The 452,612-nt window shown below is 71.0% G+C and carries 424 protein-coding genes, 5 tRNA genes and 1 pseudogene (2 of these 430 only partly in view); 259 read left to right on the top strand and 171 right to left on the bottom strand.

What is annotated here, in order from left to right; genetic code table 11:
* From ACFYZA_RS13950 to ACFYZA_RS13925, 6 genes are all read left to right on the top strand, one after another.
* Positions 1–983: the 3' portion of a dicarboxylate/amino acid:cation symporter gene (locus ACFYZA_RS13950; RefSeq protein ID WP_388490183.1), read on the top strand. The gene continues 391 nt to the left of window position 1, outside the view; the window shows 983 of its 1,374 coding nt (coding positions 392–1,374); the start codon falls outside the window, past its left edge; its stop codon occupies positions 981–983.
* A 306-nt stretch (positions 984–1,289) separates the two neighbouring features.
* A complete protein-coding gene (locus ACFYZA_RS13945; RefSeq protein WP_388490180.1) occupies positions 1,290–1,862 on the top strand; it encodes a Uma2 family endonuclease in 573 nt (190 codons plus the stop codon).
* A 561-nt stretch (positions 1,863–2,423) separates the two neighbouring features.
* On the top strand, positions 2,424–2,774 hold the full coding sequence (locus tag ACFYZA_RS13940; RefSeq protein ID WP_388490177.1) for a hypothetical protein: 351 nt from the start codon (positions 2,424–2,426) through the stop codon (positions 2,772–2,774).
* Positions 2,775–2,984: 210 nt separating this feature from the next.
* Positions 2,985–4,424: an FG-GAP-like repeat-containing protein gene (locus ACFYZA_RS13935; RefSeq protein ID WP_388490175.1), complete on the top strand. Its 1,440-nt coding sequence runs from the start codon at positions 2,985–2,987 to the stop codon at positions 4,422–4,424.
* A gap of 278 nt (positions 4,425–4,702) precedes the next feature.
* A complete protein-coding gene (locus tag ACFYZA_RS13930) occupies positions 4,703–5,887 on the top strand; it encodes an acyltransferase family protein (protein WP_388490172.1) in 1,185 nt (394 codons plus the stop codon).
* 97 nt (positions 5,888–5,984) lie between these two features.
* Positions 5,985–7,001: a hypothetical protein gene (locus ACFYZA_RS13925; RefSeq protein WP_388490169.1), complete on the top strand. Its 1,017-nt coding sequence runs from the start codon at positions 5,985–5,987 to the stop codon at positions 6,999–7,001.
* Positions 7,002–7,317: 316 nt separating this feature from the next.
* Here the strand turns inward: ACFYZA_RS13925 and ACFYZA_RS13920 are convergent, their stop codons facing one another.
* On the bottom strand, positions 7,318–7,830 hold the full coding sequence (locus tag ACFYZA_RS13920) for a DUF4188 domain-containing protein (protein WP_382590876.1): 513 nt from the start codon (positions 7,828–7,830) through the stop codon (positions 7,318–7,320).
* Between the two features lie 105 nt (positions 7,831–7,935).
* Between ACFYZA_RS13920 and ACFYZA_RS13915 the strand changes: the two genes are divergently transcribed.
* Positions 7,936–8,577, top strand: coding sequence for a MerR family transcriptional regulator (locus ACFYZA_RS13915; protein ID WP_388490166.1), 642 nt, complete (start codon positions 7,936–7,938; stop codon positions 8,575–8,577).
* A 42-nt stretch (positions 8,578–8,619) separates the two neighbouring features.
* Here ACFYZA_RS13915 and ACFYZA_RS13910 read toward each other — a convergent pair whose 3' ends face one another.
* Positions 8,620–9,771 (bottom strand): lipase family protein, encoded by a 1,152-nt coding sequence (locus ACFYZA_RS13910; protein ID WP_382590882.1) that lies wholly within the window; start codon positions 9,769–9,771, stop codon positions 8,620–8,622.
* A gap of 296 nt (positions 9,772–10,067) precedes the next feature.
* Positions 10,068–11,075: an AraC family transcriptional regulator gene (locus tag ACFYZA_RS13905; protein ID WP_388490163.1), complete on the bottom strand. Its 1,008-nt coding sequence runs from the start codon at positions 11,073–11,075 to the stop codon at positions 10,068–10,070.
* Between the two features lie 94 nt (positions 11,076–11,169).
* Here ACFYZA_RS13905 and ACFYZA_RS13900 point away from each other — a divergent pair, with 94 nt between their 5' ends.
* Positions 11,170–12,936, top strand: a complete 1,767-nt coding sequence (locus ACFYZA_RS13900; RefSeq protein ID WP_388490160.1) for an AMP-dependent synthetase/ligase — start codon at positions 11,170–11,172, stop codon at positions 12,934–12,936.
* Positions 12,937–13,074: 138 nt separating this feature from the next.
* On the opposite strand, the gene ACFYZA_RS13895 is transcribed toward ACFYZA_RS13900, so the two are convergent.
* Positions 13,075–13,278 (bottom strand): cold-shock protein, encoded by a 204-nt coding sequence (locus tag ACFYZA_RS13895; protein WP_003967102.1) that lies wholly within the window; start codon positions 13,276–13,278, stop codon positions 13,075–13,077.
* Positions 13,279–13,596: 318 nt separating this feature from the next.
* On the opposite strand from ACFYZA_RS13895, the gene ACFYZA_RS13890 reads away from it, so the two are divergent.
* Entirely contained in the window at positions 13,597–14,463 is an 867-nt protein-coding gene (locus ACFYZA_RS13890; protein ID WP_382590890.1) for a menaquinone biosynthetic enzyme MqnA/MqnD family protein, read from the top strand.
* A gap of 138 nt (positions 14,464–14,601) precedes the next feature.
* Here the strand turns inward: ACFYZA_RS13890 and ACFYZA_RS13885 are convergent, their stop codons facing one another.
* Positions 14,602–15,666 (bottom strand): alpha/beta hydrolase, encoded by a 1,065-nt coding sequence (locus ACFYZA_RS13885; protein WP_382590893.1) that lies wholly within the window; start codon positions 15,664–15,666, stop codon positions 14,602–14,604.
* 236 nt (positions 15,667–15,902) lie between these two features.
* Here ACFYZA_RS13885 and ACFYZA_RS13880 point away from each other — a divergent pair, with 236 nt between their 5' ends.
* Both ACFYZA_RS13880 and ACFYZA_RS13875 read left to right on the top strand, forming a co-directional pair.
* Positions 15,903–17,555, top strand: a complete 1,653-nt coding sequence (locus tag ACFYZA_RS13880) for a serine/threonine-protein kinase (protein ID WP_388490306.1) — start codon at positions 15,903–15,905, stop codon at positions 17,553–17,555.
* Positions 17,556–17,655: 100 nt separating this feature from the next.
* Entirely contained in the window at positions 17,656–22,125 is a 4,470-nt protein-coding gene (locus ACFYZA_RS13875) for an FtsK/SpoIIIE domain-containing protein (RefSeq protein ID WP_388490156.1), read from the top strand.
* Positions 22,126–22,271: 146 nt separating this feature from the next.
* Here ACFYZA_RS13875 and ACFYZA_RS13870 read toward each other — a convergent pair whose 3' ends face one another.
* Positions 22,272–22,532 carry a WXG100 family type VII secretion target gene (locus ACFYZA_RS13870; protein ID WP_388490153.1) on the bottom strand — a complete coding sequence of 87 codons (261 nt, stop codon included), beginning with the start codon at positions 22,530–22,532 and terminating at the stop codon, positions 22,272–22,274.
* A gap of 237 nt (positions 22,533–22,769) precedes the next feature.
* Here ACFYZA_RS13870 and ACFYZA_RS13865 point away from each other — a divergent pair, with 237 nt between their 5' ends.
* The 3 genes from ACFYZA_RS13865 (at position 22,770) to ACFYZA_RS13855 (ending at position 24,703) form a co-directional block, all read left to right on the top strand.
* Positions 22,770–23,030 (top strand): hypothetical protein, encoded by a 261-nt coding sequence (locus ACFYZA_RS13865; protein WP_388490151.1) that lies wholly within the window; start codon positions 22,770–22,772, stop codon positions 23,028–23,030.
* Between the two features lie 39 nt (positions 23,031–23,069).
* Complete coding sequence (locus ACFYZA_RS13860) at positions 23,070–23,900, top strand: hypothetical protein (protein ID WP_388490148.1); 831 nt, start codon at positions 23,070–23,072, stop codon at positions 23,898–23,900.
* A gap of 101 nt (positions 23,901–24,001) precedes the next feature.
* The gene (locus ACFYZA_RS13855) at positions 24,002–24,703 is read left to right on the top strand and encodes a hypothetical protein (protein ID WP_388490145.1); all 702 of its coding nucleotides are present in this window, start codon (positions 24,002–24,004) and stop codon (positions 24,701–24,703) included.
* Positions 24,704–24,727: 24 nt separating this feature from the next.
* Here ACFYZA_RS13855 and ACFYZA_RS13850 read toward each other — a convergent pair whose 3' ends face one another.
* The 4 genes from ACFYZA_RS13850 to ACFYZA_RS13835 form a co-directional block, all read right to left on the bottom strand.
* On the bottom strand, positions 24,728–26,191 hold the full coding sequence (locus ACFYZA_RS13850; RefSeq protein ID WP_388490142.1) for a PE-PGRS family protein: 1,464 nt from the start codon (positions 26,189–26,191) through the stop codon (positions 24,728–24,730).
* Between the two features lie 173 nt (positions 26,192–26,364).
* Entirely contained in the window at positions 26,365–26,796 is a 432-nt protein-coding gene (locus ACFYZA_RS13845) for a hypothetical protein (protein WP_388490139.1), read from the bottom strand.
* Positions 26,797–26,831: 35 nt separating this feature from the next.
* Complete coding sequence (locus ACFYZA_RS13840) at positions 26,832–27,170, bottom strand: hypothetical protein (RefSeq protein WP_388490136.1); 339 nt, start codon at positions 27,168–27,170, stop codon at positions 26,832–26,834.
* Positions 27,171–27,201: 31 nt separating this feature from the next.
* Positions 27,202–29,391, bottom strand: coding sequence for an alpha/beta hydrolase (locus ACFYZA_RS13835; RefSeq protein WP_388490133.1), 2,190 nt, complete (start codon positions 29,389–29,391; stop codon positions 27,202–27,204).
* Positions 29,392–29,469: 78 nt separating this feature from the next.
* On the opposite strand from ACFYZA_RS13835, the gene ACFYZA_RS13830 reads away from it, so the two are divergent.
* Positions 29,470–29,718: a hypothetical protein gene (locus ACFYZA_RS13830; RefSeq protein ID WP_388490130.1), complete on the top strand. Its 249-nt coding sequence runs from the start codon at positions 29,470–29,472 to the stop codon at positions 29,716–29,718.
* A 49-nt stretch (positions 29,719–29,767) separates the two neighbouring features.
* Here the strand turns inward: ACFYZA_RS13830 and ACFYZA_RS13825 are convergent, their stop codons facing one another.
* From ACFYZA_RS13825 to ACFYZA_RS13785, 9 genes are all read right to left on the bottom strand, one after another.
* A complete protein-coding gene (locus tag ACFYZA_RS13825; RefSeq protein WP_388490127.1) occupies positions 29,768–30,379 on the bottom strand; it encodes a hypothetical protein in 612 nt (203 codons plus the stop codon).
* Positions 30,380–30,411: 32 nt separating this feature from the next.
* A complete protein-coding gene (locus ACFYZA_RS13820; RefSeq protein WP_388490124.1) occupies positions 30,412–31,452 on the bottom strand; it encodes a hypothetical protein in 1,041 nt (346 codons plus the stop codon).
* A complete protein-coding gene (locus tag ACFYZA_RS13815; RefSeq protein WP_388490122.1) occupies positions 31,440–32,096 on the bottom strand; it encodes a hypothetical protein in 657 nt (218 codons plus the stop codon). Before ACFYZA_RS13815 ends, ACFYZA_RS13820 begins: the two co-directional genes overlap by 13 nt.
* A 189-nt stretch (positions 32,097–32,285) precedes the next feature.
* Positions 32,286–32,570, bottom strand: a complete 285-nt coding sequence (locus tag ACFYZA_RS13810; RefSeq protein WP_388490120.1) for a hypothetical protein — start codon at positions 32,568–32,570, stop codon at positions 32,286–32,288.
* 33 nt (positions 32,571–32,603) lie between these two features.
* Positions 32,604–33,671 (bottom strand): hypothetical protein, encoded by a 1,068-nt coding sequence (locus ACFYZA_RS13805; RefSeq protein ID WP_388490117.1) that lies wholly within the window; start codon positions 33,669–33,671, stop codon positions 32,604–32,606.
* A gap of 58 nt (positions 33,672–33,729) precedes the next feature.
* Entirely contained in the window at positions 33,730–35,715 is a 1,986-nt protein-coding gene (locus tag ACFYZA_RS13800) for a hypothetical protein (RefSeq protein ID WP_388490114.1), read from the bottom strand.
* A 764-nt stretch (positions 35,716–36,479) separates the two neighbouring features.
* A complete protein-coding gene (locus tag ACFYZA_RS13795; RefSeq protein WP_388490111.1) occupies positions 36,480–37,016 on the bottom strand; it encodes a hypothetical protein in 537 nt (178 codons plus the stop codon).
* A 246-nt stretch (positions 37,017–37,262) separates the two neighbouring features.
* Entirely contained in the window at positions 37,263–38,294 is a 1,032-nt protein-coding gene (locus tag ACFYZA_RS13790) for a hypothetical protein (RefSeq protein ID WP_388490109.1), read from the bottom strand.
* Positions 38,282–38,947 (bottom strand): hypothetical protein, encoded by a 666-nt coding sequence (locus tag ACFYZA_RS13785; protein ID WP_388490106.1) that lies wholly within the window; start codon positions 38,945–38,947, stop codon positions 38,282–38,284. The genes ACFYZA_RS13790 and ACFYZA_RS13785 overlap by 13 nt, the downstream gene beginning before the upstream one ends.
* Before the next feature lie 819 nt (positions 38,948–39,766).
* On the opposite strand from ACFYZA_RS13785, the gene ACFYZA_RS13780 reads away from it, so the two are divergent.
* The 15 genes from ACFYZA_RS13780 to ACFYZA_RS13710 all read left to right on the top strand — a co-directional run bounded on the left by ACFYZA_RS13780 (position 39,767) and on the right by ACFYZA_RS13710 (position 53,819).
* On the top strand, positions 39,767–40,507 hold the full coding sequence (locus tag ACFYZA_RS13780) for a hypothetical protein (protein ID WP_388490103.1): 741 nt from the start codon (positions 39,767–39,769) through the stop codon (positions 40,505–40,507).
* A 48-nt stretch (positions 40,508–40,555) separates the two neighbouring features.
* Positions 40,556–41,374, top strand: a complete 819-nt coding sequence (locus ACFYZA_RS13775) for a hypothetical protein (RefSeq protein ID WP_388490099.1) — start codon at positions 40,556–40,558, stop codon at positions 41,372–41,374.
* Positions 41,371–42,678 carry a CpaF family protein gene (locus ACFYZA_RS13770; protein ID WP_382590938.1) on the top strand — a complete coding sequence of 436 codons (1,308 nt, stop codon included), beginning with the start codon at positions 41,371–41,373 and terminating at the stop codon, positions 42,676–42,678. Before ACFYZA_RS13775 ends, ACFYZA_RS13770 begins: the two co-directional genes overlap by 4 nt.
* A 10-nt stretch (positions 42,679–42,688) precedes the next feature.
* The gene (locus ACFYZA_RS13765; protein ID WP_388490096.1) at positions 42,689–43,672 is read left to right on the top strand and encodes a type II secretion system F family protein; all 984 of its coding nucleotides are present in this window, start codon (positions 42,689–42,691) and stop codon (positions 43,670–43,672) included.
* A complete protein-coding gene (locus tag ACFYZA_RS13760) occupies positions 43,669–44,595 on the top strand; it encodes a type II secretion system F family protein (protein ID WP_388490093.1) in 927 nt (308 codons plus the stop codon). Before ACFYZA_RS13765 ends, ACFYZA_RS13760 begins: the two co-directional genes overlap by 4 nt.
* 40 nt (positions 44,596–44,635) lie before the next feature.
* Positions 44,636–44,890 carry a hypothetical protein gene (locus tag ACFYZA_RS13755; RefSeq protein ID WP_382590947.1) on the top strand — a complete coding sequence of 85 codons (255 nt, stop codon included), beginning with the start codon at positions 44,636–44,638 and terminating at the stop codon, positions 44,888–44,890.
* A gap of 80 nt (positions 44,891–44,970) precedes the next feature.
* Complete coding sequence (locus ACFYZA_RS13750; protein WP_382591043.1) at positions 44,971–45,351, top strand: TadE family protein; 381 nt, start codon at positions 44,971–44,973, stop codon at positions 45,349–45,351.
* Between the two features lie 44 nt (positions 45,352–45,395).
* Positions 45,396–45,857, top strand: coding sequence for a TadE/TadG family type IV pilus assembly protein (locus ACFYZA_RS13745; RefSeq protein WP_388490303.1), 462 nt, complete (start codon positions 45,396–45,398; stop codon positions 45,855–45,857).
* A complete protein-coding gene (locus tag ACFYZA_RS13740) occupies positions 45,854–46,339 on the top strand; it encodes a TadE/TadG family type IV pilus assembly protein (protein WP_382590950.1) in 486 nt (161 codons plus the stop codon). Before ACFYZA_RS13745 ends, ACFYZA_RS13740 begins: the two co-directional genes overlap by 4 nt.
* Before the next feature lie 38 nt (positions 46,340–46,377).
* The gene (locus ACFYZA_RS13735; protein WP_382590953.1) at positions 46,378–47,037 is read left to right on the top strand and encodes a hypothetical protein; all 660 of its coding nucleotides are present in this window, start codon (positions 46,378–46,380) and stop codon (positions 47,035–47,037) included.
* Positions 47,034–48,065, top strand: a complete 1,032-nt coding sequence (locus ACFYZA_RS13730; protein WP_388490089.1) for a hypothetical protein — start codon at positions 47,034–47,036, stop codon at positions 48,063–48,065. The genes ACFYZA_RS13735 and ACFYZA_RS13730 overlap by 4 nt, the downstream gene beginning before the upstream one ends.
* Positions 48,066–48,158: 93 nt before the next feature.
* Complete coding sequence (locus ACFYZA_RS13725) at positions 48,159–51,119, top strand: BTAD domain-containing putative transcriptional regulator (protein ID WP_388490086.1); 2,961 nt, start codon at positions 48,159–48,161, stop codon at positions 51,117–51,119.
* Positions 51,120–51,135: 16 nt separating this feature from the next.
* Positions 51,136–51,876 carry a prepilin peptidase gene (locus ACFYZA_RS13720; protein WP_382590962.1) on the top strand — a complete coding sequence of 247 codons (741 nt, stop codon included), beginning with the start codon at positions 51,136–51,138 and terminating at the stop codon, positions 51,874–51,876.
* A 92-nt stretch (positions 51,877–51,968) separates the two neighbouring features.
* Positions 51,969–53,168 carry a cyclic dehypoxanthinyl futalosine synthase gene (gene mqnC / locus ACFYZA_RS13715; RefSeq protein WP_382590965.1) on the top strand — a complete coding sequence of 400 codons (1,200 nt, stop codon included), beginning with the start codon at positions 51,969–51,971 and terminating at the stop codon, positions 53,166–53,168.
* A gap of 15 nt (positions 53,169–53,183) precedes the next feature.
* On the top strand, positions 53,184–53,819 hold the full coding sequence (locus tag ACFYZA_RS13710) for a hypothetical protein (protein ID WP_382590968.1): 636 nt from the start codon (positions 53,184–53,186) through the stop codon (positions 53,817–53,819).
* 174 nt (positions 53,820–53,993) lie between these two features.
* On the opposite strand, the gene ACFYZA_RS13705 is transcribed toward ACFYZA_RS13710, so the two are convergent.
* Positions 53,994–55,013, bottom strand: a complete 1,020-nt coding sequence (locus tag ACFYZA_RS13705; protein ID WP_388490081.1) for a chitinase — start codon at positions 55,011–55,013, stop codon at positions 53,994–53,996.
* A gap of 126 nt (positions 55,014–55,139) precedes the next feature.
* Between ACFYZA_RS13705 and ACFYZA_RS13700 the strand changes: the two genes are divergently transcribed.
* Positions 55,140–55,832 carry a demethylmenaquinone methyltransferase gene (locus ACFYZA_RS13700; protein WP_382590974.1) on the top strand — a complete coding sequence of 231 codons (693 nt, stop codon included), beginning with the start codon at positions 55,140–55,142 and terminating at the stop codon, positions 55,830–55,832.
* Positions 55,833–55,877: 45 nt separating this feature from the next.
* Here the strand turns inward: ACFYZA_RS13700 and ACFYZA_RS13695 are convergent, their stop codons facing one another.
* A complete protein-coding gene (locus ACFYZA_RS13695) occupies positions 55,878–56,420 on the bottom strand; it encodes a GNAT family N-acetyltransferase (RefSeq protein ID WP_388490078.1) in 543 nt (180 codons plus the stop codon).
* Positions 56,421–56,521: 101 nt separating this feature from the next.
* Between ACFYZA_RS13695 and ACFYZA_RS13690 the strand changes: the two genes are divergently transcribed.
* A complete protein-coding gene (locus ACFYZA_RS13690; RefSeq protein ID WP_382590980.1) occupies positions 56,522–57,805 on the top strand; it encodes a geranylgeranyl reductase family protein in 1,284 nt (427 codons plus the stop codon).
* Between the two features lie 23 nt (positions 57,806–57,828).
* Here ACFYZA_RS13690 and ACFYZA_RS13685 read toward each other — a convergent pair whose 3' ends face one another.
* Both ACFYZA_RS13685 and ACFYZA_RS13680 read right to left on the bottom strand, forming a co-directional pair.
* Positions 57,829–58,371, bottom strand: coding sequence for a hypothetical protein (locus tag ACFYZA_RS13685; RefSeq protein WP_382590983.1), 543 nt, complete (start codon positions 58,369–58,371; stop codon positions 57,829–57,831).
* Positions 58,372–58,517: 146 nt separating this feature from the next.
* Positions 58,518–59,351 (bottom strand): C40 family peptidase, encoded by an 834-nt coding sequence (locus ACFYZA_RS13680; RefSeq protein ID WP_388490074.1) that lies wholly within the window; start codon positions 59,349–59,351, stop codon positions 58,518–58,520.
* A 721-nt stretch (positions 59,352–60,072) separates the two neighbouring features.
* On the opposite strand from ACFYZA_RS13680, the gene ACFYZA_RS13675 reads away from it, so the two are divergent.
* The 15 genes from ACFYZA_RS13675 to recQ all read left to right on the top strand — a co-directional run bounded on the left by ACFYZA_RS13675 (position 60,073) and on the right by recQ (position 78,477).
* Complete coding sequence (locus ACFYZA_RS13675; protein WP_030494815.1) at positions 60,073–60,432, top strand: NADH-quinone oxidoreductase subunit A; 360 nt, start codon at positions 60,073–60,075, stop codon at positions 60,430–60,432.
* A 17-nt stretch (positions 60,433–60,449) separates the two neighbouring features.
* On the top strand, positions 60,450–61,004 hold the full coding sequence (locus ACFYZA_RS13670; RefSeq protein ID WP_382590989.1) for a NuoB/complex I 20 kDa subunit family protein: 555 nt from the start codon (positions 60,450–60,452) through the stop codon (positions 61,002–61,004).
* Complete coding sequence (locus ACFYZA_RS13665; RefSeq protein WP_382590992.1) at positions 61,001–61,726, top strand: NADH-quinone oxidoreductase subunit C; 726 nt, start codon at positions 61,001–61,003, stop codon at positions 61,724–61,726. The genes ACFYZA_RS13670 and ACFYZA_RS13665 overlap by 4 nt, the downstream gene beginning before the upstream one ends.
* The gene (locus ACFYZA_RS13660; RefSeq protein ID WP_388490069.1) at positions 61,726–63,048 is read left to right on the top strand and encodes an NADH-quinone oxidoreductase subunit D; all 1,323 of its coding nucleotides are present in this window, start codon (positions 61,726–61,728) and stop codon (positions 63,046–63,048) included. The genes ACFYZA_RS13665 and ACFYZA_RS13660 overlap by 1 nt, the downstream gene beginning before the upstream one ends.
* 17 nt (positions 63,049–63,065) lie before the next feature.
* Positions 63,066–63,893 (top strand): NADH-quinone oxidoreductase subunit NuoE, encoded by an 828-nt coding sequence (nuoE, locus tag ACFYZA_RS13655; RefSeq protein WP_388490300.1) that lies wholly within the window; start codon positions 63,066–63,068, stop codon positions 63,891–63,893.
* Positions 63,893–65,254 (top strand): NADH-quinone oxidoreductase subunit NuoF, encoded by a 1,362-nt coding sequence (nuoF, locus tag ACFYZA_RS13650; RefSeq protein ID WP_382590998.1) that lies wholly within the window; start codon positions 63,893–63,895, stop codon positions 65,252–65,254. The genes nuoE and nuoF overlap by 1 nt, the downstream gene beginning before the upstream one ends.
* Positions 65,251–67,761 (top strand): NADH-quinone oxidoreductase subunit G, encoded by a 2,511-nt coding sequence (locus tag ACFYZA_RS13645; protein ID WP_382591001.1) that lies wholly within the window; start codon positions 65,251–65,253, stop codon positions 67,759–67,761. The genes nuoF and ACFYZA_RS13645 overlap by 4 nt, the downstream gene beginning before the upstream one ends.
* Entirely contained in the window at positions 67,758–69,110 is a 1,353-nt protein-coding gene (nuoH, locus tag ACFYZA_RS13640) for an NADH-quinone oxidoreductase subunit NuoH (protein ID WP_382591004.1), read from the top strand. The genes ACFYZA_RS13645 and nuoH overlap by 4 nt, the downstream gene beginning before the upstream one ends.
* The gene (gene nuoI, locus ACFYZA_RS13635; RefSeq protein WP_388490065.1) at positions 69,103–69,786 is read left to right on the top strand and encodes an NADH-quinone oxidoreductase subunit NuoI; all 684 of its coding nucleotides are present in this window, start codon (positions 69,103–69,105) and stop codon (positions 69,784–69,786) included. Before nuoH ends, nuoI begins: the two co-directional genes overlap by 8 nt.
* On the top strand, positions 69,783–70,607 hold the full coding sequence (locus ACFYZA_RS13630; RefSeq protein ID WP_388490062.1) for an NADH-quinone oxidoreductase subunit J: 825 nt from the start codon (positions 69,783–69,785) through the stop codon (positions 70,605–70,607). The genes nuoI and ACFYZA_RS13630 overlap by 4 nt, the downstream gene beginning before the upstream one ends.
* Positions 70,604–70,903, top strand: coding sequence for an NADH-quinone oxidoreductase subunit NuoK (nuoK, locus tag ACFYZA_RS13625; protein ID WP_100578793.1), 300 nt, complete (start codon positions 70,604–70,606; stop codon positions 70,901–70,903). The genes ACFYZA_RS13630 and nuoK (ACFYZA_RS13625) overlap by 4 nt, the downstream gene beginning before the upstream one ends.
* Before the next feature lie 14 nt (positions 70,904–70,917).
* The gene (nuoL, locus tag ACFYZA_RS13620; RefSeq protein ID WP_382591013.1) at positions 70,918–72,864 is read left to right on the top strand and encodes an NADH-quinone oxidoreductase subunit L; all 1,947 of its coding nucleotides are present in this window, start codon (positions 70,918–70,920) and stop codon (positions 72,862–72,864) included.
* A gap of 4 nt (positions 72,865–72,868) precedes the next feature.
* Positions 72,869–74,440, top strand: coding sequence for an NADH-quinone oxidoreductase subunit M (locus ACFYZA_RS13615; RefSeq protein WP_382591016.1), 1,572 nt, complete (start codon positions 72,869–72,871; stop codon positions 74,438–74,440).
* Positions 74,437–76,089, top strand: a complete 1,653-nt coding sequence (gene nuoN / locus ACFYZA_RS13610; protein WP_382591019.1) for an NADH-quinone oxidoreductase subunit NuoN — start codon at positions 74,437–74,439, stop codon at positions 76,087–76,089. The genes ACFYZA_RS13615 and nuoN overlap by 4 nt, the downstream gene beginning before the upstream one ends.
* A gap of 534 nt (positions 76,090–76,623) precedes the next feature.
* Positions 76,624–78,477: a DNA helicase RecQ gene (recQ, locus tag ACFYZA_RS13605; RefSeq protein WP_388490057.1), complete on the top strand. Its 1,854-nt coding sequence runs from the start codon at positions 76,624–76,626 to the stop codon at positions 78,475–78,477.
* Between the two features lie 327 nt (positions 78,478–78,804).
* Here the strand turns inward: recQ and fahA are convergent, their stop codons facing one another.
* Positions 78,805–80,031, bottom strand: a complete 1,227-nt coding sequence (gene fahA, locus ACFYZA_RS13600; RefSeq protein ID WP_388490054.1) for a fumarylacetoacetase — start codon at positions 80,029–80,031, stop codon at positions 78,805–78,807.
* Between the two features lie 220 nt (positions 80,032–80,251).
* Between fahA and ACFYZA_RS13595 the strand changes: the two genes are divergently transcribed.
* On the top strand, positions 80,252–81,487 hold the full coding sequence (locus ACFYZA_RS13595; protein ID WP_388490297.1) for an ATP-grasp domain-containing protein: 1,236 nt from the start codon (positions 80,252–80,254) through the stop codon (positions 81,485–81,487).
* A gap of 155 nt (positions 81,488–81,642) precedes the next feature.
* A complete protein-coding gene (locus ACFYZA_RS13590) occupies positions 81,643–82,848 on the top strand; it encodes an NAD(P)-binding domain-containing protein (RefSeq protein WP_388490051.1) in 1,206 nt (401 codons plus the stop codon).
* Between the two features lie 408 nt (positions 82,849–83,256).
* Here ACFYZA_RS13590 and ACFYZA_RS13585 read toward each other — a convergent pair whose 3' ends face one another.
* Positions 83,257–85,257, bottom strand: a complete 2,001-nt coding sequence (locus ACFYZA_RS13585; protein ID WP_382588587.1) for a CocE/NonD family hydrolase — start codon at positions 85,255–85,257, stop codon at positions 83,257–83,259.
* Positions 85,258–85,267: 10 nt separating this feature from the next.
* Positions 85,268–86,767, bottom strand: a complete 1,500-nt coding sequence (locus ACFYZA_RS13580; protein ID WP_388490047.1) for a peptide MFS transporter — start codon at positions 86,765–86,767, stop codon at positions 85,268–85,270.
* A 190-nt stretch (positions 86,768–86,957) separates the two neighbouring features.
* On the opposite strand from ACFYZA_RS13580, the gene ACFYZA_RS13575 reads away from it, so the two are divergent.
* The 5 genes from ACFYZA_RS13575 (at position 86,958) to ACFYZA_RS13555 (ending at position 92,126) form a co-directional block, all read left to right on the top strand.
* The gene (locus ACFYZA_RS13575; protein ID WP_161250832.1) at positions 86,958–87,968 is read left to right on the top strand and encodes a polyprenyl synthetase family protein; all 1,011 of its coding nucleotides are present in this window, start codon (positions 86,958–86,960) and stop codon (positions 87,966–87,968) included.
* Positions 87,969–88,199: 231 nt separating this feature from the next.
* A complete protein-coding gene (locus ACFYZA_RS13570; protein ID WP_382588592.1) occupies positions 88,200–89,417 on the top strand; it encodes an outer membrane lipoprotein carrier protein LolA in 1,218 nt (405 codons plus the stop codon).
* Positions 89,418–89,502: 85 nt separating this feature from the next.
* Positions 89,503–90,453, top strand: coding sequence for an ABC transporter ATP-binding protein (locus tag ACFYZA_RS13565; RefSeq protein ID WP_388490043.1), 951 nt, complete (start codon positions 89,503–89,505; stop codon positions 90,451–90,453).
* A complete protein-coding gene (locus ACFYZA_RS13560; RefSeq protein ID WP_388490040.1) occupies positions 90,440–91,345 on the top strand; it encodes an ABC transporter permease in 906 nt (301 codons plus the stop codon). The genes ACFYZA_RS13565 and ACFYZA_RS13560 overlap by 14 nt, the downstream gene beginning before the upstream one ends.
* A gap of 175 nt (positions 91,346–91,520) precedes the next feature.
* Positions 91,521–92,126: a TetR/AcrR family transcriptional regulator gene (locus ACFYZA_RS13555; RefSeq protein WP_382588599.1), complete on the top strand. Its 606-nt coding sequence runs from the start codon at positions 91,521–91,523 to the stop codon at positions 92,124–92,126.
* Here the strand turns inward: ACFYZA_RS13555 and ACFYZA_RS13550 are convergent.
* From ACFYZA_RS13550 to ACFYZA_RS13525, 6 genes are all read right to left on the bottom strand, one after another.
* Positions 92,092–92,682: a flavodoxin family protein gene (locus tag ACFYZA_RS13550; RefSeq protein ID WP_388490036.1), complete on the bottom strand. Its 591-nt coding sequence runs from the start codon at positions 92,680–92,682 to the stop codon at positions 92,092–92,094. The genes ACFYZA_RS13555 and ACFYZA_RS13550 overlap by 35 nt on opposite strands.
* Before the next feature lie 113 nt (positions 92,683–92,795).
* On the bottom strand, positions 92,796–94,160 hold the full coding sequence (locus ACFYZA_RS13545) for a M28 family metallopeptidase (RefSeq protein ID WP_388490033.1): 1,365 nt from the start codon (positions 94,158–94,160) through the stop codon (positions 92,796–92,798).
* Positions 94,161–94,423: 263 nt separating this feature from the next.
* A complete protein-coding gene (locus ACFYZA_RS13540) occupies positions 94,424–94,873 on the bottom strand; it encodes a VOC family protein (protein ID WP_388490030.1) in 450 nt (149 codons plus the stop codon).
* Positions 94,874–94,910: 37 nt separating this feature from the next.
* On the bottom strand, positions 94,911–96,539 hold the full coding sequence (gene abc-f / locus ACFYZA_RS13535) for a ribosomal protection-like ABC-F family protein (RefSeq protein ID WP_388490026.1): 1,629 nt from the start codon (positions 96,537–96,539) through the stop codon (positions 94,911–94,913).
* A gap of 310 nt (positions 96,540–96,849) precedes the next feature.
* Entirely contained in the window at positions 96,850–97,758 is a 909-nt protein-coding gene (rarD, locus tag ACFYZA_RS13530; protein ID WP_388490295.1) for an EamA family transporter RarD, read from the bottom strand.
* Between the two features lie 178 nt (positions 97,759–97,936).
* Complete coding sequence (locus ACFYZA_RS13525) at positions 97,937–98,794, bottom strand: SDR family oxidoreductase (protein WP_388490023.1); 858 nt, start codon at positions 98,792–98,794, stop codon at positions 97,937–97,939.
* Between the two features lie 187 nt (positions 98,795–98,981).
* Between ACFYZA_RS13525 and ACFYZA_RS13520 the strand changes: the two genes are divergently transcribed.
* A complete protein-coding gene (locus tag ACFYZA_RS13520; RefSeq protein ID WP_388490292.1) occupies positions 98,982–99,338 on the top strand; it encodes a winged helix-turn-helix transcriptional regulator in 357 nt (118 codons plus the stop codon).
* A gap of 80 nt (positions 99,339–99,418) precedes the next feature.
* Here the strand turns inward: ACFYZA_RS13520 and ACFYZA_RS13515 are convergent, their stop codons facing one another.
* The 5 genes from ACFYZA_RS13515 to ACFYZA_RS13495 all read right to left on the bottom strand — a co-directional run bounded on the left by ACFYZA_RS13515 (position 99,419) and on the right by ACFYZA_RS13495 (position 106,364).
* Positions 99,419–100,483 (bottom strand): 2-oxoacid:ferredoxin oxidoreductase subunit beta, encoded by a 1,065-nt coding sequence (locus ACFYZA_RS13515; RefSeq protein WP_382588611.1) that lies wholly within the window; start codon positions 100,481–100,483, stop codon positions 99,419–99,421.
* Positions 100,476–102,413, bottom strand: coding sequence for a 2-oxoacid:acceptor oxidoreductase subunit alpha (locus ACFYZA_RS13510; protein WP_382588613.1), 1,938 nt, complete (start codon positions 102,411–102,413; stop codon positions 100,476–100,478). Before ACFYZA_RS13510 ends, ACFYZA_RS13515 begins: the two co-directional genes overlap by 8 nt.
* Positions 102,414–102,731: 318 nt before the next feature.
* A complete protein-coding gene (locus ACFYZA_RS13505) occupies positions 102,732–103,391 on the bottom strand; it encodes a LuxR C-terminal-related transcriptional regulator (RefSeq protein ID WP_382588856.1) in 660 nt (219 codons plus the stop codon).
* A 271-nt stretch (positions 103,392–103,662) separates the two neighbouring features.
* Positions 103,663–104,988, bottom strand: coding sequence for a sensor histidine kinase (locus ACFYZA_RS13500; RefSeq protein ID WP_388490289.1), 1,326 nt, complete (start codon positions 104,986–104,988; stop codon positions 103,663–103,665).
* A 152-nt stretch (positions 104,989–105,140) separates the two neighbouring features.
* Positions 105,141–106,364: a sensor histidine kinase gene (locus ACFYZA_RS13495; RefSeq protein WP_388490020.1), complete on the bottom strand. Its 1,224-nt coding sequence runs from the start codon at positions 106,362–106,364 to the stop codon at positions 105,141–105,143.
* 225 nt (positions 106,365–106,589) lie between these two features.
* Here ACFYZA_RS13495 and ACFYZA_RS13490 point away from each other — a divergent pair, with 225 nt between their 5' ends.
* The 14 genes from ACFYZA_RS13490 (at position 106,590) to ACFYZA_RS13425 (ending at position 119,124) form a co-directional block, all read left to right on the top strand.
* Positions 106,590–106,973 (top strand): NADH-quinone oxidoreductase subunit A, encoded by a 384-nt coding sequence (locus ACFYZA_RS13490; RefSeq protein ID WP_382588860.1) that lies wholly within the window; start codon positions 106,590–106,592, stop codon positions 106,971–106,973.
* Complete coding sequence (locus ACFYZA_RS13485; protein ID WP_382588617.1) at positions 106,964–107,569, top strand: NADH-quinone oxidoreductase subunit B; 606 nt, start codon at positions 106,964–106,966, stop codon at positions 107,567–107,569. Before ACFYZA_RS13490 ends, ACFYZA_RS13485 begins: the two co-directional genes overlap by 10 nt.
* Positions 107,566–108,858 (top strand): NADH-quinone oxidoreductase subunit C, encoded by a 1,293-nt coding sequence (locus ACFYZA_RS13480; protein WP_388490016.1) that lies wholly within the window; start codon positions 107,566–107,568, stop codon positions 108,856–108,858. Before ACFYZA_RS13485 ends, ACFYZA_RS13480 begins: the two co-directional genes overlap by 4 nt.
* Positions 108,851–109,819: an NADH-quinone oxidoreductase subunit H gene (locus tag ACFYZA_RS13475; RefSeq protein ID WP_382588621.1), complete on the top strand. Its 969-nt coding sequence runs from the start codon at positions 108,851–108,853 to the stop codon at positions 109,817–109,819. Before ACFYZA_RS13480 ends, ACFYZA_RS13475 begins: the two co-directional genes overlap by 8 nt.
* Positions 109,820–109,947: 128 nt before the next feature.
* Entirely contained in the window at positions 109,948–110,460 is a 513-nt protein-coding gene (locus ACFYZA_RS13470) for a 4Fe-4S binding protein (RefSeq protein ID WP_388490286.1), read from the top strand.
* Positions 110,457–111,068 carry an NADH-quinone oxidoreductase subunit J gene (locus ACFYZA_RS13465; RefSeq protein ID WP_382588625.1) on the top strand — a complete coding sequence of 204 codons (612 nt, stop codon included), beginning with the start codon at positions 110,457–110,459 and terminating at the stop codon, positions 111,066–111,068. The genes ACFYZA_RS13470 and ACFYZA_RS13465 overlap by 4 nt, the downstream gene beginning before the upstream one ends.
* The gene (nuoK, locus tag ACFYZA_RS13460; RefSeq protein WP_382588627.1) at positions 111,068–111,442 is read left to right on the top strand and encodes an NADH-quinone oxidoreductase subunit NuoK; all 375 of its coding nucleotides are present in this window, start codon (positions 111,068–111,070) and stop codon (positions 111,440–111,442) included. Before ACFYZA_RS13465 ends, nuoK (ACFYZA_RS13460) begins: the two co-directional genes overlap by 1 nt.
* Positions 111,439–113,439, top strand: a complete 2,001-nt coding sequence (locus tag ACFYZA_RS13455; RefSeq protein ID WP_388490013.1) for an NADH-quinone oxidoreductase subunit L — start codon at positions 111,439–111,441, stop codon at positions 113,437–113,439. The genes nuoK (ACFYZA_RS13460) and ACFYZA_RS13455 overlap by 4 nt, the downstream gene beginning before the upstream one ends.
* 3 nt (positions 113,440–113,442) lie before the next feature.
* Positions 113,443–115,017 (top strand): NuoM family protein, encoded by a 1,575-nt coding sequence (locus ACFYZA_RS13450; protein WP_388490011.1) that lies wholly within the window; start codon positions 113,443–113,445, stop codon positions 115,015–115,017.
* Positions 115,014–116,567, top strand: a complete 1,554-nt coding sequence (locus tag ACFYZA_RS13445) for an NADH-quinone oxidoreductase subunit N (RefSeq protein WP_388490008.1) — start codon at positions 115,014–115,016, stop codon at positions 116,565–116,567. Before ACFYZA_RS13450 ends, ACFYZA_RS13445 begins: the two co-directional genes overlap by 4 nt.
* Before the next feature lie 216 nt (positions 116,568–116,783).
* On the top strand, positions 116,784–117,248 hold the full coding sequence (locus ACFYZA_RS13440; protein WP_382588635.1) for an MscL family protein: 465 nt from the start codon (positions 116,784–116,786) through the stop codon (positions 117,246–117,248).
* Between the two features lie 146 nt (positions 117,249–117,394).
* Positions 117,395–118,258: a zinc metalloprotease HtpX gene (htpX, locus tag ACFYZA_RS13435; protein WP_382588637.1), complete on the top strand. Its 864-nt coding sequence runs from the start codon at positions 117,395–117,397 to the stop codon at positions 118,256–118,258.
* Entirely contained in the window at positions 118,255–118,647 is a 393-nt protein-coding gene (locus tag ACFYZA_RS13430; RefSeq protein WP_382588639.1) for a YccF domain-containing protein, read from the top strand. The genes htpX and ACFYZA_RS13430 overlap by 4 nt, the downstream gene beginning before the upstream one ends.
* A gap of 207 nt (positions 118,648–118,854) precedes the next feature.
* Complete coding sequence (locus tag ACFYZA_RS13425) at positions 118,855–119,124, top strand: GlsB/YeaQ/YmgE family stress response membrane protein (RefSeq protein WP_382588641.1); 270 nt, start codon at positions 118,855–118,857, stop codon at positions 119,122–119,124.
* Between the two features lie 25 nt (positions 119,125–119,149).
* Here ACFYZA_RS13425 and ACFYZA_RS13420 read toward each other — a convergent pair whose 3' ends face one another.
* From ACFYZA_RS13420 to ACFYZA_RS13410, 3 genes are all read right to left on the bottom strand, one after another.
* Entirely contained in the window at positions 119,150–119,824 is a 675-nt protein-coding gene (locus tag ACFYZA_RS13420; RefSeq protein ID WP_388490003.1) for an alpha-ketoglutarate-dependent dioxygenase AlkB family protein, read from the bottom strand.
* Entirely contained in the window at positions 119,821–120,330 is a 510-nt protein-coding gene (locus tag ACFYZA_RS13415; RefSeq protein WP_382588645.1) for a methylated-DNA--[protein]-cysteine S-methyltransferase, read from the bottom strand. The genes ACFYZA_RS13420 and ACFYZA_RS13415 overlap by 4 nt, the downstream gene beginning before the upstream one ends.
* Before the next feature lie 108 nt (positions 120,331–120,438).
* On the bottom strand, positions 120,439–120,927 hold the full coding sequence (locus ACFYZA_RS13410) for a YajQ family cyclic di-GMP-binding protein (RefSeq protein ID WP_382588647.1): 489 nt from the start codon (positions 120,925–120,927) through the stop codon (positions 120,439–120,441).
* Between the two features lie 226 nt (positions 120,928–121,153).
* On the opposite strand from ACFYZA_RS13410, the gene ACFYZA_RS13405 reads away from it, so the two are divergent.
* Positions 121,154–121,235, top strand: a tRNA-Tyr gene (locus ACFYZA_RS13405).
* Between the two features lie 571 nt (positions 121,236–121,806).
* Positions 121,807–123,549 carry an ATP-dependent endonuclease gene (locus ACFYZA_RS13400; protein ID WP_388490000.1) on the top strand — a complete coding sequence of 581 codons (1,743 nt, stop codon included), beginning with the start codon at positions 121,807–121,809 and terminating at the stop codon, positions 123,547–123,549.
* Between the two features lie 355 nt (positions 123,550–123,904).
* On the opposite strand, the gene ACFYZA_RS13395 is transcribed toward ACFYZA_RS13400, so the two are convergent.
* The 18 genes from ACFYZA_RS13395 to ACFYZA_RS13310 all read right to left on the bottom strand — a co-directional run bounded on the left by ACFYZA_RS13395 (position 123,905) and on the right by ACFYZA_RS13310 (position 137,086).
* Positions 123,905–125,290, bottom strand: coding sequence for a tyrosine-type recombinase/integrase (locus ACFYZA_RS13395; RefSeq protein ID WP_388489997.1), 1,386 nt, complete (start codon positions 125,288–125,290; stop codon positions 123,905–123,907).
* Entirely contained in the window at positions 125,290–125,460 is a 171-nt protein-coding gene (locus ACFYZA_RS13390; protein WP_388489995.1) for a helix-turn-helix transcriptional regulator, read from the bottom strand. The genes ACFYZA_RS13395 and ACFYZA_RS13390 overlap by 1 nt, the downstream gene beginning before the upstream one ends.
* Positions 125,461–125,483: 23 nt before the next feature.
* Entirely contained in the window at positions 125,484–127,358 is a 1,875-nt protein-coding gene (locus ACFYZA_RS13385) for an ATP-binding protein (RefSeq protein ID WP_388489992.1), read from the bottom strand.
* Positions 127,355–128,221 carry a bifunctional DNA primase/polymerase gene (locus tag ACFYZA_RS13380; RefSeq protein ID WP_388489989.1) on the bottom strand — a complete coding sequence of 289 codons (867 nt, stop codon included), beginning with the start codon at positions 128,219–128,221 and terminating at the stop codon, positions 127,355–127,357. The genes ACFYZA_RS13385 and ACFYZA_RS13380 overlap by 4 nt, the downstream gene beginning before the upstream one ends.
* 321 nt (positions 128,222–128,542) lie before the next feature.
* Positions 128,543–130,600: a plasmid transfer protein TraB gene (traB, locus tag ACFYZA_RS13375; protein WP_388489986.1), complete on the bottom strand. Its 2,058-nt coding sequence runs from the start codon at positions 130,598–130,600 to the stop codon at positions 128,543–128,545.
* A 33-nt stretch (positions 130,601–130,633) separates the two neighbouring features.
* Positions 130,634–131,251: a plasmid transfer protein TraA gene (gene traA / locus ACFYZA_RS13370; protein ID WP_388489984.1), complete on the bottom strand. Its 618-nt coding sequence runs from the start codon at positions 131,249–131,251 to the stop codon at positions 130,634–130,636.
* Complete coding sequence (locus ACFYZA_RS13365; RefSeq protein WP_388489981.1) at positions 131,251–131,772, bottom strand: hypothetical protein; 522 nt, start codon at positions 131,770–131,772, stop codon at positions 131,251–131,253. Before ACFYZA_RS13365 ends, traA begins: the two co-directional genes overlap by 1 nt.
* A 16-nt stretch (positions 131,773–131,788) precedes the next feature.
* The gene (locus tag ACFYZA_RS13360; protein WP_388489979.1) at positions 131,789–132,421 is read right to left on the bottom strand and encodes a GGDEF domain-containing protein; all 633 of its coding nucleotides are present in this window, start codon (positions 132,419–132,421) and stop codon (positions 131,789–131,791) included.
* Entirely contained in the window at positions 132,418–132,816 is a 399-nt protein-coding gene (locus tag ACFYZA_RS13355; protein WP_388489977.1) for an RRQRL motif-containing zinc-binding protein, read from the bottom strand. Before ACFYZA_RS13355 ends, ACFYZA_RS13360 begins: the two co-directional genes overlap by 4 nt.
* Positions 132,816–134,303, bottom strand: a complete 1,488-nt coding sequence (locus tag ACFYZA_RS13350) for a hypothetical protein (protein ID WP_388489974.1) — start codon at positions 134,301–134,303, stop codon at positions 132,816–132,818. Before ACFYZA_RS13350 ends, ACFYZA_RS13355 begins: the two co-directional genes overlap by 1 nt.
* Positions 134,304–134,306: 3 nt before the next feature.
* A complete protein-coding gene (locus ACFYZA_RS13345; protein WP_386135006.1) occupies positions 134,307–134,537 on the bottom strand; it encodes a hypothetical protein in 231 nt (76 codons plus the stop codon).
* A gap of 102 nt (positions 134,538–134,639) precedes the next feature.
* On the bottom strand, positions 134,640–134,855 hold the full coding sequence (locus ACFYZA_RS13340) for a hypothetical protein (protein ID WP_388489971.1): 216 nt from the start codon (positions 134,853–134,855) through the stop codon (positions 134,640–134,642).
* Positions 134,855–135,319 (bottom strand): hypothetical protein, encoded by a 465-nt coding sequence (locus ACFYZA_RS13335; RefSeq protein ID WP_388489969.1) that lies wholly within the window; start codon positions 135,317–135,319, stop codon positions 134,855–134,857. Before ACFYZA_RS13335 ends, ACFYZA_RS13340 begins: the two co-directional genes overlap by 1 nt.
* A 124-nt stretch (positions 135,320–135,443) precedes the next feature.
* Complete coding sequence (locus ACFYZA_RS13330; protein WP_388489967.1) at positions 135,444–135,734, bottom strand: hypothetical protein; 291 nt, start codon at positions 135,732–135,734, stop codon at positions 135,444–135,446.
* A 101-nt stretch (positions 135,735–135,835) separates the two neighbouring features.
* Positions 135,836–136,216: a SpdD protein gene (locus ACFYZA_RS13325; protein ID WP_388489965.1), complete on the bottom strand. Its 381-nt coding sequence runs from the start codon at positions 136,214–136,216 to the stop codon at positions 135,836–135,838.
* Entirely contained in the window at positions 136,213–136,530 is a 318-nt protein-coding gene (locus tag ACFYZA_RS13320) for a WhiB family transcriptional regulator (protein WP_388489962.1), read from the bottom strand. Before ACFYZA_RS13320 ends, ACFYZA_RS13325 begins: the two co-directional genes overlap by 4 nt.
* Positions 136,530–136,703 (bottom strand): hypothetical protein, encoded by a 174-nt coding sequence (locus tag ACFYZA_RS13315; RefSeq protein ID WP_388489960.1) that lies wholly within the window; start codon positions 136,701–136,703, stop codon positions 136,530–136,532. The genes ACFYZA_RS13320 and ACFYZA_RS13315 overlap by 1 nt, the downstream gene beginning before the upstream one ends.
* Positions 136,703–137,086, bottom strand: coding sequence for a hypothetical protein (locus tag ACFYZA_RS13310; protein WP_388489957.1), 384 nt, complete (start codon positions 137,084–137,086; stop codon positions 136,703–136,705). The genes ACFYZA_RS13315 and ACFYZA_RS13310 overlap by 1 nt, the downstream gene beginning before the upstream one ends.
* 365 nt (positions 137,087–137,451) lie before the next feature.
* Between ACFYZA_RS13310 and ACFYZA_RS13305 the strand changes: the two genes are divergently transcribed.
* The gene (locus tag ACFYZA_RS13305; protein WP_388489955.1) at positions 137,452–138,825 is read left to right on the top strand and encodes a hypothetical protein; all 1,374 of its coding nucleotides are present in this window, start codon (positions 137,452–137,454) and stop codon (positions 138,823–138,825) included.
* A gap of 3 nt (positions 138,826–138,828) precedes the next feature.
* Here the strand turns inward: ACFYZA_RS13305 and ACFYZA_RS13300 are convergent, their stop codons facing one another.
* The 3 genes from ACFYZA_RS13300 to ACFYZA_RS13290 form a co-directional block, all read right to left on the bottom strand.
* Positions 138,829–139,731, bottom strand: coding sequence for a phosphotransferase enzyme family protein (locus ACFYZA_RS13300; RefSeq protein ID WP_388489952.1), 903 nt, complete (start codon positions 139,729–139,731; stop codon positions 138,829–138,831).
* Positions 139,732–139,751: 20 nt separating this feature from the next.
* Complete coding sequence (locus ACFYZA_RS13295) at positions 139,752–140,414, bottom strand: GntR family transcriptional regulator (RefSeq protein ID WP_388489949.1); 663 nt, start codon at positions 140,412–140,414, stop codon at positions 139,752–139,754.
* A 138-nt stretch (positions 140,415–140,552) separates the two neighbouring features.
* Positions 140,553–141,146, bottom strand: coding sequence for an NUDIX hydrolase (locus ACFYZA_RS13290; RefSeq protein WP_388489947.1), 594 nt, complete (start codon positions 141,144–141,146; stop codon positions 140,553–140,555).
* A gap of 413 nt (positions 141,147–141,559) precedes the next feature.
* On the opposite strand from ACFYZA_RS13290, the gene ACFYZA_RS13285 reads away from it, so the two are divergent.
* Positions 141,560–143,590, top strand: coding sequence for a tetratricopeptide repeat protein (locus tag ACFYZA_RS13285; RefSeq protein ID WP_388489944.1), 2,031 nt, complete (start codon positions 141,560–141,562; stop codon positions 143,588–143,590).
* A 452-nt stretch (positions 143,591–144,042) separates the two neighbouring features.
* Here ACFYZA_RS13285 and tcmP read toward each other — a convergent pair whose 3' ends face one another.
* Both tcmP and ACFYZA_RS13275 read right to left on the bottom strand, forming a co-directional pair.
* Positions 144,043–145,263 (bottom strand): three-Cys-motif partner protein TcmP, encoded by a 1,221-nt coding sequence (gene tcmP / locus ACFYZA_RS13280; RefSeq protein WP_388489941.1) that lies wholly within the window; start codon positions 145,261–145,263, stop codon positions 144,043–144,045.
* Positions 145,264–145,305: 42 nt separating this feature from the next.
* Positions 145,306–146,076, bottom strand: a complete 771-nt coding sequence (locus tag ACFYZA_RS13275; protein ID WP_388489939.1) for a DUF5131 family protein — start codon at positions 146,074–146,076, stop codon at positions 145,306–145,308.
* Positions 146,077–146,665: 589 nt separating this feature from the next.
* Here ACFYZA_RS13275 and ACFYZA_RS13270 point away from each other — a divergent pair.
* A tRNA-Tyr gene (locus ACFYZA_RS13270) sits at positions 146,666–146,766 on the top strand.
* Positions 146,767–146,861: 95 nt separating this feature from the next.
* Here ACFYZA_RS13270 and ACFYZA_RS13265 read toward each other — a convergent pair.
* Together ACFYZA_RS13265 and ACFYZA_RS13260 are read right to left on the bottom strand one after the other, a co-directional pair.
* Positions 146,862–147,518 (bottom strand): SDR family oxidoreductase, encoded by a 657-nt coding sequence (locus ACFYZA_RS13265; RefSeq protein WP_382588649.1) that lies wholly within the window; start codon positions 147,516–147,518, stop codon positions 146,862–146,864.
* Positions 147,519–147,562: 44 nt separating this feature from the next.
* A complete protein-coding gene (locus ACFYZA_RS13260) occupies positions 147,563–148,834 on the bottom strand; it encodes an amidohydrolase family protein (RefSeq protein ID WP_382588651.1) in 1,272 nt (423 codons plus the stop codon).
* A gap of 231 nt (positions 148,835–149,065) precedes the next feature.
* Between ACFYZA_RS13260 and ACFYZA_RS13255 the strand changes: the two genes are divergently transcribed.
* The 6 genes from ACFYZA_RS13255 (at position 149,066) to ACFYZA_RS13230 (ending at position 151,748) form a co-directional block, all read left to right on the top strand.
* Positions 149,066–149,138 (top strand) — tRNA-Thr (locus ACFYZA_RS13255).
* 44 nt (positions 149,139–149,182) lie between these two features.
* Positions 149,183–149,255: transfer RNA gene (locus tag ACFYZA_RS13250), tRNA-Met, on the top strand.
* Between the two features lie 88 nt (positions 149,256–149,343).
* On the top strand, positions 149,344–149,508 hold the full coding sequence (gene rpmG / locus ACFYZA_RS13245) for a 50S ribosomal protein L33 (protein ID WP_003956487.1): 165 nt from the start codon (positions 149,344–149,346) through the stop codon (positions 149,506–149,508).
* 211 nt (positions 149,509–149,719) lie between these two features.
* Positions 149,720–150,172 carry a MaoC family dehydratase N-terminal domain-containing protein gene (locus tag ACFYZA_RS13240; RefSeq protein WP_382588653.1) on the top strand — a complete coding sequence of 151 codons (453 nt, stop codon included), beginning with the start codon at positions 149,720–149,722 and terminating at the stop codon, positions 150,170–150,172.
* 1 nt (position 150,173) lies between these two features.
* Positions 150,174–150,608, top strand: coding sequence for a MaoC family dehydratase (locus ACFYZA_RS13235; protein ID WP_388489935.1), 435 nt, complete (start codon positions 150,174–150,176; stop codon positions 150,606–150,608).
* 75 nt (positions 150,609–150,683) lie between these two features.
* Positions 150,684–151,748 (top strand): UDP-N-acetylmuramate dehydrogenase, encoded by a 1,065-nt coding sequence (locus ACFYZA_RS13230; protein WP_388490283.1) that lies wholly within the window; start codon positions 150,684–150,686, stop codon positions 151,746–151,748.
* Positions 151,749–151,796: 48 nt separating this feature from the next.
* Here the strand turns inward: ACFYZA_RS13230 and ACFYZA_RS13225 are convergent, their stop codons facing one another.
* Positions 151,797–152,429, bottom strand: coding sequence for an NAD(P)-dependent oxidoreductase (locus ACFYZA_RS13225; protein ID WP_388489932.1), 633 nt, complete (start codon positions 152,427–152,429; stop codon positions 151,797–151,799).
* Positions 152,430–152,517: 88 nt separating this feature from the next.
* Between ACFYZA_RS13225 and ACFYZA_RS13220 the strand changes: the two genes are divergently transcribed.
* The gene (locus tag ACFYZA_RS13220; protein WP_388489929.1) at positions 152,518–153,177 is read left to right on the top strand and encodes a TetR/AcrR family transcriptional regulator; all 660 of its coding nucleotides are present in this window, start codon (positions 152,518–152,520) and stop codon (positions 153,175–153,177) included.
* 116 nt (positions 153,178–153,293) lie between these two features.
* Here the strand turns inward: ACFYZA_RS13220 and ACFYZA_RS13215 are convergent, their stop codons facing one another.
* Complete coding sequence (locus ACFYZA_RS13215; RefSeq protein WP_388489926.1) at positions 153,294–154,313, bottom strand: adenosine deaminase; 1,020 nt, start codon at positions 154,311–154,313, stop codon at positions 153,294–153,296.
* 118 nt (positions 154,314–154,431) lie between these two features.
* Complete coding sequence (locus ACFYZA_RS13210) at positions 154,432–155,670, bottom strand: pyridoxal phosphate-dependent aminotransferase (RefSeq protein WP_161244504.1); 1,239 nt, start codon at positions 155,668–155,670, stop codon at positions 154,432–154,434.
* A gap of 281 nt (positions 155,671–155,951) precedes the next feature.
* Between ACFYZA_RS13210 and ACFYZA_RS13205 the strand changes: the two genes are divergently transcribed.
* The 9 genes from ACFYZA_RS13205 to ACFYZA_RS13165 all read left to right on the top strand — a co-directional run bounded on the left by ACFYZA_RS13205 (position 155,952) and on the right by ACFYZA_RS13165 (position 168,439).
* Positions 155,952–156,024 (top strand) — tRNA-Trp (locus ACFYZA_RS13205).
* A 106-nt stretch (positions 156,025–156,130) separates the two neighbouring features.
* Positions 156,131–156,427, top strand: coding sequence for a preprotein translocase subunit SecE (secE, locus tag ACFYZA_RS13200; RefSeq protein ID WP_161244505.1), 297 nt, complete (start codon positions 156,131–156,133; stop codon positions 156,425–156,427).
* Between the two features lie 74 nt (positions 156,428–156,501).
* Complete coding sequence (nusG, locus tag ACFYZA_RS13195; protein WP_382588662.1) at positions 156,502–157,434, top strand: transcription termination/antitermination protein NusG; 933 nt, start codon at positions 156,502–156,504, stop codon at positions 157,432–157,434.
* A 186-nt stretch (positions 157,435–157,620) separates the two neighbouring features.
* Complete coding sequence (rplK, locus tag ACFYZA_RS13190; RefSeq protein ID WP_053731185.1) at positions 157,621–158,055, top strand: 50S ribosomal protein L11; 435 nt, start codon at positions 157,621–157,623, stop codon at positions 158,053–158,055.
* An 89-nt stretch (positions 158,056–158,144) separates the two neighbouring features.
* Positions 158,145–158,867, top strand: a complete 723-nt coding sequence (gene rplA / locus ACFYZA_RS13185; protein ID WP_382588664.1) for a 50S ribosomal protein L1 — start codon at positions 158,145–158,147, stop codon at positions 158,865–158,867.
* Positions 158,868–159,284: 417 nt separating this feature from the next.
* Positions 159,285–159,815, top strand: coding sequence for a 50S ribosomal protein L10 (gene rplJ / locus ACFYZA_RS13180; RefSeq protein WP_382588666.1), 531 nt, complete (start codon positions 159,285–159,287; stop codon positions 159,813–159,815).
* A 113-nt stretch (positions 159,816–159,928) separates the two neighbouring features.
* Positions 159,929–160,312 carry a 50S ribosomal protein L7/L12 gene (gene rplL, locus ACFYZA_RS13175; protein WP_382588668.1) on the top strand — a complete coding sequence of 128 codons (384 nt, stop codon included), beginning with the start codon at positions 159,929–159,931 and terminating at the stop codon, positions 160,310–160,312.
* 612 nt (positions 160,313–160,924) lie between these two features.
* Positions 160,925–164,410 carry a DNA-directed RNA polymerase subunit beta gene (rpoB, locus tag ACFYZA_RS13170; RefSeq protein ID WP_388489920.1) on the top strand — a complete coding sequence of 1,162 codons (3,486 nt, stop codon included), beginning with the start codon at positions 160,925–160,927 and terminating at the stop codon, positions 164,408–164,410.
* A gap of 129 nt (positions 164,411–164,539) precedes the next feature.
* Complete coding sequence (locus ACFYZA_RS13165) at positions 164,540–168,439, top strand: DNA-directed RNA polymerase subunit beta' (protein ID WP_189963088.1); 3,900 nt, start codon at positions 164,540–164,542, stop codon at positions 168,437–168,439.
* A gap of 66 nt (positions 168,440–168,505) precedes the next feature.
* On the opposite strand, the gene ACFYZA_RS13160 is transcribed toward ACFYZA_RS13165, so the two are convergent.
* From ACFYZA_RS13160 to ACFYZA_RS13145, 4 genes and pseudogenes are all read right to left on the bottom strand, one after another.
* Positions 168,506–169,279 carry a M48 family metalloprotease gene (locus tag ACFYZA_RS13160; RefSeq protein ID WP_388489917.1) on the bottom strand — a complete coding sequence of 258 codons (774 nt, stop codon included), beginning with the start codon at positions 169,277–169,279 and terminating at the stop codon, positions 168,506–168,508.
* 26 nt (positions 169,280–169,305) lie between these two features.
* On the bottom strand, positions 169,306–170,262 hold the full coding sequence (locus ACFYZA_RS13155) for a hypothetical protein (protein ID WP_388489916.1): 957 nt from the start codon (positions 170,260–170,262) through the stop codon (positions 169,306–169,308).
* The gene (locus ACFYZA_RS13150; protein WP_388490310.1) at positions 170,259–171,023 is read right to left on the bottom strand and encodes a hypothetical protein; all 765 of its coding nucleotides are present in this window, start codon (positions 171,021–171,023) and stop codon (positions 170,259–170,261) included. The genes ACFYZA_RS13155 and ACFYZA_RS13150 overlap by 4 nt, the downstream gene beginning before the upstream one ends.
* 29 nt (positions 171,024–171,052) lie before the next feature.
* A pseudogene (locus tag ACFYZA_RS13145) lies at positions 171,053–171,576 on the bottom strand (Crp/Fnr family transcriptional regulator); the annotation flags it as partial.
* Positions 171,577–171,938: 362 nt separating this feature from the next.
* On the opposite strand from ACFYZA_RS13145, the gene rpsL reads away from it, so the two are divergent.
* The 4 genes from rpsL (at position 171,939) to tuf (ending at position 176,303) form a co-directional block, all read left to right on the top strand.
* Positions 171,939–172,310: a 30S ribosomal protein S12 gene (gene rpsL, locus ACFYZA_RS13140; RefSeq protein ID WP_003948652.1), complete on the top strand. Its 372-nt coding sequence runs from the start codon at positions 171,939–171,941 to the stop codon at positions 172,308–172,310.
* Between the two features lie 2 nt (positions 172,311–172,312).
* Entirely contained in the window at positions 172,313–172,783 is a 471-nt protein-coding gene (rpsG, locus tag ACFYZA_RS13135; RefSeq protein ID WP_382588711.1) for a 30S ribosomal protein S7, read from the top strand.
* A 39-nt stretch (positions 172,784–172,822) separates the two neighbouring features.
* Positions 172,823–174,949, top strand: coding sequence for an elongation factor G (fusA, locus tag ACFYZA_RS13130; protein WP_100578110.1), 2,127 nt, complete (start codon positions 172,823–172,825; stop codon positions 174,947–174,949).
* 160 nt (positions 174,950–175,109) lie between these two features.
* Positions 175,110–176,303, top strand: coding sequence for an elongation factor Tu (tuf, locus tag ACFYZA_RS13125; protein WP_100578111.1), 1,194 nt, complete (start codon positions 175,110–175,112; stop codon positions 176,301–176,303).
* 101 nt (positions 176,304–176,404) lie between these two features.
* On the opposite strand, the gene ACFYZA_RS13120 is transcribed toward tuf, so the two are convergent.
* A complete protein-coding gene (locus ACFYZA_RS13120) occupies positions 176,405–178,438 on the bottom strand; it encodes a PIG-L family deacetylase (RefSeq protein ID WP_388489914.1) in 2,034 nt (677 codons plus the stop codon).
* 151 nt (positions 178,439–178,589) lie between these two features.
* Between ACFYZA_RS13120 and ACFYZA_RS13115 the strand changes: the two genes are divergently transcribed.
* The 32 genes from ACFYZA_RS13115 to truA all read left to right on the top strand — a co-directional run bounded on the left by ACFYZA_RS13115 (position 178,590) and on the right by truA (position 197,596).
* Positions 178,590–179,570 carry a type VII secretion system-associated protein gene (locus tag ACFYZA_RS13115; protein ID WP_388489911.1) on the top strand — a complete coding sequence of 327 codons (981 nt, stop codon included), beginning with the start codon at positions 178,590–178,592 and terminating at the stop codon, positions 179,568–179,570.
* Positions 179,571–180,146: 576 nt separating this feature from the next.
* Positions 180,147–180,455: a 30S ribosomal protein S10 gene (gene rpsJ, locus ACFYZA_RS13110; protein WP_003948644.1), complete on the top strand. Its 309-nt coding sequence runs from the start codon at positions 180,147–180,149 to the stop codon at positions 180,453–180,455.
* A gap of 14 nt (positions 180,456–180,469) precedes the next feature.
* The gene (gene rplC / locus ACFYZA_RS13105) at positions 180,470–181,114 is read left to right on the top strand and encodes a 50S ribosomal protein L3 (RefSeq protein WP_120721902.1); all 645 of its coding nucleotides are present in this window, start codon (positions 180,470–180,472) and stop codon (positions 181,112–181,114) included.
* A gap of 4 nt (positions 181,115–181,118) precedes the next feature.
* Positions 181,119–181,769, top strand: a complete 651-nt coding sequence (gene rplD, locus ACFYZA_RS13100; protein WP_382588719.1) for a 50S ribosomal protein L4 — start codon at positions 181,119–181,121, stop codon at positions 181,767–181,769.
* Positions 181,769–182,083, top strand: a complete 315-nt coding sequence (gene rplW / locus ACFYZA_RS13095) for a 50S ribosomal protein L23 (protein WP_053727606.1) — start codon at positions 181,769–181,771, stop codon at positions 182,081–182,083. Before rplD ends, rplW begins: the two co-directional genes overlap by 1 nt.
* Positions 182,084–182,122: 39 nt before the next feature.
* Positions 182,123–182,959 carry a 50S ribosomal protein L2 gene (rplB, locus tag ACFYZA_RS13090; protein ID WP_161245597.1) on the top strand — a complete coding sequence of 279 codons (837 nt, stop codon included), beginning with the start codon at positions 182,123–182,125 and terminating at the stop codon, positions 182,957–182,959.
* Positions 182,960–182,971: 12 nt separating this feature from the next.
* Positions 182,972–183,253, top strand: coding sequence for a 30S ribosomal protein S19 (gene rpsS / locus ACFYZA_RS13085; RefSeq protein ID WP_100578122.1), 282 nt, complete (start codon positions 182,972–182,974; stop codon positions 183,251–183,253).
* A gap of 43 nt (positions 183,254–183,296) precedes the next feature.
* Complete coding sequence (gene rplV, locus ACFYZA_RS13080; RefSeq protein WP_004571827.1) at positions 183,297–183,644, top strand: 50S ribosomal protein L22; 348 nt, start codon at positions 183,297–183,299, stop codon at positions 183,642–183,644.
* Positions 183,644–184,486, top strand: coding sequence for a 30S ribosomal protein S3 (rpsC, locus tag ACFYZA_RS13075; protein WP_100578123.1), 843 nt, complete (start codon positions 183,644–183,646; stop codon positions 184,484–184,486). The genes rplV and rpsC overlap by 1 nt, the downstream gene beginning before the upstream one ends.
* Before the next feature lie 5 nt (positions 184,487–184,491).
* Positions 184,492–184,911 carry a 50S ribosomal protein L16 gene (gene rplP, locus ACFYZA_RS13070; RefSeq protein WP_053727610.1) on the top strand — a complete coding sequence of 140 codons (420 nt, stop codon included), beginning with the start codon at positions 184,492–184,494 and terminating at the stop codon, positions 184,909–184,911.
* Entirely contained in the window at positions 184,911–185,135 is a 225-nt protein-coding gene (gene rpmC / locus ACFYZA_RS13065; protein ID WP_003966952.1) for a 50S ribosomal protein L29, read from the top strand. The genes rplP and rpmC overlap by 1 nt, the downstream gene beginning before the upstream one ends.
* Entirely contained in the window at positions 185,135–185,419 is a 285-nt protein-coding gene (rpsQ, locus tag ACFYZA_RS13060; RefSeq protein ID WP_100578124.1) for a 30S ribosomal protein S17, read from the top strand. Before rpmC ends, rpsQ begins: the two co-directional genes overlap by 1 nt.
* Before the next feature lie 99 nt (positions 185,420–185,518).
* A complete protein-coding gene (rplN, locus tag ACFYZA_RS13055) occupies positions 185,519–185,887 on the top strand; it encodes a 50S ribosomal protein L14 (RefSeq protein WP_053727611.1) in 369 nt (122 codons plus the stop codon).
* Positions 185,888–185,889: 2 nt separating this feature from the next.
* Positions 185,890–186,213, top strand: a complete 324-nt coding sequence (gene rplX, locus ACFYZA_RS13050; RefSeq protein WP_053727612.1) for a 50S ribosomal protein L24 — start codon at positions 185,890–185,892, stop codon at positions 186,211–186,213.
* Positions 186,213–186,770, top strand: a complete 558-nt coding sequence (rplE, locus tag ACFYZA_RS13045) for a 50S ribosomal protein L5 (RefSeq protein ID WP_053727613.1) — start codon at positions 186,213–186,215, stop codon at positions 186,768–186,770. The genes rplX and rplE overlap by 1 nt, the downstream gene beginning before the upstream one ends.
* Positions 186,771–186,775: 5 nt before the next feature.
* The gene (locus tag ACFYZA_RS13040; protein ID WP_003956452.1) at positions 186,776–186,961 is read left to right on the top strand and encodes a type Z 30S ribosomal protein S14; all 186 of its coding nucleotides are present in this window, start codon (positions 186,776–186,778) and stop codon (positions 186,959–186,961) included.
* 223 nt (positions 186,962–187,184) lie between these two features.
* Complete coding sequence (gene rpsH / locus ACFYZA_RS13035; RefSeq protein ID WP_382588725.1) at positions 187,185–187,583, top strand: 30S ribosomal protein S8; 399 nt, start codon at positions 187,185–187,187, stop codon at positions 187,581–187,583.
* Between the two features lie 21 nt (positions 187,584–187,604).
* A complete protein-coding gene (rplF, locus tag ACFYZA_RS13030) occupies positions 187,605–188,144 on the top strand; it encodes a 50S ribosomal protein L6 (RefSeq protein WP_100578125.1) in 540 nt (179 codons plus the stop codon).
* A gap of 3 nt (positions 188,145–188,147) precedes the next feature.
* Positions 188,148–188,531, top strand: coding sequence for a 50S ribosomal protein L18 (gene rplR / locus ACFYZA_RS13025; RefSeq protein WP_100578126.1), 384 nt, complete (start codon positions 188,148–188,150; stop codon positions 188,529–188,531).
* Positions 188,532–188,577: 46 nt separating this feature from the next.
* The gene (gene rpsE / locus ACFYZA_RS13020) at positions 188,578–189,180 is read left to right on the top strand and encodes a 30S ribosomal protein S5 (RefSeq protein WP_100578127.1); all 603 of its coding nucleotides are present in this window, start codon (positions 188,578–188,580) and stop codon (positions 189,178–189,180) included.
* Complete coding sequence (gene rpmD, locus ACFYZA_RS13015) at positions 189,180–189,362, top strand: 50S ribosomal protein L30 (RefSeq protein ID WP_077971845.1); 183 nt, start codon at positions 189,180–189,182, stop codon at positions 189,360–189,362. The genes rpsE and rpmD overlap by 1 nt, the downstream gene beginning before the upstream one ends.
* A 1-nt stretch (position 189,363) precedes the next feature.
* Positions 189,364–189,819, top strand: coding sequence for a 50S ribosomal protein L15 (gene rplO, locus ACFYZA_RS13010; RefSeq protein WP_382588729.1), 456 nt, complete (start codon positions 189,364–189,366; stop codon positions 189,817–189,819).
* A 235-nt stretch (positions 189,820–190,054) separates the two neighbouring features.
* The gene (gene secY, locus ACFYZA_RS13005; protein WP_382588731.1) at positions 190,055–191,368 is read left to right on the top strand and encodes a preprotein translocase subunit SecY; all 1,314 of its coding nucleotides are present in this window, start codon (positions 190,055–190,057) and stop codon (positions 191,366–191,368) included.
* Positions 191,368–192,024 carry an adenylate kinase gene (locus tag ACFYZA_RS13000; protein WP_388489901.1) on the top strand — a complete coding sequence of 219 codons (657 nt, stop codon included), beginning with the start codon at positions 191,368–191,370 and terminating at the stop codon, positions 192,022–192,024. The genes secY and ACFYZA_RS13000 overlap by 1 nt, the downstream gene beginning before the upstream one ends.
* 287 nt (positions 192,025–192,311) lie before the next feature.
* Positions 192,312–193,157, top strand: a complete 846-nt coding sequence (gene map, locus ACFYZA_RS12995; RefSeq protein WP_382588735.1) for a type I methionyl aminopeptidase — start codon at positions 192,312–192,314, stop codon at positions 193,155–193,157.
* Between the two features lie 182 nt (positions 193,158–193,339).
* Positions 193,340–193,561: a translation initiation factor IF-1 gene (infA, locus tag ACFYZA_RS12990; protein WP_003956442.1), complete on the top strand. Its 222-nt coding sequence runs from the start codon at positions 193,340–193,342 to the stop codon at positions 193,559–193,561.
* A gap of 60 nt (positions 193,562–193,621) precedes the next feature.
* Positions 193,622–193,735 carry a 50S ribosomal protein L36 gene (gene rpmJ, locus ACFYZA_RS12985; protein ID WP_003956441.1) on the top strand — a complete coding sequence of 38 codons (114 nt, stop codon included), beginning with the start codon at positions 193,622–193,624 and terminating at the stop codon, positions 193,733–193,735.
* 189 nt (positions 193,736–193,924) lie between these two features.
* On the top strand, positions 193,925–194,305 hold the full coding sequence (gene rpsM, locus ACFYZA_RS12980) for a 30S ribosomal protein S13 (protein WP_100578132.1): 381 nt from the start codon (positions 193,925–193,927) through the stop codon (positions 194,303–194,305).
* Between the two features lie 69 nt (positions 194,306–194,374).
* Positions 194,375–194,779: a 30S ribosomal protein S11 gene (gene rpsK / locus ACFYZA_RS12975; RefSeq protein WP_003956432.1), complete on the top strand. Its 405-nt coding sequence runs from the start codon at positions 194,375–194,377 to the stop codon at positions 194,777–194,779.
* Positions 194,780–194,947: 168 nt separating this feature from the next.
* Positions 194,948–195,970, top strand: a complete 1,023-nt coding sequence (locus tag ACFYZA_RS12970; protein ID WP_010473911.1) for a DNA-directed RNA polymerase subunit alpha — start codon at positions 194,948–194,950, stop codon at positions 195,968–195,970.
* Positions 195,971–196,149: 179 nt separating this feature from the next.
* Positions 196,150–196,638, top strand: coding sequence for a 50S ribosomal protein L17 (gene rplQ, locus ACFYZA_RS12965; protein WP_382588738.1), 489 nt, complete (start codon positions 196,150–196,152; stop codon positions 196,636–196,638).
* 85 nt (positions 196,639–196,723) lie between these two features.
* Entirely contained in the window at positions 196,724–197,596 is an 873-nt protein-coding gene (truA, locus tag ACFYZA_RS12960; protein ID WP_388489896.1) for a tRNA pseudouridine(38-40) synthase TruA, read from the top strand.
* Here the strand turns inward: truA and ACFYZA_RS12955 are convergent.
* Positions 197,567–198,409, bottom strand: coding sequence for a hypothetical protein (locus ACFYZA_RS12955; RefSeq protein WP_388489893.1), 843 nt, complete (start codon positions 198,407–198,409; stop codon positions 197,567–197,569). The two genes, truA and ACFYZA_RS12955, sit on opposite strands and share 30 nt — an antisense overlap.
* A 57-nt stretch (positions 198,410–198,466) precedes the next feature.
* Between ACFYZA_RS12955 and ACFYZA_RS12950 the strand changes: the two genes are divergently transcribed.
* From ACFYZA_RS12950 to glmM, 4 genes are all read left to right on the top strand, one after another.
* Positions 198,467–200,089, top strand: coding sequence for an ABC-F family ATP-binding cassette domain-containing protein (locus tag ACFYZA_RS12950; protein ID WP_382588744.1), 1,623 nt, complete (start codon positions 198,467–198,469; stop codon positions 200,087–200,089).
* A gap of 271 nt (positions 200,090–200,360) precedes the next feature.
* Positions 200,361–200,804: a 50S ribosomal protein L13 gene (gene rplM, locus ACFYZA_RS12945; protein WP_053727625.1), complete on the top strand. Its 444-nt coding sequence runs from the start codon at positions 200,361–200,363 to the stop codon at positions 200,802–200,804.
* Positions 200,805–200,851: 47 nt separating this feature from the next.
* Positions 200,852–201,370, top strand: a complete 519-nt coding sequence (rpsI, locus tag ACFYZA_RS12940; RefSeq protein ID WP_382588747.1) for a 30S ribosomal protein S9 — start codon at positions 200,852–200,854, stop codon at positions 201,368–201,370.
* 104 nt (positions 201,371–201,474) lie between these two features.
* Positions 201,475–202,833: a phosphoglucosamine mutase gene (glmM, locus tag ACFYZA_RS12935; RefSeq protein WP_382588749.1), complete on the top strand. Its 1,359-nt coding sequence runs from the start codon at positions 201,475–201,477 to the stop codon at positions 202,831–202,833.
* Here glmM and ACFYZA_RS12930 read toward each other — a convergent pair.
* Positions 202,830–203,765 carry a DUF389 domain-containing protein gene (locus ACFYZA_RS12930; RefSeq protein WP_388489888.1) on the bottom strand — a complete coding sequence of 312 codons (936 nt, stop codon included), beginning with the start codon at positions 203,763–203,765 and terminating at the stop codon, positions 202,830–202,832. The two genes, glmM and ACFYZA_RS12930, sit on opposite strands and share 4 nt — an antisense overlap.
* 45 nt (positions 203,766–203,810) lie before the next feature.
* Positions 203,811–204,800 carry a type I pantothenate kinase gene (gene coaA / locus ACFYZA_RS12925; RefSeq protein ID WP_382588753.1) on the bottom strand — a complete coding sequence of 330 codons (990 nt, stop codon included), beginning with the start codon at positions 204,798–204,800 and terminating at the stop codon, positions 203,811–203,813.
* Between the two features lie 456 nt (positions 204,801–205,256).
* Here coaA and glmS point away from each other — a divergent pair, with 456 nt between their 5' ends.
* From glmS to ACFYZA_RS12885, 8 genes are all read left to right on the top strand, one after another.
* On the top strand, positions 205,257–207,104 hold the full coding sequence (gene glmS, locus ACFYZA_RS12920) for a glutamine--fructose-6-phosphate transaminase (isomerizing) (protein WP_382588755.1): 1,848 nt from the start codon (positions 205,257–205,259) through the stop codon (positions 207,102–207,104).
* 25 nt (positions 207,105–207,129) lie between these two features.
* Positions 207,130–207,498: a holo-ACP synthase gene (locus ACFYZA_RS12915; protein ID WP_382588757.1), complete on the top strand. Its 369-nt coding sequence runs from the start codon at positions 207,130–207,132 to the stop codon at positions 207,496–207,498.
* 288 nt (positions 207,499–207,786) lie between these two features.
* Positions 207,787–209,220, top strand: coding sequence for an NAD(P)H-hydrate dehydratase (locus ACFYZA_RS12910; RefSeq protein WP_388489884.1), 1,434 nt, complete (start codon positions 207,787–207,789; stop codon positions 209,218–209,220).
* Positions 209,221–209,373: 153 nt separating this feature from the next.
* The gene (locus ACFYZA_RS12905; RefSeq protein WP_382588761.1) at positions 209,374–210,327 is read left to right on the top strand and encodes a L,D-transpeptidase family protein; all 954 of its coding nucleotides are present in this window, start codon (positions 209,374–209,376) and stop codon (positions 210,325–210,327) included.
* A gap of 68 nt (positions 210,328–210,395) precedes the next feature.
* Positions 210,396–211,574 carry an alanine racemase gene (gene alr / locus ACFYZA_RS12900; protein WP_382588865.1) on the top strand — a complete coding sequence of 393 codons (1,179 nt, stop codon included), beginning with the start codon at positions 210,396–210,398 and terminating at the stop codon, positions 211,572–211,574.
* 15 nt (positions 211,575–211,589) lie between these two features.
* Entirely contained in the window at positions 211,590–212,825 is a 1,236-nt protein-coding gene (locus tag ACFYZA_RS12895; protein WP_388489881.1) for an alpha/beta fold hydrolase, read from the top strand.
* Positions 212,794–213,303: a tRNA (adenosine(37)-N6)-threonylcarbamoyltransferase complex ATPase subunit type 1 TsaE gene (gene tsaE, locus ACFYZA_RS12890; protein WP_382588765.1), complete on the top strand. Its 510-nt coding sequence runs from the start codon at positions 212,794–212,796 to the stop codon at positions 213,301–213,303. Before ACFYZA_RS12895 ends, tsaE begins: the two co-directional genes overlap by 32 nt.
* A gap of 152 nt (positions 213,304–213,455) precedes the next feature.
* Positions 213,456–213,632 carry a hypothetical protein gene (locus ACFYZA_RS12885; protein ID WP_388489879.1) on the top strand — a complete coding sequence of 59 codons (177 nt, stop codon included), beginning with the start codon at positions 213,456–213,458 and terminating at the stop codon, positions 213,630–213,632.
* Positions 213,633–213,713: 81 nt separating this feature from the next.
* On the opposite strand, the gene ACFYZA_RS12880 is transcribed toward ACFYZA_RS12885, so the two are convergent.
* Positions 213,714–214,262, bottom strand: a complete 549-nt coding sequence (locus tag ACFYZA_RS12880; RefSeq protein ID WP_382588867.1) for a hypothetical protein — start codon at positions 214,260–214,262, stop codon at positions 213,714–213,716.
* 145 nt (positions 214,263–214,407) lie between these two features.
* Between ACFYZA_RS12880 and tsaB the strand changes: the two genes are divergently transcribed.
* The 11 genes from tsaB to ACFYZA_RS12825 all read left to right on the top strand — a co-directional run bounded on the left by tsaB (position 214,408) and on the right by ACFYZA_RS12825 (position 223,094).
* Positions 214,408–215,061 carry a tRNA (adenosine(37)-N6)-threonylcarbamoyltransferase complex dimerization subunit type 1 TsaB gene (gene tsaB / locus ACFYZA_RS12875; RefSeq protein WP_382588770.1) on the top strand — a complete coding sequence of 218 codons (654 nt, stop codon included), beginning with the start codon at positions 214,408–214,410 and terminating at the stop codon, positions 215,059–215,061.
* Between the two features lie 77 nt (positions 215,062–215,138).
* The gene (rimI, locus tag ACFYZA_RS12870) at positions 215,139–215,612 is read left to right on the top strand and encodes a ribosomal protein S18-alanine N-acetyltransferase (RefSeq protein ID WP_382588869.1); all 474 of its coding nucleotides are present in this window, start codon (positions 215,139–215,141) and stop codon (positions 215,610–215,612) included.
* Positions 215,612–216,727: a tRNA (adenosine(37)-N6)-threonylcarbamoyltransferase complex transferase subunit TsaD gene (gene tsaD, locus ACFYZA_RS12865; RefSeq protein WP_382588772.1), complete on the top strand. Its 1,116-nt coding sequence runs from the start codon at positions 215,612–215,614 to the stop codon at positions 216,725–216,727. The genes rimI and tsaD overlap by 1 nt, the downstream gene beginning before the upstream one ends.
* Positions 216,724–216,987 carry a hypothetical protein gene (locus ACFYZA_RS12860; RefSeq protein WP_382588774.1) on the top strand — a complete coding sequence of 88 codons (264 nt, stop codon included), beginning with the start codon at positions 216,724–216,726 and terminating at the stop codon, positions 216,985–216,987. The genes tsaD and ACFYZA_RS12860 overlap by 4 nt, the downstream gene beginning before the upstream one ends.
* Positions 216,988–217,119: 132 nt before the next feature.
* A complete protein-coding gene (locus ACFYZA_RS12855) occupies positions 217,120–217,971 on the top strand; it encodes a polysaccharide deacetylase family protein (RefSeq protein WP_388489876.1) in 852 nt (283 codons plus the stop codon).
* 173 nt (positions 217,972–218,144) lie between these two features.
* A complete protein-coding gene (gene helR / locus ACFYZA_RS12850; RefSeq protein WP_388489873.1) occupies positions 218,145–220,325 on the top strand; it encodes an RNA polymerase recycling motor ATPase HelR in 2,181 nt (726 codons plus the stop codon).
* Positions 220,326–220,510: 185 nt separating this feature from the next.
* Positions 220,511–220,867: a YciI family protein gene (locus ACFYZA_RS12845; protein WP_100578152.1), complete on the top strand. Its 357-nt coding sequence runs from the start codon at positions 220,511–220,513 to the stop codon at positions 220,865–220,867.
* 162 nt (positions 220,868–221,029) lie between these two features.
* Positions 221,030–221,506: a VOC family protein gene (locus ACFYZA_RS12840; protein ID WP_388489870.1), complete on the top strand. Its 477-nt coding sequence runs from the start codon at positions 221,030–221,032 to the stop codon at positions 221,504–221,506.
* 4 nt (positions 221,507–221,510) lie between these two features.
* Positions 221,511–221,792, top strand: coding sequence for a DUF1905 domain-containing protein (locus ACFYZA_RS12835; RefSeq protein ID WP_388489867.1), 282 nt, complete (start codon positions 221,511–221,513; stop codon positions 221,790–221,792).
* 271 nt (positions 221,793–222,063) lie between these two features.
* Positions 222,064–222,678, top strand: a complete 615-nt coding sequence (locus ACFYZA_RS12830) for a hypothetical protein (protein ID WP_382588783.1) — start codon at positions 222,064–222,066, stop codon at positions 222,676–222,678.
* Between the two features lie 50 nt (positions 222,679–222,728).
* Positions 222,729–223,094 (top strand): hypothetical protein, encoded by a 366-nt coding sequence (locus ACFYZA_RS12825; protein WP_382588785.1) that lies wholly within the window; start codon positions 222,729–222,731, stop codon positions 223,092–223,094.
* On the opposite strand, the gene ACFYZA_RS12820 is transcribed toward ACFYZA_RS12825, so the two are convergent.
* The gene (locus ACFYZA_RS12820; RefSeq protein ID WP_388489864.1) at positions 223,064–224,281 is read right to left on the bottom strand and encodes a methyltransferase domain-containing protein; all 1,218 of its coding nucleotides are present in this window, start codon (positions 224,279–224,281) and stop codon (positions 223,064–223,066) included. The two genes, ACFYZA_RS12825 and ACFYZA_RS12820, sit on opposite strands and share 31 nt — an antisense overlap.
* A 113-nt stretch (positions 224,282–224,394) precedes the next feature.
* Between ACFYZA_RS12820 and ACFYZA_RS12815 the strand changes: the two genes are divergently transcribed.
* The gene (locus tag ACFYZA_RS12815) at positions 224,395–225,300 is read left to right on the top strand and encodes a polysaccharide deacetylase family protein (RefSeq protein ID WP_382588789.1); all 906 of its coding nucleotides are present in this window, start codon (positions 224,395–224,397) and stop codon (positions 225,298–225,300) included.
* A 367-nt stretch (positions 225,301–225,667) separates the two neighbouring features.
* Here ACFYZA_RS12815 and ACFYZA_RS12810 read toward each other — a convergent pair whose 3' ends face one another.
* The 4 genes from ACFYZA_RS12810 to ACFYZA_RS12795 are packed head-to-tail and all read right to left on the bottom strand — an operon-like array spanning position 225,668 to position 230,377.
* Positions 225,668–227,062 carry an FtsW/RodA/SpoVE family cell cycle protein gene (locus ACFYZA_RS12810; protein ID WP_382588871.1) on the bottom strand — a complete coding sequence of 465 codons (1,395 nt, stop codon included), beginning with the start codon at positions 227,060–227,062 and terminating at the stop codon, positions 225,668–225,670.
* Positions 227,059–228,264 (bottom strand): LCP family protein, encoded by a 1,206-nt coding sequence (locus ACFYZA_RS12805; RefSeq protein WP_388489862.1) that lies wholly within the window; start codon positions 228,262–228,264, stop codon positions 227,059–227,061. Before ACFYZA_RS12805 ends, ACFYZA_RS12810 begins: the two co-directional genes overlap by 4 nt.
* Before the next feature lie 57 nt (positions 228,265–228,321).
* Positions 228,322–229,698, bottom strand: a complete 1,377-nt coding sequence (locus ACFYZA_RS12800) for a sensor histidine kinase (protein WP_382588793.1) — start codon at positions 229,696–229,698, stop codon at positions 228,322–228,324.
* Positions 229,688–230,377, bottom strand: a complete 690-nt coding sequence (locus ACFYZA_RS12795) for a response regulator transcription factor (protein WP_382588796.1) — start codon at positions 230,375–230,377, stop codon at positions 229,688–229,690. Before ACFYZA_RS12795 ends, ACFYZA_RS12800 begins: the two co-directional genes overlap by 11 nt.
* 232 nt (positions 230,378–230,609) lie before the next feature.
* On the opposite strand from ACFYZA_RS12795, the gene groES reads away from it, so the two are divergent.
* Both groES and groL read left to right on the top strand, forming a co-directional pair.
* Positions 230,610–230,918 carry a co-chaperone GroES gene (gene groES, locus ACFYZA_RS12790; protein ID WP_053727656.1) on the top strand — a complete coding sequence of 103 codons (309 nt, stop codon included), beginning with the start codon at positions 230,610–230,612 and terminating at the stop codon, positions 230,916–230,918.
* Positions 230,919–231,054: 136 nt separating this feature from the next.
* Positions 231,055–232,683: a chaperonin GroEL gene (gene groL / locus ACFYZA_RS12785; RefSeq protein ID WP_382588798.1), complete on the top strand. Its 1,629-nt coding sequence runs from the start codon at positions 231,055–231,057 to the stop codon at positions 232,681–232,683.
* Between the two features lie 96 nt (positions 232,684–232,779).
* Here groL and ACFYZA_RS12780 read toward each other — a convergent pair whose 3' ends face one another.
* The 6 genes from ACFYZA_RS12780 to ACFYZA_RS12755 form a co-directional block, all read right to left on the bottom strand.
* Entirely contained in the window at positions 232,780–233,475 is a 696-nt protein-coding gene (locus tag ACFYZA_RS12780) for an ester cyclase (RefSeq protein ID WP_388489860.1), read from the bottom strand.
* A 115-nt stretch (positions 233,476–233,590) separates the two neighbouring features.
* Positions 233,591–234,619: a hydroxyacid dehydrogenase gene (locus ACFYZA_RS12775; protein WP_388489858.1), complete on the bottom strand. Its 1,029-nt coding sequence runs from the start codon at positions 234,617–234,619 to the stop codon at positions 233,591–233,593.
* Between the two features lie 71 nt (positions 234,620–234,690).
* On the bottom strand, positions 234,691–235,626 hold the full coding sequence (locus tag ACFYZA_RS12770; RefSeq protein WP_388489856.1) for a carbohydrate ABC transporter permease: 936 nt from the start codon (positions 235,624–235,626) through the stop codon (positions 234,691–234,693).
* Positions 235,623–236,687 carry a carbohydrate ABC transporter permease gene (locus ACFYZA_RS12765; protein WP_388489853.1) on the bottom strand — a complete coding sequence of 355 codons (1,065 nt, stop codon included), beginning with the start codon at positions 236,685–236,687 and terminating at the stop codon, positions 235,623–235,625. Before ACFYZA_RS12765 ends, ACFYZA_RS12770 begins: the two co-directional genes overlap by 4 nt.
* Before the next feature lie 4 nt (positions 236,688–236,691).
* A complete protein-coding gene (locus ACFYZA_RS12760) occupies positions 236,692–238,020 on the bottom strand; it encodes an ABC transporter substrate-binding protein (RefSeq protein WP_388489850.1) in 1,329 nt (442 codons plus the stop codon).
* A 125-nt stretch (positions 238,021–238,145) separates the two neighbouring features.
* On the bottom strand, positions 238,146–239,294 hold the full coding sequence (locus ACFYZA_RS12755; RefSeq protein WP_382588810.1) for a substrate-binding domain-containing protein: 1,149 nt from the start codon (positions 239,292–239,294) through the stop codon (positions 238,146–238,148).
* Positions 239,295–239,492: 198 nt separating this feature from the next.
* Here ACFYZA_RS12755 and ACFYZA_RS12750 point away from each other — a divergent pair, with 198 nt between their 5' ends.
* Positions 239,493–241,352 (top strand): DUF2264 domain-containing protein, encoded by a 1,860-nt coding sequence (locus ACFYZA_RS12750; protein ID WP_388489848.1) that lies wholly within the window; start codon positions 239,493–239,495, stop codon positions 241,350–241,352.
* Positions 241,349–242,884 carry a right-handed parallel beta-helix repeat-containing protein gene (locus tag ACFYZA_RS12745; protein WP_388489845.1) on the top strand — a complete coding sequence of 512 codons (1,536 nt, stop codon included), beginning with the start codon at positions 241,349–241,351 and terminating at the stop codon, positions 242,882–242,884. Before ACFYZA_RS12750 ends, ACFYZA_RS12745 begins: the two co-directional genes overlap by 4 nt.
* A gap of 9 nt (positions 242,885–242,893) precedes the next feature.
* On the opposite strand, the gene ACFYZA_RS12740 is transcribed toward ACFYZA_RS12745, so the two are convergent.
* The gene (locus ACFYZA_RS12740) at positions 242,894–243,667 is read right to left on the bottom strand and encodes an SDR family NAD(P)-dependent oxidoreductase (RefSeq protein ID WP_388489843.1); all 774 of its coding nucleotides are present in this window, start codon (positions 243,665–243,667) and stop codon (positions 242,894–242,896) included.
* A 157-nt stretch (positions 243,668–243,824) separates the two neighbouring features.
* Entirely contained in the window at positions 243,825–244,508 is a 684-nt protein-coding gene (locus tag ACFYZA_RS12735; RefSeq protein WP_388489841.1) for an MOSC domain-containing protein, read from the bottom strand.
* An 80-nt stretch (positions 244,509–244,588) separates the two neighbouring features.
* On the opposite strand from ACFYZA_RS12735, the gene ACFYZA_RS12730 reads away from it, so the two are divergent.
* Positions 244,589–245,482, top strand: a complete 894-nt coding sequence (locus ACFYZA_RS12730) for a LysR family transcriptional regulator (protein WP_382588821.1) — start codon at positions 244,589–244,591, stop codon at positions 245,480–245,482.
* Between the two features lie 126 nt (positions 245,483–245,608).
* Here the strand turns inward: ACFYZA_RS12730 and ACFYZA_RS12725 are convergent, their stop codons facing one another.
* Positions 245,609–245,938 (bottom strand): WhiB family transcriptional regulator, encoded by a 330-nt coding sequence (locus tag ACFYZA_RS12725; RefSeq protein WP_382588823.1) that lies wholly within the window; start codon positions 245,936–245,938, stop codon positions 245,609–245,611.
* Positions 245,939–246,365: 427 nt separating this feature from the next.
* Here ACFYZA_RS12725 and ACFYZA_RS12720 point away from each other — a divergent pair, with 427 nt between their 5' ends.
* From ACFYZA_RS12720 to ACFYZA_RS12705, 4 genes are all read left to right on the top strand, one after another.
* The gene (locus ACFYZA_RS12720; RefSeq protein ID WP_003948568.1) at positions 246,366–246,977 is read left to right on the top strand and encodes a response regulator transcription factor; all 612 of its coding nucleotides are present in this window, start codon (positions 246,366–246,368) and stop codon (positions 246,975–246,977) included.
* A 254-nt stretch (positions 246,978–247,231) separates the two neighbouring features.
* Complete coding sequence (locus ACFYZA_RS12715) at positions 247,232–247,816, top strand: sigma-70 family RNA polymerase sigma factor (protein WP_100578171.1); 585 nt, start codon at positions 247,232–247,234, stop codon at positions 247,814–247,816.
* A gap of 153 nt (positions 247,817–247,969) precedes the next feature.
* Positions 247,970–249,475: an IMP dehydrogenase gene (gene guaB, locus ACFYZA_RS12710; RefSeq protein ID WP_382588825.1), complete on the top strand. Its 1,506-nt coding sequence runs from the start codon at positions 247,970–247,972 to the stop codon at positions 249,473–249,475.
* Between the two features lie 107 nt (positions 249,476–249,582).
* A complete protein-coding gene (locus ACFYZA_RS12705; protein ID WP_382588827.1) occupies positions 249,583–250,707 on the top strand; it encodes a GuaB3 family IMP dehydrogenase-related protein in 1,125 nt (374 codons plus the stop codon).
* A gap of 125 nt (positions 250,708–250,832) precedes the next feature.
* On the opposite strand, the gene ACFYZA_RS12700 is transcribed toward ACFYZA_RS12705, so the two are convergent.
* Entirely contained in the window at positions 250,833–251,330 is a 498-nt protein-coding gene (locus ACFYZA_RS12700) for a hypothetical protein (protein ID WP_388489835.1), read from the bottom strand.
* A gap of 93 nt (positions 251,331–251,423) precedes the next feature.
* Complete coding sequence (locus tag ACFYZA_RS12695; RefSeq protein ID WP_382588831.1) at positions 251,424–252,668, bottom strand: nucleotide sugar dehydrogenase; 1,245 nt, start codon at positions 252,666–252,668, stop codon at positions 251,424–251,426.
* A gap of 234 nt (positions 252,669–252,902) precedes the next feature.
* Here ACFYZA_RS12695 and ACFYZA_RS12690 point away from each other — a divergent pair, with 234 nt between their 5' ends.
* Positions 252,903–254,609: a glycerol-3-phosphate dehydrogenase/oxidase gene (locus ACFYZA_RS12690; protein WP_382588833.1), complete on the top strand. Its 1,707-nt coding sequence runs from the start codon at positions 252,903–252,905 to the stop codon at positions 254,607–254,609.
* A 76-nt stretch (positions 254,610–254,685) separates the two neighbouring features.
* Here ACFYZA_RS12690 and ACFYZA_RS12685 read toward each other — a convergent pair whose 3' ends face one another.
* Positions 254,686–255,774 carry a serine hydrolase domain-containing protein gene (locus tag ACFYZA_RS12685; protein ID WP_388489831.1) on the bottom strand — a complete coding sequence of 363 codons (1,089 nt, stop codon included), beginning with the start codon at positions 255,772–255,774 and terminating at the stop codon, positions 254,686–254,688.
* Positions 255,775–256,033: 259 nt separating this feature from the next.
* Between ACFYZA_RS12685 and ACFYZA_RS12680 the strand changes: the two genes are divergently transcribed.
* The 7 genes from ACFYZA_RS12680 to ACFYZA_RS12650 all read left to right on the top strand — a co-directional run bounded on the left by ACFYZA_RS12680 (position 256,034) and on the right by ACFYZA_RS12650 (position 270,598).
* Positions 256,034–258,829 carry a protein kinase gene (locus ACFYZA_RS12680; protein WP_388489828.1) on the top strand — a complete coding sequence of 932 codons (2,796 nt, stop codon included), beginning with the start codon at positions 256,034–256,036 and terminating at the stop codon, positions 258,827–258,829.
* Between the two features lie 191 nt (positions 258,830–259,020).
* Positions 259,021–261,666: a protein kinase gene (locus ACFYZA_RS12675; protein WP_388489826.1), complete on the top strand. Its 2,646-nt coding sequence runs from the start codon at positions 259,021–259,023 to the stop codon at positions 261,664–261,666.
* 246 nt (positions 261,667–261,912) lie between these two features.
* Positions 261,913–263,544, top strand: a complete 1,632-nt coding sequence (locus tag ACFYZA_RS12670) for a serine/threonine-protein kinase (RefSeq protein WP_388490278.1) — start codon at positions 261,913–261,915, stop codon at positions 263,542–263,544.
* Positions 263,545–263,641: 97 nt separating this feature from the next.
* Positions 263,642–265,285 carry a protein kinase gene (locus tag ACFYZA_RS12665; RefSeq protein WP_382588841.1) on the top strand — a complete coding sequence of 548 codons (1,644 nt, stop codon included), beginning with the start codon at positions 263,642–263,644 and terminating at the stop codon, positions 265,283–265,285.
* A 222-nt stretch (positions 265,286–265,507) separates the two neighbouring features.
* Positions 265,508–267,136 (top strand): succinic semialdehyde dehydrogenase, encoded by a 1,629-nt coding sequence (locus tag ACFYZA_RS12660; protein WP_382588843.1) that lies wholly within the window; start codon positions 265,508–265,510, stop codon positions 267,134–267,136.
* 109 nt (positions 267,137–267,245) lie between these two features.
* A complete protein-coding gene (locus ACFYZA_RS12655; RefSeq protein WP_388489822.1) occupies positions 267,246–269,057 on the top strand; it encodes an FAD-dependent oxidoreductase in 1,812 nt (603 codons plus the stop codon).
* A gap of 356 nt (positions 269,058–269,413) precedes the next feature.
* The gene (locus ACFYZA_RS12650; protein ID WP_388489820.1) at positions 269,414–270,598 is read left to right on the top strand and encodes a hypothetical protein; all 1,185 of its coding nucleotides are present in this window, start codon (positions 269,414–269,416) and stop codon (positions 270,596–270,598) included.
* A gap of 587 nt (positions 270,599–271,185) precedes the next feature.
* On the opposite strand, the gene ACFYZA_RS12645 is transcribed toward ACFYZA_RS12650, so the two are convergent.
* Positions 271,186–271,473 (bottom strand): chorismate mutase, encoded by a 288-nt coding sequence (locus ACFYZA_RS12645; protein WP_382588849.1) that lies wholly within the window; start codon positions 271,471–271,473, stop codon positions 271,186–271,188.
* 311 nt (positions 271,474–271,784) lie between these two features.
* Between ACFYZA_RS12645 and guaA the strand changes: the two genes are divergently transcribed.
* The 4 genes from guaA to ACFYZA_RS12625 all read left to right on the top strand — a co-directional run bounded on the left by guaA (position 271,785) and on the right by ACFYZA_RS12625 (position 276,266).
* Positions 271,785–273,374 carry a glutamine-hydrolyzing GMP synthase gene (guaA, locus tag ACFYZA_RS12640; protein ID WP_382591712.1) on the top strand — a complete coding sequence of 530 codons (1,590 nt, stop codon included), beginning with the start codon at positions 271,785–271,787 and terminating at the stop codon, positions 273,372–273,374.
* A 121-nt stretch (positions 273,375–273,495) separates the two neighbouring features.
* A complete protein-coding gene (locus ACFYZA_RS12635) occupies positions 273,496–274,284 on the top strand; it encodes a class II aldolase/adducin family protein (RefSeq protein WP_382591715.1) in 789 nt (262 codons plus the stop codon).
* 121 nt (positions 274,285–274,405) lie between these two features.
* Positions 274,406–275,650: a hypothetical protein gene (locus ACFYZA_RS12630; protein WP_382591718.1), complete on the top strand. Its 1,245-nt coding sequence runs from the start codon at positions 274,406–274,408 to the stop codon at positions 275,648–275,650.
* Positions 275,651–275,750: 100 nt separating this feature from the next.
* Positions 275,751–276,266, top strand: a complete 516-nt coding sequence (locus tag ACFYZA_RS12625) for a DoxX family protein (RefSeq protein ID WP_382591721.1) — start codon at positions 275,751–275,753, stop codon at positions 276,264–276,266.
* A gap of 156 nt (positions 276,267–276,422) precedes the next feature.
* Here ACFYZA_RS12625 and ACFYZA_RS12620 read toward each other — a convergent pair whose 3' ends face one another.
* Complete coding sequence (locus tag ACFYZA_RS12620; RefSeq protein WP_388489815.1) at positions 276,423–277,715, bottom strand: PspC domain-containing protein; 1,293 nt, start codon at positions 277,713–277,715, stop codon at positions 276,423–276,425.
* A 268-nt stretch (positions 277,716–277,983) separates the two neighbouring features.
* Here ACFYZA_RS12620 and ACFYZA_RS12615 point away from each other — a divergent pair, with 268 nt between their 5' ends.
* From ACFYZA_RS12615 to ACFYZA_RS12600, 4 genes are all read left to right on the top strand, one after another.
* Positions 277,984–279,258: a PspC domain-containing protein gene (locus tag ACFYZA_RS12615; protein WP_382591727.1), complete on the top strand. Its 1,275-nt coding sequence runs from the start codon at positions 277,984–277,986 to the stop codon at positions 279,256–279,258.
* Positions 279,255–279,935, top strand: coding sequence for a LuxR C-terminal-related transcriptional regulator (locus tag ACFYZA_RS12610; protein ID WP_382591729.1), 681 nt, complete (start codon positions 279,255–279,257; stop codon positions 279,933–279,935). Before ACFYZA_RS12615 ends, ACFYZA_RS12610 begins: the two co-directional genes overlap by 4 nt.
* Positions 279,936–280,063: 128 nt before the next feature.
* The gene (locus ACFYZA_RS12605) at positions 280,064–281,290 is read left to right on the top strand and encodes an alpha/beta hydrolase (RefSeq protein ID WP_388489811.1); all 1,227 of its coding nucleotides are present in this window, start codon (positions 280,064–280,066) and stop codon (positions 281,288–281,290) included.
* Positions 281,291–281,378: 88 nt separating this feature from the next.
* Positions 281,379–282,515 (top strand): alpha/beta hydrolase, encoded by a 1,137-nt coding sequence (locus ACFYZA_RS12600; RefSeq protein ID WP_382591732.1) that lies wholly within the window; start codon positions 281,379–281,381, stop codon positions 282,513–282,515.
* A 109-nt stretch (positions 282,516–282,624) separates the two neighbouring features.
* Here ACFYZA_RS12600 and ACFYZA_RS12595 read toward each other — a convergent pair whose 3' ends face one another.
* Complete coding sequence (locus ACFYZA_RS12595) at positions 282,625–283,680, bottom strand: NlpC/P60 family protein (protein WP_382591736.1); 1,056 nt, start codon at positions 283,678–283,680, stop codon at positions 282,625–282,627.
* A 361-nt stretch (positions 283,681–284,041) separates the two neighbouring features.
* Here ACFYZA_RS12595 and ACFYZA_RS12590 point away from each other — a divergent pair, with 361 nt between their 5' ends.
* Entirely contained in the window at positions 284,042–284,395 is a 354-nt protein-coding gene (locus tag ACFYZA_RS12590) for a hypothetical protein (RefSeq protein ID WP_382591739.1), read from the top strand.
* A 27-nt stretch (positions 284,396–284,422) separates the two neighbouring features.
* Here the strand turns inward: ACFYZA_RS12590 and ACFYZA_RS12585 are convergent, their stop codons facing one another.
* Positions 284,423–285,547 carry an NlpC/P60 family protein gene (locus ACFYZA_RS12585; RefSeq protein ID WP_388489808.1) on the bottom strand — a complete coding sequence of 375 codons (1,125 nt, stop codon included), beginning with the start codon at positions 285,545–285,547 and terminating at the stop codon, positions 284,423–284,425.
* 224 nt (positions 285,548–285,771) lie between these two features.
* On the opposite strand from ACFYZA_RS12585, the gene pcrA reads away from it, so the two are divergent.
* Positions 285,772–288,228, top strand: a complete 2,457-nt coding sequence (pcrA, locus tag ACFYZA_RS12580; protein ID WP_388489805.1) for a DNA helicase PcrA — start codon at positions 285,772–285,774, stop codon at positions 288,226–288,228.
* 68 nt (positions 288,229–288,296) lie between these two features.
* On the opposite strand, the gene ACFYZA_RS12575 is transcribed toward pcrA, so the two are convergent.
* Positions 288,297–289,886, bottom strand: a complete 1,590-nt coding sequence (locus tag ACFYZA_RS12575; protein WP_388489802.1) for a M23 family metallopeptidase — start codon at positions 289,884–289,886, stop codon at positions 288,297–288,299.
* Positions 289,887–290,395: 509 nt separating this feature from the next.
* On the bottom strand, positions 290,396–291,220 hold the full coding sequence (locus ACFYZA_RS12570) for an esterase/lipase family protein (protein ID WP_382591750.1): 825 nt from the start codon (positions 291,218–291,220) through the stop codon (positions 290,396–290,398).
* Positions 291,221–291,599: 379 nt separating this feature from the next.
* On the opposite strand from ACFYZA_RS12570, the gene ACFYZA_RS12565 reads away from it, so the two are divergent.
* Positions 291,600–292,013 carry a cobalamin B12-binding domain-containing protein gene (locus ACFYZA_RS12565; protein ID WP_388490275.1) on the top strand — a complete coding sequence of 138 codons (414 nt, stop codon included), beginning with the start codon at positions 291,600–291,602 and terminating at the stop codon, positions 292,011–292,013.
* A gap of 360 nt (positions 292,014–292,373) precedes the next feature.
* Here ACFYZA_RS12565 and ACFYZA_RS12560 read toward each other — a convergent pair whose 3' ends face one another.
* Complete coding sequence (locus tag ACFYZA_RS12560) at positions 292,374–294,029, bottom strand: DUF5691 domain-containing protein (RefSeq protein ID WP_388489799.1); 1,656 nt, start codon at positions 294,027–294,029, stop codon at positions 292,374–292,376.
* Between the two features lie 142 nt (positions 294,030–294,171).
* Positions 294,172–295,524 (bottom strand): SWIM zinc finger family protein, encoded by a 1,353-nt coding sequence (locus tag ACFYZA_RS12555; protein ID WP_388489796.1) that lies wholly within the window; start codon positions 295,522–295,524, stop codon positions 294,172–294,174.
* Positions 295,525–295,662: 138 nt separating this feature from the next.
* Here ACFYZA_RS12555 and ACFYZA_RS12550 point away from each other — a divergent pair, with 138 nt between their 5' ends.
* The 5 genes from ACFYZA_RS12550 (at position 295,663) to sucD (ending at position 302,703) form a co-directional block, all read left to right on the top strand.
* Positions 295,663–296,799, top strand: coding sequence for an AAA family ATPase (locus ACFYZA_RS12550; RefSeq protein WP_388489794.1), 1,137 nt, complete (start codon positions 295,663–295,665; stop codon positions 296,797–296,799).
* Positions 296,796–299,213: a DUF5682 family protein gene (locus tag ACFYZA_RS12545; protein WP_388489791.1), complete on the top strand. Its 2,418-nt coding sequence runs from the start codon at positions 296,796–296,798 to the stop codon at positions 299,211–299,213. The genes ACFYZA_RS12550 and ACFYZA_RS12545 overlap by 4 nt, the downstream gene beginning before the upstream one ends.
* Complete coding sequence (locus ACFYZA_RS12540) at positions 299,210–300,385, top strand: VWA domain-containing protein (RefSeq protein ID WP_382591762.1); 1,176 nt, start codon at positions 299,210–299,212, stop codon at positions 300,383–300,385. The genes ACFYZA_RS12545 and ACFYZA_RS12540 overlap by 4 nt, the downstream gene beginning before the upstream one ends.
* A 232-nt stretch (positions 300,386–300,617) precedes the next feature.
* Complete coding sequence (gene sucC, locus ACFYZA_RS12535) at positions 300,618–301,796, top strand: ADP-forming succinate--CoA ligase subunit beta (protein WP_382591765.1); 1,179 nt, start codon at positions 300,618–300,620, stop codon at positions 301,794–301,796.
* Between the two features lie 22 nt (positions 301,797–301,818).
* The gene (gene sucD / locus ACFYZA_RS12530; protein WP_382591768.1) at positions 301,819–302,703 is read left to right on the top strand and encodes a succinate--CoA ligase subunit alpha; all 885 of its coding nucleotides are present in this window, start codon (positions 301,819–301,821) and stop codon (positions 302,701–302,703) included.
* Positions 302,704–302,801: 98 nt separating this feature from the next.
* Here sucD and ACFYZA_RS12525 read toward each other — a convergent pair whose 3' ends face one another.
* Positions 302,802–304,211 (bottom strand): helix-turn-helix domain-containing protein, encoded by a 1,410-nt coding sequence (locus ACFYZA_RS12525; protein WP_388489787.1) that lies wholly within the window; start codon positions 304,209–304,211, stop codon positions 302,802–302,804.
* Between the two features lie 165 nt (positions 304,212–304,376).
* Here ACFYZA_RS12525 and ACFYZA_RS12520 point away from each other — a divergent pair, with 165 nt between their 5' ends.
* Entirely contained in the window at positions 304,377–306,272 is a 1,896-nt protein-coding gene (locus ACFYZA_RS12520) for a DUF6350 family protein (protein WP_388489784.1), read from the top strand.
* 46 nt (positions 306,273–306,318) lie between these two features.
* Here the strand turns inward: ACFYZA_RS12520 and ACFYZA_RS12515 are convergent, their stop codons facing one another.
* Positions 306,319–307,101, bottom strand: coding sequence for a hypothetical protein (locus ACFYZA_RS12515; protein WP_382591777.1), 783 nt, complete (start codon positions 307,099–307,101; stop codon positions 306,319–306,321).
* A 306-nt stretch (positions 307,102–307,407) separates the two neighbouring features.
* Here ACFYZA_RS12515 and purN point away from each other — a divergent pair, with 306 nt between their 5' ends.
* Together purN and purH are read left to right on the top strand one after the other, a co-directional pair.
* Positions 307,408–308,046, top strand: coding sequence for a phosphoribosylglycinamide formyltransferase (gene purN / locus ACFYZA_RS12510; protein ID WP_382591981.1), 639 nt, complete (start codon positions 307,408–307,410; stop codon positions 308,044–308,046).
* The gene (gene purH, locus ACFYZA_RS12505; protein ID WP_382591984.1) at positions 307,973–309,607 is read left to right on the top strand and encodes a bifunctional phosphoribosylaminoimidazolecarboxamide formyltransferase/IMP cyclohydrolase; all 1,635 of its coding nucleotides are present in this window, start codon (positions 307,973–307,975) and stop codon (positions 309,605–309,607) included. The genes purN and purH overlap by 74 nt, the downstream gene beginning before the upstream one ends.
* A 123-nt stretch (positions 309,608–309,730) precedes the next feature.
* On the opposite strand, the gene ACFYZA_RS12500 is transcribed toward purH, so the two are convergent.
* Positions 309,731–310,483, bottom strand: a complete 753-nt coding sequence (locus ACFYZA_RS12500) for an RDD family protein (protein WP_382591780.1) — start codon at positions 310,481–310,483, stop codon at positions 309,731–309,733.
* A 206-nt stretch (positions 310,484–310,689) separates the two neighbouring features.
* Here ACFYZA_RS12500 and ACFYZA_RS12495 point away from each other — a divergent pair, with 206 nt between their 5' ends.
* From ACFYZA_RS12495 to ACFYZA_RS12480, 4 genes are all read left to right on the top strand, one after another.
* The gene (locus ACFYZA_RS12495; RefSeq protein WP_388489779.1) at positions 310,690–311,550 is read left to right on the top strand and encodes a bifunctional methylenetetrahydrofolate dehydrogenase/methenyltetrahydrofolate cyclohydrolase; all 861 of its coding nucleotides are present in this window, start codon (positions 310,690–310,692) and stop codon (positions 311,548–311,550) included.
* A 17-nt stretch (positions 311,551–311,567) separates the two neighbouring features.
* The gene (locus tag ACFYZA_RS12490; RefSeq protein WP_388489776.1) at positions 311,568–312,065 is read left to right on the top strand and encodes a DUF3017 domain-containing protein; all 498 of its coding nucleotides are present in this window, start codon (positions 311,568–311,570) and stop codon (positions 312,063–312,065) included.
* Between the two features lie 199 nt (positions 312,066–312,264).
* Entirely contained in the window at positions 312,265–313,266 is a 1,002-nt protein-coding gene (locus ACFYZA_RS12485; RefSeq protein WP_388489773.1) for a DUF2690 domain-containing protein, read from the top strand.
* Positions 313,267–313,449: 183 nt separating this feature from the next.
* Positions 313,450–314,439 (top strand): malate dehydrogenase, encoded by a 990-nt coding sequence (locus ACFYZA_RS12480; RefSeq protein WP_382591792.1) that lies wholly within the window; start codon positions 313,450–313,452, stop codon positions 314,437–314,439.
* Positions 314,440–314,519: 80 nt separating this feature from the next.
* On the opposite strand, the gene ACFYZA_RS12475 is transcribed toward ACFYZA_RS12480, so the two are convergent.
* The 4 genes from ACFYZA_RS12475 to ACFYZA_RS12460 form a co-directional block, all read right to left on the bottom strand.
* Positions 314,520–314,837: a hypothetical protein gene (locus ACFYZA_RS12475; protein ID WP_382591797.1), complete on the bottom strand. Its 318-nt coding sequence runs from the start codon at positions 314,835–314,837 to the stop codon at positions 314,520–314,522.
* A 112-nt stretch (positions 314,838–314,949) separates the two neighbouring features.
* Complete coding sequence (locus tag ACFYZA_RS12470) at positions 314,950–315,678, bottom strand: isocitrate lyase/phosphoenolpyruvate mutase family protein (protein ID WP_382591800.1); 729 nt, start codon at positions 315,676–315,678, stop codon at positions 314,950–314,952.
* Positions 315,666–316,151: a carboxymuconolactone decarboxylase family protein gene (locus ACFYZA_RS12465; protein WP_382591803.1), complete on the bottom strand. Its 486-nt coding sequence runs from the start codon at positions 316,149–316,151 to the stop codon at positions 315,666–315,668. The genes ACFYZA_RS12470 and ACFYZA_RS12465 overlap by 13 nt, the downstream gene beginning before the upstream one ends.
* Positions 316,148–316,645: a carboxymuconolactone decarboxylase family protein gene (locus ACFYZA_RS12460; RefSeq protein WP_382591806.1), complete on the bottom strand. Its 498-nt coding sequence runs from the start codon at positions 316,643–316,645 to the stop codon at positions 316,148–316,150. The genes ACFYZA_RS12465 and ACFYZA_RS12460 overlap by 4 nt, the downstream gene beginning before the upstream one ends.
* A gap of 46 nt (positions 316,646–316,691) precedes the next feature.
* On the opposite strand from ACFYZA_RS12460, the gene ACFYZA_RS12455 reads away from it, so the two are divergent.
* Complete coding sequence (locus ACFYZA_RS12455) at positions 316,692–318,101, top strand: PLP-dependent aminotransferase family protein (RefSeq protein ID WP_382591809.1); 1,410 nt, start codon at positions 316,692–316,694, stop codon at positions 318,099–318,101.
* Between the two features lie 47 nt (positions 318,102–318,148).
* Here ACFYZA_RS12455 and ACFYZA_RS12450 read toward each other — a convergent pair whose 3' ends face one another.
* Positions 318,149–319,015: a hypothetical protein gene (locus tag ACFYZA_RS12450; RefSeq protein ID WP_382591987.1), complete on the bottom strand. Its 867-nt coding sequence runs from the start codon at positions 319,013–319,015 to the stop codon at positions 318,149–318,151.
* A gap of 142 nt (positions 319,016–319,157) precedes the next feature.
* Between ACFYZA_RS12450 and ACFYZA_RS12445 the strand changes: the two genes are divergently transcribed.
* The 5 genes from ACFYZA_RS12445 (at position 319,158) to ACFYZA_RS12425 (ending at position 323,907) form a co-directional block, all read left to right on the top strand.
* Positions 319,158–319,424 (top strand): hypothetical protein, encoded by a 267-nt coding sequence (locus ACFYZA_RS12445; RefSeq protein WP_382591812.1) that lies wholly within the window; start codon positions 319,158–319,160, stop codon positions 319,422–319,424.
* A gap of 28 nt (positions 319,425–319,452) precedes the next feature.
* Positions 319,453–320,637 carry a glutathionylspermidine synthase family protein gene (locus ACFYZA_RS12440; protein ID WP_388489768.1) on the top strand — a complete coding sequence of 395 codons (1,185 nt, stop codon included), beginning with the start codon at positions 319,453–319,455 and terminating at the stop codon, positions 320,635–320,637.
* 172 nt (positions 320,638–320,809) lie between these two features.
* Positions 320,810–322,597 (top strand): hypothetical protein, encoded by a 1,788-nt coding sequence (locus tag ACFYZA_RS12435; RefSeq protein WP_388489765.1) that lies wholly within the window; start codon positions 320,810–320,812, stop codon positions 322,595–322,597.
* Between the two features lies 1 nt (position 322,598).
* Positions 322,599–322,988, top strand: a complete 390-nt coding sequence (locus ACFYZA_RS12430) for a hypothetical protein (protein ID WP_382591821.1) — start codon at positions 322,599–322,601, stop codon at positions 322,986–322,988.
* Positions 322,989–322,995: 7 nt separating this feature from the next.
* Entirely contained in the window at positions 322,996–323,907 is a 912-nt protein-coding gene (locus ACFYZA_RS12425; RefSeq protein ID WP_388489762.1) for a hypothetical protein, read from the top strand.
* Here the strand turns inward: ACFYZA_RS12425 and rocD are convergent.
* Complete coding sequence (gene rocD / locus ACFYZA_RS12420) at positions 323,890–325,149, bottom strand: ornithine--oxo-acid transaminase (RefSeq protein ID WP_388489760.1); 1,260 nt, start codon at positions 325,147–325,149, stop codon at positions 323,890–323,892. The two genes, ACFYZA_RS12425 and rocD, sit on opposite strands and share 18 nt — an antisense overlap.
* Before the next feature lie 210 nt (positions 325,150–325,359).
* Here rocD and glyA point away from each other — a divergent pair, with 210 nt between their 5' ends.
* From glyA to ACFYZA_RS12405, 3 genes are all read left to right on the top strand, one after another.
* Complete coding sequence (glyA, locus tag ACFYZA_RS12415; protein WP_388489757.1) at positions 325,360–326,631, top strand: serine hydroxymethyltransferase; 1,272 nt, start codon at positions 325,360–325,362, stop codon at positions 326,629–326,631.
* A gap of 258 nt (positions 326,632–326,889) precedes the next feature.
* Complete coding sequence (gene trpS, locus ACFYZA_RS12410; protein ID WP_382591833.1) at positions 326,890–327,903, top strand: tryptophan--tRNA ligase; 1,014 nt, start codon at positions 326,890–326,892, stop codon at positions 327,901–327,903.
* Positions 327,904–328,003: 100 nt separating this feature from the next.
* On the top strand, positions 328,004–328,582 hold the full coding sequence (locus ACFYZA_RS12405; protein WP_382591836.1) for a 2'-5' RNA ligase family protein: 579 nt from the start codon (positions 328,004–328,006) through the stop codon (positions 328,580–328,582).
* A gap of 11 nt (positions 328,583–328,593) precedes the next feature.
* On the opposite strand, the gene ACFYZA_RS12400 is transcribed toward ACFYZA_RS12405, so the two are convergent.
* Entirely contained in the window at positions 328,594–329,349 is a 756-nt protein-coding gene (locus ACFYZA_RS12400; protein ID WP_388489755.1) for a decaprenylphospho-beta-D-erythro-pentofuranosid-2-ulose 2-reductase, read from the bottom strand.
* Positions 329,350–329,418: 69 nt separating this feature from the next.
* Entirely contained in the window at positions 329,419–330,804 is a 1,386-nt protein-coding gene (locus ACFYZA_RS12395; RefSeq protein ID WP_388489753.1) for an FAD-binding protein, read from the bottom strand.
* A gap of 198 nt (positions 330,805–331,002) precedes the next feature.
* Here ACFYZA_RS12395 and ACFYZA_RS12390 point away from each other — a divergent pair, with 198 nt between their 5' ends.
* Genes ACFYZA_RS12390 through ACFYZA_RS12375 form a run of 4 tightly spaced genes read left to right on the top strand, consistent with a single transcriptional unit; the run spans position 331,003 to position 333,867 of the window.
* Positions 331,003–331,542: a phosphatase PAP2 family protein gene (locus tag ACFYZA_RS12390; RefSeq protein WP_382591845.1), complete on the top strand. Its 540-nt coding sequence runs from the start codon at positions 331,003–331,005 to the stop codon at positions 331,540–331,542.
* Positions 331,539–332,489, top strand: a complete 951-nt coding sequence (locus ACFYZA_RS12385; RefSeq protein ID WP_388489751.1) for a decaprenyl-phosphate phosphoribosyltransferase — start codon at positions 331,539–331,541, stop codon at positions 332,487–332,489. Before ACFYZA_RS12390 ends, ACFYZA_RS12385 begins: the two co-directional genes overlap by 4 nt.
* Positions 332,486–332,950: a GtrA family protein gene (locus ACFYZA_RS12380; protein WP_382591851.1), complete on the top strand. Its 465-nt coding sequence runs from the start codon at positions 332,486–332,488 to the stop codon at positions 332,948–332,950. Before ACFYZA_RS12385 ends, ACFYZA_RS12380 begins: the two co-directional genes overlap by 4 nt.
* Positions 332,938–333,867 carry a YihY/virulence factor BrkB family protein gene (locus tag ACFYZA_RS12375; RefSeq protein ID WP_382591854.1) on the top strand — a complete coding sequence of 310 codons (930 nt, stop codon included), beginning with the start codon at positions 332,938–332,940 and terminating at the stop codon, positions 333,865–333,867. Before ACFYZA_RS12380 ends, ACFYZA_RS12375 begins: the two co-directional genes overlap by 13 nt.
* A 24-nt stretch (positions 333,868–333,891) precedes the next feature.
* On the opposite strand, the gene ACFYZA_RS12370 is transcribed toward ACFYZA_RS12375, so the two are convergent.
* Complete coding sequence (locus tag ACFYZA_RS12370) at positions 333,892–335,169, bottom strand: D-alanyl-D-alanine carboxypeptidase family protein (RefSeq protein ID WP_382591990.1); 1,278 nt, start codon at positions 335,167–335,169, stop codon at positions 333,892–333,894.
* A 127-nt stretch (positions 335,170–335,296) separates the two neighbouring features.
* Between ACFYZA_RS12370 and ACFYZA_RS12365 the strand changes: the two genes are divergently transcribed.
* The 3 genes from ACFYZA_RS12365 to ACFYZA_RS12355 all read left to right on the top strand — a co-directional run bounded on the left by ACFYZA_RS12365 (position 335,297) and on the right by ACFYZA_RS12355 (position 339,616).
* Positions 335,297–335,569, top strand: coding sequence for an SCO4848 family membrane protein (locus ACFYZA_RS12365; RefSeq protein ID WP_382591857.1), 273 nt, complete (start codon positions 335,297–335,299; stop codon positions 335,567–335,569).
* A gap of 131 nt (positions 335,570–335,700) precedes the next feature.
* Positions 335,701–337,269, top strand: coding sequence for an ABC transporter substrate-binding protein (locus ACFYZA_RS12360; protein ID WP_388489746.1), 1,569 nt, complete (start codon positions 335,701–335,703; stop codon positions 337,267–337,269).
* A 148-nt stretch (positions 337,270–337,417) separates the two neighbouring features.
* On the top strand, positions 337,418–339,616 hold the full coding sequence (locus ACFYZA_RS12355; protein ID WP_388489743.1) for an alpha-N-acetylglucosaminidase: 2,199 nt from the start codon (positions 337,418–337,420) through the stop codon (positions 339,614–339,616).
* On the opposite strand, the gene ACFYZA_RS12350 is transcribed toward ACFYZA_RS12355, so the two are convergent.
* The 6 genes from ACFYZA_RS12350 to ACFYZA_RS12325 form a co-directional block, all read right to left on the bottom strand.
* Complete coding sequence (locus ACFYZA_RS12350) at positions 339,611–340,363, bottom strand: TetR/AcrR family transcriptional regulator (RefSeq protein ID WP_388489741.1); 753 nt, start codon at positions 340,361–340,363, stop codon at positions 339,611–339,613. The genes ACFYZA_RS12355 and ACFYZA_RS12350 overlap by 6 nt on opposite strands.
* A 171-nt stretch (positions 340,364–340,534) precedes the next feature.
* Positions 340,535–341,311 carry a succinate dehydrogenase iron-sulfur subunit gene (locus ACFYZA_RS12345; RefSeq protein WP_100574737.1) on the bottom strand — a complete coding sequence of 259 codons (777 nt, stop codon included), beginning with the start codon at positions 341,309–341,311 and terminating at the stop codon, positions 340,535–340,537.
* Complete coding sequence (gene sdhA / locus ACFYZA_RS12340) at positions 341,311–343,065, bottom strand: succinate dehydrogenase flavoprotein subunit (protein WP_382591869.1); 1,755 nt, start codon at positions 343,063–343,065, stop codon at positions 341,311–341,313. Before sdhA ends, ACFYZA_RS12345 begins: the two co-directional genes overlap by 1 nt.
* A 31-nt stretch (positions 343,066–343,096) precedes the next feature.
* Positions 343,097–343,579, bottom strand: a complete 483-nt coding sequence (locus ACFYZA_RS12335; protein ID WP_382591872.1) for a succinate dehydrogenase hydrophobic membrane anchor subunit — start codon at positions 343,577–343,579, stop codon at positions 343,097–343,099.
* An 8-nt stretch (positions 343,580–343,587) separates the two neighbouring features.
* Positions 343,588–343,968 (bottom strand): succinate dehydrogenase, cytochrome b556 subunit, encoded by a 381-nt coding sequence (gene sdhC, locus ACFYZA_RS12330; RefSeq protein WP_100574740.1) that lies wholly within the window; start codon positions 343,966–343,968, stop codon positions 343,588–343,590.
* A gap of 166 nt (positions 343,969–344,134) precedes the next feature.
* Entirely contained in the window at positions 344,135–344,593 is a 459-nt protein-coding gene (locus tag ACFYZA_RS12325; protein ID WP_388489737.1) for a 2-oxo-4-hydroxy-4-carboxy-5-ureidoimidazoline decarboxylase, read from the bottom strand.
* A gap of 606 nt (positions 344,594–345,199) precedes the next feature.
* Here ACFYZA_RS12325 and ACFYZA_RS12320 point away from each other — a divergent pair.
* The 3 genes from ACFYZA_RS12320 to ACFYZA_RS12310 all read left to right on the top strand — a co-directional run bounded on the left by ACFYZA_RS12320 (position 345,200) and on the right by ACFYZA_RS12310 (position 348,762).
* Positions 345,200–346,786, top strand: coding sequence for a glycoside hydrolase family 20 protein (locus ACFYZA_RS12320; protein WP_382591996.1), 1,587 nt, complete (start codon positions 345,200–345,202; stop codon positions 346,784–346,786).
* Positions 346,787–347,071: 285 nt separating this feature from the next.
* Positions 347,072–347,734, top strand: coding sequence for an RNA polymerase sigma factor (locus tag ACFYZA_RS12315; RefSeq protein ID WP_382591999.1), 663 nt, complete (start codon positions 347,072–347,074; stop codon positions 347,732–347,734).
* On the top strand, positions 347,734–348,762 hold the full coding sequence (locus ACFYZA_RS12310; protein ID WP_388489734.1) for a hypothetical protein: 1,029 nt from the start codon (positions 347,734–347,736) through the stop codon (positions 348,760–348,762). The genes ACFYZA_RS12315 and ACFYZA_RS12310 overlap by 1 nt, the downstream gene beginning before the upstream one ends.
* Before the next feature lie 299 nt (positions 348,763–349,061).
* Here the strand turns inward: ACFYZA_RS12310 and ACFYZA_RS12305 are convergent, their stop codons facing one another.
* Entirely contained in the window at positions 349,062–349,961 is a 900-nt protein-coding gene (locus ACFYZA_RS12305; RefSeq protein ID WP_382591878.1) for a L,D-transpeptidase family protein, read from the bottom strand.
* Between the two features lie 200 nt (positions 349,962–350,161).
* Here ACFYZA_RS12305 and ACFYZA_RS12300 point away from each other — a divergent pair, with 200 nt between their 5' ends.
* Positions 350,162–351,742, top strand: coding sequence for a methylmalonyl-CoA mutase (locus ACFYZA_RS12300; RefSeq protein WP_382591881.1), 1,581 nt, complete (start codon positions 350,162–350,164; stop codon positions 351,740–351,742).
* Between the two features lie 175 nt (positions 351,743–351,917).
* Here the strand turns inward: ACFYZA_RS12300 and ACFYZA_RS12295 are convergent, their stop codons facing one another.
* A complete protein-coding gene (locus tag ACFYZA_RS12295; protein WP_388489730.1) occupies positions 351,918–353,078 on the bottom strand; it encodes an acyltransferase family protein in 1,161 nt (386 codons plus the stop codon).
* 168 nt (positions 353,079–353,246) lie between these two features.
* Positions 353,247–354,743, bottom strand: coding sequence for an FAD-dependent monooxygenase (locus ACFYZA_RS12290; RefSeq protein ID WP_388489727.1), 1,497 nt, complete (start codon positions 354,741–354,743; stop codon positions 353,247–353,249).
* A 38-nt stretch (positions 354,744–354,781) separates the two neighbouring features.
* Here ACFYZA_RS12290 and ACFYZA_RS12285 point away from each other — a divergent pair, with 38 nt between their 5' ends.
* The gene (locus ACFYZA_RS12285; protein ID WP_382591892.1) at positions 354,782–355,429 is read left to right on the top strand and encodes a TetR/AcrR family transcriptional regulator C-terminal domain-containing protein; all 648 of its coding nucleotides are present in this window, start codon (positions 354,782–354,784) and stop codon (positions 355,427–355,429) included.
* 55 nt (positions 355,430–355,484) lie between these two features.
* Here the strand turns inward: ACFYZA_RS12285 and ACFYZA_RS12280 are convergent, their stop codons facing one another.
* Together ACFYZA_RS12280 and ACFYZA_RS12275 are read right to left on the bottom strand one after the other, a co-directional pair.
* Positions 355,485–356,807 carry an alpha-2,8-polysialyltransferase family protein gene (locus ACFYZA_RS12280; protein WP_388489723.1) on the bottom strand — a complete coding sequence of 441 codons (1,323 nt, stop codon included), beginning with the start codon at positions 356,805–356,807 and terminating at the stop codon, positions 355,485–355,487.
* Positions 356,807–357,790 (bottom strand): glycosyltransferase family 2 protein, encoded by a 984-nt coding sequence (locus ACFYZA_RS12275; RefSeq protein ID WP_388489721.1) that lies wholly within the window; start codon positions 357,788–357,790, stop codon positions 356,807–356,809. Before ACFYZA_RS12275 ends, ACFYZA_RS12280 begins: the two co-directional genes overlap by 1 nt.
* 188 nt (positions 357,791–357,978) lie before the next feature.
* Here ACFYZA_RS12275 and ACFYZA_RS12270 point away from each other — a divergent pair, with 188 nt between their 5' ends.
* From ACFYZA_RS12270 to ACFYZA_RS12210, 13 genes are all read left to right on the top strand, one after another.
* Positions 357,979–359,343 carry a DUF6716 putative glycosyltransferase gene (locus ACFYZA_RS12270; RefSeq protein WP_388489718.1) on the top strand — a complete coding sequence of 455 codons (1,365 nt, stop codon included), beginning with the start codon at positions 357,979–357,981 and terminating at the stop codon, positions 359,341–359,343.
* Entirely contained in the window at positions 359,343–360,572 is a 1,230-nt protein-coding gene (locus ACFYZA_RS12265) for a cytidylyltransferase domain-containing protein (protein ID WP_382591903.1), read from the top strand. The genes ACFYZA_RS12270 and ACFYZA_RS12265 overlap by 1 nt, the downstream gene beginning before the upstream one ends.
* A 43-nt stretch (positions 360,573–360,615) precedes the next feature.
* Positions 360,616–361,554: an N-acetylneuraminate synthase family protein gene (locus ACFYZA_RS12260; protein WP_382591906.1), complete on the top strand. Its 939-nt coding sequence runs from the start codon at positions 360,616–360,618 to the stop codon at positions 361,552–361,554.
* Positions 361,555–361,568: 14 nt separating this feature from the next.
* Positions 361,569–362,660: a hypothetical protein gene (locus ACFYZA_RS12255; RefSeq protein ID WP_382591909.1), complete on the top strand. Its 1,092-nt coding sequence runs from the start codon at positions 361,569–361,571 to the stop codon at positions 362,658–362,660.
* Between the two features lie 223 nt (positions 362,661–362,883).
* Positions 362,884–364,110: an amidohydrolase gene (locus ACFYZA_RS12250; RefSeq protein WP_388490269.1), complete on the top strand. Its 1,227-nt coding sequence runs from the start codon at positions 362,884–362,886 to the stop codon at positions 364,108–364,110.
* A 140-nt stretch (positions 364,111–364,250) separates the two neighbouring features.
* Entirely contained in the window at positions 364,251–365,315 is a 1,065-nt protein-coding gene (locus ACFYZA_RS12245; protein WP_382591912.1) for a BMP family protein, read from the top strand.
* A gap of 258 nt (positions 365,316–365,573) precedes the next feature.
* Positions 365,574–367,109 (top strand): ABC transporter ATP-binding protein, encoded by a 1,536-nt coding sequence (locus tag ACFYZA_RS12240; protein ID WP_382592005.1) that lies wholly within the window; start codon positions 365,574–365,576, stop codon positions 367,107–367,109.
* Positions 367,106–368,230 carry an ABC transporter permease gene (locus ACFYZA_RS12235; protein ID WP_382591915.1) on the top strand — a complete coding sequence of 375 codons (1,125 nt, stop codon included), beginning with the start codon at positions 367,106–367,108 and terminating at the stop codon, positions 368,228–368,230. Before ACFYZA_RS12240 ends, ACFYZA_RS12235 begins: the two co-directional genes overlap by 4 nt.
* Positions 368,227–369,516 (top strand): ABC transporter permease, encoded by a 1,290-nt coding sequence (locus tag ACFYZA_RS12230; protein WP_382591918.1) that lies wholly within the window; start codon positions 368,227–368,229, stop codon positions 369,514–369,516. The genes ACFYZA_RS12235 and ACFYZA_RS12230 overlap by 4 nt, the downstream gene beginning before the upstream one ends.
* The gene (locus ACFYZA_RS12225) at positions 369,513–369,905 is read left to right on the top strand and encodes a cytidine deaminase (RefSeq protein ID WP_382591921.1); all 393 of its coding nucleotides are present in this window, start codon (positions 369,513–369,515) and stop codon (positions 369,903–369,905) included. The genes ACFYZA_RS12230 and ACFYZA_RS12225 overlap by 4 nt, the downstream gene beginning before the upstream one ends.
* A 100-nt stretch (positions 369,906–370,005) precedes the next feature.
* The gene (locus tag ACFYZA_RS12220; protein WP_388489713.1) at positions 370,006–371,283 is read left to right on the top strand and encodes a thymidine phosphorylase; all 1,278 of its coding nucleotides are present in this window, start codon (positions 370,006–370,008) and stop codon (positions 371,281–371,283) included.
* A 110-nt stretch (positions 371,284–371,393) separates the two neighbouring features.
* On the top strand, positions 371,394–371,981 hold the full coding sequence (locus ACFYZA_RS12215) for a Uma2 family endonuclease (protein WP_388489711.1): 588 nt from the start codon (positions 371,394–371,396) through the stop codon (positions 371,979–371,981).
* Positions 371,982–372,123: 142 nt separating this feature from the next.
* Positions 372,124–372,444 (top strand): STAS domain-containing protein, encoded by a 321-nt coding sequence (locus ACFYZA_RS12210; RefSeq protein ID WP_382591930.1) that lies wholly within the window; start codon positions 372,124–372,126, stop codon positions 372,442–372,444.
* An 8-nt stretch (positions 372,445–372,452) separates the two neighbouring features.
* On the opposite strand, the gene ACFYZA_RS12205 is transcribed toward ACFYZA_RS12210, so the two are convergent.
* A complete protein-coding gene (locus ACFYZA_RS12205; protein ID WP_388489709.1) occupies positions 372,453–373,451 on the bottom strand; it encodes a sigma-70 family RNA polymerase sigma factor in 999 nt (332 codons plus the stop codon).
* Between the two features lie 91 nt (positions 373,452–373,542).
* On the bottom strand, positions 373,543–374,826 hold the full coding sequence (locus tag ACFYZA_RS12200) for an MFS transporter (protein ID WP_388489706.1): 1,284 nt from the start codon (positions 374,824–374,826) through the stop codon (positions 373,543–373,545).
* A gap of 119 nt (positions 374,827–374,945) precedes the next feature.
* On the opposite strand from ACFYZA_RS12200, the gene ACFYZA_RS12195 reads away from it, so the two are divergent.
* On the top strand, positions 374,946–375,842 hold the full coding sequence (locus ACFYZA_RS12195) for a LysR family transcriptional regulator (protein ID WP_382591939.1): 897 nt from the start codon (positions 374,946–374,948) through the stop codon (positions 375,840–375,842).
* Positions 375,843–375,865: 23 nt separating this feature from the next.
* Here ACFYZA_RS12195 and ACFYZA_RS12190 read toward each other — a convergent pair whose 3' ends face one another.
* The gene (locus tag ACFYZA_RS12190) at positions 375,866–376,630 is read right to left on the bottom strand and encodes an alpha/beta hydrolase (protein WP_382591942.1); all 765 of its coding nucleotides are present in this window, start codon (positions 376,628–376,630) and stop codon (positions 375,866–375,868) included.
* A gap of 114 nt (positions 376,631–376,744) precedes the next feature.
* Between ACFYZA_RS12190 and ACFYZA_RS12185 the strand changes: the two genes are divergently transcribed.
* The 3 genes from ACFYZA_RS12185 (at position 376,745) to ACFYZA_RS12175 (ending at position 379,097) form a co-directional block, all read left to right on the top strand.
* Positions 376,745–377,899, top strand: a complete 1,155-nt coding sequence (locus ACFYZA_RS12185; RefSeq protein ID WP_388489704.1) for an adenosine deaminase — start codon at positions 376,745–376,747, stop codon at positions 377,897–377,899.
* A gap of 125 nt (positions 377,900–378,024) precedes the next feature.
* Positions 378,025–378,330 carry a hypothetical protein gene (locus ACFYZA_RS12180; protein WP_382591948.1) on the top strand — a complete coding sequence of 102 codons (306 nt, stop codon included), beginning with the start codon at positions 378,025–378,027 and terminating at the stop codon, positions 378,328–378,330.
* Between the two features lie 80 nt (positions 378,331–378,410).
* Entirely contained in the window at positions 378,411–379,097 is a 687-nt protein-coding gene (locus ACFYZA_RS12175) for a hypothetical protein (RefSeq protein WP_388489701.1), read from the top strand.
* 12 nt (positions 379,098–379,109) lie between these two features.
* Here the strand turns inward: ACFYZA_RS12175 and ACFYZA_RS12170 are convergent, their stop codons facing one another.
* From ACFYZA_RS12170 to afsQ1, 5 genes are all read right to left on the bottom strand, one after another.
* Entirely contained in the window at positions 379,110–379,313 is a 204-nt protein-coding gene (locus ACFYZA_RS12170; protein WP_382591954.1) for a PspC domain-containing protein, read from the bottom strand.
* 96 nt (positions 379,314–379,409) lie between these two features.
* On the bottom strand, positions 379,410–379,961 hold the full coding sequence (locus tag ACFYZA_RS12165) for a VanZ family protein (RefSeq protein ID WP_388489698.1): 552 nt from the start codon (positions 379,959–379,961) through the stop codon (positions 379,410–379,412).
* A 68-nt stretch (positions 379,962–380,029) separates the two neighbouring features.
* On the bottom strand, positions 380,030–380,656 hold the full coding sequence (locus ACFYZA_RS12160; RefSeq protein ID WP_382591960.1) for a hypothetical protein: 627 nt from the start codon (positions 380,654–380,656) through the stop codon (positions 380,030–380,032).
* Positions 380,653–382,155 carry an ATP-binding protein gene (locus ACFYZA_RS12155; RefSeq protein ID WP_382591963.1) on the bottom strand — a complete coding sequence of 501 codons (1,503 nt, stop codon included), beginning with the start codon at positions 382,153–382,155 and terminating at the stop codon, positions 380,653–380,655. The genes ACFYZA_RS12160 and ACFYZA_RS12155 overlap by 4 nt, the downstream gene beginning before the upstream one ends.
* Positions 382,156–382,195: 40 nt before the next feature.
* A complete protein-coding gene (gene afsQ1, locus ACFYZA_RS12150; protein ID WP_189762146.1) occupies positions 382,196–382,873 on the bottom strand; it encodes a two-component system response regulator AfsQ1 in 678 nt (225 codons plus the stop codon).
* A 189-nt stretch (positions 382,874–383,062) separates the two neighbouring features.
* On the opposite strand from afsQ1, the gene ACFYZA_RS12145 reads away from it, so the two are divergent.
* Positions 383,063–383,824 (top strand): SigE family RNA polymerase sigma factor, encoded by a 762-nt coding sequence (locus ACFYZA_RS12145; RefSeq protein WP_388489694.1) that lies wholly within the window; start codon positions 383,063–383,065, stop codon positions 383,822–383,824.
* A 111-nt stretch (positions 383,825–383,935) separates the two neighbouring features.
* Here the strand turns inward: ACFYZA_RS12145 and ACFYZA_RS12140 are convergent, their stop codons facing one another.
* Positions 383,936–384,631, bottom strand: coding sequence for a uridine kinase (locus tag ACFYZA_RS12140; RefSeq protein ID WP_382591969.1), 696 nt, complete (start codon positions 384,629–384,631; stop codon positions 383,936–383,938).
* Between the two features lie 65 nt (positions 384,632–384,696).
* On the opposite strand from ACFYZA_RS12140, the gene ACFYZA_RS12135 reads away from it, so the two are divergent.
* Positions 384,697–385,101: a hypothetical protein gene (locus tag ACFYZA_RS12135; protein ID WP_382591972.1), complete on the top strand. Its 405-nt coding sequence runs from the start codon at positions 384,697–384,699 to the stop codon at positions 385,099–385,101.
* Positions 385,102–385,154: 53 nt separating this feature from the next.
* On the opposite strand, the gene ACFYZA_RS12130 is transcribed toward ACFYZA_RS12135, so the two are convergent.
* The 3 genes from ACFYZA_RS12130 to deoC are packed head-to-tail and all read right to left on the bottom strand — an operon-like array spanning position 385,155 to position 388,445.
* Positions 385,155–386,048, bottom strand: a complete 894-nt coding sequence (locus ACFYZA_RS12130) for an aldehyde dehydrogenase family protein (protein WP_382599336.1) — start codon at positions 386,046–386,048, stop codon at positions 385,155–385,157.
* Positions 386,041–387,477 carry an aldehyde dehydrogenase family protein gene (locus tag ACFYZA_RS12125; RefSeq protein WP_388489690.1) on the bottom strand — a complete coding sequence of 479 codons (1,437 nt, stop codon included), beginning with the start codon at positions 387,475–387,477 and terminating at the stop codon, positions 386,041–386,043. Before ACFYZA_RS12125 ends, ACFYZA_RS12130 begins: the two co-directional genes overlap by 8 nt.
* A gap of 5 nt (positions 387,478–387,482) precedes the next feature.
* Positions 387,483–388,445: a deoxyribose-phosphate aldolase gene (gene deoC / locus ACFYZA_RS12120; protein WP_382599332.1), complete on the bottom strand. Its 963-nt coding sequence runs from the start codon at positions 388,443–388,445 to the stop codon at positions 387,483–387,485.
* A gap of 236 nt (positions 388,446–388,681) precedes the next feature.
* Here deoC and ACFYZA_RS12115 point away from each other — a divergent pair, with 236 nt between their 5' ends.
* The 3 genes from ACFYZA_RS12115 (at position 388,682) to ACFYZA_RS12105 (ending at position 391,056) form a co-directional block, all read left to right on the top strand.
* Positions 388,682–389,704, top strand: coding sequence for a hypothetical protein (locus tag ACFYZA_RS12115; protein ID WP_388489687.1), 1,023 nt, complete (start codon positions 388,682–388,684; stop codon positions 389,702–389,704).
* 63 nt (positions 389,705–389,767) lie between these two features.
* Positions 389,768–390,382 (top strand): class F sortase, encoded by a 615-nt coding sequence (locus tag ACFYZA_RS12110; protein ID WP_388489686.1) that lies wholly within the window; start codon positions 389,768–389,770, stop codon positions 390,380–390,382.
* A gap of 38 nt (positions 390,383–390,420) precedes the next feature.
* Positions 390,421–391,056, top strand: coding sequence for a PH domain-containing protein (locus ACFYZA_RS12105; RefSeq protein ID WP_382599326.1), 636 nt, complete (start codon positions 390,421–390,423; stop codon positions 391,054–391,056).
* Between the two features lie 94 nt (positions 391,057–391,150).
* Here ACFYZA_RS12105 and ACFYZA_RS12100 read toward each other — a convergent pair whose 3' ends face one another.
* The 4 genes from ACFYZA_RS12100 to ACFYZA_RS12085 all read right to left on the bottom strand — a co-directional run bounded on the left by ACFYZA_RS12100 (position 391,151) and on the right by ACFYZA_RS12085 (position 395,723).
* Entirely contained in the window at positions 391,151–392,371 is a 1,221-nt protein-coding gene (locus ACFYZA_RS12100) for a hypothetical protein (RefSeq protein WP_388489683.1), read from the bottom strand.
* 172 nt (positions 392,372–392,543) lie between these two features.
* Positions 392,544–394,205 (bottom strand): phospho-sugar mutase, encoded by a 1,662-nt coding sequence (locus ACFYZA_RS12095; RefSeq protein WP_388489682.1) that lies wholly within the window; start codon positions 394,203–394,205, stop codon positions 392,544–392,546.
* 35 nt (positions 394,206–394,240) lie between these two features.
* Positions 394,241–395,065, bottom strand: coding sequence for a purine-nucleoside phosphorylase (locus ACFYZA_RS12090; RefSeq protein ID WP_100574784.1), 825 nt, complete (start codon positions 395,063–395,065; stop codon positions 394,241–394,243).
* A gap of 220 nt (positions 395,066–395,285) precedes the next feature.
* Complete coding sequence (locus ACFYZA_RS12085; RefSeq protein ID WP_100575073.1) at positions 395,286–395,723, bottom strand: gamma-glutamylcyclotransferase; 438 nt, start codon at positions 395,721–395,723, stop codon at positions 395,286–395,288.
* Between the two features lie 234 nt (positions 395,724–395,957).
* On the opposite strand from ACFYZA_RS12085, the gene ACFYZA_RS12080 reads away from it, so the two are divergent.
* Positions 395,958–397,397: an NAD(P)H-quinone dehydrogenase gene (locus ACFYZA_RS12080; RefSeq protein ID WP_382599321.1), complete on the top strand. Its 1,440-nt coding sequence runs from the start codon at positions 395,958–395,960 to the stop codon at positions 397,395–397,397.
* A gap of 154 nt (positions 397,398–397,551) precedes the next feature.
* Complete coding sequence (locus ACFYZA_RS12075; protein ID WP_382599319.1) at positions 397,552–398,511, top strand: DeoR/GlpR family DNA-binding transcription regulator; 960 nt, start codon at positions 397,552–397,554, stop codon at positions 398,509–398,511.
* Here ACFYZA_RS12075 and ACFYZA_RS12070 read toward each other — a convergent pair.
* Complete coding sequence (locus tag ACFYZA_RS12070) at positions 398,508–399,086, bottom strand: TetR/AcrR family transcriptional regulator (RefSeq protein WP_382599317.1); 579 nt, start codon at positions 399,084–399,086, stop codon at positions 398,508–398,510. The two genes, ACFYZA_RS12075 and ACFYZA_RS12070, sit on opposite strands and share 4 nt — an antisense overlap.
* A gap of 239 nt (positions 399,087–399,325) precedes the next feature.
* On the opposite strand from ACFYZA_RS12070, the gene ACFYZA_RS12065 reads away from it, so the two are divergent.
* A complete protein-coding gene (locus ACFYZA_RS12065) occupies positions 399,326–400,027 on the top strand; it encodes a VC0807 family protein (RefSeq protein ID WP_388489677.1) in 702 nt (233 codons plus the stop codon).
* 77 nt (positions 400,028–400,104) lie between these two features.
* Here the strand turns inward: ACFYZA_RS12065 and ACFYZA_RS12060 are convergent, their stop codons facing one another.
* The 3 genes from ACFYZA_RS12060 to ACFYZA_RS12050 all read right to left on the bottom strand — a co-directional run bounded on the left by ACFYZA_RS12060 (position 400,105) and on the right by ACFYZA_RS12050 (position 401,947).
* A complete protein-coding gene (locus ACFYZA_RS12060; protein WP_388489674.1) occupies positions 400,105–401,292 on the bottom strand; it encodes a methyltransferase domain-containing protein in 1,188 nt (395 codons plus the stop codon).
* A 119-nt stretch (positions 401,293–401,411) separates the two neighbouring features.
* Positions 401,412–401,756: a hypothetical protein gene (locus ACFYZA_RS12055; RefSeq protein ID WP_382599311.1), complete on the bottom strand. Its 345-nt coding sequence runs from the start codon at positions 401,754–401,756 to the stop codon at positions 401,412–401,414.
* On the bottom strand, positions 401,753–401,947 hold the full coding sequence (locus ACFYZA_RS12050) for a hypothetical protein (protein WP_382599342.1): 195 nt from the start codon (positions 401,945–401,947) through the stop codon (positions 401,753–401,755). The genes ACFYZA_RS12055 and ACFYZA_RS12050 overlap by 4 nt, the downstream gene beginning before the upstream one ends.
* A gap of 167 nt (positions 401,948–402,114) precedes the next feature.
* Between ACFYZA_RS12050 and ACFYZA_RS12045 the strand changes: the two genes are divergently transcribed.
* Genes ACFYZA_RS12045 through ACFYZA_RS12035 form a run of 3 tightly spaced genes read left to right on the top strand, consistent with a single transcriptional unit; the run spans position 402,115 to position 403,389 of the window.
* Positions 402,115–402,939, top strand: a complete 825-nt coding sequence (locus ACFYZA_RS12045) for a helix-turn-helix domain-containing protein (RefSeq protein ID WP_388489671.1) — start codon at positions 402,115–402,117, stop codon at positions 402,937–402,939.
* Positions 402,936–403,148, top strand: coding sequence for a DUF397 domain-containing protein (locus ACFYZA_RS12040; RefSeq protein WP_384495070.1), 213 nt, complete (start codon positions 402,936–402,938; stop codon positions 403,146–403,148). The genes ACFYZA_RS12045 and ACFYZA_RS12040 overlap by 4 nt, the downstream gene beginning before the upstream one ends.
* Before the next feature lie 28 nt (positions 403,149–403,176).
* Complete coding sequence (locus ACFYZA_RS12035; protein ID WP_384495072.1) at positions 403,177–403,389, top strand: DUF397 domain-containing protein; 213 nt, start codon at positions 403,177–403,179, stop codon at positions 403,387–403,389.
* 59 nt (positions 403,390–403,448) lie between these two features.
* On the opposite strand, the gene ACFYZA_RS12030 is transcribed toward ACFYZA_RS12035, so the two are convergent.
* Positions 403,449–405,203, bottom strand: coding sequence for an acetyl/propionyl/methylcrotonyl-CoA carboxylase subunit alpha (locus ACFYZA_RS12030; RefSeq protein ID WP_382599305.1), 1,755 nt, complete (start codon positions 405,201–405,203; stop codon positions 403,449–403,451).
* Positions 405,204–405,596: 393 nt separating this feature from the next.
* Between ACFYZA_RS12030 and ACFYZA_RS12025 the strand changes: the two genes are divergently transcribed.
* The gene (locus ACFYZA_RS12025) at positions 405,597–406,061 is read left to right on the top strand and encodes a hypothetical protein (RefSeq protein ID WP_382599340.1); all 465 of its coding nucleotides are present in this window, start codon (positions 405,597–405,599) and stop codon (positions 406,059–406,061) included.
* Between the two features lie 16 nt (positions 406,062–406,077).
* Here the strand turns inward: ACFYZA_RS12025 and ACFYZA_RS12020 are convergent, their stop codons facing one another.
* A complete protein-coding gene (locus tag ACFYZA_RS12020) occupies positions 406,078–406,689 on the bottom strand; it encodes a Maf family protein (RefSeq protein WP_388489667.1) in 612 nt (203 codons plus the stop codon).
* 51 nt (positions 406,690–406,740) lie between these two features.
* Positions 406,741–406,869 carry a morphogenic membrane protein MmpB gene (mmpB, locus tag ACFYZA_RS12015; protein ID WP_388489664.1) on the bottom strand — a complete coding sequence of 43 codons (129 nt, stop codon included), beginning with the start codon at positions 406,867–406,869 and terminating at the stop codon, positions 406,741–406,743.
* A 238-nt stretch (positions 406,870–407,107) separates the two neighbouring features.
* Between mmpB and ACFYZA_RS12010 the strand changes: the two genes are divergently transcribed.
* On the top strand, positions 407,108–408,334 hold the full coding sequence (locus tag ACFYZA_RS12010; protein WP_388489662.1) for an SGNH/GDSL hydrolase family protein: 1,227 nt from the start codon (positions 407,108–407,110) through the stop codon (positions 408,332–408,334).
* A 60-nt stretch (positions 408,335–408,394) separates the two neighbouring features.
* Here ACFYZA_RS12010 and ACFYZA_RS12005 read toward each other — a convergent pair whose 3' ends face one another.
* Both ACFYZA_RS12005 and ACFYZA_RS12000 read right to left on the bottom strand, forming a co-directional pair.
* Complete coding sequence (locus ACFYZA_RS12005) at positions 408,395–408,601, bottom strand: acyl-CoA carboxylase epsilon subunit (protein ID WP_100574798.1); 207 nt, start codon at positions 408,599–408,601, stop codon at positions 408,395–408,397.
* A gap of 30 nt (positions 408,602–408,631) precedes the next feature.
* Complete coding sequence (locus ACFYZA_RS12000; protein WP_388489659.1) at positions 408,632–410,242, bottom strand: acyl-CoA carboxylase subunit beta; 1,611 nt, start codon at positions 410,240–410,242, stop codon at positions 408,632–408,634.
* 150 nt (positions 410,243–410,392) lie between these two features.
* Here ACFYZA_RS12000 and ACFYZA_RS11995 point away from each other — a divergent pair, with 150 nt between their 5' ends.
* The 5 genes from ACFYZA_RS11995 (at position 410,393) to hutH (ending at position 416,388) form a co-directional block, all read left to right on the top strand.
* Positions 410,393–411,253 carry a biotin--[acetyl-CoA-carboxylase] ligase gene (locus ACFYZA_RS11995; protein WP_388489656.1) on the top strand — a complete coding sequence of 287 codons (861 nt, stop codon included), beginning with the start codon at positions 410,393–410,395 and terminating at the stop codon, positions 411,251–411,253.
* 116 nt (positions 411,254–411,369) lie between these two features.
* Complete coding sequence (locus ACFYZA_RS11990; protein WP_382599292.1) at positions 411,370–412,575, top strand: adenylate/guanylate cyclase domain-containing protein; 1,206 nt, start codon at positions 411,370–411,372, stop codon at positions 412,573–412,575.
* 64 nt (positions 412,576–412,639) lie between these two features.
* Positions 412,640–413,428: an enoyl-CoA hydratase/isomerase family protein gene (locus ACFYZA_RS11985; RefSeq protein WP_388489652.1), complete on the top strand. Its 789-nt coding sequence runs from the start codon at positions 412,640–412,642 to the stop codon at positions 413,426–413,428.
* A 90-nt stretch (positions 413,429–413,518) separates the two neighbouring features.
* Positions 413,519–414,652 carry a diguanylate cyclase domain-containing protein gene (locus tag ACFYZA_RS11980; protein WP_382599288.1) on the top strand — a complete coding sequence of 378 codons (1,134 nt, stop codon included), beginning with the start codon at positions 413,519–413,521 and terminating at the stop codon, positions 414,650–414,652.
* Between the two features lie 194 nt (positions 414,653–414,846).
* Complete coding sequence (hutH, locus tag ACFYZA_RS11975) at positions 414,847–416,388, top strand: histidine ammonia-lyase (protein ID WP_382599338.1); 1,542 nt, start codon at positions 414,847–414,849, stop codon at positions 416,386–416,388.
* 152 nt (positions 416,389–416,540) lie between these two features.
* Here hutH and ACFYZA_RS11970 read toward each other — a convergent pair whose 3' ends face one another.
* Positions 416,541–416,822 (bottom strand): LPXTG cell wall anchor domain-containing protein, encoded by a 282-nt coding sequence (locus ACFYZA_RS11970; protein ID WP_382599286.1) that lies wholly within the window; start codon positions 416,820–416,822, stop codon positions 416,541–416,543.
* Between the two features lie 108 nt (positions 416,823–416,930).
* On the opposite strand from ACFYZA_RS11970, the gene ACFYZA_RS11965 reads away from it, so the two are divergent.
* Together ACFYZA_RS11965 and ACFYZA_RS11960 are read left to right on the top strand one after the other, a co-directional pair.
* On the top strand, positions 416,931–417,257 hold the full coding sequence (locus tag ACFYZA_RS11965) for a hypothetical protein (protein ID WP_382599284.1): 327 nt from the start codon (positions 416,931–416,933) through the stop codon (positions 417,255–417,257).
* 193 nt (positions 417,258–417,450) lie between these two features.
* Positions 417,451–418,719, top strand: a complete 1,269-nt coding sequence (locus ACFYZA_RS11960) for an Ig-like domain-containing protein (RefSeq protein ID WP_382599282.1) — start codon at positions 417,451–417,453, stop codon at positions 418,717–418,719.
* Between the two features lie 71 nt (positions 418,720–418,790).
* Here the strand turns inward: ACFYZA_RS11960 and ACFYZA_RS11955 are convergent, their stop codons facing one another.
* Positions 418,791–419,648 carry a helix-turn-helix transcriptional regulator gene (locus ACFYZA_RS11955; protein WP_382599280.1) on the bottom strand — a complete coding sequence of 286 codons (858 nt, stop codon included), beginning with the start codon at positions 419,646–419,648 and terminating at the stop codon, positions 418,791–418,793.
* Between the two features lie 159 nt (positions 419,649–419,807).
* Between ACFYZA_RS11955 and ACFYZA_RS11950 the strand changes: the two genes are divergently transcribed.
* Entirely contained in the window at positions 419,808–420,845 is a 1,038-nt protein-coding gene (locus tag ACFYZA_RS11950; RefSeq protein ID WP_388489648.1) for an NAD(P)-dependent alcohol dehydrogenase, read from the top strand.
* A gap of 181 nt (positions 420,846–421,026) precedes the next feature.
* Here ACFYZA_RS11950 and ACFYZA_RS11945 read toward each other — a convergent pair whose 3' ends face one another.
* The 4 genes from ACFYZA_RS11945 to ACFYZA_RS11930 form a co-directional block, all read right to left on the bottom strand.
* Positions 421,027–421,617 carry a DUF4291 domain-containing protein gene (locus tag ACFYZA_RS11945; protein ID WP_388489646.1) on the bottom strand — a complete coding sequence of 197 codons (591 nt, stop codon included), beginning with the start codon at positions 421,615–421,617 and terminating at the stop codon, positions 421,027–421,029.
* A gap of 109 nt (positions 421,618–421,726) precedes the next feature.
* Positions 421,727–421,927 carry a hypothetical protein gene (locus ACFYZA_RS11940; protein ID WP_388489643.1) on the bottom strand — a complete coding sequence of 67 codons (201 nt, stop codon included), beginning with the start codon at positions 421,925–421,927 and terminating at the stop codon, positions 421,727–421,729.
* Positions 421,928–422,135: 208 nt separating this feature from the next.
* Positions 422,136–422,801: a peptide-methionine (S)-S-oxide reductase MsrA gene (gene msrA / locus ACFYZA_RS11935; protein ID WP_382594561.1), complete on the bottom strand. Its 666-nt coding sequence runs from the start codon at positions 422,799–422,801 to the stop codon at positions 422,136–422,138.
* A 117-nt stretch (positions 422,802–422,918) separates the two neighbouring features.
* A complete protein-coding gene (locus ACFYZA_RS11930) occupies positions 422,919–424,025 on the bottom strand; it encodes a hypothetical protein (protein WP_382594558.1) in 1,107 nt (368 codons plus the stop codon).
* Between the two features lie 104 nt (positions 424,026–424,129).
* Between ACFYZA_RS11930 and ACFYZA_RS11925 the strand changes: the two genes are divergently transcribed.
* Positions 424,130–425,284, top strand: coding sequence for a cystathionine gamma-synthase (locus ACFYZA_RS11925; RefSeq protein ID WP_382594555.1), 1,155 nt, complete (start codon positions 424,130–424,132; stop codon positions 425,282–425,284).
* A 13-nt stretch (positions 425,285–425,297) separates the two neighbouring features.
* Here ACFYZA_RS11925 and ACFYZA_RS11920 read toward each other — a convergent pair whose 3' ends face one another.
* The 3 genes from ACFYZA_RS11920 to ACFYZA_RS11910 form a co-directional block, all read right to left on the bottom strand.
* Positions 425,298–425,552, bottom strand: a complete 255-nt coding sequence (locus tag ACFYZA_RS11920; protein WP_382594552.1) for a hypothetical protein — start codon at positions 425,550–425,552, stop codon at positions 425,298–425,300.
* A 70-nt stretch (positions 425,553–425,622) separates the two neighbouring features.
* Positions 425,623–426,126 (bottom strand): sigma factor-like helix-turn-helix DNA-binding protein, encoded by a 504-nt coding sequence (locus tag ACFYZA_RS11915; protein WP_388489639.1) that lies wholly within the window; start codon positions 426,124–426,126, stop codon positions 425,623–425,625.
* A gap of 33 nt (positions 426,127–426,159) precedes the next feature.
* Positions 426,160–426,663, bottom strand: coding sequence for a MarR family winged helix-turn-helix transcriptional regulator (locus ACFYZA_RS11910; RefSeq protein ID WP_189968650.1), 504 nt, complete (start codon positions 426,661–426,663; stop codon positions 426,160–426,162).
* A 154-nt stretch (positions 426,664–426,817) separates the two neighbouring features.
* Here ACFYZA_RS11910 and ilvA point away from each other — a divergent pair, with 154 nt between their 5' ends.
* The 3 genes from ilvA to ACFYZA_RS11895 all read left to right on the top strand — a co-directional run bounded on the left by ilvA (position 426,818) and on the right by ACFYZA_RS11895 (position 430,061).
* Positions 426,818–428,047, top strand: a complete 1,230-nt coding sequence (ilvA, locus tag ACFYZA_RS11905; RefSeq protein WP_382594545.1) for a threonine ammonia-lyase — start codon at positions 426,818–426,820, stop codon at positions 428,045–428,047.
* 158 nt (positions 428,048–428,205) lie between these two features.
* A complete protein-coding gene (locus ACFYZA_RS11900) occupies positions 428,206–429,219 on the top strand; it encodes an ATP-binding cassette domain-containing protein (RefSeq protein WP_388489635.1) in 1,014 nt (337 codons plus the stop codon).
* Positions 429,216–430,061, top strand: a complete 846-nt coding sequence (locus ACFYZA_RS11895; RefSeq protein ID WP_382594539.1) for an ABC transporter permease — start codon at positions 429,216–429,218, stop codon at positions 430,059–430,061. The genes ACFYZA_RS11900 and ACFYZA_RS11895 overlap by 4 nt, the downstream gene beginning before the upstream one ends.
* 62 nt (positions 430,062–430,123) lie before the next feature.
* Here ACFYZA_RS11895 and greA read toward each other — a convergent pair whose 3' ends face one another.
* On the bottom strand, positions 430,124–430,621 hold the full coding sequence (gene greA / locus ACFYZA_RS11890; RefSeq protein WP_382594536.1) for a transcription elongation factor GreA: 498 nt from the start codon (positions 430,619–430,621) through the stop codon (positions 430,124–430,126).
* Positions 430,622–430,863: 242 nt separating this feature from the next.
* Positions 430,864–431,265, bottom strand: coding sequence for a DUF4307 domain-containing protein (locus ACFYZA_RS11885; protein ID WP_382594533.1), 402 nt, complete (start codon positions 431,263–431,265; stop codon positions 430,864–430,866).
* A gap of 127 nt (positions 431,266–431,392) precedes the next feature.
* Here ACFYZA_RS11885 and mca point away from each other — a divergent pair, with 127 nt between their 5' ends.
* Together mca and ACFYZA_RS11875 are read left to right on the top strand one after the other, a co-directional pair.
* Positions 431,393–432,274, top strand: coding sequence for a mycothiol conjugate amidase Mca (gene mca, locus ACFYZA_RS11880; RefSeq protein WP_382594530.1), 882 nt, complete (start codon positions 431,393–431,395; stop codon positions 432,272–432,274).
* A complete protein-coding gene (locus tag ACFYZA_RS11875; RefSeq protein ID WP_382594527.1) occupies positions 432,267–432,545 on the top strand; it encodes a hypothetical protein in 279 nt (92 codons plus the stop codon). The genes mca and ACFYZA_RS11875 overlap by 8 nt, the downstream gene beginning before the upstream one ends.
* A gap of 21 nt (positions 432,546–432,566) precedes the next feature.
* Here the strand turns inward: ACFYZA_RS11875 and ACFYZA_RS11870 are convergent, their stop codons facing one another.
* From ACFYZA_RS11870 to ACFYZA_RS11855, 4 genes are read right to left on the bottom strand one after another with little or no spacing between them, the layout of a single operon-like run.
* Complete coding sequence (locus ACFYZA_RS11870) at positions 432,567–433,523, bottom strand: hypothetical protein (RefSeq protein ID WP_382594524.1); 957 nt, start codon at positions 433,521–433,523, stop codon at positions 432,567–432,569.
* Positions 433,520–434,794 carry a CHAT domain-containing protein gene (locus ACFYZA_RS11865; protein ID WP_382594521.1) on the bottom strand — a complete coding sequence of 425 codons (1,275 nt, stop codon included), beginning with the start codon at positions 434,792–434,794 and terminating at the stop codon, positions 433,520–433,522. The genes ACFYZA_RS11870 and ACFYZA_RS11865 overlap by 4 nt, the downstream gene beginning before the upstream one ends.
* A gap of 3 nt (positions 434,795–434,797) precedes the next feature.
* The gene (locus tag ACFYZA_RS11860; RefSeq protein ID WP_388489631.1) at positions 434,798–437,509 is read right to left on the bottom strand and encodes an AAA family ATPase; all 2,712 of its coding nucleotides are present in this window, start codon (positions 437,507–437,509) and stop codon (positions 434,798–434,800) included.
* The gene (locus ACFYZA_RS11855) at positions 437,506–440,712 is read right to left on the bottom strand and encodes a tetratricopeptide repeat protein (protein ID WP_388489628.1); all 3,207 of its coding nucleotides are present in this window, start codon (positions 440,710–440,712) and stop codon (positions 437,506–437,508) included. Before ACFYZA_RS11855 ends, ACFYZA_RS11860 begins: the two co-directional genes overlap by 4 nt.
* A gap of 113 nt (positions 440,713–440,825) precedes the next feature.
* Here ACFYZA_RS11855 and ACFYZA_RS11850 point away from each other — a divergent pair, with 113 nt between their 5' ends.
* A complete protein-coding gene (locus ACFYZA_RS11850; protein ID WP_388489626.1) occupies positions 440,826–442,847 on the top strand; it encodes a thioredoxin domain-containing protein in 2,022 nt (673 codons plus the stop codon).
* 193 nt (positions 442,848–443,040) lie between these two features.
* Here the strand turns inward: ACFYZA_RS11850 and ACFYZA_RS11845 are convergent, their stop codons facing one another.
* Both ACFYZA_RS11845 and ACFYZA_RS11840 read right to left on the bottom strand, forming a co-directional pair.
* A complete protein-coding gene (locus ACFYZA_RS11845; protein WP_388489623.1) occupies positions 443,041–443,754 on the bottom strand; it encodes a TetR/AcrR family transcriptional regulator in 714 nt (237 codons plus the stop codon).
* A gap of 177 nt (positions 443,755–443,931) precedes the next feature.
* Complete coding sequence (locus ACFYZA_RS11840) at positions 443,932–444,612, bottom strand: hemolysin III family protein (RefSeq protein WP_388489620.1); 681 nt, start codon at positions 444,610–444,612, stop codon at positions 443,932–443,934.
* Between the two features lie 296 nt (positions 444,613–444,908).
* On the opposite strand from ACFYZA_RS11840, the gene ACFYZA_RS11835 reads away from it, so the two are divergent.
* Complete coding sequence (locus ACFYZA_RS11835; RefSeq protein WP_382594503.1) at positions 444,909–446,753, top strand: phosphoenolpyruvate carboxykinase (GTP); 1,845 nt, start codon at positions 444,909–444,911, stop codon at positions 446,751–446,753.
* 334 nt (positions 446,754–447,087) lie between these two features.
* Here the strand turns inward: ACFYZA_RS11835 and ACFYZA_RS11830 are convergent, their stop codons facing one another.
* The 3 genes from ACFYZA_RS11830 to ACFYZA_RS11820 all read right to left on the bottom strand — a co-directional run bounded on the left by ACFYZA_RS11830 (position 447,088) and on the right by ACFYZA_RS11820 (position 449,491).
* The gene (locus ACFYZA_RS11830; protein WP_382594498.1) at positions 447,088–447,474 is read right to left on the bottom strand and encodes a hypothetical protein; all 387 of its coding nucleotides are present in this window, start codon (positions 447,472–447,474) and stop codon (positions 447,088–447,090) included.
* A 117-nt stretch (positions 447,475–447,591) separates the two neighbouring features.
* Complete coding sequence (locus tag ACFYZA_RS11825) at positions 447,592–448,803, bottom strand: pyridoxal phosphate-dependent aminotransferase (protein ID WP_382594495.1); 1,212 nt, start codon at positions 448,801–448,803, stop codon at positions 447,592–447,594.
* A 10-nt stretch (positions 448,804–448,813) separates the two neighbouring features.
* Positions 448,814–449,491, bottom strand: coding sequence for a hypothetical protein (locus ACFYZA_RS11820; RefSeq protein WP_388489616.1), 678 nt, complete (start codon positions 449,489–449,491; stop codon positions 448,814–448,816).
* A 108-nt stretch (positions 449,492–449,599) separates the two neighbouring features.
* On the opposite strand from ACFYZA_RS11820, the gene ACFYZA_RS11815 reads away from it, so the two are divergent.
* Both ACFYZA_RS11815 and ACFYZA_RS11810 read left to right on the top strand, forming a co-directional pair.
* Positions 449,600–451,039, top strand: coding sequence for a cellulase family glycosylhydrolase (locus ACFYZA_RS11815; protein ID WP_388489613.1), 1,440 nt, complete (start codon positions 449,600–449,602; stop codon positions 451,037–451,039).
* 132 nt (positions 451,040–451,171) lie between these two features.
* On the top strand, positions 451,172–451,510 hold the full coding sequence (locus ACFYZA_RS11810) for an alkyl sulfatase dimerization domain-containing protein (RefSeq protein WP_388489610.1): 339 nt from the start codon (positions 451,172–451,174) through the stop codon (positions 451,508–451,510).
* On the opposite strand, the gene ACFYZA_RS11805 is transcribed toward ACFYZA_RS11810, so the two are convergent.
* Positions 451,440–452,612, bottom strand: the 3' portion of a protein-coding gene (locus tag ACFYZA_RS11805) for an amidohydrolase family protein (RefSeq protein ID WP_388489607.1). It continues 429 nt past the right edge of the window; the window shows 1,173 of its 1,602 coding nt (coding positions 430–1,602); its start codon lies off the right edge, out of view; the stop codon is at positions 451,440–451,442. The genes ACFYZA_RS11810 and ACFYZA_RS11805 overlap by 71 nt on opposite strands.

Below are 452,612 nucleotides of genomic sequence, written 5' to 3'. Positions count from 1 at the left end.
CGGGCACCGGCCTGACCCCGAAGGACGGCAAGCTGCCCAAGCACACGGGCTCCTGGCTGGACTTCCTGACGGGCATCATCCCGACGGACGTGGTGACGCCGTTCACCGAACTCAACGTCCTGCAGATCGTGTTCATGGCCGCCGTCGCCGGCATCGCCCTGCTCCAGCTCGGCGAGAAGGCCAAGCCGATCCTCACGCTCAGCGAGGCCGTTCTCGAACTCCTCCAGAAGGCCCTGTGGTGGGTCATCCGGCTCGCCCCGCTCGGCACGCTCGGCCTCATCGGCTTCGCCATCGCCGACTACGGCTGGGACCTCATCGGCAAGTACGCCACCTTCACCGCGGACGTCTACATCGGCTGCGCCCTGGTGATGTTCGGTGTCTACCCGGTGCTGCTGGCCACCGTCGCCAAGGTCAACCCGCTCCAGTTCTTCAAGGGCGCCTGGCCCGCGATCCAGCTGGCCTTCGTCTCCCGCTCCTCGGTGGGCACGATGCCGCTGACCCAGAAGGTCACCGAGCGTCTCGGTGTGCCCAAGGAGTACGCGTCCTTCGCGGTGCCGTTCGGCTCCACCACCAAGATGGACGGCTGCGCCGCGATCTACCCGGCGCTCGCGGCCATCTTCATCGCCCAGATCTTCGACGTGCACCTCGGCATCGGTGACTACGTCCTGATCGCCTTCGTGTCGGTCATCGGCTCCGCCGCGACGGCCGGCCTCACCGGCGCCACGGTCATGCTGACCCTGACCCTCTCCACCCTGGGCCTGCCCCTGGAGGGCGTCGGCCTGCTCATGGCCATCGACCCGGTCCTGGACATGATGCGCACGGCCACGAACGTGGCGGGCCAGGCGCTGGTCCCGGTCATCGTGTCGGCCCGGGAGAACATCCTGAACCGCGACGCGTTCGACTCGGTGCACCTGTCGCCGGTGGACGACGAGTACGAGCCCCGCACGACGCAGGAGCAGACCCCGGTGACGGCCGCCGCCTGACCCCCTCCTCCGACACCCGCCGACGCCCGCGCCCCGCCTGTTGGGGGCGCGGGCGTCGGCGTGTGGGTGGGCCGGGTTCGGCAGGGCTCGTGTTCAGCCGCATACGAGCCGGGGTACTCGCGCACATCGGCGGGTGGGCGCGAAAGCGTCCTGACCGCCCGGCCGCTGACCGACTGCCATCCGTGGTGATTCGCCACGTACCGGTCATTGAGCGATGGCATCAACTACGCTGAAGTCAGGTCCATGGCCGTGTCCTGATTCGAGATCAAGGCCCCTGACTGCTCCCCTGCACCGCCTGGAGAAGCCGTGACTGCCGAACTCCCCGACTGGATGATCCCGCCCAGGCCCAGCGGCTGGGAAGCCGACGACCTCGACCACCTCTCCCAGGCACCGCGGCACACGGAACTCATTGACGGAGCCCTGATCTTCATGATGTCGCCGCAGCGGTCCTGGCACTCGCGGCTGGTGGAGAACATGACCTTCGCCCTGCGGCAGGCGGCTCCCGCGGGGATCGAGGTCGAGCGGGAGATGACGGTCCGACTCGACAACAAGAGCCGCCCCGAACCCGACATCCTGGTCGCCACTGCCGCATACGACCCGGACCGCACGTGGTACGCGCCCAGCGACGTCACGCTCGTCATCGAGGTCGTCTCGGAGGAATCGGCCGACCGGGACCGCTCCCTCAAGCCGTTCAAGTACGCCCAGGCCAGGATCACTCACTTCTGGCGCGTGGAGGACGAGGCTGGAGTGCCCGCTGTCCATACCTACGAACTGGACACGATGACCAGTACGTACGTGCCCACCGGCATTCACCGAGTCGGGCTGAAGACCTCGGTGCCCTTCGCTCTCGACATCGACCTCAACAGCCTGGTGCCGTAACGGAGTACCGGCGTCCATCCCGCGGCTCCGACCGCGCCCGCTGCTCCCACCGCAGTCGGGTTCGTCCACCCGGCTGACTTGACAAGATTGGCGACGCCCAATGGCGCCGCCAATCTCCGAGATGCTTTACAGGCTCATCGATTCATGCTGATGAGTCTTTGCCAGTTCACTCTCGTACTGCTGCACGGCTGCTGGGACCTGGTCGAAATATCCTTCCCAAAATCCCGGAGCGAGCACCCTGTGAACTTCCTGTGACCCAGTTCACAATGGGAGTTCGGGTTTGACAGGGCGTGGGCAAGCAAGGGTATTTTCTGCAGGAGTATTTACTTCTTCATTACACGCGTCGGGGGGATGCGAGATCGTGCTCACCCCTGCCCGAAAGGACATCGGTGACCTCTCTCGTCCGAAATCTCGTCATAGGCGGAGCGGCCTGCTCGGTGGCACTCCTTGCGGTGCCGGCCCTCGCCTCGGCCGCGTCTTCCACTGCGGGCCGCAGCGCGTCCGGCACTGATGCTCCCCCCCTCGGCGGTGGAAGGCTTTAGCTACCCGGGTGCCGCGAAGGTGCTGGCTGAGAAGGGCATCAAGCTCATCAAGGGCGACGGGCACCTCCTCCTCGCCGACTGCGACGCCGCTGCCTCGCAGATCAAGGTCAGGAGCGTGGCCGACCAGGCCACCGGCCGGGCTCAGATGTACTGCTTCACAGCCAACAGCAAGTCCGGCTACCTGACGCTCGAACTCCCCCGGGTCACTTCACTGGAGACCTCCGACCATCCCATCAGCGCCAGCCTCACCGCTGATGGAACGACCAAGACGGTCGACGTGGCCCAGGACGACTTCAAGCCCGTGGGCGAAGGTGACATCCCCTCTGGTGCGAAGCGATCCGTCCTTGTCGAGCTCCGCGTCACCGGCTGACGTTTCCTCATTGTCGAGCCTCGGTCGTGCCTGAGGCGACGAAGTTCGTGCCAGGGTCAGCCTCGAGCGTTTGCCATGATCGGGCGTTCGCCACTTCGAAATACCTAAAGGATCATCATGTCTGCAAAGAGTTCACGCGCCGCGTGGCTCACTGGCCTGTTCTCTCTCGCGACAGCGGCAAGTCTCGTTTCTGCCGCTCCCGCCGGCGCCTTGGCGGGTGATGATGCGAAGGTTGACGGCTACGCCTTCACCGCCAAGCTCAACGTCGGCGACGCGACGGCGTGCACCGGCGCGCTGGTCGCCCCGCAGTGGGTGCTCACCGCTGCCAGCTGCTTCGCTGTGGACGGCAAGCCGGTCCAGGCCGGTGCGCCGGCGGTGAAGACGACGGTGACCGTGGGCCGTAGCGATCTCACCCAGACGACGGGCGGCGTGCGTGAGGCCGTCGCTCTCGTGCCGCGTGCGGACCGCGACCTCGTGATGGTCAAGCTGTCCAACCGGATCCAGAACGTGCCGCCGGTCAAGATAGCCACGACCGCCCCCGCGGCCGGTGAGCAGCTGCAGTCGGCCGGGTTCGGGCGCACGAAGACGGAGTGGGTGCCCAACAAGTTGCACTCGGCCGCCTTTACCGTCGCCTCCGCCGATGCCACCTCGGTGGCGCTCAACGGCTCGGCGGACGCGGTGATCTGTCAGGGCGACGCGGGTGCTCCGGCGGTCCGGACGAACGGTGGCGTGTCCGAGCTGGTCGCCGTCAACTCCCGTTCCTGGCAGGGTGGTTGCCTCGGCACGGACGCGGCCGAGACGCGTACCGGCGCGCTCGATGTCCGGGTCGACGACCTGGCGGGCTGGGTCCAGCAGACCGCCTTCCGCGTCCAGGACGACTTCACCGGGGACGGCATCGCGGACCTCGCCGCGATCTGGGACGACGGAACGATGCACATCTATCCGGGCGACAAGGCCAAGGGCCTGGTCGGTACGCAGACGCAGCAGGTCGGCGGCAACGCCTGGAAGACCACGAAGCAGCTCGCCAAGGGCGACTTCACCAACGACGGCATCGCCGACGTCATGGCCATCTGGTTCGACGGCACCATGCACCTGTACGCCGGTGACGGCAAGGGCGGGATCAAGAGCGCCGTTCCCGTAGCGATGGGCGGCAACACCTGGGGCACGACGAAGCAGCTGACCTCCGGTGACTTCACCGGTGACGGCATCGCCGACCTGATGGCCATCTGGTCCGACGGCACCATGCACGTGTACGCGGGCAAGGGTGACGGCCAGCTCGCTGACGGTCGCAGCGTCTCCGTCGGCGGAAACACCTGGGACACCGTGCGTCTGCTCCCGGGCGGCGACTTCGACGGTGACGGCATCGCCGACCTCATGGCTGTCTGGTCCGACGGCACCCTGCACTACTACGGCGGCAACGGCGACGGCCAGATCAGGGACGGGCGCGCGGTCGCCATGGGCGGCAACACGTGGAAGACCGCTCTGTTCATGACCGGTGGCGACTTCACCGGTGACGGCGTCGCCGACATCATGACCGTCTGGTACGACGGCACGATGCACCTCTACAAGGCCGACGGCAAGGGCGGCCTCCTGGCCGGCACCGACGTGTGGGGCGGCAACACCTGGAAGTCCGCGATCGAAATCGCCTGACCCTTCCGCCCACCGGCGGCCGCGCCGAGGCCCATCGCACACACGCGGTGGGCCTCGGCGCGTTCGCGCGGAGAGCCCGGTTCGGCTCGGCACGTCGGCGCGGAGCGGTCCGGAGGCGGCTGTGACACGGGCGACACGAGCTGCCCACCAGCACATCTGGACTTCGAACGGTAGGGCCGTGAGAACATGGCCCGCACATAATCTACCCATAGGTAATTCCCGGCTGCCGGGAGCACTCAACCCGACGCGCCTCGACCGGGCGCCGTGGAGGTTCCGCGATGTTCCAGCCCCGGCCGGCGACCAGGCCGCCCCGACTCGCGGCGTTGGACGGGCTCCGTCTTGTCGCCGCCCTCATGGTCGTCGGCTACCACTACATGGCGCTGAAAAGCGCGTGGGGCCACGACCCGGCGACGATCTTCCCGACGATGCACCGGTTCGCCCAGTTCGGCTGGCTCGGGGTCGAGGTCTTCTTCCTGGTGAGCGGGTTCGTCATATGCATGAGCGTGTGGGGCCGCACGATCGGGGACTTCGCCGTCTCCCGGGTGTCCCGGCTGTTCCCCGCGTATTGGGTCGCCGTACCGCTCACCGCGCTGGTCATCAGGATGTGGCCGGAGGTCAGCTCGATACGCAGCTGGGACGACGTCATCGTGAACCTCACGATGGTGCAAGCCGGCAATGGCACCAAGGACATCGACGGCGCGTACTGGACGCTGTTCGTGGAGATCAAGTTCTACGTCCTGATGGCGATCGTCGTCCTGTGCGGGGTCACCTACCGCAACGTGCTGGTCTTCTGCGGCGTGTGGACCGTGGCTGCGGCCCTGGCCCCCGTTCTGGGCACCCCCGCCCTGTCGGCCTTCGCGATGCCGCAGTACGCGCCGTTCTTCATCGCGGGAATCGCGTTCTACCTCATGCGCCGCTTCGGCTCGAACCCGCTGTTGTGGGGCCTCGTCCTGTTCCAGTTCCTGCTGGCCCAGCGGTACATCCGCTACCGCATGGCCAGCAACCTCGGCCGGGCAGCGGCGGACCACCTCCCCACCTGGCCAGTGCGGCTGATCATCATCGCCGGCTTCGTGATGGTCGGTGCGATCGCGCTGGGGGCTCTCGACAAGGTGCAGTGGAAGTGGCTCTCGACGGCCGGAGCGATCACGTATCCGCTGTACCTGATCCACATGTTCATAGGGCTGACCCTCATCCACCACTTCCGTGGCCAGGTCCCCGCTCCCGTGCTCGTGGTGTCCGTCACCGTGCTGATGATGGTCACCGGCTGGCTCATCCACCGCTTCGTGGAGCGCCCGGCCAGCAAGTGGGTCCGCAATTCCATGAAGCGGGGGATCGCGGACGTACGCGAGAACACGCCCGCCCGTCGGCATCGCCGGGTTGCCCGGGCCAACGCCCAACCCCCGGTCGCGCCCGCCGCGTCGACGGAGACCGGGCAGGGCGTACCCGCTTTCAGCGAGCGGTGAACCCCGAGTAAAGGCCAAGTCAAGCCCGTCATACGATGTGTATGACCATTTCTGGCTTTCTTGGGCAACCCGGGGGAATCACTTGAAGTTCACACGTATGTCCGCACTTGTCGCGTCCGCCGCCCTCGCGCCGGCCGTGCTGCTCGCCTCTCCGGCGTTCGCCGCCGACGCGAAGGCGCCCGCTGTCTCGGCGCCGGACGCGGGGTCGAAGACCGCCGACGAGCAGGCGGTCGCGGACCGCGAGGAGATCCTGCGGCTGATGGAGGCCAAGGGCGCGGGGTCGAGTGTGAAGGAGCGGGGCACCAAGGCCATCGATGGCGGCCCGGCCGCCATGCGGAAGTTCATCGAAGAGGGCCAGTACGAGGCCCGCTTCGAGGACGACCGGGTGCGGGTCGCCCAGATCGCCAGCGTGGGCGGGCGTTCGGTGGGGGAGGCCGCGCGCAGGGCGCTGAACGTGGGCACCCGCGAGTCCGTCAAGGAGTTCCTCGAGGTCGGCCAGTTCAAGGCCCGCCTCGATGACTACCGGGTCGAGACGTTGCGGATCATGCACAAGGGCGGACCGTCGGTGCACGAGGCCGGTTCCGCGGCGCTCAATGCCAACACCCTTGACGCGCTTGAGCAGTTCATCAAGGTCGGCCAGTTCAAGGCCCGCAACGTCGACAACCGCGTGGCGGTCACCACGCTCATCAACGACGGCGGTCCGAAGGTCAGGGCGGCCGGCATCAAGGCGCTTCTCGGCACCCCCGAGGACGTCCAGGCCTTCCTGGACAAGGGCCAGTTCGAGGCGCGCAAGCTGGACGAGGCGGATGCCGCTGCGGCGAAGGACAAGGACAAGGACAAGGGCAAGGGCAAGGACTCCGGCAAGAAGGACGAGGCCGACGCCTCCAAGGGCACGGCCACCGGTACCGGCAAGGGCACGGGTACCGTCACCACGGACGCCGGCTCCAAGCCCGTGACGGCCGTGGCCGTCGACGGTCAGGCCCCCGCGTCGGCCGGCTCCTCGCTCGCCTCGACCGGCGCCGGTTCCGCGCTGCCGTGGGCCGCGGGCGGTACGGCTGTCGCTCTCGCCGGTGGTGCGGGGCTGGTGGTCGCGGCCCGTCGTCGCCGCGTGTAGCTCCGCTGGGGGTGCGGGTGTCCTGCGGCGGGGCTGTGCGCGGCCTGTTGCGCGGTTCCCCGCGCCCCTGACGCCGCCTTCGGCCTCGGGCCGCGATGGGTTGCTCGCGCAGTTCCCCGCGCCCATTCACCCGCCTTCGTGTGCGGGCCGTGCGTGGCTCGTCGCGCAGTTCCCCGCGCCCCTGTAGGTGGACCGGAGCTACTGGTCGTGCCCCTGCGGCGGAGCCGCGTGATGTTACGGCCCGCGCCCTTGTAGGTGGACCGGGGCCGCTGGTCGTGCCCTCTGCGGCGGAGCCGCGCGATCTCACGGCCCCGGGCTACTCCGGGGACCCCGCCTTCGACCGGCGGCCCAGGCGATCCGCCGCGCTCCGACCCCGCGCCTCGATCGGCAGTACGCCCGTCGCCGCCGCGAGGCCGAAGGGGGGCATGTCCGCGTAGATGGACTCGTACGAGCCCTCGGGCGCGATGTACGTCTCGTGCCACAGGCCCACGTGCCCCCGCATCCTTCCCTTGCGCTCCTCGCGGTTGAGGATCGCCCACGCCCGGTGGTGGAACATCTCGGGGGAGTGCGCGTAGGCGTACAGCTTCTCCTTGGACTCCCAGTACTGGACCACGTAGTACGTGCGCGGCGACGCGGTGAGCAGGACGTGGCCCAGCAGGCCGCGGCCCCTGTCGCGGGTCAGTTCGCCGAGCATGCGGAACATGGCCAGGCCCACCGGCACCCACTGGTGCACCGCCCAGAAGTGGTTGACGCGCATCCCGATCAGCAGCACCACCACATCGCCCTCGGCGGCAGCGGTCGTACGGCCCGGGTTCGGTCGGGTGAACATGGCGTCGCCTCCCTGACTCGGCCTCGGCAACTCCCTTGTTGGATAATGGAGTTATCCATCGACGGCCCCTTGGATAATGGCGTTGTCCGAGGGAAGGCGCAAGGCATGCGGCTGGCCGAGTTGAGCGAGCGGAGCGGGGTCTCCACCGCGATGATCAAGTACTACCTGCGGCAGGGCATGCTGGCGCCCGGCCGCAAGGTGGGGGCCACCACGGCCGAGTACGGCGAGGGGCACCTGCGCCGGCTGCGCCTCGTCCGCGCCCTGATCGAGGTGGGCCGGCTCCCCGTGGCCACCGCCAAGGAGGTCATCGGGTACGTCGACGACGACTCCCTGGACCGCACCATGCGCCTCGGCGCGGCCTTGTGGGCGCTGCCGCACGGGCCCGATCCGCAGGAGGGCGACGAGTCCGTCGTCGCCGCCCGGGCCGAGGTCGACCGGCTCCTCGGGATGCTGGGCTGGACGACCGCCCGCGATCTGGGTGAACTCTCGCCCGACCACCGGGAGTTGATTGTCGCGGTGGCCACGCTCAACCGGCTCGGCTATCCGTGGGACGCCGAGCTGATGGCCCCGTACGCCGAGCTGATGCACCGGGCGGCCGTCCGCGACCTCGACTTCGTGGAGACCCGTCCCTCCGAGGAGGAGAAGGTGGAGACCGCCGTCGCGGCGACCGTCCTCTTCGAGCCGGTTCTGCGCGCCCTCCACCGCATCGCCCAGCAGGAAGAGGCCGCCCGCCGGTATGGACTGTGAGTCGGTCCATGCCGGAGCGCGGCCTCAATCGCCTTACTGGAGCTAGCAGTTGGGATGTGTGGTCCTGCCCGCGAAGCGGTCCGCGAGCCAGTTCGCGGCCGGGATCCCGCCCGCCGTCACCCCGCCGATGTGGCCGAGCAGCGGCAGCGCGTGCCACTCCACGTTCGCGTCCTTGGCACACCAGTCGGAGCGGAGCTGCTGCCCGACCGCGTACGGGATCAGCTCGTCGATCGTGCCGTGGTAGAGGTACACCGGCGCGTCCGGGCGGTGCGTGCCGAGCTTGGACTCGGCCAACCGGGCCTGCCAGTCGGGCTGTTCGAGCGGGTTCTTCACGGTCATGTCGGTGATGTGCTTGAACGAGCCCACCGTGGTGTCGATGGCCACGCAGTTGCTCTTGAAGTAGTCGACCAGGGCCTTGCCCGCCGGGTTGAGATACGAGTTCAGCTTCAGTTCGGGGAAGGCCGCGTCCTGGCCGGCCGCCGCCATGAAGATGAGGCCGGAGCCGAGGCCGCCGTCGTTGGAGGCGGCGACCTTCATCAGGTCGGCCGGGACGCCGCCGGTCGCGGTGCCCTTCACCTTCAGGTCCGGCGCGTACGAGTCGTGCAGCTCGGCCGCCCAGCTGCTGGCCTGGCCGCCCTGCGAGTAACCCATGATCCCCACCGGGGAGTTGGCGTCGACGCCGGGGATGCCGAGGCGCTCGGCGGCGCGGGCGGCGTCCAGTACGGCGGTGCCTTCGGCGCGGCCGACCGTGTAGGTGTGGTCGCCGGGGGTGCCGAGGCCCTCGTAGTCGGTGACGGCGACGGCCCAGCCCTTCTGGACGACCTGGTTGATCAGGGTGGCCTCGACGGCCGTGCCGTAGGGGAAGTTGGCGCTCGGCGCGCACGAGTCGCCGAGCCCGACCGTGCCGACGGCGTACGTCACGACGGGGCGCGGGCCGGTGCGGCCGTCGTTGGGCACGATGACCGTGCCGGAGACGACGTTCGGGGCGCCCTTGGCGGTGGTGGAGCGGTAAGTGACGTGCCAGGCACGGGTGTTGGTCCACTGGCCGGGCAGCGGGTGGAACTCGGTGGGGGACTGCGTGACGATGTCGCCGGGCGACGCGGTCGCCGTGTCGTCGGCGAACGCGGTGGGGGTGGCTGCCGAGAGGAGGAGTGCGGCGGTGATGGCACCGGCCACTCTGGTACGGACGTGCATGCGGCTCTCCCAACGGTCCTGTGGGGCGCGGGCAGTTGAGGAGAAGGTAGTGACTGACCGGTAGGTGCGGAGCTGACCGTACCGCTCACCTTCACTGGCCCAGCCGATGACACCGCTCATCTTCACTGGCCTCGCCGATGACACCGTGCGCCCGCACCGGCCTCGCCGATGACACCGTGCGCCCGCACCGGCCTCGCCGACGACTCCGTGCGCCCGCACCGGCCTCGCCGACGGCACCGCTCACCCCGCACCGGCCTCGGCGACACCGCCGTCCACCCGCACCGGCCGGCCGGCCGTCAGTGGTCCAGGCGGTACGCGCCCGGGGTCGTGCCCGTCCAGCGGCGGAAGGCGCGGTGGAAGCTGGTGTCCTCGGAGAAGCCGAGCCGGGCCGCGATCTCCGCGATCGGCTCGCGCCCCTCGGCCAGGCCCGCGATCGCCGCGTCCCGCCGTACCGCGTCCTTGAGCTGCTGGAACGAGGTGCTCTCCCGCGCGAGGCGGCGGCGCAGGGTGGCCGGGGACATGGCGAGGCGGGCCGCCGTCTCCTCCAGGGTGGGCAGCCGGGGCGAGGCGCGCAGGGCGGCCGCGAGGGCACGGCCCACCTGCTCGCCGACCGTCGTCCCGTACGCCCGGCGGCTGAGCAGTTCGAAGGGGGAGCGGCGGAGCATCTGCCCGAGCGCGGCCTCGTCGCGCACCAGCGGCGCGGTCAGCCAGTGCGCGTCGAAGCCCACCTGCGTGTGGGTGCCCCCGAACCGGACCGGGCAGCCGAACAGCGACTCGTACTCGTCCCGGTGCGGGGGCGGCGGATAGCCGAAGGCGGCGCCGGTCAGCGGGATGCGGCGGCCCACCAGCCAGCTGCACAGGCGGTGCCAGATGATGACGAGGCACTCGGTCAGGAACCGGTCCTCGTCCCGCCCCCCGAGGTCGCCGCGCACCGCGAACACCGCCTCGGGGCCGCTCACTTCGAGGGCGAGGTCGGGGCCGTGCGCGAACAGGCCGTAGAAGGTGGTGCCGCGCCGCATCGCGCCCCCGAGGTCGGGGCAGCCGAGTACGGCGTAACACATCATCGCGAAGGTGCCCGGGCGGCTCGGGGCGCCGCCGAGCCCGAGGAACTCGTCCCCGGTCGCCCGGTACAGGGCCCGGAACAGCTGGGCGAACTGGGCCGGGGTGACCCGCGCCCGGTCGTCGCCGAGCAGCAGCGGGGGGATGCCGGACGCCTGGAGCAGCGGCACGGTGTCGATGCCGTGCCGCTCGGCGCCGCGCAGCACGGCCCGTACGTGGTGCACGGTGATCGTCGGCTTCGCCATGGTCAACGACGTTAGCCGGGTTGAGCGTTGAGGTCAGCCGGGGTGACGTTTCCCGTCATCCCGGCTGACCCGCAGCCGTACCTACCGTCGGGTCATGACCCTCCAGAGCACGCACCAGGAACCGTCCCCGCGCCCCCGGACGCTCGCCGTGTTCACCGAGTGGGCGGCCGGGCGCCACCCGGACCAGCCGGCCCTGCGGTACCGCGACGCGGGCGGGGAGTGGGTCTCGGTCGGCTACGCCGAGCTGCGCGACACCGTGCGCCGTACCGCGCGGGGCCTGCTCGCGCTCGGCATCCGGACCGGGGACCGGGTGGCGATCCTCGCCGAGACCCGGCCCGAGTGGACGTACGCGCACTTCGCCTGCCTCGCGGCGGGCGCGGTGGTGGTGCCGGTGTATCCGACGGCGGGCGACGAGGAGGCCGCCTGGGTGCTCGCCGACTCGGCCGCGAAGGCGGTCCTCTGCGAGGGCCCGGCGGAGGCGGCCCGTGTGGAGGGGCTGCGCGGCAAGCTCCCCGAGCTCGGCCACGTACTCCTGATGACGGGGGAGGAGGCCGCCGCGGGGGAGCCGGAGGGACCGGCCGTGCCGCTCGCCGGCCTCGCGTCCCGGGCCGAGGCGGTCTCCCTCGCCGACCTGCTGGCCCGCGCCGAATCCGTGGGGCCCGACGACGACGCCGAGCTCGTCTACACCTCGGGGACCACCGGACTGCCCAAGGGCTGCCGGCTCACGCACGGGAACATGGGCGCGGTCCAGGACGCCACGCTGCACCTCATCGAGGGCGCTCACGGCGACCGCACCTACCTCTATCTGCCGCTCGCGCACCTGCTCGCCCAGCTCATCCAGTTCTCGACGCTCCTGTACGGCGGCGAACTCTGCTACTTCGGCGGCCGGATCGAGGACGTCGTCGGCGAGCTCGCCGAGGCGCGGCCCACTCATCTGCCGTCCGTACCGCGCCTGTTCGAGAAGGTCTACTCGGTGGTGCGCTCGCTCGCGGAGGCGAAGGAGGGCGGCGGAGACCGGTTCGACGCGGCGGTCGCCGTCGGTGTCCTCGCGGCGGACGGCCAGCTTCCGCCCGAGCGCCAGGAGGAGTACGAGGCCGCCGACGCCTCGCTGTTCAGCCTGGTCCGGGCGGCCTTCGGCGGGCGCCTTCGCTGGGCGCTCACCGGAGGCGCCCCGATCGACCCGGCGGTCCTGGACTTTCTGCGGGCCTGCGGGATCCAGGTCTTCGAGGGCTACGGAATGACCGAGTCCGCCGGCGTGATCTCGCTCAACCACCCGGGGGCGGTGCGGTACGGCACGGTGGGGCGGCCCGTCGAAGGGTGCGAGGTGCGGATCGCTGCCGACGAGGAGGTGCTCGCGCGGGGGCCGATGATCTTCCCCGGCTATCACGCGAACGCGCTCGGCACGGCCGAGGCGCTGGACGCGGAGGGGTGGCTGCACACGGGGGACCTGGGGGCCATCGACGCGGACGGTTACCTGACGATCACCGGCCGCAAGAAGGACCTGATCATCACGTCCGCCGGGAAGAACCTGACCCCCTCGCACGTGGAGCAGATCATCGAGCGGTCGCGCTTCGTCTCGCACGCGGTGATGGTCGGCGACCGCCGCCCGTACCCGGTCGCGCTGGTCACGGTGGACGCGCAGGAGACGGCGGGGCGGGCGCCGGAGGAGGTCCGGGAGCTGGTCCGGGAGGCCGTCGAGGCGGCCAACGCTCAGGTGTCGCGGCCCGCGCGGATCCGGGAGTTCGCGGTCCTGCCGCAGGACTTCACCGTCGAGGGCGGGGAGCTGACCCCGACGCTCAAGGTGCGGCGGAGGGCGGTCCTGGAGCGGTACGCGGCCGAGATCGAGGGCCTGTACGGCTGAGGGGGCTCCGCGCCGGGAGGCCTCCGCCCGCGCGAGGGGGAAGGGCGGCGCGGCTCCGTGAGGAAAGGCAGGAGCCCCTGTCCATACGGAAGGGGCTCCTTGGGTACTGCTAAGTCAGCGATCGCCAACCCGGGAAAGTTAGGCCGGGGTGACGTTCTCCGCCTGCGGGCCCTTCGGGCCCTGAGTGACGTCGAAGTTCACGACCTGGTTCTCCTCCAGGGAGCGGAAACCAGACGCGTTGATCGCGGAGTAGTGGACGAAGACATCCGGGCCGCCGCCGTCCTGGGCGATGAAGCCGAAGCCCTTTTCAGCGTTGAACCACTTCACGGTTCCGGTAGCCATAAGCCCTCCTTGGGCCAAAGGGTTGCCCTGCTCCAGAACCTGCAAACAAGTCTGAAAACTACAAAAGCCTGCGGGTTACATGCTCCGCAGGCTCTGTACTGCAAGGGAAACCAAACTGCAACTTGCGCTGAGCGTAGCACGCAGCTCAGGTGCGGCGGTAGAGGGAAAGATCACTTCGCCCGCACGTTTGACCGGGGGCTGAGCAGGTGATCAACCACCCTCCCCGGGGCACTCCCGGCGGCACCCCGCACCGCTCCCGGGACGGCTCGGGCGGGGCCCGGCGCGGTCCACGGAGTGGGACGGGTCTAGCCTCGCCATGTGGACAATTCAACCAGCCCCCAGCACCAAGGCGGCCGGCCGCGCGTCGGCCACATCCAGTTCCTCAACTGCCTGCCCCTGTACTGGGGCCTGGCACGGACCGGGACGCTGCTCGACCTGGAGCTGACCAAGGACAGTCCGGAGAAGCTCAGCGAGCAGCTGGTGAACGGTGATCTGGACATCGCGCCGATCACCCTCGTGGAATTCCTGCGCAACGCGGACGACCTGGTCGCCTTCCCCGACATCGCGGTGGGCTGCGACGGGCCCGTCATGTCCTGCGTGATCGTCTCGCAGCGCCCCCTCGAGGATCTGGACGGGGCGCGCGTGGCCCTCGGCTCCACCTCGCGGACCTCCGTACGCCTGGCGCAGCTCCTGCTCGCCGAGCGGTACGGGGTCACCCCCGACTACTACACGTGCCCGCCCGACCTCGGCCTGATGATGCGCGAGGCGGACGCGGCCGTGCTGATCGGGGACGCCGCGCTGCGGGCCTCGCTGCACGACGCCCCCCGGCTCGGCCTCCAGGTCCACGACCTGGGCGCGATGTGGAAGGAGTGGACGGGCCTGCCGTTCGTCTTCGCCGTCTGGGCGGCCCGCAAGGACTACCTGGCCCGCGAGCCCGGGCTGGTCCAGCAGGTGCACGAGGCGTTCCTCGCCTCGCGCGACCTGTCCCTCGAGGAGGTCACCAAGGTCGCCGAGCAGGCCGCCCGCTGGGAGGTCTTCGACGCCGAGCTCCTGGAGCGCTACTTCACGACGCTCGACTTCCGCTTCGGAGCCCAACAGCTCGAAGGCGTAAGGGAGTTCGCCCGGCGCACCGGACCGACGACCGGGTTCGCGGCGGACGTCAACGTGGAACTGCTCGCGCCGTAGGAGGCGTACGACGGCCTGCCCGGATCGGTGGTCGGCCCGTAGGGCCGGCGGCCCGCCCGGATCGGTGGTCGGCCCGTAGGGCCGGCGGCCCGCCCGTATCGGGGGCGCGGGCCGGGCTTGAGGTGTGCGGGCCGGGCTTCAGGAGGACGGGACCGGGGCGAGCATCTGCTTGCTGATCCACTCCATGCTGCCCTCGCCCATGCCCTTCACGTAGGTGTGGGCGTTGTGGGTGCCGTCCTGGATCATCTGGAGGCGGGTCTTCACCGGGCCCTTGCCGTACGTGGCGATGAACTTGTTCACCTTGGGCACGATGGTGGCCTCCCGGGTGCCGACCTGGAAGGCGATCGCGACCTGGGGGCCCTTCCTGTCGATGAGTTCCTGGGCGAGCTTCTCCGGGTTGTTCGCCTGCTGCTCGGCCTCGTGTCCCGCCCACAGCGGGGAGTCCGGCACGATGTCCGGGCCCGAGGCGATGGCGGCCTTGAACAGGTCGGGCCGCTTGAGCACCGACTTCAGGCCGACGAAGCCGCCCGAGGACGAGCCCATGAAGGCCCAGCCGTCACGGGACTTGAACGTGCGGAAGTTGGCCCGCACCAGGTCCGGCACGTCCTCGGTCATCCAGGTGCCCATCTTCGGCTGGCCCGGGATGTCACTGCCGTCGTAGTAGTGCTTGGCGTCCGGGTTGAGGACCGGCATGACGACGATGAACGGCAGGCTCTTGCCGGTCTTGGACCACTCGGCGATGCTGCTCTCCAGCTTGAGGTCGGTGCCCATCCAGTAGTTCTTGGGGTAACCGTTTCCGCCGGGCAGCGCGATGAGCACCGGGAAGCCGCTGTTCCGGTACTTCTCGTCGAAGTACTGCTTCGGAGCCCACACCCACACCTTGCCGGTGAAGCCGGACTTGGCGCCCTTGAGCGTGGTCACGCCGATCTTGGTGCCGTCGCCGAGGGTGCTCTGCGTGGTGAACTCGGCCTTCGGGCCGGTCGGCAGCAGGGTCTGCGGCGCGGCCCCGTTCTTCGCGGCGGCGTCGTCCTTCGTGGACACCGCGCCGTTCTTCTGGCCGCCCTGCGCCGGGGCGTTGGCCGACGGACCGCTCGGGCCGGAGTCGAAGCTGACGGGCTTGCCCTCGTCGGAGCAGCCGGTGACCAGCAGGGCCGCGCCGATGGCGGCGGCTGCTATCAGAGCGGCGGGACGACGACGGTTCATTCGGGGACTCCGGGGATCTGAGGTTCTGGGCACGGGTGTTCCGGGCGGATGCGGGCGGGTTTTCGGGTGATTGCGCACGAACTACGCCAGCGAAGACGTCAGAACAAACCACCAGGTTCGCTCATGCGTGCATCGGATCGGTCTCGTTCGAGGGTGATCCCGCGCACGTACGCCTCTACGCTGCTGTCCGACCGGCTTGGCCAGGGGGACGTTGGGGGAGCACCGCGATGCAGTCGTTGCAGCCGCTGGAAGCGGGCGAACCGCGGACGATCGGTGCCTACCGGCTGCTCGGCCGGCTCGGGGCGGGCGGAATGGGCCGGGTCTACCTGGGCCGCAGCGCGGGCGGCCGCACGGTCGCGGTCAAGGTGGTGCACCCGCACTTCGCCCTGGACGAGCAGTTCCGGGCGCGCTTCCGGCACGAGGTCCAGGCGGCCCGGCGGGTGGGCGGGCGGTGGACGGCGCCGGTCCTCGACGCGGATCCGGACGCGCCGGTTCCGTGGGTGGCGACGGGCTATGTGGCGGGCCCCTCGCTGACCCAGGCGGTCCAGGACCGCGGCCCGCTCCCCGCCTCTTGCGTACGGGCCCTGGGCGCGGGCCTCGCCGAGGCACTGGCCGCGGTGCACGCGCTCGGCCTGGTCCACCGGGACGTGAAGCCGTCGAACGTCCTGCTCACCCTCGACGGGCCCCGCCTGATCGACTTCGGCATCGCCCGCGCCACCGAGGGCACCGCCTCGCTCACCGCGTCCGGCGTCTCCATCGGCTCGCCCGGCTACATGGCGCCCGAGCAGATCCTCGGCCGGGGTGTGACCGGCGCCGCCGACCTGTTCTCGCTCGGCGCGGTCCTCGCGTACGCGGCGACCGGCGAGCCGCCCTTCCCCGGCGACTCCTCGGCTGCCCTGCTCTACAAGGTGGTGCACGAGTCGCCCGAGCTGGGCGCGGGCCTCACCGGCGAGCTGCGCGAGGCGGTCGCCGCCTGCCTCGCCAAGGACCCCGCCGCCCGCCCGGCCCCCGCCGCACTCGCGGCCCGCCTGGCCCCGGCGGGGGCGTCCGCGCTGGTCCGGGACGGCTGGCTGCCGGGCCCGCTCGTCGAGGAGGTCAGCCGGTCCGCGGTGCGGCTGCTCGACCTGGAGCCCGAGGAGCCGGTGGGCGGCTCGGGCCCGATTCCCTTCACCAGCGAGGCAGTTGGGGGAGCGGCGGACGCGGCCCCGGCCGCCCCCTCCGCCGGTGTGTCCGCCGGCGCCTTCGGCCCGCCGGACACCTCGTACGGCCGGGAGGCGGACCCCCTGCCCGGCCCCCGCACCCTGCCGCCGCCCACGGCTCCGCCGCGCGTCGCCCTGTCCGTGGCGACGGCCGCCGAGCCGGGCGAACGCGGCCGCGGCCGCCGGGTCAGCTGCACGGTGGCCCTCGCGGTCGCGGGCGCGCTCGCCGCGGTCACGGTCGGCTCCGCGTTCCTCTTCGACCTGCTGCCGGGCGGGGGCGCCACGAACACGGGCGCGAAGCCGCCCGCGTCGGCCTCCGGCTCCCAACAGGCGGACGTACCAGGCGGGTTCATCGGCACGTGGAAGGGCGTGCTCACCCAGGACAACGGCACCTCAGGGTACGAATACACGGCGGTGATCACCCGGGGCGCGAAGGGCACGGACGTCGTGCACACGGCCACCACCCTCGGCCCGCTCGAATGCCACGGCGTCGGCCGCCTGGACGCGGCCACGGACCGGACCCTGCACATCACCGAACGCACCGACCCCACGAAACCGGGCACCATCGGCTGCACCGGCGCCACGGCGACGATGACGTACACCCTCCAGTCCGACGGCAAACTCCGCTTCGACTCCCAGGAGGCGGCCGCGGGGCGGCCTGTGGGGGTGTTGACGAAGGCGGGCGGCTGACCGGCCGCCACCCTCGCTCATCGCGTTTCGGGCGAGCCACTAGCCTCGGGGCCAGAAGATGGCGACGGGCCGCGGGGCCGACGGGGGAGTGAAGACGACCATGCGAGTCCTGGTGACCGTTGTGCAGGAGGGGGCGGCCGCGAGCGACGTCGTGGTCAATGCCGACGACGACGCGACCGCACGCGACGTCGCGCAGGCCCTGGCCGGGGTCCCGGGCATCGGCACCGAACCGGCGGGGCGACCGCATCCCGTCGTGGTGGCGCTGCCCGGCACCGTCCTCGACACCAGGTACGGCGGCCCCGGCGCCGAGCCGACCCTGTGGGCCGACGGCCACCGCTGTGATCCGAACGCCCCGGCGGGCCAGGTCCTGCGGGACGGCATGCGGATATCGGTCGACGACTCGCTGGGTCCGCTGCTCCGCAGCGGCGAGCCGGCGGGCTGGTTCGAACTGCGCGTCGCCGGCGGCCCCGGCGCGGGACGGGTGGTGCGGCTCGCGGTCGGTACCGCGACCCTCGGCTCGGCAGTGACCTGCACTCTGGCGACCCCCGACTCCGCGCTGCCGCCCGTCGCCGCCCGGATAACCGTCGACGTCCAGGGCCGGGCCACCCTGACCCCGCACGACGGGGCCGCGATCCTGCTCGACGACGAACCGGTGGAGCAGGCTCAGGACTGGCCGCTCGGCGGTGTCGTACGGGCCGGGGACTCGCTGTTCGTCCTCGACCGGGTCGTGGAGGCGGACGCGCACCTGTCCGCGACCGGCGAGGGCGGGCTCGCCTACAACCGGCCGCCGCGCCTCTCGCCGGTGCGGCCGCGGCCGCGGCTCTTCCTGCCGGTCCCGCCGTCCAAGTCCGAGCGCGCGCGGTTCCAGATGATCGCCGCGCTCACGCCCATGGTCTTCGGCCTGGCGATGTACTTCTTCACCAAACAGGTCTACATGCTGCTGTTCTGTGCGATGACCCCGGTGATGATGCTCGGCCAGTGGTTCAGCGACAACCGCGACGGCAAGCAGCGGAACAAGAAGTCCCTCAAGCAGTACAAGAAGGACCTCGCCGAGCACGAGGCCGAGCTGGTCCGCCTGAGCAAGGAGGACCAGCGCAACCGCCGGGCCGACAATCCCGACCCGGCCGAGGTGCTGCTCTTCGCCACCGGGCCCCGGCGCCGGCTGTGGGAGCGCCGCCACACCGACATCGACGTACTGCGGCTGCGGGTGGGCGTCGGCAGTCTGCCCGCCGACATCGAGCTCGCCCACGGACAGGGCGCGGCCTACGGCGAGGAGAAGCCCGCGCCGCCGCTCCTGCCCGACCTGCCGGTCGTCCTGCCGTTCCCCGAACTCGGTGTCGTCGGCGTCTCGGGAGACCGGGCCCGCGCGCTGGCCACCGCCCGCTGGCTCACGGTTCAGGCCGCCGTGCTGCACAGCCCCCGCGACCTCTCGCTCGTCCTCCTGTCGGCCTCGCTCCAGGCGGGCGCCGACTGGAGCTGGGCGCACTGGCTGCCGCACGCCGCGCCACAGCAGGGTCAGGACTGTGTCGCCCTGGTCGGCTCCGACAACGAAACCATCGCGCGTCGCGTGAACGAGCTGCTCAACGAGCTGGCCCGACGCAAGGCCGCCAGGGAGAGCTCGGGCAGCATGATGAGCGGCACGCCCGGCGGCGAGCCGCACGTCCTGCTCGTCCTCGACGGAGCACGGCTGCTGCGCCGCATGCCCGGCGTGCCCCAACTCCTGCAGGAGGGGCCGCAGTACGGGATCTTCGCGCTGTGCCTCGACGAGGACGACCGGCTGCTTCCCGAGGAGTGCAAGGCCGTCGTGTGCTGGACTCCGCACTCGCCCGCCCACGTGGGGCTGCGGGGTTCGGGTCTCGAAGCCGTCGGTGAGGTCCTCGCCGATCAAGTGGGCGCCGAATGGTGCGAGTTGCTCGCCCGCTCCCTGGCCCCGGTCCGGGACGTCAGCCGGGACGACGCGGGCGGCGCACTGCCCACCGCGGCCCGGCTGCTCAGCCTGCTCGGCCTGCCCGACCCGACGGGCGCCGACATCGAGCGGATCTGGCGGGCCGGCGGCTCGACCACGGCGGCGCCCATCGGCATCGCGGCCGACGGCACCTTCACCCTGGACATCCGCCGGGACGGCCCGCACGCCCTCGTCGCCGGCACCACCGGCGCGGGCAAGTCCGAACTGCTGCAGACGATCATCGCCTCGCTGGCCATAGCCAACCGCCCGGACGCCCTCAACTACGTACTCATCGACTACAAGGGCGGCAGCGCCTTCATGGACTGCGCCCGGCTCCCCCACACCGTCGGCATGGTCAGCGACCTCGACGCCCACCTCACCGAGCGGGCGCTCGCCTCGCTCGCGGCCGAGCTGCACCGCCGCGAGACGATCCTCTTCGACACCGGCACCAAGGACATCGAGGACTACAACGACACCCGCAAGCTGCGGCCCGAACTCGAACCGATGCCCCGACTCGTCCTCGTCATCGACGAGTTCGCCTCGCTGGTCGCCGAACTGCCCGACTTCATCGCGGGGCTCGTCGACATCGCCCGGCGTGGACGGTCCCTCGGCGTACACCTGGTCCTCGCGACCCAGCGCCCGGCCGGCGTGGTCAGCGCGGACATCCGGGCCAACACCAACCTGCGGATCGCCCTGCGCGTGACGGACGGCACCGAGTCCATGGACGTCATCGACGCCGCGGACGCGGGGGCCATCGCCAAGTCCACTCCCGGCCGCGCCTTCGTCCGTTCCGGGGCACAGTCCCTGGTCGGCGTCCAGTCCGCGCGCATCGGTGGCCGCCGCCCGGCCACGGGAAAGAGCGGACCCAAGGCGGTGCTCTCCCCCCTGCCCTGGGCCGCGTTCAGCCGACCGCTGCCCAGGCCCGCGGAGTCGGAGGACGACGGGACGATGGTCACCGACCTCGCCGTACTCGTCGATGCCATCCGGGACGGCTCCGACAAGATGGGCTTCCCGCCGCCGCGCAGTCCGTGGCTGCCCCCGCTGCCCGAGCACGTCACCCTCGAATCGCTGGCCGCCGCGGCGGCCCCGGCGCCCGCGCACGGCGACGTCCCGCCCATCGGATACGCCCTGACCGACCTGCCGGCCCAGCAGGCCCGCAAGCCGTTCGCGCTCGACCTCGTCGACGGTGAACACACGATGCTGGCCGGCGGCGCCCGCTCCGGGCGGTCGACGGCGCTGCGCACCCTGGCCGGTTCGCTCGCCAGGACGGCCTCGCCGCGCGACGTGCACGTCTACGCGATCGACTGCGGTTCCAACGCGCTGCTGCCGCTGGTGCGGCTGCCGCACGTGGGTGCGGTGGTCAACCGGGACGAACCCGACCGCGTGCGGCGGCTGCTCGACCGGCTGCTCGCCGAGATCAGCCGGCGCCAGCAACTCCTCGCCGAGGAAGGCGCGTCCAGCGCTGCCGAGCAGCGTGCCTCGGCCGCCCCGGAGGACCGGCTGCCCTGGATGGTGCTGCTCCTCGACAGCTGGGAGGGCTACTTCTCCACGTTCGAGAACTACAACTACGGCCAGCTCATCGAGCAGGCGCAGCGGATCTTCCGGGAGGGCTCGGCGGTCGGCCTGAAGGTGGTCATGACGGCCGACCGCAGCGGCCTCAGCGGCATGGTCGCCTCCGCCTTCCAGGACCGGCTGATCCTGCGGTTCGCCGACCCCAACGACTACTCGATGGCGGGTCTGCAGCCGCGCGAGGTGCCGAAGAACATGCCTCCGGGCCGGGCCCTGCGGATCACCGACACCGGTACGGAGGAGACGCAGATCGCCCTCCTTGATGAGGACCCGAGCGGCCAGGCGCAGGTGCGGATGCTCCGCGAGATCGCCGAGCAGGCCCGGGCGGCCCACGGCCGCCCGCCCGCCCGGCTGCGCCCGATGCGGGTGGACGCGCTCCCGGCCCGCATCACGGTCGGCCAGGCGATGGCGCTCGACCCCGACTTCGCGCCACCGTCGAAGCTGTGGGCGCTCCTCGCGGTCGGCGGCGACGAACTGGCGCCCGTCGGCATCGACTTGGACGAGTCGGGGCCCGGGTTCGTCATCGGCGGACCACCGAAGTCGGGCCGTTCCACGACCCTGATGTGCGCCGCCGAGTCGCTGCTGGCCCAGGGCACCCCGCTGGTCCTGGTCACCCCCCGTCGCTCTCCCCTCAGGGACCTCGGCGGGCACGAGGGCGTACTCGGTGTCCTCGACGCGGAGGCCAGGGAGGACGACCTGGAGGAGCTGCTAGAGAAGGCGGAGGGGCGTCCCTACGTGGTCCTGGCCGACGACGCCGAACTGCTCTACGACACCCGGCTCGACGAGGCCCTGGAGGCGCTCCTGCGCAAGGGTGCCGACGGCGGCCTCGGCCTCATCGCGGCCGGCACGACGGACAGCCTGTCGTCCCAGTACCGCGGCTTCGTCACCGCCGCCCGCAAGTCCCGCAACGGGCTGCTGCTCAACCCCCAGAGCTCGCAGGAGGGCGAACTGTTCAACATCCGCCTCCCCTCGAACATCGGCAGCGGCCAGCCGGGCAGCGGACTGCTGGTCTCGGGCGGGTCGTTCCGGCCGGTTCAGGGGGTCATGCGGGGGTGAGGGCTACGGCCGGGACCCGGGCGCTCGGCGGCGTGCCGTCGTCGGCTCGCCCCGCGCCTTCTGGTTCGCGCCCCGCATGACCGCGGGGCGCCCCGAGTCTCTCGGGACGCCCCGCAAGGCACATCAGTGAACCGATCCGGTGCGGATCAGGTGGCGCGCTCGATGTTGTCGGCGCTGGTCGACGCGGACTTCTGGGCGTCGTGCAGGGTGTCGACCCACTTGGAGAAGGTGCCGCGGGCGTCCTCCCAGTCCTTGCGGAACTGGTCGGCCTTGGGGCCCTTCCAGTAGCCGGTGCTGCCGGACGTCGACGAGTTCAGGTTGTTGATGAGCGTCTGCAGATCGTGCGCGCTCCGCCCGAACAACTTGGCCAGGTCCCTGAGTTCCTTGAGACTTGCTCCGCGATCCATCGCGTTCCTCCCCGTGTCACGTCTTGCTGAGTAACCAGAACATACGACTGGTACCAGACGACGCTATCGCACCTCCCGCACCTCCTGTAAAGGCGTGTCGAAGTCGAGGTTGCACCGTCTCGTCTGCGAACCGGACCACCAACTCCTCAGGAGCCGAGAGCGGGGCAGAGCCCGCCTGATCTTTGCCTGGGCATGGGGCTATGCTGGGCCGTCCATGTGACAGCGGGGGAGGCTGCTATGGCAAATCCGGACATTCAAGAACTCAACAACCGCGCCCAGGCGTTGCGCCTGCTGGCCGACCACGTCGAGTCGCTGATGGACCAGCCGCGCACCTACAGCACCAGCACCATGAAGACATGGGCCGGGCCGAACGCAACGGACGTCCGGGGCAAGCTGAACAGCTGGCGCACCACCTGCTCCACGGTCGCCCACTCCCTGCGGACCGAGGCCCAGCAGGCGAGCCAGGACGCCAAGGACCTGCAGAACCCCAAGAAGTGAGCCGGGCGCCCACTGGCCCCTGGGGAGGAATAGAGAGTCATGCCGTCATACGACAGTTCCCGCGCCCGCTTTCGGCTGGCCGACCGCCACATCGCGGTCTTCGCCCACCTCATGGACGGTGAAACCCCGCCGGAAGAGCTGTGGGAAGGCCTGCTCGAACTGCAGCGGATCGGCCTGGTCGGAGAGGAGGGGGAGCTCACCCCGCTGCTCCGGGACCTGCTCGGCGCACTGGCCGACCCGATGGTCCTGATCCAGGTGGAGATCACCGGTGAGCACGGCCCGGTGAACCACGGAGTGGTCGTCGGCCAGGACGCGGTCATCTCGCACGACGGCTGGCCCGGCGAGGAGGAGTCCGAGTACGTCTCCATCGAGCCGAACACCCTGGTCTGGGAGCTTGCCCGCAAGGTCAACCTCCATCGCGGGGAGCCCGCGGAGGCGCCCGCGGTCGCTCGCATCGAGACCACGATGGGCGCCCTCGACGCGGCGTTCGTCGCGCTCGGCGAGGCGGCCGGCGACGAGGCCACGGCCCGCGACCTCACGCGCAAGGCCCTGGTCGAGACCAGTGGGCTGGACGCCGCCGAGCTGGACCAGTTCCTCGAGCTGGTCATCGCCCTCAACTCCACCTGGCGCATCACCACGGCCTGGGACGGCAAGCACGACGGCGAGCGCGCGGCCATGATCCGCGCCCTCGCCGCCTGGGACTGCGGCCCGCACGGCTACTGGATCCGGGAGAAGCCCGAAGAGCCGATCATGCCCGGGCAGGTGACCCCGGAGAGCCCCCTGGCCCTGGCGTGGACGACACCCGGCGACATCTGGGACAGGGTCACGGACCTGCTGCCGGACAGAGACGACTTGCTCGACAAGGCGTAGGGGTGGTCGATGGGGCCCGGAAGACGTCTGCGCGGGCGACGTAGCTGAGCCGGAGGTTCGTCGGCGGTCGTCCGGGCCACCGCACGAGAGGAAGAAGAGCGATGGTGTTCGGCAGGAAAGCGGAGGCGGAACCCCCGTCCTACGAACCGGTGCACTGGGACAGTGTCAGCAAGTTCACGATCGGCACCGCATCGGAGCCGGTGGCCCGCCGTGGCGCCGGCCCGGGACCGCTGGCAGTGCGCGTGGAGAAGCGGGCCGCAGGCGCCGTCCACCTGGTCCCGAGCGTGTACGTGGCGCTCCCCGCATCCGACAAGCCGTCGGCGGAGGCCGGCTTCAGGCTGTACGAGGACGAAGCCGGCTCGCGCCCGCTGTGCTCGGTCACCCCGGACGCGGGAACAGAGGAAGACGGCTCGCGCCGCTACCGCGTTCACGACGATCAGGGCAAAGAGGTCGGGTCCGTCTTCAAGGGCTCGGCCGCGCAGCGTCTGGTGCAGCACGGCTGGTGGCTGGAGCAGCCCGGGCACTCCGAGGTGGTGGCCCGCTACCACTGGGCCAAGGGCGGCGCCGGCCAGATCCTCGGCCGTACGGCCGGCAAGGCGCTCGGCAGCGTGGTGGGCTCGGTCATGGGGCTCAATGCCGAGGGCGGTGACGGCGGAGGGACCGCCAAGCCGGTGACCTGGAAGTCCGGGACACAGGTGGCGATGACCTCGGCACCGTCCGGAGGCCGCAAGTGGTATCTGGCGCAGGCGAGTTGGCTCGACCGCCGCGTGGCCTTCGCGCTCGCGGTGCTGCGCGAGCACTGAGGCCCGCGCAGACGGCAGCGGGCGTCAGAACCAGTTCATGGGGTTGGCCTTCTTCGCCAGGTTCTTGGCGCCGTCCTTGAGCCCCTTGGCCTTCTCTCCGGCCCAGTGGGCGGCCTTTCCGGCCCCGTCCTTGATGTCGTCCCAGTGCTCGACGACCTTCGCGCCGCCGTAAATGATGCCGGTGCCGACGGCGAGGCCGATGGTGACCGGGTTGGGAGCGATCATCGCCGCCGTCATGGAGGCGTTGAAACCGACCTCGGCCACGTCGGCGACGTAACCGGCGCCGTTCCGCTTGAAGGCCTTGACGGGGTTGCCCTGGGAGATGACGTTGGCCGCGCTCAGGCCGGTCGAGGCTACGCCGCCCACGATGCCGGCGCCGCGCAGGAATCCGGCCGTCTTGGCTGCGGCGCCCAGACCGGCACGGAATGCCGATGCCCCTTCGGTGGCGGTCGATGCGGCGTCGACGGTGGTCGGCACGCTGTTCGCGAACCGCTGCATGTTGCCGGCCTTGGTGAAGACCTTCACCAGGCTCGCGTTGCCGGCTCGTGCCACGGCCTGCCCGGAGTGCGTGAAGCCCCCGTACGTCTTGGCGAGTTCGTCCGAGCCGACGACGAAGTCGATGGCGCCGTTGGCATTGACGTGCTCCATCAGGGAGCTGGAACGGAAGGCGTTCCACGCGTCGCCGAAGAGGTCGCCGCGGACGCCCGCAGTACCGGGGATGCTCGCGACCCGCTGGTAGAGGGAGCTGCGCGAGAGCATGTTGCCGAGCTGGCCCGGCAGCCAGCTGCCAGGAGCCGAGAGGGAGCGGATCTTGGGCGACCACTTGATGAGCGCCGTACCGCCCTTCTGAAGCCAGCGGCTGTTCGAGGCCCGCATCGCCGCGCCGACCTGAGTCTTCCATGTGCGGAAGACGCCCTGCTTGAGGGAGTTGCCGACCAGGACCTTGGTCAGTGAGCTGCCTTGCAGCGTGACGACCGCGGTGGCGGCGGTGACCGAGGTCCAGTCGCCGAAGAGGCCGAGCAGTGTGTCGACAGTCTGCTCGTGCGGCTGGAGGCCGGGGATCCGGGTGATGGCATGCGCCTCCATGCGCTGGATCCAGTCGTTCAGCGACTCGTTGGGCTGCCGCTTGAACTCGTAGGCACGCTTGTCGTCGCTGGCCGCAAGGGAGTTGGCGAGCAGGATCGAGTCCGGGGTGATCGCGTCACCCGCGTACTTCTTGATCTCCTCGGGGCTGAACCCGGCCCAGCGCAGGCCCGCTTCGGGGTCGCCGTCCTCCAGCCGCGCGAAGATGGCGCGCTTGCGCAGGTCCGGTCCGGTGTCCTTCAGCCAGGTGCGCAGCGGGCTGAGGCTGGAGAGCTTGCTGGTGACACCAAGTCTTGAGGCCCTGGTGAAGGCCTCGTCCACCTTGTCCTGAACTCCGCCACGGCCGTCTATGAGCTTGGCCAGGTGTTCCAGATGCTCCGGGTCGGCCGACCTGGTGTCCCCCATTGCTCCATCCCCTTCTGTCCCACCAGAACCCCGCTCGGGTGAGACGAATTGCCGCCTCGTCGTGGCCTGTTACGTGTGGGGTCCATGGTACGGCGAGGGGCGTGAGTGTGACTGAACACGGTCAGGGTGCTGGCGGTTGGGGCCCGCCGGAAACCGGTTCACATCGCTGCGGCCTAAGCAGTCGGCGGAGCGAGCTCCAGGTCACCAGTGAACGTAAGCGACTGATTGGACGCGTACAGACGCCCGTTGACCAGCCCGTCCTTGAACACGAGCGCCGAGCGGTCCTCGCTGTCGGTGGTCTCGGGGAAAACCTGCCACCCACGGGACGCCAGCCGCGCCGTACTGCGCCGCAGCAGCGCCTCGTTGGACCGGGTCTCCTCCGGGTCCCACCCGGCGACCCGCACGGCGCGCCCGTCGAACTCGTCGTCGGGGTACACGGCGCGGGGGGTCGCCTCCTTGATCGCGTCACGGATCTCGGCGGAAACCTGCTGACGGGCGTCCTCGGGGGAGGACGCCGTAGTGCCTGCCATACCGTCTGCCTCGTCCCTCGTCGTGTTCTTGGGAGACTCGCGCGTCGTCGAGTCGTCGTCTTCCGGGGTGCTCACGGCGTGCGTCCCCTTCGCGGGTTCGCTCGAAGCGCTCAGGCGCCGTCCACCAGTCCGTTGAAGGAGATGGCCGGCGGCTGTACGGCGAACGAGCCACCGCCGACGTCGAGCTTGGCCGCGTACAGGGATGGCTCGCCCTCGTGGCGTCCTCGGGCGTCCACCGACCAGCCGTCGGTGTTCAGCGCGTCGATCAGCGCGTCGATCAACTCCTGCGTCTGCCGTGTCTCCGACTCGTCGAAGGCGGTGATCGCGACGGCCTCCGCGGCGATGGGCGACGGCAGCTCCATCACCGTGGCGTGCCTCAGCACCGACTGCACGACGGCAGTGACCTCGTCGACGAAACGCGCCCGCGCCCGGTCCGGCCCGTGCCCCATGCTGATTCCCTCCAGTGGTGATTGCGACAGCTTAGAACCCGACGAAGTTCAGGGCCGAATCGACTACGTCCGCCCCCTTGTGCAGGGCCTTGCTGCCCGTGTCCAGACCCGTGTGGATGATGCTTCCGCCCTTGTCGATCACGGTATTCGTCGCGTGGTTGAAGGCGGCGACGGCATCGCCCCCCTTGCTGAGGAATTGGCTCTTGACGTGGTCCATCGACTTCAGGGCGTCGCCCGCATTGTCGATGACGTGGCCGGGATGGATGAAAGTGTCGCCGACGTCCAGCGCGACGCTGCCGCCGTCCTTGAAGAGAGTGCCGGCCAGCTGTGTTCCGTCCGAGGCGATCCGGCGACCGTCCTTCGCGACTTCGGAGGTCATTTCCCGGCCGTCCTGCAGCATTTTCCTGCCGCCCGACCCGAGTCCGCCGACGAGTTGACGCACATTGTTCTGCAGCCGGTCGAACTCGAGCATCTTGACGACGGGCCACGTCACCACACTGAGCAGACCTCGAGAACTCGTCGCTGCCGCGTTGGCGGCGATATTGGCCACGAAGTCCGGCGCGCCCCGGTCTTTGGCTGCCTTGTACGTCTGTTTGTACGCGAGGTTTCCCGCCAGTTTCTTGACCTCGCCGAACAGGTCAGCCGGCTTGACTCGGTCCAGCATGTTGTATTTATTGAGCACCGAGTTGATCGGCAGAATGACGTCATTGAATGAGCTTCTGCCGTTGAGGAGCCCTTGAACGATGGGGTCGAGGTCTCCGCCCATCCTGTTGACGACTTCCGGGTCCACTCGATCGTGCAGGAACTTGACCAGCTCACGGGCTTCAGTGGCGCCTGGCATCTCCTGGTCCAGCGTGGTGTGGGTGAACGTGAGTTCCTTCGCGCCCCCGAAGAGAATGTTCCGCATGTTGGCCAAGGACCCGGTGTCAGACTTGTAGTAGTCCGAGTGCCCCTTGGCGCCATCCGTGCCCAGCCGGATGATGTCCTTGAAGTCGGCCGGGTCATCACCGTGTCCCTGGGTGTAGGAGACAGGATCTCCGACGGCCCGCATGGCGTAGAACTTGGTGTTCGGCATGTGGAAGTCGGCGACCGAGTGAATGTTTGGACCGAGGCCGGGACTGCCCATGAACGTGACGTTGTCGATGTTCTTCAGGCCGCTCTGCAGGGCCTTGCTGGTGACCAGGGTTCCGTAGCTGTGCGCGAAGATCGAGGTCTTCGCATCCTGCTGCAGGTTCACCGCTATGCCTTGCCTGAATGCGTTGAGCTGATTTCCGCCCACGACGGCCTTCGCGGGGTCCACGGAGTCGCCGACCTCCGGAGTGTCGTAGCCGAGCCAGCTGACTACAGCGGTGTCCGGTATCTCAATGCCGTCCTTGCCCTTGGCGAGATCGAAGCCGCCGTCGCTGAATCCGTTGAAGTTGTCGAGACGGTTGGTGATGCCCGGCACTCGAAAAGCAACGTTCTTTGCGCTCTCCAGGTCGCCCACAACTTCGGCGACCCTTCCATCGGGAAAGGGCGAGGCCTTGGAGTCGGCCGTGGAGCCAAAATTGGCGTCAAAGACCAAGAATTGACGCGGAACTTCGACTCTAATAATGTTATTTGTGTCCGGATCGACGAACTTCTTGATGCGTGGATTGAGGAAACTCCGGAGCGTGTCTACCCGGTCTTTGGTGCGCTTGTACGCCGGGTCGTTGGGTGCCAGCCCCTTGAAGTAAGCACTCTCCGCGTCGAATTCCTTCTGAATGGATATCCGGTTCGCGGCGAAGCGCACGTTGACGGGAACGCCATCCAGGTTTCCGACGAAGGTGGGGTCTGTCGCGGCGAGCGCGGCCTGCTGCTCGGGCGAGAGGGTGGCGAAGTAGTCCTTGACCGCCTGGGCCCGCTCCTGCGGACTTCCGTCCTTGTGAGCTGCGAGTGCTGCCTTGAGCCCGTCTTCGAGCTTCTTCGCGGCGTCGGTGTCTCCAGCCGTTGAGACGGGAAGCCCGAACATCTTGAGGGAATCGAAGGGCGATTCCGACGGTGCTCGGAGGATGCCCGCCCTGCGCCGCAGGTCTCGTGCCTCGTCCTGCAGCCAGCTCGCATTAGCGGGCAATTGGGACACCGCGTCGCCGACGTTCAGCGCCGTGGCCCGGCTCTTCAATTGCGGGATCGCCTGCGCCTTGTTGTCAAATGACTTCGCCAGGCGATCGAGCATGTCCGGATCCGCGTAAACCATCCCCATGGTCGAGTACCGTAGTGCCTGCGACCCGATTGCGGTACGGGATTGCCCAACTGGCCCAATAAAGTGGGGGTATTGAGAGTGGGATCACAGGAAGCCACCGACCTGCGCAAATTGGCGGACGACATTCGCAAGCTCCTGGACGAACCCATCACCATCGCGGCGGACCAGAGCGTCAAGGAGGATCAGCGATGGGCTGGCCCGAACGCGGAACGCATCCGAGGTGAACTCTCGGCACGTAAAACCAAGTTGGGCACCATGGCAGACACGATCGACCAGGCAGCTGCCAACCGGAAGGACACCGGGAGCGGCCCGAACAAGCCCAATTAACCCCCGCAGGGGCGGCATTTGGGTCAACCGGAGGCTTCTCGCTGCCGGCTCAGTTCTTGTTGAAATCGGGGTTGCGCAGGCAGTCGGTGACGAGTTGGGCGACCAGCGTCTGTGATACCTCGCCCGAAGTCAGCTTGAACGGCGTGGCGGACAGGACAACGGTGCCGTGGCCACCCTGCTTCTTTACGTATTTCGTCACCGAGCCCTCACCAGCGCTGGAGGAGCCCGGCCGCTTAGGGTCTTCCGCCCACCCCTGTCCACGCAGGTGACCCAGCACGGTTTCCACCAGGGTGGTGGGTGTCCGCTTGTCCGAGGGGGCACCGGGCAACCGGACGTACGACGACAGGGTCCGCTTGCTGGCGTCCTTGCTGTCGATCCAGTCGGGGCCGCCGCAGTCCCGTGTGCCGTCCGAGTACTCGTCGGGCTCGATCCCCGGCATCGTGGCCTTCATCGCGCTGAGCACGTCCGGATACATGGCGTCCATGGCCTGTTGGTACGTCGTCCCCGTCGCGCTCTTTCCACTGCTCTTCTTCGAGGAGCCTGGATTTCCAGCAGCGGTCGAGCAACCGCAGGCGGCCAGAACGATCAGGACGGCCATGGAGATCTTCCGGAGGCCTGCGGTGCCCATGTAATCGTCCTCTGTCTCGTGGTGGATGCGCATCTGAGGCTAGCTGAGGAGCGGCCGAGGGCGACTCAGCGGTTGACCGCCTGGATTTCCTGGACGAGGACCTGTTGGTCCTGGCCGAAGGTGCCGTCGGGGAGATCGCCGCCGGGGGTTCCGGTTCCGGTCCAGTGGATCTTCCAGGTGAGGGTGGCTTTGAGGTTGTAGGGGGTGCCGTTCGTGGCGCGCAGGTATGTCACGCCGCAGGGCGGGGTCTTGTCTGCGCTGCCGGCTTCGTAGGGGGTGCCGATGGAGCCGTCGGTGTTGATGGGGCATTCGCCGGAGGCGGGGAAGAGGGTGGCGTCGCCGGTGCCGGGTTCGAGTTTGAGGGAGAGAGGGGTGGCGGTCGTGGTGGCCGAGATGTTGAGTGCTGGGACGGAGGCGGTGACCGAGACCGGGTGGAAGTCGGCCTTGTCCAGCCAGGCCCAGGTCGGCAGGTTCACCTTGCTGTCACCGTCGGGCTTCAGCGTGACCTTGGTAGAAGGCACCCGAATCTCTGCGTACGCCAACTTGGCGAGCATCTCGGGCGAGATGGCCTCGGGGACGTCGGCCGGCGGGGGTGCGCCCTTGTCGACCCAGAAATAGGGCTTGGTGCAGGCGTCCCAGCCGGGAGGGAAGCTCTTGTCGACGTACGAGTCCCACCAGTAGCCCTTGCCTGCCTTGTCCAGGTTGAAGTCGGTGTAGGGCTTGCCGTTGACGTATCGGTCGCGCTGCGAGGCGTCCCAGGAGGCACCGGTCGAGTCGACGTTCCAGATCGGCTCGACGTACGCCTTGAACTCGGCGGGGCTGTACTTGGGGGCGTACCAGCAGGCGGGAGGTGTCCAGTTGCCGACGGCGGAGACGGGACCTGTGGATTCGCCGGTGCCGTTCTTGGAGCGGTCGTAGACCACGCCCCCTGCGGTGGCGGAGAGGGTGCCGTCGGGAGTGGAGTTGCCCTGCGGTGGCGGGGTATCGGTCTCCCGGCTCCCGTCCGGAGGCGTCACGCCGGCCCAAGCGTTGGGCGCACACAGGGCGCTGAGGATTGCTGCCGCCGCTATGACCGCGCCGAACCTGCCCCTGCTTATTTCACGCATTGAGCCGCCCCCGCGGTCGAAACGATCCGAGTTGTCTGCCAGACCCCGTCCGCGTTCTTTTCCAGCCTGGTGTTGTACAGGATGAAGTCGTTCTTCGACGGGGTGGTGACCTTGGCCTGGCCGGTCTTGATGTCCTTCGCGTAGCCCTTGCTCTCGTCCGCGCAGAACACGAGCGACGCGGATTTGTCTTCGTTCAGGGTGACTCGGCGGTCGAAGTAACTCAGCGATCCCGTCATCGACTGCCCGGCCTTCTTGAACTTCTCCACCCACGTCGAGGCGGCTTCCAACGCCTTGCCGGCGTTGTAGTAGTTCAGCGCGGCGTACTTCGGATCCACGCCGGCGATGGCGCCGTTGATCGCGCGCATGCGCTCCGCGCCGTCGGCCAGTACCGCGTCCTTGACCGGATCGCCGGTGTCCGCGGCCTCGAACGTCATCTTGAGGTCGGCCGGCAGCTCGATCTTCGGCCGGTCGGCAGCGCTCGCCGAGGGCGCCGCGCTCGGCGACGCCGAGGCCTTGTCGCCCTGGTCCGCCCCGGCGATCTTGTCCGTGCCCTTGGGCTTGTCGTCGTTGCTGCCGCACGCGGTCAGCAGAAGGGCGGCCGTCGCCGTGAGTGCGGCGGCGGCCGGCAGGATGCGGCGGTTCACTGGAGCTCCCGGTGAGGCGGTTGTGGTCCGAGGGACCGACGTTAGCGACGCGGCCGCGGGTTCACCAGAGCGAATTCCCCGGGAGTACGGGGCAACTGGGACGGATCGGTACGGATGGGTTGCGCGACCTCTTCCGGGGGGACCGGAAGTACCGGGTGTGAGGGATCCCCGAAGGCGGCCGTGCCGGGCTCAGGCTCCGCCGTGCATCTTTCTGTCCATCGCCGACTGGTCCTGGCGGGCCTTTTCCACGAGCCGGTTCTCCTCGGCGGGGAAGGAGTCGAAGAGGGTCTTGAGTCGTTTCATGCGTCCGTCGTGATCGGCCCGCCAGTTGTCGGCCTTCTTGCCGATCCAGGTCTTCGGCATCATCGACTCGACGTTCCTGATGGCCGTGCGGATCTCGCCCACGGCGCTCTCTATGGCGTTCATGTCCTGGCGACAGACGTAGTCCAAGCGGTCTTCCTGGGGTATCCCCATGCGTGCGTTTCCCTCCCGGGGTTCGAGTTCGCGCTACTTCGCCGCGATCTTCAGGACGAACGGGGCGTTTCCCGCCATGACGAGGTTCCCCGATGAATAGGCCAGCGCTTCGGGCATCTTGCAGGGCAGCTTCATCGCGTCCACCGAATACCCCTCCTTGCACTGTGCGTCGGACGCGGATCCGGACGCCTGCTTGGCGACGAGGTCGGCCTTTCCGGAAACCACGTGCAGGACGTACTGGGCCGAGTCGTCACGTGCCCGTACGTAGACGCCGTCCCCGTCGTCGCCCGCCATCCAGGTCGTTTCCAGGTCGGCGGTGCTTCCCGTCACCCCGGCGACCTGAGGGGGGACGGCGAGGTGTTCGCTCGATCCGTCCCGGCGCACGGCGACCACGTCACCAAGTCGCCCTCCGGAGCCGTCCGCCGAGGTCCGGACGTAGACCGTGCCGGATCGGTTCACGGCGCTTCCCTGGGCGATGCCGCGTCCCGCCGCGTCACCCTTGCCGTCAGGCGCCTGGTAGAGACGGGTCAGTTTCCCTGCGGCAAGCTGCCAGACGACGTCGCCGTCCGCGAACAGGAGGGTGCCGTCGGGCCGCCTTCCGAAGGGTTCGACCGGGCTGTCGGACAGGTGGAAGTCCTTGGCCGACGCGGCGGCCGGGACCGGCTGCCCGAGCTTCCGGGGCTCGCCCGGCAGGCCCGCGAGTACGGTCCGCGGCTGCCCGGACGCCGACACGTTCACCAGCTGACCGCGGACGCCGACCACGAAGGAGTTTGGCGACAGGACCACCAGACCGCTCGTACCGTGCACTTCGTTGTCCAGGATTCCCCGGGCCTTGTGGTCCTCCTCGATCACGGCCAACGACGCACTCAGTCCGTAGACCTTCCCGTCGGGACCGACCGCGAGGCCGTCGGGGTCGCCATTGAAGGCGAGCCAGGCGGGGCCCGAGCTCCCGCCGTTGTCGTCGCCGGTGCGCAGCAGAACCTCGGCCTGCCCCTTGGCCGGCTCCTTCCATTGGTCGTCACCGCCGCCCCCGCAGCCCCCCAGGCAAAGGAGGACGACCGAGGCCGCTCCGGCCGCCGGCCACCACCTGCCGCGTCGCATCACGGATGAACCTCCTTCACACGCCCCGTCACTCGGGCGGCCTGCCATTTCGGACATGTCAGCCGACCCCGCGGCTGAACGCGTCCCGCATGTCGTCGTCGAAGTTGTCGAGGCGGCCGTGATTGTCGCTCTTCGTCTTCACCCACCACTGGTTGAAGGCGGCCCGGTCGGCATCGTTGCGGATCACGATGTTGCCGTTCGCCCACTCCGGGTGGCCTGCGGGAGCCTTGATGTCGCCCGCTCTGACGAGCCCCTGCATCAGCGGGATCTGCATAGAAGTCGAGTCGCTGAACTTGATGTCCTTGTAGTTGCTCTCCACCTGGTTCGCCTCGCCGGAGGGGAACTGCGCGCCGCCGTAGGGGATTCCGGCCCAGATCGCGGCCTGGACCCACTTGGATCCCAGCTCGACGAGCTTCGGCCCGGCTGGCAGGGGAACGGCGGCCGCGGCGCTGGAGACGATGTTGAACCACATCAGTTGCTTGGCGTGCTCGGCATCCCGCAGAGCCGCTTCGTCCATGTTGACGTCGTGGCCCGCGACCGAGACCTCGCCGCGCAGTTCCGCCAGGTTCTTGAGGTACGTGCCCTCGTCGCCGGTGATGCCGTGCTGGGAGGTGAGACTGATCTGGGCGTCGATGGCCTGGATCACATTGCCCGCCTCGTCATGGTTCTTCATGACTTCGCTGAGGAAGGCCAGGGCCGGCGCGCGGCCCACGGTGATCGTGCCGTCGTCGTTGGCCGACGCGTCCTTCTGCGAGATGCCCGTCGAGGTGGCGAAGTCCGGTGTGTAGGACTGGAAAATGGAGGACAGCGCCTTCGACACAGCAGGGTCGTCGGGGTACTGCTCCTTCTCGAAGTCGCTCTTCTTCTTGTCGGAGTCGAACTTCGCCGCGCCCACGTTGATGATGTTCGCCGCCGCCTCGGCGGACTCCACGGGGTGGTGCAGACGGTCGCCGGTGGCGGCGCGCAGCACGGCGCTGGGCCACGTGTAGTCGTTGGCCGCGAGTCCCGGGGTGGCCCAGTGGTCATTGACGAGTTCCTGCGTGTGCCGCACGCCGTCGGGGCCGGTGAGAAGGCCGCGCGACGCGTCCGCGTTCTCGCTGACACGCTGCATCAGTGCCAGCGAGGGGTCGTTGGCGTCGATGGCCGTGACCCGCTTCTGGGCGTCGTCGATGCCCTCGCTCACGTAGGAATGCGTCAGACCGAGCGATCCATACCAGGCGTTGTCGGGGTCCACGAATGCGGGACCGACGTACGAGTAGCCCACGACCTGACCCTTGGTATAGGTGGGGCGCATCGGGTGGGCCTTGCGCCAGTCGAGCATCGCGCCGCCGACCGCGGTCAGTGCCTTCGTGTCCCACTTGCCGCCGCTCGGCCCGTACTTGAAGAGCGCGCCGACGGACCACATGTCGTCGTTCGGCGGGTTGGTGAGTGCCTTCACATAGTCCGGATTCGGCGGGATCTTGCCCGCCGACTGGAGGGTGAGGATGCGGTTGACCGCTGTGGCGTACTGGCTGACGACGTTCTGCGAGTCCTTGCTGAGGACGTCGTCATTGTGGGTGCCGTCCTCCTCGTGCAGGGCGCGGGGGACGCGGGCCGCGTCGACGATGCCGCCCGCGTTGGCGAAGGCGGCCAGGTAGATGGGGTCGTCCTGGTGGTCGGCGAGGGAGCGGGAGATGGCCTCGATGTCGTCGCGGGAGCCCGCACTCTTGGGGTCGTCCAGTGCCTTCTTGAGCGTGGCGGCCTCCTGCGCGGCCTCCCTGGCGCTCTGCGCGTTGACGTCCGTCATGTCCCACGGGATGTTGATGATGTTCCCGTCCGGGGTGCACATTCCGGTGGCGTCGCCGGCCTTCTCCAGATTGCGGGCGAGATCGGCGCGCTTGGACATGCTGCGGGCATCGTCGCCCACCGCCTGCGTCTGCTGGGCCAGCAGGGAAAGGTCGAGGCCGCCCTGCCAGGACGTGAAGTTCTTCCGGATCAATGCGCCGTGCTTTGCCAGGGCACCCTCCAAGTCCTGGAGGCGGTCCGCGAGTTTGCGTACGCGCACCGGGTCGACGCCGACCTAATCCCCCATGAGGGCAATGCCTTTCAGTTGCATGCGCCACGACGGCACAGCGGTCCGGAGGCCGGCAGCCGGGACGATTTCCAGAGCCTTGCCGATCCGCGGCGGCCCGGTGTCCCCACGCCCAGACAACGGCGTCCTACTTTACGACGTGAGCAGTTCGGTTCCGCTTTCTTGGGCAAACGAGGACCCACCTTTGACCATGCCCCAACTGCGCCGCCCGTAAAGTCCGGAAATCCCGTCGCCTGTCAGCGATTGGGGGCTTGGATTTCCTGGTTCGTGACGCCCTGGGGGTGCCGTACGCGGTCATCCGGCAGAGCGTGAGCGTCAGGGTTGCCGGTGCCGGTCGAGGAGGCGGGGTCCTGGTGGCGTCGCATGCCGCGTACGCTGCGGAGTTTCTGTAGGTGAGCCGGGCGAGGATCTCGGGGGTGACAACGCTCTTTACGGGGGCGTCTTCCCGCTCGTCAAAACAAAGGGCAATTCGTTGCAGGCTTGCGCCTTCGGTGTCAGTCGGCGATCGGGTCTCGGACTGCAACGTAAAAGGCCCCTACGTCGGCCTTGTTCAAGGTGCAGTTCTCGTATTCGCCGTCTTGGTAGCCCTTTCGGTACTTCCCTACGGCCGAATTCGCCTAGCTGGGCCGCCTTGAATTCCGTGCCTCCACGCGCTGCGGCCAGTCGCTGAGCTTGTCGCACGCCCGCCCTCGGGAACCGTCGAGGGAGGCACGTCGTTCGTCCTCTTCCTGTGGCTCCTACGCGTACGGATTCGGGGCGCTGGTCACCCGCGCCAGGGCGGTGAGGAAGCTCACGCGGTCATGGGTGGCGATGCTGAGCGGCTCGCCCTGGCGGGTACGGATCACCACGCTGTCCATGCCCATGGGGACGGACCAGCCGCCGCCCACCAGCCGTGGCGCACCGCGGTCGGCGGCGCGGAAGCCCGGGACCGGTGCGTCGATGTTTCCGAGGGAGGCCGCGTAGCGCTGCGCGGGGCTCAGCGACTGGAGTTGGAGCGCTTCCTGTACGGAGGAGGGATCCAGGGTGGCGAGCGGGATGCGCTCGCGGCCGACGCGCAGGGTGCCCGGCCCCGGGTCGATGGAGATCCGGTGGTAGACGGCCTTCGAGATCGGCACGGCCAGACAGGGCAGCAGGATCAGCAGGAACACCGCCGAGACGATGAGCCAGGGGCCGGTGTCCTCGGGAACGGAGTCGAACCCCATGTAGGCCACCCCGGCCAGGTAGACGCAGACGCAGATGGCCGACCAGGTCTTGGGGAGCTTCTCGACGTACAAACCAGTTCTCTCCGGCGTCGGGCTTGTCCGTGGCAACAGCCGTCGACGGCACTTCCGGGGCCGGCCCGCCCGGCCCCGCACCTGACAAGCGTGAACTTGAGTGAATCGAAGCTATCTGCGAGGCACTTGGCTTCGCCACTGATGATTTCCGACCATTTGCAGACGAACCGGGCTGATCGTGGCAGGACTGTTGCCGACCGTCCGGTCATGCGGGTGAGGGTCCTCCTCACCCCGCTCGTCGTGCGGTCAGCGGTTGACCGCCTGGATTTCCTGGACGAGGACCTGCTGGTCCTGGCCGAAGGTGCCGTCGGGGAGATCGCTGCCGGGGGTTCCGGTTCCGGTCCAGTGGATCTTCCAGGTGAGGGTGGCTTTGAGGTTGTAGGGGGTGCCGTTCGTGGCGCGCAGGTATGTCACGCCGCAGGGCGGGGTCTTGTCTGCGCTGCCGGCTTCGTAGGGGGTGCCGATGGAGCCGTCGGCGTTGATGGGGCATTCGCCGGAGGCGGGGAAGAGGGTGGCGTCGCCGGTGCCGGGTTCGAGTTTGAGGGAGAGAGGGGTGGCGGTCGTGGTGGCCGAGATGTTGAGTGCTGGGACGGAGGCGGTGACCGAGACCGGGTGGAAGTCGGCCTTGTCCAGCCAGGCCCAGGTCGGCAGGTTCACCTTGGTGCTGCCGTCGGGCTTCAGGGTCACGTGTGTGGTCGGCACGCGGATCGCGGCGTACGCCAGCTTGGCGAGTACCTCGGGGGTGATGGCCTCGGGAATGTCGGCGGGCGGGGGTGCGCCCTTGTCGACCCAGAAGTAGGGCTTGGTGCAGGCGTCCCAGCCGGGCCGATAGCTCGGGTCCGTGTAGGAGTCCCACCAGTAGCCCTTGTCGGCCTTGTCCAGGTTGAAGTTGGTGTAGGGCTTTCCGTTGACGTATCTGTCGCGTTGTTCGTTGTCCCACTGGGAACCGGTTGAATCGGCGCTCCAGATCGGCTCGACATGCGCTTTGAACTGCTCTGCGGTGTACGTGGGCACGTACCAGCAGGCGGGCGGCGTCCAGTTGCCGACGGCGGTGACGGGGCCGACGGAGGTGCCGGTGCCGTTCTTGGAGCGGTCGTAGAACACGCCGCCTGCGGTGGCGGAGATGGTGCCGTCGGACGTGGAGTTGCCACTGGAACCGATCCCGCCGCCAGGCGGAGGGGTCTTGTCCGCGTAGGCCGTGGCCGGTATGAGCAGCCAGGCCGCACTCACCAGAGACGTCACGGCCACGGCGCGCGCGGCGCTGCTTACGGCTGGCACGTTTCGGCGCCCCGGGTCGACTTGATGGAGGTCACTTCCCAGACTCCCTTGTCATTCTTGGTGACTTGGACGCCGTACGCGACATAACTGTTCTTGGTGGCAGGCGTCTTCTTGACCTCACCTGTCTTGACGACCTTGCTGAACGCCTTGCTCTCGTCCCCGCAGTAGCTGAGCGAGGCGGACTTCGCGGAGTGGACCGTTACGGCGCGGTTGTAGTAGCGAGTCGACCCGGTGACGGTCCACCCGGCGTCGCTGAACTCCTTGACCCACTTGTTGGCGGCGACCGCGCCCTCGCCCTCGGTGTAGTACTCCAGCGCGGGCAGACGGGGGTTCCCGGCCGTGATGGCGGCGTCGAGGGCGCGTACGAACTCCGCGTTGTCGGAGAGGACGGCGTCCTTCACCGGGTCGCCGGCCGAAACGGGGTCGAACGAGTCCGTCACGTCCGCCGGAAGCTCGATCTTCGGCCGGTCCGCCGACGGCGCCGACGCCGAGGCCGACGCGCTCGGGGTCGTCGACGAGCCGCCGCCCTGGTCGGCCCCGGCGACCTTGTCCGAGTTCTGGGGCTTGGCGTCGTTGCTACTGCACGCGGTCAGCACGAGCGCGGCCGTCGCGGCGATTGCGGCTGCGGCCGGCGGCAGGATGCGGCGGTTCACGGATGCTCCCGGTGGGACAGGTGTGGTCGCGAGTCAGTGGAAGTTATCGGGGGTGGGCCGGTTTCGCTAGGGCAAAGTCCGCGACAGGACGGGGCATAGCGGACTCATCGGTATGCAACCGTGAGGTGCGCTCGCGCGATCTCCCCTTCCGGAAGGCTTCGTTCGCCTCGGATTCCAGTGTCCTGTGTGGGGTCCCGTTCCAAATGAGTACGGGTACTCAGGACGGGCTGGGGGGTGGTGGTGATGATGGTGGTGCGAGGCCGGGCCGTGGGGCGGGGAGCCGTCGCCCGGGCCGGTGTTGCCGGGTTCGGCCCGAGGGGCGGTCCGTGAGCGTGCCGGTCCTGTGGAGTTCCTCGGGGCGGAGCGCTGGCGATGGCCGGATATGTCCGGCTGTCCGTTTCGGCCGGACTCGTCCGGCCCGTGCTCGGGAGCCGAACTCGCGCCCCGTGCGCGGTCGTCCGCGTCCGCATGGTGGACTCGCGGCCGTGGATTGCACAGTGATAACGGGACACGGTGAAGGCGGTCGGAAACGGTGCCTTTGTATGTGGTTTGTGTGGAGTTTGTGCCGGTGCTGACGGGGCGGGTGGTGTTCGCGATCTTTAACTCGTCTTGAGGTGCTTATGTGCTGCTGCTACGGTCGGATCACATGATCTGACAGTGTTCCGACGGCCTCGCGGAAGGCCTCTGGCAGGCCACGACTGGCGAATCGAGTGCAAGTCGCGGCGGCTCGAAGTGACTTGATTCAGGTGTGCGCCGGCTTTGGTTCGGCTTTGTACAACCAGGCGCTGTCGCAAAAGAATTACCACGGGGAGAAGCGACGTGAAGGTCCAGGAGCGCGGCGGGGCGGGGACCCACCGGGGCTCGGTGCCCGGGCAGCCAGTCGGTGAACGGCTTCCGGCGCCGCCCCGGGAGCGCAAGCCGGCCCTCGCGGCCCTCGCCGTACTGCTCATCCTGATCGGCGCCCTCGGGGCGACCGTGCTCGTGCTGAGGGCGGGCGACCGGGTCGAGGTCTACAAGCTCCGGAACGATGTGGCCGCCGGGCACGCCGTCCAGGACGGGGACCTCACCACCGTGATGGTGGCCGCGGACGACGGCACCCACTACATCCACCCCGGCGAGCGGGAAGCGCTGCGCAAGCTGCGCGCCAAGTCCAACCTGTACTCGGGCTCCATCCTCGTCGGCGAGATGTTCGCGGAGGACGGGGGCCTCCAGGCCGGCAAGGCCGCCGTGGGCGTCTCGCTCAAGGAAGGGCAGTACCCCACCAACCTCAAGGACGGCGAGACGGTCGCCGTCTACCGGGTCGGGTCCAGCGCCGGCGGCAGCAGCAGCACCGGCAAGGGGAGCGGGTCCAGCGGGAGCGGCAACTCCGGTTCCACGGGCGGGAGTTCACCCCTCGTGCAGCATGCCGTCGTCAGCGACACCGGCACCCAGGACAAGTCCTTCGGCAGCGGCAACCTCGCCGTCACCCTCACGGTCAGCACCGCCGAGGCGGCCGCCCTCACCCAGGCCGCGTCCGCCGGCGAAGTCGCCGTGGTGCGGGTCGCGCCGGGCAACGGCTGAGTCGCGCGGCGACCCGGCGACGTAGAAGAGACAGAAGACCCAGAAGACATGGCGCTCATCGCACTCGCCTCCGACAAGGGTTCCCCCGGTGTCACCACCGCGGCCCTCGCCCTGGCCGCCGTATGGCCCCGTCGCGCGCTGCTCGCCGAGACGGATCCGGCCGGCGGGGACCTGGTGTACCGCTGCACGGCCACCAACGGCGGGGCCCTCAACCCGAACACCGGGCTGCTCTCGCTGGCCGCGGCCGCCCGCCGCGGTCTGGCCGCCGACCAGCTCTGGGACCACGCCCAGCCGATGGCCGGCGGGCTCGAACTGCTCGTGGGCCTCGGCGCCGCCGAGCAGGCCGCCGGTCTCGCCGGCAGCTGGCCGACGCTCGGCCGGGCCTTCGCCTCGCTCGGCGAGTCCCCGCACGCCCCGGCCGACGTGATCGCCGACATCGGCCGGATCAGCGGCGGATCGCCCGCCCTCGACCTGCTGCCGCACGCGGCCCTCGCCCTGCTCGTCTCGCGCACCGAACCCGAACACCTCGCCCGGGTACGGGACCGGGCCGCGACGCTCACCGCGCAGCTCCACGGCGCCCCGCGCGGCAACGCGCTCGCCACCCCCTTCATCGGCGTGATCCTGGTCGCCGAGGCCGGCGCGTCCGTCAAGCTCTCCCACCAGGTCAACGACATGCTCGTGGCCGGGCAGACCGGCGCCCGCGTCGTCGGCACCCTCGCGCACGACCCCTCGGGCGCGGCCCTGCTCTCCGGGCGCGGCCGTGGCCGGCTCGACAAGTCGCTGCTCATCCGCAGCGCCCGCAAGGTCTCGGGGGACCTGTACCAGCAGTTCGGCGCCGCGTGGGCCGGAGCCGGGGTCGGCCGATGAGCGCGGTGGACCACGCGCTGGTCAAGCGGTTCCGCCAGGAGGCCGGTGACCGGATCGCCGAGCAGCGGCGCGTCGACCAGGCGCGCGGCGTGGCGGCGATGTCGGGCGAGGACGAGCGCCAGTACGCGCGTGCCGTCATCGCCCAGATACTGGAGGAGTACGCCCGTACGGAGATCAACTCCGGGCGTACTCCGCTCGACGCGGAGACCGAGGAGCAGTACGCGGCCGCCGTGCACGCGGCACTCTTCGGCGTCGGCCGGCTCCAGCCGCTGCTCGACGACCCCGAGGTCGAGAACATCGACATCAACGGCTGCGACCAGGTCTTCGTCGGGTACGCGGACGGCCGCGAGGTCCGGGCCGATCCGGTCGCCGAGACCGACGAGGAGCTCATCGAGCTCATCCAGGTGCTCGGCGCGTACTCCGGACTCTCCTCGCGTCCCTTCGACTCCGCCAACCCGCAGCTCGACCTGCGGCTGCCGGACGGCTCGCGTCTTTCGGCCGTCATGGAGGTCGCCCGGCGGCCCGCGCTGTCCATCCGCCGGGCCCGCATGGGCAAGGTCTTCATGGCCGACCTGGTCGGAAACGGCACCGTCACACCGGAGTTGGCGCACTTCCTCGCCTGCGCGGTCCGGGCCCGCAAGAACATCATGATCGCGGGCGCGACCAACGCCGGAAAGACCACGCTGCTGCGGGCGCTCGCCAACGAGATCCCGATCCAGGAGCGCCTGATCACGGTCGAGCGGGCCCTGGAGCTCGGACTCGACCAGTTCCCCGAACTCCACCCCAACGTCGTGGCGTTCGAGGAGCGGCTGCCCAACTCCGAGGGCCTCGGCATGATCCCGATGGCGGACCTGGTGCGGCGGTCGCTGCGCATGAACCCGTCACGGGTCATCGTCGGCGAGGTGCTCGGCGACGAGATCGTCACCATGCTCAACGCGATGTCGCAGGGCAACGACGGCTCGCTCTCCACGATCCACGCCAACAGCTCGGCCGAGGTCTTCAACCGCATCTCGACGTACGCCCTCCAGGCGACCGAGCGGCTGCCCATCGAGGCCAGCCAGATGCTGATCGCGGGCGCCGTCAACTTCGTCGTCTTCGTGGAACGGCGCAACAACTACGAGAGCGGCGGCCGGCTGCAGCGCATGGTCACCTCGGTCCGCGAGGTGAACGGCTGCGACGGGCGCGTCCTGTCCAGCGAGGTCTTCGCCGAGACGCCGGACGGGCGGGTCGTTCCGCACGCCCCCGTCTCGTGCATCGAGGAACTCGCCGTGCACGGCTACCGGCCCTCCGGGGCCTGGGGGTGAGCGGGGCCGTATGAACAGCATTCCCTCCATGGGCGGTCTCTTCGAGGCCCAGACCCTGTACGCGCTCGCGGCGGGCCTCGCGGTCGGCGGCGGGCTCGCCCTCCTGATCGTGGCGATCCGTGGCGTGCAGGCCAAGCCGGCCGGCCGCGACAGGCGGAGCGAACGCGCCGGCGAGCTGCTGCAGTTCGTGGGCATGCGGGGCTCGATCGCGGTCGGCGTGGGCCTGCTCGTGCTGCTGCTCACCCGGTGGACGGTGGCCGGCATCGCCACCGGCCTGCTCGTCTTCTTCTGGGACAAGCTCTTCGGCGGCGCCGCGCAGGAGAAGGCCGCGATGAAGCGGGTCGAGGCGCTCGCCGCCTGGACCGAGTCGCTGCGCGACACCATCGCCGGCGCGGTGGGCCTCGAACAGGCCATCCCCGCCTCGGCGCGCGCCGCCGCCCCCGCCCTTCGCCCCCATCTCGACGCGCTCGTCGACCGGTTGCGGGCCCGTACGCCGCTGCCCGACGCCCTTCAGCTGCTCGCCGACGAGATCGACGACGCCTCCGCCGACATCATCGTCGCGGCGCTGATCCTCAACGCCCGGCTGCGCGGCCCGGGGCTGCGCCAGGTGCTCGGGGCGCTCGCCAAGTCGGCCCGCGAGGAGATCGACATGCGCCACCGCGTGATGGCCCAGCGCTCCTCGACCCGGCGCAGCGTGCAGATCGTGGTCGGCGTCTCGATCGCGTTCGTGCTCGGCCTCGCCGTCTTCAACCGCGACTTCGTGAAGCCGTACAACTCCACGGTCGGCCAGCTCGTACTGGCGGGCGTGTGCGGCCTGTTCGCGCTCGGCTTCTGGTGGCTGCGCAAGCTCTCCGTGATCGAGACCCCGGACCGCTTCCTGGTCCGGCACGAGCCCGACACCCGCTTCGTGCGCCCGGACGCCGCCGGGGGAGCCCCCGGGAACCGGGACGCGGGCGGACAGCGTCCTGTTACCGCTGGGGAGGGAGTGCGGTGACCGACACCATCACCGGACCGGTGCTCATCGGCGCGGTCCTCGGCCTCGGCGTCTACGTCCTGATCAGGGCGCTGACGCGGACCAGGCGTTCGGCGGTGTCGCAGGTCGCGCGGATCGACGCGATGCGCTCGGCCGGCGGCGTCTACACCCCGCAGGCCGACACGCAGGGCTCCGGCCGGCTCGCGGGGCTGCGCTCCGGGATCGGCGCGCGGGTCGCCGAGCTGTACCTGAAGCAGGGCTGGGAGCAGCGCTCGATCCGCGCCGACCTCGCCGTCCTGGAGCGGGGCTGGGAACGGTTCCTGGCGACCAAGGTGCTGCTCGGCATCGCGGGCCTCGTCTTCGGCCCGCTGCTCTTCGTGATCGTCGTGACGCTCGGCTTCGGCAGCAGCCCGATCATCCCGGTCTGGCTGGCGCTGCTCTGCGGGGCGGTCTTCTTCTTCCTGCCCGACCTCGAAATCCGCCGGGACGCCGCGGACAAGCGCCGCGACCTGCGGCGGGTCATCGGGGCGTACCTCGACCTGGTGGCCATGAACCTGGCCGGCGGCCGAGGACTGCCCGAGGCGCTGATGGCGGCCGCCGAGGTCAGCGACGGCTGGGCGCTGCGCAGACTGCGCAACACCCTCGCCGACGCCCGGATCACCGGCACCAGCCAGTGGCTGGCGCTGGGCCGGCTCGGCGAGGAACTCGGCGTCGAGGAGCTGAAGGACCTGTCCTCCTCGCTCGCCCTGGTCGCGGACGACGGAGCGAAGGTACGCGAGTCCCTCGCGTCCCGGGCCGAAACGATGCGGCACCGCGAGATGGCCGAGATCGAGGGTGCGGCGGGTGAGAAGTCCCAGTCGATGCTCGTCGCCCAGCTCCTGCTCTGCGCGGGCTTCCTGGTCTTCCTGATCTTCCCCGCCGCGGTGCGCGTCTTCCAGGTCTGAGCGCGCACCCCCACTTCTGTCGAGAGGAAACCAACACACCATGAACCGCCCGCAGTTCCCGAAGGTCAGCCACCCGGCCGTCGACTTCCTGGTCACCTTCCTGAAGGGCCGGGTCCAGCGCGCCCGCTCCGGCGAGCTCGACCGGGGCGCGTCCGCCGTCGAGTGGGTCATCATCTCCGCGGTCGTCGTGGCGATCGTCGGCGTGGTCGCCGCCGTCATCAACTCGGCCCTCAAGGGCGGCGCCACCAAGGTCGGCGACTGCATCAAGGGCGCGAGCGCCGACAAGACCTGCTGAGCGCCGCTCCCTTGCGCGACAGACTCCGGGCCCTGGTACGCCGCCGGGTGGAGGCAGCCTCCGCCCGCGGCGACTCCGGCATGACCGCGATCGAGTTCGTGCTGCTCACCCCGGTGCTGTTCTTCATGATCTTCGCGACCGTGCAGTTCGGCCTGTACTTCTTCGCCGACCACGTGGCGCAGGCCGCCGCCCAGGCAGGTGCCCGCAAGGCGCGGGCCATGGCCGACGAGCAGCCCGGCACATGGCGCGGCGAGGCCCGCGACCAGGCGTCCAGCTACATCGCACAGCTCGGCCCGAAGCTCGTCCTCGCCCCCGATGTCCAGGCGGTCCAGCCGGAGCGGAACACGGTGGGCGTGGAGATCGAGGCCAAGGTGCCGACGGTCTTCCCGGGACTGCACCTGACCGTGCACGCGCGCTCGCAGGGGCCGGTCGAACGATTCGTACGCGAGGGGGCGAACTGATGGGCGGCGGGCAGCGGGTACGCACCCTGGCGCCGGTGCGCGGCATGGCTTCGGCACGCAGCCTGGCGGCCGGGCTCCGCCATGCCCTGCACCGCAGGGCCGCGGCCGCCGCCGACGACCGGGGGCTCTCCACCATCGAGGTGGTCATCCTCGCCCCGGTGATGATCCTGTTCATCCTGGTCCTGGTGGCGTTCGGCCAACTCGTCGACGGGCGCGGCGCGGTGGACGGCGCGGCGCGGGACGCGGCCCGGGCCGGCTCCATCCAGAAGGACCTGGGCACCGCCCTGTCCGAGGCGAAGGCGGCCGCGCAGGCCGACCTCGCGGACGTCTGCTCGGGCCCGGTGACCGTACGGCAGACCAGCGCGGGCTGGACGAACGCGGAGTTCTTCACGGTCGAGGTCAGCTGCCGCATCCGGGGCCTCGCGATGCTGGGCCTCGACATCCCCACCACCCTGACCGGCACCTCGACCTCACCGCTCGACCCGTTCAAGAGGAAGACCGCATGAGCGCGCCACGGCACCCGGCCGCGCCCCGGTCCCCGCGCGCCTGGCTCCGGGCGCGGCGGGCCCGCCTCGACGACCGGGGCTCCGGCGCGGCGGCGGTCATCATCTTCGCGCTGCTCTTCCTCGGCCTCGCGGCGTTCGTCATCGACGGCGGCCTGTCCATCTCCAAGCGGGAGCGCGCGGCGGACATCGCCGAACAGGCCGCGCGCTACGCGGCGCAGGACATCGACAAGGAAGCCCTGTACGACGGCTCCGGGGCGGGGGCGCCCATCCGCTACGAGAACTGCGGCGCCCGCGTGAAGGCCTTCGCCCGGGCGTCCGGCCTCTCCGGCCCGGACATCGCGGCGTCCCACTGCGTGGGGGGCGACGCCCAACAGGTCGAGGTCGAGATCCAGTTGACGTACAAGCCCGTGTTCACCGGGTTCTTCTACGGCGGGGAGGTCGTGGTGCACGGCCGGTCCGTGGCGAAGAACGAGGTGGGCTGAGGTGACTCTCTTTTCTCTCACGGAGGTAGGACCCCCCGATGCGTAACCACAAGGCCACGACGGCCGCGGCTGCTCTGGCGGCCGCGGGCGCGCTTCTGCTCACCGGGTGCGGTGGGGGCTCGAAGGGGGGCGACTCCAAGGTCGCGGGGGCGGACACGGCGTCGTCCGGGGCCGCGAAGCCGTCCGCTTCCGCCTCGGCCCCGGCGGATGCCGCGAACCGGCCGAAGGTGGCGTTGCCGGAGGGGGAGACGCTGACTTTCGACCCGGAGACGACCGGCGACCCCGTCAAGGACGCGGTACTCAAGGACAACGCGGAGTATGTACGCGCCGTCGACGAAGCGATAGCCGACCAGGACGGCAAGGCGACCAAGGTGGCGTTCTACGCCAAGGACGACGCCTTGGTGGGGGCCTTGCAGTGGATCGCCGCGGTCACCAAACAGGACGTTTCCATCACCGGGACGATCCGCTACTTCGATCGGCAGGTCTCGGTCCGGCAGGACGGCGCGGCGACGCTCACGTACTGCGGTGACGAGACCAAGGGGTTCACCAAGGACCGCAAGACGGGCAAGGTCAACGTCACACCGGCCAACAGCGACTCGTACATCTCGTACGCCTTGGTGCTGCGCAAGAACGACAAGGGCGTATGGCAGGCCACCAAACTGACTTCGTTGCGGGGGGACAAGAAGTGCCAGCGGTGAGGAACTGGAAGAGCGTCACGGTCACAGTCGCCCTTGGAGCGGCGGTAGCGCTACACGCCGTCCCGGCTCAGGCGACGGTCTCGGTGCCGGGGTCCAACGGCCAGGGTGCCGCGAACGCTGCGACGAACGGCAAGCAGGTGACCGTAGGGGTCTCCAAGGTGCGCTACTCCGGTGACACGAAGCGCAGGGGTGCGCAGTCGACCGGTGACCTGAAGTCGGTCGACGGCAACTGGACTCCGCCTGCCTGCTGGTACGAGCCCACGTACTCGCCGAAGGAAATGGAGGCCATGGTCAAGGACTGGCGGGCCATCAAGATCTTCGGTATCGGCGACCTCATAGGCAACCTGTACGACCTCAAGTACAAGAGCGGAGACCCGAAGGAGGGCGGGTACAAGGACTACAACCTGGACAAGGAAGGCAAGGGGATGTTCTGGGCGGCGGTCAAGAACCCCGACCGCGAGGACGACCCCGAGGCGAACCTGTGCGACAAGCCGCCCTTCTGGGTGGACAACGGCCAGCTCCCGAAGGAGCCCATGGCCGTGAGCCCGAGGGTGCTCGGCGAGGCTGCGGCGGGCACGGTCGATCTGACACCTACCGAAATCGCCATGGCGCCGAGCACTACCTCGACCGTGAACCTGCCGACATGGGTCTGGACGCCCAGCAAGGGCTTCAAGCAAAAGCACGCCTACGCCTCCGTCGCCGGGATCACCGCTACTGCGACAGCCACGCCCGTTGCCCTGCACCTCGACCCCGGAACCTCGGATGCCACGCTGTTCCCGGCCTCAGGGACCTGCCCGATCAATGCCGACGGCAGTATCGGCAATGAATTCGTGGCCGGAATGGCCGGGCGAACGCCCTCGTGCGGCGTCACGTATCAGCGGGCCGGAACGTACGGGCTGAAGGCCAGCGTTACGTGGAAGATCAGCTGGACGGCGACGCCAGGCGGGGGCGACGACCTGCCCGACAGCATCTTCACCACCCCGCCCCAGAACGTCACCGTCCAAGAGATCCAGTCCATCAACCGCTAGCCGAACAAGGGGGGTTGGGGCATCCGGCCCCAACCCCCACCCCCGGCCCGCGCCCCCGATCCGCGTCCATCCCCGAGCCCCAGGAAAGCCCCCATGCCACGCACCCCCTCCCGCGCGACGGGTCCGGCAAGTCGGACGCCGCGGCCGTTGCCGCGGCGTCGTACGCCCGGCGACTTCGCCAAGGCGTTCCTCGCGTTCGTCGCGCTGCTCGGGCTCGTGGTGGGGGTGCCCGCGGCGCTCGCCTCGTTCGCGGGGTGGCCGCTGCCGCACCGGATGCCGTCGCTCGACATGGTGCGGCAGCAGATCTCCGTGAACGTGTTCGTGAAGATCCTCACGCTGGTGGTGTGGCTGGCCTGGGCTCAGTTCACCGCCTGTGTGCTGGTGGAGGTCAAGGCCGCCGTGTCCGGCGTCGGGCTGCCCTCGCGGGTGCCCGGGGCCGGGCCCAGCCAGCTGCTCGCGCGTCAGCTGATCGCGGCCGTGCTGCTCATCACCGCCACCGCCGCCAGTTTCGCGCCCGGGCTCGGGCAGCACGGCCCGGGCGTCGAGAACACGCACCGGCCGACCGTCGCGGCCGCCCAGCAACTGCCGGGCCAGCAGCAGGCGTCCACGGTGGCCGAGGCGATGCAGCGGCAGGCGGCGGCGCAGGCGCACCACGCGCTGGAGGAGCAGGGCGGCCCGGCGGCGGAGGCGGGGGCCACCAAGTTCTACCGGATCCAGCCGCCCGAGGGCCGGCACCACGACTCGCTGTGGGAGGTCGCCGAGCGGCACCTCGGGGACGGGCGGCGCTACCACGAGATCTACCAGCTCAACAAGGACCGGGTGCAGCCGGACGGCTCCAAGCTGTCCGAGGCCAGCCTGATCCGGCCCGGCTGGATCATGGAGATGCCGGCCGACGCCCACGGCGGCGACCTGGTCGAGATGGCACGGCAGGCGCCCGAGGCCCCGCCCAAGGTGCGGCAGCAGATCGCCGAGTACGCCAAATCCGGTGACCACGCCCAGCCGGCCCAGCAGGGCGCCGGGGCGCGTCCCGGGGCGGCGGACGCCGGCGCCGTACCGGAGCAGCAGGCTCCGGCCGCGCCCGCGCGGCAGCGGGAGCAGGCTCAGGAGACCGCCACCGCGGCCTCGTCGGAGAGCGGGTTCGGGCTCTCCGAGGCGCTCATCGGGGCCCCGCTGCTCGCCGCCGGCATCCTCGGCGCGCTCGGCCGGCGCCGCCGGATGGCGCTGTGGCAGTCCGCGATGACGGCCGTCGCCGGACGCCGGGGCATGGAGCCGCCGGTGCCCACCGGCGCCGACGCCGACGTCCACGACGCCCTGCTGATCGGCGCCGACCCGCAGGCCGTCCGGTTCCTCGACCAGGCGCTGCGGGGCCTGTCCGCCGCGCTCGACGAGGCGAACCGGCCGCTGCCCGTGGTGTACGCCGCCTGGTTCACGGACACCGATCTGCACCTCCAACTGGCCCAGCCCGCAGGGCAGCCGCCCGCGCCCTGGCAGCAGGGCACGGACGGGAGCCTGTGGCGCCTGGAGCGCGCGGCGGTGCCCGCGGACGCGCGGCCCGACCTCGCCGGGGTGGCGGCCCCCTATCCGGGCCTGGTCAGCCTCGGCACGCTGGACGGCGCGCGCCTCCTGCTCAACCTGGAGGCCGCTCCCGGCCTGGTCTCGCTCAGCGGTCCCGGCGGGGCGCGCGCCGCCGTGCTGTCCTCGGTCGCCGCCGAACTCGCCACCAACGGCTGGTCCGACCGGATGACCGTCACCGTCGTGGGCTTCGGCCGTGAGCTGGGCGCCCTCGCCCCGACCCGGCTGCGCCACCTCGACTCCGTCCAGGTGCTCCTTGAGGACCTCGGCGCGGAGGTCCACCGGCGGCGTTCCGCCCTCGGCGCGGCCGGCCACGACTCCGTCCTCACCGGGCGCACCGGCCCGGCGGAGCACACCCGTTGGGCCCCGCACCTCGTGATGATCGCCGACACCCCGACCGAGGCCGAGGCGGCCGCCCTCGCCGAACTGACCGCAGGAGCGGGCAAGTTGGGCATCGGTTGCCTGATCGGTGTCGACGGCGAGGCCCAACGCCTCGGCGCGTCATGGGACTTGGAGGTCACCGAGGCGGGAGTCCTCACCGCCCCGCTGCTCGGCCTGGAACTCACCGCCCAGCTGCTGCCCGCCGCGGTGCACGACGCGGTCGTACGCCTCTTCGCCTCGGCCGACACGATGTCCGGCCCGGACGGCGACGACCCCACGCCCGCCCCGCACGCCTTCCTGGTGGACATCACCGAACAGGGCCGCCCCGCGGTCTACGCCCGGCTGGTCGGAACGTACGAGATCATCGGCCTCCAGGCGCCCGACGGCGACCGCAGCGCGCTGCTCCACGAGGCGCTCGCCCTGCTGCTCCTGCACCGCGAGGGCGTCCACCCGCTGGTCCTCGCGTCCGCGATGTGGCCGCGCGGGGTGACCGACGAGGTGCGGGACGCGCTGCTCGGCCGGCTCCGGGAGTGGCTGGGTACCGACGAGGACGGCTCGCCCCGGCTGCGTACGGACGCGTCCGGGCGGCTCACCCTCGCCCCGTCGGTCGTCTCCGACCTCGATGTGCTGCGCTCGCTGCACTACGAGGCCACCGAGGGCTCCGGCACCCGCCGCGCCTCGGTGCGCGAGCGGCTGCTCACCGACGCCCTCGGCCTGGTGCGCGGCCCGCTCCTCGCCGACCGTGCCGAGGGCCGGTACGGCTGGCTCGGCCACGAGATCATCGACACCCAACTCCCGCTCCTGGTCGCGGACGTGGCGCTCGCGCTCTGCGCCCACCACCGGGAGCAGGACCGCCCGCAGAAGGCCATCGGGGCGCTGCGCACCGCGCTGGCCAGCTCGCCCTCGGACGAGCGGCTGTGGAACGAGCTGCTGCGGGCCACCCACGACACCGGCGACCGGGACGGGCTGCTCGCGCTGGTCACCGAGCTCGGCACCCGCAGCGGGCCGCGCGGACTGCCCCCGCGCACCGTCGCCCTGCTCGACGAACTGCTGCCGTCCTGGCGCGGTGACGCGGGCCCCGCCGCCGCGTCGGCGAGCTGACGGGCACCCTGGTGCGGTGAACACGACTGTGGTGAACACGGCGCCGACCCTCGCGGCCGCCGCATGGGGCGCGGGCGCGGGGTTCCTGCTGGCCCGCCCCCGCTACCGGCTCTCCGTCGAACCCGGCGAGCCCTGGCGCGCGGAGTGCCCCGCCGGGCATCCGCTCGGCGGGTGGCTGGGGCCCGGCCGGTGCGGGGCCTGCGGCGCGGGGGCGGCCTACGGGCCGCCGACGGGTGCCGTCCTGGTCACCGCGCTCGCCTGTGCCGCGCTCGCCGCCACCACCGGGGCCCACCCGGAACTCGCGGTCTGGCTGCTGCTCGCCCCGTTCGCGGTGCTGCTCTGCCTCGTCGACCTGGCCGTGAAGCGGCTGCCCGACCTGCTCACCCTCCCGCTCGCCGGGGCCGCCGCCGCCCTGCTCGGCCTCGCCGCGCTGCTGCCCGGGCACACCGGGTCCTGGCCCACCGCGCTGCTCGGCGGTCTCGCGCTCGGCGGGGGTTACTTCGTGCTGTTCCTCGTCAACCCGGCCGGCATGGGCTTCGGCGACGTGAAGCTCGCGCTCGGACTCGGCGTCGCGCTCGGCTGGTACGGCTGGCCGGTCCTCATGGCCGGGGCGCTGCTCGGCCTGGTGCTCGGCGCGGTGTACGCGATGGGGCTCGTCGTGTTCCGCCGGGCGAGCCGCAAGACCGCGTTCCCGCTCGGCCCGTTCCTGATCGCCGGTGCCTTCGGGGGGCTGCTGCTCGGCGGGGCCGTTGGGTGAGCCCGGGGCGTCACGGCCCGCGAGCGGCCGGCCGGGGCCGCTGGCGTACGCTGGATCGGTCCGCCCGTAACCCCTAGAAAGGGACACCCCCGGTGACTGAGAAGGCCGCTCTCCAGTCCGTTCTCGACCGTGCCGCTGAGGGTGGGCGGATCACCCCGGAGGAAGCGCTCGACCTGTACCGGTCCGCGCCGCTGCACGCGCTCGGCGCCGCCGCCGACGCGGTGCGCCGCCGCCGGTACGCCGGTACCGAGCACATCGCGACGTACATCATCGAGCGGAACATCAACTACACGAACGTCTGCGTGACGGCGTGCAAGTTCTGCGCGTTCTACGCCGCCCCCAAGGACACCGCCAAGGGCTGGACCCGCGACCTCGACGACATCCTGCGCCGCTGCGCGGAGACCGTCGAGCTCGGCGGCACCCAGATCATGTTCCAGGGCGGTCACCACCCGGACTTCGGCGTCGAGTACTACGAAGAGCACTTCTCGGCGATCAAGAAGGCCTACCCGCAGCTGGTCATCCACTCCCTCGGCGCCTCCGAGGTCGAGCACATGGCCCGCATCTCCAAGGTCACCGTCGAGGAAGCCATCTCGCGGATCCACGCGGCCGGGCTCGACTCGTTCGCCGGGGCCGGTGCCGAGCTGCTGCCCGAGCGGCCGCGCAAGGCGATCGCCCCGCTCAAGGAGTCCGGCGAGCGCTGGCTGGAGATCATGGAGACCGCGCACGGCCTGGGCGTCGAGTCGACCTCCACCATGCTCATGGGCACCGGCGAGACCAACGCCGAGCGCATCGAGCACCTGCGCATGATCCGTGACGTGCAGGACCGTACGGGCGGCTTCCGCGCCTTCATCCCGTACACCTACCAGCCCGAGAACAACCATCTGAAGGGCCGCACGCAGGCGACCCTGTTCGAGTACCTGCGCATGATCGCCATCGCGCGGCTCTTCTTCGACAACGTCGCCCACATCCAGGGCTCCTGGCTCACCACCGGCAAGGAGGTCGGCCAGCTGTCGCTGCACTACGGCGCCGACGACCTCGGCTCGGTGATGCTGGAGGAGAACGTCGTCTCGTCGGCCGGTGCCAAGCACCGCTCCAACCTCATCGAGATGATCGACATGATCCGCAAGGCGGACCGGGTGCCCGCCCAGCGCGCCACCACCTACGAGCACCTCGTCGTGCACGAGGACCCGGCGAACGACCCGGTCGACACCCGCGTCCAGTCGCACATCTCCTCGACCGCGATCGAGGGCGGCACCGCCCACCCGGAGCTCAAGCTCCTCGCCTCCAACTGAGGCCGCGGTCCTGAGGTGTTGACGATCCACGCCGCCGAGCTGCTGCTGCCCGGGGACCGCGCGCCGGTCCCGGGCGGCGCGGTCCTCGTCGACGGCGACCGGATCGCGCGGATCGGGCCGTACGAGGACGTGGCCGCCGCGCACCCAGCCGCCCGGGTCCGCCGCTGGCCCGGCGTGCTCACGCCCGGCCTGCTCAACCGGCACGGCACGGCCCTCCTGGAGCGCACCTACTTCCCGGACGACCCCTTCGAGCTCGACGAGCTCGGCAGCGAGCCGATCACCGGCGCCGCGCTCGCCGCCCTCGCGCCGAACGAGTCCCGCCGGGGCAACAGCGCGCGCCGCTGCACCCAGAAGCTCCTCGCCCACGGCGTGGTGGCGGTGGCGGCCCGGCTCACCACGGGTGCGGTGCGAACTGCCGTGCACCGGGCGGGACTTGAGGTCGTCCCGATGCCCGACGCCGAGGGCCCGGCCGCCCTCGACCCGTTCGCCGACGCCGAGCCCACCGACGCCTTCCGGGCGCCGCTCGCGGTGGACGGCCCCGCCCGCTTCGCCGTCTTCGCCGCACCGGACGCGGGGGCGCTCGCCGCGCGGGGGGCCGGGACGTGCATCGCCACCGTCATCGGCGGGCGACTGCGGCATCGCCGCGCTTAGCTCCGCTCGGGGGGCGTGTCCGCGTGCCGGGTCCGCCGCTTTTCGCGCAGTTCCCCGCGCCCCTAGATGCCTTGGTGCCGGCCAGCACCGGAGCATTTCAGCCCGTCCGGCGATTGAGGACGAGCGCCGTTCAGGCGCGAAAGGGGGTCTGGGGCGGAGCCCCAGGGGCCCGCCCTACCGGGACAGGGCCTTCGCGAAGGCGCCGGGCTGCTGGGCCACACCACTGCAACTCGCCTGGGCCACAGCAGAGTTGACCCCACCCCCGCACGGCTGGTCGCGGTACGTCACCCACATCGAGAGCCGCCCCACCCCCTTGTCCCGGGCGAACTTCCGTACCTTCGCCGCGTCGGCGAGCGTGAACGTCTCGCCCTTCACGTCGTTGACGCCGATCATCGAGGTGACCCCGAGACCCTGCCAGGCCGCGTGGTCCGAGAGCCCCAGGACCTCCTTGAGCTGGCCCTGCGCCGCCGTGGCCGCCCGCACCGCGTAGTCGCCCATGTTCCCGCCGAACGACGTGCCGTAGTTCATGGTCATGACGTTGACGGTCGAGATCCGTACGCCGTGCTCCTCGGCCGACCTGAGCAGCGCCGTCCCCTGGGGCGTGAGCCCCGACGGCATCGCCGCGAGCGTGAACGTCACCTTGAGACCGGCGCGCTGTTTCTGCAGCAGGGCTATCGCCTCGGCGCGCCGGGTGAGCGCGGCCGCGTCGGTGAGCGCCGCGCCCTCGATGTCGAAGTCGCCCTCGGCCGAGCCGACCGCGTCGAGGGCCGAGCCGTAGGCGGCGGCGAGTTGGGCCGGGGTGCGGCAGGTGAGCGCCAGCTCCTTGCCGGCCTGCCCGCCGAAGGACACCCGCACCGAGGCGCCCGACTTCTTCAGCGCGGCCGCCCGGTCCTTGACGTCGCTGTCCACGATCGCGGTGTCGTCGTCCCACACCGCCCGGCAGGTGCTGCCGTGCGCGACGACGAAGGCCAGGTTGTAGACGGCGGGGGAGCCGACGGCGTCGGTCGGCGCGGCGGTGGTGGCGCTGACGTACGGGGAGTACGTGTCCGTCAGCACGCCCGGGGCGGCCGGCGAAGCCGTCGCGGCTGGCCTGTCCGGCGCGTCCGCCGCGTCCGGTGCCGAGGAGCACCCCGCGCACACCAGCGCGGCCAAGGCGCCGGCGCCGGCGACCGGCACCCTCAGGAAACTCCGCATGTCGTGTGCTCCCGCTCTCGTGCTCTCCGCGCCCCCGTGGCACGGAAGGCAGAATGTACGGGGCCCCGCTGGGCCGGTGAGGCCCGGGCGCCCGGCGCCGGGCGGCGTACTGCTTGAATGGGCGGCGTGACCCGCGCATCCCTGGACAAGCAGCCGCACGAAGTCGCCTCGATGTTCGACGACGTCGCGGCACACTACGACCTCACCAACGACGTGCTCTCCCTCGGCCAGGCCCGGCTCTGGCGCAAGGAGGTCGCGAAGGCGGTCGACGCGCGGCCCGCGCAGAAGGTGCTCGACCTCGCGGCCGGCACGGCCACGTCATCGCGGCCCTTCGCCGCGGCCGGGGCGTACACCGTGCCGTGCGACTTCTCGCTCGGGATGCTGAAGGTCGGCAAGGAGCGCCAGCCCCACATGCCGTTCACGGCGGGCGACGCGACGAAGCTGCCGTTCCGCGACGACACGTTCGACGCGGTGACGATCTCCTTCGGGCTGCGCAACGTCCAGGACACGGACGCCGCGCTGCGCGAGATGTACCGGGTCACCAAGCCGGGTGGGCGGGTCGTGATCTGCGAGTTCTCGCAGCCGACGTGGAAGCCGTTCCGGACGGTGTACACGGAGTACCTGATGCGGGCGTTGCCGCCCGTCGCGACGGCCGTGTCGTCGAACCCGGAGGCGTACGTCTACCTCGCGGAGTCCATCCGGGCCTGGCCCGCCCAGGCCCCCCTGGCGGGGAAGCTCCGTCAGGCGGGCTGGTCCAAGGTGGCCTGGCGGAACCTGACGGGCGGGGTCGTCGCGCTGCACCGGGGCTTCAAGGCCTAGCCGGGTCGGCGGGGGCGCCGCCCCCCCACGCCCCCGGTCCGCGCCTCAGTCACCCAGCTCCAGGCGGAAGCACAGCGCGTCCACCCCCAGCCTCTGGTGCGGGTACGTTCTGGACAGCGTCATTCCCAGGCGTTCCGCCACCGCCACCGAACGCGTGTTGTGGGGGTGGACCATCGCCACCACGTGGGGAACCCCCGCGGCGCGCACCCTCGGCAGGGTCGCCCGGGCCGCCGCCGTCGCGTAGCCGCGGCCCCAGTGGCTGCGGGCCAGCCGCCAGCCGATCTCGATCTCGTCCGCCGGGCCCCACTCGTGGGGCCACGGCTGGGCGCCGGTGAAGCCGATGACCTCGTCGTCCTCGTCGAGCATCGTCCAGAGGCAGAAGCCGTGTTCGGCGTCGTGCTTGCGCTGGCGGGCGGTCAGTTCCTCGTAGACGGAGACCTCCGCGGCCCGGCCCCCGTGGAACTCCATCACCTCCGGATCGTCGAACACCCGGTGCCAGGCGTACGCGTCCTCCTCCGTGGGCACGCGCAGCCGTACTGCGGGCAGGGACTTCTCCGGTACCGAGGACTCGGGGGACACAGAGCTCATGGCGTGGGCAACCCTTCGCGATGTCGATCAACAGCCACCCATAGACTGCATGTGTCCTGTGCTTCTCGGCACGCAAATTCGAGTCTTCGGGAGATCCCGCTGTGACCGAGCCGCTCTCCGAACACACCGCGGACGTGATCGTCGTCGGGGCCGGTCCGGCCGGTTCGACGACCGCGTACTACCTGGCCAAGGCCGGACTCGACGTGCTGCTCCTGGAGAAGACCGCGTTCCCGCGCGAGAAGGTGTGCGGTGACGGTCTTACCCCGCGCGCCACCAAGCAGCTGGTCTCGATGGGGATCGACATCTCCGAGGAGGCGGGCTGGCTGCGCAACAAGGGCCTGCGGATCATCGGCGGCGGCGTCCGGCTCCAGCTCGACTGGCCGGACCTCGCCTCGTACCCGGACTACGGACTCGTGCGCAAGCGCGACGACTTCGACGAGCAGCTCGCCCGTCAGGCCCAGAAGGCCGGCGCGCGGCTGTACGAGCGCTGCAACGTCGGCGCCCCGGTCGTCGACGAGCGCACCGGCCGCATCACCGGCGTCAACGCCAAGCTCGGCGAGGAGAAGACCCCGGTCACCTTCCACGCCCCGCTCGTGGTGGCGGCCGACGGCAACTCGACGCGGCTCTCGCTCGCCATGGGCCTGCACCGGCGCGAGGACCGGCCGATGGGCGTGGCCGTGCGGACGTACTTCACCTCGCCCCGGCACGACGACGACTACCTGGAGTCCTGGCTCGAACTGTGGGACCGGCGCGGCCCGCAGGAGCGGCTGCTCCCCGGCTACGGCTGGATCTTCGGCATGGGCGACGGCACGTCCAACGTCGGCCTCGGCATCCTCAACTCCTCGTCCGCCTTCAAGGAGCTGGACTGGCGCGAGATCCTCAAGGCGTGGTGCGCGTCCATGCCCGAGGACTGGGGCTACACCCCCGAGAACATGACGGGCCCGATCCGCGGTGCCGCCCTGCCGATGGCCTTCAACCGCCAGCCGCACTACACCAAGGGCCTGCTGCTCGTCGGTGACGCGGGCGGTCTGGTGAACCCGTTCAACGGTGAGGGCATCGCGTACGCGATGGAATCGGGGCAGATCGCCGCGGACGTCATCGTCCAGGCGCACGCCCGCGCGACCCCCTCGCAGCGCGAACTCGCCCTGCACGCCTACCCGAAGATCCTCAAGGACACCTACGGCGGCTACTACACGCTGGGCCGCGCCTTCGTGAAGCTCATCGGCAACCCGAAGGTCATGAAGATCGCCACCCAGCGCGGGCTCACCCACCCGATGCTGATGAAGTTCACGCTGAAGATGCTGGCCAACCTGACCGACCCGACGGGCGGCGACGCGATGGACCGCATCATCAACGGCCTCTCCAAGGTGGCTCCGAAGGCCTGACCCGGAGCCGCACCGGAGCGCCGTTAGCAGCGGCGCTCCACCTCGTCGGTCCAGCGGACGGGGACCTCTCCGGCGAACCGGGACAGACCGGTGCGCAGTTCGTCCGGGGACAGGCCCCCGTCCTGCCGGCGGGCGATGTATTCGTGCCGCTTGCCGCTGTGCAGCGTCACCCACACCGCGCGATGGTGTTCGTAGCCGCCCGAGGTGCCCTCGTCCCCGAGCTCCCAGATCGCCACGGTGCCGACCTCGATCTCGCGCACCTGAGACCAGGACGCGTCGAAGCGGGTGGCCAGGTGTATGCCGGCCGCGTCCGCGCGGATGACCGGGCGCACCGTTCCGTACACACAGGCCAGGACCAGGAACGCGCCGGCGCCGATGACGAACAGCGCGAAGCCCCAGCCGAAGGCGAGTTTGGCCCAGTCGACCGGGCCGTGCCAGGGGCGGATGCCGGTGAGCATCCACAGGCCGAGCGCGATGAACACGACCCCGATGGCGGCGAACATGCCGAGCCCGTCGGCGTAGACCTCGTACGGCTGCGGTTCCGCGTCACGCACCTGCTCGTCCATGCGCCCACCCCCTGATAGGTGAACTCTGCCCGGGAACGGGCAGAGTTCAACACATTCCGGGCATGCCGAAGGGCCGTTCCTCCCGAGCGGGGGAGCAACGGCCCTTGCGGATGGTGCGGGTACGGCTCAGAAGGCCGCTGTACGGCTCAGAGGACGCGGACGGCGCCCGAGGGGGAGTCGTAGTCCAGAGCGCGCTCGACAACACCGGTGGAGGGGTTCTGCGCGCCGACGAAGTTGCCGCCGCCCACGTAGATCGCCACGTGGTACGCGGAACCCTTGCCGCCCCAGTACAGGATGTCGCCCGGCTGGAGGTTGGAAAGCGAGACGTCGGTGCCCGCGTTCGACTGGTCCTGCGAGACGCGCGGCAGGTCGATGCCGGCCTGGCGGTAGGCGGCCTGCACGAGACCCGAGCAGTCGTACGCGCTGGAGCCGGTGGCGCCCGAGACATAGGCCTTGCCGACCTGGGCAAGCGCGAAGTTCACGATGGCCGCGGCGGAACCCGTGGCGTTGGACGCCTTGAACGAGGTCGTGCCGGTGGACGTGCTGCCGGAGGAGGAGGCGGACTTGAGCGTGGTGCGCTCGGCGGAGCGGGAGGCGCGCTCGGCGGCGTCGGCCTTGGCCTTCGCCTCCGCTTCGGCCTTCGCCTTGGCCTCGGCGGCCTTCTTCTCGGCGTCGTCCTTGGCCTTCTTGGCGTCCTTGGCGGCGCTGGACGCGGCGGCGTCCTGTGCGGCCTGGAGCTGGAGGTCGGCGGCAACTGCCTTGGTGGCCTGCGCGGTGGCGGCGGCGGTGGTCGCGAGGTCGCCCGTCAGCGTGGGCATCTCGATGGTCTCGTTGACCGGCTGAGCGGCGATGGCCGGGGCGGCCGCACCTGCCAGCGCGATGGTGCTGAGTACGCCACCGGCAACTCCGGCCCGGAGCGAGACCTTCGAGGCGCTGCGGCGGGGCTTCCGGTGGCTGGGTATGTGAGCGGTGTGGGACATGGGACAACCGCTATCAGGGGTTCGGGGTTCCCTTCAAGAAACGTGTGCTGCGCCACAGTTGATGCCGGAAGGCCCGAATCCGCTTCTTGCCAGCACTTATTGACGCCGTAACGGACAAACCTGGCATGCGCGATCAGGGCTGTGATCATGGGTTTTCTGTGAAACGCCCGAATTGCCCGGCGCTTACCATCCCCTCACGTCGATGGCCAAGCCCCGTTGATTCCACGACTGTTGATGGGTGACGCAGGTCACAGTGTGGGGAGATCCGGCCGAAGGTAAGGCCGGTGCGGCTCTCGTGAACGCGCGCACGCGTCCACCTCCGGACCCCGAAGTCCCTCCCGCGAGTGAGCGCGGGCCGCTTATCACTGGATGCGCTTTCCTCGCCAATTTGCCTGTAGCGCACATCTCTTGATAACGCCAGACGGCCGCCGACCAGCGGTAACACCTGAAGATGTCACGTCTCGTGATCACTCAGGCGCTTCGCGTATGAAGATCACCGCTCATCCGACTTCATGATCCTTCGTCAGGTGGTGGAGATCACAAAGGCGTTGTCGTACCCCGTGTCGCAGATCACAGACCGGCGGGCATAGGATGCGGGGCAGTCGGGCTTGTGAACTGCCTCACATGTACGCGATCTTCGTGCGGAAATGGGAGGCGGCGAGGTGTTCGCGAGACCCGTGTGCGGTCCAACGGTCAAGGACGACTGGAAGGAGCGAGGAGCGTGAATGCCTACGCGCCCATCCTCGTGCTCGGCGCCCTCGGGGCAGGGTTTGCGATCTTTTCCGTGGTCATGGCCACGCTAATCGGCCCAAAAAGGTACAACCGGGCGAAACTTGAGGCGTACGAGTGCGGCATCGAACCCACTCCCACGCCGGCCGGCGGCGGCCGCTTTCCCATCAAGTACTACCTGACGGCGATGCTCTTCATCGTCTTCGACATCGAGATCGTCTTCCTCTACCCCTGGGCGGTCACGTTCGACGCCCTGGGGCTTTTCGGGCTCGTGGAGATGCTGCTCTTCGTGCTCACCGTCTTCGTCGCCTACGCCTATGTGTGGCGGCGCGGCGGCCTGGAATGGGACTGAGGGGCTGAGGGGCACCTATGGGACTCGAAGAGAAACTGCCTAGCGGCTTCGTACTGACCACTGTTGAGCAGGCCGCGGGCTGGGTGCGCAAGGCGTCCGTCTTCCCCGCCACCTTCGGCCTCGCCTGCTGTGCCATCGAGATGATGACGACGGGTGCGGGCCGCTACGACCTGGCCCGGTTCGGCATGGAGGTCTTCCGCGGCTCCCCGCGCCAGGCCGACCTGATGATCGTGGCCGGGCGGGTCAGCCAGAAGATGGCGCCCGTCCTGCGGCAGGTCTACGACCAGATGCCCAACCCCAAGTGGGTCATTTCCATGGGGGTTTGTGCCTCATCGGGCGGAATGTTTAACAATTACGCAATTGTTCAGGGTGTTGACCACATTGTCCCGGTTGATATCTATCTGCCCGGCTGCCCACCCCGGCCCGAGATGCTGCTCGACGCCATTCTCAAGCTCCACCAGAAGATCCAGGGCGCCAAGCTCGGGGTCAATCAGGAGGAGGCGGCCCGCGAGGCGGAGGAGGCGGCCCTCAAGGCGCTCCCCACCATTGAGATGAAGGGGCTGCTGCGGTGAGCTCTCCCGATACTCCGGACACTCCCGAACAGAGCGGTGTGCCCGCCCCGCGCGAGGACACCGGCGAGGTCATCGGCGTACGCAAGGGCATGTTCGGCGCCAACAACGGCGGTGACACCAGCGGCTACGGCGGTCTGGTGCGGACGGTCGTGCTGCCCGGCGCCACCTCGCGGCCGTACGGCGGCTGGTTCGACGAGGTGGCCGACGAACTCGAAGGCGCCCTGGAGGAGCAGGACCTGCTCCCCGAGAACGCCATCGAGAAGACGGTCGTCGACCGCGGCGAACTCACCTTCCACATCGCGCGCGAGCACCTGCCGCGCGTCGCCCGCACCCTGCGCGACGACCCCGCCCTGCGCTTCGAGCTCTGTACGGGCGTGAGCGGCGTCCACTACCTCGCAGACAAGGGGCGTGAGCTGCACGCCGTCTACCACCTGCGGTCCCTGACCCACGGCCGGCTGATCCGGCTCGAAGTGAGCGCCCCCGACAGCGATCCGCACATCCCCTCGCTCGTCGAGGTCTATCCGACCAACGACTGGCACGAGCGCGAGGCGTACGACTTCTTCGGCCTCGTCTTCGACGGCCACCCCGCCCTCACCCGGATCATGATGCCGGACGACTGGCAGGGCTTCCCGCAGCGCAAGGACTACCCCCTCGGCGGCATCGCGGTCGAGTACAAGGGCGCCCAGATCCCGGCTCCGGACCAGCGGAGGTCGTACAGCTGATGAGCACTTCACACGCGTCCGCTCGGGAAACGACCGAGGGGACTGTATATACGGTCACCGGCGGCGACTGGGACGACGTCGTCCAGTCCGCGGCCAAGGCCGACGACGAGCGCATCGTCGTCAACATGGGTCCCCAGCACCCCTCCACGCACGGCGTGCTCCGGCTGATCCTGGAGATCGAGGGCGAGACCGTCACCGAGGCCCGCTGCGGAATCGGTTACCTGCACACCGGCATCGAGAAGAACCTCGAATTCCGCACCTGGACGCAGGGCACCACCTTCGTCACGCGCATGGACTACCTGACGCCGTTCTTCAACGAGACGGCGTACTGCCTCGGCGTCGAGAAGCTCCTCGGCATCACCGAGCAGATCCCGGACCGGGCCTCGGTCATCCGCGTCCTGCTCATGGAGCTCAACCGGCTCTCCTCGCACCTGGTGTGCATCGCCACCGGCGGCATGGAGCTCGGCGCGACCACGATCATGATCTACGGCTTCCGCGACCGTGAACTCATCCTGGACCTGTACGAGTTGATCACCGGCCTGCGCATGAACCACGCGTTCATCCGCCCCGGCGGACTCGCCCAGGACCTGCCGGCGGGCGCGGTCGACCAGCTCCGCGAGTTCGTGAAGACCATGCGCAAGAACCTGCCGGAGTACGACAAGCTCGCCACCGGCAACCCCATCTTCAAGGCCCGTATGCAGGACATCGGTTACCTCGACCTGACCGGCTGCATGGCGCTCGGTGCCACCGGTCCGATCCTGCGCTCGGCCGGTCTGCCGCACGACCTGCGCAAGACCGACCCGTACTGCGGCTACGAGAACTACGACTTCGACATCCCGACCGCCGACACCTGCGACTCCTACGGCCGCTTCCTGGTCCGTCTGGAGGAGATGCGCCAGTCGCTCAGGATCGTCGAGCAGTGCCTGGACCGGCTCGAGCCGGGGCCGGTCATGGTCGAGGACAAGAAGATCGCCTGGCCCGCGCAGCTCGCGCTCGGCCCGGACGGGCTCGGCAACTCCCTCGACCACATCAAGAAGATCATGGGCACCTCCATGGAGTCCCTCATCCACCACTTCAAGCTGGTGACCGAGGGTTTCCGGGTCCCCGCCGGGCAGGCCTACGCGGCCGTCGAGTCGCCCAAGGGTGAACTCGGCGTGCACGTCGTCTCCGACGGCGGCACCCGCCCCTACCGGGTCCACTTCCGTGACCCGTCCTTCACCAATCTGCAGGCCATGGCGGCCATGTGCGAGGGCGGCCAGGTCGCCGACGTCATCGTCGCCGTCGCGTCCATCGACCCCGTGATGGGAGGCGTCGACCGGTGACAGACATCCAATTGGGCATGCCTCAACTGCCCGCGCCCGACTACCCGGCCGATGTGCGCGCCCGGCTCGAAGCGGACGGCAAGGAGATCGTCGCCCGCTACCCCGACAGCCGCTCCGCGCTGCTGCCGCTGCTCCACCTCGTCCAGGCCGAGGAGGGTTACGTCTCGCGCACCGGCATGGCCTTCTGCGCGGACCTCCTGGAGCTGACGACGGCCGAGGTCACGGCCGTGGCCACCTTCTACTCCATGTACCGGCGCAAGCCCTCCGGCGACTACCAGGTCGGCGTGTGCACCAACACGCTGTGCGCGGTGATGGGCGGCGACGCCATCTTCGAGGAGCTGAAGGAACACCTGGCGGTCGGCAACAACGAGACCACCGACGACGGCAAGGTGACGCTGGAGCACATCGAGTGCAACGCGGCCTGCGACTTCGCCCCGGTGGTGATGGTCAACTGGGAGTTCTTCGACAACCAGACCCCCGCGACCGCCAAGCGTCTCGTCGACGACCTGCGCGCCGGCCGCCCGGTCGAGCCCACCCGGGGCGCACCGATGTGCACCTACAAGGAGACCGCGCGGATCCTGGCCGGCTTCCCCGACGAGCGCCCCGGCGCGGTCGCCGCGACCGGCGGCGCCGGTCCCGCCTCGCTCGCCGGACTCCGGCTCGCCAAGGGGGAGACCCCGGGCGCGCGTGTGGTCCACCCGCGCGGCGAGGGCGCGAGCGGCGACGGCCCACGGGACGAACCCCAGCCCGGAGCCCAGCACTTGAGCTCGCACGACGCACCGCAGCAGACCTCAGCGTCCGATCCGGCCCACCCCGCCGGGCCCGCCGCCGAGGAGGGGGAGTGATGACCTTGGCCACCGAGATCGAAGGAAACGGCAACGGGAGCAGCCCGGAGAAGCTGCTCGCGCCGGTCCTCTCCGCCTTCTGGGACCAGCCCGAATCCTGGACCCTGGAGACCTACCGGCGCCACGACGGCTACGAGGGCCTGCGCAAGGCGCTCGCGATGACCCCGGACGACCTCATCGCGTACGTCAAGGACTCCGGCCTGCGCGGCCGCGGCGGCGCGGGCTTCCCGACCGGAATGAAGTGGCAGTTCATCCCGCAGGGCGACGGCAAGCCGCACTACCTGGTCGTCAACGCCGACGAGTCGGAGCCCGGGACCTGCAAGGACATCCCGCTCCTGTTCGCCAACCCGCACTCCCTCATCGAGGGCATCGTGATCGCCTGTTACGCGATCCGTTCCTCGCACGCCTTCATCTATCTGCGCGGCGAAGTCGTCCCCGTACTGCGGCGGCTGCACGAGGCCGTGCGCGAGGCGTACGAGGCCGGCTTCCTCGGCAGGGACATTCTGGGCAGCGGCCTGGACCTCGAACTCACCGTGCACGCGGGCGCGGGCGCGTACATCTGTGGCGAGGAGACCGCACTCCTGGACTCCCTCGAAGGCCGTCGCGGCCAGCCCCGGCTGCGACCCCCCTTCCCTGCGGTCGCCGGTCTGTACGCGTGCCCCACTGTGGTGAACAACGTCGAATCCATCGCCTCGGTTCCCGCGATCCTGAACCGGGGCAAGGACTGGTTCAAATCGATGGGCAGCGAGAAGTCCCCCGGTTTCACGCTGTATTCGCTCAGCGGGCACGTCACGAGCCCCGGCCAGTACGAGGCGCCGCTCGGCATCACGCTGCGCCAGCTGCTCGACATGAGCGGCGGGATGCGCAAGGGCCACCGGCTCAAGTTCTGGACGCCGGGCGGCTCTTCGACCCCGATGTTCACCGACGAGCACCTCGATGTGCCGCTGGACTACGAAGGGGTGGGCGCGGCCGGGTCGATGCTCGGCACCAAGGCGCTCCAGTGCTTCGACGAGACCACCTGTGTGGTGCGGGCGGTCACCCGCTGGACCGAGTTCTACGCCCATGAGTCCTGCGGCAAGTGCACGCCGTGCCGCGAAGGGACGTACTGGCTCGTCCAGTTGCTCCGCGACATCGAGGCCGGCAAGGGCTCGATGGGCGACCTCGACAAGCTGAACGACATCGCCGACAACATCAACGGCAAGTCGTTCTGCGCGCTCGGCGACGGCGCCGCCTCGCCGATCTTCTCCTCGCTCAAGTACTTCCGCGACGAGTACGAGCAGCACATCACGGGCAAGGGCTGCCCCTTCGACCCCGCCAGGTCCACCGCCTGGGCGGACGACAGCACGGAGGTGAACGCATGACTGTGACGACGAGTAGCGCTTCCTCCGGGGGCGGCGAGGCGGCCGGGCCGTCCAAGGCCGTCGAAGAGACAGTCTCGCTGACCATCGACGGCATCGACATCAGCGTCCCCAAGGGCACCCTGGTGATCCGCGCCGCCGAACAGCTCGGCATCGAGATCCCGAGGTTCTGCGACCACCCCCTGCTCGACCCGGCCGGCGCCTGCCGCCAGTGCATCGTCGAGGTCGAGGGCCAGCGCAAGCCGATGGCGTCCTGCACCATCACCTGCACCGACGGCATGGTGGTCAAGTCCCAGCTCTCCTCGCCGGTCGCCGAGAAGGCCCAGCGCGGAGTCATGGAACTCCTCCTGATCAATCACCCGTTGGACTGCCCGGTCTGCGACAAGGGCGGCGAATGCCCCCTTCAGAACCAGGCCATGCAGGTCGGCGACACGGACTCGCGCTTCGAAGGCAAGAAGCGCACCTACGAGAAGCCGGTCCCGATCTCCACCCAGGTGCTCCTGGACCGCGAGCGCTGTGTGCTGTGCGCACGCTGCACCCGCTTCTCCAACCAGATCGCCGGCGACCCCATGATCGAGCTGATCGAGCGGGGCGCGCTCCAGCAGGTCGGCACCGGACAGGGCGACCCCTTCGAGTCGTACTTCTCCGGGAACACCATCCAGATCTGCCCGGTCGGCGCGCTGACCTCGGCCGCCTACCGCTTCCGCTCCCGGCCCTTCGACCTCGTGTCGTCGCCGTCGGTGTGCGAGCACTGCGCGGGCGGCTGCGCGACCCGCACCGACCACCGGCGCGGCAAGGTCATGCGGCGCCTTGCGGCCGACGACCCCGAGGTCAACGAGGAGTGGCTCTGCGACAAGGGCCGGTTCGGCTTCCGGTACGCGCAGCAGCGCGACCGCCTCACCACTCCGCTGGTCCGCAACGAGGACGGCGTCCTCGAACCGGCCAGCTGGCCCGAGGCACTTGAGGCCGCCGCCGCCGGACTGGCCGCCGCGCGCGGCCGGGCCGGGGTCCTGGCCGGCGGCCGGCTGACCGTCGAGGACGCGTACGCCTACGCCAAGTTCGCCCGGATCGCCCTCGACACCAACGACGTCGACTTCCGGGCCCGGGTGCACTCCGCCGAGGAGGCCGACTTCCTGGCCGCCCGTGTCGCCGGGCACGGCCGGGACCTCGACGGGCGGGGCACCACCTACACCTCCCTGGAGAACGCGCCCGCCGTCCTCCTCGTCGGCTTCGAGTCCGAGGAGGAGGCACCCGGCGTCTTCCTGCGGCTGCGCAAGGCCTGGCGCAAGCACGGCCAGCGCACCTTCTCGCTCGCCACCCACATGACCCGCGGCCTGCACAAGGCGGGCGGCACCCTGCTGCCCGCGGCGCCCGGCACCGAGACCGAGTGGCTGGACGCGCTCGCGGGCGGGGTCGGCCTGGACGCGGACGGCGCGAAGGCGGCCGAGGCACTGCGCTCCCCGGGCGCGGTCCTCGTCGTCGGCGAACGACTCGCGGGTGTGCCCGGCGCGCTGACCGCCGCGGTCCGCGCGGCCTCGGCGACCGGCGCCGAGCTGGTGTGGATCCCGCGCCGGGCCGGCGAACGCGGCGCGGTGGAGGCGGGCGCGATCCCGTCGCTGCTGCCCGGCGGCCGCCCCGCCACCGATCCGCGCGCCCGCGAAGAGGTCGCGTCGGCCTGGGGCGTGCGCGAACTCCCGCACCGCTACGGGCGCGACACCGGCCAGATCGTCGAGGCCGCGGCCACCGGCGAACTGGGCGCGCTGCTCGTCGCGGGCGTCGACCCGGCGGACCTGCCGGACCCGGCGCGGGCCCGCGAGGCCCTGGCCGAGGCCTTCGTGGTCAGCCTGGAACTGCGGCCGACCGAGGTCACCGCGCACGCGGACGTGGTCTTCCCGGTCGCGGCCGTCGCGGAGAAGCCCGGCACCTTCCTCAACTGGGAAGGCAGGGCGCGCCTGTTCGAGGCCGCGCTCAAGCCGGAGCAGCTGACCCGCACCCCGGCGCCGACCGACGCCCGCGTGCTGCACATGCTGGCCGACGTCCTTGACGTCCACTTCGCGCTGCCCGACGTCCGGTCCGTACGCGGTGAGATGACCCGGCTCGGCACCTGGGACGGGCCGCGCGCGAGCGAGCCCCTGGAGTCGGCGCAGCAACTGCCCCGGCCCGCCGAGGGCGAGGCGGTCCTCGCCGGACACCGGATGCTGCTCGACCACGGCAGCCTCCAGGAGGGCGACGAGGCGCTGGCCGGCACCCGGCACGCGGCCGTGGCCCGGCTCTCCGCGGCCACCGCGGCCGAGGCCGGAATCAAGGACGGCGACCTCCTTCAGGTCACCGGACCGGCCGGCGGCGTCCAACTCCCGCTCCAGGTGAGCGAGATGCCCGACCGGGTGGTGTGGCTGCCGCTGAACTCCGTCGGCGACGGGGTCACCGCGGACACCGGCGCGGTCCCCGGACAGGTCGTCCGCATCGGCCCGGCCGCTACGGAAGCTCCCACGGAGGTGGTGGAGGCGTGATCACGCTCGCTGCGGAGGACCTCTCCCTGTTCGGCCGCGACCCCTGGTGGCTCGTCGTCGTCAAGGCCGTCTTCTGCTTCGCGTTCCTGATGGTGACCGTGCTGTTCTCCATCGTGTGGGAGCGCAAGGTCGTCGCCTGGATGCAGCTGCGCATCGGCCCCAACCGGCACGGCCCCTGGGGCATGCTCCAGTCGCTCGCCGACGGCATCAAGCTGATGCTGAAGGAAGACGTCATCGTCAAGCGGGCCGACAAGGTCGTCTACGTCCTGGCCCCGGTCATCGCCGCGATCCCGGCGTTCATGGCGATCGCCGTGATCCCGTTCGGGCCAGCGGGCAACGAGGTGTCGATCTTCGGACACCGCACCACGATGCAGCTCACCGACCTGCCGATCGCCATGCTGTACGTGCTGGCCATCGCCTCGGTCGGCATCTACGGCATCGTGCTCGCGGGCTGGTCGTCCGGCTCGACGTACCCGCTGCTCGGCGGCCTGCGCTCGTGCGCGCAGATGATCTCGTACGAGATCGCGATGGGTGCGGCGTTCGCCTCCGTCTTCCTCTACTCGGGGTCGATGTCGACCTCGAAGATCGTGGAGGCGCAGGGCGACCGCTGGTACATCGTGCTGCTTCCGGTCTCCTTCATCATCTACATCATCACGATGGTCGGCGAGACCAACCGGGCCCCGTTCGACATGCCGGAGTCCGAGGGCGACCTGGTCGGCGGCTTCAACACCGAGTACTCGTCCATCAAGTTCGCGATGTTCATGCTCGCCGAGTACGTCAACATGGTCACCGTCTCGGCCGTCGCGACCACCCTCTTCCTCGGCGGCTGGCGCGCACCCTGGCCCATCAGCACCTTCTGGGCCGGCGCGAACCACGGCTGGTGGCCGATGCTCTGGTTCGTCATCAAGGTCCAGCTGCTCCTCTTCTTCTTCATCTGGCTGCGCGGCACGCTGCCCCGGGTCCGCTACGACCAGCTGATGAAGCTGGGGTGGAAGGTCCTCATCCCGGTGTCGGTGGTCTGGCTGATGCTGGTCGCCACCGTGCGGGCGCTGCGCAACGACGGCTACGACTTCTCGAAGATCGTGCTGTACGTCGGCGGCGCGGTCGTCGCGGTGCTGCTGCTCTCCTTCGTCGCGGACGTCTTCCGCGGCAAGAAGGAGGACGCGGAGGACAAGGCTCCGCCCGCCGGCTTCGACCCGATGGCCGGTGGATTCCCGGTGCCGCCGCTGCCCGGCCAGACCCTCCCGCCCGTACCCCGCCGACGGCCGCGCCACGAGCGCGAGTTGATTGTCAGTGGTGGGGCGGATACTCAGAGTGACGGAGAAGGAAGGGAGGACGACGGTGTCTGACAAGTCATCGGCCGGGAAGTCGGGCCAGCCGGGGAAGCCGGACCAGGCGGGGGAGTCGGAGGACAAGTTCCTCAATCCCGTGGCCGGCTTCGGCGTGACCTTCAAGGCCATGTTCAAGAAGCGGCTGACCGAGCAGTACCCGGAACAGCAGAAGGTCACCGCGCCGCGCTTCCACGGCCGCCATCAGCTCAACCGCCATCCGGACGGCCTGGAGAAGTGCGTCGGCTGCGAGCTGTGCGCCTGGGCCTGTCCCGCCGACGCCATCTATGTGGAGGGCGCGGACAACACGGACGAGGAGCGCTACTCGCCGGGCGAGCGTTACGGCCGCGTCTACCAGATCAACTACGCCCGCTGCATCCTGTGCGGCCTGTGCATCGAGGCCTGCCCCACCCGGGCGCTGACGATGACCAACGAGTTCGAGCTGGCCGACTCCTCCCGCGAGAGCCTGATCTACACCAAGGAGCAGCTGCTCGCCGGGCTCGACGAGACCATGGTCGACAGCCCGCACGCGATCTTCCCCGGCATGGACGAGCAGGACTACTACCGGGGCCTGGTCACCGAGGCCGCGCCCGGCACCGTCCGCCAGGTCGCCGCCAGCAAGGGGGAACGGCCCCAGGAGGCCGCCTCCACCTTCGGCGAGGACGAGCCGGCCTCCGGAAAGGTGGTGGGGGCATGAGCGCGCCCACCCAGCTCCTCGCCGCGGCCGCCTCCCACACCTCCACCGGTGAGGCCTTCCAGTTCTGGGTGCTCGGCACGGTCGCCGTGATCGGCGCCCTGTGCACCATCCTCATGAAGAAGGCCGTGCACAGCGCGCTGTGCCTCGCCGGGACCATGATCATCCTCGCGATCTTCTACCTCGCCAACGGGGCGTACTTCCTGGGCATCGTCCAGATCGTCGTCTACACCGGCGCGATCATGATGCTGTTCCTCTTCGTCGTCATGCTGGTCGGCGTCACGGCCGCCGACTCGCTGAAGGAGACCATCAAGGGCCAGCGCTGGTGGGCCGCGGCCTGCGGGCTCGGCTTCGGGGTGCTCCTCATCGCGGGCATCGGCAACGCCTCGCTCACGACCTTCACCGGGCTCGGCGCGGCCAACGCGAACGGCAACGTGGAGGGGCTCGCCACCCTCATCTTCACCAAGTACGTCTTCGCCTTCGAGATCACCGGCGCCCTGCTGATCACCTCGGCGGTCGGCGCGATGGTACTCACCCACCGGGAGCGCACCGAGCGGGCCAGGACCCAGCGGGAGATGTCCGAGGAGCGCGTACGCGGCAAGCACCTGCCCCCGCTGCCCGCCCCCGGCGTCTACGCCCGGCACAACGCGGTGGACATCGCGGGCCTGCTGCCCGACGGCACCCCCTCCGAGCTCACCGTCAACCAGACGCTGCGCGGCCGCGGCCAGATCCGGGACGTGTCGAGCGAGGCGCTCGCCGACCTCAAGGCCCTGGAGCAGCGCTCCGAGGAACGGCTCGGCCGGGACGAGGAGGCGGTCAAGTGAATCCGGTCAACTACCTCTATCTGGCAGCCCTGTTGTTCACCATCGGCGCCGCCGGAGTGCTCATCAGGCGGAACGCGATCGTGGTCTTCATGTGCGTCGAGCTGATGCTCAACGCCTGCAACCTCGCGTTCGTCTGCTTCTCCCGGCTGCACGGCAACCTCGACGGCCAGATCATCGCGTTCTTCACGATGGTCGTCGCCGCCGCGGAGGTCGTCGTCGGGCTCGCGATCATCGTGTCGCTCTTCCGTTCCCGCCACTCGGCCTCGGTCGACGACGCCAGCCTGATGAAGCTGTAAGGGGTCGCTGAATCGTGGAGAACCTCATCGCGCTGCTCATCGCGGCGCCTCTGCTCGGAGCGGCCGTACTGCTGTGCGGCGGACGGAGACTGGACAAGGCCGGCCACTGGCTGGGCACGCTGCTCGCGGGCGCGTCCTTCGTGATCGGGGCGGTCCTCTTCGTCGACATGCTGGGCCGCTCGGCCGATCACCGGACGGTGACCAAGCACCTGTTCAGCTGGATCCCGGTCGAAGGCTTCCAGGCCGATGTCGGCTTCCAGCTCGACCAGCTGTCGATGACCTTCGTCCTGCTGATCACCGGTGTGGGCACCCTGATCCACATCTACTCGATCGGCTACATGGAGCACGACGAGAACCGCCGGCGCTTCTTCGGCTACCTCAACCTGTTCCTCGCGGCGATGCTCCTCCTGGTCCTCGCCGACAACTACCTTCTGCTGTACGTCGGTTGGGAAGGCGTGGGCCTCGCGTCCTACCTGCTCATCGGCTTCTGGCAGCACAAGCCCAGCGCGGCGACCGCCGCCAAGAAGGCCTTCCTGGTCAACCGGGTCGGCGACATGGGCCTGTCGATCGCCATCATGGTGATGTTCACGACGTTCGGCTCGTTCGCCTTCTCCACCGTCCTCGGTGAGACCGGCGGGGCGAGCTCGGGCCGCAACACCGCCATCGGCCTGATGCTGCTCCTCGCCGCCTGCGGCAAGTCGGCCCAGGTGCCGCTCCAGTCCTGGCTCGGCGACGCGATGGAGGGCCCGACCCCGGTCTCCGCCCTCATCCACGCGGCGACCATGGTGACCGCGGGCGTCTATCTGATCACCCGTTCCGGCGCGATCTTCAACGCGGTGCCCGATGTGCAGACGGTCGTTGTGATCGTCGGCGCGGTCACGCTCCTGTTCGGTGCGATCGTCGGTTGCGCCAAGGACGACATCAAGAAGGCCCTCGCCGGCTCGACCATGTCGCAGATCGGCTACATGGTCCTGGCCACCGGCCTCGGCCCGATCGGCTACGTCTTCGCGATCATGCACCTGGTGACGCACGGCTTCTTCAAGGCGGGGCTCTTCCTCGGCGCCGGCTCGGTGATGCACGGCATGAACGACGAGGTCGACATGCGCAAGTACGGGGGCCTGCGCAAGTACATGCCGGTCACCTTCGTCACCTTCGGCCTCGGCTATCTGGCGATCATCGGCTTCCCCGGCCTGTCCGGGTTCTTCTCCAAGGACAAGATCATCGAGGCGGCCTTCGCCAAGGGCGGCACCGAGGGCTGGATCCTCGGCGCGGTCACCCTGCTCGGCGCCGCGATCACCGCGTACTACATGACGCGCGTGATGGTGATGACGTTCTTCGGCGAGGAGCGCTGGAAGCACGCGAAGACCCCCGCGCCACACCAGCCGGGCGTCGAGCCCGCCGCAGAGACGCGGGGCGCCCACGACGAGCCGCACCCGCACGAGTCCCCGAAGTCCATGACGATCCCCATGATCGTCCTCGCCTTCGGCTCGGTCTTCGCGGGCGGCATCTTCGGCATCGGCGACCGGTTCGTGAAGTGGCTGGAGCCGGTCACGTCCTTCGACCACGGCGATTCGCCGGTCGGCGAGTGGACGGTCACCGCCGCCACCATCGTCTGCCTGCTGATCGGCGTCGGCCTCGCGGTCGCCCAGTACGGCCGCAAGCCCGTTCCGGCCGTCGCCCCGCGCGGCTCGCTGCTCACCCGGGCCGCCCGCCGCGACCTGCTCCAGGACGACTTCAACCACGTGGTCCTGGTCCGCGGCGGCGAACACCTCACCCGCTCGCTCGTCTACCTCGACCACAGCCTGGTCGACGGGGTCGTCAATGGAACCGCCGCTTCGGTCGGCGGGCTCTCCGGCCGGCTGCGCAAGCTGCAGAACGGCTTCGCCCGCAGCTACGCGGTCTCGATGTTCGGAGGTGCTGTGGTGATCATCGCCGCGACTCTGCTGATGAGGGCGGTGTAACGCAATGTCCTTCCCCCTCCTCACCGCGACGGCCGCCCTTCCGGCGCTCGGCGCGATCGCCACCGCGGCCGTCCCGGCCGCACGGCGGACCGCCGCCAAATGGCTGGCCCTGCTGGTCTCGGTGGGCACCCTGGCGCTCGCCGCGATCCAGCTCGTACGGTTCGAACCGGGCGGCGCGCGTTACCAGTTGACCGAGTCCCACGCCTGGATCAAGGACTTCGGCGTCCGCTACGAACTGGGCGTGGACGGCATCGGGGTGGCTCTCATCGGGCTCACCGCGCTGCTCATCCCGTTCATCATCGCGGCGGGCTGGCACGACGCCGACCCCCTGGAGACCAACAGCAGCCGCTGGCGGCCCACCCAGGGCTTCTTCGCCCTGATCCTCGCCGTCGAGGCGATGGTGGTGCTCTCCTTCGAGGCCACCGACGTCTTCCTCTTCTACATCCTGTTCGAAGCCATGCTCATCCCGATGTACTTCCTCATCGGCGGCTTCGGCGACCGGGCACACGCTCAGGGCGACGAGGCGGCGGCGACCCAACGCTCGTACGCGGCCGTCAAGTTCCTGCTCTACAACCTGGTCGGCGGGCTCATCATGCTGGCCGCCGTCATCGGTCTGTACGTGGTGGCGGGCTCGTTCTCGCTGAACGAGATCGCCGCGGCCCGCGCGAGCGGCTCGCTCCACATGGCGACCAACACCGAGCGCCTGCTGTTCCTCGGCTTCTTCTTCGCCTTCGCGGTGAAGGCCCCGCTGTGGCCGCTGCACACCTGGCTGCCCAACGCGATGGGCGAGGCGACCGCGCCGGTCGCCGTGCTGATCACCGCGGTCGTCGACAAGGTCGGCACCTTCGCGATGCTGCGCTTCTGCCTCCAGCTCTTCCCGGAGGCCAGCAAGTGGGCGACGCCGGTGATCGTGGTGCTCGCCGTGATCAGCATCATCTACGGGGCGCTGCTCGCGGTCGGCCAGCGTGACATCAAGCGCCTGGTGGCGTACGCGTCGATCTCGCACTTCGGCTTCATCATCATGGGCATCTTCGCGATGACCAGCCAGGGCCAGTCCGGCGCCACGCTCTACATGGTCAACCACGGGATCTCGACGGCCGCCCTGATGCTGGTGGCCGGCTTCCTGATCTCGCGCCGCGGCTCCCGGCTCATCTCGGACTACGGCGGCGTCCAGAAGGTCGCCCCGGTGCTGGCCGGCACCTTCCTGATCGGCGGCCTCGCCACCCTGTCCCTGCCGGGCCTGGCTCCCTTCGTGAGCGAATTCCTCGTCCTGGTGGGCACGTTCAGCCGCTACCCGGCGGCGGGAGTGGTCGCGACCCTCGGCATCGTCCTGGCCGCGCTCTACGTCCTCGTCCTCTATCAGCGGACGATGACGGGACCGGTCAAGGCCGAGGTGCAGGGGATGCCCGACCTCAAGGTGCGCGAACTGCTCGTGGTCGCCCCGCTGATCGGCCTGCTGATCTTCCTCGGGGTCTACCCGAAGCCGCTGACCGACATCGTGAACCCGGCGGTCCGCCAGACCATGTCGGACGTACAGAAGAAGGACCCCAACCCGGTGGTGGAGGCGGCCAAGTGAGCTCATCAGCTGTCCACAGCCTGTGGACCACGGCGGCCGGGGGGAAGCTGGACAAGATCCCCGCGCCGCACATCGAGTACGCCCAGCTCGCACCCACGCTGATCGTGCTCGGCGCGGCCCTCGTCGGCGTCCTCGTGGAGGCCTTCGTCCCGCGCCGCAGCCGCTACTACGTGCAGGTGTTCCTGTCGGTGGTCGCGCTCGCCGCCGCCTTCGCCGCGGTGGTCGGCCTCGCGGCCGGCGGCTACGGCACCACCAAGGCACACATCGCGGCGATGGGCGCGATCGCCGTCGACGGCCCCGCGCTCTTCCTCCAGGGCACCATTCTGCTGGCCTCCGTCGTGGCGGTCTTCACCTTCGCCGAGCGCCGCCTGGACCCGGAGGCGCACGGCAACAGGGTGGACTCCTTCGCCGCCCAGGCGGCCTCGGTGCCGGGCAGCGACAGCGAGCAGGCCGCGGTCAAGGCCGGGTTCACCACCACCGAGGTCTTCCCGCTCGCCCTGTTCGCGGTCTCCGGGATGCTGGTCTTCCCGGCGGCGAACGACCTCCTGACCCTGTTCGTGGCCCTGGAAGTCTTCTCGCTCCCGCTCTATCTGCTGTGCGCCCTGGCCCGCCGCAAGCGGCTCATGTCGCAGGAGGCGGCGGTCAAGTACTTCCTGCTCGGCGCGTTCTCCTCGGCGTTCCTGCTCTTCGGCATCGCGCTCCTGTACGGCTACGCGGGCTCCGTCTCGTACGCCACGATCGCCGACGTCGTCAGCGGCTCGGTCCAGAACGTGGACCCGGCGCTCGCCGGAACCATGGGCAACGACGCGCTGCTGCTCATCGGCGGCGCGATGATCCTGATGGGCCTGCTGTTCAAGGTCGGCGCGGTGCCGTTCCACATGTGGACGCCGGACGTCTACCAGGGCGCGCCCACCCCGGTCACGGGCTTCATGGCGGCGGCCACCAAGGTCGCGGCCTTCGGCGCGCTGCTGCGGCTCCTGTACGTGGTGCTCCCCGGCATGAGCTGGGACTGGCGGCCGGTCATGTGGGGCGTCGCGATCATCACGATGCTGGGGGGCGCGGTCGTCGCGATCACCCAGACCGACATCAAGCGGCTGCTCGCGTACTCCTCGATCGCGCACGCCGGGTTCATCCTGGCCGGTGTCATCGCCACCAACGCGGACGGCATCTCGTCCGTGCTGTTCTACCTGGGGGCGTACTCCTTCGTGACGATCGGCGCGTTCGCGGTCGTCACGCTGGTACGGGACGCGGGTGGCGAGGCGACGCACCTGTCCAAGTGGGCGGGCCTCGGCCGGCGTTCGCCGCTCGTCGCGGCGGTCTTCGCCGTGTTCCTGCTCGCCTTCGCGGGCATCCCGCTGACCTCCGGCTTCTCCGGGAAGTTCGCCGTCTTCAAGGCGGCGGCGGAGGGGGGTGCGGGGGCGCTGGTCGTGGTCGGTGTGATCTCCTCCGCGGTCGCGGCGTTCTTCTACATCCGGGTGATCGTGCTGATGTTCTTCAGCGAGCCGAAGGCGGACGGCCCGACGGTGGCGGTGCCTTCCGCGCTGACGACGGCGGCGATCGGGGTCGGGGTTGCGGTGACGCTCGTGCTGGGCGTCGCCCCGCAGTACTTCCTCGACTTGGCGCACAACGCGAGTGTGTTCGTCCGGTAGCGGGGTGTTGTGGGGGCCTCGGCGCGGGTGGGTGGCGCCGGGGCCCCTTTGTTTGCCCCACCCCGCCCCTTCCCTAGACCCTCCGGGGGTGTGGTCCGGCTACTGGTCGAGTGCTGGGGGCTCCGCCCCAGACCCCGTATCGCGCCTGAACGGCGCTCGTCCTCAAACTCCCCCAAGGCCTTAAGGGCCAGGGGGGACCCCCATGACGGGCTGAAGACGCCTGCACGGGCCGCACCAGTGCTTTTAGGGGCGCGGGGAACTGCGCGACCAGCCACGCACGATCCGCAGCCGAAAAAAGGGGGCCCGGGGGCGAAGCCCCCCGGAAGCCCGCCCACAGCCACTTCACCCCCGGAGGGTCGCGGGAAGGGGCGGGGAGGGGCCAGAACCCGGGGTCTGGGGCGGAGCCCCAGGGCGCCCGGGACCGGCCGGATAGGCCAGGGGTTGTGGATAACTTCGTGGGGTGTCGGCGGGGGCGGCTACCGTTGCTTGCGTGAATGGTGAGGCAGTCGACGGACCAGTACGGGGGACAGAGCGATGAGCGCAGCCGGCACGCAGGCGGTGGACACGGAGTCCGGGGCCCTGGCGACACTGCACAGGGTCTTCGGATACGAGAGCTTCCGGGGCGCCCAGGGCGAGGTCATCGAGCACGTCGTGGCGGGCGGCGACGCCGTCGTGCTCATGCCCACCGGCGGCGGAAAGTCCCTCTGCTACCAGATCCCCGCCCTGGTCAGGCCCGGCACCGGAGTCGTCGTCTCCCCCCTCATCGCCCTGATGCAGGACCAGGTGGACGCGCTGCGCGCGCTCGGCGTGCGGGCCGGGTTCATCAACTCCACGCAGGACTTCGACGAGCGCCGCACCGTCGAGGCCGAGCTCCTCGCGGGCGAGCTCGACCTGCTCTACCTGGCTCCCGAGCGGCTCCGCGTGGAGGCCACCCTCGATCTGCTCTCGCGCGCCAAGATCTCGGTCTTCGCGATCGACGAGGCGCACTGCGTCGCCCAGTGGGGCCACGACTTCCGCCCCGACTACCTCGCCCTGTCCCTGCTCGGCGAGCGCTGGCCGGACGTCCCCCGCATCGCACTCACCGCCACCGCCACGGACGCCACGCACCGCGAGATCACCCAGCGCCTCGGCATGCCGGACGCCCGGCACTTTGTGGCGAGCTTCGACCGGCCGAACATCCAGTACCGGATCGTGCCGAAGAGCGACCCGAAGAAGCAGCTCCTCACCTTCCTCAAGGACGAGCACGACGGGGACGCGGGCATCGTCTACTGCCTCTCGCGGGCCTCCGTGGAGAAGACCGCGCAGTACCTGAGCGACAACGGGGTGCGGGCCGTCCCGTACCACGCGGGGCTCGACGCGGGGACGCGTGCCGTCAACCAGTCCCGCTTCCTGCGGGAGGACGGGCTCGTGGTGGTGGCGACCATCGCGTTCGGCATGGGCATCGACAAGCCGGACGTACGGTTCGTGGCCCACCTCGACCTGCCCAAGTCGGTCGAGGGCTACTACCAGGAGACCGGCCGCGCCGGGCGGGACGGGCTCGCCTCCACGGCGTGGATGGCGTACGGGCTCCAAGACGTCGTCCAGCAGCGGAAGTTGATCCAGGGCAGCGAGGGTGACGAGGCGTTCCGGCGCCGGGCGGCCGCGCATCTGGACGCGATGCTGGCGCTCTGCGAGACCGCCTCGTGCCGGCGGGCCCAGCTGCTCGGCTACTTCGGCCAGGAGGCCGCGGCCGAGAACTGCGGCAACTGCGACACCTGTCTGACCCCGCCGCAGACCTGGGACGGCACGGTGGCCGCGCAGAAGGTGCTGTCCACCGTGGTGCGGCTGCAGCGCGAGCGGGGGCAGAAGTTCGGGGCGGGCCAGATCATCGACATCCTGCTCGGCCGCAGGACCGCGAAGATCATCCAGTTCGACCATGACCAGCTGTCCGTCTTCGGCATCGGCGAGGACCTGTCCGAGCCCCAATGGCGGGGCGTGGCAAGGCAGTTGCTCGCGCAGGGGCTGCTGGCCGTGGAGGGTGAGTACGGGACGCTGGTCCTGACCGAGGCGAGCGGGGAGGTCCTGGCCGGCCGGCGGGAGGTCCGGATGCGGACGGAGCCGGAGAAGCCGGTGCGGGCGGCGCGCGGTTCGGCGAAGAAGTCCGCCGTGGCGGCCGACCTGCCGCCCGAGGCGCTTCCGGTCTTCGAGGCGCTGCGGGCCTGGCGGGGGGCGCAGGCGAAGGAGGCGGGGGTTCCGGCGTACGTCATCTTCCATGACGCGACGTTGCGGGAGATCGCGGTGGCTCGGCCGGGGTCGATGGGTGAGCTCGGCACGATCGGGGGGGTGGGGGAGAAGAAGCTCGCGACCTGGGGTGAGGGGGTGCTGTCCGTCCTCAACTCCCTCTCCTGAGGCGGGGGTTGCCCGTTACCGGGCGGGGCGGGGGTGCGCGGGGGCTGCGCCCCGGGCCCCCTGGTGCGGCGGGCCCGTGCGTGGCTGGTCGCGCAGTTCCCCGCGCCCCTGAGCCCTGTTGTCGTCCGTCCGCCGTGCGTGGCTGGTCGCGCAGTTCCCCGCGCCCCTGTAGGTGATCCGGTACCAGCCGGTCGCGCCCGCCGTGGCGGAGCCGCGCACATGTCACAGTCCCGCGCCCCTGTGGGTGGCCCGGTCGCGCCCGCCGTGGCGGAGTCCCAGGGGGCTCGGCCGAGCCGGGGTGGGTGGGCGAGCACCCCCGGGGGGTTCTCAGGCGGACGGGGTGATGCGGCCCCGGACCTCGCCCAGGCCGACGGGGACGCCGTGGGGGCCGGGGGCCCAGGCCGTGAGGGTCACCTCGTCGCCGTCCTCCAGGAACGCCCGCTTGCCGGGCGGGAGTTCCAGCGGCTCGGAGCCGTTCCAGGTGAGCTCCAGGAGGGAGCCCCGCTGGTCGCGCTCGGGACCGCTCACCGTGCCGGAGCCGTACACGTCCCCGGTCCGGAGCGACGCGCCGTTCACCGTCATGTGGGCCAGCTGCTGCGCCGCCGTCCAGTACATCGAGGCGAACGGCGGCTCGGCGACGACCGTGCCGTTGATCGCCACCGAGATGCGCAGGTCGAAGCCGCCCGGGACCTCCTCGGCGGAGTCGTCCAGGTAGGGCAGCAGGGGGAAGTCCCGGGCGGGCGGGGAGACTCGGGCCGCCGTGAGGGCCTCAAGGGGGGTGACCCACGCCGAGACCGAGGTCGCGAAGGACTTGCCGAGGAACGGGCCGAGCGGCACGTACTCCCAGGCCTGGATGTCCCGCGCCGACCAGTCGTTGAGGAGGAACAGGCCGAAGACGTGGTCGTCGAAGGAGGCCAGGTCCACCGGAGCGCCGAGGGCGGACGGCGTGCCCACCACGAAGCCGACCTCGGCCTCGATGTCCAGCTTCACCGAAGGCCCGAAGACCGGCGCCGGGTCCGAGGGCGCCTTGCGCTGGCCCTGCGGGCGGACCACCTCGGTGCCGGACACCACGATCGTGCCGGAGCGGCCGTGGTAACCGATCGGCAGGTGCTTCCAGTTGGGGGTGAGCGCATCGCCGTCGGGGCGGAAGATCTGGCCCACGTTCGTGGCGTGGTGCTCGCTCGCGTAGAAGTCGACGTAGTCGGCGACCTCGTACGGCAGGTGCAGCTCGACGTCGGACAGCGGGTGGAGCAGCGGCTCTATCACCGGGCGGTGCGCGGGCACCGTCACCCAGGCGGTGAGCGCCCGGCGCACATCGCGCCAGGCCGTGCGCCCCGCCGCGAGCAGCGGGTTGAGGCTCGGCTTGGCGAGGAGCGCCGCGTACGGGGAGCCCAGCGCGTGCGCCGCCGCCCCCGCGTCCAGGACGTGGTCGCCGATGCGGACGCCGACCCTGCGGTCCTCGGGATGGCCCGGCGTGGAGAAGACGCCGTAGGGGAGATTGTGCGGGCCGAAGGGGTCGCCTTCGGCCAGTTCGAGCGGGCTCTGCTCGGACATCGGTGCCTGCCTCGCTTTCCACGGGTGTGCGTCACACGTTACGTCGGCGCCGCTCGGGGCGGCAGTGCCTAAAGAGTTCGTAATGTCCGGAAATTCCGCCGACGGAGGCGGTCCTTCCGCCATAGCGTCTCTGCCGGGACGCGGCAGGCGAGGGGGCCACGCGTCCTGCGGGGCTGTGGGGACTCTCTGTCCCGAGGGGGGACTGGTGGCGGGCAGTAGCGTGCTGTTCAGGGCGGACCGGGACGTACCCGGACTGATCGTGAAGTTCGGGAACTATCCGTTGCACCATGGGGGAGTCGGCGCCATCCGCAGTCTCGGCAGACTCGGTGTGCCGATGTACGCGATCACCGAGGACCGTTGGACGCCCGCGGCCCACTCCCGTTTCCTCACGGGCGCGTTCCCCTGGCCGACGACCGGCACCGAGGAGCCGGACGCCCTGGTGGACGGGCTGCTCGGGATCGGCCGCCGGATCGGGCGGCCCGCCGTCCTCGTCCCCACCGACGAAGAGGCCGCGGTGCTGATCGCCGAGCACCAGAAGGAACTCGGCGAACTCTTCCTCTTTCCGCCCGTGGCACCGGAGTTGCCCCGTCGCCTCGCCAGCAAGCAGGGCCTGCACGAGCTGTGCGTGGAGCACGGGGTGCCGTCCCCGGCGGCGGCCTTCCCCGACACGTACGCCGATGTCGAGGACTTCGCGCGGCACGCCCGCTTCCCGGTGGTGGCGAAGAACCGGGAGGCCTTCGTGCGGCGGCACAGCCCGGCCGTGCCCGGCACCACCCGGATCGGGGATCCGGCGCATCTGCTCGCGCTCGCCCGTGGCTGGGGCGAGCGGCCGGGGGTGATCCTCCAGGAGTACCTGCCGCGCGAGCAGGCCGAGGACTGGATCGTGCACGCCTACTTCGACGAGAACTCCACCCCGCTCGCCCTGTTCACCGGCGTGAAGGTGCGCTCCTGGCCGCCGCACGCGGGGATGACCGCGAACGCGTACGTCGTCGACAACCCCGAACTGGCCCTGCTGGCCGAGCAGTTCGTCAAGCGCATCGGCTTCACCGGCATCGTCGACCTCGACCTGCGCTTCGACCGCCGCGACGGGCGTTACAAGCTCCTGGACTTCAACCCCCGGATGGGGGCGCAGTTCCGCCTGTTCGAGAACGAGGCCGGCGTCGACGTCATCCGTGCCCAGCACCTCCACCTCACCGGCCGCCGGGTCCCGGAGGGTGAACAGCGGGCCGGGCGCCGCTATGTGGTGGAGAACATCGATCTGCCCGCGCTGCTCGCCTACCGGCGCAGCGGCTACACCACCCCGCACGCTCCCGAGCGCCCGGCGGGCACCGAGTTCGCCTGGGCCGCGGGCGACGACCTCGGCCCCTTCTTCACGATGATGGCCCGTTTCGTACGTCCCGGCGCGCAGCATCTGTACCGGCTCTGGCGGAGTTCGCGCCGCGCGGTGACGAAGTGATCCGGCCCTGAGCCGGACTCCGGGGGCCCGCCGTCCGGGAGCCCGCATCCCGAGGGTCCGCATGGCGGGAGCCCGTATGGCGGGAGCCCGTATTCCGAGAATCCGTGTTCCGAGAATCCGTATGGCGAGAATCCGAGAAGAATGGGGGACTGCGAGTGAGTACTGCGACACGTCCGGTGGCGGTCATCGGCGCGGGACCGTTCGGTCTGTCCGCCGCCGCCCATCTGCGCGCCCGGGGCATACCGGTCCGTGTCTTCGGCTCGCCGATGGTGAGCTGGCGCGAGCACATGCCGGCGGGCATGGTCCTGAAGTCGACGCCGGCCGCGTCCAGCATCGACGCGCCGCAGCCGGGGCTCGGGCTCCTCGACTTCTGCGCGGACACCGGGACGCGGCGCCTGGAGTCGGACTGGGACCTGATCCCGGTGGAGGCCTTCGCCGCGTACGGGCAGTGGTTCGCCGAGCGGCTCTTCCCCGACCTGGAGCCGGTCCGGGTGGTCTCGGTGGACCGGGTGCCGGGCGGCGCGTTCGCCCTGAAGCTGGACTCCGGAGAGGGGTTCGAGGCGCGGGCGGTCGTGGTGGCCACCGGCCTTTCGGGCCTGGCCCGGCTGCCGCGCGAGCTGGCCGCCGCCGTGCCGGACGGCCCCTCGGCGACGGGTCCCGTCTCGCACGCCGCCCAGCACCGCGACCTGTCCGGCTTCGCCGGGCGTGAGGTCCTGGTGATCGGGGCGGGCCAATCCGCGCTGGAGAACGCGGTGTTGATGGCAGAGGCGGGGGCGAGCGTACGGGTGGTCGCGCGATCGGCGGGGGCGGTCCGCTTCGGCGCGGCGCCCGACCTCCAGCCCCGCTTCAGCCCCAACTCGCCCTTCGGCCGGGCCTGGTCGCTGTACGCCTTCTCGTACCACGCGACCCACTTCCGCCATCTGCCCGCGCCGGCCCGCCACTACCTGGTCCGCAACGTCCTCGGTCCGCTGGGGGCCTGGTGGCTGCGCGAGCGGTTCACCGGGCGGGTGGCGGTGACGGAGGGGCGCCGGGTGGTGCGGGCTCGGGTCGTCGGGGGGCGGCCCGTGCTCACCCTCAGCGGGGGTGCGGGGGCGGAGCGGGAGCTTTCGGCGGATCACGTCATGGCGGCGACGGGCTATCGCGTGGACGTGGCGGCGCTCGACTTCCTCGGGCACGGGTTGCGTACGCAGCTGTTGGTGTCGCGGGGGGCGCCGGTCCTGGACGCGAGTTACCAGTCCTCGGTGCGGGGGCTCTATTTCACGGGGTTGCCCGCGGCGGCGTCGTTCGGGCCGGTGATGCGGTTCGTCTGCGGCACGACGTACGCCTCCCCGAGGCTGGCCGCCTCGCTCGCGGCGCCCTGACCCCGAGCCCCTTGGGGCTCCGCCCCCTGACCCCGAGCCCCTTGGGGCTCCGCCCCGGGCCACGTGGACCCGCCTTCGCCTGCGGACCGTAGGGGCCGTTCGCGCAGTTCCCCGCGCCCCTAAACCCCGTTTTCGTCCGTCCACCGTGCGTGGCTGGTCGCGCAGTTCCCCGCGCCCCTGTAGGTGACCCGGAACCCCCCGGTCGCGCGCACCGCGGTGGAGCCGCGCGATGTCACAGTCCCGCGCCCCTAAACGCCTTGGTGCTGGCCGGCACCGGAGCATTTCAGCCCGTCCGGCGTTTGAGGACGAGCGCCGTTCAGGCGCGAACGGGGGTCTGGGGGCGGAGCCCCCAGGGGGCCCGGAACCTGCCAACCCCGGGCAACGGGCGGGCTGGTTCGCACCCAGGCGTCAGCCCGCTTCGCGGGGGATGCGGCGCTCCCACGTGCGGTGGAAGACGACCTCACCACCCTCCCGGCACACCACCTCGTTCGACGTCACGAAATCCGCCGCGTCGCACGAGATCTCCGACCGCGTGTCGACGCGCACGTCCCACCCCGACTCCGGCCGGTGCAGCCGCAGATGCCAGTCCGAGCGGGTCCGCGCGGACAAGGGGTCGTCCGACTCGATCGTGTAAGTCTCCTTCGCGTCCTCCATGAATTCGAGGCCGTCCGGGTACACCCGGGTGCCCCCGTACCGCGGGTCCACCTCAAGGCGCCACTCGCCCTTCGCCACGTCCCGTACGACGAGCCGCTCCGGGCGCGGCTCGTCCAGCGGGGCCGGGTAGGAGACGCCGAGCGGTTCGGACTGCTCGGGGTCCGCGAAGGCGATCGTGTCGTCCGACGTGCGCTCCCGGAGCGGGAGTTGGAGCGAGGAGCCGGCCGGGTCGAGGGTGAAGCCCACCGAGTCGGCCTGGGGCCAGATCCAGGGCCAGTACGCGGACGACACCGCGAGCCGGATGCGGTGGCCCGGAGGGAAGGCGTGGCCGATGCCGTTCAGGGCGAAGGTCACGTCCTCGGTCCCGCCGAGCGGCCAGGCGTCCGCCCGGTCCCGGCCGTGGCGGGACGAGAGGTTCAGGACGCCCCGGGTGACCAGGGTCGAGGAACCGTCCGGAGCCACGTCGCAGAGGCGCGCGATCGCCTGGCCGAAGGGGACGTCCATGCGCAGCCGGAGGGTGACCTGCGGGCGGCCCAGGATCTCCAGGGGGCCGGAGCCGGCCGGCACCGGGAAGTCGAAGGCGGCCGAGTGGGCGTCCTCGGCGCGCTGGTCCGGGGGCAGGTCGGCGTCGTTGCCGAAGGGGAAGAAGCGGCCCGCGTCGAGGCCGGTGTGCTGCGGCGAGCGGACCTGGACGGGCTCGCCCTGGAGCGCGTACGAGACCGGCGTGACGTGCGGGGAGGGCCAGGCGGGGTCGCCGACCCAGCGGCCGGGCAGCTCCGCGTAGACCGTGGCCGGCGGGTGCGACTCGCTGATCCAGGAGCGCAGCAGCGGCTCCTTCATCACGCCCGTCTCCTCGCCCTTGAGGTGGTGGTCCCACCAGCGCAGGGTCTCCTGGAGGAAGCCGATCGCGGGCCCGGGCGGGAGCCCCCGGTCCGGGTACTGGTGGGACCAGGGCCCGATGAGGCCCCGCACCCGGTCGGCGGGGAGGTGCTCCACGAGGCGCAGGACCGTGTCGCGGTACGGGTCGTGCCAGCCGCCCACCGCGAGGACGGCCGCGTCGATCGCGCCGTAGTCCTCGCAGACGCTGCCGTGCTTCCAGTAGTCGTCCCGGGTCTGGTGGGCGAGCCAGGTGTGGATGAACGGCTCCACCGCTTCGAGCCGTTCCAGCCACATTTCGCGCCATTTTTCCCCGACGAAGGCGGGGTCCGGCGGCCGCGAGACGAAGGCGAGCATGGTCGCCGCCCACGCGTGCATGTCGACGGCGAGCACCGAGCCGCCCATGTAGTGCACGTCGTTGTCGTAGCGGTCGTCGGCCGAGCAGACCGTCACGATCGCCTTGAGCGGTTCGGGGGCGAGGGCGGCGATCTGGAGGCTGTTGAACCCGCCCCACGAGATGCCGAACATGCCGACCTTGCCGGTGCACCAGGGCTGCTGGGCGAGCCAGTTGACCACCGCGACGCCGTCGGCCAGCTCCGTGGCGTCGTACTCGTCGCCCGGCAGCCCTTCGGAGCAGCCGTGCCCGCGCACGTCGACGCGTACGGAGGCGTAGCCGTGCCCGGCGTACCAGGGGTGGCGCTGCCAGTCGCGCGGGGCCGTCCAGTCGGTCAGCCGGTAGGGGAGGTACTCGAGCAGCGCGGGGACGGGCTCCTCGGTGACCGGGCGCCAGACGCGCGCGTACAGGAGCGTGCCGTCGGGCAGCGGGATCCGGACATCCTCGCGCTGCGTCTCGTACGGGAATTCGGTGCGGATGTGCATGGCGGCAACCTCAGTGGACGGGGTGCATGGTGCGCTTGAGCCAGGGGGCGGCGACGATCACGGCGATGCCGACGAGCACCGCGATGGCGCCGTTCACGCCGAAATAGGCCGGGTTGGAGACCTTTCCGTACACCTTCACGGTCTGGGCCTGGATGCCGTTGGCGAGCGCGAGGGAGAGGAACCAGAGCGACATCGTCTGGCTGGCGAAGGCCCGGGGGGCGAGCTTGGTGGTGGCCGACATGCCGGAGGTTTCGAGCAGGATGTCGCCGAGCCCGAGCAGCAGGTACGAGCCGACGATCCACCAGGCGGCCATCTTGTACGTGTCCGTGGAGTGGCCCGAGGTCGGCAGGACCATCAGCAGGAACGAGAGCCCGCCCAGGATGACGCCGAAGGCGATCTTGTTGGAGGCGTGCGGCTGGCGCGGGCCCATGCGGGCCCACACGGCGGCCACCACCGGCGCGAGCGCCACCTCGAACGCGCCCAGCGCGGAGGCGTACCAGCTCGCCGGGAAGTGGAAGCCGAGGATGGTCGTCTCGGCGTTGGTGGAGGCGAGCAGCATCATCGTCGAGTACGCCTGGAACAGGATGAAGTTGAACGCCACCGAGGCCAGGAACAGCACGACGTACGGCCGCAGCCGCCCGCGCTCCTCGGCGGTCACGCGCGGGCTGGCGAACATCACCGCGAAGTAGACGACCGGGGCGATCACGGAGATCAGCGTCAGGAGGTCGACGAAGCGGCCCAGCGTCAGCCAGCCGCCGAGGGAGAGCAGCACGGCGAGGGCCGCGACGATCACGACGCCGAGCGCGATGAGGCGGACCGCGCGGCGCATGCCCTCGGGCGGCAGCGCGAACTCGGCCGCGTGCTTGCGCCCGGCCAGGTGGCGCCGGCCCAGGACGTACTGGATCAGGCCGAAGGTCATGCCGACCGCGGCCGCCGAGAAGCCCCAGTGCCAGCCCTTGTGGTCGCCGAGCCAGCCGGTGATCAGCGGGCCGAGGAAGGCGCCGATGTTGATGCCCATGTAGTACAGGGCGAATCCGGCGTCGCGCCGCTCGTCGTCGGTGCGGTAGAGCTTGCCGACCATGGAGGCGACGTTGGGCTTGAGCAGGCCGGTGCCCGCGCTGATCAGGCCGAGCCCGGCCCAGGTGGCCGCCGGCGCGGGCACGGCCATCGCGTAGTGGCCGCACGCGATGAGGATGCCGCCGTACAGGACCGCGCGGTAGGAGCCGAGGATGCGGTCGGCGAGCCAGCCGCCGGCCACCGAGACCAGGTAGACGAGGGTGCCGTAGGCCGCCGACACGGAGGCCGCGTTGCCCGCGGACATGCCCATGCCGTCGTTCGCCACGGCGTCGGCGAAGTACAGGACGAGGATCGCCTGCATGCCGAGGAAGGAGAACCGCTCCCAGACCTCCAGGCCGGAGAGGGTGAGCAGGCCGCGCGGCTGGCCGAAAAAGGCGTGGTCGTCCTGCGGCGGCGGCTGCTCCGCGGCCGGATCGTCGGGGGTGTCGGTCATCGTTCCGGACAAAAGGTCCACTCCTGATCGTATGAGCTGATCAAGAACATACCGGGGTCCAAGGGACTGTGCGCGGGGGGTGACGGGAAGGCGCCCATGGTGATCGAACAGCGACCCGATACGCTGACTTGAGTGAAGGCAGCGACACATCGACAATCCGTGTGATCGTCAGCAGACAGGAGTACCCCTCGTGACCGTCGTCGGGCCGTTCGGGCTGAGCGTGCGGGACCAGGCACTTGAAGCCGATGTCCAGACCGGATTGGCGGCTGTCGAGGCGGGACTGCTCGATGCCACCAAGAGCGAGGTCCCGTTCATCACGGAGGCCGCGCAGCACCTCATCCGCGCAGGTGGCAAGCGATTCCGCCCGCTGATCGTGATGCTGGCGGCCCAGTTCGGAGATCCTTACGCGCCGGGCGTCGTGCCCTCGGCCGTGGTCGTCGAGCTCACCCACCTCGCGACGCTGTACCACGACGACGTGATGGACGAGGCCGATGTGCGGCGCGGCGTGGACAGCGCCAACACCCGCTGGGGCAACTCCATCGCGGTCCTCACGGGTGATTTTCTCTTCGCACGCGCCTCGCACATACTGGCGGATCTGGGGCCCGAGGCCGTACGGATTCAGGCCGAGGCGTTCGAACGGCTCGTCACCGGTCAGATCCTGGAGACCGCGGGGCCCCGTGAGGGCCGCGACCCGGTCGACCACTACCTCGACGTGCTGTCCGGCAAGACCGGCTCCCTCGTCGCGGTCTCCGGCCGGTTCGGCGCGATGATGTCCGGCGCGGACGAGTCGGTCGTCGACATCCTCACGCAGTACGGCGAGCGCCTGGGCACCGCCTTCCAGCTCGCCGACGACGTCCTGGACATCGCCAGTGACTCGCACGAGTCGGGCAAGACCCCGGGCACCGACCTGCGCGAGGGCATCCCCACGCTGCCGGTCCTGCACCTGCGGGCGCGGGCCGCCAAGGACGGCCGCCCGGAGGACCTGGAGCTCGTGGCGCTGCTCGACGGCGACCTCAGCGACGACGCCCGGCACGCGGAGGCGCTGCGCAGGCTGCGCGTCCACCCCGCCCTGGAGCAGGCCCGCAGGGACACCGTCCGGTACGCCGAGGAGGCGCGGGCCACCCTCGCGCCGCTGCCCTCGGGGTACGCCAAGTCCGCGCTCGAAGAGCTCTGCGACGCGGTCGTGCACCGCGCGGGCTGACCCCCGTCCCCGGCCGGCGTCCGTACTCACCCCCTACGGGACGGGCCGGCCGACTCGGGGTTCCGTCATCCCAGAGAGGTACATGAGGTTGCTCCCGGGGGCTGACGCGCCGGGGCGGCGATTTTGGTCAGATTGGAAGCACCACTCCTGACCAATTCGGGTGAGAATGGCGGCGCGGGGTGGAACTGAGCACGACGGACGGACGCCGCCGACCACGGAGGTAGGGCACACATGGCACCGAACGACAGCGCACAGGCCACCGACGAGGCCAGGGACCTCGGTGCGGGCCGCCGGAAGGCGGCGCGTTACCTCGTCCCGGTCGCGGTGGCGGGGGTGGCGGCGGCGACCATCGGTCTTGTCCCGGCGCTCGCCGCGGCCGGCGACCCCAGTCTGCCGAAGATCAGCGCACAGCAGCTCATCGAGAAGATGGCCGCGTCCGACACGCAGCAGCTCTCCGGCACCATGAAGATCAGCACCGACCTGGGCCTGCCCGGGCTCGGCAGCCTCGGCTCGTTCGTCCCCAAGGGCGGCGGCTCCGACAAGTCCGCGTCGCCGGACGCGAAGCTCACCGAGCTGGCGTCGGGCACGCACACCCTGCGCGTCGCGGCCGACGGCCCCGACCGCCAGAAGGTGTCGATCCTGGAGGACGCGGCCGAGTACAGCCTGATCCACAACGGCAACGACGTCTGGGCCTACGACAGCGGCTCGAACCAGGCGTACCACTCGCAGCGCTCCGCGGCCGACGCGGCCAAGGAGCACGGCGGGAAGACGCCGGACGCCGGCGTTCCGACCACGCCGAAGGCGCTGGCCGACCAGTTCCTGAAGAACGCCGACCCCACCACCTCGGTGTCGGTCGACGGCACGGCGCAGGTGGCCGGGCGCGATGCCTACCAGCTCGTGATCAAGCCGAAGCAGTCCGGCTCGACGATCGGCTCGGTCCGGGTCGCGGTGGACGCCAAGACGGGTGTGCCGCTGAAGTTCACGCTCTCGTCGAGCGCGGGCGGCAAGGCCGTGGTCGACGCGGGCTTCACCAAGGTCGACTTCTCGAAGCCGTCGGCGGACACCTTCAGTTTCAGCCCGCCCAAGGGCGCGAAGGTCACCGAGGACGACGGCAAGCAGAAGCAGACGTTCAAGCCCGAGCAGAGCCTGCCCGGTGGCCTCGGCGGTCTGGGTGACGCCAAGAACACCAAGGTGATCGGCGAGGGCTGGACCTCCATCGCCGAGTTCGACACCGGCGGCAAGGGCCTGCCGAAGGCCGACAGCGGCAAGGGCGGCGGGGACGCGCAGAAGTTCCTGGACTCCCTGGGCGACAAGGTCTCCGGCAAGTTCGGCTCGGGCACGGTCTTCAAGACCCGCCTGGTCAACGCCCTGATCACGGACAACGGCAAGGTGTACGTGGGCGCCGTGACGAAGGACGCGCTGGTCGACGCGGCGAACTCGGGCAAGTAGTAACTCGGCTCAGCGGCAAGGGGGTTGAGGAGAAACCACTCCTCGACCCCCGCGGCCGGGGAGTGCGGCAGCGGGAAGGGGCGGGGTGGGGAACAGTCCGGCGGTCATCGAGACACAAGGCCTCAGCAAGCGGTTCCGCGGTGGCCAACTGGCCGTGAACGGGCTGGACCTCACGGTCCCGCGCGGCAGCGTCTTCGGCTTCCTCGGCCCCAACGGCTCCGGCAAGACCACCACCATCCGCATGCTGATGGGCCTCATCGAGCCGACCTCCGGCACCGCGAGGCTGCTCGGGGGCCCCATGCCGGGGTCGGCCCGCGCCGTGCTGCCCAGGGTGGGCGCCCTGATCGAGGGCCCCGCCCTGTACGGCTTCCTGTCCGGCCGGGACAACCTGCTGCGCTACGACGCCGCCGACCCCACCGCCGACCCGCGCACCCGTGCCGCCCGGGTGACGGCCGCGCTGGACCGGGTGGGCCTCACGGCCGCGGCGGGCAAGAAGGCGCGGGCGTACTCGCTGGGCATGAAGCAGCGCCTCGGCCTGGCGTCCGCCCTGCTCCAGCGCCGGGAGCTGCTCGTCCTCGACGAGCCGACGAACGGCCTCGATCCCCAGGGCATGCGGGAAATCCGCGCACTGATACGGGAGTTGGCCCAGGACGGGACGACCGTCTTCCTCTCCTCGCACCTCCTCGACGAGATCGAACAGGTCTGCTCGCACGCCGCGGTGATGAACCAGGGCCGGCTCGTCGTCCAGGGCGAGGTGGCCGAGCTCGCGGCGAGCGCGCGGGGCAGGCTCGTGGTGACCACCCCGGACACGGGTGCCGCCGCCCGCCTCCTCAAGGAGCGCGGGATCGCCGATGTGACGGTGGCCGGCGAGGACCGGGTGACCAGCGAACTGCCGCCCGATGACGTGGAGTTGGCGGACCTCAACGCCGAGCTGGTACGGGCCGGGGTGCGGGTGCGCGGCTTCGCGGCCGAGCGGGCATCCCTTGAGGACGCCTTCGTCGCGCTGACCGGGGAGGGCTTCGATGTCGCGGGCTGAGGCCGTGGAAGCACCCCGCCGGGACCCGGAGCCCGGCCCCGGGCGCCGGCCGGGCGTCCTGTGGTCGCTCGGGCTCTTCCGCTCCGAGCTCGTCACGGTGCTGCGCCGCTGGCGCACGCTCGCGCTGCTCGGCGTCCTCGCGGCGGTGCCGATCCTGATCGGCATCGCGGTGAAGGCCGACACGGGCGGCGGCGGGGGACGCGGCGGGGGCGGTGCGGGCGGGCCCGCGTTCATCACGCAGATCACCAACAACGGGCTCTTCCTCGTCTTCGCGGCACTCGCGGCCACCCTGCCGGTGTTCCTGCCGATGGCGGTCGGGGTGGTGGCGGGCGACGCGGTGGCGGGTGAGGCCAACTCCGGGACCCTGCGCTATCTGCTGGTCGCCCCGGCCGGCCGCACCCGGCTGCTGCTGGCCAAGTACGCCTCGGTGCTGGCCTTCTGCCTCATCGCCACGCTCGTGGTGGCGGTGTCGGCGCTGGCGGTCGGTGCGCTGCTCTTCCCGCTCGGCGAGGTCACGACGATCTCCGGTACGCAGATCTCGTTCGCGGACGGGCTGCTTCGGGCCGTGGCGATCGCCGGGGTGGTGACGGTCTCGCTGGCCGGGATGGCCGCGCTCGGCCTGTTCGTCTCGACCCTGACCAACAGTGGGATCGCCGCGATGGCCTCGACCGTCGGGCTGCTGATCACGGTCCAGATCCTCGGCCAGATTCCGCAGCTGCACGCGATCGGGCCGTACCTCTTCCCGCACTACTGGCTGTCCTTCGCGGACGTCCTGCGCGAGCCCGTCTACTGGGACCAGCTGGTGAAGAACTTCGAGCTCCAGGCCCTGTACGTGGCGGTCTTCGGCTCGGCGGCCTGGGCCCGCTTCACGACGAAGGACATCACCGCGTGAGAGCGTGTCCGGTGGAACCGACGGACGCGGCAGTGCAGGGAAGTGTCCGGAACGGACCGGTCGTGCGAGCCGACCCCCGTCCAGCTCGACACGACACGTTCCGTTTCCTGCGTCATTGTTGGAGCCGCAGCCTCGGCTGTCAATCCGGTTACGGGCGTGCTCGTAGAGTGAGGGCATGATCACCTCGTCCGGATCCGCCCCGAGCCCCAGGCGCCGCAGCGAGAAATCACGGCGGGCGACGCTGACGGCCGCGCTCGAACTGTGCGCGGAGAACGGGTACGGCAAGGTCACCATCGAGGCCATCGCGGCCCGCGCGGGTGTGAGCAAGAAGACGATCTACCGCTGGTGGCCGACGAAGGGCGCGGTGCTGCTCGACGCGGTGACCGAGCTGGTGGTGAGCAATTCGGAGTTCCCCGACACCGGGGACATCGAGGCCGACCTGCGGACCCACATCGGCATGCTGGTCAACCTGTTCAACTCGACGGTGATGGGCCCCGCGTACCGGGGGATCCTCTCCCAGGTGCTGCACGACGAGCAGCTGGCCCGGGCGGTCAACGACGAGCTGGTCATCCCGCGCGTGGCGCTGGTCTACGAGCGCATGCGCGGCGCCCAGGAGCAGGGCCAACTGCCCCCGGACGCCGATCTTCCGCTGGCCGTGGAGATGCTCTACGGCCCGCTGTACTACCGTCACGCGCTCGGCCGGCCGATGCCCGACCCGGAGCGGGTCGAGACGCTGGTGGCCCACGTCATGCGCGCGCTGCGGACCCCGGAGCGGAGCTGAGCGGCGCGGTGCCGAAGAACGTCTTGGCGCGGGCCGCGGCCTCGGTGTCGTGCGCGATCTCGCCGGGCCGGGTGGCGCTGCCGAGCAGCACCCCGCCCCAGCCGAGGCCCAGGTACGCGGCCGAGTGGCGCAGGGTGCCCACCAGCGGGTCGGCCACGGAGTGGTCGCGCCCGGCGAGCACGGTCACGCCCCACAGGGTGCTCCCCGCCATCCGCTGCCGGAAGTCGAGTTCGGGGGTGTAGAGCCAGTTCACCCAGTGGTCGAGGTAGTGCTTGACCGGGGTGGTCACGCTGTACCAGTACAGCGGCGAGGCGATGACCAGATCGGTGGCCTCCAGGGTCGCCTCCAGGAGGGTCGCCGCGTCCCCGGTGGGGGCGGCCTGGTCGCGCTGCTCGCCGTGGCGCCGGTCGCGGAACGCGGGGAGTTCGAGGTCGGCGAGGTTCAGCCAGCGGGCGGTGTCGCCCGCCGGAAGCTGCTCGGCCGCCTGTCGGGCGAGCGCCTCGGTATTGCCGCCGCTGCGCGTACTGCCCAGCAGGAAAAGGAAGTTGCGGGCCATGATCCCCTCCGTACGTCACCCGGAAACGTCACCCAAAAGCGAATGCGCGTGCAGTATATGCACGCGCATGGGCTTGGCGGGGAGTGGATTTTCCACGGCCGGAACGGATCGGGTCAGAAGGTGACCTTCCAGCTGTCCAGGTAGCCGGTGTCCTGCGGGCCCTTGTCCTGGAGCTTCAGCTTCCAGGTGCCGTTGGCCGTCTCCGCCGAGGCGTTCACGGTGTACGTCGTGTCGATGTTGGGCGTCGCGTCGGACGAGGAGTTGTGCAGCCGGTAGGAGCGTCCGCTCGGCCCGACCAGATCGATCACCAGGTCGCCGCTGTAGGTGTGGACGACCTTCACGCCGACCTTCAGCGCCGAGGGGGCGTTGCCGGTGCGGCCGGTGACGGCGATCGAGGACGTCACGGCCGGCCCGGGCGAGTCCGGGACGGCGAGGTCCGTGGTGTTCTCGAACGAGGTGCCCGGGTCCGGCGGGGTGCTCCCGCCGGCGGCCAGCTGCCACAGCGCGTACGCGATCGCGTCGCTGTTGTGGTCGAGCGCCGTGTCGTCGATGTTGCCGCTGGTGTCGCAGGAGGCGTGGTAGCAGGCGTCGAACTCCTGGCCCACCGAGCCGCCCCACTTCTGCGCCTGGGCTGCCGTCTTGGTGTAGTCGGCGCCGGAGAACAGGCCGCCGACGGGGATGCCCGCGTTCTTGAACGGGGCGTGGTCGGAGCGGCCGTCGCCCTCCGTCTCGATCTCGGTGGGGATGGAGATCGTGGCGAAGTAGTCCTTGAAGACCTTCTCGAGGGTCGGATTGTCGTCGTAGACGAAGTAGCCCGGGTTCGGCGAGCCGATCATGTCGAAGTTCAGATAGCCCGAGATCTTCGAACGGTCGCCACTGGCAAGCGAGTTGACGTAGTACTTCGACCCGACCATGCCCAGCTCCTCGGCGCCCCACCAGGCGAACCGCAGGTGCTTGTCGGGCTTGAGCTGGGCCCGCGAGACGGCGAGGGCGGTCTCCAGGATGCCGGCCGAACCGGACCCGTTGTCGTTGATGCCGGGGCCCGCCGTGACCGAGTCGAGGTGTGCGCCCGCCATGACGGTCCGCGAGGCGTCGCCGCCGGGCCAGTCGGCGATCAGGTTGTAGCCGGTGGCGCCGGACGAGCTGAACTGCTGGACGGAGGTGGTGAATCCGGCCGCGTCCAGCTTGCCCTTCACATAGTCGAGCGAGGCCTTGTAGCCGGACCGGCCGTGGGCGCGGTTGCCGCCGTTGGCGTTGGCTATCTGCTGGAGCTGGGCGAGGTGCGCCTTGACGTTGGCGACGGGTATGTCGGGCGCGGCGACGGCCGAGGGGCCGGCGCCCCGGGGTGCCACGGGTGCGGGGGCGGCGAGGGCGGTGGGCGCGGCGTGGACGGTGGGTGCGAGGACGCCGACGGCGAGCGCGGCGGTGGCCAGCGCCGCGCCTGCGGCCAGGGCGCGTGGGGAGTGCGGACTGCGCATGGGGGGCTCCGTGTTCCGTTCGGGGATGTGACGGAAACGCGAGGCCGATGGTCAAGGAGAGGTAGAGGGGGCGTCAAGAACGTAAATACGCCACGGGTGTTCGGCTTCCGGACGATGTACGGGTGAGCAACTGAGGGCAAACAGAGGGGGATTGGATTATGTCCGGCCGGTCGGCCGGGCGCGGCTCGGGCCGTCGGGCGGGCCGCCGGGCAAGCCCCCGCCCCGGAGCCGTCCGGCTGTGCCCGACGGCTCCGGGTGGCGGCCTACTGGACGTCGAACTCGTTTCCCTCCGGGTCCGCCATGGTCGTGAACTCGCCCCCGGGCTGCTTGACTTGACGCAGTACCGAGGCCCCGAGGCCGGTCAGGCGGCCGACCTCGGCGTCGCGTTCGCCGGGCGCCGCGTGGACGTCGATGTGCAGCCGGTTCTTCACCGTCTTCGCCTCCGGAACCCGCTGGAACAGGATGCGCCGGCCTAGCCCCGTACCGCTCTCGGGGTCGTAGGAGTCGTCCGGATGCCGGACGGCGACCAGATCGCGAAAGGCGGTCCGGCCGCCGTGTTCCAGGGTGAGTTCGGGTCCGATCGCGCCGGCCGCGCTCAGCCGCCCGATCAGCGCGCTGTTGTCCTCGACCTCGTAGCCGAGGGCGGCGGCCCAGAAGTCCGCCTGGGCGTGCGGGTCGGAGGCGTCGATGACGAGTTTCCAGTGCAGGGTCATGTGTTCGTTATAGCCCCGCCCGGGCGGCCCGTCCCGGTCAGCGCACGGGCGTTCCGGCACGCAGCTCCAGGTGGTCGCCCGCGAAGGAGGACCGGAAGCGACGGTCGTGCGAGACCACCACGACCGCGCCGGGATAGCCGGCCAGCGCCTGCTCCACCTCCTCCACCAGGGCGAGCGACACGTGGTTGGTCGGCTCGTCCAGTACGAGGAGGTCGGCGGGGCGAGTCACCAGGCGGGCCAGTTCGAGCCGCCGGCGCTGTCCGACGGAGAGCGCCGCGACCGGCACCGCCAGGTCCTCCTCGCGGAACAGGCCGAGCGCCAGGAGCTCGTCGGCGTACTCCTCGGGAAGTCCGGAACGCCCTGCGGCGAAGGCGCCGAGGAGCGGGGTCCGGGTCGGCCGATGGTCCAACTCCTGTGCCAGATAGCCGATGTGACGGCTCGTCCGGTGAACGGTCCCCTCGTCCGGGCTCAGCCGTCCGGCGAGGACGCGCAGGAGCGTGGTCTTGCCCGCGCCGTTGGGTCCGGACACAAGGAGGCGGCGGCCCGGCTTGACGCTCAGGGCGGGCACGTCGAGGCGGTCGCCGACCCTGACCCCGGTCAGCTCGACGAGCGGGCCGTCGAAGTCGGCCGCCGCCGTGGTGAGCCGGGCGCTGAACCTGAGGGGCGGCGGCGGGGCCGCGACCGGCTCGCGCTGCAGCTGGTCGAGGCGCGTCCTGGCCGCCCTGACCTGCCCGGACAGCTTGGCCTCGGAGGAGCGGCGGTGCTTGCCGAAGCCCTGGCCGGGGTCCTTTCCGCTCGCGGCGAGCCGCTGCCCGGCGGCCGCGACCAGTTCCCGGGTGCGGGTCAGCTCGGTGAGCCACTCCTGGTGTGCCAGCTCGCGGCGGTGCCGCGCGGCGGCCCGGGCCGTACGGTATCCGGCCCAGCCGTCGCCGTACCGGACGACCGTGCGCAGGTCCCGGTCCACCTCCAGGATGGTCGTCGAGACGCGTTCGAGGAACGCGCGGTCATGGGTGACGACCACCAACGTGCCCCGATGGGCGCGGAGTTGCTCCGCGAGCCAGTCGGTGGCCTGGCGGTCCAGGTGGTTGGTCGGCTCGTCGAGCAGGAGCAGTTCGGGGGCGGCGGCCAGGACGCAGGCCAGCGCCAGGCGGGACTGCTCGCCGCCGGAGAGTGAGCCGAGTTCGCGGTCGCGGGTGAGGTGGGCGAGGCCGAGGGCATTGAGGGCGGCGCCGGTGCGGGATTCCGTGCGGTAGCCGTCACGTTCCTCGTACGCGGCCAACAGGTCGCCGTACGCGGCCAGTTGGGCCTCGCTCGCGTCGGCCAAAGTGGCCTCGGCGGCGCGGATGGCGGCTTCCAGGCCGCGCAGTTCGGCCAGCGCGTGGTCGATGGCGTCCTGGACCGTACGGTCCGGGGCGAGGTCGAGGGTCTGGGCGAGGTGGCCCGTGCCGCCGGGAAAGACGGCGGTGACCTCGCCGGTGTCCGGCCGCTCGGCCCCGGCGAGGAGTCGCAGCAGGGTCGACTTGCCGGAGCCGTTCTCGCCGATGACGGCGGTCTTGTCGCCGGGGCGGATGCTGAGGCTCACCTGGTCCAGCACCTGACGGTCGCCGTATGCCTTGCAGGCGGCGGTGAGGGTCAGCTGGGAGGGGGTGTGGTGGTGCGAGGGCATGGGTGGTCCCTGGGGGTACTCGGTACGGGGTTCCTTCCGGGCAGGGGGTGCGGCTGGGCCGCGCCGGGCTCAGCGGAAGAAGTAGTACGAGTACATGACCATGCCCCCAGGCTAACCGGGGGCACCCCCGATGTCCCCTCATTTACGGGCCGGCCCTCCCGGGGCTGGAGATGCTCCGACGCGGGCCGGCGCCAAGGCGTTCAGGGGCGCGGGGAACTGCGCGGGCAACCACGCACGGGGCGAGGCCGAAAGGGAGTCGGGGGCGCGGGGCAGTGCGTGGATGGCACTACGGTCCGCCTCCCGGCGTGCTCTACGAGCCCTGGGTCTGGGGTGGGGCGGAGGCCAGGGGTGGAGTGGGGGCGTTGGCCAGGGCTTGGGCGAGTGCTCGGCGGGTCGCTCGGGCCGTGCGCAGGGCGTCCCAGGTCAGGGTCGTCAGGGCCAGCCACACCAGGGCGAAGCCCGCCCAGCGCTCGGGCGGCATCGCCTCGTGGAAGTACGCGATGCCGAGCAGGAACTGGAAGACCGGCGCCAGGTACTGGAGCAGGCCGAGCGTCGAGAGCGGCACCCGGATCGCCGCGCCGCCGAAGCAGATCAGCGGGATGGCGGTCACCACACCGGTCGCGGCGAGCAGCGCCGCGTGCCCGGCGCCCTCGGTGGTGAACGTGGACCGCCCCTGGCCGCCGAGCCACAGCAGATAGCCGAGCGCGGGCAGGAACTGCACGGCGGTCTCGGCGGCCAGGGATTCCAGTCCGCCGAGGTTCACCTGCTTCTTGACCAGGCCGTACGTCGCGAACGAGAACGCCAGCGTCAGCGAGATCCACGGCGGCTGCCCGTAGCCCACGGTCAGGACGACCACGGCCGCCGCGCCCACGCCCACCGCGACCCACTGGGCGCGCCGCAGCCGTTCCTTCAGGATCAGTACGCCCATGGCGATGGTCACGAGCGGGTTGATGAAGTAGCCGAGGGACGCCTCCACCACGTGGCCGGCGTTCACCGACCAGATGTAGACGCCCCAGTTGACCGTGATCACCGCCGCGGCGACGACTATCAGCGCGAGCCTGCGGGGCTGGCGCACCAGCTCGCCGATCCACGCCCAGCGGCGCATCAGGAGGAGGACGACGACGACCAGGCCGAGGGACCACGCCATGCGGTGGGCCAGGATCTCCATCGCGTCGGCCGGCTTGAGCAGCGGCCAGAACAGGGGGACGAGCCCCCACATCCCGTAGGCGCCGATTCCGTACAGCAGTCCGGTCCGCTGTTGCCCCGCAGATTCCTTGGCCACTGGCCCTCCCCGCGCGCTCGATCCCAGGCAGAAGGTAGCGCCGAAGGGGCCGCGGTGTCATGCCCGTATCGCGATACGGTCCTGACGCGCTGACTACGCCCTGCCCGCGCCCTGCCTACGCGGAGAGCGCGGCCCGCACGGTCGTCGCGAGCGGGGTGGTCGGGCGGCCGGTCAGGCGGGCCAGGTCGCCGGGGGTGGCGGCCAGGCGGCCCCGCTCGATGGCCAGGTCCACGTCCACCAGGAGCTCCGCGAACGCGTCGGGCAGGCCCGCGCCGGTCAGGACGGCCAGGTGGGCCTCGGGGGTGACCGCGTTGTAGGCGATCGGACGGCCGGAGGCGGCGGCGACCTCGGCCGCGTACTCGGCGAAGGACCACGCCACGTCGCCGCTCAGCTCGTACGCCCGGCCCAGGTGGCCCTCGCCGGTCAGCACCGCGGCGGCCGCCGCCGCGTAGTCGGCGCGGGCCGCCGAGGCCACCCGGCCCTCGCCCGCGTTGGAGACGACCGCGCCGTGCGCCAGGACCGGCGCGAGGTTGGCCGTGAAGTTCTCGGTGTACCAGCCGTTGCGCAGGAAGGTGTACGGCAGGCCCGAGTCGAGGATCAGCCGCTCCGTCACCTTGTGCTCGTCCGCGAGCGCGAAGTCGGCGTCGGGGCCGCCGAGGATGCCGGTGTAGGCGAGCTGGGCCACGCCCGCCGCCTTGGCGGCCTCGACCACCGCGGTGTGCTGCGGCACCCGCCGGCCGACCTCGCTGCCGGAGATCAGCAGCACCCGGTCGCCGGCGGCGAAGGCCCCGGCCAGGCTGGCGGGCTCGTTGTAGTCGGCGATGCGGAGCTCCACGCCCCGGGCGGCGAGCCCGGCCGCCTTCTCCTTGTCGCGTACGACGACGGCGATCTCGCTCGCCGGTATCCGTGCGAGCAGCTCCTCGACGACGAGACGGCCGAGGGATCCGGTGGCTCCGGTGACGACGATGCTCATGGCGTGGCTCCTGTGGGGCGAAGGGGGAGAAAAGGGCGAAGGGGTCGCCTTCGACCTCCACCCTACGGATAGCGCTAACCAGGCGTAAGTACCCACTTTGAAGTAAGGTACTGGTATGGGAGTAAGGGTGAGCAGTGGAGTGAATGCCAAGGGCGACCGGGTCCGGCGCGAGGAGGTGCGCGAGGCCATGTGTCCGCACCGGCTCGTTCTGGAGCACGTCACCAGCCGGTGGGGCGTGCTGGTCCTGGACGCGCTGCTCGACCGCTCGTACCGCTTCAGCGAGCTGCGCCGCGAGATCGGCAAGGTCAGTACGGTCAGCGAGAAGATGCTCGCCCAGACGCTCCAGACGCTGGAGCGCGACGGCTTCGTACACCGGGACGCCAAGCCCGTGATCCCGCCCCGCGTCGACTACTCGGTCACCCCGCTCGGCCGGGAGGCCGCCGAGCAGGTGCGCGCGCTGGCCCGCTGGACCGACGTCCGCATGGACGACGTGCAGCGGGCGCGGGCCGCCTACGACGCGGCCCGGGCGTCGGCCGACGCGTAGGCCGCACAAAGAACGGGTGCCCGGCCAGGGGTCCACGGGGGACTATGGGCCGGGCACCCGGCTTCTCTTGGTCCGCCGGTTCAGCCGACGACGGTCCAGGTGTCCTTACCGGCGAGGAGGGCGCCGAGGTCGCCCTTGCCGTTCTGCTCGATGGCGGTGTCGAGCTGGTCGGACATGAGGGTGTCGTAGACCGGCCGTTCGACCGAGCGGAACACGCCGATGGGGGTGTGGTGCAGGGTGTCGGGGTCGGCGAGGCGGGACAGGGCGAACGCCGTGGTGGGCGAGGCCTGGTGGGCGTCGTGGACGAGGATGTCGCCCTCGTTGTCCGCCGTGACCGGGACGACCGCGAGGTCGCCGGTGGCCGGGTCGCGGACGACGCCCTTGGCGCGGTCGGCGCCGAAGCGGATCTGCTGTCCGTGTTCGAGGCGGATGACGGCTTCCTCGGCCTGGTCCTTGTCCTTGAGGACCTCGAAGGCGCCGTCGTTGAAGATGTTGCAGTTCTGGTAGATCTCCACGAGCGCGGTGCCCGGGTGCTCGGCGGCCTGGCGCAGGACCTCGGTGAGGTGCTTGCGGTCGGAGTCGACGGTGCGGGCCACGAAGGAGGCCTCGGCGCCGATCGCCAGCGAGACCGGGTTGAAGGGTGCGTCCAGGGAACCCATCGGCGTCGACTTGGTGATCTTGCCGACCTCGGAGGTCGGCGAGTACTGGCCCTTGGTCAGACCGTAGATCCGGTTGTTGAACAGCAGGATCTTCAAGTTGACGTTGCGGCGCAGGGCGTGGATGAGGTGGTTGCCGCCGATGGACAGCGCGTCACCGTCACCGGTGACCACCCACACGCTCAAGTCCCGCCGCGAGGAGGCGAGTCCGGTCGCGATCGCCGGGGCGCGGCCGTGGATGGAGTGCATCCCGTAGGTGTTCATGTAGTACGGGAAGCGGGAGGAGCAGCCGATGCCGGAGACGAAGACGATGTTCTCCTTGGCCAGGCCGAGCTCGGGCATGAAGCCCTGCACGGCGGCCAGGACCGCGTAGTCGCCGCAGCCCGGGCACCAGCGGACCTCCTGGTCGGACTTGAAGTCCTTCATGGACTGCTTGGCCTCGGCCTTGGGGACCAGCTGCAGCAGCTCGTTGGCGTGAGCGTCAGGCATGGATGGCCTCCTTGAGAGCGGTGGCGAGCTGCTCGGCCTTGAACGGCATGCCGTTGACCTGGTTGTAGGAGTGGGCGTCGACCAGGTACCTGGCGCGGATCAGGGTGGCGAGCTGGCCGAGGTTCATCTCCGGCACGACGACCTTGTCGTAGCGGGCCAGGAGGCCGCCGAGGTTCTTCGGGAACGGGTTGAGGTGGCGCAGGTGTGCCTGCGCGATCGGCTCGCCGGCCGCCCGCAGCCTGCGGACCGCCGCCGTGATCGGGCCGTAGGTGGAGCCCCAGCCCAGCACCAGCGTGCGGGCGCCGTCGGGGTCGTCCACGGACAGGTCGGGGACCTCGATGCCGTCGATCTTGGCCTGGCGGGTGCGGACCATGAAGTCGTGGTTGGCCGGGTCGTAGGAGATGTTGCCCGTGCCGTCCTGCTTCTCGATGCCGCCGATGCGGTGCTCAAGACCCGGCGTACCGGGAACCGCCCAGGGCCGCGCCAGGGTCTCCGGGTCCCGCTTGTAGGGCCAGAACACCTCGGTGCCGTCGTCCAGCGTGTGGTTCGGGCCGGACGCGAACCGCACGCGCAGATCGGGGAGTTCATCGACCTCCGGCACCCGCCACGGCTCGGAGCCGTTGGCGAGGTAGCCGTCGGAGAGCAGGAAGACCGGCGTGCGGTACGTCAGCGCGATCCGGGCCGCCTCCAGCGCCGCGTCGAAGCAGTCGGCGGGCGTCTTCGGCGCGACGACCGGGACCGGGGCCTCACCGTTGCGCCCGTACATCGCCTGCAGCAGGTCGGCCTGCTCGGTCTTGGTCGGCAGGCCCGTCGAGGGCCCGCCGCGCTGGATGTCCACGATCAGCAGCGGCAGCTCAAGGGAGACCGCCAGACCGATCGCCTCCGACTTCAGCGCCACACCCGGACCCGAGGTGGTGGTCACCGCGAGAGATCCGCCGAACGCCGCGCCCAGGGCCGCGCCGATCCCGGCGATCTCGTCCTCGGCCTGGAAGGTGCGCACCCCGAAGTTCTTGTGCCGGGACAGCTCGTGCAGGATGTCGGAGGCCGGAGTGATCGGATACGAGCCCAAGTACAGCGGCAGATCGGCCTGTTGGCCCGCCGCGATCAGACCGTAGGACAGGGCCAGGTTCCCGGAGATGTTGCGGTACGTACCCGCCGGGAACGCCTTCGTCGCCGGCGCGACCTCGTAGGAGACCGCGAAGTCCTCCGTCGTCTCACCGAAGTTCCAGCCCGCCCGGAACGCCGCCACGTTCGCCTCGGCGATCGCCGGCTTCTTCGCGAACTTCGAGCGCAGGAACTTCTCGGTGCCCTCGGTCGGCCGGTGGTACATCCACGACAGCAGACCGAGCGCGAACATGTTCTTACTGCGCTCGGCCTCCTTGCGGGAGAGACCGAACTCCTTCAGCGCCTCGATCGTCAGCGTCGTCAACGGCACCGGATGCACGTTGTACGCGGACAGCGAGCCGTCCTCCAGGGGCGAGGTGTCATAGCCGACCTTCGCCATCGCCCGCTTCGCGAACTCGTCCGTGTTCACGATGATCTCGGCGCCGCGCGGCACGTCCGCCAGGTTCGCCTTCAGCGCCGCCGGATTCATCGCGACCAGCACGTTCGGCGCGTCACCCGGCGTCAGGATGTCGTGATCGGCGAAATGCAGCTGGAAACTCGACACACCCGGAAGCGTTCCGGCAGGCGCCCGGATCTCGGCCGGGAAGTTCGGCAGCGTGGACAAGTCGTTTCCGAACGACGCCGTCTCCGACGTGAACCGGTCACCGGTGAGCTGCATCCCGTCACCCGAGTCACCCGCGAAACGGATGATGACCCGGTCGAGACGCCGGACTTCCTTTTCACCGGCGGGCCTGCGCTGCTCCCCGACAAGGGCCTCATCGGCTCCGTCGGCCTGCTCGGCTGGGCTACTGACCTGGCTGGTCACTGAACTGGACCTCCCTCGGGCGGGCTGCTCGGGCGCATCCGGCCGACCGGTAGCGCCAAGGCCCACCCTACGTCGGTAAGGGTCGCCTTCCCTGGACCGCTCATATGTTGGACGCTCTTTTGAGACGCCTTACTGCCCTGAATTGCCACGATTTACTCGCCCCCCGGCCCCTTCTGCTAAGACGCCAAGCAATCCTTCTTTGGTACTAGGCCTCACCGTGCCGGGAAGCCCTGCGGGCTGTGCCTCGATCCGGCCCGGTGTCCGACTTTCGTCCCCGGCGGCTGTGTCCCGCTCGATCCTCGACAGGGTGGCAGGTGGTCATGAATTGATATAGGTCAAGACCGCGAGAACACGCCGGTGATCCCCGTCACTCGGCGAGAGGCCCAGTTTCAGGAAGATGTTGCTGACGTGCTTCTCGACGGCCCCGTCGCTCACCACCAGCTGCTTGGCGATCGCCGAGTTCGTCCGCCCCTCCGCCATGAGTCCTAGGACCTCCCGCTCGCGCGGCGTCAGGTTCGCCAGGACGTCCTGCTTGCGGCTGCGGCCCAGGAGCTGCGCCACGACCTCGGGGTCGAGCGCGGTACCGCCCTGGGCGACCCGCACCACGGCCTCGACGAACTCCCTGACCTCCGCGACCCGGTCCTTCAGGAGATAGCCGACGCCCCGGCTCGACCCGGCGAGCAGCTCCGTCGCGTACTGCTCCTCCACGTACTGGCTCAGCACCAGGACGCCGATCCCCGGGTACAGCGCGCGCAACTGGACCGCCGCGCGCACGCCCTCGTCGGTGTGGGTCGGCGGCATCCGTACGTCCGCCACGACGACATCGGGCAGCGCGCCCTGGTCGGCGAGCTCTCCCACGGTCTTGACCAGCGCCACTCCGTCGCCCACTCCCGCGACGACGTCGTGCCCCCGGTCGGTCAGCAGGCGGGTCAGGCCCTCCCGAAGCAGTACCGAATCCTCGGCGATGACCACCCGCACCCTGTCCTCCACGACTCTGCAGCCCCCCGGGCTCTGTTGGCTCCCCAGGCGCGCGCCGTCGGGCGCGTGCCCCACAGCTCTGTGCAAGCCATGGCGTTGTGCCCGTCCAGCATCTCAGCATCCGGCCGCGAATCCGCGCCCGCCAGGCAAAATCCCCCGACCCGGGGTTTACGGGCCGGGAGGGGGGAGGGGGAGGCGTCGTGCCGCTCGGGGCCGGGGGGTGCGCCCTGTCCGGGGCCGGGGGGTGCGCCGCGCCGGGGCGCCCCAACTCCTAGGCGCGCCAGGGCAGTTCGGCGGTGACGGTGGTGGGGCCGCCGGGCGGGGAGTCGACGGCGAGGATGCCGTCCACCGCGTCGAGGCGCTCGGCGAGTCCCGCGAGGCCCGACCCGGCCGACATGTCCGCGCCGCCGCGTCCGTTGTCGGCGACCTGGAGCATCAGGCGGTTGCCGGCCCGCCACACCTCGACGGTGGCCCGGCTCGCGCCGCTGTGCTTGCTGACGTTCTGGAGGAGTTCGGAGACGGTGAAGTACGCGATGCCCTCAATGGCCGGAACCGGCCGGCCCGGCAGGTCCACCTCGACCCGCACCGGGACCGTGCAGCGGGAGGCGACGGAGGAGAGGGCGGCGTCCAGGCCGCGGTCGGTGAGGACCGCCGGGTGGATGCCCCGGGCCAGGTCGCGCAGCTCCTGAAGGGCGACCTTCACCTCGCCGTGCGCCTCGTCGACCATCCGGGCCGCCGCGTGCGGGTCCTCGGTCAGCTTCTCCTTGGCGAGGCCGAGGTCCATGGCGAGGGCCACCAGACGGGCCTGCGCCCCGTCGTGCAGGTCGCGTTCGATGCGGCGCAGGTCGGCCGCCGAGGTGTCCACGACCACGCCCCGGTCCGACTCCAGCTCGGTGACCCGCTCCTCCAGGCGCGAGGGGCCGAGCAGCCCGGTCACCATCGCCCGGTCCACCACCGCGAGACCGCGGATCAGCCACGGCGCGGCCAGCGTGATCAGCAGGCCCGCGGCCGAGGTCAGGGCGATCTCGAACGGCGAGTCCAGGTACACGTTGTGGTGGTCGTCGCCGTAGAGCTGGAGGCCGGCCTGGCCGCCGTACATCGGGAACACCCAACGCCACAGCGGGTAGCTGAACAGGGACCAGCCGGTCACCCAGACCGGCAGCGTCACGCAGAAGGCGAAGACCGCCCAGGGGAAGTGGAACACCGTGTAGAGCAGGTGGCGCCAGGAGACGCCGCTCTTGAGGACCCCGCCGATCCACGCCATGAGGCCGCCGCGCGAGCGCACCGGCCGCGGCTCGGCGATCTCGACCCCGAGCAGCGCCCGCGCCCGGGCCCGCTCCATGACGCCGAACGCCCGGCAGCCCATCAGGGCCACCGCCATCAGCGGGATGCCGATGAAGGTGATCAGGAGACCGGCACTCACCGACACCGTGGTCACGGACCAGCAGAACAGCGCGATGCTGATCGGCAGGCTGAGCAGCTGATAGCCGAACTCGCGGAAGGTGCGCCCCTCGAACGGTGCCCGCAGCACCGAAGGAAGAAGGTGCCGCCGCGGCTCGGGGGACCGCGCCACGCCGTACCCGTACTCCGTGTCCATGGTCATCGGTCCCGTCCGTCCATTCCGTGTGATGCGCGGACGCCGTCCGCGCGCCGCCCCCTGTGAACTCCAGCTTGTCCCGTGCGGGCACCCCCCGGCCATGGAGCCGGTCACCCTCTTCGGCCGGGGGTTTTCCCTACCCCGGGCCTTTGTCAGTCCTGCGGACCCCGGTCGCGCCACGGCAGTTCGGCCGTCACGACCGTCGGGCCGCCCACCGGCGAATCGAGGACGAGCAGGCCGTCCACCGCGCCGAGCCGCTCGGCCAGACCCGCCATGCCGGTACCGCCGTCGAGCCGGGCGCCGCCCACCCCGTTGTCCTCGACCTGGATGAGCAGCCGGTCCGTGCTGCGCCACACCTCGACCGAGGCCGCCCGGGCCCGGCTGTGCTTGCTGACGTTCTGGAGGAGTTCGGAGACGGTGAAGTAGGCGATGCCCTCGATGGCCGGGGCCGGCCGCCCGGGCAGGTCGACCGCCACCTTCACCGGGACCGTGCAGCGGGAGGCGACGGAGGAGAGGGCGGCGTCCAGGCCGCGGTCGGTGAGGACCGCCGGGTGGATGCCCCGGGCCAGGTCGCGCAGCTCCTGAAGGGCCAGCTTCACCTCGCCGTGCGCCTCGTCGACCATCGCCGCCGCCGTGTCCGGGTCCTCCAGGAGCTTCTCCTTGGCGAGGCCGAGGCCCATGGCGAGGGCCACCAGGCGCGCCTGCGCCCCGTCGTGCAGATCGCGCTCGATGCGGCGCAGATCGGCCGCCGCCGTGTCCACGACCACGCCCCGGTCGGACTCCAGCTCCGCGATCCGCCGCTCCAGACTGTCAGAGGGCGAGAGCAGGGCACGCACCATCATCCGGTCCGCGTTGGTCAGCCCCCGGGCGAGGAACCCGAGCACCGGCCACGCCACGAACAGCGAGACCAGTGTCACCGCGAAGGTCAGGATCCCCCAGGGCAGCCGCACGAACTCGTACAGCACATTGCGCCAGGCCACCGGGTCGCGCAGGCTCGTCCACAGCCAGGGGAAGAAGCCGCCGTGCTTGCCCGGGCTCGCCGGGATCGGGGTGGGCTCCTCGACGCGCACCCCCAGAAGCGCCCGCCCCCGGGCCCGTTCGGCCTTGCCGAACTGGCGCGCGCCGAGCAGCCCCACGGCGAGCAGCGGAAGTCCGACCACGGTGACGGAGAGCCCGATCCCGAGCGCGACCATCACGACGACGTAGACGAAACCGGTCAGGGCCATCGGGAAGTTGGCGAGGAGGTGCGCGATCTCCTTCCAGGTGTGCCGCTCGTAGGCGAACCGCACGGCGGGCGGGGCGGCCTTCTCGTCGCCGGCGGCTGCGCCCGGCTGTTCTGCTGCGTACCGCTGCTGCTCGCGGAGGGTCCTGGTCATGGTGCCAAGCCTGCCGGGCGGAGATCGGCGGCGCCATGGGGTGCCGCACCCTCCTTGTACGGGGGAAAACCCCACCCCGGCGGCCCACACCGTGAGACGCGCCTGCGAAGGGCCCCCTTAGCAGGGCCTAGACTCCCGTCCGTACACAGCGTCGAACAGGGCGCGACGAGATCATCGAGGCCAGGGAGCGAGGGGCGCGACGTGCCGGAACCGACCGTGCGCCAGATGCCGGTGTTGGCTGCCGACTACTTCCACAGCTATTCCGTCGTGGGCCTGCTCGCCGTGGTCGGCGTGCTGTTCGTCGCCGTGGCCTTCGGGGCCGGGCGGCTGCTGCGGCCCGTGGTGCCGACGCCGGAGAAGCTCCTGACGTACGAGTGCGGCGTCGACCCGGTGGGCGAGGGCTGGGCCCACACCCAGGTCCGCTACTACGTCTACGCCTTCCTGTACGTGATCTTCGCCGTGGACTCGATCTTCCTCTTCCCCTGGGCGACCGTCTTCGCGGCCCCCGGCTACGGCGCGACCACCCTCGTCGAGATGTTCATCTTCCTCGGCTTCCTGGCCGTGGGACTGCTCTACGCATGGAAGAAGGGCGTCCTGGAATGGACGTGACGACTCCCGGACCCGCCTCGCAGCCCGTGCCGCTGCCCGAGCCGAAGAGGCTGGGCGTGCTCTCGCGCCTGGCCCCCGAGCCGATGAAGGTGGTCCTCAACTGGGGCCGCCGCTACAGCCTCTGGGTCTTCAACTTCGGCCTCGCCTGCTGCGCGATCGAGTTCATCGCGGCCTCCATGGCCCGCCACGACTTCATCCGGCTCGGCGTGATCCCCTTCGCGCCCGGACCGCGCCAGGCCGACCTCATGATCGTCTCCGGCACGGTGACGGACAAGATGGCGCCCGCGGTCAAGCGCCTCTACGAGCAGATGCCCGAGCCCAAGTACGTCATCTCCTTCGGCGCCTGCTCCAACTGCGGCGGCCCGTACTGGGATTCGTACTCGGTGACCAAGGGCGTGGACCAGATCATCCCGGTGGACGTGTACGTGCCCGGCTGCCCGCCCCGGCCCGAGGCGCTGCTCCAGGGCATCCTCAAGCTCCAGGAGAAGATCGCCCGCGAATCGCTCGGTGAGCGGTACGCGAACGCGGCCACCCCCGCCCAGCTGACCAGCGGGCTCGTCGCCGCCCCGCCGACCCCGGGGGAGGACCGGGCGTGACCGCGTACGACAGCCTGCCCGACGGCGTCACCGAGATCTTCGGCGCGGAGGCCACGGCGGAGGAGGCCTACGGGCTGCTCACCGTCGACGTCCCGGCCGGCTCCTGGATCGCCGCGCTCGAAATCGCCCGCGACAAGCTGGGCTGCACCTACTTCGACTGGCTGAGCGCCGTCGACGAGCCCGGCACCGGCTTCCGGGTCTGCGCGCACGTCGTCTCGCTCGGCGAGGGCCGGGTCCGGCGCCTGCTCGTGCGCACGACCGTGCCGCACTCGGCGCCGGTGCTGCCCTCCGCCATCGACATCTACGCGGGCGCGGCCTGGCACGAGCGCGAGACCCACGAGATGTTCGGCGTGGACTTCAGTGACCACCCGCACCTGGTCCCGCTGCTCCTCCCCGAGAACTTCGAGGGCCACCCCCTGCGCAAGGACTTCGTGCTCGCGGCCCGCGTCGCCAAGGCGTGGCCCGGCGCGAAGGAGCCCGGGGAGCCCGCGGCGGGGGCGGCGCACGGCGGGCCCAAGCGCCGCCAGATGCTCCCGCCCGGCGTCCCCGACCCGAACGAATGGGGCCCCCTGAAGGGCCAGCTCCCTCCGGCCCCGGCCCGCCCCGCCCGCACCCCGCGTGCCGCGGGCGCGGCCGGCGCCGAACGCCCGGCCCGGGCCGCGGGGGACCGCCCGGTGCGGCGCGCCCGAAGCGTGTCGGACGGCTCGGCGTCCCAGGCGACCGCCCCGGCGGTTACGGAGGCGACCCCGGCGGTTACGGAGGCCGCCGCGACTCCGGAGCCCACGCCTGCGGAGGCCCCTGCCGTACGCCCGAGGCGCACCCGCACGGCGAGCGAGGGCTCGGCGTCACAGACGGCCCCGGCTGTCCCGGCCACCCCGGCGGTCCCGGCCACCCCGGCTTCTCCGGAGGGCCCGGCCACCCCGGCGGTCCCGGCATCTCCGGCGGCTCCGGCCACCCCGGCTGTCCCGGCTTCTCCGGAGGGCCCGGCTGTCACGGAGGCCCCGGAAGCTCCGCCCACCCCCGAGGCCCCGGAAAGCCCGGCCGTACGTCCCCGGCGGAGCCGGAGTGCGAGCGAGGGGTCCGCCTCGCAGCAGGGCGGGGAGGCGGAGAAGCGGGCCGCCGCGCCGCCCCGGACGCGTAGTTCGGACGCCCCCTGGCACAGCCCGAAACCCGCCTTCGGCGAAGGCGAGCCGGACGCGAAGCCCGCCCCGGCCTCCGGAACCGAAGCAGCCGAACCCACCGACCCCGCCGAACCCACCGACCCTGCCGGAGGCGACCCGCGTGAATGACGCACTCGACGTCGCCATCCGCCTTGTCGTCGTCTTCGTCGTGTTCCTGGTCCTCCCCCTCGTCGTCGGGCAGACCGAGCACAAGGTGATGGCGCACATGCAGGGCCGGCTCGGCCCGATGTACGCCGGCGGCTTCCACGGCTGGGCCCAACTCGTCGCGGACGGCGTGAAGTTCGCCCAGAAGGAGGACATCGTCCCGGCGGCAGCCGACCGGCGCATCTTCCAACTCGCCCCCGCCGTCGCCCTGTTGCCCTACCTCCTCGTCCTCGTGGCCGTCCCGATCGGCCCGAGCGAGGGCGCGGTCGGCCAGGTCGTCGACGCGGGAATCTTCTTCGTGCTCGCCGTGATGGGCGTGGGCGTGCTCGGCTCGCTCATGGCGGGCTGGGCCTCGGCCAACAAGTTCTCCCTGCTCGGCGGACTGCGCACCGCGGCCCAGCTGCTCGCCTACGAACTGCCGATGCTGCTCGCCGCCGCCTCCGTGGCGATGGCGGCCGGCACGGTCTCGCTGCCCGGCATCCTCAACGCCTTCCACTGGTGGTGGCTGCCCTGGCAGATCGTCGGCGCCCTGGTCTTCTTCGTCGCGGGCCTCGCCGAACTCCAGCGTCCGCCCTTCGACATGCCCGTCGCCGACTCCGAGATCATCTTCGGCGCGTACACCGAGTACACGGGCCTGCGCTTCGCGCTGTTCCTGCTCGCCGAGTACGCCGGCATCGTCGTCCTGTGCGGCCTGACCACCGTCCTGTTCCTGGGCGGCTGGCACGGCCCGTGGGGCGCGGACGGCCTGGGCTGGGTCTGGACCCTGCTCAAGACGGCCGTGCTCGCCTTCGTCGTGATCTGGCTCCGGGTCAGCTACCCCCGCCTCCGCGAGGACCAGCTGCAGAAGCTCGCCTGGACCACGCTCATCCCGCTCGCGCTCGCGCAGATCGCGCTCACCGGCATCGTGAAGGTGGCGATCAGCTGATGTCCGAGTCTCTCCCGCCCACCCGGCCGGAGTCTCTCCCGCCCACCCGGCCCGAGTCTCTCCCGCCCACCCGGCCCCGTATCCCCGGCTCCGGCCTCGCCAAGGGCCTGGCCGTCACCCTGCGCACGATGACGAAGAAGACCGTCACCGCGCAGTACCCCGACGTGCAGCCCGAACTCCCGCCCCGCAGCCGGGGCGTGATCGGCCTGTTCGAGGAGAACTGCACGGTCTGCATGCTGTGCGCCCGCGAGTGCCCCGACTGGTGCATCTACATCGACTCCCACAAGGAGACGGTGCCCGCCGCGGTCGAGGGCGGCCGCGAGCGCAGCCGCAATGTCCTCGACCGCTTCGCCATCGACTTCTCGCTCTGCATGTACTGCGGCATCTGCATCGAGGTGTGCCCCTTCGACGCGCTGTTCTGGTCGCCGGAGTTCGAGTACGCGGAGACGGACATCCACGAGCTCACCCACGAGCGCGACAAGCTGCGCGAGTGGATGTGGACGGTCCCGGCCCCGCCCGCGCTCGACCCCGGAGCCGAGGAGCCGAAGGAAGTCGCCGCCGCCCGCAAGGCCGCCGACAAACTGGCCGCCGCGCAAGCAGCGGAGGCAGCCGCCTCCGGCCCCGAGGGAGGGCAGGCATGAGCGCGATCCTCGCCCAGGCGGCCCTCACCGCACCCCAGGGCTTCCTGTCGCCGAGCGGCGTGGAGATCGCCTTCCTCCTCGTCGGCATCGCCACGCTCGGCGCGGCCGTCATGACCGTCACGACCCGGCAGCTGGTGCACGCCGCGCTGTGGCTGGTCGTGGCGCTCGGCGGCCTGGCCGTCGAATACCTGCTGCTCACGGCCGAGTTCATCGCCTGGGTGCAGGTCCTCATCTACGTCGGTTCGATCGTGGTGCTCCTCCTGTTCGGGCTGATGCTCACCAAGGCCCCCATCGGCCGCTCCCCGGACGCCGATTCGGGCAACCGCTGGGTCGCGCTCACCGTGGCCGTCGCCGCCGCCGGGACCCTGGTCTGGGTCGTCGTGGATGCCTTCCGCACCAGCTGGATCGACCTCGACGGACCGGCCCAGGGCTCCACCAAGGTGTCCGGAGAGATCCTGTTCCGGCACTGGGTGCTGCCCTTCGAGGCGCTGTCCGTGCTGCTCCTCGCCGCCCTTGTCGGCGCGATCGTGCTGTCCCGCAGGAGCGCCCCCGATGACGCCCCCGGTGACGCCTCGGCCGCCGCCCCACGTGAGACGGAGTCGCGCTGATGCACCTCGCCTATCCCGCCGTGCTCGCCGTCCTCCTGTTCTGCACCGGCCTCTACGGTGTGCTCGCGCGGCGCAACGCGATCCTGGTCCTGATGTCCGTCGAGCTGATGCTCAACGCGGTCAACCTCAACCTCGTCGCCTTCGACGTCTGGCTGCGCGACACCCTGCACGGCGGCCAGGCGCTCACCCTGTTCACGATCGCCATCGCCGCCGCCGAGATCGGCATCGGCCTGGCGATCGTGCTCGCCGTGTACCGCAACCGCGGCACCTCCGACATCGACCGGCTCCGCGACACCGCCGAGGGCCCCGGCCCGGACCCGGCCGACCCCGAAGACCCCGCCGCCCCGGCACAGAAGGCTGAGGCCGCCGCGTGACCACCACGACCCTCGCCGTCCTCGTTCCGCTCCTTCCGTTCCTGGGCGCCGCGGCCGGCCTGCTGCTCGGCCGCCGCGCGCCCGGCTTCGTCCGCCCGCTCGCGGTGCTGCCGACGTTCGCCGCGTTCGTCCTCGCCGTCGTCGTCGCCGTCGACCAGGGCGGCGGCAAGGCGATCGACGCGGCCACCCGGCTCACCCCGACCGGCTCGGTGCCGATCGAACTCGCCCTCCACCTGGACGGGTTCGCGGTCCTCGTCGCCGTCCTGGTCGGCCTGGTCGCCACCTGCGTACAGCTCTACTCGACGGGCTACCTGCGCGACGACCCGCGCTACACCTCGTACGCCGCGCTCGTCTCCCTGTTCACCTCCGCGATGCTGCTCGTCGTCTACTCCGGCGACCTGATGGTGCTCCTGGTCGGGTGGGAGGTCATGGGCATCTGCTCGTACTTCCTGGTCGGCCACTACTGGGAGACCCCCGAGGCCCGGGCCGCCTCGCTGAAGGCCTTCCTGGTCACCAAGCTCGGCGACGTCCCCTTCCTCATCGGTCTGTTCGCGCTCGCCACCGACGCCGGCACGTTCCGGATCACCGGTGTCGTCCAGGCCGCCCTCACCGGCGGCATCGACCACCCCACCCTCATCGCCCTGCTGCTGCTCGCGGGGGTGGCCGGCAAGTCCGCCCAGTTCCCGCTGCACACCTGGCTGCCCGACGCGATGGCCGGCCCGACCCCGGTCTCCGCGCTGATCCACGCCGCGACGATGGTCGCCGCCGGCATCTACTTCGTGGCCCGGCTGCTCCCCGTCTTCGCCGCGTCCGCCGCCGCGATGACCGTGCTCGCCGTGATGGCCGCGATCACCATGGTCGGGTCCGGTCTGGCCGCGCTCGCCCAGGACGACATCAAGCGCGTCCTCGCGTACTCGACCATCGGCCAGCTCGGCTACCTCTCGGGCGCCCTGGCCGTCGGCGACCGCGGAGCCGCCGTCTTCCACCTCCTGTCGCACGGCGCCTTCAAGGCGCTGCTCTTCCTCGCCGCCGGCGTGGTCATCCACGCGGCCGGCACCAACTCACTGACCGCCATGTCCCGCATGGGCGGCCTGGCCAAGCGCATCCCCGACGCGTACTGGACGATGACCGTCGCCCTGCTCGCGCTCGCCGCGATCCCTCCCTTCGCCGGCTTCTTCTCCAAGGAGGCCGTCCTGTCCGCCGCCGAGCACACCGCGCTCGGCGAGAGCCAGGTCGCCCCGTCCGGCGCCGGCTGGACCGTGCTGGTCGCCGGACTCCTGACCGCGCTCCTGACCGCCGCGTACGCGACCCGCCTGTGGCTGCTCGCGTTCCGCGGCAGGGGAGCGGCGGCCCCGGACCACGGTCGCCAGCCCTTCGTCATGAACGCCGTCCTGTGGGTGCTCGCCATCCCCTCCATCGGCTTCGGTCTCACCACCGGCTACCTCGGCGACTGGTTCGACGGACGCGCCCTCACCCCGGCCGTCACCACCGCCGTCCTGTCCACGGGCGTCGCCCTGGTCGGCGGCCTGGTCACGTACGCGGCCTGGCGCCACACCTCGGCGCTGGCCGCCGGCACCCCGATGGGCGCCGTCGCGGCCCACCCCGAGGGCGACGGCGGCCTGGTCGAGGAGGAGGCCATCGCCAGCCACACCCAGGTCTACGGCTCCATCGCCTCCGCCCCCGACCCGGCCGACCCGGGCCGTCTCCTGCTCGGCCCGCTGCACCGCCACGCGGCCACCGGCTTCCACCTGGACGCCGTCTACCACGCCCTGTTCGTCCGGCCCGTCCTGGCCGCGGCCGGCCTGGTCCGCTTCCTGGACCGCGAGGTCGTCGAGACGTACGTACGCGGTGCGAGCGCGGCACCGCGCTGGCTCGGGTGGGCCGTGCGCCGCGCGCAGAACGGCAATGTGCAGAGCTACCTCAGCGCGCTGCTGGCCGGCTCACTCGTCCTGGCGGCCGCCGTGGTCGTCCTTGCCAACGTCACCGCGGGGTCCTGAGCCGTGATCGATATCAGCGAGTCCGTGATGCAGTTCCTTCTGGCGTTCATCGTCGTCGTCCCGCTCATCGGCGCCGTCGCGGCCCTGCTCCCCGCCCCGCCCGGGCTCCGGGGCAAGAGCCCCGACCAGGCCGTGCTCCGCCACGGCGTGACCGTGACCGGCGTGATCCTGCTCGCCGCGATCGTCCTCGCGCTCGGCTTCGACCGCGGCCATCCGTCGACGATGCAGGCCACGACGGACATCCAGTGGATCCCGGCGCTGAACATCCACATCCACCTCGGCATCGACGGCATCTCCCTCCCCCTCCTCGTCCTGACCGCGCTGCTGACCTTCCTCTGCGCGCTGTACAGCTACTTCAAGATGCCTTCCGGCCCCGGCCCGAAGGCGTTCGTCGCGCTCCTGCTCGTCCTGGAGTCCGGCACCCTCGCCACCTTCGCCGTCCTCGATCTCGTGCTGTTCTTCCTCGCGTTCGAGATGGTCCTCATCCCGATGTACTTCCTGATCGCCCGCTGGGGCGGGGCCGGGAGGACCGCCGCCGCCTGGAAGTTCATCCTCTACACACTGCTCGGCTCGGTCGTCATGCTGCTCGGCCTGCTCCTGATCGGGCTCAAGGCGGGCACCTTCGACATGGTGGCACTCGCCACTGACAACGGCCGTGGGCTGACCTCGTCCGTGCAGGTCATCGCCGTTCTGGCGATCGGGATCGGGCTCGCGGTCAAGACCCCGATGTTCCCCCTGCACAGCTGGCTCCCGGACGCCCACACCGCCGCCCCGACCGTCGGCTCGGTGCTGCTCGCCGGCGTCCTGCTGAAGATGGGCACGTACGGCTTCGTCCGCATCGTGCTGCCGATCGCCCCGCACGGCATGCACACCTTCGCGCCCTACCTGGCCGCTTTCGCCGTCGCCGGGATCATCTACGGTTCGCTGGCCTGCCTCGCGCTCGCCAAGCAGGGCAACAAGGGCGACCTGAAGCGGCTCATCGCGTACTCCTCCGTCGGCCACATGGGCTTCGTGCTGCTCGGCATCGCCTCGATGACCCCCACCGGCGTGAACGGCGCGCTGTTCGCCAACATCGCCCACGGCCTCATCACGGGCCTGCTGTTCTTCCTGGTCGGGGCCCTCAAGGACCGCTACGGAACCGCCGACCTCGACACCCTGGCCGGCGCCACCGGAGCCGCTCTCTACGGCAGGGCGCCGCGCCTGGGCGGACTGCTCGCCTTCGCGGCCGTCGCCTCCCTCGGGCTGCCCGGACTCGCCGGGTTCTGGGGCGAGATGCTCGCGATGTTCGGCGCGTTCGACCCGGCGGCGGGCCTCAGCCGTCCGGCCTTCCTCACCTTCGTGGCGATCGCCGCCTTCGGCACCCTGCTCACCGCCGCGTACCTGCTGGTCGTCGTGCGCCGGGTCTGCATGGGCGCCAAGCCCACCGAGGGCCCGCAGCTCGTGGACATCCAGGGCTACGAGTTCGCCGCCTGGAGCCCGCTCGTCGCGCTCACCGTCCTCGCCGGGCTCTGGCCCGCGGTCCTCCTCGGCCTGACCGACCCGGCCGTCCAGAAGCTCCTCGCAGGAGGCAAGTCGTGACCCCCGACGTCACCACCGCGGCGGCCGGCACCGCAAGCCTGGTCCAGTCCGTCGACTGGGTCGCGATCGCACCGCCCCTGATCGCGGCGGCGGTCGCCCTGGTCGTGCTGCTCGCCGACCTGTTCCTGCCGCCCGCGCGCAAGCCGCTGCTCGGCTGGATCACGGTCGCGGGCCTGGTCGCGGCGCTCGCCGCCCTGGTGCCGCTGCGCACCGGCAGCCGCTCCACGTTCTGCCTGACCGCCAACCCGGACGCGTGCAGCTACACCGTCGACCAGTTCGCCTTCGTCATCCAGGCCCTGGTCCTCGGTGGCGCCCTGCTGACCGCGCTGCTGTCGATGAAGGACACCGAGGAGAAGCTCCCGGCGGGCGAGTTCTGGTTCCTGCTGCTGTCCTCGGCGGCCGGCGCGGCCCTGCTGCCCGCCGCCCGCGACCTCGCCACCCTCGTCGTCGCCCTGGAAGTCGCCTCGCTGCCCGCCTTCGCGCTCGTCGGGCTCAAGCGCGGCGACCGGCTGTCCTCCGAGGCGGCCCTGAAGTTCTTCCTGTCGTCGGTCACCGCCACCGCCGTGATGCTGCTCGGCGTCAGCTTCGTGTACGCGGCCACCGGCACCCTGCACCTCACGGAGATCGCCACCAAGCTCGCCGACGTCCCCGGCCAGCTGGGTACCGTCGCCGAGACCGGCGTCGTGCTGACCCTCGTCGGCTTCGCCTTCAAGACGGCCGCCGCGCCCTTCCACTTCTGGGTGCCCGACACCTATGTGGGCGCGCCGCTGCCCGTCGCCGCCTACCTCTCCGTCGTCGGCAAGGCGGTCGGCTTCTCCGGGCTCATCCTGGTGACCGTCGTCGCCTTCCCCGCGTACGCCGACGTGTGGGGTCCGGCCCTCGCGGTGCTCGCCGCGCTGACCATGACCATCGGCAACGCGGCCGCCGTGCGCCAGGCCGCGACGCGCGCGCACAGCGCGGTCCGGCTGCTCGCCTGGTCCTCGGTGGGCCAGGCCGGCTACCTCCTGGTGCCGATCGCGGCCGCCGCGTACTCCGGCGACGACAAGGTCGGCGCCACCGTCGCGTACGCCCTGATGTACGCCGTCGTGAACCTGGGCGCCTTCGCGGTCGCCGCCCTGGTCGCCCGAGGCAAGCCGCTGAACCGCCTCACCGACTACCGGGGCCTGTACGCCGAGCGCCCCCTCGCCGCCCTGGCGCTCGCCTTCTTCCTGCTGTGCCTGGCCGGTCTTCCGCCGGGCATCATCGGCCTGTTCGCCAAGGTCACCGTGTTCTCGGCGGCCGTCGACGCGGGGCTCGGCTGGCTGGCGGTCGTCATGGCGGTCAACGTCGTCGTCGCCCTCTACTACTACCTGCGCTGGACCGCGATCCTGTTCCGCTCGCCCGAGCCGGCGGACGAGGCCTCCGAGGCCGCCGGGACCCCGGCGCGGCCGGTGCGCTCCCGCGTCCCGGCCCCGCTCGCGGTCGCGATCGCGCTCACCGCGACCGTCGGCGTCGTCCTGTCGGGCCTGCCCCAACTGGCCCTGCACTTCGCCTCGGTGACCCTCTTCTGAGGACGCGCGCTCTCCTATGGGCGCGTGGTGGGCAGTCCGGACGCCGCTCGCTCCCGCGTGCCCCTCTTGCGGCCGCCGTCGCGTTCTGGCAAGCCTGGTGCGAGGGCACGGTTTGATGCGGACGCCCTTGAGAAGGCACTGTCGTACGCGCACATCCGGGCGCGTACGCGCGTACGACGGCGCGGAACCAGACGAGAGACATCAGGGAGCAGAGCGGTGCTGAGCGGGTTCAAGGACTTCATCCTGCGCGGGAACATAGTGACGATGGCCGTCGGTCTGGCCGTCGGGTCGGCCTTCACCGCGGTGGTCACGGGCTTCAGCACCGCGTTCATCACCCCGCTGATCGGCCTGGCCACCCGCTCGACCGGCGACTTCAGCACCGCGACCTTCACCGCCGACGGCGTGACGTTCCCCTACGGCAAGTTCGTCGGCGCGGCGATCGCCTTCATGATCACCGCCGCGGTGCTCTACTTCCTCGTCGTCGTGCCCATGATGAAGGTGCAGGCCCGCTTCGACCGGCGGGACAAGGACAAGCCGGTCGACATCAAGGCCGCGCTGCGCGACTGCCCGCGCTGCTACTCCCAGATCCCCGGCATCGCGAGCCGCTGCTCGTACTGCACGAGCGAGATCGAGCCCGACGAGACGGCCCTGGAGATGGCCGGGCTGCCCGCCCAGCGCTGATCCACCCCGTACGGCGTAACGCGCCCTCCAGCGCGCACAAGGGAACCCGCGTCCCCCGCCTGGCGTTGACCAGTACGGGAGAGTCCACTGGACAGGGAAGGACCACCAGCGAAGGGCTCCCCACCGCACCACTTGGAGGGCGTACCGTGCACCGCCGGCACAACGGGCTGAGGACCGCTGTTCTCCTCGGAGGACTGTCCGCGCTCATCATCGTCATCGGAAGCTTCTTCGGCCGTACCGGGCTGATCGTCGCGCTCCTGGTGGCGCTGGGCACCAATGCCTATGCGTACTGGAACAGCGACAAGCTGGCCCTGCGCGCCATGCGGGCCCGTCCGGTCAGCGAGTTCGAGGCCCCGGCGCTCTACCGGATGGTCCGCGAGCTCTCGACGCAGGCCCGCCAGCCCATGCCCCGCCTGTACATCTCGCCGACGCAGGCCCCCAACGCCTTCGCGACGGGCCGCAACCCGCGCAACGCGGCGGTCTGCTGCACCGAGGGGATCATGCAGATCCTGGACGAGCGGGAGCTGCGGGGCGTGATCGGCCACGAGCTGAGCCACGTCTACAACCGGGACATCCTGATCTCGTCGGTCGCCGGCGCGCTGGCCTCGGTGATCATGTTCCTGGTCAACTTCGCGTGGCTGATCCCGGTCGGCCGCTCCAATGACGACGAGGGCCCCGGCATCTTCGGCATGCTGCTCGTCATGATCCTGGGCCCGCTCGCGGCCTCGGTCATCCAGCTCGCGATCAGCCGCTCCCGCGAGTACGAGGCGGACGCGTCCGGCGCCCAGCTCACCGGCGATCCGCTGGCCCTGGCCAGCGCGCTGCGCAAGCTCGAAGCGGGCACCAAGCAGCTGCCGCTGCCGCCCGAGCCGCGCATCGAGACGGCCAGCCACATGATGATCGCGAACCCCTTCCGCCCCGGTCAGGGAGTGTCCAAACTGTTCTCGACCCACCCGCCCATGGCGGAACGCATCGCCCGACTCGAACAAATGGCAGGTCGCCGCCCATGAAGACCATCCTGAACGTCATCTGGCTGATCCTGTGCGGCTTCTGGATGTTCCTCGGCTACCTGCTGGCCGGTCTGCTGCTGTGCATCACGATCATCGGCATCCCGTTCGGCATAGCGGCGTTCCGCATCGGCGTGTACGCCCTCTGGCCGTTCGGCTACCGGGTCGTGGACCGGAGTGGGGCGGGCGCGCCCTCCTGCGTGGGCAACGTCCTGTGGCTGGTGCTCGCCGGCTGGTGGCTGGCCCTGGGCCACATCGTCACCGGCATCGCCCTGTGCGTCACGATCATCGGCATCCCGCTGGGCATCGCCAACTTCAAGCTGCTCCCGGTGTCGTTGCTCCCCCTGGGCAAGGAGATCGTCCCCACGGACGAGCCGTTCGCCGCGCGCTGAGCGGCGAGGCGCCGGACCGGGGCCCCGGGCGGCCCCGCGCCCCGGTGCCGCCGCGTGGAGGGCCGAAGCCTGTGTCCTACGCCGCACCCTGGCGAGGGCGCAACCGTGCGCACCGCCGTCGCGTCTTTCCCGGCGAACCGAATGGTTGCGGGGTTACGCAATACGGCAGATGCCCCGCGCAGTGCGTACGAAAGGCAGGTTCCCGGCATGGGCATCGTCAGCTGGATCATCCTCGGCCTGCTCGCCGGGGCGATCGCGAAGATCCTGCTCCCCGGCCGCGACCCGGGCGGTCTGATCGGCACGACCCTCATCGGTGTCGCGGGAGCGTTCGTCGGCGGCTGGATATCGGCCCGCTGGATGGACCGCCCGATCGCCAACCACTTCTACGACGGCGCCACTTGGGCGGCGGCGATCGGCGGCTCGCTGGTGCTGCTGATCATCTACCGCATCCTGTTCGGCAATTCACGCAGCCGCTGACCAACGGGCCGGCGCGGCACGGCGGTCAGCCGCCGCCGAGACCGGTGTCGCGAAGCGTGATGTTGAGCCGGCCACGCGCCATGCCCGTGGCCGGCTCACCCGTCCCCGGCAGCACCTTCGGCACACCGTGGTACGCGAACCGGGACGGCCCGCCGAAGACGAACAGGTCGCCGGAGACCAGCTCCACATCGGTATAGGGCCGCCCGCGACTCTCGGTGTTGCCGAACCGGAAGACGCAGCTGTCCCCGATGCTGAGCGAAACGACGGGTGCGTCGGACTTCTCGTCCTTGTCCTGGTGCAGCCCCATCTTCGCGGTGTCGTCATAGAAGTTGATGAGCGCGGTGTCGGGCGAGTAGCGCTCGGCCGCGCCCGCGTCGCCATAGGCGGCGGCCACCGCGGAACGTCCCAACTCGCCCAGCCAGTCGGGGAATTGGGCAACGGGGAGGCCGTTCACGTCGTCGGCGACGCGGGTGTAGCGGTAGGGCTGCCAGTGCCACCCGACACACACCGTCCGCACGGACATCACACCCCCGCCCGGCAGCTCGGTGCGGCGGATCGGCACGGGCCCCCTCGCCCACTCCCGGCAGGCGGCGACCAGCTCCCGCTGGCGCGCGAGGGGGAGCCAGCCCGGCAGGTGGACCGCGCCGGGCGCGACCTCGACCCGGGCGGGCCGAGGCAGCCGGAACAGCCCCTCGCTCATGGCGTCAGGACACCTTCCAGCCCGAGCAGCGCCTGCTTGCGCTCCAGGCCCCCCGCGTACCCCTTGAGGGAGCCGTCGGAGCCGATCACCCGGTGGCAGGGCCGCACCACGAGCAGCGGGTTCCGCCCGATCGCGGTGCCCACCGCCCGCACCAGGACGGAGGAGGCACCGATGCGCCGGGCGATCTCGCCGTACGAGACGGTCGTGCCGTACTCGATCGCGTCCAGCTCGGCCCAGACCTGGCGCTGGAACTCGGTGCCGGGGGCACCGGAGGCGTACTCGATGTCGAACCGGGTCAGCTCGCCGGCGAAGTACGCCCGCAGCTGCGCGGCGATCCCGGCGAAGGCGTCGGGCGCGTGCCGCCACCCGTCCCGGACGGCGGCGCCACCCTTCTGCCCCGGCACGGAGAGCGAGACCAGCGCGGTCCCGCCCGGCGCGGTGGCGGACTCCTCCCCGACGAGCAGGAGCTCGCCCAGGGGGCTTTCGAGGGTCGCGTAGACAGTCATCGCACATTCCCTTCCTTGCGTACGACATCGAGTCTGCGACCCCCGAGCGCGCGACGCTGGCGGAATTCGGACACCACGTCCGGCCGCCCGCGCATCATGCGAACAGGCTCAGCGGTAGTTCACGAACTGGATGGCGAAGTCGAAGTCCTTGCCCTTGAGCAGGGCCTGGACGGCCTGGAGGTCGTCGCGGCTCTTCGAGGAGACGCGGAGCTCATCGCCCTGCACCTGCGCCTTGACGCCCTTGGGGCCCTCGTCGCGGATGACCTTCGCGACCTTCTTGGCGTTGTCCTGGGAGATGCCCTCCTCGATGGAGGCGGAGATCTTGTACTCCTTGCCGGACAGCTGCGGCTCGCCCGCGTCCAGCGACTTCAGGGAGATGCCGCGCTTGACCAGCTTGGTCTCGAAGATGTCGAGGATCGCCTTGACCCGCTCCTCGCCGTTCGCCTGCATCAGGATCTTCTCGCCGGACCACGAGATCGAGGCGTCCGTGCCCTTGAAGTCGTAGCGCTGCGAGATCTCCTTCGCGGCCTGGTTGAGGGCGTTGTCGACCTCCTGCCGCTCGACCTTCGAGACGATGTCGAAACTGGAGTCGGCCATGTCCTGTGGCTCCTTGGTTCGGTTGTGTGTCGAGGTGCGCCCGAGCCAACGGCCGAACGCGCGGCGACCCGGCCCCACTGCCGAACCGCCGCGGCAAAGCCTAGCCACCCCGTGCCGGGCGAAGCGTTGATCAATGGGGTGGCGAAGCACCCCTGGGCATCGGGTATCGTTTACGTCGTTGCCACGGAGCATCGCCGAAAAGCGGGAACCGGAGGCGACATCCCATGGCGGTGTGCCCGAGTGGCCAATGGGAACGGACTGTAAATCCGTCGGCTCTGCCTACCCAGGTTCGAATCCTGGCGCCGCCACACTGGGTGAGACCCCTGGTGACCTGCAAGAATGCGGGTCGCCGGGGGTCTCTTCGTTGTCTGCTCTGCGATCTTTCGAGCGGAATCGAAACTGGGTGACGTGTCTCACTCTGTGCCGCGCGGATCTGGGGTCCGACCAGGGCGTGCGGGCCATACGCGGGCCAAGCCTGGAGCCGATGGACGCGGGGCCCCCTGGATTGTCTGGGTCTTGGGCGAAGTGCCGAGCGGGCTCTGTAAGCCCGGACGAACTTTCTCTGCCTCATCATCAAGGCCCGCGCACAGCGCGGGCGCGGGCTGTCTCTGCGGCGCGGCCTGCCTCCTGTCTCCGCCCCGCTGGCCGCGCCCGGCGGCGCCCTGCGCGCAGAGCGCGAAGATCAGGGAAAACCCGCCATGGCTGGGGCCGGTCGGCTCCACGGCTTTAAGGCCCTGTGGCCCACGACTTAGCCAGAAGATCGCTCAGCTGACTTCACTTCTTTCAAAACCATCCCACTACCGATGCCACCTCCCATACGATCACTTGCCAGACGCCCGGGAGGGGCGATCTCCCCGAAGCTGCACAGGGAGGGTAAAAATGCTCAAGCAGGTAAAGCTCCGCAACTTCAAAGCTTTCGAGAACTTCTCTATCACACTAAAAGAATTCTCCCTCCTGGTCGGCCCTAATAGCGCCGGAAAGAGCACTATTCTTTCCGCACTCAAGTTCGCTGAAGCATGCCTCCGAAGCGCTAAGAGGTCCAAGTTTTCACTAAGCCGTCAGCATGGAGAGACCTGGGTTCAGGGATACCCGATTCCAGTCAAAGATTTCGAACTTCTAAACGAGAGCGTTCGTCACGAGTTCAGGGAAACAAGCGAAACGACTCTGGAGCTGATTTGGCAAAACGGATGCAAGCTACGGGCTGTTTGGCCCAGATATGATTACGACACTGACAGCACCCCCTTCTTCTATCTATTGGATGCAACGGGGCGCATCCCTCGAACCGTTAAGCAGGTAAGAGAGGAGTACACGCCGATTGGGATCATCCCTGCGCTCACTCCGCTAGAGCATGAGGAGGAGATCCTTACCGCGGAATACGTTAGGAAAAACCTGGCGTCACGACTCAGTAGCCGTCACTTCAGAAACCAATTGCGCATTCTAAGCTCTAGCAGCGACGATTGGCTGGAGTTTCTTGATTTCGCGGAACCGTGGATGGGGGGTATGCGGATCTCCGAACCCGTAGCACAATACGGGCCCGGGTCAAGCATTGACGTATTCTATACAGAACCGGGAAGCGGTCGAGAGAAAGAACTCGTCTGGGCCGGAGACGGGGTGCAAATTTGGCTCCAGCTACTTCTTCATATTTTCCGCCTAAGGGAATCGCCTACCTTGATCCTCGATGAACCCGAGGTATTCTTGCATGCTGATCTGCAACGCCGATTGGTGCGGTTGATCGACTCGCTGGGGATTCAAGTAGTATTGGCCACCCATTCCAGCGAAGTCCTAGCAGAGGCGGACAGTAAGTCGATCGTGTGGATTGACAAATCCAAGCGCAACGCAATTCGAGCCCCCCGAAAGGAGGGGATGGATACGCTTAGTGCATCCCTCGGAACCGCATTCAATCTGGGCATGGCGAAGGCTCTGCGCGCCAAAGGCATTGTTTTCGTCGAAGGTAAGGATCTGAGGACTCTGCGCATCCTTGCCAAGAATCTCGGATACGCGAATATTGTTGCCGAAATGGAGTTGGCTGTTGTCCCAATTAATGGCTACTCGAACTGGGGTAGTGCCGAGGCTTTCGGTTGGCTGGTCCAAGATTTCCTGAAGGGATCGGTTGGTTCGATCATCATCCTCGATCGCGACTATAGGACGCAATCCCAAGTCAGTTCGGTCACGGCAAAGCTTACGGAAGCAGGACTCGAATGTCATGTATGGGCCAAAAAAGAACTCGAAAGCTACTTGATTTCACCGTCCGCGATTTCCCGCATCTCGGGGTGCCCTCTTTTTGAAGTGGAACGGGTCATGGCTGAAATCATGGACCCCATGCAGGGAGACGTTTTCGCTAAGTTCAACTGCGAACGTCAATCTGTGGAGCGATCAGGCAAGATGCACGAAGTGAGTATCACTGCGGCCACCCTTGCCGATTTTACGCCCCGATGGGCGAAAGTGGAGTACAGGCGATCGGTTTGTCCGCCGAAAGAGATCCTTTCAGAACTCAACAAGCATCTACAGGATAACAAGTACAAAGCTGTCTCGTTTGACGCCCTCGCGAAATATATTCGGCAAGATGAGATTCCTGACGAAATGTTGCAAGTTCTAGACAAGATCAACACCCTAGCTAGCTAGTGCCCGAATCGCAGAAGGCCGATCCTTCAGGTCCCAACACCTGGAGTCACCTGGCCTGGGAACTGAGGGCGGCGGAGTGACCGTTGGCTAAGCTGGCCAAAATAGCGAGATCAAGACCAAGATGAGTGGTCGGTCGGTCTGGCAGGCGACTCGGTGAGTGTCCAACTGCGTGACAACGTTGACGCACAGCCGCAACCAACCGTGGACGCCAGCGGACCAATCAGCGCAGGTGTCGAGCGCATCGTCCCAAGGACAGTGAGTATCCAAAGTTGCTTCGGGACGAAGGGTTCCGAGCGCCACCGCTGCACCAGGTTGGGCGAAAGGCGGGGAACTACCCGCGCTCGGGGTTGCAGAATTACACCTCGGCTGGGCCACCCCACTCTTCCAGAGCAGCATCAATCCGTTTGTTCGCGCGGCCTTGAGACTGGGCCAGGACCTTCGCGTAGATCCGGAACATCACTGCCAGGCTGTGGCCGGCGCGGCGGGCGCATTCTGCCGGGTCGACGCCTGAGCTGAGCCAGAACGAGATTCCGGCGTGGCGGAGGTCGTAGGGGCGCTTGGCCAGGAGGGACTCCTGGTCGGCCTGGGACAGGGACTTCTTGCGGGCTTCCGCCCACACCTCTCCGTAGCCGCTCTCCTGGACCACGCCGCCGCGCAGGGTCTGGAAGACGCGGCCGTCCTTCGCGGTGCCGTGGTCCTTGATGTGCTTTCGCAGCATCTGGACGAACACGGGCGGGATGGGGACGGGACGCGATTCGTTGGGAGCCCGCCACTTCAGGCTGCGTTGGTCGTGCGCGGTTCCGTCGTCGGTCCATTGCTTGCCGACGCGCACCAGGCCGTTGCGCAAGGTCAGGGTGCCCCAGCCCTTCTCCGGCAGATGGCACTGCTGCACACGGAGGTTCTTCACCTCGGAGGGGCGCATTGCCGCGTGATACATGCAGCCGAAGAAGGCCTCCAGCGTCTCTCCCCGCCGGCCTTGCTCTCGGACCGCATGGAGCAGCTCGCGTACCTGGCGAGGGTTCGCGACGGACTCCGGGTCGACTTCCTCCGATGTCCGCGGGGGCTTCCAATTCAGCGCGTCCAGCGGGTTGTTCATCGTGGAGAGGAGCTTGGATTCAGCGGCGAACGTGAGTGTCTGGTTGAAGCAGACCTTCTTGCGGCGGGCCGTTCGGGCTGCGGCCGGCTTGCCATCGAGCGTCGTGCTGAGTGCGTGAAGTGCCTTCCGCAGTACAAGGGGGTCCTCCAGGTCGGTCACGGAGATCGAATGCTTCTTGACCCAGGCCAGAGCCTCGCGCCACTCCTTGCGTGGTTCTTGTTCGCGGGCCTTCTTGTTGTAGGCCCAGCTGTAGAGCGCCCGGCGCAGCACGCGGTGGTCGGGGCGGCCTGCTTCGGTCTTCACCAGCGCCGGAGTGATCGAGGCCAGGGCATCGGCAAGGCTCGGTCGCGACTTGGCCGGAGTGCTCTCCCACTTCATGTCGATGAACTTCAGCGTGTGCTCGTACCAGGTGACGGCTTGCCTCTGCTTGCGCAGCTCGGAGAGGGGGAGCCGGGTGTCCAGGTCGAAGGCCTCGCCATTGCGTGCTGCCGTGATGAGTTCGGCCTTGCGGCTGTCCGCCAGTGGCTTCGTCAGGTAGGACTCGGATTTCTCGCGTCCGCCCACGGCCCATCTGACCTCGAACGGCTTTCGGCGTCCGCTGCGCTCGCGGATGTCCCAGAAGCGGACGTTATAGCTCGTGGGCATCAGTGGGTGGGCTCCTCGTGGCTGTCCAGCCAGGCGTCGAAGTCCGAACGACGAAAGCGGAGGTGGCCGTTGGGGAGTTTGATGCACTTGGGGGCCTTGCCGCGGGCGCGCATGCGGTAGAAGGCGGCGCGGGACATGTCGAGTTCGTCGAGGACTTCTGCGAGCTTCATGTGGCGTATTCGGGGCAAGGCGATCAGGCCCTCTTCGTCGGTGAGTTGGGGGCGGGCACGGGGTCACATCCGGGGTGGGTGGTCTCGCCATACGCAGCCAGCGTGCTGTCGAGCGGCAGGTGGCAGGCGGTGCACTCAGGGGTGGGATTAGAGAGGTGCTGCATTTCAGCGTCCCCAGCGGTCCCAGTGTCCCCCTGGTCGTATCTCTGCAGGTCAGAGGCGGTGTCGTGGGGGGACGCTGGAAAGAGGGCAGCGTCCCCCTCAGCGGTCCCAGCGTCCCCCCGGACGGGGAGGGGGGACGCTACGGGGGTGGCGCTAGCGTCCCCCCTGTTTTCGCAGGTCACAGGGGTTTGAGGGGCGGCGGGGGACGCTGGGGACGCTGTTTCGCACCTTCTCTCCGGGGACGCCGTGAGCTTGTAGAGGCGCTGCTTCTTCGGCTTCGGGCCGCGCTGGGAGTCGTCGACCTCGATGCCGATCGTGCGCAGGGCGGGGGCGAGGCGTTTCAGCTGGCCACCGGCGCGGGTGGGGTCCTTGGGCCACTTCTTCGGGAGCTTGTCCGGGGTAGCGACGCCTTCGAGCAGCTGCGAGGCGGTGAGCGTGAGGCTGTCGGGGCCGGCCTTGTCGACCAGGTCGACGACGGCCTGGGCGAACGGTTCGCCGTCCAGGACGTCGGCCACGGCGTCGGCGGCGGTGGCCCTGTACGAGTCGAGCGTGTGCCAGCCGGTGACCTGGTCGACCGCGGCCAGGACGCGGGCGAAGTCGGCCATGCGGGGCCGCTCGGTCAGTTCGACGTCCGGCAGGGCCTTGAGGACCTTGGCCAGGAGGTCGAAGAGCGAAGCGAGGATCGCGGGGTGGGCGTCGGCGTACGCCTGGTCCAACTCGGCTTCCTCGCGCCGCTTGTGGTCCGGGATGAGCTGCAGCTCGATAGTCAGCAGGCGCTCGGCCAGGTCGCCGGCCAGGGCTCCGGCGTCGATGGTCGTCATGGCCAGGACGCGGCGGAATTCGAGGACCACTACGTCATCGTCGGTGTACAGGGCGCGGTCGACGATCCCGTCGCCGGTCACCGCCCGGCACAGGGCGTCGGAGAGCCAGTCGGGGACGGTGGAGACGTTGTCCAGGCAGATCGCCCACGAGTTGAAGGCCTGTACGGCCCAGGACTTGAGGTCGCGCGGGGCGGTGCGCTTGGGGGCGCCGGACGGGTCGATGATGCCGATCACCATGGCGGCGCCCTTGGACTTGCCGGTGCCCTGTTCGCCGCGGAACGCCAGGATCGGGTGCGGCAGGTCGGGGATGAACGCGGCAACCAGCCAGGCGGCCAGGAGTTGGAAGCCTTCGTCGGTGGTGTTGAGCAGGGTGCGGAGTGCGGCCAGGCCGTCGCCGTTGCTGATCGGCGCGGGAAGCGGCTTCATGGCGCCAGAGCGCCGGAAGACCACGGGGGAGGCGGGCAGGCGCTGCCAGCCATTCTCATCGACGGCCACGCAGCGGCCGTCGGAGGTGCCGAGGTCGATGATGATCCGTTCGGCATGGCGGGCTACTCGGAGTTGTGGGGTGCGGGGGTCGGCCAAGGCGGCGACTCCTTCCAGGACGGTCATGGCGTCGGCCAGGGCCGACTGCGAGGGAACGGTGCCGTTGTTGGTGTCGGCGAACTGGCGGGCGAGCTGGGAGCGGAGGCCGGCCTTGCCGCGCAGTGGCAGCGCGAGGTTGGGGCCGCCGATGGTGACGCCATAGGGGCGGCCGTCGTCGGACATGAAGAGCTCGTAGCGTTCACGGGCCAGGGCCGCGAGCTGAGTGGCCTGCGAGGGGCCCTTCTTGTCGGGGTCGATTCCGTTGCCCGCGACTATCTTTTTGGCGAGGTCGGTGATGTCAGCGGTGGTGGTGCCGTTGGTGCGCAGGGTCACCAGGCGCCCCGCGTGGCACGGAGGGCGGCGGAGGCGACGGTGGCGCGGGCCTCACCCTCGGGCAGACCGATGTGCACGGCGGCATCCACGAGGGCCTGCACCAACTGCGGCCCTTCTTCTGTTTCGTGAGCCCGGCAGGCTGCCCAGTACAAGCGGTCGTTGCGCTGCCCAGAGGACGATTCGAGGACGAACGACACGAGGGCGACGGCCTCCTGGCCGGACACCGGTAGCGAGACCGTGCTCCGGCGTGCCGCGGGTGGCGGAGCAATCAGCCGGAGAAGTGCGGCTGGGGCTTCTGCGATGGGGTGCTGGAGCGTTCCTGGGGTGTGGACGTACTCGCCTGCGGTGGTTCGTGATCCGGGGCCGACCAGGTAGCCGGCGCTGCCTCGGATGTCGATCCCCGGCGCGAGCTTGCCGACGGAGTTCGGAATCGTGGTGTCGGCGGGGCCGCAGAGCCACAGGTGCCGACCGTCGCTCGGAGTCGTGATCGTGACCGTGAGCGGAATGGTGAAGTCGTGCTCGATGGCGAGGCGTTCGAAGTTCTGGACACCGTCGGTGTCATTCTTCACGTCCAGGTCCACGCCGATCAGGAAGTGCGGAGGGTGGCCGCAGGCGATGCCGTAGCCGATAGCCCACGGGGCGGCGGCGAACAGGGCCCGCACGGCGCCGGGGTCGGTGCTCGCATCGTGCACGCCGTGGCCTATCTGCCCGCACTCGCCTCGGCAGCGGCTGGCGCGGTGCTCGGCCCGGTGCGGGGAGCGGACGGCGGGCAGCTTGGTGCGGGACAGCGGGATGACCGCGAGACCACGTGCTGCGGCTCCCAGGGCGTAGGTGAGAGCGGCTTCGTGGGCGGTGATGGCCATGCTCGCTTCCTTCCAGGTCGTCTCAGGCCGGTCTTGATCAGTGCCAGCCAGTTACAGGTACGTCTGCGGGCGAAATTTGTTACACCTCGCTCCTGCGCCCCGAGTTCCCGCACGGTCCGCACCGCGCCTACGCGTGCGCGCGCGTAGAGGGCGCTCAGAACGCTCAAAATTCGGGTGCGATCCATGGGCTTTAGGGGCGGGTGTCAGACGCGTCAGAGGGGGATGCCTGACGCGTCTGACGGGGGTCGCGCGGGCGTATGACCTGCGCGTTGAGCCCTGTTGGCGTCGGGGCCGTCAGACGCGTCTGACGCGTCAGGGCCGTCAGGCCGCTTCGTCTTCGTCGTCGCGCACGATGCGGTACTCGCCGGTCTCGGTGGTTTCGGCGAGGCGGCCGGCGATGACGAAGGCGGCGACCTGTCCGGAGACCCACGAGCGGGAGCGGCCGTGGCGGTCGCAGTGCTCCATGAAGTCGGCGGGCCGGACGATGGTGCGGCCTTCGGCTTCGAATTCGTCGAGGAGTTCTTCCATCGCGTGCCGGGCCTGCGCCGGGGAGAGCTGGATCTTCGGTGCGGCCGGGGGCCGTTCGGCGAAGTGGATGACCTGGCGCGGGTGCGGGAGCTCTTCCTCGGGGTCGATGTCGTCCAGGGCCTCGTCGTACTCGTCGTCCACCTCGTCCGTGATCGGCTCGGCCTCGAAGTCCTCGTACTCGTCGTCCTCGATCTGGTTGTACGTGGTGTCCGGCATGGCGGTGTCCTCCTGGGGCTGGTCGGTGCCGGGTACGGGGTAGCGGGTGCGCTGGGTGAACTGGCGGCCGGCGGCCTTGGCCGCGGCGGTCTCAGTGGTGTGGTCGATGGCCATGCGGACCGGATCGAAGGCGAGGACGACCCAGTCCAGGTACTCGCGGGCGGTGAGGTAGCCGCGGGCGGGGGTGGCCCAGAAGGTCTCGGGGATGCCGTTGACGACCAGGTAGCAGTAGCCCGGCTTCTTGTCCTTCCAGACGTGCGGGGCTGCGCCCGCGTCCAGGACGTCGTCGTCCAGAGCGAAGGTGGCGTCGCGTTCGGTGCGTACGCCGTAGACCCAACTGGAGCCGAGGGAGGCGCGGGTGTCGGTGGAGACCTGGTTGGCAGAGGCGCGCTGCATGGAGACGACCAGGGAGACGCCTGCCGAGCGAGCCTCCTGCGCGATGCCGGTGAACACGTCGTCGTCGGTCTCGCGGATGGTCTTGGCGGCTTCCTCGAACCAGCCGATCAAGTACGGCATGCCGGGAGATCCGTCGGCCTGGATCTCGGCGCAGGCCGGGACCCATTGCTTGTAGCCGTACTTGGCCAGCCAGCGGGTGCGGGCCGGGATGACGGCCTGCAAGGCCGCGATCATGCCCTTCGTCGACTTCATGTCGAGGGCTGCCCAGTCGATCGCGGGCAGCAGGGGGCCGAGGGTCTGCTCCGCCTTGGACGGGTCGGATGCCCAGACGATGACGTCCCGGCGGGTGAGGATCTCCGCCAGCGCGGTCAGGCCGCCCTCGGACTTGCCCGAGCCGGTCATCCCCATGACCAGGAGGTGCATGGCGTTCCGGCCGGCCTCGGGGTCGCCGGGGAAGTACATGACCGCTTCGGTGCCGTCTTCGTAGATCCCGATGTGGACGGGGTCGGCGATCGAGCCGCCGGGGTGCGAGGCGCCGGGGCACGGGACGGTGTTCTTGAGCAGGTCGCGGGGGACGATGGTGAGCTGGACGCGGGAAGCGGAGTCGGGGTCGTTGGTGACCCGCACGGCGTTGGGAGGGACGTCCAGGGCGGAGGCGAGTTTCGGCAGGGTCTTGGCGACGTCGTCCTGGGTGAGTTCACCGCGGGGGAGCTGCAGGTCGAACGTGGCTTTGTTGGGCGCCACGGTGGAGCCGGTGATCTGGGTCTTGGCGAGACCGACCTTTTCGAGCAGGCCGCCGTCCGCGCTACCGCCGCCCTCGGGGTTGCGGCGCAGGATCTGGCGGATGTTCCAGGTCAGGGCCAAGGCGGGGGCGCCGATGAAGTACAGCCCTGGCAAGGGACCTGCGCCGGGGCCCGCCACGGCGGCCGCGGTGAACCAGCTGGTGGATGCGGCGACCGTGATGGCGGAGTGCAGACGGCGCTGCGATGTGGTGGCCTTGCCTGCCCACCAGGTCGCGCCGGTGACGGCGACTGAGGCCAGGGTGAGGCCGGCGGTCGCGGCGGCGTTGTCCGCCCAGAAGAGGTGGGCGGGCAGGGAGGCCAGGCCGGTGCCGATCCCGGCCAGCCACGGGGGCAGGTGCGGCTTGGCGCGGTGCAGCAGATATTCGACCACGCCCCCGCCGCCCTGGGCGGCCCGCAACTGCTCTTCGTAGACCTGCTCGGGCAGGATCTCGTGCACGGCCTGGACTCCTTGCCTGGTGAGCTGGGCGGGTTACTGGTTGAAGTCGAAGCGGCGGCGTGGCTGACGTGCCTGGCGGGCGCGGTAGTTGGCGAGCTCGGGCTCGAACTCCCGCTGGAAGGCGGCATAGGTGGCAGCCGCGTTCTTCGCTGCGTCGCGGGCGTCGTCAGCGACCTTCTTCAGCCGCCGCGAGACACGCCGGGCGCGGGAGCGCGATCCCCAGGGCTTGCCCTCGGGGTCCGGGATCTCCTTGAGCGCGCCGTTCAACACCTCGGCAGCTCCCGCGAGTTCGAAGAAGAGCTGCAGGAAGACGTAGCGGGCCTGGTCGCAGTAGTTGCGCACGTCGGAGCTGTTGAAGAACTCCGGGTCTCCGAGCGGGCTGTGCCCGGCCTGCTTGCCGCCGCCGGCACCGCGGGAGAAGAACCCGCCGCCGGGGCCCGCGCTGGCTCGGTTGCCGCCGCCCTCGTTGACGTGGAAGTGGTACTCACGGGTGCGGTTCCGGTTCGTGGTCCGCGTACGGGACTTGCCGCCATTGCCGTTCTGGCCGGACCCGTTGGCCGACTGTCCACGGGGCTGCTGCCCGCCGGACCCGTTGCGCTTGGCGAAGTTGGGCGCGGCGCCGCTGCCGTTCTGGTTGCTGCCGAAGGCCATCAGACGATCTCCTCAATTGGGTCGGTGGACGTGCGGCGGGTTCGCAGCCACAGGACCTGTGCCGCGACGGTGGTGAGCAGCCAGATCAGTCCCAACGGGCCGGTGAGCGGGCCGAAGGCGACGGCCAAGGCGGTCCAGGTCGAGGCGGCTGTGCCGACGACGGCCAGGCCCCGGCGCCAGCGGCGCACGGTGCGGTCGGTCGTGGGGCGGCGCTGTCCCGTCCAGGCCAGCCAGCCCAACGGCGAGGCCGCGAGCGGCGCCAGGAGGAATCCGGCCCACCAGAACGCGGCGTGCCCGATGGCGGTGGCGGGCAGCGCGGCCAGAGCTATGCCGGTCGGGGCCCACGTCGCCCGGGTGTCCCATAACCAGCTGCCGACCGCGGACGCGGCGCGGGCGGCGAGCGTGGGCTGGTGCGGGACGACCAGGACGATGGGCTGCGCATCGCGGCGGCGGGTGCGCGGGAGATGAACGCTGCGGGCTGCGCCGCGGCGCGCCTTCCGGGGCCCGGTGCGGTTGGTCATGGCGAAGGTCTCCTGTTCAGAGGGCGGTGAGCGAGGTGTGGGTACCGGGCCGTCCGGCGCGGCGGCCTGCGATGGTGGGGTGGGTGGAGTGCGCCCCGGCGTAACGCCAGCGGGTGCCGAGCGTCTTGGCGGCGTACATGGCCTCATCCGCCGTACGCAGCCGGACCGGCAGCGGGGCGCCGGGGCGGGTGTCGGGGCCGCAGATGCCGACCGAGACCCGGGGGCGGAGCGCGGTGGCGCCGATGACGACCGGCTCGGTGAGGGCGTCGTTGAGAGCGCGCACGGCATCGTGGTCGGGCAGCGGTCCGAGGTCGACGACCGCGGCGAACTCGTCCCCACCGAGCCGTCCGGCGAAGCCCCCGCGGGCACGGCACCAGGTGCCGAGCCGCCCGCCGACCGCAGCCAGGACTGCGTCGCCGGCGGCATGGCCGTAGGTGTCGTTGATCTCCTTGAACCGGTCGACGTCCAGGACGAGAACGCTGGCGTGCGGGCGGCGGATCGCCCGGTGGGCGCGGCTGGTGAAGGCGTCGCGCGCGGGCAGCCGAGTGAGCGGGTCGCGCCGGGCGGCGTGCAGCTGCCTGGAGAGCCACAGGGTGTGGGAGAGCCAGCCCAGCAGGGGTAAGGCGACCAGGGCGAAAAGGTTGGTCACGGCGTGAACTCCGGATCTTCAGCAGAGGGGTTGGGGTAGGCGCAGGGCACGCACATGCCGAGCGAGGCCGGGATGACGTATCCGAAGGTCAACCGGCACTTGGGGCAGGTGCGGCGGGCGAGCATCGCCAAGGCGAGTGCGCCCCACTTGCGCGACGTCATCGGACGGACCGGCTTGGCGGCGGCGATCCGGTAGAGGTAGGCGACGCGGGGCTGGCCGGTGCGGCGGGTGTAGCGCAGCACCTGGGCGGCGACTTGCTGGCCGCCGGGCCGCAGACCCCGGGCGCGTAACTGCCGCCTGGTGGCGAGCCCGTCGGGGGCCATGCGCCACGGGAACGTGGGGATCCCGTGGACGCTGCCGTCCGGGTCGAAGCACTTCGCGTACGCCATCGACATCAGTGCTCACCGCCGGCCGGGGTGGGCGTCTTGGCGGCATCCCGGATGCGAGCTGCGCGGGCGGCGCCGATGCCGTGCGTGTTCATCAGCCAGGTGGCCGACGGGTCCTTGCCGGTGGCGAGCCGGGCGCGGGCGGCGGCGATCAGCTCGGTGTCGGAGGCCTTCGGCGTCTCGTTCTGCTGCGGGCGCCGGGCCGTGCGGGTAGGGCTGCCGCCCTTGGCCAGGGCAGGGCTACCGGAAGGGGCTACCGGGCGGCGGGCGGTAGGCCTCGCGCCCGCCCTACCGGTAGGGGCTTCCGGCACGGCAGCAGTAGGGGGTTCGGCCGGGCCGTTGCCGATCAGCTGGTGGACGCGCCAGACGACGATCGGAGCGATGGACGCGGTCAGAATGATCAGCCACCAGGCGGGGCGCCCAAGGCTGTCGACGCCGAACATGCCGCGCTCGGCGAGGTGGTAGACCGTGTTCGTTCCGATCATCACGGCCAGCGCGGCCTTCACGTCCCGGCCGCGGTGGAAGGCGGTGACCGCCCACACGTCGATCGTGACGGGCAGCAGTGCGGCCACCGCGCCGGGCCAGCCCACCATGTGCGCCAGCTCGTACTCCCCGGACGCGGTCAGGCCCACCGCCGCGCAGAGGGCGGCCCACGGGGCTTTGCCCCACATCCACGCGGTCCAGCGCAGCCGATGCCGGCCACGGACGACTTGCCCGGACTGGCGGGCGCGTTCGAGCTCGGCTTCCGCCTGGTGCCGGATGACGTCGGCGTCGTAGCGGATGAGCTTGGCCCGGCGCTGGGAGTCGGCAACGATCCGGCCGGCCTCCTGCCCGACCTGCTCACGCAGGAGACGGGCCTCGGACGCCAGCTCTTCGGCAGCCTGCCGGGTCTGCGTGGCGTCGGCGTCGGCCTGCTCGCGGACCGTACGAGCCTGCTGCCGGGCGCTCTCGCGCAGGTGCTGCGCGTCCTGGTCGGCAGCCGTACGGGTCCGGGCCGCGGCCTCGATCGCCTCGCGGTGCAGTTGATCGGCGGCCTTCCGATGCCGGCCGAGGAAGTCCTCTGCCTCATCCCGGACCGTGTCCGCCCGCTGCTTGACCTGCTCCAGGTCGCGGAACGCAAGGGCGCGCCGCTCTTCGACGTCGGCCAACTCGGCTTGCGCATTGGAGAGATCGGCTGCCGTCTGCTTGCGCAGGGCGGTTGCCTGCCGGTCCGCGTCCGCGAGCACCTGGTCGGCGTCGGCTGTGAGGGCGTCGGCCTTCTCACGGGCGTTCTGGACGAGAGCGTCCGCGTCCCGCTGAGCGTCGGCCAGCAGCCGCTGAGCCGCCTCGGAATCAGCAGCCTCTGCTGCCTTGGCGGCGGCCCGGATCTCCTCGGCCTCGTGCTGAGCTGCGGCGATCAGTGTCGATGCCTGGTCGTGGGCTCCGCTGGCAGCGTCCTGCGGGGAGGCCTTCGGTGTGGCTGCCGGGCGGCGCTTGGTCGTACGTCGGGTGGCCACCGCTCACCTGCCGATGTGCGTGAGGGCGATGACGATCTGGGTGACCACGGACTTGACGGTCTCCGCGATCGAGCCGGTCAGGAACAGGCCAATCAGAATGCCGACGATCAACGTGGTCCAGCGGTGCCCGACGTACGTGCACATCACGATCCCGGCGATGACCAGGGCGATCACGATGGGCACGGTGACGGCGGTCGAAGAGCCGGCCGCAGATGCGGCCAGGGCGATGTTCACAGCGGGCTCCTTCAACAGGGGTGTGGAAGAGCGGAGTTCGGGATGGGGTCCCGCCCGGCGCGGGCTCACGGGGGCGCATCGCGCGGGGCGGGAAGAGAGCGGCTACTGACCGCGGCGGCCTTCGGCCTGCGCGATGGCCAGGTCGATCAGGTCCGCGGTGGTGCAGAAGCCGACGTAGACGCCGTTGGCGTGCCAGATGTGCCAGCGCTCGGAGAACTGGCCCGGGATCTGGACGCAGGCCGCGAGGTAGGCGCGGCGGCGGATGACCGGACGGTCCGGCAGGATCACGGACTGCGGCAGCGGGGGAGGCGTGGACATCACAGTCCCTCCCCGAAGCACACGCCGACGCAGACGTCGCGGTTGGCGTCGCAGTACTCCAACTCCCAGGCCAGGGTGTAGTCGTCGAGCGGCTGTGCCTCGCGGTAGTCGCCGCACGCACACGGAACCAGCAGGGTGAGGACCGCCTGCCATTCGTCGGCGGTGACCTGCTCGCGGGTGCAGTGCAGGAACAGTCCCTCCCCGAGGTGGGTGACCGCCGCGGCGTGCGTGCCCGGTTCGTCTTCGTCTCCGGCCGGGTAGCCCACCCACGCACTGGCGGGCAGCACCTTGGCGAGCGTGAAGGGGAAGGCCTGCTGCACGTACTCGTTCGCGAAGTCGACCGCCTCCTGGCGCTCAACGCGCTCGCGCTCCAGGCGCTGTTCCTCCCAGCGCCGCTCAAGCTCGGCACTATGGGCGGCGGCCAGGCGGCGCAGTTCGGGCAGCACTGTGGTGATGGCGGTCATCGCAGGACTCCGTTCTTCACGTGGGCGGGGTGGCAGGTGTGGGTGCGGGCGGCGCGACGGGCTGCACGCTGGCTGCGGTGGACGGGGTGCCAGCGGCAGATCGGGCAGCGGGACCGGGCCGCGCTCACGCGACTCGCCTGCCGGTCAGCGACGCGGAATCGGCGGCCAGGGCCTCGATGCCGTCGTCGGTGAGCTGCGGGGCGTACTCCGGCAGCGCACCGAGCTGATCGAGGGTGTCGATCAGTACAGCGAGCGGCAGGGCGGCGCCGTCGTAGTGCGCGGTGACGGCGGCGCGGGCAGCGACCAGGAGTTCGGCGTGGTCGTGGCGCAGGGCCGCGAGCTGACGCCGCAGCTGGCTGTTCGCGCGGGTCACCGAGGCGATCGTGGGCCGGGTGACCAGAGTCCGGGTGGACATGGAAGGCGTACCTCCGGGAAGAGGCTGCCGGGCGTGCGGGCAGGGCGAACCGAGGCCGGGCACGTACCGGCAGCTGAGAGGAGAGAAGCGAGGGGGGAGAGTCAGCGCCGGCGGTAGCGGCCGCGGGGCGTGGGCTGACTGGCCATCGAGCGCAGCACTACCGCGCAGATGGTGATGGCGAGCGCGCAGGTCGCGACCGAGGCGGCGACGACCGCGATCGACAGCAACAACGCGACCAGGACCGTGCCGACGACCAGGGCGCCAGCCGCGCCGACCGCGAGCATCGCGGCAGGCGACAGACCCTGCTGGGGGGATACGGGCGCCGGGGCGTGACCGCACGGGTAGGGCTGCACCGTCGTCTGAGCCACCTGGACCGGCAGCGGGGCCGGGACGGGAGCCGAAGAGACGAAGGTGCGGCCGGCCGCGTCGGTGAGGACGAACGGCTCACCCTGCTGCGGAGCCGGGAAACTGGGCTGGGTCATGCCGCCCGCACCTCCCTGCGCCGCAAGTTCCGCCGTTCATCCGCGGTCAGCCCGCCGAAGACGCCGAACTGCTCGCGGTTGTCCAGCGCCCGCGTCAGGCAGAGCCCGCGGACCGGGCAGCCTCCGCAGATCTGCTTGGCAAGACCGACCGCGTACGGCTCGCTGGCGAAGAACAGCTCGGGGTCGACCTCAGTGCAGGCAGCACGGCTGAACGGTCCCTTTCCGACGCTGAGCCGGTCGGCAGAGCCGGGGACGGCGTGCAGGTGCGGGGTGCGGCGGCCGCCAAGGATGCTGCCGCGGTAGTTGGTGCCCATCAGTGCACCTCCGCCCGCTCGATGCGGGAGGCCGGCGCCCACTCGTTGCCGCAGTGGCCGCACAGCTCGCGCGCCGCCGTGTGGCAGCGGGAGACCGGCACCGGGTGCTGGCAGCGGGGGCACTTCGCGCGGCGGCATACCGGCCGCCGGTCGTAGAACGGGGCCGCGGCCATCACACGGCCGCCTTGTCAGCACGGTCCGAGTGGGCGCCGGCATCCTTCTGAACGGGGGCGTACACCTGGATCCCGAGCCCGCCGAAGACGACGTCGGTTTCGAAGGCCCACCAGTCGGCGATGGGGTTCAGGTGCGCGGCACTGCCCAGTTCTTGAGCGATCAACGCGACTGCCAGGCAGCGTTTCTGCGGTGTGGCCTCGAACTCCGAGAGCTGCAGAGAGATGGCCAATGCCCCGCTCTGGATCGTGACGTAGGGCTCCGGGATGTTGGGGAACTTCGCCAGGAAGTCCTCCAGCGTGCGCAGCTTCTGGGTGATGCCGGAGAGGACTGGCTCTTCCGACGGAGAGGTGACCGCCACGTCGGCGGTACGCTCGTTGAGCATCGTTGAACTCCTCTACTCAGGTGTTCGATGTGGGGCCCCGGCGGGTGGTCTGAGGTGCTGGAACACCTCGGGCCACGTACACCGCCGGGGTTCTTTTGCCTCGGCGATGAGTACAGGTTCCCAACAACAGGGAACCTGTACTCATCTTGGCTGTCAAGAGATTCCACCCAACTCGTCTGTCCTGACGAGCCGTTGGCCTCCCCATCGGCGATGACTCAACTATTGCGAGACGGAGCGGAGTTCGGGAGCGTGCACTTGGGGGTGCGCTTGTGCACTTGGGTGAGTGAAGCGACTGCACCCTTGCCGTGGGCTGCGTAGAGTGACGATGCGTCATGCTGCGAGTTACGCCGCGACTTGGGGAAGCGATGGCAGATCCGAACGGCACGCTGGCCACCCTCATGGCGGAGGCCGGTCTCTCGAACAAGGCACTGGCCAGAGCCGTGCGCGACGCCGGGACGGCATCTGGTCAGAACGTGACCTGCGATCACACCTACGTGGGCCGGTGGCTCAGTGGCTCTACACCGCGTGGCGACGTACCACGCTTCATAGCAGAGGCAATCGGTCGGAAGCTGGGACGCAGGCTGACGCTTGACGAGATCGGCATGGGAGCGGCCGCAGCCGCGGGAGTCTCCGCCGACCTGGGGTTGGACTTCGCCGACAGGCCGGAGACGGCAGCGCAGACCGTGGCGGACCTCTGGCGCGCGGACCTTGCCGAGAGCGCCGTACTTGCCCGGGCCTTGCCCGACTCGGTCGCATGGCATGAGGCATCAGTGCGGTGGCTTGTCTCACCGCCGGATGGAGAGATGGCACGATCCGGTGCGACTTCGGTGGGACTCACGGAAGTCGAGATGATCCGGTCCACGGCCGACTTGTTCAGCGCGCTGGATGGGAAGTTCGGCGGAGACCATGCCCGACGAGCCTTGATCCAGTACCTGCATACTGACGTCCGTCCGCTCCTGGACGGTCGGCACTCGGATGTCGTCGGCAAGCAGCTGTACGCCGCAGTGGCAGAGGCCCTGCTTCTGGCCGCGTGGATGTCGTACGACAGTGGCCTGCACGGCATCGCTCAGCGGTACTTCATCCAAGCACTCCGCATGGCTCAGGCCGCCGGTGACAAGCTGCTCGGCAGCAGCATCCTTTCGGCCATGAGTCACCAGGCGACGTTCGTGGGCCGATATCGGGAGGCTGTGACACTCGCGAGGGCTGCGAGCACGGGGCCGGCGGCAAGCCTGACACCGACTCTGGCAGCGCAGTTCCGTGCGATGGAGGCGCGGGCACTCGCGAGGATGGGAGACGCCAAGGGGTGCGACTTGGCGCTGGCGGAGGCCGAGCGACAGCTGAGCCTGCGGACGGTCGACAGCGATCCGGCGTACATCGCGTACTTCGACGAGGTCGAGCTGGCGGCTGAATTCGGGCACTGCTTCCGCGACTTGGGGCGACCGGTCCAGGCAACGGAGCGCGGTGCCCACTCGATCTTCGGTGACGGGCTGAACAACCGGAGCGACTTCTTCGCCACGATGGTGCTCTCCGAGTCCTACCTTGCTCAGGGGGAGATCGCCCGCGGCTTTGAGATCGCGTTGGGGGCGCTGCAGGTGGGTGACGGACTCAAGTCCGCGCGCTGCGTGCAGTACGTACGGGAGTTCCAGGAGCGGATCACGGGCGGCATGCAGTCGTCCGTGGAGTACCGGGACTTCGCGGAACAGGCGCGCGGTCGTCGACTGTGGAAGCAGGCGAGTTGATTCCTAGAAGGGGGCCCAGTCCCGCCGGGATGCGCCGGTCCTGAGTGACTCGGCTCGCTTCTCGACTTCCTCGGCGGCCTGTGGGTTCGTACCGGCGTTCTGCGAGAGCCACGTGATCATGAGGAGCTCGCGGACGCTGCGGAGGACTGTGTACCCAGGCCACTTCCGGACGTCGAAGCCGTAGGCGTCGGCGAAGTCGGCGTACTCGTCAGCTGTGTGCCACCCGAAGCTGTCGAAGTACATCGCGGTCTGCATGAGGTCCCACTCGCGGGGGCCGGCGACGAAACCGTCCAGGTCGATCACCTTCGGCTGCCCGGCGCTGTCACGCAGAACGTTGCCCACGTTGAAGTCACCGTGCACGTGGCCGTGCGGAAGGGCGAACTCCAGCTTCCCGTACGCCGTTTCCAGGGAATACGCGCGCTCAGTGAGGAAGTCCCGCACCTCGGAGCTGATCACAGCCTTCGACAGGCGCTCGCTCACCTTGTCGAAAGGCCGGAGCTCGGGGAGCGTGAAGGTCGGAGGCTCCAGGTCGTGCAGCTGACGCAGGAGCTCGCCCATCTCGCGGGTGCTGGCGTAGGTATCGCCGTCGGCCAGGCCCTCCCAGAAGGTAACGGCGTGGCCGTCAATGACGACCGGCTGATCGGCATCAGTGATGAGACGGGCAGCCGGGTACTCGTGGTCCGCGAGCCAGTGGGCCACCGCGACCTCTCGCTGAACAGGGGGAAGGCGGCTGGCGTCCCGGGCGACGCGGGCGACGACCTTGCCCTCGCGCAGGCGGAACACCGCGTGATCGCCGAATCGGATCAGCTCGATGCCAGCCGGGCTGATGGCTGCGAGGACGCAGGCGCGCCGGAGAACGTTCTCGGCCTGCTCGGTGTCGAAGGCGATCTGTTCGCCGGTCGGCATGGTCCCCCTGTCGATCGTCGTCAGTGTGAGATGAGCCGACGGCTCTTGCCCGGCTGCGGGGTAGTGATGAGCCCCTCGGATTCCAGCTTCGCGAGCGCGGCCTGAACGGTCTTCTTGCTTGCTGCGAAGCGCGCCATCCAAGCCTTCTCGCCGATCAACTCCCCATTCGGAGCGGCTGTAGAGGGCTGTTCGGCGAGCGCGGTCCGAATCCCCTGAGCGACTTCGTCGACGCGGGACAACCGACTGCTGGACGCGCGCACGTAGAGCCGTCCGGCACGCCGCAGAAGTCCGTCTTCGACCAGTCGCCGGCGGGCCTCCGCCACGGTGTCGACAGACACCCCGTATTCGGTGGCCATGTCTGCCCCTGTCGGGAGCGCGTCGGCCTTGGGGTTCTCCTTCAGCCATGTGCGGATGCGGCTCGCGATGTTCTCATACGAGACATCCGAGAGGGCATCGTCCGCAGCGCCGATGATGCGCCAGCGCTGCCCCTGTGTGCGGGCGAGGATGTGCTCCTGCTCCAGGACTCCGTACGCGCGCTGCACCATGCCGCGCGACACCCCGAGCTTCTCCGCAAGTCCGCTCTCCGACGGCATACGAGCGGCGGCCCTGAGGTCTCCGGACTCGATCCGGACCTTCAGGGCCTCTGCTAGCTGGCGGTAGCTCGTGTACGGACTCGCGGGCACATGTGTCCCTTCGCAGTGCAGGCACTTACTCAACTGTGTACAGCGTAGGACGGCGCTGGGAGGGGCGGCACAGGGCGGGGCAGGCTGATCGCCGCTGAGGCAGGGCGTGTGCTTGACGTATGTCCTGGAGTTGGTCCGTCAAGAAGATGGTGTCGAAGTACCGATCTGCGGGGTGCTGGAGATAGCCACCAGGTGCAGGACGGCGATCAGGGTGCCGGAACTGGAGATCAGGCCGCGTTGGATCAGGCTGTTGATCTGATCGAGCGGGACCCAGGCAGCACGGTGACCTTCGTTTCGCTCGGAGGGCTCTCCCACCCGCTCTACCCCGCGGGCGACAAATACGTGGTGGGGGCTGTCGACCGTGCCGTTCATCGGCTGGTAGGTCACCACGTGGTCCAGGGAGCCGGTGATCTGGTACCCGGTCTCCTCGACTGCTTCTCGCGCCACAGTCTCCGCCGGCTCTTCGCCATCGTCGACGACACCTCCCGGAAGCTCCCAGCCCCAGGTGTCGGAGACGAACCGATGCCGCCACATCATGAAGACGCGGTCCTGGCCGTCGACCATCGCCACGATCGAGGCGGGGGGCAGGTGCACCTTGTGGTGCTCGAACCGTGAGCCGTCGGGGGTTTGGACATCCGCCATGTGGACGGTGGCCCAGTAGTTCTCGTAGATAGGCCGCTCCCCGTGGACGAGCCAGGCAGAAGAACGGTCGCCGTCGTCCCCGAAGTTCACCGGAGCCGCCAGTCTGCGACGCCCAACGCTCCCCGCTGCATCCGCGTCATAGCTTCGTGCCTCCCCGCGCGAGACTACCCTCGCGCTCAACCCTTAACGGGTAGCGAAGCCTGCGTCAGGCTCATGCTGTTACGAGGGCGGCTGGGCAGTGACAGGGCTGGGAATGCCCTCCAATGTTCCTGCGACGGGACGTTCCCGTCTGAACCGGTGATGCTCGGTGAAGCGCACCACGATGATGGTTCTCTGATATGTCCTCAATCGTCGGCTGAATCAGGGGTGCGATGGGAAGGTCGTGGCGGCTGCTGAGTGCGTGGATCGCGCTGGCCGTAGGCGGGTTCATGGGCCTGGGGGGCGCCGTGATCGCTTCGCTCTGGCTGCCCACGCGGTGGGCCGGGCCCGTAGGGGGCGGTCTCGTGGCGGTCTCGGCGGCAGCCGCCGGTTGGGCGAAGCAGTGGCTTGATCGGCAGCGGGATCTGCGGCGGGACCTTCCCCACAGCATCGTCCTGCACGGCCGCGCGGACGGGTTTCCGCGCGTGCGTGATGTCGCGGATCCGGTGCTGATCGGGGTCCACCGCGCCGAATGGACAGCGGAGCGCCTTCAGCAATCCCGTGCGGATGAGCTGCCGCGGTACATTCCTCGCGAGGTCGACCCCGAGCTTCGAGAGGCGATCCACTTCGGCGGCTTGGTTGTGGTTGTGGGTGAGTCGACGGCCGGCAAGTCCAGGGCCGCCTTCGAGGCGATCAGAGCGCAGGCGCCGGATCATCTGCTGGCCGTCGCCTCCTCACGAGATGCGCTGACCGCCGTCGCTGCGAGCTTGTCCGACACACGCCGGGCGGTGCTCTGGCTCGACGACCTGGAGCGGTTTCTAGGGCCTGGGGGCTTAACACCAGCCCTTGTGGCCGCTCTGACCACGAAACCCGGCCGGGAAGTAATCCTGCTGGGCACGATGAGAACAGCAGAGTACGAACGCTTCGCGTCACGAGCAGGACCGGCCCTCGGAGAGCAGGACCGCTCAGCCTGGTGGGCAAGCCGGGACGTGCTGCGCGCCGCGCGCACCATCCCCTTAAGCCGGCTCTGGTCGCCTACAGAACTGGCGCGCGCGGCGAGGTTCGTGGACGACCCGCGCATCGCGCGCGCACTCGATCAGGCGGCTACCTTCGGGGTCGCCGAGACACTGACCGCGGGACCAGCCCTACTGCGCGACTGGCGCAGCGCGTGGAACGTCGGTGCCCATCCACGCGCTGCGGCGCTGGTGGCGGCGGCCGTGGACTGCCGCCGCGCTGGGCTCGACGACCCGGCTCCCCGCGACCTGCTGCAAGACCTACACACCCACTACCTACAGGCGCGCGGGGGTCACGCGCTTCGGCCCGAGCCGATTGACGAGGCTTGGGCGTGGGCACTGCAGCCGGTACACGGAGCGAGTAGCCTGCTGATCCCGGCAGGCCCCAGCAGCGAAGACTCGCGCTACCTCGCCTTCGACTACCTCATCGACCAGCCAGACCACGAACCGGTCCCGCCCGAAACCTGGAACCTCCTAATCGCGCGGGGCGACACGCCCTACACCGCGCGCATTGCGTCCGAAGCGTTCTGGCGCGTGCGCACCGCGTTCCACACCGCGGTCGACTCTGGCGCCGTGGGTAACGAATTCATGCGGGCCAGCGCCCTCGCCGACCGTGGCGACTACGCCCAGGCCATCCACATACTCACCGAAGCCCTCGAAGTATCTGACCAGTTCCAGAATTCGGATGCAGAGTGGCGCAGATCCCTGCGACATCAGATTGCCTTCCATCGCCTGCGGGCGGGGCAGATCGAGCAAGCCGAAGCTGCGTTCCAGGAATTGCTGGCCGAGGCCGAACAGATGCTGCCGCCCGATGACGAGTACCTGCAGGTTGTACGTCACAACCTCGGCGCATGCGCGCGGCGACGCGGCGATCTTCCAGGCGCTCTGGCCCTGTTCCAGCGCATCCTGACCGACCGAGAGCGATACCTGGGTCCAGGCGCCATGAACACCCTCGCCACCCGTGGGACGATAGCGGGCATCATTGGCGAGATGGGCGACGCCGTCGAGGCATTGCGCTTGACCCGGCAGGTCCTGGCTGACGAGGAACGAGCCCTCGGCCCGGACCACACCAACGTCCTGGAAACCCGCCACAGCCTGGCCGGGCTCCTGGCTGAGACCGGCGACCCCGGAGCCGCCGTAAGCGTCCTGCTAGCGCTCGTGCCGGACCTGATCCGCGCACTTGGCGCCGACCACCAGGATGTGCTCGAAGCACGCTGGGACATCGCGCGCTACCAAGCCCGCAACGGCAACAGGTCTACCGCACTACGGCAATTCCATGAAGTGCTCGCCGACCGTGAGCGCCTACATGGCGTGCACGACCCAAGACTCGAACAAGCCCGCCAAGAGATCGAAGAGCTGCGGACTCAAGACAACGAACACTAACTTCACCCGCGCCCTCGTGCCCCTATCGCCTCGAAGCCGCCTCCGTTGACACTTACAGGACGTGTGACACGCCCGGCTGCCGCGCCGGACATTTCGGTGGCTCAGAGTGACCCGGCAGTCTTGCGCCTCATTCAACTACCCTCAAGAATAGTTTGGTTAAGGCAGGTGTTGTTAGGCGAACCACTGGGGCTGAGAGTTGTCGCCGCGGCAGGCTGAGCCCCGAACCTGTGCCACCTATGTGTGTCCCGGCGACAGCAGGAGGGCCAGCTGGGAGTCCGTTCATACATACAGGCCAGAGTGCTATAGGTGCTGTAGTCGCGACCTTCTTGAAATCGTCGTGGCGCGAGTCACCGTGGGTTTAATTCCGGTGCCCATTGAGTGCGCGCCGGACGTATGGCTTGGTGAGAATCGGTGTCCCAGGCTCCGGCGTACCCCTCCTCTGGAACGCATTCTCAGCGGATGGCCTGCGGGCCGGGGCCGATCACGTAGCCCCTGATGTTTCTAGCTTCTTCGATGACGCGGACAGCCCCCTCTTCAACAGTCAGTCGGAGGGCCATGCTCACTGTGGTGTCGTTGGCTATGCCGTACACGCCGTCGAAGATGGACCAGACTTCATCGACCAGCTTGACGCGGCCCCGGCGGGCCACGGCGGAGCGCAAGTTCTCCCCGATGCGGGCCCGTGCTTTCGCCTGCTCTTGCTTGATAACGTCCTTCACGCTGTCGCCGAAGGTGAATAAGGCGTTCTCATCGTCGCCTTCCTGGGGGCCCAGCGCTTTCAACCACTCCTGCCTGGCCCTGGCCAGGGCGTCAGCGAAGACCCAGATCCCGAACGGACTCCGGGTCAAGAACACCAGGTGATAGACCGGCTGGTGGCTGACACGGCGCTTTACTGGCACGGTTATGCCCTGCATGCCTGTGGAGTTGGCCAGTCGCTTCGTGTACGCGCGGGCGATCGTCTCGGCAACACGCTCGAAGTTCCTGTCGGGCCCCAAAGCCTTGAGTGCTTCATCGCGCCACCAGGTTCCACCGCAGACACGGTCAAGCGCCGGCAGGCTGTCGTGCTCGTGCCGTGAGGCGGCCAGTGCTCCGGTGGCTCGGCGTGTGAAGTCCGCGTTGAAGTTGAGGAGTACTTCAGTGCTCGGGCGACCTGGTCGCCGCTCACCAGCCAGTACGCGGGACAAGTCGTCGAAGGGCAGCCCCGCACCGCAGGGGTCCAGGAAGAGGAACAGCGGTATGCCGTGTGCCGCAGTCACGATGTTGCTCAGGTGCGTGTGCACAGGCCCGTGATGGGCGACTGCGTGAACACCCTTGGCGACATACTCGTCCACCACGTGCTTCAGCTTCGCGTAGTCCGCGCGGTTCTTCTCCACCAGTGTGGCTTCCACGATGGCACGGCTCGCTCGTGCCGCGGCTTGCAGGATGAGCTCGCCTGAGGCGGGCTTCCCGTCGGGGTAGCGACCCCGGCCGGCGAAGCCGTCGACCACTGCTACCCGGTTGCCTGTGGATGTCGATCCGACCATCGCTGTGTACGCGCCGATGTATCGCTGAAGGATCGCGTGCTTGAACACGGATTGACTGTGGTTGTGGTCGAGTAAGCCCGACGTCGTACCGACGGCCATGATGTTCTCCCCCCAGGAGCCGCCCGGCTGGCGGTATATGGAGGAGATGGTCACACGCGGTCAACGGTTCGCAACAGTGTGACGACTAGTCAATCTTTAGCGTGCAGCAGCTGCTTCTGGCTGATCAGACCAACTGTGGGGGGTGCTGTCCCAGGTTTCGCCCAGGAGTTCCCTTCCGCCGGCCTTCGGCGTGCGCCCACCCCACTGCTTGAAGAAGAACGGGACATCGGCGGCTGTGCACTTGTCCTTGATCTCCAAGACCCAGGACTCCTCCAGAGGCCGATGGCGTGGCCCGGACTCGCCTCCCACGATCACCCAGCCGATTCCATCCAAGCTGAGGCTCGGCAGGGGACCCAATAGAGGCTCGCAGGACAGGAAACGAACGCTGGCTGGGACGCTTCGGAGGTCGTCGACCCTGCTGAGCTCACCCTCTGACTCGACAGAGACGCCCATCCAGAGATTCGGAGGCCACTCGACATCGCCAGCGATTCGACGCAGCCGGCGGGCGCGCTTGGTGAGCACCTGGTACGTGTGCTGAGGGGTGTCAGCCATGACGCTGAACACCTGCCTCACGAAGTCCAGGGGGACGCGGGCATGGAAGAGATCGCTCATTGAGTTGACGAAGACTGTGCGAGGCGACTTCCAGCGGTACGGCAGCGTCAGCGAGTCGGGATGGAGGGCCAGGCCGAAGCCTTCGCCGGACGTCGTGGGGTTGCCGTCTGTTTGGTACTTGGGTGCCCCCATCGCCTTGAGGCGCTTGGCGAGTAGCAGGGCGTAGCAGTTGTCGCAGCCAGCGGATAAGCGGTCGCAGCCGGTTGTTGGGTTCCAGGTCGCTTCGGTCCATTCGATTGAGCTGCCGTCGCCCATACCCACACTCCACTAATAGAAAATCTGTTCTAATTCTAGAACGTTCTGGTCTGTCTGTCTGTAGATGCGCGGCAGCTTACGTGCATCTCGGGGCTGGGGTTACCGTTGTCATTTCCCTTGGGCCAAGCGCTAGTTGTCTTTCTCTCGGGTGGCTTGGATGAGGTCGTTTGAATGCCCTTGGCTGTCGCACGGCGGCTGGCCTTAAATCGATGCTGTCGTCGGCCCAACGGCGTACCCCGGCCGTAGTCGATGGGTTTTCCCCGGCTGCAGCCCAGAGTTCGTGTACTCAGCAGTGCGGGCATGGCCCCTGCAGAGTGCGTAGAGCGGGTGGCCGTCTGTCGCGCTAACCCGAGCTTCCTAATGCCCTCCCGGAGCAATCTGCACGAGGATGGGCATGGCCAGGGCCGGAGGGGCCTGGGCGGCTTTCGGGCGCGGCGCTCTTGCCGGCTGTGTCCCTGGGTGAGGCGCCTGGACGCATGACGGCGGGGCGTGCGGAATCGCTGCGGGCTCCGGCATGCCCTCTCGGGCCGAGCTCGCCCGGCAAGATCCGGGCCAATGGCGGGCCAAGGCAGTGCCAGTGATCGAACCGGACGGCAAAGTGCCAGGCCAGAGGGTTAAACCCGCCCGCCCTCGCAGCGGACTGTAAATCCGTCGGCTCTGCCTACCCAGGTTCGAATCCTGGCGCCGCCACACTGGGTGAGACCCCCGGTGACCTGCAAAGGTCACCGGGGGTCTCTTCGTTGTGCGGCGCGACGAACGTCACGGCCCCGGCTGGTCCCGCCGGGTCAGTTTCCCGCCACGCCCTTCACGGCCACCGTCACCGGCGCCGAGCCACTGATCAGCTCCAGGGTGAGGCCGGTCGTCGCGGGGGAGTCCACGAGTTCGGCCAGGACCGCGGCCACGTCGTCGCGGGGGATCGTGCCGCGGCCGGTCGAGGCGGCCAGGGTCACCAGGCCCTTGCCGGCGTCGTTGGTCAGCATGCCGGGGCGCAGGACCGTCCAGTCCAGGTGCTTGTGGGAGCGCACGGCGTCGTCGGCGGCGCCCTTCGCCCGCAGGTAGTCGTCGAAGACCTCGTCGCCCTGGTGGGAGGAGTCCGCGCCCATCGACGACACGATGACGTAGCGGCGCACGCCCGCCCGCTCCGCCGCGTCCGCGAGCAGGACGGCCGCCGCGCGGTCCACCGTCTCCTTGCGGGAGGCGTCGCTGCCCGGGCCCGCGCCCGCCGCGAACACCACCGCGTCCGCGCCCTGGAGCGCCTCCGCGACGGCGTCCACCGTCGCGGACTCCAGGTCGAGCACGACCGGCTCCGCGCCGACTTCCCGCAGGTCGTCCGCCTGCTCCGGCTTGCGGATGATTCCCGCCACCTCGTCGCCGCGCGCCGCCAGCAGGCGTTCGAGCCGCAGCGCGATCTGACCATGTCCTCCAGCGATGACAATGCGCATGGTCACGACGGTACGCGGAGTTGCCGCCGCTCGCCGGTGGAGCGTCAGCCGGGCTCGCCGCGCCCGGCCTCCGTGCGGCCCTGCCGGGGCAGGTCGAGGGCGACCGCCGCCGCCGAGTCGCAGTACTCGCGCACCGCGCTCGTGCGGGCCACCACCCGGCCGCGATGGATGACGATGCGGCTGTACGCGAGCGAGAGGACGCCCGCGATGCGTTCGCCGCGCACCGCGAGCAGTTCGGCGGGGAAGCCCGCCTCGACCCGCACCTCGGGCAGCCCCATCGACTCGCGGGCCACGGTGCTGATCGCCGCGTACGCGTCCTCGGGGCGCATCCCCGCCTGGGAGGCGAGGAGGTAGGCGGCCTCCAGCGGGTCGCCCCGCCCGACCGGGTTGGCGACATCGCGCAAGGCGCCGCTCCCCGCCGCGAGTCGGACCCCGGCCGCCCTCAACAGCCTTACAGGGGCGGCACCTTGACGATCCGTCATGCCGCAGCCGCCCTGCGGGAGGCACGTCACCGCCACGCCGGCGGAGGCGAGTTGGTCGGCGGCCCGCGCCGCCGTTTCGCGCGGAAGGCGGGACAGTCCGCCGCAGGGGCCGATCGTGACGCCGGGGCGCAGGCCGCCGGACATGGCCGCGAGCCGGGCGAGGCGCGCCGGATCGGTGCCGTCGGTGTGCAGGTCGACCGCGCAGCCGTGCTCGGCGGCGAGCTCCAGGACGGCCTGGGCGTAACCGGCCGGATCGGCGTCCAGATCCGGGCAGCCGCCCACCACCGAGGCGCCCATCTTGACCGCGTCGCGCAGCATGGCGAGCCCGTCCGCGCCGGCCACCCCGGTCAGCAGGCGCGGCACGGCGACCACCGCGAGCTCGGTGAGGCCGCGCAGGGAGCGCCGGGTCTGGAGCACCGCCTCCAGCGGATCGAGCCCGCTGACCTCGTCGATGCGTACGTGCGAGCGCAGCGCCGTGGCGCCGTGGCCGAGTTGGAGCAGGGCGGCCTCGGTGGCCCGGCGCTGGACCTCCTCGACCGCGTAGGAGACCGGGCCCTCGGCGCTGAAGGCGGTCAGGGCGGTGTCGCTGTGGGCGTGCGGCTCGGCGGGTGCGGGCAGCAGCAGGAAGCCGTTGAGATCCACGCGGGAGGAGCCGTTCGCGGTGAGGCTGCCCGCGGTGCCCACCGCCTCGATGCGCCCGCCGCCGAGCCGCACGTCCACCGTGCGCCCGTCGGCGAGCTTGGCGCCGCACAGCAGCAGCGACGATCCGGCGGTGGGGTCGGGGCCTTCGCCGGTGCCGGGGGAGTGGGCCGGCTGCTGGTGGCTGTCGGACATCGCGCTCCTGATCGGGCTCGGGTGATCGGGCTCGGGCGGGCATGATCACGCAGCGTGAGGCGAGCCTAGGGGCGGCCACGGCGCGCATCGAGGAGGAGCGAAATAGTCGTACCGGTGTGGCCCTGAGTGGCCTACGGGACCGCTGGGACAGCCCCTCGGGAAGGCCGCCCGAGGGCGGCACGAAACGGATTTGGGCGATCGGCGAGAGAGCGTGTAATGTCTTCCTCGCTCGCCCCAATAGCTCAGTCGGTAGAGCGTCTCCATGGTAAGGAGAAGGTCTACGGTTCGATTCCGTATTGGGGCTCTGGTGCGGAAGCCCTCACCTTCGGGTGAGGGACTCCGTGTCAAAGCGGTGTAGCTCAGTCGGTAGAGCAAGCGGCTCATAATCGCTGTGTCACCGGTTCAAGTCCGGTCACCGCTACACACAGTAGCCGATTGTGGGGTCGGTCCTTCGATCGGCTACTCTTTCATGCGTTCATCCGTCAACCCGTCCGTCAAGGAGCACTCACGTGGCTGCCACCGACGTCCGCCCGAAGATCACGCTGGCCTGCGTGGAGTGCAAGGAGCGGAACTACATCACCAAGAAGAACCGGCGTAACAACCCGGACCGTCTTGAGATGAAGAAGCACTGCCCGCGCTGCAACTCGCACACTGCGCACCGCGAGACCCGCTAACCACGGGGTCTGGCACCCAGGCTCGTTCGAGAGGCCGTTCCCCATACCGGGGAGCGGCCTCTCGGCGTTGCTCACCGGTATGGGAATGCGGAGCGGGCGTACGACTAGATTCTTCGTACCGAAGGTCTTCGTATCCGGAGGACTTCACCGACGGACGAAGACCGCACACCAGCACCACCCCCGTCCCTGATTCGCAGGAGGTAGCCGCCCGATGGCGCTCGACCAGTCTTTCGTGGGGCGGACCTATCCGCCCACCGCCCCGTACGAGGTCGGCCGCGAGAAGATCCGTGAGTTCGCGGTGGCGGTCGGGGACGAGAATCCCGCCTACACCGACCCGGAGGCGGCCAAGGCGCTCGGTCACACCGATGTCATCGCGCCCCCGACTTTTGTGTTTGCCATCACGTTCGGCGCGGCGGGCCAGGTCATCCAGGACCCGCAGCTGGGTCTGGACTACAGCCGGGTGGTGCACGGCGACCAGAAGTTCGCGTACACCCGCCCGGTCCGCGCGGGCGACCGGCTGACGGTCACGTCCACCATCGACGCGATCAAGTCCCTCGCGGGCAACGACATCCTGGACATCCGCGGCGAGGTCCACGACGAGGCCGGCGAGCACGTCGTGACCGCCTGGACCAAGCTGGTGTCCCGAGCGGCCGAGGGGGCCTGACATGACCGCGAAGATCCGTTACGAGGACGTCGAGCCCGGCACCGAACTGCCGTCCGCGTCCTTCCCCGTGACCCGCGCCACGCTCGTGCAGTACGCGGGCGCGTCCGGTGACTTCAACCCGATCCACTGGAACGAGAAGTTCGCGAGGGAGGTCGGGCTCCCCGACGTCATCGCGCACGGCATGTTCACGATGGCCGAGGCGGCACGCGTGGTCACGGACTGGGTCGGCGACCCGGGCGCGGTGACCGAGTACGGCGTCCGCTTCACCAAGCCGGTGGTGGTCCCGAACGACGACACCGGCGCCCTGATCGAAGTCACCGCCAAGGTGGCGGCGAAGCTCGACGACGAGGCCCGCACGGTACGGGTGGACCTCACGGCGATGAGCGCGGGCCAGAAGGTCCTGGGCATGTCCCGGGCGGTCGTCCGCCTGGCCTGAGCCGCGAACGTTCCGGGGGCCGCGGCCCCCGGAACCCGGCGGGGGCGACGGCCCTCGCGGCACCGCACCCGTACGCTGGACCCCGTGCAGGAACTTCACGACGCCCCCCTCGCCCCCCTGACCACCCTCCGCCTCGGCGGCCCGGCGGACCGGCTCGTCACCGCCACCACCGACGCCGAGATCGTCGCCGCCGTACGCGAGGCCGACGACAGCGGCACCCCGCTCCTGGTCATCGGCGGCGGCAGCAACCTGCTCATCGGGGACAAGGGCTTCGCCGGCACCGCCCTGCGCATCGCCACCCGCGGCTTCGAGCTCGACGGCACCCGCCTCGAACTCGCCGCCGGCGAGGTGTGGAGCGACGCCGTGGCCCGCAGCGTGGCGGCCGGGCTCGCCGGCATCGAGTGCCTCGCCGGCATCCCCGGCTCGGCCGGCGCGACCCCGATCCAGAACGTCGGGGCGTACGGCCAGGAAGTCTCCAGCACCATCACCCACGTCGTCGCCTACGACCGCCTCGACCGCGCCACCGTGACGCTGACCAACGCCGAGTGCGACTTCTCGTACCGGCACAGCCGCTTCAAGCGGCACCCCGACCGGTACGTCGTGCTCCGCGTCGTCTTCGAGCTGGAGGACGCCGGCGGGCTCTCGGCGCCGGTCAAGTACGCCGAGACGGCCCGCACCCTGGGCGTCGAGCCCGGCGACCGCGTCCCGGCCGCCACGGCCCGCGAGACCGTCCTGAAGCTGCGCGCCGGCAAGGGCATGGTGCTCGACCCGGAGGACCACGACACCTGGTCGGCGGGCTCGTTCTTCACCAACCCGATCCTCCCCAACGAGGAGTACGCCGCCTTCCTCGCGCGCGCCCGGGAGCGCCTCGGCGCGGAGGTGACGCCCCCCGCGTGGCCCGTCGGCGCCGACCGTACGAAGACCTCGGCCGCCTGGCTGATCGACAAGGCGGGCTTCACGAAGGGGTACGGCGACGGGCCGGCCCGCATCTCCACGAAGCACACCCTCGCGCTGACGAACCGCGGCGGCGCCACCACCGAGGACCTGCTGTCGCTGGCCCGCGACGTGGTGGCCGGGGTGGAGCTGGCCTTCGGCGTGACGCTGGTGAACGAGCCGGTGGCGGTCGGGGTGGAGATCTAGCAGAGGGCGGGCCCCCTCAGCGCGCCGGGCCCTCAGCGCGTCAGGCCCTCAGTACGCCACGCCTACCCCCTGCTTGACGGTCGAAGGGTCGTCGAGGCAGCCCAGCATCGCGTGCGCCACGTCCGCGCGGGAGATGGTGCGGGCCGCCTTGGGGGTGCCGCCGACGACCCGGCGGTAGGTCCCGGTGAGCGGCTTGTCGGTGAGCTTCGGCGGGCGCACGGACGTCCAGTCCGTGGTGCCGGCCGCCAACTCGGCCTCCATCGCGCTCAGATCGACGTACACCTCCTTCAGGATCGCGCCGATCATGGACCGCATCGCGCGGTCGAGGAGCCCGTCCCCCGGCGCCTCGGGGCCGACCGGCGCCGCGCTCACCACGACGAGCCGACGGGTCCCCTCGGCTTCCATCGCGGCCAGCACCGACCGGGTGAGCCGGGCCGTGATCCCGGCGTCCGAGCGCTTGCGGGCGCCGAGCCCGGACAGAACCGCGTCCCGCCCGGCCACCGCCCGGCGGAGCGACTCGGGGGCGGTCAGGTCGGCCCGGAACACGTCGAGCCCCGTACCGGTGACGGCGAACCTGGCCGGATCGCGCACCACCGCCGTGACCTCGTGGCCCGACGCCAGCGCCTGCTTGACGATTTCCTGGCCGATGCCACCTGTGGCACCGAAGACCGTGAGCCTCATCGCGTCGCCCTCCTGGGGTGGGTAAGTATTCACTCACCTCTAGAGTGGGTAGGCACTCACCTCGTAGTCAAGCCTCGTTGGAGCGCACATGCAGTCGCCCAAGCCGCCTCGGTCGCCCCGGTCGCCGCAGTCCCCTCAGCCGTCGGCGCCGCCGCAGGTTTCCGCCCGGGTCCGCCTCGTCGACGCGGCGCACGAACTCATGCGGACCATCGGCCTCGCCCGCACGACGACGAAGGAGATCGCGAAGGCGGCGGGGTGCTCGGAGGCGGCGCTGTACAAGCACTTCAGCAGCAAGGAGGACCTGTTCGTGACGGTCCTGATGGAGCGCCTGCCGAAGCTGGGCCCGCTGGTGCGGCGGCTGGCCGAGTCGCCGGGGGAGCGGTCCGTGGAGGAGAACCTGACGGAGATCGCCCGCCAGGCCGCGCTGTTCTACGCGGAGAGCTTCCCGATCGCGGCCTCGCTGTACGCGGATCCGCAGCTCAAGCGGCGGCACGACGAGGCGCTGCGGGAGTTGGGGGCGGGGCCGCACGTGCCGATCGAGTGGGTCGACGCGTATCTCCGTGCGGAGCGGGGGGCGGGGCGGGTCGCGCCGGACGCCGATACGTATGCGGCGGCCTCGTTGCTGCTGGGGGCGTGTGCGCAGCGGGCCTTCGCGTACGACATGACTCCCTCGGGTCTGCCGCCGCAGGAGCTGGGGGAGTTCGCGCGGGGGGTCGCCCGGGCCCTGCTGCGCGGGCTCGGGGGCTAGGGGCTTCTCTGCCGGCCCGGCCCCGTCCCGCTTCCGCGTGTGATTCCTTCGGCTGCGGGCCGTGCGGGGCCGGTCGCGCGGTTGCCCGCGTCCCTATGGGCGGTGGTGTCGGAGGTTCAGCCCGCCAGCCAGTCGTCCACTCCCGCCAGGAGCTTCTCCTGGGTTTCGGCGGGGGCGGCCGAGCCCCGGATCGACTGGCGGGCCAGATCGGCCAGCTCCGGGTCGGTGAAGGCGTGGTGGTGGCGGGCGATGTCGTACTGGGCGGCCAGGCGGGAGCCGAAGAGCAGGGGGTCGTCCGCGCCCAGGGCCATCGGGACGCCGGCGTCGTACAGCACCCGCAGCGGCACGTCCTCGGGCTTCTCGTAGACGCCGAGCGCGACATTGGACGCGGGGCAGACCTCGCAGGTGATGCCCTTCTCGGCGAGGCGGCGCAGGAGGCGGGGGTCCTCCGCGGCCCGCACTCCGTGCCCGACCCGCCGCGCGTGCAGGTCGTCGAGGCAGTCGCGCACCGACGACGGGCCGGAGAGCTCGCCGCCGTGCGGGGCGGCGAGCAGACCGCCCTCGCGGGCGATCGCGAAGGCGCGGTCGAAGTCCCTTGCCATGCCCCGGCGTTCGTCGTTGGAGAGGCCGAAGCCGACCACGCCGCGATCGGCGTAGCGGACCGCGAGCCGGGCGAGGGTGCGGGCGTCGAGGGGGTGCTTCATGCGGTTCGCCGCGACCACGACGCGCATGCCGAGCCCGGTCTCGCGCGAGGCCGAGTCGACCGCGTCCAGGATGATCTCGAGCGCGGGGATCAGACCGCCGAGCAGCGGCGCGTACGAGGTCGGGTCGACCTGGATCTCCAGCCAGCCGGATCCGTCCCGGACGTCCTCCTCCGCGGCCTCGCGCACCAGGCGCTGAATGTCCTCGGGGGCGCGCAGACACGACCGCGCCGCATCGTAGAGGCGCTGGAAGCGGAACCAGCCACGCTCGTCGGTGGCCCGCAGTTTCGGCGGCTCGGCGCCGGTCAGCGCCTCGGGCAGCCGCACGCCGTACTTGTCGGCGAGCTCCAGCAGGGTCGAGGGCCGCATCGACCCGGTGAAGTGCAGATGCAGATGGGCCTTCGGCAGATCTCGTACGTCGCGAACGTGCTCCATCCAGGGATCTTGCCGCACCCGGCCGGAATCCGGCAGCCCCTTTCCCCGATCGGGACCGGGCCCGAACGCAGAAACGGGCCCCACCGGGGCCCGCTCCCGCCACACGACCGGCCGGAACCTAGTCGCGGGCCTCGGCCAGCAGCTTCTGGATCCGCGAGACGCCCTCGACGAGGTCCTCGTCACCCAGGGCGTACGAGAGCCGCAGGTAGCCCGGTGTGCCGAAGGCCTCGCCGGGCACGACCGCGACCTCGGCCTCGTCCAGGATCAGCGCGGCGAGCTCGGCCGAGGTCGCCGGGCGCTTGCCGCGGATCTCCTTGCCGAGCAGGCCCTTCACCGACGGGTAGGCGTAGAACGCGCCCTCGGGGGTGGGGCAGATCACGCCGTCGATCTCGCCCAGCATGCGCACCATGGTCGCGCGGCGCCGGTCGAAGGACTCCCGCATCTTCGCGACCGCGTCCAGGTTCCCGGAGACGGCGGCGAGCGCGGCGATCTGGGCGACGTTGGACACGTTGGACGTGGCGTGCGACTGGAGGTTGGTCGCGGCCTTGACGACGTCCTTCGGGCCGATGATCCAGCCCACCCGCCAGCCGGTCATCGCGAAGGTCTTGGCGACGCCGTTGACGACGATGCACTTGTCGCGCAGCTCGGGCACGATCGCGGGCAGCGAGGTGAACGCGGCGCTGCCGTAGACGAGGTGCTCGTAGATCTCGTCCGTCATCACCCACAGGCCGTGCTCGACGGCCCAGCGCCCGATGGCCTCCGCGTCGGCCTCGCTGTAGACGGCGCCGGTCGGGTTGGACGGGGAGACGAACAGGACGACCTTCGTACGCTCCGTGCGGGCCGCCTCAAGCTGCTCCACCGACACCCGGTACCCGGTCGTCTCGTCGGCCACGACGTCCACCGGGACACCGCCCGCGAGCCGGATCGACTCGGGGTAGGTGGTCCAGTACGGGGCCGGGACGATGACCTCGTCGCCCGGGTCGAGGATCGCCGCGAAGGCCTCGTAGATCGCCTGCTTGCCACCGTTGGTCACCAGGACCTGGGAGGCGTCGACCTCGTAACCGGAGTCGCGCAGCGTCTTCGCGGCGATCGCGGCCTTGAGCTCGGGCAGGCCCCCGGCCGGCGTGTAGCGGTGGTACTTCGGGTTCCGGCAGGCCTCGACCGCGGCCTCGACGATGTAGTCGGGCGTCGGGAAGTCGGGCTCGCCCGCGCCGAAACCGATGACCGGACGCCCGGCGGCCTTGAGGGCCTTGGCCTTGGCGTCGACGGCGAGGGTCGCGGACTCGGAGATGGCGCCGATGCGCGCGGAGACCCGGCGCTCGGTGGGGGAGGAAGGCGGGGGAGTTGCAGCGCTCATGCGGGCCATGGTCCCAGACCTCCAACGGCCCGGGCACCCGCGTTTCACGGACCGGTCAGCATGTGGACAGGCGTCCGAGCGCCCTTCCCGCAGAGGCGCTGCGGAGGCCGTAGGAAGGCCTGGGGAGGGCGGTGAGAAGGCGTGGAGGCGGACGGGACGGTGACGGTCGGGAGGGGTTCGGGAGCAAGCTGTTCGACGCCGGGCCCCTGACCACGTACACTCACTGCCTGTTGGTCCTCACCAACCGCACCATCACATGCGGTAGGTTGGGGGAACCACAAAGGGTCGTAGCTCAATTGGTAGAGCACTGGTCTCCAAAACCAGCGGTTGGGGGTTCAAGTCCCTCCGGCCCTGCTACACACTCCTTCGCCAGGATGTGTGCGCATGTACGTACTTCAATGCACCGCCGTGCGGCTCCACCGGGCGCGGCACGGCCATGACCCGGAATCAGGTGAGAAGCGTGACGGACGCCGTGGGCTCCATCGACATGCCTGATGCCCAGGACGAGGCAGCGGAGTCCAAGGATTCGAAGAAGAAGGCCCGCAAGGGCGGTAAGCGCGGCAAGAAGGGCCCTGTGGGCCGTCTCGCGCTCTTCTACCGGCAGGTTGTTGCCGAACTCCGTAAAGTTGTCTGGCCGACACGCAGCCAGCTGACGACGTACACCACGGTAGTGATCGTGTTCGTTGTCATCATGATCGGCATTGTGACGTTGATTGACTCCGGCTTCTCGCAGGTAGTCAAGTACGTCTTCGGCTGATCGCGAAGGGCGCCCCGCATCGGCGCCCCTTTCGCATGTTCCACCCCATCTGTAGCCAGGAAGAAGCAGCCACCGTGTCTGACCCGAACCTGAACGACGCCATCGAGTCGGTCGAGTCCGTCGAGGACGAGCTCGAGATCATCGAGGCGGCCGACGAGGACGAGGCCGAGGCTGCCGACGCCGCTGCGGGCGAAGCGGCCGAAGAGGCTGCCCTGCACGTCGACTCCGATGACGTCGAGGCCGAAGAGGCCGAGGCCTCCGACGTGACCGAGGACGCGACCGAAGAGGACGCTTCCGACGAGGCCGAGGCCTCCGTCGAGGACGAGGACGCCGAGTCCGACGAGGCCACCGAGGACGAGGCCGAGGAGCCGGCGGAGCCCGCCGCCCCCGTCGACCCGGTCGAGGCCCTGCGCCAGGAGCTCCGATTCCTGCCCGGCGAGTGGTACGTCATCCACACGTACGCCGGTTACGAGAAGCGTGTGAAGGCCAACCTCGAACAGCGTGCCGTCTCGCTGAACGTCGAGGAGTTCATCTACCAGGCCGAGGTCCCCGAAGAGGAGATCGTCCAGATCAAGAACGGCGAGCGCAAGAACGTCCGGCAGAACAAGCTGCCCGGTTACGTTCTCGTCCGCATGGATCTGACGAACGAGTCCTGGGGCGTCGTCCGCAACACCCCCGGCGTGACCGGCTTCGTGGGCAACGCCTACGACCCGTACCCGCTGACGCTCGACGAGATCGTCAAGATGCTCGCCCCGGAGGCCGAGGAGAAGGCCGCCCGCGAGGCCGCCGAGGCCGAGGGCAAGCCCGCTCCGCAGCGCAAGGTCGAGGTCCAGGTCCTGGACTTCGAGGTGGGCGACTCGGTCACCGTCACCGACGGCCCGTTCGCGACGCTGCAGGCGACCATCAACGAGATCAACGCCGACTCGAAGAAGGTCAAGGGCCTCGTCGAGATCTTCGGCCGCGAGACCCCGGTCGAGCTCAGCTTCGACCAGATCCAGAAGAACTGACGCCTTCCGGCAACCTGGAACGCTTTCTGGAACCAGCACTTCCGAGCAGGTCAGAGGAGCTCTCGCAGCCCCTCTGACCTGCTCGGTTTTTAGCCGCGCAGCTATACCCGTTATCGTTGCGCGGTATGCCTCCATCCGGTTGATCGGATGAAGGCGGTTCACTCTCACTAGGACCCGGAGAGAGCAATGCCTCCCAAGAAGAAGAAGGTCACGGGGCTTATCAAGCTCCAGATCAACGCCGGTGCGGCGAACCCGGCCCCGCCGGTCGGCCCCGCGCTCGGCCAGCACGGCGTCAACATCATGGAGTTCTGCAAGGCCTACAACGCCGCGACCGAGTCGCAGCGTGGCTGGGTGATCCCGGTGGAGATCACGGTCTACGAAGACCGCTCCTTCACCTTCATCACCAAGACGCCGCCGGCCGCGAAGATGATCCTCAAGGCCGCTGGTGTCGAGAAGGGCTCTGGCGAGCCCCACAAGACCAAGGTCGCGAAGATCACCGAGGCCCAGGTCCGCGAGATCGCCACGACGAAGCTCGCCGACCTGAACGCCAACGACCTTGACGCCGCGTCGAAGATCATCGCCGGCACCGCCCGTTCCATGGGCATCACGGTCGAGGGCTGATCTCAGCTCACCCCCGTCTGACCTCCAGTGGTAGGGCCAAGCGCTGGCCCGCACCACGACTCCATGCCTGAACCAACACAGGAGCTGAAGTGAAGCGCAGCAAGACTCTCCGCGCTGCGGACGCCAAGATCGACGCGGACAAGCTGTACGCGCCGCTCGAGGCGGTCCGTCTCGCCAAGGAGACCTCCACGACCAAGTTCGACGGCACCGTCGAGGTCGCCTTCCGCCTGGGTGTCGACCCGCGCAAGGCCGACCAGATGGTCCGTGGCACCGTGAACCTCCCGCACGGCACCGGTAAGACCGCCCGGGTCCTGGTCTTCGCGACCGGCGACCGTGCCGAGGCCGCGCTTGCCGCGGGCGCCGACATCGTCGGCTCCGACGAGCTCATCGACGAGGTTTCGAAGGGCCGTCTGGACTTCGACGCCGTCGTCGCCACCCCGGACCTCATGGGCAAGGTCGGCCGCCTCGGCCGCGTGCTCGGTCCCCGTGGTCTGATGCCGAACCCGAAGACCGGCACGGTCACCCCCGACGTCGCCAAGGCGGTCGAGGAGATCAAGGGCGGCAAGATCGAGTTCCGCGTCGACAAGCACTCGAACCTGCACTTCATCATCGGCAAGGTGTCCTTCGACGACGCCAAGCTGGTGGAGAACTACGGTGCGGCTCTGGAGGAGATCCTCCGTCTGAAGCCGTCCGCCGCCAAGGGCCGGTACATCAAGAAGGCGACCATCACCACCACGATGGGCCCCGGTATCACCCTGGACCAGAACCGCACCCGCAACCTCCTCGTCGAGGAGGACCCGGCCGCCGTCTGATCCCCTGGATCACCGGCAGTCGCGGGCTTCGCGTCCCGGCCCCGCCGAGACGCACCCAGACGTACCGAGACCGGCCCCCGCACCTCTTCGGAGGGGCGGGGGCCGGTCTTGTTCCGGGCCCGCGCGACGGCGTCCGGGAGGAGCGCGGAGGCCGATTTGCTTGACACGGAAGACGTAACGTACGCTTCACCAGAAGCCAAAGACCGCTGGTCGTTGCCGTTCCCTCATTCGAGGGTGCGGTGGCCGAAGGATCCGCTGGATGCGGACGACCCGCGCAGGTGACCGTGGAAAGTTCCCGGATGTTCCTCTTCTGAGTGCAGCTGGTTGAGCTACGCCCCGTGCGCCTGCGCCGGGGCGTTTCGTTTTGTTCAGCCCCTTCTGAGCGGTCCTCATCACCCGGAAGGAGGCCGACGCTCTATGGCAAGGCCCGACAAGGCTGCCGCGGTAGCCGAGCTCGCGGACCAGTTCCGCAGCTCGAACGCCGCCGTGCTGACCGAGTACCGGGGTCTCACCGTGGCGCAGCTCAAGACGCTGCGTCGTTCGCTCGGTGAGAACGCCCAGTACGCCGTGGTGAAGAACACGCTGACCAAGATTGCGGCCAACGAGGCCGGGATCACTTCGCTCGACGACCAGTTCAACGGTCCGACGGCGGTTGCCTTCATCACCGGTGACCCGGTGGAGTCGGCGAAGGGTCTTCGTGACTTCGCCAAGGAGAACCCGAACCTGATCATCAAGGGCGGTGTCCTTGACGGCAAGGCGCTGTCCGCCGATGAGATCAAGCAGCTCGCGGACCTCGAGTCCCGCGAGGTTCTGCTCAGCAAGCTGGCCGGCGCGTTCAAGGGCAAGCAGTCTCAGGCTGCCTCGCTCTTCCAGGCGCTGCCGTCGAAGTTCGTCCGCACCGCGGAAGCGCTTCGCGTCAAGCTCGCCGAGCAGGGCGGTGCCGAGTAATTCGGCTCGCGCAATGATCGCCGCCCGTTAGGGCGACGGTCGCAGCGGGCCGAACGTACGCCCGCCTACATGTACATCCGGCACCCGCCGAATTAGTGGAAGGATCGCCCATCATGGCGAAGCTCAGCCAGGAAGACCTGCTCGCTCAGTTCGAGGACATGACCCTCATCGAGCTCTCCGAGTTCGTGAAGGCCTTCGAGGAGAAGTTCGACGTCACCGCCGCCGCGGCCGTCGCCGTTGCCGGTCCGGCCCAGGGTGGCCCCGCCGCCGAGGTCGCCGAGGAGCAGGACGAGTTCGACGTCATCCTCACCGGCGCCGGCGAGAAGAAGATCCAGGTCATCAAGGTCGTGCGCGAGCTGACCTCCCTGGGTCTGAAGGAGGCCAAGGACCTCGTCGACGGCACCCCGAAGCCGGTCCTCGAGAAGGTCGCCAAGGAGGCCGCCGAGAAGGCTGCCGAGTCCCTCAAGGCCGCCGGCGCTTCCGTCGAGGTCAAGTAACACCTCGCGGGCCCCACGGGCCCGCACCCGCCCGGCAGGCGCGCTCGCGCGCCGCTGGGCACCGTCAAGGGCGATCACCCATCCGGGTGGTCGCCCTTCGGCGTACCCGCGTCGCCCGCCTTGCACGGCGTCGCTCGGGGAGTATGGTGATCTTCGCCGTCTGCTCGGCGAGGAACGCAGGCGTAGCCCCGTAACGGCTCCCGCGGCGATCCCCGGGGAGCGGAGGGGTCTTGACGAACCGCACGCAGCGCGCAATTCTCAGGACGCGTCGTCACAACGATCCGGATCCGAGGCATGGATCGACGGCGAAGAGGGCAGTACTAATCTGCGTCTGCGCGGCGCACGGCTGACCGAGGTACCGAGGTACTTGAGAAGAGCAATGCGGGTCTCTGAAAATCCGCCCTGGACATCAGTGTGCCGAGTGGCTACACTGTCCCTTTGCGCTGCCTGTTAGCTGTCCCCTGCCCGTCACCAGGGGCATGCCCTCGCTTGAGCACCTCGGATTGAACCGCCCTGAACTGGCCTTCCCGGCCGAATCAGAAACGTCTCTCTCTGTGCCCACGTGGGACCGGTACGCGCGTAGTGAGTCCGAGCCCTCGGAAGGACCCCCTCTTGGCCGCCTCGCGCAACGCCTCGACCGCCAATACGAACAACGGCGCCAGCACCGCCCCGCTGCGCATCTCCTTTGCAAAGATCAAGGAGCCCCTCGAGGTTCCGAACCTTCTTGCGCTGCAGACCGAGAGCTTTGACTGGCTGCTCGGCAATGCCGCTTGGAAGTCTCGGGTCGAGGCCGCTCTCGAGAGTGGGCGGGACGTCCCCACCAAGTCCGGTCTGGAGGAGATCTTCGAAGAGATCTCCCCGATCGAGGACTTCTCCGGGTCGATGTCCCTGACCTTCCGCGACCACCGCTTCGAGCCGCCGAAGAACTCGATCGACGAGTGCAAGGAGCGCGACTTCACGTTCGCGGCCCCGCTCTTCGTCACCGCCGAGTTCACCAACAACGAGACCGGCGAGATCAAGTCCCAGACGGTCTTCATGGGCGACTTCCCGCTCATGACCAACAAGGGCACCTTCGTCATCAACGGCACCGAGCGTGTCGTCGTGTCGCAGCTGGTCCGCTCGCCGGGTGTCTACTTCGACTCCAACATCGACAAGACGTCCGACAAGGACATCTTCACGGCCAAGATCATCCCGTCCCGGGGTGCCTGGCTCGAGATGGAGATCGACAAGCGCGACATGGTCGGTGTCCGCATCGACCGCAAGCGCAAGCAGTCCGTCACCGTCCTCCTCAAGGCTCTCGGTTGGACCACCGAGCAGATCCTCGAGGAGTTCGGCGAGTACGAGTCCATGCGCGCCACCCTGGAGAAGGACCACACCCAGGGCCAGGACGACGCGCTGCTCGACATCTACCGCAAGCTGCGCCCGGGCGAGCCGCCGACGCGCGAGGCCGCTCAGACGCTGCTCGAGAACCTCTACTTCAACCCGAAGCGCTACGACCTCGCCAAGGTCGGCCGCTACAAGGTGAACAAGAAGCTCGGCGCGGACGAGCCGCTGGACGCCGGCGTGCTCACCACCGACGACGTCATCGCGACCATCAAGTACCTGGTCAAGCTGCACGCCGGTGAGACCGAGACGGTCGGCGAGTCGGGTCGGAACATCGTCGTCGAGACCGACGACATCGACCACTTCGGCAACCGTCGTCTGCGCAACGTCGGCGAGCTCATCCAGAACCAGGTCCGTACGGGTCTGGCTCGTATGGAGCGCGTCGTGCGTGAGCGCATGACGACCCAGGACGTCGAGGCGATCACGCCGCAGACCCTGATCAACATCCGGCCGGTCGTCGCCTCCATCAAGGAGTTCTTCGGCACCAGCCAGCTGTCGCAGTTCATGGACCAGAACAACCCGCTGTCGGGTCTCACCCACAAGCGCCGTCTGTCGGCGCTCGGCCCGGGTGGTCTCTCCCGTGAGCGGGCCGGCTTCGAGGTCCGTGACGTGCACCCGTCTCACTACGGCCGCATGTGCCCGATTGAGACCCCGGAAGGCCCGAACATCGGTCTGATCGGTTCGCTCGCCTCGTACGGCCGCGTCAACGCGTTCGGCTTCATCGAGACGCCGTACCGCAAGGTCGTCGACGGCCAGGTCACCGACGAGGTCGACTACGTCACCGCCGACGAGGAGGACCGCTTCGTCATCGCGCAGGCCAACGCCGCGCTCAGTGACGAGATGCGGTTCACCGAGCCGCGCGTCCTCGTTCGCCGCCGTGGTGGCGAGGTCGACTACGTGCCCGGCACCGAGGTCGACTACATGGACGTCTCGCCGCGCCAGATGGTGTCGGTCGCGACCGCCATGATCCCGTTCCTCGAGCACGACGACGCCAACCGTGCCCTCATGGGCGCGAACATGATGCGTCAGGCCGTGCCGCTGATCACGTCCGAGGCGCCGCTCGTCGGCACCGGCATGGAGTACCGCTGCGCGGTCGACGCCGGTGACGTCATCAAGGCGGAGAAGGCGGGTGTCGTCCAGGAGGTTTCCGCGGACTACATCACCGTCGCCAACGACGACGGCACGTACACCACGTACCGGATCGCCAAGTTCGCCCGCTCCAACCAGGGCACCTCCGTCAACCAGAAGGTTGTCGTGGACGAGGGCGCCCGCGTGATCGAGGGCCAGGTCCTGGCCGACGGTCCCGCCACCCAGCAGGGTGAGATGGCGCTGGGCAAGAACCTGCTCGTGGCGTTCATGCCGTGGGAGGGTCACAACTACGAGGACGCGATCATCCTGTCGCAGCGCCTCGTGCAGGACGACGTCCTCTCCTCGATCCACATCGAGGAGCACGAGGTCGACGCCCGTGACACCAAGCTCGGCCCGGAGGAGATCACCCGGGACATCCCGAACGTCTCCGAGGAGGTCCTCGCCGACCTCGACGAGCGCGGCATCATCCGTATCGGTGCCGAGGTCGTCGCCGGCGACATCCTCGTCGGCAAGGTCACGCCCAAGGGCGAGACCGAGCTGACGCCGGAAGAGCGCCTGCTGCGCGCGATCTTCGGCGAGAAGGCCCGCGAGGTGCGTGACACCTCGCTGAAGGTGCCGCACGGCGAGATCGGCAAGGTCATCGGCGTCCGCGTCTTCGACCGTGAAGAGGGCGACGAGCTGCCGCCGGGCGTGAACCAGCTGGTTCGTGTCTACGTGGCGCAGAAGCGCAAGATCACGGATGGTGACAAGCTCGCCGGCCGTCACGGCAACAAGGGCGTCATCTCGAAGATCCTTCCGATCGAGGACATGCCGTTCCTCGAGGACGGAACGCCGGTCGACATCATCCTCAACCCGCTCGGTGTCCCGTCCCGAATGAACCCGGGACAGGTCCTGGAGATCCACCTCGGCTGGCTCGCCAGCCGCGGCTGGGACGTCTCCGGTCTGGCCGACGACTGGGCCCAGCGTCTGCAGGCCATCGGCGCCGACCAGGTCGCCGCCGGTACCAACGTCGCGACCCCGGTCTTCGACGGTGCGCGCGAGGACGAGATCACCGGTCTCTTCGAGGCCACGATCCCGAACCGCGACGGCGACCGGCTGGTCCAGCCCTCGGGCAAGGCCAACCTGTTCGACGGCCGCTCCGGCGAGCCGTTCCCGGACCCGATCTCGGTCGGGTACATGTACATCCTGAAGCTGCACCACCTGGTCGACGACAAGCTCCACGCCCGTTCGACCGGTCCGTACTCGATGATCACCCAGCAGCCGCTGGGTGGTAAGGCCCAGTTCGGTGGCCAGCGCTTCGGTGAGATGGAGGTGTGGGCGCTCGAGGCTTATGGCGCCGCGTACGCACTCCAGGAGCTGCTGACCATCAAGTCCGACGACGTGACCGGCCGTGTGAAGGTCTACGAGGCCATCGTCAAGGGCGAGAACATTCCCGAGCCCGGCATTCCCGAGTCCTTCAAGGTGCTCATCAAGGAAATGCAGTCGCTCTGCCTCAACGTGGAGGTGCTGTCCTCGGACGGCATGTCCATCGAGATGCGCGACACGGACGAGGACGTCTTCCGCGCTGCGGAGGAGCTCGGTATCGACCTGTCCCGGCGCGAGCCGAGCAGCGTCGAAGAGGTCTGACGGGTCTGACCGGGGCTTCGTGAGAAGCCCCGGTCTCCCCCTAGGCCTTATGGGCCTGGGAGGGACCCCCATCCGGACCCCCCTCAGACCATCTTGAAGAATCGACCCCGAAAGAGGGATTGACGACAAGTGCTCGACGTCAACTTCTTCGACGAGCTGCGGATCGGCCTCGCCACTGCTGACGACATTCGTCAGTGGTCCCACGGTGAGGTCAAGAAGCCGGAGACCATCAACTACCGCACCCTCAAGCCCGAAAAGGACGGACTCTTCTGCGAGAAGATCTTCGGTCCGACCCGGGACTGGGAGTGCTACTGCGGCAAGTACAAGCGCGTCCGCTTCAAGGGCATCATCTGTGAGCGCTGTGGCGTAGAAGTCACGCGTGCCAAGGTGCGCCGTGAGCGGATGGGCCACATCGAGCTTGCCGCTCCCGTGACCCACATCTGGTACTTCAAGGGCGTTCCGTCGCGTCTTGGCTACCTGCTCGACCTCGCGCCGAAGGACCTCGAGAAGGTCATCTACTTCGCCGCGTACATGATCACGTTCGTGGACGAGGAGCGCCGTACGCGCGACCTGCCGTCGCTGGAGGCTCACGTCTCCGTCGAGCGCCAGCAGATCGAGAACCGTCGCGACTCGGACCTCGAAGCCCGCGCCAAGAAGCTCGAGACGGACCTCGCCGAGCTCGAGGCCGAGGGTGCCAAGGCCGACGTGCGCCGCAAGGTGCGCGAGGGTGCCGAGCGTGAGATGAAGCAGCTGCGGGACCGCTCGCAGCGCGAGATCGACCGTCTCGACGAGGTGTGGAGCCGCTTCAAGAACCTCAAGGTCCAGGACCTCGAGGGCGACGAGCTGCTCTACCGCGAGCTGCGTGACCGTTTCGGCACGTACTTCGACGGCTCGATGGGTGCCGCCGCGCTGCAGAAGCGCCTGGAGACCTTCGACCTCGACGAGGAGGCCGAGCGCCTCCGCGAGATCATCCGTACCGGCAAGGGCCAGAAGAAGACCCGTGCGCTCAAGCGCCTCAAGGTCGTCTCCGCGTTCCTGCAGACCAGCAACAGCCCCAAGGGCATGGTGCTCGACTGCGTGCCGGTCATCCCGCCGGACCTGCGTCCGATGGTGCAGCTGGACGGTGGCCGCTTCGCGACCTCCGACCTGAACGACCTGTACCGCCGCGTGATCAACCGCAACAACCGCCTCAAGCGACTCCTTGACCTCGGCGCCCCCGAGATCATCGTGAACAACGAGAAGCGCATGCTTCAGGAGGCCGTCGACGCGCTCTTCGACAACGGCCGTCGTGGTCGCCCGGTCACGGGCCCCGGCAACCGTCCGCTGAAGTCGCTGTCCGACATGCTCAAGGGCAAGCAGGGTCGATTCCGTCAGAACCTGCTCGGCAAGCGTGTGGACTACTCCGCGCGTTCCGTCATCGTCGTCGGTCCGCAGCTGAAGCTGCACCAGTGCGGTCTGCCCAAGGCCATGGCGCTGGAGCTCTTCAAGCCGTTCGTGATGAAGCGCCTGGTCGACCTGAACCACGCGCAGAACATCAAGAGCGCCAAGCGGATGGTCGAGCGCGGCCGCACGGTCGTGTACGACGTCCTCGAAGAGGTCATCGCCGAGCACCCGGTTCTGCTGAACCGTGCGCCCACGCTGCACCGCCTCGGCATCCAGGCCTTCGAGCCCCAGCTGGTCGAGGGCAAGGCCATCCAGATCCACCCGCTCGTCTGCACCGCGTTCAACGCGGACTTCGACGGTGACCAGATGGCCGTCCACCTGCCGCTCTCCGCGGAGGCGCAGGCCGAGGCCCGCATCCTGATGCTGTCCTCCAACAACATCCTGAAGCCGGCCGACGGTCGTCCCGTCACCATGCCGACCCAGGACATGGTGCTCGGCCTCTTCTTCCTCACCACGGACGAAGAGGAGCGCGAGGTGAAGGGCGCGGGCCGCTCCTTCAACTCGACCGCCGAGGCGATCATGGCGTTCGACGCCCGGGAGCTCTCGCTCCAGGCGAAGGTCGACATCCGCTTCCCGATCGGCACCGTCCCGCCGCGCGGCTGGACCCCGCCGCTCGACGAGGACGGCGAGACGACCTGGCAGCAGGGCGACTCGTTCCGTCTGCGTACGTCCCTGGGCCGCGCGCTCTTCAACGAGCTGCTGCCCGAGGACTACCCGTTCGTCGACTACTCGGTGGGCAAGAAGCAGCTCTCCGAGATCGTCAACGACCTCGCCGAGCGCTACCCCAAGGTCATCGTGGCGGCGACGCTCGACAACCTGAAGGCGGCCGGCTTCTTCTGGGCGACCCGTTCCGGCGTCACCGTCGCCGTCTCGGACATCGTCGTCCCGGAGGCCAAGAAGGCCATCGTCCAGGGCTACGAGGCCCAGGACGAGAAGGTGCAGAAGCAGTACGAGCGCGGTCTGATCACCAAGGACGAGCGCACGCAGGAGCTCATCGCGATCTGGACCAAGGCGACCAACGAGGTTGCCGAGGCGATGAACGCGAACTTCCCCAAGACGAACCCCATCTTCATGATGGTTGACTCGGGTGCCCGAGGAAACATGATGCAGATGCGTCAGATCGCCGGTATGCGTGGTCTGGTGTCGAACGCGAAGAACGAGACCATCCCGCGTCCGATCAAGGCCTCGTTCCGCGAGGGCCTGACCGTGCTCGAGTACTTCATCTCGACCCACGGTGCCCGTAAGGGTCTCGCCGACACCGCCCTGCGTACCGCCGACTCGGGTTACCTGACCCGTCGTCTGGTGGACGTCTCGCAGGACGTCATCATTCGCGAGGAGGACTGCGGCACCGACCGCGGCCTCAAGCTCAAGATCGCGGAGCGGGGCGCCGACGGCGTGCTGCGCAAGACCGAGGACGTCGAGACCTCCGTCTACGCCCGCATGCTCGCCGAGGACGTCGTCGTCGACGGCAAGGTCATCGCGCCGGCCAACGTGGACCTCGGTGACGTGCTCATCGACGCCCTCGTGGGTGCGGGTGTCGAGGAGGTCAAGACCCGCTCGGTCCTGACCTGTGAGTCCGCGGTCGGCACCTGTGCCTTCTGCTACGGACGCTCGCTCGCCACCGGCAAGCTGGTCGACATCGGTGAGGCGGTCGGCATCATCGCCGCCCAGTCCATCGGTGAGCCCGGTACCCAGCTGACGATGCGTACCTTCCACACCGGTGGTGTGGCGGGTGACGACATCACGCAGGGTCTGCCGCGTGTCGTCGAGCTCTTCGAGGCCCGTACGCCCAAGGGTGTCGCGCCGATCTCGGAGGCCAAGGGCCGCGTCCGGATCGAGGAGACCGAGAAGACCAAGAAGATCGTCGTCACCCCGGACGACGGCAGCGAGGAGACGGCGTTCCCGATCTCCAAGCGTGCCCGTCTGCTGGTCGGCGAGGGCGACGCGGTCGAGGTGGGCCAGAAGCTCACCGTCGGTGCCACCAACCCGCACGACGTGCTGCGGATCCTCGGTCAGCGTGCGGTCCAGGTCCACCTGGTCGGCGAAGTCCAGAAGGTCTACAACTCGCAGGGCGTGTCGATCCACGACAAGCACATCGAGATCATCATCCGGCAGATGCTGCGCCGCGTGACGATCATCGAGTCCGGCGACGCGGAGCTGCTGCCGGGCGAGCTCGTCGAGCGCTCGAAGTTCGAGACCGAGAACCGTCGTGTGGTCACGGAAGGCGGCCACCCGGCCTCCGGCCGTCCGCAGCTGATGGGTATCACCAAGGCCTCGCTGGCGACGGAATCCTGGCTGTCGGCCGCCTCCTTCCAGGAGACGACCCGAGTCCTGACGGATGCGGCGATCAACGCCAAGTCCGACAGCCTCATCGGCCTCAAGGAGAACGTCATCATCGGTAAGCTCATCCCGGCCGGTACGGGTCTGTCCCGCTACCGCAACATCCGGGTCGAGCCCACCGAAGAGGCCAAGGCCGCGATGTACTCGGCCGTCGGCTACGACGACATCGACTACTCGCCGTTCGGCACCGGCTCCGGCCAGGCCGTTCCGCTGGAGGACTACGACTACGGTCCGTACAACCAGTAAGGCGTACGTCAGAGGTACTGAAGGGCGCCCGTTCCGCTTCGGCGGGGTGGGCGCCCTTCGGGGTTTTCAGCGCTGAACGTCCGTGTAAGCCCGCAGGTGCCGTAGGCGGGTCGGGTGGTCCGGGTGGGATGAGAGCAGCTTGGCCAGCACGCCGGGCCCGGTGGGCGCCTTGCCGGCGTCCAGGTCCATGGTGTGCATCGTGGTGAGAACCGCTGCGAGCTCGGGACCGAAGCCGAGGGCGGCCGCGTGCTCGTCGGCCCGCAGTTCGCACCGGCGCTCCACAGCGGCCATCAGGTCACGCCGGAGTCGCACGGTCCAGAGCGCCTTCAGGCCCGCGGCGACACCGAGCGGACCGCGGGCCGTCACGGCTGCCAGGATCTCCCGCTCGGCGCGGGCACTGTCGGCGATCGGGTAGCGACGGGCCACTGGCCGGGCCACCTGTTCCAGTTCGCCCAGGAGGAGCCGGGGTGCGTCACGGTGACTGCTCGCGACGAACCGCGCCGGCTGCTCGACCTGCCACCGCAGCTCGACGATCACCTCGAACTCGAAGGCGTCGTTGTCGCTGGGCAACGCGAACTCGGCCTGGACGGGATGGACGCCCATGTCCACCTCATACATCGCGGTGTAGCGCTTGGCGGCGGTTTCAGCACGGGTCGGACGCAGAGGCGGTAAGTAGCAGTCGTAGCCGCGCTTCGGCATGGAGAAGACCAGGGCGTGGTCGATTCGGGTCAGCGGCTTGCGGGCGAACTCGAATCGCGCCAGCTGCCGCACGGTGATCACCGGGTCGACCAGTCGAGTGTGCCGGTCGGCGGGCTGCTCCCAGTCGTTTGTACGGACCATCCTTCGAACTCTCCTCGTGGAACGGATCAGTGGGGTGGCAGAACGGTCAGCAGGCGGTTCGCCACGAGTGGTGGTGGAGTCCCGTCCTCGCCCGGCATGGTGCGTAGCAGGTGATCGAGACGCCGAAGCTCGGGCCCGGACGTGATGAGGGCGGGCAACGGGGCGGCGAGTGCCCATTCGGTGGCGGTGTCGCGGTCGGCGGTCAGTACCCAGTGGCGCAGCATCTCGAGCGCCGGCCCGGTGTGGGCGCGGTCGCCGAGCGCGGCCCGCCAGAGCTCGGCAATGGGGTGGGCGGCATCGGGCCGCTGGGTGTTGCCCCGTGCGTATCCGTCGAGGATCAGCGGAGTGCCGAACGGCTCGTCCTCCTGGCTTCGACGACAGGCGCCGAGGAAGCCGTCGAGGGCCAGGTCGAACACGGCTCGGTCGTCGTGCAGGGTGCGTACGAGTACGGCGAGGACCTCGTCGCCGGCCGGGGAGAGCAGCAACAGTTCGACGGACTGGGCGAGTTCAGTGACCAGGAGGGCGTCCGGCTCCTCGGCAGAGTGCTGGCGGCGAGCCGCACCGCGTAGCGCGGAGAGGGTCGCCTCCGGCCGCTCCGGGCCGATCAGGCCGTGTGTGCGGATCGCCACCCAGCACAACTTCGCGTCGTCTCCGACACACCAGTCGTCGATGATGCGCGGCACGTTCGGGGTGCCGAGCAGATGGGTGAGAGCGAGCGCGTTCACGGCGACGAGTCTGTGCCGGAACCGGGTGTCGGTCGCCCACACCTCGATGATCAGTGCCATCGCGGACGGCAGGTCGGTGTGGGCCAGTACCGCCACGGTGGCGGCGGCACGCGTGCGCACCAGCGGGCGGCCGTCGCCCGCGAGCCGTCGCAGCCAGCCGACGAGTGCCGGCCGCGCGAACGGATGTCCGGTCCACACCTCGCGCAGCAGCACCAGCGCGGCCCGATCGTCCTGGAATGCCGCCTTGAGCTGGTTCACCGGCCCCCACTCGGTGTGCTCCTCCTCCTCGTACCGCCGGGCGCGGGCGCGTTGGAGGCGCTTGAGGATGTGTGTGCCGAAGACCGGGACCGTGGCCAGGTGGGCGGGGTTCTCGGTCTTCTGGAGGAATGTGCAGAGGCAGCCTCCCTCAGCTGGTGATCGCGAGCCAGGAAATCGGCCACGGCGGGCAGCGCCAGGAGCTTGCCGGCGTCCTCGGGCGACACCCTTGCTCGAAGGTGCGCGGCCAGAACGGCGCCGGGCGTGGGCGGGTGCCATTCGGCGGCGGAGACGTCCTCCATGGCGGCCCGTGGGTCCACGGTGACTACCAGATACGCGTCGTGTTCGGCCAGCCGGTCCCGCGCGGCAAGCAGGTCGGACTCACGCAGCGGCCTGCCGCGCTCGGTGACCAGATCGCAGAGCACCTGGCCTCCGGGGCCGAGCTGCTGGGCGAGCTCGCCGGGCCGCGTCGTACGGTCGAGCACGCGCAGGGGAGCCGCGCCCAGCCGGCGCAGCAGCATCAGCGCGGCGGTGCGGCGCCCGGCGAAGTGCGGCCCCGAGAGGACGAGGACGCGGTCGGAACGTAATCGCCGGGCGAGAGCGGCGAACTCCTCCTCGTCGGCCACGAAGCACGTGGCCAGCCGCTCCAGAGTGGCTGCGGGCACCTCACCGGAGGAGTGCGCCGTTCCGCCGAACTGGTAGAAGATCTCCGTCTTGCTTCTCGCTGGGATCCGTACGGGAAGAGAGTGACGCGGCGGCGGCACGTCGGCGAGGGCGGATGACGCACTCGAATGCGGGCCAGGTCCAGGAGCAGCACCGCGAAACGCTCCCGCACGTTCATCGCGGCGAATTGCAGCCGACGTCGGTCGGCTGCCCGTGTCCGGTCGGCGGTGAGGCTGAGCAGGTTGAGGGCGATGGCCGGGGAGCGGGAAAGCAGCTCGCGGAACCGTTCGTGCTCCACGGCGATCACGCGCAGCGGCTCCAGGGCCGTCACGGTCGCCGAACGGGGCCGGCCGGTCAGTGCGGCGGACTCCCCGATGATGTCCCCGGGGCCGCGTAGCGCGAGCAGGGCCTCGTAGCCGTTGGCTGCGGCGGCTGTCACCTTGGTCCAGCCGGTGAGGATCAGCAGCACGTGGGAGGACGGGTCGTGCTGGTGAAGCAGGGTGGCGCGGGCGACGAAGGTCAGCTCGTGGCCGAGCGAGAGGTCAGCTCGTGGCCGAGCGAGAGCAGGGCGTCCCGGTCGTGGTTCTCCAGGCGGGCCAGGAAGGGCACTCGGTCGTCCAGCCCTCCATCACCGGGCCGATAGGCCGCCGCCATGCTGGTCCCCCCTCGTCCAACGGCCCCGCCAATGTACTGAGCGTGTCGATCACCCCGGCCAGGAACGGACGGATTGCCACGCGGCGGCTTCCCGCCCGGCAAGGAGAGGCCCGGCGTGTCGGCGTGGACGGCATTTGTTTTGACCCAAGTCGATGAGGTAGGTACGCTCAGACCTTGTGCCTGGGGTGTGCCTGGGCTCCGCTGCGTGCCTACGTCCGCAGCGCGAGCTCCTAGACCGGCCGCCGCAATCTGCGCTTTCCTGCCCTCGGGCGGGGTCATGCAGTATTCGACACACCCGACCGCGTGGGTCGGAGACGTGTTCCAGGTTAGTTTTACTACGGCACACAGAAACCGGAGAAGTAGTGCCTACGATCCAGCAGCTGGTCCGGAAGGGCCGGCAGGACAAGGTCGAGAAGAACAAGACGCCCGCGCTCGAGGGTTCGCCCCAGCGCCGTGGCGTCTGCACGCGTGTGTTCACGACCACCCCGAAGAAGCCGAACTCGGCGCTCCGTAAGGTCGCGCGTGTGCGTCTGACCTCCGGCATCGAGGTCACGGCCTACATCCCGGGTGAGGGACACAACCTGCAGGAGCACTCGATCGTGCTCGTGCGCGGTGGCCGTGTGAAGGACCTGCCGGGTGTTCGTTACAAGATCATCCGCGGCTCGCTCGACACCCAGGGTGTCAAGAACCGCAAGCAGGCTCGCAGCCGCTACGGCGCCAAGAAGGAGAAGTAAGAATGCCTCGTAAGGGCCCCGCCCCGAAGCGCCCGGTCATCATCGACCCGGTCTACAGCTCTCCTCTTGTCACCTCGCTGATCAACAAGATCCTCCTGGACGGCAAGCGCTCCACCGCCGAGCGCATTGTCTACGGTGCCATGGAGGGTCTTCGCGAGAAGACCGGCAACGACCCGGTCATCACGCTGAAGCGCGCGCTCGAGAACGTCAAGCCGTCCCTCGAGGTCAAGTCCCGCCGTGTCGGTGGCGCGACCTACCAGGTGCCGATCGAGGTCAAGCCCGGTCGCGCCTCCACCCTCGCGCTGCGCTGGGTCGTGGGTTACTCCCGCGCCCGCCGTGAGAAGACCATGACCGAACGCCTCATGAACGAGCTGCTCGACGCCTCCAACGGCCTCGGCGCTGCCGTCAAGAAGCGCGAGGACACCCACAAGATGGCCGAGTCCAACAAGGCCTTCGCGCACTACCGCTGGTAGTCCGAACCCACATCGAGACCGAGAGAAGACTGAGCCGATATGGCTACCACTTCACTTGACCTGGCCAAGGTCCGCAACATCGGGATCATGGCTCACATCGACGCGGGCAAGACGACCACCACCGAGCGGATCCTGTTCTACACCGGCGTCTCGTACAAGATCGGTGAGGTCCACGACGGCGCTGCCACGATGGACTGGATGGAGCAGGAGCAGGAGCGCGGCATCACCATCACGTCCGCCGCGACGACCTGCCACTGGCCGCTCGAGGACGTCGACCACACCATCAACATCATCGACACCCCGGGCCACGTGGACTTCACGGTCGAGGTGGAGCGTTCGCTCCGCGTCCTCGACGGTGCGGTCACCGTGTTCGACGGTGTCGCCGGTGTGGAGCCGCAGTCCGAGACGGTCTGGCGTCAGGCCGACCGTTACGGCGTTCCGCGTATTTGCTTCGTCAACAAGCTCGACCGCACCGGCGCCGAGTTCCACCGCTGCGTGGACATGATCGTGGACCGCCTCGGCGCGACCCCGATCGTCATGCAGCTGCCGATCGGTTCCGAGGCCAACTTCGAGGGCGTTGTGGACCTGGTCCGCATGAAGGCCCTCGTGTGGTCCGCGGAAGCGACCAAGGGCGAGATGTACGACGTCGTCGACATCCCGGCCACGCACACCGAGGCCGCTGAAGAGTGGCGCGGCAAGCTGGTCGAGACCGTCGCCGAGAACGACGACCAGATCATGGAGCTCTTCCTCGAGGGCGTCGAGCCCACCGAGGAGCAGCTGTACGCCGCGGTGCGTCGCATCACCATCGCGTCCGGCAAGGGCGGCGACACCACCGTCACCCCCGTGTTCTGTGGCACCGCGTTCAAGAACAAGGGCGTTCAGCCCCTGCTCGACGCCGTCGTCCGCTATCTGCCTTCCCCCCTGGACGTCGAGGCCATCGAGGGCCACGACGTCAAGGACCCGGAGGTCGTGGTCAAGCGCAAGCCGTCCGACGAGGAGCCCCTCTCGGCGCTGGCGTTCAAGATCGCGAGCGACCCGCACCTGGGCAAGCTCACCTTCATCCGGATCTACTCCGGACGCCTTGAGGCCGGCACCGCGGTGCTGAACCCCATCAAGGGCAAGAAGGAGCGCATCGGCAAGATCTACCGCATGCACGCGAACAAGCGTGAGGAGATCGAGTCGGTGGGCGCCGGTGACATCGTCGCCGTCATGGGCCTGAAGCAGACCACCACCGGTGAGACGCTGTGCGACGACAAGGCCCCGGTCATCCTGGAGTCCATGGACTTCCCGGCGCCGGTGATCCAGGTCGCCATCGAGCCCAAGTCCAAGGGTGACCAGGAGAAGCTGGGTGTCGCCATCCAGCGTCTCGCGGAGGAGGACCCCTCCTTCCAGGTTCACTCGGACGAGGAGACCGGCCAGACCATCATCGGTGGTATGGGCGAGCTTCACCTCGACGTCCTCGTCGACCGTATGCGTCGCGAGTTCAAGGTCGAGGCGAACGTCGGCAAGCCGCAGGTCGCGTACCGCGAGACGATCCGCAAGGTCGTCGAGCGCGTGGACTACACCCACAAGAAGCAGACCGGTGGTACCGGTCAGTTCGCCAAGGTGCAGATCGCGATCGAGCCCATCGAGGGCGGCGAGGCGTCGTACGAGTTCGTGAACAAGGTCACCGGTGGCCGCATCCCCCGGGAGTACATCCCGTCGGTGGACGCGGGTGCGCAGGAGGCCATGCAGTTCGGCATCCTGGCCGGCTACGAGATGACCGGCGTCCGCGTCATTCTTCTCGACGGTGGCTACCACGAGGTCGACTCCTCCGAGCTCGCGTTCAAGATCGCCGGTTCGCAGGCCTTCAAGGAGGCCGCGCGCAAGGCTTCGCCCGTGCTCCTCGAGCCGATGATGTCCGTCGAGGTCACCACGCCCGAGGACTACATGGGTGAAGTCATCGGTGACATCAACTCCCGCCGTGGCCAGATTCAGGCCATGGAGGAGCGCAGCGGCGCCCGCGTCGTGAAGGGCCTCGTGCCCCTTTCGGAGATGTTCGGCTACGTCGGCGACCTCCGCAGCAAGACCTCGGGTCGCGCAAGCTACTCGATGCAGTTCGACTCCTACGCCGAGGTTCCGCGGAACGTCGCCGAGGAGATCATCGCGAAGGCCAAGGGCGAGTAACTCTTCCGAGTTCACGCTTTAGGCTTGTCACCGGAGCCTCTGGGGCATTCGGCGTAAACCATCAGGTTTACGGTGAGTGCCCCGGGCCCCGGCATCCCAGCAAAGATCACCTGGCGCCGATGAGTAAGGCGTACCAGAACCACTCCGCAGGAGGACCCCAGTGGCGAAGGCAAAGTTCGAGCGGACTAAGCCGCACGTCAACATCGGCACCATCGGTCACATCGACCACGGTAAGACGACCCTCACGGCCGCCATTACCAAGGTGCTGCACGACGCGTACCCGGACCTGAACGAGGCCTCGGCCTTCGACCAGATCGACAAGGCTCCTGAGGAGCGCCAGCGCGGTATCACGATCTCGATCGCGCACGTCGAGTACCAGACCGAGTCGCGTCACTACGCCCACGTCGACTGCCCCGGTCACGCGGACTACATCAAGAACATGATCACGGGTGCCGCGCAGATGGACGGCGCGATCCTCGTGGTTGCCGCCACCGACGGCCCGATGCCGCAGACCAAGGAGCACGTGCTCCTGGCCCGCCAGGTCGGCGTGCCGTACATCGTCGTCGCCCTGAACAAGGCCGACATGGTGGACGACGAGGAGATCCTGGAGCTCGTCGAGCTCGAGGTCCGTGAGCTCCTCTCCGAGTACGAGTTCCCGGGCGACGACCTGCCGGTCGTCAAGGTCTCGGCGCTCAAGGCGCTCGAGGGCGACAAGGAGTGGGGCCAGTCGGTCCTGAACCTGATGGCCGCCGTCGACGAGGCGATCCCGCAGCCCGAGCGTGACGTCGACAAGCCGTTCCTGATGCCGATCGAGGACGTCTTCACGATCACCGGTCGTGGCACCGTCGTCACCGGTCGTATCGAGCGTGGTGTCCTCAAGGTCAACGAGACCGTCGACATCGTCGGTATCAAGACCGAGAAGACCACCACCACGGTCACCGGCATCGAGATGTTCCGCAAGCTGCTCGACGAGGGCCAGGCCGGTGAGAACGTCGGTCTGCTGCTTCGTGGCATCAAGCGCGAGGACGTCGAGCGCGGCCAGGTCATCATCAAGCCCGGTTCGGTCACGCCGCACACCGAGTTCGAGGCCCAGGCGTACATCCTGTCCAAGGACGAGGGTGGCCGTCACACGCCGTTCTTCAACAACTACCGCCCGCAGTTCTACTTCCGTACCACGGACGTGACCGGCGTCGTTACCCTCCCCGAGGGCACCGAGATGGTCATGCCGGGCGACAACACCGCCATGAACGTCGCGCTGATCCAGCCCGTCGCCATGGAGGAGGGCCTCAAGTTCGCCATCCGTGAGGGTGGCCGGACCGTGGGCGCCGGCCAGGTCGTCAAGATCGTCAAGTAAGTACCTGACGATTGACCTGGTAGCTCGCTGAGCTGTCAGAAGAGCCCCGCACCTTTCGAGGTGCGGGGCTCTTCGCCGTCTCTACGGGGTTCCGGGAGGCTCTACGGCCGCCAGGACCAGGGGGCCGCGTCCACCCCGAGCCCCAGCGCGAGCGGCTTCCCGTCGCGGACGTACAGCGTGGGCGGCCCGACCGGGACCACGCCCCGGGGCCGCTTCAACACCCGCCCCGCGCCGACGAGTTGGACCTGCCCCTGCTCGTCCGTGCCCAGCACGTACGCACCCGCCGCGCCGACCGGCCCGTACCCGTCGAGCACGACCGGCTCCGCCGCGCCGCCGTCCAGGTGGACGGAGGTGAGGCGGGGGGACGCGGGGGAGCCGGGGTCCTGGCGGGCCTTCCCCGGGTCGGCCGAGGAGCGGTAGAGCAGCCGTACGCCGTCGCCGGCCGCGACCGGGGCCACCGCGTCCACGGCGAGCGGCAGCCGGGACGGCGCGGGGGCCAGCGGCCGGCCGGGGGCGCTCTGGGTCCAGTGGTGCACGGTGTCGGCGCCCGCCGCGAAGACGTGCACGCGACCGCGCCCGTCGACGACGGCGCTCAGCCCCTCCTGCACGGACTCCCCGCCCAGATCGCGCCACGGCGACCAGGTGCCGTCGGCCTCCCGGACACGGGAGCTGATGCCGCGGTCGGCGTTGCGCACGAAGAGGTGGACCCGGCCGTCCGGCGCGCCGATCGCGGTGGGCGGCCCGATCCGCCGCCCGCGGTCGTCCCCGCGCTCGGGGTTCCCCAGCCCCTTCCACGCCCCGAACTTCCCCTGGGGAGCGGCCTGTTCGAGGACGACGATCTCCCGGGTGTTGGCACCGGCGCGCCCCTGGAGCGAGGAGAACCGCAGTCCGAGGAGCAGCTGCCGGCCGTCGGCCAGGGTGGCCGCGCCGAGCACCGGAGCGAGCGGGGAGCCGCCCAGGTCCTCGGGCGCGCCCCAGCGGTCGTCGGCGCTCCGGCTCCACCGCACGGCCCGCAGCCCGAGCACCCCGTAGGCGTGGGCGCCGTCGTCGGAGACGAGCAGCCGGGTGCCGGGGTAGCGGTAGTGGGTGGAGCGCACCCACCCCTTCCAGTTGGTGAGCGGCCGCGTCCCGCCGACGTTGTAGTCCCCGCACCCACCGGGATTCCCGCAGGCCCACGCCTTGTCCCCGCCGTACGGAACGAGATGGGCGGCCTTCTCGGCGAGCACCCTCGGCGGCAGGTTCTTCGGCCAGTGCCGGTTGTAGTACGCGCGGTAGGCGGTGGCGAGGAAGGCGTTGCCGCGCTCGGCGTGCCGGATCAGCGCGGCCCAGGCGAAGGAGGCGGCGGCGGTGTGGTCGGCGTGGTCGGAGTACCCCGGCTGCTCGGAGTCGTGCGAGCGGTCGGCCGGCGAGCTGTGCTGGATGTCCGGGTCGGGGTCGAGGGTCTGGACGAGGGTGGGCGCGTAGTCGGCGAGGAGCCCGGCCAGCACCTCGACCATGCTGTCGTACGTGTACGACTTCGCCCGGGTGAGCGGGGACCCGGTGGCGATGACGACGGGCAGTCGCAGACTCCGGTCCGCCCAGAGGCCGGGCAGCCCCATCCGGCCGCCCAGCGGGGTGTGCATGGCGGTGTTGAGGAACACCAACTCCACGCTGCGGCCCCGGTGTTGGAGGCGGTTGACCTCGGCGCGATGCCCGCCGCGCAGCTCGGCGACGGACTTGTCCCACGGGGTGTACTTGTCCATCCCGAGCAGGGTGGCGTACGCCTGCCGCAGCCCCTGGTGCCGGGCGGAGGAATAGCCGGCCTTGTCGTACACGTGCGGGCCGGTGTCGCTGACCACCCGGTTGTCCCCGTTGGCCTCCCCACCGGTGACGTACACGCTGACCAGCGGAACACCGGAGTCCAGGGTGTGCTGGGTGTCCGGGTTCATGAAGTACAGGTCGTCGTCGGGGTGGGCGAGGATCTGCAGCAGGAGGGGGGTGCGGGGGGCGGCGAGCGGGGCGGCCGGGCCCGTGCCCTTCCCCCGGCCGGTGCCGGGCACCGCACACCCCGCGAGGGCGACGGCGAGCCCCGCGGCGGCGGCGCTCCCCAGAACGGCCCGTCGCCCCGGCCCCACGGGCCTTGCTGTCTCGTCCACGTACGTCCCGCCCACCGCTCGTCCCTCGTTCTCCGTGACCCCCGGGGGTCACGCGCCCAGTGAGACGGGGGAGCGGGGGGCGGGGTTGCCTGTGGGGGGCGCCGAGGGGGCGGCCTTGGGGCCGGGGGGTCGCGCCGCCCAGGATGGGGGCATGACCGAGACGATGATGGGCCGCCGCGACGACGTCACCGCCGTGCGCGGCGACGAGCGGGTGCGGTGCGGTGTGTCGTGGTGGCGCCTGGACGACAGCCGGACCCCGTACCGGGTGCGGGCCGACGGCCCGTGGGGGAGCGCGTCGGCGACCGGCGACCTCTTCGGCTCCTTGATGGAGGTGCGCCTCCAGCTGGAGGCGCACGGCTGGCGGCTGCTGGTCAACGGGGCGCGGCCCGATGTCTGGCAGAGCGGCAGGCTCCGCTCCAGCGGCAGCACCCGCGGCTATCGGCTGCACCCGGGTGCCGGGGCGGCGCCCGACGACACGGTCGAGCTCTTCGAGGAGGCCGACGCGGCGAGCGTGGTCCCGGTGGCCGAGCACCGGGCGGCCTACGCGGCGTGGAAGGCCTCCGTGACGGCCGCCAAGAACCGGCTGATGGTCCCGGAGCCCACGCTCGGCGAGGCGCTGCGAGCGCGGGCGAAGCGGGCGCCCGGCAGCTGGCTCTACTCGATCGACCCGGCGTACGACCCACGGGGCACGGTGCCGCCGTACGCGGTCGTCGGGGCCTGGCCGGTCGACCGGCGCGGCGAGCCCGGAGAGTTCAGTCACAACCCCGACTACCGGCCGTCCCCGACCGCGCTCGGCCTCCCCGCCCCGACGGACCCGGTCGACGCCGCGATGCAGCTCGCCGCGACGGGGCACGGGGCCGAGGCGGCCCTGGCGCGACGCCTGGCGGAGGCCACCGTCTACCTGGTGCCCACGGACGAACCGGGGCCGGCCGTGCGCTCCGACGCCGAGGGACGCTTCGTGCCGGTGCTGACCGACCCGGAGCACGCCCCGAGCGCGGCGGCCGAGCTGCGGGCGGTCCCCTGCGCCGAGCTCCTCGCCACCCTCCCCGCCGACGTCGCCCTCAAGCTGAACCCGGGCAGCCGGGTGTCGGTACGCGTCCCCTCGGCGGAGCTGCGGGCCGCGCTCGGCTGATCGCCGGGTGGGGCTCGACCGGTCAACCACCGCTGGAATGAGGCCAGTTGACGTTGCGATGGGAAACGGTCCGGTCGTGGGCGGGGCGGCTCGCGTCGCGTACGGGGGCGGGGGCCGGGACGCCGCAGCGTGGACCGAGTACAGCGTTGCGCGTGCCGAATGCGTGAGCGCATGTGACGTGGGGTACGCTTCCCGGCTGCGATTGGCCAGGCCGTGGGGCTGTGTGGCAGACTGTCGGGGTTGCTCGGTTGAGTGCCGATGCTGCGCGCCTCCCGCCGGGAGGACCGGAAGCGAGTCCCACAGTACTCGTCGTCTCACACTTCTCCAGCTCTGGAGGGGCAGGGGCGGACGTACGGGAATCTTCCGGGAAGTGTCAGCGGGGCTCCAGCCAGGCGTCCGGTGGGTGTTCTGCCCCCGTCCGCGAGGTCATGTGGCCCGCATCCCCTTGGTTGGGAAATTCCGTATGGGATTTCTGCGTAGAGGGAATGCGACACGCCCGACCGCGTGGGTCGGAGACAGAGTCGGTAGAGCCCCCGGGTTCCAGAGCGTTACGAGACAAAGGACTACTAGGTAGCCATGGCGGGACAGAAGATCCGCATCCGGCTCAAGGCCTACGACCACGAGGTCATCGACTCCTCGGCGAAGAAGATCGTCGAGACGGTGACCCGCACTGGTGCGTCGGTCGCAGGCCCGGTGCCGCTGCCCACTGAGAAGAACGTGTACTGCGTCATCAAGTCGCCGCACAAGTACAAGGACTCTCGCGAGCACTTCGAGATGCGCACGCACAAGCGCCTCATCGACATTCTCGACCCCACGCCGAAGACGGTTGACTCGCTGATGCGCCTCGACCTGCCGGCCGGTGTCGACATCGAGATCAAGCTCTGAAGGGACGGGCCGAGATGAGCAAGAACATCAAGGGCGTCCTGGGCGAGAAGCTCGGCATGACCCAGGTCTGGGACGAGAACAACCGGGTTGTCCCGGTCACCGTCATCAAGGCCGGGCCGTGCGTCGTGACGCAGGTCCGCACGAACGACGTCGACGGTTACGAGTCGGTCCAGATCGCCTTCGGCGAGATTGACCCGCGCAAGGTGAACAAGCCCCTCAAGGGTCACTTCGCCAAGGCCGACGTGACCCCGCGCCGCCACCTGGTGGAGCTCCGCACCCCTGACGCCAGCGAGTACACGCTGGGCCAGGAGATCACTGCCGAGGTGTTCGAGTCCGGCGTCAAGGTTGACGTCACGGGCAAGAGCAAGGGCAAGGGCTTCGCCGGTGTCATGAAGCGTCACAACTTCAAGGGCCTCGGCGCCGGACACGGCGTCCAGCGCAAGCACCGCTCGCCCGGTTCCATCGGTGGCTGCGCCACCCCTGGCCGTGTGTTCAAGGGCGTCCGCATGGCGGGCCGCATGGGCAACGAGCGTGTCACCACCCAGAACCTGACCATCCACGCGGTTGACGCGGAGAAGGGTCTGCTCCTCATCAAGGGCGCGGTCCCCGGTCCGAACGGCGGCCTCGTCCTGGTCCGTACCGCGGCCAAGGGGGCTTGAGGTAATGAGCACCATTGACATCCTTTCGCCGGCAGGCGACAAGGCCGGTACCGTCGAGCTCCCCGCGGAGATCTTCGACGCGAAGACCAGCGTTCCGCTGATCCACCAGGTCGTTGTCGCGCAGCTGGCTGCTGCCCGTCAGGGCACGCACAAGACCAAGACTCGCGGCGAAGTCCGTGGTGGTGGCCGCAAGCCGTACCGCCAGAAGGGCACCGGCCGCGCGCGCCAGGGTTCGACCCGTGCGCCGCAGTTCGCCGGCGGTGGCGTCGTCCACGGCCCGCAGCCGCGTGACTACTCGCAGCGCACCCCGAAGAAGATGAAGGCCGCCGCCCTGCGCGGTGCCCTCTCCGACCGGGCGCGCCACTCCCGCATCCACGTCGTCACCGGCGTGGTCGAGGGCTCGGCTTCCACCAAGGCCGCCAAGACGCTGTTCGGCAAGATCTCGGAGCGCGCCAACCTGCTCCTGGTCGTCGAGCGTGCCGACGAGGCCGCGTGGCTGTCCGCCCGCAACCTGCCCCAGGTCCACATCCTGGAGCCGGGCCAGCTGAACACGTACGACGTGATCGTCTCCGACGACGTGGTCTTCACCCAGGCCGCTTTCGAGTCCTTCGTGTCTGGCCCCAAGGCCGATGACAACGAGGGGAGCGAGGCCTGATGGCCGAGATCACCAGCAAGACCTTCACGGACCCGCGCGACATTCTTGTCAAGCCGGTTGTGTCCGAGAAGAGCTACGCGCTGCTCGACGAGAACAAGTACACGTTCATCGTCAAGCCGGGCTCCAACAAGACCCAGATCAAGCAGGCCGTGGAAGCGGTCTTCTCGGTCAAGGTCACCGGGGTCAACACGATCAACCGCCAGGGCAAGCGCAAGCGCACGAAGACCGGTTTCGGCAAGCGCGCCGACACCAAGCGCGCCATCGTGACCCTTGCTGAGGGCGACCGTATCGACATCTTCGGCCAGGCCTCCTAACGGAGCGCCCTGGTCCGAATATCGGACGAGGACTGAGAAATGGGTATCCGCAAGTACAAGCCGACGACTCCGGGCCGTCGTGGCTCCAGCGTCGCCGACTTCGTCGAGATCACGCGGTCCACGCCGGAGAAGTCGCTGGTCCGCCCCCTGCACAGCAAGGGCGGCCGTAACAACACCGGTCGTGTGACCGTCCGTCACCAGGGCGGTGGCCACAAGCGTGCCTACCGCGTGATCGACTTCCGTCGTCACGACAAGGACGGCGTGCCGGCCAAGGTCGCTCACATCGAGTACGACCCGAACCGCACCGCGCGCATCGCGCTCCTGCACTACGCGGACGGCGAGAAGCGCTACATCATTGCGCCCCGTGGCCTGAGCCAGGGTGACCGCATTGAGAACGGCCCCGGGGCCGACATCAAGCCGGGCAACAACCTGGCGCTGCGCAACATCCCGGTCGGTACGACCATCCACGCCATCGAGCTGCGTCCCGGCGGCGGTGCGAAGTTCGCCCGCTCCGCGGGTGCTTCGGTGCAGCTGCTGGCGAAGGAGGGCACGATGGCCCACCTTCGTATGCCGTCCGGCGAAATTCGCCTGGTCGACGCCCGCTGCCGCGCCACCGTTGGTGAGGTCGGCAACGCCGAGCAGTCGAACATCAACTGGGGCAAGGCCGGCCGTATGCGCTGGAAGGGCGTTCGCCCGTCCGTCCGCGGTGTCGCGATGAACCCGGTTGACCACCCGCACGGTGGTGGTGAGGGCAAGACCAGTGGTGGTCGCCACCCGGTCTCCCCGTGGGGTCAGAAGGAGGGTCGTACTCGCTCGCCGAAGAAGGCATCGAGCAAGTACATCGTCCGCCGCCGCAAGACGAACAAGAAGCGCTAGGAGCGGGTTTAGATGCCGCGCAGTCTCAAGAAGGGACCCTTCGTTGACGGCCACCTCGTAAAGAAGGTGGACGCTCAGAACGAAGCTGGAACCAAGAACGTCATCAAGACCTGGTCCCGTCGCTCGATGATCATCCCGGCCATGCTCGGCCACACGATCGCGGTGCACAACGGCAAGACCCACGTCCCGGTGTTTGTCTCCGAGTCGATGGTCGGCCACAAGCTCGGCGAGTTCTCGCCGACTCGCACCTTCCGCGGCCACGTCAAGGACGACCGGAAGTCGAAGCGCCGCTAACGCGGGGTGGGTAACGACTATGACTTACACCGAAGGGACAACCATGGAAGCCAGGGCCCAGGCGCGGTACATCCGCGTCACGCCCATGAAGGCCCGCCGCGTGGTGGACCTTATCCGTGGCATGGATGCCACGGAGGCTCAGGCGGTCCTGCGTTTCGCCCCGCAGGCCGCGAGCGTGCCGGTCGGCAAGGTGCTGGACAGCGCCATTGCCAACGCCGCGCACAACTACGACCACACCGACGCCTCTTCGCTGGTCATCAGCGAGGCGTACGTGGACGAGGGCCCGACCCTGAAGCGGTTCCGTCCGCGTGCTCAGGGCCGTGCCTACCGGATCCGTAAGCGGACCAGCCACATCACCGTGGTCGTCAGCAGCAAGGAAGGAACCCGGTAATGGGCCAGAAGGTAAACCCGCACGGGTTCCGACTCGGCATTACCACGGACTTCAAGTCCCGTTGGTACGCCGACAAGCTGTACAAGGACTACGTCAAGGAAGACGTCGCCATCCGTCGGATGATGACGTCCGGCATGGAGCGCGCCGGCATCTCGAAGGTTGAGATCGAGCGCACCCGTGACCGCGTGCGGGTGGACATCCACACCGCGCGTCCCGGCATCGTCATCGGCCGCCGTGGCGCCGAGGCCGACCGCATCCGCGGCGACCTCGAGAAGCTCACGGGCAAGCAGGTCCAGCTGAACATCCTCGAGGTCAAGAACCCCGAGATGGACGCTCAGCTGGTTGCTCAGGCCGTTGCCGAGCAGCTCTCCTCCCGCGTCTCCTTCCGTCGTGCCATGCGCAAGAGCATGCAGGGCACGATGAAGGCCGGCGCCAAGGGCATCAAGATCCAGTGCGGTGGCCGTCTCGGCGGCGCCGAGATGTCCCGCTCGGAGTTCTACCGCGAAGGCCGTGTGCCGCTGCACACCCTGCGCGCGAACATCGACTACGGCTTCTTCGAGGCCAAGACGACCTTCGGCCGCATCGGCGTGAAGGTCTGGATCTACAAGGGCGACGTCAAGAACATCGCCGAGGTTCGCGCCGAGAACGCAGCGGCCCGTGCGGGTAACCGCCCGGCCCGTGGTGGCGCCAACGACCGTCCGGCCGGTGGCCGCGGTGGCCGTGGCGGCGAGCGTGGCGGTCGCGGCCGCAAGCCGCAGCAGGCTGCGCCGGCTGCCGAGGCCCCCCAGGCCGAGGCTCCCGCCGCTGCCGCTCCGGCTGAGAGCACCGGAACGGAGGCCTGACCGAAATGCTGATCCCCCGTAGGGTCAAGCACCGCAAGCAGCACCACCCCAAGCGCCGCGGTATGGCCAAGGGTGGTACGACGGTTGCGTTCGGCGAGTACGGCATTCAGGCCCTCACGCCGGCGTACGTGACCAACCGCCAGATCGAGGCGGCTCGTATCGCGATGACCCGCCACATCAAGCGTGGCGGCAAGGTCTGGATCAACATCTACCCGGACCGCCCCCTGACGAAGAAGCCTGCCGAGACCCGCATGGGTTCCGGTAAGGGTTCTCCGGAGTGGTGGGTCGCGAACGTTCACCCGGGCCGGGTGATGTTCGAGCTGTCCTACCCGAACGAGAAGATTGCTCGTGAGGCGCTCACCCGAGCCGCTCACAAGCTCCCGATGAAGTGCCGCATCGTCCGGCGCGAGGCAGGTGAGGCGTGATGTCGGCCGGAACCAAGGCGTCCGAACTGCGCGAGCTGGGTGACGAGGAGCTTCTCAACAAGCTCCGCGAAGCCAAGGAAGAGCTGTTCAACCTCCGCTTCCAGGCGGCGACGGGCCAGCTCGAGAACCACGGTCGGCTCAAGTCCGTCCGTAAGGACATCGCCCGGATCTACACCCTGATGCGCGAGCGCGAGCTGGGCATCGAGACGGTGGAGAGCGCCTGATGAGCGAGAAGAATGTGACTGAGACGACTGAAGCGCGCGGTTTCCGCAAGACCCGCGAGGGTCTGGTCGTCAGCGACAAGATGGACAAGACCGTCGTCGTCGCTGTCGAGGACCGTGTGAAGCACGCGCTGTACGGCAAGGTCATCCGCCGTACGAACAAGCTCAAGGCGCACGACGAGCAGAACGCTGCCGGTGTCGGCGACCGCGTCCTCATCATGGAGACGCGTCCGCTGTCGGCGAGCAAGCGCTGGCGCATCGTCGAGATCCTCGAGAAGGCCAAGTAATCACCTGAGGGGTTTCCCTCGGGTTAGTTCCGCCAGGCTCGGCCGGGGCTTGAGTCATCAAGCCCCGGCCGGGAACCGGCAGACGATCAGGAGATAGACGTGATCCAGCAGGAGTCGCGACTGCGTGTCGCCGACAACACTGGTGCGAAGGAAATCCTTTGCATCCGTGTGCTCGGTGGCTCCGGTCGCCGCTACGCGGGTATCGGTGACGTCATCGTCGCCACCGTCAAGGACGCGATCCCCGGTGGCAACGTGAAGAAGGGCGACGTCGTCAAGGCTGTCGTCGTGCGCACCGTCAAGGAGCGTCGTCGTCAGGACGGCTCGTACATCCGCTTCGACGAGAACGCGGCCGTCATCCTCAAGAACGATGGCGACCCCCGCGGCACCCGCATCTTCGGCCCGGTGGGCCGGGAGCTGCGCGAGAAGAAGTTCATGAAGATCATCTCGCTCGCGCCGGAGGTGCTGTAAGCATGAAGATCAAGAAGGGCGACCTGGTTCAGGTCATCACCGGTAAGGACAAGGGCAAGCAGGGCAAGGTCATCGCGGCCTTCCCCCGCGAGGACCGCGTCCTGGTCGAGGGTGTCAACCGGGTCAAGAAGCACACCAAGGCCGGCCAGACCGCTCGCGGTTCGCAGACCGGTGGCATTGTGACGACCGAGGCCCCGATCCACGTGAGCAACGTTCAGCTCGTCGTGGAGAAGGACGGCAACAAGGTCGTCACCCGCGTCGGTTTCCGCTTCGACGACGAGGGCAACAAGATCCGCGTTGCCAAGCGGACGGGTGAGGACATCTGATGGCTACCACCACCACTCCGCGTCTCAAGACGAAGTACCGCGAGGAGATCGCGGGCAAGCTGCGTGAGGAGTTCTCGTACGAGAACGTCATGCAGGTTCCCGGCCTCGTGAAGATCGTGGTCAACATGGGTGTGGGCGACGCCGCCCGCGACTCCAAGCTGATGGACGGCGCGGTTCGCGACCTCACCACGATCACCGGTCAGAAGCCGGCCGTCACCAAGGCCCGCAAGTCGATCGCGCAGTTCAAGCTGCGCGAGGGGCAGCCGATCGGCTGCCACGTCACCCTCCGTGGTGACCGCATGTGGGAGTTCCTTGACCGTACGCTGTCGCTCGCGCTGCCGCGTATCCGTGACTTCCGTGGTCTGTCGCCGAAGCAGTTCGACGGCCGTGGCAACTACACCTTCGGTCTCACCGAGCAGGTCATGTTCCACGAGATCGACCAGGACAAGATCGACCGTACCCGGGGTATGGACATCACCGTGGTCACCACGGCGACCAACGACGACGAGGGCCGCGCGCTCCTCCGTCACCTCGGCTTCCCCTTCAAGGAGGCGTAAGCGAGATGGCGAAGAAGGCTCTTATCGCGAAGGCTGCCCGCAAGCCCAAGTTCGGTGTGCGCGCGTACACCCGCTGCCAGCGCTGCGGTCGCCCCCACTCCGTGTACCGCAAGTTCGGCCTGTGCCGTGTGTGCCTTCGTGAGATGGCTCACCGTGGCGAGCTGCCGGGCGTGACCAAGAGCTCCTGGTAATTCCCCACTGTCCCTTGGGACTTGGGAATTACCGGAGGCTCTCGGTAAGTATCTGGTCGGCGGATGCTCTCCCCCATATGCCGTAGGCTTGTGGGGTTGGGCGTCCGCCGCCCATAACGACTTACTACGCCGTAGGTCCCCGCACCGCACCCGTCCCGCCACTGAGTGGGGAGAGGGATGGCGCATACAGGAAACCGCGGCGAGAGAGGCCGAAGGCCGATTCATGACCATGACTGACCCGATCGCAGACATGCTGACTCGTCTGCGCAACGCAAACTCGGCGTACCACGACTCCGTCGTGATGCCGCACAGCAAGATCAAGTCGCACATCGCGGAGATCCTCCAGCAGGAGGGCTTCATCACCGGCTGGAAGGTCGAGGACGCCGAGGTCGGCAAGAACCTCACCCTCGAGCTGAAGTTCGGGCCGAACCGTGAGCGCTCCATCGCGGGCATCAAGCGGATCTCGAAGCCCGGTCTGCGTGTGTACGCGAAGTCCACCAACCTGCCGAAGGTGCTCGGCGGCCTGGGCGTGGCGATCATCTCCACGTCGCACGGTCTGCTCACCGGCCAGCAGGCAGGCAAGAAGGGCGTAGGTGGGGAAGTCCTCGCCTACGTCTGGTAGTCGGGAACGGAGGAAAAGCTAATGTCGCGAATCGGCAAGCTCCCCATCCAGGTTCCCGCCGGTGTGGACGTCACCATCGATGGCCGTACGGTCCACGTGAAGGGCCCCAAGGGTTCCCTCACGCACGCTGTTGCGGCTCCCATCGAGATCGTGAAGGGTGAGGACGGCGTTCTGAACGTCACCCGCCCCAACGACGAGCGTCAGAACAAGGCCCTGCACGGCCTGTCCCGCACGCTGGTGGCCAACATGATCACCGGCGTGACCCAGGGTTACACCAAGGCGCTCGAGATCAGCGGTGTCGGTTACCGCGTCCAGGCGAAGGGCTCCAACCTGGAGTTCGCGCTGGGCTACAGCCACCCGATCACCGTTGAGGCCCCCGAGGGCATCACCTTCAAGGTCGAGTCGCCCACGAAGCTCAGCGTCGAGGGCATCGACAAGCAGAAGGTCGGCGAGGTCGCCGCCAACATCCGCAAGCTGCGCAAGCCCGACCCGTACAAGGCCAAGGGTGTCAAGTACGCCGGCGAGGTCATCCGCCGCAAGGTCGGAAAGGCTGGTAAGTAAGCCATGGCATACGGTGTGAAGATCGCCAAGGGCGACGCTTACAAGCGTGCCGCCAAGGCACGTCGCCACGTCCGCATCCGCAAGCACGTGTCGGGTACGGCGGAGCGTCCGCGCCTCGTCGTGACGCGTTCCAACCGCGGTATCACCGCTCAGGTCATCGACGACCTCAAGGGTCACACCCTGGCGTCGGCGTCGACTCTGGACGCGTCGATCCGTGGTGGCGAGGGCGACAAGTCCGCGCAGGCCAAGTCGGTCGGCGCCCTGGTCGCCGAGCGCGCCAAGGCCGCCGGCGTCGAGACCGTCGTGTTCGACCGTGGTGGCAACAGGTACGCCGGGCGCATTGCCGCTCTGGCTGACGCCGCCCGCGAAGCCGGGCTGAAGTTCTAAGCCCCGGTTCCGGGACTAACGGACGTAACAGAGAGAGGTAAATCCAATGGCTGGACCCCAGCGCCGCGGAAGCGGTGCCGGTGGCGGCGAGCGGCGGGACCGGAAGGGTCGCGACGGTGGCGCTGCCGCCGAGAAGACCGCTTATGTTGAGCGCGTTGTCGCGATCAACCGCGTTGCCAAGGTTGTCAAGGGTGGTCGCCGCTTCAGCTTCACCGCGCTGGTCGTGGTGGGCGACGGTGACGGCACCGTAGGTGTCGGTTACGGCAAGGCCAAGGAAGTTCCCGCGGCCATCGCCAAGGGTGTCGAGGAAGCCAAGAAGAACTTCTTCAAGGTTCCGCGCATCCAGGGCACGATCCCTCACCCGATCACGGGCGAGCGTGCCGCCGGCGTCGTGCTCCTGAAGCCGGCTGCCCCCGGTACCGGTGTTATCGCCGGTGGCCCGGTGCGCGCCGTTCTGGAGTGCGCCGGCGTTCACGACATCCTGTCGAAGTCGCTCGGCTCTTCCAACGCGATCAACATCGTGCACGCGACCGTGGCGGCCCTCAAGGGCCTGCAGCGTCCCGAGGAGATCGCGGCTCGCCGTGGTCTGCCCCTCGAGGCCGTTGCCCCCGCGGCTCTGCTTCGTGCACGTGCGGGAGCGGGTGCGTAATGGCCCGTCTCAAGATCACGCAGACGAAGTCGTACATCGGCAGCAAGCAGAACCACCGCGACACCCTGCGTTCGCTCGGCCTCAAGCGCCTGAACGACACGGTTGTCAAGGAGGACCGCCCCGAGTTCCGCGGCATGGTGCAGACCGTCCGCCACCTCGTGACGGTTGAGGAGGTTGACTGACATGGGTGAGAACAGCCCGCTGAAGGCCCATAACCTCCGTCCTGCCCCGGGCGCCAAGACCGCCAAGACCCGTGTGGGTCGTGGTGAGGCGTCCAAGGGTAAGACCGCAGGTCGTGGTACCAAGGGTACGAAGGCCCGTTACCAGGTTCCGGAGCGCTTCGAGGGTGGCCAGATGCCCCTCCACATGCGTCTTCCGAAGCTCAAGGGCTTCCGCAACCCGTTCCGCACCGAGTTCCAGGTCGTGAACCTGGACAAGCTCGGCGCTCTCTACCCCGAGGGTGGAGAGGTCACGGTGGCCGACCTGGTCGCCAAGGGCGCGGTGCGCAAGAACAGCCTCGTCAAGGTCCTGGGCCAGGGCGAGATCTCCGTGGCGCTGCAGGTTTCGGTTGACGCCGTCTCCGGCTCCGCCAAGGAGAAGATTGCCGCCGCCGGCGGCACCGTCACCGAGCTTGTCTGAGACAGCTTGATGGCTTGAACATCCGACCGGGGATGCCTCTCAAATGGGGCATCCCCGGTTGGTCGTTCCTAGGGGGGCACGGTCGCCGGTAAGGTGGCGTGCACTGTCTAAGTTCCGTGCTGTGTGCCTGGACGGCTACAGTACGGATTTTTGGCAGATCAAGACTTCTATCCTTATTCGTCGATCCTCAAGACCGTCACCCTGACGCACTTGCGCGGGGGTCGCAGGAGGCACCGTGCTCACCGCGTTCGCCCAGGCGTTCAAGACGCCTGACCTGCGCAAGAAGCTGCTCTTCACACTCGGCATCATCGTGGTCTACCGGCTCGGTACGCACATTCCGATGCCCGGGGTGAGCTACAAGAACGTACAGACCTGTGTCGACCAGGCCCAGCAGAACAGCGGCCTGTTCAGTCTGGTGAACATGTTCAGCGGCGGCGCGCTGCTGCAGATCACGATCTTCGCGCTCGGCATCATGCCGTACATCACCGCGAGCATCATCCTGCAGCTGTTGACCGTGGTGATCCCGCGCCTGGAAGCCCTCAAGAAGGAGGGCCAGGCGGGTACGACGAAGATCACGCAGTACACGCGTTACCTGACTGTCGCGCTGGCGATCCTCCAGGGCACCGGCCTGGTGGCCACCGCCCGCAACGGCGCCCTCTTCAACGGGTGCCAGGTCGCCACCGAGATCATCCCGAACCGGTCGATCTTCACGACCATCACGATGGTCATCACGATGACCGCCGGTACCGCCTGTGTCATGTGGCTCGGTGAGATCATCACCGACCGCGGCATCGGCAACGGCATGTCCATCCTGATGTTCATCTCGATCGCCGCCAGCTTCCCGAGCTCCCTGTGGGCCATCAAGAAGCAGGGTCACCTGGCCGGTGGCTGGATCGAGTTCGGCACCGTGGTGCTCGTCGGCCTGGTCATGGTCGGTCTCGTGGTCTTCGTCGAACAGGCCCAGCGGCGCATCCCGGTTCAGTACGCGAAGCGCATGATCGGCCGCCGCTCGTACGGCGGGACCTCGACCTACATCCCGCTGAAGGTCAATCAGGCCGGTGTGATCCCGGTCATCTTCGCCTCGTCGCTGCTCTACATCCCGGCGCTGATCGTCCAGTTCTCGAACTCGACGGCCGGCTGGGCGACCTGGATCAAGGACAACTTGACCAAGGGCGACCATCCTTACTACATCGTCAGCTACTTCCTCCTGATCGTGTTCTTCGCCTTCTTCTACGTGGCGATCTCGTTCAACCCCGAGGAAGTCGCCGACAACATGAAGAAGTATGGTGGCTTCATCCCGGGCATCCGGGCTGGCCGACCGACCGCTGAGTACCTGAGCTACGTACTCAACCGGATCACCTGGCCGGGGTCGCTGTATCTGGGGCTGATCGCGCTCGTACCGACAATGGCGTTGATCATCTTCGGCGGCGTCCAGAGCTTCCCGCTCGGCGGGACGAGCATCCTCATCATCGTGGGTGTGGGTCTGGAAACCGTTAAGCAGATCGAGAGCCAGCTTCAGCAGCGCAATTACGAAGGGTTCCTCCGCTGATGCGAATCGTCCTCGTTGGACCGCCCGGTGCAGGCAAGGGAACGCAGGCCGCGTTCCTTGCCCAGAACCTGGCGATCCCGCACATCTCCACGGGCGACCTCTTCCGTGCCAACATCAGCCAGGGCACGGAGCTGGGCAAGGCAGCCAAGGCGTTCATGGACGCCGGCAACCTGGTACCGGACGAGGTCACCATCGGGATGGCCAAGGACCGCATGGAAGCGCCGGACGCCGTGAACGGCTTCCTGCTCGACGGCTTCCCGCGCAACGTGGTGCAGGCCGAGGCGCTGGACGAGGTGCTGAAGGCGGACGGCGTGAAGCTGGACGCCGTGCTCGACCTCGAAGTCCCCGAGGACGAGGTCGTCAAGCGGATCGCCGGGCGGCGCATCTGCCGCAACGACAGCTCGCACGTCTTCCACGTGGCGTACAACGCCCCGAAGCAGGACGGCGTCTGCGACAAGTGCGGCGGCGAGCTGTACCAGCGCGGTGACGACACCGAGGACACCGTGCGCAAGCGGCTCGAGGTCTACCACAGCGAGACCGAGCCGATCATCGACTACTACCGTGCGCAGGGCCTGGTCATCACGATCAGCGCGCTCGGCAAGGTGGACGAGGTCACGAAGAAGGCGATGGAAGCGTTGCGTCGCGACGCGGCGTAGTACCCGGCTTCCCTGAGCGGCCGCGGTGCCCCCTGGCGGGGGTGCCGCGGCCGTTCTGCGTCCTGGCCCGGGTCCGGCCGTCGGGGCTCCGCCCCGGACCCCGTTCGCGCCTTGAGGGCGCTCGTCCTCAATCTCCCCCAAGGCCTTAAGGGCCAGGGGGACCCCCATGACGGGCCGGGTGTGCCGGCACCGGGCCGCGCGGCCCCGGGCGGCCCGGTCGAGGCCGGTCCCGGAAGCCTTATCGTTGAGGGTGACCCATACCCGTACCGGAAAGGCGTGAGCCGCACATGGTGGAGATCAAGACCCCCGAGCAGATCGCGAAGATGCGCGAGGCGGGACTGGTCGTCGCCGCGATCCACGCCGCCACCCGCGAGGCCGCGGTGCCGGGGTCCACGACGAAGGACCTGGACGAGGTCGCCCGCAAGGTGATCGCCGAGCACGGCGCGAAGTCGAACTTCCTGGGGTACGGCGGGTTCCCCGCCACGATCTGCACCTCGGTCAACGAGGTCGTCGTCCACGGCATCCCGGACGACAAGACCGTCCTGAAGGACGGCGACATCATCTCCATCGACGCCGGCGCGATCATCGACGGCTGGCACGGCGACGCCGCGTACACCGCCTTCGTCGGCAGCGGCCACGCCCCCGAGCTGGTGGAGCTCTCCCGGGTGACCGAGGAGTCCATGTGGGCCGGTATCGCCGCGGTGAAGAAGGGCAACAAGCTCATCGACGTCTCGCGCGCGATCGAGTCCTACATCCGCCGCCAGCCGCGTCCCTCGACCGGTAAGTACGGGATCGTCGAGGACTACGGGGGCCACGGCATCGGTTCCGAGATGCACATGGACCCGCACCTCCTGAACTACGTGGACAAGCGCCGCATGCTGGGCCGCCACAACCCGAAGCTGATCCCCGGCTTCTGCCTGGCGATCGAGCCGATGGTCTCCCTGGGCACCCCCCGCACGGAGGTCCTGGAGGACGACTGGACCGTCATCACGACGGACGGTTCCTGGTCCTCGCACTGGGAGCACTCGGTCGCTCTGACCGAGAACGGTCCCTTGGTCCTGACGATGCCGGACGGCGGCCGGGCGAAGCTGGCGGAGTACGGGGTCACGACGGCCCCGGATCCGCTGGGCTGAGCGGGGAGGCCGGGGAATAGGTGGCCTCGGCACCTGGCGTAACGATCTCCTCGTTGGGGCAAACTCATCTGATTCGTCTTTTCGAGTGCCCTGACGTAGACTGATGCGTCGGCTCTCGTGTACCCGTGTGTCCACACACGGCTGCGGGAGTCGATCAAGGTAGCCGATTCGAAAGGCGAAGCGTGGCCAAGAAGCAAGGTGCCATCGAAATCGAGGGCACCGTGATCGAGTCCCTCCCGAACGCCATGTTCAAGGTGGAACTCCAGAACGGTCACAAGGTCCTCGCGCACATCAGCGGCAAGATGCGGATGCACTACATCCGTATCCTCCCGGATGACCGGGTCGTGGTGGAGCTTTCTCCCTACGACCTGACGCGTGGCCGGATCGTCTACCGGTACAAGTAGATCTTGCCCACGTCGTCCTGACGGACGGCGGTGGCACTGACCCGGAGAACCTGACATCCCATGAAGGTCAAGCCGAGCGTCAAGAAGATCTGCGACAAGTGCAAGGTGATCCGCCGTCACGGCCGGGTCATGGTCATCTGCGACAACCTGCGCCACAAGCAGCGCCAGGGCTGACGCACGCCGACCGACCTGCATTTCGCAGTTCTTCAAGCGACGCGAGCAAAACGTACATACGCAGCATCCACCTGGCCGGTTTCCCCGGCTGGTGACACCTCCGGCGGGGGCCGGGGACCCGAAACGTACCTAGTACGGCGGTCGGGAGCGGTGCTGTGGAAGACCCCCGAAAACAACTGGAGCCAGTAAATGGCACGCGTTTCAGGTGTTGACATCCCGCGCGAAAAGCGTGTGGAGATCGCACTCACCTACGTCTTCGGTATCGGGCGCACCCGGTCCAAGGAGATCCTCGACTCGACCGGTGTGAACCCGAACACCCGCGTTCGTGACCTGGCCGAAGAGGACCTGGTCAAGATCCGCGAGTACGTGGACGCCAACCTCCGCACCGAGGGTGACCTTCGCCGTGAGGTCGCCGCCGACATCCGCCGCAAGGTCGAGATCGGCTGCTACCAGGGTCTGCGCCACCGTCGTGGTCTGCCGGTCCACGGTCAGCGCACCAGCACGAACGCTCGTACCCGCAAGGGCCCGCGTCGCGCCATCGCCGGTAAGAAGAAGCCGGGCAAGAAGTAGTCCACAGCGGACGCTTTTCAGCGGTCTTCGCTGTAGGACCGATCACCTCCCCTCCATCTGGAGTAAGACATGCCCCCCAAGGGTCGTCAGGGCGCTGCCAAGAAGGTGCGCCGCAAGGAAAAGAAGAACGTCGCTCACGGCCACGCGCACATCAAGAGCACGTTCAACAACACCATCGTCTCGATCACGGACCCCTCGGGCAACGTGATCTCCTGGGCGTCCGCCGGCCACGTCGGCTTCAAGGGCTCCCGCAAGTCGACTCCGTTCGCCGCGCAGATGGCCGCCGAGTCGGCCGCCCGCCGCGCGCAGGAGCACGGCATGCGCAAGGTTGACGTCTTCGTCAAGGGTCCGGGCTCCGGCCGCGAGACCGCGATCCGCTCCCTCCAGGCCACTGGCCTCGAGGTCGGCTCGATCCAGGACGTCACCCCGACGCCGCACAACGGCTGCCGTCCGCCGAAGCGCCGCCGCGTCTGATCCGGGGCGGCGCTCCCCGCGCCGCCGCGTCTGACGCGAGGTTGCTTCGAGGATTGCCTTGAGGCTCGGGCGGTACGGCTCATTCGGGCCGTGCCGCCCGTACCCTTGCAGTACGCAGTACCCAGCAGGGCATCAAATAGTGGGTGCCCATGACTGAAGGATCTCCACATGCTTATCGCTCAGCGCCCTTCGCTGACCGAAGAGGTTGTTGACGAGTACCGCTCGCGGTTCGTCATCGAGCCCCTGGAGCCGGGCTTCGGCTACACGCTCGGCAACTCCCTGCGTCGTACGCTCCTCTCCTCGATCCCCGGTGCCGCTGTCACCAGCATCCGGATCGACGGTGTCCTGCACGAGTTCACCACCGTGCCGGGCGTCAAGGAGGACGTCACCGACCTCATCCTCAACATCAAGCAGCTGGTCGTCTCCTCGGAGCACGACGAGCCGGTCGTGATGTACCTGCGCAAGCAGGGTCCCGGCCTGGTCACCGCTGCTGACATCGCCCCGCCGGCCGGTGTCGAGGTGCACAACCCCGACCTGGTGCTCGCCACGCTCAACGGCAAGGGCAAGCTGGAGATGGAGCTGACCGTCGAGCGCGGTCGCGGCTACGTCTCCGCCGTGCAGAACAAGCAGCTGGGCCAGGAGATCGGCCGTATCCCGGTCGACTCCATCTACTCCCCGGTGCTCAAGGTCACGTACAAGGTCGAGGCGACCCGTGTCGAGCAGCGCACCGACTTCGACAAGCTGATCGTCGACGTCGAGACCAAGCAGGCCATGCGTCCCCGTGACGCCATGGCGTCGGCCGGTAAGACCCTGGTCGAGCTGTTCGGTCTGGCGCGCGAGCTCAACATCGACGCCGAGGGCATCGACATGGGCCCGTCCCCCACGGACGCCGCCCTTGCCGCCGACCTGGCGCTGCCGATCGAGGAGCTCGAGCTCACCGTTCGGTCGTACAACTGCCTCAAGCGTGAGGGCATCCACTCCGTGGGTGAGCTCGTGGCGCGCTCCGAGGCGGACCTGCTCGACATCCGCAACTTCGGTGCGAAGTCGATCGACGAGGTCAAGGCGAAGCTGGCCGGTATGGGCCTCGCGCTGAAGGACTCGCCTCCCGGCTTCGACCCGACCGCCGCGGCTGACGCCTTCGGCGCCGATGATGACGCGGACGCCGGGTTCGTGGAGACCGAGCAGTACTAAGAGCTCGGGCCATCCGGTCCGTTCTTGGGTGCGGGTCCGCTGTGCTTGATCGCGCAGTTCCCCGCGCCCCTTCCGGGCGCCCCCTTCGGGGAGCTCCCGGATCTCCGACGGGCGACCGCCTGCTCGGATACTGACCCTGGTACCTGATACGGCCGGGGCAGACACCAAGGAGAAACACCATGCCGCGTCCCGCAAAGGGTGCTCGTCTCGGCGGCAGCGCCGCGCACGAGAAGCTGCTCCTCGCCAACCTGGCGAAGTCGCTCTTCGAGCACGGCCGGATCACGACGACCGAGGCCAAGGCCCGTCGCCTGCGTCCCGTCGCCGAGCGCCTGATCACCAAGGCGAAGAAGGGCGACATCCACAACCGTCGCCTGGTGCTGCAGACGATCACCGACAAGGGCATCGTGCACACCCTCTTCACCGAGATCGCGCCCCGCTACGAGGAGCGTCCGGGTGGTTACACCCGTATCACCAAGATCGGCAACCGCCGTGGTGACAACGCGCCGATGGCCGTGATCGAGCTGGTCGAGGGCGAGATCGCCAAGAAGGCGACCGTTGCCGAGGCCGAGGCCGCCACCGTGCGCGCCGTCAAGGAGTCCGACGCGAAGGCCGCTGAGGCCGAGACCGTCGAGGACGCCAAGCCGGCCGACGAGGCGAAGGACGCGTAAGCGTTCTGAAGGCTGGTGAACGGGCCCGTTCCCTTCGGGGGGCGGGCCCGTTCTGCTGTGTGGATGCTTTGAGAGGATCTGTTACGTGAGTGATGAGGTGGAGCCCGGCCTCGTCCGGGTGCGTCTTGATCTGTCGTACGACGGCAAGGACTTCTCCGGCTGGGCCCGGCAGCCGCTCGGGCGCAGGACCGTGCAGGGCGAGATCGAGGACGCGCTGCGCACGGTGACCCGGTCGGACGCGACGTACGGCCTGACCGTCGCCGGGCGCACCGACGCCGGGGTGCACGCACGCGGCCAGGTCGCGCACGTGGACCTGCCCGAGGAGGTGTGGGCCGAGCACCGCGAGAAGCTGCTGCGGCGACTGGCCGGGCGGCTTGCGCACGATGTGCGGGTCTGGCGGGTCGCCGAGGCGCCGAGCGGGTTCAACGCGCGCTTCTCCGCGATCTGGCGGCGGTACGCGTACCGGGTGACGGACTGCGTCGGCGGCGTCGACCCGCTGGTGCGGGGTCATGTCCTGTGGCACGACTGGGAGTTGGACGTCCAGGCGATGAACGCGGCCTCGGCGGCGCTGCTCGGCGAGCACGACTTCGCGGCGTACTGCAAGAAGCGCGAGGGCGCCACCACCATCCGCACCCTCCAGGAGCTGTCCTGGGTGCGCGGTGACGACGGGATCGTCACCGCCACCGTGCGCGCGGACGCCTTCTGCCACAACATGGTGCGTTCGCTGGTGGGCGCGCTGCTCCACGTCGGCGACGGCCACCGGGGTCCGGAGTGGCCCGGCAAGGTCCTGGCGGCGGCGGTGCGCGACTCCTCCGTCCATGTGGTCAAGCCGCACGGCCTGACCCTGGAGGAAGTCGGTTACCCCGCCGACGAGTTGCTGGCCGCGCGCAGCAAGGAGGCGCGCAACATGCGTACGCTGCCCGGGAGTTCAGCCGGCGGGCTGAACGGCTGCTGCTGAGGCCTGGTTGCGGCCGCGGGCGACGATCTGGTCGAAGGTGAACTTCGCGAGGTCGTCGCCGGCGGTGAAGACGGCCGCGTCGCCCTTCGTCACGTTCTTCCCGTTGGCGAAGCCGCCGATCGTGAAGTAGGCATAGCGGCCATAGGAGTTGGTCGTGTTGCGGCAGACCGAGCCGCCCCGGCAGAAGGTGTTCACACCCGAGCCGGAGAGCGAGGCGATACCGCCGGACGCCTGCTGCTTGGCCTTCGTGGCCTGCACGTCCGTGTCGAACACGGCGACGCCGACGGTGACCGCGACGCCGTCCTTGGTGAAGGTGGCCCTGATGACCTGGCGGCAGCCGTTGTTGGTGAGGGCCGAGCCGAGCGAACCCTGGGTGACCGAGGAGCACTCGGTGACCTTGTCGGTGGGGCCCTTGGCGTAGGCGCCGCTGCCCAGGGTGAGGCTCTTGCCGGGGAAGAGGGTGTCGGCGCTCAGCGGCGCCTTGTCCTTCTTCGCGCTCGCGACGTAGTCGTACGGGTTGGGCGGGGGCGGCGGGGCCACGTGGGAGAACGAGGGCCCCGGCTCGGCGCTGTTGCTGGGCAGCGCCGGGGGAGAGGGCAGCTCGCTCGCGGACTTCCCGTCGTCCTTGGAGCCCGCGGTGACGATGACGGTGGCCACCACCGCGACGACCGCCGCCGTGGCGAGCGCACCCCCGCCTATGAACAGCCACTTCTTGCGCCGGTTGCGCGCGGCCGACGCGTCGGCCAGTGCCGCCCAGTCCGGTGTCTGCTGATCCCCCGGGCCCCACCCGGGTCCCCCTTGCCCAAAGCTCATGCCGCGCATCCTAATTCGATTGTTCAGGGGGGCAGGAGCTGGGCGACAATCCGCAGCATGGGACATCTAGAGGCTGCACACCTGGAGTACTACCTGCCGGACGGGCGGGTGCTGCTCGGCGACGCTTCGTTCCGGGTGGCGGAGGGCTCGGTGGTGGCCCTGGTCGGCGCCAACGGGGCCGGCAAGACGACGTTGCTCCGCATGATCTCCGGCGAGCTCCAGCCGCACGGCGGCTCGGTGTCGGTGAGCGGCGGGCTAGGGGTGATGCCGCAGTTCGTCGGCTCGGTGCGCGACGAGCGGACCGTGCGTGACCTGCTGGTCTCCGTGGCCCAGCCCCGGATCAAGGAGGCCGCCGCGGAGGTCGACGCGGCCGAGCACCTGATCATGACGGTCGACGACGAGGCCGCGCAGATGAAGTACGCGCAGGCGCTCAGCGACTGGGCCGAGGCGCGTGGCTACGAGGCCGAGACGGTCTGGGACATGTGCACCACGGCCGCCCTCGGCATGCCGTACGACAAGGCGCAGTTCCGTGAGGTGCGCACGCTCAGCGGCGGTGAGCAGAAGCGGCTGGTGCTCGAAGCGCTGCTTCGCGGGCCGGACGAGGTGCTGCTCCTGGACGAGCCGGACAACTATCTGGACGTGCCGGGCAAGCGCTGGCTGGAGGAGCGGCTGCGGGAGACCCGCAAGACGGTGCTGTTCGTCTCGCACGACCGGGAGCTGCTCTCGCGGGCCGCCGAGCGGATCGTGAGCCTGGAGCCCAGCCCGGCGGGGACGGACGTGTGGGTGCACGGCGCCGGATTCGGCACGTACCACGAGGCCCGCCGTGAGCGGTTCGCGCGCTTCGAGGAGCTCAAGCGGCGCTGGGACGAGGAGCACGCCCGGCTGAAGGCGCTGGTGCTGCGGCTGCGCAACCAGGCGGCGATCAGCCCGGACATGGCGTCCAGGTACCACGCGATGCAGACGCGCTTCAAGCGGTTCGAGGACGCTGGCCCGCCGCCGGAGCCGCCGCGCGAGCAGGAGATCACCATGCGGCTGCGCGGCGGCCGCACCGGGGTGCGCGCCCTGACCTGCGAGAACCTTGAGCTGACCGGGCTGATGAAGCCGTTCTCGCTCGAGGTCTTCTACGGCGAGCGGGTCGCGGTCCTCGGCTCCAACGGCTCCGGCAAGTCGCACTTCCTGCGGATGCTCGCGGGGGATCCGTCGGTGGCGCACACCGGGACCTGGAAGCTGGGCGCGCGGGTCGTGCCCGGGCACTTCGCGCAGACCCACGCCCACCCCGAGCTGCTCGGGCGCACCCTCGTCGACATCCTGTGGAGCGAGCACGCCAAGGACCGCGGGGCCGCGATGTCGGTGCTGCGGCGCTACGAGCTGGAGCGGCAGGGGGACCAGCCCTTCGAGAAGCTCTCGGGCGGCCAGCAGGCGCGCTTCCAGATCCTGCTCCTGGAGCTGGCCGGCACCACCGCGCTGCTGCTCGACGAGCCGACGGACAACCTGGACCTGGAGTCGGCCGAGGCGCTCCAGGACGGTCTGGAGTCGTACGACGGGACGGTCCTCGCGGTCACGCACGACCGCTGGTTCTCGAAGTCGTTCGACCGCTATCTGGTCTTCGGCTCGGACGGAGTGGTGCGCGAGACGCCGGAGCCGGTGTGGGACGAGCGCCGGGTGGAGCGGGCGCGCTAGGCGTTCGCGCAGGCCAGACCCCATGAAGGTCGGATCTGTTCAGGTGGGCCCCGGGCGGTTTTGACCCGCCTGGGGGCGCCCGGGTATTCTTCTGGTTCGTTATGCGTATTGGCTCGGTCGTTCTCACGCGACAGCCGTTGCGCAAGTTCTCTGGAGCAGTTACCAGTGGCTCGCATACGGGCATCGTCCCGGCACTGTGAGTCCCAGCTGCATGATCGCTTCAGGGTGCAATGTGTCTGCTCCCCATCCACTAAGAAGCGAAGGCTACGAAGTGCGTACGTACAGCCCCAAGCCCGGCGACATCACTCGCCAGTGGCACGTCATTGACGCTCGGGACGTCGTCCTGGGCCGTCTGGCGACCACCGCCGCGAACCTCCTCCGGGGCAAGCACAAGCCCGTGTATGCGCCCCACATGGACATGGGTGACTTCGTCATCATCATCAACGCCGACAAGGTGCACCTGTCCGGCAACAAGAAGACCCAGAAGATGGCGTACCGCCACTCCGGCTACCCGGGCGGTCTCCGTTCGGTGCGCTACGACGACCTCCTGGCGAACAACCCGGAGAAGGCCGTCGAGAAGGCCATCAAGGGCATGATCCCCAAGAACACCCTGGGCCGTCAGATGCTCTCGAAGCTGAAGGTCTACTCGGGCGACCAGCACCCCCACGCTGCCCAGCAGCCGGTGCCGTTCGAGATCACCCAGGTCGCGCAGTAGTTCCGGCCACCACACCCCCTAAGACAGAAAAGAATCTGAGGAGCATCGTGGCCGAGACCACTGTCGAGACCCCCGTCGAGGGCGAAGAGACCTACGCGGAGGTCACCACCTTCGAGTCCGAGGTCCCCGTCGAGGGCGAGTACACCACCGAGTCCCTGGCGTCCCGCTTCGGCGACCCGCAGCCCGCCGCCGGCCTTGGCCGTCGCAAGAACGCCATCGCCCGCGTCCGGATCGTTCCGGGCACCGGCAAGTGGAAGATCAACGGGCGTACGCTCGAGGACTACTTCCCGAACAAGGTCCACCAGCAGGAAGTCAACGAGCCCTTCAAGGTGCTCGAGCTCGACAACCGCTACGACGTCATCGCCCGCATCTCGGGTGGCGGCGTGTCCGGTCAGGCCGGCGCCCTGCGCCTCGGCGTGGCCCGTGCGCTGAACGAGGCCGACGTCGACAACAACCGCGGCGCCCTCAAGAAGGCCGGCTTCCTCTCCCGCGACGACCGTGCGGTCGAGCGCAAGAAGGCCGGTCTCAAGAAGGCCCGTAAGGCCCCGCAGTACAGCAAGCGCTAAATCCGCGCCTGCCACTACGGCTCTCGTTCGCCCCGGCAGCACTCTCCGTGCTGCCGGGGCGTTCGTCTATCTACCCCGCACTTTGAAGTTTTCGGAGGACAGACGTGGGACGACTCTTCGGCACGGACGGCGTGCGCGGTGTCGCCAACTCGGATCTGACGGCTGAGCTCGCGCTCGGCCTTTCGGTCGCGGCGGCACATGTGCTCGCCGAAGCGGGGACCTTCGAGGGGCATCGGCCGACCGCCGTGGTCGGGCGTGACCCCCGGGCGTCGGGAGAGTTCCTGGAGGCCGCGGTCGTCGCGGGCCTCGCGAGCGCGGGCGTGGACGTCCTGCGGGTCGGTGTGCTGCCCACCCCGGCGGTGGCGTACCTCACCGGTGTGCTGGGTGCCGACCTCGGTGTGATGCTCTCGGCCAGCCACAACGCCATGCCGGACAACGGTGTCAAGTTCTTCGCGCGCGGCGGCCACAAGCTCGCCGACGAGCTGGAGGACCGCATCGAGTCGATCTACGAGCAGCACCGCACGGGCGAGCCCTGGGAGCGGCCGACCGGCGCCGGCGTGGGCCGCATCCGCTCGTACGGGGAGGGCTTCGACCGTTACGTCGCCCACCTCATCGGGGTGCTGCCGAACCGTCTCGACGGGCTGAAGGTCGTCCTGGACGAGGCGCACGGCGCCGCCGCCCGGGTCTCGCCGGAGGCGTTCGCGCGGGCCGGCGCCGAGGTCGTCACCATCGGTGCCGAGCCGGACGGGCTCAACATCAACGACGGCTGCGGCTCCACCCACCTCGACCTCCTGAAGGCGGCCGTCGTGGAGCACGGTGCCGACCTCGGCATCGCGCACGACGGTGACGCCGACCGCTGCCTGGCCGTGGACGGCGCGGGCAACGAGGTGGACGGCGACCAGATCCTCGCGGTGCTCGCGCTCGCCATGCGCGAGGCGGGCACGCTGCGCCGCAACACCGTCGTCGGCACCGTCATGTCGAACCTGGGCTTCAAGATCGCCATGGAGGGCGAGGGCATCGAGCTCGTCCAGACCGGGGTCGGCGACCGTTACGTCCTGGAGTCGATGAAGGAGCACGGCTACGCGCTGGGCGGCGAGCAGTCCGGCCACGTGATCATCCTGGACCACGCGACCACGGGTGACGGCACGCTGACCGGCCTGATGCTGGCCGCCCGCGTCGCCGCGACCGGCCGCACGCTCGCCGACCTCGCGGGGGTCATGCGGCGCCTGCCGCAGGTCCTGGTCAACGTCCCCGACGTCGACAAGTCCCGCGTCGCCACCTCCGCCGAGCTCGGCACGGCCGTCGCCGAGGCGGAGCGCGAACTGGGCGCCACCGGCCGGGTGCTGCTGCGCCCGTCGGGCACCGAGCCGCTGGTCCGCGTGATGGTCGAGGCCGCCGACATCGAGCAGGCCCGCTCGGTGGCCGGCCGTCTGGCCGACGTCGTCAAGTCGGCGCTGGGTTAAGCGAGTTGGCGCTTGCGCTGCCTCGCCCAGAAGAGCTTCTGGGCGAGCAGCGTAAGCGTGCCGGCCAGTACGATGCCGCCCAGGTTGGCGAGCAGTTGCCAGGTCGAACCCCAGGTCTGGGCGTACTCCGCGTAGCTGAAGGCCATCGCGGCGTTGGCCGCCGCGGGAACCGTCGTCACGGAGATCGCGACGCCGATCAGCGCGCCCGACTTGGCCGAGGTCAGCGAGAGCGTTCCCGCGATGCCGGCCAGGAAGGCGACCACGAACGACATCCAGTCCGGCTTCCAGACGAAGGCCGTGTTGGGGCGCGGAGCCTCCAGCAACTGCTTCGAGAACAGGCCGAGTTGGTCCATCAGCCAGCCGAATCCCGCGGTCAGCACCATGGCCGCCGCGAAGCCGACCAGCAGGGCCACGAGCGAGCGCCACACCAGCCGGGGCGCCCGTCGCACCAGCGCCGTGGAGATCCCGGCCAGTGGCCCGAACTCGGGGCCGACCGCCATCGCGCCCACGATCAGGATCGCGTTGTCCAGCATCACGCCGCACGCGGCCAGCATGGTGGCGACGGCCAGGAACGCGACGTAGGTGACCGACAGCGTCGACTCCTCGTGCGTCGCGTCCGTCAGCGACTCCCACAGCACCGCGTCCGCGCCCTCGCCGGGTGCTTCCGCCTCGGCCTCGTCGGCGCGCCGTGAGATCGAGAGGCCGATCTGGTCGACGGCGATCGAACCGTCCCGGTCGAGCCCGGTCGCGCGCAGCTCGGCGATCAGTCCGTCACCGGCCTCGCGCGCCACGTCGCACAGCACCAGGTCGCCCGCCGGATCACGGGCCGCGCCGGGCAGCACCGCCAGATGGGCGGTGCCGACCGTCGACTCGACGATGCGTACGACCTCGTCGGTGCGGTCGGCGGGCACGATCAGTCGCAGGTGCAGCACGTTTCCTCGCCGGGTCGGGCTCGTGGCCGCGGCTGCGGCCCGCGGTCACAGTTTGCGCAGGGAGATCTTCTGGATCTTGTGGTCCGGGCCCTTGCGCACGACGAGGGTGGCCCGGCCGCGGGTGGGCGCCACGTTCTCCACCAGGTTGGGCCTGTTGATGGTCCGCCAGGTCGTACGGGCGTAGTCCAGGGCCTCCTCCTCGGAGACCTGGGTGTACTTGCGGAAGTACGAGAACGGGTTCTGGAAGGCGGTCTCGCGCAGCTTGCGGAACCGGTTGAGGTACCAGGTCTCGATGTCCTCGGTGCGCGCGTCCACGTACACGCTGAAGTCGAAGTAGTCCGCGAGACCGACCCTGGTGCGGCCGTCCTGGCCGGGCAGGGCCGGCTGGAGGACGTTGAGGCCCTCCACGATCAGGATGTCCGGGCGGCGCACCACGAGTTGCTCGTCCGGCACGATGTCGTAGATGAGGTGCGAGTAGACGGGCGCGGTGACCTCGTCCTTGCCCGCCTTGATGTCCGCGACGAACCGGGTCAGGGCCCGGCGGTCGTACGACTCGGGGAAGCCCTTGCGCGACATCAGGCCGCGGCGCTCCAGCTCGGCCATCGGGTACAGGAAGCCGTCGGTGGTGACCAGCTCCACCCGGGGGTGCTCGGGCCAGCGGGCGAGCAGCGCCTGGAGCAGACGGGCCACCGTCGACTTGCCGACCGCCACCGACCCCGCGACCCCTATGACGAAGGGGGTGCCGCGCTGGGTGCCGTGCCCGTTGCCCGCGTCGCCCAGGAACGTGTTGAGGGTGCCGCGCAGATTGGCGGTGGCCTCCACGTACAGGTTCAGCAGCCGGGACAGCGGCAGGTAGATGTCGCGGACCTCGTCGAGGTCGATGACGTCGCCGAGGCCGCGCAGGCGCTCGACCTCGTCGGCGGTCAGCGGCAGCGGCGTCTTGTCGCGCAGGGCGCTCCACTCGGCGCGCGTCAGGTCCACGTAGGGAGTCGCCTCCGGCTTGCGGTGGGCGCTCCGTGGCGGCGAAGTGATCACGACTCCATTGTTGCGGCTGTATGACGTGCGTGGGGGGTGGGGTGGGTCACGTGGGCGCACGGCATGAAAGGCCGCACGGCGAGACATGGGGCCGCCGCCGGGCCGGGCGGGGACGGCCGGGGGAGCGCGGCGGAGACCGGGCACGCGGATGCGGCGGAGACCGGGCGCGCGGATGCGGCCGGCCCGCGTCGCCGCATCGGGCGTACCGCGCCACACGTACGCGACACCGCTCGAAGCCGGGGAGTCGCCGGTTCTCGTGGCAAGGTGGCTCGGTCACGAGGACCCGGACTTCACGCGCGAGCGCACCCGCACGTGATGCCGGACTCGGGCACCCGTGGTCTCGAAGCGCTCGATGCGTGGGTCGGTGGGAGCTGCGCTCCCCGGACTCCCCAGCGGGTGTCAGGGGCGGTAAGTGACACCTTGAGTCGCCGGTCGGGCGGCCGCGAAGGGGTTTTTATGTGCGGAATCGTGGGTTATGTGGGCGGACAGTCGGCGCTCGACGTCGTGGTCGCCGGGCTGAAGCGGCTCGAGTACCGCGGATACGACTCGGCGGGTGTCGCGGTCCTCGCGGACGGCGGGCTCGCCGCGGCGAAGAAGGCCGGCAAGCTGGTCAATCTGGAGAAGGCGCTCCTGGAGGCGCCCCTGCCCGCCGGGGCCACCGGCATCGGGCACACCCGGTGGGCCACGCACGGCGGGCCCACCGACGAGAACGCGCACCCGCACCTGGACAACGCGGGGCGCGTCGCGGTCGTGCACAACGGGATCATCGAGAACTTCGCCGCGCTGCGGGCCGAGCTGGCCGAGCGCGGCCACGATCTTGCCTCCGAGACGGACACCGAGGTCGTCGCCCACCTCCTGGCCGAGTGCTACTCGTCGGCCGAGGACCTGGCGGAGGCCATGCGCCAGGTGTGCCGGCGTCTCGATGGCGCGTTCACGCTGGTGGCCGTGCACGCCGACGAGCCGGACGTCGTGGTGGGCGCGCGCCGCAACTCGCCGCTCGTGGTGGGCGTCGGCGAGGGGGAGTCCTTCCTCGCCTCCGACGTCGCCGCGTTCATCGCGCACACCCGCTCCGCGATCGAACTGGGCCAGGACCAGGTCGTCGAGCTGCGCCGGGACGGTGTCACCGTCACCGACTTCGACGGGGCGCCGGCCGAGACCCGGTCCTACCACGTCGACTGGGACGCCTCGGCCGCCGAGAAGGGCGGCTACGACTACTTCATGCTCAAGGAGATCGCCGAGCAGCCCAAGGCCGTCGCCGACACGCTGCTCGGGCGGATCGACGGGGCCGGCTCGCTGACCCTGGACGAGCTGCGCATCCCGCACAAGGTGCTGCGCGAGATCGACAAGGTCGTCGTCGTGGCCTGCGGTACGGCGTATCACGCGGGCATGATCGCGAAGCTGGCGATCGAGCACTGGACGCGGATTCCCTGCGAGACGGAGCTGGCCAGCGAGTTCCGCTACCGGGACCCGATCCTCGACCAGCGCACCCTCGTCATCGCCATCTCGCAGTCCGGCGAGACCATGGACACCCTGATGGCGCTGCGGCACGCCCGCGAGCAGGGCGCGAAGGTGCTCGCCATCTGCAACACCAACGGCTCGACGATCCCGCGCGAGTCGGACGCGGTGCTCTACACGCACGCGGGCCCCGAGGTCGCCGTCGCCTCGACGAAGGCGTTCCTGACCCAGCTGGTGGCCTGCTACCTCGTCGCCCTGTACCTCGGCCAGGTGCGCGGCACCAAGTGGGGCGACGAGATCCGGGCCGTGGTGCACGACCTCGCCGAGATCTCCTGCGAGGTCGACCGCGTCCTCGAAACCATGGAGCCGGTACGGGAGTTGGCGCGTTCGCTCGCCGACAAGAACACGGTGCTCTTCCTCGGCCGGCACGTCGGCTACCCCGTCGCCCTCGAAGGCGCGCTCAAGCTCAAGGAGCTGGCGTACATGCACGCCGAGGGGTTCGCGGCCGGGGAGCTGAAGCACGGGCCGATCGCCCTGATCGAGCAGGACCTGCCGGTGGTGGTCGTCGTTCCGTCCCCGCGCGGGCGGTCCGTGCTGCACGACAAGATCGTCTCCAACATCCAGGAGATCCGGGCGCGCGGGGCGCGCACGATCGTGATCGCGGAGGAGGGCGACGAGGCGGTGGTGCCGTACGCCGATCACCTCGTCCGCATCCCGGCGACGCCCACGCTGCTCCAGCCGCTGGTGGCGACCGTGCCGCTCCAGGTCTTCGCGTGCGAGCTGGCGACGGCCCGGGGCAACGAGGTCGACCAGCCGCGCAACCTGGCGAAGTCCGTGACGGTGGAGTGAGTGACATGAATGCGGGAGGGGTCAAGTGATCATCGGGGTCGGCATCGACGTGGCCGAGATCGAACGGTTCGGGGAGTCCATCGCGCGGACGCCCGCGATGCTCCAACGGCTTTTCGTGGAGAGCGAGTTGATGCTCCCCAGCGGTGAGCGTCGCGGCGACGCCTCGCTCGCCGCGCGCTTCGCCGCGAAGGAGGCCCTCGCGAAGGCGCTGGGGGCGCCGGCGGGGCTGCTGTGGACGGACGCGGAGGTGTACGTGGAGGAGAGCGGACAGCCTCGGCTCCGCGTGCGGGGCTCCGTGGCGGCGCGGGCGGCCGAGCTGGGGGTCCGGCATTGGCATGTCTCGCTGAGTCATGACGCGGGGGTGGCGTCTGCGGTGGTGATCGCGGAGGGGTGACTTTTTCCGGTGCGGGGTGCGGATGTGGTGGTGCTTCGGCCGGGGTGGTTCCGGGGCCGCGCCCCGGGCCCCGTCGGTTCGGCTGCGGACCGTGGGTGGCTGGTCGCGCAGTTCCCCGCGCCCCTAAAGACCTTGTGCTGGCCCGCATCGGGCATTTCAGCCCGTCCGGCGTTTGAGGACGAGCGCCCTTCAGGCGCGAACGGGGGTGCAGGGGGCGGAGCCCCCGCTGGGGCCGGGGGGCGGAGCCCCCGGTGGCCCGGGGGGGCCTGCTCGGGGGAGAGTGGCCGCATGCGTACTGGGTATGACGTCACGACCGTCCGCGCCGCCGAGCGCGAGCTCATGATCAGGGTTCCCCCGGGCGCGCTGATGCAGCGCGCCGCCGCCGGGCTCGCCGCCACCTGCGCCGGGTTGCTCGGCCGCGTCTACGGCGCCCGCGTCGTCCTGCTCGTCGGCAGTGGCGACAACGGCGGCGACGCGCTGTACGCGGGCGCCCGCCTGGCCCGCAGGGGCGCCGGCGTCAGCGCGGTGCTGCTCGCCCCCGACCGCGCCCACCCGGAGGGCCTCGCCGCGTTCACCCGGGCCGGCGGCCGCGTCGCCGACGACCCGTTCGAGGTGCTGGCCGTCGCCGACCTCGTACTGGACGGCATCACCGGCATCGGCGGCCACGGCGGGCTGCGCCCCGACGCCGTGCCGCTGGCCCGGGCGGCCCGGGGCTCGAACGCCCTGGTCGTCGCCGTCGACCTGCCGAGCGGCGTGGACGCGAACACCGGTGAGGTCGCGGGCGAGGCCCTGCGCGCGGACGTCACCGTCACGTTCGGCGCGTACAAGCCGGGTCTGCTCATCGACCCCGCGCAGGAGTACGCGGGCGTGGTGCACCTCGTCCCGATCGGGCTCGATCTGCCCTCCGTGCCGGACGCCGAGGCGCTCCAACACGCCGACGTGGCCGGCCTGTTGCCCGCCCCGGCCGCCGAGAGCGACAAGTACCGCAGGGGTGTCGTCGGGGTCGTCGCCGGCTCCGGCCGGTACCCGGGTGCGGCCGTCCTCGCGGTCGCGGGCGCGCTGCGCGGCGGGGCCGGGGCCGTGCGGTACGTCGGCCCCGGCGGGGACGCGGTGATCGCCCGCTTCCCCGAGACCCTGGTGTCGGACGGCTCGCCCGACAGGGCCGGGCGCGTCCAGGCCTGGGTGGTCGGCCCCGGTCTCGGCGACGGGCCGGGCGTGGCCGAGGTGCTCGCGTCCGACGTGCCGGTCCTGGTGGACGCGGACGGCCTGCGCGGCCTCGACCCCGACGCCGTACGGGCCCGCTCCGCCGCCACCCTGCTCACCCCGCACGCGGGCGAGGCGGCGGCCCTGCTCGGAGTGGCGCGCGAGAAGGTCGAGGCAGAACGGCTCGCCTCGGTGCGCGAGCTGGCCGCGCGGTTCGGCGCGACGGTGCTCCTGAAGGGCTCGACCACCCTGATCGCGGACGCCGAGGGCCCGGTGCGGGTCAACTCGACCGGCACCCCGTGGCTGGCCACCGCCGGCAGCGGCGACGTCCTCTCCGGCCTGACGGGTTCGCTGCTCGCGACGGGCCTGCCCGCCCGGGACGCTGCGTCGGCGGCCGCCTACCTGCACGGCCTGGCCGGCCGGCACGCCGCCCAGGGCGCCCCGACCTCGGCGTACGAGGTGGCCGAGGCGCTCCCGGCGGCCTGGCGGGACATCGCGGGAACCTCCGCCGAGCGGTAGCCCGCGCCCTTCAGGGGCCGAGGCCGGGCATGGGCTGCCCCGGGTCGCCCCGCCCTCCCCCGAGCTCTTCATGAGCAGGGGGGACCCCCATCCTGGGTGACATGCGCCGCGCGGCTTCCGCGACTCGCCCGGGGTCCGGGGTTCGCTGGGCGCATGAGCCAAGGACAAAAGCGTACGAAACGCCAAAAGTGGGGGGCCTGCGGGCTGGTGCTCGCGGCCGCGCTCGCGCTCGGCGCCGCCGCGCCCGGCAATGGGGAGGCACCGCCCCCGCCGCCCCGGCCCGCCGCTCCCGCCCCGCCCGCCCCACCGGCGCCGGACGGCGGCACGCCCGCCGAGACCCTGGTGCCCGGAGTGGCGTCGGCGGTGCCCGCTGAGCCCCTCGACACCCCCGACCAGGTGCTGCCGCCGCTCGTGTACGAGCCCGGGGCCGCCGAGGACAGGGCGGAGCCGGCCGCCGCCCCGGAGGACGCGTACCGGCTCGTCGAGTACGTACCGCGCAGCGAGCTCGCCGCCAAACCCGGCAGCTGCACCGCCAGGACCGGGCCCTATCAGCGGCAGGTCGAGCGCTGGCTGCGGCTCAAGGTGGACGGCCGGCAGTCCGCCGCCGACTGCGCCGCGATCCGCAAGTTCCAACAGCAGCAGGGGATTTCGCCGACCATCGGCTTCGCGGGCCCGGTCACCTGGTCGCGGATGCAGTTCCTGTCCGCCCGCAAGAACCCGAACGCCGCCCACAAGTGCCCGGTCAGGAAGCAGCGGGTGGCGTGCGTGGACCTGACGCGCCAGCTGATGTGGGTGCAGACCGGCAGCAAGGTGACGTTCGGACCGGTGCCGATCCGCAGCGGGAGGGCCTCGCTGCCCACCCGGGGCGGCTGGCACAAGGTCTACTGGCGGCACAAGAACCACGTGTCGTCGATCTACCACCAGGCCATGCCCTACGCCCAGTTCTTCGACGGCGGCCAGGCCTTCCACGCGATCTACCACAGCGTGTACACCTCGGTCGGCAGCCAGGGCTGTGTGAACCTGAGCCTGACCGACGCGCGCAGGCTCTGGGACGTGCTGCGCGACAAGGACCTCGTCTACGTGTGGGGCCACCGCGACGGCACCTGACAGCGGGTGTGGCCCGCGGCACAATCAGGGTGCCCGTGCGCTCTGAGAGACTTGGCGCGATGACCGCGATGACTCAGAACCCCGCCGGACGCGCCCGCGCCGAGATCGACCTCGGCGCGCTGCGCGCCAACGTGCGGACGCTGCGCGCCCGTTCGTCCGGCGCCCGGCTCATGGCCGTGGTGAAGGCGGACGCGTACGGGCACGGCGCGGTGCCGTGCGCGAGGGCGGCCCAGGAGGCGGGTGCCGGCTGGATCGGCACCGCCACCCCGTACGAGGCGCTCGCCCTGCGCGCGGCCGGCATCCAGGGCCCGATGCTGTGCTGGCTGTGGACGCCGGGCGGCCCCTGGCGCGAGGCGGTCGAGGCGGACATCGACGTCTCGGTCAGCGGCATGTGGGCCCTGCGGGAGGTCGTCGACGCGGCCCGCGCCGCCGGACGCACGGCCAGGATCCAGCTCAAGGCCGACACCGGCCTCGGCCGCAACGGCTGCCAGCCCGCCGACTGGCCGGAACTGGTGCACACGGCACTCGCCGCCCCCGAGGTGAACGTCACCGGCCTGTGGTCGCACCTGGCGTGCGCCGACGAACCCGGCCACCCCTCGATCACGGCCCAGCTCTCGGTGTTCCAGGAGATGACCGCGTACGCGGAGAAGGCGGGCGTCACCCCCGAGGTGCGGCACATCGCCAACTCCCCGGCCACGCTCACCCTGCCCGAGTCGCACTACGACCTCGTGCGCACCGGCATCGCCATGTACGGCGTCTCCCCGGCGCCCGAGCTCGGCACCTCACGCGAGCTCGGTCTGCGGCCGGTCATGACGCTTTCGGCCTCGGTCGCGCTCACCAAGCAGGTTCCGGCGGGTCACGGCGTCAGTTACGGGCATCACTACGTCACGCCGAACGAGACCACCCTCGGTCTGGTCCCGCTCGGCTACGCCGACGGAATCCCGCGGCACGCCTCGGGGCGCGCCCCGGTTCTGCTGGGCGGGAAAGTGCGGACGGCGGCGGGCCGCATTGCCATGGATCAGTTCGTGGTCGACCTTGAGGGGGACACGGTCGAGCCGGGCGCGCGGGCCGTTCTGTTCGGGCCGGGCGACCACGGGGAGCCGACGGCCGAGGACTGGGCACGGGCGGCCGACACGATCGCGTACGAGATCGTGACGCGCATCGGTTCTCGGGTACCGCGCGTCTATGTGAACGAGCGGCCCGAGGGGCCCCTTGACGTGAATGAGTGTTCCGGCGACGACGAGTAAGAGCGGAGCGGCACGGTGAGCGATACCAGCACGGGGGACGCCGTCGTGTCCGCGGTCCAGGACGCCCAGTCGGCGGTCGGCAACTGGCGCCTGGCCTCGATCGCGGGCGCCGCGATAGGTGTGGTCGCGGCGGGCGCGGCGGCGGGCGTGGCCATAGAGCGGCTCACCGTCGGGCGCGGCATGCGCAGGAAGGCGCGCCTGGCCCTGGACGCGTCCGGCCCTTACGGCGCGCTGCGGGGCATGCCGGGCAAGGTGGCCGCCGACGACGGGACCGTTCTGTACTACGAGACCGACGAGGCCGAGCCGGAGGCGGGCGCCAACGGCCCGCGCAAGCGCCGGCTCTTCGGGCGCAAGGTGCCGGCCCCGGTCACCGTGGTGTTCTCGCACGGCTACTGCCTCAGCCAGGACTCCTGGCACTTCCAGCGCGCGGCCCTGCGCGGGGTGCTGCGCACGGTGCACTGGGACCAGCGCAGCCACGGCCGCTCGGACCGCGGCAAGGCCCAGCGCGAGGGCCTTCCGGTCGACATCGACCAGCTGGGCCGGGACCTCAAGGCCGTCATCGACGCGGCCGCGCCCGAAGGCCCGCTCGTCCTGGTCGGGCACTCCATGGGCGGCATGACGATCATGGCTCTTGCCGAGCAGTACCCCGAGCTGATCCGGGAACGGGTGGTCGGCGTCGCCTTCGTCGGCACGTCATCGGGCAAGCTGGGCGAGGTCAACTACGGGCTTCCGGTGGCCGGGGTCAACGCGGTGCGCCGGGTCCTTCCGGGCGTGCTCAAGGCGCTCGGCTCGCAGGCCGAGCTGGTGGAGCGGGGGCGGCGGGCGACGGCCGACCTGTTCGCGGGCATGATCAAGCGGTACTCGTTCTCCTCGAAGGACGTCGATCCGGCGGTCGCCCGGTTCGCCGAGCGCATGATCGAGAGCACCCCGATCGACGTGGTCGCCGAGTTCTACCCGGCCTTCTCCGAGCACGACAAGACGGCGGCCCTCGCGGTGTTCGCGGAGGTCCCCGTCCTCGTCCTGGCCGGCGACCGCGACCTGGTCACGCCCAGCTCGCACAGCGAGGCCATCGCCGATCTGCTGCCCGACGCGGAGCTCGTCATCGTGCCGGACGGGGGGCACCTGGTGATGCTGGAGCACCCCGAGACGGTCACCGACCGCCTGGCCGACCTGCTGGCCCGGGTCGGAGCGGTGCCGCAGGCCGCTAACGTTGGGACGTATGGAAGCACCGCACAGCAGCCCGGCCGCTGACGCCGGCACCAGCCTGACCCTCAACTCCCCTTCCGAAATGCAGGAGTTGGGCCGCCGCATCGCCAAACTGCTCCGTCCCGGCGACCTCGTGATGCTCACCGGGGAGCTCGGCGCCGGAAAGACGACCCTCACCCGGGGCCTCGGCGAGGGCCTCGGTGTGCGCGGCGCCGTGACGTCCCCCACCTTCGTCATCGCCCGGGTGCACCCCTCGCTCGTCGGCGGCCCGGCGCTGGTGCACGTGGACGCGTACCGGCTCGGCGGGGGCCTCGACGAGATGGAGGACCTCGACCTCGACGTGTCGCTGCCCGAGTCCGTGGTGGTCGTCGAATGGGGCGAGGGCAAGGTCGAGGACCTGTCCGACGACCGGCTCCAGGTGCTCATCGACCGCGCCGTGGGCGACACCGACGACGACCGCAGGACGGTGACGATCACCGGAATCGGGCCGCGCTGGAGCGGCGCCGGGGTCGAGGGGCTCTGAGGCCGCGCCCGCGCGCGGCTGGAGCGAGCCGTACGTTCCGACAAGACGTCGGCAAAATGTTGCGTTGGTCGCACCAGGCATGGTCACATGGAGGAAGAGACCTGGTTAGGTCTACCTAACCGCGCCTTCTTCCGCAGCCCCAGGAGGCCGCCATGACCGTGCCGGAACGCGAAGCGAAGCCATCGGCCCCGCAGGGCGTCCCGGTGCCGTTCGGGGTGTCGATACGCGATCTGCTCGCCTCGTGCGCGGCGGCCACCGCCGTGTCGACCCCGCCGCGCGCGAGCGCGCCGGAGGCCGACGAGGGTGAAGCGCACCAGGACGCCGCGTAGTCCTATCGGGTGATTGTCGGTGCCGCCGCGGACCCGCGCGCGGCGGCCGTGCCGCGCCGGCGGGTGTGGCCGGGTGCGGGCCTACGGGACGACGACGACCTTGGAGTTGCGGGTCGCGAACGTCCACATCGACTCGCCGTCCGCCCGGCTCATGCGGATGCCGCCGGCCTTCTTGTCCGTCTTCGGGACCGTCATCGAGCCGTCGACCGCCGAGCTGAAGCCGATCGCCACGTTCTCGTTGCTGGCGAACCGCACGACGTGGTCAATGGCGACCCCGTCCGAGCCGGTGATCTTGCCGCCGGTCCGCGAGAGCACGACGTACGTGCCCGGCTTCGGGCTGATCGAGGACGGCACGACCGCGAAGGTCTTGGGCGTCTTGGCCACCCCCACCAGCCACACCCGCTTCGCGCTGAGCGCGTACACGACCCGGACACCCGTGCCCGAGTTGGCCGGCACCGTGAGGTCGGGCTTGTTCGCGGGGGAGCCCGCGGGCGGCAGGTTCGACGGCTTCACCGAGGGGGAGGCGCTGGCGCCGGGGGCCGCGAGGTCCGCGGCCGGGGGCGCGCTCGCCGAGGCCTGGTAGGCGAGGAAGCCGACCACCGCGAGAGCGGCGGCGGTGATCCCGGCCACGAATCCCGTGCTGCTCCGTGCCACCTGGGCTTCCCCTTTCGTACGTACATGCATGCCTACGGTCATACCTGCGGCTGACGGTAGCAGCAGGTGACGGCTCGGGCGGGACGCCGTGCCCCCGTCGGCTTGGTCGTAGGCTGTTCGCGTGCTCCTGCTCGCCGTTGATACCGCCACCCCCGCCGTCACCGTCGCCCTGCACGACGGGACCTCCGTCGTCGCCGAGTCCCGTCAGGTCGACGCCCGACGGCACGGGGAACTGCTGCTGCCCGCCGTCGACCGGGTGCTCGCCGAGGCCGGTCTGGCCCTCGACGCCGTGACGGACCTGGTCGTGGGCGTCGGCCCCGGCCCCTACACCGGCCTCCGCGTCGGCCTGGTCACCGCCGCCACGTTCGGCTCCGTGCTCGGCGTGCCCGTGCACGGCCTGTGCACCCTGGACGGACTCGCCTACGCCTCCGGCATCGAGGAGCCGTTCGTGGTCGCCACGGACGCCCGCCGCAAGGAGGTCTACTGGGCCCGCTACGACGACTTCCGCACCCGCGCGGGCGAGCCCGGCGTCGACCGGCCCGGCGACATCGCCGAGCAGCTGAGCGGCCTGCCGGTCGTCGGCCAGGGCGCGGTGCTCTACCCGGAGGCGTTCCCCGAGGCGCGCGGCCCCGAGCACCAGTCGGCGGGCGCGCTCGCCGCGCTCGCCGCCGAGAAGCTCGCCGCGGGCTCGGAGTTCCTGCCGCCGACGCCGCTGTACCTGCGCCGCCCGGACGCGCAGGTCCCCAAGAACTACAAGGTGGTCACGCCCAAGTGACCGAGTCCCGCCCGTCGCCCGGCCACCACCCCTCATCGACGCCGCTGCGCGACGGCTCCCGTCCGTCGCTGCGCGAGATGCGCTGGTGGGACATCGCGCCCGTGCTCGACCTCGAACACGAGCTGTTCCCCGAGGACGCCTGGTCGGCGGGGATGTTCTGGTCCGAGCTCGCGCACGCGCGCGGCCCGGGCGCCACCCGCCGCTACGTGGTGGCCGAGGACGCGCGGGGCCGGCTCGTCGGGTACGCCGGGCTCGCCGCCGCCGGTGACCTCGCCGACGTGCAGACCATCGCCGCCGCCCGCGACCAGTGGGGCACCGGCCTCGGTGCCCGCCTCCTGACCGACCTGCTCAAGCACGCCACCGCCTTCGAGTGCGACGAGGTCCTGCTCGAAGTGCGCGTGGACAACACCCGGGCCCAGAAGCTCTACGAGCGCTTCGGCTTCGAGCCCATCGGCTTCCGGCGCGGCTACTACCAGCCGGGCAACGTGGACGCGCTCGTGATGCGACTGACCGTCCAGGAATACGTCCAAGGAACAGAAGAGACTGACTGATGGCTGACGAACCGCTCGTACTGGGCATCGAGACCTCCTGCGACGAGACCGGCGTCGGCATCGTGCGCGGAACGACGCTGCTCGCCGACGCCATCGCCTCCAGCGTGGACACCCACGCCCGGTTCGGTGGCGTGGTCCCCGAGATCGCGTCGCGGGCCCACCTCGAAGCGATGGTGCCGACCATCGAGCGCGCCCTGAAGACCGCCGGGATCTCGGCGCGGGACCTCGACGGCATCGCGGTCACCGCCGGGCCCGGGCTCGCGGGCGCGCTGCTCGTCGGCGTCTCGGCCGCCAAGGCGTACGCGTACGCCCTGAACAAGCCGCTGTACGGGGTCAACCACCTCGCCTCGCACATCTGCGTCGACCAGCTGGAGCACGGGCCGCTGCCCGAGCCCACGATGGCCCTGCTCGTCTCCGGCGGCCACTCCTCGCTGCTGCTCGCGCCCGACATCACCTCCGACGTCCGGCCCATGGGCGCGACCATCGACGACGCGGCGGGCGAGGCCTTCGACAAGATCGCCCGGGTGCTCGACCTCGGCTTCCCCGGCGGCCCGGTCATCGACCGCCTCGCCAAGGAGGGCGACCCGAAGGCGATCGCCTTCCCGCGCGGCCTGACCGGCTCGCGCGACCCGGTGTACGACTTCTCCTTCTCCGGTCTGAAGACCGCCGTGGCCCGCTGGATCGAGGCCAAGCGCAACGCGGGCGAGGAGGTGCCGGTGCGGGACGTGGCCGCGTCCTTCCAGGAGGCCGTGGTGGACGTGCTGACCCGCAAGGCCGTGCGGGCCTGCAAGGACGAGGGCGTCGACCACCTGATGATCGGCGGCGGCGTGGCCGCCAACTCCCGGCTGCGCGCGCTCGCCCAGGAGCGCTGCGAGCGGGCCGGGATCCGGCTGCGGGTGCCCCGGCCCGGCCTGTGCACGGACAACGGCGCGATGGTCGCGGCGCTCGGCGCGGAGATGGTGGCCAGGAACCGGCCCGCCTCCGACCTGGAGCTCTCGGCGGACTCCTCGCTTCCGGTGACCGAGCCGCACGTACCGGGCGAGGCGCACTCCCACGCGCATGCGCACGGCCACGATCACGTGCACGAGGTCAGCAAGAAGAACCTGTACTCATGACCGTCGCGCTGATGTGGGAGGCCCGGGCCGCCGAGGGCCGGGGCGGCGAGCTGCTCGCCTGGGTGCGCGAGCACCCGGTGGCCGGTTCGCCGCTGCGCCGCGAGGTCCTGCGCGCGCCCGGCGACCGGGTTCTCGTCATCACCTGGTGGGACGCCCCCTACGATGCCGAGCTGCCCGAACTCCCGGATCCGGACGGGGAGTTGGTGGCCCGGCCGGTGCACCGCTGGCGCTTCGAGTCGCTCGGCCCGACGGACGGCTGAGCGCCGCCCGATCGGTGGCCGGTCGGGATCCGGTCGACGGCCGATCTGGATCTGATCGTTCCAGGCAACCCTGTGACCGTTTCTGGCATCAAGCTAGGAGTAGCTGATGACAGAAACGGGCGGTATTTGGACATGGGTTGGCTCGTACGCAAGAAAGCGGTCGGCGCGGCCGTCTTCGGCCTGCTGATGGTCGCGGGCTGCTCCTCCGGCGGCGGGTCGAGCAGCGCCCCCTCCGCGTCCGCCCCGTCCGGCAAGGAGAGCGGTACGCCCTCGAAGGCGTCCCCGAGTGATGACGCGGCCGCCACCGAGGCCGCGTACCGCAAGTGGGGCCTCAAGCCGTTCGCCGCACCGCCCGCGCCGCCCGCCGAGAAGCCGGTGCACGGCAAGCCGGGCGAGGTGCCGGTGGTGAGCGACATTCCCACCAAGGAAAAGATCGTCTTCGTGACCTTCGACGACGGGGCCGAGAAGGACCCCAAGTTCGTCGAGATGATGCGGGACCTGAAGGTCCCCTTCACGATGTTCCTGACCGACGACATCATCCGCGCCGACTACGGCTACTTCAAGCCGCTGCAGGAGCTCGGGAACTCCATAGAGAACCACACGCTCTCGCACCCCAATCTCCGCACGCTCGGCGAGGCCGCGCAGAAGAACGAGATATGCACCCAGGAGAAGAAGCTGGGCAAGGAGTACGGCAAGGCGCCCCGCCTCTTCCGGCCCCCGTACGGCAACTGGAACGAGAACACCCGCGCGGCCGCCAAGTCCTGTGACGTCCAGGCGATGGTGCTGTGGCGCGAGTCGATGCAGATAACCAACATGCAGTACCAGCGCGGTGACAAGAAGCTGCACCCCGGCGACATCATCCTCGCGCACTTCCGCGGCCCCAAGGAGCTCAAGGGCACATCCATGACGGAGATGACCGCGAACATGCTCCGCCACATCCAGGAGCAGGGATTCACGGTGGCCCGCCTGGAGGACTACGTCTAGGAAAAGGCGCGGCCGAAAACGGGGAGGGCGCCGAAAACAAAGAGGGCGAGGAATACGTGCTCTCCTCGCCACTATCAAGATATAGCGCACTGGGGGGCTTGCGGCAAGGCCCCCATCGTGCCGCAGAATCACTGGCCTCGGGCCAGTACCTGCGGAATTGGGAGATTCACGAAGTGCGTGTGCAGTTGTCGGTTCCTGGATCCTCCAGCGCGTTCGACCTTCCCGACCGTCTTGCCGCCAAGGCCGATCCGGCGCTGATCGGGGGCGACGAGCGGCACTTCGCCGCCATCGCCCGCACCCTCGACCAGACGATCACCGAACTCTCCGGCCGCCTCGACGAACTGCGCCGGTCGCCCGGCGGCATCGGCCGGGCCGCCATGGACCGGGACATCGAGGTCCACCAGCTGACCGGCCGGCTGCGCACCCTGCGCCGCTTCGGCCTCGACCTGTGCCTCGGCCGGATCGTCGCCGCCGACGCCTCCGAGCCCCTGTACATCGGCCGGCTCGGGCTCACCGACAGCGAGGGCCGCAGGCTCCTCGTCGACTGGCGCTCGCCCGCCGCCGAGCCGTTCTTCGCGGCGACCCACGCCGGCCCGATGGGGCTCGCGAGCCGCCGCCGGTACCGCTGGACGGCGGGCCGGATCAGCGACTACTGGGACGAGGTGTTCAGTGCCGAGGGTCTCGAAGGGCACGCGGCCCTCGACGACCAGTCCGCGTTCATCGCGAGCCTCGGCACCAACCGCTCGGCCCGGATGCGGGACGTCCTGTCCACCATCCAGGCCGACCAGGACGCCATCATCCGGGCCGGCTCGCGCGGCGCGCTCGTCGTCGACGGCGGCCCCGGCACCGGCAAGACCGTCGTCGCCCTGCACCGCTCCGCCTATCTGCTCTACGCCGACCCGCGCCTGGGCCACCGGCGCGGCGGCGTCCTCTTCGTCGGCCCGCACCGCCCCTACCTGGACTACGTCGCCGATGTGCTGCCGAGCCTCGGCGAGGAGGGCGTGCGGACCTGCGTCCTGCGCGATCTCGTCACCGAGGGCGCCACGGCCGAGGAGGAGGGCGACCCGGAGGTGGCCCGCCTCAAGGCGACCGTCGGCATGGTCAAGGCCGTCGAGAAGGCCGTCGCCTTCTACGAGGAGCCGCCCACCGCGCCGATGACCGTCACCACGCCCTGGTGCGACCTCCGGCTGACCGCCGAGGACTGGGCCGAGGCCTTCGCGGCGCCCGGCCCCGGCACCCCGCACAACGAGGGACGCGAGCTGGTCCGGGAGGCGCTGGTCACGATCCTGCTCGACCAGTACGACGGCGACGACGTCACGCCCGACGAGTTCCGCAAGGCGCTGCTCCAGGACCGGGATCTCGCCGAGGCGCTCGGCAGCGCCTGGCCGCTGCTCGAAGCGGCCGACGTCGTGGGGGACCTGTGGTCGGTCCCGGCCTATCTGCGGATGTGCGCGCCCTGGCTCGGCCCCGACGACGTACGCAGGCTGCGGCGTACGGACGCGCAGGCCTGGACGGTGTCCGACCTGCCGCTCCTGGACGCGGCCCGGCAACGGCTCGGCGACCCGGAGGCGGAGCGGCGCGAGCGGCGGCACGAGGCGGTGGTCGCCGCCGAGCGGGAGCGGATGTCCGGGGTCATCGACGAGATCATCTCGGCGTCCAACTTCCAGTCGGCGGGCGACGAGAGCGAGGGCGCGCTGCGGATGCTGCGCGGCAAGGACCTCCAGGACACCCTGATCGACGACAGCGCGCTGCCCACCGCCGAACCCGATCCGCTGGCGGGCCCGTTCGCGCACATCGTCGTCGACGAGGCGCAGGAACTCACGGACGCGGAGTGGCAGATGCTGCTGCTGCGCTGTCCCTCCCGCAGCTTCACCATCGTCGGCGACCGGGCCCAGGCCCGGCACGGGTTCACCGAGTCGTGGCGCGAACGCCTTGAGCGGATCGGGCTCGACCGGGTCGAGGTGGCCTCGCTCAGCGTCAACTACCGCACCCCGGAAGAGGTCATGGCGGAGGCCGAGCCGGTCATCCGGGCCGCGCTGCCCGACGCCAACGTGCCCACCTCCATCCGCAGCGGCGGCGTCCCCGTGGTCCACGGCTCCGCCGCCGACCTCGGTACGGTCCTGGAGACCTGGCTCGCCGGGCACGACGACGGGATCGCGTGTGTGATCGGCGCCCCCGCGTTCCGGGGCGGCGCGCGCGTGCGGTCGCTGACGCCGGAGCTGTCCAAGGGGCTCGAGTTCGACCTGGTCGTCCTCGTCGACCCGGAGCGGTTCGGCGAGGGCGTCGAGGGGGCGGTGGACCGCTATGTCGCGATGACCCGGGCGACCCAGCGGCTCGTCGTGCTCACGAGCTGAGCCGTGCGCGGCCGGCCCGGAAACAGGCTCCCGAAAAAAGTCCGCCGGATTCTCCCGGCGGTGTCGATCCGGCCGGCCCCCGTTCGACGCAAGGGTGAGAGGCGGGGAAGGACCCCCGCACCGCACGGGGTGCACCCGTACGGGATCCGCACCGCACAGCACGCAGAACAGAACGGAGAACGGCCATGCCGCGCTACCTGACGATGGTCCGCATCGACGAGAACAACACCCCCGCGAGCGGCGTCACCCCGGAGCTCATGGAGCGGATGGGCGATCTGATCGGCGAGATGACCAAGGCCGGCGTGCTGCTCGACACCGCCGGGCTCACCCCGTCCGCCGAGGGCGCCCGGGTGCGCTGGAACCACGGCGAGCTGACGGTCACCGACGGCCCGTTCACCGAGTCCAAGGAGGTCGTGGGCGGCTACGCGATGATCCAGGCCAAGGACAAGGCCGAGGCGATCGAATGGGCCTCTCGCTTCGTCAAGATCCACGGGGAAGGCTGGGACATCACCTCCGAGGTGCGCGAGGTGGTCGAGGGCTGAGCCCTGTGGGACGCGGCCGGGGCCTCGGCCCCGGCCACCGGGAAATGTTGCCGGGCGCCGGGCCCGGTGCTGTGCTGGAAAGCGCGATGAGTTTCGCGCGGGGTCCCGGTCTACCTGTTGACGCCGCCCGCACGGGGCCCGGCAACGGCTAGGAGGCCGACGATGTCCGCGCAGATCACGCAGAAGATCACCACCTTCCTCTGGTTCGACGGCCAGGCCGAGGAAGCGGCCGAGCACTACGTCTCCATCTTCGGCGGCGACTCGCGCGTCGCGTCGGTCACGCACTTCCCGGCGTCCGCGCCCGGCGAGACCGGCTCGGTCATGACGGTCGAGTTCGTCATCGCGGGCCAGCGCTTCATCGCCCTCAACGGCGGCCCCCAGTTCACCTTCAGCGAGGCGATCTCGCTCTCGGTGGGCTGCTCGGACCAGGAGGAGATCGACCGGTTCTGGACACGGCTCGGAGAGGGCGGCGAAGAGGGCCCGTGCGGCTGGCTGAAGGACAGGTACGGGCTCTCGTGGCAGATCGTCCCGGCCGAACTGCCCGAGCTGCTCGGCCAGGGCGCGGAGAAGACCGAGCGGGTCATGGCCGCGGTCATGGGCATGAAGAAGATCGACCTCCAGGCCGTGCGGGACGCGTGACCCGATGTCCCGGCGAATCGACCGTGAGTTCACCGCCGAGCTGGTCAAGAGCCCGAACGAGGGCGGCTGGACGTACGTCGTCTGGCCCGGGTCCGCGGAGTTCTTCGGCACCCGGGGTCTGGTGAAGGTCAGCGGAACCGTCGACGGGCATCCGTTCCGCAGCTCGTTCATGGCGCTCGGCGACGGCACCCACAAGCTGCCCGTGAAGGCCGAGGTGCGCAAGGCGGTCGGCAAGGAGGCGGGGGACACCGTGACCGTCCGCCTGGAGGAGCGTCTCGACGGCTGAGCTGTTGCCCGTCTCGGCGCTGCCGCACGGCCTCGCGCCCACTCCGCCCCATCGACGGCCGCACGCTGCCCTTCGGGCGACCGGGCGGCCGGGCGGCCGGCGTCGCGGCGAATCCACTCGAACTCGGCTGATGGACGGGGCAGTTGGGGCGGCGGGGACGGTCGGTGCGCGGCGCGCGGCGGAGGGGTGGGCGGGCGTAATCGGCCAACTGTTGTGAACATGACTCAGGGCGGGCGTCCGGCCCGGGCCCGCCCCCGATAATCTCTGGCATATGACGCCCCGCTCGTCGCTGCCTCCCTCGCCGCCCCCGGTCGAGATACGCGCCTGGCCCGACCGCAACGCGCTGCTCGCGGACCGTGCGCAGGTCCTCGACGCGCTGGTCAGAGGGCACTTGGGGGCCGGCCGGCTCGGGCTGCTCTGGCTGTGGGCCGCGCTCTTCGCGCTCGGCTGGTCGCTGGTCGGCACCGCGCTCACCTCGCTGACCGACGTCCTCACCGCGATCGTGGGCGGAGTGTTCCTGCTGCTCGGCCTCGGCGTGATGATCCCGACCGGGCTCGCCGTCGGGTTCGGGCTGCGCAAGGACCGCCGGATACGTGAACTCCTGCGCCAGTGGGCCGAGTTGGACCACGACCCCATACTCGACCGCAATCTGCGCAGGCCCGGCCTGAGCCTGGCCTGGCTGGTCCCCTCGGTGCTGCTGTGCGCGGGCGGCCTCACCGTCTGCCTGGTGCTGCCGGCGACCGCGGCCCCGGGCCGTGACACGTACGCGCTCGTCGTCTACGGCATGGGCATGGGCCTGATCTGCTGGCTGACGGGGCTCGTCGGCGTGGTGAAGGCGGCCGCGCACCGACGGTGGGTCCAGCGGTCCCTGACCCGCCTATCCTGAGGTGGCCGCAGCGCGATGCGGTGACACATCTCGGGGGAGGGGCAGTCGTCATGGCCTGGTACTGGTGGATTCTGATCGTTTTCTGGATGGGCGGCTTCGGCTGGGCGATCGACAACGCCCGGACGGCGCTGCGGACGCGGCACGAGCGGAAGATGGAACGGCTGGAGGCGGCGAAGCAGGAACGGCTCGCCGTGGAGGCCGCGCACAAGGCGCCGGAGCCGGTGTGCGGGTGCACGCATCATCTCGCCAAGCATGACAAGGCGGGCAAGTGCCATGAGCGGGTCGAGGTTCCGGTGGCGTGGGACGAGAACAAGAAGCCGCTGCGGTTCGAGTCCGGGCAGTGCAACTGCCAGCAGTATGTGGGGCCCCAGCCCCTGTCCCAGGTCTACGCGGACGAGTTGACCGATTTGGCGTGAGCGGGTCGGGGGAGGGGGTGGCCGAGGAGCATCGTGGGGGCGCCTGCCACCCTGGTCAGGAAGACCGTCGCCGCGTGGGGACCAGCCGGCTTCACCCGCCGCCGGATCTCCTCCGGCTCCACCGCCGATCCCCGCTTCTTCACCGTGAGCACCCCCACCTCCCGCTCCCGCAGCAACGCCTTCAACTTCTTCAGGTTGAACGGGAGTTGATCGGTGATCTCGTACCCCGAGACGTACGGGGACTCGTACACCTCGTCACTCGTCACGTACGCGATCGTCTCGTCGATCAGCCGCCCCCCGCAGCGCTCCACGATCTCGGCGACCAGGTGCGCGCGGATGACCGCGCCGTCCGGCTCGTACAGGTAGCGCCCCACCGGGCCCACCGGCGGCGCGGCGAGGGGCGCCGCCGCCCACAGGCCGGCGGAGGCGGGGAGCAGTGTGGCGCGGACCGCGCCCGGGGTGACGCCGGTGCCGAACCACAGCACCGCTTCCTTCACATCGCCCCCGTCCGAGATCCACTCCGCCTCGGCCCCCGGCGGAATCGCCTCGTGCGGGATGCCGGGGGCGATCTTCAGCGCCGCGAAGGGGGCCGCGAGGGCCGCCGAGACCGCCCACGACAGGGGCGGCGAGTACGCCTCGGGGTCGAAGATGCGGCCCCGCCCTCCTCGCCGGGCGGGGTCCACGAAGACCGCGTCGTACGGGGCCGTGTCGATGTCGGTCACATCGGCGCAGCGCACCTCGATCAGGTCCGCGAGCCCCAGCGCCTCCGCGTTGGCGCGGGCCACGGCCGCCGTCAGCGGGTCCCGGTCGACCGCCAGGACCGAGATCCCGGCCCGCGCCAGGGCCAGTGCGTCGCCGCCGATGCCGCAGCACAGGTCCGCCACGGCGCGTACGCCGCGCGCGGCGAAGGCCTTCGCCCGGTGGGTGGCGACCGACGCGCGGGTCGACTGCTCGACGCCGTTGGGCGTGAAGAACATCCGGTGCGCGTCGGCCGCGCCGAACTTCGCCACCGCCCGCTGCCGCAGCCGCGCCTGCCCGAGGGCCGCCGACACCAGGCCCGCGTCGTGCTCGCGGCGCAGCCGGGTGGCCACCGCCAGCTCCTGGGACGGGTCGTACTCCCGCAGCGATGCGAGCAGGGCGCGGCCCTCGTCGGCGAGCAGGAGGGGGAAGGTGTCGAGGTCGTTCACCCCGCCATTGTCGCCCGGTCGCCGACCCGCTGTGGGCCAGGTGGGCGATGGTGGGCCCGTGGCGGCGGTGTCGTACGGGCGGCGGGCCCCCGCGCCTGACAGGATGCGGCGCCATGCAACTAGTACGACAAAAGGGTAAATCCCGGACAAAGGTCGCCTGTCTCGCCCTCGGGCTCGGCGCCGCCCTGCTCGCCTCCGGCTGCGCCTCCGAGGACGGCGGGGCCGGCCACCCCGGCGCCCAGGCCGCCCAGAAGGGCCCCGCCGGAGCGCTCGCCGGCTACTCCGACCAGCTCCAGCGCGCCGAGACCGCCCGGCTCGCGGCCGTCAAGAAGTGGGGCCTCGCCAAGCCGCCGCTGCTCGCGCCCGCCGCGCCCGCCGTCAAGCCGAAGATCACCAACCGGCCCGGGTTCGAGACGGACGGCGGTGACTCCCTGCCGCCCGTCTTCACCACCGTCCCCACCAAGGACAAGATCGTCTTCCTGACGATCGACGACGGTGCCGAGAAGGACCCCACCTTCCTGAAGATGATGCAGGAACTGCGCATCCCCTACAGCGCGTTCCTCAGCGACTACCTGGTCAAGAACGACCACGAGTACTTCAAGAAGATGCAGGGCCTCGGGGTCACGCTGAACAACCACACCCTCAACCACCGCTACATGCCCGCGCTCTCCTACGAGGAGCAGCGGCACGAGATCTGTGACCAGCAGGACAAGATCGGCCAGTGGGCGGGCAAGCGGCCCCGGCTGTTCCGGCCGCCGTACGGGAACTACAACGAGGACACCCTGAAGGCCGCCCAGTCCTGCGGCGTCCAGGCCGCGCCCCTGTGGGCGGAGGAGGCCTTCACGGACCACATGGAATGGCGCGAGTGGGACAAGGACCTGCACCCCGGGGACATCATCCTCACGCACTTCCGCGGGCGCGAGGACTGGAACGGCACGATGCCGGACATGGTCCGGCAGGTGATGAAGGTGATCACCGACAAGGGGTACGCGGTGGCCCGCCTGGAGGACTACGTGTAGCCGGTGCCGGGTCACCTACAGGGGCGCGGGGCTGTGTCTTCTGTGCGGCTCCGCCGCGTGGGCGCGACCGCTCGGTGCCGGGTCACCTACAGGGGCGCGGGGAACTGCGCGACCAGCCGGATTCGAGCCGCAGTCGAAAACCCACACGCGGGAGCGTGACCCACCCCCAGGAGTGAGGGTCTTCGGCTGCGGGCCGTGCGGGGCTGGTCGCGCAGTTCCCCGCGCCCCTTGCGGGGCTGAGGGGGTCCAGTACTGCCGACGGGGAATCGGGCCGCACGCGGGAGGGCTTCGGCTGCGGGCCGTGCGGGGCTGGTCGCGCAGTTCCCCGCGCCCCTCGCGGGGCTGGTCGCGTAGCTCCTCGCGGCCCTCAGGGGCTCGGCCGGGCCGAGGGGGTCGGGGGGTTCAACTCGGGCTCGCGGGCGCGTTCGCCGGCGTCGCTGATGCGGATCAGCAGCGCGATCATCAGCCAGTTCGCGACCAGCGACGAGCCGCCCTTGGCGAGGAACGGCAGCGCCTTGCCGGTCAGTGGGATCAGGCCGGTCACGCCGCCCGCCACCACGAACACCTGCAGCGCGAGCGCCGCCGCGAGCCCCGTCGCGAGCAGCTTGCCGAAGCCGTCGTGGGCGCCGAGCGCCGCCCGCAGGCCCCGCTGCACGAGCAGCGCGTACAGGACGAGCACCGCCATCACCCCGGCCAGGCCGAGCTCCTCGCCGACCGTGGTCAGGATGAAGTCGCTGCGCCCGGCGAAGCCGACGAGTTCGGGGTGGCCGCGGCCGAGGCCGGTGCCGGTCATGCCGCCGCTGCCGAAGCTGAACAGGGCCTGGGCCGCCTGGTCGGAGATCAGGCCCGGCGGGCGCTCGGCGGGCGGCAGGTAGATGTCGAAGGGGTGCAGCCAGGCGACGATGCGCCCCTTGACGTGCGGCTCGGTCGAGCCGACCACGAACGCCCCGGCCGCCGCCATCACCAGGCCCGTCAGGATCCAGCCCGCGCGCTCCGTGGCGACGTACAGCATCACCACGAACAGGCCGAAGAAGATCAGCGAGGTGCCCAGGTCCCGCTCGAAGATCAGGACGAGCAGGCTCAGCACCCAGATGGTCAGGATCGGCGCGAGCTGGCGGCCCGGCGGCAGCCGGACCCCGAACACCTTGCGGCCGGTCAGCGCGAGCGAGTCCTTGTGCACGACGAGGTAGCCCGCGAAGAACACCGCGATCATGATCTTCACGAACTCGCCGGGCTGGAGCGAGAACGGGCCGATGAAGATCCAGCGCTTGGCGCCGTAGGTGTCGCCGGGGAAGAACGCCGGGGCCATCAGGAGTACGAGGGCCGTCGCCATGCAGAGGTAGATGTACCGCTGGAGGCGCCGGTGGTCGCGCAGCGCGGCGAGGGTGGCGAGCGCGACCGCGAACCCGATCACCGTCCAGATCAGCTGGCCCGACGCGGTGGCCTCGGACTTGAACTTGTGCGCGTACGTCGGGTCGAGCCGGTAGAGCAGCACCAGGCCCAGGCCCGACAGGAGCAGGGCCAGCGGCAGGATCAGCGGGTCGGCGTAGGCCGCGTACCGGCGCACCGTGAGATGCCCGGCCAGCGCGATCAGGGCCATGGAGGCGGCGAACTCGTAGGTGGCGCGCGGGAGTTCACCCGTCATGGTCATCGCCGCCGCCGCGTGGCCGAAAGCGGCCACCGCGACGACGAGGACCAGGAGCAGCGCCTCGGCGCGGCGCCGCCGGGAGGCGACCGGGCCGCCGCTCCCGCCCCGGCTCAGTCCACGCACGGGATGCCGCCGCCGTCGATGACCGGAGCGGACGGGGCCGGGGGAGCCTTGCTCGGGGCCGGCGCCGGGGAGTCCTGGGGGGAGGAGGGCGGGGTCGAGCGCACCGGATGCAGGGCGTCCGCGACGATCCGCTTGATCTTCGCCGGGTCGACGATATTGACGTCCTCGCCCCGGTGCTTGGCGAACTTCTCGATCGGCAGCGTCGTGAACTCCACGTTGCCGCCCGACAGGTTCCCGGCCTGCTTGAGGAAGGACAGCAGGTCCCAGCCCTTGTCGGTGACGAGGTCCTGCTTGGCGGTGTTCAGGAGGTGCAGCAGGCGGACCGGGTCGGTGAAGGTGCCGGCCGAGGACAGCTTCTGCGTCGCCGACGCGAGGAAGGCCTGCTGCCGGCGCGTGCGGTCCAGGTCGCCGCCGTCGAGCCCGTGCCGCTGGCGCACGAACGCCAGCGACTGCTGGCCGTTCAGGGTCTGCTTCCCGGCCGGGAAGTCGGCGCCCGAGTACTTGTCCTTCACCGGGTGCTTGAGGCAGACCGTCACCCCGTCCAGGGCGTCGGCCAGGTGGTAGAACCCGGCGAGGTTGACCTCGGCGAAGTGGTCGACGGGCACGCCGAGGAAGTCGCGCACGGTCTCGATCTCGGCCCGCCGGCCCGCCTCGCGGCCCGCCGTCTCCAACTCCCGCTTGTCGTGGACGCCTTGGGCCGCCAGCTTCTCCTCGGTGCGGGCCTTCTCCAGGCCGTACGCCTTCTTGATCTTGTCCTGGCCGTGCCCCGCGATGTCGACCAGATCGTCCCGGGGCACCGAGAACGCCTTCGCCCTGCTGCCGTCGCCCGGCACGTGCAGCAGGATCAGGGTGTTGGTGTTGTAGCCGCCGATGTCGGAACTGCCCGCGTGCAGCTTGTCGAGCACCTCGGGCGGCAGGTCGTCGCCGTTCTGGTCCTTACGGCTGTCCAGGCCCATCAGCAGGATGTTGGTGTCCCCGCCCACCGACTTGGGCGCGTCGTCGCCGAGCGCCCGCGAGGTGCCGATGCTCCCGGACAGGTCGCGGTACAGGTACCAGCCGCCGGCCAGCGCGCACAGCACGAGCACGACGGCGCAGGCGGCGAGCGTCCGCACCAGGCGCATCGGGCCGGAGCGCTTCCTGCGGCGGTCGGTGCGGCTGCGGCTCGGTCGGCGGGTCCTTCGACGGTGGCTCACGCCGACCGATCCTCGGCCCCGGGCGCTGAAGGAAACCTGAGGGTCCTGAAGACCCCTTCAGGAACGCGGGTGCGGCTCGGGCCGGCCCGGCAGCCGCACGGTGAACGTGGCACCCGGGCCCGCCCCGGCCGTCAGCTCGCCGCCGTGGGCCCGGGCGATCTCGCGGGCGATCGCGAGCCCCAGCCCGGTGCCGCCGCTCTCCCGGGCCCGGGCCGCGTCCAGCCGTACGAACCGCTCGAAGATCCGGGACCGGTCGGCGGCCGGGACGCCGGGCCCGTCGTCGGTGACTTCCAGGACCGCCTCGTCCCCGTCCCGCCAGGCCCGCACCCGTACCCCGGTACGGGCGTGCCGCACCGCGTTGTCGACGAGGTTGGCCAGCATCCGCTCCAGCTGGGCGGGGTCGCCGCGCACCGGCACGGGCGCGTCGGCGGCCGGCTCGACCGGGACCCGGGCCGCGCGGCGGCGGGCGGTGTCCTCGGCGGCGAGCAGCGCGAGGTCGACGGGCTCGGCCAACGGCTGCGGATGGGCGTCGAGGCGGGCCAGGAGCAGGAGGTCGGCGGCGATCCGCTGGAGCCGCTCGGTGTCGTCGAGCGCGGCCCGCACCGACGCCAAGTCCGGTGCGGCGAGGGCGACTTCGAGCCGCGAGCGGACCGCGGCGATCGGGTTGCGCAGCTCGTGGGAGGCGTCGGCGACGAACTCGCGCTGGCGGACGTGGGCCTGTTCGAGGCGGTCGAGGGTGGCGTTCACGGTCCGCGCGAGCAGCGCGATCTCGTCGCCGCCGCCGGGGTCCGGGACCCGCCGGTCCAGTTCGCTCGAGCGGACCTCGGCGAGCTCGGTACGGATCGAGGTCACCGGGCGCAGCGCGAGCCCGGTGCCGGCCCAGGCGATGGCGGCGGCGAGCGCGATCAGCGGCGGGGCGCTGGCGAGCAGGGCCCAGCCGATGGCGCCGGTCGCGTCGTCGACGTCGCTGAGCACGGTCGTTCCGTACACATAGCTCGCGGGGCCGCCGGGCAGCTGGGCGCGGACGACGACGGCGACCTCGTGGCGCCCGCCCTCGTTCAGCGTCCGCGACGCCGAGTCCTCGCCCTCGGGCGGGCGGAATCCGGCCAACTCCGGTGCGGCGCCGGACTCCTGGCTCGCCGCGGTCACCCGGCCGTGCTCGTCCAGGACCATGACCAGGTCGACGCCGCCGTCGGGCGGGGGCAGCAGCGGCCGTACGGTTCCGGTGTCGACCTGGGCCGCGACCTTGCGGGCGGCCAGCTCGGTGCGGCCCGTGGTGTTGTCGAGCAGGTTGGAGCGCAGCACGATGTAGAGCCAGATCCCGCCCGCGGCGAGCAGCAGCGCCATCGCGAGGGCGGCGGCCGCTGCGACCTTCCCGCGGACCGTCCTCGGCAGCAGCCGCCTCAGCCGGTGGCGCGGCGGCTCAGCCGCCATCGGGGGACATCCGGTAGCCGACGCCGTGCACGGTCAGGATCGATCGACGGCCGAACGGAGAATCGATCTTCTTTCGGAGCGAGGAGACATAGACCTCGACGATGTTCGGATCGATCCCGCCGTCCGCGCCCGCGCCGCTGTCCCAGACCTCGTCCAGGACGTGCTGCTTGGAGACGGCCCGGCCCGGCTCGGCCATCAGGCAGGCGAGGACGGCCAGTTCGCGGGCGGTCAGCTCGATCTCCCGATCGCCGCGCCGGCAGCGCCGGGCGCCGGGGTCGAGGGTGAGGTCGCCGGCCTGGAGCGGCCCCGGGCGCTCGGCTCCGGCCCGCCGGCCGAGCGCCCGCAGCCGGGCGAGCAGCACCACGAACGAGAAGGGCTTGGTCAGATAGTCGTCGGCCCCCGAGTCGAGCCCGTCGGCCTCGTCGTACTCGCCGTCCTTGGCGGTCAGCATCAGGACCGGGGTGAGGTCGCCCAGCCCGCGCATCCGGCGGCAGATCTCGTAGCCGCTGAGTCCCGGCAGCATCAGATCGAGCACGACGACGTCGTATCCGCCGGTGAGCGCGAGGTCGAGTCCCCGGTGGCCGTCGTGCGCGAGGTCGACCCAGTGCCCCTCGGCGGAGATGCCCCGACGCAGCGAGTCGGCGAGCCCGGTTTCGTCCTCGACGACCAGAATGCGCATGCCGTCCAGGGTCACACAGGTCCCGGGGGAGCCCGAGGGTTCCGCCGCGGCGGTGGCAGATTGGCACTCCGCTTGACCGAGTGCTAATCGCCGTCCTAGTCTCGCTTCTGGCACTCCCCACCGGAGAGTGCCAAGTAGCGACGGGCAGGTCCGGCACCCGCGACGACGGATCCACCTGGTCGCCACCCCAGACAGTTAACCCCGTGAGATCTCCGAAGGGGGAGACCGGATCGTGACGACCGCCAGCTCCAAGGTTGCCATCAAGCCGCTCGAGGACCGCATTGTGGTCCAGCCGCTCGACGCCGAGCAGACCACGGCCTCCGGCCTGGTCATTCCGGACACCGCCAAGGAGAAGCCCCAGGAGGGCGTCGTCCTGGCCGTGGGTCCGGGCCGCTTCGAGAACGGCGAGCGCCTGCCGCTCGACGTCAGCACCGGCGACATCGTGCTGTACAGCAAGTACGGCGGCACCGAGGTGAAGTACAACGGCGAGGAGTACCTCGTCCTCTCGGCCCGCGACGTGCTCGCGATCATCGAGAAGTAATTCACTGAAGTACGCGAGTACTTCGAGTTCGAAGCGAATGCTTTGAGAGCTGCGCCCCTGGTCACCCCGCTGATTGCCGGGCGGCGAGGGGCGCAGTGTCATTAACCCGAGTTTTCGAGAGGGCTGAACCGCTCCCATGGCGAAGATCCTGAAGTTCGACGAGGACGCCCGTCGCGCCCTTGAGCGCGGCGTCAACAAGCTTGCCGACACCGTCAAGGTGACGATCGGTCCCAAGGGCCGCAACGTCGTCATCGACAAGAAGTTCGGCGCCCCCACCATCACCAACGACGGTGTCACCATCGCGCGCGAGGTCGAGCTCGACGACCCGTACGAGAACCTGGGCGCCCAGCTCGTCAAGGAGGTGGCGACCAAGACCAACGACATCGCGGGTGACGGCACCACCACCGCGACCGTCCTGGCGCAGGCGCTGGTCCGCGAGGGTCTGCGCAACGTCGCCGCCGGCGCCTCCCCGGCCGCCCTGAAGAAGGGCATCGACGCCGCGGTCAAGGCCGTCTCCGAGGAGCTCCTCGCGACCGCCCGTCCGATCGAGGACAAGACCGACATCGCCGCCGTCGCCGCGCTGTCCGCCCAGGACAAGCAGATCGGCGAGCTCATCGCCGAGGCCATGGACAAGGTCGGCAAGGACGGTGTCATCACCGTCGAGGAGTCCAACACCTTCGGTGTGGAGCTCGAGTTCACCGAGGGCATGGCCTTCGACAAGGGCTACCTCTCGCACTACATGGTCACCGACCAGGAGCGTATGGAGGCCGTCCTCGACGACCCGTACATCCTGATCAACCAGGGCAAGATCTCCTCGATCCAGGACCTGCTGCCGCTCCTGGAGAAGGTCATCCAGGCCGGCGCCTCCAAGCCGCTCCTGATCATCGCCGAGGACGTCGAGGGCGAGGCGCTCTCCACCCTGGTCGTCAACAAGATCCGCGGCACGTTCAACGCCGTGGCCGTCAAGGCCCCGGGCTTCGGCGACCGCCGCAAGGCCATGCTGCAGGACATCGCCACCCTCACCGGTGCGACCGTCATCGCCGAAGAGGTCGGCCTCAAGCTCGACCAGGCCGGCCTTGAGGTGCTCGGCACCGCGCGCCGCGTCACCATCACCAAGGACGACACCACGATCGTCGACGGTGGCGGCAACAGCGGTGACGTCGAGGGCCGTGTCAACCAGATCAAGGCCGAGATCGAGGCCACGGACTCCGACTGGGACCGCGAGAAGCTCCAGGAGCGCCTCGCGAAGCTGGCCGGCGGCGTGTGCGTGATCAAGGTCGGTGCCGCCACCGAGGTCGAGCTCAAGGAGCGCAAGCACCGTCTGGAGGACGCCATCTCCGCGACCCGCGCCGCGGTCGAGGAGGGCATCGTCTCCGGTGGTGGCTCCGCCCTGGTGCACGCCGCCAAGGTCCTCGAGGGCAACCTCGACAAGACCGGCGACGAGGCCACCGGTGTCTCGGTCGTCCGCCGCGCCGTCGTCGAGCCGCTGCGCTGGATCGCCGAGAACGCCGGACTCGAGGGCTACGTCATCACCTCCAAGGTGAGCGAGCTCGACAAGGGCTTCGGCTTCAACGCCGCCACCGGCGAGTACGGCGACCTGGTCAAGGCCGGCGTCATCGACCCGGTCAAGGTCACCCGCTCCGCCCTGGAGAACGCCGCCTCCATCGCGTCCCTGCTGCTCACGACCGAGACCCTGGTCGTCGAGAAGCCGGCCGAGGAAGAGGCCGAGGCCGGTCACGGCCACGGTCACGGCCACTCCCACTGACGTCGCAGACGTCGGGCCCGCAGCACGTGTGAAGGCCCCCGCTCCCGCCGACCAGGCGGGGCGGGGGCCTTTCCCGTCGCGGCAGGTCCCGGCCGCTCAGCCCGCGATGCCCAGCCGCTTCATCAGCCCCAGGGCGTCGTAGTGCCACCAGCCTTCCTGGATCCTGTCGTTCTTGAACCGGAAGATCGTGGTGCCGGTCATGCGGACCTGCTTGCCGGTGGGCGGGATGCCCATGAAGTCGCCCGTGTGGGTGCCGTTCAAGGTCCACAGCGTCACCACGTCGTCGCCCTCGCAGATCTGCCGGTCGAGCTCGAAGGCGAAGTCGAAGGCGGCCCGCCATCCCGTGACGTCGGCGCGGATCCCGTCGGAGCCCACGACCGTGTCCTGCTCCTTGAGGATGTCGTGGTCCGCGTAGTCGGCCGCGAACACCTCGTCGATCGCGTCCAGGTTGCCGCCCGTGGCGATCTCGTGGAAGAAGCGGCGGGCGGTCGTCGCGTTCAACTGGTCGTCGCGTACCACATCCAGGTCCGTGAAGGTGGGCGCGCCGTCGCAGAGCGCCACCATCTCGGCGAAGATCCGGTCGGTCTCCGGGAGCTTCGAGTTCGCCATCGCCTCTTCGTACGAGGGGAATTCGATGATCTCGACGAAGTGGTTCCCGTCGGAGCGGTCCTTGCCGACGAGGCTGTGGGAGGCGGTCCGCCTGCCCTTGGTCGCCGCGACCCAGCGGTCCATGAGCCGGTCCAGGTCACTGAACCGCTCGGTCTTGAAGTCGATCACTTGTGCGAATGTCATGGCTCCTCCCGGCTGGCACTGGCTCGGGGTGCATAAGGTCCATTTTAGTAGTATTAGAACCTTTTATTCCGATGGGAATGCCCCGGCGGCCAGTGGCTGACGCAGGGTCGGCGGCTCACGCCGAGTGGTGCAGCGCCGCCGGGAGTACGGGGTCCGCGAACGGCACCCCGGCCGCGAACCGCTCCACCTCGTCCAAGGCCCGGTCCGCCATCCGGTACAGCTCGTTGCCGAGCGAGCCCGCGATGTGGGGGGTCAGCAGGACGTTGGGCAGGTCGTACAACGGGGATTCGCGGGGCGGCAGTTCGGGGTCCGTCACATCCAGGACAGCGTGCAGGCGGCCCGAGAGGAGCTCGGCGAGCAGCGCGGGCTCGTCCACCAGGGAACCCCGGGCGGTGTTGACGAGCGTGGCGCCCGCCGGCATGAGGGCCAGTTGGTGCGCGCCGATCATGCCGTGGGTCTCGGGCAGTTGGGGCGCGTGGACGGAGACGACGCTGCTGCGGGAGCACAGCTCGTCCAGGGACACCCGTTCAACGCCCAGGGCCACCGCTTCGGTTCCGCTCACGTACGGGTCGTAGAGCAGGACCTCGAAGTCGAAGGGGCGCAGGAGTTCGATCACGCGCCGTCCGATGCGGGATGCGCCGACGATGCCCACCGTGCGCCGGTAGTTGCCGGTGCGCTCGGTCTCGCTCAGCCACTCCGGGGCGGTGCGCAGCTCGGCATAGCGCTGGGCCGAGCGCAGCACCTCCTTGCCCGCGAAGAGGATCGCGGCCAGCGTGTACTCGGCGACCGGCAGGGCGTTGGCCGCGGCGGACGAGGTGACCGCGATGCCGCGCTCCCAGCAGGCGTCGGTGATGTGGTGCTTGACCGAGCCCGCCGCGTGGACCACCGCGCGCAGCTTCGGGGCCGCGTCCAGGACGTCCGCGGTGAGCGGGGGAGCGCCCCAGCAGGTGAGCAGGACCTCGGCCCCCGCGAGCGCGGCCGCCACCGGCGCGGTGGGCGCGGCCAGGTCGTGCGCGACCAGGTACGGGTCGGTACGGGTGAGGGCGGCGAGCCGGGTGCGGTGGCGCTCGGTGAGGAGCCGGTCGGCGATGCCGGGACCCATCGCGAGCAGCAGGGCGGGCCGGTTGTCAGTGGTGTGGGGCATGGTGGGACTCGGGCTCCTCACGAGGCGCTGGCCGGGGGTGGCTGCCAGGGGTAACTGGGCGTCCGGGCCGGTCATTTGACGCTGCCCGCGGTGAGTCCGGCCTTCCAGTGCCGCTGGAGGGAGACGAAGGCGACGATCAGGGGGATGACGGCGAGGAGCGAGCCGGTGACGACGAGAGGGTAGTAGCTCGGCTCGGCATGGGTGTTGCTGTTCCAGGCGTACAGACCGAGGCTCAGCGGGAAGAGCTTCTGGTCGCTGAGCATGACCAGGGGGAGGAAGAAGTTGTTCCAGATCGCGGTGAACTGGAAGAGGAAGACGGTCACGAAGCCCGGCATCACCATGCGCAGACCGATCGACCAGAAGGTGCGCAGCTCGCCCGCCCCGTCGATACGGGCGGCCTCCAGGGCCTCGTCGGGTATGTAGCTCGCGCTGAACACCCGCGCCAGATACACCCCGAACGGATTGACCAGAACGGGGATGAGCACCGACCAGTACGTGTTGACCAGGCCGACCTTGCTGGCCAGGAGGTACATGGGCAGGGCGAGCGCGGTGGTCGGCACGAGCACGCCGAGCAGCACGACGCCGAACAGCTTCTCCTTGCCGCGGAAGGCGTACTTGTCGAAGGCGTACCCGGCGGCGACGGAGACCAGGGCGCAGACGGCCGCGCCGCCGCCCGCGTACACCAGGGAGTTGAGGTACCAGCGGAAGTAGACGCCGTCGTTGTACGAGGCGAGCTGCGACAGGTTGTGGCCCAGGTCGAAGCCCTTGAAGGAGAAGGCGTCGCCGGACAGCAGGCTTCCGGTGTCCTTGGTGGCGGCCGTGAGCAGCCACACCAGGGGGAAGAGCGTGTAGAGGACGGAGAGCAGCAGTGCGCCGTTGACCGCGGTTCGGGACAGCCAGCGGCTCGGTGAGCGGTGGGGCGTCGCGGCAGGTGGCGGGGTGGCGGGCCCGGGGCGCCCGGCGGTCCTCGGGGAGGCGTTCGCCTCGGTTGCCGTGGGGGAGGTCATGCCGTGGCCCCCTTCCGGTTGGTGAGGCGGGTGACGACGAAGGAGAGCAGGGCCGCGGCGAGCGCGAGGAGCACGGCCGAGGCGGCGGCGAGGCCGTAGTCGTTGCGGCTGAACGCGGCGGTGTAGGCGTACATGTTGGGCGTCCAGGTGGAGGTGACCGTGGAACTGCCGCCCTGGTTCAGGATCAGCGGTTCGGTGAAGAGCTGGAGCGAGCCGATGACGGTGAACAGCGACACCATCACCAACGAGGCCCGGATCAAGGGGAGTTTGATGCCGAACGCGGTGCGCCACTCGCCCGCGCCGTCCATGGTGGCCGCCTCCAGGACCGAGCGGTCGATGGCCTGGAGGGCCGCGTAGAAGATGACCATGTTGTAGCCGAGCCATTCCCACAGCGCGATGTTGACGACGGAGGGGAGCGTGCCGCTGGAGGAGAAGAAGTCGAACCCGATGCCGCCGGAGTTCATCGCCTTCACGACCGGGCTGAGGCCCGGGGTGTAGAGGTAGACCCAGACCAGCGCGGCGATGATGCCGGGCACGGCGTGCGGCAGGAAGAGCGCGAGCTGGAAGAACCGCCGGGCGCGGGCCAGCGTCGAGTCGAGCAGCAGCGCGAGCGCGAGGGCGCCGCCGACCATCAGCGGGATGTAGACGACGCAGTAGCCGGCGAGCACCCAGAAGCCCTCGCGGAAGGCCCGGTCGCCCAGCGCCGCCGTGTAGTTGTCGAGTCCGCTGAACACGGACGTGGCGCCGCCGAAGCCGAGCCCCGACTGCTTCTCGGTGAACAGGCTCAGCCAGACCGCGTACCCGATCGGCACCACCGTCACGGCGGTGAACAGGACGAAGAACGGGGTGAGCAGCACCCCGGCGGCAGCGTTGGTGCGGCTGCGCGCCCCGCGGGGCGCCCTGCGGGCCGGGCCGGGTCCGGGTGCCCCGGCGCGTGTGGCTGCCGTGTCGCCGCTCCCCGTCGCGGCCGGCCCACGACCGCCTCCGTCGCCCGGCAGTGGCACGCGCGAGGCCCCGCTTCCCGCTTGGGTGTGTCCCGTGGGACGCCCCTTCGTCCTCATCCGGTCAGCCCTCGACCTTCAGGCCGCGCTTCTTCAGCTCGGTGACGGTGGCGTCGTGGGCCGACCTGATCGCGTCCGTGATCTTCACGGAGCCGCCCGCGACCTTGCCGAGCTGGTCCTTCAGGGTCGTGTTGGTGGTGCCCATGCTCGGGCCCCAGCCCCAGTTGGCGTTGATCGAGCCGCCGGCCGCGTCGAACAGCTGGTAGATGTCCTGGCCGGTGTAGAAGCTCGCGTCGAAGGCCTTCTTGGCGGCGGGGCGCAGCGCGATGTCGGCCGGGAAGGCGCTGGAGGTGCCGGACTTGATGCGGGCGTCGATGCCGGCTTCGGTGGTCGACATCCACTGGGCGAATTCGAGGGCGGCCTCGGTCTTGGTGCTGCCCTTGGTCACGGCCCAGGTGGAGCCGCCGAGCATGCCGCTTGCGGGCTTGCCGTCCCAGGTGGGGATGGGGGCCACCGCCCACTTGCCGCTCTGGTCGGGCACGGTTCCCTTGAGGACGCCCGCGGCCCAGGAGGCACCGAGGTAGCCGACGGTCGAGCCGTCCTTCAGGGAGGCCGTCCACTCGGGGCTGAAGGAGACCGCGTTCTGCACCAGCTTGTCGTCGATCAGGCCCTGCCAGTAGTCGGCGACCTTGTTGGTGGCGGCGTCGGCGGTGTTGAGCTTCCAGGTGTCGCCGTCGGCCTTGAACCACTGGGCGCCGGCCTGCCAGGCCATCGCCTCGAAGGTGGTCGGGTCGTCCGGGAAGAAGGTGCCGATGCGCGCCTTGGGGTCGGCGGCCTTGGCCTTCTGGGCGGCCGCCTTGAACTCGTCCCAGGTTTTGGGGACTTGGATGTGGTTCTTGTCGAAGAAGTCCTTGCGGTAGTAGTACGCCTGGGGCGCCGCGTCGAAGGGGATCGCCCAGTTCTTGCCGCCGAGGGTGGTCTGCTGGACCGACTGCGGCAGGAACTGCTTCTTCACGTCGTCGGTGACGTACTTGCTGATGTCCTGGAACGAGCCCTGGCTGACGAACTCGGGGAGCATCGGGTACTCGACGGTGACGAGGTCCGGGGCGTTGCCGGCCTTCACCGCGTTGGAGATCTTGGCGTAGCCGCCGGCGTTGCCCGAGGGGATCTCCTCGAACTTCACCTGGATGTTCTTGTGGGAGGCGTTGAAGGCGTCCACCACGTCCTTGGTGCCCTTCTGCCAGGCCCAGAAGGTGATGGTGACGGGCTTGTCGGCGGTGCCCTTGCCGGCGTCGCCCGTCTTGCTGTCCCCGCCACCGCAGGCCGTGAGCACGGCGAGAGCGGTGGCGGTGCCGACGAGGGCGGAGGTCGATCTGGTCCAACTGCGGCTCACGGAACGGCTCCTGAACGTAAGGGGACGAGGCGATGGCCGCGATCCTTGGCCCAGTTCTGACCGAAGTCAAGAGCGAAAGTTCGATTGATCGAAAAAAGATCAGAGAAGGGTTGAACGATCGCGCGTCAGGACTGGACGTTCACCGGGCTCCGCAGAGTCTCGGACGGGGCGCCGCACGAGGACCGCACGCGAAGGCGCGGCAGCAGGTCGACATGGCGCCGCGGCGGCTCCTCGCCCCCGGCCGGAGGGCCTGCGGCGGCGCCGCGCAGCCGCTCGATCAGGAGCTCGGCCGCATGGCGCCCGACCTCGTGCTTGGGCGGGGCGACCGCGGTGAGCGGGATGTCCGCGAGCGCCGCCACCTCGTCGTCGTACGCCACGAGCGCCAGGTCGTCCGGCACCCGCACGCCCAGCTCGCCCAGGCGCTGGACGATCCGGATGGCGTCCACGTCGTTGTGCACCAGGGCCGCCGTGGCCTGCCCGGCCACGACCGCGCTCCGCAGCGCCCGCACGGCCCGCTCGAACCCGGCGGGGTCGGCCTCCGCCGACACCGAACCGATCGGCGGGAGCGGTGACTTGAGGCCGAGCGCGTCGAGCGCGTGCCGGTATCCGGCGCGCACCGCGATCGCGGTGGGGCTGTCGGCGCGGGCCACCAGCAGGGGCGTCGGGTGGCCGAGCCCGAGCAGGTGGCGCACCGCGATGAGCACCCCGTGGCTGTGGTCGGAGCAGACCCGGTCCAGGTCGTCCAGTTCCCGGCCGGGCACCCCGCGCCGCTCCAGGAGCACCGTCGGAACCGGGAGCCCGGCGATCCAGGCGCCGTGCTCGACCGGGTCGTCCGGCTCCTTCCAGCCCGGCGCGATCAGGAGCCCCTCCGCGCCGGCGGCGAGCAGTCCGGCCGCCCGGCCCGCGTCCTCCTGGGGCCGGTAGTCCGAGATCCGCAGGATCAGTCGCGCCCCGGCCGCCGCGGCCGCCTCGTGCGCGCCCCGGATGACCTCGGCGAAGTAGTACGTGGCGTTGGGCGCCAGCATGCCGATGACGAGCTCGCGCGAGCCCGCGCCCGGGGCGGTGGCGGTGGCCGGCGACTCCCCGGCACCTGGCCAGGACACCGAACCGTGCACCCGGTCCAGGCGGCCCTCGTTGGCCAGGAACTCCACGTCCCGCCGTACGGTCACCGGCGAGACCCCCAGCTGGGCGGCGAGCTCGGACACCCGCGCCGACCCCCGTCCGCGCACCAGCTCCAGCAGTCGGTCATGACGTTCAGCGGCACTTTCGCGCACGGCGGCATCCCCTTCGCGGTGTGGTGGCCCGGTGGGCCCCGACCCTAATGCAACGTGATCGAACGATGGCAGTTTCGATCATTCGGTCCGATCCATTGACGTTCGATCAAACCGAGTTCTAAGTTCCCAGAGATTTCGCGCAGGTCCCGCCGATGCCGACACCGCCATCCACCCCCGTCACCGAGGGAGCATCGCACCATGTTCATCGCGCCCGAGAACCGTGAGCTCAGCCCCCACACCGGCTGGACCCGCGCGCACTGGGAGCGGTCGGCGGACCAACTCCTTCTGGCCGTCCGGCCCTACGCCTCGCCCGGGCGAGGCCTGATCAACCTGCCCGGCGAACGGCCCAGCTGGTCGGGACCGCGCTCCGACGGCCTCGAAGGCTATGCCCGCACCTGGCTGCTCGCCGCCCTGCGGGTGGCCGGCGCCCAGGGGCAGGACCCGCACGGCCACCTCGACCGCTACGCTGACGGCCTCGCCTCGGGCACTCAACACCCGCTTCCAACAGGGGAGTTGAGTGAATCCTCGCCCGACGCCTGGCCGCTGACCACCCATGTGCGCCAGGCGATCGTCGAGTCCGCCTCCGTCGCCCTCGGCCTCCGGCTCACCCGCCCCTGGCTGTGGGACAAGCTCGACGACCGCACCCGCCAGCGCGCCGTCGACTGGCTGCTGCCCGCGCTCGGGCCGTCCCCCGTCGACAACAACTGGTGGCTGTTCGGCCTCACCGTCGCCGGATTCCTCCAGGACGCCGGCATCGAGACCGACCGCGCCGCGGCCACCATCGAACGCGCCCTGGAGCGCGTCGACCAGTGGTACCTCGGCGACGGCTGGTACAGCGACGGACCCAACCGCTCCTTCGACCACTACAACGCCTGGGCCCTCCACTTCTATCCGGTCCTGCACGCCCACCTGAGCGGTGACCGCGCCCTCCTGGACCGCTACGGCCCGCGTCTGCGCGACCAACTCGACGCGCACACCCGCCTGTTCGGCGCCGACGGGGCGCCGATGCCGTACGGCCGCTCGCTCACCTACCGCTTCGCCGCCGCGGCCGCGCCCTGGCTCGGCGCGCTGACCGGACACACCCCGCTCACTCCGGGCGCCACCCGCCGCCTGGCCTCGGGCAGCCTGAAGTACTTCCTGGACCGGCCCCCGGGCCGGGGCGCCACCGACACCGCCGGGCTGCTCACCCTCGGCTGGCACGGCCCGTACCCGCCGCTGATCCAGCACTACTCGGGCCCCGCCTCCCCGTACTGGGCGTCCAAGGGGTACCTAGGCCTGCTCCTGCCACCGGAGCACCCCGTATGGACGGCCGTCGAGGAGTCGCTGCCGGCCGAGACCGAGGACGCCACCGTCACCCTCGGAGCCCCGGGCCTGCTGATCCAGTCCACGGCCGAGGACGGCCTGGTCCGCCTGCACAACCACGGCAGCAACAACCACGTGGGCGGCGGCGCCGACGAGGACCCCTGCTACTCCCGCTTCGCCTACTCGACCGGCACCGGACCCACCTCACAGGGCGCGCCCGACAACCACTTCGGGCTCATGTCGCAGGGCGCGTCCACCACCCGGGGCCCCGCGGTCCCGCTCGGCAGCGGCCCCGGCTGGGCGGCGTCCCTGTCCGAGCCGCGCCCCGGACCGCCCGGTGTGCGGATCGTGTCGCTCACCCTCGCGCACGGCCGCGCCGAACTCCGCGCCCACCTGGTCATCGGAGCCGCCCCCGGCACCCCCGTGCGCCAGACCGGCTGGGCCACCACCCCCGGCCGCACCGGCCAACTGCACCCCGTGCACGGTTATGCGCCGCAGGTGCGTGAACTGGCCGCCGAATCAACCCTGTTCGGGCCCGAACCGGATATCCGGGCGCTCCACGGAACGACCGGCACCACACCGTCCCTCTTCATCGCGCTCGCCTCCCTCACCGCACAACCGGACCCCGGCCCGGTGCACACCCTCGCCGACATCCAGGTCACCGGCCACACCGTCCGGGTCACCTGGCAGAACGGAACCACCCATCGGCTCGTGCTCGACTCCACCTCCCCCACCGTCCGTACGGAGGACATGTGAGACCACGCCACGCCGCCACGGCCCTCGCCACCACCGCGGCGCTCGTACTCGCCGCCCCCATCGCCGACGCCGCCCCGCACCACGGGCGCACGTACTACGTCGACTGCTCGGCCACCGCCACGGGAGACGGCAGCCGGCAGCACCCCTGGACCACGCTCACCGAGGCCGACTCGCGGACCTACGGCCCCGGTGACCACTTGCTCTTCAAACGAGGGGCGACCTGCACGGGTTCCCTGATTCCCCGGGGAAGCGGATCGATTTCCGCGCCCTTCACCATCGCCGACTACGGCAACGCCACGGCCCGCGCCCGCATCGACGGGGACGGGGCCCAGGACGTGGTGCTGCTCGCCAACACCCAGTACGTACACGTCACCGGTCTCGAACTGACCAACCCGGCCCGGCCGGGCGGCATCCGCAACGGCATCCGGCTGCGCCTGACCGACTACGGGACCGCCCACGGCTTCGAGCTGGACCACCTCTACATCCACGACGTCCGCGGGGGCGACTTCAAGGAGCTCGGCGGGTCGAGCGCCGTCCAGATCACGGTCGAGGGAACGGCGAAGGCCAGCAGCTACGACGACCTGGACATCCACCACAACCGGATCGAGGACGTCGACCGCGAGGGCATCTACTTCAAGTCGACCTTCTCCAAGCGCGACCTGGTCGGCGAGCAGCAGGACCCGGCCGCGTTCCCCGGCCCCTGGACGCCGTCCACGCACGTACGCGTCCACCACAACACGCTCACCAACCTGGCCGGCGACGGCATCAAGCTCGACACCACCAGCGGCGCCCGCGTCGACCACAACCGGGTCGACGGCTTCCAGCTCCGCTCGCCCTCCGCCAACGCGGGCGTGTGGACGTTCAACACCGACGCCACGACGATCGAGTACAACGAGGTCTCCGGCGGCGGCAACACCCACGACGGCATGTCCTTCGACGCCGACGGCGCCTCGCGCGGGACCGTCTTCCAGTACAACCACAGCCACGACAACAAGGGCGGCTTCCTGCTGATCTGCCCCTACAGCGGCGCCAAGACCCTGGACACGGTGGCCCGTTACAACATCAGCGCCAACGACGGAGCCCGTCTCGTCCAGAACTGCGCGGGGCCGATCCTGAACACGCTGATCTACAACAACACGTTCCGCAACGACGCCTCGACGACACCGGGCCACCTGGTCCAGGACGACACGGGCAACCCCGCCACCACGCGGCACGAACTCGTCCTGCGCGACAACCTGTTCGTGAGCGAGGGCAGCGGCGGCTACGCGTTCAAGAACCCCACCGCCGGGCTGCTCCTCGACCACAACCTCGTGCACGGCGTCACCCTGGACCGCCCGAACCCCGGCGGAAGCTCCGCGGACCCGCTGCTGCGCGCCGACTTCCGGCTCGCCCAGGGCTCGCCGGCCCTCGCCGCCGGAGCCGTCGTCGCCGACAACGGAGGCAGGGACTACTTCGGCACCCCGGTCTCCGCGACCGCGGCCCCCAACATCGGCGCCTACGCGGGCCGGGGCCTCGACCCGGGCCGGAGGTGACGCGGTGACCTACTTCGGCCCGTACTTGCGGCCCGTCTTCGAGGTGATCCCGCCGAGCAGGCCGCGCGGCGCCAGCTTCACCGCGCCCATCAGCGCCTTGTAGCGCGGGTCGGGGATCGACAGGGATTTGCCGCGCGCGAGGTCGGTGAGGGCGGCCGCCACCAGCTTGTCGGCGTCCAGCCACATCCAGCCCGGAATGTTGTCGGTGCCCATGCCGGCCCGCTCGTGGAACTCGGTCCGAACGAACCCGGGGCACAGCGCCATCAGGCGCACCCCCGACCCGGCCAGGTCACGGGCCGCGCCCTGGGTGAACTGCACGACCCACGCCTTGGACGCGCCATAGGTGCCGCGCGGCACGAAGGCCGCGACCGAGGCCACGTTGACGACGCCGCCCCGGCCGCGTTCGCGCATCGAGGCGGTCGCGGCCGAGGTCAGCCGCAGGACCGCCTCGATGTGCACCTTCACCATGGTCAGCTCGTCCGCCATGGACACTTCGAGATAGCGGCCCTTGTTGCCGAACCCGGCGTTGTTGACCAGGAGATCGACCGGCTTCCTCGGCTGCGAGAGCCGGGCCTCGACCGCGGCGATCCCGTCGTCCGTGGACAGGTCCGCGGCAAGGACCTCGGCCTCGATGCCGTGCCGGTCGTGCAGTTCGGTGGCCTGCTCGCTCAGCCGCTTGCTGTCCCGGGCCACCAGCACCAGATCGTGTCCATCGGCCGCGAGGCGCCGCGCGAACGTGGCGCCGATGCCCGCCGTCGCTCCCGTAATCAGTGCAGTCGTCATAGGCGCACGGTAGTGCCCCCGCCGGGCGCCCGATGACCGCCCCCGCCCGGCCGTCGCGGGGCCCCCGAACCGCCGCCGACCGCCATGAACTGCCCCAATAGCGGCGGTTCTTCACCGGCCGGACGGGGTGCGGGGCCCCACGGGTCCCGCGGCCCGCTCAGGCCCGCGGGCGCTGGGAACCTTGCTTCTCCAGGTACTTCCGCACGGTCTCGTGCGCCTCGGGCTCCAGGGCGTCGCCCGCGGCCAGGGTGCGCGGCAGCAGGGCCCGCTCGGTCGTGAACGCACGGAACCAGAAGGCGACCGAAACTTCGTGATCCGGCCGTTCGATCACCTCGACCGGGTCGCCCGCCCGGACCTCGCCCGGTTCGATCACCCGGAAGTACGCGCCCGGCGCCGTCGCCTGTGTGAAGCGCCGCACCCAGCCCTTCTGGTCGAGCCAGCCCGCGAACGTACGGCAGGGGATGCGGGCGGAGGCGACTTCGAGGACCACGTCCCGCCCTATCCGCCAGCGCTCGCCGATCCGGGCGTCGTTCACATCGACGCCGCACGTCGTGAGGTTCTCGCCGAACGAGCCGTTGGGCAGCTCGCGGCCCAGCTCCTTCGCCCAGATGTCCAGGTCCTCGCGGGCGTAGGCGTAGACCGCCTGGTGGTCGCCGCCGTGATGGCGCAGATCGCACACGTCGTCCCCCTCGACCCCGCTGGCGCCCACACCCCTGGGTCCGGGAGCGAAGACGCGGACCGCGTGGCTCACCGGACGCTTGTCGATGCCGGTGACACCGCCCTCGGCGTCGGAGTAGGCGACGGCCTTCGCGCGGCCGAGGTTCACAGACAGAAGCTCCATAGGCGAACGCTAGCCGAGCCAAACCCAAAGCTGGGATCGAATTTCTTCCGCGATGTCCAAGATTCGCTTATGCTCAAAGAATGATCGAGGCCCGTCATCTCCGCGTCCTGCGCGCCGTCGCCGCCACCGGCTCCTTCTCGGCGGCGGCCCGCGAGCTGGGCTGCACCCAGCCCGCCGTCAGCCAGCAGATGAAGGCGCTCGAGTCGTCGGCCGGCACGCCGCTGCTCATCCGCACCGGCCGCGAGATGCGCCTGACCCAGGCCGGCGAGGTACTGGTCCGGCACGCCTCCGGCATCCTGGCCGGCCTCACCGCGGCGGAGGAAGAGGTCGCCGCGATCGCGGGCCTGCGGGCGGGCCGGGTGCGCCTGGTGTCCTTCCCCAGCGGCTCCTCCACGCTGGTGCCGACCGCGCTGGCCGCACTGCGCGCGGCGCACCCGGGCACCCGGGTCTCGCTGGTCGAGGCCGAGCCGCCGCGCTCGGTGGAGATGCTCCGCGAGGGCGACTGCGACATCGCGCTGGCCTTCCGGTACGGCTCCAACACCACGGAGTGGGACGACCTGGTGGTCCGCCCGCTGCTCGTCGACCGCCTGGTCGGCCTGGTCCACGAGGGGCACGCGCTGGCGGAGGCGGGGACGGTCGCCATCAGGGACCTCGCGGACGAGCCCTGGATCGCGGGCTGCCCGCGCTGCCGGCGTCAACTGGTGGAGGTCTGCGAGGAGTCCGGGTTCACCCCGCGCATCGACTTCGCGACCGACGACTACCCGGCGGTGATCGGCCTGGTGGGCGCCGGGCTCGGCGTCGCGGTACTGCCGGAGCTGGCCATCGAGTCCGTACGCCCCAAGGGTGCGCGCACGGTGACCGTGGAGCCCGCCGTCGAGCGGGAGATCGTCGCGCTCACCCTGCCCGACCTGGCCCAGGTCCCGGCCGTCGCGGCCACCCTGGACCAGCTGACCAGGGCCGCCGCCCGCGACTAGCCGGGGCCCTCAGCCGGGGCCCTCAGCCGCGGCCCTGAGGCGCGGCCGGGCGGCGCCGCTCTGTGCCCGTCTCTGCGCCAAACGGCGCAGGAACGTTTCTTCTGGTCCGGTCCGAACCGGAACCCCTCAGGCGGGGCCCATGCCGCCGCCGGCGGGTGCCGCGGCCGTCACCAGGCGGTTGCGCGCCCGGCCCATGAGCTCTTCGCGCTCGTCCTCGGTGAGCCCGCCCCACACCCCGTAGGGCTCGCGTACCGCCAGGGCGTGGGCCGCGCACTGCGCACGCACCGGGCAGCGCATGCACACCTCTTTCGCCGAGCTCTCGCGCGCGCTCCGTGCCGCGCCGCGCTCGCCCTCCGGGTGGAAGAAGAGCGAGCTGTCGACCCCACGGCAGGCCGCGAGGAGCTGCCAGTCCCACAGATCGGCGTTCGGTCCGGGAAGGCGGGAGAAATCTGCCATTGCTCTTGTCCCCTTGAAACCGTGCTGAGGCGGATGGGCGGGCCGGTACGGGACGGGTGCGCACGGGGGCTCAACCGAAACGTACGTACCGACGAAGGTACATCTCCTGTGTAAGTAGATGTAAATATGACTCATTGGGAATCTAGCCACAGACACCAGCAAAAGGGAAGAAAAGCCGCTAAATGGGGCATAGCTCCAAAGTTTGGGCAGGTGGCTCGCGAGACTCTGCTGTGTGCACGGTTCCTCACGTAGAGTGCCGAACGTGCCCGTCCGACCCGTAACTCTTTCGAGTGACCGTCGTTGAGAGTGCGGAGGCGGTTGAACCAACAAGCGCTCGGGCAGGTGTCCGAGAGCGTCAATCGCTCAGGTGACACATGTACCCAGCCTGGAGGCTCAAGGTGACGCGCATCAGCTGCGGAGGGCGGCCATGACATCAGTCCTCGTCTGCGACGACTCCCCGCTTGCCCGCGAGGCGCTCCGCCGCGCGGTTGCGACCGTGCCCGGCGTCGAGCGTGTGACGACGGCGGCCAACGGCGAGGAAGTCCTCCGCCGCTGGGGTGCCGACCGCTCGGACCTGATTCTGATGGACGTACGCATGCCCGGTCTGGGCGGCGTGGAGACCGTCCGTCGGCTGCTGTCCGCGGATCCGGGCGCCCGGATCATCATGCTCACGGTCGCCGAGGATCTCGACGGGGTCGCGCTCGCGGTCGCCGCCGGGGCCCGCGGCTACCTGCACAAGGACGCCTCGCGTGCCGAACTGCGCGCGACCGTCACCCAGGCGCTCGCCGACCCGACCTGGCGGCTCGCCCCGCGCAGACTGCGGTCGGCCGAGATGGGCGCGGCGCCCACGCTCACCGCGCGGGAGATCCAGGTGCTCGAAGGCATGAGCCACGGCCGCTCCAACGCCGAGATCGGCCGGGAGCTGTTCCTCTCCGAGGACACGGTCAAGACCCACGCCCGGCGGCTGTTCAAGAAGCTCGGCGCGTCGGACCGTGCGCACGCCGTGGCACTCGGTTTCCGCTGGGGCCTGGTGCGCTGACGGCAGGTGAGACAGCTGGTCGGAGCCCCGTCCGCCGTCGGGCGGACGGGCCCGGCCGTCCCGCGAACGGCAGCAGTAGGTGTTGCTTCCGCCGCGATGCCGCATCCTTGTAGGTGTGGAGTTCCTCGGGGACAGGTCGGTCGAGCGGGAGGGGGGTGCAGGGGATGAGTTCCGGCGCACCCGCTCATAACGCTTCGGTGCACAACTACGGACGCGGTGCCACGGACGGGACGACGCCGGGGCACCATGGATCGATGCGCGACGACGAGGCTTCGGCCCAAGGGGTCATCGGTGCACTCGTCCACCGTGCTGTCGACGGCGACGAGCAGGCCACGCATGATCTGCTCGCGCATGTCCACCCCCTCGCGCTGCGCTACTGCCGCACCCGTCTCAACCGGCTGCCGGGTGATGCTCGCCACTTCGTGGAGGACCTCGCCCAGGAAGTCTGCGTCGCCGTTCTGATGGCGCTGCCGCGTTACCGAGACACCGGACGCCCCTTCGAGGCCTTCGTCTTCGCCATCGCCTCGCACAAGGTCGCCGACCTCCAGCGGGCCGCGATGCGCCACCCCGGTTCGACGGCCGTGCCGTCCGACGAGATGCCCGAGCGGCCGGACGACTCGCTCGGTCCGGAGGAGCGCGCGCTGCTCAGCAGTGACGCCGAGTGGGCCAAGAAGCTCCTCGCCAACCTCCCGGAGAACCAGCGCGAGCTCCTCGTGCTTCGGGTCGCCGTCGGCCTCACCGCCGAGGAGACCGGCCAGATGCTCGGCATGTCGCCGGGCGCCGTCCGGGTCGCCCAGCACCGCGCGCTGAGCAGGCTGCGCGCCCTCGCCGAGCAGTAGGCGGACCCATAGGCGCGTGCCGGGCCCGCCAAACGCGCGCCCAGCACGTGCGAACGTACAAAGAATCTCGATGATCTTGCTCGTGGAATGAGACACCCGCACAGCCCGTTAGCATGGACATCCGCACCGATCAAGGCCATTGGGGAAGGTGTCATGACTGCAAACGTCGACGGAGTGCCCGAGAAATTCGCGACGCTCGGGCTGACATACGACGACGTGCTGCTGCTGCCGGGCGCGTCCGACATGGCGCCCGACCAGATCGACACCTCCTCGTACCTCTCGAAGAACGTCAAGGTGAACGTCCCGCTGCTGTCCGCGGCGATGGACAAGGTCACCGAGGCGCGCATGGCCATCGCCATGGCGCGGCAGGGCGGCGCGGGCGTACTGCACCGCAACCTCTCCATCGAGGACCAGGCCAACCAGGTCGACCTGGTGAAGCGCTCCGAGTCCGGCATGGTTACCGACCCGATCACGGTGCACCCGGACGCGACGCTGCGCGAGGCCGACGAGCTGTGCGCCAAGTTCCGCATCAGCGGCGTCCCGGTGACCGACTCGGCGGGCAAGCTGCTCGGCATCGTCACCAACCGCGACATGGCTTTCGAGTCGGACCGCAGCCGTCAGGTGCGCGAGGTCATGACCCCGATGCCGCTCGTCACCGGCAAGGTCGGCATCTCCGGTGTGGACGCCATGGAGCTGCTGCGCCGCCACAAGATCGAGAAGCTGCCGCTCGTCGACGACGCAGGCATCCTCAAGGGCCTCATCACCGTCAAGGACTTCGTCAAGGCCGAGAAGTACCCGAACGCGGCCAAGGACAAGGACGGCCGCCTCCTGGTCGGCGCGGCTGTCGGTGTCGCGGGCGACGCCTACGAGCGCGCCCAGGCGCTGATCGCCGCCGGGGTCGACTTCATCGTCGTCGACACCGCGCACGGCCACTCCCGCCTGGTCGGCGACATGGTCGCCAAGATCAAGTCGAACTCCTCGGGCGTCGACCTCATCGGCGGCAACATCGCCACCCGCGACGGCGCCCAGGCGCTCATCGACTCGGGCGTCGACGGCATCAAGGTCGGTGTCGGCCCCGGCTCCATCTGCACCACCCGCGTCGTCGCCGGCATCGGCGTCCCGCAGGTCACCGCGATCTACGAGGCCTCGCTGGCCGCCAAGGCCGCGGGCGTCCCGGTCATCGGCGACGGTGGCCTGCAGTACTCGGGCGACATCGCCAAGGCCCTGGTCGCGGGCGCCGACACGGTGATGCTGGGTTCGCTGCTCGCCGGCTGCGAGGAGTCCCCGGGCGAGCTGCTCTTCATCAACGGCAAGCAGTTCAAGTCGTACCGGGGCATGGGCTCGCTGGGCGCGATGCAGTCCCGCGGCGACCAGCGCTCGTTCTCCAAGGACCGGTACTTCCAGGAGGCCGTGTCCACCGACGACAAGCTGATCCCGGAAGGCATCGAGGGCCAGGTGCCCTACCGCGGCCCGCTGTCCGCGGTCGTGCACCAGCTCGTCGGCGGTCTGCGCCAGTCGATGTTCTACGTCGGCGGCCGTACCGTCCCCGAGCTTCAGCAGAACGGCAAGTTCGTCCGGATCACCTCGGCGGGCCTCAAGGAGAGCCACCCGCACGACATCCAGATGACCGTCGAGGCGCCGAACTACAGCAGGAAGTAAGTCCGCAGCACCCGACGAGGGGCGGTCCCGGAGTTCCCGGGGCCGCCCCTCGCCCGTATGTCGGGGATACTGGAGCATGCAGACGTAGAGGGAAAGGCCCACACAACGTGACTGAGATCGAGATCGGGCGCGGCAAGCGCGGCCGCAGGGCGTACGCGTTCGACGACATCGCCATCGTCCCGAGCCGGCGTACCCGGGACCCGAAGGAGGTCTCGATCGCCTGGCAGATCGACGCCTACCGTTTCGAGCTGCCCTTCCTGGCCGCCCCCATGGACTCCGTGGTGTCGCCGCAGACGGCGATCCGCATCGGTGAGCTCGGCGGCCTCGGCGTGCTGAACCTCGAGGGTCTGTGGACCCGGTACGAGGACCCGCAGCCGCTGCTCGACGAGATCGCCGGCCTCGACGAGGCGACCGCGAGCCGCCGCCTCCAGGAGATCTACGCGGCGCCCATCAAGGAAGAGCTGATCGGGCAGCGCATCAAGGAGGTGCGCGACTCCGGTGTGGTCACCGCCGCCGCGCTCTCCCCGCAGCGCACCGCCCAGTTCTCCAAGGCCGTCGTGGACGCGGGCGTGGACATCTTCGTCATCCGCGGCACCACGGTGTCCGCCGAGCACGTCTCGGGCGCGGCCGAGCCGCTCAACCTGAAGCAGTTCATCTACGAGCTGGACGTTCCGGTCATCGTCGGCGGCTGCGCCACGTACACCGCGGCCTTGCACCTGATGCGCACCGGCGCGGCCGGTGTCCTGGTGGGCTTCGGCGGCGGCGCCGCGCACACCACCCGCAACGTCCTGGGCATCCAGGTCCCGATGGCCACCGCCGTCGCCGATGTCGCCGCGGCCCGCCGCGACTACATGGACGAGTCCGGCGGCCGTTACGTCCACGTCATCGCGGACGGCGGCGTGGGCTGGTCCGGCGACATCCCGAAGGCCGTCGCCTGCGGCGCCGACTCGGTGATGATGGGCTCCCCGCTGGCCCGTGCCACCGACGCTCCGGGCCGCGGCCACCATTGGGGCATGGAGGCCGTCCACGAGGACGTGCCGCGCGGAAAGCTCGTCGACCTGGGCATCGTCGGCACCACCGAGGAGATCCTCACCGGCCCCTCGCACACCCCGGACGGTTCGATGAACCTGTTCGGCGCCCTGCGCCGCTCCATGGCGACGACCGGCTACAGCGAGCTCAAGGAGTTCCAGCGGGTCGAGGTCACGGTGGCGGACGCCCAGCACAAGCGCTGACGTTTGAACCGCCTGCCACCCGCATAGGGGTGAGCGGCGGTCCCGCCCGCACAAGGGCGTGCCGTACGCAAGAAGAGGGCCCGTACCGCGACGAGCGGTACGGGCCCTCTTCTTGGTGTCGCGGGTCACTCGGTGGCGCGGCTGGCCCCCGCCCAGGCGCCGACCACGGCGAGCGCGAGGAACGCGTACCGCAGGATGCTCTGGTCGGTGGACCAGGCTTCGGTCAGCAGCCCGAAGTGGCTGAGGAACACGTCGGTGACGGACTCCGACGTGCCCTTGGTCTCGATCATCGCCACCGCGAGGAGCTGGCCGAAGAACGTGGCGGCCACCGCCAGGGGCGCGGAGATCGCGAAGAGCCAGAAGCTGCGCCCGCCCGCCTTGAAGGCCGCGAGCGCGACCGCGAAGCCGATGCCGAAGGCCGCGTAGCCGAACTGCCGCTCGATGGCGCCGGTGATCAGGCCGTAGGCGAGCCCGGTGACGACGGCGGCGGCGAAGCCGGCGAGCGCGCCGCCCACCAGGTTGCCGGGCCGCCGCACCGGCGCCGGGGCCACGGGGGCCGCCGGGTATCCGAAGTCCGGCTGAGGCTCGGAGGGCTGGGGTGGCGGCGTGACGGACTGGCTCATGGGTGGTCCCCCCCTGGGACGAGAAAACGCACGGCTGTGCGACAAGTGAACGCCGCAGATTAGCAGCCACGAGGCCCTTGACCCACAGGAATTTCACAGGCGGTGGGCGGCTCCCGCCGGGGTCGCGCCACGGGTGTCCAACAGGAGCTGCGCCTTCACCGCGAGGCCCTGGAGGTCGTACGTGTGGTGGTGCTGGAGCAGCACCGTCAGATCGGCGTGGGCGGCGGCCTCGTAGAGCGAGTCCGCGCGCGGGACCGGCTGGTCGCGGACGCGCCAGGTGGGCACATGGGGGTCGTGGTACGTGATCTGCGCGCCCAGATCCATCAGGCGCCCGGCGATCTCCTGGGCGGGGGAGCCCTCCTGGTCGGCGAAGTCCGGCTTGTAGGTCACGCCGAGCAGCAGGACGCGGGCGCCGCGGGCCGACTTGCCGTGCTCGTTCAGGAGCGTGGTGGAGCGCTGGATGACATAGCTCGGCATGTGCGCGTTGATCTCGCGGGCGAGGCCGACCATGCGCAGGCCCGCGTACGGCAGCGGGGTCGGGTCGAGCGGGAGGCCGTGTCCGCCGACGCCCGGTCCCGGCCGGAAGGCCTGGAAGCCGAACGGCTTGGTCTCGGAGCAGCGGATGACGTCCCAGAGGTCGACGCCCATGTCGTGGCAGAGCACGGCCATCTCGTTGACGAGGGCGATGTTGACGTGCCGGAAGTTGGTTTCCAGGAGCTTGGACATCTCGGCCTCGCGCAGGCCGCGGGCGCGGACCACCTTGTCGGTGAGGCGGCCGTAGAACGCGGCGGCCGACTCCGTGCAGGCCGGGGTGAGCCCGCCGATGACCTTGGGGGTCGCCGCGAAGCTGTGGGCGCGGCTGCCGGGGTCGATGCGGCTCGGCGAGTAGGCGAGGTGGAAGTCCCGCCCGGCCCGCAGGCCCGAGCCCTCCTCCAGGAGCGGGCGCACGAACTCCTCGGTGGTGCCGGGGTATCCGGGCGACTCCAGGATGACGGTGGTGTGCGGCCGCAGCCGCCCGGCCAGGACGCGGGCGGCGTCGGCGACCGCCCCGAGGTCGAGGGTGCGGTCGGGGCCGAGGGCGGTGGGCGCGCAGATGACGGCGGTACGGACCCGGCCGAGCTCGGCCGGGTCGGTGGCGGTGTGGAAGCCGCCCGCGAGCATCCGGCGCAGCTCGGCGGGGCTGAGCGAACCGTCGACGGGGGTGCGTCCCGCGTTGAGGTCGGCGACGGCGCGGGGATCCGTGTCGTGGCCGACGGTCTGGATGCCGGCGGCGACGGCGGCTTGGGCGAGGGGCAGGCCCAGGTGGCCGAGTCCGATGACGGCGAGGTCTGCGGGCATGTGACCGTCCTTTCCCTTAGCCGGAGGGGACATGGAGCGCAAGCCCTGTGGACAGAATGGGCGTGCTGAATGTCAGACTAAGAGGAAATATGACTGTTTTGCGGCATTGTGTGGACCCGGCAAGCCGAGTGTTGTCCACAGGCGGTGGCCGATGTCGGTGGTCCCGTCCAGAATCGAGGGTGTGAGCCGGACCACCCGGTCCGCGCGACCACCCCGATCCACGGGAGGCAAGCCGTGAGGACAGCGACACTGGGACCCGAGCAGCGCGCACAGGCGCTCGCCGCCATGGCCGAACGCGAGCTGGACGTGCTGGTCGTGGGCGCGGGGGTGGTCGGAGCGGGCACGGCCCTCGACGCGGCGACCCGGGGCCTGGCCACCGGTCTGGTCGAAGCGAGGGACTGGGCGTCGGGCACCTCCAGCCGCTCCAGCAAGCTGATCCACGGCGGGCTGCGCTATCTGGAAATGCTCGACTTCACCCTGGTCCGCGAGGCCCTCAAGGAACGCGGGCTGCTGCTCGAACGGCTCGCCCCGCACCTGGTGAAACCCGTCCCGTTCCTCTACCCGTTGCAGCACAAGGGCTGGGAGCGGCTGTACGCGGGCTCGGGCGTCGCGCTCTATGACGCGATGTCCTTCTCCTCGGGCCACGGCAGGGGGCTGCCGACACACCGTCACCTGAGCCGTCGCCACGCGCTGCGCGTCGCCCCCGCGTTGAAGAAGGACGCGCTGGTCGGAGCGCTGCAGTACTACGACGCCCAGATGGACGACGCCCGCTATGTGACCACCCTGGTGCGCACCGCCGCCGCGTACGGCGCCCAGGTCGCCAACCGGGCCCGGGTGGTGGGCTTCCTGCGCGAGGGCGAGCGCGTGGTCGGTGCCCGGGTGCAGGACGGAGAGGCGGGCGGGGAGTACGAGGTCCGCGCCAAGCAGGTGGTCAACGCGACGGGCGTGTGGACCGACGACACCCAGGCGCTGATCGGGGAGCGGGGGCAGTTCCACGTACGGGCCTCGAAGGGCATCCACCTGGTGGTGCCCAAGGACCGGATCCACTCGAACACCGGGCTGATCCTGCGGACCGAGAAGTCCGTGCTCTTCGTCATCCCCTGGGGCCGGCACTGGATCGTCGGCACCACCGACACCGACTGGGACCTCGACAAGGCGCACCCGGCCGCCTCCAGCGCCGACATCGACTACCTGCTCGAACACGTCAACTCGGTGCTCGCGGTCCCGCTGACCCGGGACGACGTCCAGGGCGTCTACGCCGGTCTGCGACCGCTGCTCGCCGGGGAGTCCGACGCCACCAGCAAGCTCTCGCGCGAGCACACCGTCGCGCATCCGGTGCCGGGGCTCGTGGTCGTGGCGGGCGGCAAGTACACGACGTACCGGGTGATGGCGAAGGACGCCGTCGATGAGGCGGTGCACGCGCTGGACCAGCGAGTGGCGGCCTGTGTCACCGAGGACATCCCGCTGCTCGGCGCCGAGGGCTACAAGGCGCTGTGGAACACCCGGGCCAGGATCGCGGCCAGGACCGGCCTCCATGTGGTGCGCGTGGAGCACCTGTTGAACCGGTACGGCTCGATGGCCGAGGACCTCCTGGAACTGATCACCGCCGATCCCGCGCTCGGCGAGCCGCTCGCCGCGGCCGACGACTATCTGCGCGCCGAGATCGTCTACGCCGCGTCGCACGAGGGCGCTCGCCACCTCGACGACGTACTGACCCGGCGCACCCGCATCTCGATCGAGACCTTCGACCGGGGCACGCGCTCGGCGCGGGAGTGCGCGGAGCTGATGGCGCCGGTGCTCGGCTGGGACAGCAAGCAGATCGACAAGGAGGTGGAGCACTACGAGAAGCGGGTGGAGGCGGAGCGGGAGTCGCAGCGCCAGCCGGACGACCTGACGGCGGACGCGGCCCGGCTCGGCGCACCGGACATCGCGCCGGTCTAGCCGGCGGCCCCGGCGAAATGGGGCCGGATTTCCGGATTCGGCGAAGGGGGGCGGAACGAGCCGAATGGGGGCGGAATCAGGGGACGGGCGGGCCGGTCCGGCCGACGGGACCGGGCGCCCGGGTCGGCGCCGGGCAGAACTCGGCGTCCAGGAGCGCGAGTTCGAGGGAGGGGTCGCCGACGGCATCGGTGTCGAGGCGGAAGACGGCGGTGTGGCGGCCGTCACTGGTGGTGGCGGCGCGCACATAGCTGCCCGTGATGTGGCCGTTGTGGCCCCACACCGTCAGACCGCAGGCCAGCCGCTCGGGATAGACCCCAAGGGCGTAGACGCCCCGGGTGGCCGAGGTGTCGAGCAGTTCGCGCCGCTGGGCCCAGGGCAGCAGGGCGCCGCCGAGCAGGGCCGCGTAGAAGCGTTCGAGATCGGCCAGGGTCGAGATCAGTTCGCCGGAGGCGCCGGCCCGGCGCGGGTCGAGTTCGGTGACGTCACGGCCGCCGGAGGTGTAGCCGCGGCCGTGCGGCTCGGGAAGTGTGGTGCGGGCGCCGGGGAAGGAGGTGCCGGTGAGATGGAGGGGGACGATGATGCGGCGTTCGGCTTCGGCCGCGTACGTACGGCCGGTGACGGACCGAATGATGAGGCCCAGCAGGACGTAGTTGGTGTTCGAGTAGGCATAGGTGCCGAGGGGCCCGGGGGAGTGGGCGAGCGCGATGCGGACGGCTTGGCCGGGGCTGAGGGGAACCGGACCGGTGGTTTCCGCCGTGTAGTTGAAGAGACCGCTGGTGTGGGAGAGCAGGGAGCGCAGGGTGAGGTGGCGGCCGTCGTTGCCGTGCCCGCGCACGAGCCCGGGCAGATACCGCTCCACGGTGTCGTCGAGCCGAAGGCTGCCCTCGGCCGCCAACTGCAGTACTACGGTGGCCACGAACGATTTGGTGATGCTGCCCGCACGGAAGTGGTCGTCGCGGCCGAGGGCGGCGCCCGCGGTGCGATACCGGGTGCCGGAGCGGTCCTCGGCGAGCAGTGCGGCTGCCGGGGCGCCCCCGTCGGTGACAAGGCGGGCCAGTGCGGTGAGGGTGGCGGAAGGGGCCGGCTCGTCGGACGGCGAAGCCGCGCCCAGGACGCAGAGTGTCGTGGCCAGCGCTGCGACGAGCGGGGCCCGGAGCGTCGGCATGGGGTCGTCCCTTCCTTCGGAGCCATCTTGGCGGACCGTCGGACCCGGGACCATCACCGGTCCTGGCGTGAGGGACAATGGGGGCTCTGCCAGGGCGGGTTACGGGCCTCGCGCGGACGCCGAGTTCGACAACGGCTCCGGTGCGGCCGGGCACCCGGCAGGACAGGCAGGCCGGAGCGGTGAGCCGGGCCGCCACCACGAGGGCAGGCCGCGGGCCTGGGCCGGCGCGGGCGAAGATCAGGAATCGCAGAGGGGACGCATGTCGCAGGCGGAGCAGTCGCGGGAACCCCAGCGGGACGAGCGGCAGGAACCGGAGGCGTCGTCGACGCCCGCAGAGTCCGCCTCGGACGAGGCGGGCACGGAGTCCGGGCGGCGCGCGTCGGACGCGGCGAGCGCCGCGGCCCCGGCCGACCGTTCGGACCGGGCCGCCGTGCCCGAATCCGGCGAGGGCTCGGCGTCGCCTGCGGATGACGCGGTGGCGAGGCCGAGTGCGGGCAAGTCGTCGGATTCCGGACGGAATGCGGCTTCCCCTCAGGACAACTCGGGCTCCCCGATGGGGGATGCGGAGTCCGGCGCGGCCAAGCCCGCCTCGAAGGGCAGGCCGGATCCCCGGACCTCTGTGGCCAAGTCCGGTGCCACGGCACCGGATCCCGAGCAGGACGCTCCGGCCCCGAAGGTCAAGTCGCCCTCCCGGTCCGGCGGAACCAAGCCGGCGACCGGGAACGGTTCGGCGTTCGCCGCGCCGGGGACCACGAGCGCGGCCGCCGACGCGAAGCCGGGTGCGGGCACCGGTGCCGCGGGGGCGAAGCCGGGCGCCGAGCCCGCCGACGCCGAGCCGGGCCTCCGCGACGCCGGCGCGATCCGCGCCGACAAGCGCGGCACCGGCACCGCCGACGCGGTCCCGGACGGCAAGTCAGGTGCCGACGCCTCCGACGCCGGGCCTGCCACCAAGGCCGCGTCCGCCACGGCGGGATCGCGGCCCGCTGACGCCGGGTCAGCGGCGAAGCCGGGGTCCGGCGACGGCGACCCCAGCGACGCCAAGCCGGCAGCCGGGGCCGAGGGCGCCAAGCCGAGCGCGTCGGCCGCCGACGCCAAGCCCGCGGCCAAGCCGGTGGCCAAGTCCGCCCCCGTGGCCCCAGCCGCCAAGTCCACGCCGAAGGCGGACGCGAAGCCCGCGCCTCAGTCGGTCACGCCCGCCGCCGGCGGGGAAGGACGGCTGCTCGCCGGCCGGTACCGGCTCGGCGGTGTGCTCGGCCGGGGCGGGATGGGGACCGTCTGGCGGGCCGTCGACGAGACGCTCGGACGGACCGTCGCGGTCAAGGAACTGCGCTTCCCCTCCAGCATCGACGACGACGAGAAGCGCCGCCTCATCACGCGCACCCTGCGCGAGGCCAAGGCGATCGCCCGGATCCGCAACACCGCCGCCGTGACCGTCTACGACGTCGTGGACGAGGACGACCGGCCGTGGATCGTCATGGAACTCGTCGAGGGCAAGTCGCTCGCCGAAGCGGTGCGCGAGGACGGCACGCTGACGCCCCGCCGGGCCGCCGAGGTGGGCCTCGCCATCCTGGACGTACTGCGCTCCGCGCACCGCGAGGGCATCCTGCACCGCGACGTCAAACCGTCCAACGTGCTGATCGCCGAGGACGGCCGGGTCGTGCTCACCGACTTCGGCATCGCCCAGGTGGAGGGCGACCCCTCCATCACGTCCACCGGCATGCTCGTCGGCGCGCCCTCCTACATCTCGCCCGAGCGGGCCCGTGGCCACAAGCCCGGCCCGGCCGCCGACCTCTGGTCGCTCGGCGGGCTGCTCTACGCGAGCGTGGAAGGCGTGCCCCCGTACGACAAGGGCTCGGCGATCGCGACGCTGACCGCGGTCATGACCGAGCCGGTCGACCCGCCGAAGAACGCGGGTCCGCTCCTGGAGCAGGTCATCTACGGGCTGCTGGCCAAGGACCCGGCGCAGCGGCTCGACAACGCCGCCGCGCGCAAGCTGCTCACCGAGGTGCTCAACACCCCCGAGCGCCCCGAGCCCGCCCCGGAGCATGCCTCCCCGGAGGCGACCCGGGTGGTTCCGCTGCCCCGTGAGCCGAAGACCGACGCGGCCGCCGAGCGGATGCGCGGCGCCCTCAAGTCCGTACGGAACGCGGCCGCCGAGGCCAAGGCGTCCGCCAAGGAGAAGGCGCAGGGCGCCCGCGAGGCGCGGGACGTCCGGTCCAAGGCGGTGCCCGCGCGGACGAAGTCCGGGGCGCCGACGGGCCCGGTGCCGCCGCCGCGCGCGCCGCTCACCGACGTCGTGCCGCGCCGCACCCTGGTGATCATCGCGGTGGTCGCCGCGCTCGCCATACTCGGCACGGTGCTCGCCATCACGCTCAGCTCGGGCGATGAATCCCCGGGCAAGGCAAAGGGCGACAAGTCGGCCTCCAGCGGTCCGGCGGCCGCCGGCTCCCCGGCGGGCAGCAAGCAGGGCAGCGGCAGCCAGAAGCCGTCCGGCGGGGTCACCCCGTCGGGCCAGGGCGCCTCGGCCGGGCAGGGCGACGGCAAGGGCGACGACAGCACCAGCGACAACACGGGCACCGGTACCGGCACCGGCGACGGCAGCAAGAGCGGCGGCACGGGCAACGCCGCCACCACGCCCTACAAGTCCGACCAGGGCTTCTCCATAGGGCTGCCCGCGGGTTGGTCGTACAGCAAGACCGACGACGCGGGCGCCCGGTTCAACGGGCCCAACGGGCAGCGCCTCCTGATCGGCTGGACCGACAGCCCGCGCAAGGACCCGGTGGCGGACTGGACCAGCCAGGAGTCCGGCATGACCAGGCCCGGCTACAAGCGCGTGAAGATAGCCGCGGTGGACTACCGGGGCTGGCCCGCGGCCGACTGGGAGTTCACCTACAACGACGACGGCGGGGCCAAGTACCACTCGGTGGACCGGGGCTTCGTCGTCAGCCTCAGCCGGGGTTACGGAATCATGTTCTCGGCCAAGGACGCGGACTGGTCTAAGCCGGAGACCCAGCAGACGCTGGCCACCCTCTTCGCCACCTTCCAGCCCGCCTGACCCCCGCACGGGTCATGTGCGGCCCGGCCGGGGTAAACGGGTATCCCCGGGGCACGATGCGGTAGGGCCACGTATCGTGAGAGCTCGCGGACCGTACGCAGCCGCAATGGGCCGGTAATCGACCGGAATTGGCGTGTTGTGCGGGGCCGGGGGCCATGGTCCGGGGGTACAGCGCGCTGTGGGGAGGCGTCGTGGACGAGTATGCGGGTCGGGTGCTCGCCGACCGCTTTCGGCTGCCGCTGCCCCCCGACGACGGCTACGACCTCGTCGAGACGCGCGCCTTCGACACCTACAGCGGACAGGAAGTCCTGGTCCGCCAGGTCCCGTTGCCCGAGATCGTCGACGCGGAGGTGCTCGACGGCGACGACGCGTACGGGACGCCCGACGCGTACATGCGGGGCGCCCCCGGCAGCGGTTACGGCGCCGCGCCCGGATACGGGCGGACCACCCGCCGGCCCACCGACCCGGACGTGCGCAGGGCCGTCGAGGCGGCCCAGGCGGCCGCGCAGATCCCCGATCACCCCCGCCTCGACCAGGTCTTCGACGTGTTCGCGCAGGACGGCTCGCTGTGGATCGTCAGCGAGCTGATCGCCGCCCGCCCGCTGTCCGCGCTGCTCGCCGAGCGGCCGCTGAACCCGTTCCGCGCGGCGGAGGTCGCCTCCGACGTGCTGACCGCGCTCGCGGTGCTGCACGCGCACGGCTGGACGCATCGCAACATCACCGCCCGCACGGTGTTGATATGCGACGACGGCCGGGTCGTGCTGACCGGCCTCGCGGCGGGCGCCGCCGAGGAGGCCCTGTGCGGGTACGCGCCGGTGCCGTTCCCGCAGGACGGCAACGGCTTCGGCGAAGCCCCGGCCGCAGGCGGCCTCAACGAGCTTGCCCCGCAGGCCACTTCACCCGGGCCGCCCGCCCCGCAGGCGCCCCCCTCCTCACCCGGCGGAGCCGTGCCCCCCGGTGCCGCGGCCAGGGCCGGGGTCGTCGCCGCGTACCGCGCGGGCGCCAGAGCCGCGGCCCGCACCGGCCAGGACACCTCCCCGCACGCCCAGCGCTCCGGCCAGGACACCTCCCCGCACGCCCAGCACCCCGGTGAGGACACCTCCCTCCCCGCTCAGCGCGCCGAGCCGGGCGCGGTCCAGGCCGACCAGGGCATGTACGACCCGGTGCGAGGCGTGCGAGTGCCCAGCGGGGGCACCGCGAGCCCGTACGCCGACGAGGAGGGGCGCGACTCCGGCCGCGCCCGTCGCCAGTACGACCCGGTGACCGGCCGCTGGGTTCCGCGTCCCGCCCCCCGACAGGCCGAGGGGCGGCCGGAGGCCCCGCGTCCGACCGACGCCGGGCAGGGACAGCTCCGCGAACCCGAGTCGAACCGCGCCAACTCACAGCATCCGGAGGCGAGTTCGGCTGGCGCCCCGCGAACTCCCGCGCTGCCGCCCGGCTTTCGCGCCGATGCCTTTCGGGCGGACTCCCAGCGGCAGCCGCACCCCAGCGCGCCGCTGCCCGCCCCGGCCCGGGAGCGCGCGCCCGTACCGGAGCACCGCCAGGCCCCGGCCGATCCCGGCGGCCCCTACCGGGGCCCCGCCAACCGGCTCGCCGCCGAGCGGGCCCGGCACACCCGGATCGCCGTGATCGGCGCGGTCACCGAGCGCTGGGCGCCCGAACAGGCCGGGCCCATACACGAGAACTGGCGGCTCGCCCCGCCGATCGGGCCGGCCACCGACCTCTGGGCGCTCGGCGCCCTGCTGTTCCGCGCGGTCCAGGGCCATGCCCCCTACCCCGAGGACAGCGCGGCCGAGCTCGTCCAGATGGTCTGCGGGGAGCCGCCCGCGTTCGCCGAGGAGTGCGGGCCGCTGCGGCCGGTGGTGGAGTCGCTGCTCCGTCAGGACCCCACGGAGCGGCCTGAGTTCGAGGAGCTGCGCGGCTGGCTGCGCTCCCTGGTGCGCTCCGCGCCCGAGCCGGACGCGGGCACCCGCATCACGCCGCTGATAGTGCCGGACGCCAAGAAGCTGCCCATCGTGCGCCGCCGGGGTGAACTCGTGCGGCGCAGGCGGCGGTCCGCCCCCGTGGCCGCCGCCCCGCCCGTCGAGCACGGGCGCCACCGGCACCGCCAGGCCGCCCCGGAGCGCGGCCGGCCGAGGTCGCTGGGACGGCTCTTGCTCGTCCTGATCCTCTTGCTGCTCGCCGGTGCGATCGCGTACGCGGTGCTCCTCATGCCCCGGTCGGACTCCGCGCGGAACGCGGGCAGCGCCACCCCGCCCCGCCCGAGCGGCCAGCAGAGTCCCGGCTCGCCGTCCGGCGGCGGCTCCCAAGTGCCCACGCCCGGCGGCACCCCGCCCTCCCAGCAGACGCAGACCACCGGGCCCGGCGGCCCGAGCCCCACCCCGGCCGCCGGGTACGCCGTGCGCAAGGACGCCGAGGGCTTCCAGGTCGGCGTAGACAAGAGCTGGCAGCGGCAGCCGATGAACGATGCCGGGCAAGTCCGTTATGTCGGAGGTGACTTCACGCTGATCGTCGTTCCGGGTAGAGATTCGGTGAAGGACAACGGCTCGGACCCGCTGGCCTATCAGGCCGACAAGGAGCGCGAACTTCAGCCGTTCCGGGACTCCAGCTGGTCCACCTCCAGCGGTCTGCGGCGCGTCGACGTGGGACAGCAGTCCATGGCCGAAGGGCAGTTCACCTGGCGTGACAGCAGTGGACGTCAGGTCTACGTCCGCAATCTCGCCATGATCGTCAATGGCCGGTACCACGTGGTCCAGGTCATCGGCCCCGAGTCGCAGCGTGACAAGGTGACGGAGATCTTCGGGCAGGCCACCGGCACCTACAAGGCCGCTCGCTGACGGTCGGTCACTCTCCGCAGTCTCCTAAATCGCCGTACCTGTAGGGGATTCGGCAGTTATGTGCGGTCCGGCGTGGAGGCGAATGGCCTGATCGGCGCGGGACCAAGGGCCCGTATGGTCACGGTTGGGTGCCCCGAGGTTCCCTGGCCGGATTCCGCTCCGTAATCTGGCTGCGAAGGAAAGTCTGGTCGGGCGGCGGGGGACGTGGAAAACACTCACAGCACGAACGGCTCCGGCGCAGGGCTGCTGCTGGCCGGGCGCTATCGGCTCGGCGATGCGATAGGCCGCGGCGGCATGGGCAAGGTCTGGCGTGCCCACGACGAGGTCCTGCACCGCACCGTCGCCGTCAAGGAGCTCACCGCCGCTCTGTACGTGGCCGAGGCCGACCGGGCGATCCTGCACGCGCGCACCCAGAAGGAAGCCCGCGCCGCCGCCCGTATCACCCACCCCGGCGTGGTCACCGTGCACGACGTGCTGGACCACGACAACCGGCCCTGGATCGTCATGCAGTACGTCGACGGGCCCTCGCTCGCCGACGCCGTCAAGGCCGCCGACGGACACCGCATCGAGGCCCGCGAGGCCGCCCGCATCGGCCTCCACGTCCTCGGCGCGCTGCGCGCCGCGCACGCCGCCGGCGTCCTGCACCGCGATGTGAAGCCGGGCAACGTGCTGATCGCGAGCGACGGGCAGGTGCTGCTCACGGACTTCGGGATCGCCGCCATCGAGGGCGACGTCACCATCACCAAGACCGGCGAACTCGTCGGCTCCATCGACTATCTGGCGCCCGAGCGGGTCCAGGGCGCCCACCCGGGGCCCGCATCCGACCTGTGGTCGCTGGGCGCGACCCTGTACGCCGCGGTGCAGGGCGAGTCGCCGTTCCGCCGGGACTCGCCGATCTCCACCATGCAGGCCGTGGTCGCCGAGGAGCCCCCGGTGCCCGACCGGGCCGGCGCGCTGGCTCCCGTCATCGTCGCGCTGCTCCGCAAGAAGCCGGAGGAGCGCCCCTCGGCCGAGGAGGCCGAGCGGATGTTCCTTGAGGCGATGGAGGGCCGCGCCTCCAAGGCCGCCCAGGCTTATGTACCGACCCGTCAGCTGTCCGAGCGGGAGCTGCGCTCGGCCGCCGCCTCGGGGACCGGGCCCACCGAGGTGCAGTCGTCGGCGCGCCCGCTCCCGGCTCCGGCGCGGCCCGCGCCGGAGACCGCCGCCCGCCCGCAGCCGCGCAGGCGCCGGTGGCGGACCGTGGCGCTCGTGGTGGCGCTTGCCGCGGTGGTCGGGGTGGGCGCCGGGTTCGCGGTGATGAAGTACCAGGAGAACAGTGGCGGTTCGGGCTCCACGGGTGGCGACGCCCCGGCCTCCCACGCGCCGACGACCCCCGATGCCGGGCACCCCTCGGGCGCCGGCGACCAGTCGGTGCCCGCCGGCTGGCAGCGCGTCAGGGACCAGGCTGGCTTCAGCCTCCTCGTGCCCAAGGGCTGGAAGCGCCAGTTGGACGGCGCCGAGATCGACTACACCCCGGACAACGGGAAGCACCGCATCCGGATCAGCGTCGACAAGGTGCCCGACTTCGAGAACCCGTACATGCACATGCTCAACATGGAGAAGTCGCTCAAGGAGCGGCTGCCCCAGTACAAGCGGGTGACCCTGCACGGCAACAACTTCCGGGACCAGGTCAAGTCGTCCCTCTGGGAGTTCACCTACGTGGAGAAGCAGGACTTCCCGGGCAAGCGGCACGCCATCGACCAGATGTATTACGGGGACGGCGGCCGGCCCGAGTACGCCATCTACATGTCGGGCCCCGAGGAGGACTGGGCGACCACCCGCCAGCAGTTCGACACGGTGCTCCAGGGCTGGCAGCCCCCCTCTTCCGGCGCGAGCTGATCCTGCCGCCCCCCGCCTGTGGCGAACACCGCCGGAGCCTGCCCGGGTGCGGCATGATGGGCCCTGCACGGGTGCGGGGGAGATCGAGGGGGGCACGGTGCCCACAGCAGAGCAGGATCCGAAGGAACCCCAGGACCGCGTCAACTCCCGTCTGGTGGCCGGACGTTACCGGCTCGGCGGGCGGCTCGGGCGGGGCGGGATGGGCACGGTGTGGCGTGCGCACGATGAACTCCTCGGCCGTCACGTCGCCGTCAAGGAACTGCACCCCGAAGGCGGGGCGCCCGCGACCGCCGCGCTGCGCGAGGCCCGCGCCGTCGCCCAGATCAAGCACCCGCATGTGATCGTCGTCCACGACGTCGTGGAGGAGCCCGCCCCCGAAGGGCCCTCGGGCGCCAGGCGTTCGTACATCGTGATGGAACTCGTCGACGGCGGCTCGCTCGCCGACCGGCTCGCCTCGGCCGGGCCCGTCGGGGTGCGGGAGGCCGCGCGCATCGGGGTCGCCCTGCTCGGCGCCCTCGCGACCGCGCACGCCCGGGGCGTACTGCACCGCGACCTCAAGCCCGCCAACGTCCTCATCGAGGAGGACAGCGGGCGCGTCGTGCTCACGGACTTCGGCATCGCGCAGGTGCCGGGCACCTCGACGATCAGCGAGGAGGGCGCGTTCGTCGGCTCGCCCGAATACACCGCCCCCGAGCGGATGCAGGGCGCGGGCGCCGGGCCCGAGTCGGACCTGTGGTCCCTTGGCGCGCTCCTGTGCGCGGCCCTGAGCGGTGAATCTCCCTTCCACCGCGACTCGTTGGGCGGTGTCCTGCACGCCGTCGTCCTCGACGAGATCCGTCCGCCCCAGGCCGCGGGACCGCTGCTCCCCGTCGTCCACGGCCTGTTGGAGCGCGACCCCGCGCACCGGCTCGGCGCGGTGGAGGCGGAGTCGCTGCTGCGGACGTTCGCCGCGACGGGCAGCACCCCGAGACCGCGCTATGTGCCGACCGAGCGGGTCGAGCCGTCGGTGCCATCGGCGCCGCCGGCCGACGCCGTTCCCGCGACGCCGGTCACCTCGCCGAGCCCCGCCGCCCGCCCCTGGCGGGCCCGGGGCGTGCTGGTGGGGGCCGCCCTGGTGATCGTCCTTGCCGGGGCGGGCGCGGCCGTCGCGGTGTTCGCGCTCGGCCACGGGGGAGGGGGCCACCGCCATGCGGCCGAGCGCTCGGCCGAGCGGTCGGCCCAGAGCCCCGCCCCGCCCGTCGCGTCCTGGCGGCCACCCCCGCCGCCCGCCCCGCCCCCGCGCCCGGCCCCGCCGCCGGTGCCCGCCGGGTTCCACTTCGTGCGCGACCCGGACGGCTTCGGGATCGTCCTGCCCGACGGCTACACCCGCAGCACCGACGCGCAGCGCGTCTTCTACATGTCGCCGGGCGGCACGCTCCGGGTCGGCATCCGGATGCAGAACGCGGTGTCCGGCGGCCCCCTCGGCGTCATGCGCCAGGCGGCCGCCAACGGGGCCACCACCAACCCCGGTTACCGCGACGCCAAGGTCACCGCGACCACCCACCACGGCCGCGACGCGGCGCTGTGGGAGTTCACCTGGAACGGCTTCACCAAGGCGGAGGGACCCCGTCACACCTACGACGTGAGCTGGGACGACTTCGGCCGGATGTACGACGTGTGGGTCTCGGCCCCGGTCAGCCGCCTCGACGAGGCGAAGCGGACCTTCGACACCGCCCTCGACTCCTTCGTGCCCGGGCCCTGACCTCGCGGGAGGGGGCCGGGGCCGGGCGGCGCCGCCCGGCGGGCGCGTCGCTCGGCCGGGCGGCGGCCGAAGATCCACGATCTGTCTGTCCTCGCGCCTCCGGCAACCGTAAGTCGCTGATCAGCGGTTATGCAGCCAGTGATCGCTGGCGTGGTTTTCGGGGTCTCGAAAAGCCGTTACCGACGGGTACCGAAAGTGCTCCGCCGGGCATACGCTCGGCCCATGACGGACTCGCAGGCCTCGCCCACGACCACCCGCACGCCCGCCGGGACCAACCCGGTCGCCCCGGCACCAGCCGGCGCGAGGACCGCCACCGATGTGGTCACGGGGCAACTGGTCGCCCAGCTCACCCGGGGCGTCGCCGGGTCCGGGCGGACCGCCAACCACACCCCGTTCACCGGCGAGAAGCTGGCCGACCTGCCCGAGTCCACGCCCGAGGACGTCGCCGAGGCCTTCGCGCGCGCCCGCGCGGCGCAGCGCGCCTGGGCCGCGACGCCGGTCCGGGTCCGGGCCGCCGTGCTGCTCCGCTTCCACGACCTGGTGCTGGCCCGCCAGGCCGAGGTGCTCGACCTGATCCAGCTGGAGACCGGCAAGGCGCGGCTGCACGCGCACGAAGAGGTGCAGGCCGTCGCCGTCGCCGCCCGCCACTACGGGCGCAAGGCCCCGGCCTATCTGAAGCCCAGGCGGCACACGGGCGTCGTGCCCACCCTGACCAAGGTCACCGAACTGCGCCAGCCGCGCGGGGTGGTCGGGCAGATCGCGCCCTGGAACTACCCGCTCGAACTGTCGGTGGGCGACGCGCTGCCCGCGTTCGTCTCCGGCAACGCCGTCGTGATGAAGCCCGACACCGAGACCGCGCTCACCGCCCTGTGGGCGCGCGATCTGCTCATCGAGGCGGGCCTCCCGGCCGAGGTCTTCCAGGTCGTGCTCGGCGAGGGGCCGGTCGTCGGCCCCGAGGTCGTCCGGCACGCCGACTACGTCTCCTTCACCGGCTCGACCCGCACCGGCCGCGAGGTCGCCCAGGGCGCGGCGGCCCGACTGGTCGGCGTATCCCTGGAGTTGGGCGGCAAGAACGCCATGCTCGTGCTGCACGACGCCGATGTGGAGAAGGCGGCCGCGGGCGCGGTCCGCGCCTGCTTCTCCTCGGCCGGCCAGCTCTGCATCTCGATCGAGCGACTGTACGTTCACGAATCGATCGCCGACGCCTTCCTCGATCGATTCGCCGCACGTACGAAGGCGATGCGGCTCGGTCGCTCACTCGCGTACGGAGCGGACATGGGTTCCCTGGTGGGCGAGCGCCAGCTGGAGACCGTCACCCGGCACGTCGAGGAGGCCGTCGCCAAGGGCGCCAAGCTCGTCGCGGGCGGCGTCGCCCGCCCCGACATCGGCCCGCTCTTCTACGAGCCCACCATCCTGGACGGCGTCGAGGCGCCGATGGCGGTGTGCACCGAGGAGACCTTCGGCCCGGTCGTCTCGGTCTACCGCTTCAAGGACGAGGACGAGGTGATCGAGCGGGCCAACGCCACCCCGTACGGCCTCAACTCCTCGGTGTGGACGAAGGATTCGCGGCGCGGCCACGAGGTGGCGGCCCGGCTCGGCACCGGCACGGTCAACATCAACGAGGGCTACGCCCCCGCCTACGGCAGCGTGCAGTCGCCGATGGGCGGCATGAAGGACTCGGGGCTCGGCCGCCGGCACGGCTCCGAGGGCATCCTCAAGTACACCGAGGCCCAGACCGTCGCCCAGCAGCGCCTCATCCCGCTGGCCCCCTCCTTCGGCATGGACGACGAGAAGTACGCCGCCTTCATGACCCGGAGCCTGAAGGCCATGAAGGCCCTGCGCCTGCGCTGACCCGCGAGACCCGAGCCGACCCCCACGGAAAGACCAGCCCCGCCCCTCCGCCCGACCCTCCCCCGAGCTCCCCATGGGCCGGGGGACCTCCACGCGTACGAGGAGAGCCATGTCCCAGGTACCCCCAGCCCGAAATCCGGAAGAGGACGGCGCATACGACTACGACTACGACGTCGTCGTGGTCGGCTCGGGCTTCGGCGGTTCGGTGACGGCGCTGCGGCTCACCGAGAAGGGCTACCGGGTCGCCGTCCTGGAGGCGGGCCGCCGCTTCGGCCCGGCCACGCTGCCCAAGAACTCCTGGGACATCAAGAACTACCTGTGGGCGCCGAAGCTCGGCCTGTACGGCATCCAGCGCATCCATCTGCTCGGCAACGTGATGGTGCTCGGCGGCGCGGGCGTCGGCGGCGGCTCCCTCAACTACGCCAACACCCTGTACGTGCCGCCGAAGCCGTTCTTCGACGACCCGCAGTGGAAGGACATCACCGACTGGCAGGACGAGCTGGCGCCCTACTACGACCAGGCGCGGCGCATGCTCGGGGTGCGGCTCAACCCGACGATGACGCCCTCCGACGTCCACCTCAAGGCCGCGGCCCAGCGCATGGGCGTCGGCGACACCTTCCACATGGCGCCGGTCGGCGTCTTCTTCGGTGATGGCCAGGACGGTGACGGTACGTCAAAGGCCAGGCCCGGCACGGCGGTTGACGACCCGTACTTCGGTGGCGCGGGGCCCTCGCGCAAGGCGTGCACCGAGTGCGGCGAGTGCATGACGGGGTGCCGGCACGGGGCGAAGAACACCCTCAACGAGAACTACCTCTACCTCGCCGAGAAGGCGGGCGCGGTGGTCCACCCCATGACGACGGTCGTCTCGGTGACCGAGGACTCGCGCGGCGGCCACGCCGTGTCGACGCTGCCCACCGACCGCAAGGACGCGCCGGGCCGGCTGTTCACCGCCCGCCGCGTCGTCGTCGCGGCCGGCACCTATGGCACCCAGACCCTGCTGCACCGCATGAAGGCGAGCGGTCAACTCCCCTACATCTCCAAGCGGTTGGGCGAGCTGACCCGGACGAACTCCGAAGCCCTCGTCGGCGCGCAGACCACGAGCCGCCGCTACCGCAGCCGGCACGGCGCGGCCAGGGTCGACTTCACCCGGGGCGTCGCCATCACCTCCTCGATCCACCCGGACGAGAACACCCACATCGAGCCGGTCCGCTACGGCAAGGGCTCGAACGCGATGGGCAGCATGTCGATCCTGCAGGTGCCCTACGGCGTCAACCGGGTCCGCAACTGGCTCGGCAACGCGGCCAAGCACCCGCTGCTCCTCGCTCGTTCGATCAGCAACCGGCGCTGGTCCGAGCGAACGATCATCGGCCTGGTCATGCAGTCACTCGACAACTCGCTCACCACCCATCTCAAGCCGGACGGGGTCGGCAAGGGCCTGCTGACCGCCGAGCAGGGCCACGGGGCGCCCAACCCCAAGCAGATCCGGGCGGCCACCGACGGCGCCACGGCGATCGCCGCGGAGATCAACGGTTTCGCCGGCTCGAACGTCGGCGAGCTCATGGGCACCCCGCTCACCGCGCACTTCTTGGGCGGCTGCCCGATCGGCGACTCGGCCGAGACGGGTGTGATCGACCCGTACCACCGGCTGTACGGGCATCCCGGGATCTCGGTCGTGGACGGCGCGGCCGTCTCGGCGAACCTCGGCGTGAACCCGTCACTGACGATCACCGCACAGGCCGAGCGCGCCATGTCGCTGTGGCCCAACAAGGGCGAGGCGGACCTCCGCCCGGCGCAGGGCGCGGCCTATGTCCGGCTCGCCCCGGTCGAGCCGAAGTCCCCGGCGGTCCCGGCGGAGGCCTTCGGCGCCCTGAAGCTCCCCTTCCTCGGCATGCCGACGGTCCCGCCGAAGCCGGAGGAGTGAGCCGTACGGGGAGGTCCCGGGCGGAGCCGGGGACACCGGTGATCGCGTACGCAACGATCACGTAAGCAATCGAAAGCCGGCCGGACACGGCAAGAGGCGCTGCACCCCCCTCCGAGTGCAGCGCCTCTCACGTGTGCGGAGACCTGGTGGAGCCCCGTCGGCGGAAACGGAACGCGGGCGGGGCTGTTGGTTCCACATGCATGACCTGTGACTCCTGTGAATGGTTGTCCCGCCTTCACGAAATCCTTATGTGATCCACGCCACTTCCCCTTCATGGCAACCATCGGCCCGCTCCGCGGGTCGAACCGCTGCCGCGGCATGTGCCGCCCAGGACATGTCAAGAGGGGTCATTCGAAGTGAGCGAGAAGCCGCCGGTCTCCAAGGAGTCGTCGGGCGACGAGCCCGTGCCGGACGAGGTCTGGGAGCGGTTCATCCGCGACACCGAGCTGGACATCCGGGCGACCGCGCCCAAGGAGCCCTCGGCGCGGGCCCGGATGGTGACCGACCGGCTGCGCGGACAGCGGGAGGCCACCGAGCCGCGCGGCCGCAAGGCCAAGCGTCGCTCCGCCGAGCCGGAGGGGTGGCGGACCGGGCCCGCCTGGCAGGAGATGAACGGACGGGCCGCACGCAAGCGCCGCATGTGGGGCGTGCTCGGCGTCTTCCTCGCGACGGGCGTGCTGCTGGTCGCCCTCAACCCGTCCCGGGCGCTGTCCGTGGTGACCGGAGGCGACGGCTCCGACGGCGCCGACGCGACCCCGCTGGCGGCGGAGACCGCCGCCCCGACGGGTGCCCCGCCCTCCTTCGACCCGGACCGGCCCACCCTCAAGGAGCCCTTCCGCGGCTCGCCCGCGGTGCAGTACGCGGACGGCGCCGCCGGCATCGAGCTGCCGGACGCCACCGCGCTCGCCGGCATCTCCAAGGAGCGGGTGGCGGCGGCCCTGGCCGGCACGCGCACCCTCCTGATCGAGTCGAACCTGTCCCCGGCGACCCTGCGCGGCGAGCGTCCGGAGGCCGCGCTCGCCCTCATCGACCCGCTGGAGAAGGAAGTCCTCGACCCCCTCACCACCGGCCTGGCCAAGCCGGACAAGGACCACGATCCGCTGACCCTCTTCTCGCGCTTCGACCCGAAGAAGGTCAAGCTCGTCGGTGACGTGGTCAAGACCCGCGGCCGCATGACGTTCGACAAGGGGTCGGACGGCGGGGTCGTTGTGCACGCCGACTACACCTTCGTCTACCCGGTGGTGAAGGCGGCGCCCGGCTCGACCGAGGTGGCCCGCACGATCGTCCGCCGCATCCTCGACATCGAGGTCACGGACCCGTCCGTAGCGCAGTCCACTCCGGGGAAGCTCTGGATCTCCCGGCACGACGTGGACAGCGGCAATTCGCGGTGCGACCTCGACAACGGCTACCTGAACCCCGAGTTCGCCGACGAAACCCCCTCCGGCCCGTCCCCGAGCGGCCCCGCCGTCGACCCGTACGACCGCAGCCGGTCCCTGGACACGGATCGCTCGGGAGCCTGCGGCACGGTGACGCGTACCTGAGTGCCGGCTCACGCGCGCCCCGCAACTCCCTGATGAACCACGGGAGTTGGGGACGATGCGTACCGCGTCGATCGCCGAGGCAAGCGAAGGGCCCCGCGGTTCGGCCCGTACGGGGTGCGTACGGGCGGCCTGCGGGGCCCTGGGCCGTCAGCACCGACGTCAGGGCAGCGTCGGTGCCGCGGGGGCGGCGCCGGGGGGTGCGCCGCTGGACTGGTGTGCCGGGGTGGCCGACCCGGCGCGTGCGGGGCGCGCGAGTGGTGTCGACCAATGGCAACGGGTGTACGGGGTAAGGGACTTGTCTCTGCATCGTGCTGGATGGGCCGCGCCCGGCGCAACCGTTTCGACCGGATGCGGCCGGCCCCGGGCGTCCCCGGAACCGACCGCCTTTGGGGTGACCGGGCTGCTGTCCCCTGCCGTCCGGTCACACACACCGGGGCGAGGTCCCACGACGCACTTGCGATGCGTCACACGCCCCAGCGGAGCCACGCGTGGTTTCTTCGGGCCCGCCCCTGGCTGGCACGGACACCCCACCAACGAAGCCGGGCCGGACCCGGTCACGGCGCCGTACGGGTGAGGAGCGCCCGAACTCAGATACGGCCCCGGCACAGCTCCAGCATCGTCATCGCGAGGGCCGTACCGGGCCGGCCGAGCGCGTCGCTGAAGTGGGCCAGGACCTCCATCTCGCGGTTCAGACTGACCCGGCGGCCGCCGGAGGCGATCCGGGACTCCTGGATGACCGCCGAGACGGCCATGCGCTCCTGGACGAGGCCGATGATGCGGTCGTCGAGCGCGTCGATGCGCTCGCGCGCGCCGGTGATCATCGCGGCGGCCTCGTCGGTGCGGGCGCCGGTCTTCTCGGTGACGGAGATGCTCATGGGGGCTCCTCGGTAGGGATGCGCGCCCCGGATCGGCAAGGACCGGAAACCACTGAGCGCCCCGGGCCTTGTCGGCCCGGGGCGCTCAGTGGAAGTCGCTTGTCAGTTGCTCAAGCAGCACGACCATGGCGCCCGGCGGGCCGGGTGCCATAGGTAAAGACGAAGGTCTGGTGCTTGCGCATGGGCACAGTATGGACCGACGCCCCGGAAGCGGGCCAATCCGGGTTCGGATGGTGAGACGAACCCGGACCCGTGCGCCCCGGTAGAATCGACAAAACCGACCCCCTCCCACCGCCGGAAGGCCGCCACCCGTGCCAGCAGCACCCTCCGCAGCCGCGCCCGACAGCAACCCGGACGTCGTCCTGGTTGTCGACTTCGGCGCGCAGTACGCCCAGCTCATCGCCCGCCGCGTCCGCGAGGCCCGGGTCTACAGCGAGATCGTCCCGAGCAGCATGCCGGTGGCCGAGATGCTGGCCAAGAACCCCAAGGCGATCATCCTCTCCGGCGGCCCGTCCTCCGTGTACGCCGAGGGTGCCCCGCGCCTGGACCGCGCGATCTTCGAGGCCGGGGTGCCCGTCTTCGGCATGTGCTACGGCTTCCAGCTGATGGCGACCACGCTCGGCGGCACGGTCGACGACAACGGCGCCCGCGAGTACGGCCGCACCCCGCTGACCGTCTCCAAGCAGGGCTCCACCCTCTTCGAGGGCACCCCGGCGGAGCAGTCGGTGTGGATGTCGCACGGCGACGCCTGCTCGGCGGCGCCCGAGGGCTTCACGGTCACGGCCTCCACGGACGTCGTCCCCGTCGCCGCCTTCGAGAACGACGAGAAGAAGCTCTACGGCGTCCAGTACCACCCCGAGGTGCTGCACTCCACGCACGGCCAGCAGATCCTGGAGCACTTCCTCTACCGCGGCGCGGGCATCGAGCCGACGTGGACGACGCACAACGTCGTCGAGGAGCAGGTCGCCCTGATCCGCGAGCAGGTCGGCACCAAGCGCGCGATCTGCGGTCTGTCCGGCGGCGTCGACTCCGCGGTCGCCGCGGCCCTCGTGCAGAAGGCCATCGGCTCCCAGCTGACCTGCGTGTACGTCGACCACGGTCTGATGCGCAAGGGCGAGACCGAGCAGGTCGAGAAGGACTTCGTGGCCGCCACCGGCGTCCAGCTGAAGGTCGTCGACGCGCAGGAGCGATTCCTCACCGCGCTCGCCGGGGTCTCCGACCCGGAGACCAAGCGGAAGATCATCGGCCGCGAGTTCATCCGCGTCTTCGAGCAGGCCCAGCTGGAGATCCTCCAGGAGGACGGCCCCGAGGTCGCCTTCCTCGTGCAGGGCACCCTCTACCCGGACGTCGTCGAGTCCGGCGGCGGCACCGGCACCGCGAACATCAAGTCCCACCACAACGTGGGCGGCCTGCCCGACGACATCGAGTTCGAACTCGTCGAGCCGCTGCGCAAGCTGTTCAAGGACGAGGTCCGCATGGTCGGCCAGGAGCTCGGCCTGCCCGACGAGATCGTCCAGCGCCAGCCGTTCCCCGGCCCCGGCCTCGGCATCCGCATCGTCGGCGAGGTCACCAAGGAGCGTCTGGACCTGCTGCGCGAGGCCGACGCGATCGCCCGCGAGGAGCTGACCGCGGCCGGCCTCGACCGCGAGATCTGGCAGTGCCCGGTCGTGCTGCTCGCCGACGTCCGCTCGGTGGGCGTCCAGGGCGACGGCCGCACCTACGGCCACCCGATCGTGCTGCGCCCGGTCTCCTCCGAGGACGCCATGACGGCGGACTGGACGCGGATGCCCTACGACGTGCTCGCGAAGATCTCCACCCGCATCACCAACGAGGTCGCCGACGTCAACCGCGTCGTCCTCGACGTGACGAGCAAGCCGCCGGGCACCATCGAGTGGGAGTAGTCCCCACTGGCTCAGCGACAGCGACGGCGCCGTCCCCGTACCCGGGGGCGGCGCCGTCGCCGTTGTCACCGGGGGCCGCATGACTCTGTTCACCTGCGGTAACGCGAGGTAGCTTCCGGCCATGACTGAGATGCCCGAGCCGATACCGGTGGACCAGCTGCGGTTCGATCTGCCGCCCGTGCACGACGACCCCGCCGAGGAGCGGCAGCACCGCAAGGAGCGGCTCGCGGGGGCGCTGAGACTCTTCGCCCGGTTCGGTTACGAGGAAGGCGTCTCGGGCCATGTCACCGCGCGCGACCCGGAGTTGGCCGACTGCTACTGGGTGAACCCGTTCGGCGTGCCGTTCGCGCACGTCACCGCGGGCGATCTGGTCCTGGTCAACGGGGAGGGGCAGGTCGTCCGGGGCGGCCACCACGTCAACCAGGCCGCGTTCACCGTGCACGCCCAGGTGCACCGGGCCCGCCCGGACGCCGTCGCCGTCGTCCACACCCACTCCACGTACGGCAGGGCGCTCGCGGCGCTCGGCGATTTCGTCGAGCCGTACACGCAGGAGGCCTGCGCTTTCTTCGAAGACCACGCGGTGTACGACGCGTACACCGGGGTCGTCGTGGATGCCGAGGAGGGCCGGCGGATCGCGGCGGCGCTCGCCTCGTACAAGGCCGTCGTGCTGCGCAACCACGGGCTGCTCACCGTCGGGGACTCGGTGGACGCGGCGGCCTGGTGGTTCATCTCGATGGAGCGTTGCGCGAAGGTGCAGCTCGCCGCGCGGGCCGCCGGCAAGCCCGTGCTCATCGACCGGCGGGACGCGGTGTCCACCCGCGACCAGCTCGGCAGCGATCTCGTGGCCTGGATCAACTACCAGCCGCTGTGGCGGCGGATCAGCCACGCGGAGCCCGAACTTCTGTCGTAGTAGGTCAATTTGATGGTGCGTCAATCACCCTCCGGGCGGGCCGACGCCGACCGGCGGGCGGTTTTGGTGCGCGACAATTCCCTGACGGTTCAAGGGTTTTGGCGTACGGACGGAGTTCCCGGTGGCAGTGCAGGAGGCTCGGCAGTGCGGAGGTGACTGCGCGCACGGCGCGCGGGACGGGCACCGGCGCGCGGTGGCGGCGTTCCTCGCCAAGCGGGACGGATTCGCCGCGGGCGAGGGGCTGCCCGCCGCGCTCGCCCACTCCGCGGGGGCGTCGCGCCAGTGGGTCTCCGACGAGCTGACCCAGTCCGCGCGGGCGCTCGCCGAACGCGGCCGGGAAGCGGGCCGGGGGTGGCCCGAGCGGGTGTGGCGCGCCACCCTCGTCACGGTCTGGGGCGGTGTGGCGGCGCTCTCCCTCGCCGAGGCGGCGACCGCGATCGGAGCCGGATGGACGCCCGCCCGCACCGCCGGGCTCCTGTCCGCCCTCGCCGTGGCGGCCCTGGCGACGGCGGCGGCGTATCTGCACCGCGCGCACGGCGGACTCCTCGCGCCCGTGCTCGGCGAGGACAACCGCCTCTCGACCTCGCGGGCGGTCGCCGCGGCCTGGGGCCTGTTCGCGGTCTTCGCGGCCCTCGTCCTCGCCCTGCGGCTGGCCGCCGCGTCCGACCCCGCCGAGCGCGAGCGAATCCTGCACGGCCTCGAACTGGCGCACTGCGGCGGCCTGTTGGCCGTCGTGTTCCTCTCCTCGCTGATCGCGGTGGTGGTCCGACGGGTGGTGACGGTACGCGTCCACGGCCAGCGCCTGCAGAAGCTGCGGGCCGACCGGCCGCGCGGCGCCGACCTGTTGACCGACGACGCGGGTCGCGGGAGCTTCGCGGACGCGCAGTACGTGACGGCGACCCTGGTCGCGGTCCTCTTCGCGGCGGTACGCCTGGCCCGTCATCCCGAGCAACTCCCCGATCTGCCTTGGGGGTTGGCGGCCCTCGTCCTGGTCTCCGCCGCGACCTACCTCGCCGCGAAGTACGCGGAGGGCGCCCGCCCCGTACTGCTCTCCGTGGTGCGGGCACGGGAGGCGGGGGACCTGGACGCGCCCATCCGTACCGGGGACGACATCGAGATCCGGGGCGCGGGGTTCGTGCCGCCGGGCGCGGGCACCCCGGACCGGCTCGCCCGCATGGTGGTGCGCATCGGCGCCGTCCACGTCCACGTTCCGCTCATCCCGGTGCCGGGCGGCTTCGCGAACCCGACCGACGGGGTGCTCACGGTGCCGGTTCCGGTGGACGTCGAGGCGGGCCGGGTGGAGGTCCGGGTGGTGACGGCGGCGGGCGTCGAGACGAACGCGCTCGTCGTTGAGGTCGCGGAGTAGGGCCGAACCCCGGCCGCCCGACCGGAGTGGGATTGAGACACGCGTTCCCCCCGTCCGTATCGTCTGGTGACAGGCCAATCGGACGGAGGCGGGATCAGCCATGGCACATGGGTACGTGACCAGGGCGGGGGTGGACGAGGGTGCGGGCGGCTGGCGTGCCACGGCCCGCACCTACGCACTGCTGCCGCTGCGGATCTTCCTCGGCGTGACCTTCATCTACGCGGGTCTCGACAAGCTCACGGACAGCGCGTTCTTCCACACGAGCGGCGCCGGCTCCATCGGCGAGCTGATGCACGGGGTGCGGGACAGCGCCGCGGTCCCGGCCCTCGTGGACCTCGCACTGAAGAGCCCCTCGGGGTTCGGCTACGCCATCGCCCTGGGCGAACTGGCCGTGGGGATCGGCACCCTGCTCGGCCTGTTCGGGCGGCTCGCCGCGCTGGGCGGCGCCCTCATCTCGCTCTCCCTGTGGCTCACGGTGAGCTGGGCGACCACCCCCTACTACTACGGCAACGACCTGGCCTATTTGATGGCGTGGCTCCCGCTCGTACTGGCCGGGACGCCGTTGCTGTCCGCGGACGCGTTCCTCGCCAGGCGGCGCCGCTTGCGCACCCCGTAGTCGATCCAGCTGACCAGCGAGGCGATGCCGAGGCCGCCGCAGACCAGCGGGATCACCACGGGCGACGGCGTGTCCCAGCGGCCTGCCGCGTCCCCCGCGAACAGGACGGCCGGGGCGGCGAGCGCGAGCCCGGCTACCAGCCGGCCGGGGCGGAACTCATGACGCGGCACGGTCCACCTCCGCTTGGCCGACGCCGACCTTGAGGCGGAGTTCGAGCGTGCCCGCCGGCTTGGCGCCGGCCGGCGGCGCGAGCGTCGTCGTCCGCTTCTCGCCCGGCGTCACCTGGATGTGGTCCGGCTTCTCGCCGGGCAACTGGATGTCACCGACTCCCATGTCGAAGCTCACCTTCACCGTCACGTCCTTCGGCACGACCACCTTGGCGCGGCCCGCGCCGACCTCCGCGCCGGTCGTCAGGGTCCGGCCCGGCGGCACGGCGACCCGGCTCAGATCGAGGGTGGCGACGCCGGTCCCCAGGTCGTACGCCGGGCGCACCTCGCCTATCGCGGTGGGCGCCCAGTTCGTACGCGTCCAGTGCGCGTCGATGGTCTTCGGCAGCGCGGCCGAGGCCGCGAGCAGCCCCGCCGTGAGCACCGCGAGGAACAGCGTGCCGAAGCCGGTGCGGCCCAGGAGCGAGCTGACCACCAAGCCGAGCGCGAACACCCCGAGCGCCGCCGCGAACCCGAACTCCAGGCCGGTGCCCAGCGGCCGGTGGTCCCAGCCGCTGCCGAGCCCGGCGCCGAAGGCGAGCAGCGCGAGGAAGAAGAGGAGCCCGCCGATGGGGCGCGGCCCGCGGTCCGCGCGCGCGGCGGCCTTCGCGGCCTTGCGCGCGGCCTTGCCGGCCGGGGGCGCGTCCGCGTCCGCCGGGCCCCACAGATAGCCGGCCGCGACGGGCCCGGTGGTGCCGTCCTTGACGATCGGGTCCCGCCACCAGGAGGGCGGGGCGGGCGCGGGCGGCGCCTTCGTCTCGGGCGGCGCGTCCGCGACCGCCTGGGCCGCGACCGGGTCGAGCGGGGTGTCGGGGGGCGTGGTCGAGCGGCGCTGCGACCAGACGGCGGCGCCCCCGAGCAGCAACGCGAGCAGGACGGCGAACGTCATCACCGAGCCGTTGCGCAGCATGGTGAGGAAGATCCCGCAGCCCGCGAGCGCCATCAGGACGGCGACCAGGGCCGCGCCCTCGACCCGGCCCGTGAGCAGCCGGCGGGCCTCGTTCTCGTCCTCGCCGTCGAGGGGCACGAGCAGCCAGGCGAACCCGTAGAAGACCAGGCCGAGCCCGCCCGTCACGGCGAGCACGCCGAGCGCGATCCGGAAGATCACCGGGTCGATGTCGCAGTACCGGCCCAGGCCGCCGCAGACGCCGCCGATGACCTTGTTGTGGCCGCTGCGGCGCAACTGCGGGGCCCCGGGGGCCGGATCGGGCGGCGCGAGGGGCGTCTCGGTCGGCGTACTCATGCGTACACCTCGGCTGGCGTGCTCATAGGGACACCTCGGTCGGCGTGCTCATACGTACATGGTGACGGGCCCGTCCGCCCCACGGCACCCGCCCCGACCCTGGCCTCACCCTGATTTCGTCCCGGAGGGGAACGGGCCGGACCCCGAGGGACGGGCTTGCCGGCTCGCGTGGGGGAGGGCGGCTCCCTCGCGGGAGGGGGCCACCCTCAGGGAAGCCTGGGGGCCAACCCTGATGCCCGCCGGTCCGCGCTCGTGTGACGATCGGGGCATGCCAGTCGCCACCCCCCGCCTGTCGCCGCCCGAGGCCGACGAAGCGCCGGTCCGCAAGCTGTACCGCTCCGCCGAGGGGCGGATGCTCGGCGGCGTCGCGCGCGGGCTCGCCGGGCACCTCGGCCTTCCGGTCGTGTGGGTGCGGATCGTCTTCCTGGGGCTGCTGTCGATCAACGGCCTGGGGGCGCTGCTCTACGCGGTGTTCTGGTTCGTGGTGCCGCTGGGCCTCGGCGGTACGACGGCCGGGCCGCGCTCCGCGTTCGAGGTCAGCGCGGACGGCCGGCGCAGGCTGCGCAAGCCCGACAAGGGGCAGATCGTCGCCCTGATCGCGCTGCTCTTCGGCGCCGCGATCTTCGCCTCGAAGGTGGACGTCGGCGGCTGGGCCAACCCGTACATCTTCCCCAGCATCCTCATCGGCGTCGGCGTGATCCTGGTGTGGCGCCAGGCCGACAACACGCGCAGGGCCCGCTGGACCGAGGGCGCCCGCCGCAGCCGCTGGCTCCCGGTGGCCCGGGGTCTCGCCGGAGTCGCCCTGGTCGGCACCGGGCTCACCGGCTTCGTCGTGGTGAACGGCTCGGCCGCACAGCTCGGCAACGTCCTGACGGCGGCGCTCGCGGTGCTGGCCGGCATCGCCCTGCTCGCCGGGCCCTATCTGGTGCGCATGACGCAGGACCTCTCCGAGGAACGCCTGATGCGCATCCGGGCCCAGGAGCGGGCCGAAGTCGCCGCCCACGTGCACGACTCGGTGCTGCACACCCTGACCCTGATCCAGCGCAACGCGGAGAACGTCGGGGAGGTGCGGCGCCTCGCCCGGGCCCAGGAGCGGGAGCTGCGCGCCTGGTTGTACAAGCCGGAGGGCACCGGCAGGGAAGAGGAGCCCGAGACGCTCGCCGAGGCCGTGAAGAAGGCGGCGGCCGAGGTCGAGGACAAGCACGGCGTCCCCCTCGAAGTGGTCGTCGTCGGCGACTGCCCGCTGGACGACGGCCTGTCCGCACAAATGCAGGCCGCACGCGAGGCAATGGTCAACGCGGCCAAGTACGGTGGCGAGGGCGGCGCCGTCCAGGTGTACGCCGAGGTCGAGGGCCGCACGGTCTTCGTCTCCGTACGGGACCGCGGCCCCGGATTCGACCTGGACGCGGTTCCCGGCGACCGGATGGGCGTACGAGAATCAATCATCGGCCGGATGCGGCGCAACGGCGGTACGGCCAGGCTGCGTTCGGTGCCCGGCGGGGGCACGGAGGTCGAGCTGGAGATGGAGAGGGCACAGGGATGACCGAGGAAACGACAGGCCGCCACGTCAGGGTGGTCCTCGTCGACGACCACCGGATGTTCCGCACCGGAGTCCAGGCGGAGATCGGCCAGACCGAGGCGACGGGCGTCGAGGTGGTCGGCGAGGCCGCCGACGTCGACCAGGCGGTGACGGTCATCACCGCGACCCGCCCCGAAGTGGTGCTGCTCGACGTCCATCTGCCGGGCGGCGGCGGCGTCGAGGTGCTGCGGCGCTCGGCGGCCATGATGGCGGACGCCGAGCGGCCGGTCCGCTTCCTGGCGCTGTCCGTCTCGGACGCGGCTGAGGACGTCATCGGCGTGATCCGCGGCGGCGCCCGCGGCTATGTCACCAAGACCATCACCGGCACCGACCTGGTCGACTCGATCTTCCGGGTGCAGGACGGCGACGCGGTGTTCTCGCCGCGCCTCGCGGGCTTCGTCCTGGACGCGTTCGCCTCCACCGACGCGCCGCCGGTCGACGAGGACATGGACCGGCTCACCCAGCGCGAGCGCGAGGTGCTGCGGCTGATCGCCCGGGGCTATGCCTACAAGGAGATCGCCAAGCAGCTGTTCATCTCCGTCAAGACGGTTGAGTCCCATGTCTCGGCGGTGCTGCGCAAGCTCCAGCTCTCCAACCGGCACGAGCTGACCCGCTGGGCGACGGCACGCCGGCTGGTGTGAGCCGCCGCCCCGGCGGGCGCAGGGGTACGACCGGTACTACGCCGAAGGGATGACCGGTGTTTTTACCTGCGTAAAACCATGGCAAAACCGGCAACCCGGGCGCGCTCGTGCCACTCTTGCCGGACGTGATGAGCCTGACCGGAACGCCCTTCTTCGTGACCGCGATCGTGGTGGCCGCGCTCGCCCTGCTGGTGCCGCTGCTCGTCTGGCACAGGGTCGGCGGCCCGGCCGTGGTCCGGGGAGCCGTGCGGCTGCTCATGGTGCTCACCGCCCAGGCCTCCGCGGTCGTCGTGGTGTTCGTCGCCGTCAACAACGCGAACGGCCTCTACGACACATGGGGTGACCTGCTCGGCACCGAGGGCCATGTCGCCGCCGCCCCGAACCTGGGTGCCGACGGCACCGGCGGGCGCAGCATCTCCAAGGAGCCCCGCGTCCGGCAGGCCTTCGCCCCGGTCGAGGACTCCGCGCTGGGCACCGGCGTCCAGGTCACGCATCTGACCGGCCGGGTCTCGGGGGCCGACGGCGAGGTCTACGTATGGCTGCCGCCGCAGTACGACGACCCGGCCTACCGGGCCAAGGACTTCCCCGTGGTGGAGCTGCTCGCCGGCTACCCCGGCTCGGCCAAGGACTGGTTCAGCAACCTCGACGCCACCGAGCAGCTGCGGCCGCTGATGGTGAAGGGCGAGGTCAAGCCGTTCATCCTGGTCGCGCCCCGCACCTCGCTGCTCGCCGGGCAGGACACCGGCTGCGCCAACGTGGCGGGCGTGGTCAACGCGGACTCCTGGCTGAGCGTGGACGTCCGCAAGATGGTCACCGACAACTTCCGCGCCCAGACCGGCGCGGACGGCTGGGCCGTCGCCGGGATATCGGCCGGCGCGCACTGCTCGGCCAAGCTCGCCATCGAGCACCCCGACCGCTATCGCGCGGCCGTCTCGCTGTCCGGCTACAACGACCCGGCCGCCGAGTCCGACTCGATCACCGCGAAGGACCCGGCCCTGCGGCGCGAGACCAACCCGCTGTGGATGCTGGACCACGCCAAGCACCCGCCGCGCACCTCGCTCCTGCTGACCGGCCAGCCGGGCGACGGCTACGAGGACGCGCTCGCGCTGCGCGAGGCCGCGAAGACGCCCACCAAGGTGTGGGTGCAGAAGACGTACGGCGGCCATCTCAACGTGGTGTGGAAACCCCTCCTGCCGGAGGTGTTCCACTGGCTCTCCGGTCAGCTGGGCGGAGTCCAGAAGGCGAAGGAGCCGGACGGCGGCCTGCGGCCCGACGGCGGCGCCCGCGATGCCGCGGTCGTCCAGGCGACGGGCGGGGGTGCCGTGCGGAAGCAGGGCGGCGGCGCTACGGGGTGAGAAGTAAAGGGTGCGGGCCGTCACCCTTTGGTAAAACGCTGGCAAAGCGGGCAACTGGTGCTCCTGGCCGCCCCTCTTCCGTGGCGTGATGAGCCTGACCGGTACCCCCTTCCTCGTGATCGCGATCCTCGCGGCCGCGGCTGCCCTGCTGCTGCCGCTCGTCCTCTGGACCAGGATCGGCGGGCCGGCTTTCGTGCGCGGGGTCTCGCGGCTCCTCATGCTCGGCTTCGCCCAGGTCACCGCGATCCTCGTGGTCTTCCTCCTGGTCAACAACGCCAACGGCCTGTACGACACCTGGGACGACCTGCTCGGCGGCGGCAACCACGTCAACGCCGCCCCCGACCTCGGCCCCGACGGCACCGGCGGGCGGAACGCGGCCACCGAGCCCAAGGTGAAGCAGAAGTTCGAGCCGTACACCAACAAGGTCGGCAAGGACGTCGTGAAGACCACGCTCAAGGGCCAGGTCTCCGGCGTCGAGGGCGATGTGGCGGTGTGGCTGCCGCCGCAGTACAACGACCCGGCGTACAAGGACAAGTCGTTCCCCGTCGTCGAGCTGCTGCCCGGCTACCCGGGGTCGATAGGCGCCTGGTTCGGCACGCTGAAGGCGCAGGAGCAGCTCACGCCGATGATGCAGCGCGGCGAGGTCGCGCCGTTCATCCTGGTCTCGCCCCGCACCACCCTCCTGAGCGGCAAGGACACCGGCTGCGCCAACGTGGCGGGTGTGGTCAACGCGGACTCCTGGCTGAGCGTGGACGTCCGCAAGATGGTCACCGACAACTTCCGTGCCCAGACCGGGGCCGAGGGCTGGGCCGTGGCCGGGTACTCCGCGGGCGCCCACTGCGCCGCCAAGCTCGCCATCGAGCACCCCGACCGCTACCGGGCCGGCGTCGACCTGTCCGGCTACAACGACCCGGCCGCCGAGAAGGACTCGATCACCGCGAAGGACCCCAAGCTGCGCGAGGAGTCCAACCCGCTGTGGATCCTCAAGCACGCCAAGAACCCGCCGCACATCTCCCTGTTCGTCTCCGGCGAGCAGACCGACGGCTACGCCGACGGGCTCGCCCTGAAGAAGGCGGCCAAGGCGCCCACCGCGGTGACCGCGGTCAAGCTCAACGGCGGCGGCCACGCGAGCGCGGTGTGGAAGGCCCAGGTACCGGAGGTCTTCCGGTGGCTGACCAAGGAGATGGGCGCCGGCGCCAAGTCGGGTGCTGGGCAAGGGATCTGACGTAACGTCAGCGGAATGTGCGGCGGCGCGCGTGACATCGGCGAGGCATGACGTCGGCAGGACGTGAGGTCGGCGAACGCACCGCCCGCGCCGGTCAGGACGGCACGGGTCACGCGGGCCGGGCGGCCCCGGCGAACGGCATCTGGTCGATCGGCGCGACCCGCACCGGCGCCCCCGGATGCGGCGCGTGGATCATCTTGCCGCCGCCGATGTAGAGCCCGACGTGGCTGATCCCGGAGTAGAAGAACACCAGGTCGCCCGGCTCCAGTTGGGAACGCGGGATCCGGCTGCCCGCGTTGATCTGGGTGTACGTGGTGCGCGGCAGCTGCACCCCGGCCGAGCGCCAGGCGGCCTGCGTCAGGCCCGAGCAGTCGAAGGACGAGGGGCCGGTGGCGCCCCAGACGTACGGCTTGCCGAGCGCCGCGTACGCGAAGGCGACGGCGGCCGCGGCGCGCGAACTGGGGGCGGGCGCGAGCGTGGTGCGCGGGGCGTCGGCCGAGCGGCTGGCCCGGGTGTCGGCGGGGGCCGCGTCGGCCTCCTCGTAGGAGGCCCGCTCCGGCGCGCTGAGCTGGGCGAGCAGGGCCTCGGCCGAGGTGATCTTCGACTGGATGTCGCTCTTCTGACGCGCGAGCGTGGACTGCCGCTCGCGCAGCTCGGTGAGCTTCCCGTCGGCCGTGGAGTGCAGCCGGTCGAGCTCGGCGAGCTGCTTTCGCACCCCGGCCACGGCGACCGCCGTGCGGTCCCCGGCGCGCTCGGCGAGGGCCGCGTCGTCCAGGTACCGCTTGGGGTCGGACGACAGGATCAGCTGGAGTTCGGGCGCGACCGCCCCGCTGCGGTACTGGGCCGCCGCGAGCGAACCCAGCGCGTTGCGCGCGGTGTTGAGCTGCTCGGTCTTGCGGGCGGCCTCGTCGCGTAGCCCGCGCAGCGAGCGCGCGGCCGCGTCCGCCTTCTCCTTCGTCCCGTCGTACGCCTCCGTCGCCACCTCGGCGTCGTGGTACAGCTGGTCGACCTTGGCCTTGACCTGCGCCGGGGTGAGCTTCGGCTCGGCGTGCCCGGACCCCTCGAAGAGGGTCGCGGTGGCCGCCGACGCCAGCGCGAGCGTCGCGGCGGTGCGGGCGGCGGGACCGCTGAGCGGATGCTGCTTGGGCTTTCGGTGCGCAGCCACTAGGGCCTTCACGTCCTTCCGTACGGCAGTACTTCCGCGCTGCGGCTCCCGGGCGGGGAGCCGTTCCGACGACGGACCGCACAGGGGGAGCGGCCCGCCGCCGGATCTTTCGGCGGGGCGACCGGCAGCCGCCCGGTGGAGGGGCGGCGGTGGGGAGTCGGTCACCTGGGGGAGGACGCTAAACCTGGAGACACGGTCGAGCGACGTAGTGACGAGAAGTGCCGCTTTCCGGTGCTACTGCGACCGACTTCGACCGAAGCCGGGGCGATGACCCCCGGGGTCCGCGCCTGCTGTGACCGAAGTGCCGGTTGGGCCGCACCCGCCGCACGGCGGCTGCTAAGCGGGAATTAGGCTCCGGCTCATGGACGTACTCATCAATGTCTTCGTCGGCCTGCACATCATCGGCATCGCTTCGCTGCTCGGCGGATTCCTGACGCAGATGAAGGCGATGAGCGCGGGCACCGCCCGCTTCGTCCCGGCGATGCTGCACGGCGCCCTGACCATGCTGGTCACCGGCGTCGCCCTGGTCGGCCTCAACCAGGCCGACGACATGAGCGTGAACACCCTCAAGATCGGCGTGAAGCTCGCGATCCTGATCGTGATCCTGGGCCTGGTCTACGTGAAGCGGGACGACGAGAAGATCGAGAAGGGTCTGTTCGGCGCGGTCGGCGGCCTCACCGTCGTGAACATCTTCATCGCGCTGCTCTGGCACTGAGTCCGTGACGGATCGGGCCCGGCACGCCTAGCCGGGCCTGACCGCCCCGTAGACCGGCATGTAGTAGATCGACTCCTCGCGGACGTAGGCCCCGGAGTGCGGCGCGTGGATCATCATGCCGTTGCCTGTGTACATCCCGACATGGCTGATGTCGTCGTAGAAGAACACCAGGTCACCGGGTTGCAGATCGGCCGTCGCGACCCGGGTGCCCACCTTCACCTGGTCCCAGGTGGTACGCGGCAGATCCACCCCGGCGGCCTTCCACGCGGCCTGCGTGAGCCCCGAGCAGTCGTACGAGGCGGGCCCGGTCGCGCCCCACACATACGGCTTGCCCATCTGCGCGCGGGCGAAGGCGAGGGCCTTGGCGGCCTTGGCCGACGCGGGCGCGGACGGCCCGGAGGGGGCGGTGGGCGCCGAGGGCGCGTGGCCGGCCGGCGGGGCGGGCTTCTCCCTGGCGGCCGCCTGCCGCGCGGCCAGCTCGGCGGCCTTGCGCTCCGCCTCGTCCTGCTTCTTCTTCTCCAGCGCGGCCAGGCGCTCCTTCTCCCGCGCGGTCAGCGTCGACAGCAGGGTGCGCGCCGCCGTCAGCTTGCCCTGCACCTCCTCCTTGCCCGCCCGCAGCGTCTGCTGCGAGGTGGTCAGCGCGGCCAGGCCGCGGCTCGCCTCGGCCCGCTTCTTCGCGTTGGCCGCGCGCTCGGTCTCGAAGGTGCTCAGCGTCCGGTGCTGCTCGTCGGAGAGGCGGCCCATCAGCTGGTCCTGGTCGAAGAAGGCCTGGGGATCGTCCGAGAACAGCAGCCGCATGGTGGGGGTGACCCCGCCGTCGCGGTACTGGGCGGCGGCATAGCCGCCGATGACGCGCCGGGTGTCGTTCAGCTTCGCGGTGCCGGCCGCCACCTGGTCGAGCAGCGAGTCGACCTTGGCGCGCTGGGTGGAGGTGGCCTCCTTGGCCGCGTCGTACTTCTGGGTGGCCAGGTCCGCCTGCCGGTAGAGGTCGTCGACCTTCCTCTGCACCTCTTCGATGCTCGGCTTCGGCACGGTCGGCGCCGCGTCCGCGCTCTGCGCCAGCAGGCTCACCGAGGCGAGCGCGGCCGTCGTGACGCCCAGGGCGGGGACGGCGGGGCGGGTTCTGGTGCGCGGCTTGCGGTGTGAGGGCAAGGCCGACACCTCCTTCCGGATCCTTCCGGACGGGGGCGTTCCCCGGCTTGCTGCGGCACGCTAGCCAACTCCCTTGACCCCTGGGAAGGTTGATGTCCGACAGGCCCGATACATTCCCGTGACCTTCACGGTGCGTAGTCGCCGACGGTCTCTCCGAAGGCGCCGGCCGGAGTGTCCGAAGGCGGCGGCGGACTGTCAGAGGGGCGGCCTAGACTCGGGAGACGATGAGCAGCCTCTTTGACGACAGCTTCCTGGCGGACCTCCAGCCCTCGGAGGAGGAGCACCCGCCCCCGCCCGAGGAGACGCACGCACCCGAGCCGGTGCCGGACGACCTGTTCGGCGGCCGGTTCGACGCGCCCGTGGACCGCGACGCCCACTACCGTGGCGGCGCCCCGCGCCCGGTGATCGACGCGGCGGCCCTCCTGGAGGGGCTGAACGAACAGCAGCGCGCCGCCGTGGTCCACGCGGGCTCGCCGCTGCTCATCGTGGCCGGCGCCGGCTCCGGCAAGACCCGGGTGCTCACGCACCGCATCGCCCACCTCCTCGCCACCCGGGGGGTGCACCCCGGCCAGATCCTCGCGATCACCTTCACCAACAAGGCCGCCGGCGAGATGAAGGAGCGCGTCGAGCAGCTGGTCGGCCCGCGCGCCAACGCGATGTGGGTCATGACGTTCCACAGCGCGTGCGTCCGGATCCTGCGCCGCGAGTCGAAGAAGCTGGGCTTCACCTCGTCGTTCTCGATCTACGACGCGGCCGACTCCAAGCGCCTGATGGCGCTGGTCTGCCGCGACCTCGATCTGGACCCGAAGAAGTTCCCGCCGAAGTCGTTCAGCGCCAAGGTGTCCAACCTGAAGAACGAGCTGATCGACGAGGAGACCTTCGCGGGGCAGGCCGCGGACGGCTTCGAGAAGACGCTCGCCCAGGCCTACGCGATGTACCAGGCGAGGCTGCGCGAGGCCAACGCGCTCGACTTCGACGACATCATCATGACCACGGTCCACCTCCTCCAGGCCTTCCCGGACGTGGCCGAGCACTACCGGCTGCGCTTCCGGCACGTCCTGGTCGACGAGTACCAGGACACCAACCACGCCCAGTACACGCTGGTGCGGGAGCTGGTGGGCCCCTCGGGCGAGGCGCAGGCCCCGGCCGAGCTGTGCGTGGTGGGCGACGCCGACCAGTCGATCTACGCCTTCCGGGGCGCGACGATCCGCAACATCCTCCAGTTCGAGGAGGACTACCCCAACGCGACGACGATCCTCCTGGAGCAGAACTACCGCTCCACCCAGACGATCCTGTCCGCCGCCAACGCGGTGATCGAGCGCAACGAGAGCCGCCGCCCCAAGAACCTGTGGACGGACGCCGGGCCCGGAGCCCGGATCACCGGCTACGTCGCCGACACCGAGCACGACGAGGCGCAGTTCGTCGCCGACGAGATCGACCGGCTCACCGACAAGTCCGAGGCCAAGGCGGGCGACGTCGCGGTCTTCTACCGCACCAACGCGCAGTCCCGCGTCTTCGAAGAGATCTTCATCCGGGTCGGCCTGCCCTACAAGGTCGTCGGCGGTGTCCGCTTCTACGAGCGCAAGGAGGTCAGGGACGTCCTGGCCTACCTCCGCGTCCTGTCGAACGCGGAGGACACCGTCCCGCTCCGGCGCATCCTCAACGTCCCCAAGCGCGGCATCGGCGAGCGCGCCGAAGCCATGATCGACGCGCTGTCGCTGCGCGAGAAGATCACCTTCCCGCAGGCGCTGCGCCGCGTCGACGAGGCGTACGGCATGGCGGCCCGCTCCGCCAACGCCGTCAAGCGCTTCAACACGCTGATGGAGGAGCTCCGCACGATCGTTGACTCGGGTGCGGGACCCGCGGTGGTCCTCGAAGCGGTCCTCGAACGCACGGGATATCTGGCCGAGTTGCAGGCCTCGACCGACCCTCAGGACGAGACCCGTATCGAGAACCTCCAGGAACTGGCCGCCGTGGCCCTGGAGTTCGAGCAGGAGCGCGGCGAGGAAGAAGGTGCGGGCACGCTCGCCGAGTTCCTGGAGAAGGTCGCCCTGGTCGCCGACTCCGACCAGATCCCCGACGAGGACGAGGACGGCTCCGGGGTCATCACCCTGATGACGCTCCACACCGCCAAGGGCCTCGAATTCCCCGTCGTGTTCCTCACCGGCATGGAGGACGGCGTCTTCCCGCACATGCGGGCGCTCGGCCAGGTCAAGGAGCTGGAGGAGGAGCGTCGCCTCGCCTACGTCGGCATCACCCGCGCCCGCGAGCGGCTGTATCTGACGCGCTCCTCGATGCGCAGCGCCTGGGGCCAGCCCTCGTACAACCCGGCCTCGCGCTTCCTGGAGGAGATCCCGGTCCAGCACCTGGAGTGGAAGCGGACGGGGCCGATGGCCGCGCCGGCCGGGCCGATGTCCAGCAAGTCGCTCGGCGGCGGGATCGGCAGCTCGCTGTCCTCGTCGCGCGCCAAGTCGGGCCCCTCGGGCTTCGCGACCCGGCGCGGCACCGACAAGCCGGTCATCGCGCTGACGGTCGGCGACCGCGTCACCCACGACCAGTTCGGCCTCGGCACCGTGATGTCGGTGACCGGCTCGGGCTCGGACGCCCAGGCCACCATCGACTTCGGCGACGAGCGCCCCAAGAAGCTGCTGCTTCGGTACGCGCCGGTCGAGAAGCTGTAGGCGGGTCCTGCGGGTCCTGCGGGTCCTGCGGGTCCTGCGGGTCCTGCGGGTCCTCCGGGTCCTGCGCCTTACGTCGGGTCCAGGCCGTGGCTGCGCAGCCACGGCAGGGGGTCTATCGACGAACCGCCTTGCGGCCGCACCTCGAAGTGGAGGTGCGGGCCGGTGGAGTTGCCGGAGTTCCCCGAGTACGCGATGACCTCGCCCGCCTTGACCGGACCCGAGCGGAGCTTGGTGCTGGACAGGTGGCAGTACCAGGTCTCGGTGCCGTCGGCGCCGGTCACTATGGCCATGTTGCCGTAGGCGCTGTTCCACTGGGTGCGGATCGTGCCGTCGATCGCCGACATCACGGGGGTGCCGTACGAGACCGGGAAGTCGATGCCGGTGTGCACCGACATCCAGTTGACGCCGGCCTGCCCGTAGTACGCGCTGAGCCCCCGCTGCGTCACCGGCAGGACGAACTTGGGGCGCGCGGCCTCCTTGGCGGCGGCCGCGTCCTCCTTTTTCTTCTTCTCCGCGTCCTGGCGGGCCTTGAGGTCGATACGTTCCTGCGTCCGGCTGGCCCGGTCGGCGAAGCTGCTCGCGTCCGCGCTGAGATTGGCGAGCTGGGTGTCCAGCTTGGTGTTGGCGGCGACCGGCTTGACCGAGGCCGGGTCGGACGCGGCCGTCACCGTGCTGCCCTCGTCCTTGCCGTCGCCCATCCCGCCGACGGAGGCGACCGCGACGCCCGCGACCCCCATCACACACACGGACGGCACCGCGACCGTCAGCAGCGCCGAACGCTTGGCGGGCGTACGCCGCCGACGGCTGGCCCCGCGCCGCGCCTCGGCCCGCGAGGCGGGAACGGCCGCGCCGGGCAGGTCGTCGGGCCTGCCGTCCGGCTCCGGGACGGAATCGTCCGCGAGCTCCACCTGGGGGAACTCGGCCGTCTCGTAAGGGAGTTGGGGCTCCGGGCTGCTCTCGGCCCGGGGGAAGGGGGCCGTCCGGTCCGCCGCCGTCGCGTTCCACGCGGTCGCGTCGTAGGTGCCGGTATCGGTGTGGGTGCCGGGCACGGCCCACTGGCCGGTGGTGTCGTACGCGGAGGCGAACGCGGTGTTGTCGTACTGACCGGTGCCCTGAGCCTGGTTCCAGGCGCCGGCGTCCCACTGGCCCGTGGTGTCGAAGCCGCTCGTGTCGAGAGTTCCCGTGTCCAGGACGCTCGGCGTCCGGAAGGAGGCGGTGGGGAAGGCGCCGGTGTCGGACGCCTGGCCGGAGAAGGCCTGGGCGGCGAACGTACCGGTCTCGAACTGGCCCGTACCGAACGCGCCGGTGTGCGGGGCGCCGGTGTGGAAGGCGCCGGTCGGAAGGGTGCCGGTCTGGAAGGCGCTGCTGTCGAAGCTGCCGGTCGCGCCGTCCGGTTCGTACGCCGGAGCCTGGGCCGGAACCGTCCACTGGCCGGTGCTGTCGTACGGGGAGGCGAAGGTGCCGGTGTCGAACTGGCCGGTGGGGCCCGCCGGGTGGGCGTTCTGGCCGGCGTAACCGTCGTGCATCGAGCCGAAGAGCGGGTCGACGGCGAAGCTTCCGGTGCTGTGGCCCTGAGGGGCGTTGCCGTCATGGCCACTGCTGCCGTTGAGGTAACCGTCGTGTCCGACGTACCCGGCGTGGGCGTGCTGGTCAGTCACCAACTTCTCTCTCGCCTCGGCAACAGAACCTGCGGCCGGGTCCCAAAGGGCGGGGGGTCCCGGGGACAGCAGTGGCGTGACTGTACCCGGCGGTACGCGACGCCGACAATCTTCGGCGGGCTCCGCCGTTCCGGGAAACGGGCAATCAGCCGCCTTTCGGCGGACTGTGTGCAGAGCCTTGGCCCTGTGTTCGGGAATCGTTCGACGGACGGCGCCCTCGGAAACCGCGCCCCGGGGGAGCGTCAGGGGTGAAATCCGGCCAGGGGATGGGGCGTTCGGGGTACGCGGTCCGGTCGGAGTGCGGGATTTGTGTGGATCGCGCGCGGGTTTTCTGTTCGGCGTGCCGGGCGGTGGTCGGGCGGGTCTTTGTGCGGGCCGCCGCGCCGGGCATGGCCCAGCCCGCCGAGCGGGCCATCGCCCGATACCGCTCGGCCGCAGCTCAGGCCGCAGCTCAGGCCGCAGCTCAGGCCGCAGCCCAGGCCTCGCTCAGGTCACAGCTCAGGCCCCGCTCAGGCCACCGAGAACGCGTCCTGGTCGGCGGTCTCCGCGTCCCCCGCTGTCAGTGCCTGGCGCACTCCGGCGGCGACGGCCGGGTGGACCGGCATGGCCAGATGACCGATACCCGTCACCCGGACGTTCTGGGCCAGCAGGTCAGGGTGCTCCACGCGGGCCGTCTCGACCGGAATCATCAGCGTGTCGAGATCGCTCCAGAAACTCACGAACCGGGTACGAATGCCGGGTGCGGGCAGGCGCAGCTCCTCGACGAGAGCGGAGCCGGGGCACATCTGCCGCACGATCGGGTGGGCGTTGGCGAGCTGGGCCGAGCGCGTACCGGAATGCGGGGTGCCGAGCGTGACGAGCGTACGGACCCGGCGGTCGCCGCCCAGGCGCTGCACGTAGTAGCGGGCTATCAAACCGCCCAGGCTGTGCCCGACGATGTCCACCTCGGCGTGGCCGGTGCGGGCGCAGATGTCCTCTACGTGGCGGCCGAGCAGATCGGCGGCGACCTTGATGTCGACGGTCAGCGGCGAGTAGTTGAGGGATTCGAGGTGCCGCCAGCCGTGCCGGGCCAGCGAACGGCGCAGCAGCACGAAGACCGAGCGGTTGTCGATGAAGCCGTGCAGCAGGACGACGGGCGGGTGCGACCGGCCGGCGGTGGGCAGCTGTGGCGCGTCGGCGGCGTCGATCGCCGGGTGCCGCTCGGGAGTGAGGCCCGACGGATAGAGCAGCAGATGCCCGGCCAGCACCGCGAGGTCGAGCGCGGTGGCCCGGATCAGGGCGGCCGACAGCCACGCCCGGCGCAGACATGACGGCAGTAGCGATAAGAACTGCACGGCGGCGACCTCCCGAATGGCACACGGAAGGCCGCTCCGTCCCCCGTATGCCCTCATGGGGTTCCACCGGTGAAGATCCCGCTTCGGCCGGCCCGAAAAAAGAGGGCCGGACCACCGTGCTGCGCGGCTGGCAGCACGGTGGTGCGGCGCCTTCGTAGCGGCTCCCCTTGCGACCGTGCCCACACGGTGGCGAGGGCCCTCCGGCCGGGGCAGGGGGGCCGACTGATGCGGGTACGGTGCGAAACGAACGTGTCCCACGTGTGATTTCCCCCTCCCTCTCCACCGTGAAACGGCGGCTTGCGGGATGCTGTCGATAACGTTCGTTCACTCCCCGGCTCTTTGGCGCGGGGGTGCGCAGGTGGGACATGTGGAGGCAGTGATGGGTGTAACTGGTCCGATCCGCGTGGTGGTGGCCAAGCCGGGGCTCGACGGTCACGATCGCGGGGCCAAGGTCATCGCGCGGGCGCTGCGTGATGCCGGCATGGAGGTCATCTACACCGGGCTGCACCAGACGCCCGAGCAGATCGTCGACACCGCGATCCAGGAGGATGCCGACGCGATCGGGCTCTCCATCCTTTCCGGCGCGCACAACACGCTGTTCGCGAAGGTGCTGGAGCTTTTGAAGGAGCGGGAAGCGGAGGACATCAAGGTGTTCGGTGGGGGGATCATTCCGGAGGCGGATATTCCGCCGCTGAAGGAGCTCGGGGTCGCGGAGATCTTCACTCCCGGGGCGACGACGGCGTCCATCGTGACCTGGGTCAACGCCAACGTCCGCCAGCCCGCAGGCGCGTAGGCCTCGGTGGGTGGGGTTGCCCGCCCGCCCGTTGCCCGGGGTTGGTTGGTTCCGGGCCCCTGGGGCTCCGCCCCAGACCCCGTTCGTGCCTAAAGGGCGCTCGTCCTCAAACGCCGGACGGGCTGAAGATGCCGCAGCACCCGGTGCTTTTAGGGGCGCGGGGAACTGCGCGACCAGCCACGCACGGCCCGCACTCGACGAACTTCCCCCCTCGACGAACTTCCCCCGGAGGGTCTCGGGAAGGGGCGGGGTGGGGAAGGTTCAAGGGGCGCGGGGAACTGCGCGAACGGCCCCCGTGGCCCGCAGGCGAAGGCGGCTTTCAAGGGGCCCGGGGCCCGCGGCCTCGGGCGCCCGGAGGGGCTAGGGGCACAGTTCGGTTCGCAGGGCCGCGCGCAGGCGCAACGTGGCGACCAGGCGCTGGAACGCCTCCGCCCAGTAACCCCCCGCTCCCGGCGACGCCCCCTCCCGCTCCGGCTGCGTAGCCGTCAGCGCCTCCAGGCGGGGCGACTCCGAAGGGTCGAGGCAGCGCTCGGCCAGGCCCATGACCCCGCTGAAGCTCCACGGATAGCTCCCCGCATCCCGTGCGATCTCCAGCGCGTCCACCACGGCCCGCCCCAGCGCCCCCGCCCACGGCACCACACACACGCCGAGCAGCTGGAACGCCTCCGACAGGCCGTGCGCCGATATGAACCGGGCCACCCAGTCCGCCCGTTCGGGCTCCGCGAGGACGGACAGGAGCTTGGCCCGCTCGGCCAGTGACGTCGTGCCCGCGCTCTCACCGGGCGGCGCGGACGGGGCGCCGAGCAGGGCCCGTGCCCACTCCGCGTCGCGCTGCCGCACCGCCGCCCGGCACCACGCGGCGTGCAGCTCATCGCCCCAGTCGTCGGCGACGGGCAGCGCCACGATGTCGGCGACCGGCCGCCCGCCGAACCGTCGCGGCCACGTGCCGAGCGGCGTCGACTCCACCAACTGGCCGAGCCACCAAGACCGTTCGCCCCGCCCGGCCGGCGGGCGCGGCGCGACTCCGTCCCGCTGCATCGCCGCATCGCACTCGTGCGGCGCCTCCACCGAGATCGTCGCCTCCTCGGCCGTGCGGTCGAGGGACACGCAGGACGCCGCCCGCTCGGCCATCCGCCCCGCGAGCGCCGAACCGGGCAGCGCGGAGAGCAGCTCCGCCGCCGTCGCCCGCACATTGCGGCTGCGGTCGGCGAGCGCCTGCTCCAGGAACGGCTCGTCCAGGGCCGAGAGCCCGTCGCGCAGCGAGTCCAGGAACATCAGCCGGTCCTCGGCCCGCTCGGTCGCCCACGTCGTGGCCAGGAGCGCCCGCCCCGCCGCCGCGCCGTACGCCCGAACCGCCCCGAGCAGCGCCACCCGCTCGGCGAACAGGCCCTCTTCCCAAAGGAGTTGAACGGCCTCGGCGTCCCCCGGATCCGGCAGCACCGCGCTGCCCGACGCTCCGCGCTGCGCGAAGCGCCACTCCGGGTTGAGCCTGGCCAGCCACAGGCCGCGCGGCCCCGCGAAGGCCAGGGCCTGGGGGCGCAGATCGGTACGGGCCCGGGCCGCGTCGAGCAGGGTGGGCAGCAGCTCGGCAGGCGCGCGCAGACCCCGCTCGTTGGCCAGGGCCAGCCACTGCGGAAGCAGCTCGCCCAGGTCGGGAGCGCTCCCGCGCCGGCCCCCGGCGTGCGCGGGAGCCGAGCGGTCGGCGAGGAGCAGCGCGAGGCGCCGCCGGGCCGCCTCCGGCAGCACGGGCCGCTCGTCCGGCGGGGCGTCCGGCGGCCGCACCCCCGCCGCCGCCGGAACGAGCCCCGCCCGGCGGCGCAGGGTCCGCGTCGCGGCGGCGTCGAGCAGCTCCCCGGGCGTCCCCGCGCCCGGCCGCCGGTCGGTGCCGAGCAGCGCCGCGGTCACCAACTCCTCCCAGGCCCCGGCCCCCGCGACAACCCGGTCCGCGTCGGCCCGGTGCGTGCCTTCCCCGCCCACCTCCGTCGTCTCCCTCGTCTCCCTCGTCGCGCTGGTCATCGAACCCCCTCCGTCCTGTCGCGGCCCCCGTACGAGCCCCGTACCGACCCGTGCGCGTCCCCGTCCCGGCCCTCGCCGTACGTGCCTGCCCCTCCCGGCCCTCCCCGTGCAGGGCTCCCGTACCGACCCGCCCCGATCCCGCTCATGTCAGCGCCACCGTCTCCGTCGATCCCCTCGGCCACGCCGCCAGCGGTGTGAAACCCCGGTGGCCGCATTCGCCGAAGACCGTCACCGGGGCGCCCCCGGACAGCGCGGCCAGCCGCCACAGGCCGGAGCGGGCCGCCGCGCCCGGCGTTACCGGGAGCGCCAACTCGCCTTCCACATCAGCCAGTTGCCAGCAGTCGTCACCGTCCTTCGGCGGTATCGGTATCGCCGCGCTCAAGGTCGCCGGATACGACTCCAGCCAGGGGTCGTCCAGGAGCGCCCGGCCGTAGCGCTCGACCGCCTCGGTCGCCGTGCCGCCCGGAGGCGGGCCGTCGGGCGCGGCCCCGGTCCCGTACCGCTCGCCCAGCGCGGCCCGCAGCCGGCCCGCGCCCGGGTAGGGCGTCAGGTCGGCGTCGATCGTCAGGCCCACCGGCAACGCCACGCCGGGGGGCCGGCCCCCCGGCCCGAAGTCCAGGACGAGGGCCGAGCGGCGCGACTCCCTTCCGTACAGCCAGATGCGGCGCGTGGTGAGCTTCGCGTCGGCCGTGTCGTACTGGGCGAGGACCTGCCAGCGGTCGCGGATCGCGGGACCCTGCGGGGTGGCGGGCACCCCGACACGGGAGCGGACCGTCGCGGCCAGCGGCTCCGGCAGGTCGGCGCGGCCGAGCCAGGCCCGGTCGAGGAGGTGCAGCAGCGCGCACTGTTCCAGGAGCCGCGTCGGCCAGCCCGGACCGGAACCCGGTATGGCACCCAACTCCCTCACCAGTCCCGCGAGTCCGGGCGCCTGCGCGTCGACCATGCGGGCGGCCGCCTCCTCCCACAGGCCGTACCCGGGACGCTCGGCCGCCGCGATCCCGCCGCGCAGCAAGTCGGCCAGGCGCTGTTCGAGCTCGGCGGCCCCGGCGGTGATCCGGTCCGCCCGCCTCTCGGCCCTGCGCCGGGCCGCCTCGGGGTCAACCGGTCCGGATTCGGCGCCTGTTGACCCCGGCTCCGGCTTCGCCGCGCGTGCCCGTCTCCCCTTCAGCCACTGCTCGGCCCAGTCCGGCGCCGTCCCCGCCGGGACCGCCTGTTCGTCCGCCGACCAGAGCAGCAGCAGCCCCACCGCGTGCTTGCACGGGAACTTCCGGCTCGGGCAACTGCACTTGTAGGCCGGGCCACTTGTGTCGATCACCGCCTGGTACGGCTTGCTGCCGCTGCCCTTGCACAGGCCCCACACCGCCCCCGTGTCGTCGCACCCGCTCTCCGACCACGGCCCGGCCGTGCCGAGCCTGCTTCCCGCCTTGCGTGACGCATCGTCAGGCGCCAGTGCGAGCACCTGATCCGCCGTCCAGCGCACCCCCTGCTGAGTCATGTCACCGAAGGTACGTGCGCCCACTGACAATCGCTCTGACCTGCGTGAATGGCCCGTCGAGGGGTGATTGTCAGTGGCGTGGTGCACGGTGGAGACCACAAGCCGGTCGAACGTCTCGAACGATCTGGAGGGGGAGCCATGACCGTGTCCGAAATCGAGTCCGCGCACACCGAATCCCGCGCGGAGGCCGCGACGGAAGAGGCCCTGCGGCCGCACGCCGAGCAGGCCTTCGCGGACGAACTGGCGGCGCTCGCGGCGGCGGACGACCGCCCGCGCCCGGCCCGTTGGCGCCTCTCGCCCTGGGCGGTCGCCACCTATCTCCTCGGCGGCACCCTGCCCGACGGCACCGTGATCACACCGAAGTACGTGGGCCCGCGGCGCATCGTCGAAGTCGCCGTCACCACCCTCGCCACCGACCGCGCGCTGCTCCTGCTCGGCGTGCCCGGCACCGCCAAGACCTGGGTGTCCGAGCACCTCGCGGCCGCCGTCAGCGGCGACTCCACACTTCTGGTGCAGGGCACCGCGGGCACCCCGGAGGAGGCCGTCCGCTACGGCTGGAACTACGCCCAGCTGCTCGCCAACGGCCCGAGCCGCGCCGCGCTCGTGCCCAGCCCGGTCATGCGGGCGATGGCCCAGGGCATGACCGCACGGGTCGAGGAGCTGACGCGTATCCCGGCCGATGTGCAGGACTCCCTGATCACGATCCTGTCCGAGAAGACCCTGCCCATCCCGGAGCTGGGTGCCGAGACCCAGGCCGTACGGGGCTTCAACCTGATCGCCACCGCCAACGACCGCGACCGCGGTGTGAACGAGCTGTCCAGCGCGCTGCGCCGCCGCTTCAACACGGTGGTCCTGCCGCTGCCGGCGACCGCCGAGGCGGAGGTCGACATCGTCTCGCGCCGGGTCGACCAGCTCGGCCGCTCGCTCGACCTGCCCGCGGTGCCCGACGGCATGGCGGAGATCCACCGCGTCGTCACCGTCTTCCGGGAGCTGCGCGACGGGATCACCACGGACGGCCGCACCAAGCTCAAGTCCCCTTCGGGGACGCTCTCCACGGCCGAGGCGATCTCCGTGGTCACGGGCGGTCTGGCGCTCGCCGCGCACTTCGGCGACGGGGTGCTGCGGGCGGGCGACGTGGCCGCCGGAATCCTCGGCGCGGTGGTGCGCGACCCGGCGGCGGACCGCGTCATCTGGCAGGAATACCTGGAGACGGTGGTCCGCGAGCGGGACGGCTGGAAGGACTTCTACCGCGCCTGCCGCGAGGTGTCCGTATGACCGCGCCTGCCGCGACGCTCGGCGCCGAAGGGCCGCTGCTGCTCGGGGTGCGCCACCACGGCCCCGGCTCGGCGCGCGCGGTACGGGCCGCGCTGGAGGCGGCCCGGCCGGAAGCCGTGCTCATCGAGGGGCCGCCCGAGGGCGACGCCCTGCTGGCCCTCGCCGCCGACGAGGGCATGCGGCCGCCGGTCGCGCTGCTCGCCCATGTCGTCGACGATCCGGGGCGGGCCGCGTTCTGGCCGATGGCGGAGTTCTCGCCGGAGTGGGTGGCGATCCGCTGGGCCCTGGACCACGGCGCGCGGGTTCGCTTCATCGACCTGCCCGCAGCCCACTCGCTCGCCACGGCCACGGAAGAGGAAGCCGGGGAGAAGGAACTCGCGGGGGAGGAGCCCGCACAGGAGGACGCCGGGCCACGGGGCGATCCCATCGGCGCGCTTGCCGAGGCCGCCGGGTACGACGACCCGGAGCGCTGGTGGGAGGACGTGATCGAGCACCGGGACACCGCCACGGACCCCCGGGCGCCGTTCGCCGTGCTCGGCGAGGCCATGGCCGTACTGCGCGAGACGTACGGGGACGGCGGCCACCCGAGGGATCTGATCCGCGAGGCGTACATGAGGCAGCAACTGCGGTCCGCGACAAGAGAGTTCGGGAGCGGGATCGCCGTCGTCTGCGGTGCCTGGCATGTGCCGGCGCTCGCCGGGAAGTCCACCGTGGCCGCCGACCGCGCCCTGCTCAAGGGGCTGCCCAAGGTCAAGACCGAGCTGACCTGGGTGCCCTGGACGCACCGCAGGCTCGCCCGGCGCAGCGGCTACGGCGCGGGCATCGACTCGCCGGGCTGGTACGGGCACCTGTTCGCCGCTCCGGACCGGCCGGTCGAGCGCTGGATGACGAAGGTCGCCGGGCTGCTGCGCGCGGAGGACCGCCAGATCTCCTCCGCCCACGTCATCGAGGCGGTCCGGCTCGCCGGGACGCTCGCCGCGATGCGGGGCCGCCCGCTGCCCGGCCTCGCCGAGACCACCGACGCCGTACGGGCCGTGATGTGCGAGGGCTCCGACGTGCCACTCGCGCTGATCCAGGAGCGGCTCATCGTGGGGGACGTCCTCGGGGAGGTGCCCGACGCGGCGCCCGCCGTCCCGCTCCAGCGCGATCTCGTACGGATCCAGCGTGGCCTCCGGCTCAAACCGGAGGCGCTGGAGCGGGAGTTGGAGCTCGATCTGCGCAAGGAGACCGACGCGGGGCGCAGCAGGCTGCTGCACCGGCTGCGGCTGCTCGGCATCGGCTGGGGCGAGCGGACCCGGGCCCGCTCCACCGGCACCTTCCGGGAGAGCTGGCGGCTGCGCTGGGAGCCCGAGCTGTCGGTGCGGGTCGCCGAGGCCGGGGTGTGGGGCACCACCGTCCTGGGCGCCGCCACGGCGAAGGCCGAGGCGGACGCGGCCGGCGCGAGCGCGCTCGGCGCGATCACCGCGCTCGCCGAGCGCTGTCTGCTGGCCGAACTGCCGCAGGCGCTGCCGGTGGTGATGCGCGCGCTCGCCGACCGGGCCGCGCTCGACACGGACGTCGCCCACCTCGCCCAGGCGCTGCCCGCCCTCGCCCGCACCCTGCGCTACGGAGATGTGCGGGGCACCACGACCGGCGCTCTCGCCGAGGTCGCGGCGGGCCTGGCCGAACGCATCTGTGTCGGCCTGCCGCCCGCCTGCGCGGCCCTGGACGCGGACGGCGCAGCCGAGATGCGGACCCATCTGGACGCCGTGCACACCGCGATCGGCCTCCTCGCCGACCCGGCCGGCGCCGGGGCGGGCGGCCTGCGCGAGCGCTGGTCCACGGTGCTCGGCAAGCTCGCCGCGCGCGAGACCGTGCCGGGCGTCCTGCGCGGCCGGGCGGTGCGGCTGCTCCTCGACGACGGCCGGATCCACAACGAGGACGCGGCCCGCCACATGGGCCTCGCGCTCTCGCCGGGCACCGCTCCCGCCGACGCGGCCGCCTGGATCGAGGGGTTCGTCGGCGGCGCGTCCGGCGGCGGCATGCTCCTGGTCCACGACGAGCGGCTGCGCGCGCTGGTCGACGGCTGGCTGACCGGCGTGGCCCCGGAGGCGTTCACCGACGTACTGCCGCTGCTGCGGCGGACGTTCGCCGCCTATGAGGCGGGCGTGCGGCGCACGTTGGGCGAGCTGGTGCGACGCGGCCCCGCCGTGCGCACCGGCCCCGGCGACGCGGCCGCCCCCGGATTCGGCGCCGGCCTCGACCCCGACCGCGCGGACGCGGTGCTGCCGATCCTCGCCCTGCTGCTCGGCCGCGGCGGATCCGGCGGCGCGACCGATCCCGAAAGACCCGACCACCACCCGAACGGAACGGACGAACTTGGCGCACCCGGCTCTCTCGACGATCCCAACTACCTTGCGGGGGTGGGCAAGTGACGACCAGCACGCGACCTAGTGAGGACGAGCGCCTGCGGCGCTGGCGGCTCGTGCTCGGCGGCGAGCCCGGCGCCGAGGGGACCGGCCGCGCGCTCGCCGGGCAGGACGCCGCCATGGACGGCGCGCTGGCCGCGCTCTACGGCGGCGCCAGGAGCGGCCCCCAGGGCAGGAGCGGGAGCAAGGAGCGCGGGGCCGGGCTCGGGGCGTCGGCGCCGTCCGTCGCGCGCTGGCTCGGCGACATCCGTACGTACTTCCCGAGTTCGGTCGTGCAGGTCATGCAGCGCGACGCCATCGAGCGGCTCGGCCTCGCCGCGCTGCTCCTGGAGCCGGAGATGCTGGAGGCCGTCGAGGCCGACGTGCACCTGGTCGGCACCCTGCTCTCGCTGAACAAGGCGATGCCCGAGACCACCCGGGAGACCGCGCGGGCCGTGGTGCGCAAGGTCGTCGAGGACCTGGAGAAGCGCCTCGCCACCCGCACCCGGGCCACCCTCACCGGCGCCCTCGACCGCAGCACCCGGATCAGCCGGCCCCGCCACCGGGACATCGACTGGGACCGCACGATCAGGGCCAACCTCAAGAACTACCTGCCCGAGTACAACACCGTCGTGCCCGAGCGGCTCGTCGGGTACGGGCGGGCGGCACGGGGCGTGAAGAAGGACGTCGTGCTGTGCATCGACCAGTCCGGCTCGATGGCCGCATCCGTCGTCTACGCCTCGGTCTTCGGCGCCGTGCTCGCCTCGATGCGCTCGATCGCGACCCGGCTGGTCGTCTTCGACACCGCCGTCGTCGACCTCACCGACCAGCTGGACGACCCCGTCGACGTCCTTTTCGGCACCCAGCTCGGCGGCGGCACCGACATCAACCGGGCGCTCGCGTACTGCCAGTCGCAGATCACCCGTCCTGCCGACACGGTGGTCGTTCTGATCAGTGATCTTTACGAGGGCGGGATCCGGGCCGAGATGCTGAAGCGGGTCGCCGCGATGAAGGCGTCCGGAGTGCAGTTCGTGGCCCTGCTCGCGCTCTCCGACGAGGGCGCCCCGGCGTACGACCGCGATCATGCCGCGGCGCTTGCCGCGCTGGGCGCCCCGGCCTTCGCCTGCACCCCGGACCTCTTCCCCGAGGTGATGGCCGCGGCGATCGAGCGGCGGCCGCTGCCGATACCCGAGGCGTGAGGGAGGTCATATGGCAACGCGCGCTGAGCAGGTGATCTGTGACAGGTATCACCGCCCAGGTGTGATCCCTGATTTAGGGACCTACGTCCTGCGGAGATAACCTGCGAGACGGACATGCCGCGTACTCGGACACCGTGTACGCCTCCCTCAGTGACAGCGCCGTCACGTTGCCCTTCGCGGCACGCCCAGTAGACAACGGAACCGCGATACCACTGAAAAGGGACGGACGCGCGTGGACCTGTTCGAGTACCAGGCGAGGGACCTCTTCGCCAAGCACGGTGTACCGGTGCTGGCCGGTGAAGTGATCGACACGCCTGAGGCGGCGCGCGAGGCCACTGAGCGTCTCGGCGGCAAGTCGGTCGTCAAGGCGCAGGTGAAGGTCGGCGGCCGCGGCAAGGCCGGCGGCGTGAAGCTGGCCGCCACGCCGGACGAGGCCGTCGCTCGCGCGACGGACATCCTCGGCATGGACATCAAGGGCCACACGGTCCACAACGTGATGATCGCCGAGCTGTCTCCGGAGATCGAGGCCGAGTACTACGTCTCGTACCTCCTCGACCGCACCAACCGCACCTTCCTCGCCATGGCGTCGGTGCAGGGCGGCATGGACATCGAGGAGGTCGCGGAGAAGACCCCCGAGGCCCTCGCGAAGGTCCCGGTCAACGCCGTCGAGGGCGTGGACATCGAGAAGGCCCGCGAGATCGTGGCCCAGGCGAAGTTCCCGGCCGACGTGGCCGAGGGCGTCGCCGAGGCCATGGTGACCCTGTGGAAGACCTTCGTCGCCGAGGACGCACTCCTCGTCGAGGTCAACCCGCTGGTGAAGACCAAGGACGGCCGCATCCTGGCCCTCGACGGCAAGGTCTCGCTGGACGAGAACGCCGAGTTCCGTCAGCCGGAGCACGAGGCCCTTGAGGACAAGGCCGCGGCCAACCCCCTCGAGGCGGCCGCCAAGGCCAAGAACCTCAACTACGTGAAGCTCGACGGCGAGGTCGGCATCATCGGCAACGGCGCGGGTCTCGTCATGAGCACCCTGGACGTCGTCGCGTACGCCGGTGAGAACCATGGCGGCGTGAAGCCGGCCAACTTCCTCGACATCGGCGGCGGCGCGTCCGCCCAGGTGATGGCGAACGGCCTGGAGATCATCCTCGGCGACGCGGACGTCAAGTCCGTGTTCGTCAACGTCTTCGGTGGCATCACCGCGTGCGACGAGGTCGCCAACGGCATCATCCAGGCCCTCGCCCTGCTCGCCGAGAAGGGCGAAGAGGTCAACAAGCCGCTGGTCGTCCGTCTCGACGGCAACAACGCGGAGCTGGGTCGCAAGATCCTCAGCGACGCCAACCACCCGCTGGTGCAGCGCGTGGACACCATGGACGGCGCGGCCGACAAGGCCGCCGAGCTCGCGGCTGCGAAGTAAGGGAAGAGGTTAAGACACCACCATGGCTATCTTCCTCACCAAGGACAGCAAGGTCATCGTCCAGGGCATGACCGGCGCCACGGGCATGAAGCACACCAAGCTCATGCTGGCCGACGGCACCAACATCGTCGGCGGCGTGAACCCGCGCAAGGCCGGCCAGTCGGTCGACTTCGACGGCACCGAGGTCCCGGTCTTCGGCTCGGTCGCCGAGGCGATGGAGAAGACGGGCGCCGACGTCTCCGTCCTCTTCGTGCCGCCGGCCTTCGCCAAGGCCGCCGTCGTCGAGGCCATCGACGCCGAGATCCCCCTCGCCGTGGTCATCACCGAGGGCATCGCCGTCCACGACTCCGCCGCCTTCTGGGCGTACGCGAAGGCCAAGGGCAACAAGACCCGCATCATCGGCCCGAACTGCCCGGGTCTGATCACCCCCGGCCAGTCCAACGCCGGCATCATCCCGGGCGACATCACCAAGCCGGGCCGTATCGGCTTGGTGTCGAAGTCCGGCACGCTGACCTACCAGATGATGTACGAGCTGCGCGACATCGGCTTCTCGTCCGCCGTCGGCATCGGTGGCGACCCGGTCATCGGCACCACGCACATCGACGCGCTCGCCGCGTTCGAGGCCGACCCCGAGACCGACCTGATCGTGATGATCGGCGAGATCGGCGGCGACGCCGAGGAGCGTGCGGCCGACTACATCAAGGCCAACGTCACCAAGCCGGTCGTCGGCTACGTCGCGGGCTTCACCGCGCCCGAGGGCAAGACCATGGGCCACGCCGGCGCCATCGTCTCCGGCTCCTCCGGCACCGCCCAGGCGAAGAAGGAGGCCCTGGAGGCCGCCGGCGTCAAGGTCGGCAAGACGCCGACCGAGACCGCCAAGCTCGCGCGCGCCATCCTCGGCAGCTGAGCACGGCCTCGCGGAGCTGAGCTCCACGGGTACGCATGAAGGGCCCGCACCTCTCGGGGGGTGCGGGCCCTCGTGCTGGGGCGGACCGGGCCGGGCGGTCAGCGGATGTCGAGGACCAGGCGGTGCGGCCCGCGGGCGGGTTCCGTGCGCAGCTTGTCGCGCAGTTGGAGGTCCTCACTGGTCAGCCGCTGCGGCCCGTTGTTGGCGGGGACCCCGCCGACGCGCTCGCCGAACGGCACCGGACGCACGTGGTGGTGCGGGACCGTCACCACGGTGAAGGCGGTCGCGCTCACGATCAGCGTGGTGAAGGCGATCGCGGCCCGGGTCCAGAACCGGCGCCGCCGCTCGCCCCCGGTGCGGACGACCGGCGCCGACGGCAGCCGGGTGACGGAGTCCGGCCCGGCGAGCGCGAGGTCGGTGATGCGCTCGCGCAGGTCCGCGGAGAGGGCCTGCGGGTTCCTGGCGCGGGCCGCCGCCGGCACCCGGTCGAGGATCGCGGCCCGCGCGTTCAGGACCCGGTTGGCGGCGGCGGGGGTGCTCGCCTGTGTCTCGGCCGCCGTCTCCGGAAGGTCGAGCCCGACCCCGTCGTACAGCAGCACCGTGCGCCGGTAGGCGGGCGGCAGATCGAGCAGCGCGTCCAGGAGCGCCCTGCGTTCAGGCTCGGCCGGCGGCTGGTCGGGGCGCTTGTGGGCGCGCCGGAAGCGGTGCCAGGGGGCCATCGCGTACTCGTACGCCGCTGCCCGCACCCACCCCGCCGGGTCCCGGTCGGTGGCGACCTCGGGCCAGTTCTCCCAGGCCTGGTGGAAGGCGCGCTCCACCGATTCCCTGGCGAGCCGGGTGCGTCCGGTCAGCAGGTACGCCTGCCGGGCGAGGTCGGGCGCGATGGACGTGTACAGCACGTCGAACGCCTCGGCCGGGGTGGGCGTGTGCGGCACGGAGGCCTGCTCGGGCAGCGCGTCGGCAAGCGTGGCCGGGGCGGCGGGAGCGGGCGTCTTGGGAGCGGCGAGCTCCTTGGCGGGGACCGGCACCGGCGCGGGAGAGACGGGCTCGGGGGCCGTGTGCTCGGGGCGGTGGTGCGGGGCGGCCTCGGGCTTCGTGGCTCTTCCCCCGGTCTCGGAGGCCTTGGGGGAGGCCTCGTCGGAGGCGGGCTCGGGCCGGGTGCTCGCCGTGTGCCGCTTCGCCTTGGGGGCCGGCTCGGCGGGGCCGGCGGTCCCGGTGCCGGGCGCCGAGCCGAGCGCGGGCCCGGGGTCGTCCTGGTCCGCCTCGGCCACCGCCGCCAGCTCCGCCTCGATGGTGGCGAGGAGGCGGGCGTACGTCTGGCCCTTGCGCCCGCGTGGCGTGGTGCGGCCGGTTTCCCATGAGCGCACGGTCGCCCGCGTGACGCCCACGGCCGTCGCGACCTGCGCCTCGCTCAGGTCCTTCGCCTCGCGCAGCCGGCGCCGCTCCTTGGGAGTGGGCAGGGGGGACATGGCATCGGTGTCCTTGGTATCGGCCGGGCTCTGTGTCATGAAGGGCTCCCAGGGCTCCCCGCGAAGGCCGTAACGGCTGGTGCACCCGGGGCGGAGCAGCGGAAAATGCCCCAGGTGAATAATTACATAACCGTATATTGGGCGACACATCGGGCATTCGCTTGTTACGCGTAGAAAGCGCGTGTCGTTGGCAGCATGGCCCGGGTGACCCAAGTGACCGAGCGCAGCCTGCCGTTGCTTCCCGTCAAGGCGCGCCCCTCCGTGCTAGCCACCTGTTTCCTGCGCGGCACGATCGCGGCGGGGCTCGGGCTCGGTGCCCTGGCCGTGCTCGTGATGGTGCTGTGGATCAGCTCCCCCTACCCCGACAGCGGGCCCGGCGGCGCCCTGCGCACCGCCGCCTCGATGTGGCTGCTCGCGCACGGGACGCGGCTGGTCAGACCCGAGACGCTGACCGGCGGCCCGGCCCCGGTCGGACTGGTTCCGCTGCTCCTGGTCACGCTGCCGGGCTGGCTCGCCCACCGGGCGGCCCGCGATGCGCTGATGCCCGACGAGGACGAGGACCACGAGGACGAACCCGCCGGTCCGCTGCCCTCCGGCTGGGCCGTGTTCGGGGCGGTGACCTGCGGTTACCTCGTGATCGCGACGGCCACCGTGCTGTACGCGGCCGCCGGGCCGCTGCCGGCGGACCCGCTCAGCGCCGCGCTGTGCCTGCCGCTCACGGTGGGGCTGGCGACCGCCGCCGGAGTCTGGACCGCGCACGGCCGCCCGCTCGGCCCGCTGCCCGAGCGGGTCCCGGCGCGCGTGCGGGCCGCGCTCTTGGACGTTCGTACCAGCGCGGCCGCCCGCGCGGCGGGGGCCACCGTCGCGGTGCTGCTCGGCGGCGGGGCACTCCTGGCGGGCGCCGGGCTCGCCTGGCACATCGGCGTCGCCGAGGACGCGTTCCTCCGGCTCGCGGAGGACTGGTCGGGGCGGCTCGCGGTGCTGCTGCTCGCGCTCACCCTGGTGCCCAACGCGGCCGTGTGGGGCGCGTCGTACGGGCTCGGGCCCGGCTTCGCCGTCGGTACGGGAGCGGTGGCCGGGCCGCTCGGAGTGGCGGGCACTCCCGCGCTCCCGCACTTCCCGCTGCTCGCGGCGGTGCCGGCCGGCGGCCACGGGTCCTGGTGGAACTGGGCGGCGGCCGGGGTGCCGCTCGTGGCCGGTCTCGTCCTGGCCCGGTTCACCGCGCGGGCCGCCGTGACCGAGGGGTGGGGGCGGCGCGAGACCGCGCGGGCCGCGCTGCTCGGGGCAGTGCTGTGCGGCTGCGCCCTCGCGGGCCTCGCGGCGATCGCCGGCGGGCCGCTGGGCACGGGGGCGCTCGCCGCGCTGGGGCCGGTCTGGTGGCGTACTGGAGGCGCGGCGCTGCTGTGGGCGGCCGTGGTGGGGGTGCCGGGGGCGGTCGGGCTGCGGGCCTGGCGGCTGCGGGGTGCGGTGCCCCGGCGCTCGCTGCGGGCCCGGGTCGCGGGGGCGCTCTCGTGGCGGCCCCGGCGGGGCCGGGCCGTGGCCGCGCCCGGGTCCGTGCCGGTTCCGGTGCCGGGGGGCGAGGTCGGCCCGGCCGACGAGGAGGCGTACGACTTCCTGCCGGTCGGCGGGGGTGGCCTGTGGCACGAGGACGGGGCGCGGGAGGCCCGGTGGGCCGCGCTCAAGGAGGCGTCGGGCGGGCTGATGGCGGACATCCCGGCGGCCGGCGCGGAGCTCTCCCCGCTCCGCCCCCTCCCGAACCGGGGCGCGGCCCCGGACCCCGCTCCTCGAACGCGGGAGGAGCCGGACGACGGCCGGCTGGAGGCCGGCCCCGGGCCGGCACCGGAAGGCGGCCCGGCACCCGGTCCCGTACCGGCGCCCGGTCCCGTACCGGAAGGCGGGCCCGCGCCGGAGCCCCTTCCGAAGCCCGTACCGGAGCCGGTCTCCAAGCCCGCACCGGAGTCGGCACCGGAGCCCGGACCGCGCCACGACCCCGTACCGGAAGGCGGTCCCGCACCGGAGCCCGGACCAGGGTCCGGACCGCACCCCGGCCCCGTACCGGAATCCGAGCCGCGCTCCCACCCCGGATCCGGATCCGAGTAGCACCCGGCAGCGGACCCGGATTCCCCCTCGGGGCCGTCGGAACCGGCTACTCCTTCACGCCGAACAGCGGGACCAGCTTGTGGGGGAGGAGGTCATTGCAGGAGAGCTGGCCCGTCTTGGTCAGGGCGTCGTCCACGCACGTGTAGTAGTCGCGGTACGCGATCTGCATGGTGAAGCTCGACGCCACCACCACCAGGGCGAGCACCGCCGTGACCAGGCCGGTCACCGCCGCCGTCACCTGCGGCCTGCCCGAGGCGGCCGGTGCCGGCGGGGTGGCGGGCGCGGGGGAGGCCGCTGACGGCGCCTCGGGGGGCTTCGGCTTCGCGCGGAGCGAGCTGATCGCCCAGTACAGGCCGAGCGCGCCCAGGAGCAGGGCGACCTCCGGCATGTCGAACAGAGCGAAGAAGAAGGCCCACATCCCGGAGAGCAGGGCGTAGCGGGCGCGGCGCTGGGCCGGGTCCGTGGGGTCCCAGCGCAGGCCGGGCGGGGGCGGCGGGTTCTGGCCCGGGCCGCCCTCGGGACGCTCGGGGCGCTGGCCGAAGCCGCCCGGCGCCCGGCCGGGCTGCCGGTCGCTCCACTGGCTGCCCCAGGGTGAGCCCTGCTGGTCGTTGCCTTCTCCCGGGGCAGGCCGGCGCGGCTGCCAGGGCCGGTCGGGGCTGCCCTCCGGCGGCGGGGCGAAGGGATTGTCGTCGGCGGCGCCCGCTCCGGAGCCGCTTCCGGTGCCGCTTCCTGAGCCCTCGGGCTCCGAGCCCCCCGGGTCCGTCGGATGAGGGGAGCCGGGGGTGGAGGACTGGCGGGCTGCGAACAGCTGGTGGCGTCGGTCCGGCATCTGGTGAACGTCTTCCCCTCGGACCCCGTCACCGGCCGGTCGGGCCAGGGGGTCACATCTCGCAAACAAGTAAGTGAGACAGGTCTCGTCTCGCGGCGTCCTCCCAGACGCTACCTGGCGGTCCGGCCCCCGTCCCGTGGGGGCCGTCCGGTGTGCCGGTATCGTTGCTGACGGCCGGCGCTTTCGTAGAGTTCCCCGTATCGAGGGGCGCGATTCGTTCGTACGACCACACAAAGACGTAAGACCGCGAGAAAGAGCCCCGCTGTGGCCTCCCCGCCCCCCTCCGCGTCCACTTCTCCTGACGACATCCCGTCCCCGCAGGCCCGCCCCGCCCGCCTGGTGGTGCTGGTGTCCGGATCCGGTACGAATCTGCAGGCCCTGCTCGACGCCATCGCCGCCGATCCGGACGGCTACGGCGCCGGGATCGTGGCCGTCGGCGCCGACCGGGACTCCATCGTCGGCCTGGAGCGCGCCGAGCGGGCCGGGATCCCCACCTTCGTCTGCCGGGTCAAGGACCACTCCTCGCGCGAGGAGTGGGACGCGGCCCTTGCCGGGGCCACCGCGGCGTACGCGCCGGACCTGGTCGTCTCGGCCGGATTCATGAAGATCGTGGGCAAGGAGTTCCTCGCCCGCTTCGGCGGCCGGGTGGTCAACACCCACCCCGCGCTGCTGCCCAGTTTTCCCGGAGCCCATGGCGTACGCGACGCGCTCGCGTACGGCGCCAGGGTCACCGGGTGCACCGTCCACTTCGTCGACGACGGCGTCGACACCGGCCCGATCATCGCCCAGGGCGTGGTCGAGATCCGGGACGAGGACGATGAAGCCGCTCTGCACGAGCGGATCAAGGAAGTCGAGCGACGGCTGCTCGTCGATGTCGTGGGGCGCCTGGCCCGTAACGGCTACCGCATTGAGGGACGAAAGGTTCAGATCGGTGAACTCGGTTAGTACGGACACCGTCAAGCCCATCCGGCGGGCGCTGGTCAGCGTCTACGACAAGACGGGGCTCGAGGAGCTGGCGCAAGGGCTCCACGCGGCCGGGGTCGAGCTGGTGTCCACCGGGTCGACCGCCGCGAAGATCGCCGCCGCCGGGGTGCCCGTCACCAAGGTCGAGGAGCTCACCGGGTTCCCCGAGTGCCTCGACGGGCGGGTCAAGACGCTGCACCCCAAGGTGCACGCGGGCATCCTCGCGGACCTGCGCCTGGACGCCCACCGGGCGCAGCTCGACGAGCTCGGCGTGCGGCCCTTCGAGCTGGTCGTGGTCAACCTGTACCCGTTCAAGGAGACCGTCGCCTCCGGCGCGAGCCCCGACGAGTGCGTGGAGCAGATCGACATCGGCGGCCCCTCGATGGTCCGTGCCGCCGCCAAGAACCACCCCTCGGTCGCCGTGGTCACCAGCCCGGGGCGGTACGCGGCCGTGCTCGACGCCGTCAAGAACGGCGGCTTCGACCTCACCGCCCGCAAGCGCCTCGCGGCCGAGGCCTTCCAGCACACCGCCGCGTACGACGTGGCCGTGGCGTCCTGGATGACCAACGTGTACGCGCCCGAGGAGGGCGAGGCCCCGCTGCCCGAGTTCCTCGGCGCCACCTGGGAGCGCAAGTCGGCGCTGCGCTACGGCGAGAACCCGCACCAGGCCGCGGCCCTCTACACCGACGGACAGCCGGGCGGGCTCGCCAACGCCGAGCAGCTGCACGGCAAGGAGATGTCCTTCAACAACTACGTGGACACCGAGGCCGCGCGCCGCGCCGCCTACGACCACGACGAGCCCTGCGTCGCGATCATCAAGCACGCCAACCCGTGCGGGATCGCGGTCGACGCGGACCTCGCGGCCGCGCACCGCAAGGCGCACGAGTGCGACCCGCTGTCCGCGTTCGGCGGCGTCATCGCCGTCAACCGGCCGGTGACCGTGGCGATGGCCGAGCAGGTCGCCGAGATCTTCACCGAGGTCATCGCGGCCCCGGACTACGAGGACGGCGCGGTCGAGGTGCTGGCCCGCAAGAAGAACATCCGGGTGCTCAAGGTGGCCGGCACCCCGCACCAGCCGGGCGACCTCAAGTCGATCTCGGGCGGCGCGGTGCTCCAGCACACCGACCTCTTCCAGGCCGAGGGCGACGACCCCGCGAACTGGACGCTGGCCAGCGGAGAGGCCCTGAACGAGGCCGAGTTGAAGGAACTCGCCTTCGCCTGGGTGGCCTGTCGCGCCGTCAAGTCCAACGCGATCCTGCTCGCCAAGGACCAGGCTTCGGTCGGCGTCGGCATGGGCCAGGTCAACCGGGTCGACTCCGCGAGGCTCGCGGTGGAGCGGGCCGGCGAGGAGCGGGCGCGGGGCTCGTACGCGGCCTCCGACGCGTTCTTCCCGTTCCCCGACGGCTTCGAGATCCTGGCGAACGCCGGGGTCAAGGCCGTGGTGCAGCCCGGCGGTTCGGTCCGCGACGAGCTGGTCGTCGAGGCGGCGAAGAAGGCGGGTGTGACGATGTACTTCACCGGCACGCGCCACTTCTTCCACTGACCCCGGACGGCTGACCCCGGACGGCTGACCCCGGGACGGCTGACCCCGGACGGTCGGCCCCGGACGCGCGAAGGGCCGCGCCCCCCTTGCGGGGAGCGCGGCCCGGCGGACGTGCGGCGAAGGTCAGGCCTTCTTGATGACCAGCGTGCCGGCGGCCCGGTCGTGCCAGCCCTGCAGCTTGCCGGAGTTGTCGAAGAACGGCGACAGGTAGACCAGGATGGCGCCGATGTAGCACAGGAAGGCGCCGACGATCGGGATGATGTAGCGGATGAAGCCCGAACCCAGACCCGGGTTCTGGCCCGTGTTCTCCTTCACCACGCGCAGGCCGAGGGCGAGCTTGCCCAGGGTCGCGCCGACGAGGGAGACCATCAGCCACTCGTAGAGCAACGTGAAGGCACCGATGACGGCGAGCCAGGTGAACATCACGGTGATGATGCTGCCGCTGGCGTCGTTCACGCAGGACGAGTAGTCGGCCGAGTTGGGGTCGCAGTCCTTGGTGACGCCGACGACGCCGGCCAGGCCGATCGCCATGATGATGCCGAGGATGATGCCGATCGCGGCGCCGTCGATGAGGCGGGCGCCGAGGCGGCGGCCCATCGAGGCGACCTCGACGGTGCCGAGCACCGGCACGTTGATGTAGCCGTTGTTGGCCTGGAGCGTGCCGGGCGCCTGCGGGTAACCGTAGCCCGGGGCCTGGCCGGGGGCCTGGCCCGGCTGCTGCGGGTAGCCGTAACCCTGCGGCGGGACGCCCTGGGGGGCCTGCTGACCCTGCGGGTAGCCGTAGCCGGGCTGGCCCTGCTGCTGGCCGTACGGGCCGCCCTGCGGGGGCTGCTGGGGCTGCTGCCCGTAGGGGTTGTTCGGGTCGCCGAAGCTCATGACGGGGTTTCCTCCGTTGGGTGTTGCGGGGACGACGCGGCCCGAGCGGAGGAATAGCTGTTCTGAGCGGATTGCCCCCCGGCACTGCCCGCGGCACTGCGCGGATCATCGTTCTAAATGAGACATAAGTTTGTCCAGCCGATTGCTGGATGTGTTGTGCAAGTGCAACTTGGGCGATCACGTGTCGCCCTGAAAGAATGGGAAACATGACCGCCCAGATTCTCGATGGCAAGGCCACCGCCGCAGCGATCAAGTCCGAACTGGCCGTCCGCGTGGCGGCCCTGAAGGAGCGGGGCATCACGCCCGGCCTGGGAACCGTGCTGGTCGGGGAGGACCCCGGCAGCCAGAAGTACGTGGCGGGCAAGCACCGCGACTGCGCTCAGGTCGGCATCGCCTCCATCCAGCGCGAGCTGCCCGCGACCGCGACGCAGGACGAGATCGAGGCGGTGGTACGGGAGTTGAACGAGGACCCCGCCTGCACCGGCTACATCGTCCAGCTGCCGCTGCCCAAGGGCATCGACGAGAACCGCATTCTGGAGCTGATGGACCCGGCGAAGGACGCCGACGGCCTGCACCCGACGAACCTCGGGCGCCTCGTCCTCAACGAGCCCGGCCCGCTGCCCTGCACGCCTTACGGGATCATCCAGTTGCTCCGCAAGCACGGCGTGGAGATCAACGGGGCCGAGGTCGTCGTGGTCGGACGCGGTGTCACCATCGGCCGCTCGATGCCGCTGCTGCTCACCCGCCGATCCGAGAACGCCACGGTCACCCAGTGCCACACCGGCACCCGCGACCTGTCGGCGCACCTGAAGCTGGCGGACATCGTCATCGCCGCGGCCGGCGTCCCGCACCTGATCAAGCCCGAGGACGTGAAGCCGGGCGCGGCCGTCCTCGACGTCGGCGTCAGCCGCGACGAGAGCGGGAAGATCGTCGGCGATGTGCACCCCGGCGTCGCCGAGGTGGCCGGCTGGCTGTCGCCGAACCCGGGCGGGGTCGGCCCGATGACCCGCGCCCAACTGCTCGTCAACGTCGTCGAGGCGGCCGAGCTCGCCGCCGCCGCGCGCTGACCGGAAAGGCCTGAGGCATGGGTGCTGGTAGGAGTCACGAGCCGTCCGGGGACGCGGAGCGGCCGGCCGCCGAGGACGAGTCCGGAGCGACCGCGCCGGCGGCGCCCGCCCGCGCGGGCGGCTCGCGGCGGTTCCCCTCCGTCACGCGGGACACCGCGCGCCCGGAGGGCGGCGGCCGTGCCGCGCCCCGCGACGCCTCCGCACCCGCCCGCCAGTGGCCGCTGCTCTCCGTCCTGGTCGCCGTCGGCGTCGGGCTCCTGATAGTGGCGACCGAGCCGTTCGGGCAGGCCTTCCGGATCGGGCTCGTCATCATCGGCGCCGCCCTGATGGCGGGCGCGGCCCTGCGCTGGACGCTGCCGTCGGTCGGCATGCTCGCCGTCAGGTCCCGCTTCACCGACATCTCCACGTACGGAGTGCTCGGCGTGGCCATCGTGCTGCTCGCCCTCATGGCACAGCCCCGCCCCTGGCTGAACGTGCCGTTCCTGGAGGACGCGGTCCACTTCACGGTCCGCTAGGCCCGCCCCGCGCGAACGGCCCGCACTCTCCCGCCAGGGAGGGTGCGGGCCGTTCGCCGTCCGGGTGGGCCGGCGGCACCCCGGGCGGCCTCCACCGCCGTCCCCGGCCACTCCGTTCGTCCCGGTGCGCACCACCTCGGGAACTGACATCCTGGGGCCCCGCATCCCTGGGGGGTGGCGACGGACGGAGGGGGAAGCGATGCCTCGCTGGAAGGCGCTGCCGGACGAACTCGACCCACAGGTAAGGGAGTTCGCGGGCCAGCTGCGCAGGCTGGTGGACCGCAGCGGGCTCAGCGTCGCGGCGGTCGCGGACCGCACCGGATACGACAGGACGTCGTGGGAGCGGTATCTCGGCGGCCGCCTCCTCGCCCCCAAGGCCGCCGTCCTCGCGCTGGCCGAGGTGACCGGCACCAATCCCGTCCACCTGACCACCATGTGGGAGCTGGCCGAGCGGGCCTGGAGCCGCTCCGAGCAGCGGCAGGACCGCACCATGGAGGCCGCCCGGGCCGACCGGGGGCGGGCCCCGCTCGGCGAGTTCGGGCCGGCCCGGCCGGCCGGGGCACACGCCCCTCCGGCCGCCCCGGGGCCCACCGGCCGGCGGCCGCCGAAGGCGCGGGCGCCCGAGCCCGCGCGCGGGCCCGGGCGGCACCGGCGCCGGATCGTCATGTTCCTGGCCGGAGTGATCGGCGCGCTCCTGGTCATCACGTCCGCCGTGCTCCTGACCGACCTCGGCGGGAGCGACGACAAGCCGGCCGCGCAGCCGAGCCCGAGCCGTTCCGCGTCGGCGCCCGCACTGCCCGCCGGGGTGAAGTGCGTGGCCGCGTCCTGCACCGGCCAGGACCCCGAACTGATGGGCTGCACCGACAAGTTGGTGCAGACGGTGGGCAGCGCCAAGGTCGGCGTCTCGGTCGTCGAGGTGCGCTACAGCAAGATCTGCGGGGCCGCCTGGGCGCGGCTCAAGCAGGTCGCCCCCGGCGACCGGGTGCGGATCAGCGCCGCCGCCACCGCCGGGGACGAGGTGGTGGCCGACGCCTACCGCGACACGTACACCAAGATGCTCGCCGTCCAGGGCCCGGCGGCCGCGAAGGCGTGCGCCACGCTGAAGAGCGGGAAGAGCGGCTGCGCCACGGGCAGAGCCGGCGCGGTCCCGTCGGGGACGACGGGTACCGGTCCGTCGGGAACGACCAGTACCGGTCAATGATCGATCAGCGTGAGGCGTCCCACAGGGCTCCGGGGGTGTGGGACGCCCAGGGTCGGATAGCCTGACCGCTGGACATCTCTTCACGTCAAGATTCAGACGGTCGCACGTCAGGTTCCCGGCGTACGGGGTGCCCGGAGCCGAGGGGCAAACCCCCACCACCCGCTGTTTCCAACGGAGATCGCCATGACCCGCACTCCCGTGAATGTCACCGTCACCGGCGCGGCCGGCCAGATCGGCTACGCGCTGCTCTTCCGCATCGCCTCCGGTCACCTGCTCGGCCCGGACGTGCCGGTCAACCTGCGCCTCCTGGAGATCACCCCGGCCCTGAAGGCCGCCGAGGGCACCGCCATGGAGCTCGACGACTGCGCCTTCCCGCTGCTGCGCGGCATCGAGATCACCGATGACGCCAACGTCGCCTTCGACGGCGCCAACGTGGCCCTGCTCGTCGGCGCCCGCCCGCGCACCAAGGGCATGGAGCGCGGCGACCTGCTCTCCGCCAACGGCGGCATCTTCAAGCCGCAGGGCAAGGCCATCAACGACAACGCCGCGGACGACATCAAGGTCCTCGTCGTCGGCAACCCGGCCAACACCAACGCGCTCATCGCGCAGGCCTCGGCCCCGGACGTACCGGCCGAGCGCTTCACCGCGATGACCCGTCTGGACCACAACCGGGCGATCTCGCAGCTGGCGAAGAAGACCGGCACCACGGTCTCCGACATCAAGCGCCTGACCATCTGGGGCAACCACTCGGCGACCCAGTACCCGGACATCTTCCACGCGGAGATCGCCGGCAAGAACGCCGCCGAGGTCGTCAACGACGAGCAGTGGCTGGCCGACGCGTTCATCCCGACCGTCGCCAAGCGCGGCGCCGCGATCATCGAGGCCCGTGGCGCGTCCTCGGCCGCCTCGGCCGCCAACGCCGCCATCGACCACGTGCACACCTGGGTCAACGGCACCGCCGAGGGCGACTGGACCTCCATGGGCATCCCGTCGGACGGCTCCTACGGCGTCCCCGAGGGCCTCATCTCGTCCTTCCCGGTCACCGTCAAGGACGGCAAGTACTCGATCGTCCAGGGCCTGGACATCAACGAGTTCTCCCGCAAGCGCATCGACGCCTCCGTCAAGGAGCTCGCCGAGGAGCGCGACGCGGTGCGCGAGCTCGGCCTCATCTGAGCCTGGCGGAGCGCCCGTTGAGGCATCCGCAACCGTGACGAAGCCCCGGCAGCCACTGCCGGGGCTTCGCCCGTTTCCGGTTACTCGCGCACCGCGTCCCGCGTCAGCTGTACGGCGGCGAGCAGGCTGAGCTCCGGCTGCGCGTCGCGCAGCGCCTTGACCGCCCGCACCGACTCGTCGTCCGGGCCCGAGTAGCCGGCCGAGGCCCGCTGCTCGCGCACCCAGCGCCCGCGCAGCTCCCGGTCCGGCACGGCCGCCGCTTCCTCCGCTATCCGCAGGGCCGCCTCCAGGCCCGGCCGTTCCGCCTCCCCGGCGTCCGCCAGCGCCTGACGCAGTGCCGTCGCGATGTCGTCCGCGTCGCGCAGTACCAGGACCGAAAGTTCCTTGCGGCCAAACATGCAAACTCCCCGATGATCGTGGTCGTGATCATCAAATGTAGGCCCGGGGACCGGCCCGTGGCGAAATCCCCTGTCCTTTCCGGCCGGGGTCCCGCACACGCGGAAGGTGCCGCTACAGCTCGCGCACCTGGCGGGCGATGTCCCGCAGCGCGTGCGTCGCGCGGATCTGGAGGCCGGGGCCGAAGGTGATGCGGCCCGCGCCCAGCTCGCCCAGGCGGCGCGGCCCCGGCGCGTCCGGCAGGACCGCCATGTTGACCGGCACCGGCACGGCCGCCGCGATCTCCGGCAGGTGCTCGGGCGGCGCGGCGAACGGATACACGCCGTCCGCGCCGGCCGCCACGTAGGCCCGGGCCCGCGCGATCGCCGCGTCCCGCTCGGGCACCCCGCGCAGATAGGTGTCCACGCGGGCGTTGACGAACAGCGCGTCGCCCGCCTCGGCGCGCACCTCGGCCAGCCAGTCCGCGTGCCGGGCCGGGTCCTTGAGGACGCCGTCCACGGAGTCCTCCAGGTTGCAGCCCACCGCGCCGGTCTCCAGGAGCCGGGCCACCAGCTCCTTGGGAGCGAGCCCGTAGCCGCCCTCGACGTCCGCCGAGACGGGGATCGAGACGGACCGTACGATCCGCGCGACCGCCGCGAACATCTCGTCCGCCGGGGTCGAGCCGTCCTCGTACCCGAGGGACGCCGAGACCCCCGCGCTCGGCGTCGCCAGGGCCGGGAAGCCCGCCTCCTCGAAGACCCGGGCGCTGGCCGCGTCCCAGGGTCCCGGCAGGATCAGCGGGTCGCCGGCCGCGCGGCCCTGGTGCAGGGCGCGAAAGGTGGCGGCGGGGTTCAGCTGTGCCATTCCGTCTCTCCGGGTGCCGTGCGGCGGGTCACCATCAGCCGGTTCCAGCTGTTGATGACGGTGATCGCCGCGATGAGATGGGCGAGTTGGGCTTCGGTGAAGTGCTCGGCGGCGCGCTCGTACACCTCGTCGGGCACGAAGCCTCCCCCGGACTCCGTCCGGGAGGTGCCCCCAGTCAGGACGGTGACCGCCTCGGTGAGGGCGAGTGCCGCGCGCTCGCGCCCGGTGAAGGCGTCGCCCGCCTCCTCCCACGCGGCGAGGAGGTCGAGCCGCTCCTGGGACTCGCCGCCCTTGCGGGCGGCGGTCAGATGCATGTCCAGGCAGAAGGCGCAGTGGTTGAGCTGGGAGGCCCGGACCATGACCAGCTCGGCGAGGACCGGGTCGCCCAAGCCCCGCTTGGCGGCCGCGCCGAGCCCGGCGAGGCTCAGATAGACCTGCTCGGGGACCTGGAACTCCCTTGGCGCGAGGCTCACTTGTACATCCCCGGGGTGTAGTGGCCGGGCACGCCGCGAGTGGTCACGCCGAAGCGGTTCCAGGCGTTGATGACGGTGATGGCCGCGATGAGGTGGGCCAGCTCGGCCTCCTCGAAGTGCTTGGCTGCCTTCTCGTAGACCTCGTCCGGTACGAAACCGTCGGTCAGGACCGTGACGGCCTCGGTCAGCTCGAGAGCGGCCAGCTCCTTCTCGGTGTAGAAGTGCTTGGACTCCTCCCAGGCGCTGAGCTGGATGATCCGCTCCACCGTCTCGCCCGCCGCGAGCGCGTCCTTGGTGTGCATGTCCAGACACAGGGCGCAGTGGTTGAGCTGCGAGGCACGGATCTTGACCAGCTCGGCGATCGTCGGGTCGAGGCCCTGCTCGGCGGCCGCGTTCAGCTTGATCATGGCCTTGTAGACCTCGGGCGCGGCCTTGGCCCACTGCAGGCGCGGGGTGTGCTCGGGTGCGTGGTTCGCGTTCTCGTTCGTGGTCATGGAACGAAGGTACGTCTCGTGTGGCACAGGGGTATGGTCCATTCCCATGGTGAAATCCTGGGCCACTTCTCCGGAAACACTCGGTGTCGATCTGCACATCGACCTGGGCGGCGCGGGCCTGCGCTCGGGCCTCATGGACGCCCTGCGCGAGGCCGTGCGCGGCGGGCGGCTCACGCCCGGCACCCGGCTGCCGTCCTCGCGCACGCTCGCCGCCGACCTGGGGATCGCCCGCAACACGGTCGCCGACGCCTACGCCGAACTGGTCGCGGAGGGCTGGCTCACCGCGCGCCAGGGCTCCGGGACGCGGGTGGCCCAGCGGGCCGCGGCCCGCCAGGACCGCAGTCACACCCACCGCCTGCCGGCCCGCCGCAAACCCACCTACAACCTCATGGCGGGCTCGCCCGACCTCGCCTCCTTCCCGCGCGCCGAGTGGCTCAAGGCGGCCCGCCGGGCGCTCACGGCGGCCCCGCACGATGCCTTCGGCTTCGGCGACCCGCGCGGCCGCGTCGAGCTGCGCACGGTCCTCGCGGACTATCTGGCCCGCTCCCGTGGCGTGTACGCCTCACCGGACCGCATCGTCGTGTGCTCCGGGTTCGTGCACGGGCTGATGCTGATGGGCCGGGTGCTGCGGGCGCGCCGGGTGCGGGAGGTGGCCGTCGAGGCGTACGGGCTCGACTTCCACTGGAAGCTGCTCACCGACGAGGGGCTGCGCACCCCGGCCCTGTCGCTCGACGAACTGGGCACCCGCACCGAGGAGTTGGGGGCGCTGCGCGGGGTGGGCGCGGTGCTCATGACGCCCGCGCACCAGTTCCCGATCGGGCTTCCGCTGCTGCCCGACCGGCGGGCGGCCGCCGTCGACTGGGCGCGGGCCACCGGCGGGCTGATCCTGGAGGACGACTACGACGGCGAGTTCCGCTACGACCGCCAGCCGGTCGGCGCGCTGCAGGGACTCGACCCCGAGCACGTCGTCTACATGGGCACCGCGAGCAAGTCGCTCGCGCCGGGGCTGCGGCTCGGCTGGATGGTCCTTCCCGAGCACCTGGTGGACGAGGTCACCGAGGCGAAGGGCATCGCGGACTGGGCCTGCGGGGCGCTCGACCAGCTCACGCTCGCCGAGTTCATCGAGTCCGGGGCGTACGACCGCCATGTCCGCGGCATGCGGCTGCACTACCGCAGACGCCGCGACCAACTGGTGGCGGCGCTCGCCGAACAGGCCCCCGACGCGCGGGTCAGCGGCATCGCGGCCGGGCTGCACGCCCTGGTCGAGTTGCCCTCCGGTACGGAGCGCTCCATCGTGCAGGCCGCCACCTGGCAGGGCCTGGCCCTGGAGGGCCTCTCCCGCTTCCGCCACCCCCAACTCCCTTCGGACCGGGACGCGTTGGTGGTCGGCTACGGGACGCCGCCGGACTCGGCGTGGGCGGGGGCGCTCGACGCGCTGTGCCGGGTGCTGCCGTAGCCGTGCGGCCCGGCCCGCCCGGCCGCGCCGTCCAGGGCCGGGTGGCCCTAGCCCTCCCCGGGTTCCCGGAGCGCGGGCTCCGCCTCCGCCCCCGTCTCCGGGGCCTCGCCGAAGCGGGCCAGGGCGAGTGCGCCCGCCACCGCCACCGCGAAGCCGGTGACGGTCAGCCAGCCGAGGCCGTCGCGGGTGCGGTCGCCGAGCCAGGCCACGCCTACCAGGGCCGGGCCGATGGTCTCGCCGATGACCATGCCGGCCGTCGCCGTGGTGACCGACCCGCGCGACAGGGCGGAGGTGAGCAGCAGGAAGGCGGCCCCGCCGCCGAGCAGCAGCGCGTACAGGGCCGGATTCGTCAGGTCGAAGGGGTCGTCGATGAGCCGGACCGCGACCTCGACCACGCCGAAGCCGCAGCCCGCGCCGAGCCCGAGGACCAGGGCCCGCGCCCGGTCCGGCAGCCGCCCGCCGGCCACACCCGCGAGGAGCACCGCCGCCGCCACCCCGAGCAGCCACCAGGGCAGCGGGGCCGGGCCGGACTCGGTGCCCTCGGCGCCCGACGACAGGCCGAGCATCGCGAGGCCCGCGCACACCACCCCGACCGCCGCCCACTCCGTACCGGAGAGCCGGACCTTCAGGAGGCGGGATGCGACCACCGCCGTCACCGCGAGCGAGGCGGCGAGCGCCGCGCCGACCGCGTAGATCGGCACCGAGCGCAGCGCCACGATCTGGAAGACGAAGCCCAGCCCGTCGAGCGCGAGACCCACGACGTAGCGCCACTGGCGCACGGCGCGAAGCAGCAGCGCCGCGTCGACTCCGGAGCCGGCACCCGCCCCCGTACCGGGCTCGGCGGCCCGCGTCGCGGCGGCCTGGAGGACGGTGGCCGTGCCGAAGCAGACGGCGGAGGCGAGCGCGCAGATCATCCCGAGGAACACACAGGGACTGTAGTCGCAGGCCGCGCGGCGGGTACAAAGCCCGGAGGCGGGTCGCCGGTGGCCGGGAACTAGGGTGTGGCCGGAACGCGTCCCACAGCGAAGCCAGTACGTGAACGGGGGAGGTCGGACAATGCGCAGGTTCAGGTCCACGACGGTGGTGCTCGGCGGCATGGGTGTGCTCGCGGCGACGCTCACCGCGTGCAGCGACGAGCCGGACAAGCGGTGCGTCAACCCGGTCTCGTACAAGGAACTCCCGAAGTACGAGTGCAAGAGCGGCGGCAGCGGCACGTACTACTACGGCGGAACCAGCCGTGGCGGCAAGGTCTCCGGCGGCTCCTTCGACAAGTCGGGCGTCTCGCGCGGCGGGTTCGGCCACGGCGGTACGAGCGGCGGCTGAGGGACCGGACGGAACGCAGGGCGGACACATGGAACGCCATCACATACAGCCGCGCCCCGACTGGCAGCGGACCGTCGAGGAACAGGGCGTCATCTACCCGCTGACCCGCTACCCCGACGAATCGCTGCGGCCCTACTGGGACGAGAGCGCCTACTACTCCTTCACGCTGCCCGAGGTCGAGGCGCTGGAGGAGACCGTCGAGGAACTGCACACCATGTGCCTGGCGGCGGCGGCCCACATCGTCGAGAAGGGCCGCTTCGCCGACCTCGGCATCATGGACGGCCGGCTCGCCGACCTGGTCGCCGAGTCCTGGCGCCGACGGGCCGAACTCCCCTCCCTGTACGGCCGGTTCGACCTGCGGTACGACGGCGAGGGCCCCGCCAGGATGCTGGAGTACAACGCCGACACCCCGACGTCGCTCGTCGAGGCGGCGAGCGCGCAGTGGTTCTGGATGGAGGACCGCTTCCCCGGCGCCGACCAGTGGAACTCGCTGCACGAACGCCTCGTCGCGGCCTGGAAGGGCCAGGCGCGCCTGCTGCCGCCCGGCCCCGTGCACTTCGCGCACTCCGACGGCGACGAGCTCGGCGAGGACCTGATGACCGTCGCCTATCTGCGCGAGACGGCCGAGCAGGCGGGGCTCGACACGGAGGCGCTCTCGGTCGAGTCCATCGGCTGGGACCGCATCACCGGCCGCTTCGTGGACGACCGCCTGAGGTTCATCCGGGCCTGCTTCAAGCTGTACCCGTGGGAGTGGCTGGCCTCCGACGCGTTCGGGCCGCAGGTCCTCGACACCCTCGACAACGGCGGCGGCACGGGCACGACCTGCTGGATCGAGCCGGCCTGGAAGATGCTGCTCTCCAACAAGGCGCTGCTCGCGGTGCTGTGGGAGCTCTACCCCGGCCACCCCAACCTGCTCCCCGCCTACCTGGACGGGCCGCGCGACCTCGCCGCCGGGCGCGGGTACGTGGCGAAGCCCCTGCTCGGCCGGGAGGGCGCGGGCGTCACCCTCCACCCGCCGGGCTCCGCCCCGGCCCCGCGCCCCGAAGAGCCGTGCTGCTACCAGGAGTTGGCGCCGCTGCCCGACTTCGACGGGAACCGGGTGGTGCTGGGGGCGTGGGTCGTGGCGGACGAGGCGGCCGGGCTCGGGATCCGGGAGTCGGCGGGGCTCGTGACCGACGAGTACGCGAGGTTCGTCCCGCATGTGATCCGGTGACGCGCGGGGAGCCACCGCCACTTCGGTGACACGGGGGGTGCCCGGAGCGGAACAGGGGGGCGCGCGAAGCGGTGCGCCGCTACCATGTTCACCCTGGCGGCGTCCTCGAACACCCCTTCCGTACGGCCCAGTTGAGGGCAGACGTCCGCCCACCGTCCCGGGGGAGCAGGACATGACGCAGGCCCAGGTGCCGCAGCAGGCGCAGCCGGCGGGACCGCCGGCCGGCGGGCTGCCGCCGGTGCACCCGTCGCTCAGCGAGGCGACCCGTCTGATGGCCGCCGGCACCTATCTCGACGACGAGTACCGCGACGCCGTCATCGACGAGCTGTACGTCCACGAGGAGCGGGTCGTGGCGCCCTCGCTCGGCTTCGACGCGGCCCGCGTGCTCGCCCACGCGCTGCGCGCCCGCAATCTGCAGATCGCCTGGTCGATCGGTGTCGTCGCGCTCTGGGTGCTCGCCGTGGTCGTCACGGACTACGCCCTCCTGATCCTCGTCGGCCCCTGCCTCCAGCTCGGCCTCGCCCGCCTCGTGCGCGGCGGGGCCAGGACCGCGCCCTGGTACCGCACGGTGCCGGCCTTCTTCCTGCGCTGGTGGGCGCGGCTCGTGCTCGCCGTGTTCGCCGCCGTGCTGCTGGTGTCCCTGTTCGGCGGCTACGACACCTCCTCGCACAACTACTCGTCCGAGTACGGGAGTTACGGCGGTTCGGGCAGCGGGGGGTACGACGTCTTCGGCGACGCCGCCGCGAGCGGGAACACCGTTCCGCCGGTCGTCGCGGGCCCCGCGCTCGTGTTCGGCGGGGGCACCGTCGGCCTGGCGGACCAGGGCCTGAGCCCCGGCCTCGGCTGGGGGATCGTCGGCTGCTTCGCCGTGATCGCCCTCTGTGTCGGACTCCAGCGCCTCCAGTTCGCCCGGATCATGGCGGGCGAGCTGTCCCCGCAGGGCTTCCAGGACTTCGGCGCCGACCCCGCGCAGCGCGGCGACAACGGCAGGTTCCAGCGCCTCGCCGCCATGATCCGCGTCGAGCAGCACGCCCCGCTCGCCGTCTACCGCTCCGACGCGCCCTTCCGGGGCGCGGGCGAGCCCTTCGAGCCCTGGTCGGTCTCCATCCAGCTGCGCCCGCGCAAGTCCCTGGGCGACCGGAGCCCGACCCGGGTCAGCAACGCCGAGGTCCTGCGCATCGTCGAGCCCCTGGTCACCCGGCTCCGGGTGCCCGCCCCGACCGCGCCCGCCGAGGCGGAGGCCGTGCGCGACCGGCTGCGTCAGCTCGAAGTGTCCGAGTACGTGTTCCTGCCGGTCGACGGGCTGCCCTCGCGCACCTACGCGCCCTACGCCGAAGGCGAGTTCGAGCAGCACCGGGCCGCCGCCCTTGAGGAGGGCGGCGAGGCGCGCCGGCACTTCCTGCGGATCCGGGTGGGCGGCTGGGAGGAACACCTCGTCACCACCGTGTTCGTACGCGTCCACACCCAGGGCGGCATGCTGGTCCTGGAGATCGCCCCGCACGTCCTGCCGCCGCTGCGCGAGGACTTCCTGCGCGCGGACCACACGGCCCGGAGCTTCGCCTGCCTCACCCCGGTGGGCAAGGCGGCGTGGGCGCTGAAGCGGACGCCGAGGTCCCTGATCGAGGCCCTGGCCGTCCTGGTCCGCGCGGTCGCCTCGCTGTGGCACCGGCTCACCGGCGGGCACGCCGGGGCGCTGCCCGACGGCCCGGCGCGCTCGGTGCGCGAACTGGCGGCGGCGCCCGGCACCTCGCTGTTCCAGGCGATGGACTACCGGCGCTATGTGAAGTCCATCGAGGACCGGGTTACCACCGGCGTGCGCGACGCGCTGTACGAAGCGGGCTACGACACCGGGCAGTTCGAGCAGAAGATCGTCAATGTCGCGCAGGGCGGCGTCATGATCGAGAACGCCCGAGGGGCGATCAGCGTCGGCGACCACAACACCGTCAACAGCGAGGGCTGAGATGACCATGCCGGGTGACGACAGCACACAGCGGGGCGGCGCGCAGCGTTCCGTCCACATCAGCGGAGTGACCGGATCCGTCTCGGTCGGCGACCACAACAAGGTGTCCAGCGTCTACCGCGCGGGCGCCACCGACGAGGCCCAGCTCCAACTCCTGGACGCCATCACGGAGTTCAGGACAGGCCTGGCCCAGCTCGTGCGCAACGACCAGACCCGCGCCCTGGACGCCGAACTCGCCGAGACCGAGGAGGAGATCCGCACCGAGGGCCAGGCGAGCCCCGGGCGGCTGGCGCGCCTGGGCGAGCTGCTCACCGGCGCCACCGCCCTGACAGGCCTGCTCGCCTCCGGCGAGACGCTGGTGCAGCGGGTCCGCGAACTGATCGGGATGTGAGGCGGCGGTGAGCGGGGGCAGGGGCGAGGTCCGCTGGAACGCGGCGACCCAGAAGTGGGAGACGGTGGACGAGACCGCCACGGGGCCCGCGGCGGCCCCGCCCCCGGTGCCGGCCGTGCCCCCGCCGCCCCCGCCACTCCCGGCGGTGCCGCCCCTGGCACCCGGCCCCGGCCCGTACCCGACGACGGGGGCGTACCCGGAACCCCCGCCGGTGCGGGAGCCGCGGCGGACCCGGCGGGTGCCCGTCGCCGTCGTGGTGGCGATCGTCGCCGTGGCCGGTGCGGGCGGGGGATGGTTCCTCACCCGTGGCGGGTCCGGCCACCCGAAGGTGGCCGCGTCCTCGCCCTCCGCGCCGTCCTCCGGCGCCCCGGAGCGGACCGGCGAGGGCGGCCCGTCCCCGTCGCCCTCCGCGTCGGCGTCGGCCTCCGCCTCACCGAGCGCCACCGTGCCGGCCGGCTTCCAACTCGTCCAGGATCCACGGGGGTTCAGGATGTACGTGCCGCAGGGCTGGACCCGTCAGGACCAGGGCGCCAAGGGCGTCTTCTACAACTCCGGGGACGGCGCCCGGCTGATCCAGGTGTACCCGGTCTCCGAGGCCGGCCTGAGCCCGTACGACGCGCTCAAGCAGACCTCGGGCGAACTGGCGAAGAACCCCGGGTACCAGGAGATCAGCCTGGCGAACGACGCCACCGTGCCCGGTGGCACGCGGGCCGCGCGGCTCGTCTACGCCTACGACAACCAGCAGCTCGGCCACCGGCGCCAGGTGGTGGACTACGCGTTCCTGACGCCCGGCGGCGAGCACTACGCCGTTCTGTCCGCGGCCCCCGCGACCGTGTGGCCCGAGCAGGAGCAGACCCTGAAGACCGCCCTCAGCGTCTTCTGCTCGGGCACCAACTGCCTGTCACCCACGGCGGGTTGAGGGCACCTGCTGCTCGGCGAGGACCGCGCGCAGCTGGTCGAGGCCCCAGTCCAGATCCTCCTTGCTGATCACCAGGGGCGGGGCGATGCGGATCGTCGAGCCGTGGGTGTCCTTGACCAGGACGCCCCGGCCCATCAGCCGCTCCGAGATCTGCCGTCCCGTGCCGTGCGCCGGATTGATGTCCACGCCCGCCCACAGGCCGCGCCCGCGCACCGCCTCGACCGCGCCCGCGCCGGTCAGCAGGCCGAGCTCGTGGTGCAGGTGATCGCCGAGTTCGGCGGCGCGCTGCTGGTACTCCCCGGTGCGCAGCATCGCGATGACCTCCAGGGCGACCGCGCAGGCCAGCGGGTTTCCGCCGAACGTCGAGCCGTGCTCGCCCGGCCCGAACACCCCGAGCACCTCCGAGGACGCGGCCACCGCCGACACCGGGACCACGCCGCCGCCGAGGGCCTTGCCCAGGATGTAGACGTCGGGCACCACGCCCTCGTGCTCGCACGCGAAGGTCTTCCCGGTGCGGCCGAGCCCGGACTGGATCTCGTCCGCCATGAACAGGACGTTCCGCTCGCGCGTCAACTCCCTTACGCCCGCGAGGTATCCGGCCGGCGGCACGAGCACGCCGGCCTCGCCCTGGATGGGTTCGAGCAGCACCGCCACGGTGTTGTCGGTGACGGCCGCCCGCATCGCGGTGAGGTCGCCGTACGGCACGATCTCGAAGCCCGGCGTGTAGGGGCCGTAGTCCGCGCGGGCCTCCGGATCGGTGGAGAAGCTGACGATGGTGGTCGTACGGCCGTGGAAGTTGTCCCGGGCCACCACGATCTTCGCCGTGTTGTCCGGCACGCCCTTGACCTTGTAGCCCCACTTGCGGGCGGTCTTCACGGCGGTCTCCACCGCCTCCGCCCCGGTGTTCATGGGCAGCACCATGTCCTTGCCGCACAACTCCGCCAGCTCCGTACAGAACTGGGCGAACCGGTCGTGGTGGAACGCTCTCGACGTGAGGGTGACCCGCTCCAGCTGGGCCTTCGCCGCCTCGATGAGGCGGCGGTTGCCGTGGCCGAAGTTGAGCGCCGAGTAGCCGGCCAGCATGTCGAGGTAGCGCCGGCCCTCGACGTCGGTCATCCAGGCGCCCTCGGCGGAGGCGACGACGACGGGCAGCGGATGGTAGTTGTGCGCACTGTGTGCCTCGGCGGAACGGATGGCGTCTTCGGTCGCGGCGTGTGTCGACACGGGTTCTCCGATCGTCATGCGGCATGGGGCGTAGGTGGTGCCCTTTTCTATCGTCGCTCGGATGTCGGACGAAGAAACCTTGCCGTCGGAGGCGGCCGGTAGGGTGTTCGGTACGCGCGGCGACTGGCGAGCGGGGAAGCGACCCCGGGGAAGCCGCGCGCGGCCTGCCGCACGAGGTGCCGCCCGCCTGGGCACCCCGGGAACCTGTCAACGGACCCGGAGGACGCCATGAGCCTTCCCCTTTCCCACCCCGCCCTGCTGGCCGCCGACCCCGAGCTGGCCTCGCTCGTCGCCGCCGAGGAGCGGCTCCAGTCGGACACCCTGCGTCTGATCCCCAGCGAGAACTACGTCTCGACGGCCGTCCTGGAGGCCTCGGGGACGGTGCTGCAGAACAAGTACAGCGAGGGCTACGCGGGCCGGCGCTACTACGAGGGCCAGCAGAACATCGACAAGGTCGAGACGCTCGCGGTCGACCGCGCCAAGGCCCTGTTCGGCGTCGAGCACGCCAACGTCCAGCCGTACTCCGGCTCGCCCGCCAACCTCGCCGTCTACCTCGCCTTCGCCGAGCCCAGCGACACCGTGATGGGCATGGCGCTGCCGATGGGCGGGCACCTCACGCACGGCTGGGGCGTCTCGGCGACCGGCAAGTGGTTCCGGGGCGTGCAGTACGGGGTGCGCGCCGACACCGGGCTCATCGACCTCGACGAGGTGCGCGAGATCGCGCTCAAGGAGCGGCCGAAGCTGATCTTCTGCGGGGGTACCGCGCTGCCCCGCACGATCGACTTCGCCGCGTTCGCGGAGATCGCCGAGGAGGCGGGCGCGGTGCTCGTCGCGGACGTCGCGCACATCGCGGGCCTCATCGCGGGCGGCGCCCACCCCTCGCCGGCGCCGTACGCGGACGTCATCTCGACCACCACGCACAAGACCCTGCGGGGGCCGCGCGGAGCCATGCTGATGTCCCGCGCGGAGCATGCGAAGGCCATCGACAAGGCGGTCTTCCCCGGGCTCCAGGGCGGGCCGCACAACCAGACCACGGCGGCGATCGCGGTCGCCCTGCACGAGGCGGCGCAGCCGGCGTTCTGCGCGTACGCCCACCAGGTGGTGGCCAATGCGCGGGCCCTCGCGGACGCCCTCCTGGAGCGGGGCTTCGACCTGGTGTCCGGCGGCACCGACAACCACCTGGTCCTGATGGACCTCACCGCCAAGGACGTGCCGGGGAAGGTGGCCGCGAAGGCCCTGGACCGGGCGGGGATCGTCGTCAACTACAACACCGTTCCGTACGACCCCCGCAAGCCCTTCGACCCCTCCGGCATCCGCATCGGGACGCCGTCCCTGACGTCCCGGGGCCTGGGGGCCGAGCACATGCCGAAGGTGGCCGAATGGCTCGACCGGGGTGTGTCGGCGGCCCGGGCCGGGGACGAGGGCGCGCTGTCCGCGATCCGCGCGGAAGTGACGGACCTCCTGTCCGCCTACCCCGCCCCGGGCCTCCCCCTGGCCTGACCCCCTGGGGGCTCCGCCCCCAGACCCCCGTTCGCGCCTGAACGGCGCTCGTCCTCAATCTCCCCCAAGGCCTTAAGGGCCAGGGGGGACCCCCATGACGGGCTGAGGATGCCCCAGCACCCGGTACCGCTTAGGGGCGCGGGGAACTGCGCGGAGGGGGTTCGGGGGCGGCGCCCCCGAGGTGCTGGGGCACCTTGTGGGGCCGGTCACAAGCGCGGGGTTTCCGACACGGCGGGCCCACCTGAGAGAATGCTGAGCATGCCCTCGACTCGTCCCCGCGTGCTCTCCGGAATCCAGCCCACCGCAGGCTCGTTCCACCTCGGCAACTACCTCGGCGCGGTCCGCCAGTGGGTCGCGCTCCAGGAGTCGCACGACGCGTTCTACATGGTCGTCGACCTGCACGCGATCACCGTCCCGCAGGACCCCGCCGAGCTGCGCGCCAACACCCGGCTCGCCGCCGCACAGCTGCTGGCCGCCGGTCTCGACCCCGAGCGCTGCACGCTGTTCGTCCAGAGCCACGTGCCCGAGCACGCCCAGCTCGCCTGGATCATGAACTGCCTGGCCGGGTTCGGCGAGGCCAGCCGGATGACGCAGTTCAAGGACAAGTCGGCCAAGCACGGCGCGGGCAACGCGACCGTCGGCCTGTTCACGTACCCGATCCTCCAGGTCGCCGACATCCTGCTGTACCAGGCCAACCAGGTCCCCGTCGGCGAGGACCAGCGCCAGCACATCGAGCTCACCCGTGACCTCGCCGACCGCTTCAACGGCCGGTTCGGCGAGACGTTCACCGTCCCGGAGCCGTACATCCTCAAGGAGACGGCGAAGATCTACGACCTCCAGGACCCGTCGATCAAGATGAGCAAGTCGGCGTCGACGCCGAAGGGCCTCATCAACCTCCTCGACGACCCGAAGACGACGGCCAAGAAGGTCAAGAGCGCGGTCACCGACACCGACACGGTGATCAAGTACGACACCGAGAACAAGCCCGGTGTCTCCAATCTGCTCTCCATCTACTCGACCCTCACGGGCAAGGCGATCGCCGAGCTGGAGGCCGACTACGAGGGCAAGATGTACGGCGCGCTCAAGACCGACCTGGCCGAGGTGATGGTCGAGTTCGTCACGCCGTTCCGCACGCGTACGCAGCAGTACCTGGACGACCCCGAGACGCTGGACTCGCTGCTCGCCAAGGGCGCCGAGAAGGCCCGCGCGGTCGCCGCCGAGACGCTGGCCACGGCGTACGACAAGGTCGGGCTGCTGCCCGCCAAGCACTGACACCGGCGCCGTGGCCGGAGCTCGACCCCGGGCTCTGGTCAGCGGCCGGTGGGGCCGTCACACTGCACACCATCAACACCACAGCACGGAGGAGAACGACGTGGGGACCGTAACGCTCGGCGTTTCGATCGCGGTCCCGGAGCCTTACGGCAGCCTGCTCCAGGAGCGGCGCGCGGGCTTCGGTGACCCCGCCGCGCACGGCATCCCCACGCACATCACCCTGCTGCCGCCGTACGAGGTGCGGGCCGAGTGCCTGCCGGAGATCGAGGCGCACCTGGCCTCGGTCGCGGCGGCCGGGCGCGCGTTCCCGATGCGGCTGGGGGGCACGGGGACCTTCCGTCCGCTGTCCCCGGTCGTCTTCGTGCAGGTGGTGGAGGGCGCGGGCGAGTGCGCGTGGCTCCAGCAGCGGGTGCGGGACGAGGCGGGCCCGCTGGTGCGCGAGCTCCAGTTCCCGTACCACCCGCACGTCACCGTGGCGCACGGCATCTCCGAGGAGGCGATGGACGTGGCGTACGAGTCCCTCGCCGGGTTCTCGGCGTCCTGGACGTGCGGCGGGTTCGCCCTGTACGAGCAGGGCGCCGACGGGGTGTGGCGCAAGCTGCGCGACTACCCCTTCGGCATCGGCGCGCACGGCGTCCCCGCGCAGGGCGCCTGTCTCGACCACCCCTCCCTGCGCTAGGCCGCCCCGGCTCACACCGGAAGCCGCCGGAACACTCCGCGCGGGACGTGCCGCAGCGCCGACATCACGACCCGCAGCGCGCCCGGCACCCACACCAGCTCCGCCCGGCGCCGCAGCCCCGCCTCGATGGCGAGGGCAACGGCCTCGGGGGTGGTGGCGAGCGGGGCCTCCGTGAGCCCGGCCGTCATCTTCGTGCGGACGAATCCGGGGCGTACGACCATGACGTGCACGCCCGAGCCGTGCAGCGCGTCCCCGAGGCCCTGCGCGAACGCGTCGAGGCCCGCCTTGCTCGACCCGTAGATGAAGTTGCTGCGGCGGGCGCGTTCGCCGGCCACCGACGACAGCACGACGAGCGAGCCGTGGCCCTGTGCCTGGAGGGCCTTGGCGCAGACCAGGCCCGCCGAGACCGCGCCGGTGTAGTTGGTCCCCGCGACCCGTACCGCCGCGAGCGGCTCGGTCTCGTCGCGGGACTGGTCGCCGAGCACGCCGAACGCGAGCAGCACCATGTCGATGTCGCCCTCCGCGAACACCTTGCCGAGGGCGACCTCGTGCGCGGCGGGGTCGAGCGCGTCGAAGGCGAGGGTGTGGACGTCCGGGCCGAGCGCCCGCAGTCCGTCCGCCGCCGCCTCCAGGGCGGGGGAGGCCCGGCCCGCCAGCCACACCGTGCGGGTGCGGCGGGCGATCAGGCGGCGGGCGGTGGCGAGGCCGATCTCGGAGGTGCCGCCGAGCACGAGCAGCGACTGCGGGGTTCCGAATGCGTCCTTCATCGGGGCTCCTTGGGATCCTTGGGAGGGGCGGGGGAGGAGGTCTGCCGGGGCGGCCCGGGCCCCGGCCGTTCACAGGCCGAGGCGTCTGCCCATGTCCGACCTGAAGACGCCCTGGGGGTCCAACTCGGCGCGCAGCGACCGGAATTGGGCCAGCCTCGGGTACATGCGCTCCACCAGTTCCGGCCGCATCCGCGCGTCCTTCGCCAGATAGACCCGGCCGCCCGCGCCCGCCACCTGCTCGTCGAGCTCGTCGAGCAGGAGGCCGAGGCCGGGCAGGTTCGCCGGGATGTCGAGGGCCAGGGTCCAGCCGGGGACGGGGAAGGAGAGCCAGCCCGGGTCGGCGTCGCCGAAGCGCTTGAGGACGGCGAGGAAGGAGGGGCAGCCGTGCCGGGAGATGCGGCGCACGATGGCGCGCAGGGCCTCCTCCTGCCCGTACCCGACGACGAACTGGTACTGCACGAAGCCGCCCCTGCCGTAGACGCGGTTCCAGTGCGGCACCCCGTCGAGCGGGTGGAAGAACGTCGAGAGGCGCTGGAGCTCGCCCGTGCGGTGCCGGGGCGCCCTGCGGTACCAGAGCTCGTTGAAGGCCGACACCGAGGCGCGTCCGAGCAGCCCCTCCGGCAGGAAGGAGGGGGCGGCCGGGAGCCGGCGGGGCCGGAAGCCGAGCGGGGTGCGGGCGGCGCGGGGCGGCAGCATGTCGAGCGGCGCGTGGTCCCCGCGGGTCAGCACCGCCCTGCCGGTACGCGCGCCCCGCGCGAGGAGGTCGATCCAGGCCACCGAGTACCGGTAGCGGTGGTCGCCCGATTCGAGCCGGACCATCAAGTCGTCCAGATCCAGAGCCCGTTCGGTGTCCACCGTCATCAACGAGGTCTGCACGGGCAGGAGTTGGATGGTGGCCCGCAGGATCACTCCGGTGAGCCCCATGCCGCCCGCCGTCGCGTCGAACAGCGCGGTGTCGGGGGTGACGGTGCGTACCGTGCCGTCGGCGGTGAGCAGTTCGAGCTCGCGCACATGGCGGGCGAAGGAGCCCGACAGATGGTGGTTCTTGCCGTGGATGTCGGCGCCGATCGCGCCGCCGACGGTGACGTACCGGGTGCCGGGGGTCACCGGCACGAACCAGCCGAGCGGCAGCAGGACTTCCATCAGGCGGTGCAGGCTCACGCCCGCGTCGCAGACGACGACGCCCGCCTCGGCGTCCACCGTGCGGATGCGGTCGAGGCCGGTCATGTCGAGGACCGCGCCGCCCGCGTTCTGCGCGGCGTCCCCGTACGCCCGGCCGAGCCCGCGGGCGATCGTGCCGCGCGCCCCGCACGCGAGCACCGCGGCCGCCGTCTCCTCGTAGCTGCGCGGGCGCAGCAGCCGGGCGGTGGAGGGGGCGGTGCGCCCCCAGCCGCTCACGGAGGTCGGCGGGCCGGAGGGCGCGGGCGCGGTGTCGGGTGTCGTGTCGGCAGACATGAATGTGACGTTATCGCCTAACTCGTCCCCTTCCGCTTAGCCACCCACCCCGCCAACTCTTCGGTAAATCACTCACCGAAATGGGTGATTAACTGAGTGTCAGTCTCATTTGTCCCGTATTCGTCCTTCCTGGCGCAGGAGAGTCGCCGGTGGCCTACGGCCAGTTGGCGGGCCGACGTCACGGAAGAGGGGTGGCAGATGCAGAAGCCGTCGTACGCCGACGCCGACCAACGACTCCTGGCCGCGCTGCGCGACTGCGCCGGGGACCCGCGAGTGGCCGCCGCCGCCCGCGCCCTGTCCTTCGCCGGCGAACACGGCGCGCTCTGGCTCGCGGCCGGGCTCGCCGCGGCCGCCGCCGACCGGGACCGGCGCGGAGCCTGGCTGCGTGGCACCGCCCTGGTCGCCGCCGCCCACCTCGCCAGCATGGGGATCAAGCGCGTGGTGCGCAGACCCCGGCCGCGACTCCCGGCGGCCGAACCCCTGGTGCGCACCGCCGGGCGGCACTCCTTCCCCAGCTCGCACGCCAGCTCGGCGGCCGCCGCGGCCGTCGCGTTCGGCGCGCTGCGGCCGGCCGGGGCGCGCCTGGTGCCGCCACTGGCCGCCGCGATGTGCGTGTCCCGCATGGTCGCCGGGGTGCACTACCCCAGCGACATCGCGGCGGGCGCGCTGCTCGGCGGTGCCACCGCGCGGGCCGGCGCGGCCTGGATGCGCAAACCGCTCGAAGGCGGGCGCCGATGACCGAGCCCGGCGCGGTACTCCTCGACGAGAGCGGAACCCCGGCCGCCTCCGCGACCCGGCGGCTGCTCGCGCTGCCCGGCGCCCTGGTGCTCACCGCACGGCCCCGCCAGTGGATCAAGAACGTGCTCGTGGTGGCCGCTCCCGCCGCCGCCGGCCGCCTGGCGAGCCCGCACGACATCGCCCAACTGGCCCTGGTCTTCTGCCTGTTCACCACGGCGGCCTCGGCCGTCTACCTCATCAACGACGCCCGCGACGCCGAGGCCGACCGCGCCCACCCCGACAAGTGCCACCGCCCGGTCGCCGCCGGACGCGTGCCGGTCGCCGTCGCGTACGCCACCGGCGCGGTCCTCGCCGTGCTCGCCCCGCTGGCCGCCGCGCTGACCTGCAACGCGATGACGGCCACCCTGCTCAGCGGGTACGTCGTCATGCAACTCGCCTACTGCGTCAAGCTGAAGCACGTCCTGGTCGTCGACCTGGTCGTGGTCACCGCCGGATTCCTGATGCGGGCGATGACCGGCGGGGTCGCGCTCGGCATCCCGCTGTCCCGCTGGTTCCTGATCACCGCCGGGTTCGGCGCGCTGTTCATGGTCTCCGCCAAGCGGTACTCCGAGGCCCTCCAGATGGAGGGGCGCGGCGCCGCCACCCGCGCGCTCCTGAACGCCTACACCACCGGCTACCTGCGCTTCGTGTGGCAGCTCGCCGCCGGTGTCGCCGTCCTCGCCTACTGCATGTGGGCCCTGGAGGCCGGCGGCATCGAGGGCGGATCGCTGCTGCCCTGGCGGCAGTTGTCGATGGTCCCCTTCATCGGCGGCATCCTGCGCTACGCCGTCTTCGCCGACTGGGGGAGCGCCGGAGCACCCGAGGACGTCGTCCTGCACGACCGGGCACTGGCCGTCATCGGCCTGGTCTGGATCGCCGTGTACGCGCTCGCGGTGGCCGACCTGTGAGCATCGCCCGGTCCGAGGTGATCGGCTTCGCGCTGGCCGGGATCTGCGCGTACGCCGCCGACCTCGGGCTCTTCGTCTGGCTGCGCTCGGGGCTCGGCTGGGACCCGATCGCCGCCAAGTCCCTTTCCTTCCTCGCCGGTTGCACGGTCGCCTACCTCGGCAACGCGTTCGGCACCTACCGGGGCCGCCGGGTCGGATGGCGCGAGTACGCGGTGTTCTTCGCCGTGAACGTCGCGGGCGCCCTCGTCCAGCTGCTCTGCATCGGCGTCTCGCACTACGGCCTCGGCCTCACGTCACCGCGTGCCGACACGCTCTCCGGAGCCGTCCTCGGCATGGCGCTCGCGACGTGTCTGCGCTTTTGGGGAACGAGAACACTGGTCTTCGGCGGCGACCCGGAAGGATTGCCTCCGGAACGACACAGCCGAGCTGAAGAGGGTAGTCGTACGTCATGGACTGGCTGAAGAAACTTCCCGTCGTCGGGCCCTGGATCACCCGGCTCATGCGGACGCACGCCTGGCGGTCGTACGAGCGGCTCGACCGGGTCTACTGGTCGCGCCTCGCCGCCGCCATCACCTTCATCAGCTTCCTCGCGCTGTTCCCGCTGCTGACCGTCGGCGCCGCCGTCGCGGCCGCGCTGCTCTCCGGCGACCAGGTGCACAAGCTCCAGAACACCATCGCCGAACAGGTCCCCGGCATCTCCGACCAGCTCGACCTCCAGGCGCTCGTCGACAACGCCGGCACCGTCGGCATCGTCGCCGGTGCCCTGCTGCTCTTCACCGGCATCGGCTGGATCTCCCAGATGCGCGGCTGCCTCCAGGTGGTGTGGGAGATGGAGGAGGCCGACGCCGACGAGAACCCGGTCCTGCGCAAGCTCAAGGACGGCGGCATCCTGCTCGGCCTCGGCGCCGCCGGACTCGCCTCGTGGGCGGCCTCCTCCATCGGCTCCACCGCGGTCGGCTGGACCGCCGACCGCCTCGGCATCGACCAGGGCGGCGCGGGCGGAGTGCTGCTGCGCGTCGCCGCGATCGCCATCGCCGTCGTCGCCGACTTCCTGCTCCTGCTCTACGTCCTGACGCTGCTGCCCGGCGTGAGCCCGCCGCGCCGCCGCCTGATGGTGGCGGCCCTGCTCGGCGCGGTCGGCTTCGAACTCCTGAAGCTGCTGCTCGGCGGCTACATGAAGGGCGTCGCCGCCAAGAGCATGTACGGGGCCTTCGGGGTGCCCATCGCGCTGCTGCTCTGGATCAACTTCACGGCGAAGCTGCTCCTGTTCTGCGCCGCGTGGACGGCCACCCCCTCCAAGGAGGACGACCCCGCGCTCGCCGAGGACGACGGCCCCGAACTCATGGAAGACGACGGCCCCGAGCTCACCGCCTCCTGAAGCCGGAGGCCGACGGCTCCGAGCTCACCGCCTCCTGAGCGGCCAGCGGCGGTTGATCAGGAACACCGCGCCGGCGATCAGTACGAGCGCGCCGCCCGCGATCCCCAGCGCGATGCCGGCCCCGCCGCTCTCGCCCCCGGCGGCGTCGGCCGCCTGCCCGGGCCGGCTCTTCGCGCCGCTCTGCGCGCTCGCCGACCCGGTGTCCCGGTTGGCGGTCGCGGACTTCGGCGGGATCAGCTCGCCGACCGGGGTGACCTTCCCGCTCGCCGCGAACCCCCAGTCGAGCAGCCGGGCCGCCTCCTTGTAGACGGCCTGGCTCTCCGTCGACTCGGGGTTCATGACGGTGACGAGCAGCACCTTGCCGTTCCGCTCGGCGACCCCGGTGAAGGTGGCGCCCGCGTTGGTGGTGTTGCCGTTCTTGACGCCCGCGATGCCCTTGTACGGGTTGAGCCCGAAGTCACCGGTCAGCAGCCGGTTGGTGTTCTGGATCTCGAACGTCTCGCGCTTCTTGTCCTTGCCCTCGGCGCCGGGGAACTTCGCGCTCGCCGTCGAGCAGTACTCGCGGAAGTCCTTGTTCTGCAGCCCCGCGCGGGCGAACAGCGTCAGGTCGTACGCGCTGGAGACCTGGCCAGGCGCGTCGTAGCCGTCCGGCGAGACGACCCGGGTGTCGAGCGCCTGGAGGTCGTCGGCCTTGTGCTGCATGTCCGCGACGGTCTGGGCCACGCCGCCGTTCATCGAGGACAGGACGTGCACGGCGTCGTTGCCCGAGCGCAGGAAGACCCCGAGCCACAGGTCGTGCACCGAGTACGACAGGTTCTCCTTGACGCCGACCAGGCTGCTGCCGGCGCCCATGCCGGCGAGGTCCGCCGCGGTGACCGTGTGCTGCTCGCTCTTGTCGAACTTGGGCAGCACGGTGTCCGCGAACAGCATCTTCAGGGTGGAGGCGGGCGGCAGCCGCCAGTGGGCGTTGTGCGCGGCCAGCACCTGGCCGCTCTCGGCGTCCGCGACGATCCAGGACCGGCCGGTCACGTCCTTGGGCAGCACGGGCGCACCGGCGCCGAGCTTCGCCTGGGTGCCGGCCTCGCCGAGCTGGTCGCCGCCCACCTTGGACATGCCGGTCGGGGGCGCGTCATTGCGCTTGCCCGGCGCACCGGGCGTGGCGGACGCGGCCGGCTTGTCGTCCCGGGGCACCGCCACGGCGGGGGCCGCACCGAGCGCGGGCAGCACGGCCGCGGCGGCCACGGCGACGGACAGGGCGAGCCCGGCGGGCTTGGGGGCGCGCCGCTGCGAGGCGCTCTTCATCACGTTCAGGGCAGACACGTTCGAGAACGTACAGGCTGCGGCCATGGATCGGATCATCGTATGGATGACCCGCCGGGAGCTCCCACCCGGCCGGAGGTGTCCGGCCGCCGCGTCCGATACTGGACCCATGAAACTCAGCCGCCCCCTCTCCTGGTTCCTGCTCGCCTTCGGCGCGTGGAGCTGGGTCATCTGGACCACTTTCGTGAAGAACCTATGGAAGGACGGCAGCGGGCTCGCCTTCGACGCCGCCGGGGATCCGACCGCCTACTTCTGGGTCCACCTGCTGCTCGCCATCACCTCGTTTCTCCTGGGGACGGGCGTGGGCTTCATCGGGTTCCGTTCGTTGCGCCAGCTGAGGCGTGAACGAGCGGCTACGGAGAGTTCCGTCACGCTCGGCTAACAAGTAGCTGTGAGTAGAAGGTTGACCCTTCCACAATGTGAAGGTCGTGTGATTGGGTGAGCGTCATCACAGGCGCAGCGTGCTGACTCCGCGCGTCTTGCAGGGTGGGGCGTTCCGAGGAGAGCACGGCGATGCGGTCGATCCGTATGCGGATTCTGGCGATTGGTGCGGCAGTGGTGGTCGTCGGAGTCGGCGGCTGGCAGCTGTTGCCGTCCGACCAGGCGAAGAAGGACCCCATCGTCGTCGGCACCACCGACGTCATCACCTCGCTCGACCCGGCGGGCGCCTACGACGCCGGCTCCTGGGCGATCTACAACAACGTCTACCAGTCGTTGCTCACCTTCCGGCAGGGCAGCACCACGCCGGTCCCGGACGCCGCCAAAAGCTGCACCTTCGTCGGGCAGAAGCTCCAGACGTACCAGTGCGTGATGCGTGACGACGTCACCTTCTCCAGCGGGCGCAAGATGACCGCCGAGGACGTGAAGTACTCCTTCGACCGGATGCTGAAGATCTCCGACAAGCTCGGCCCCGCCCCGCTGTTCTCTCAGCTCGGCTCGGTGCAGGCCCAGGGGGACACGGTCACCTTCAACCTGAAGAGCAAGGACGCCACGTTCCCGTCCAAGCTGGCCACCGGCGCGGGCTCGATCGTCGACAGCAGCCAGTACCCGCCGAACGCCCTCCGCAAGGAGGACTCGGTCGTCGGCTCGGGTCCGTACCTGCTCAAGGAGTACAAGAAGGACGGGTCCGGCAGCCCGGTCAGCGCGAGCCTGGAGCCCAACCCCGGTTACAAGGGCGCGGTGACCAAGAAGGGCCTGCCCATCACGGTCCGGTACTTCGCCGAGGCCGACCAGCTGAACGCCGCCTGGCAGGCCAAGCAGGTCGACGTGACGCACCGGGAGATGCCGCCTGAGGTGCTCGCCAAGCTCTCGCCGGGGCCGGACCTGCGGATCACCACCTCGCCCGGCTACGACACCCGCCAGCTCAACTTCAACCTGAAGTCGTCGAGCCCGGTCTCCAAGACCAAGGTCCGCGAGGCCGCGGCCGCCCTCGTCGACCGCGCGGCGCTCGCCTCCACGGTCTACCTCGGCACCGTCGACCCGCTGTACTCGGTGATCCCGCAGGGCTTCACCGGCCACAGCACCGCGTTCTTCGACGCCTACCCCAAGCCCGACCCGGCCAAGGCGAAGAACCTCCTGAAGTCGGCGGGCGAGCAGCTCCCGGTCACCTTCAACATGGCCTACCGCAAGCTCGGCGCGAACGGCGCGGAGGCCGAGCAGCTCAAGGCGCAGCTGGAGAAGGACGGCCTGTTCAAGGTCAACCTCATCGCCGAGCCGGACTGGCCGAAGATGCAGCAGAACTACGCCGAGGGCAAGTACGACTCGTACACCGCGGGCTGGCTCGCCGACTTCCCCGACCCGGACAACTTCGGCCAGCCGCTCGTCGGCACCGGAAACAGCCTCCACAACAACTACTCCGACAAGACCGTCGACGAACTCATCAGGAGCACGCAGGAGTTCACCGACCGGGGCAGGGCCGCCGACGACTTCAAGGCGATCCAGGAGAAGGTCGCCCAGGACGTTCCGCTGGTCCCGCTGTGGCAGGGCAAGAACTACGTCCTCGGCAACAAGGACGTCAGCGGCTCGCAGTACCTGTCGGACGGCACGGGCGTGTGGCGCCTGTGGGAGCTGGGCTGGATCTGACCTCAGGCCGCCGCCGGCCCGCCTCCCCCCGGCCCGGTACCGGCCCGGGGGGAACCGGTGTTCCGGCGTTGGCCCAAAGGGCTTCTGTCCGGGTAGCCACCGGTTCTGCTCCATTGACCGCCGACGGACGCGCTGCTTCCGTCGGAGGATGCGCCTTTCCCGTCGTACGCTGCTGAGCTCACTCGCCGGATCGGCCCTCGCCCTCGGGGCGGGCACCGGGACCGGGTACGCCACCGCGGCCGGTGCCGAGGCCGCCCGGGGGCCCGCCGCGCGGGCCCTGGCCCGGCTGCTGCCCGCCCACCTCGACCAGGTCACCTTCCGCACGTTGCCGCGCGCGGCCGGCCGCGACCGCTTCCGCGTCTCGGGCGGGGCCGGTGAGATCCTGGTCGAAGGCAGCACTCCGGCCGTCCAACTCACCGGATTCCACCGGTACTTGAGGCAGATCGCGCACGCCCACATCTCCTGGGCGGGCGAGCAGACCCGGCTGCCCCGGCTGCTCCCCGCGGTGCCCTCGCCCATCGAGCGGACGGCCAACGTCACGCACCGCTTCGTCTTCAACGACACCAACGACGGCTACACCGGGCCCTATCACGACTGGTCGTACTGGGAGCGGGAGCTCGACGTCCTGGCCCTGCACGGCTACAACGAGGTGCTCGTCTACCTCGGCGCCGACACCGTCTACCACCGCACCTTCCTCCAACACGGCTACCACGACGCCGAGTTGCGCGACTGGCTCCCGGGTCCCGCGCACCAGCCCTGGTGGCTGCTCCAGAACATGTCCGGCTTCGGCGGCCCGGTCTCCCGGCAACTCCTGGACCAGCGAGCCGAGTTGGCCTCCCGGATCGTGGGCCGGCTGCGCGAGCTCGGCATGACCCCGGTGCTGCCCGGCTACTTCGGCACGCTCCCGCCCGGCTTCGCCGACCGCAACCCGGGCGCGCACGTGGTGCTGCAGGGCATCTGGGGCGGCTTCGCCCGCCCCGACTGGCTGGACCCGCGCGACGAGCACTTCGCCCGGGTCGCGGCCACGTTCTACCGCGTACAGGACGAACTGCTCGGCGCCACCACCATGTACAAGATGGACCTGCTGCACGAGGGCGGCACCCCCGGTGACGTGCCGATCGGCGCGGCCGCCCGGGCCGTCGAGAAGGCGCTGCGCACCGCGCACCCCGGGGCGGTCTGGAGCATCCTCGGCTGGCAGCAGAACCCGCACAAGGAGATCATCGAGGCGGTGGACAAGACGAAGCTGTTCGTCGTCGACGGCCTCTCCGACCACTACCCCTCGGTCACCGACCGCGAGGCGTCCTGGGAGGGCACCCCGTACGCGTTCGGGTCGATCTGGAACTTCGGCGGCCACACCGCGATGGGCGCCAACACCCCCGACTGGGCCTCCCTGTACGAGAGTTGGCGCACCAAGCCGGACAGCGCCCTGGACGGCATCGCGCTCATGCCGGAGGGCGCGGACAACAATCCCGCCGCCTTCGCGCTCTTCTCCGACCTGCCCTGGACGGACGGCCCCGTCGATCTGGAGGAGTGGTTCGGCCAGTGGCCGCGCTACCGGTACGGCGCCGCCGACGGGCACGCGGCCGAGGCGTGGGACGTCCTGCGCCGCACCGCGTACGGCACCACCCGCGCCGACTCCTGGAGCGAGGCGGCGGACGGCCTGTTCGGCGCCCGGCCCGGCCTGTCGGTGACCTCGGGCGGCTTCTGGTCGCCGCCCCGGCTCCGCTACGACGCCGAGGAGTTCGCCGAGGCCCTGCCGGCCCTCCTGGCGGTCGCCCCGAAGCTGCGCACCTCGTCGGCCTACCGCTACGACCTGCTCGACGTGACCCGCCAGACCCTCTCGAACGAGTCCCGCCTGCTGCTGCCGCGCATCCGGGACGCCTACGAGAGCGGGGACAGGGACGGGTTCGGGGCGCTGACCGCCGAGTGGCTGCGCGACCTGGCCCTCCTGGAGCGGGTGGTGGCGACCGACCGGGGTCATCTGCTGGGCCGCTGGATCGCGGACGCGCGGTCGTGGGGCGCCACGGCACAGGAGAAGGACCGCCTCGCCCACGACGCGGTGTCGCTGCTCACGGTCTGGGGTCCCCGCGCGGCGGCCGACGGCGGCACCCTGCACGACTACGCGAACCGGGAGTGGTCGGGCCTGGTCGGCGGCCTCTACACGCTGCGCTGGCGCACCTACTTCGACACCCTGACGGCCGCCCTGGCCACGGGCCGCCCTGCGGAGCCGGTCGACTGGTACGCCCTGGAGGAGAACTGGACGCGCACCCACCCGGCGTACGCGGCGGAGCCGAAGGGCGACATCGTGCGGGTGGCGCGGGAGGTGCGGGCGGCCCTGGACCTATGACGTGCCGGGCGACTTCTTGCGGGAGGCCGCGGCCTGGGACATCCCCGGCAGGAAGTCCGTGAACAGCTCGTGCACCTCGTGGACGAGCGGCCGCAGCACCCGGAACCGGGCGAGCGCGACGCCCCGGGTGGTGAGCTTGGCCCCCCGCGCCGCGAGCCGGTAGCTCCGCTCGCGCCCGGGGGAGCGGTCGAAGACCCAGTACAGGACGAGCCCCATCTGCGACAGCCACATCAACTCGGGCAGTACGTCGACGAGTTCGGCCGGCACTTTTGTCTTCGTGCCGGCCAGGACCTCCCGGTGCACGGAGATCGCCTCCTGCCGCGCGTGCTCCGACTCCGAGGAGAACGGGCTGAGCGGGCTGTCCGGGTCGGCCGCGTTCTTGAAGAACTGGGCCGCGAACTCGTGGTACGGCGAGGCGATGTCCAGCCAGACCCGCAGCACCCCGGCGAGCCGCGCCTCCAGATCGGTCTCGGTGTCGAGGACCTCGCGCACCGCCGCCTGGTGCTCGGCCGCGATCCGGTCGTAGAAGCCCTGGATCAGGTGCTCCTTGCCGGCGAAGTAGTAGTACGCGTTCCCGACGGAGACCCCGGCCTCCTGCGCGATGACCCGCATCGTGGTCTTGTAGTACCCCCGCTCCTGGAAGAGCCGCATGGCGGTCTCCAGAATGAGGGTGCGAGTCTGCTCCCCCTTGGCGGGCCGGGCCCCGGCCGGCTCGGCATCCGTCTCGTCACGCGCGTTCTGTGCCACGGCAAGAGCCTAATCGGCCGGGCGGCCGGGGCGACGCGAGGGTTCGGCCGAGGCCGTCACCGTGGGCCGGGCGCGCCCCCGCCGGGATCACCGCGCGCTCACCGCGACGGATGAGGGCCCCGCACCCGGAAGCGGACTTCCGGGTGCGGGGCCCTCGGGCGCGTACAGGGGTCAGAAGCGGCGCGTGATCAGGGCGCGCTTCACTTCCTGGATGGCCTTGGTGACCTCGATGCCACGGGGGCACGCGTCGGTGCAGTTGAACGTGGTGCGGCAACGCCACACGCCGTCCTTGTCGTTGAGGATCTCCAGGCGCTGCTCGCCCGCCTCGTCACGGCTGTCGAAGATGAAGCGGTGCGCGTTCACGATCGCGGCCGGGCCGAAGTACTGGCCGTCGTTCCAGAAGACCGGGCACGAGGACGTGCACGCCGCGCACAGGATGCACTTGGTCGTGTCGTCGAAGCGCTCGCGGTCCTCCGGCGACTGCAGACGCTCGCGGGTCGGCTCGTTGCCCTTCGTGATGAGGAAGGGCATCACGTCGCGGTACGCCTGGAAGAACGGCTCCATGTCCACGACCAGGTCCTTCTGGACCGTGAGGCCCTTGATGGCCTCGATGGTGATGGGCTTGGACGGGTTGATGTCCTTGATCAGCGTCTTGCAGGCGAGGCGGTTCTTGCCGTTGATGCGCATGGCGTCGGAACCGCAGATGCCGTGCGCGCAGGAGCGGCGGAAGGTCAGGGACCCGTCCAGCTCCCACTTGATCTTGTGGAGACCGTCGAGCACGCGCTCCTTCGGGTCGATCTCCAGCTGGAAGTCCTCCCACGTCGCTTCCTCGGAGATCTCCGGGTTGAAGCGGCGGATGCGGAAGGTGACCGTGATGTAGGGCGAGTCCGCGAAGCCGGGCTCCGGCGCGCCTGCCGTGTCGGCCTTGTCCAGGGTCGGGGTTGCCATCAGTACTTACGCTCCATCGGCTGGTAGCGGGTCTGGACGACGGGCTTGTAGTCGAGGCGGATCGAGTCCTTGCCGCCGTCCGCGACCTCGCGGTACGCCATGGTGTGGCGCATGAAGTTGACGTCGTCGCGGTTCGGGTAGTCCTCGCGGTAGTGACCGCCGCGGGACTCCTTGCGGGCCAGCGCGGAGACGGCCATGACCTCGGCCAGGTCGAGCAGGTTGCCCAGCTCGATGGCCTCCAGGAGGTCGGTGTTGAACCGCTTGCCCTTGTCCTGGACGGACACGTTCAGGTACCGCTCGCGCAGCTCGGCGATCTTCTCGACCGCCGTCTTGATCGTCTGCTCGGTGCGGAAGACCATGACGTTGGCGTCCATGGTCTCCTGCAGCTCCTTGCGGATGACCGCGACGCGCTCGGTGCCGGTCGCCGACAGCAGGTTCTCGACCTGCGCCTGGACCTGCGCCGCCGGGTTCTCCGGAAGCTCGGCGAACTCCGTGGTGTGCGCGTACTCGGCGGCGGCGATGCCCGCGCGCTTGCCGAACACGTTGATGTCCAGGAGCGAGTTGGTGCCCAGACGGTTGGCGCCGTGCACGGAGACGCAGGCGACCTCGCCGGCCGCGTACAGACCCGGGACGACCGTGGTGTTGTCGCTGAGGACCTCACCCTGGACGTTGGTCGGGATGCCGCCCATGGCGTAGTGCGCGGTGGGCTGGATCGGGATCGGGTCCGTGTAGGGCTCGATGCCGAGGTAGGTGCGCGCGAACTCCGTGATGTCCGGGAGCTTGGCGTCGAGCTGCTCCGGCGGGAGGTGCGTCAGGTCGAGGTAGACGTGGTCGCCCTCGGGACCGCAGCCGCGGCCCTCGCGGATCTCCGTGTAGATGGAGCGCGAGACGACGTCACGGGACGCGAGGTCCTTCATGACCGGCGCGTACTTCTCCATGAAGCGCTCGCCGTCCTTGTTGCGGAGGATGCCGCCCTCACCGCGGGCGCCCTCCGTCAGCAGGATGCCCATGCGCCAGATGCCCGTCGGGTGGAACTGGAAGAACTCCATGTCCTCCAGGGGCAGTCCGCGGCGGTAGCACGCGGCCTGGCCGTCACCGGTCAGGGTGTGCGCGTTGGAGGTCACCTTGAAGAACTTGCCGGTGCCGCCCGAGGCGTACACGACCGACTTGGCCTGGAAGACGTGGATCTCGCCGGTCGCCAGCTCGTAGGCGACGACGCCGGCGGACTTCTTGACGCCGTCCTCCTCGACCAGGAGCTGATCGAGGACGTAGAACTCGTTGAAGAACTCCACGCCCTCCTTGATGCAGTTCTGGTAGAGGGTCTGGAGGATCATGTGGCCGGTGCGGTCGCCCGAGTAGCAGGCACGGCGGACCGGGGCCTCGCCGTGGTTGCGGGAGTGACCGCCGAAACGGCGCTGGTCGATCTCACCGGCGGGCGTGCGGCCGAACGGCAGGCCCATCTTCTCCAGGTCGAGGACGGCGTCGATGGCCTCCTTCGCCAGGATCTCGGCGGCATCCTGGTCGACCAGGTAGTCGCCGCCCTTGATCGTGTCGAAGGTGTGCCACTCCCAGTTGTCCTCCTCCACGTTGGCGAGCGCTGCGGCCATGCCGCCCTGCGCCGCGCCCGTGTGGGAGCGAGTGGGGTAGAGCTTCGTCAGAACGGCGGTGCGGCTGCGCTTGGTCGACTCGATGGCCGCGCGCATGCCGGCGCCGCCGGCGCCGACGATGACGGTGTCGTACTTGTGGATCTTCATCAGAGAATTCCTCAGTCCCTCAGCCCGTGGCCTAGCGGATGTTCGGGTCGAAGGTGAAGATCACCAGCGTGCCCAGCAGGACGGTGAACACCGTGGCGGTGTAGAGCAGCATCTTCAGCCAGAAGCGGGTGTTGTCCCGCTGCGCGTAGTCGTTGATGACGGTGCGCAGGCCGTTGGCGCCGTGCAGCATGGCCAGCCACAGCATGGCCAGGTCCCAGATCTGCCAGAACGGGGACGCCCAGCGGCCCGCGACGAACGCGAAGCCGATCTTGGAGACGCCGCCGTCGAGGACGAGCTGGATCAGCAGGTGCCCGAGGACCAGGACGACCAGCACGATGCCGGACAGCCGCATGAACATCCAGCCGTACAGCTCGAAGTTCGTACGGGTGGACTTCGGGGTCTTCTTGGTGCGCCGGCGGGGGGCCTCGATGAGCGGGGCCGGGTGATCGGTGTCGTACAGGCTCGCGCCCTCGACTTCGCCGATCGCGGCAGCGGAAGAGGTTTCGGCAGACATCTCAGTCCTCAGCTCCCGAACAGTTCACGGACGGCATGGCCGAGCACCGGGTAGAGCGCGCCCACCATCAGCACGACCCAGACGCCCACGACGGTCCAGAGCATCTGCTTCTGGTAGCGCGGGCCCTTGGCCCAGAAGTCGACCGCGATGATGCGCAGGCCGTTGAGCGCGTGGAACAGGATGGCGGCCACCAGGCCGTATTCCAGACACGCGACGATGGGCGTCTTGTAGGTCGCCACGACTTTGTCGTACGCCTCGGGGGAGACACGCACGAGAGCGGTGTCGAGGACGTGGACGAACAGGAAGAAGAAAATGAGGACGCCGGTGACTCGATGAGCCACCCAGGACCACATTCCTTCCCGGCCGCGGTACAGCGTTCCAGCCGGCACGGAAGAACCCTCCGGGAGCGGTGTTGAGGGCCGGCCGGCTTCAGTGTCGGTCTGACCCGGCCGGGTACGGTCCACCGGCCCCGGTCATCGTAGCGACGAGATGTCGGTTCCCTTGCGCCGGGTCCATAGGTGTGATCAAACAGGCAATCAAACAGGCTCGTACGGCCTAGAGAACGCGTTGCGCGCCGCTCGGCGCGTCTGGTTCGGGGTGACTTGCCACGAGATGGGCGAGTCGGGCGCGGGCGAGGCGGCGCAGTTCGTCGGCGGCGATCGAGCGCTCCTCGTCCCACTCGTTGTTCAGCCGCAGCCGGATCCCGCTGAGCACCTGGTCGAGGTGCTCGGCCGGGCTGAACCCGTCGAGACAGATCACGAAGGCGTGCCCGAAACTGCTCTCGTACGCGGCGTGCGCGGCCCGCAGTGCCGTGTGCGCGGACTGCGGAGCGCTCTCGTGCAGGCCCGGCGAGGACTCGTCGGCCAGCGCCTCGGCGAGGTCGCTGGCGCTCAGGTCGTAGCTGGCCTCGTCGGCCGCGGCGAGGAGCGAGTTCAGGTCCGGGTAGGGGCGGTGGGCGGCGAGGCGCAGCGCCCATCGGCGGCTCGCACAGCACGCGAGCAGGGCCGTTTCCACCGCGCCGTCGGCGGCACGGTTGAAACGGTCGAGGCCGCCGGGCCGCGGCGGGGCCGCCGGAACGGATGTGCCCCGGTTCTGATTCGGTATGGCCGCCCACCCCTGGGCACGAGGAGTGTGATGGAGTGTCGGCGGTCGCTTCCGGGGGCCGGCGTGGGAATCGCTGGACAGCGTGGGCTCCTCGAACACTGCGCGGGACGCGGCAGTACGGGACGGGACGTGCTGCGGAGCACGGAGACTGGGGTGGAAAGTGAGGTGGGAGTGCCGCCACGCTATCCACGTGGAAAGCGAGCTGCCCGACTGTTGCGCGATTTTCACCCGGACGTGCACACCGGGCCGCGCGCTGTGGACGGACTCCCGGGTGCTTCGGCGTACCTTCGCCCCAGTCGTCCGGCCGGTATCCGGGGCGATCGGGTCCGGCCTTACTGTTGTTGGACGGGAGGTTTCTGAGTGATGCCGCGTTTCAGGATGTCACGGGCCCGGATGCCGGGAGCCGGGGACCCGAAGCGGTCGTCCTCGCCGTCGTCCGAGGCCCGCGCCTCCCAGCCGCGCGCCCCGAGGTCCCGCCCCGCCTGGCTGCACCGGCCGCGCGGGCGGCGCGCCCTGATGCTCAAGGTGGCCGTGGCGGGCGCCGCGGTGCTCGCCCTGATCATCGCGGTCTGGCCGGACGACGACACCCACGGTGGGCACGGCGGCCCGGCCGACAACAAGCGTGCCTCGTCCACACTGCCCTCCCCCTCGCCGATCTACCCGATCTCCTCGCCGCCCCGGACCGTCCCCTCCGTGCGCGAACACCGGCCGGCCCGCGGGCCCGGCTTCCGGCCGGTGGACGCGACGCGGGTGATCGTGGACGTCAACAGCCAGAGCCTCGCCGACGAGGGCAAGCTCTTCGCGCAGGAGCTCGGCGCCGACTACGTGCTCGGCGGTCAGCCCCGCGAGGGCGACGTCGAGCTGGCCCTCGCCCCGCCGCCGGCCGGCCAGAAGGCCGTGCCCGAGTCGTACACGCTGACCACCCGCGACCGGCGGGTGCGGATCACCGGGGCCGACGACGCCGGGGTCTTCTACGGCACCCGCACCCTCAAGCAGGCGCTCAAGGGCGGCGGCGTGATGCCCGAGGGCGTGGTCGAGGACCGGCCGGACGAGCCGCAGCGCGGCCTCAACCTCGACATCGCGCGCAAGCCGTACACCGAGGCGTGGATCGAGGACCAGCTGCGCCAGATGGCCGACCTCAAGCTCAACCAGCTCGGGCTGCACTTCTCCGACGACCAGGGCTTCCGCATCGAGTCCTCCAGCCACCCCGAGATCGTCTCGCGCGAGCACCTCAGCAAGCGCGACGTGCAGCGGATCGTCGCGCTCGCCACCAAGCTGCACATCACGGTGATCCCCGAGATCGACTCGCCCGGACACCTGGGCGCGGTGCTCGCCGCCCACCCCGACCTCCAGCTGCGCGACAAGGACGGCAAGGCGGTCCGGGGCGCCATCGACATCGCCAACCCCGGATCCGGCCGGATCGTCGACGACCTGCTGCGCGAGTACGCCGACCTGTTCCCCGGCGCGTACTGGCACCTGGGCGGCGACGAGTACCAGGCGCTGACCACCAAGTCCCCGGAGGCCGCCTATCCGGGCCTGGCGGACGCGGCCCGCGCCAAGTACGGGCCCAAGGCGGGCATCCGGGACCTGGCGACGGGCTGGCTCAACGACCGTGCCGCGGTGCTCCGTTCGGCCAACGCGGGGCGCACCCTGAAGGCGTGGAACGACGGCTTCTTCGCCGGCGGCGAGGTGGCCGCGGACCAGGGCCGCGAGGTCGAGTACTGGACCGGCAAGGAGCCCGGCGAGCGGGCGCCGGAGGAGCTGCTCGCCCAGGGCCGCTCGCTGGTCAACCTCAACGACGAGTACCTGTACTACGTCCTGGGCGAGCCGGGCACCTACAAGTACCCGACGGGCAAGCGGATCTACGAGGAGTGGACGCCGCTCGTGGTGCGCGGGACCAAGCCCGTGGACGGCAAGTACGCCGGGCAGATCCTGGGCGGCCGGTTCGCGATCTGGTCGGACGTGCCCGGCGCGCAGACCGAGGAGCAGGTGGCACGCGGCATCCGGCTGCCGCTGCGGGCGACGGCCCAGAAGCTGTGGGACGCGCGGACGCCGGCCATGGACTGGGAGGACTTCAAGTCCCTGGCGGACCGGCTGGGCTGAGCGGGCCGGCGCGGGCCCGGGGTGCGGAGGACGACCGGGGCCGCCACCCCCCACAGGAGAGGCCCCGGCCGTCTTCCGGCGGGGCCGTTGTGGCGACCCCGTACTTGCTTCAGCGCCGAGCGTGCGTTTTCTGTCACACCCCGCTGTGTCAGTGGGTTGTTGCAGGTTGTACAAGTCGTGGACTTATGGGGCGCGGAGGCCGTAGCGTGCAGACGCGCGTTCGGGGACGCGGCAGTGGTGACCAGCGGTGACATCGAAACAGTCAGTCAAGACAGGGTGCAGGGATTGCTGGGGGACGACGCGGAGCTGACCGCCGCGGTGCTCAGGGCGCAGGACGGGGACGAGGAAGCCTTCCGTGCTGTCTATCGCGCTGTCCACCCGCGCCTGCTCGGCTACATCCGCACCCTGGTCGGCGACCCCGACACCGAGGACGTGGCCTCCGAGGCCTGGCTCCAGATCGCCCGCGACCTCGAACGCTTCGAGGGCGACGCCGACCGGTTCCGCGGCTGGGCCGCCCGCATCGCCCGCAACCGCGCCCTCGACCACATCCGGATGCGCGGCCGCAGGCCCGCCGTCGGCGGCGACGAGAGCGAGCTGACCGCGCGGGCCGCCGCCTGTGACACCGCCGACGAGGCGATGGAGGCGCTCGGCACCGGACGTACGATGGCGCTCATCGCCCAGCTCCCGCAGGACCAGGCCGAGGCCGTGGTCCTGCGCGTGGTGGTCGGCCTCGACGCGAAGAGCGCGGCGCAGACCCTGGGCAAACGGCCCGGCGCGGTGCGGACCGCCGCGCACCGGGGCCTGAAGCGGCTTGCTGAACTGCTCGGCGCGGACGGCTCCGCAGGGGACGTGGCCCAGGATGCGGAGGAGCTGGGTGCCGTGCCGTCGCAGCGTGCGCCGGAACGCGGTGTGACGCAATCGCGCGCCCGGACGCAGAAGGACATGTGATGGCTGACGAGCGGCACGAGTGGCTTGACCGGGAAGCCGCCGAGCGACTGCTGCGCGGCGAAGGGGTCGAGCCCGGTGACGAGCGGGCCCGCGCCGAGGCGGACCGCCTCACGGCCCTGCTGCGTTCCCTCGGCCCCACCGAACCGGCCACCACCGAACTCCCCGGCGAGGAAGCCGCCTTGGCGGCCTTCCGCAAGGCCCGCCCCGAAGGCGCCGCCGACAACGGCGAAGCCCTCGGTGTCGTACGGGTCGGCCGGGTCGCCCAGCTGCCCGAGTCACCCCGGCGCAGACGCTTCGCGCCGGTGCGCCTGGGCCTCGCCGCGGCGCTGGCCTGCTGTGCGATCGGCGGGGTCGCGGTCGCCGCGGGCACCGGTGTGCTGCCGGGCCCCTTCGCCTCCGACGAGCACGATCCCGCGCCCGCGTCCACCGTCTCGGCGGCCGTGACCCCGGGCCCCGTCGCCACCTCGCCCTCGCACTCCCTGCCCCCGGGCTCCCCGAGCCCCGACCGGGCCGCGCCCTCCTCCGGCGCGCCCACCCCCGGCGACCCCACGCGCCCGGCGAGCCCCAGCGGCCCTGCCACGGGCGGCACTTCCGACCCCGGCCGCAAGGACGGCACCCAGCCGGGCGGCGACCCGGGCGAGGGCGAGGGCGACGCGGGCGGCGCCGCGGCCGGCGGCCAGTGGCTGGCCAGGACGACCGAGGCCTGCCGCGAGTACCGCTCGGGGAAGCTCGACACCGCCAAGCGCCGCGACCTGGAGTCCGAGGCCCACGGGTCGGCCGCCCTGAAGGGGTTCTGCGACCTCGTCCTCGACGGCCGGCCCGGCAAGTCCGGCTCAGCCGCGGGTTCCGGTGGCAACGGCCCGGGCGGCGGGGGCAGGGGCAACGGCAAGGGGAAGGGCGACGGCGACAGCCCCGAGCACAAGTACGGGGGCGGGGGCGGCGGCAAGCAGAGCTCCGTGGTGCCCCACCCCGGCAAGCTCCTGGACTGGCTCAGGCCCGGAGCGCTCGGCCCGGCCGTCTCGCACTGACGAACCGGAGCGCCCCTGACGGCCCGGTGATCCGCCCCGACGCGCACCCTCCGACGGCCCCCGACGCGCACCCCCGTCGACTTCGACGCCCCGTCTCGAACCCGCAGTAACGTTTTTTGAGACGGCGGCGCAGTACAGAGTGAGCCGACTGGTCATCGGCGGCGCAGATGAGCCGGGGTTCCCCCCGTACCCATGGCTCCGCGCGAATGGCGCGGGCGGGACACGTTCCCCCGGTCCCGCCCGCGCCCCCCCACTTCCCTCCGTGCGTGGCCGCCCCCGGGCGGCGCACGGACCGTCGGCTACCAGTAGACGACGACCTTGTCGCCGATGTTCACCTGGTCGAACAGCGCCGAGACCTTCGCCTTGTCCCGGACGTTGACGCAGCCGTGCGAGGCGCCGTTGTAGCCGCGCGCCGCGAAGTCCGACGAGTAGTGCACCGCCTGGCCGCCGCTGAAGAACATCGCGTACGGCATGGCCGTGTGGTAGATCGTCGAGACGTGGTCGCGGCTCTTCTCGAAGACCTTGAAGACGCCCTCGCGGGTCGGCGTGTACTGCGAGCCGAAGCGGACGTCCATCGTCGACTGGACCTTGCCGTTCACCACCCACGACAGCGTGCGGCTGGTCTTGCTGATGCAGATCGTGCGGCCCGTCATACAGCGCGGGTCCAGCTTGGCGGTCGGCTTGTTGACCGCCTTGCCCGCCAGCTCGTCGGCCGTCGGCTTCGTGGTCATGCCGAGCAGCTTGTCCCAGGTCACGCTGTCCGTCGCGCCCGACTCGGGGAGCCCGCGCTTGCCCTGGAAGCCCTTGACGGCGGCGGTGGTCGCGGCCCCGTACGTGCCCGTCGGGGTGTCGTCGAACCAGCCGATCTGGGCGAGCCTGGCCTGGAGTTCCTTGACCTGGGCGCCCTTGGAGCCGTTGGACATCAAGACCTTCGGCGCGGGCTTGGGCGCCGGCTTGGCCGCGCTGGTGGCCGACGCGCTGGGGGCGGCCGGCGAACCGGACGGCTTGTCGTCGGTGGCGGCGGAGCCCGACGCGGAGGGCGTGGTCTTCGCCGGCGCCGAGGGGGAGGGCGAGGCGGGGGTGGCGGGCGCGCCCGCGTCCGCCTTCCCGCCCTGCGGTCCGCACCCGACGGCCACCGCGATGACGGCGGTCGCGGCGAGGGTTCTGGCTATGAGAGTGGTGCGTTGGTTCCGGCGCATCGGTCGCCCCCCTGTTCCTCTGTGTCCCCGTAGACAGATTCCCGGCCCGAACGGTTGCAAAAGCTGCCGCACGCATCGCGGAAGCTGTGAGCAAGCTCCCAGCGTGCGACCCTCCACCCGCCGCACGCCCGCCGCTACAGTCCGTCGCGAGGGTTGGGTACCAGTGAGTAGTAGTAGAGCTCTAGCGGGAGGCACAGCACATGGCGCGCGAGTCTGAATCCGGGTTGCCCATCGAGCCGGTCTACGGACCGGACACCCTCGCCGGATGGGATCCCGCCGAGAAGCTGGGCGAGCCCGGCTCGTACCCGTTCACCCGCGGCGTGTATCCGTCGATGTACACCGGCCGCCCCTGGACCATGCGGCAGTACGCGGGCTTCGGCACCGCCGTCGAGTCCAACGCCCGTTACAAGCAGCTCATCGCCAACGGCACCATGGGCCTCTCGGTCGCCTTCGACCTGCCCACCCAGATGGGCCACGACTCGGACGCGGCGATCGCCTCCGGCGAGGTCGGCAAGGTGGGCGTCGCCATCGACTCCGTCGACGACATGCGCATCCTGTTCGGCGGCATCCCGCTCGACAAGGTGTCGACGTCGATGACGATCAACGCCCCGGCCGCGCTGCTGCTCCTGATGTACCAACTGGTGGGCGAGGAACAGGGCGTCGCCGCCGACAAGTTGACCGGCACGATCCAGAACGACGTGCTGAAGGAGTACATCGCGCGCGGCACCTACATCTTCCCGCCGAAGCCCTCCCTGCGGCTGATCGCGGACATCTTCAAGTACTGCCGGGCCGAGATCCCCAAGTGGAACACCATCTCGATCTCCGGCTACCACATGGCCGAGGCCGGGGCCTCGCCCGCGCAGGAGATCGCGTTCACGCTGGCCGACGGCATCGAGTACGTGCGCACGGCGGTCGCGGCCGGGATGGACGTGGACGACTTCGCGCCGCGCCTCTCCTTCTTCTTCGTCTCCCGCACCACGATCCTCGAAGAGGTCGCCAAGTTCCGTGCCGCGCGCCGCATCTGGGCCCGGGTGATGCGGGACGAGTTCGGCGCGAAGAACCCCAAGTCGCTGATGCTGCGCTTCCACACGCAGACCGCGGGCGTGCAGCTCACCGCCCAGCAGCCCGAGGTCAACCTGGTCCGCGTCGCCGTCCAGGGCCTCGCGGCGGTGCTCGGCGGCACCCAGTCGCTGCACACCAACTCGTTCGACGAGGCGATCGCCCTGCCGACGGACAAGAGCGCCCGGCTCGCCCTGCGCACCCAGCAGGTCCTCGCGTACGAGACCGATGTGACCGCCACCGTCGACCCCTTCGCCGGGTCGTACGTCGTCGAGAGGATGACCGACGAGGTCGAGGCCGCGGCCGTCGAACTCATGCAGAAGGTCGAGGAGTTGGGCGGCGCGGTCAACGCGATCGAGCACGGCTTCCAGAAGGGCGAGATCGAGCGCTCCGCCTACCGCATCGCCCAGGAGACCGACTCGGGCGAGCGCGTCGTGGTCGGCGTGAACCGCTTCAAGGTCGACACCGAGGACCCGTACGAGCCGCTGCGCGTCGACCCCGCGATCGAGGCCCAGCAGGCGGCCCGGCTCGCCACCCTGCGCGCCGAGCGCGACCAGGCGGCGGTGGACGCGGCCCTCGCCGAGCTGAAGAAGGCGGCCGAGGGCGAGGACAACGTCCTGTACCCGATGAAGGACGCCCTCAAGGCCCGCGCCACGGTGGGCGAGGTCTGCAACGCGCTGCGCGAGGTGTGGGGGACGTACGTTCCCACGGACGCGTTCTGATCTGCGCTTTCCATCCGTACGGGTGCCGGGGGCGGAAACCGCACGCCCCCGGTCACTCTCGCACTAAAGCGCGGGCAGAGCGTGCCGGTGCCGGAAGTCGTGGGCGTCGCCCTGGAGCTGTCCGTGGACACCCTGCTCGACGGCGACTGACCCCGCGGCTCTCGTTCGGCCGGGGTCAGCGGGGTCTGCCCGCCGGGGCCGGCTTGCGGGCCAGTGCGCCGCGCAGGAGCGGCGTCGCCCAGCGTTCCACGTAGCGGTTGAGCAGCCAGGCCAGGAGCAGCATCGCCGCGACCGTGAGGGCGAAGGTGGCCGGGGCCGGGATGTGCAGGCCTCGGTGCAGTACGCCCACGACCACCCAGCCCAGGTGCTCGTGGACCAGGTAGAACGGGTAGGTGAGGGCGCCCGCCACGGTGAGCCAGCGCCAGTTCGCCCAGCGCAGGTGGCCGAGCGCGATCAGGCCGACCAGCACGAAGCCCAGCGTGATGATGGCGATGATCACCGAGGCGTGCCGGTTGGAGAAGGCCGCCGGATTCGGCTTGTGCCACAGGCCCGCGACCGCCCAGTGCTGGCCGATGGCCCAGCTGACGGCGACGATGCCCCACGCGGTGACGTCGCGCCGGTTGCGGTGCAGCAGGTACAGGCCCATGCCGCCGATGAAGAAGGACGCGTACTCGGGCATGAACACGGCGTTCAGGAACGGCTGTTGGGCCGTCGAGGTGAGCGCGGCGGCCAGCGTCCAGCCCGCGCAGAACAGCACGACGCGGCGCCGGGTCGCGCCGGGCAGCACCACGCAGACGGCGAACAGGGCGTAGAAGCGCAGCTCCGCCCAGAGCGTCCAGCACACCCCGAGCACCCGGGGCACCCCGACCGGCATCTGGAGCATGGTCAGGTTCACCACGAACTCGCTGGGCGTGACGGTCTTGTAGACCACCCACGGCAGCGCGAACGCCCCGGTGATGATGATCAGCGCGGCCCAGTACGCCGGGTAGAGCCGGGAGACGCGGGAGGCGAAGAAGGAGCGCAGGGGGCGGCCCCAGCCGCTCATGCAGATGACGAAGCCGCTGATGACGAAGAAGATCTGCACCCCGAGGCAGCCGTACGAGAACCATTCGTGGGCGCCGGGGAACAGCTTCTTGGGGGAGGCGCCCCAGCCCCTGCTGATGTCGCCCGAGCGGCCGCCGTAGTGGTAGAGCGCCACCATCAGGGCGGCGACCAGGCGCAGCCCGTCGAGCGCGCGCAGCCGGGAGACCGGGGCCGCCACCGGGGCGCGCTCGGGCGCCCTCTCCTGCGGCTGACCGCCGCCGGTGCTTCGTACCCGCGGCAGGGTGTTGGTCACGGCGTTCCTCTTCCCGGCGTTCCGCTGCGGCCCGTCGGGCCTTGGCGTCGACAGAGTAGGACCGCCACGGCCCGCGAACGGGGCCGTGGCGGTGGAGTTCCGCTGTCCGACGCGGAGCGTTCATCTGCTGCCGGAACGGGTTTGCCCGGGCGTCGCCTGGGGCGGGCGTCAGGCCGCGCCGAGCGAGGCGAGGTAGTCGTCGAGACCGGCGGTGTCCGTTCCCGCCCAGCCCACGTGTCCGTCGGGGCGGATCAGGAAGAGGCCGCGTCCGTACGCCTCGTACGGGCCCAGCTCGTGCACCCGGACGAGGTCGGACGCGAGGGCGGGGGCCGGGGTGTCGAAGGCGAGCAGGGTGAAGTGCGGGCCGCGGAGGAGGTCGAAGATCCTGCCCTCCGGCAGGATGCCGTCCGGGGCGCGGTCGCCGGCTTCCAGGGCTCCGGCCCGGCCGGTGGACAGCGGGCCGCCCCGGTAGCCGAGGCCGAGCTGGCCGGTCTCCGACCGGCGTCTGCTGTTCTCGCCGACCATGGCCGTGCGGTGCAGCCGGGTGCTCATGCCGAGCACCCCGGCGGCGATGGGCCTGCGCTCCTCCTCGTAGGTGTCGAGCAGGGTGTCGGGGGCGCCGTGGCGGAGCACCTGGGCGAGCTTCCAGCCCAGGTTGTACGCGTCCTGGACGCTGGTGTTGAGGCCCTGGCCGCCGGCCGGGGAGTGGATGTGCGCGGCGTCGCCCGCGAGCAGGACGCGGCCCGCACGGTAGCGGTCGGCGAGCGCGGCCCGGGGCCGGAAGTCGGAGGCCCAGTGGACCTCGGCGACCTGCTCCTCGGTCATGGGCGTACGGGCCGCGACCACCTTGCGGACACCCGCGTCGCTGGTGTCGGGGACGGCGTCCGCGTCGGCGTACTGGGCGATCAGCTGGAACAGGCCGGGCCCGCCGGGCAGCGGGCAGATCACCACGGCGCCGTCCGGACTGCCGTTCCACAGATGCCAGTTGAGGTCGTCGACCAGTGCGTCCGGGGTCATGGTCAGGTCCGCGACGAGCATGGGCCGGGGGTCGACGCTCTCGCCCCGCAGGGCGATGCCGAGGGCGCGGCGGATGCCGGAGCGGCCGCCGTCGGCGGCGACGAGGTGGCGGGAGCGGACGGTGCGGCCGTCGGCCAGGGCGGCGGTGACGCCGTCGGCGTCCTGGGCGACCGCGGCCACCTCGGTGTCGAAGGCGACATCGCCGCCGAGGCTCCGCAGGTGCGCGTACAGCAGGTCCTGGAAGCGGGCCTGGCCGATGAGCAGGCCGTTGGCGTGGGGCTCGCGCTCGGTGGGCTCGCAGCGCTCGATCATGTCCCACTCGCGGCCGCGTTCGGTGCCGTCGGGGCCCACCCACTCGAGCATGCGGGGGTAGGCGCGGCCGGCCCGCAGCACGGTCTCGACCAGGCCGAGGTCGTCGAGCAGCTCCAGGGTGCGCGGCTGGAGGCCCTTGCCGCGCGAGCCGGGGAAGAGCCGGTCGGACTTCTCGACGAGCAGGGCGGGGACGCCGCGCCGGGCGAGGTCGATGGCGAGCACGAGACCGGTGGGCCCGGCGCCCACGATCAGGACGTCGGTGGACTCGGGAAGGGCCCCGGAGCCGGTGGCGGGAGCGGTCGCGGGCACGGGTTCCTTAACGTCGTTAAGTTCCATGTTCGGAAGCGTGCGCTTAACGGTGTTAAGTTGTCAAGGTGGCTACGACGAAGATCGACCGGGCGCAGGTCGCCGACACCGCGCTGCGGCTCCTGAACGAGGTGGGCCTCGACGGGCTCACGCTGCGCGCCATCGCGAAGGAGCTCGGGGTCCAGGCGCCCGCGCTGTACTGGCACTTCAAGAACAAGCAGGCGCTGCTGGACGAGATGGCGACGGTCATGTACCGGCGGATGGCCGCGGACGGCCCGCCGGGTCTCGCCGAGCCCACCTGGCAGGGCCAGCTGTGCGCCGTCAACCGCGCCCTGCGCGCGATGCTGCTCGGCTACCGCGACGGCGCGAAGGTGTACGGCGGCGCCCGCTTCACCGGCACCGACCACGCGGAGGCCCTGGAGGCCCACCTCGGCCGGATGTGCCGGGAGGGCTGGGCCCTGCGCGACGCGGTACGGGCGGGCACGCTGGCGTACGCCTACACGATGGGCTTCGTCGCGGAGGAGCAGGGCAGCGTGCCCGCGCCGGGCGGGCAGGGCGAGCCCGTCGACGTGGCCGCCCGCGCGGAGCGCCTGTCCGCCTACCCGCTGGCCGCCGCGGCGGGCGCCGACATCTTCGAGTCGTTCGACGAGCGGTTCGAGGAGGGGCTGACCGTCCTGGTGGCCGGCATCGAGGCGACGTACCGCCCACGGGGGTGAGCCGCGGCTTCCCGGGGCCGGGGCTCGCGGCCCCTTCGCGGCCAGGGGCCGGCGGCTAGGCCCTGCGCGGTGCCAGCCGCCGGACCCGCCGCGCCACCCTGCGCACCGTCGCGTTGCGCGGGATGAAGCCCAGCTGGGACGGGATCGCGCCGGGCAGGGCGAGTGCGGTCAGGCGGCGGCGCTTGAAGTACCGCCAGGTGTGGGCGTCCAGGGCGGCGGCGAGGTAGCGCTCGGCCGCGCCCCGCAGGTCCGGGCGCAGCTCCGGCTGCATCGCGTAGCCCACCGCGCGCAGCAGCTCCGGCAGGTCTACCGGGGGGTGCGCCCCGCCCTCCAGCGGCGGAAGCAGCGCGTCGGCGATCGTCACCGGCACCCGGTTGCTGTTCTGGTACGGGGCGAGCCGGTCCAGGAGGAGCTCCGTGCCGACCCGGGCCACCGGGATCCCGTAGAACGCCGACGCCGTCAGGAGCGCCGTCGAGAAGCAGCCCACCACCAGCGCGGGGGAGAGGCGCTCGTACAGCACCTCGGCCAGCAACGGGCGCTCCAGGACCGTCAGTTGGACGTCCAGGGTCGTGGCCTCCGCCTCCAGGGCCTTCGACCAGGCCGGCGGGGCCGAGGGGTGCGGCTTGAAGACGATCCGGCGATGGCCGCGCGCCGCCGCGCCCCGCAGCATCCGCAGGTGCAGCTCCTCCTCCTGGTCCGGGGTGAGGATGGACAGGGCGGACAGGTACTGGCCGAGGAGCAGCGCCATCGGCTCGCCGGCCTCCGGCGAGAAGCCCAACTCTGCTTCGACGGCTGCCAGTTCACCCACCGTCTTCACGAAGGCCGCGGTCGGCACCGTCTCGCTCGGCACCTCGAACTCCCCGAGCAGCAGCGGCCGCAGCTCCGGGACGAGATCCAGATGGAGCACCCGGCGTACCCGCGAGCCGATCAGCGGGTCCAGCTTGTTGCGGGTCGGGCCGTACGTCATCAGGCCGTCCGCGTACACGGTGAGCGGCGCGTCCGGGAAGAGCTGGGCCACCGCCTGCGCCGGGTTCACCTGGATGGACTCCAGGGCGAGCTCGACCCGGTCGTCGCCGAGACCCCACAGCACCCTCAACTGCCGTTCCCAGAGCGGGACATCGTCGGGTCGCGGGGACCAGCCGCCCGGGTGGAAGGGGGCGATCGTGTCGTTCCAGGAGAGCACCCCGTCGAAGCGGCCCCGCAGCTGGTCGAAGCCCGGCATGGCGTCGAGCGCCGGCGAGACCTCCGGCGCGGGCGCGTTGTTGCTGATGAGGAGGAGCCGCCGGTCGGCCTCGGGGAAGCAGCCGCTGTCGAGCGCGGCGGCGAGCGTGGCCACTCCGTACAGCGTGGACGCCGCGAAGATCTGAGTCGTAGGCATCAGGCGGCAGCCCCCGCCGAGGAGCCGGCCGGGCGGTGGCGCAGCCGGCGCAGGCGGGCGGCGCGGCGGGAGTCCATCGAGTTCAGCGCGTCCTTGAGGTGGTCCTGCGGCAGCCGTTTCAGCGCGCCCGCGCTCAGGGCCCTGAGTTTTCTGGCCACGGCCGGTTCGAACCTTTCGATGCCGCTCATATGGTGGGAAATGATCGCGCAGTACGTCCGCACCGCTTTCGGGAGCAATTCGTCCGCATGTGGATCCTGGGCCGTCTCGGCTATTACTTGATCGAATGCGCGAATGAAATCGAGTTGTCGCACATCGCCGATCTGGGTCAGCGAGGAGGCGACCCCGCGCCGGTAGAAGACGCCGAGCTGTCCCGTCACCGCGAACGACTCCGCCTCGCGGTGCAGCCGCCAGATCCACGGCCGGTCCTCGGCCGTGCGCAGCCCGTCGGTGAAGTGCAGCAGCCCCCGGTCGGCCAGCCTGCGGTGGTACATCCCGGCCCAGGCGAACGCGTAGTCCACCGAGGTCGAGCGCGTGGCGGGCAGGATCGCGTCGCGCGGCGACATCACCTCACCGCGCCGGCCGTGCGGCACCCGGTGCACCGTGCGCTCCTGGCCGGTCACCTGGACGTGGTCGGTGCGCACGAAGTCGCATCCCAACTCCTCTATGTGATGCAGGAGTTGGCCGAAGTAGCCGGGCGCGAGCCAGTCGTCGCCGTCCAGGTACGTCAGATACTCGCCACGGGCCGCGTCGAGCCCGGTGTTGCGTGCCGTGGCCAGACCGCCGTTGCGTTCGTGTCTGAGCAGCACCGCCCCCGGCAGCTCGCGCTCCGCGCGTTCGAGCAGCTCGATCGTGCCGTCCGACGAGCAGTCGTCGACGAGCAGGAACTCGAAGTCGTCGCGGGCGTTCGCGCGCAGACTTCGCAGGGTGTCGGGTGCGTAGGCGCGCACGTTGTAGAACGGCACGATGACGGAGAGCTTGACCACGGCGGTGACGCTATGGCGCCGTCCCGTCATTCGTCCTGTCCGGCACGGAGATGACGGGTGAACGAAGAATGGCGGGACTGTTAACCGGCCCGCCGAACGGCCCCGCACTTCTTGAGTAGTCGTGCTGTTAACCAGTTGTTGCAGTCGAGTTGGGCCGCGAATCCGCAGGGCTTCCTAGTTTCTACGGCGTGCCATCACGTACCGATTCAAGGCTGCGGATCGCGGTTCTCGCGGATTCGGACACCCGGTGGAAATGGGGTGCGCTCACCGCGCGCCGCCTCGCCGAACGGGCTCCCGGAACCGATTCCGCCGCACCCGCACCCCCCGCACCCGAACTCGACGGCTTCCTGCTCCGGGGCCGCGCCACCCCCACCCCTCGCCAGCTGGCCGAGGTGGGGGCCAGGGCGGACGCGCTGCGGGAAGTGACGATGGCTCAGTTCCTGGACGCCGTAGCCGCGTTGGAGAATTCGGACGGCTCGTACGACGTCGTCGTGCTCGCCCTCGTCGGCGGGGCCGCCCAGGCCGCGCTGCACGGGCTCGCCGCCCGTCTGCGGGGGCTCACCCGGCGACCGGTGATCGTCACCGGCTATGTGGGCGTCGTGTACGAGAAGCTCGCCGACGGTCTGCTCCTGCGGCACGGCGCGGACATCGTGCTCGCCAACTCCCGCCACGACGCGGCGCGTTTCCGCGCGGTGTACGAGGGCGTGGGCGCCGACGCGGCCGCCGTCACCGAGGCCGCGCTGCCCTTCCTCGGCGGCGCCGCGTACACGGCGGAGCCCGGCCGCGACACCGTCGTCTTCGCCGCCCAGCCCTCCGTGCCGGAGAGCCGCGCCGACCGGCGGTACCTGCTCGGGCGCCTGATCGGACACGCCCGGCGCCACCCGGAGCGCGAGGTCGTCCTCAAGCTCCGCTCCAAGCCCGGCGAGCACACCACGCACATCGAGGAACACCCCTTCCAGAAGCTCGCCAAGGGCATGGAGCTGCCGCCCAACTTCTCGCTCGCGTACGGGAACATGGGCGAGATCCTGGACCGCGCCGACCTTCTGGTGACGGTCTCCTCGACCGCGGCCCTGGAGTCCCTGCACCGCTCGGTGCCGACCGCCGTCCTCACCGACCTGGGCGTCCGCGAGACCCTCGGCAACCACCACTTCCTCGGCTCCGGCTGCCTGGCCTCCTGGGACCAGCTCGACGCCGGACACCGGCCCCTGCCCGACCCCGAGTGGCTCGCCGCCCAGGGCGTGGCCCCGGGCGCCGCGTACCACCGCGCTTTCGATCAAGTACGCGAGCGATTGGGCGAGTTGCTTTCGAAGGAAAGCCTGCCGCCGATCGCTCCCTACTACACCGCCGTCACCGCGCCCGGCTACCTCCCGGGCATCCTCGCCCGCCACCACCTCGCCCCCGACGGCACCCCGCTGCCGGGCGCGGCCCCCGCCACCGAGCGGACCGGCCTGCGCCGGGTGATCAGGGACGCCGTGCGCGACGCGGCGCGCGGCGCCTACCGCCACGGCGTGCAGCGGGTCGCGCCCGTCATCCGCCGGATGGGAGAACTGTGATGCCCCCGACCGCCTCCGCGAGCACACCCCCCAAGGTCCTCGCCGTCATCCCCGCCCGGGGCGGCTCCAAGGGCGTGCCCGGCAAGAACCTCGCCTCCGTCGCCGGGGTCCCGCTCGTGGTGCGGGCGGTGCTCGCCTGCCGGGCCGCCCGCCACGTCACCGACGTCGTCGTCTCAACCGACGACCCGGCGATCGCGGCCGCCGCCCGCTCGGCCGGCGCCGACGTGGTCGTGCGCCCGGCCGGCATCTCGGGCGACACCGCCACCAGCGAGGCCGCCGTCCTGCACACCCTGGACGCTCACCCGGACACCCGGGTGGTGCTGCTCGTGCAGTGCACCAGCCCGTTCCTGACCCGCGAGGACGTCGAGGGCGTGGCCGCGGCGGTCCTGGAGGACGGCGCCGAGACGGCCGTCACCGTCGCCCCCTTCCACGGCTTCCTGTGGCGCGAGGACGAACTCGGCGGCGGCCAGGGCATGGGCCACGACAAGTCGTTCCGGCCGCGCCGCCAGGACCGCCCGCAGGACTTCCTGGAGACCGGCGCCGCGTACGCCATGGACGCGGCGGGCTTCCGCACCCACAAGCACCGCTTCTTCGGCCGCACCGCGCTCGTGCGCACCGACCCCGCCCGGGTCCTGGAGATCGACGAGGCCCACGACCTGGAACGGGCCCGCGCGCTCGCCCCCGTGCTCGACCGGCTCGCCGTCCCGACCCGCGACGACGTCGACGCGGTCGTCCTCGACTTCGACGGCACCCAGACCGACGACCGGGTCCTCATCGACTCCGAGGGCCGCGAACTCGTCGCCGTGCACCGGGGCGACGGGCTCGGCATCGCGGCCCTGCGCCGGGCCGGACTGAAGCTGCTCATCCTGTCCACCGAGCAGAACCCCGTCGTCGCCGCCCGCGCCCGCAAGCTCCAGGTCCCGGTCCTGCACGGCATCGACCGCAAGGACCTGGCCCTCAAGCAGTGGTGCGAGGACGAGGGCGTCGACCCCCAGCGGGTGCTCTACGCCGGCAACGACGTCAACGACCTGCCCTGCTTCGCGCTCGCCGGCTGGCCGGTGGCCGTCGGCAGCGCCCACGACTCGGTGCGCGCCGCGGCGCGTGCCGTCACCCGCACCCCCGGCGGCGAAGGAGCGATCCGCGAGATCGCCGCCTGGCTCCTCGGACCCGAACTCACCGACACCCCACCGGCCCGGCACGTCCCCGAGACCGACCACACCCCCGCCTGACCTCCCCGCAAGGCCTCTCCGCCCGATCTAAGGAAACACCCTCATGAGCAACCGTCTGCGCACCCTCGGCAGCCGCATCGCCGGCCCGGGCCGCCCCGTGTACATCACCGGCGAGATCGGCATCAACCACAACGGCGACCTCGACAACGCGATCGCCCTGATCGACGCCGCCGCCGACGCCGGCTGCGACGCGGTCAAGTTCCAGAAGCGCACCCCGGAGATCTGCACCCCGCGCGACCAGTGGGACATCGAGCGGGACACCCCGTGGGGCCGGATGACGTACATCGACTACCGCCACCGCGTCGAGTTCGGCGAGGACGAGTACCGCACCATCGACGCGCACTGCAAGGAGCGCGGCATCGACTGGTTCGCATCGCCGTGGGACACCGAGGCCGTGGCCTTCCTGGAGAAGTTCGACGTGCCGGCCCACAAGGTGGCCTCCGCGTCCCTCACCGACGACGAGCTCCTCCGCGCCCTGCGCGCCACGGGCCGTACCGTCATCCTCTCCACCGGCATGTCCACGCCGAAGCAGATCCGGCACGCGGTGGAGGTGCTCGGCAGCGACAACATCCTTCTGTGTCACGCCACTTCGACCTACCCGGCCAAGGCCGAGGAGCTCAACCTGCGCGTGATCAACAGCCTGATGGCCGAGTACCCCAACGTGCCGATCGGCTACAGCGGCCACGAGACCGGCCTGCAGACCACGCTCGCCGCGGTCGCGCTCGGCGCCGCCTTCGTCGAGCGCCACATCACCCTCGACCGCGCGATGTGGGGCTCCGACCAGGCCGCCTCCGTCGAGCCGGGCGGCCTGACCCGCCTGGTGCGTGACATCCGCACCATCGAGGCGGCGCTCGGCGACGGCGTCAAGAAGGTCTACGACTCCGAGCTCGCCCCGATGAAGAAGCTGCGCCGCGTCACCGGCGTCGTCGCCCAGGCGGAGGCCGCCGAGAGCGCCGGGGACCGCGCCCCGGCCACGGTCTGAGGGGCGGGCCCGCCGTGCCTCGGGACACCTCCGCCACGCTCGCCTTCGTGGAGAGCCCGGTCCAGCTGCTCAACGTCCTGGAGTGGGCCCACTCGCCGGGCCCGCTGCTCGACGGCGTACCCGCGCAGCAGCGTCCCGAGGCGCCGGACCTTTCGGGCCTGACCGTCGTGGTGCTCTCGCCGACCGACCCCATGTCGCGCGGCCAGCTGCGCCGGATGGCCGAGCTGGCCCGGGACGCCGGCACGAAGGTGCGCTGGGAGGAGGCCCGGGGCGGGCTCACGGCCCCGCTGCACACGATCGGCGGGCTCACCCCGATGCTGCGGCGGGCCGACCGGATCGTCATGGGCGACCCGTTCTCGCGCTACGTCCAGCTGCTCCTCACCGTCTCGCGCGCCCGTGACCTGGTGGTAGTCGACGACGGGACGGCCACCATGGAGTTCGTCTCCCAACTCGCCCGTGGCGAACGCCTGGTGCGCTGGCACCGGCGGGGCAGCCGGGCCGGCCTGCGCGACCTGCTGTTCGCGCCGGTCGCCGCGGCGGCCCGCCGCCGGCTCACCCCGGCGCGGCGCCGCAGCGTCGAGGTGTTCAGCGCGATGCCGGTCGAGGCGCCCGACGGCGTGACCGTCACCGCCAACACCTTCGGCTGGACGCGCTCGGGCTTCGGGCCGCCGCGCCTGACCAAGGGGGCCGATCTGGTGGGGACTTCACTGGTGGAGACCGGCATCGTCGACCCGGAGAGTTACCTCGCGGCGGTCGCCAAGATCGCGCGCACGCACGGGGTGACCCGCTATTTCGCGCACCGCAGGGAGTCCGCCGAGAAGCTGCACGCCCTGCACGCCCGTACCGGCCTCGAAGTCGTCCGCCCCGACCTGCCGCTCGAACTCATCGCGCGCCGGGGCCCGGTGGGCCGCACGATCCTCAGCTTCCCCTCCACCGTCGTGCACACCCTGCCGCTCGCGCTCGCGGGCACCGGGGTGCGGGTCGTGGTCTGCGACATAGATCCGGGCTGGCTCACCGACAAGGCCTCGCCGCGTGCCCAGGGCTTCCTGGACGGTGTGACGGGGACGGCGCGCCGGACCCACGGCCTGGCCAGGGTGGCCGCCTAGGCGCGTCCTGCGGGTGTCGTCCAACCCTGGGAGGGCGGCGGCTCCTACCCTGGACGGAACGCCCATTCCCGGACATCGGGCGGAAGGATGAAATAGTTTACCCAGTTGTCACGAACGGCATGCGCCGCGTGACCAGCTTTCTTTCCCCTATGCGGCTGAACTTTTGTTGATCGCGCGCGAGTTGGCCCTCCAAGAGGCCTACCCTCAACGAGTGAACCAGTTGATGTCCCGTGAGTCGTCCGAAGCCGATCTGCCCGGCGGAGCACCGCTGCCCGGCGAGCTGAGCGAGGCGCTCTTCGCCGAACTCATCGCCTTCCGCCGGGACTTGCACATGCACCCCGAGCTCGGAAACCAGGAGTTCCGGACCACCGCCGCGATCAAGGCCCGCCTCGAAGCGGCCGGCCTCGAACCACGGGTGCTCCCCTCCGGCACCGGCCTCATCTGCGACATCGGCACCTGGGACCGCGAGCGCCCCATGCTCGCGCTGCGCGCGGACATCGACGCGCTGCCCATCCCCGACGCGAAGGCGGGCGTCCCCTACCGGTCCACCGTGCCCGCCCGCGCCCACGCCTGCGGCCACGACGTACACACCACCACCGTCCTCGGCGCGGGCCTCGTCCTCGCCCAGCTGCACCGCGAGGGCCTGCTGCCCGCCCCCGTACGGCTGCTCTTCCAGCCCGCCGAGGAGGTGCTGCCCGGCGGCGCGGCCGACGCCATCGTGGCCGGCTGCCTGGACGGCGTGGGCCGGATCATCGCGGTGCACTGCGACCCGCGCGTGGACGCCGGGCGCATCGGACTGCGGCACGGCGCCATCACCTCCGCCTGCGACCGCCTCGAGGTGTCCCTGAGCGGGCCCGGCGGCCACACCGCCCGCCCGCACCTGACGACCGACCTGGTGACCGCCGTCGCGCGGGTCGCCGCCGACGTGCCCGCGCTGCTCGCCCGCCGCGTCGACGCCCGCGCGGGCCTCGCCCTCACCTGGGGCCGGATCGAGGCGGGCCACGCCTGCAACGTCATCCCGATGCACGCCGAGCTGGCCGGAACCGTGCGCTGCCTGGAGCTGTCGGCCTGGCGCGACGCGCCCGACCTGGTACACGCCGCGATCGACGAGGTGGCCACCCTGCACGGCGCCAAATCGGAGATCAACTACGTCCGTGGGGTGCCCCCGGTCGTCAACGACCCGATCGTCACGGAGCTGCTCGGCGACGCGATGACGGCGCGTCGCGGGGCGTACGCGGTGGAGGACACGGAGCAGTCACTGGGTGGCGAGGACTTTTCGTGGTACCTGGAGCACGTACCTGGGGCGATGGCGCGCCTCGGCGTCCGCACCCCGGGCTCGAATGCCCGGCTTGACCTCCATCGAGGTGATTTCGACGCGGACGAGGCCGCCATCAAGGTCGGAGTCGAACTCTTCACCGCCGCTGCGCTGCTGGATGGCAACCGCTCGTAACCGGACACTTCATCCCCTGTTCGCGACGATCCGATAACGGCTTCCGAACAGGGCTTTACGCGACATCTACGCGCGTTACGATCCGACGCGAAACCAGCGCCGGTAGGGGCGCCTCGGTTCAGGTTTGAAGGGACCTCCTCTTGCGCCGGGTATCCAAGATCGCTGCGGCAGGTATCGCCACCGCCGCGCTCGCGCTTTCCGCCACCGCCTGTGGCTCCACGTCCTCCCAGAAGGAGTCGGGCAACTCCTCCTCGTCCTCCGCGGGCGGCAAGGGCGTCAAGATCGGTGTCGCGTACGACGTCGGCGGCCGTGGCGACCACTCGTTCAACGACTCCGCCGCGCGCGGCATCGACAAGGCCAAGGCCGAGTTCGGTGGCGACGTCAAGGAACTGACCGCCAAGACCACCGACACCGAGGCCGACCGCGTCCAGCGGCTCACCGACCTCGCGGGCGCCGGCTACAACCCGGTCATCGGCATCGGCTACGCGTACGCGAACTCGATGAAGCAGGTCGCCGCCAAGTACCCGAACGTCACCTTCGGCATCGTCGACTCCGTCGTCGAGGGCCCGAAGAACGTCGACAACATCGTCTTCACCGAGGAGCAGGGCTCCTACCTCGCGGGTGTCGCCGCGGCGCTGAAGACCAAGACCGGCCACGTCGGCTTCATCGGCGGTGTGGACGTCCCCCTGATCAAGAAGTTCGAGGCGGGCTTCAACCAGGGCGTCAAGGACACCAAGCCGGACGTCAAGATCGAGAACCAGTACCTGTCGCACGGCTCGGACACCTCCGGCTTCGCCAGCCCCGACAAGGGCAAGGCCGCGGCCCAGGGCATGCTCGACAACGGCGCCGACGTCATCTACACGGCGGCCGGCTCCTCCGGCACCGGTGCGATCGAGGCCGTCGCGGGCAAGAAGGGCGCCTGGGCGATCGGTGTCGACTCCGACCAGTACCAGCAGGCCTCGCTCGACAAGTACAAGAACTCGATTCTGACCTCGGTGGTCAAGAACGTCGACATCGGCGTCTACGACCTGATCAAGTCCATCAAGGACGGCAAGCCGCTGGTCGGCACCAACAGCTACCCGCTGGCGAAGGACGGCGTCTCGCTGGCCACCAGCGGTGGCTTCATCGACGACCTCAAGCCGCAGCTCGACGCGGCCAAGAAGAAGATCGTCGACGGCACCATCAAGGTCAAGACGACCCCGTGACCCGGGACGGTCACTGACCGTCTCCCGTCGCATCCGGCCCGGTGAAGCAGGGACCGCCCTGCCTCACCGGGCCATAACGAAGTGTCAACTCTACGCGCGTAGGCCGGAGTTGGCGCGCCAGGAGTGTGCTGAACTACTAGGCCGGGCGTCCGGCCGGTGGCCCAGTGCGCTTCCAGGCTTCCCCGGAAGCTCCCCGCCCCCCGCTCCTGCCCACGAGGAGAGTGCGCCATCAACGCGTCCAGCCCTCCCGCCGTCGAACTGCGCGGCATCACCAAACGATTCCCCGGTGTCGTCGCCAACAAGGACATCGACATCACCGTCCGCAAGGGCACCGTGCACGCGCTGTGCGGTGAGAACGGCGCCGGCAAGTCGACCCTGATGAAGATCCTCTACGGCATGCAGAAGCCGGACGAGGGCACCATCACCATCGACGGCACCCAGGCCTCCTTCTCCAGCCCGGCCGACGCCATCGCGCTCGGCATCGGCATGGTCCACCAGCACTTCATGCTGGCCGACAACCTGACCGTCCTGGAGAACGTCGTCCTCGGCGGCGAGAAGCTGTACGGCATCGGCTCCAAGGCCCGCAACAAGATCAGGGAGATCTCGGACGCGTACGGCCTCGGAGTCCGCCCGGACGCCCTCGTCGAGGACCTCGGGGTCGCCGACCGCCAGCGCGTGGAGATCCTCAAGGTCCTCTACCGCGGCGCCCGCACCCTCATCCTCGACGAGCCGACCGCGGTCCTGGTCCCGCAGGAGGTCGAGGCGCTCTTCGACAACCTGCGCGAGCTCAAGGCCGAGGGCCTGACCGTCATCTTCATCTCGCACAAGCTGGGCGAGGTCCTCTCGGTCGCCGACGAGATCACGGTGATCCGGCGCGGCACCACGGTGGGCACCGCCGACCCCCGCACCACCACCACCAAGCAGCTCGCCGAGCTGATGGTGGGCAGCGAACTGCCCTCGCCCGAGACCCGCGAGTCGACCGTCACCACGGTCCCGATGCTCCAGGTCGGCGACCTGCGGCTGGCCGCCACCGACCCCGACGGGGTGGTGCGCGAGGTGCTGTCCTCGGTGTCCTTCACCATTCACAAGGGTGAGGTGCTCGGCATCGCCGGCGTCGAGGGCAACGGCCAGGCCGAGCTCGTCGAGGCCATCATGGGCATGCGCATCCCCGACGGCGGCGTCATCACGCTCGACACCACCGACATCTCGACCGCCCCGACGCGCAAGCGCCGCGAGGACGGCATCGGCTACATCCCCGAGGACCGCCACCGCCACGGCCTGCTCCTGGAGGCGCCCCTCTGGGAGAACCGGATTCTCGGCCACGTCACCGAGAAGCCCAACTCCAAGGGCCCCCTCCTCGACAACAAGGCCGCGCGCAACGACACCGAGCGGATCGTGCGCGAGTACGACGTGCGCACCCCCGGCATCGAGGTCACCGCGGCGTCCCTGTCCGGCGGCAACCAGCAGAAGCTGATCGTCGGCCGCGAGATGAGCCACAACCCCAAGCTGCTGATCGCCGCGCACCCCACCCGGGGCGTGGACGTCGGCGCCCAGGCGCAGATCTGGGACCAGATCCGCGAGGCCCGCCGTGAGGGCCTCGCCGTGCTCCTGATCTCCGCCGACCTGGACGAGCTGATCGGCCTGTCCGACACCCTGCGGGTGATGTACCGGGGCCGTCTGGTCGCCGACGCCGACCCCGCCACGATCACCCCCGAGGAACTGGGCTCCGCCATGACCGGTGCCGCCAGCGGCCACCTGGAGCACCAGCAGAACACTGGGGGAGAGGACCGATGAAGAAGCTCACCTCCCGCATCGACAAGGAGAAGCTGCTCCTCGCGATCGCGGCCCCCGTGCTCGCGCTCGTCGCGGCCCTTGTCGTCACCGCCCTGGTCATCCTCGCCACCGGCAGGAACCCCTTCCCGGCCTTCAACGACATGCTGTCGTACGGCTCGGCGAGCGACAGCCAGGTCTACATCCTCAACAAGGCGACGACGTACTACCTGGCGGGCATCGCGGTGGCCATCGGCTTCCGGATGAACCTGTTCAACATCGGCGTCGACGGCCAGTACCGCCTGGCGGCCTTCCTCGCCGCGGTGGTCGGCGGCGCGCTGAGCCTGCCCGGCATCGTGCAGATCCCGATCATCATCGTCGTCGCCATGCTCGTCGGCGCGATGTGGTCGGCGGTCGCGGGCATCCTCAAGGTGACCCGGGGTGTCAGCGAGGTCATCTCGACCATCATGCTGAACGCCATCGCGACCGCGATCATCGCCTATCTCCTCCAGCCCGACCGGCTCGGCCAGCTGGACGAGGCGGGCACGCTCGTCTCGACCAAGCCGCTGCCCAACTCGTCCTGGTTCTTCACCATCGACATGGGCCCGGCCGGACAGCTGTGGGGCTTCATCGTCGTCGCCGTGCTCGTCGGCGTCGCGTACTGGTTCACGCTCGGCCGCACCCGCTTCGGCTTCGACCTGCGGGCCGTCGGCCAGTCCGAGTCCGCGGCCGCGGCCAGCGGTGCCAACGTCAAGAAGATGATCGTCACCAGCATGATCATCTCGGGTGCGGTCGCCGGTCTCGTCGGCATGCCGACGCTGCTCAACGACAGCCACCAGTTCGACAACAGCTTCCCGCTCGGCCTCGGCTTCACCGGCATCGCCATCGCCCTGCTCGGCCGCAACCACCCGGTGGGCGTCGCGCTCGCCGCGCTGCTCTGGGGCTACCTGGAGCGCACCACCGGCCACTTCGAAGTGATCGGTTACGACAAGGAGATCCTCGGCGTGATCCAGGGCGTCATCGTCCTGTGCGTCGTGATCGCCTACGAACTCGTCCGCCGTTACGGCCTCAAGCGCCAGCAGCAGCGCGTCGGCGCCGAGCTCGCGGCCCAGGCCGCCAAGACCGAGACGGAGGTGACGGCATGAGCGTCACGACCGAAACGACCACGACCCCACCGCCTCCGGCCGGGGTCAAGCGGGGCAACGCCAAGCGCAAGTTCTCCCTCGCGCAGGTCCTGATGATCATCGCGGGTGCGCTGATCCTCGTCTCCGCCGTACGCATCATCACCGGCGCCGACCAGCTCACCAGCGAGGGCCAGATCAGCGCCGCGCTCGGCCTCGCGGTGCCGATCGGGCTCGCCGGCCTGGCCGGTCTGTGGTCCGAGCGGGCCGGCGTGGTCAACATCGGCCTCGAAGGCATGATGATCCTCGGCACCTTCGGCGCCGGCTGGGTCGGCTGGCAGTCCAGCCCCTGGCTCGGTCTGCTCGCGGGCATCGGCTTCGGCGTCCTGGGCGGTCTGATCCACGCGGTCGCCACCATCACCTTCGGCGTCGACCACATCGTCTCCGGTGTCGCGATCAACCTCCTCGCGCTCGGCGTGACGCAGTACCTGGCCAAGCTGTTCTTCAACGGCGGCGAGGCCCAGGTCAAGGGCGGCAACCCCAAGCAGTCGCCGCCCGCCGACTCGCTGCCCAGCTTCACCATCCCGGGCCTGTCCTCCGGCCTGGAGTCGGTCCAGAACCACCACTGGTTCCTGATCTCCGACATCTGCGGCATCCTCGGCGGCCTGGTCACCGAGGTCTCCTGGGTCACCGTCATCGCCGTCGCGCTGTTCGTCGGCACGTGGTGGCTGCTGTGGAAGACGGCCTTCGGCCTGCGCCTGCGCTCCTGCGGCGAGAACCCGATCGCGGCCGAATCGCTCGGCGTCAACGTGTACTCCTACAAGTACGCGGCGGTCGCCGTCTCCGGCGGCCTCGCCGGCCTCGGCGGCGCGTTCCTCGCCCTGGTCACCTCGCACATCTACCTGGAGGGCCAGACCGGCGGCCGCGGTTACATCGGTCTCGCCGCGATGATCTTCGGCAACTGGCGTCCGGGCGGGCTCGCCATGGGCGCCGGCCTGTTCGGCTTCTCCGACGCGCTCCAGCTGCGCAACGGCGGCACCACCGTGCACGCCCTGCTGCTCCTGCTCGTCGTGCTGCTCGCGGCGCTCGCGGGCTGGAAGCTGTACAAGAAGGCCATGCTCCAGGCCGCGATCAGCGCGGTGATGGCCGTGCTGATCCTGGTCTGGTACCTGCTGACCGACGACGTGCCCGGCGACTTCGTCGGCGCGACCCCGTACGTCGTGACGCTGCTCGTCCTCTCGCTCTCCGCCCAGCGTCTGCGGATGCCCAAGGCGGACGGCATGCGCTACCGGAAGGGCCAGGGCAAGTGACGCCGGCGCCCGACTGGGCGGCCCTGCGCACGGCCGCGCGCGAGGCCATGTCCCGCGCGTACGCGCCGTACTCGGGCTACCCGGTCGGGGCCGCGGCCCTGGTCGACGACGGGCGCACCGTCACCGGCTGCAACGTCGAGAACGCCTCGTACGGCATCGGCCTGTGCGCCGAGTGCGGACTCGTCTCGGCGCTCCAGCTGTCCGGCGGCGGCCGCCTGACGCACTTCACCTGCGTCGACGGGCACGGCGACGTGCTCGTGCCGTGCGGCCGGTGCCGCCAGCTGCTCTTCGAATTCGGCGGTCCCGAGCTCCTGTTGGAGACCCCGGCCGGCATTCTCAAGCTGTCCGAGATGCTGCCCCAGGCCTTCGGCCCGGACCACCTCAAGTAACCTCGCGGCCCTCGCACCCCGGTGCGGGGGCCGCACTCTCAACATCCCTCTATGCGCGTAGAGTCGCGCACGTAACGTGCACCAAGCCGGAAGGAATGCCATGGACGTCATCTCCGTCATCCGCACCAAGCGAGACCGGGGCGAGCTGTCTCCCGAGCAGATCGACTGGGTCATCGACGCGTACACGCGCGGCGAGGTCGCCGACGAGCAGATGTCCGCGCTGGCCATGGCGATCCTCCTCAACGGCATGAACCGCACGGAGATCGCCCGCTGGACGGCCGCCATGATCGCCTCCGGCGAGCGCATGAACTTCGACTCGCTCTCGCGCCCGACCGCCGACAAGCACTCCACCGGCGGCGTCGGTGACAAGATCACCCTGCCGCTCGCCCCGCTGGTCGCCGCCTGCGGCGCGGCCGTGCCGCAGCTCTCGGGCCGGGGCCTCGGCCACACCGGCGGCACCCTGGACAAGCTGGAGTCCATCCCCGGCTGGCGCGCGCTGCTCTCCAACGAGGAGATGCTGAACGTCCTGGACACCACGGGCGCGGTCATCTGCGCGGCGGGCGACGGCCTGGCCCCCGCCGACAAGAAGCTGTACGCGCTGCGCGACGTGACGGGCACGGTCGAGGCGATCCCCCTGATCGCCTCGTCCATCATGTCGAAGAAGATCGCGGAGGGCACCGGCTCGCTCGTCCTGGACGTGAAGGTCGGCACCGGCGCGTTCATGAAGAACATCGAGGACGCCCGTGAACTGGCGTCCACGATGGTCGCGTTGGGCACGGACAGCGGCGTGAAGACGGTGGCCCTCCTCACGGACATGTCCACCCCGCTCGGCCTGACCGCGGGCAACGCGCTCGAAGTCCGGGAATCCGTCGAGGTGTTGGCGGGCGGCGGTCCCTCCGACGTCGTCGAGCTCACCATCGCGCTCGCCCGGGAGATGCTGGACGCGGCGGGCATCAAGGACGCCGACCCGGCGAAGGCCCTGGCCGACGGCTCGGCGATGGACGTGTGGCGCCGGATGATCGCGGCCCAGGGCGGCGACCCGGACGCGACCCTGCCGGTCGCCCGCGAGCAGCACGTCATCACCGCCCCCTCCTCGGGCGTCCTGACCCGCCTCGACGCGTACGACATCGGCGTGGCCGCCTGGCGCCTCGGCGCGGGCCGCGCCCGCAAGGAGGACCCGGTCCAGGCGGGCGCGGGCGTCGAACTCCACGCCAAGCCCGGCGACACGGTCACCGCGGGCCAGCCCCTGCTGACGCTGCACACGGACACGCCGGAGAAGTTCGAGTACGCGCTCGAGTCGGTGGCCGGCTCCTACGACGTGGCCCCGGCCGGCACGGCGTTCTCGGCGACCCCGATCGTGCGGGAACGTATCGCCTGACCTGGGCTTTCCAGGGGGGTGCCCTCGTATGGGTGAACGGGACCGGTGGACCTGTGCCGGTCCCGTTCGGCATGCTGGACTGCGTGACGAACCGACGTAGGGAGACCGCCATGAGCGCACTCACGGTTGGCCACGACCCCGGCCAGGGCTGGGACGACGTCGTCCGCCTCTGGGAGGGGACGGACTGGCCCGAGGGCTGCAAGGTGGAGATCATCGAGGGGATCGTCACCGTGTCACCACCGCCGTCCAATGCCCACAACGACATCGCCGACACTGTTCAGCGGCGCTTGTACGGGGCCATCCCCGAAGACTGGGGGATCTACCAGACGCTGGGAGCGGCTGTGCCCTCCCGCAGCGGTTTGTACATCCCCGACCTCGCCGTGGTGCCGAAGGCCCTCTTGCACGAAGGGTCCGGTAGCTACATCTCGGCGGCCGCAGCCGAGTTGGTCGTGGAGATCACCTCAAAGGCCAACGCGGTCCATGACCGCGTGACGAAGGCGGCGGGCCATGCCGCGGCGGGTGTGCCGCTCTACCTCCTCATCGACCGCTGGGCTCCGGCCGGCCCCACGGCGACTCTCTACGGCGAGCCGAAGGGAGATGTCTACCGGGTTCTGCATACGGCCAAGTTCGGTGAGGTGATCCGGCTTCCCGAGCCGTTCGGCCTGGCCCTGGACACGGGGTTGTTTCCTGTCGACTAGGGCATGACCGGGCTGGTCGGTCGGGGCTGCCTCAGTGCTTCGCTTGGCGCGGTGCGCGGCTGCCGAGCGACCGTGGCTGGTCGCGCAGTTCCCCGCGCCCCTCGGGGCGCCGCGCCCCGCCCGGGTTGGGCGCGTTCCACCGATGAGTTCCGCGCCCCGCCCCGGTCTCACCGTTGTGGAAGCCACCGACCCCCCGGAGCCGCACCCCGTCCTCGTCGTCCCCGACCCCCTCACCTTCGCCGACGTGCCGCATCTGTGCGAGCGGCTGCGCGGGCTGTACGGAGGCGGGGCCGTGGAGGTCGTGTGTGACCTTGCCGCGGTGACCCGGGCCGACCTCGCCGCCGTCGAGGCCGTGGCCCGGCTGCGGCTCACCGCCCGGCGGGCCGGACGGCGGGTCCGTATGCGCAACGCCGGGGCCGGCCTTGTGGCGCTGCTTGAGCTGACGGGGCTGGGGGGCGACTAGCGGGCGCCCTACGGCGTCTCCGGGTTGCCCTCCGCGTCCAGCCGGGCCGGGAGGCTGAACAGGGGGAACCAGCGGTCCGTGTCCAGGAACGAGCAGATGCCGGACACCTTGCCGTCGTGCGTCTCGATCACCATCAGGGCCCAGGGCGTGAAGCCCCCGGCCGGGTCCGGGTGGTAGTGGGCGAAGGCGGGGGTGCCGTTGGCCACGGTGGGGATCAGGCGCGAGCCACGGCAGACCTCGCCCACGCCCAGCATCCAGCCCACGATGTCGTCGTGGCCGCGCAGCCACAGGTCGTACGGCGGCATCGACAGCGTGGCGTCCTCGTGGAGCAGGGCGGTGAGCGCCGTCATGTCGTAACCCTCGAAGGCCGCCACATAGCGCTCCAGGAGCTTCTGCTGCTCCTCGTCCAGCGGGTCCGCCGCGTCCGACTCCCTGGGCTCCGACTCGGCCAGTGTCGAACGGGCCCGCTGGAGGGCCGAGTTGACCGATGCCACGCTCGTGTCGAGCAGCTCGGCGACCTCCGCCGCCTTCCAGGCGAGCACCTCGCGCAGGATCAGCACCGCGCGCTGCTTGGGCGGCAGGTGCTGCAGCGCCGCGACGAAGGCGAGCCGCACCGACTCGCGGGCGAGCGCCGCCTCGGCCGGGTCCTCGACGGTGGGCAGCACCCGCCCGTCCGGCACCGGCTCCAGCCAGGTCACCTCCGGGCGGGAGTTGAGCTGGGCATTGGCCACCGGCGTCGCCGCCGTCAGGTCCATGGGACGGGCCCGCTTGTTGCCCGCGGTCAGCATGTCCAGGCAGACGTTGGTCGCGATGCGGTACAGCCACGAGCGCAGCGAGGAGCGGCCCTCGAACTTGTCGATGCTGCGCCACGCCCGCACCAGCGTGTCCTGCACCGCGTCCTCCGCCTCGAAGGCCGAGCCGAGCATCCGGTAGCAGTACCCCGTCAGCTCTCTTCGGTGTTCTTCGAGGCGTACGTCCAGATCCGCCGCCGCTGCCAGATCACTCATCGGTCCACCCCGCGTCGTGCCGTGTAATGCCAGCACTTCGGAAGCTACCCGACCCCACTGACAATCGCGCGTGAACCGAAGAACGCGCAGGTCAGTGACGGGCGTGTGCCAGGTGCAGACCGTGGGTGCGGCGCTCGGCGCGGGCCGCGTGGGAGCCGTACAGGGTGACCGAGACGACGCCCAGGACCGCCAGGATGCCGAGCAGCACCGTGGCCGGCCAGCCGCCCGCGTGGAAGGCGACCGCGCCGAGCGTGCCGCCCGCGCTGGATCCCAGGTAGTAGGCGGACTGGTAGAGCGCGGAGGCCTGGGCGCGGCCGTGCCTGGCGGTGTGGCTGACCGAGGAGGAGGCGACCGCGTGGCCCGCGAAGAAGCCCGCCGTGATGAGGACCAGGCCCGCCAGGATCGCGGGCAGCGAGGAGGCCAGCGAGAGCAGCAGGCCCGCCGCGGTCGTGGACACCGCCAGGTACAGGGCGCCGCGCCGGCCCACCCGGGCCACCAGCTTGCCGGCCGCGGCGGAGGAGACCGTGCCGACCAGGTAGACGAGGAAGATCGAGCCGATCAGGCCCTGCGGCAGGTTGAACGGCGCCGCGGTGAGGCGGTAGCCGATCACCGTGTAGACCGCGCCGAACACCGTCATGAACAGCGCGCCGATCGCGTACAGCCGGACCAGGAGCGGGTCGGCGAGGTGGCCGCGCACCGTGCGGGCCAGGGCGCGCGGGTTCAGTGAACCGGGCGTGAAATTGCGGGCCTTGGGGAGGAGCAGCCGGAACACCACCGCGCACACCGCGGCCAGTGCGCCCACCGAGAGCAGCGCCGCGCGCCAGCCCCAGGCCTGCGCGACCCAGCCGGTCAGGATGCGTCCGCTCATGCCGCCGATGGAGTTGCCCGCGACGAACAGGCCGATCGCCGCGACCAGCGCCTTCGGCTTCACTTCCTCCGCCAGGTACGCCATCGCCGAGGCGGGAAGGCCCGCGATCGCCGCACCCTGCACCGCGCGCAGCGCCACCAGCCAGCCGACGTTCGGAGCGAAGGGGACGAGCAGGCCCACGAGCACCGCGACGGCCAGCGACACCGTCATCATCCGGGTGCGTCCGAACCGCTCGGACAGCGCGCTCAGCGGCAGCACGAACAGGGCGAGCGCGCCCGTCGCCGCCGACACCGTCCAGCTGGCCGCGCTCGCCGTGGCCCCGAGGTCCGCGGAGATCAGCGGAAGCAGGGCCTGGGTGGAGTAGAGGAGGGCGAAGGTGGCCACACCGGCGGCGAAGAGCGCGAAGCTCATCCGGCGGTAGCCGGCGGCGCCGGGGGTGAGCTGGAGCGGGGACGGCGAGGGGGAGGCGGCCACGGTGGTGGACGCCCCGGTACTGGCGGGAGGCATACGACGACCGTAGGCCCGGCGTGTTTATGCGTCCAATGCACAGATGGGAGACAATCGATCCACTCCCGCATCAGCAAAGGTCAGAGGCGCGCGTGTCATCGAACAGTTACGAAGAAGACATGGCGATGGCATTGGCGCCACGCCTCGCCTACTTCGCCGGGGTGGCCCGGCACGAGCACGTCACCCGCGCCGCCCATGAGCTCGGGGTGCCCCAGTCGACCCTGTCGCGCGCCATGGTCCGCCTCGAAGAGGACCTCGGCGTAGCCCTGTTCGCGCGCAAGGGCCGCACCGTCTCGCTGACGGCGGCCGGCCGCACCTTCCTCGGCTCGGCCGAGCGGGCGCTCGCGGAGGTCGGCCGGGCGGCGGAGTCGGTGCGCGCGGACGCCGACCCGGCGGCCGGCAAGGTCGCCTTCGGCTTCCTGCACACCATGGGCTCGGAGACCGTGCCGGGCCTCATCCGCGCCTTCCGGGTCGACCACCCCCGGATCCGCTTCACCCTCGTGCAGAACTACGGCGAGGCGATGATCGAGCGGCTGCGGGCCGGCGAGCTCGACCTGTGTCTGACCTCGCCCGTGCCGGACGCGCCCGACCTCGCGGCCCGGCGCCTGGACGAGCAGCGGCTGCGCCTGGTGGTGCCCGACGACCACCGGCTCGCGAGCCGCAAGCGGGTGCGGCTCGCGGAGGCCGCCGACGAGGCGTTCGTGACCCTGGAGCCGGGCTACGGACTGCGGCGCATCACGGACGACCTGTGCGCGGAGGCCGGGTTCGCGCCGCGCATCGCCTTCGAGGGCGAGGAGGCCGAGACGCTGCGCGGCCTGGTCGCGGCCGGGCTCGGCGTCGCGCTCCTGCCGCCGCCCGCGGTCGCCCGGCCGGGCGTCGTCGAGCTGACCGTGACCGCCCCGCGCGCGGTGCGCGAGATCGGGGTCGCCTGGCTGGACGGCCACCCGGACACCCCGCCGGTGGCCGCCTTCAAGGCCTTCCTGCTGTCCCGGCGGGGCAAGCTGATCCCGGAGTAGCCCGACGCTTCTCGCCAACTCCCTTACGGATGAAGGGACTTGCCGAACCCTGCGGCCAGCGGCATCCGGAGCCCCAGTGGCGGTGGCGCGGCGAACGCGTCGGTGACCGGGCGGGCGTAGGGGCGCGAGAAGAGCGCGCCGAAGACGAAGTCGACGGCCAGCGCGTGGACTTCGGCCCGGTGCTGGCGCATCGCGTGCCCGTCGGAGTGGACTTCGAAGCGGCAGGTGTCCCGGTTGGCCTTCTTGGCGCGCTCGGCGAGCCGGTAGGAAAGCTCCGGATCGCTGCGTGAGTCGTTGGTGCCGTGCACGATCATCACGCGCCGGCCCACCAGCTGCTTCACCGGCTCCGGGTCGGCCGCCACATCGTCCTCGGGGATCCAAGGGGCCAGCGCCAGAACGGAGTTGACGGCGAGATGGCCCGCCGCGCGCAGTGCGGCCCGGCCGCCCATGCCGTGCCCGGCCAGGCACACCGGGACGTCTCCGTAGCGCCGTACGACCTCGTCCGCGGCCCATTCCGCGTCCGTGGCGAGCCGTGCGTCGCCGCCGTTCCAGCCCTGGCCCCGGTAGCGGACGACGTGTGCCACCAGGCCCTCCTCGCGTCCGTCCCTGGCCAGCCTGCGGGCCAGCGGCAGCGCGGCCGCGTAGGCGAGGGGGGAGGGCCGACGTGCCGAGACGGGGTCGCCGTCCGGCAGCACGAGGACCACACCGCTGACCGTCGCGCCGGCGCCGGTCGCGCCGACGGCCCGTCCCAGCCGGGCAGCAGGCAGGGGAATCGCTTGCTGTGCCATGGCAGAACAGTCTCAGAAGCCAGGGTGTACTCCACCCGTCCGCACGGTCACTGTTACGTATCGACGGGGTTCGGACGCCGGGTGATCTACGCGCGTAGGGGCTAGAGTGCGCAGATGACGAGCCAGACCGCATCCGTACCCAGCCCGGATCAGATCAGCCGTGCCCCGAAGGTGCTGCTCCACGACCACCTCGACGGGGGTCTGCGTCCCGGGACCATCATCGACATCGCCCGCGAGACAAGTTACGAAGGCCTGCCCGAGACCGAGGCCGACAAGCTCGGCGTCTGGTTCCGCGAGGCCGCCGACTCGGGCTCCCTGGAACGGTACTTGGAGACGTTCGCGCACACCTGCGCCGTCATGCAGACCCGCGACGCGCTGTTCCGCGTCGCCGCCGAGTGCGCCGAGGACCTCGCCGAGGACGGCGTCGTCTACGCCGAGGTGCGCTACGCGCCCGAGCAGCACCTGGAGCAGGGCCTCACCCTCGAAGAGGTCGTCGAGGCCGTCAACGAGGGCTTCCGCGAAGGGGAACGGCGGGCCCGCGCGAACGGCCACCGCATCCGGGTGGGCGCGCTGCTCACCGCGATGCGGCACGCGGCCCGCGCCCTGGAGATCGCCGAACTCGCCAACTCCTACCGGGACTCGGGCGTCGCCGGCTTCGACATCGCGGGCGCCGAGGCGGGCTTCCCGCCCACCCGTCACCTCGACGCCTTCGAGTACCTCAAGCGCGAGAACAACCACTTCACCATCCACGCCGGCGAGGCCTTCGGCCTGCCGTCGATCTGGCAGGCGCTCCAGTGGTGCGGCGCCGACCGGCTCGGCCACGGGGTGCGGATCATCGACGACATCGAGGTCGCCGAGGACGGCGGCGTGAAGCTCGGCCGGCTCGCCTCGTACGTGCGCGACAAGCGGATCCCGCTGGAGATGTGCCCCACCTCGAACCTCCAGACCGGCGCCGCCACCTCCTACGAGGACCACCCCATCGGGCTGCTGCGCAAGCTGCACTTCCGGGCCACCGTGAACACCGACAACCGGCTGATGTCGGGCACCAGCATGAGCCAGGAATTCGAGCATCTGACGAAAGCCTTCGGCTACACACTGGAAGACATGCAGTGGTTCACGGTCAATGCGATGAAATCAGCATTCATTCCTTTCGATGAACGACTGGCCATGATCAATGACGTGATCAAGCCCGGTTATGCCGAGTTGAAGTCCGAATGGCTGTTCCAGCAGACCGCTACGACCAGCGGTTCTGCGGCAACCGGCAACTGATCTTAGGTATAGGGAAACGGCCGTGAGTGTGAACTCGCGGCCGTTTCCACATGTTTGCGGACCGGGTGGTCCGCTGACTACCTTGGCGAGCCGCTCACCTTTCCCTCCCCAAGGACGAATTTCTGATGAAGCAGTCTGCCAAGACGCTCGGTGTCGTTGCCCTCGGTGCCGCCTTCGCCGCCGCTGCCGCCGGGACGGCCTCCGCCGTCCCCTCGGCAGCGGCCCTGGGCGCGCTGTCGACCGTGACCGCGGGCACCCCGCTCGGCACCGCGTCCAAGGTGCTGCCCGCGGCCTCTCCCGAGGCGCTGGCGGGCGGACAGAAGAAGACGTCCAGCGACCCGGTGGGCAGCCTGCTCGGCGGCCTGCCCACCGACTCGCTGCCGACCGGCCCCGTGGCGAGCAACCTGACGAGCGGCGGCCTCACCGGCTGAACCCCCGCACCGCGTCCCGCCGGGGCGCACACCCGTGAGCCGGGTGTGCGCCCCGGCGGTGTCTGAGTAGGGTCCTGATCATGCGTCCGAAGGCGGCCGCCCGCGCGGCGGTGCTCACCGTGACCGCGCTGCTCGCCGCAGCGGCCTGCACCGGGCCGCCGGACCCGCCGGTCGCATCCGTCGGCACCCGGACGCCGACCGCGCTCGAGCGGGCCGCCCTCAGTGCCGGTGACGTACCCGGTTACGAGATCTCCGGCGCCCCCTCGCCCGACGACACCCGGGGCACCCCGCGAGCGGACCGCGCGGCCTGCGCGCCGCTGGCCGAGGTGATGGGCGGGGCCCCCGACGACCGGGCCCGTGCGACGGTCAGCCGGGGCCTCGGCTCGCGGCGGATGCCCGGCCTCGCGGTGTCGGCCTCACTGTCCGCGTACGCGGCGCCCGACGCCCGGCACCTGATCGACGGGCTGCGGACGGCCCTGGCGCGCTGCGGCACCGGATTCGGCACGGTCCTCGACGGCCACCGGGCCGCCTACCAGGACGTGCGCGTGACGGCGTACGAGGTGAAGGGTGACGAGTCGGTCAGCTGGACGGCCTCCGCGCTCGCGCAGGGCGCGCCGGCCCCCGTGCACATCGTCGTGGTGCGTGACGGCGCCACCATCGTGCGCTTCATGGCGATCGACCTGTCCGGGCGTGCGGCCGCGGTGACCGTGCCGCACGACATCGCCGACGGGCAGCTAGCCAAGCTGACCCGGACGGTCGAGGACTGACCGCCGATCCGGCTACCAGGCGGTGCGCGGCGACTTCTCGGCGGGGATCAGGGCCCACATCGCCAGATAGACCAGGAACTGCGGTCCCGGCAGCAGGCACGAGACCAGGAAGATCACCCGCATCGTGGTCGCGGAGGTGCCGAAGCGCCGTGCCAGCGCTGCGCACACCCCGCCGATCCGGCGGCCTTCGGTCGGGCGGACAAGTGGGGCGCTCATGACGGGCTCCTTCGGAGCTGGAGTGCGGGAGCCGCTCTGACCGGGCTCCCTCGTGATGTCTCCATGCTCCCGGCCGGGCGCCGCCGGGGCGTCGGACTAGGGGGCTATCCCAACCCTGGGAATTGTCGGGGTACGTCCCTGAGCCGTGTCCTCCCGAAGGACGGGGGCGGCCTGCTCGCGCTGGTTCCTGCGACGGAGATTGCGCCGGCCCGCGGGCACCACCGCGAGGTGGGCGAGGGCCACGCCCGCGGTGTTGAGGAGCAGCGAGTCCACATCGGGCACCTGTCCCGGCACGGCCGTCTGCAGCAGGGCGATGCCGAGCGAGATCAGCGCCCCGGCCAGCACGGTGCGCACCAGGGAGGCCAGCGGGGAGACCTGGAGACGGCCGCCCACCATCGGAAGCAGCACCCCCAGCGGGGCGAGCAGCAGCAGGCCCTCGCCGATCTGGTGCGCGGCCTGCAACGGGCCGAGCGCGAGGTCGGCCTTGATGCCGGCGAGGGGCGTCAGATTGGTGGCCGTCACCCACATCACGTCGCGTGGCCGCAGCGAGGTCCACGCCACGAGCAGCAGATGCGCGAGGAGGAGGACGCCACCGACAACGCGGAACCGGATGACGGCGCTGCCGTCTTGACATTGACGCTGCTGCACGCCCCCCAAGACGCCGGCCCCGGCGGGAACGGTTCCGCCGCGGCCGGGGTGATTCGGCCCACCCCACGCTACGAGCTGCGGCTGGGGCGCGGAATGTCGCCGAGCGTCGCCGCGCTGTCCGGGCGGGACTTCATCTCCGAGGTGCAGGTGTAGCCGCGCGCCGGGTCCTCGCCGGGTCCGCCGAGCACCACCTGCTGGCTGCCGGGCGCCGTCGGCGTGTTCTCGGCGTACGTGCAGACCACCTGCGACAGGGCGAGCGCGGACAGGTCCTCCGGGTTGCGGCTCAGGCGCAGCGCGCCGGCGGGGTCGTATCTGCGGGCCGCCGTGACGGTGAGCGGGCCCTTGACCTCCGTGGTGAACCCGGCGTCCTTCTCGTCGCCCGCGGGCTGCGCGATGAGCTCGTCGAGCAGCGCCTGCGCGAAGCGGAGCCGGTCCTGGGCGCCCTTGTTCTCGGGGATCCGCACCGACCGCTGGGTGGTGACCAGCTGCGCCCCGCACACCAGGTAGACCTCGACGGTGACGCCCTCGAACTGCGGGGTGACCGCGTTGTCCGGCACCTCGCACGGCACCCGGGACGGCGCCGGACCGGCGTCGACCGGGACCGAGGTGGGCCGGATGCCGCAGCCGGTCGCGGTGGCGCCCAGCGCGAGCAGCCCGGCCAGCGCGACGGCTGCCCGGCGGTGAAGTCCTCTCACTGCGCCGCGTCCCCTTCCGACGTCTCGGCGGTGGCCGGGGTCGCGTCCAGCGGAAGCCGCAGCACGAACACGGCGCCGCCTTCGGGCGAGTTGGCGGCGGAGATGTCACCGCCGTGGATGTGCGCGTTCTCCATCGCGATGGACAGGCCGAGCCCGCTGCCCTCCGAGCGCGGCCGCGAGGCGCTGGCCTTGTAGAACCGGTCGAAGACGTGCGGCAGTACGTCCTCGGGGATGCCGGGCCCGTGGTCGCGTACCGCGATCACCAGCTCCTCGCCCTCCACGCGGACCGAGACGCGCACCGGGGAGCCGCCGTGCTTGAGGGCGTTGCCGATCAGGTTGGCGAGCACCACGTCCAGGCGGCGCGGGTCGAGGCGGGCCATGATGCCGCGCTCCGCGTCCAGTTCGACGGCGTCCAGCCAGGCCCGGGTGTCGATGCACGCGGTGATCTGGTCGGCGATGTCCACGTCGTCGAGGACCAGGCGGGCGGTGCCCGCGTCGAAGCGGGTGACCTCCATCAGGTTCTCCACCAGGATGTTCAGGCGCCGGGTCTCGGAGACCACCAGGCGCACCGCCGGCGCGATCATCGGGTCGAGGCTGTCCTCCTCCTCGTCGAGGACCTCGGCGACGGCGGTCAGCGCGGTCAGCGGCGTACGCAGCTCGTGCGACATGTCGGCGACGAAGCGGCGGCTGGCCTCCTCGCGCGCGCTCATGTCGGTGACCTTCTTCTCCAGGTTCTCGGCCGTGCGGTTGAACGTCCTTGAGAGATCGGCCAGTTCATCGGTCCCGGACACGCGGAGCCGGGTGTCGAGCTTGCCCTCGCCGAGCCTGCGGGCCGCGTCCCCGAGCCGCTGCACCGGCCGCAGCACGGTGGTGGCGGCCGCCTGCGCGAGCAGCGCGGAGGCGAGCAGCGCGAGGAAGGTGGCGATGCCGAGCGACCAGGCAAGGGAGTTGAGGTCGCGCCGCTCCTGGTCGAGCGGGGCCAGCATGTAGCCGGTCGGCCCGGCACCGATGATCTTCGTGCCGCCGACCAGGTAGGGGCGGCCGTGCAGCGTGATCCGCTGCCAGAACAGGTGGTACGGGTAGGCGTTGCTCTGGGTGACCTTCTGCTTCTTCTCGACGGCCTCCTGGAGCGAGGCGGGCACGTCGTCGAGCGTGAAGTCGTCCACGTTGGACGCCCCCGCGATCGGCTTGCCCGGGGCCCGCTCGGCCACGAGCAGCACGTTGTAACGGGAGTTGCTGCTGTCCGCCATCTGCTTGGCGGACACCTGCAGATCGTGCTCGGTGGGCTGGAGCGGCAGGGAGGCGGCCCGGTTCTGCATGCCCTGGCGGAAGTCGTTGAGCGCCGAGTCCTGCGTACGGACCAGGACCGCCTCGCGGTTGAGCCAGTACGCGATGCCGGACGCGGAGACGGCCGCGGTCAGCGCGACGAGCGCGAACACCACGACGAGGCGAAGCCGCAGGCTGGTCCAGCGCAGGCCGGCGAGTATGGTCCGCTTCACCGGGCCTGCTCAACAGGGGTGCGGGGGTGGTGCGTCAGGCTCACGAGGGGGTGTCCAGGCGGTAGCCCACGCCGCGTACCGTGCGGATCAGCGTCGGCGACGACGGCACGTCCTCGACCTTGGCCCGCAGCCGCTGCACACAGGCGTCCACCAGGCGCGAGTCGCCCAGGTAGTCGTGCTCCCAGACGAGCCGCAGAAGCTGCTGGCGGGACAGCGCCTGGCCCGGCCGACGGCTCAGTTCGAGCAGCAACCGCAGTTCGGTGGGCGTGAGTTGGAGGTCCTCGCCGTTCTTGGTGACGGTCATCGCGGCCCGGTCGATCACCACGCTGCCGAACGCCGCCGAGTCGGTGGCCTCGCGTTCGCCGCGACGCAGCACCGCCCGGATCCGGGCGTCGAGGACCCGCCCCTGGACCGGCTTGACAACGTAGTCGTCGGCCCCGGATTCGAGCCCCACCACCACGTCGATGTCGTCGTTGCGCGCGGTCAGCAGGATGATCGGCAACTGGTCGGTGCGCCGGATGCGGCGGCACACCTCGAAGCCGTCGATCCCGGGCAGCATCACATCCAGCACGATCAGGTCGGGCCGCTGCTCGCGCAGCAGTTTCAGGCCGTCCTCTCCCGTCGCCGCGGTGGCCACACGGTGGCCCTGGCGTGACAGGGAGAGTTCGAGGGCCGTGCGGATGGCGTCGTCGTCCTCGATCAGCAACAGGAAAGGCACAGAGGTCATTCTGGCCCATGGGGGAGAGGAGTACGACCCCCGTCCGGCCCCTGACCCGCGACACCGCGTTCACAGGCCGCTGTGACAGCCCTGTGACACTCGACGGACACCCCGATGAAGTGGCCCGGGCAAGCTCTTCCTCGTAGCCGGGCAAGCCGATGAAAAGACTCCACCGACGGGGGGCGCGAGATGAAAGCACTGCACAGCACCAACTCCAGCGCAGTTGTGACGCGTCTCCACGACGTCGTACGGAGCACCGAGAAGTCCGGCGCCGGCGCGGGGGTACGGGGGTGCGCTCGCGGCGCCGGGCGTCAGCACACGTCTTACATGACGGTCGTTGACGCCCCCGCGGTTCCGGCCGCGGGGAACAATCCGCAGGGAAACGGGGAGGCGGCGTACCGGGCGGCCCCGGGGGAGCGGAGCAGCCTGTCGGAGGCGGAGTTCACCGCCTACGTCCAGGAGCGCCGCGCCTCCCTGTACGCCACCGCCTACCACCTGACCGGTGACCGTTTCGAGGCGGAGGACCTGCTGCAGAGCGCGCTGTTCTCCACCTACCGGGCCTGGGACCGCATCAGCGACAAGGCGGCGGTCGGCGGCTATCTGCGCCGGACCATGACCAACCTGCACATCAGCGCCTGGCGGCGGCGCAAGCTGAACGAGTACCCGACCGAGGAGCTGCCGGAGACGGCCGGCGACACGGACGCGATGCGCGGCACCGAACTGCGCGCGGTGCTCTGGCAGGCGCTGGCCCGCCTTCCCGAACTGCAGCGCACGATGCTGGTCCTGCGCTACTACGAGGGTCGTACCGACCCGGAGATCGCGGACATACTGCACATCAGTGTCGGCACGGTGAAGTCCAGCATCTGGCGCTCGCTGCGCCGGCTGCGCGAGGACGAGGTCCTCAGCTTCGGGCGTGACGAGGAGGAGTCCTTCGGCGAGCTGGTGGCCTGAAGGTCTGGGGGAGGGGACGCGGGTGGTCCACGGGGGGACACGGGGACCGCTCACGGGGGAACGGGGGAAGCGGCGGGGCCATCGGCCCCGCCGCTTCATCGTGTGCGTGCCTCAGGCGACGGCCGCCGTGCGGCAGCGGCCCGCCGCCGCGCTCGCGATGCGGCCGAGCGCCTCCTCCTTGCCGCAGGGGTGGGCGCCGAGGGCGGCCTGGCGGGTGACGATCGCGCGCTCGGCGAGCATCAGGCGCCAGCCGCGGCGCAGCAGGAACGCCACCGACTTGCGGCCCTCCTTCAGATCGCGCAGCAGCCTGCGGCGGAAGGTGGTCGAGGGGCGGCCGCGCAGGCAGATCGCGTCCGCGAGCACGCCGAGTTCCTGGCAGCGGGTCACGATGTCGGCGGCGAAGATGCCCTCCGCGATGAACAGCGGGGTGCGGTCGATGCCGAACGCGGCGGTGCCGGTGATGGAACTCGTCGCGATCGAGTAGACCGGGACCTCGGTGCGTCCCGTACGGCACAGTTCGACGATGGCGGCGACGGCGGCGTCCGCGTCCCAGGACCGCGAGGAGTCCCAGTCGATGTCCGTGCTGCCCGCCACCACCGGCAGGGTCGGGTCGTCACCTTCTTTGTAGAAGTCGTCGAGGCGCAGCACGGGCAGGTCCGTGCGGGCGGCGAGGGACGACTTGCCGGAGCCTGAGGGCCCCGAGAGCAGGACGACGCGCGTCGGAATGGCAGATGAGCTCACGGGACACCAGTGTGGGCCATGCACCCGTGCGTGGGACCCCTCGGGGAGGCCGTTGGTATCCAGCATCACATCTCAACTACGCTTCGCGATCGCGCGATTACACGCCTTCGGACGAGAGTGAGTGGGATCCCATGGGACAACACGAGGCCCCCAGGCCCGCCAGAAGCCTGCGTCGCCGGGCGCTGCTGAGCGCCGGGCTCACCGTCACGGCGGCCGGTGCCGCCCTGGCGGGCGCGGGCTCCGCAGCCCAGGCCGCCCCGGTTCCCGCGGCCGGTCAGAGTGCGTCGACCACCGACCTGACGGCGGCCGCGCACGGCCTGACCGGCGCGGTCGGTCACGCCGTCGGCCCCGCGATGGGGCTGCGGCTCGACCCGCTCGCCAACACCGGGGTCGACCCGCTGACCAACGGGGTCGGCACCCAGATCGCGGACTTCAAGCCGGTGTCGACGACGGCCGCCACCGGCGTCCTGACGAGCGGCTCGGCGCTCAAGGACCTGCCGCTCGCGGGCCAGGTCGCCGGGCTGCTGTCCCGCTGAGGGATGCGCGAAGGGCCCCCGGCGTCCGTGACGCCGGGGGCCCTTCGCACGGCTCAGTACGCCGAACCGGAGGCGCCGAGCGACCCCGTGGGGTGCCAGACCGTCTTGGTCTCGAGGAACGCGGTGAGGCGCTCGGTGCCCGGGTCCGCGGTGAAGTCGACGGCCTTGGCGCGCAGCACGCGCTTGAGGTTGTCCGCCGCCGCGATCTCCAGGTCGCGCGCCAACTCGGCGTCGGCGCCCGTCAGATCGATCGCGTTGACGTCCTGGTGGGCGGCGAGCGGCGCCGCGATCTCCGCCGTCTTCCCGGACAGGACGTTGACGACGCCGCCCGGCAGGTCGGAGGTGGCCAGCACCTCGCCGAGCGAGAGCGCCGGCAGGGGCGCCTTCTCGGAGGCGATGACGATCACCGTGTTGCCGGTCGCGATGACGGGTGCGACGACCGAGACCAGGCCGAGGAAGGACGAGTCCTGGGGGGCCAGGACCGTGACGACACCGGTCGGTTCGGGGGTGGAGAGGTTGAAGAACGGGCCCGCGACCGGGTTCGCCCCGCCCACGACCTGGCCGATCTTGTCGGTCCAGCCCGCGTACCAGACCCAGCGGTCGATGGCCGCGTCCACGACCGCGGCGGCCTTGGACTTCGAAAGGCCCTCCGCCTCGGCGACCTCGCGCACGAACTGGTCCTTGCGGCCCTCCAGCATCTCGGCGATGCGGTAGAGGATCTGGCCGCGGTTGTACGCGGTCGCGCCCGCCCAGCCGCCGAACGCCTTGCGGGCCGCGACGACCGCGTCCCGCGCGTCCTTGCGGGAGGAGAGGGGCGCGTTGGCCAGCCACTTGCCCTTGCTGTCGACCACTTCGTACACCCGGCCGCTCTCGGAACGCGGGAACTTCCCGCCCACGTACAGCTTGTAGGTCTTGAAGACACTCAGACGCGTCGGAGTCTCAGACATCGAGGTAGCCCTCCAGGCCGTGCCGGCCGCCCTCGCGGCCGAAGCCCGACTCCTTGTAGCCGCCGAACGGCGAGGTCGGGTCGAACTTGTTGAACGTGTTGGCCCAGACGACACCGGCGCGGAGCTTGCCCGCCACCGCGAGGATGCGCGAGCCCTTCTCGGTCCAGATGCCGGCGGACAGGCCGTACTGGCTGTTGTTGGCCTTGGCGACGGCCTCGTCCGGGGTGCGGAAGCTCAGCACGGAGAGGACCGGGCCGAAGATCTCGTCGCGGGCGATGGTGTGCGCCTGGGTGACGTTCGTGAAGAGCGTCGGGGCGAACCAGTAGCCCGCCGAGGGCAGTTCGCACGGGGCGGACCAGCGCTCGGCGCCCTCCGCCTCGCCGGTCTCGGTGAGCGCGGTGATGCGGGCCAGCTGCTCGGCCGAGTTGATGGCGCCGATGTCGGTGTTCTTGTCCAGCGGGTCGCCGAGGCGCAGCGTGGACAGACGGCGCTTGAGCGAGTCGAGCAGCTCGTCCTGGACCGACTCCTGGACCAGCAGGCGCGAGCCCGCGCAGCAGACCTGGCCCTGGTTGAAGAAGATGCCGGTGACGATGCCCTCGACGGCCTGGTCGATGGGGGCGTCGTCGAAGACGATGTTGGCGCCCTTGCCGCCCAGCTCCAGGGTGACCTTCTTGTCGGTCCCGGCCACCGAGCGGGCGATCGCCTTGCCGACGGCGGTCGAGCCGGTGAAGGCGACCTTGTTGACGTCGGGGTGCTCGACCAGGGCCTGGCCCGCGTCGCCGTATCCCGTAAGGATGTTGACGACGCCCTTGGGCAGGCCCGCCTGGCGGCAGATGTCCGCGAAGAACAGCGCGGAGAGCGGCGTGGTCTCGGCGGGCTTCAGGACGACCGTGTTGCCGGTGGCGAGCGCCGGGGCGATCTTCCAGGCCAGCATCAGGAGCGGGAAGTTCCACGGGATGACCTGGCCCGCGACGCCCAGCGGACGCGGGTTCGCGCCCCACCCGGCGTGGTCCAGCTTGTCGGCCCAGCCCGCGTAGTAGAAGAAGTGCGCGGCGACCAGGGGGAGGTCCGCGTCGCGGGTCTCCCTGATCGGCTTTCCGTTGTCCAGGGTCTCCAGGACGGCCAGCTCGCGGCTGCGCTCCTGGATGATCCGGGCGATGCGGAACAGGTACTTGGCGCGCTCGGAGCCGGGCAGTGCCGACCACTTCTCGAACGCCTTGCGCGCGGCCTTCACGGCGCGGTCCACGTCCTCGGCGCCCGCGCGGGCGACCTCGGAAAGGACCTCCTCGGTGGACGGCGAGACGGTCTTGAAGACCTTGCCGTCGGCGGCCTCGGTGAACTCGCCGTCGATGAACAGGCCGTAGGACGGCGCGATGTCGACGACCGAGCGGGACTCGGGAGCCGGTGCGTAGTCGAAAGCAGATGCCATGGTGATCAGTCCACCGTCACGTAGTCGGGGCCGGAGTAGCGGCCGGTCGCCAGCTTCTGACGCTGCATCAGCAGGTCGTTGAGCAGCGAGGAGGCGCCGAAGCGGAACCAGTGGTTGTCCAGCCAGTCCTCGCCCACGGTCTCGTTGACCAGGACCAGGAACTTGACGGCTTCCTTGGTGTTGCGGATGCCGCCGGCCGGCTTCACGCCGACCTGGGTCCCGGTCTGGGCACGGAAGTCCCGTACGGCTTCGAGCAGCACCAGGGTGTTGGCGGGCGTGGCGTTGACCGCGACCTTGCCCGTCGAGGTCTTGATGAAGTCGGCGCCGCCCATCATGCCGAGCCAGCTGGCGCGGCGGATGTTGTCGTACGTCGACAGCTCGCCGGTCTCGAAGATGACCTTGAGCCGGGCCCGCTCGCCGCACTCGGCGCGGACGGCCGCGATCTCCTCGTACACCTTCAGGTAGTGACCGGCCAGGAACGCGCCCCGGTCGATCACCATGTCGATCTCGTCGGCACCGGCCGCGATCGCGTCCCGTACGTCCGCGAGCTTCACCGGCAGCGCCGCGCGGCCCGCCGGGAAGGCGGTGGCGACGGACGCGACCTTGACCTCCGAGCCCTTCAGCACCTCCTTGGCGGTCGCCACCATGTCCGGGTAGACGCAGACGGCGGCGGTGTGCGGGGTGGTGCGGTCGGTCGGGTCGGGGTGGACGGCCTTGGCGGCGAGCGCCCGGACCTTGCCCGGGGTGTCAGCGCCTTCCAGGGTCGTCAGGTCGATCATCGAGATGGCCAGGTCGATGGCGTACGCCTTGGCCGAGGTCTTGATCGAACGGGTACCGAGGGACGCGGCGCGCGCTTCCAGGCCCACCGGGTCGATGCCGGGGAGCCCGTGGAGGAAGCGGCGCAGCGCGCCGTCGGACGCGGTCGCGTCGGCGAAGGCAGCTGCGGGTGCATTGGTGGGCATGGTCACCAGATGAGCATATCTACGCGCGTAGCTGCCTGTACAGCCCCCGGAGTGCAGGTGGCCGGGGGTGAGGCCTGTCACACCTTCGTGACATGGAGCGGACGCTTCTCGCACAGGTGATCACTAGATTTCTGTTTGCAGCCCCGCCCAGCCTCAACGGCCCCACCCGGCAGAGGAGGCGGCATGCGACCTCCACTTCTTCCTTTCCGGCCCGTCGGCCGCCCTGTTCCATGGAGTCGTTCATGTCGACCTACGCCCGCACCCCGCTCCGCGCCGCGATCGCCGTCGCCGCCCTCGCCGGAGCCCTCCTCACCCCCGCCGCCGCGTTCGCGGCGACTCCGGCGCAGACCACCGTCACCGCCGGCGCGTCCGCCGACCGCTACGACGGCGAGAAGGTCCTCGTCCACAAGGACGCCGGACACGGCGTGATCGCGGTGCTCCGCAACGGCGCCGAGGGCCCCGAGGCCTGGCTGCGCGCGGTCGGCCCCAACTGGAAGCCCGGCGACGCCTGGGCGGTCAAGGTGATCGCCGCGGTGAACCGGCAGACCCCCGACTACACGGCCAAGGAGTACCTCCCCGGCCTCAAGGCGCAGCTGCTCAAGGCCGACACCACCACGCCGGTCCTGCGGATCACCGCCCCCGACGGCACCGTGACGACGTACGCCCTTCCCAAGGGCGCCGCGACCAAGCCCGCGCCGAAGCCGACCGGTACGCCGTCGACGAAGCCGGTCGTGCGGCCCGCCGGGACGACCGCCAACGGCTGCACGGTGACGCGGCGCGAGAACATCGGGGCCGGCACGGACGCCATCCTGACGATGGGCACCAAGGGCCCCTCGGTGACGTTCGGGGACGCCGACGGCAGCCCGGCCCCCCGCCTGGGCACGCTCGACCGCCGGCACCCGAAGCTGCCCGAGTCGGCCGGCATCTACGCCGAGATCCTCAACTCCTATGGGTCCGCACCCCAGTTGAAGTTCAAGACGCAGGGCGGGAACACCTCCTACGGCTACCGCTCCTTCCCTAAGCTCCCCAAGGGCTGTGCCGTTGACGGCACTTCGGCCGACAAGCCCGCCAAGACCTCCGTCAACACCCCGGCCCAGAACGGCGGTCAGACCACCGTCGTGCCCAAGGGCGCGGTCGCGGCCGGGGCCGAGTTCAAGCAGGGCGGCACCGACAAGGGCGCGCTGCTCGTGGGCGGCGCGGCGGTCGCCGCCGCCGGTGGCATCGGGTTCGTCGTGGTGCGGCGGCGCTCCGGCGCCCGTATCTGATCGTCCCCGGGCGGGCCTTCCCGAGGGGAGGCCCGCCGCTCTTCAGCCCGACCGGAGCACCCCATGTCCCGCATCCGCGCGGCCCGTTCGGCCGCCGCCGCCCTGCTCGTCCTCGCCGTCGGCGCCACGGCCGCCGGCTGCGGCGCCGACACCACGAAGCCCACTCCGCCCCCCAGCATCTCCGCCGCCTCCAGCGCCCCCGCGGCCCCCGAGGCCGCCGCCGCACTGCCCGCCTCCAAGCCCGTGCGGGTGCGGATCCCGGCGGCGGGGGTCGACGCGGGCCCGGTCCTGGACCTGGGGCTCGCCGCCGACGGCACCGTGGAGGTGCCCTCCGTCGCCGACGCCGGGCGGATCGGCTGGTACGACAAGGGCGTCACCCCCGGCCAGAAGGGGCCCGCCGTGCTCATCGGGCACTTCGACACCGTCGAGGGCCCCGCGGTCCTGCGGAACGTCTCCAAGGTCAAGGTCGGCGACGCCGTCTCGGTCGTCCGCGCCGACGGCAGGACCGCGGAGTTCAAGGTGCGCGCGCTCGAACAGGTCGACAAGAAGACCTTCCCGACCCAGAAGGTGTACGGCGACACCGACCGCCCCGAGCTGCGGATCATCACCTGCGGCGGCGAGCTCACCGGCGGCCACCGGCCCGACAACATCATCCTGTACGCGGATCTGGTGGCCTGAGCGAAGGGCGCCCGGGGGGCGTGAGGCAGAATCGGGCCATGACGAGCCCCACGCCGCCCGCCGAGCCGGCCTACGCCGACCGGACCTACCGCTCAGCCCCCGGCATCGCCGGCGGCGCGCTGCTGCTTGCGATCGGCATCTGGCTGGGCGTCGACGCCGTGGTCCAGGGCCACGGCAACGCCCCCTGGCTCTCGCTCGCCGTGCTGCTGTGCGCGGTGCCGCTGATCGTGGCCTTCAGCTTCCGCCCGGCCGTGTTCGCGAGCGCCGACCGGATGCTCGTGCGCAATCCGTTCCGGACGATCACGCTGCCCTGGGCATCGGTCGCGGACGTACGGGCCGGGTACTCCAGCGAGGTCTTCGACCAGGCGGGCGGCAAGTACCAGCTCTGGGCGATCCCCGTCTCGCTGCGCCAGCGCAAGCGGGCCGCCCGCCGTCAGGTGCGGGACGCGACGGTCGACGGGCAGATGGGGGTGTCGGTCACGGCCGACGTCACCGACACCAAGGCGCGGATGGCGCCCACCGACCAGTCCATCCGGGACCTGCGCGACCTCGCCGAGCAGGGCGCCTCGCGCGAGAGCGCCCAGGGCCCGGTGAGCATCCGCTGGGCCTACGAGGTCATCGCGCCCGCGGCCGCCGGGGCGGTCCTGTTCGTCGTCCTGCTCGTCATCGGCTGAGCCCGCGCGGGGCGGGCCGGTCCAGCGGGGCCGAGGCGCGCACGCGGCCCTGCCCCGGACCACCCCGGCCCCTGCCCGGGACCGCCGGGTCCGCTCACGGGGGCCCGTTCCACACCAGCAGCATGTACGCGCCCAGCCACGCCGACGACAGGGCGGCCGCGCCGAGCACCAGGGCGGTCACCGTGCGGCGGGCCCGCGTGAGCGCGAGGGCGACCGGGAGCAGCAGCGGGAAGCCGGGGATGAGGAAGCGGGCCCTCGGGAAGTAGACGCCGCCGCTGCCGAGCACGACCAGCAGCAGGACGCCGGTGAACACGAGCAGGACCAGCGGCTGGCGGTCGGCGAGCGAGAGCACGTACAGCGCGCCGGCCACGATCAGGACCAGCGTGACCAGGACCAGGAACAGGGGCGGCCGGTTCGCGTACACCAGCAGGTCGCGCATCTCGCGCAGGGTGCCGACGCCGCCGTCCCACTGGTTGTCCCACACCTTCTGCACCGCGAAGTAGCCGTCCCAGCGGCCGATCCGCACCCCCACCCAGGCCACGTACGCGAACCAGCCGAGCGGCGCCACCAGGCCGCCCGCGACCGTGCGCCACTCCCATCGGCGGGCCCGCACCAGGGCGGCGATCGCGGCCAGCGAGACCGCGGCCGCGATCGCGATGCCGGTGGGGCGGGTCAGGCCCGCGAGCGCCGCGAGGGAGCCCGCCCAGAGCCAGCGCCGGTTCAGCGCGCAGTGCAGCGCCCACGCCGTGAGCGCGGTGAACAGGGACTCGGTGTAGCCCATCCACTGGACCACCCCGACCGGCAGCGCGGCCCACAGCACCGTGAGCAGGGTGGCGGTGCGCCGGCCGTGCAGGTGGTCGCCCACCGCGAACACCCCGCACGCGGCGACCACCGAGAACCCGATCGCGAGGACCAGGGCGACGCTGGCCCGCGAGCCCGGCGTGACCGCGGCGGCCGCCTTCACCAGGACCGGATACAGCGGGAAGAAGGCGAGGTCGTTCAACTCCCCTGCGTGCAGGGCGTGTTCGTAGCCGTGGTCGGCGATGCCGAGGTACCAGTTGGAGTCCCAGGACTTGGCGAGCACCGGCCAGAGTCCGTGGTGGCGCACGTGGACCCACTGGGCGAGGACGAGCGTGCCGAAGAGGCGTACGGCGAGATAGCCGAGGAGCGCGGGCCCGGCGTGCGCGAGCGCGGTGCGCGCCCGGTCCCGGGCCGGTGGGCGCCCGCCGGTGCCGCGCGGAGCCGGGTGCCGGCGGGCGGCGGGGACGGGGCCACGGACCGTGGTCGTCGTGGGGGGCGGCGCGGTCGGGGGCACTGCGACAGCTCCTTGGCTCGGGCGCGGCGAGACGTACGGGTCACCCTTTCTCGCAAGCCCCCGCCGGATGTGGCACCGCTGCGTCAACTGCCGTACGAAATCACCCGAAAGCAGGACCGGGGCGGTGGTCCTTTGACCACCGCCCCGGCTTTTCCCTCGTGTTGACCTTCCGTCAGATGCCGGCGGCCGCCGCGAGGTCCTTCTTGATCCCGGCGAGCAGCTCGGCGCCCTTGGCGCGGGCCGCGTCGAGCTCGTCGGCGGAGCCGACCGGCACGACGACCTCCAGGTAGCACTTGAGCTTGGGCTCGGTGCCGCTCGGGCGCACGATCACCCGGGCGCCCTCCAGGTAGTAGCGCAGACCGTCGGTGGGCGGCAGGTGCCCGGTGCCCTCCGTGAGGTCCTCCGCCTTGGTGACGGCGAGACCCGCGAGCGCGGTCGGCGGCTGCTCGCGCAGGCGCGCCATCGCGTCCGAGATCACCGTCAGGTCCTCCACGCGGACCGACAGCTGGTCGGTGGCGTGCAGGCCGTGGGCCAGCGCCAGCTCGTCGAGCAGGTCCAGGACCGTGCGGCCCTGCTCCTTCAGGACGGAGGCGAGCTCGGCGAAGACCAGGGCGGCCGTGATGCCGTCCTTGTCGCGCACGCCCTCGGGGTCGACGCAGTAGCCGAGCGCCTCCTCGTAGCCGTAGCGCAGACCGTCGACGCGGGCGATCCACTTGAACCCGGTGAGCGTCTCCTCGTAGCCGAGCCCCGCGGCCTCGGCGATGCGGCCGAGCAGCGAGGACGACACGATCGACTCGGCGAAGACACCGGTCACGCCCTTGGTGACCAGGTGGGCGGCGAGCAGCGCGCCGACCTCGTCGCCGCGCAGCATCCGCCACTCGCCGTCGCGGTCCTTGACCGCGGCCGCGCAGCGGTCGGCGTCCGGGTCGTTGGCGAGCACGAGATCCACCCCGCCGTCCCGGCTCTCGCTGCGGCGGGCCGTGGCGAACGCCAGGTCCATCGCGCCCGGCTCCTCCGGGTTGGGGAAGGCGACCGTCGGGAACGCCGGGTCGGGCTCGGCCTGTTCGGCCACGAGCACCGGCTCGGGGAACCCGGCCCGCGCGAAGGCGGCGAGCAGCACGTCCTTGCCGACGCCGTGCATCGCCGTGTAGACGACGTTCGCGGTGCGGGGCGAGCCCTGGGTCAGGACCGCGTCCGTACGCGCCAGATAGGCGTCCAGGACCTCTTCGCCGAGCACCTCCCAGCCGCTCTCGGGCCGCGGCACGTCGTGCAGTGAGGCGACCGCGGCGATCTCGGCGGCGATCTCCGCGTCCGACGGCGGCACGATCTGCGAGCCGTCGCCGAGGTACACCTTGTAGCCGTTGTCCCTCGGCGGGTTGTGACTGGCCGTCACCTCGACGCCCGCGACGGCGCCCAAGTGCCTTATGGCGTAGGCGAGTACGGGCGTCGGCAGCGGCCGGGGCAGGACCGTGGCCTTGAGGCCGGCGCCGACCATGACGGCCGCCGTGTCCCGCGCGAAGTCCGCGGACTTGTAGCGGGCGTCGTAGCCGATGACGACGAGCCCGTCGCCCTGGCCCTTCGCCTTCAGGTACGCGGCGAGCCCGGCGGCGGCCCGGATGACGACCGACCGGTTCATCCGCATCGGCCCGGCGCCCAGCTCGCCGCGCAGCCCGGCGGTGCCGAACTGCAGCGTGCCGCTGAACCGTGCGGCCAGCTCCGCCGCGTGCTCGGCGTCCGCCGAACTCTCGATGAGCTTGGCCAGCTCTTCGCGGGTCTCACTGTCGGGGTCCTCGGCCAGCCAGGCCTCGGCCCGCGCGATCAGGTCCTGCGTCACGTTGTCAGCCTTTCGCGAGAAGGGACGAGAAGGGATCAGATGCGGTCGAGTACCCGGGTGAGCAGCTCGCCCATGCGCGCCGCCGAGTCGCGGCCCGCCTGGAGCACCTCTTCGTGGTTGAGCGGCTCGCCGGTCAGGCCGGCGGCGAGGTTGGTGACGAGCGAGATGCCGAGGACCTCGGCGCCGGCCTCGCGGGCGGCGATGGCTTCGAGCACGGTCGACATGCCGACCAGGTCGCCGCCGAGCACGCGGACCATGTTGATCTCGGCCGGGGTCTCGTAGTGCGGGCCGGGGAACTGGACGTAGACGCCCTCTTCGAGCGACGCGTCGACCTCCTTGCACAGCGCGCGCAGGCGCGGCGAGTACAGGTCGGTGAGGTCCACGAAGTTGGCGCCGATGATCGGCGAGGTGGCCGTCAGGTTGATGTGGTCGCTGATGAGGACCGGCTGGCCCGGGCGCATGCCCTCGCGCAGACCGCCGCAGCCGTTGGTGAGGACGACGGTCTTGCAGCCCGCGGCGACGGCGGTGCGCACGCCGTGCGAGACGGAGGCGACACCGCGGCCCTCGTAGAAGTGGGTGCGGCCGAGGAAGACCAGGACGCGCTTGTCGCCGATCTTGTACGAGCGGATCTTGCCGCCGTGGCCCTGGACGGCCGGCGCGGGGAAGCCCGGCAGCTCGGTCACGGGGAACTCGGCCTCGGGGGCGCCGAGGGCGTCGACGGCCGGCGCCCAGCCGGAGCCCATCACCAGGGCGACGTCGTGGGTCTCGGCGCCGGTGAGCTCGCGCAGGCGCGCGGCGGCGGCGTCGGCGGCAGCGTAAGGGTCGTCCTGGAGCAGGTCCGGGGTGGCAGATGCGTTCACTGAGTCTCTCGCCTCGCGAAGGAACGTCGTCCCGCCCGGTGACTGTCCGGCCGGGTCCGGGGGTTTTCCCCCGGTAAAGAAGATGTACGCGCACGAGCGTAACCGCTGAAGTCCTACGCGCGTAGATGTGCAGGATAACGGACCTGCCGGATCCGTTTGTGGCTTCCCACGAAAGCCCGGTCACAAGGCGCCGCCGGACGCGTCCGACCCGGAGCGGGGCTCAGCAGGGGCGCTTGCGCAGCTCCATCACGTAGTCGTGCGGGGCGCCCGCGGACTCGGCCGCGTCGGCCAGCTCGCCCAGGTAACGGGCCGAGGGCAGACCGCCCTCGTAGCCGTTCAGTACGTAGAGCCAGGCCGCTTCCTCGCCGTCGAGCGTGTGCACCCGCACCCGCATCCGGCGGTAGATGTCGAGCCCGACCCCCTCCCACCGGTCCATCGACTCCTCGTCGAGCGGCGCGATGTCGTACAGGGCGACGAAGACCTGGGAGCGGGGTGCCTCGACGATCGTCGCGAGGGCGCCCTCCCAGCCCATCTGCTCCCCGCCGAACGTCAGGCGCCAGCCGTTGAGCCAGCCGGTGCCGCGCAGCGGAGAGTGCGGGGCGCGGCGGGTCATCAGCCGCGGATCCAGGTTGCCGGCGTACGCGGCGTAGAGCGACATGGTGTCGAGGGTACGACAGTGACCCACCGGGGCAGTTCGCGCCGCCCGCCACCGCCGGGCTCCCTCCGTATCCCGCCCGTATCCCGCCAAGCGGCCGAATGGCGCCCCCGGGGCGAAGACACTTGAAGCGTGCGGGACAATGAAGTACGTACTGCGTTCCCCCGGGGCCCCGCCCCGGACCCCCGGCCGGGCGGGCAGGCAGGCCGGGATCGACACTACGAGGCGGACTTTTTCGTGACGCGGATCGTGATCATCGGTGGCGGACCGGGCGGATACGAGGCGGCCCTGGTGGGCGCCCAGCTCGGTGCGGAGGTGACCGTCGTGGACTGCGACGGTCTGGGCGGGGCGTCGGTGCTCACCGACTGCGTGCCGTCGAAGACCCTGATCGCGACGGCCGAGGTGATGACCACCTTCGACTCTTCGTACGAGGAGTTGGGCATCCTCGTCGCCGACGACACGCCTCCCGAGGAGCAGTCCGCGCGCGTCGTCGGCGTGGACCTCGGCAAGGTCAACCGACGCGTCAAGCGCCTCGCGCTCGCCCAGTCCCACGACATCACCGCCTCGGTGACCCGGGCCGGCGCCCGCGTCATGCGCGGCCGCGGCCGGCTCGCGGGCCCCCAGGGCATCGACGGCACCCGCGACGTGATCGTGACGGCCGCCGACGGCACCGAGGAGATGCTCACCGCCGAGGCCGTCCTGATCGCCACCGGCGGCAGCCCGCGCGAGCTGCCCGACGCGCAGCCCGACGGCGAGCGGATCCTCAACTGGACGCAGGTGTACGACCTCGACGAGCTGCCCGAGGAGCTCATCGTGGTCGGCTCCGGCGTCACCGGCGCCGAGTTCGCGGGCGCCTACCAGGCGCTGGGCTCCAAGGTCACCCTCGTCTCGTCCCGCGACCGGGTGCTGCCCGGCGAGGACCCGGACGCGGCCGCCGTCCTGGAGGACGTGTTCCGCCGTCGCGGCATGAACGTCATGGCCCGCTCGCGCGCCGAGTCCGCCAAGCGCGTCGGCGACCGCGTCGAGGTCACCCTGTCCGACGGCCGGGTCATCAGCGGCAGCCACTGCCTGATGGCGGTCGGCGCGATCCCCAACACCGCGAACATGGGACTCGAGGAGTCGGGCGTCCGCCTCAAGGAGTCCGGGCACATCTGGACGGACAAGGTCTCGCGCACCTCCGCCCCCGGTGTGTACGCGGCCGGCGACGTGACGGGCATCTTCGCGCTCGCCTCGGTCGCCGCCATGCAGGGCCGCATCGCGATGTACCACTTCCTGGGCGACGCGGTGGCCCCGCTGAACCTGAAGACCGTCTCCTCCAACGTCTTCACCGACCCGGAGATCGCCACCGTCGGCTACACCCAGGCCGACGTGGACGCGGGCAAGATCGAGGCCCGGGTCGTGAAGCTCCCGCTGCTTCGCAACCCGCGCGCCAAGATGCAGGGCATCCGGGACGGCTTCGTCAAGATCTTCTGCCGTCCGGGCACCGGCATCATCGTGGGCGGCTGTGTCGTCGCGCCGCGCGCCAGTGAACTGATCCATCCGATCTCGATCGCGGTCGACAACAATCTGACGGTGGAACAGATCGCGAAGGCGTTCACCGTGTACCCCTCGCTGTCCGGCTCGATCGCCGAGGTGGCCCGTCAGCTGCACACCCGCAAGAAGGCCGGAGAGGCGTAACTCCCCTGGCGGGACAGGGGGTTGGCGAGTGTGAAACGGGACCCCGGGGGTCGTCGTGGGGCGTATACCACTCGACGACCCCCTTTGGGTTCACCTTCTGTTATTCGGCGCAAACTGCTGAAAACATTCGGCCGCCCAAGTTACTGTCAGTTTCGTGTTCGCTGCAGAACGTCGCCAATTGATCCTCGAAATGGTGCGCGCCAACGGGGCGGTTTCGCTCCGTGAGCTCGCCCGCGTAGTCCAGACCTCCGAAGTGACCGTACGGCGGGACGTGCGGGCGCTCGAGGCCGAAGGACTCCTAGACCGCCGGCACGGCGGTGCGGTGCTCCCGGGTGGCTTCACCCGGGAATCCGGCTTCCCGCAGAAATCCCATCTGGCCACCGCGGAGAAGACGGCCATCGCCGACCTCGCCGCCGGTCTCGTCGAAGAGGGCGAGGCCATCGTGGTCGGCGCGGGGACGACCACGCAGGAGCTGGCCCGCCGGCTCGCGCGGGTCCCCGGTCTGACCGTGGTCACCAACTCCCTTTTGGTCGCACAGGCGTTGGCGCATGCCAACCGGGTCGAGGTCGTCATGACCGGAGGCACCCTGCGCGGCTCCAACTACGCCCTGGTGGGCAGTGGCGCCGAGCAGTCCCTCCAGGGGCTGCGGGTCTCGCGCGCCTTCCTGTCGGGCAGCGGCCTGACGGCCGAGCGCGGCCTGTCCACGTCCAACATGCTCTCCGCGAGCGTGGACCGCGCCCTGGTACAGGCCGCCGCCGAGGTCGTGGTCCTCGCCGACCACACCAAGCTCGGCACCGACACCATGTTCCAGACGGTGCCGACGGACGTGATCACGCGCCTGGTCACCGACGAGCCGCCGGGCCACGACGACCGCGCCGCAACCGAGTTGCAGGCCCTCGCCGACCAGGGGGTGCAGATCGCCGTGGCGGGCGCCTCGGGCGCCCCGGCCGGCGAGGCCGCCCCCGGCCGTCCACCCCGACGCGACATGCCGCTGCCCGGCCAGCGCCGCACCCACGCCCCCGGCGCGGGCCCGCAGTTGCGCAGCGCGGCGTCGATGGGCGAGCCGCAGGGACCGGGCGAACGGGCGAGAGTGGCGGACCTGCGCCGCCGCTAGTCCTTGAGGCCCCGGTAGGTGAGGGCGAGCAGTCGGTCGGCCAACTCCGGGTCCTCCGGGGACTGTTCGGCGGCGAGCGCGATGGCGTTGGTCAGCTGCAGGAGGTCGGCGATGGTGACGTCGGCGCGTACGGAACCGGCTTCCCGGGCCCGTACGAGCAGGGCGTCGCCCGCCTCCCGCATCGGCTCGCTGCACCGCGCCAGGGCCGAACTCGCGTCCCCCGAGGCCGACATGAGGGCCCGGGCCAGGCCCCGGTAGAGGCCGGCGTGCGTGACGATGGCGCGCAGCCACTCGATCAGCGCGGTGCAGGGCCGCTCGGCGTCCAGCAACTCCCTTGAGCGGGTGAGGAGTACGTCCACCTCGCTCTGGAACACCGCGCTCAGCAGGGCGTGCCGGGTGGGGAAATGCCGGTACAGGGTGCCGATGCCCACGCCTGCGGTGCGGGCCACGTCCTCCAGAGAGGTGTCCGTGCCGCGTTCCGCGAAGGCGGTTCTGGCCGTGGCCAGGAGGCGGTCGTGGTTGCGTCGCGCGTCCGCGCGCAGGGGCCGGGCCCCCGCACCCGTTTTCCCATCCATGCCCCCAGCATGCCACCCCGGGCGCGACGGCAGCCTGCCCGCCCGTGGCTCGGGGCCGGTTGGTACCGGGACCCGGGCGCCGCTGCCCGGCAGGAGGGGGGTGGAGCCGGGTGGAGGCGCGATCTCCACCCGGATCTGGCCCCGACGTCTCAGGACAGGCGACAGGTGCCGCCCTAACGTTTTGCCCAGACGGTCCTGAACGTCGACTTCCTCCCTTCCCTTCGCACCAGGGGGTCCCCATGTCCGCACACCCGTCGAGCCCCGCAGGCCACGGCGACACCAGCACCCGCACCGCGCGGTCCCGTGCCGTGAAGCATGCGATGGTCGCCACCCTCTTCTACGACATCGGTCTTTCGGTCACGGCGTACTTCGCCGCCGAACTGCTCGGGGCAAGCACCTACGTCGCACTGCTCACCGGCACCCTCGTCGCCGGCGGGCGCATGCTCTGGGTGGCGGTCCGCCAGCGCCGGGTCGACCCGTTCGCGCTGTTCCTGCTCTTCCTGTTCGGCGCGAGCCTGGCACTGAGCTTCACCAGCGGCGGAGCCAGGTTCATCCTCGCCAAGGACTCCGCTCAGTCCGCCGTGGCCGGTCTGGTGCTCGTCGGCAGCTGCGCCGTCCGCCGCCCCCTCGCCTACTACGCCGCGCAGCGATTCGCCCGCCAGGCCGGGACGCGGCAGGCGGCCGAGTTCGACGCCATGGCGGACACGTCCACCATGCGGGCCCGCTGGCGCCGCGTCACGCTGGTCTGGGGCACCACGCTCCTGATCGACGCCTCGCTGCGCATCGCCGCCGTCTACCTGCTCCCGATCAAGGTCGCCTCCAACGTGTCGCAGCTGCTCATGGTCGCCTTCGTGGGCGGTCTCGTCCTGTGGACCGTCCGCTCGATGAAGAAGGAGCACTCCGAGCCCCGGGCCGCCGCGCCGGAGCACAGCGCGGCCTGACGCCGGTGAGCCCGCGCCAGTCGTCCGGGGCGGGGATCCAGCGCGCAGCCCATTTCCCGGCCCCCGCCCCGAGCCCGCTAAGGGCGCGGGGCGCTGCGCACGACCCCGTCCGGCGCGTCCAGCCACACCACCTCACCCGACCCGCACACCGTCAGGCCGAACCGGTCGAACCCGGGCCGCCCCACCCCGTCCCACCACGCGAGAGCCTCCCGCACCTCGTCCCAGAGCCGCCTCGGCCCCGCCTGCCAGACCCGGGCCGGCCCCGCGTCCCGGAACTGGACGCACGCCCACGACCGGTCGGCCAGCCCGTAGAACCACACCGGCCGGGCCCCCTCCCGCTTCTCGGCGACCACGAGCGCGCAGTCGCGAACGCGCAGCCCGAGCGCGAACTCCCGAGGATCGAAGCGCCCGCCCAGCAACTCCCCTTCGGTGACCGCGGTGGACGTCTCATCTCCCTCGCCCACACCATGCGGAACGTAGTCGGCATGGGCGAAGACGGGCAGCCGCTGGTCACGGAGCTTCATGAACTCCACCGGCCCCGTGAACCGGCCCGACGCGCTCCGCCCGTCCTCGGCGACGGCCAGCCGGGCCACCGCGTCCCCGTGCGTGAAGTGCGTCCCCCAGGGCGCGACGATCAGCGCGCCCGGGCGGCACTGTTCCACCCACGCGAACGGGATGGACCGCAGCCCGCACGTGGCGATGACCCGGTCGTACGGGGCGGTCGCGGGATGCCCCAAGTAGCCGTCCGCGCAAACCAGTTGAGGGCGATATCCGAAGCGCGCCAGGGCGTCACGCGCACCGCCCGCCACCGCCGCGTCCACCTCCACGGAGACGACCCGGTCGTCGCCCAGCCGATGCGCGAGCAGCGCGGCGTTCCATCCCGTACCGGTGCCGATCTCCAGGGCACGGTGTCCCGGCCGCACGTCCAGGTCCCGGAGCATGGAGAACACGACGCTCGGCATGGACGCGGAACTGGTCGAGACGTCCCCGGGGTGCGTACCGGAGTGGGCGCCGTCGTCCCACTGCGTGACGACGGGTACGTCGGCGTCGGCGTACGCGTGCCAGAGCTCCGGCTCCCGCGTCCGGGAGACGGGAACGCTCTGCCCCGACGCCATGTCGAACGGCCAGATCAGGTCCGGCAGGAAGGCCGCGCGCGGAACGGCGGCGAACGCGGGAGCCCAGTCGCTGGTGAGCACCCCCGCGGACATGAGGACGCGCCCCAGCTCGGTACGGCCGGGGCGGTCCTGGTGTGCGTCGGCGGTCATCGGCTAGACGGCCTTCGGCGGGTTCGGGACGCTGGGCCCGCCATCGGGGCTCGGCGGCTGATGCGGTCCCGGGTAGGGCTGGCCGGGAAGCTTGTCCCCGCCGCCGGTCATTGTGAGCTTCACTGTCCGTTCTCCTTCACTGTCGCAAGCGAATGACTTCCCGCGTGCAGCAATACGGTGGTTCCGCCCCGGCCGACCCGTACGGGGACGCTCTCTCCCGCCATCAGCGCCGCGAACAGCTCCCACTGCGTGGCGTCGTCGCGCAGCCATGCCGCGAGCTGCCTGCCCGACGGATCCTCACTCCCCAACTGCCCTACACACCAAGCGGCTTGACCTCTCAGCCACGACGCGGCGAGCACGGCAGAGGGGGTGCCGTAGGAGTTGATCAGCATCGCGGTGCCGTACCCCTCGATGCGGAGCTCGGCCCGCACGCTGCACCGGTACTCGACCCCGCCCTCCCTCACGGCACGTCCCCCCGGCTCCGGGCATTGCACCGCGCGTTCTCGGCGCCGAGTCGCTCGGCGGGGGTCGGGGGACGGACCCTGGCGGGCTCCGCCTCCCACTCGGTGCCGCCGGTCATGGGCCGCAGCGACCAGTAGGGCCCGGCGACCCCACGGAACTCTCCGACCCGGTCCGCCCGACCGGTGTCCACCATCAACGTGCCGGGGGTGGGGGTGGGTTGCTGTTCGTGGGGCGAATCGTTCTGCGTGCACACGGCAGCGCTCCTCTCTGTAGCCATTCCGCTACCAAGTGCATTGAGCGTGGCTTAGAGTCAGGAACCGTTCAACGTGTCAGCACGGGACGAAAGGTTGGTGGCGACCTTTGAACGTCAAGGAGTTGGACCCCGAGAGCTCCCCGCAAGCGGCGTTTGGAGCGCGCCTGCGCAGGTCGCGCGAGGAGCGTGGCTGGACGCAGGACCAACTGGGCGAGGAGATGGGGTACTCCAGCACACATATCTCGTCGGTGGAAACTGGTCGTAAGATGCCAACCTTGCGCTTCACGCGTCGAGTTGATGCCGCACTCGGAGGCGATGCCTTCGAGCGCGAGTGGCGCGAGATCCGGCACGGGGTGCTGCTGGAGGGCTTCCCGGAATACGTCGCCCACGAAGGGCGGGCAGTTGAGATCCGGCTGTACGAAATCGGCATCATTCCCGGGCTGTTGCAGACGCCCGCGTACGCGCAGGTGCTGGCTGACAGCGCCGTACGGCGTGGTGCGATCACGCCCGAGCAGGCGGCGGAGCGAGTCGCATTCCTGGCGGAGCGTCAGGAAGCCTTGGTTCGGCAGCGCCCGCCGCTGGTGTTCGTGGTCATGGACGAGAGCTGCATTCGACGGCCGATCGGCGGGCGGGACGTCATGGGTGATCAGCTTGAGCAGTTGGTCGAGTTCGCTGCCCGCCCCACCACGGTGCTCCAAGTGGCGCCGTTCGCTATAGGTGAGCTGCGCACGTTCGACCTGCCGGTAAATTTGCTGACGTTGCCTGACCGATCTGTCGTCGGCTACGCCGAGGCTCAGACGCGAGGCCACCTGGACCGGGACACCACCTCGGTGCTCCCCATGCTGACGGCCTACCATCAGCTACAGGCTGAAGCGCTGTCGCAGGCGGCCTCCGTCGCCATGATCAACCAGGTAGGAAAGGGCATCCCGTGACGACCGACGAAACCCCCCGCTGGTTCACATCCTCCTACAGCAACAACGGCGGTAACTGCGTCGAGGTCGCCGCAAATCTCGTCGCCTCGCGCGGCACCGTCCCGGTCCGGGACTCCAAGGATCAGGGCGGTCCGATCCTCGACCTCCCCGCTGGCGCGTTCTCCGCCTTCATCGAGGGCGTCAAGTCGGGTAATTTGCGCGGCATCTGACACCCTGACAGCTCCGGAAGGACAGCCCGTGAAGACCGACGAAACCCCCCGTTGGTTCACGTCCTCCTACAGCAACAACGGCGGCCAGTGCATCGAGGTCGCCGCAAACCTCGCAACCCCACGCGGCACCGTCCCGGTCCGGGACTCCAAGGACCGGACCGGCCCCGTGCTCGACCTCCCCGCGGGCGCGTTCGTCGCGTTCGTCGCCGGGGTCAAGGCCGGAGCGTTCCGTACCGTCTGACGCTCAACACGCAGGAGCCCCGGCCGCGTTGGCGACCGGGGCTCCTCGCGTCAAGGGGCTCAGTCCTTGATCTCGCAGATCGCCGCGCCGGAGGAGACGGACGCGCCGACCTCCGCCGAGAGGCTCTTGATCGTGCCGGAGCGGTGGGCGTTGAGGGGCTGCTCCATCTTCATGGCTTCCAGGACCACGATGAGGTCGCCTTCCTTGACCTCCTGGCCCTCCTCGACCGCGACCTTGACGATCGTGCCCTGCATGGGCGAGGCGAGGGTGTCGCCGGAGGCGGCGGAGCCGGCCTTCTTGGCGGCGCGGCGCTTGGGCTTGGCGCCGCCGGCCGCGGCGGTGCGGGCCAGGGTCATGCCGAGGGAGGACGGCAGGGAGACCTCAAGGCGCTTGCCGCCGACCTCGACGACGACCGTCTCGCGGCCCGGCTCCTCGTCCGTGTCCGTGTCGGCGGTGGCCGTGAACGCCGGGATCTCGTTGACGAACTCGGTCTCGATCCACCGGGTGTGGATGCGGAACGGGTCGGCCGTGAACGCGGGGTCGACAACTACCGCGCGGTGGAAGGGAATCGCGGTCGCCATGCCCTCGACGTTGAACTCCGCCAGGGCGCGCGCGGCACGCTGGAGGGCCTGCTCGCGGGTGGCGCCGGTGACGATGAGCTTGGCCAGGAGGGAGTCCCAGGCGGGGCCGATGACCGAGCCGGACTCGACGCCGGCGTCCAGGCGGACGCCGGGGCCGGACGGCGGCGCGAACACGGTGACGGTGCCGGGGGCGGGCAGGAAGCCGCGGCCCGGGTCCTCGCCGTTGATGCGGAACTCGAAGGAGTGGCCGCGCATGACGGGGTCGTCGTAGCCGAGGGCCTCGCCGTCGGCGATGCGGAACATCTCGCGGACCAGGTCGATGCCGGTGACCTCTTCGGTGACCGGGTGCTCGACCTGGAGGCGGGTGTTGACCTCCAGGAAGGAGATCGTGCCGTCGGCGCCGACGAGGAACTCGACGGTGCCCGCGCCGACGTAGCCGGCCTCGCGCAGGATCGCCTTGGAGGCGGCGTACAGCTCGGCGTTCTGAGCTTCCGTCAGGAACGGCGCGGGGGCTTCCTCGACCAGCTTCTGGTGGCGGCGCTGGAGCGAGCAGTCACGGGTGGAGACGACGACCACGTTGCCGTGGGTGTCGGCCAGGCACTGGGTCTCGACGTGACGGGGCTTGTCGAGGTAGCGCTCGACGAAGCACTCGCCGCGGCCGAACGCGGCGACGGCCTCGCGGACGGCCGAGTCGTAGAGCTCGGGGACCTCTTCGAGGGTGCGGGCGACCTTGAGGCCGCGGCCGCCGCCGCCGAAGGCCGCCTTGATGGCGATGGGCAGGCCGTGTTCCTTGGCGAACGCGACGACCTCGTCGGAGCCCGAGACCGGGTCCGGGGTGCCGGCGACCAGCGGCGCGCCCGCGCGCTGGGCGATGTGGCGGGCGGCGACCTTGTCGCCGAGGTCGCGGATGGCCTGCGGGGGCGGGCCGATCCAGGTCAGACCCGCGTCCAGTACCGCCTGGGCGAACTCGGCGTTCTCGGACAGGAATCCGTAGCCCGGGTGGACCGCGTCCGCTCCGGAGTCGGCCGCTGCCGCGAGCACCTTGGCGATGTCCAGATAACTGGCCGCCGGGGTGTCACCGCCCAGGGCGAATGCCTCGTCCGCCGCCCTGACATGCAGAGCGTCCCGGTCCGGATCGGCGTAGACGGCTACGCTCGCGATCCCGGCATCCCGGCAGGCCCGGGCAACACGGACAGCGATTTCGCCTCGGTTGGCGATGAGCACCTTGCGCACGATGGCTCCCTCCTTGAAACAAGCTGAGTTTAGGGAAGCCGCACACTGGCTTACGACCCATCCCCAATGGTGAGCTTGCCCACACGGAGTGTGATTCGAGGCACGCTCAAGTCGCGAAATCCCTTGTCGCACCACGGTACGCCGGGCTCCCGTACCGCACAGTAGCGGTGTGGTGTGGGCAAGGTCTCTGTCCCGGGGGTCAGCACGGCCCCGGGTTTCTTTGTGGAGTCCCTACGAATGGCCGAATGATTCTTTGCGGCCCGGCCCCCACGTGGCGAGCCGCGTGGGGTCTCGACGGGTCATCGTTCTTGTACGGACCCTTGTACGAATCATTACTGGTTAGTAGCGTGCGCGCCACAGCCGTACTAGGGGTAACAGGGGGTGTCGCGCGTGCTGCGCCGACTGATCGCCATCGTGGCCGCGCTCGTTCTCTTCGTCGAGGCGCTCGGTGTCGTGCTGGTCAACTGGGTGCTCGGCCTGGTCGCCCGCAACCAGAACATGTCCATGGCCGGCATCGAACCGCACGCGATCTCCGTCGGCGCGTGGGTCGCCGGCGTCCTGTTCGGGCTCTTCCTCGTCGTCTGCGGAGTCCTGCTGCTGATCATCGGCATCCGCGACCGCGCCCCCGGCCGCTTCGCCCGCATCACGCTGATCGCCTGCGCGGTGGTGCACGCCGTGCTCGGCGCGTTCACCGTCGGCCTCGTCGGCTGGCAGGCGTTCGTCTACCTCATGGTCGTGCTCGCGCTGCTCGTCTTCGTGCTGGTGACGTACGCCAGGCAGCGCCCCGCGCCGGAGGTGGAGCCCGAGCCCGAGGACGGGCCGCCCGGCGCCCCCAACGGGGCCCCGGCCGCCGCCTGAGCGCCCTGGGCGGGCCTTACGCCCAGAGGCTGGTGATCGGGACGCCCAGCTCGCCGAGCAGCTTGCGCAGCAGCGGCAGGCTGAGCCCGATGACGTTTCCGTGGCTGCCCTCGATCGAGTCGACGAAGGGCGCCGAGCGGCCGTCGAGCGTGAACGCCCCTGCCACGTAAAGGGGTTCACCGCTCGCCACGTACGCCGCGATCTCCTCGTCGGTGGGCTCGCCGAACCGTACGACGGTCGACGCGGTCTCCGAGGCGCGCTCGCCCGTCGCCGTGTCGATCACGCAGTGCCCGGTCCGGAGCACGCCCGCGCGGCCGCGCATCGACTTCCAGCGGGCCGTGGCGTCCTCGGCGTCGGCGGGCTTGCCGAGGGCCTGGCCGTCGAGGTCGAGCACCGAGTCGCAGCCGATGACCAGCGCCCCGGCCGCCTCGGGCCGGGCCGCCACCGCGTCCGCCTTCGCCTCGGCGAGCACGAGGGCGAGCTCGGCGGGGCTGGGCGCGCTCAGGGCGTCTTCGTCGACGCCGCTGACGATGACCTCGGGCGCGAGCCCCGCCTGGCGGAGCAGCCCGAGCCGGGCGGGGGATTGGGAGGCGAGGACGAGGCGGCGCTGAGCAGTCATGGGCGCCATCGTAGGTGCCGGGCGCCCGGCGCGGGCCCTCGGTGGAGCCGCCGGGGACCGTCAGCGGATCCCCACCACGACCATCGCCACCACCATGGCGAGGGCGAGGAAGAGGCCCGCCCGGCGCATCATCGCCTGGGCGTCGCGCATGTCCTTCGGCGGCTCGTTCTCCGGATCTGACCACAGCATGTAATCGATGGTGGGACCAAGGATGTTGGCGCGCCTGAGTACGGGTACTCAGGGCGCCTGGTGCCAATTGACCCTTTGTGGGCCAGTACTTCATCCCCGGTTCATCCGGTACTCGGCGATCACCAGCGTAAATGGTTCCAGGGTTCCGTTACTGGCGGCCGGCTGTTACTGTCCTGCTCTAACGGGACCAGTGGACCATTAGGGTTCGCGGGGCCCTCGTGAACAGGGGAGATACGTCATGAGCAAGACGACGGCCGTCGGTGCCGCCACCCTCGCGCTGCTCGCCGGGGCGGCGCAGCCGTCGGCCGCGCGGGCCGATGCGTGGGGTGCGGCCTGGGCCGCCTCGCCACAGCTGCCCGCGACCGGGTTCACCCCCAACTGGTCACAGGAGGGCTTCTCGCACCAGAGCGTCCGCCAGGTCGTGCGCGTCACCGAGAGTGGCGACCGGATCCGTATCCGCCTCTCCAACGCCTACGGCACCTCGCCGCTCGTCGTCACCGGCGCCACCGTGGCCCGGGCCGGGCTGGGGGCGGACGTACACCCGGACTCCCTAAGGCGGTTGACCTTCGGCGGCCGGACCTCCGTGAGCGTCCCGGCCCACGGCGAGCTGCGCAGCGACGCCGCTCAACTCGGCCTGGAGCGGCTCGAGTCGGTGGCCATCACGCTCTACTTCGCCGGGACGACCGGGCCCGCCACCTTCCACGCGCAGGGCTTCGCCGACACCTACCGGGCCGAGGGCGACCACCGGGCGGACGCGTCGGGAGCGGCCTTCACCGCGACCAGCCAGTCCTGGTACTACCTCTCCGGCGTCGAGGTCGGCGGGCGGGCCAGGGGCGACGGCATCGCCCCGTTCGGGGACTCCATCACGGACGGCTTCGGCTCGACGCCGGGCGCCAACCGGCGCTACTCGGACGCCCTCGCCGAACGCACCGGGCGGCCCGTCGTCAACGCGGGCATCGGCGGCAACCTCGTCCTCAACGACTCGGCCTGGTACGGCGAACGGGCCACCGCGCGCTTCCGCCGGGACGTGCTCGACCAGCCCGGCGTCAGAACCGTCGTCATACTCGAAGGCCTCAACGACATCGGCTTCAGCGAGGCCCGCAAGGGGCCGGAGCCGCAGCCCACCTATGTGCCGGCTCCCGTGGTCTCCAGTGCCGAACTCATCGCCGGATACGGTGAGTTGATACGCCAGGCACACCGCGAGGGGCTGACGGTCGTCGGGGCGACGCTGCTCCCGCTCAAGGGCTCCGACCACTGGGGCGCGCACGCGGCCCGGGTCAGCGACGAGGTCAACGCGTGGATCCGCCACTCCGGCGCGTTCGACGCGGTCGTCGACTTCGACAAGGCGCTCGCCTCGAAGGCCGACCCCGACCGGCTCGCCCCCGCCTACGACTCGGGCGACGCCCTGCACCCCAACGACGCGGGATACCGGGTCATGGCGCAGGCGCTGGCCGAGGTGCTGTGAGGCGTACGCACGAAGACGGCCGGGCCCCTCGCTGGAGGGTCCGGCCGTCGCTCCGGGTGCCTACGCCGGCCAGTACGTCCTGGCCCAGGTGCGCGCCCCGGGCCTCGGCAGGGCGCGCCGCGCTATGCGCGCGGGGTCGGACCAGCCCTCGGGCGGCTGCGGCGCACCGGGCGCGGCCGAAGCCGTCGCCGCGGCGCGCGCCTGGACCACCGCCAGTGCGGCGGCCAGCTCCTCCGGGGTCGGATTGCCCCGTACGACCTTGATCACAGCGGCTCCTTGCAGAGTGCGGGGTGCGGGCTAGAGCGGGATGTTGCCGTGCTTCTTCGGAGGGAGGGATTCCCGCTTCGTGCGCAGCTGACGCAGGCCCTTCACGATGTGGGCCCGGGTCTCCGACGGCATGATCACCGCGTCCACATAGCCGCGCTCGGCCGCGATGTACGGGTTGAGCAGGGTGTCCTCGTAGTCCGCGATCAGCTCGGTGCGGGTCGCCTCCGCCTCCTCGGGGTCCGAGACGGCCGCGATCGTGCGCCGGTGCAGGATGTTGACCGCGCCCTGCGCGCCCATCACCGCGATCTGCGCGGTCGGCCACGCCAGGTTGAGGTCGGCGCCCAGGTGCTTGGAGCCCATGACGTCGTACGCGCCGCCGAACGCCTTGCGGGTGATGACGGTGATCAGCGGGACCGTCGCCTCGGCGTAGGCGTAGATCAGCTTGGCGCCGCGGCGGATGATGCCGCCGTACTCCTGGTCCACGCCGGGCAGGAAGCCCGGCACGTCCACGAAGGTCAGGACCGGCACGTTGAAGGCGTCGCAGGTGCGCACGAAGCGCGCGGCCTTCTCGGAGGCGTTGATGTCGAGACAGCCCGCGAACTGCATCGGCTGGTTGGCGACGATGCCGACCGGGAAGCCCTCCACGCGGCCGAAGCCGGTGATGATGTTCGGCGCGAACAGGGCCTGGGTCTCCAGGAACTCCCCTTCGTCCAGGACGTGTTCGATGGCCGTGTGCATGTCGTACGGCTGGTTCGCGGAGTCCGGGATGAGCGCGTCGAGCTCGCGGTCCTCGTCCGAGGTCTCCAGGTCGGCCTCCTCGGGGAAGGCCGGGGGCTCGCTCAGGTTGTTCGACGGCAGGTACGACAGCAGGGACTTGACGTACTCGATGGCGTCCTTCTCGTCACCCGCCATGTGGTGGGCCACGCCCGACGTGGTGTTGTGCGTGCGGGCGCCGCCCAGCTCCTCGAAGCCGACGTCCTCGCCGGTGACGGTCTTGATGACGTCGGGCCCGGTGATGAACATGTGCGAGGTCTGGTCGACCATCACCGTGAAGTCGGTGATCGCGGGGGAGTACACCGCACCGCCCGCGCACGGGCCGACGATCAGCGAGATCTGCGGAACGACGCCCGAGGCGTGCACGTTGCGGCGGAAGATCTCGGCGAACAGGCCGAGCGCGACCACGCCCTCCTGGATGCGGGCGCCGCCGCCGTCGTTGATGCCGATGACCGGGCAGCCGGTCTTCATCGCGAAGTCCATGACCTTCACGATCTTCTCGCCGTACACCTCGCCGAGCGAGCCGCCGAAAATGGTGAAGTCCTGCGAGTAGACGCACACCGGGCGGCCGTCGACGGTTCCGTAACCGGTGACCACGCCGTCGCCGTAGGGGCGGTTCTTCTCGATCCCGAAGTTGGTCGAGCGGTGCCGGGCGAACTCGTCCAGCTCGACGAACGAGCCCTCGTCAAGGAGCAGTTCGACCCGCTCACGGGCCGTCAACTTGCCCTTGGCGTGCTGCTTCTCGATCGCACGCGCGGAGCCGGCGTGGGTCGCCTCGTCGATGCGGCGCTGAAGATCCGCGAGCTTTCCGGCGGTGGTGTGGATGTCGACGGTGGCGTCGCTCTGGGCGTTTTCCGGCTCGGACATCGGGATGCGGCTCCCTGCCTGGTCACGGGGTGGCTGACTGCTGACTCGTAGGCTGGCTACTGACTCGTAGGGTAGTGGCGCCGATACGGTTCGGCAGTGCGGCGTTTGCCACACCCGGGGCGCCTTGCAATTGCGGCCTAACCTGGCTGCATGACACCCCCGGACGCTTCCGACAGCCGCTGGTCCGACCTCGACCGGCCGCCCCTGAACGCCACCGCGCTGCGCCGCGCCCTGCTGCGTCCCGACGCGCTGTGGACCTCCCTCGACGTGGTCACCGCGACCGGCTCCACCAACTCCGACCTCGCGGCCAAGGCCGACGGTCTCGACGAGGGCGCGGTCCTGGTCGCCGAGGAGCAGACCGCGGGGCGCGGGCGCCTGGACCGGCGCTGGTCGGCGCCGGCCCGCTCCGGGCTCTTCCTCTCCGTGCTGCTGAAGCCCGGGGCGTCGGTGCCGGTGGAGCGGTGGGGGTGGCTGCCGCTGCTCACCGGGGTCGCGGTCGCGTCGGGCCTCGCGCGGGCGGCGGGCGTCGACACCGCGCTGAAGTGGCCCAACGACCTGCTGCTCACCGTGGCGGGCGAGGAGCGCAAGGCGGGCGGCATCCTCGCGGAGCGCGCCGGGGCGGACGGCGTCGTCGTCGGCATCGGCCTCAACGTGACCCTGCGCGCCGATGAGCTGCCCGTGCCCGGCGCGGGGTCCCTCGCTCTGGCCGACGCCGTCTCCACGGACCGCGACACCCTGCTGAGGGCGGTGCTGCGCTCCCTGGAGCAGTGGTACGGCACCTGGCGCGAGGCCTCCGGCGACCCGGCCGCCTCCGGCCTCCAGGAGGCCTACGCGGCGGCCTGCGCGACGCTGGGCCGCACGGTGCGTGCGGAGCTCCCGGGCGGGCAGTCGGTACGGGGCGAGGCGGTGGCCGTCGACGGGGACGGGCGCCTGGTCCTGGCCACCGAGGAGGGCGTCCAGCGTCCGGTGGCGGCGGGCGACATCGTGCACCTGCGCCCGGACGCTCCGTAGCGCCGGCCGAGGACACGCTCCCGGGACGTGAGCTACGGCACACCTGCCGTATCGTTGAGCCCGATCCAGCGACAGATCGGCAGGGCAGTGCGCAGGCAACGGGCAGGAGGCGGCCGGTGACCGTCGACGAGACACGGTCCGGTGCGGATGACGGCACCGGCAGCGGCCCCGGCGGCTCCGGCACCCCCGCACAACCCGCGTCCTCCGCGTACCCGACGCCGCACCACGCCGTCGACCACACCGCCGAGCCGACCGACGACCCGCTCGCCATCCGCCTGGAGCAGCTCATCCTCGGCGCCGACCGGCGCTACACGCCCTTCCAGGCGGCCCGCACGGCCGGCGTCTCCATGGAGCTGGCCTCCCGGTTCTGGCGGGCCATGGGGTTCGCCGACATCGGGCAGGCCAAGGCGCTGACCGAGGCCGACGTGCTCGCGCTGCGCCGGCTCGCCGGTCTCGTCGAGGCGGGGCTGCTCAGCGAGCCGATGGCGGTGCAGGTCGCGCGGTCCACCGGGCAGACCACCGCCCGGCTGGCCGAATGGCAGATCGATTCTTTTCTGGAGGGCCTCACCGAGCCCCCCGAGCCCGGCATGACCCGTACCGAGGTCACGTACCCCCTGGTCGAGCTGCTGCTGCCGGAGCTCGAGGAGTTCCTCGTCTACGTGTGGCGGCGCCAGCTCGCCGCCGCTACCGGGCGCGTGGTGCAGGCGGCCGACGACGAGGAGATGGTCGACCGCCGCCTCGCGGTGGGCTTCGCCGACCTCGTCGGGTTCACCCGGCTCACCCGGCGCCTTGAGGAGGAGGAGCTGGGCGAGCTCGTCGAGGCCTTCGAGACGACCGCCGCCGACCTCGTGGCGGCGCACGGCGGGCGGCTCATCAAGACGCTGGGCGACGAGGTCCTGTTCGCCGCCGACGACGCGGGCACGGCCGCCGAGATCTCGCTGCGGCTCATCGAGACGATGGCCGGCGACGAGACGATGCCGGCCCTGCGCGTGGGCATCGCCTTCGGCACCGTCACGACCCGCATGGGCGACGTGTTCGGCACCACCGTGAACCTCGCGAGCCGGCTCACCTCGATAGCCCCCAAGGACGCCGTCCTGGTCGACGGCGCGTTCGCCGAGGAGCTGGCCCGCACCGGCGACGCCCCCGTCTCCGAGGCACAGGCCGCCCAGGACGCGCTCGCCGCCGAGAAGGAGGGCGAGGAGCCGGTCCCGGCCGCGAAGTACCGCTTCGCGCTCCAGCCCATGTGGCAGCGCCCGGTACGCGGCCTCGGCGTGGTCGAGCCCTGGCTCCTGCACCGCCGAGAGGCCCAGAACCTGTCCTAGTGGGCCCCGCCGGGCACGGCCTAGGATCACCCCCGACGTAACGTTCGTTAACGGAGGGGTTGCCATGGCTGAGCAGCGGTTCGGGGAGTTCGTCGTCGTGCGGCGCGAGGGGTACGTCGCCGAGCTGGTGCTCGACCGGCCCAAGGCCATGAACGCCGTGTCCACGGAGATGGCCCGCTCCATCGCCGCCGCCTGCGACGCGCTCGCCGCCGACCCCGACGCCCGGGTCACCGTGGTCACCTCGACGAACGAGCGGGCCTTCTGCGTCGGCGCGGACCTGAAGGAGCGCAACTCCTTCAGCGACGCCGAGCTCGTACGTCAGCGCCCCACCGCCCGTGCCGCCTACACCGGCGTGCTGGAACTGCCCATGCCGACCGTCGCCGCCGTGCACGGCTTCGCGCTCGGCGGCGGCTTCGAGCTGGCGCTCGCCTGCGACGTGATCGTCGCGGACGCGACCGCCGTGGTCGGCCTGCCCGAGGTGTCGGTCGGCGTCATCCCCGGCGGCGGCGGTACGCAGCTGCTTCCCCGCCGGGTCGGCGCCGCCCGCGCGGCCGAGCTGGTCTTCACCGCGCGCCGCGTCGAGGCCGTGGAGGCAAGGGAGTTGGGGCTCGTCGACGTGCTGGCCGAGGACGCCCGCACCGAAGCGCTCGCGCTCGCCGGGCGGATGGCGGCCAACTCGCCCGTCGGGCTGCGCGCCGCGAAGCGGGCGATGCGGCTCGGCCACGGCCTCGACCTGCGGGCCGGCCTGGAGGTCGAGGACGCGGCATGGCGCTCGGTGGCGTTCTCCGGGGACCGCGCCGAGGGTGTGGCCGCGTTCAACGAGAAGCGGAAGCCGGTGTGGCCCGGGCAGTGACCGGGTGTGGCCCGGGCCGCGACCGGGGTGCGGGGCGTGCGGTCGGCGCCCCGAGGGTCAAAACACCCAAAACCTCCCTAAGCTGGAGGAATGGGTGGAGAGGATGCCCGGCTGCGGGCCGTGGTTTCGCTGGCACAGGCCATGGCCGCGGCCCACACGCCGCGCGAGTCCTGGCGGGCCGCCGCGCTCGGCACGCGGGACGCGCTCGGCGGGAACTTCGCCGCGCTCTCGGTGTGGGAGCGCGAGCTGGGCCGCCTTCGCGTGCTGGTGAACGAGGGTGAACGGGCCGACGGGGAGGAGGAGTTCCCCGAGGAGGAGGCCTACCCGGTGCATCAGTTCCCCGAGATCACCGAATTCCTGCACGAGCGCTGGGCGGGCGGCGGCGAGCCCAACGCCTGGGTCGAGACCGCCGTCGCGCCCCCCGAGGGTGAAGCGGGCTACTGCCACGAGAGGGTCACCGCGCTGCGCAGGCGCGGCCGGGGGTGCTGCGTGGTCGCCCCGATCGTGCTGCACGGGCGGGCCTGGGGCGAGCTGTACGTGGCCCGGCCGGTGGGCGTGCCCGTCTTCGACGCGGCCGACGCGGACTTCGCCACCGTCCTCGCCTCGGTGGTAGCGGCCGGGATCGCCCAGACCGAACGCCTCGAAGAGGTGCGCCGCCTGGCCTTCACCGACCCGCTGACCGGGCTCGCCAACCGCCGCGCGGTCGACATGCACCTCGACGAGGCGATCGAACGGCACCGGGCGGACGGCTCGGTCGTCAGCCTCGTCGTGTGCGACCTGAACGGGCTCAAGCGGGTCAACGACACGCTCGGCCACGCGGTCGGCGACCGCCTGCTCGAACGCTTCGGCTCGGTGCTCTCCCTGTGCGGGGCGATGCTGCCGGGCGCGCTGGCGGCGCGGCTCGGCGGCGACGAGTTCTGCCTCCTGGCCCTCGGCCCCTCCGCCGACGAGGTCGTCGCCGTGGGCGAGCAACTCTGCCTGCGTGCGGGGGAGTTGGAGCTCGGCGAGGGTGTCGCGTGCGGGGTGGCCTCGACGGGCGACCCGATCGGTGAGGTGCGCTCGGCCCGCCGCCTGTTCCGGCTCGCGGACGCGGCCCAGTACCGGGCGAAGGCGGCGCGCTCGGCGAAGCCGGTGGTGGCGGGGCGGGACGGGGCGGTCCTGCGGCTCGCCGACGCGCCGCCGTCCCCGCCGCACGACCGCCGCCGCTTCAGAGGCCGCGGCTGAGCCCCCCCCGGCCCCCTCGCCCGGGGTGCCCCCGAACCCCGTTTTCGTCCGTCCGCCGTGCGTGGCTGGTCGCGCAGTTCCCCGCGCCCCTAAGCGGTACCGGGTGCTAGGGCATCCTCAGCCCGTTCAGGCGCGATGCGGGGTCTGGGCTAGTGACACTTGGCGATTCAATCCGTAGGGTGCTGAATATGGATATGCACACTGTTGTGGTGGGGACCTCCGGCACCACCCCCGAGGACGTCATCGCCGTGGCCCGCGGCAACGCGAAGGTCGAGCTCTCCGCCGAGGCGCTCGCCGCCCTCGCCCGGGCGCGCGAGATCGTCGACGCCCTCGCCGCGAAGCCGGAGCCGGTCTACGGCGTCTCCACCGGCTTCGGTGCCCTCGCCTCCCGGCACATCAGCCCCGAGCTGCGCGCCCAGCTCCAGCGCAACATCGTGCGCTCGCACGCGGCCGGCATGGGCCCGCGCGTGGAGCGCGAGGTCGTGCGCGCCCTCATGTTCCTGCGCCTGAAGACCGTCGCCTCCGGGCACACCGGTGTGCGCCCCTCCGTCGCGCAGACCATGGCCGACGTGCTGAACGCGGGCATCACCCCCGTCGTCCACGAGTACGGCTCGCTCGGCTGCTCCGGCGACCTCGCGCCGCTCTCGCACTGCGCCCTGACGCTGATGGGCGAGGGCGACGCGGAGGGCCCCGACGGTGTCGTGAAGCCCGCGGGCGAGCTGCTCGCCGCGGCCGGCATCGAGCCCGTCGAGCTGCGCGAGAAGGAGGGCCTCGCCCTCCTCAACGGCACCGACGGCATGCTCGGCATGCTGTGCATGGCCATCGCCGACCTGAAGAAGCTCTACACCTCCGCCGACATCACCGCGGCCCTCTCCCTCGAAGCGCTGCTCGGCACCGACAAGGTGCTCGCGCCCGAGCTGCACGCCATCCGCCCGCACCCGGGCCAGGGCGCGTCCGCCGCCAACATGCTTGCCGTGCTGAAGGGTTCGGGCCTGACCGGCCACTTCCAGGAGGAGGAGGCGCCGCGCGTCCAGGACGCGTACTCGGTCCGCTGCGCCCCCCAGGTCAACGGCGCCGGACGCGACACCATCGCGTACGCCCTGACCGTCGCCGAGCGCGAGCTGGCCTCCGCCGTCGACAACCCGGTGGTCCTGTCCGACGGCCGCGTCGAGTCCAACGGCAACTTCCACGGCGCCCCGGTCGCCTACGTCCTGGACTTCCTCGCCATCGCCGCCGCCGACCTCGGCTCGATCGCCGAGCGCCGCACCGACCGGCTGCTCGACAAGAACCGCAGCCACGGCCTGCCGCCGTTCCTCGCCGACGACGCCGGCGTGGACTCGGGCCTGATGATCGCCCAGTACACCCAGGCCGCGCTGGTCAGCGAGATGAAGCGGCTCGCGGTGCCGGCCTCCGCCGACTCCATCCCGTCCTCCGCCATGCAGGAGGACCACGTCTCCATGGGCTGGTCGGCCGCCCGCAAGCTGCGTACCGCCGTCGACAACCTGGCCCGCATCATCGCCGTCGAGATGTACGCGGCGACCCGCGGCATCGAGCTGCGCAAGGGCCTGACCCCCGCGCCCGCCTCGCAGGCGGCCATCGCCGCGGCCCGCGCGGCCGGCGTCCAGGGCCCGGGCCCCGACCGCTTCCTCGCCCCCGACCTCGCCGCCGCGGACGCCTTCGTGCGCGCGGGCGGCCTGGTCGCCGCCGTGGAGCCGGTGACGGGCCCGCTCGCCTGACCCGACCCGCAGCAGCGAAGGGGCCGCCCGGGATGTGCATCCCGGGCGGCCCTTTTGTGTGCCCGACTTCCACTTGGCCGACTTCCACCTGGCCAACTTCCGCATGCCCAACTTCCGTACGCGCCAAGGCGGTCGAGGCGTACGGCCGCCGGTCAGCCGAGGCGTGACCTGCGGACCGAGTACGTCACGAACCCCGCCCCGAGCCCCAGGAACAGCGTGCCGCCGACCAGGTAGGGGGAGGTGTCCGCGCCGCCGGTGTCGGCGAGGGCGAGCGGGCCCTCGGCGGGGGCGGGGGCGGCCCGGTAGGCGGAGTGCGCCGGGGGAGTCGAAGGGCGTTGCTCGTCCGTCGCGTTGGCGGACGGAACGAACCACAGGGCGCAGAGCAGTGTCCCCGCCGCGGTGGCGGTGAGCAGGGGACGACGAGCGACGGACAAGTGAGCGATCCCCTTGCGAGTACGTCGAATTGGCGGGATGCGCTGATGCTAGTGAAAGCAGCGGGTCGCGGGAAAGTCGAGGATGGCCGGAGCCCTACGCTCCCTCGCATGAGCGAAGAAGAGACATCACGGTATGTGCGCCTCCGGGTCGATTTGGTCCTGGAGATCCAGGACGCGGACGAGCTGGCGGCGGCCGCGCTGGCCCGCATCGCCGAGGATCCGGCGATGCGACCCGAGGAACGTACGCATGCCGAGGCGGCGGTGCGGGAAGACGGAGCGGAGGCCCTCGCCTACCTCGTGGACCCGATCGACCTCGTGGAGGCGCTGCCGGGCGCGGACCTGGTCCAGGCCTCGTGGAGCAGTGAGCGGGTCGGCTACGACCCCGACGACGAGGAGTGGGACCTCGACGAGGAGGACGGCAATGACGAGGACTGACCGAGGGGACGACTGAACGGGCACACCGGGTCGAGCGGAGGCCGGGGTGGGACGGAAAGCCTTTTGGCGATCTTGTCCGTCCCGCCCCGACCCGTCCGCCGACGCGTGTTGTGCCCCACATTCACCCCCGCTGCGGAACCGGAACAAGCAGTCTGATGTTCTAGACGTGATGACTTGCGGGGGGACGGCGACGATGGAGAAGCGTGTGAAGACGGAGAGTAAGCGGCGCAAGCAGGGTCTCGCGGCGGCGTGCGCGGTGCTCGGCGGCGTACTGGTCCTTTCTGCCTGCAACGGCGGTGGCGACAAGGGCGCCAAGGCCGACAGCTCGTCATCGGCGCAGGCGGCGGCCGACAAGGCCGCCGAGAAGGACACCTCGGACGCCAAGATCACCATCACGCCCAAGAACGGCGCCGACAACGTCGGCATCAACAGCGACACCAAGGTCACCGTCGCCGACGGCAAGCTGACCGATGTGACGCTGACCTCCGCCGACGGCGCCAAGGTCGACGGGAAGATATCCGCCGACGGCCTGAGCTGGGCACCCGACAAGCCCCTGAAGCGTTCCACCACGTACAAGATCACCGCGACCGCGGCGGACGCCAAGGCGCGGCAGGCGCACGAGAACGCCTCCTTCAGCACCGTCTCCCCGAAGAACAGCTTCATAGGCAACTTCACGCCCGAGGACGGCTCGACCGTCGGTGTCGGTATGCCGGTGTCGATCAACTTCGACAAGGCGATCACCAACAAGAAGGACGTGCAGGCCAAGATCACCGTTTCCTCCAGCTCCGGCCAGGAGGTCGTCGGGCACTGGTTCGGCTCGCAGCGTCTGGACTTCCGCCCCCAGGAGTACTGGAAGGCGAACTCGACCGTCACCATGAAGATGGACCTCGACGGCGTCCAGGGCTCCAACGGGATCACCGGCGTCCAGGAGAAGACGGTCACCTTCAAGATCGGCCGCAACCAGGTCTCCACCGTCGACGCGAACACCCACACCATGACCGTCACCCAGGACGGCAAGGTCGTGAAGAGCATCCCGATCTCCGCGGGCTCCCCCGAACACCCCACGTACAACGGTCAGATGGTGATCTCCGAGAAGTACAAGGAGACCCGGATGAACGGTGCGACGGTCGGCTTCACGGACGACGACGGCAAGGGCGAGTACGACATCAAGGACGTGCCGCACGCCATGCGCCTGTCCGCGTCCGGCACCTTCATCCACGGCAACTACTGGGGCGCCAAGTCCATCTTCGGCAGCGCCAACACCAGCCACGGCTGCGTCGGCCTTTCCGACACCAAGGGTGCCAACGACGACGGCACCACGGCCGCCTGGTTCTACGACCACTCCATCACCGGTGACGTCGTGATCATCAAGAACTCGCACGACAAGACGGTCCAGCCGGACAACGGTCTCAACGGCTGGAACATGAGCTGGGACCAGTGGAAGGCCGGCTCCGCCGCCTGACCGCTCCACCACCCGCTCGGCTCGGGGGCCCTTCGGGGCCCCCGACGCCGTCTCCCGGGCCGTTCGGACTGTCAGGCCGTCCGGACCGGCTGCTCGGCGCTCCAGCTGCCCAGCAGCCGCAGCGACTCCTGCGACTTCGAGCCGGGCTCCGCGTGGAAGGTGACCAGGGACAGGTCGTGCGCGTCCGGCAGCTTCAGCGTCTCGTACGCCAGCGTCAGCTCGCCCACCACCGGATGGCGCAGCCGCTTGACGCCATGGCCCTTGTCGGCGACCGTGTGGGCCGCCCACATCGTGCGGAACTCCTCGCTCTTGACCGACAACTCGCCGATCAGAGCCGTCAGTTGGGGGTCGTCCGGGTAGCAGCCCGCGCACAGCCGCAGCACGCTCACGACGTCGACGGCCTTGCTGTGCCAGTCGACGTACAGCGAACGCGAAGCCGGGTCGAGGAAGGTGTGCCGCGCCAAGTTCCGCTCCTGCGGCGGCAGTTGCGACATGTCGCCGAGCAGGGCGGCCGCCATCCGGTTCCAGCCCAGGATGTCCATGCGCGGGCCGACGATGTAGGCGGGCACGCCCTCCATCGCGTCGATCAGCTGCTGGAGCGCCGGCCGCACCTGCTGGGGCCGGCCGGCCGCGGCGCGCTTCTTCTTCGCCTTGCCCTTGGCCACGTGGATGAGGTGGTTCTGCTCGGTCTCGCTCAGGCGCAGCACCCGCCCGATCGCCTCCAGGACCTCCACCGACACGTTCTGCGCGTTGCCCTGCTCCAGGCGCGTGTAGTACGCCACCGACACTCCGGCCAGCTGCGCCAGCTCCTCCCGGCGCAGCCCCGGCACCCTGCGGTGGCGCCCGTGATCGGGCAGCCCCACGTCCTCGGGCTTCAGCCGGGCCCGGCGGGAGCGGAGGAATTCACTGAGTTCGGCGCGCTGGTCCATGACACCCCAGTATCCGCGCTTCCCGTCCTGGTCGTACGACCCGGAGCCTGACCCTGCCAGTGGTACGCACGCTGGTCGTAGGCAGGACAGAGGCCTGGGTGACAGGCGGGAACTCGGGCAGGCTGGTCGCGTACCCCAAAGATCTGAGGAGAACGGCACATGACCACCGTCGCCGCCTACGCCGCCCCCGCCGCCAAGGCTCCGCTGGAGCGCACCACCATCGAGCGCCGCCCGGTGGGCCCCAACGACGTGCTCATCGAGATCAAGTACGCCGGTATCTGCCACTCCGACATCCACCAGGCGAACGAGGGCTGGGGGCAGGCCATCTTCCCGATGGTGCCCGGCCACGAGATAGCCGGAGTGATCACCGAGGTCGGCTCGGACGTCACCAAGTTCAAGGCCGGCGACCGCGCGGGCGTCGGCTGCTTCGTCGACTCCTGCGGGAAGTGCGAGGCCTGCCGCTCCGGGCAGAACCAGTTCTGCGAGGACGGCGTCTCCACGTACAACGCCATCGGCCGGGACAGCGAGCCCGCCTACGGCGGCTACTCCACGCACATCGTCGTGGACGCGGACCACACCCTGCGCATCCCCGACAGCATCCCGCTGGACGTCGCGGCCCCGCTGCTGTGCGCCGGCATCACCCTGTACTCGCCGCTCAAGCGCTGGCAGGCGGCCCCGGGCAAGAAGGTCGCCATCCTCGGGCTCGGCGGCCTCGGCCACATGGGCGTCAAGATCGCGCACGCGATGGGTGCCGAGGTGACCGTGCTCAGCCAGACGCTGCGCAAGAAGGACGACGGCCTCAAGCTGGGCGCCGACCACTACTACGCGACCAGCGACGAGGACACCTTCAAGCAGCTCGCGGGCTCCCTCGACCTGATCGTCTCCACCGTGTCCGCCCCGCTCGACCTGGGCGCGTACCTCTCGCTCCTGAAGGCCGGCGGCGCGTTCGTCAACGTGGGCGCCCCCGAGGAGCCGAACTCGCTCAACATGTTCGGCCTCATCGGCGGCAACAAGATCCTCGCCGGTTCGATGATCGGCAGCATCGAGGAGACCCAGGAGATGCTCGACTTCTGCGCCGAGCACAACCTGGGCGCGGAGATCGAGCTGATCCGCGCGGACCAGATCAACGAGGCGTACGAGCGGGTGCTGGCCAGTGACGTGCGCTACCGCTTCGTGATCGACACGGCGACGATCTGACCGCGTCGGCCCGAATCCCGGGCTCCACTCGTGGGCCGACCCCGGCCCTGTGACACCGGTCCCTGATCACGGCCCCGGAGGCACCCCCCTGCCTCCGGGGCCGTTCGCGTGCCCGGTCCGCCCGCGTCAACTCCCTTGCGGGAGAGGGCGCTCAGGCTCGGAGGATCGGCCCAGCCCAGCCCTAGGATCCGACCGTGCCCGGATAGACCCGCTCAGCAGGCAACAGGGCCCGGGCGGCGTCGAGTTGGCCGTCCCGCACTAGCGCGTGGACGCGGTGCGCGAGCGGGGTCACATCGCGGATCCCGACGATCCACTCGTCCGCGTAACGCCGCGACCCCTCCCCGACGAGACCGAGCTGCAGCGAGCGGTACGGCAGTGCGCGGAGGTGAAGATCCCGCTCGGGGTCCCACTGCACCCGGGCGGGTGCGCGCTTCAACTCCCGCTTCCAGTCGCCCGGTTCACCGTGCAGATCGCGCACGTAGTGCGACAGGCAGGCGTGCTCGACGGCCCAGTCGAAGCCGTCCCGCCGGATCTCGACGGCGAGCACGGTGCGCTGGCCCTCCTTCATGCCCCATCCCGAGCGGTACATCATCCACAGGAACGACGGCTTGACCCAGGTCATCCGCTCCCGCTTCCATGCCGCCGGGAACCGCCCGTCGCGGGCGGCGGGCAGCCCGAGCCCCGGGTCGTACGCCTGGTAGACGGTGACCGTCGACTCGGTGTGCAGGGCGCGGATCTGTTGCCGGGGCGGGAACGGGTGGCTGTCTTCCATGCGGGCAAGCGTGACGTGGTGGTACGGCGACGGCCAGCGAATATCCAGCGGGTCGATCACCCTCGGGGCAACGCCCGAGCCGAGCCGGGCCGGGCCGTTCGTGCGGGTGCTAGCGCCGCCGGCCCGGATGCGGATGGTGGCGGATCTCCACATCGGCGTCCGTGGCCGCCGAGAAGTCCCCACGCCCGCGCGCGGCCCGTCGCCGTGCGACCAGCTCGGCGCACACCGGGCACCCCTGCGCGGGCTTGGGCGGCGCGTGCGGCAGTCTCAGGTGCACGGCTTCTCCCATGGTCGTCCTCGGATCGCTCACGCCCGCCTCCCGTCCGCCCGAACAGTTCTCACCCGAGCCATTCACCCCGACGACGGGCCCGCCCGCGACCGCCCGGCCCCCTTCGACGCACAACGTCACCCCTCCACGTGGCCCGGCGTACGCCAGGAAGGGCAACGAGGAGGAGAACGCGAGAAGCGGGGCACCGGCCGTCCGGCCGGTGCCCCGCTTCTCGCTCCCTACGGCGTCCTCAGCCCTGGGCCTTCGCCACCCCGATCGGGCAGGAGACCCCGGTGCCGCCGATGCCGCAGTATCCGGCCGGGTTCTTGTCGAGGTACTGCTGGTGGTACGGCTCGGCGGGGTAGAACGGGCGGCCCTCGGCGGGCAGCAGCTCCGTGGTGATCGTCCCGTAGCCCGAGCCCGTCAGGACCTTCTGGTAGGACTCGCGGGAGGCCTGGGCGACGGCCTCCTGCGCGGGGGTGTGGGTGTAGATCGCCGAGCGGTACTGGGTGCCCACGTCGTTGCCCTGGCGGAAGCCCTGGGTCGGGTCGTGGTTCTCCCAGAACACCTTCAGGAGCTGCTCGTACGAGACGACGGCGGGGTCGTAGACCACCCGCACCGCCTCGGTGTGGCCGGTCAGGCCGGAGCAGACCTCCTCGTACGCGGGGTTCACCGTGCTGCCGCCCTGGTAGCCGGCCAGGGTCGTCCAGACGCCCGGGGTCTGCCAGAACTTGCGCTCGGCGCCCCAGAAGCAGCCCATGCCGAAGTCGGCGACCTCCAGGCCGGCCGGGTAGGGGCCCGCCAGCGGGTTGCCCAGGACCGTGTGCCGCGAGGGCAGGGTGAATTCGGGCTCCGGGCGTCCCTTGAGGGCCTGCTCGGGGGTGGGCAGCTCGGGCGTGCGGCGGCCGAAGATCATCGGGGGCTCCTCGGAAGATTGGGTGCCCAGGGGTAACGCACCGGGCCGCCCGGAGATTCCGCCCCGCCCGACCCGAGCGGGCGGGGCCGGGCCGAGCGCCCGGCACTCCGGCAGACGCTACGGCCGACGCAGCGTCGCCGGGCTGCCCCCGTTCGCCTCGTAGCCCGCCACCGCGAGCGCCCGGCACAGGGCGTACGTCGCGGCCGGGTCCTCGGAGACCGTCCAGGGGACCGCGCCCACATAGCCGTCCAGGGCCACGAACTGGTCCATCGACTCCGCCCAGCGTTCGCCGCGCACCAGGAAGAAGACCAGCAGGTGGCGGACCAGCGGCAGCACCGGGTCGTCGGCGCGGGCCTGGTGGACGGCGTGCAGGGCGCCCTCCATGGCGCGGCTCACCACCGCCGTGCGGTAGAAGTCCGACACCAGCACGACGTCGGGGGTGTGCTCGTACACCGCGAACAGGGGGAGCGCGGAGAGCAGGGAGCCGCGCGGGGCGCGGGCCGCGGCCGCCGTCGCGAACTCGTCGGCCTGGGCGCGCGAGCCGTGCCACTTCTCGCAGTGGTAGTGCAGGGCCGCGAGGTGCGCGCCCATGTGGTGCGGCGCGCGGTCCATGACCTTGGCCCAGAGCTGGTCGAACTCGGGCCGCGGATAAGCCAGTCCACGGGCCACGGCGAGTTCGGTGACGTACGGGACCGGGTCGCCCGGGGCGAGCAGCGCGGCCTCGCCGCAGACCGTGCGGGCCTCCTCCAGGATGATGCGGAAGTCGTCCCGGCCGACGGACGAGGACCGCCAGGCCTGCTGGACCAGGAACTCCGCGTGCACTTGGGCCGCGCCCGCGTCCTTCGGCGCCTCGGAACGCCACTTGCGCAGCCAGGCCCCGCCGACGCCGGGCCGCTGGGCCAGTTCCAGGGAGGCCGCGCCCGCGAAGGCCTGGACGCGCTGCCAGCGCCGCTCGCCCTCCTTCGGGGTCTCGGCGAGCAGCCGCTGGGCCGGCTTCCAGTCCTGGGTGTGCTGCACCACCGCGAGCACGTCGAGGAGATCCTGGTCGGGCCCGGGCATGCGGACGTCGAGCTCCTCCTGGAGCGCGAAGCCGTACGCCGCCGGGTCCGCGGCGTCGGGCGAGCCGGGCCGCGCCAGCTGGATGCCGCCGCCCCGGCGGAAGACGAACCGGCCGATGAGCGCGAACAGTACGCCGAGGGCGAGCAGGGTCCACAGAATCTCCATGTCCACCAGCGAACCAGACCGCGCCCGGATGTGGCGAACCCGACCGTGTGGGACCGCGCCCGGAAGTGGCGAACCGGGCGATCCGACGAACTAGGCTCTGGGCCATGAGCCACGAGCACCTCGACAAGAGCTTCGAGACCATCGCGATCCACGCCGGGAACACCGCGGATCCGCTGACCGGTGCGGTCGTACCCCCGATCTACCAGGTCTCCACGTACAAGCAGGACGGCGTCGGCGGTCTCCGCGGCGGCTACGAGTACAGCCGCAGCGCGAACCCGACGCGGACCGCACTCGAAGAGAACCTGGCGGCCCTCGAAGGCGGCCGCCGCGGTCTCGCCTTCGCCTCCGGGCTCGCCGCCGAGGACTGCCTGCTGCGTACGCTGCTCGCGCCCGGTGACCACGTGGTGATCCCGAACGACGCCTACGGCGGCACGTTCCGTCTCTTCGCCAAGGTCGTCTCGCGTTGGGGCGTCGAATGGTCGGTCGCCGACACCTCCGACCCGGCGTCGGTGCGGGCCGCGATCACCCCCCGTACCAAGGTCGTCTGGGTGGAGACGCCCTCCAACCCGCTGCTCGGGATCACCGACATCGCGGCCGTCGCCGAGGTCGCCTCGACCGCGGGCGCCAAGCTCGTCGTCGACAACACCTTCGCGAGCCCCTACCTCCAGCAGCCCCTGTCGCTGGGCGCGGACATCGTCGTGCACTCCCTGACCAAGTACATGGGCGGGCACTCGGACGTCGTGGGCGGCGCGCTGGTCACCAACTCGGCCGAGATCGGTGAGGAGTTGGCGTACCACCAGAACGCGATGGGCGCGGTCGCCGGGCCCTTCGACTCGTGGCTGGTGCTGCGCGGCATCAAGACCCTTCCGGTGCGCATGGACCGGCACAGCGAGAACGCGGGCAAGGTCGCCGAGATGCTGACCCGGCACGCCAAGGTCACCCAGGTCCTGTACCCGGGGCTGCCCGAGCACCCCGGTCACGACGTCGCGGCCAAGCAGATGCGCGCCTTCGGCGGCATGGTCTCCTTCCGCGTCGAGGGCGGCGAGCAGGCGGCGGTGGACGTCTGCAACCGTACGAAGCTGTTCACGCTGGGCGAGTCCCTCGGCGGCGTCGAGTCGCTGATCGAGCACCCCGGCCGCATGACGCACGCCAGCGTGGCGGGCTCGGCCCTCGAAGTCCCGGCGGACCTGGTCCGGGTCTCCGTCGGCATCGAGAACGCGGACGACCTGCTCGCCGACCTTCAGCAGGCGCTGGGCTAGAGCGGCACCGGGCCTAGAGCCCGTCGACGGGTGGCGTCACCGTGGACGGCGGCGCCACCCAGGGCTGGACCATCGAGGCCCACACCACGAAGACGATCACCGCCGCCACGAGCAGCAGCCACAGCAGTCGGCGCACGACGCGGCGCCGGTGCAGCATCCGCAGCCCCAACTCGGCCGCCCGGTCGGCGAGTTCGGCGGGCACGACCGGGTGGGCGCCGCTCTCGAGGAGGCGGCGGACCTCGGCGGTCTTGCGGTCGGGCGCACTCATACGGCCTCCCGTGCCGATACGGCTTCCCGTGCCCACACGGCTCCCCGGGCCGGGGCCGGGGCGGGCCGCTTCACGGGGCCACCCCGGGGGCGGGGGCGGCGGGCGCGGGCGGGGTGCTGCGCATCGCGGTGACCGCCCGGGTGCAGATCGCGCGGACCCGGTCCACCGGAAGCCCGACGAGCGCCGCCGTCTGCTCCTCGGCGACGCCCTCGTACAGGCGCAGCACCAGGATGAGACGTTCCTGCGGGGTCAGCCGCGCGAGGAGACCGGTGTCGGCGGGCGGCCGGGGCCGCCCGGGCACGGCCGGCCGGTGGTGGCGCCAGGCGGCGCGGGCGAAACGGGCCGCGAGTTCCTGCCGGGTGCGGTCGTACGGGTCCTCACCGCGCAGCCGGTGCCAGCGGGCGTACGTCTCGGCGAGGGCGGCGGTCAACAGCCGCCGGGCGCGCGGGTTGGCGTCGGGGGGCTCGGCGGTCAGCAGGGTGGCGGCGTGCAGCAGCCGGCCTCCCGCGCCCGCCACGAATGCCTCGAACTCCCGGGTGCGGCGGCGGTGTCGGGTGGAGTACCGCTCGCGCATGAGCCTCATATGAGGGCAGGCGCGAGCTCCCGGTCAAGAGGTCGGCGCGGACGGCTCCTGAGCGGCCGACTGGCGGGCCGAGAGCGCGGAGTTGAAGCGGGTGAGCAGCGTGCAGAACGACTCGCGCTCGTGCTCCGTCCAGCCGTCCGTGACCTGCGCCATCAGCTCGCGCCGCGAGGAGCGCACCTCTTCGAGGCGGGACTGGCCGCGCGGGGACAGCTGGAGCACGACCGCCCGGCCGTCCTCGGGGTGCGAAGTCCGCTTGACCAGGCCGGTGTCGACGAGCGGGGCGACCTGGCGCGTCACGGTCGAGGAGTCGATCCCCATGCCGGCGGCGAGCGCCTTGACGCCCATGGGGCCTTCCAGGTCCAGCCGGTTGAGCAGCAGATAGGCCGCCCGGTCCATCGAGTTGCGGACCTGTCCGACGCCGCCGAGCCTGGTCTGCTCGGCGCGGCGCGCGAACACGGCCACCTGGTGCTGGAGGGCATCGAGGAGGCCTGGGTCAAGCGGGGGAGTCATGTCCTGAACTGGGGGCATGGCCGGGGCTCTCTCGTGCGGGTGTCGGTGTGGTGGGGGACAGAGTACGCGGCCTGACCCGCATACGTACCGGCGGTGCGCAAAGCTGTGGACAAGTCCGGGCCCATCCACAGCCCAGCGGCCGGAAGGGGTGTGAGCTGCGAGACTTGCGGTCATGAGCTTCGGTACGTCTGGCCCCTTGCACGACCTGATCCTCGACGACATCCGCGGTGCGCAGAAGATGTTGTCGGGAGTGGCCCGCACCACTGCGATGGAGGGATCACGCCATCTCTCGTCGCTGGTGGGCGCCCCGGTGCACCTCAAGTGCGAGAACCTCCAGCGGACCGGCTCCTTCAAGCTGCGGGGCGCGTACGTGCGGATCTCCGGGCTGCGTCCCGAGGAGCGGGCGGCCGGGGTGGTCGCCGCGAGCGCGGGCAACCACGCGCAGGGCGTGGCCCTGGCGTCCTCGCTGCTCGGCGTGCACTCCACGGTGTTCATGCCGATAGGCGCCCCGCTGCCGAAGGTCGCCGCGACCCGGCACTACGGGGCCGAGGTGATCCTGCACGGCACGGTCGTCGACGAGAGCCTGGCCGCCGCCGAGGCGTACGCGGCCGAGACCGGGGCGGTGTTCATCCACCCCTTCGACCACCAGGACATCATCGCCGGGCAGGGCACGGTGGGCCTGGAGATCCTGGAGCAGTGCCCCGAGGTGCGCACCATCGTCGTCGGCATCGGCGGCGGCGGGCTCGCGGCGGGCATCGCCGTCGCGGTGAAGGCGCTGCGGCCGGACGTCCGGATCGTCGGCGTGCAGGCGGCGGCCGCCGCGGCCTATCCGCCCTCCCTCGCCGTCGGGCATCCGGTCGCCGTCGAGACGGCCCCCACGATGGCCGACGGGATCAAGGTGGGCAGGCCTGGTGACATCCCGTTCGCGCTGGTCAGCGAGCTGGTGGACGAGGTGCGCACGGTCTCCGAGGACGAGCTGTCCAGTGCGCTGCTGCTCTGCCTCGAGCGGGCGAAACTGGTCGTGGAGCCGGCCGGGGCGAGCCCGGTGGCCGCGCTGCTCAGTGATCCCGGGGCCTTCCGGGGGCCGGTCGTCGCGGTGCTCTCGGGCGGCAACGTGGACCCGCTCCTGCTGCAGCGCATCCTGCGCCACGGCATGTCGGCGGCGGGCCGCTACCTCTCGCTGCGCCTTCGGCTCACGGACCGCCCCGGGGCGCTGGCCTCGCTGCTCGGCGAATTGTCAGTGCTCGATGCCAATGTGTTGGACGTGAGTCACGTACGGACCGATCCCCGGCTCGGACTCACGGAGGTGGAGGTCGAGTTGCACCTGGAGACGAAGGGCCCGGAGCACTGCGCCGAGCTGGCGTCGGCGCTGCGGGAGGCGGGCTACACGGTCATCGGCTGAAGCAGGCCGTACCGCGGAATCCGCAGAACCCGCAGTACCGCTGACAGACGCGATGTATCGCGTTATGGTGTGGCTCGACAACGGCTCCACCGGGCGACTTATGCCCGGAAAATCTAGGATTTGTCCAGGAAGTCACACCCACCACTGGGGGTACTCACATGCCAGGCGCCATCTACGCCGAAGGCCTGGTGAAGACGTTCGGCAAAGTAACGGCTCTGGACGGCGTGGACCTCGATGTCCCCGAAGGCACGGTCCTCGGCCTCCTCGGCCCCAACGGCGCCGGCAAGACCACCGCCGTGCGCGTCCTGACCACCCTGCTCCAGCCCGACCGAGGCAAGGCGGTCGTCGCGGGCATCGACGTCCTCAAGCATCCCAACGAGGTCCGCCGCTCCATCGGCCTGTCCGGCCAGTTCGCGGCCGTCGACGAATACCTGACCGGCCGCGAGAACCTCCACATGGTCGGCCGGCTCTACCAGATGAACGCCAAGGCCGCGAAGGCGCGCGCGGGTGAGCTGCTCGACCGCTTCAACCTCGCGGACGCCGCCGACCGCCCCGCCAAGACGTACTCGGGCGGCATGCGCCGCCGCCTCGACCTCGCGGCCGCCCTCGTCGTCTCGCCGCCCGTCATGTTCATGGACGAGCCGACCACCGGCCTCGACCCGCGCAACCGGCAGCAACTGTGGGAAGTGATCCAGGAGTTGGTGGCCGGGGGCACCACGCTGCTGCTCACCACCCAGTACCTCGAAGAGGCCGACCGCCTGGCCCACGACATCGCCGTGGTCGACCACGGCAAGGTCATCGCACGCGGCAGCTCCGACCAGCTCAAGGCCCGCACCGGCGGCGAACGCGTCGAGGTCGTCGTCCACCAGGGCGACCAGCTGGCCCCGGCCCGCGAGGTCCTGGCCGGCTTCGGCAAGGGCGAGGTCAAGACCGAGGAACACACCCGCCAGCTCACCGTCCCGGTCACCGGCGGTGCCAAGCTGCTCGCCGAGGTCATCCGTGAACTCGACACCAGGGGAGTCGAGATCGACGACATCGGTCTGCGCCGGCCGACCCTCGACGACGTCTTCATCTCGCTGACCGGCCACGCGGCCGAGACCGCGAAGGAAGAGGCCGACGAGAACGCGGACGGTTCCGCCAAGCCCAAGAGCCGCAAGGAGGCCGGGAAATGAGCACCATCACCGACGCGGCACCGGCCCCCCGGACGGGCGGTGGCATCGGCGGGTCCGTCCGGGACTCGCTGGTGGTGGCCAAGCGGAATCTGATCCGGATGACCAGGATTCCCGAAATGGTCATATTCGGCCTGATCCAGCCCATCATGTTCGTGGTGCTGTTCAGTTACGTCTTCGGCGGTTCGGTCAACATCGGCGGCACCACCGACGCCGGTGCCTACCGCGAGTTCCTGATGGCGGGCATCTTCGCGCAGACCGTCACCTTCGCGACGGCGGGCGCCGGCGCGGGCATCGCCGACGACATGCACAAGGGCCTCATCGACCGCTTCCGCTCGCTGCCCATGGCGCGCGGCGCGGTCCTGACGGGCCGCACGCTCGCCGACCTCGTGCAGACCACCCTGACCGTCGTCGTCCTCGCGATCGTCGCCCTCCTGGTGGGCTGGCGCATCCACAACGGCGTGCCCAAGATGCTCGGTGCCTTCGCGCTGCTGCTCCTGCTCGGGTACGCGTTCTCCTGGATCGGCGCCCTCATCGGCCTCTCCGTGCGGACGCCGGAAGCCGCCACCTCCGGCGGCCTCATCTGGCTGTTCCCGGTCACCTTCGTGTCCAACGCGTTCGTGAACACCTCGGGGATGACGCCCTGGCTGCGCCACATCGCCGAGTGGAACCCGTTCAGCGCGACCGTCCAGGCCTGCCGGAAGCTGTTCGGCAATCCGGGCGTGGTCGACTCCGGAGCCTGGCCGATGCAGCACCCGGTCTGGGCCTCGCTCGCCTGGTCCGTGCTGATCGTCGTGGTCTTCCGCACGCTCGCCGTGCGCAAGTACCGCTCGGCCACCGCCTGAGCACACGCGAAGCCCCCGGCCGCTCAAGGGCGGCCGGGGGCTTCGTCGTGCGGGGGTGGGGGTCAGCCGTTGAAGGGGACGGCCGCGAGGATCCTCACCGAGGCCTTGTTGCCGTTGGGCAGCTCGTACTCGGCGTCCTCGCCGACCTTCTTGCCGTTGACGCCGGAGCCGAGCGGCGACTGCGGGGAGTACGTCTCGATCTCCGTCGAGGCGTACTCGCGCGAGGCCATCAGGAACTCCAGGGTGTCGTCCGGGTCGCCGTCGAAGGCGATCGTGACGAGCATGCCGGGAGCCACCACACCGTCGGCGGCGGGGGCCTCGCCGACCTTGGCGTGCTCCAGGAGCTGCGTGAGCTGGCGTACCCGGAGCTCCATCTTGCCCTGCTCCTCCTTGGCCGCGTGGTACCCGCCGTTCTCCCGGAGGTCACCCTCCTCACGGGCCGCCGCGATCTTTACGGCGATCTCCGTGCGCGCGGGACCAGACAGGTACTCCAGCTCGGCCTTGAGCTGGTTGTACGCCTCCTGGGTCAGCCAGGTGACGTTGTCGCTGGTCTGGGTCACAGGTGCTCCTCGTCGGTACTGGGTATACAAAGCATCGCCCTACCCCAAAGCATGTGCCTTGACGGGTGGGCGAAACCACGAGCCTAACAATTCAGGCGCCGCAAGGGGAGGACATAAACCGCTAGAACTTCATCAACGCAGGTCAGATCGGGTGCGTCGTCAACCTTGATCAGTAACTTGAGCAGTACGTGGAGCGGTACGGCCCGGGGGTACCCCTAGGCGGTACCCCGTGGCGGCACGGCTCAGTCGGACTGGCAGCCGACCAGATCCGCCGCGGTCGCCCGGGAGGTCGTGGTGATCGTGACGACCTTGTCGACCTGCTTGGCCGGCTCGTCGAACCGGAAGTCCGCGCGGCCCACGTCGTCGCCGCTGGTCTGCTGGGCGCGCAGGGTGCAAGTCCCCTTGGCGTCCTTGTCCTTGGTCACTTCGAGGTGCACCTCGACCGAGGTGTCCGAGACCACCTTGAACTTGATCACCTGCGCGGAGAGCGACTGCCCGCCCACGTAGTCGTAACCGATCCAGCCGATCACGCCGAGCAGCACGACCGCGAGCACCGAGCCCACGATCTTCAGCTTGCGGTCCGCGCGCTGGTCCGCCGAGCGCCCGTAGCGCCCCTGGGGAAGCTGCTCGCGCACAGCGGCCATGATCGTCCTCCTGCTGGTGGGGGTCACCGGAATTTTCCGTCCCCCGATTCGGTCACTATAGAAGCCGCCCGTTGCGCCGATCACAGAGGGCGCCGAATTCACTTACTGAGTCACCGAGGATCGAGTCTTGACTGAGCAGCTGCGACTGATGGCCGTCCACGCCCACCCCGACGACGAGTCGAGCAAGGGCGCGGCCACCATGGCGAAGTATGTGTCCGAGGGGGTGGACGTGCTGGTCGTGACCTGCACGGGAGGCGAGCGGGGCTCCATCCTCAACCCGAAGCTCCAGGGCGACAAGTACATCGAGGAGCACATCCACGAGGTCCGCAAGAGAGAGATGGACGAGGCGCGCGAGATCCTCGGCGTCCGCCAGGAATGGCTCGGTTTCGTCGACTCGGGCCTGCCCGAGGGCGACCCGCTGCCGCCGCTGCCCGACGGCTGCTTCGCCCTGGAGGACGTGGACGTCGCGGCCGGCCGCCTGGTGCGCTCCATCCGTCACTTCCGTCCGCAGGTCATCACGACGTACGACGAGAACGGCGGCTACCCGCACCCCGACCACATCATGACCCACAAGATCACGATGGTGGCCTTCGAGGGCGCGGCCGACACCGAGAAGTTCCCCGAGGCCGAGTTCGGCCCGGCCTTCCAGCCGCAGAAGCTCTACTACAACCAGGGCTTCAACAAGCCGCGCACGGTCGCCCTGCACGAGGCGCTCCTCGGCCGCGGCATGGAGTCCCCGTACGGCGAGTGGCTGGAGCGCTGGAAGGAGTTCGGCCGCGCCGAGCGCACGCTGACCACGCACGTTCCCTGCGCCGAGTTCTTCGAGATCCGGGACAAGGCGCTGATCGCGCACGCCACCCAGATCGACCCCGACGGCGGCTGGTTCCGCGTTCCGCTCGACCTCCAGAAGGAGGTCTGGCCGACCGAGGAGTACGAGCTGGCGAAGTCGCTCGTGGACACTTCCCTCCCCGAGGACGACCTCTTCGCGGGCGTACGCGACAATGCCTGATATGAGCGCAAGCCTCGCAATGACGCACATGGTCCCGCTGGCCGCCGAGATCGACAACGACAAGGTGACGCCCGGTGTCCTCGGCTTCATCGTGTTCGCGGCACTCGCCCTCGGCGTGTGGCTGCTGATGAAGTCGATGAACCGGCACATGGGCAAGGTCGACTTCGAGGAGACCCCGGACCCGGCGGCGAAGACCCCGGACCCGTCCGCGAAGACCTCGGCGGCGGCCCCGGCGGCCGCCGCCGGCAAGGGCGCCCCCAAGAACGGCTGACGCCGACCGGCCGCTCCGGCCTCAGCGGGAGTGGTCGGCCAGCGAGAGCACGAGGTGCGCGGACTCCGGCCGCAGATGGTCGGAGTGCGCGCCTGCGGCCCCGTGCCCGCTGACGAACACCGCACCGGCGTCGACGCTGACGAACCAGTGGTCGAGCGCGGAGTGCGGGTACGCGGTGTCCGTGGCCAGCATCCGGATCGCCGACACCGGCTGCGGCGCGGTCCCGATGCCCTGGCTCCCGATCCCCGCCCGCCGCTCGGCGACGCGGTGCCAGAAGCCGGTGGCCCAGTCGCGCCGCGCGTACGTGGCCACGAGCGGGCCGCGCAGCGGCGCCTCGGCGAGCGCGGTGAACGTCTCCGCGAAGGCGTCGCGCGGCGCCGCCATCTGAAGCAGCAGCATCGAGTCCACCGTGAACGGCAGCCGCGCGGGCCCCGGCCTGCTCCAGCCCAGCGTGTCCGGCTCCCGGGCGGCCCACTGCACCGCCTCGCACAGCACCCGGCAGCCGAAGGAATGCCCCACCAGATGCAGGTACTGGCCGTCCCGGCCGGCCAGCACCGAGCCTCGGGGATCACCGCGCCGGGCGTCGAGATAGCCGAGCAGCGCCCCGAGCACCCGCCCCGCGTGCCCGCCCGCGCCGCTGAGCGCGTGGGCCCGGTCCCTGATCCTGCGGTAGCCCCCGAGGAGCGGCCCGCTGCGCGAGGGCCAGCGCACCAGGACCGGCCACGGGACCCAGGGGGTGAGCGCCGGGTAGAGGTCGCGGTGGCGCCGGTACTGCTCGGCGACGAGCGCGAGCAGCCGCCCGGCGGCCCGCTCCGCGGCCTGCGGTCCGGTCTGCCAGCCGTGGACGTACAGCACGATGTCCGTGGTGCCCGGCGGCGGCCCCAGCTCCTCGGCGAAGTGGTCGTCGAGGCGGTGCACGGGGACGGGGTGCCCGCCGTCGAGGAGCCGCCCGGACTCGTCGAGATCAACGATTTTCACGGCGACTCCGGTGTGCGGTCGAGGCGGGCGTCCATGCCGCAGTGCAGTGCGTAGGCGAGCCCGAGCGGGTTGCGGAAGGCGTCGGCGAAGTGCCGCGCCAGGGCGTGGACGATCGCGCCCGCGGACTCGGTGCCGCTCAGATAGCGCGTGACGAACGCCAGCGCGTACTCAGCCGCGAAGGCCTGCGGCATCGCGATCTGCGGGCCGAGCACCCCGCGCGCCCCGTGCTCGATCAGCGCACGGCCGAGATGGGCGTGGTCGCCGTCGCCGCCCGGGGCGCCCGCGTGGCAGGCGTTGAGCAGGACGAACGGCTGGAACGGCGTGTGGTCGCCGAACCCCCTGCGGCGCTCGCGCACCAACTGGGCGTCGATACGGACCCCGTCGCTCAACTTCACTACCAGGCAAGGCGGTTGATCGGCCACGGGCTGGAAGTCGCCATGGCACCAGAAGTACATGAGCTGGTCGTCCAGCTCCCGGTCGGCGAACGCCTCGACCAGCTCGCGCCGGGTCGTGCGCTCCACCAGTTTGGTGCCCCGCGCCAGCGCGACGGCGACCTCGTCGGCCCGGGTGAGACCCCGCCGGTCGATCGCCGTGTCCCGGTTGAGGCTGACGACCGGGATGGCGGGCGCGGCCGGGCGGTCGCCGGGCCAGGGGTAGGAGCCGCCGGTCTGCTCGATGCGGTGGCGGTGCCCGAGGAAGCGGTCGAAGGTGTCCCAGCTCGCCTCGCCGGGCAGCGCCAGCATCGGCCAGGGCAGGAAGAGGTCGGAGTCGAAGCGGATGCGCAGCCCCCGTGCGGCGAGGGCGTCGGCGAGATAGGTGCGGATCAGTTCGGTCCGGTGCTCGTCGCCGCCGAGCAGTACTCCGAAGAGCAGATCGGCGCCCATGAGCGCCAACTCGTCCAATATCCGGTCCAGTTCGGGCCTCGGCTGCTCGCTGAGGTCGACGAGCCGGGTGTACGGGAACTCCGGGCGGCCCGGGTCGGGCATGCCGTCCGGTCCCAACGGGCGGTAGCCGACGAAGAGTTCCTGCCACGCGGCGCACAACCGGGCTGCCGCCGAACGCACCTCGGCGGGCCGGGCCGCGAGGTCGGCCTTGTGCTCGGTCCCCTTCAGGGCGGGCACCCCGGGACCGTACAGCCGGGCGCGGATCCGGTCGCCGGCGCACAGGTCGAAGCTGACGATCACGTCGGGCGGGGCGGTGTGCAGGCCGGGCAGGCGGGTGAAGCGGCGGCTGGGGTCCTGGACGACCCGGACGGGCAGCTCGGTCGGCATGCCTCACGCTCCCCGGACGTGCTCGGGGTGCGGGGCGGCGGCGAGGTGCGGGTCCGCGGTGTCCGGGAGGTCGAACTCCGTCTCGACCTGTTGCAGCACGCTCCCCGTCAGCTCGTCGGCGATCGTGAAACGCAGTCGGTGCGGGCCGGGCCGGTGGGCGGTGAAGGTGAACTCGGCGCCGTGAGTCGCGAGCGGCGAGGGCCGCACCAGAGCCATGGCGGGCTCGATGTCGGCCGGGGTGAGCGGTGTCCCGACGGCCCGCAGCCACACCCCGCCGCCGCCATCGGCGGCCCAGGGGTGGCTGTCGCCCGCCTCGACGCGCAGCAGGATGCGGGTGGGCGAGCCGTCGAGGAGGGTGAGCCGGACCCGGCATTCGAGGGGCGGCTCACCCATCGGGGCGCGGGAGATGGTGTCGCCGGCGCGGCGCGGGACCGCGTGGCGCCAGTACGGCGCCGGCCGCTGCCCGCGCCGGTGTTCCAGGAGCATGTGAGCCTCCCTGGACGTGGTGAACCCGCCCGTGGCCAGCGCGTCGAGCAGCCTGTCCACCTGGGCCCGGTCGCCGTCCAGCAGGCCGAGGCAGTAGCGGGCCCACAGCTCACCGCTCCTGTCGCCGAGCCGCGAGAGCAGGTCCCGGGCCCTTTCCAGATGGCCGGTCTTGTGCTTCTTGCCGATCCCCGGGTAGGGGCTGACGGCCGGATGGGACCCCAGGGCCAGTTCCGTCCAGGCGAGTCCGTGCGGGCAGTCGATGTCGCGGAAGTGCTGGGCGGCCTCGCGCAGCAGTCGCCGGGCCTCCTCGGCATCCCTTTCCAGCAGGCCGAGTTGGTGTGTCGCCCAGGTGGCGCCGAACCGGTCGCCCAGCGATTCGAAGAGGTCGGCGGCGACGGTGAGCTGCCCGATCGCCTCCGCCTCCGCGTTCCGGTCCGCGTCGGTGAGGGCCAGGTGGTACAGCGTCCAGGCCTGCCCCCGCAGATCACCGTTGACCTCGTGCAGAGCCTTCGCCGCCGTCAGGTCGACGAGGCCGTCCTCCAGGTGACCGGTGGCCAGGTGGACGCGGCCGAGCGTGGTGGTGCACCAGGCCTGACCCCGCTCGTCGCCGGTCCGCCGGAACACGGCGAGGGCCTGTTCCGCGCGGACGCGGGCCGCGTCGGGCCGGGCCGTCAGGAGGAGCAGCCCGGCGTGGTGCAGAGAAGTCCAGGCCCCGGGGCGCAGCTGTTTCCCGGCCCGGTACCGGGCCGCCGCGTCCGTGAAGGCGGCTTCGGCTTCGTGGACCCAGCCTTGGTCGCGCAGGATGCGGCCGCGCAGCGTGGCGACGACGGGCCCGGTGGCCGCGCGCGGGTAGGGCTGCGGGCCGAGCCTCTGCATGGCCCGGCCGAGGTGGCCCAACTCGTAGGAGGTGAAGCTCAGTCGTATCCGGTCGGTGCGCCGCCGGAACGTGACGGCCGACGGGAGCTCCGGGTCACGCACTCCCGCGGTGAAGTGGGACCCCAGATCAATGCGGCCGGTCTCCAGCGACCGCCGCAGCACCGCGAGGCGGTAGGCGTCGCAGCGCACGGTCAGCAGGCGCGCGAGCGGCTGGGTCAGCGTCTCCCGGGAGGCGGGCAGCCGCAGCACCATGTCGAGGTACTCGTCCGTGTCGCGCAGCACCCGGGCGCACTTCGCGGGGGATGCGTCTCCGTCCAGGACGGCCAGCAGATCCTCGCGTACGGAACGGAAGAGGACGTTCGTGTCGAGCGGGGTGATCCACGCGGGGCTGTCGCCGCCGGGCCCCGTGGCCACCACCGACCGGCGGCCGTCATGAGCGTGGGTGAGCATGCCCGCGTCGTCCAGTTCGGCCAGGGCGCCCAGCGCGCCGCGGGCGAGCAGCTTGGTCGCGGTGTCGCTGCCGAACGGCACCGGGGCGTACGGAACCAGCCGTCCCAGGGTCATCCGGCAGGCGTCGGTGAGCCCCTCGACCGCCAGGTCCAGCAGGGCTTTCGCCCGCTCGTCGGGGCTCTTCGGGAACGTCCGCTCCCACTCGCGCAACGTCTCCCCGGCCTCGCGCCCGCCCGCCTCAAGGAGGGGGCCGGCCAGCCGGAGCAGGAGCGGCAGCCCGCCGGTCAGCCGCCGCAGCGACTCGGCTTCGGCGCCCACCAGCAAGCGGCGTCCCGTCCGCCACGCGAGGACGGCGCAGTCGTGCGCGTCCAGCGGCCGGACCTCGTGGCGCCGAGTCCCGACGCCGCTCAACGGGATGAGCGCCTCGCGCGCGGTCAGCACGACCGTGGCCCGCGTCCGCGCGAACGCGGCGAGCAGGTTCTCCGCGACCTCGACGGAAGGTACGTCGTCGAAGACCACGAGCGCCGGGTGCGCGGCGAAGTGATCGCGGCAGACATCGCCCACCGCGCTGCTTCCAGTGGACCCGGGGCCGTCGTACCGGAGCCTCAACTCCGTTACGGATGCATCCAGTTGGCTCAGCACCCGCAACAGGAGCCCGGTCGCGTCCGGCGCCTCGCCCCCGGCCGGGATCCAGCAGACGGGGACCTCCGCGCCGGACGGGCGCGGCGTGACGAGATGTGCCGCGAGGGCCGACTTGCCCACGCCCGCCGGGCCGTGCAGGAGCAGCACCCTGGGGCCGGCCGGGCCCGGCCCGGCCGACAGGAAGTCCCGCAGGGTCCCGGTCTCCTCGGCGCGGCCGATGAACGGGGTGCACGCCGGGGGCGGTCGTAAGGGGGCACTCATCGGTCCGCCCCCACCGGCACCCCCATGACCTCCCGGGCGTGGCGGTCCGGGACCATGCCCAGGTGCCAGGCCTGCCAGCCCGACTCCAGGGAGACGCCGCGCTCCAGCATGAGGGCGAAGGCCTCCGCGCAGTCCTCCAGCTTGGCGTCGCGGGCGTGGTGCCGGGCGCGCAGGAGCTGGGCCAGCTCCTCCTGGGCGACCGCCGTCCCCACCTCCACACCGCCCGCGCCCGCGTACGGCAGCAGCGTGCAGCGCAGGAAGCGGGACCAGTCGCCGCCCCGGCGGTCGTCGTACGAGGCGAACAGCGCGGTCGCCTCGTCGCACAGGGCGAGCGCCGGGCCGGGCCGGTTGTTGCCCGCGTCGATCAGGGCGAGCTCCAGACAGGTCCACGCCTCGCCGTGCGCCACCCCGATGCGGTGGAAGTCGGCGCGCGCGTCGACCAGGAGCTGGCGGGCGAAGCCGGAGTTGCGCAGGTTGCCGGTCTGGGCGGCGCGCTGGTCGCGGGTGACCCGGCCCGAGTGGTGGCGGGCGCAGGCGAGCCCGTACACGTCGCGCATGCGCGAGAACATCGTGCGGGCCCGCTCCAGCTCGCGCACCGCCTGGTCGCGGTCGCCGCGCTCCTCCAGGGCCTGGCCCAGGTAGTACAGCGTCCACGCCTCGCCGCGCGCGTCCTCCTGCTCCCGGTGGCGCGACAGGGCCTGGCGCAGCCCGTCGACCGCGGCCGGCGCGTCGCCCTCGACGAGCCGGGCGCGGGCCAGCTGGGTCAGCGCCCACGCCTCGCCGCGGCCGTCGCGGGTCCGCCCGTACAGGTCGAGGGCGGTGCGCAACTCGGCTTCCGCGCGCGGGACTTCACCGGTGCGCAGGTACAGCTGGCCGAGCTGGAAGTGCGTCCAGGCCTCGCCGTGCAGGGACTCGTTCTCGCCGTGCAGTGCGAGGGCGGTGGCGAGGAGGGTCAGGGCGCCCGACAGGTTGGAGCGGTCGCGCTCCACGGCCGCGAGCGCGTGCAGCGACCAGGCACGGTCGCCGGACAGCTCCTCGCCCGCCTGGAGGCCGATCGCCTCGCGCAGCCGCGTCGCCGCCTCGGCCAGGTTGCCCTGGTGGTGCAGGGTGATGCCGAGCGAGCACAGCGCGAGGGCCTGGCCGGCGTCGTGCTGGGCCTCGCGGTAGAGGTTGACCACCGAGGACAGCGTCGTACGCGCCGTGTCCAGCTCGCCCAACTGGCGGGCGGCGATGCCGGTGCGCCACTGCACCGACCGCACGAGCAGGCCCTGGTCGACGGCCTGCGTCAACTCGCTGATCTCGCCCAGCCGGTAGAGGTCGCCGCGCAGCAGGCAGTAGTCGCACAGCGCGCCCAGCAGGCTGAGCACGGCCTCCTGGTCGACGCCCTCGGCCTGGCGCAGGGCCGCCGTGATGAAGCTCGACTCGTCGTCCAGCCAGCGCAGCGCCGCGTCCAGGGACGGGAAGCCGTGCCCGCCGAACTGCCCGGCCCGGGTCGACATCTTGCCGTCGACCATGCGGCCCACCGCGTCCGCGAGCTCCGCGTAGTTGCGGATCAGGCGCTCCTGGGCGGCCGCCCGCTCGGCCGGGTCCTCCTCGTCGGCCAGGCGGGCCTCGGCGAAGGAGCGCACCACGTCGTGCAGCCGGTAGCGGCTGCCGCGCACGTGGTCGATGAGCCCGGCCGAGGCGAGCGCGGTGAGCTGGCGCTGGGCCTCCTGTTCGTCGGCCGCGAGCAGCGCGGCGGCGGCCGCGGCACCCAGTGAGGCGCGGCCCGCGAGCGCCAGCCGGCGCAGGAGCCGGCGGGCCGGCTCCGACTGGTCGGTGTAGCGCAGCCACAGGGCCCGCTCTGCGGGTGCCACCGGGCCGTACGCGCCCAGGTCCGCGGCGAGCGCCCGCGCCGAACGCGGGCCGAGTGAGGACCCGGCGATGCGCAGCGCCAGCGGAAGCCCGCCGCACAACTGGCGTACCAGATCGGTGGATTCGGCGTCGTAGGGGCCGCTCTCCTTCTCCTCGGCCGCCTCGCGCAGAAGTTCCTCCGCGCCCGCCGCGTCCAGCGGCTCGACGGCCAGCTGGTGCACCCACGCCGGGAAGTCGGCGGGCAGGTCGAGCGGCTTGGACGAGGTGACCAGGACCAGGCCCTCGGAGCGCTGCGGCACCAGGGTGAGGATCTGCTCGGGGTCGTCGGTGTCGTCCAGTACGACGGTGACGGCGAGGCCCGTCAGATGCTGGTGGTAGAGCTCGGCGAGGCGGCGCACCTGCTGCTCGGGGGACGACCTCTCGCGGAACAGGAGCTGCTCGCGCGGCGCGCCCAGCCGGTTCAGGAGGTGCAGGAGCGCGTCGCGGGTCGGCAGCGGGCTCTCGCCGGACAGGGCGCCGCCGCGCATGTCGACCAGACAGGCGCCGCGGAACTGGTCGCGCAGACCGTGTGCCGCGCGCACCGCGAGGGTGCTGCGGCCCGAGCCCGGCGGCCCGTGCAGGACCACGACCACCGGCCGCGTCTCCGTGGAGGCGCGGGCCGCCTGCACCCACTGCCCGATCCGGGCCAGCTCGGCCCGCCGGCCCGCGAACGGGCCCTGGGGATCGGGGAGATGGCCGAACGACTGCTCAAGGACCGACCGGCGGCGGGCCGCCGCGCTCTTGTCCGTGCCGCGCAGCTGCGTGGGCACCTTCTTCTGGGCCGGCTTGGGGGTCACCGCCCGCTGCTGGTCGAGGAACGGCCGGATGCCCCGCACTTCGAGGGCCGTCAGCCACTGGAGGCGCAGCTGCTCGGGACCGCCCGGCTGGCCGAGCGCTCCGGCCCGCCGGTGCGCGGCCGGCACGTGCGCGGCCGTCACCCTGGCGACCGTACCGGCGGCCCCGGCGACCGCGACGGCCGCACCGGTACCGACCGCGCCGCCCGCTCCGACCCCGAGCGCCACATCCACGACCACCGCGGCGATGGCACCGACTCCCGACGCCAGTAAGCCGGTTGACCCGCCCTCGCGCCGGAACCGCTCCCCGAACGAGAGCTGCCCGACCGCCGCCTCGTCCAGCGCCTGTGTGTAGGCCGCGTACTCCTCCGCGGCGCTCTGGGCCAGCGCGTCGAGCGCGCCCCGGCCCCGGGAGAGCAGCGCGCTCCCGTCGGAGCGTCCGCCGGAGCGCCGTACCTCTTCCTCCACGGCGCGTACCAACAGCCGCTCGGCCTCGGCCCGATGGCTGTCCCGCATGTGCGTCCCCCTCCGAGAGCCCGTCGTCCGCCTGCGCCTCCAAGTGTCGTGCGTGACGCGCGTCGGCGCGAGGGAGTCGGCGGATCATCTCCCGTGTGGGGGAGTATGGGGGCATGCCGAACCGCCTGGCCCATGAGACGTCCCCCTATCTCCTGCAGCACGCCGACAACCCGGTCGACTGGTGGCCCTGGTCCGCCGAGGCCTTCGAGGAGGCCCGCGAACGCGGGGTTCCGGTGCTGCTCAGCGTCGGTTACAGCAGCTGTCACTGGTGTCACGTCCTCGCGCACGAGTCGTTCGAGGACGAGGTCACCGCGGCCTACATGAACGAGCACTTCGTGAACGTGAAGGTGGACCGCGAGGAGCGGCCCGACGTGGACGCCGTCTACATGGAGGCCGTCCAGGCCGCGACCGGCCAGGGCGGCTGGCCCATGTCCGTCTTCATGACTCCCGAGGGCGAACCGTTCTACTTCGGTACGTACTTCCCGCCCGAGCCCCGGCACGGCATGCCGTCCTTCCGGCAGGTGCTCGAAGGGGTCCAGAGCGCGTGGGCGAACCGGCGCGACGAGGTCGCCGAGGTCGCCGAGAAGATCACCCGCGACCTCGCGGCGCGCGAGCTGGACCACGGCACGGGCGGGCTGCCCGGCGAGGAGGAACTCGCCCAGGCGCTGCTCGGCATCACCCGCGAGTACGACCCGGCGAGCGGCTGGCTCGGCAGCGGCGACACCAAGTTCCCGCCGAGCATGGTGATCGAGTTCCTGCTGCGCCACCACACCAGGACCGGCTCGGAGGCGGCCCTGGAGATGGCCGAGGGCATGTGCGAGGCGATGGCCCGCTCCAGCCTCTACGACCAGCTGGGCGGCGGCTTCCACCGCTACGTACTGCGCCCGCGCCCGCAGGGGACGCTGGTGCCGCACTTCGAGAAGATGCTGTACGACAACGCCCTGCTGTGCCGGGTGTACGCCCACCTGTGGCGGGTCACCGGCTCCGAACTGGCCCGCCGGGTCGCCCTGGAGACGGCCGACTTCCTGGTGCGCGAGCTGCGCACCAACGAGGGCGGTTACGCCTCCGCGCTCGACGCCGACAGCGACGACGGAACGGGCCGCCATGTCGAGGGCGCCTTCTACGTCTGGACGCCCGGCCGGCTCGCCGAGGTCCTCGGCGAGCGGGACGGGGAGGCGGCGGCGCGGCACTTCGGCGTGACGGCGGACGGCACCTTCGAGGAGGGCTTGTCCGTACTTCAACTCCCGCTGGAAGGCGGTGAATTGGACGAGACGTTGAGCGGCCGGCTGCTCGCGGCGCGGGAGCTTAGGCCGCGTCCCGGGCGTGACGACAAGCTGGTCGCGGCGTGGAACGGCCTGGCGATCGCTGCGCTCGCCGAGGTCGGCGCGCTCTTCGACCGCCCTGACCTCGTCGGGCGCGCGACGGAGGCGGCGGACGTTCTCGTACGGGTCCACATGGACGGCCACGCCCGGCTCGCCCGCACGTCCAAGGACGGTCAAGTGGGCGTGAACGCGGGGGTGTTGGAGGACTACGCCGATGTCGCCGAGGGGTTCCTCGCGCTCGCCGGGGTGACGGGGGAGGGCGTCTGGCTGGAGTTCGCCGGGTTCCTGCTCGACATCGTCCTGGACCAGTTCGTCGGCGAGGGGGGCGTCCTCTACGACACCGCGCACGACGCGGAGAGGCTCATCCGGCGGCCCCAGGACCCGACGGACAACGCGACGCCCTCGGGGTGGACGGCGGCGGCCTCGGCCCTGCTGTCCTACGCGGCGCACACGGGTTCCTCCGCGCACCGGGAGGCCGCGGAGGGGGCGCTGGGGGTGGTCCGGGCGCTCGGGCCGCGGGCGCCGCGGTTCATCGGGTGGGGGCTGGCCGCGGCCGAGGCGGCGCTCGACGGGCCCCGCGAGGTCGCGGTCGTGGGTGCCCCCACGGATCCCCTCACGGGGGCGCTCCACCGCACGGCGCTGCTGGCGTCGGCGCCGGGGGCGGTGGTGGCCGTGGGGGTGCCGGACGGGGAGTTTCCCCTTCTGGCGGGGCGGCCGTTGGTGGGGGGTGCGGCTGCGGCGTACGTGTGCCGGCGCTTCACGTGTGAGGCGCCGGTGACCACGCCGGACTCCCTCGCGGAAGCCCTGTCCTAGCCCCCTGGGGGCTCCGCCCCCAGACCCCCGTTCGCGCCTTAAGGGCGCTCGTCCTCAAACTCCCCCAAGGCCTTAAGGGCCAGGGGGGACCCCCATGACGGGCTGAAATACCCGGTGCGGGCCGGCACCAAGGCTTTTAGGGGCGCGGGGAACTGCGCGAGCGGCCACGCACGGTGGGCGGACGGGAACGGGGTCAGGGGCACGAGGCTGGAGGGAGGCCGGACTTCAGGGTGGTCATGGTTCGGGCGATGAGGTCCAGGAGGTCGTCCTGGTGACCCCGCTCCGCCCAGTACACCGACGCCTCGTGCAGCGCCCCCAGCACCGCCACGGCGAAGACCCGGACCTCCAGGTCCACCGGACGGCCCGCCCGCTCCGCGAGCACCCCGCACAGCTGCCGGCTCGTCGCCGCCACCGACTCCATCATCCGGGCCCGCAGCGCCGGCACCTCCGCGATGAGACGCGTCCGCCGCAACGTCTCCTCGCGGGCGTGCAGCAGCGACAGCCGGGCCGCCTCCGTGACGACGTACCGCAGGGACTCGAGCGGCGTCTCCCCGGCCGGCCGCGACCGCATCTCCCGCAGCATGACCGGGTCGGACTCGTCCGTGAGGACGATGTCCTCCTTCGTCGGGAAGTAGCGGAACACCGTCGAGGGGGAGACCTCCGCCGCCTCCGCGATCTGCTCGACCGTCGTGGCCTCGTACCCCTGTTCCGCGATCAGCCGGTACGTGGCCCGCCGGATCGCCGAGCGCGTCTTGATCTTCTTGCGTTCACGCAGGCTCAGTTGCGGCTGGAGCCTCTCCGCGACCGAGCCGACCGAGCCGACGGAGCCGAGCGAGCCGACCGAGCCGACCGAGTCGTTCGGGTCGGCGGCCGGGCTGCTGGGGGAGGTGGGGGAGGTGGCGGCCATGGTCGTCATTGTCCGCCATCCCCCGGCTCCGGTGACGGCACCCGAGCCCGCCCCGGCCCCCGGACCTGCGCATACGCGGCGAACCCGTACCCGTACCCGCCAGTGGTCAGCGGCGCACCCGTGCCGTAGGGCCCCGGCACTGGCGCGCCGGGGCCCTGGGTCGGACGGGTCGGGGAGCTATCCCTGCTGGTAGGCGACGAGCGAGATGCCCACGTAGTGGACGACGAACGCGGCCAGCGTCAGCGAGTGGAAGACCTCGTGGAAGCCGAAGAAGCGGGGGGACGGGTTCGGGCGCTTGATGCCGTAGATCACGCCGCCCGCGCTGTAGAGCAGCCCGCCCACGACGACCAGGACGAGCACGGCGATGCCGCCGGCCCGCATGAAGTCGGGCAGGAAGAAGACGGCGGCCCAGCCCATCGCCAGGTAGCAGGGGGTGTAGAGCCAGCGCGGGGCGCCGATCCAGAACACCCGGAACAGGATGCCCGCCAGGGCGGCCGCCCAGATCGCCCACAGCAGGACCCGGCCCGTGGAGTCGGGCAGCAGGAGCAGGGTGAGCGGGGTGTAGGTGCCCGCGATGATGAGGAAGATGTTGGCGTGGTCGAGGCGGCGCAGGATCGCCTCGCCGCGCGGGCCCCAGTTGCCCCGGTGGTAGAGACCGCTGATTCCGAAGAGCAGGCAGGCGGTCAGCGCGAAGATCCCGCAGGCGATCCGCGCCTTGGTGGAACCCGCGAACGCGGTCAGCACCAGGCCCGAGATCAGTGCGGCCGGGAACATCCCGGCGTGCAGCCAGCCGCGCATCTTCGGCTTCACCATCTGTGTCACCGGGTCGATCGCGTGAGCCATCACCTGATCAGTCATGGTCCGAATGCTACCTACGGCCCCGTAAGTTACGCATAGGTACGGCTCGTTACCGAACGTCCGGTGCCCGTCGGGTAAGTGAACGGCAAATGGCAGTTAAGAAGGCGGTAAGTGGTGATGCTCACGTGAGAGGCCCCCTGGACATATGGGCGAACGGCGCGGAAGATCAGATGAGTGCGGTCGGCACCGGATGAGCGCCAAGAGGATCCACGGGGTCAAGCATCCGGGTCGCAGCCCCCACGGGGCGGCAATGCAGTAGTACGTCAACCCCTCAAAGCCCTCATCAAGGAGCGATCGTGGCGCGCGATATCGCGGCTCCCCTCTCTGTCCCCACCAAGCACCAGGAACTGATCTCGTGGGTCAACGAGATCGCGGAACTGACCCAGCCGGACAGCGTGGTCTGGTGCGACGGATCCGAGACCGAGTACGAGCGCCTGTGCGGGGAGCTCGTCGCCAAGGGCACGTTCAAGAAGCTGAACGAGGCCAAGCGCCCCAACTCGTACTACGCCGCCTCCGACCCGCGTGACGTCGCCCGGGTCGAGGACCGCACCTTCATCTGCTCCGAGAAGGAGGAGGACGCGGGCCCGACCAACCACTGGAAGGCCCCCGCAGAGATGAAGGCCATCTTTACCGGAGAAGGAAACAGTTTCGCGGGAGACAAGGGCATCTTCCGCGGCTCGATGCGCGGGCGCACGATGTACGTCGTCCCGTTCTGCATGGGCCCGGTCGGCTCGCCGCTGTCCGCGATCGGCGTCGAGATCACCGACTCCGCGTACGTCGCCGTCTCGATGCGCACCATGACCCGCATGGGACAGCGCGTCCTGGACGAGCTCGGCACCGACGGCTTCTTCGTGAAGGCCGTCCACACCCTGGGGGCGCCGCTCGCCGACGGCGAGGCCGACGTGCCGTGGCCGTGCAACTCCACGAAGTACATCTCGCACTTCCCCGAGTCCCGCGAGATCTGGTCCTACGGTTCGGGCTACGGCGGCAACGCCCTGCTCGGCAAGAAGTGCTACGCGCTGCGCATCGCCTCCGTCATGGCGCGCGACGAGGGCTGGCTCGCCGAGCACATGCTCGTCCTGAAGCTGACCCCGCCGAACGGCGAGCCCAAGTACGTCACCGCGGCCTTCCCGAGCGCCTGCGGCAAGACCAACCTCGCCATGCTGGAGCCGACCGTCCCCGGCTGGAAGGTCGAGACCATCGGCGACGACATCGCCTGGATGCGCTTCGGCGAGGACGGCCAGCTGTACGCGATCAACCCCGAGGCCGGCTTCTTCGGCGTGGCGCCCGGCACCGGTGAGCACACCAACGCCAACGCCATGAAGACGCTGTGGGGCAACTCCGTCTTCACCAACGTCGCGCTGACCGACGACGGCGACGTGTGGTGGGAGGGCATGACCGAGACGGCGCCCGCGCACCTCACGGACTGGAAGGGCAACGACTGGACGCCCGCGTCCGACACCCCGGCCGCCCACCCCAACGCCCGCTTCACCGTGCCGGCCGGGCAGTGCCCGACCATCGCGCCGGAGTGGGAGGACCCCAAGGGCGTGCCGATCTCGGCGATCCTCTTCGGCGGCCGCCGCGCCTCCGCGGTGCCGCTGGTCACCGAGTCCTTCGACTGGAACCACGGCGTCTTCCTCGGCGCGAACGTCGCCTCCGAGAAGACCGCCGCCGCCGAGGGCAAGGTCGGCGAACTGCGCCGCGACCCGTTCGCGATGCTGCCGTTCTGCGGCTACAACATGGGCGACTACATGGCCCACTGGGTCAAGGTCGGGGCCACCGCCGACGCGGCCAAGCTGCCGAAGATCTACTACGTGAACTGGTTCCGCAAGAACGACGCGGGCAAGTTCGTGTGGCCCGGGTTCGGCGAGAACAGCCGCGTCCTCAAGTGGATCGTGGAGCGCCTGGAAGGCAAGGCGGACGGCGTCGAGACCCCCATCGGCATCCTGCCGACGAAGGAGTCCCTGGACACCGAGGGGCTTGACCTGCCCGAGGCCGACCTCGACTTCCTGCTCAAGGTCGACAAGGAGGTCTGGCGCGAGGAGGCGGCGCTGGTCCCCGAGCACCTCAACACCTTCGGCGACCACGCGCCCAAGGAGCTGTGGGACGAGTACCGCGCCCTGGTGTCACGCCTCGGCTGAACCTCCCGGAACCCCCTCCGGTCGCGGCCGCCTGTCCTGGCCCGCGGCCGGAGGTTTCGCGGCGGGTCGGTTCGACATCCGCCCTGACCTGTGGGGTCACTCGTGACCCGCCGCGTACCAAGGCCGGCCCCCGGAGTTCCCTCACGGCTCCGGGGGCCGGCCTTTTCGCATGCGCGCGACGCAGGCACACCACGCCACGGCGGAGATACGCCACGGCGGTCGTACGCCAACGCGGACGTAGGCCAACTCGGGCCTACGTCAAGGCACTTGGGATGTGTGGCTCCCGGTCCGCAGACCTCCGCGGCTCGCGGACCGGGGCCGAACAGGGGCCGCTTCAGGAAGCGGCGGTGAGGGAGCCGGCCGCCGCGTGGGCGTCCATGCGTCCGGCCGCCAGGATCGCGGCGGCGGTGTCGGCGCGCGAGGCGGCGACGAGGAGGGCGCGGCCCGCGAGCGCGTGGGCGCGGGCGTGCAGGGCGCCCGCGTCGGCACCGCTGAGCCCCGCGTGGCGCACCGGCGGCAGTCCGCCGCGCAGCCGGGCGACCTGCCGTGCGATGGCGTCCCCGGCCTCGGTGAGCCCGAGCTCGTCGGTGACGGCGAGCAGCGCGGAGAGGTGTCCGGCGAGCTGGATGTCGAGCTCGTCCTCGCGGGAGCGGTGCGGGATGCGGGCGTCGTCGGTGGCCATCGTGGTGTGGACCGACTTGGTGCGGATCGGCTCGTACATGGGAATGGCCTCCTGAGTGTTTCAGGAAGCCATCCTAGCTTAGATTCAGTCTAAAGTTGAGTCGGGCCCAGCCGATCTCGCGGCAGGCGCCCGTGGACCGCTGCCGGCTGGCGCCGGCTACATCTGGCTGTAGCCCTCGAGGAAGTTCCCGATCCGCGTCACCGCGTCCGCCAGGTCCTTCGCGGACGGCAGCGTCACGATCCGGAAGTGGTCGGGCTCGGGCCAGTTGAACCCGGTGCCGTGCACGACCATGATCTTCTCGGCGCGCAGCAGGTCCAGGACCATCTGCCGGTCGTCCTTGACCTTGTAGACGTTCGGGTCGAGCTTCGGGAACAGGTAGAGCGCGCCCTTCGGCTTCACACAGGTGACCCCGGGGATCCGGGTGAGCAGCTCGTACGCCGTGTCCCGCTGCTCCAGGAGCCGGCCACCCGGCAGCACCAGCTGCTCGATGGACTGGCGGCCGCCGAGCGCGGTGGCCACCGCGTGCTGCGACGGCATGTTCGCGCACAGCCGCATGTTCGCGAGGATGGTCAGGCCCTCGATGTACGAGGACGCGTGGGCCTTCGGCCCGCACACCGCGAGCCAGCCCGAGCGGTAGCCGGCCACCCGGTAGTTCTTCGAGAGCCCGTTGAAGGTGAGCACCATCAGGTCGGGCGCGATGACCGCGGTCGGGGTGTGGGTGGCGCCGTCGAACAGGATGCGGTCGTAGATCTCGTCCGAGCAGACGACCAGGTTGTGGCGGCGGGCGATCTCGGTGAGCCCGCGCAGCATCTCGTCGTCGTACACCGCACCCGTCGGATTGTTCGGGTTGATGATGACGATCGCCTTGGTGCGGTCGGTGACCTTGCGCTCGATGTCGGCGAGGTCGGGCATCCAGTCGGCCTGCTCGTCGCAGCGGTAGTGCACCGCGGTGCCGCCCGCGAGCGAGACGGAGGCCGTCCACAGCGGGTAGTCCGGCGCCGGGACGAGCACCTCGTCGCCGTCGTCGAGCAGCGCCTGCATCGACATCTGGATGAGCTCGGAGACACCGTTGCCGAGGTAGACGTCCTCGACGTCGAGCTCGATGCCCTTGGTCTGGTAGTGCTGCATCACCGCGCGGCGCGCCGACAGCAGGCCCTTCGCGTCGCCGTAGCCGTGCGCGCCCGACAGGTTGCGGAGGATGTCCTCGAGGATCTCGGGCGGGCACTCGAAGCCGAAGGCCGCCGGGTTGCCCGTGTTGAGCTTGAGGATGCGGTGGCCCGCCGCCTCCAGGCGCATGGCCTCGTCGAGCACCGGGCCCCGGATCTCGTAACAGACGTTGGCGAGCTTGGTCGACTGGATCACCTGCATGACGGCCACCTTACGGCCGTGTTTCCCGGGGTGCCTCGCGATTTGGTGCGGCCGGGTCGCGGGGGCCCCGGCGTCGGCTTCCATCGCAATGCGACGGCCCGGGACGGCCGGGGGAATGCGGGTCACCGGGTGCGGCCTGGCTTGGAATGGGGGTGTGGGGCATATGGGGTGAGATCTTCCCCACCCCGGCCAGCGCCGCCACCCCCGTCAGCCACCCGGCGGCCGCCCCCCACAGCGCCCCGAACGCCGCTCCGGCCGCCGCGTGGAGCAGCCAGCCGACGGGCCCCGCCTCCACCAGGCGGGCCGTGACCAGGCCCCGCCACACCCCCGCGGCCGCCGCGCCCGCGATCAGGGCGGTCCACCCCGCGAGGAACCGGCGCGGGCGGCCCGCCGCCGGGCGCAGCCGCAGATGCCGCCGCATCCGCAGGACGGCCACCGCGACCAGGACCATCACCGCGAAGTCCTCGCAGAGCAGCTGGGCCGCGCCCGTGCCGCCCAGGGGCACCGCGCGCAGCGACGGCAGGGCGTACGGGGCTCCGAGCGCGCTCGGCACCAGGGCCGGACCCGTGTGCGCGGTGAACGCGGTCAGGACCGGGGTCAGCCCCAGCAGGAGCGAGAGCAGGAGGCAGACCCCGGCGACCGAGGCCACCGCCGGAGCGGCTCTCGGCGGACGCATGGGCAGACGCATGGCCGGACCCTAGGACACCGCGCGGCCGATGAGAAGATGCTGAACAATTCTCAACTACTGCTGTGAGCAGGGGTGTTGGACGAAGGGAGAAGCCCCTAGAGTCCGCCCATGCGGCTACGGGCGAGCAGATGGACGGCGGCGGGTGCGGCGGTGGCGGTGGCCGCGGCCCTCCTCGCGGTGGTCGGCCCCGCCGGCGCGGGGGCCGCGCACACGGCCACCGGCCACCGCTGGATCACCGACGACCAGGGCCGCGCCCTCGTCCTGACCGGACTCAACACCGCCTCCAGCGCCAAGTCCCGCCCGGACGGGCTGCCCTGGATCAAGGAGGCCGACGTGCAGCGCGAATCGGACGCGCTCGGCTCCGACTTCGTCCGCTTCCTGATCCAGTGGCGCAACGTCGAGCCGGCGCCCGGAACGTACGACGACGGCTATCTCGCGCAGGTCGCCGAGCGGGTGCGCTGGTACGGGGCGCGCGGCTATCACGTCATGCTCGATCTGCACCAGGACGTCTACGGGCCGGCCGTCCGGGGCAACGGCGCGCCCGCCTGGGCGACCGAGGCCGACGGGCTTCCGGTCGCCGAGCGGGGCCAGTGGGAGCTCAAGTACATCGAACCGGGCACGGTACGGGCCTTCGACCACTTCTGGGGGACGCGGCCGGGCGGCCGCGATCTGCGCGCGCACTACGCGGCCGCCTGGGCACACGTCGCCGAGCGGTTCGCCGACGATCCGGCCGTCCTCGGCTACGACCTGATGAACGAGCCGTTCGGTGGCAGCGTCCAGGGCCCCGCCTTCGAGGCGGGCCCGCTCGCCGCGCTCTACCGGGAGACCATCGCCGCGGTCCGCGCGGTCGACCACGACTCCTGGATCTTCGTGGAACCCGAGGCGGTCAGCGCCAACTGGGGCCTGCCGAGCGCACTGCCGTACCTGAAGGACCCGCGCGGCGACGGCGAGGAGGCCCGCATCGCCTACGCGCCCCACCTCTACCCCCTCCCCATGGACCTCGGCGGCGGCTACACCGGGGACACGAAGAAGTGGGTCGACCGCACGCTCACCTCCTGGCGCGAGCAGACCGAGAAGACCGCCCGGCGCCTCGGCGCCCCCGTCGTCATCGGCGAGTACGGCCTCGACGCGACCCTGCCCGGCGCGCTGGACTACGTCGCCAAGGTGCGGGCGCTCGCCGACACGATGGGCGCGGGCACGGCCTACTGGTCCAACGACCCTGGATCCTGGGCCCCTTGGGACCAGCACCTCAAGCCCACCCCGCTCCTGCCGGTCCTGGACCGCCCGGCCCCCAGGGCGATCGCGGGCGACCCGGTCGCCTACACCTGGGACGAGCCGAGCCGCACGCTCTCGGTGAGCTGGCGCCCGAAGGCGGACGCGCACGGGAACACCGAGGTCTACCTGCCCGCCCGCTTCTTCCCGCACGGGGGAGTGGTGACGGGCGGGGGCGAGGCGGCGGCCTGGGCCCCCAAGTCCCGTACGTTGATGATCAGTTCGGGAAGCGGCGACGCGCACGAGGTTTCGGTGGAGGTCCGGCCGCGGGCGTGAGGGCGTCGGGGGTGGATTGAGCCACGGAGGGCGCGGGGGTGTTGTGCGCGGTGCGCGGGGTTCCTAACCTCCCGGATGCGTCCGAAGGCGTACGTACATCCATCGCACCGAACGCATCAGGAGGCAGAGGCCATGGCCACGACCGACCGGTCCCGTGGACGGCTGCGCTGGCGGGGGCTGCTGGCCGCCGCACAGCGGGAGTACGACGCCCCGACCCCCCACTACGACAAGGTCATCGAACTCCTCGACCAGGTGGTCGGCGCCGCCGCGCCCGTCGCCGCGCTGCGCAGCGCCAAGGCGTTGCAGGCCCTCGCGCTCACCCAGCTCGCCTACTCGGCCGAGTACGGCCCGCTGCGCTCCGTCTACCTGACGGCGGCGCGCGAACTGGCGGCGGGCCGGGTCAGCGCGCGCCGCGCGTCCGCCGCACCGAGCGGCCCGCCAGCACGTCGGTCCGCCGGCCGTCCTCGATGACGAACTTGCCGTCGATCAGGACGTACGGGATGCCGACGGGCAGGGTGCGCGGCGACTCGAAGGTGGAGCCGGCGGCGACGGTGTCCGGGTCGAACAGGACGAGGTCGGCGCGGTAGCCCTCGCGGACCAGGCCCCGGTCCGCGAGGCGCAGCCGGGCGGCCGGGCGTGCGGTGAGGTGGGCGACGGTCTCTTCGAGGGACATGATGCCCAACTCCCGCGCGTAGCGCCCGAGATACTGCGGGAAGGTGCCGTACGCGCGCGGGTGCGGCTTGTATCCCTGGAGGATGCCGTCGCTGCCGCCGGTGTGCACGGGGTGGCGCATGATGGCCCGCACGTTCTCCTCGTGGCCGACGTGCTGGAGGATCGTGGAGCCGAGCCGGTCGTTGACGAGCAGCCGGCGCGCGGTGGTCCAGGGGGCCTCGCCGCGCTGGGCGGCCGCCTCGGCGACGGTCTTGCCGACGCAGCCGGCGAGCCCCGGATCGCTCACGCCCGAGACCTCGATGGTGTCCCACTCGATGGGCACGCCGTGACAGCCGTCCGCGCCGATGACCTCCATGTGGTGCCGGATGCGCTCGGCGGTGTCGTCGTCGCGGAGCCGCGCGAGAATGGCCTCGGGGCCGCCCTCGCTGGCCCAACTGGGCAGCATGGCGACGAGAGTTGTGCATCCAGGCGTGTACGGATACGTGTCGAGGGAGATGTCCGCGCCGGCGGCCAGGGCGTCGTCGAGGAGACCGAGGAGCTCGGGCGCGCGGCCCTTGTTCACGCCGAAGTTCATGGTGGCGTGGGCGAGGTGGAGCGCGCACCCGGCGTCCTGGGTGAGCCGGACCATCTCCTCGTACGCGCCGAGCGCACCGGCGCCGTACGAGCGGTGGTGGGGGCAGTAGTAGCCGTCGTAGCGGGCCACGACCCGGCAGAGTTCGGTGAGCTCGGAGTCGGTGGCGTACATGCCCGGCGTGTAGGTGAGCCCGGAGGACATCCCTACGGCGCCTTCCTCCATGCCCTGCGCCACCAACTCCCGCATCCGGTCGAGCTGTTGCTCGGTGGCGGGCCGGTCGTCCCACCCGACGGCGTACATCCGCACGGTGCCCTGCGGGATCAGGTA

It is taken from the genome of Streptomyces sp. NPDC001828 (assembly GCF_042892175.1).
In the GTDB taxonomy this organism is placed as follows: domain Bacteria; phylum Actinomycetota; class Actinomycetes; order Streptomycetales; family Streptomycetaceae; genus Streptomyces.
This window is presented reverse-complemented; position numbering and strand designations above follow the sequence as displayed.

Bases quoted from the DNA above. Each gene is read 5' to 3' on its own strand.
- ACFYZA_RS13930 (WP_388490172.1), top strand. From the start codon at position 4,703: ATGTTCCAGCCCCGGCCGGCGACCAGGCCGCCCCGACTCGCGGCGTTG.
- ACFYZA_RS13925 (WP_388490169.1), top strand. From the start codon at position 5,985: ATGTCCGCACTTGTCGCGTCCGCCGCCCTCGCGCCGGCCGTGCTGCTC.
- ACFYZA_RS13920 (WP_382590876.1), bottom strand. From the start codon at position 7,830: ATGTTCACCCGACCGAACCCGGGCCGTACGACCGCTGCCGCCGAGGGC.
- ACFYZA_RS13915 (WP_388490166.1), top strand. From the start codon at position 7,936: ATGCGGCTGGCCGAGTTGAGCGAGCGGAGCGGGGTCTCCACCGCGATG.
- ACFYZA_RS13910 (WP_382590882.1), bottom strand. From the start codon at position 9,771: ATGCACGTCCGTACCAGAGTGGCCGGTGCCATCACCGCCGCACTCCTC.
- ACFYZA_RS13905 (WP_388490163.1), bottom strand. From the start codon at position 11,075: ATGGCGAAGCCGACGATCACCGTGCACCACGTACGGGCCGTGCTGCGC.
- ACFYZA_RS13900 (WP_388490160.1), top strand. From the start codon at position 11,170: ATGACCCTCCAGAGCACGCACCAGGAACCGTCCCCGCGCCCCCGGACG.
- ACFYZA_RS13895 (WP_003967102.1), bottom strand. From the start codon at position 13,278: ATGGCTACCGGAACCGTGAAGTGGTTCAACGCTGAAAAGGGCTTCGGC.
- ACFYZA_RS13885 (WP_382590893.1), bottom strand. From the start codon at position 15,666: ATGAACCGTCGTCGTCCCGCCGCTCTGATAGCAGCCGCCGCCATCGGC.
- ACFYZA_RS13875 (WP_388490156.1), top strand. From the start codon at position 17,656: ATGCGAGTCCTGGTGACCGTTGTGCAGGAGGGGGCGGCCGCGAGCGAC.
- ACFYZA_RS13870 (WP_388490153.1), bottom strand. From the start codon at position 22,532: ATGGATCGCGGAGCAAGTCTCAAGGAACTCAGGGACCTGGCCAAGTTG.
- ACFYZA_RS13865 (WP_388490151.1), top strand. From the start codon at position 22,770: ATGGCAAATCCGGACATTCAAGAACTCAACAACCGCGCCCAGGCGTTG.
- ACFYZA_RS13860 (WP_388490148.1), top strand. From the start codon at position 23,070: ATGCCGTCATACGACAGTTCCCGCGCCCGCTTTCGGCTGGCCGACCGC.
- ACFYZA_RS13855 (WP_388490145.1), top strand. From the start codon at position 24,002: ATGGTGTTCGGCAGGAAAGCGGAGGCGGAACCCCCGTCCTACGAACCG.
- ACFYZA_RS13850 (WP_388490142.1), bottom strand. From the start codon at position 26,191: ATGGGGGACACCAGGTCGGCCGACCCGGAGCATCTGGAACACCTGGCC.
- ACFYZA_RS13840 (WP_388490136.1), bottom strand. From the start codon at position 27,170: ATGGGGCACGGGCCGGACCGGGCGCGGGCGCGTTTCGTCGACGAGGTC.
- ACFYZA_RS13835 (WP_388490133.1), bottom strand. From the start codon at position 29,391: ATGGGGATGGTTTACGCGGATCCGGACATGCTCGATCGCCTGGCGAAG.
- ACFYZA_RS13825 (WP_388490127.1), bottom strand. From the start codon at position 30,379: ATGCGCATCCACCACGAGACAGAGGACGATTACATGGGCACCGCAGGC.
- ACFYZA_RS13820 (WP_388490124.1), bottom strand. From the start codon at position 31,452: ATGCGTGAAATAAGCAGGGGCAGGTTCGGCGCGGTCATAGCGGCGGCA.
- ACFYZA_RS13810 (WP_388490120.1), bottom strand. From the start codon at position 32,570: ATGGGGATACCCCAGGAAGACCGCTTGGACTACGTCTGTCGCCAGGAC.
- ACFYZA_RS13805 (WP_388490117.1), bottom strand. From the start codon at position 33,671: ATGCGACGCGGCAGGTGGTGGCCGGCGGCCGGAGCGGCCTCGGTCGTC.
- ACFYZA_RS13775 (WP_388490099.1), top strand. From the start codon at position 40,556: ATGGCGCTCATCGCACTCGCCTCCGACAAGGGTTCCCCCGGTGTCACC.
- ACFYZA_RS13770 (WP_382590938.1), top strand. From the start codon at position 41,371: ATGAGCGCGGTGGACCACGCGCTGGTCAAGCGGTTCCGCCAGGAGGCC.
- ACFYZA_RS13765 (WP_388490096.1), top strand. From the start codon at position 42,689: ATGAACAGCATTCCCTCCATGGGCGGTCTCTTCGAGGCCCAGACCCTG.
- ACFYZA_RS13755 (WP_382590947.1), top strand. From the start codon at position 44,636: ATGAACCGCCCGCAGTTCCCGAAGGTCAGCCACCCGGCCGTCGACTTC.
- ACFYZA_RS13750 (WP_382591043.1), top strand. From the start codon at position 44,971: ATGACCGCGATCGAGTTCGTGCTGCTCACCCCGGTGCTGTTCTTCATG.
- ACFYZA_RS13745 (WP_388490303.1), top strand. From the start codon at position 45,396: ATGGCTTCGGCACGCAGCCTGGCGGCCGGGCTCCGCCATGCCCTGCAC.
- ACFYZA_RS13740 (WP_382590950.1), top strand. From the start codon at position 45,854: ATGAGCGCGCCACGGCACCCGGCCGCGCCCCGGTCCCCGCGCGCCTGG.
- ACFYZA_RS13735 (WP_382590953.1), top strand. From the start codon at position 46,378: ATGCGTAACCACAAGGCCACGACGGCCGCGGCTGCTCTGGCGGCCGCG.
- ACFYZA_RS13725 (WP_388490086.1), top strand. From the start codon at position 48,159: ATGCCACGCACCCCCTCCCGCGCGACGGGTCCGGCAAGTCGGACGCCG.
- ACFYZA_RS13705 (WP_388490081.1), bottom strand. From the start codon at position 55,013: ATGCGGAGTTTCCTGAGGGTGCCGGTCGCCGGCGCCGGCGCCTTGGCC.
- ACFYZA_RS13695 (WP_388490078.1), bottom strand. From the start codon at position 56,420: ATGAGCTCTGTGTCCCCCGAGTCCTCGGTACCGGAGAAGTCCCTGCCC.
- ACFYZA_RS13685 (WP_382590983.1), bottom strand. From the start codon at position 58,371: ATGGACGAGCAGGTGCGTGACGCGGAACCGCAGCCGTACGAGGTCTAC.
- ACFYZA_RS13680 (WP_388490074.1), bottom strand. From the start codon at position 59,351: ATGTCCCACACCGCTCACATACCCAGCCACCGGAAGCCCCGCCGCAGC.
- ACFYZA_RS13670 (WP_382590989.1), top strand. From the start codon at position 60,450: ATGGGACTCGAAGAGAAACTGCCTAGCGGCTTCGTACTGACCACTGTT.
- ACFYZA_RS13660 (WP_388490069.1), top strand. From the start codon at position 61,726: ATGAGCACTTCACACGCGTCCGCTCGGGAAACGACCGAGGGGACTGTA.
- nuoE (WP_388490300.1), top strand. From the start codon at position 63,066: ATGCCTCAACTGCCCGCGCCCGACTACCCGGCCGATGTGCGCGCCCGG.
- nuoF (WP_382590998.1), top strand. From the start codon at position 63,893: ATGACCTTGGCCACCGAGATCGAAGGAAACGGCAACGGGAGCAGCCCG.
- ACFYZA_RS13645 (WP_382591001.1), top strand. From the start codon at position 65,251: ATGACTGTGACGACGAGTAGCGCTTCCTCCGGGGGCGGCGAGGCGGCC.
- ACFYZA_RS13630 (WP_388490062.1), top strand. From the start codon at position 69,783: ATGAGCGCGCCCACCCAGCTCCTCGCCGCGGCCGCCTCCCACACCTCC.
- ACFYZA_RS13615 (WP_382591016.1), top strand. From the start codon at position 72,869: ATGTCCTTCCCCCTCCTCACCGCGACGGCCGCCCTTCCGGCGCTCGGC.
- recQ (WP_388490057.1), top strand. From the start codon at position 76,624: ATGAGCGCAGCCGGCACGCAGGCGGTGGACACGGAGTCCGGGGCCCTG.
- fahA (WP_388490054.1), bottom strand. From the start codon at position 80,031: ATGTCCGAGCAGAGCCCGCTCGAACTGGCCGAAGGCGACCCCTTCGGC.
- ACFYZA_RS13585 (WP_382588587.1), bottom strand. From the start codon at position 85,257: ATGCACATCCGCACCGAATTCCCGTACGAGACGCAGCGCGAGGATGTC.
- ACFYZA_RS13580 (WP_388490047.1), bottom strand. From the start codon at position 86,767: ATGACCGACACCCCCGACGATCCGGCCGCGGAGCAGCCGCCGCCGCAG.
- ACFYZA_RS13570 (WP_382588592.1), top strand. From the start codon at position 88,200: ATGGCACCGAACGACAGCGCACAGGCCACCGACGAGGCCAGGGACCTC.
- ACFYZA_RS13560 (WP_388490040.1), top strand. From the start codon at position 90,440: ATGTCGCGGGCTGAGGCCGTGGAAGCACCCCGCCGGGACCCGGAGCCC.
- ACFYZA_RS13555 (WP_382588599.1), top strand. From the start codon at position 91,521: ATGATCACCTCGTCCGGATCCGCCCCGAGCCCCAGGCGCCGCAGCGAG.
- ACFYZA_RS13550 (WP_388490036.1), bottom strand. From the start codon at position 92,682: ATGGCCCGCAACTTCCTTTTCCTGCTGGGCAGTACGCGCAGCGGCGGC.
- ACFYZA_RS13545 (WP_388490033.1), bottom strand. From the start codon at position 94,160: ATGCGCAGTCCGCACTCCCCACGCGCCCTGGCCGCAGGCGCGGCGCTG.
- ACFYZA_RS13540 (WP_388490030.1), bottom strand. From the start codon at position 94,873: ATGACCCTGCACTGGAAACTCGTCATCGACGCCTCCGACCCGCACGCC.
- abc-f (WP_388490026.1), bottom strand. From the start codon at position 96,539: ATGCCCTCGCACCACCACACCCCCTCCCAGCTGACCCTCACCGCCGCC.
- rarD (WP_388490295.1), bottom strand. From the start codon at position 97,758: ATGTGGGGGCTCGTCCCCCTGTTCTGGCCGCTGCTCAAGCCGGCCGAC.
- ACFYZA_RS13525 (WP_388490023.1), bottom strand. From the start codon at position 98,794: ATGAGCATCGTCGTCACCGGAGCCACCGGATCCCTCGGCCGTCTCGTC.
- ACFYZA_RS13520 (WP_388490292.1), top strand. From the start codon at position 98,982: ATGTGTCCGCACCGGCTCGTTCTGGAGCACGTCACCAGCCGGTGGGGC.
- ACFYZA_RS13515 (WP_382588611.1), bottom strand. From the start codon at position 100,483: ATGCCTGACGCTCACGCCAACGAGCTGCTGCAGCTGGTCCCCAAGGCC.
- ACFYZA_RS13500 (WP_388490289.1), bottom strand. From the start codon at position 104,988: ATGGACACGGAGTACGGGTACGGCGTGGCGCGGTCCCCCGAGCCGCGG.
- ACFYZA_RS13495 (WP_388490020.1), bottom strand. From the start codon at position 106,364: ATGACCAGGACCCTCCGCGAGCAGCAGCGGTACGCAGCAGAACAGCCG.
- ACFYZA_RS13490 (WP_382588860.1), top strand. From the start codon at position 106,590: ATGCCGGTGTTGGCTGCCGACTACTTCCACAGCTATTCCGTCGTGGGC.
- ACFYZA_RS13485 (WP_382588617.1), top strand. From the start codon at position 106,964: ATGGACGTGACGACTCCCGGACCCGCCTCGCAGCCCGTGCCGCTGCCC.
- ACFYZA_RS13470 (WP_388490286.1), top strand. From the start codon at position 109,948: ATGACGAAGAAGACCGTCACCGCGCAGTACCCCGACGTGCAGCCCGAA.
- ACFYZA_RS13465 (WP_382588625.1), top strand. From the start codon at position 110,457: ATGAGCGCGATCCTCGCCCAGGCGGCCCTCACCGCACCCCAGGGCTTC.
- nuoK (WP_382588627.1), top strand. From the start codon at position 111,068: ATGCACCTCGCCTATCCCGCCGTGCTCGCCGTCCTCCTGTTCTGCACC.
- ACFYZA_RS13430 (WP_382588639.1), top strand. From the start codon at position 118,255: ATGAAGACCATCCTGAACGTCATCTGGCTGATCCTGTGCGGCTTCTGG.
- ACFYZA_RS13425 (WP_382588641.1), top strand. From the start codon at position 118,855: ATGGGCATCGTCAGCTGGATCATCCTCGGCCTGCTCGCCGGGGCGATC.
- ACFYZA_RS13420 (WP_388490003.1), bottom strand. From the start codon at position 119,824: ATGAGCGAGGGGCTGTTCCGGCTGCCTCGGCCCGCCCGGGTCGAGGTC.
- ACFYZA_RS13415 (WP_382588645.1), bottom strand. From the start codon at position 120,330: ATGACTGTCTACGCGACCCTCGAAAGCCCCCTGGGCGAGCTCCTGCTC.
- ACFYZA_RS13410 (WP_382588647.1), bottom strand. From the start codon at position 120,927: ATGGCCGACTCCAGTTTCGACATCGTCTCGAAGGTCGAGCGGCAGGAG.
- ACFYZA_RS13400 (WP_388490000.1), top strand. From the start codon at position 121,807: ATGCTCAAGCAGGTAAAGCTCCGCAACTTCAAAGCTTTCGAGAACTTC.
- ACFYZA_RS13395 (WP_388489997.1), bottom strand. From the start codon at position 125,290: ATGCCCACGAGCTATAACGTCCGCTTCTGGGACATCCGCGAGCGCAGC.
- ACFYZA_RS13390 (WP_388489995.1), bottom strand. From the start codon at position 125,460: ATGAAGCTCGCAGAAGTCCTCGACGAACTCGACATGTCCCGCGCCGCC.
- ACFYZA_RS13380 (WP_388489989.1), bottom strand. From the start codon at position 128,221: ATGGCCATCACCGCCCACGAAGCCGCTCTCACCTACGCCCTGGGAGCC.
- traA (WP_388489984.1), bottom strand. From the start codon at position 131,251: ATGGCCTTCGGCAGCAACCAGAACGGCAGCGGCGCCGCGCCCAACTTC.
- ACFYZA_RS13365 (WP_388489981.1), bottom strand. From the start codon at position 131,772: ATGACCAACCGCACCGGGCCCCGGAAGGCGCGCCGCGGCGCAGCCCGC.
- ACFYZA_RS13355 (WP_388489977.1), bottom strand. From the start codon at position 132,816: ATGTCGATGGCGTACGCGAAGTGCTTCGACCCGGACGGCAGCGTCCAC.
- ACFYZA_RS13340 (WP_388489971.1), bottom strand. From the start codon at position 134,855: ATGTCCACGCCTCCCCCGCTGCCGCAGTCCGTGATCCTGCCGGACCGT.
- ACFYZA_RS13335 (WP_388489969.1), bottom strand. From the start codon at position 135,319: ATGACCGCCATCACCACAGTGCTGCCCGAACTGCGCCGCCTGGCCGCC.
- ACFYZA_RS13330 (WP_388489967.1), bottom strand. From the start codon at position 135,734: ATGTCCACCCGGACTCTGGTCACCCGGCCCACGATCGCCTCGGTGACC.
- ACFYZA_RS13325 (WP_388489965.1), bottom strand. From the start codon at position 136,216: ATGACCCAGCCCAGTTTCCCGGCTCCGCAGCAGGGTGAGCCGTTCGTC.
- ACFYZA_RS13320 (WP_388489962.1), bottom strand. From the start codon at position 136,530: ATGGGCACCAACTACCGCGGCAGCATCCTTGGCGGCCGCCGCACCCCG.
- ACFYZA_RS13315 (WP_388489960.1), bottom strand. From the start codon at position 136,703: ATGGCCGCGGCCCCGTTCTACGACCGGCGGCCGGTATGCCGCCGCGCG.
- ACFYZA_RS13310 (WP_388489957.1), bottom strand. From the start codon at position 137,086: ATGCTCAACGAGCGTACCGCCGACGTGGCGGTCACCTCTCCGTCGGAA.
- ACFYZA_RS13305 (WP_388489955.1), top strand. From the start codon at position 137,452: ATGGCAGATCCGAACGGCACGCTGGCCACCCTCATGGCGGAGGCCGGT.
- ACFYZA_RS13300 (WP_388489952.1), bottom strand. From the start codon at position 139,731: ATGCCGACCGGCGAACAGATCGCCTTCGACACCGAGCAGGCCGAGAAC.
- ACFYZA_RS13275 (WP_388489939.1), bottom strand. From the start codon at position 146,076: ATGGGCGACGGCAGCTCAATCGAATGGACCGAAGCGACCTGGAACCCA.
- ACFYZA_RS13265 (WP_382588649.1), bottom strand. From the start codon at position 147,518: ATGCGCATTGTCATCGCTGGAGGACATGGTCAGATCGCGCTGCGGCTC.
- ACFYZA_RS13260 (WP_382588651.1), bottom strand. From the start codon at position 148,834: ATGTCCGACAGCCACCAGCAGCCGGCCCACTCCCCCGGCACCGGCGAA.
- ACFYZA_RS13240 (WP_382588653.1), top strand. From the start codon at position 149,720: ATGGCGCTCGACCAGTCTTTCGTGGGGCGGACCTATCCGCCCACCGCC.
- ACFYZA_RS13235 (WP_388489935.1), top strand. From the start codon at position 150,174: ATGACCGCGAAGATCCGTTACGAGGACGTCGAGCCCGGCACCGAACTG.
- ACFYZA_RS13225 (WP_388489932.1), bottom strand. From the start codon at position 152,429: ATGAGGCTCACGGTCTTCGGTGCCACAGGTGGCATCGGCCAGGAAATC.
- ACFYZA_RS13220 (WP_388489929.1), top strand. From the start codon at position 152,518: ATGCAGTCGCCCAAGCCGCCTCGGTCGCCCCGGTCGCCGCAGTCCCCT.
- ACFYZA_RS13215 (WP_388489926.1), bottom strand. From the start codon at position 154,313: ATGGAGCACGTTCGCGACGTACGAGATCTGCCGAAGGCCCATCTGCAT.
- ACFYZA_RS13210 (WP_161244504.1), bottom strand. From the start codon at position 155,670: ATGAGCGCTGCAACTCCCCCGCCTTCCTCCCCCACCGAGCGCCGGGTC.
- rplK (WP_053731185.1), top strand. From the start codon at position 157,621: ATGCCTCCCAAGAAGAAGAAGGTCACGGGGCTTATCAAGCTCCAGATC.
- rplJ (WP_382588666.1), top strand. From the start codon at position 159,285: ATGGCAAGGCCCGACAAGGCTGCCGCGGTAGCCGAGCTCGCGGACCAG.
- rplL (WP_382588668.1), top strand. From the start codon at position 159,929: ATGGCGAAGCTCAGCCAGGAAGACCTGCTCGCTCAGTTCGAGGACATG.
- ACFYZA_RS13160 (WP_388489917.1), bottom strand. From the start codon at position 169,279: ATGGTCCGTACAAACGACTGGGAGCAGCCCGCCGACCGGCACACTCGA.
- rpsG (WP_382588711.1), top strand. From the start codon at position 172,313: ATGCCTCGTAAGGGCCCCGCCCCGAAGCGCCCGGTCATCATCGACCCG.
- fusA (WP_100578110.1), top strand. From the start codon at position 172,823: ATGGCTACCACTTCACTTGACCTGGCCAAGGTCCGCAACATCGGGATC.
- ACFYZA_RS13115 (WP_388489911.1), top strand. From the start codon at position 178,590: ATGACCGAGACGATGATGGGCCGCCGCGACGACGTCACCGCCGTGCGC.
- rpsJ (WP_003948644.1), top strand. From the start codon at position 180,147: ATGGCGGGACAGAAGATCCGCATCCGGCTCAAGGCCTACGACCACGAG.
- rplC (WP_120721902.1), top strand. From the start codon at position 180,470: ATGAGCAAGAACATCAAGGGCGTCCTGGGCGAGAAGCTCGGCATGACC.
- rplD (WP_382588719.1), top strand. From the start codon at position 181,119: ATGAGCACCATTGACATCCTTTCGCCGGCAGGCGACAAGGCCGGTACC.
- rplW (WP_053727606.1), top strand. From the start codon at position 181,769: ATGGCCGAGATCACCAGCAAGACCTTCACGGACCCGCGCGACATTCTT.
- rplB (WP_161245597.1), top strand. From the start codon at position 182,123: ATGGGTATCCGCAAGTACAAGCCGACGACTCCGGGCCGTCGTGGCTCC.
- rpsS (WP_100578122.1), top strand. From the start codon at position 182,972: ATGCCGCGCAGTCTCAAGAAGGGACCCTTCGTTGACGGCCACCTCGTA.
- rplV (WP_004571827.1), top strand. From the start codon at position 183,297: ATGGAAGCCAGGGCCCAGGCGCGGTACATCCGCGTCACGCCCATGAAG.
- rpsC (WP_100578123.1), top strand. From the start codon at position 183,644: ATGGGCCAGAAGGTAAACCCGCACGGGTTCCGACTCGGCATTACCACG.
- rplP (WP_053727610.1), top strand. From the start codon at position 184,492: ATGCTGATCCCCCGTAGGGTCAAGCACCGCAAGCAGCACCACCCCAAG.
- rpmC (WP_003966952.1), top strand. From the start codon at position 184,911: ATGTCGGCCGGAACCAAGGCGTCCGAACTGCGCGAGCTGGGTGACGAG.
- rpsQ (WP_100578124.1), top strand. From the start codon at position 185,135: ATGAGCGAGAAGAATGTGACTGAGACGACTGAAGCGCGCGGTTTCCGC.
- rplX (WP_053727612.1), top strand. From the start codon at position 185,890: ATGAAGATCAAGAAGGGCGACCTGGTTCAGGTCATCACCGGTAAGGAC.
- rplE (WP_053727613.1), top strand. From the start codon at position 186,213: ATGGCTACCACCACCACTCCGCGTCTCAAGACGAAGTACCGCGAGGAG.
- ACFYZA_RS13040 (WP_003956452.1), top strand. From the start codon at position 186,776: ATGGCGAAGAAGGCTCTTATCGCGAAGGCTGCCCGCAAGCCCAAGTTC.
- rpsH (WP_382588725.1), top strand. From the start codon at position 187,185: ATGACCATGACTGACCCGATCGCAGACATGCTGACTCGTCTGCGCAAC.
- rplF (WP_100578125.1), top strand. From the start codon at position 187,605: ATGTCGCGAATCGGCAAGCTCCCCATCCAGGTTCCCGCCGGTGTGGAC.
- rplR (WP_100578126.1), top strand. From the start codon at position 188,148: ATGGCATACGGTGTGAAGATCGCCAAGGGCGACGCTTACAAGCGTGCC.
- rpsE (WP_100578127.1), top strand. From the start codon at position 188,578: ATGGCTGGACCCCAGCGCCGCGGAAGCGGTGCCGGTGGCGGCGAGCGG.
- rpmD (WP_077971845.1), top strand. From the start codon at position 189,180: ATGGCCCGTCTCAAGATCACGCAGACGAAGTCGTACATCGGCAGCAAG.
- rplO (WP_382588729.1), top strand. From the start codon at position 189,364: ATGGGTGAGAACAGCCCGCTGAAGGCCCATAACCTCCGTCCTGCCCCG.
- ACFYZA_RS13000 (WP_388489901.1), top strand. From the start codon at position 191,368: ATGCGAATCGTCCTCGTTGGACCGCCCGGTGCAGGCAAGGGAACGCAG.
- map (WP_382588735.1), top strand. From the start codon at position 192,312: ATGGTGGAGATCAAGACCCCCGAGCAGATCGCGAAGATGCGCGAGGCG.
- rpmJ (WP_003956441.1), top strand. From the start codon at position 193,622: ATGAAGGTCAAGCCGAGCGTCAAGAAGATCTGCGACAAGTGCAAGGTG.
- rpsM (WP_100578132.1), top strand. From the start codon at position 193,925: ATGGCACGCGTTTCAGGTGTTGACATCCCGCGCGAAAAGCGTGTGGAG.
- rpsK (WP_003956432.1), top strand. From the start codon at position 194,375: ATGCCCCCCAAGGGTCGTCAGGGCGCTGCCAAGAAGGTGCGCCGCAAG.
- ACFYZA_RS12970 (WP_010473911.1), top strand. From the start codon at position 194,948: ATGCTTATCGCTCAGCGCCCTTCGCTGACCGAAGAGGTTGTTGACGAG.
- rplQ (WP_382588738.1), top strand. From the start codon at position 196,150: ATGCCGCGTCCCGCAAAGGGTGCTCGTCTCGGCGGCAGCGCCGCGCAC.
- ACFYZA_RS12955 (WP_388489893.1), bottom strand. From the start codon at position 198,409: ATGAGCTTTGGGCAAGGGGGACCCGGGTGGGGCCCGGGGGATCAGCAG.
- ACFYZA_RS12950 (WP_382588744.1), top strand. From the start codon at position 198,467: ATGGGACATCTAGAGGCTGCACACCTGGAGTACTACCTGCCGGACGGG.
- glmS (WP_382588755.1), top strand. From the start codon at position 205,257: ATGTGCGGAATCGTGGGTTATGTGGGCGGACAGTCGGCGCTCGACGTC.
- ACFYZA_RS12910 (WP_388489884.1), top strand. From the start codon at position 207,787: ATGCGTACTGGGTATGACGTCACGACCGTCCGCGCCGCCGAGCGCGAG.
- ACFYZA_RS12905 (WP_382588761.1), top strand. From the start codon at position 209,374: ATGAGCCAAGGACAAAAGCGTACGAAACGCCAAAAGTGGGGGGCCTGC.
- alr (WP_382588865.1), top strand. From the start codon at position 210,396: ATGACTCAGAACCCCGCCGGACGCGCCCGCGCCGAGATCGACCTCGGC.
- tsaE (WP_382588765.1), top strand. From the start codon at position 212,794: ATGGAAGCACCGCACAGCAGCCCGGCCGCTGACGCCGGCACCAGCCTG.
- ACFYZA_RS12885 (WP_388489879.1), top strand. From the start codon at position 213,456: ATGACCGTGCCGGAACGCGAAGCGAAGCCATCGGCCCCGCAGGGCGTC.
- rimI (WP_382588869.1), top strand. From the start codon at position 215,139: ATGCGCTGGTGGGACATCGCGCCCGTGCTCGACCTCGAACACGAGCTG.
- tsaD (WP_382588772.1), top strand. From the start codon at position 215,612: ATGGCTGACGAACCGCTCGTACTGGGCATCGAGACCTCCTGCGACGAG.
- ACFYZA_RS12860 (WP_382588774.1), top strand. From the start codon at position 216,724: ATGACCGTCGCGCTGATGTGGGAGGCCCGGGCCGCCGAGGGCCGGGGC.
- ACFYZA_RS12855 (WP_388489876.1), top strand. From the start codon at position 217,120: ATGGGTTGGCTCGTACGCAAGAAAGCGGTCGGCGCGGCCGTCTTCGGC.
- ACFYZA_RS12845 (WP_100578152.1), top strand. From the start codon at position 220,511: ATGCCGCGCTACCTGACGATGGTCCGCATCGACGAGAACAACACCCCC.
- ACFYZA_RS12840 (WP_388489870.1), top strand. From the start codon at position 221,030: ATGTCCGCGCAGATCACGCAGAAGATCACCACCTTCCTCTGGTTCGAC.
- ACFYZA_RS12835 (WP_388489867.1), top strand. From the start codon at position 221,511: ATGTCCCGGCGAATCGACCGTGAGTTCACCGCCGAGCTGGTCAAGAGC.
- ACFYZA_RS12830 (WP_382588783.1), top strand. From the start codon at position 222,064: ATGACGCCCCGCTCGTCGCTGCCTCCCTCGCCGCCCCCGGTCGAGATA.
- ACFYZA_RS12825 (WP_382588785.1), top strand. From the start codon at position 222,729: ATGGCCTGGTACTGGTGGATTCTGATCGTTTTCTGGATGGGCGGCTTC.
- ACFYZA_RS12815 (WP_382588789.1), top strand. From the start codon at position 224,395: ATGCAACTAGTACGACAAAAGGGTAAATCCCGGACAAAGGTCGCCTGT.
- ACFYZA_RS12800 (WP_382588793.1), bottom strand. From the start codon at position 229,698: ATGGCGGCTGAGCCGCCGCGCCACCGGCTGAGGCGGCTGCTGCCGAGG.
- ACFYZA_RS12795 (WP_382588796.1), bottom strand. From the start codon at position 230,377: ATGCGCATTCTGGTCGTCGAGGACGAAACCGGGCTCGCCGACTCGCTG.
- groL (WP_382588798.1), top strand. From the start codon at position 231,055: ATGGCGAAGATCCTGAAGTTCGACGAGGACGCCCGTCGCGCCCTTGAG.
- ACFYZA_RS12780 (WP_388489860.1), bottom strand. From the start codon at position 233,475: ATGACATTCGCACAAGTGATCGACTTCAAGACCGAGCGGTTCAGTGAC.
- ACFYZA_RS12775 (WP_388489858.1), bottom strand. From the start codon at position 234,619: ATGCCCCACACCACTGACAACCGGCCCGCCCTGCTGCTCGCGATGGGT.
- ACFYZA_RS12770 (WP_388489856.1), bottom strand. From the start codon at position 235,626: ATGACCTCCCCCACGGCAACCGAGGCGAACGCCTCCCCGAGGACCGCC.
- ACFYZA_RS12765 (WP_388489853.1), bottom strand. From the start codon at position 236,687: ATGAGGACGAAGGGGCGTCCCACGGGACACACCCAAGCGGGAAGCGGG.
- ACFYZA_RS12750 (WP_388489848.1), top strand. From the start codon at position 239,493: ATGTTCATCGCGCCCGAGAACCGTGAGCTCAGCCCCCACACCGGCTGG.
- ACFYZA_RS12740 (WP_388489843.1), bottom strand. From the start codon at position 243,667: ATGACGACTGCACTGATTACGGGAGCGACGGCGGGCATCGGCGCCACG.
- ACFYZA_RS12735 (WP_388489841.1), bottom strand. From the start codon at position 244,508: ATGGAGCTTCTGTCTGTGAACCTCGGCCGCGCGAAGGCCGTCGCCTAC.
- ACFYZA_RS12730 (WP_382588821.1), top strand. From the start codon at position 244,589: ATGATCGAGGCCCGTCATCTCCGCGTCCTGCGCGCCGTCGCCGCCACC.
- ACFYZA_RS12725 (WP_382588823.1), bottom strand. From the start codon at position 245,938: ATGGCAGATTTCTCCCGCCTTCCCGGACCGAACGCCGATCTGTGGGAC.
- ACFYZA_RS12720 (WP_003948568.1), top strand. From the start codon at position 246,366: ATGACATCAGTCCTCGTCTGCGACGACTCCCCGCTTGCCCGCGAGGCG.
- ACFYZA_RS12715 (WP_100578171.1), top strand. From the start codon at position 247,232: ATGCGCGACGACGAGGCTTCGGCCCAAGGGGTCATCGGTGCACTCGTC.
- guaB (WP_382588825.1), top strand. From the start codon at position 247,970: ATGACTGCAAACGTCGACGGAGTGCCCGAGAAATTCGCGACGCTCGGG.
- ACFYZA_RS12700 (WP_388489835.1), bottom strand. From the start codon at position 251,330: ATGAGCCAGTCCGTCACGCCGCCACCCCAGCCCTCCGAGCCTCAGCCG.
- ACFYZA_RS12695 (WP_382588831.1), bottom strand. From the start codon at position 252,668: ATGCCCGCAGACCTCGCCGTCATCGGACTCGGCCACCTGGGCCTGCCC.
- ACFYZA_RS12685 (WP_388489831.1), bottom strand. From the start codon at position 255,774: ATGCCGACGCTCCGGGCCCCGCTCGTCGCAGCGCTGGCCACGACACTC.
- ACFYZA_RS12680 (WP_388489828.1), top strand. From the start codon at position 256,034: ATGTCGCAGGCGGAGCAGTCGCGGGAACCCCAGCGGGACGAGCGGCAG.
- ACFYZA_RS12660 (WP_382588843.1), top strand. From the start codon at position 265,508: ATGACGGACTCGCAGGCCTCGCCCACGACCACCCGCACGCCCGCCGGG.
- ACFYZA_RS12655 (WP_388489822.1), top strand. From the start codon at position 267,246: ATGTCCCAGGTACCCCCAGCCCGAAATCCGGAAGAGGACGGCGCATAC.
- ACFYZA_RS12645 (WP_382588849.1), bottom strand. From the start codon at position 271,473: ATGAGCATCTCCGTCACCGAGAAGACCGGCGCCCGCACCGACGAGGCC.
- ACFYZA_RS12635 (WP_382591715.1), top strand. From the start codon at position 273,496: ATGACTGAGATGCCCGAGCCGATACCGGTGGACCAGCTGCGGTTCGAT.
- ACFYZA_RS12625 (WP_382591721.1), top strand. From the start codon at position 275,751: ATGGCACATGGGTACGTGACCAGGGCGGGGGTGGACGAGGGTGCGGGC.
- ACFYZA_RS12620 (WP_388489815.1), bottom strand. From the start codon at position 277,715: ATGAGTACGCCGACCGAGACGCCCCTCGCGCCGCCCGATCCGGCCCCC.
- ACFYZA_RS12615 (WP_382591727.1), top strand. From the start codon at position 277,984: ATGCCAGTCGCCACCCCCCGCCTGTCGCCGCCCGAGGCCGACGAAGCG.
- ACFYZA_RS12610 (WP_382591729.1), top strand. From the start codon at position 279,255: ATGACCGAGGAAACGACAGGCCGCCACGTCAGGGTGGTCCTCGTCGAC.
- ACFYZA_RS12605 (WP_388489811.1), top strand. From the start codon at position 280,064: ATGAGCCTGACCGGAACGCCCTTCTTCGTGACCGCGATCGTGGTGGCC.
- ACFYZA_RS12600 (WP_382591732.1), top strand. From the start codon at position 281,379: ATGAGCCTGACCGGTACCCCCTTCCTCGTGATCGCGATCCTCGCGGCC.
- ACFYZA_RS12590 (WP_382591739.1), top strand. From the start codon at position 284,042: ATGGACGTACTCATCAATGTCTTCGTCGGCCTGCACATCATCGGCATC.
- pcrA (WP_388489805.1), top strand. From the start codon at position 285,772: ATGAGCAGCCTCTTTGACGACAGCTTCCTGGCGGACCTCCAGCCCTCG.
- ACFYZA_RS12565 (WP_388490275.1), top strand. From the start codon at position 291,600: ATGGGTGTAACTGGTCCGATCCGCGTGGTGGTGGCCAAGCCGGGGCTC.
- ACFYZA_RS12560 (WP_388489799.1), bottom strand. From the start codon at position 294,029: ATGACCAGCGCGACGAGGGAGACGAGGGAGACGACGGAGGTGGGCGGG.
- ACFYZA_RS12555 (WP_388489796.1), bottom strand. From the start codon at position 295,524: ATGACTCAGCAGGGGGTGCGCTGGACGGCGGATCAGGTGCTCGCACTG.
- ACFYZA_RS12550 (WP_388489794.1), top strand. From the start codon at position 295,663: ATGACCGTGTCCGAAATCGAGTCCGCGCACACCGAATCCCGCGCGGAG.
- ACFYZA_RS12545 (WP_388489791.1), top strand. From the start codon at position 296,796: ATGACCGCGCCTGCCGCGACGCTCGGCGCCGAAGGGCCGCTGCTGCTC.
- sucD (WP_382591768.1), top strand. From the start codon at position 301,819: ATGGCTATCTTCCTCACCAAGGACAGCAAGGTCATCGTCCAGGGCATG.
- ACFYZA_RS12525 (WP_388489787.1), bottom strand. From the start codon at position 304,211: ATGACACAGAGCCCGGCCGATACCAAGGACACCGATGCCATGTCCCCC.
- ACFYZA_RS12515 (WP_382591777.1), bottom strand. From the start codon at position 307,101: ATGCCGGACCGACGCCACCAGCTGTTCGCAGCCCGCCAGTCCTCCACC.
- purH (WP_382591984.1), top strand. From the start codon at position 307,973: ATGTCGTGGGGCGCCTGGCCCGTAACGGCTACCGCATTGAGGGACGAA.
- ACFYZA_RS12500 (WP_382591780.1), bottom strand. From the start codon at position 310,483: ATGAGCTTCGGCGACCCGAACAACCCCTACGGGCAGCAGCCCCAGCAG.
- ACFYZA_RS12495 (WP_388489779.1), top strand. From the start codon at position 310,690: ATGACCGCCCAGATTCTCGATGGCAAGGCCACCGCCGCAGCGATCAAG.
- ACFYZA_RS12490 (WP_388489776.1), top strand. From the start codon at position 311,568: ATGGGTGCTGGTAGGAGTCACGAGCCGTCCGGGGACGCGGAGCGGCCG.
- ACFYZA_RS12485 (WP_388489773.1), top strand. From the start codon at position 312,265: ATGCCTCGCTGGAAGGCGCTGCCGGACGAACTCGACCCACAGGTAAGG.
- ACFYZA_RS12480 (WP_382591792.1), top strand. From the start codon at position 313,450: ATGACCCGCACTCCCGTGAATGTCACCGTCACCGGCGCGGCCGGCCAG.
- ACFYZA_RS12475 (WP_382591797.1), bottom strand. From the start codon at position 314,837: ATGTTTGGCCGCAAGGAACTTTCGGTCCTGGTACTGCGCGACGCGGAC.
- ACFYZA_RS12470 (WP_382591800.1), bottom strand. From the start codon at position 315,678: ATGGCACAGCTGAACCCCGCCGCCACCTTTCGCGCCCTGCACCAGGGC.
- ACFYZA_RS12460 (WP_382591806.1), bottom strand. From the start codon at position 316,645: ATGACCACGAACGAGAACGCGAACCACGCACCCGAGCACACCCCGCGC.
- ACFYZA_RS12455 (WP_382591809.1), top strand. From the start codon at position 316,692: ATGGTGAAATCCTGGGCCACTTCTCCGGAAACACTCGGTGTCGATCTG.
- ACFYZA_RS12450 (WP_382591987.1), bottom strand. From the start codon at position 319,015: ATGATCTGCGCGCTCGCCTCCGCCGTCTGCTTCGGCACGGCCACCGTC.
- ACFYZA_RS12445 (WP_382591812.1), top strand. From the start codon at position 319,158: ATGCGCAGGTTCAGGTCCACGACGGTGGTGCTCGGCGGCATGGGTGTG.
- ACFYZA_RS12440 (WP_388489768.1), top strand. From the start codon at position 319,453: ATGGAACGCCATCACATACAGCCGCGCCCCGACTGGCAGCGGACCGTC.
- ACFYZA_RS12435 (WP_388489765.1), top strand. From the start codon at position 320,810: ATGACGCAGGCCCAGGTGCCGCAGCAGGCGCAGCCGGCGGGACCGCCG.
- ACFYZA_RS12430 (WP_382591821.1), top strand. From the start codon at position 322,599: ATGACCATGCCGGGTGACGACAGCACACAGCGGGGCGGCGCGCAGCGT.
- rocD (WP_388489760.1), bottom strand. From the start codon at position 325,149: ATGACGATCGGAGAACCCGTGTCGACACACGCCGCGACCGAAGACGCC.
- glyA (WP_388489757.1), top strand. From the start codon at position 325,360: ATGAGCCTTCCCCTTTCCCACCCCGCCCTGCTGGCCGCCGACCCCGAG.
- trpS (WP_382591833.1), top strand. From the start codon at position 326,890: ATGCCCTCGACTCGTCCCCGCGTGCTCTCCGGAATCCAGCCCACCGCA.
- ACFYZA_RS12400 (WP_388489755.1), bottom strand. From the start codon at position 329,349: ATGAAGGACGCATTCGGAACCCCGCAGTCGCTGCTCGTGCTCGGCGGC.
- ACFYZA_RS12395 (WP_388489753.1), bottom strand. From the start codon at position 330,804: ATGTCTGCCGACACGACACCCGACACCGCGCCCGCGCCCTCCGGCCCG.
- ACFYZA_RS12390 (WP_382591845.1), top strand. From the start codon at position 331,003: ATGCAGAAGCCGTCGTACGCCGACGCCGACCAACGACTCCTGGCCGCG.
- ACFYZA_RS12385 (WP_388489751.1), top strand. From the start codon at position 331,539: ATGACCGAGCCCGGCGCGGTACTCCTCGACGAGAGCGGAACCCCGGCC.
- ACFYZA_RS12375 (WP_382591854.1), top strand. From the start codon at position 332,938: ATGGACTGGCTGAAGAAACTTCCCGTCGTCGGGCCCTGGATCACCCGG.
- ACFYZA_RS12370 (WP_382591990.1), bottom strand. From the start codon at position 335,169: ATGAAGAGCGCCTCGCAGCGGCGCGCCCCCAAGCCCGCCGGGCTCGCC.
- ACFYZA_RS12365 (WP_382591857.1), top strand. From the start codon at position 335,297: ATGAAACTCAGCCGCCCCCTCTCCTGGTTCCTGCTCGCCTTCGGCGCG.
- ACFYZA_RS12360 (WP_388489746.1), top strand. From the start codon at position 335,701: ATGCGGTCGATCCGTATGCGGATTCTGGCGATTGGTGCGGCAGTGGTG.
- ACFYZA_RS12355 (WP_388489743.1), top strand. From the start codon at position 337,418: ATGCGCCTTTCCCGTCGTACGCTGCTGAGCTCACTCGCCGGATCGGCC.
- ACFYZA_RS12345 (WP_100574737.1), bottom strand. From the start codon at position 341,311: ATGGCAACCCCGACCCTGGACAAGGCCGACACGGCAGGCGCGCCGGAG.
- sdhA (WP_382591869.1), bottom strand. From the start codon at position 343,065: ATGAAGATCCACAAGTACGACACCGTCATCGTCGGCGCCGGCGGCGCC.
- ACFYZA_RS12335 (WP_382591872.1), bottom strand. From the start codon at position 343,579: ATGTCTGCCGAAACCTCTTCCGCTGCCGCGATCGGCGAAGTCGAGGGC.
- ACFYZA_RS12320 (WP_382591996.1), top strand. From the start codon at position 345,200: ATGCTCAAGGTGGCCGTGGCGGGCGCCGCGGTGCTCGCCCTGATCATC.
- ACFYZA_RS12310 (WP_388489734.1), top strand. From the start codon at position 347,734: ATGGCTGACGAGCGGCACGAGTGGCTTGACCGGGAAGCCGCCGAGCGA.
- ACFYZA_RS12305 (WP_382591878.1), bottom strand. From the start codon at position 349,961: ATGCGCCGGAACCAACGCACCACTCTCATAGCCAGAACCCTCGCCGCG.
- ACFYZA_RS12300 (WP_382591881.1), top strand. From the start codon at position 350,162: ATGGCGCGCGAGTCTGAATCCGGGTTGCCCATCGAGCCGGTCTACGGA.
- ACFYZA_RS12290 (WP_388489727.1), bottom strand. From the start codon at position 354,743: ATGGAACTTAACGACGTTAAGGAACCCGTGCCCGCGACCGCTCCCGCC.
- ACFYZA_RS12280 (WP_388489723.1), bottom strand. From the start codon at position 356,807: ATGCCTACGACTCAGATCTTCGCGGCGTCCACGCTGTACGGAGTGGCC.
- ACFYZA_RS12265 (WP_382591903.1), top strand. From the start codon at position 359,343: ATGCCCCCGACCGCCTCCGCGAGCACACCCCCCAAGGTCCTCGCCGTC.
- ACFYZA_RS12260 (WP_382591906.1), top strand. From the start codon at position 360,616: ATGAGCAACCGTCTGCGCACCCTCGGCAGCCGCATCGCCGGCCCGGGC.
- ACFYZA_RS12250 (WP_388490269.1), top strand. From the start codon at position 362,884: ATGTCCCGTGAGTCGTCCGAAGCCGATCTGCCCGGCGGAGCACCGCTG.
- ACFYZA_RS12235 (WP_382591915.1), top strand. From the start codon at position 367,106: ATGAAGAAGCTCACCTCCCGCATCGACAAGGAGAAGCTGCTCCTCGCG.
- ACFYZA_RS12230 (WP_382591918.1), top strand. From the start codon at position 368,227: ATGAGCGTCACGACCGAAACGACCACGACCCCACCGCCTCCGGCCGGG.
- ACFYZA_RS12220 (WP_388489713.1), top strand. From the start codon at position 370,006: ATGGACGTCATCTCCGTCATCCGCACCAAGCGAGACCGGGGCGAGCTG.
- ACFYZA_RS12215 (WP_388489711.1), top strand. From the start codon at position 371,394: ATGAGCGCACTCACGGTTGGCCACGACCCCGGCCAGGGCTGGGACGAC.
- ACFYZA_RS12210 (WP_382591930.1), top strand. From the start codon at position 372,124: ATGAGTTCCGCGCCCCGCCCCGGTCTCACCGTTGTGGAAGCCACCGAC.
- ACFYZA_RS12205 (WP_388489709.1), bottom strand. From the start codon at position 373,451: ATGAGTGATCTGGCAGCGGCGGCGGATCTGGACGTACGCCTCGAAGAA.
- ACFYZA_RS12200 (WP_388489706.1), bottom strand. From the start codon at position 374,826: ATGCCTCCCGCCAGTACCGGGGCGTCCACCACCGTGGCCGCCTCCCCC.
- ACFYZA_RS12195 (WP_382591939.1), top strand. From the start codon at position 374,946: ATGGCGATGGCATTGGCGCCACGCCTCGCCTACTTCGCCGGGGTGGCC.
- ACFYZA_RS12190 (WP_382591942.1), bottom strand. From the start codon at position 376,630: ATGGCACAGCAAGCGATTCCCCTGCCTGCTGCCCGGCTGGGACGGGCC.
- ACFYZA_RS12185 (WP_388489704.1), top strand. From the start codon at position 376,745: ATGACGAGCCAGACCGCATCCGTACCCAGCCCGGATCAGATCAGCCGT.
- ACFYZA_RS12180 (WP_382591948.1), top strand. From the start codon at position 378,025: ATGAAGCAGTCTGCCAAGACGCTCGGTGTCGTTGCCCTCGGTGCCGCC.
- ACFYZA_RS12175 (WP_388489701.1), top strand. From the start codon at position 378,411: ATGCGTCCGAAGGCGGCCGCCCGCGCGGCGGTGCTCACCGTGACCGCG.
- ACFYZA_RS12170 (WP_382591954.1), bottom strand. From the start codon at position 379,313: ATGAGCGCCCCACTTGTCCGCCCGACCGAAGGCCGCCGGATCGGCGGG.
- ACFYZA_RS12145 (WP_388489694.1), top strand. From the start codon at position 383,063: ATGAAAGCACTGCACAGCACCAACTCCAGCGCAGTTGTGACGCGTCTC.
- ACFYZA_RS12140 (WP_382591969.1), bottom strand. From the start codon at position 384,631: ATGCTGGATACCAACGGCCTCCCCGAGGGGTCCCACGCACGGGTGCAT.
- ACFYZA_RS12135 (WP_382591972.1), top strand. From the start codon at position 384,697: ATGGGACAACACGAGGCCCCCAGGCCCGCCAGAAGCCTGCGTCGCCGG.
- ACFYZA_RS12130 (WP_382599336.1), bottom strand. From the start codon at position 386,048: ATGTCTGAGACTCCGACGCGTCTGAGTGTCTTCAAGACCTACAAGCTG.
- ACFYZA_RS12125 (WP_388489690.1), bottom strand. From the start codon at position 387,477: ATGGCATCTGCTTTCGACTACGCACCGGCTCCCGAGTCCCGCTCGGTC.
- ACFYZA_RS12115 (WP_388489687.1), top strand. From the start codon at position 388,682: ATGTCGACCTACGCCCGCACCCCGCTCCGCGCCGCGATCGCCGTCGCC.
- ACFYZA_RS12110 (WP_388489686.1), top strand. From the start codon at position 389,768: ATGTCCCGCATCCGCGCGGCCCGTTCGGCCGCCGCCGCCCTGCTCGTC.
- ACFYZA_RS12105 (WP_382599326.1), top strand. From the start codon at position 390,421: ATGACGAGCCCCACGCCGCCCGCCGAGCCGGCCTACGCCGACCGGACC.
- ACFYZA_RS12085 (WP_100575073.1), bottom strand. From the start codon at position 395,723: ATGTCGCTCTACGCCGCGTACGCCGGCAACCTGGATCCGCGGCTGATG.
- ACFYZA_RS12070 (WP_382599317.1), bottom strand. From the start codon at position 399,086: ATGGATGGGAAAACGGGTGCGGGGGCCCGGCCCCTGCGCGCGGACGCG.
- ACFYZA_RS12065 (WP_388489677.1), top strand. From the start codon at position 399,326: ATGTCCGCACACCCGTCGAGCCCCGCAGGCCACGGCGACACCAGCACC.
- ACFYZA_RS12060 (WP_388489674.1), bottom strand. From the start codon at position 401,292: ATGACCGCCGACGCACACCAGGACCGCCCCGGCCGTACCGAGCTGGGG.
- ACFYZA_RS12050 (WP_382599342.1), bottom strand. From the start codon at position 401,947: ATGGTGGACACCGGTCGGGCGGACCGGGTCGGAGAGTTCCGTGGGGTC.
- ACFYZA_RS12020 (WP_388489667.1), bottom strand. From the start codon at position 406,689: ATGGCGCCCATGACTGCTCAGCGCCGCCTCGTCCTCGCCTCCCAATCC.
- mmpB (WP_388489664.1), bottom strand. From the start codon at position 406,869: ATGCTGTGGTCAGATCCGGAGAACGAGCCGCCGAAGGACATGCGCGAC.
- ACFYZA_RS12010 (WP_388489662.1), top strand. From the start codon at position 407,108: ATGAGCAAGACGACGGCCGTCGGTGCCGCCACCCTCGCGCTGCTCGCC.
- ACFYZA_RS12000 (WP_388489659.1), bottom strand. From the start codon at position 410,242: ATGTCCGAGCCGGAAAACGCCCAGAGCGACGCCACCGTCGACATCCAC.
- ACFYZA_RS11995 (WP_388489656.1), top strand. From the start codon at position 410,393: ATGACACCCCCGGACGCTTCCGACAGCCGCTGGTCCGACCTCGACCGG.
- ACFYZA_RS11985 (WP_388489652.1), top strand. From the start codon at position 412,640: ATGGCTGAGCAGCGGTTCGGGGAGTTCGTCGTCGTGCGGCGCGAGGGG.
- ACFYZA_RS11980 (WP_382599288.1), top strand. From the start codon at position 413,519: ATGGGTGGAGAGGATGCCCGGCTGCGGGCCGTGGTTTCGCTGGCACAG.
- hutH (WP_382599338.1), top strand. From the start codon at position 414,847: ATGCACACTGTTGTGGTGGGGACCTCCGGCACCACCCCCGAGGACGTC.
- ACFYZA_RS11965 (WP_382599284.1), top strand. From the start codon at position 416,931: ATGAGCGAAGAAGAGACATCACGGTATGTGCGCCTCCGGGTCGATTTG.
- ACFYZA_RS11960 (WP_382599282.1), top strand. From the start codon at position 417,451: ATGGAGAAGCGTGTGAAGACGGAGAGTAAGCGGCGCAAGCAGGGTCTC.
- ACFYZA_RS11955 (WP_382599280.1), bottom strand. From the start codon at position 419,648: ATGGACCAGCGCGCCGAACTCAGTGAATTCCTCCGCTCCCGCCGGGCC.
- ACFYZA_RS11950 (WP_388489648.1), top strand. From the start codon at position 419,808: ATGACCACCGTCGCCGCCTACGCCGCCCCCGCCGCCAAGGCTCCGCTG.
- ACFYZA_RS11945 (WP_388489646.1), bottom strand. From the start codon at position 421,617: ATGGAAGACAGCCACCCGTTCCCGCCCCGGCAACAGATCCGCGCCCTG.
- msrA (WP_382594561.1), bottom strand. From the start codon at position 422,801: ATGATCTTCGGCCGCCGCACGCCCGAGCTGCCCACCCCCGAGCAGGCC.
- ACFYZA_RS11930 (WP_382594558.1), bottom strand. From the start codon at position 424,025: ATGGAGATTCTGTGGACCCTGCTCGCCCTCGGCGTACTGTTCGCGCTC.
- ACFYZA_RS11925 (WP_382594555.1), top strand. From the start codon at position 424,130: ATGAGCCACGAGCACCTCGACAAGAGCTTCGAGACCATCGCGATCCAC.
- ACFYZA_RS11920 (WP_382594552.1), bottom strand. From the start codon at position 425,552: ATGAGTGCGCCCGACCGCAAGACCGCCGAGGTCCGCCGCCTCCTCGAG.
- ACFYZA_RS11915 (WP_388489639.1), bottom strand. From the start codon at position 426,126: ATGCGCGAGCGGTACTCCACCCGACACCGCCGCCGCACCCGGGAGTTC.
- ACFYZA_RS11910 (WP_189968650.1), bottom strand. From the start codon at position 426,663: ATGCCCCCAGTTCAGGACATGACTCCCCCGCTTGACCCAGGCCTCCTC.
- ilvA (WP_382594545.1), top strand. From the start codon at position 426,818: ATGAGCTTCGGTACGTCTGGCCCCTTGCACGACCTGATCCTCGACGAC.
- ACFYZA_RS11900 (WP_388489635.1), top strand. From the start codon at position 428,206: ATGCCAGGCGCCATCTACGCCGAAGGCCTGGTGAAGACGTTCGGCAAA.
- ACFYZA_RS11895 (WP_382594539.1), top strand. From the start codon at position 429,216: ATGAGCACCATCACCGACGCGGCACCGGCCCCCCGGACGGGCGGTGGC.
- ACFYZA_RS11885 (WP_382594533.1), bottom strand. From the start codon at position 431,265: ATGGCCGCTGTGCGCGAGCAGCTTCCCCAGGGGCGCTACGGGCGCTCG.
- ACFYZA_RS11875 (WP_382594527.1), top strand. From the start codon at position 432,267: ATGCCTGATATGAGCGCAAGCCTCGCAATGACGCACATGGTCCCGCTG.
- ACFYZA_RS11865 (WP_382594521.1), bottom strand. From the start codon at position 434,794: ATGCCGACCGAGCTGCCCGTCCGGGTCGTCCAGGACCCCAGCCGCCGC.
- ACFYZA_RS11860 (WP_388489631.1), bottom strand. From the start codon at position 437,509: ATGAGTGCCCCCTTACGACCGCCCCCGGCGTGCACCCCGTTCATCGGC.
- ACFYZA_RS11855 (WP_388489628.1), bottom strand. From the start codon at position 440,712: ATGCGGGACAGCCATCGGGCCGAGGCCGAGCGGCTGTTGGTACGCGCC.
- ACFYZA_RS11850 (WP_388489626.1), top strand. From the start codon at position 440,826: ATGCCGAACCGCCTGGCCCATGAGACGTCCCCCTATCTCCTGCAGCAC.
- ACFYZA_RS11845 (WP_388489623.1), bottom strand. From the start codon at position 443,754: ATGGCCGCCACCTCCCCCACCTCCCCCAGCAGCCCGGCCGCCGACCCG.
- ACFYZA_RS11840 (WP_388489620.1), bottom strand. From the start codon at position 444,612: ATGACTGATCAGGTGATGGCTCACGCGATCGACCCGGTGACACAGATG.
- ACFYZA_RS11830 (WP_382594498.1), bottom strand. From the start codon at position 447,474: ATGTACGAGCCGATCCGCACCAAGTCGGTCCACACCACGATGGCCACC.
- ACFYZA_RS11825 (WP_382594495.1), bottom strand. From the start codon at position 448,803: ATGCAGGTGATCCAGTCGACCAAGCTCGCCAACGTCTGTTACGAGATC.
- ACFYZA_RS11820 (WP_388489616.1), bottom strand. From the start codon at position 449,491: ATGCGTCTGCCCATGCGTCCGCCGAGAGCCGCTCCGGCGGTGGCCTCG.
- ACFYZA_RS11815 (WP_388489613.1), top strand. From the start codon at position 449,600: ATGCGGCTACGGGCGAGCAGATGGACGGCGGCGGGTGCGGCGGTGGCG.
- ACFYZA_RS11810 (WP_388489610.1), top strand. From the start codon at position 451,172: ATGGCCACGACCGACCGGTCCCGTGGACGGCTGCGCTGGCGGGGGCTG.